Genomic DNA, 461,373 nt, shown 5'->3' with positions numbered 1-461,373 from the left:
CGTAGTGCACAAAGTGCGGGCCACGTTCCCTAAAATCCGGATGGAGCACAAAACTGATGTCCTTGAAGCGTTGAAAACCGTATATACCGCACCGGATGAAGTGGTAGCCCGGGCTAACTTTGATACGGTCAAAGCGAAGTGGAACAAGCTATATCCGAAGGAAATGAGGTCCTGGGAGGAACAGTTATCCACACTCCTGACGTTCTACAAGTATCCGGAATCGATCCGTAAAGCGATCTACACGTCGAACCCCATCGAACGGATGAACAAGGAAATCCGCAAGCGTCTGAAACCGATGAACAGTCTGACGAACATGGATGCGGCAGAGAAAATCGTGTACCTGGAGATGCTGGAATACAATGAACGTCATGCAGGGCGGGTCGCCCAAGGCTTTGGCATGGATGCCGTTAAAAAGAAGCTAAAAGAGCTATTCGAAACACGCTACCCCTCTTTACCCGCACCGGAAGAGGCGTAGCAGAGAAATCCAGTTTCTGGGGGTCGGGGTTCCCCCTCCCCCCAGAAACACTGCACCCCAACCCGTAACCCGGGGGAGGTACTTCTACTCTCTTACACAAACTTCTTGACGCTACCGCATCCAGCCAACTTTTGACTAATTCAAAGGGATTTATCCCTTTCTTTTCAGCATCCAGCCTACTTTTGGCTAATTCAAAGGGATTTATCCCTTTCTTTTCAGCATCCAGCCAACTTTTGACTAATTCAAAGGGATTTATCCCTTTCTTTTCAGCATCCAGCCAACTTTTGACTAATTCAAAGGGATTTATCCCTTTCCAGCCCCCAGCCCGCTTCCGCTGCCTGCGCAACTCAAAAAGCTCCGCCGCAGGTTGCGCGGCAGGAGCTTCAGAATTAGTTAGTTACACCTCAAATATACTTAGTAATCAATCCCTTACCGTTCGGAGCGAGCCGGTATTTCTGCACCGGACGGCCGATGCTGCCGTAGACGAGGTCCATCTCCAGCACGCCCATCTCGGTCAGACCGATCAGGTATTTACCGGCGGAGACGCGGGAGATGCCGGATACCGCCGAGATATCCTCAGCGGAGAACAGCTCGCTGCCGCAGGCTTCCACCGCCCGCCAGATGGTCTGTAACGTCTGGCGGGTGAAGCCCTTTGCCAGCTCGGACGTTACAGTCCGCTCCTGCTTGAATCTCGCCAGCTTGTCCAGCTCCGACTGGTTCAGCCGCTCCTGGCTGCGGAACAGCTTGTTCTGCTCCCGGTATCCGTTCAATGCGGCCCGGAGCCTGGAGAATTCGAACGGCTTGATCAAGTAGTCCACCGCCCCGTTCTGCAGCGCTTCCTGAATGCTCTCCTTGTCGCTCGCCGCCGAGATTACGATAACATCGATCTTCACGCCCCTGCGCCGGATCTCGGACAGCAGCTCCAGCCCGTTGCTCTCCTTCATGTAAATATCCAGCAGGATCAGGTCATAGGCCTGCTTCTCCAGCATACTCAGCACTTCTTCCGCCGAGCTGGCCCAGCCATCGGCTCGGAAGCCCTCCACCTGCTGCACATAGAACTTGTTCATCTCCGACACCATGGGATCATCTTCAACAATAAGTACTTTGATCATAATGGCTGATCACCACTCTCCATGGGCTTTCCACCCTTTTCATTCATTATCTTCACTTTTCATTCATTATCTTCACTATTCATTCATTATCTTTACTCTTCATCATTCTCACATGCTTCATTCATTATCTTAACTCTTCGCCCTATACGGGATCTGCACCGTAAATTCGGTGCCTTCCCCTTCCCGGCTGTCGTACGTAATCGTTCCGCCCAGCTTATCTACACTTCGCCGCACCAGATACAGCCCTACTCCCCGGTCGCCGCCTTTGGTCGAATAGCCTTGTTCAAACAAATGGGCTCCATTCTCCGCAGATATACCTGTCCCGTTATCACTAACCTTAAGAGTAAGCTGGTTGTCCTTATGCCGGAATCCAATCTCGATCTGCTTATTGTCCGCGCCTTGGAGCACTTCCAGCGCATTGTCCAGCAGGTTACCTGCAATGGTGACCAGTTCCCGCGCTACCTCATGATCTGCTGCTTCAGGCAGCATACCTTCATCCCGGATCACCAGCCGCACATCGGCTTCCCTGATTCTGCTGAGCTTGCCGAGCAGGAAGCCGACCATCACCGGGTCTTTGACCTGCCGGACGACCGAGTCCGCCTCTGTCTGGATGCTCTGCACAATATCCGTGAGATATTCCTCAAGCCGGTCGTATCTGCGCATCGTATTCAGTCCCATAATGACATGAAGCTTGTTCATGAATTCATGGGTCTGGGCACGCAGCGCCTCGGCGTACAGGGAGATGCCGGAGAGCCGCTCCATCAGAATACTGATCTCAGTCTTGTCCCGGAACGTAGCAATGGCGCCTTCGATAATTCCATTCACCCGGACCGGGACCACATTCACCAGCAGCGTGATGCCGCTCTGTTCCACTTCCTTGTCCTGCAAGGCCTCTCCGGTCTCCAGCACCTTCTCCATCCGCAGCAGCGGCCAGAACTGCCCGGCCTGCCTGCCTAACGGTTCCTGGTTCAAGCCAACGCTGCCCATCAGTCTCCGGGCCTCGGCATTCACAAGGGTAATCCGCGATTCCTTATCGACGGCGAGAATACCCTCCTTGGTCGATTGCAGCATAGCGCTGCGCTCCTCCAGCAATTTGGCGATTTCTCCCGGCTCCATGCCGAACATCATCCGCTTGATTTTGCGGGCGAGCAGGATGGCACCGAATATCCCCATCAGCCCGCCGACCAGGATGCCCGAGTAGATAATCCAGCGGTTCTGCTGTACGGCGGAACGGACGCTGCCCAGCGATATGCCTACAGCTACTGCTCCAACCTGCTTGCCGTCAGCGGCAAAGATCGGTGAGAACGCTCTCACAGAATAACCGAGTGAGCCTTCTGCCACAGATATGGTCTCCTTGCCGTGCAGCGCCTCCGTCTCATCCCCGCCCATGAAGTGCCTGCCAATCAGGGACGGATCGGGATGGGAACGGCGAATCCCCAGCATGTCCATCACCACCACGAATTGCACATCATTGATAGCACTGATATCCGTTGCATATTGCTGTATACTGCCGGAAGCCGGCTCCGCAAGCAGCCCGTCCACCACTCCCGGCGTACGGGAGACCGTACGGGCAATAGTGATGGCCTTATTCTCCAGAGAAGCCCGGGCCTCTTCGGAGAATCTCATGCCGAACATCATATACACAATCAGCAGCACCAGCACAACGATCAGGCAGATCATCAGAGTGATGGTCGTCTGAAGGCGTAATCTTTTGGTACCAATTCTCACAATGCTCCACCTTCAGGAAATTTTTCTCGATTATAACGCAAAAGCACTCAAAGCGCGATAATCACAATTCAAAGTAATTCGGCTAAGACTCCGTAATCACCGACTGGTTCCGCCCTCTGCTCTTCGCCAGATACAAGGCCTGATCCGCCTTCCCGAGCAGTCCCGTAAGGTCGGCGGCATGCGATGGATAGTGGGCAATCCCCTGTGAAATTGTAAGCTGCGCTGCAATCGGCGCCTGGCTCCGCTCGACAGCAAGACGGATTCGCTCAGCAGCGCTGAAGGCTTCCGCAGGCGTAGTCCGGGCCAGCAGAATAACGAATTCCTCCCCGCCATAGCGGTAACAGACATCATCCGGGCGAAGCGAGGTTACAATGACCCGGACGACATGCTTCAGAACTTCATCGCCCAGGTTATGCCCGTAAGTATCATTGACCAGCTTGAACTTATCGATATCCAGCAGCACCAGTGAAAAGGGAACGCCTGAGCTCATCCGCTGGCTGATCGTATGCTCCAGGGACCTGCGGTTCATCAGACCGGTCAGCACATCTGTCTCGGCTTCATGGGTCAACAGCTCGGTCTGCTGCTAGATATTGGCCAGGGCAAGCGACACTCCGTCTGTCAGTAAGTAGGCCTCCCGGCTCCAATAGCGCTTCGCTTCCTGCAATTCTATCTGTTCCGTGCCCATTCGGCTCACGACATCTGCCAGATAAACAAAAGGACGCGCAAACTTGCGTGCCAGCATAATAACGCCCAGCAGCAGCAGAATGAACGGTATGGAGGAAAACCCGATCAAGGTACGAAAATGCCCGATCAGCTCTTGATGAATCTGGCTAATCGGGGAGACAACCACAATGCCCCAGCCATTAGCGGGCACACTGGAGTAACCGGCCAGCACCTCAATGCCACGGAGGTTCGTAACAGGCTGTTCTCCGCTTCGCTTATTCATCAGCTGCTGCACAACCTCATTACTGCTGACATCGGTGCCGATCCGTGCTTTATCCGGGTGATAGACCAGATGCCCTTCAGAATCCACAATATAATAATAAGCCCCCGAATCATCCTCCTGCCCATTGTCAAAAATCTCAGACAGCACGTTATTCTCCTGAAGATAGATAGTGCCGCTAAGAATTCCGGCATAGGTACCCGCAGCATCGAAGATGGGCTGGCTCAAAAATACGATTAACCGCTTGGTATTGGCTGTCAAATAAGGGGAAGAAATATATGGCTTGCGGAGCGCTAAGGCTTCCTTGCTGTTCGCTGAGCTAACGTGCATGCCTGTTGTTCCTATGCTGGCTGGTGAGACATTGCGGATAAGTCCGCTGGCATCAACCACGGTGATGGAATTGAAGAAATTGCTGCTGCTGCGCATCAGATCCAGAGAAGCATTCACTTCCTGCGGCGGCATAGCGTCTATGTCAGACAACCTGATAGCGTTGTATTCCAGAGTCCCGTGCATAGATTGAAATAATGAATCCATCGTCTTGGACATCCGGTCAGCATTGAGGTAATTCAGATGAAGCGTGGTCTCCATTAAGGATCGCTTCTTGGACTCATACGAACCGAGCAGAAGAATACTTGAAGTCAGCAGAACCACCAGTGTCACCAGACCTGTGAGCAGCGTGGTCAGGCTCAGCTTGTGATTTTGACGAAGCTTACGCTTCAAACTTATATACAACCCGCAATCCTCCTTGGAGCAAAAACGCAATGATATATTCATCATACCGCAAATACTGATAATGTTCGACAGCGGATTTATCGCAGGACAGGCGGCAGACAGGTCTTCCGGACATAACAGAATAAGCCCGCAGCAGCAAGGCTTATCTTCAGACGGTTATTCAAGTTCAAGGTTCACGTTCACCCTAAGCCTGCAAAATCTCATCCACCCGTTCCTTGGCACCCTCCCAGGAGGTCATCAGCGGAAAAGCATACTCCTCACGCGCCCTCAGGTTCCAGGGATGCGGGATGCACAGCACCTTCCTTCCGGCCTTCACGGCGGGCAGCAGGTTATGCGGACCGTCATCAATCAGCAGGTCGTAGCCGATCAGATGCTTGCGCCGGGCGGTGAAGAAATTCTCAGGCGGGATATACGGCATGTGCTTCTGCAACCAGTTCCATTTCTCACCCACCGTCTTCGGCGCGGCCGCCGTAACAATGATGACATCATACGCATAGTGAAGCTTCTCCATCTCTTCCACTACATATTCATCGAACAGCTCCAGTTCTTCATATAAGCCCGGTCTCCCGAAAAAGAGCTCCATCGTGCTGTCCGGGTGCCGCAGGTGGTCCGTATTCCAGTCCGTCATGTCCTCGTATCTAAGCGGATGCGTAGGAAACTGGATATTATTGTGGTAGATCGCCCGTTTGACGAGATGGCAGATCGTATCGTCCATATCGACGGCGATGATCGGTTTACGCATTGCTTGTCCTCCAAAATGCATTTTCATCCATTATAGGCATCCGGGGGACGGGTGTCCAGACTGTCGGGCAATACGGGCTTTGTTCCAACTGCTTTCTGCACCAAATCCGCGAAGTCCACCTTTTTCATATTCCGTTAAACCATTCATATACTGTTACTGAAAGAAAGGAGGTAATACAGCCTAATGAATAATTCTGTCATTGAGGAGGATCTGGAAGCCATTCTTGGCACCAGCTTACCCTGGCAAGAACTCTCAGGCCGCACAGTACTTATTACCGGAGCCAACGGCCTGATTCCCTCCTATATGGTGGACACCTGCATGGCCTTGAACAGGCGGCCGCTCCTGGACTCTCCGGTGCATGTCCTTGTGCTGGTAAGAAATGAAGCGGCAGCCAGGAGCAGGTTTGCCCGTTATCAGAATAATCCCCATTTGGAATTTCTGGTTCAGGATGTCTGTGAACCTGTAAGCTGGCCCGGGCGGGTGGACTTTATTATCCATGCTGCCAGCCAGGCAAGTCCTAAATACTACAACGCCGATCCGGTAGGCACCTTATCTGCCAACGTGATGGGAACCCTTAATTTACTCAAGCTTGCAGTGGAGAAGCAGGTGGAGTCGATGCTTTTTTTAAGCTCAGGCGAAATATACGGACAGGTTCCAGATGCCTTTATTCCCACAAAAGAGGAGGACTGGGGTCATGTCAACCCCATGAGCGTCCGCTCCTGTTATGCGGAGAGCAAGCGAATGGCTGAAACCATGTGCGTATGCTGGCATCATCAGTATGGTGTTCCCGTTAAGGTTGTACGTCCTTATCATACTTACGGGCCGGGAATGAAGCTGGATGACGGGCGGGTCTTCGCTGACTTCGTCGGCAATATTCTGAACCGCCAAGACATTGCCATGACTAGCGAAGGGACTGCAATACGCGCCTTTTGTTACCTGGCAGATGCCACTGCCGGGTTTTTCACCATTCTTCTTAATGGTGTGAACGGCGAAGCCTATAATATTGGAAATCCCGAAGGGGCAGTCAGCATCTCCGAGCTTGCCTCGACCCTGGTAAGCCTGTTTCCCGAGTATGGACTGAAGGTAGTAAGATCGGCTCCCTCAGGCCAGTATGTTCCCAGTAAGATCGATAAGAATATTCCGGATATCACTAGGGCTATGAAGCTCGGCTGGCGTCCTTCGACAGGGATAACGGCTGGTTTCTCAAGGACAATTAGAAGTTATTCTGCCAATTATAGAAAGGAAGGTACAATATGACAACACCGCTAATTTCAGAAAAACAAGCATTTCTCGAAGGAAGTTTCGCAAAGTCCGAATTTATCACGACCATGCATGAAAGATATCACCAGCTCTTATTTGCCTATAGCCATTACCTAAAGGAGACCGATATTGCCAGAATCGAAATCATAGACGGCAGTGTCATTATGGTCACCAGACAGCATGGCTTCAAGCTATTATGTAATCCCCAAGATCAGAGAACCGTTCCCATCGAAATCCTTAATTTCGGCGCATACGAGCAGGAAGAACTGGAATGTATCTTCAATCTTCTAACTTCGACCTCAGTCATTCTGGATATAGGAGCCAATTGCGGATATTACTCACTGCATCTGGCACGGCATTACCCGCTCAGTAAGGTGTACGCCTTCGAACCTATTCCTGCCACCTTCGAGAATTTGCAGAAGAATCTGGATTTGAACCACGTTTCCAATGTGACAGCTTATAATATAGGACTATCCGACAAGTCAGGTACACTTCCTGTCTATTTCTATAAACAAGGGTCAGGCAACAGCTCATTGCAAAATTTATCGGGCGGTGAGGAGGTCATGCAGGTGGATTGCGAATTCCGTACTTTGGATTCTTATATTGAGCAAATACCAGAGCAGATTGATTTCATAAAATGCGATGTGGAAGGCGCCGAGCTTCTCGTTCTGGAGGGTGGACTTGACATGATCAGTAAGCACAAGCCGATCCTGTTGTTTGAGCTGCTACGCAAGTGGGCCGCCAAATTCAGCTATCACCCTAATGATGTGCTGCAAATTCTGGAAAAGCTTGATTACCGCTGCTTCGCAGTGGAGTCTGGACAAATTACTCCTATTGAAAAAATAGAGGATCATACAAGGCAAACCAATTTTGTGTTTCTGCACAGGGATAAACATGCTGATAAATTCTAATTTTTGCAGGCAAAATAAATAAACACATTGAAAAAGCACGCCTCATCCTTTGCGGGAGAGCGCGTGCTTTCTCTATAAGATTGAATTAAGGCAAATTAAAATCGTTATGATCTTCGAGATCTGCCTTTAAACAGGTTCACCACGAACAGCACCGCTGCCACGAACAGCAGCAGATGGATCAGGTTGCCCATGAAGTTAAAGATGACGCCGAACAGCCAGATTGCCACTACGAGTCCAATGAGTCCCCACAGCATAAGATGTACCACCTTTCTCCTCTGGGTTATTTGACTCTATTTTACCCGTGTGGAGAAGAAATCAAACGGCTGCCCCAGGACATTGCTTAATTAGGGGTTGGACTGGTATACTCTTTTTAAATAATACAATTGTATTGTAAAAAAGGAGACGAACCCGCCACCATGAAAATCTTCCAGTCATCCGAAACCCGCTGCCCGAAAACTGCGGAACAGGCTGCTTAAGCTACTGCTGATCCTTGTATCTGCTGTCCTATTTCTCGCAGGATCAGGGTTCCTGTATGAAGCCCTTGCCGCAAGCTCCGCCCGTAAAAGCTATCCTGCACCGGGTCAACTGGTGGATGCCGGAGGTTCTAACCTCCATATCCGCCCAGATAGGAGCGGGAGCACCCACTATTATTCTGGAAGCAGGAAGCGGCGAAACCAGCCTGTCGCGGAGAGATATTCCTGAGAAGTTAGCTGAACATGTCATGCGCAGCAGATGGGATATCCCGGGGTAATAGGTGGCCGACAAGGATAGCACGGTGGGATTGGCTTGGATATCTGTAACCGCCAAATCCGGTAAACTTCAAGAGGATCTAGACGATGTATCAAATAAAAGCGGTACAAACCCAAGACTCATTCCTGAATGAGCTTGGAGGTTGTACCGCTTATTTTCGGTTTCTATACAATTATTGCTATAGCCTATTTCTCCAACTGGTACACCTGTGTGACGATCTTGAAGCCGTCCACAGGCTGCTCCGCTGCCGCAAGCTTCGAGACACGGCGCTCCAGCACATCACTCTCATAGACTGCCTCTGCACTGAAGGATGGCTGGACTGTAAGCTCCGCAGGTTCGCCGCCCAGATTGTACCAGCGGGCCACGAGGTCGCCTGTCTCCTCAGCCATCTTCAGGGTCGAGAAGGCCAGCGGCGAAGCGCTGGAGTTCCAGCTTAACCACTGCCCGGATACAGGCAGGGTCACTCCGCCTGAATGCGGACGTCCATTCACGGCCGGAACGCGTGTAGCAGGACCTTGAGTCTGAAGGACCGTCCACGGAATCTGGTACTGGTAGGCTTGTGCATAAGCACCAGACACCGCTCCGTCACCTGTATAAGGGATGATCGCGTATTCTACGGATTGCTGGCCCAGGCACTGTGCCTCCGGCGTCTCAAACACACCCCAGTCTCCGAGTTCAGAGGATGAGCGCAGCAGGGTTACAGCAATGGTGTTTTTGCCGTCCAGCAGTACTTCATACTCATTCAGTCCCTTGTTCGCAACCGCAAGCCCATGGACTCCGTCCGCTACGCTGATGAAGACCTGCTGATGCTGGGCATTACTCGGATTGATCCACTCCGCCGCAGGCTGGTTATTGCGTCTGGCCACCTCGAAGACAGAGTCCGCATAGTGGTGGTCCGCTTCAAGCCCTGTAGGGAACAAAGCTCTGAGCCGCTGATCCTTGGCCTGATTATCGAAGCTGGTGCTTACCTGTAACATTCCGCTTCCAGCTTCCAGTGTATAGTGTGTGGTCAGCACTAGCGGCACCATCTGAGCCGAACGCTGCGCGGTACGCTCAGTGAACGGAACCATCTGCTGCTTCTCGGTGAGGAAGGTCTCGTCTGCACTGGCCGGTACCTCCCAGCGCAGCACCGTCTCCATCACCACACGCGACGGGGACTGCTCCTTGACTGAAATCTCAGCCGTTAAGCCTTCGGTGGTCAGCACCTCACTGCCTTCCGGCTGGCGGTACACATACTCATTGCCGATGTCACCGGTGTTCTCATAGACGTTCAGTCCGGCATAGACCGCACCTGACTGTTTGTCTGTAACGGTCACGGTACCGTTACTTGCAACCGCCACGATCAGCTTCCCGTTCTCCATCGTATGGCCTTGTACACGTACACTATCCAGCCCGGCTGCTTCCGCTCCGGTGGCAGCCGCAGCGGGAACCAATGCATACGTACGGTAACCAAGCGCAGCCACATCCACTGCCGGGAAGGTCACCCGGACCTTACGCGCCATATAAGGCTGGCGGAAGCGGTCCTTGGGCAGCTCGTACCCGAAGTGAACCCCGAGATCCGCAAGGTCAGCCGGATAGACTTTGCCCGCTTCGTCCATAACCTGCCATTCGCCCAGCGGCTCCTGCGCAAGCTCCCGTGCAAGCCCCTGCGGGGTTGGGCCTTGCGGGAAATATTTCTTCGTCGTAATCAGCTCCACCGTAACCGTTCCGGTTCTGGACCAGCCGCTGGTGTTAAATACGGTGAACGGAACCGCATCCGTTCCCCAGGCCGCTACTCCGGCCACATCAATGGCTTCAGTAAGCGCAGCCGCGCTCTGCGCGGCAATCGCCTCAGCCATCTGGCTGCTCTTGGCGAACCGGGTCACCATCTCGCGGTGCACCTCATCCACGCTGCAGCCGCAGATGCTGTCATGCGGATGATTCTGCATGAGCGTCTTCCACGCATAGGTCAGCAGCGCATGCGGATAGGCCTGTACGCCGGCCAGCGCAGCGAACGCCGCCAATGGCTCAGCCACCTTTTCCAGCAAGGTCTGGCCGGATTGGTTCAATTGCTTCAGATACACCCGTGAGGATGCCGTGTTGACCAGTGTGCCCCAACCATCCGTATGCTGGCTGCGCAGCTCCCCTTCCACCGTCACCAGATCGCCGGGAAGATCAGCTTCCAGTGCCTTCAGGTACTCGTCGAAATTGGAGTGTACGAACTCCACATCGGGATACAAGCTGGAAGCTGTGCGGATCGCCTCGGACAGATCGGTCTGAATCGGCTGGTGATCGCAGCCGTTCATGAACAGCAGATGCGGAGTAGAAGCGAACTTCCCGGCGTCTGCGAGATTCTTGTCCCAATACGCCTTCGCAGCAACCGGGTCTGCCGGAACCTCCATACCGTTGCAGTACCAGTTGGCGAACAGCACACCCAGCACCTCCGAACCGTCCGGGGAACGCCAGACCATCTCGGAATAAGGAGACTCGTAGGTATCGTTCTCGCTGACTTCATTATTGAAGCCTGTCGGCTTCACGCCGCGTCCGAAGATGGCATTCGTAATTCCGGCCTGCTGGAGAATCTGCGGCGCCTGGCCCATGTTGCCGAAGGAATCGGGGAAATAGCCGGTTTTGGAGATGATCCCGAAGGGCCTTGCATCCATATGCCCGATCAGCAGGTTGCGCAGATTCGCCTCCCCGCTGGTCAGGAATTCGTCCTGGAGCACGTACCACGGACCAAAATGAATGCGTCCTTCACGAATGTAGCGGTCCAGCCGCTCTCTCTGCTCCGGGCGGACCTGGAGATAATCCTCGCGGATAATGGTCTGTCCGTCCAGATGGAAATAGCGGTAATCCGGATCTTGATCCAGCGTGCCCAGCAGCTTATCCATCAGTTCAATCAATAACAGATGATGATGTTCATAAGGCATATACCATTCACGGTCCCAGTGGGTGTGCGAGATGATATGTGCTGTTTTTTTATTAGCGATGTTGTTATCTAGGTTGTTAGCCATATCGGTAACCCTCCATTATCCTTTAGTTGCTCCGCCCATGCTGAACCCCTTGGACATATACCGCTGGGAGAACATATACAGCACTACGGAAGGCATCGTGTAGAGCAGTGAGAAGGCAGCGAGTCTGCCGTATTCGACCATGCCGTGGCTGCCGAAGAATTGATAGATGGTAACGGATGCCGGCAGCTTCTCCGGTGTCTGGAGCAGAATATACGGTACGAAGAAATTCCCCCAGCTGCCCGAGAAGGTAAAGATCGCAATCGTTGCGATACCTGGAAGCATTAGCGGAGCCACGATTCTACGTAATCCGCCCCAGACGGAGGCCCCGTCGATCCAGGCTGCTTCCTCCAGGTCGATTGGCACAGAGTCCATGAAGCTCTTCATCATCCAGATCCCGTAAGGAAGCGAGGAGGATGTGAGGAAGAGCATGGTTGCGAAGATTGAGTTCTGCAATTTGAAGAACAGGAACATTTGAAATACCGGAACCATAACCGCCGTAATCGGCAGAGCCGTCATGAAGAGGATGCTGAGCAGGAAGCTTTTTTTGAAGCGCATCTCATAACGGGATAACGGGTACGCAGCCAGGACGGATGCAAGAACAACAAGGGTTGCCTGACCTCCGGAGAGAATGATCCCTACGCCGAACGAACGCAGATTGCCGCTGTCTCCGAGCACTGCCGAGAAGTTATCCAGCGTGAAGTTCGGGAACTTAATACCCTGCTGGGCATTTGTATCAAACGAAGCGAGCAGAATCCAGAATAACGGCAGCAGGAAACAGAGTCCCAGAACCACCAGAATTCCGTATTGGATATTACGTTGAAGCCTATGCTTGACCACAGTGATGCACCTCCTTCAGGGTTAGACCTTGACTTTCATAGATTTCATATAGAACAAGCTTGCAACAATTCCGATCACCAGCAGTACGAGTGAGATTGCAGTGCCGTATCCGAATTGATAATTGACGAAGGCCTGGTTGTACATAAATACCGGTAAGGTCTGAGTGGCCGTTCCCGGTCCCCCTCCGGTCATGGTATAGATCAGTGTGAATACGCCCAGTGTCTGGAGCGTGACAAGCATCATGTTGGTGACGATCGAGCCTTTGACCATAGGAATGGTGATGTAGCTTAGAATCTTGAAGTTGCTTGCGCCGTCAATCGTGGCTGCCTCTTCAATGTCCTTAGGAATCTCATCCAGAGCAGATTGATAGACCATCATTGAGAACGCGGTGCCGTGCCAGATGTTGGCAATGATGACACTCACCATCGGGAAGCTGAACAGCCAGGAGACCGGGCTAATGCCGAACCAGCCGATGATCTGATTGAGGGACCCGTTATCACTGAAGAAGGCCACCATACAGAAGGCGACAACGATCTCCGGTGTAACCCAGCCCGCAATGACGATAATGCCGATGATCCGGCGGAAGGTTACATTCTTCTCTTTCATTAACAGGGCCAGAATGAAGCCAAGCACGACCTGCCCGATGACCGCTGAGAAAATCAGGAACACCAGGGTTCTCCAGACGCTGATCCGGAAATCCGGGTCCTGGAACATGTTCGTGAAGTTCTGGAAGCCGATGAATTGCAGGTTACGGGCAGCACTCCCCGTCAGAGCCATATTGGTAAAAGCAAAGCAAATGGTCAATATAATCGGTACGATAAAAAATATTAGCAGCAGCAAGACAGAAGGCGTCAGAAATAAAAATGCGCCCCGCGACTTCCTTTTCATAGGTCACTCCCCCTCCAAATCCGAAAGAGGAGAATGGCTTCTCCTCTGCGTTCGAATTCTCAAATCCTCTATTTGACTTCTACTTTATCTTCGCCAAGCGAGCGGGTAACATTATCCTTCAGCTGCTTCACAGCATCTTCCGGCGACAGCTTGCCTGAAGCAATGCTCTCGACAATGCTCTGAAGCTGCGCAGATACAGTCGCATACTGATCATTGGCCGGGCGGAATTTCGCTACTTCCAGTAAGGCTTGCGCCTCCGCTGTATACGTACGGTCTGTATAGCCTGCTACGTCCACCGAATCATTACGCGGGCTCAGGTTGCCCTCTGCTACTACACGTCCTGTTGCATTCTCCTGATTCATCAGGAACTCCAGGAACTTCCATGCGGCTTCCTTGTTCTGCGATTGTGCCGGAATCGACCAGGCCCATCCGCCGGACATGGTGATCGCTCCAGGCTCTTGACCGTTCTGCGTAGGGAATGGAGCGAAGCCCATCTTGTCTGCTACATTCTCAATCGGTGCTGCGCCGTTCTCGAACCAGGTGGAGCCGGCCCAGCTTCCGTCTACGGCCATCGCCAGCTTGCCTTGCGGGAACAGCTGCTGGAAGGCAATGCTGCCGGCTTGTCCGTTAAGCGCTACCTGCATCGAAGGGCCTGTCTTATCTACATTGAACAATTGATTAATGAATTTGAAGGAATCAAGAAGTCCGGGGCTGCTTACGACCCATTTCTTAGTTTCATCGTTGTAGAGTGTGTCGTTCGTGCCGTACAGAAGCATCTCTAGTGTCTGCATGGTTACGCCTTCTCCGCTCGATTTGCCCACGATCATATTCAGCGGAGTTACGCCCGGCAGCTTGTCCTTAATCGTGCGTGCTGCTTCCAGCACCTCATCCCAAGAGGCTGGCTTGAACGGTACCGGTAATCCTGCTTGTGCCAGCAGCTCTTTGTTGTACCAGATACCGCGTGTATCGGAGGTTGCAGGGACACCGTAGATTTTGCCGTCCTCACCGGTCACACCGGCTTTGAGGTTCTCAATGAATTTGTCCTTCCAGTCACTCCAGCCCGCAACCTGTGTATCCAGCGGCTCCAGGTATCCGGCTGCGGCATCCGACTTGATGATTGAGGTATCTTCGGCTACAATATCCGGCGCTGTATCGGGCGATTTCATCTGCAGAACGATTTTGGAGGTGTAATCCCCTTCACTGGCCAGCACCGGAGCAATCTTGATCTTGATATCCGGGTTGTCCGTTTCGAACTTCTCAATCAGTCCCGATTCAAAATACTTGGTCAATGTATCCTCAGAGCCCGACGAACGGAAGGTAATCGTGACCTCCTGCTTCCCTTCGGCTGCGCCCGAACCAGAATTCGAATTGCCGCTTGAACAAGCTGTAGTCAACAGAAGAAGAGAAGCCATTGCCGCAGTCATTGAAACTTTGAATTTATTTATTTTCATTTGTCTTTGCCCCTTTTGGTTGTAATTTCTTTATCATGTGCAACATATAAATCCTTATATTTAACGCTTTCATAAAAGCTTCGAAAAGAACGGACAAGCCGTCTTTTCTACTTCGCTATCTGGTCTACTTACTATCCGGTCTACTTCACTACCCGTAATCCGCAATAATCCATAATCAGTTCGCTGAACAGCATATTCGACCAGGAGAACCACGGACGGGTGAATGCTGCGGCATCGTTGACAGAGAAGCCTTCGTGTGTCAGGCCTGTGCCGCCATCCGTATCCTGAATCAGCTGCAGTAAGCGTTCTTTCTCGCTGCGTTCCGGTGACGTAAGTCCTTGCATAGACAAGGCGATGTGCCAGATGTAACCTTCCGGGGTATGCGGACTGCCGATGCCTTCTGCAACCTGCCCTTTATAGTAATAAGGATTGTCTTCGCTGAGGATAAATCTCCGGGTATTGCGGTACACCTCGTCATTCTCGTCGGTATAACCCAAGTAAGGCAAGGACAGCAGGCTTGGCACATTGGCATCATCCATCAGATTATAGTGGCCCAGCCCATCCGTCTCATAAGCATAGATTCTCCCATAGACCGGATGATTATAGATGCCATACTCCTGAATCCCCTGATTAATCTCCTGCCCCAGCTTCTGTGCCGCTGCCGCAAGCTCCTGGTCCCCGTAGATCGCTTGAGCGATCTCTTCCAGATAGCGCAGGACCACCACAGCGAACATATTGGACGGCACCAGATAACCGTATTCACAGCAATCATCACTTGGCCGGAAGCCTGACCAGGTCATCCCGGTATACGCAGTTTCGCTGCCTTTGCCTTCACGGGTCAAGGTATCCGTGAGCGGTGCATCCAGCCGCTGGAACGTATAGGGAGAATCTGTCTCGTGATGCTGCTCCACTCTCCACAGCTTCATGATTTCAAGCGCTGCCTTGCGGAAGGTCTCGTCGAACTGCGATACGCAGCCGCTATTCTTCCAGAGCAGATAACTGAGCTGAATCGGATACGCCAGCGAATCAATCTCATACTTGCGTTCCCAGATCCATGGGCTCATGTCTGTAAGATCCGATTGATGTCCGTGGCCGTTCGACTCTTCATTGAAGGCATTGGCATACGGATCAAGCAGAATATAGTTCATCTGCCGCTTCACCAGACCCGCAATCATCGCCTCCATCTTAGGATCTTCTGCGGCAAGCAGCAGATACGGGCGAACCTGGGCGGCGGAATCACGCAGCCACATAGCTGGTATATCACCTGTTATAACGAAGGTGGTGCCATCTGCTTTCTGCGAAATGGTGGTACCAATGGTATTGATCATGCAGTCCTCGAACATCTTGGCCAGCTTGGAAGAGTCTGGCAACTCCCCTTGTATCTTGCCGATCAAATCATAGACTGACTTCGGAATTTCATTCTGCAGCTTCACGGGTGTATGTTGCACCTCCAAATGGTATATATCAGTGTTTCAAACGCTTTCATTATAGTAAACAAATAATATCAATATGTCAATATATTATTGGTATATTTATAGATTAGTATGTCATATTGATATATTAGTTATGTTTAATTGGGTTGAGAATGCAGCAAAAAAGCCTTCGCGATGAAGGCTCATTCATTTCCGTTATGATGAAAGCGGCCTGTTGCAGTGAGGTCATTGCTTACGGACCTTCGCTGTAGACCGGCCTGAGATTAATACCGCCGGCAGAAGAATGCGGGTAATCGGCTGTTCATTCCCTTGCATCGTCAGCACATTCTCAAAGGCCTGCTTGCCGATGCTGAACTGATTCTGCCGCATATGCGTGATCCGGCAGCCCTCTTGCAGCTCGGGGCTGTCGAAGCAGATGACCGATAAGTCCTCAGGAATCCGCAGGCCCAGCCGGTCTGCCGCCTCCTCCACCAGCAGCGCGATGTTATATTCGGCAGCGAACAGCGCGGTAATCTGCGGATGCTGGCGGAGATGCTCCACCAGCCGGTCCACATCCTCTATGCGGGCCTGCGGGTCAAACACATTCGGCATCGTAGAAGTGATCGTCTCCATCCATAATTCACGGTTCACCAGCAAATTCTGCCCGACATGAGCTTCGATAATACCATCGATGCGTTCCTCAATAGCGGTGGTATTCGCCGGAGGTGGTGCCAGGAATCCGATATGACGATGTCCCAGCCCAAACAGATATTGTGTGGCCTCCTTGGCCGCTTGAATATTGTCCGTACTCACAGAGGAAGCAGGAATTCCCTTCAAGTACCTGTCAATCATCACGAACGGGAACTTCTGAATCACCAGCTTCAGGATCTCTGCACTGAAATATTCACCCTGTGCCGGGAAAATAATCAGTCCGTCTACACCGAGTCCCAGCAATTGCTGTATCGCCTTCTCCTCCAGCTCCGGAATCCCGAAGGACCGCCGGACGACGAGGAACGCGTCATGGTCGCGCGAAGCCTCCTCCATCCCGTAGATCAGCTCGGTTCCATACATATCACTGAAGTGTGTAATCACCAGCCCGATAATCCGTTTCTTGCCCGTTGTCCGTACCGTCTGCGGAAGTTCAAACGGTTTCATGATTAGGGAATTCGCATCCGCTACGAACGATCCTCTGCCCGGCTGGCGGACAATCAGATGTTCGTCGGCCAGCATCTTAAGTGCTTTTTTAGAAGTAATCCGGCTCACCCCGAACTCACTGCATAGCTCTTTCTCCGAGGGAACCCGTTCCCCGGCTTTATATTCATTTTTGTTGATCCGCTCGCGCAGCGTCTGAAAAATCTTCTCGTACATCGGCATCGAGCCTGAGTCGCCCGCCATAGTCAAGCACCTCCATTACCGCTTTCTCTCGGAAAGACATATCCTAATATACCATGTTATATTAGGATTGTGAAGAAAATCCCCACTATTGAAAAAGCGCGCCTCATCCTTTGTAGGAGAGCGCGTGCTTTTTGTGGCTTGTGTATACAGTTAGCCTCATAGATGTCCCTATCTTCCACTCTCGCTGAGGAATTCAAACGGCTGGCCCACAGGGATCAGATGTATAGAGGTTTAATCTTATCCCATTTAGAGAGCATATAAGACATAACTTGCGGGCAGCCTTTGGGCATGAGAATGCCTAGACCATGGGAATGTTCAAATTGGGCAGCAGGGTGCAATTCCTGTAATTCATCCCAGAGCTGGTATACACCGAAATCATCCATGTGCACAGTAATATCATGAAATAGAACGACACCGTTGTCAGCCAGCTTGGGCAGCCACAATTCATAATCATGCTTGACCGCTTCGTAGGTGTGAAGACCGTCAATATGCAGAAGATCGATGCTGTTGTCTTCAAAATTCTCTACAGCCTCGTCAAAGGTCATACGGAGTAAATTAGAGATTCCGGGATAGAATTGCTCTCCTAGCTCGTGCACCGAATCATAAATGGTACCCGTGAAGAAGCCGGAATGCTTGTCGCCAATCCATGTATCCACCGCATAACATTTCGTATCCAGCCCCTCATCCTTCACGCCTTGACAGAAGGAGAAGAACGATGCCCCATAATAAGTTCCTAATTCCACCAATTTACCCGGCTTTAAATTACGAACCAGATCGTAACCGAACCTGCAGTGTCCCCGCCAAGCGCTATACAGATGTCCCGTTATCGAGTCCGTTTCAAAAAAAGGTTTTTCACTTTTCCATATATTCATTTATTCCCCTCCCGATGAAGTACAGTCAGTTTTTGCTTTGTTAACTTCCTGATAATAGTTAGTCTATTCGCGGGCAACGTAATTAAGAATCCGTATGATCCGCAAAATCCGGTAAATCCTAAGAACACCGAGACAAGGAGGAGTTGTAACAATGGCAAAAGAACGTCTACAGATTGCCGCCCTGGGCGGCGTCCATGAGATTGGCAAGAATATGTATATCCTGCAATACGGTGATGATATTATCGCTATCGACTGCGGGTCTAAATTTCCTGATGAGAGCCTGCTGGGTATTGACCTGATCATTCCCGATATTACCTACCTGCTGGATAATAAGGATAAGGTGAGGGCCCTGATTGTCACCCACGGGCATGAAGACCATATCGGCGGTATTCCTTATCTGCTCAAGCAGATGAATCTCCCGCTCTATGCCTCGCGCCTGACGCTTGGCCTGATCGAGACTAAGCTGAAGGAGCACGGGCTGCTCCGGGATGCCAGGCTTCACTGCATTGATGCCGATTCCGAGCTCACCTTCGGGGCGGTGACGACCACCTTCTTCCGGACCAATCACAGTATCCCGGACTGTCTGGGCGTGGTGTTCGATACCCCTGAAGGGACGGTTGTCCATACGGGTGATTTCAAATTCGATATGACCCCGGTGAACAAGCAATACCCGGATATTCACAAAATGGCGGAGATCGGCACCCGCAGCGTCCGCTTCCTGCTCTCTGAGAGCACGAATGCGGAACGGCCCGGCTTCACCCCCTCCGAGCAACTGGTCGGCGCGCATATGGAGCAGGCCTTCAAGCAGGCGGAGCGCCGGATCTTCGTCTCAACCTTCGCCTCCAATGTCCACCGGCTCCAGCAGATTGTGGACGCTGCCGGACTTACCGGACGCAAGCTGGCCCTGCTGGGGCGGAGCATGGTCAATGTGGTCAACGTCTCCAGGGAGCTGGGGTATCTGGACGTCCCCGAAGGAATGCTGGTCGAGCCTGCGGAGGCCGCCAAGCTGCCGCCGGAAGAGGTTGCTGTGCTATGCACAGGCAGCCAGGGTGAGCCGATGGCCGCTTTATCGCGCCTGGCGAATGCCAGCAACCGGCAGATGGAGATTCAGGCGGGAGATACCGTACTGCTGGCGGCGAATCCGATCCCGGGCAATGAACGCAATGTATCCCGGATTGTGGATAATCTCTATATCCTCGGGGCCAAGGTGATCTACGGCTCACGCAGCGAGCTGCATGTCTCCGGCCACGGCAGCCAGGAGGAATTGAAGCTGATGCTGACCCTGATGAAGCCGGAGTACTTCATTCCGATTCACGGCGAATACCGGATGCTGCATCACCATCGGCTGCTGGCTGAAGGGGTGGGAGTCCGGGGAGACCATATCTTCCTGCTGAAAAACGGAGATTTGGTGGAATCCGCAGGCGGTGTGGTCCGCCAGTCGGGGCGGATTACAGCGGGGCAGATTTTCGTCGACGGACTGGGAATTGGCGATATCGGCAATGTAGTGCTGCGGGACCGCCGCCAGCTCTCAGCCGACGGGGTGCTGATCACGGTCATTACCTTAAGCCAGGCCGACGGGCGGCTGCTGAATGAGCCGGATACGATTTCCCGCGGGTTCATCTTTGTCCGCAATTCTGACACCCTGATGGATGAGATCAACCAGCTCGTCAAAACCACGCTGCAGAAGATGAGCCGCGCCGATCTGGGCCAGTGGAGTCTGATCAAGCAGACGCTGAAGGATACGCTCAGCAAATTCCTGTATGAGCGGACGAAGCGCCGTCCGATGATTCTGCCGATTATTATCGAGGTGTAGAGTGAAGGATATTGGTGCCTTCTCTCACCGACTGCTTATATAGAGAATTGTTGCAATTTTTGCAGGAATCCTCTATACCAAGTTTCTGGCTGGAGAGCAATGTTGCATCATTAGCAGGATTTCCGATAATTAGAGCAAGTTAGCGCTGGATTTGTTGCAATTCGTGCAGGATTTCAGCTTTGATCGCTGCTGTGGAGCAGGAATGTTGCATTTATTGCAATATTCCTCTATACGGCAGACTCCTCAATCTGATGTTCAAAAAATATTTATCCACAAAAGCACAAACAAGGGGCGCCCCACCAGGACGCCCCTTCTTTCAACCCTACCGCGCCCGCTGGCGCAACGCACCACTCTTCTTCGCCTTGAACGCACTCCGTTCTGCTTGCCCCCCGCCGTCCGCATCCTTCTTACTCGGCGTAACCGCGAAGAAGCTCAGCAGCCCGCCGACAGCACCGACACCGGCCATGGTGCCGAACAGGACCCAGTGCCCCCGGTTCATCAGCAGGGAGACTACCGGCGGACCCAGCGCCACCCCGATGAACCTCATGCTACTGTACAGGGATGTGATGGTGCCCCGGTTCTCCTTCTCGATACCTTCCGTAATCAAGGCATCCATGCAAGGCAGAACCACGCCGATTCCGATACCGCCCAGACTTAGGAGGCCAACCATGAAGTAAATGTTCTGGCTGAAGCCGGTGACCAGCATAGACGCGGTCAGCAGGGCCATACCGCCGAAGCCGAGCCATTTCATGAGCGGTTTGTTTTTGCCGATGATCTTGCCGCTGCCGTAAGAAGCCAGACATAGCAGCGCCAGCGGAATGGCCAGCACAAAGCCCTTGGAGGCTCCATGCAGATTATATCTCGACTCCAGAGTCTCTGATAAGTAGAACAATACCCCGAAGGTTGCATACATGCAGATGCCGCCGATGGCGAAGATGGCGTACAGCCACCGGCCCCGTTCATGGAGCACTTCCTTGATGCCGCTCAGGAATTGCCGCAGACTCTGCTTACCGGCTTCCTCCTCCCTCTTCGGCGAATGAACCAGAAAGATCACCAGCGCGCAGGAGATCAGACACAATAGCGGGATCGCTATGAAGGGCGCATACCACAGCAGGGTGCCCAGGTAGGCTCCCAGGATAGGACTCAGTACTTTGCCGAACGTGTTCGAGGTCTCTATGATCCCCAGCCCTTTGCTGACCTCCTTCTCATCCTTGAACAGATCGCCTACGAACGGAATGACAATCGGGAAGGCGCCCGCTGCTCCAATGCCCTGCACAAATCGTCCCGCAAGGATAATCCAGTAAGCTGTGATTCCGCTGAAGAACCAGGCGGCTGCTACGCATCCGGCTCCGCCAATGGCGGCCAGGATAAGGCTGGGCAGAATGACCCTTTTGCGGCCGAAGCGGTCTGACAGATATCCGGCAACGGGAATCATTAGGATGGCAATCAGTCCATAGACCGTAATGATCATACTGACCTGGAAAGGGCTCACCCCCAGCTCCTTGGAGATCTGCGGCAGGATCGGCAGCAGCATAGAGTTGCCCAGTGTCATAATGAGCGGGATAGAAGCGAGCGCAATGAGTGCCGCTTTGGAACCTTTTTTCCCTCTGGACTCTTGTGACGCTTTCATGGACGAACCACCTTCATTCATAATCGCACCTGCTTATTGTGGTTCTAAGCGCTGTAATTATGCAGCTTCCAGAGAAAAAGCAGCAGCATAACAGACAGGTCTGCAGGGGTATGCTATACCTTGTTCAAATCCAACCGAAAAGGAGCTTACTTATGACAGGCATTCTAGGCGGTAACCCGAAGGAAGAACCGATGCATTATGGAGAAATTTTTATGGTGTGGGAGACCTCTATGGCTGCCAAGGGAGCCTTATCAGCCTACAGAGCTTACATGTATCACGCCGGAGACAGTGACCTGAAGAAAATTATCGCAGCAATGATCGACCAGGCAGAGTTGGAAATTAGCGAGTGCGATTCGCTGCTGTCTGAGCAGGGTATTGCGGCCGCTCCGGCACTGCCGAATCGTCCAGAAACCCGGCTGGAGGATATCCCGGTGGGCGCACGGTTCTCAGACCCTGAGATCGCAGCTATGCTGGCCGCCAATCTGGCGACAGGGCTTGTAGCCTGCAGCCAGGCTATGGGGCAGTCCATCCGTGAGGATATCGGCGCGCTGTTCGCCAAATATCATCTGACCAAAGCGGCCATCGGCGTCAAGAACCTGCATCTGCTGAAGAAAAAAGGCTGGCTGATTCCCCCGCCGCTGCTCGTCAAGCGGCCAGAGCCGGTCCACGCGTAACGCATTTAGTTCCCGCACCTTATAGTAAAAGGGGCTGTCCCAAAAGTAAATATTCTATAGGTGGAAACAAAACCTGCAACTTTTTCAAAGCTTACCAAGTAAAAAAAGGAGCGATTCTCCGTTATTGGAGGACCGCTCCTTTGCGTTTCTGGTCGTTCGCTGCTTGCTTCAGCAGGTTGTGGGCGAGCGAAAGCCAACCGACCTCCAGCGTCACTTTTTCCAAGCCGCGAAGCAGAAAGCGCCGGAAGCCCCGGTTATTCTTTAATTGTCCAAATACACTTTCCGGCTCCGTCATTCGACGTACGGCCAATAGATAGCCTTCCTCGCTTCGGAGGATTTCTTTCGCCTGTTTCTGGTATCTAAGCCGCTCCAAACTGACTGCGATTTCCCGGTTTCCGCTTCCCTTCGTGCAGTTTTCTTTTAGCGGACAACCTCCGCAGCTTTGACTTTGGTAGTGACGCTTCTTAATTTCGTATCCACTCTCTGTGGTTTCCTTGCTTTCTCGTTGGAAATACAGCGGGTGTCCAGCTAAACACGTCCAACGATCCTCGGATCCGTCGTAGGTCCAGTTCTCGATTTTTCCGACGTCGGCTTTCCAGGCTTTGCTCTTTTCTTTGTGGTAGGTGCTGTATTTCACGACGGCCTGTATCTCGCTCTTTTCCAGATAGGCGTAGTTTTCTTCACTTCCATAGCCGGCATCTGCAATGACCGTCTTTGGAAGTTTCCCGAGGAACTGCTTTGTTTTTTCCAGATGTGGTTCTAAACAGCGGGTGTCACCCGGTCTTTGATGGAGACTGTAGGCCACAATAAACTGGTTTTCGGTCCCGATCTGTAGATTATAACCTGGCTTCAGTTGGCCATTTCGCATGTGATCTTCTTTCATCCGCATAAACGTTGCCTCTGGATCGGTCTTGCTGAAACTGTTACGGTCCCCAAGCAGCTTTTGATATTGTTCGTACTTCTGCAGTCGAGGGAGCAAATCCTTACGCAACTTCCGAACCGTCTTTTTTAGGGGCGTGTCTTTCGGTTTTTCGGCAAGCTGAGCTTCAAGCTTTTGCATGGCTTGTTCGAGTTTCTCACTGTCCATTTCTGAACCCGTGCGGAGTTCAGCCAGATCTTTGCCCTGGTTCTTTTGTTCTTCCTGCTCTTCCGCTACGTCAATGTCAGCGAATAGGGCCTGTACCTTATCTTGCAGTTTCGCTTTGTGTTTGCTGACCGCTTTGCTCCAGACAAAGGTGTAGCGATTGGCATTCGCCTCAATCTTAGTGCCGTCCACAAAATAATGCTCCAGAGACACGTATTTTTCGTTAGCCAGAAACTGAAGCACGGCGGTAAATACCGTTTCGAGGACATTTCTCATCCGCTGGGAACGGAAGCGATTCAGCGTGCGGAAGTCGGGTCGCTGCCGTCCGGCCAGCCACATGAAGGGAATGTTCTCCCGGACCGCTTTGGCGATTTGGCGAGACGAATAGATTCGCTGAGTGTATGCGTAGATGATGACTTTGGTAAGCATTTTAGGATGGTAGCTGTCACGGCCGCCGCCGGGATAGGCCGCGTCAAAAATGGCGTTGTCCAGCCGGTTGACGGCGGCATTCACGACGCGAACGAGGTGATTTTTCGGGATATCTTCTTCCAGATCCATTGGCAAGCAAAGTTGGTCCATGGTATATTGAATGTACAAAGAAACCTCTCCTTTGAAATGGTTGTGTGGTAACTCCATTTTAACAAAAGAGAGGTTTCTTTGTGTGATTTTAGAAAGATTTGAAGAACCTTTTCCCGCTTAAACAGCGGAGAGGACGGAACGATTGTGGAAAAGCGGCAGCGGTCGCCTTGGTCTCCGGATTTTCACCGTTAAGGGGAATGAAAAAAATCTGGAGAGCACAGCGATTGGAACAACGGTCCGTTCGCGCAGCGTTCACCCAAGTGCTCACGTTGATCCTACTACAAAATAAAGAGCTGTCCCAAGCAGCCACTTCATGGCTTTTGGGACAGCCTCTTTCGGGTCTGGTTGTCCTATTCTCTCCTCTTGCCGAATAAGCTATCTATATAGAATAAAGGAGGAGGACATCATTAACATTTTCATAGGTTATATGGTGCTGGGATTATCCCTGTCAGCACCTATAGGCCCTATTAATGCTGCACAATTGGACAAGGGGCTGCGGGGAGGCTTCATGCCCGCCTGGGTGGTGGGTCTTGGAGCCATCAGTGCCGATATTATCTACATGCTGCTGGTCTATCTGGGGATGATTCATCTGCTGGATGCTCCGTTCATCAAGGCCTTCCTGTGGCTGTTCGGCTTCTTCGTGCTGGTCTATACCGGGATCGAGAGCATCATGCACTCGGGAGAGATTACGGCGGCAGAAACAAGAGGCAGCGGGGTCTCCCTGTCCAAATCCTTCGTATCGGGATTCCTCATGTCGCTGTTTAATCCCCTCTCCATTCTGTTCTGGCTCGGAATCTACGGCTCTATCTTGGCCAAAGCGGTGAACGAATACCCGATGCAGCAGCTCCTGATCTACAGCGGGGCTATTGTCCTCGGCATCCTGCTCTGGGATGTGACCATGGCGGCAGCCTCCAGCCTATTCCGCTCCTTCCTGACTTCGCGGGTGCTGAAGGCTATCTCCGTCCTGTCCGGCCTGTCACTGGTCGGCTTCGGCTGCTATTTCGGGATTCAGGCTGCCCGGCTGCTGTTCTTCCATTAGATCTTGTTCTTCCTCAGCCGGATGCCCTTAATCCGGAAGCCGGGTCCGCCCGGCAAGGAGTGGAAGCTTCCCGCTTGCACTTCCCGGCGCTGCTCCTGTTCCGCTGCCTCCTGCCCGTGCTTACTGCGGTGATGCTGGAGCATCCAGTCACTTAACCCAATCAGAGCTACGATCAGCAGGCTGATATAGAAGCCCGGGCGGCTGAGCTTATGGAACAGGGTGCCTGTAACGGCAGCCAGAATCAGCACCAGCCCGCTCCAGCGCTTCACACTGCTAAGCACGCCCCGCTTCAGCAGCTTGCCCGAGGAGAGCAGGATGAACGCCCAGTTATACAGAATCATCAGCCCGGCGGCGGTGGTGACATATTCATATACTTTTCCCGGCAGCAGCAGAGCCATAATGACCGTACCCGTCAGACCACCTGCAATCAGGCACAGCGCCAGCAGCGGGTACTTATCCTTCCACTTCCTGGAGAACACCTTGGGCGCATCTCCCTCCTGGGCCAGCGTAATCATCATCGAGGTAATCGCGTACAATGACGCCGTCATGGTGGAGAACCCGGCGATAATCAGCACCCCGTTGAACAGATGCGGCACGAAGGCCAGATGGTCGCTGCGCAGAGCCAGTACGAACGGACTTTCCTTCGGGTTAAAAGCGCTAAGCGGCACCATAATCACCGCCAGTCCAATCGACAAAATATAAACGGTTCCCAGCCCCAGCAGCATCACCTTCCCCGCCTTCGGCGCTTCCTCCGGCTTCTGGAGCCGGTAAGACATAATTCCCAGCACCTCAATCCCGCCGTAGGCATAGAAGGCGAAGATGAAGGCGGACCATACCCCAATGCCCCCGGACGGGAACACCTCCTTATAGCTGAGCGGAACCTTCGGGGTGAACTTGCCGCCGCCGATCCAGCCTGCCAGCAGCATAGCCGCTATCACCAGGAACATAAGAATAGCCGCCACCTTGATGACGGCCAGCACATTCTCCACCCGGTCGAAGCCCTTGTTGCCGAAGAATACAATTCCCAGAGCGACTACCGCATACCCCGCTGCAAAAATCCACATCGGTACGCCCGGGAACCAGAACCGTGAGAAGATGGACAACGCAGTCAGCTGGCTGCCCATAATCAGCAGCTCCGAGAACCAGTATACCCAGCCGCTGCCGAAGCCCGCCCAATCCCCGAAGGCCTGCTTCGCATAGGAGCGGAACGAGCCTTGCTCCGGCTGCGCCGCCGTCATCCGCGCCAGCGCATCGAACACCGCATAGGTTCCCGCTGCCGCCAGCAGGTACACCAGCAGCACCGCCGGCCCGCCCATCGAGATCGCCAGCCCCGAGCCGAGGAAATACCCGGTCCCGATCGTCCCCGCAATGCCGAGCAGACTGAGCTGCCACCACTTCAGTTTCTTGTCTTTGCCCGTTGATCCAGAAGTCTGCTTCATGAACTCCGTCCTTATCTTGTCAGAATTAGAGAGGTTTCTCACACTCTATAATTCCCTGCGGGCGGGGATTCATGAATTTAGTTTTCGGGCCAGAGTATTCTCTTCATGGGCGTAACGCTGAAATTTGCCGCAGCTTCATCAGGCCATCTTCGTAATAATCTTCATTCGCGTAAGAATCTGTGTAATAATCTTCAAAATTGGATACATCGCTTGGCAGATTGTATTTCACAATGATTTCGTATACCCGGAGAAGCACTTTATACAAGTGCCGTTTCTTTGCCATATGAATAGCCTCACTGCTGAGAAGCGAGCCTTCGTAATGTTGTATTGCTTCCAGATAATTCTTAATCCCCACTTCTCCTACGTTGTATCCCATTGGAGCTATTCCTGCACCCCTGTGCAGATTGCGGTTGATGATACAGAATTTAGGGTTCCTGATGAGAATTTCATAGAACCAATAGAAGTGATTGAGATTCGTGTAACCAAATTTCAGTTTATCACCAATTTGCTCCCAAACGGAACGTTTCATAGTATTCATAGTCATAGACACCGCATTATTACCTGTAAGAGCCAAAAAGTTATCACCACCCTCCAGACAATACACCTGTCCATCAGATTTGAACTGGTTCGTGTGAATCAGTGCACAATCCAAATGATTCATAATAATCCCTAAGAAATCAGGCAGCGCCCCATCAATCCAGTAATCATCGTCTCCCTGCAGCTTGATAAAGCTACCTTTAGCCAGGGTACTGACAAGAGCAATATTACGGTCAGCGCCAATATTCTCCGCGTTTCGGCTGTATCGTGCGCTAGAGAAAAGTCTCGTGTATGCCGCACTTACCAGTTGTGTTTGATCAGAAGAGGCATTGTCAGAGATCACTACTTCTACTAAATCCCCATCACAGATCTGAGTATAAATCGAATGGAGATTATTGTTCAGATGACGTGCACGGTTAAATGTCGGCATCACAATAGACAGCAATGGATGTCCATGGCGGCTGGCAAGGGCTGATTCTCTTTCCTCCTCGCTGCTCACTTTAACCCAATCAAGCAGTTCAGGAACGAATACTTCCGTAACTATGGCCGGATTGCCCGATACCCGGCAAAAGCTGGGAACATTGTCCACAACCACACTATGAGGCTCTACAATGCAGAATATTCCGATCATAATGGGTCCAGTAATTACAGAATGTGCTCCAATTATGCTTCCATCCCTTATCATTAGCTCTCCAGCAGGTCTGGGATCTTTCTCTGGTTTGGCCCAGGTTGGATAACCCGGATGTTTTGAATGTGCTGCGTGGTCTGATAGGCTGACATAGGGCCCGATCTTCACGTTCCGGCCTATGTGGACTTTATGGCCGCATTGGACATGCGAACCAGCCTCTATCTGGCTGCCATACCCGATCGTTAACTGGGGAAGATTAACCGAATCCTGCTCAACAATGTTCCAGTAATACCCTCCCTGTACTGTTACGTCAGGACCTATTGACACGCAGGAAGGACGTGATATATAACCTGTCTCTTTCAGAAGTGATGGTGTAGCGTCCATGAGAAGAGCCCCCTTTTCGATAAAAACACTTTACATATAGGTATTCGTTTTACATATAGGTATTCGTTAACAGCCAAATGTGGAACCGGCAGATCTATTGGAAAATCCGGATGAAGCGAATCTTATGGACCTATTCCTGCAACATCCGCATATAAATAAGCTTATCAAGTAAACGCAGGCAGGCATGGGTATAGTTGTGTTCTTAAAAGGAGGCAGCATGAATGAGAATGAGAGTAGCGGATTATATAACGCACTCTTTATATGATGAAGGCGGGGAGACCGTATTTCTGGTCACCGGAGGAATGATTATGCACCTGACCGATGCGCTCTACCAGCATGGCAGGCAGGAGTATGTCTGCTGCCATCACGAGCAGGCAGCAGCTATGGCGGCCGAGGCCTACGGAAGGATGACCGGCAAGCTTGGCGTCGCTTACGTTACAGCAGGGCCCGGAGCTTTGAATACCATTACAGGTGTAACCGGCGCGTACGTCGATTCTTCCCCAATGGTTGTTGTCGGCGGGAATTCCAAGACTGCGCTTGCCCAGGTAAAAGGACCGCGGCAATTCGCCCTTCAGGGCTTCGATTCTCTGGATATTTTTCGCCAGATTACCAAATATGCCGTCAGGCTGGAGAATCTCTCTCAGGTCCGCTATGAAGTGGAGAAATGTATCTATCTGGCCAAGAACGGCCGCGTAGGTCCAGTCTATCTGGAGGTGCCGGTGGACCTGCAGGGCGCAACCTTTGACCCGGATGACTATGCAGGCTTCACAGAACCACTCCTCATAGTACCAGAGATTACGGATGCTGTGCTTGAGCAGGTACTGGATGCGCTGAAGCGCAGCAAACGGCCATGTCTGCTGGCAGGGGCAGGCGTCCGGCAGGGAGATGCGGTAGAAGCCATGCATGAATTCGCGGAAGCAGCCGGAATTCCCGTGCTGACCTCCCGGCTGGGAATGGATCTGATGGACCATGAGCACCCCTTGTTTGTCGGCCGCCCCGGTACTTATGGTGACCGCCCGGCGAACTTCACCGTGCAGAACTGCGATCTTCTGCTGACCGTTGGCTGCCGGCTTGGCATCGGGCTGGTTGGATATGATTTTGCCGATTTCGCCAAGAATGCGTTCAAGATCCATGTGGATATTGATGCCAAGGAATTGAATAAGCCCTCAGTGGTCCCAGACCTTCCTGTGCAGGGGGAGGCCCGTGATTTCTTCAGCCGGCTTACGGCATTATGGAGCGGAGATCCCTCTTATGCCGGGTGGGTCCGTCAGACACAGTTCTGGAAGCGGCGTTATCCTGTGAACCTGCCTGAATACGACGATGACAGCAGAGGTATCAATTCTTACCGCTTCATGACCCGGTTCTCGGAGCTTGCACCGGAGGATGGCCTGTTCGTCGTGGATACCGGCTCCTGCTTCCATGTCCATGCCCAGGCCTTCAAGGTGAAGGCCGGGCAACGGCATATCATCACAGGCGGATTATCCACTATGGGCTATACCCCTGGAGCGATAGGTGCATCGGTAGCCGCCGGCCGCAGAGAGGTCTATTGTATTACAGGTGACGGATCTTTTCAGATGAACCTGCAGGAGTTGCAGACCATCCGCCATCATCAGCTCCCCGTGAAGTTCATTCTGCTCAATAATGGCGGATATCTGCTGATCCGGCACACCCAGTCTAACTTTATGGGCGGGCGCTATCTGGGAGAAGGACCAGATTCCGGGGTAAGCTTCGTTCCATTCGAGCGGATGGCTGAGACATTTGACTTCGGCTATATGAGGATTGAACAGCTTAATGGGCTGGATGAGCAGCTCGCGGAGCTGTTCCGGCTCCCGGGACCGATGATTTGCGAGATCATGACACCAACCGATCAATTGCTTATTCCCCGGGTATCCTCCCGCCAATTGGAGGATGGAACGATGGTATCTACAGCCTATGATGATATGTTTCCTTTTCTCCCGCGGGAGGAATACCAATCTAATTGCTTGGAGTGACTGCTATGCACACGAATCCGCTGAACGTTGCCATTCTGGGAAGCGGCAATATCGGCACCGATCTGCTCATCAAGGTTCTCCGCTCCGAGTACCTGACCTGCACCCTCTTCACAGGAAGAAACCCGGAATCCAGAGGACTTCAGCTTGCCAGGAAGCTTGGTATTCAGGTGTCCGACAGAAGCATCGATGCCATTCTCGACAATCCCGGATGCTGTGATATTGTGATCGATGCCACTTCGGCCGCTGCCCATACCCGTCATTATCCCTTGCTGAAGGCACTGGGCAAGTTCGTGATTGATATGACTCCCTCACAACTGGGCACAACGTGCATCCCGGCTGTGAACCTGCGGGAGAGCCTTAATAGTGACAATGTAAATATGATTACCTGCGGCGGGCAGGCGTCTGTACCCCTGGCCTATGCCATCGCACGGTCCCAGCAGGAAGTATCGTATATAGAGGTGGTATCCAGCATTGCCTCGCTGAGCGCAGGACCTGCTACAAGAATCAATCTGGATGAGTACATCGAAGCTACAGAGGATGCGCTCCGCAGCTATACCGGCTGCGGGAAGGCCAAGGCCATTCTTAATCTGAATCCGGCGATTCCCAGCATTGATATGCAGACAACGCTCTTCGCTGTTGTCCCTGAGCCCGATATGGAGAGTCTTACTAGGGCAGTAGAGGAGATGGTTACCCGAATCCAGCACTATGTGCCCGGCTATCAGCTTATTGTTCCACCTGTAATTGAGAACGGCAGAATCGCCATGATGGTCAAGGTTGAAGGGCTCGGTGACTTTCTCCCCGCCTATGCCGGAAATCTGGATATTATCAATTGCGCAGCGATCGCCCTGGCCGAAGAATATGCCAGACGCTCGCTGATTGTACACAAAGGAGAATGAACATGCACCCACTGATCATTAGCGATCCTACGCTCCGGGACGGCTCACATGCCGTGAAGCATCAGTTAACCCGTGAGCATCTGGACCTCTATTCCCGGTTGGCGGAGAAGGCGGGTCTGGCCGTGCTGGAGGTCGGTCACGGCAACGGGCTCGGTGCCTCCTCCCTCCAGCTTGGCGAGAGCCTGCTGTCCGATGCAGAGATGCTGTCCATCTGCAGAAGCAATCTCCATCATACGCTCTTGTCTATTCATGTCATCCCCGGGTTTGCTACAATTAACCGTGATCTGCGGGCAGCATTGGAGCTGGGGGTCGATATCGTGCGCGTCGCCTCTCATTGTACAGAGGCTGATCTGACGAAACGTCATATCGAATATGTGCGTAATCAGGGACGAACAGCCTACGGCGTGCTTATGATGTCCCATATGGCATCCGCTGAAGTTCTGGGCATTGAAGCCTTGAAGATGCACAGCTACGGGGCACAGGCCGTTATTCTGATGGATTCCGCAGGAGCTTACTTGCCCAATGATGTAACCGGGAAAATTCAATACTTGCGCAGCATCCTGGATATCCCTGTCGGCTTCCATGCCCATAATAATCTCGGCCTCGCCATCGGTAATTCACTGGCTGCCGCCGGGGCAGGGGCAACCATCCTCGACGGCACCGCCCGCGGATTCGGTGCCGGAGCAGGCAATGCCCAGCTGGAAGTGCTGGTTGCAGCGCTGCACCACTCTGGCTGGAATACCGGAATTGAACTCTATGCCTTGCTGGAAATGGCCGAACAAGCGGAGACAGCCTTCGCCAAGCCCCCTAAGCTCGGCAGCATGAGTATTATAAGCGGTATGGCTGGAGTATTCTCCGGCTTCGTGAAGCCGGTGGAACGAATCTCCAAGGAATACCATGTCGATCCTAAGGCGGTCATAGTGGAGCTTGGCCGCCGCAAGGTTGTGGCCGGGCAGGAGGACTTGATTCTTGAGGCCGCTCTGACCCTGTCACAGCAGGTTTGACCTTGTTATATATTTCAACAACATAAATACAGCAGGCAGCTTGAATCTCCCGGCCGCCTGCTTTTTTATTACTCTGGGCTATTTCGCCTCATCTCTAGAACCTGCTTCAATTTCTTTCGCTTGCTAAGCAGTACCTGGTCACCCGGCAGATAAGCTAATGCCTGCTCATTATACTGGTAAGCCTGCTGCCATTCTCCTGCAGCGGCCAGGCAACGACTGACCAGGGCATGAGGCATCCAGGTATAATAGGCCTGGGAGACCGGACGCTCTCCTGGTCCGGCGGCCTGCCGGGCGATTGCCTGAAGATACCAATAGATGGCAGCTTCCCATTCCTGGCGCTCCTCGAAGAACCCGGCGACACTGCAACAGGCATCCGCCTGGGGCAGCCCGAAGCCGAACGAACGGAAGAGGCTGTTCAGCCTAAGCTCCGCCATGCCCAGCTCCCGGTAACATTCAGACAGCCGCAGACAAGCTGTAATCCGTTCATCCTTGCTGTTGCTTGGGTCTTGTAACAGTTTTTCATAGGAGGCTGCAGCAGCTCGATAGTCCCGGGCATCGAAGCATTCATTCGCATAGTGGAAGAGCAGTGTCCCTGTAGCTTCGCCTTCCTCAGCGATCCAGCGCTTCATAATCTGCAGGTTACGTTCCGTATGGACGGCGGACGGACGATGGTCAATGCAGATATCCGTATTCATGGCGGCGCTTGTGCCAACTTCAAGCTTCTCATGCACCCTGCCCTGCCAGTGGAAACATCCGTTTCTGACAATTCGGGGGCGACGCTCTGAAGGCACCGGTACGAGAGCTGAAGCAGCCTGGGAGGGCCGGGAAAATAGCCGGGTCCCCATCCAGATCACCTCCACACCATTTTGTTCATGCGCCAATTGCTGCTTCAGCCGGGCCAGCTTCTCCGCTTCCCGGGCCGCCAGCAGCTCATCGGCATCCATCCAGAATACATAAGGCATTGTCGCCTGTGCAAAGGAATAGTTGCGGGCCGCTGCGAAATCCTCATCCCACGAATAAGTAAATACCTTCTCTGTATACCAGCCCGCAACAGTGAGGGTCCGATCAGCCGATCCTGTATCCACAATGATGATCTCATCCATCAGATCTCTGACCGAATCCAGACAGCGCCCCAGCACCGCTTCTTCGTCCTTTACAATCATACACAGACTGAACAGGCCCTGCTGCTCTGCTTCCATCTTCCCGCCTCCTGAGAAAAATCAGATATAAATAAAGAAAACCATCCCGTGAAGGATGGTTCTGAAGCTTGCTGAATCATTGACCAGGCTCCTCCAGGATCAGGTTAATCTGTGAACAGACCATACTACACCAGAATCTGTAGCACCCAGATCCACATCCAGCGCCAAACCATTAGACTGATAGATGAGGCTGATAACATCACCTGCTGTAAGCTCGACTTCACCTGCCAAGGTGACAGAACCGCTTCTAAGAAGTGTTCTAAGAGTTAAAGTTCCTCCAATAGCTACATCCAGTACCGGTAATAATCCGGTCACCAGATCTGTTGCCGGAGCTGGCGCAGTTCTCTGGACTACTAAAGACGGATTCACATCCGGGTCTAAAGCAGCGCCGATCGCTGCGGTAAAGGCAAAGTTGACAGTGGCTTCAATAGAATATCTGCCTGTTTCTGGAATGGTATACTCACCCAGTACCGCGTCAAATGCCGCATTGCCGTAATATGGTGCCGTTTCTTCCCAACCGACAAATGTTGCTGTGGTTCCAGTCACCAAGGTTGGCAAGAGTACAGAGAAGCCTTCAGTTGCCAATATGGGACCAGTTGTTCCAGTGGCTCCTGTCAATCCTGTAAGCCCTGTGACTCCTGTAAGCCCTGTAAGTCCTGTAAGTCCTGTAAGTCCTGTAAGTCCTGTAAGTCCTGTGTCTCCCCGATCTCCTCCGCCGGGACCTGTGGTTCCTTGAGCTCCTTGGAATCCTGTAGTCCCTGTAGGTCCAGATTCTCCTGTTGTTCCTGTAGGTCCAGGGGCTCCTGAGGTCCCTGTAGGTCCAGTAGCCCCTGAATCTCCCCCTCCCGGACCGGTGGGGCCGATGGGTCCTGCTGGCCCAGGCTCACCTGCCGGTCCCCTTTCTCCTGCTGGGCCTGTAGCTCCTGCTGGGCCCGTAGCTCCCGCCGGCCCTGTTGCTCCGCCGCCGCTGCCTTTGTCAGCACCCAACAATTCCTCCGCTACTAACCGGTGTGCTGTTACCAATTGCCCCGATGAATTCTTGCCCCATAGCGAGATCTGCACCGGCTCAACTTCCTCCGAGGAATTCGGTGATGTAATAAACGTGAATTCATACGCATTAACGTCGGCGTAGTAATTCTTCGTAATAACCTGATTCGCTGCAATATTGAGCAATTCGCTTACGTACATCACTCTCGTTCCGCCGGTCAATTGATAACCCTGAATGGTGAGTGAATACGCTGAGGCCTGGCTGCGGTTATCAATCTTCACGGTAACCTGCTGAGTCGGTCTCACTCCATTCACCGGGTTATTCTCAATAGGCCCTGTTGACAAGAAAGCCATTACATGGTCACATCCTTATAGAATTGGATTTCATTCCAGTATGCGCCGGGAACCATGCTAAGTCTGCATGTACAAGGATCCCCCGGTCAGCAGCATACTTAATGATTAATATAGTAGTATTCAAGCTTACAGGTTTGGTGTGGACTTAGCGGGTAGCCTCTTCACAATGGGCTCCATTACTCCCACCAAATCTCCTCTGCTCTGTGAATACCAATATATGCGCCAAGTCCGGAATGTGTCCGCGGTTAATGCTCAATATCTCTCATAGATGCCATTAACTCAACTGCCCGCAATCAGGGATTCTTCAGCCAGGCTGGTCAAGTATTGCCCATAAGCCAGCTTACGCAGCGGCCTTGCCAGCTCCAGAAGCTGCTCTCTGGTAATGTATCCTTTATTGAAAGCAATCTCTTCAATGCAAGCCACGTACAGCCCTTGCCGCTTCTGGACAGTCTCCACCAGATTGGCCGCTTCCAGCAGCGAGTCCGGCGTTCCGGTGTCGAGCCAGGCCATACCCCGGCCGAACAATTCCACGTTCAATTGTCCTCTGCTTAAATACTCCTGGTTGACATCCGTAATCTCAATCTCACCGCGCCGGGAAGGCTTAATATGCCTGGCAATCTCCACAACCTGCCGGTCATAGAAATACAAACCTGGCACTGCATAATGAGAGCGGGGATACAGGGGCTTCTCTTCCAGTGCCACAGCTCTGCCCGTATTGTCAAATTCAACGACACCATAGGCGGAAGGATCTTGTACCCGACAGCCGAAGATCGTGGCACCCTCCCGCCGCCTGGCAGCCCGCTCCAGAATGGAGCTGAAGCTCTGTCCATAGAAGATATTGTCACCCAGAATCATGCACACATGCTCTGTGCCGATGAATTCCTCACCGATCAGGAACGCCTCCGCAAGTCCGCGCGGCTGCTCCTGCACTGCATATTGAAAGGTTAGCCCCAGTTGTTCGCCATTGCCCAGAAGATCCTGGAACAGCCGGATGTCCCTTCCAGTCGAGATAATCAGGATATCCCTAATGCCTGCCAGCATTAAGACAGACAGCGGATAATAGATCATCGGCTTGTCATACACCGGCAGAATCTGCTTCGATATCGACTTCGTCAGCGGATGGAGCCTTGTTCCCGAGCCTCCCGCCAGAATAATTCCCTTCATAATATCCACGCTCCCAACTTATAGAGGCAGAACAACTTGTATCGAATACCATTCTGAATGGGTAATCTCGCCTCCAGAGAAGCTATCCGACCTACTCCCTTCTTAAACGGCTCTGCGACTCATATCTTCCACTGGATACGGAGTTACTGTCTGGGTAGAGTCCATTTGAATCGAAGCTCTGGACGGAGAAGTCCTTCATACTTATTGTCATAAACTTACTGCCAATAAAAGCGAATATATATTTGCTGTCCCCTGTAAAACCAATAACTTTAGGATCTGAACTACCTCCTAATGAAAAACGTCGTTCACTGTGATCAACCGTCGAGATCAGTAATATACTTCCGATCCAGTCCGTTGCAGCGGCTACCCATTGCTCATCCGGTGACAGAAAAATTTCTCCATAAATACTATCATTTCCAATCTCCCAGCTTTTCACCAGGTCTCGCTCACCGTTAATAAGACTGACTCGACGGGGGATATCTGAAACAAATAAATCGATATCCAGTACATAAGCATCTTTATTCTTCAGTATTCGGATACCGCCAGTGGGATTAGGAGCGTTCGGAGCGCTTCCAGTATTGCTAAAGTCTCCAATCTTTGCGTAAAGATAATAATCTGATCCTATTCCAGGAGTAACCCATAGTTCCTTGCTGTCGGGCGAAACTCCTAGAACATTCGTTCCAGTCAGCAATCCTGCATTAGCCATAACGTATGAGAAGATATTTAAAGTAAGCTTCTGCGTCTCAATCTCATAACCATGAACATTCCCAAACTCCGTAAAGAAGAACACATATCGGCTGTCAGGTGAGGCTGCTGCGTAACAAAGATTCCAATCCAACGTTAGGCTGTTAAATGTAAAGTTGTTTTTCAGATCATAGAATCGGACCCCCTTCCCCTCCCAGATAAGGAGATATCTATCATCAGGTGTGAGCAGCATAGCCGAGGCATTCATGGCAGGAATCAAATTAATTCTCAAATCGACTGTTTCTTCCTTCGTGTTGAAACGGTACAGCTTATCTCCTGCTCCGAAGCAGTAGTAAATATAGCGGCCGTCCGGTGAGGCTGCATAGGAGGAAAAGGAACTATTTCTAGGAAGATCAGTGTTATCCAGCGGGACGGATTTAATTGAGCCTTCTTCAGCGTCAAAAACTTGAACTGCACTCGAAGCCACAAAATAGACTTTGGATGCCCCAATAAAAGCACCTTCGTGCTCAATCTGTTCCGCGTAAAGATAGCAATTGTCCACCCTTGGATCGAAGCCATCCAGTACAGGCTGATCTAGCTTCACTTGTAAGGAATACACTCCCGTTCCTGACGCATTATAATGGGTCAGACTGAATGGACAGTCCACACTGGCCCGCTCTCCGAAGGGGAAGCTATCCGAGCTCTGTTGAATGGAATAGAAGGAGTAGCTTTGAATTATCAGATCATTGAAGAGAACATTGACCACAATAGGAACCCTTATGGCGGTTAAATACGGCAGGAAAGTTACCTGAATATGCCCTTGCAATAACACATTCGCTCCCTCGTTAATGGTAACTTGAGGTAAGGTGAGAACCGACTGAAAGTCATAGGTCAGACCAATGGGGTCTACTGAATACTGATACTGGACAGGTGGAACCGTTGCTCCTGTAATTCCTCGTGCTCCAGTGAATCCGGCAGGGCCGGTAGGACCTTTTTCACCCGTACCGGTCACTCCCCGTTCTCCCGGTAATCCTGTAGTTCCCCGCGGGCCAGTTAATCCTTTGCGGCCTCCGCCTGTTGCTCCTGTTGTAGCCGGGCCAGTGACACCGGTCGCCCCTGCACCCGTCGGCCCCGTCAGGCCGGTCGGACCGGCAGGGCCGGCAGCCCCCCCGGTTCCCCCGGTAGCATCCATTCCTGTTGCTCCGGGATCACCAGTTGGACCGGTCATCCCGTACCCTGTCGCCCCCGTTGGCCCATGGAGTCCCCCATCCCCATCAAAGCCTCTGTAGCCCGTTAACCCTGTAGGACCGGTCGGACCAGTCGGGCCGGTTATTCCTGTATCCGCTCTAATTGCGGTTATCGAGGCAATTCCGGCAACAGCCCTTCCTATTAGGGGATTCGCCTTAATGTTACTATAACTAATCACTCGGGCCTGGATGATGTAAGCATACGTTCCCGAATCTCCCGGATGATTGACTGTAACCTGCAGCGTTCTGGCTGCTTCCTCTGTACCGTTATGGGACAACGTGACCAGCTGAGTCTGAACGGGACTGCCGGAGAACGTCGTCTCCAGTTCGATCCGCAGTTGGGATGGGTCAGTTGTGAGGCTTTGGAAGATAAGAGGGATATGAAAAGTTATCTGTGTCTGAGGCTGAGATGCTGTAATTTGAAGTGTCTCTGCCAGATGGATTGCCGGTCCCGGCGTTCCCAGTGGAAGAGACGTAAGATTCGACATATCTTCGCCACTCCTTTCATCGGCACAGAACAACTCCCTAAACCTGCCGGTTAAAGGAGTTGTTTTAAGATGCTTTTGCAGGCACTAGCCCCTTTTTACTTGCTTTGCGCCTTATAGACACCGCTGGAAAGGGTATACGGCAGCGGCTGATTCGAAGGGTCAGTTGAAAGCTCTACGGATTGAACGTACAGATAAACCACATCTATTGAATAAATTTTTTGGGTCCCTATAACTACAACATATCGGCTGTCCCGGGTGAAATTAATGCCTCCTTGGAAGGTGTAGTCTGTCAACGGGATCCTGCGTGTTGTGAACTCACTGGTCGAGAAGAGGACCAGTTCCTGGGTTCCCTGGATGCAGATCCACCGCTCATCAGGCGAAAGAACTATTGCGAACTGATCATCCGTACCAGGGTAAGTCTCTAGTTTGGTGTTTTTACGAAACCGGGTTATTCCGGTCACATTGTTCTCTGATAATCCGCGCCCCATTACGTAAGAATCGCCATTCTTCAAATGAACCAAGCCTGAGGTTTGAGCAGAGTCCCCTGTGATCCCATAACCAAGAAAATTTATATTACTTAACTCGAGATAATTGTAATAATAGGAAGGTTCATTAGCAGTAAGCCACACCTGTTCATTATCAGGGGTCACTCCCAGAGGATTCGAAAAGGATACATTTTGTGATGAAGGATCCGGTACTTGCATAAGAGGCCCAATGTATACATCCGATTCAATATTATAAAAATAGACTGGCAGCGTGTAATTACCCGAAAAAGGGGTAGAGTATATATAAAAGAAGACATACTTGTTGTCAGGAGAAGCTGCGGAGAATAGAACATTGGTTTGATAATTAAGAGTTTTATAAAAATTTTCATTATTAATATCATATATTAGAGTTTTAGCGCTGGCCTCGTCTGAGATGAAGAGATATCTCTGGTTCGGAAGCAGCAGCAGATCAGAAGCTTTCATTCCGTTCTCCAAAGTGATTGACCTGTCTACTGTCTCCTCCTGTATGTTGAAGCGATACAACATATCGGATACAGCATAGTAGATATAATTCCCGTCAACCGATGCGGCGTAGATGGAATTGGATGGTCTAACGGTGTTATCGTACATCGAGACGGTGCTGATTGAATTCATCCCTGCATCGAAAATTTGAACCCCGCCGGCCGCAAGATAATAAGCTATAGATACACCCGCAAAAGCACCTTCCTGCTCAACCTGTTCCGCGTATAAATAACTGTTCTCCACTCTTAAATCTAAACCATCCTGCACAGGCTGATCTAACTTCACTTGCAAGGAGTATGATCCGGTCCCGCCTGCTCCATAATGCGTCAGACTGAACGGGCAGTCCTCACTGGCCCGCTCTCCGAAGGGGAAGCTATCCGAGCTCTGTTGAATGGAATAGAAGGAGTAGCTTTGAATTATCAGATCATTGAAGAGAACATTGACCACAATAGGAACCCTTATGGCGGTTAAATACGGCAGGAAAGTTACCTGAATATGCCCTTGCAATAACACATTCGCTCCCTCGTTAATGGTAACTTGAGGTAAGGTGAGAACCGACTGAAAGTCATAGGTCAGACCAATGGGGTCTACTGAATACTGATACTGGACAGGTGGAACCGTTGCTCCTGTAATTCCTCGTGCTCCAGTGAATCCGGCAGGGCCGGTAGGACCTTTTTCACCCGTACCGGTCACTCCCCGTTCTCCCGGTAATCCTGTAGTTCCCCGCGGGCCAGTTAATCCTTTGCGGCCTCCGCCTGTTGCTCCTGTTGTAGCCGGGCCAGTGACACCGGTCGCCCCTGCACCCGTCGGCCCCGTCAGGCCGGTCGGACCGGCAGGGCCGGCAGCCCCCCCGGTTCCCCCGGTAGCATCCATTCCTGTTGCTCCGGAATCACCAGTTGGACCGGTCATCCCGTACCCTGTCGCCCCCGTTGGCCCATGGAGTCCCCCATCCCCATCAAAGCCTCTGTAGCCCGTTAACCCTGTAGGACCGGTCGGACCAGTCGGGCCGGTTATTCCTGTATCCGCTCTAATTGCGGTTATCGAGGCAATTCCGGCAACAGCCCTTCCTATTAGGGGATCCGCCTTAATGTTACTATAACTAATCACTCGGGCCTGGATGATGTAAGCATACGTTCCCGAATCTCCCGGATGATTGACTGTAACCTGCAGCGTTCTGGCTGCTTCCTCTGTACCGTTATGGGACAACGTGACTAGCTGAGTCTGAACGGGACTGCCGGAGAGGCGGGTCTCCAGCTCAATCCTTAGCTCTGACGGGCCGGTCGTGAGGTTATAGAAGACAAGCGGGATATGGAAAGTTACCTGTGTCTGAGGCTGCGCTGCTGCGATTTCAAGTGTCTCTGCCAGATGAGTAGCTATCCCCGGCATTCCTAAAGGAAGAGACGTAAGATTAGACATAACTCCACCACTCCTTTAAAAGGTGCAAAATCATACATTATCTGGAATAACGGTTGCAGTTAAGGTACCAATGACTGTTACACTCCACTGATCATTTACATCGGCTGTAGTCACTAGATTAAGATACATCGTCGTTGGAGGTCCACTATACATAGCTATAAATGGTATATTTTGTATCATTTGGACTCCTTGTATTCCACTGTAATTCCCATACTGATAGTAGGTATTCCCGTCACTATCGTTGAGAAATAATCCAATCTTCAGACCCTGATTGGGAGACAGTTGAGTATGTGGGCCTGACCAGCGGAGCTCCACACTGCCGGCAATTTGGCAGCGTCCAATATCCGTGGAACTCACCGGAAGTGATACAACTCTAACAGGCATATTAAATTGAGGCAGAGATAAAAATACTGAGTTAATTTTATAGATCAGGGTTGGAATATAGGAACCGTCCGCTGCCGCTCCTGTTGGTCCCTTGGCTCCCGCAGGCCCCGTGGCTCCTGTCTCATTCCCTGATCCGGCCGGACCGGGGGCACCTGTCGCTCCAGTCCAGCCAGTAAATCCTGTATTTCCTGCTGCTCCCACTCCTGTCGCTCCAACAGCTCCGATTCCAGTTCTGCCGGTGGGGCCAATAATACTTCCTCCGGTGACTCCCGTAGCCCCTCTCGGTCCGGGAGATCCTCCATTATATGCAGTTGCTCCCGTTGCCCCGGTAGGACCTGTCCCTCCGGCCGCTCCGGGGAGTGAAGGACCAGGATCTCCCGGAAACCCCTCAGGTCCTTGGTAGCCCGTTGGACCAGTCATTCCTGTATTGCCTGTTGGACCCTTAGGACCAATTGGACCCGCTAAGATGACCGGACCCGGGCCGGTCTGCAGCAGCGGCGAGCCAACCCGGATATCTGAAGCGATATTCTGATCAGGCAGCCCTTTCAACCTAAGTTCATATCGATGCACTCCCGCAGGCAACTGATCGCTGAATCTTATGATTGCTTCAGCCTGGATCAAACCTGCAGCGGTGGTCTGCGACTCAACCGTTACAACACCCGCTGCAACAGGCGCATTACCTCTACGCAACTCATAGTCCAGATGCAGCCGATAGACCCCCGGACTTAGGATATCCAGCAGCACAGGAAGAGCCAACCGTAATTCTGCGTTCGCAATCTGCTGCTCCACATCCGTCCGTATGCCCGTAAGAACCAGCACGTTGCCGCTTCCCAGAAGAAGCGACGAATAGATCTCCGTCACGTACACTCAACTCCTTATACCTAAGATACATTTCTTTGCTGCATAATTAATTCATTGGTACAAGCTCAGTTTCCATCCAGAAACACTTTTGCGGATGCATTGAGCGACGTATAGCTGATTGTTGTGTTAATTGAGCTGTCAAATATCTGCGCTGTCAGTGTATATTCGGTAGGTCCAACCGGCGGATTATCATCGATATCGAAGTAAGCCAACCCGGCAGTCGAGGGAATGGAAATGTCTGCACCGCTGTAGCTGTACCGTAATAACCAGAAATGTGGAGGATTTATGGGCTGACCATTTCGCAGGACTTGATAGATTATAGTATTATAAAAAGAATTGTTAGGCGGATTGCCGAAGCTGATCTGTAGTGCTCCCTCAATAAGGACACAGCGGTCAGCCGCATCGATCTGCAACGGTGGAAGCTTACCAACAACAAGAGCCCCTCGATTTGGGCCTGGATCTTTTACCAGCAAATCATCACTTATGACCACCGGCAAGGATCGGCTGGACCCGGGAGCACCTGTATCTCCGGTCGGTCCGGTTGGGCCGGTAATGCTTGATCCCGGGCCGGTAAGGCCGGTCACTCCCTTGGCTCCACTCGCTCCAGTAGGTCCGGCTGGACCTGGACCTGTTGGACCGGTTGCCCCGATCCCTGTCGCACCGGTTGGGCCGGTAATACCTGGACCGGTCACGCCTGTATACCCTGTTGGCCCTGTGTCACTCCCTAGGTTAATTACAACACCTGTTGCTCCTGTTGCACCCCGCAGCCCTGTTGTTCCTGCAATATTAGTGCTCCCCGGGGACCCAACCGGTCCTTGCGTACCCGTCGTCCCTGTCACCCCCCGGTTGCCGGGATTCCCCGTCTGGCCGGTTGGCCCTGTAGGACCCACCTCTTCAGCCAGCACAGAGGAGGCTTGAATGGATATAGCCGGGACACCCAACAGTGGACTCGACACGATATTCTGATAGGACAACACCCTTAGCTCCAGTTCAAAATGCTGTTCCCCCTGGCCGAAACTGCCAGTGATGCTTGCATTCACATCGGCAGATAAGATACTACCCGCTGAATTAGCGGTGCCTATATAAGGATCGGACAGGGTATGAAGAACCTTACCGTCCTTCAGAACAGACAACTCGATAATTAAGTGATAACTGCCGGACGCAACCGGCTTGAACGACAGTGGTACGCTGAAATCAATTTGGGATAAGGGACGGCCAACTTCCAGCAATACAGGACTACTCAGCCTGACTGCTGCTCCCGGATTTCCCAGTTCAACCGGAATCAATGATGACATATCGTCACAACCCTTCTTTCTCTTTCCTATTTTGCTGCTTCGCAGAAAGGCAGTATTGCCGCAAGCACTTCCACTTCCAGCTTATGCAGCAGCCAGATTGTCCAAGTCCGTTATATAAGATATTTATTTATCTCCACTAAGTCCGGCAACATGGTACCCGCAACGAAGACGCCGAAATTGGATTCTCGACGCCTTGCTGCTCTCCAAATATATTAATTGATTCGGATCAGTTGGATGTTGGCATTAACGGGTATACCTTCTCCGATAGGCTCTCCGGTATCATTGAACAATCCCAAGCCGACCTGGGTTGCGTCTGTCACTACAATAGCTCCGCCGGACACGGTTGCTATAGAAGTATTTGCTATATCTGAGCTTGCACCTCCCCCTTCAACAGCATCAATCCGTGCTCCTGTTAAATCTGTGGTATATAACTGGAAAACCATCGGGCCAGCAGGGTCAAGGGGGTTCTGCCCACTGACATAAAATTGCACAAAAATAGTAGAATTCACCGGTAGTACAAAGAAATTACCAATATTCGTATCAAGAATAATATTTCCGCTCTGCGGACCTGGTTCATTCCATATCACTGCATCAGGTGAACCCACAGTAGCTTCGCTGGCTACTGCAGAACTATAGTCGGCAAAGAAGGCGTCTCCTGTATCACCAGTCGCCCCGGTTAAGCCGGTTAAGCCGGTTAAGCCGGTTAAGCCGGTTAAGCCAGTTAAGCCGGTTAAGCCGGTAAGCCCGGTTAAGCCGGTAAGCCCGGTTAAGCCGGTTAAGCCGGTAAGCCCGGTTAAGCCGGTTAAGCCGGTAAGCCCGGTTAAACCCATGTCACCAGTCTCTCCGGTCTCTCCAGTCAGCCCAGTAAAACCTGTGATTCCCGTCTGTCCGGTTAAGCCGGTAAGTCCCGTCTCTCCCGTTTGCCCAGTGGGGCCTATTGGACCTTGTTCTCCGGCAATACCTTGAGCTCCTACGGGTCCTGGAGGGCCACCCGGATCCCCCGTCACACCGGTTGCCCCTGTGGGACCTACCATTATAGAAGCTGAGAGTACTGTTTCCAGCTTATTGGTAAGAATAAATTCCTTCTTGACAATGTCGCGCATCATATTTCTTACACTATCATTCATAGCCAGCACTTCGCCAATCGTCGCCTCGGGAGCTGTAACCCCGGGTAAGGTGCCCAGGATATATTGCAGCTTCTCTCCTTCGGCATTAATGATATGGCTAAGCCCTAATTCTTCCATCGCAATGGACGACAGCAGCAGGTTGACAGCATCATCCCTACTAATGTTTATCGTTGGGGTGATATTAGGCAGGTTCGCCTGAGACATGGAATCAACTCCTCTGTATTAAGATGGGTTAGAGCAATTTAATGATTGAGATGGTAGCAGAGAGATTGGTGAGATCGTCCCCCAAATTTGACACTACCAGTGTATTAGGATTCTCGGCTGTAACTGTGGGAAAGACGCTTCCGCCCTTCACTACATTTGGAGCTCCTAGAATAGCGGATGTTGCCTGACTTCCATCAATGCCGGTTCCGTTGAGAAGCAGCCCGAGGTCCATCCCGGCGCCTGCTGCAGAAACTGCATTTGCTGAATATTGGACATAGTATAGCGCAGGCTCATTTACACCCCCCACATCATTATTCAGTAAATTAAATGTTCCTGCTCCAGCACGAAAGATGCTCGTACCTGAATTAGCTCCGTCATCGGTAAACACCACTGGATCACCTGCAGTTACAGTTGCTCCAGTAACATAAGATACCAGCCGGTCTATTTCAGGCACACCGGAGACGCCAGGTAAGCCTGTAGCACCGGTAAGACCAGTCGCTCCGGTTGCGCCCGTTTCCCCGGTCAGACCCATTAACCCTGTCAGACCCGTGGCACCCGTTTGCCCTGTAAGTCCAGTTTCTCCTGTTAGACCAGTAGCTCCGGTTAGACCCGTAAGCCCGGTCATGCCAGTCACACCAGTCACTCCTGTTTCACCTGTGAGACCTGTGGTTCCGGTTAAACCTGGCAGACCGGTTAGACCAATAGCGCCGGTGGGGCCGGTCACCCCTGTAGCACCCTCATCTCCGGTGTCTCCAGTTACACCGGGCAGGCCTCTTGGACCTGGTGGACCTTCGTCTGGACCTGTTGGTCCGGTTACTCCGGTAGCCCCGTAATCCACAGGTGCTGCAAGCAGACTCTCTAGTTGGCTGGTCTGTAACCAAGCACTTTTAACCGTCTCCCCCAGCATATTCCTTATGCTTGAAGTAATGTCCTGAAGATTGGAAATGTTCACGACCGGAGCGGTTACTCCAGGAAGAGTACCCAGTGCATATTGCAGCTTCTCTCCTTCTGCATTAATGACATGGCTAAGTCCCAGTTCTTCCATCGCGATTGCCGATAGCATCATATTGATAGCGTCATTTCTGGTGAGAGAAATGGTTGGTGTAATATTCGGCAGATTGGCTTGAGACAAATCAATCCTCTCCTTTCTTGATTAGAATAGTCCATCATATGCCGTTCAGAATAAATGGTTCGTTAATCCGTCCAAGCTATTTAAGGAAAATCCCTTTTTTCTTTCTTAATGTTTAATAAAGGAACAAAACGCCTGCGGCATCACTATTATGGTCGGTTTTTCAACCACATCCGGCTCACGCGCCTACGCGCACAACTTATTCAATCCAACGAACATCATAATTCCTGATCAACAAGTAGAAACAGCTTTGCCGTCCTTTTAAGGACGGTATCATTTCAGCGAGAAATATAAGGATAAGTTATCGTGTGAAACATATTCATTCTTTTATTTGAACAAAATCACCCTAACGGGTGAATAAGATTACCTGCGAGCGAACACAATGTATGCTGTTTTAGCCATACATTCGGTCCATTTCCCTGCTTGCGGGCACAATGTATGCTGTTTTAGCCATACATTCGGTCCATTTCCCTGCTTGCGGGCACAATGTATGCTGTTTTAGCCATACATTCGGTCCATTTCCCTGCTTGCGGGCACAATGTATGCTGTTTTAGCCATACATTCGGTCCATTTCCCTGCTTGCGGGGATGGCGTAAAGTAAGTTGTGTACCAAGATTTGGAGTCTAGTCAGACACCAAAAAAGTAGGGTATCCTCGGGATTGCGAAACCACCAAGGAGGAACCCTACCAATGAATATTTTACCCGAAAGTTCTCTGAATAATCTATTTGAAAAACTTGTTAAAGATTTTGTGAAAGACAACATGGAACGCCTGTTGCGCGCCGAAATCCAGGGGTTTATGGACAGTGAAGAAGCGGGTGCCAGTAATAGTCGTAACGGCTATTATACGCGAGACTTACACACGAAATACGGCCATATCGAGGATCTTCAGGTGCCCCGGGACCGCCAAAGCCTTTTCCAGACGCAGATGTTTGAGCCGTACCAGCGGCGGGACGGATGGTTAGAAGAGGCTGTCATCCAAATGTATAAATCGGGCATGGGCACGCGGGATGTGGCCCGGTTCATTGAAAGTATGTTTGGCAGCCACTACTCCCCCACCACGGTCAGCAATATTACGGCTACGGTGCTGGACGATATCCACCAGTGGCAGAAACGGCCCCTGAGCAAACGGTACTCCGTGATCTACTTGGATGGGCTGTACGTGAAGCTGAAACGGGGCACGGTCCGTGGCGAAGTGGTCTACTTTGCGATGGGGATTGACGAGGAGGGACAGCGTCAAATTCTCGGGTTTTACGTGGGCGGCCAAGAGAGTTCGAATGGCTGGCGGGAGGTACTCAAAGACCTGTACGACCGCGGAGCGCAGGAAGTCCTGCTGGGTGTGTTTGACGGACTACCGGGGCTGGATGCGGCGTTTAAAGAGACCTATCCTCAGGCAGATGTACAGCATTGCGTAGTGCACAAAGTGCGGGCCACGTTCCCTAAAATCCGGATGGAGCACAAAACTGATGTCCTTGAAGCGTTGAAAACCGTATATACCGCACCGGATGAAGTGGTAGCCCGGGCTAACTTTGATACGGTCAAAGCGAAGTGGAACAAGCTATATCCGAAGGAAATGAGGTCCTGGGAGGAACAGTTATCCACACTCCTGACGTTCTACAAGTATCCGGAATCGATCCGTAAAGCGATCTACACGTCGAACCCCATCGAACGGATGAACAAGGAAATCCGCAAGCGTCTGAAACCGATGAACAGTCTGACGAACATGGATGCGGCAGAGAAAATCGTGTACCTGGAGATGCTGGAATACAATGAACGTCATGCAGGGCGGGTCGCCCAAGGCTTTGGCATGGATGCCGTTAAAAAGAAGCTAAAAGAGCTATTCGAAACACGCTACCCCTCTTTACCCGCACCGGAAGAGGCGTAGCAGAGAAATCCAGTTTCTGGGGGTCGGGGTTCCCCCTCCCCCCAGAAACACTGCACCCCAACCCGTAACCCGGGGGAGGTACTTCTACTCTCTTACACAAACTTCTTGACGCTACCCTTGCGGGCACAATGTATGCTGTTTTAGCCATACATTCGGTCCATTTCCCTGCTTGCGGGCACAATGTATGCTGTTTTTCGCATACATTTGGTTCATAGGCCGTTGTACCCTCCCATTCTATAGGTTCTAAGCCTACCTCCGAATCATTCCAAGAGCTCTTATCCACAAATCTACACACACCTCTGCCGCAGCAGCAGGAAACTATAGTTTCCTATACAATAAAAAAGTCAAGATCAGCTTAGTTTCATGCTGATCCTGACTGAACGCTTAGATTACATAATCAAATTCATATTCATATTTATTGTTACTTTAACCAAGTAGAACTATTGTAACTTTAGCCGCGAAAAACGCATTAGGCATTCCTGTGGCTCTACTGGTTACAGAAGTTCCCTCATACATAAGGGCTAGTTGGATTGTTGTGGGTTCATCCGCTTCAAGGATATAGGTTCCATGTACTATAGAAGCAACGTTGTTCATTGGAGCGGCAATTTGAGACAAAGATTCCGGCATGCCGTCTAATAAAAGTTCCAGACCAGCCGGTCTGATATCACTAGACTGAATATTGGCCTGATACATGATTAGATAGCTTCCGCTTTGGACAACAAATGCATCTGTATCCGTACTATCCGGACCTATAGCATCACCACTGCTGGATGTATTAACGTAAGTGAAATGAGGAATAGGAAAATGATCACTGGTTGCTACAGCCACGGGTTCATAAAAAGCAAATTGTGCATAGCTTCGGGACATGGAACCCGTCGGGCCCACTATCCCAATCCCGGTAGGTCCTGTAGCACCTGTATATCCCGTAGCTCCAACTGGACCTGCCAGCCCGGTCGTCCCTGTTGGGCCTGCATACCCGGTGGTTCCTGTCGGGCCTGATAATCCGGTAATGCCGGTTGGACCTGTGAATCCAGTCGCTCCGGTTAGACCGGTATATCCCGTAGCTCCTGTTCGACCGTCATCGCCGTTATTTCCATTTGCGCCGTCAATTCCCTTTTTCCCCTGTGGTCCTGTTGTTCCTGTTGGTCCAGTAGCCCCTGTAGTTCCTGTTGGCCCTGTTAGTCCTGTTGCACCTGTCTCTCCTGTTTCGACAATACTTAATCCCGTAGCCCCTGGAGGACCCGTCGTACCCGTAGCCCCTGTTAACCCGGTGAGTCCTGTTGAACCTGTGATTCCCGTCGTGCCGATCGGACCGTCCAGTCCCGTCGTTCCTACCGGTCCATCTACACCCGTCGTGCCCACCGGACCATCGAACCCTGTTGTGCCTACTGGACCATCCAGTCCCGTTGTACCGACCGGACCATCAAGTCCCGTCGTTCCCACTGGACCATCGAGTCCCGTCGTTCCCACTGGACCATCCAGTCCCGTCGTTCCGACCGGACCGTCCAGACCTGTCGTACCCACCGGTCCGTCCAAACCTGTCGTACCCACCGGGCCGTCTAAACCTGTTGTGCCCACTGGACCGTCTAGACCTGTCGTGCCCACCGGACCATCCAGTCCTGTTGTACCTACTGGACCATCGAACCCTGTTGTGCCCACTGGACCGTCGAGTCCCGTCGTTCCTACTGGACCGTCTAAACCTGTTGTGCCCACCGGGCCATCCAGTCCCGTCGTGCCCACCGGGCCATCCAGTCCCGTCGTGCCCACCGGACCATCCAGTCCCGTCGTGCCCACCGGACCGTCGAGTCCTGTCGTGCCCACTGGACCGTCTAAACCTGTCGTGCCCACTGGACCGTCTAGACCTGTCGTGCCCACCGGACCATCCAGTCCCGTTGTGCCCACTGGACCATCCAGTCCCGTCGTGCCCACCGGGCCATCCAGTCCCGTCGTGCCCACCGGGCCATCCAGTCCCGTCGTGCCCACCGGACCATCCAGTCCCGTCGTGCCCACTGGACCGTCTAGACCTGTCATGGCCACTGGACCGTCTAGACCTGTCGTGCCCACTGGACCGTCTAGACCTGTCGTGCCCACTGGACCGTCTAGACCTGTCGTGCCCACTGGACCGTCTAGACCTGTCGTGCCCACCGGGCCATCCAGACCCGTTGTGCCCACTGGACCATCCAGTCCCGTCGTGCCCACCGGACCGTCTAATCCTGTTGTGCCCACTGGACCGTCGAGTCCTGTCGTGCCCACCGGGCCATCCAGACCCGTCGTGCCCACTGGACCGTCTAGACCTGTCGTGCCCACCGGACCGTCTAACCCTGTCGTGCCCACTGGACCGTCCAGTCCTGTTGTGCCCACCGGACCGTCTAACCCTGTCGTGCCCACCGGGCCATCCAAACCTGTTGTGCCCACTGGACCGTCGAGTCCCGTTGTGCCCACCGGGCCGTCGAGTCCCGTCGTTCCTACTGGTCCATCTAGACCTGTCGTGCCCACTGGACCGTCCAGTCCTGTTGTGCCCACCGGACCGTCTAAACCTGTTGTGCCCACCGGGCCATCCAAACCTGTTGTGCCCACTGGACCGTCGAGTCCCGTTGTGCCCACCGGTCCGTCGAGTCCCGTCGTTCCTACTGGACCGTCTAAACCTGTTGTGCCCACTGGACCATCTAAACCTGTTGTACCAACCGGACCGTCTAGACCTGTCGTGCCGACTGGACCGTCCAGACCCGTTGTTCCCACTGGGCCATCCAGTCCCGTCGTGCCCACTGGACCGTCTAGACCTGTCGTGCCCACTGGACCGTCTAGACCTGTCGTGCCCACTGGACCGTCTAGACCTGTCGTGCCCACTGGACCGTCTAGACCTGTCGTGCCCACCGGGCCATCCAGACCCGTTGTGCCCACTGGACCATCCAGTCCCGTCGTGCCCACCGGACCGTCTAAACCTGTTGTGCCCACTGGACCGTCTAGACCTGTCGTTCCCACTGGGCCATCCAGTCCCGTCGTGCCCACTGGACCGTCGAGTCCCGTCGTGCCTACCGGTCCGTCCAGTCCCGTCGTGCCCACCGGACCGTCCAGACCCGTCGTTCCTACCGGACCATCTAACCCTGTTGTGCCCACCGGGCCGTCCAGTCCCGTCGTGCCCACCGGTCCGTCTAAACCTGTTGTGCCGACTGGACCATCCAGACCCGTCGTGCCGACTGGACCATCCAGTCCCGTTGTACCTACTGGACCATCCAGTCCCGTTGTACCGACCGGACCATCCAGTCCCGTCGTTCCCACTGGGCCATCCAGTCCTGTTGTCCCCACCGGGCCGTCGAGTCCTGTTGTGCCCACCGGACCGTCTAGACCTGTTGTTCCTACCGGGCCGTCGAGTCCCGTCGTTCCTACTGGTCCATCTAGACCTGTTGTGCCCACTGGACCGTCTAACCCTGTTGTGCCCACCGGACCATCCAGTCCTGTTGTGCCCACCGGACCGTCCAGACCTGTCGTTCCCACTGGACCATCCAGTCCCGTTGTACCGACCGGACCATCCAGTCCCGTCGTTCCCACCGGACCGTCCAGACCTGTTGTGCCCACCGGACCATCCAGACCTGTCGTCCCCACTGGACCGTCGAGTCCCGTTGTACCTACTGGACCGTCCAGTCCCGTCGTTCCCACCGGACCGTCTAAACCTGTCGTACCGACTAGACCATCTAACCCTGTTGTGCCCACTGGACCGTCCAGACCTGTCGTTCCCACTGGGCCATCCAGTCCAGTCGTGCCCACCGGGCCGTCCAGTCCCGTCGTTCCTACTGGACCGTCTAAACCTGTTGTCCCCACTGGTCCATCCAGTCCTGTTGTGCCCACCGGACCGTCGAGTCCTGTTGTGCCCACTGGACCGTCTAGACCCGTCGTGCCTACCGGTCCATCCAGTCCCGTCGTGCCCACCGGACCATCTAAACCTGTTGTCCCCACTGGACCGTCTAGACCCGTCGTGCCTACCGGTCCATCCAGGCCTGTTGTTCCGACTGGACCGTCCAATCCCGTCGTTCCTACCGGACCGTCCAGACCTGTTGTGCCCACCGGACCGTCCAGTCCTGTTGTTCCGACTGGGCCGTCTACACCCGTCGTGCCCACCGGACCATCTAACCCTGTTGTGCCCACCGGACCATCCAGTCCTGTTGTGCCCACCGGACCGTCCAGACCTGTCGTTCCCACTGGGCCATCCAGTCCCGTTGTGCCCACCGGGCCATCCAGTCCTGTTGTCCCCACTGGGCCATCCAGTCCCGTCGTGCCCACCGGGCCGTCCAGCCCCGTCGTTCCTACCGGTCCATCCAGTCCCGTCGTGCCCACCGGACCATCCAGTCCCGTCGTGCCTACTGGTCCATCCAGTCCCGTTGTGCCCACCGGACCATCCAGTCCTGTTGTTCCGACTGGACCGTCTAGTCCTGTTGTTCCCACCGGACCGTCGAGTCCTGTTGTTCCGACTGGGCCGTCTAAACCTGTTGTTCCGACTGGGCCATCCAGTCCTGTCGTTCCGACCGGACCGTCTAAACCTGTTGTTCCCACCGGACCGTCGAGTCCTGTTGTTCCGACTGGACCATCCAGTCCTGTCGTTCCGACTGGACCATCTAACCCTGTCGTGCCCACCGGGCCATCCAGTCCTGTTGTTCCGACTGGACCATCTAAACCTGTCGTGCCCACCGGGCCATCCAGTCCTGTTGTTCCGACTGGACCGTCCAGTCCCGTTGTGCCCACTGGGCCATCCAGTCCTGTCGTACCCACCGGACCGTCCAGACCTGTCGTGCCCATTGGACCCTCCAGTCCCGTCGTGCCCACCGGACCATCCAGACCTGTCGTGCCCACCGGACCGTCTAACCCTGTTGTTCCTACCGGACCATCTAACCCTGTCGTGCCCACCGGACCATCCAGACCCGTCGTTCCGACTGGACCGTCAAGACCTGTCGTGCCCACCGGACCGTCGAGACCTGTCGTGCCCACCGGACCGTCTAACCCTGTTGTTCCTACCGGACCATCTAACCCTGTCGTGCCCACTGGACCGTCTAATCCTGTTGTGCCCACTGGACCGTCGAGTCCTGTCGTTCCTACCGGACCATCGAGTCCCGTCGTTCCGACTGGACCATCTAAACCTGTCGTGCCCACTGGACCGTCGAGTCCCGTCGTACCGACTGGACCATCTAAACCTGTCGTGCCCACCGGGCCATCCAGTCCTGTTGTTCCGACTGGACCATCTAAACCTGTCGTGCCCACCGGGCCATCCAGTCCTGTTGTTCCGACTGGACCATCTAAACCTGTCGTGCCCACCGGGCCATCCAGTCCTGTTGTTCCGACTGGACCGTCTAGTCCTGTTGTTCCCACCGGACCGTCGAGTCCTGTTGTTCCGACTGGGCCGTCTAAACCTGTTGTTCCGACTGGGCCATCCAGTCCTGTCGTTCCGACCGGACCGTCTAAACCTGTTGTTCCCACCGGACCGTCGAGTCCTGTTGTTCCGACTGGGCCGTCTAAACCTGTTGTTCCGACTGGACCATCCAGTCCTGTCGTTCCGACTGGACCATCCAGTCCTGTTGTTCCGACTGGACCATCCAGTCCTGTCGTTCCTACCGGACCGTCTAAACCTGTCGTGCCCACCGGACCGTCCAGACCTGTCGTGCCCACCGGACCGTCCAGACCTGTCGTGCCCACTGGACCGTCAAGTCCCGTCGTGCCCACCGGACCGTCCAGACCTGTCGTGCCCACTGGACCGTCTAAACCTGTTGTTCCGACTGGACCATCCAGACCTGTCGTTCCTACCGGACCGTCGAGTCCCGTCGTGCCCACCGGACCGTCTAGACCTGTTGTGCCGACCGGACCATCCAAACCTGTTGTGCCCACTGGACCGTCGAGTCCTGTTGTTCCGACTGGACCATCCAGACCTGTCGTTCCGACTGGACCGTCGAGTCCCGTCGTGCCCACCGGACCGTCGAGTCCCGTCGTGCCCACCGGACCGTCCAGACCTGTCGTGCCCACTGGACCGTCTAAACCTGTTGTTCCGACTGGACCGTCGAGTCCCGTCGTGCCCACCGGACCATCCAGTCCTGTCGTGCCCACCGGGCCATCCAGTCCCGTCGTGCCTACTGGACCGTCGAGTCCCGTCGTTCCGACTGGACCGTCCAGACCTGTCGTGCCTACTGGACCGTCGAGTCCCGTCGTGCCTACCGGACCGTCCAGTCCTGTTGTGCCCACTGGACCATCTAACCCCGTCGTGCCCACCGGACCGTCGAGTCCAGTCGTTCCTACCGGACCATCCAGTCCTGTTGTGCCCACTGGACCATCTAACCCCGTCGTGCCCACCGGACCGTCGAGTCCCGTCGTTCCTACCGGACCATCCAGTCCCGTCGTGCCCACCGGGCCATCCAGTCCCGTCGTGCCCACCGGGCCATCCAGTCCCGTCGTGCCTACTGGACCATCCAGTCCCGTCGTGCCTACTGGACCATCCAGTCCCGTCGTGCCCACTGGACCATCTAACCCTGTTGTGCCTACTGGACCGTCCAGACCTGTCGTTCCGACTGGACCGTCGAGTCCCGTCGTGCCCACCGGACCATCCAGTCCTGTCGTGCCCACCGGGCCATCCAGTCCCGTCGTGCCCACTGGACCATCTAACCCTGTTGTGCCTACTGGACCGTCCAGACCTGTCGTTCCGACTGGACCGTCGAGTCCCGTCGTGCCCACCGGACCATCCAGTCCTGTCGTGCCCACCGGGCCATCCAGTCCCGTCGTGCCTACTGGACCGTCGAGTCCCGTCGTGCCTACCGGACCGTCCAGTCCTGTTGTGCCCACTGGACCATCTAACCCCGTCGTGCCCACCGGACCGTCGAGTCCAGTCGTTCCTACCGGACCATCCAGTCCCGTCGTGCCCACCGGGCCATCCAGTCCCGTCGTGCCTACTGGACCATCCAGTCCCGTCGTTCCCACAGGACCATCCAGTCCTGTTGTTCCCACCGGACCATCCAGTCCTGTCGTGCCCACTGGACCATCTAACCCTGTCGTGCCCACCGGACCGTCCAGACCTGTCGTTCCGACCGGACCATCCAGTCCCGTCGTGCCCACCGGACCATCCAGTCCTGTCGTTCCTACCGGACCATCCAGTCCTGTCGTGCCCACTGGACCATCCAGTCCCGTCGTGCCCACCGGACCATCCAGTCCTGTCGTTCCTACCGGACCATCCAGTCCTGTCGTGCCCACTGGACCGTCGAGTCCCGTCGTGCCCACCGGACCATCCAGTCCTGTCGTGCCCACCGGGCCATCCAGTCCCGTCGTGCCGACTGGACCATCCAGTCCCGTCGTTCCCACAGGACCATCCAGACCTGTCGTTCCTACTGGACCGTCGAGTCCCGTCGTGCCCACTGGACCATCTAAACCCGTCGTGCCCACCGGGCCATCCAGTCCCGTCGTGCCCACCGGACCGTCGAGTCCCGTCGTGCCCACTGGACCGTCGAGTCCCGTCGTTCCCACAGGACCATCCAGACCTGTCGTTCCTACTGGACCGTCGAGTCCCGTCGTGCCCACTGGACCATCTAAACCCGTCGTGCCCACCGGGCCATCCAGTCCCGTCGTGCCCACCGGACCGTCGAGTCCCGTCGTGCCCACTGGACCGTCGAGTCCCGTCGTGCCCACTGGACCGTCGAGTCCTGTCGTGCCGATTGGACCGTCCAGACCCGTCGTGCCCACTGGACCATCTAACCCTGTTGTGCCCACTGGACCGTCCAGTCCCGTCGTGCCCACTGGACCATCCAGTCCCGTCGTTCCTACTGGACCATCTAACCCTGTCGTGCCCACTGGACCGTCCAGACCCGTCGTTCCTACTGGACCATCTAAACCCGTCGTGCCCACTGGACCGTCAAGTCCCGTCGTGCCTACTGGACCATCCAGTCCCGTCGTGCCCACCGGGCCATCCAGTCCCGTCGTGCCTACTGGACCATCCAGACCCGTCGTGCCGACTGGACCATCTAACCCTGTTGTGCCCACTGGACCATCTAGACCTGTCGTGCCCACCGGACCGTCCAGTCCCGTCGTGCCCACCGGACCATCTAGACCTGTCGTGCCCACCGGACCGTCCAGTCCCGTCGTGCCCACCGGACCATCTAACCCCGTCGTGCCGACTGGACCGTCAAGTCCCGTCGTGCCCACCGGACCTTCCAGTCCCGTCGTGCCCACCGGACCATCTAACCCTGTCGTTCCTACTGGACCGTCGAGTCCCGTCGTGCCTACTGGACCATCCAGTCCCGTCGTGCCGACCGGACCATCTAACCCTGTCGTGCCCACCGGACCCTCTAACCCTGTCGTTCCGACTGGACCATCTAACCCTGTCGTGCCCACCGGGCCATCTAACCCTGTTGTTCCGACCGGACCATCTAACCCTGTCGTGCCCACTGCACCCGACGGTCCAGTGGTTCCTATCGAGCCTGTAGTCCCTGTTCTCCCTCCCGGTCCTGTTGACCCTCTCGGACCTTGAGCACCCGGTCCTACTGGTCCGGTGGTACCTTGAGGCCCTGTAGTCCCTGGAGGTCCTGTTGTTCCTCTAGGTCCTGTAGGTCCAACCCCCATATGCTTTCAACTCCTCGCAATGATGATGGATATATCTTTTACCGTAAGAGAATTAAGAAACGAATACACTTCGGTTCTAAGGAAGGTATCCGTTTCAAATTTAATAATAAGTAGTCATTTAAATTAATTTAGGGCAAAAATAGTGACAGCAGCATATTGGAATGCTTGTGCGACAGTTTGCACATTGGTTGCTGTAGACGTACCTTGGTCTCGAAGCACTACCTGCAGATCAGTAATCGGTCCATTCGTTGCATCTATAATTCGGACAACTGACACCGGACTAATCAATCTAGTCGGATCACCAATTGCACCCGAATAAAAAATGGATGAATTATCTAGCGATCCCTCATAGTAAAGTGCAAGGCCAGGAGCAGTTGTTGCTGTATATCTTATAGATGCTTGATATGAGATGTAGTACATATGGCCGCCTGGCAGAGAAAAGGTACTACCTCCAGAAAGTCCTATAGACTCACCGGGATCTGAATTAGCTCTTTGGAAACTCCCAATTGGCGTGTTAGCAGCGGAAGCTACTGTACTGCTATTGCTCAAGAATGTTCCAAAAATAGCTGAAATGGAACCAGTTGCTCCCGGACTTCCCGGACTTCCTGGTGCCCCCGTAGTTCCCGCTGCTCCCGGACCTCCTGGTAACCCCGTAGTTCCCGCTGGTCCCACACCTCCTGGGAACCCCGTAGTTCCCGCTGGTCCCACACCTCCTGGTGCCCCCGTAGTTCCCGCTGGTCCTACACCTCCTGGGAATCCCGTAGTTCCCGCTGGCCCCGAACCTCCTGGGAATCCCGTAGTCCCGGCTGGTCCCACACCTCCTGGTAACCCCGTAGTCCCGGCTGGTCCCACACCTCCTGGTAACCCCGTAGTTCCCGCTGGTCCCGGACCTCCTGGTAACCCCGTAGTTCCCGCTGGTCCCGGACCTCCTGGTAATCCCGTAGTTCCGGCTGGTCCCGGACCTCCCGGTGCTCCCGTAGTTCCGGCTGGTCCCGGACCTCCCGGTGCTCCCGTAGTTCCATCAAAACCGTTCCCCCCGTTAGCTCCGTCAGTTCCTTTTTTCCCCGGCGCCCCGGTTGGGCCTGTTGGTCCTGTTATTCCAATTCCCATATTCCTTTTCCCCTTTCTGACACTATGTTTATAATCTTCATCTCATGGATAACAGTCTGTTCTGAACAATAACAGAACTGATCTCATTCATACTTCCAGGCACAGACACAAATTCTCCGCTGACTGGATTACAGCTAAGCACTGTCTCGCGGTGAGCCAGACGATTCCTCTGAACCATCCAGTGCTTCTGGTCTATTCCCTCTTCCTGCAAGCATAGATTAAAAGAGATCATAGTTTTACGGCTGATCAGTGATTGCTTGAGGCTTCCCAGTGCATCAAGATCTTTTCCACAAACCTCATCATATGGATTCAACCACAGCACATAAGGAGTTGTGAGCACCTCCTGTATATTATCCCAGAACTGAAATGCACCCTCGCCATTAGTGAAATGAAGGATCTGTGCTTCCAGTTCTTCAGCAAGCCCCCTGGCGTCCTTTCCCATTCCCGCATCGATAATGATCCACTCATCAGCGAGCAGCTTCCACTTCTGAGCCCAATTAATCAGAGCTGAGCGCGGGCCATCTTCGCTGCTTATCAGCACTACAACGGACCATTTATTTCGCTCCAAAGCTGCAGATGAAGGACAGGTCTTCTTCAGAAGAGGATGATTAGAGGCACAACGATTGCCAGAAGGATGCCCATCCGTCCCTTGCATTCCTACCCTCAGCTGAGATAGCTTAACCGCAGCTTCAGCCAGTGCAGGCGAATACTCCAGCGCTCTGGAGTACCAGGCAGCGGCATCGCCAGGCTCTCCGAGCATTTCATAGCAATTGCCCAGGTAATAGCAGGGATAGAAGGTTCCCGCACCTCTAAGAACCATATGATGAAGAGCATTCTCTCCTAGGGACAGACAATGCTCGAAAGCGGAGATTGCAGCTTCCACTTGCCCGATATGCATAAGAATGCATCCTTTGTATAGATGCAGATCCACATAATCCGGGTAGAGACTGGTCGCCTTGTCGATACCGGGCCAGCTCTCCCTGAAGCTGCCCGATGCCAGTAAGCAACCATACTTAAGCTTGTAAAAGAGGGAAGGCGGCAGCTTCCGCTGACCCAGCGATGCGGCAATAGCCAGATTTGCCTGCCGGAAGGCATTAGCATAATCCCCAATCCGTTGATATTCACCCGCAATATGATAAAGAGTCCACGGATCGGGATTCGGTTCATCTGCAATGGATTGCTGGAGCAGCTTCAGATTACGTCCATGTTTGGATTTAATGGATGTTACGGACTGCAGGTAGCCGTAATGGAACAGCCTGAGCGGCAGCAGGAATGGTGTGTCGGAATCCTTACCGTCATGCAGCCCCGACAAGCTTAACTGTTCATGGATACCGCCGGTGAAATGAAACCCTTCCCCATTGCGGAATAGACGGCATTGGGACAGTCTGTAAGCCTCATGCGGTTTGGGCCGGAATGCGCTATTGAAATGAATGGTTTCGAGAGAGGCAAGTCTGCTGTTCCTGATACTGCTTACCTCCCTAAGCTTCGGGGCATCGGCAAGTGCAATTTCTTCATCGGCATCCATCCATAGCAACCAGTCGCCAGTCGCATGCCGAAGACTGTAATTGCGGGCCTCTGCGAAGCTCTCCGTCCAGGGGAATTGGAGAACCTTGGCACCGAGGTCATGAGCGATATCCATTGTTCTGTCATGAGAACCTGTATCCACGACAATCATCTCATCCACAGCCTCCCGCACACTCAACAGGCTGCGCGCGATCCATGGCTCCTCATCTCTGACAATCATGCACAAGGAGATTAGAGGGACGTTCGCCTTCGTTGCTTACTGTCATGCTGGAGCTGCCTCCTTTCCTGATGGATGTACCGGACCTCATGAATGGACCGGACAGGTGGATGTGAATTCAGATTGACATCACCTCTCTAACTTATGATGTCTTTCGTCAGGATAGAACGATGTCGGATAAAGTCGGACAGCCTAAGGATAAGTATTAGGCTGATTTAATCCGCTGCATTGAATACTCTCCTTGTCCGTTGCAGGAAGCAGATGCTTCAGTTGATCCGCAGCATCTTTGCGGGTAATCAGAATTCCTGCCGGACCAGCTGCAACAATCACATCATCAAGACCCACTAGCATCACAGGAATATCAAGCTCATTGACAATCTGACAGTTCATTGAATTAGCACTGATCTGGCCCCGCCCAAGAACGGTAGCTGCGAGTTCTTCAGAGAGAGTATTCCAGGTGCCTAGATCCTTCCAGGTATTCAGATAAGGTACACAGATCAGGCGGCTGTTTCTCTCCAATACCTCATAATCGAAGCTGCTCTTGGGCAGGCTGTGATATTGGTTCTGTAATTCCGTATAATCTGTCGTAAAGCCCGATGACTCCAGCCGGTTCAGAAGGTCACATAGACGAAAGGCAAAGATTCCGCAATTCCACATCGCTTGCCGCCCCAGAAGGGCTTCCGCCAGCTTCCTGTCTGGCTTCTCCACGAAGGAATCCACCTGCATATACGTTTGGTTCTCATGTACCTGGGCAGAAGATTCTGAAGAATTCACCGGAACGATATATCCGTATTTCTCTGAAGGTTCTCTTGGCTTAGCCCCAAGCAACGCAATCTCAGCTTCGGAGTGACGGAGCGCATAATCCAGTTCTGTAAGCTTGCAGAAGAAATCATCACCCACATAAGCGTCTACCGGCAGGACGATAACCGTCTCATCCAAGGAAGCCTTCTCCACAGAATATAGATAAGCCGAAGCCAGACATACTGCAGGAAATGTATCTCGGCGCCGCGGTTCAATGATAACCGGTGGCGTCGCTTCACCAAGCTGCTTCCGAATCAGTGTTTCCTGCCCTCTGGAAGTGGCAATATATGCTTCTTGGTTAAGACCTGAAGCAGTCAACTGCCGCCAAATCCGTTGGAGCATCGATTCGCGGCCACCATCTGGAGCAGGCAGTACCTGCAGGAACTGTTTGCTTCGGATACTGCCGGAGAGTGGCCACAGGCGTGTGCCGGAACCACCGGATAGAAGTACCAGCTTCATATTGTCAACTCCGTTCTCCTAATCGAAATTGTCCGCTGTAAGTCCAACCGCCAGAAATTGTTCTTCTGTATCACAGAAGGTTAACATCCCATACTTCTTGCGGTTGTCCAGATATTGCGGGATTCCCGCTTTTCTCAAACCATCGCTTACAATGACATACTCAAAACGGCCGCTGCCGTCCTCGTACTGGACTTGATCCAGAATTTCGTGCCGCATCAGATAAGTGCAATGAATAACATCGACCTGTAGCAGCCCCTTTACCCCCTGATACAAATACTGAAAATACAAATCAGATGGTTTGAAATAACCGAATTCATCTGCCACGTTGTGAAAATTGGAATAATAACTTAATGGTGACTCCGCGACCGTAAGCAAAGGACCTATTACCGGAAGATTAGTGGAAAGCAGGCTTTCGAGCGTATCGGATGCAATGAAGTTATCGCAGTCCGGAACAAAATAATGAGAATTTCTTGCTTTGGCCCATTCGACAGATTCCTGCCGTAACCTGGCCAACACTCTTAGACGGAGATAAGTCCATTCATGCGGAGCAAAATCCTGTACATTTTCCTCCACATCGCTGGCATCAAAATGAACCTCATGATATCTTTCTCCTACCCGCTCCACCCATTCTTCGAGAATTTCTTTGGTGCGGTCTTTATTGTTGTTGGTACGAATATACAGATTGATCCGGGAGGCCGGATACGTCTGCCTCTCAATCAATTCTAGATAGAGCGGAAGTACATGAGCTTTCTCCTTAGCCAATATAGCGATAGTAACCAAATCCCGTTCCATAACTTACCTCCGTTCTAATTGGCGTGATGTGCTAAATATCTGAGGATATTGCCGCGACTGCCTCATGATCTGCATGCTCAGATCTGCTGATAGTAATTCCGCTGGAATAACCAAAAAAAGTGGTCAGGCGCGGAATTTCGATATTCTCCGGATAAATTCTCTCTCCAGCTTGCCTTGTCATATAACGGGCCCCGCCCGCACCTCTGAGAGCTACAACCTGATATTCGTGGAATAACGAGAGCTTAAGTCCCATGAATCTCCGGCGTTCATCTGCCGTTAGTGTATCGCCTTCCTGAAGCCAGAGAATATAGGGCTCTACCGACATACGGGTAATCCATTCGCGGCAATCTCTCATGCTTAGCTCACCCTTAACTGAATAGACCTGTAAGGTATAGCGGGCGGCGGTTTCGGTAATGTTCTCTTTCCCTGAGAGGTTAATCACAATGATCTGTTCAGCCACATCTGCAAAAGAAGCCAGCGTATCCTTCAGGGCAGCTTCATTGCCGGATGAAATAATACCCGCGCACAGGCGTGTGGGAGGAGTATAAATTAACGAATGAATATCCGCTCCCCATTTCTGAAAAGCCTCTTTCTTGTTCTTCTGCAAAAGCGTCGGCAAATCGAAGGAAGGATTCTGCCCCATACTGGCATGACCGATATGGTGGATATATGAATCCTCTGCGATAAGCAGCTTATAGCCGTGCTGTATCGCCCGGAGACACAGATCATCATCTTCGTAATTTCCAAGCCCGTAGCGTTCATCAAACCAACCAATTTCATTCAAGACACTGCGCTTAACCAGCAGGCAAAAGCCAATCAGACGACGCACCTCTACTACCGATCCGCGTTTCGTTTCACAGTAATCCTGTGCAAATTGCTCCATATCCTTCACATCACTGTAGGTCACAGGAATACGCTGATGTCCGCTGATGTAGTTGGTCACGGGACCCGACATACCGACCGAACTGTCGCTGTAAAGTGCCTTTAGCATAGGCGTTAGCCATCCAGGCGGGACTACGGTGTCATTGTTCAGGAATAATATCGAATCTCCTTCTGCTACTGCAATCCCTTGGTTGCAGCCCTTGGCAAAGCCCAGATTTTCTTTGTTTTCAATCACTTTTAGCTCTTTGTAATGAGTCTTAAGGTACTGTGCGGTTCCATCAGTAGAAGCATTGTCGACGATAATAATCTCATGCTCTTCCGGAGTTCCGCGCTTGATGCTCTCCAGACATTGAATGGTTAAGGGAAGCTGATTTAGCGTGAGAATAACGATGCTCGTCTTCATGGGGCTAACTCCTCTCGTTCTTTAAGCTTGGGGCCGTCTATTTGTACATGCTTGTCACCCAGAAATTTAGTATAGTAATCCCGGTTATATTGGGCGCTGGGATTGATAGCGTATTGTGCAAGTGAAATCTCATTGCAATAGTCAGCATGTCTGTGTTGCCCAACCTTGTCATAACAGACACAGAGCTGCAGATGAGGCAGCCAGGTCCGGGAAGAAACATCCGCTAATCCCAGGTCATCTCTTCTCGGCAACGATACCGCAAGCTCGAACCAGTAAATTGCCTGTTCATACTGCTCTAAATCCATAAAATAATAGCCCATTTTGCAGCAGTTTTCCGCTTGTGGAATATCGTAATCGAAGGTGTGGCTCAGAGACAGCAACTGGTCCGCTTTCTCCCCGAGCGCCCCGTAGCTGTCCGCCATCCTCGTATATGCTTGAATATGCTCCTGTGGCGTACCTTTGCCATCTGCCAGGAAGATCTTATAGTTCTCCAGCGCCTCATGATAGTAACCATGATCAAATAGCTCATTGGCGAAATATAACTGGTCTCTTGGTGAGAATTCCTCTCCAGCAGACTTCATCTTCCGGTAAATATCCAGATTCCGTTCGGTGTATTCTTTGTCTTTTTTGTGCGTAATACATACATCGCTCTCCAGCGTGGGCGGCGTAACCTCAATATATTCATGAACAGCACCTGTCCATTGGAAATGGCAATCGCGTCTGAGCAGACGGTTTCGTCTTAAGATCCCTAACGGCTTACCATCGGAATCAGTAAGCAGAATATAGCTCATGGCCACCGAATGGTATTCTGAAGACAAAGAGGTCTTTAAAGCCTTGAAACGGACCCTGTCTGCCTCTTCAATGACATCATCTGCGTCAAGCCATAGAAGATACTCACTGGTTCCCAGGCTGAATGAGTAATTACGTGCGGCTGCGAAGTTGTAAGTCCACTCAAAGTCATAAATACGGGCACCAAAGCTGGCTGCAATTTCCTTAGTGCGATCTGTGGAGCCGGTATCCACGATAACGATCTCATCCACTATGTCCGCAACCGATGCCAGACATCTGCCCAGGCTCTTCTCTTCATTGCGGACAATCATACACAAACTAATAGTCGGCAAGTCTTCTCCTCCTTCTTGCATATTCTGAAAATCGGATTTACCGGATTTCTCGTATATGTATATGTCGGCCTTGCTGGATCATTCAAACGGATTTGCCCGCATGATTTCTATTCCGGTTCATAAGCTAGTACAGATTCATCGCCATGTGTACTTATCTCACCTGATTGAAGGAGGATCATATGAAGTACATCCCCCCCTCGCTCTATTATCGTTTCTACAGCTATGGCAAGGACTGCAGGATTGCTTCAAACGGGGTAATGTCATTGCCGGAACAGACAGCCTTCGGCACCGGCGTAATGGTTAGGGAGGGCTACCGGTTGGATATCACTGTACCTTCTGCCGGAGAGAGTTCTCTCAGAATCGTTATCGGAGACCGCTGTGATTGCAACCGCTTCTTGACCATTCACGCTGTGAACAGGGTGGAACTGAAGCCAGGTGTAATCACAGGACCCCATGTGTTTATAAGCGATGCCAGACAAATATGGGAAAAGGAGGACAATAACCTTTCTAAGTTAGTAATCGGTGAAGGCTCATGGATCGGTGCACATTCATCTATCTTAGGCAATGTGAAAATTGGCAAAGGGTGTGTAGTCGGAGCGGGGAGCGTTGTTATGCGGGATATACCGGATTATTGCGTAGTCGCAGGTAATCCGGCTGAATTCCGCCGGATTTACGAGCCTTCGAGCGGAGAATGGGTCCGGGTGAACAGCGAAACAGAAGCCCGGGAACTGCTGGAGAATAGGAGAGAGGAACCTCTATTGTCCATATGCTTGGCGGTACGCAATCAAGCTGGCGGGCTGCGGCGCTGCCTGGAGTCCATCTATGCACAAACCGATGATGCCGGATTAATCGAGGTCTGCGTCCTGGACGATGCCTCGGAAGATGATACAGAGGATGTAGCGCGCCACTATGGAATTCAGCACCGCAGCTTTCACTATCATCATAAACCGGTATCTTCAGGGAAAGACCTCTTTAAGGTGGCGGATATGGCACGCGGGAAATTTGTAATGCTGCACGATCCGGAAATCCCCTTCCTTCAAGGCTCTCTCACTCCGTTTCTGAATGTGCTGCACACTCATTCTGAGTGTGCTATCGTGCTGATTCAGCCCGCGGCTATCCACCGCTCTCCGCAGACAGAGGAGCTGGAAGGATTATCTGAGTTTGTCAGACATTCTGCAATAGGCGACCCTCCGTCTCTCCCCTTTGTTCTAAACAGAGAAGGGTGGGAGTCGACTGCCAATTTGGTGCAAGCCGGTAACTATATTAATCCAATGGTATTCCGGCAATATGAACTCCTGCAGTCCAATCCGCATTTCTGCCTCTGCCGTTCCAAATTGACTGATCCGCCAATCTATTTGCACCAGCTATTGTAATTGCCTTTGATAAATTTGATTGATGTTTGGGCATTACCTGAATATACATAGACTATGCCCATACAGATGGCAAAACCGAAAGCCTCAGGTCCACTAAATCCGGCAAATAACAACGATGTCAGACCTTGAGGGTTAAAGGAGAGAGCGTGAGCGACATGGATGACCGTAAAGTATGTTTTATTATTTGTGTAAATAACGAGGAGCTGGCTAAGCGCAGTGAGCAGAATCTGAGGCAATTAATCATTCCGGACGGATATAAGGTAGATATTCAATTGGTGAGAGGAGCCCTAAGTATAACGGCTGGTTATGATGAAGCTATGCGCCAGTCAGATGCCAAATATAAGGTGTATCTGCATCAGGATGTCCATATCCTTAATCCGCAGTTTATTTCGGATATCATCCGTCTGTTCTCCAATCATCCGTCACTGGGTATGCTTGGAGCAGCAGGCGCCAAAGTCCTGCCGTCGTCGGGAACCTGGTGGGAAGCAGGGCACAAGTATGGCAGAGTGATTGACAGCCACACTGGAATGCTCAAGCCGCTGGATTTCCTGCAGCCGGAAGGAGAATATGAGAGTGTGGAATCCATCGACGGAATACTGATGGTCACCCAGTATGACCTTCCCTGGCGCAAGGACTTGTTCACCGGCTGGCATTTCTATGATGCCTCGCACAGTCAGGAATTCATTGCCCACGGCTATGAGATTGGCGTTCCCAAGCAGCATCTGGCCTGGTGTCTGCACGATTGCGGAGTTGCGGATCGAAATATCGGTTATGCCGATGCCCAGCGCATCTTCCTGGAGTATTACGGATATGGAGAAATCCACGGCCAACACCGGTTCCACCGTATCGGCAAGGGATGCAATATCCACCCTACCTGTGATCTGTTTGGTATGGGAGGGGTCGCTCTAGGCAATGGCGTTAAGCTTCAAGCAGATTGCTGGATCATGCTTCCCTACAATAATGTTGTCAGTGAACCGCGCATTCAGATTGGTGCGGGAAGTGACATCGGCCGGCGGTGTAGTCTATCGGCAGTCAATCGTATCATTATCGGCTCCCATGTTGCCATTTCTCCTAATGTGAATATAGCGGATCACAGCCTGGCTTACGAGAACATCCATCTGCCCATCATTAAGCAGGGAGTAGATTCCTTTAGCCACACTGTGACAATCGGCTCCGGAAGCTGGATCGGTGCTAACAGCGTTATTTCCGGGCAAGTGTCAATTGGTAAGGGATGTGTCATTTGTGCTGGCTCGGTCGTTGTATCCGGTACAGTAATTCCCGACTATTGTGTAGCAGCCGGCGCGCCTGCCAAAGTAATCAAGCAGTATGATCCCATTTCCCGGCAGTGGCTGAAGACGGATGTCTCATCCAGTGAACCAAAGATCCCGTCAGAACCAGAAGAGATTGTACCAGTTGAAAGCAACAGCCCGCCTTTGCTGCTCAGCATTTGTATTCCTACTTATAACCGCGAAGCAGAGTTGGATTTATGCTTGAACAGTATCTACAGCCAGAACACTAGAATGCAAGATTTCGAAGTAATCGTTTCCGACAATGCCTCTACAGACCGAACCAGAGACATTGTCCTTAAGTACCAGTCACGCTTTACTAATTTGCGCTACTACCGCAACGAATTCAATGAAGGTGCAGACTCCAACTTTCTGAAATGTGCTGGATATGCCCGCGGTGAATACATTAAGCTTCAAGGTGACGATGACTATTGGCTGCAGGGTTCCCTGGAAGAGATATTCCGCCTAATAGAACAAAACAAGAACTGCAGCCTGTTCTTCATTGATATTCTTAGCAACACCGGACAGGTTGACCATTCTGCCGGGGTAAGCAATTATGTGCAGCATGTATCGATTTACAGCACATTTGTTTCGGGAATCATCATGCGTAAGCGGGAATTTGCGCAGCTTCCCACGCCGGAGCTTTTCGTAGGCTCCAATCTCAATCAAGTCTACCTGACGTTCTCTATTCTTGGAATTACACCGGATTATTGCGTGTATCGCCGCAAGCTATTAACAAGCAGCGGCAAGATTGAAGGAGGATTCAGCTTCGCCCAGACATTCATTCAATCATATTTGAATATTCTAAATTATTTCCTGGACAAAGGATTGAGTGAAGAGGCTTTGGCAGCTGAGAAGAAACATATTGCCTACTCTTTCCTGCTCTGGTGGTACAATTATATATTGGAGAATAACCTCCAGCAATTGCAGCCCAAAGATTTTGAAGAAGTCTTAATTGAGGCCTACCACAACGAATCATACTTTACCGATCTCCTTACACATATAAAAACCATTCAGGCCAGGCACCACTTAATCTGACAAATTGAACACTGGGCGGGTCTGAGAAGGGCTCGCTTAGTTTATTGAAAGGTGGAACTAAGATGGACTTCATCAGCGAGGATTTTCAAAATCTTTTTTACCGCTACGGACCCGGCAGTCTGATCATGCAAAAAACCGATATCAACTGTCCAGAGAAAGTCGCTATCGGCAGGAATGTACTTATACTTGAGAATAGCTGGTTCACGGTCGTTCACCCCGGCCAAGGGGAGCCGCCCGCCATTTCGATCGGGGACGGCTGCAACTGCAGCCGCAACTTGATCATTACCTCCGCGAACAGTGTCATTCTGGAGGAGAATGTCGTCGTTGGTCCGGATGTATATATTGCCGACACGGACCACCAATACCGCCAGGTCGGCATACCGATCCGCGACCAGTGGATCACCTCCACCAGCCAGCAGGTGCGGATTGGCGCCGGCAGTGAGCTTGGCGCCCATTGTGTCATTGTGGGCGAAGTGACGATTGGTAAGGGCTGCAGGGTCACACCTAACAGCGTAGTAACACGCGATTTACCCGACTTTTGTATCGCGGCAGGTAACCCTGCCAAAGTGGTGGACACCTTCGACCCCGTAGCAGGACTATGGCAGGTGTCCGGTGAGGGCAGCTGTTGATCGTAGAATAAGAAGTACATTATAGGGAGTACTTCAGGTTGGACGAGATTCTGATCCCTTGATAGTCAACGGGCGGCTGTCTATTCATAGATTGCGTACTTCTTGGCTGCTGCCGTTCCACCGTCTGCTTCGGCTGCTTCTCCGCCGTCTTCTTAGACTGCTGCCGCTCTGCTGCTTTCTTCGGCTGCTGCCACTCCAATGCCTTCTTCGGCTGCTGCGGCTCCACTGCCCTCTTCGGCTGCTGCGGCTGAAGAGAAGGCTTCAGCTGTTGCCGCTGCTGCCGCTTGCGTTCGCTGGCTGCGCCTACTCCTATTGTCTGCCCACGCTTCTTGTGGGACGTCCGTTTGCGCGTGGCCTGCGCAGATCGACGCTGGATGAACCGGACGGACTTACCCGTATTATAAAGATACTTGCCCCCGGATACATAGGCATCCGCAGGACGAATAGTCTGCTTGATAACGGTGGAAGCCTGCTCCCTATGCTCCGGTTCTTGTCTCTCAATCTCCTGTCCTGTGGACTGAGCCCGTTCAAGCAGCCGTTCTGTCTCGCGCATGAACAGCGCCAACTCATCATCCGCCTTGACTGAGAGCCGCAGACAAGCCTGCTTCAGCTGCTCCATCTGTCCCATGGTTTTATGAATCGCCTGCACCAATAGCTCATCCTCCGATTTCCGGGCTTCAGCCTTCATACCTATTCACCTCACGCCCCAGCCGTCTGCTGGTTTCCAGTGTCCGGCAGATCATGGCCTGATGCTGGGCCAGGGCCGTGATGATTCTTGCCACCGCCTCTTGCAGGGCCTCAAGCCCCCCCATATCTAATTCTTCATCCCAGCCGTACCCATCGTCATACATATATTCCAGCTTGCGGATTTCAACCGCAATCAGAGCCGAGACCGCTTCTTCCTCCAGCGCCGCAGCCAGAATAATCGCTTTGATCAACCGTTCCCGCTGTAGCATTGCTTCATCCCCCCTGTTGCCTGCTTTGATTTAGCTACTGTTATATATATGTGCTTTTGAGTTGTCCCTATCACCATTCGTCCAAGGTATATCGGATTTGGCGGATTTCAAAGAATAACAGGAATAGGACAATCTTAGTCTGAGGTATACATATCTATAACTGGATAACAAAGCGCAAGGCAACCTTTCAAGTTCTGGAGGAGATCTGCATGTCAATGCCTCACATTCCCAATATCACCCCCGATATCTCGCTTACACGAGAGGAAAGCATCTCTCTCCTGCTGACCTCAATCGCTATTAATGAGATGTCCTTGTCTCACATCATCAATGCCGAAGCTGAAGCGATGCAGGCCTTCGTGCAATCCAATCCCGGAAATATGAATTTTAACAACATTATTAAATTAAATAACACAACCGCCAGATTGTTAGAAGAGATAACCAAGGGCCAGTGGCTGAGTCTAAGCAAGATGGACCGGATTCTGCGACTGCTGGGCGATTCTGTCAGTCTCTCTGAGAAATTGATAGATGAGCTTACGGAAACTGAGACAGATGTGGAGGAGGATGAAGAATAACGGGCTCCCGTTGTTCTTCGGCGTTACACCCTTGAAACTGGCAGCTGTAGAATGGACAAGCCCCGGGCACATCAACAGTCTTATCCACCGTTCAACCGGCTTGGTTCTACTGCACCTTCCATTGCTTCAGATGATCGGCAAGCCGGATCAGCTCATTGGCCAGTGCCGACAGAGAGGTCACGAGATGCTGCTGCCGGTCCGTCTCCGCAGCCGCGGCTACAGGAATGCTGTTCTGCTGTGGCTCTGAAGCAGGGGCGTCCAGCTCTCCTTTACTGTACATCGGGAATCCTTCTTCTATCAGCAGACGTACAATGGTGCTTAAATGGTAGCGTTCCATGCGCAGCTCACTGATCCGTTTTAACAGTTTCAGAGTTTCATAGGGATAGAGCATCTGGTCGCCCTGGCGTATTCCTTGCACGAAATAAGAGAAATAATCTAGCCATCGCTTCACAGTAGTCGGTGGCAGCTTCGATAAATTAATTAATTCCAGTTGTGTATAATGGCGTACCATAACATCTCTCCTCAATATTAAGTGGACTTATTTACTTTAATGGTATTCATGTGACCTGAAATAAATGTGTAAAAATACCTATTTGTTATTTGGAATCAAAAAAAGAACGGATAACTGCCTACCTGAGCAGTTGTCCGTTCTTTGATTTGGCAATGGAAATATTAGCACTTATGAAGAAATTGGAATTAAATTCACATATGATTCGCCTAGGAGCTCCTGGAAATATTTACGGTTACTCAGCATACTTGAGTGCGACGGATAGTAGGAAAGTGCGACTTCGTTGTGGTAATTTGCTTTGACATGCCGGCCTAAGCGGTCATAACATACACATAATTGCAGATGGGGAACCCAAGTAGTGGAAGTCATATCCTGTAGGCCCATGGTTTCCCTCTTGGGAAGGGTAGTAGCCAGCTCAAACCAGTAAATGGCGTGATCATAACGGCCTTGATCCATCAGATCATACCCAAGGCGGCAGCAGAACTCTGAACGGGGAATATCGTAACTCAAGGTTCGATAAAGCGCCTGCAGCTTTCCTTGTTTGTCCCCGAGGCGGTCATGGCATTCAGCCATCTTCAGGCAGGCTTGATAGTTGTCCTCAATCCATCCTTGACCAGTCTGTAGAAACTTTTCGTAATAATCCAGCGCTTCTTCATTGAAGGCATGATCCCGAAGCTCATTGGCGAAGTAATATAAATCCCGCGGTGAAAATTCCTCTCCTCTGGCCTCGCGTCCACGGTAAATGCGCAGGTTGCGGTCCGTATAAGATTTGTCTTTCTTATGTGTAATGCATACGTCGCTCTCCAAAGTAGGGCCACCTGCTGCCAAATACTCATGTACCGGGCCTATCCATTGAAAATTGCATTCCCGCCGGACCAGCCGGTTCCTACGGAGGCTTGAGGTGACCCTCCCCTCGCTGTCTACCGCCAGATTGTAGGGCATGTTTACTGAATGGTATGCTGTGGACATCGTCGCTTTCAGCTTCTTGAATTTCTCACGGTCAATCTCTTCAATGGTATCGTCTGCATCCAGCCAAAGAATATATTCCTTTGTGGCTTTGCTGAAGGCTTCGTTACGGGCCGCTGCGAAGTCGTCAATCCATTCAAAATCATAAATCAGCGCACCGTACTCTGCAGCAATTTCCTTAGTCCGGTCCGTGGAGCCTGTATCGACAATGACGATTTCATCGACAATATCTTTGACACAATCCAGGCAACGGCCCAGGCCGTTCTCTTCATTGCGTACGATCATACATAGACTGATGGTAATCATTAGTATCCTCCTATAGGTTAACTGTCATATATTCCCGAATCTGCTGCTCACTGATCCGCCGCATGTCCTGTTCTGCATCCAGTGCCCGCTGCCAGTCAACGGTCTTTTGCAGCGCTTGTTCTACCGTCCATCGCGAGCGCCAGTCCAGCAGACGGCGGGCCTTGGTGCTGTCAAGCTGCAGCTCCCCGGCCTCGTGCAGCACCGGGGAATTGACGATATCCACACAGGCTCCTTCTCCCCAGAGCTCTGCCAGCCGGGTGGCAACCTTCTGCACACTGTGGACACTCTGCTCCCCGGGTCCAAAGTTCCAGGCAGCAGCATACTCTGCTCCTCCCTGCACCAGCTTCTCTGCCAGCAGCAGGTAGCCGCCAAGCGGCTCTAATACATGCTGCCAAGGCCGCGTCGCCCCCGGGCTGCGCAGCAGCGGCCTCTTACCTGCTGCGAATGCCCGCAGGCAGTCCGGTACCAGCCGGTCCAGGGAATCATCGCCGCCTCCGATGACATTCCCCGCTCTCGCGGTAGCGATAGCTACGCCATGCTCGGCATAGCGCGCCGGATGGAAATAGCTGTTGCGGTAAGCCTGCGTCACCAGCTCGGAACATGCCTTGCTGGAAGAGTAAGGATCATAGCCGCCCAATGGATCGGTCTCGCGGTAGCCCCAGATCCATTCACGGTTGTCATAGCATTTATCTGTTGTAACGTTGACGACGGCCTTCACTGAAATGCCGGAATCAACGGCGCTCGCGACCGCCTCCAGCAGGTTCACCGTTCCCATCACATTCACCTCGAAGGTGTCGGCAGGGAACTGGTAAGAGGTACGGACCAGCGGCTGGGCAGCCAGATGGAACACCACCTCCGGGGCCGCTTCACGCAGCGCCGCATCCAGGCGTTGCCGGTTCCGCACATCCCCCCAGACCGTATGAACTTCCGGCGCAGCTCCGATCAGCGGGAAGAGCTTATGCTCATCCCGGTCCCAGGCATAGCCGCTCACACTTGCGCCCAGCATTGTCAGCCACCGGGTGAGCCAGCTTCCCTTGAAGCCGGTATGCCCGGTCACGAAGACACGGCGGCCCTTCCAGAATTCTGCAGGTATCATTGCGTTCTCATCCATGGGAGGCTTCCCTCCCGCCATAACTGCTCCAGGTTCCGCTTGTCGCGGAGTGTGTCCATCGGCTGCCAGAAGCCGTGGTGCTTGTAAGCTCTTAGCTCATCCCTTGCGGCCAGCTCCCGGAGCGGCTCCTGCTCCCAGACGGTGCTGTCACCTTCGATCATAGTGAATACTTCGGGCTGGAGTACGAAGAACCCGCCGTTCACCCAGCCTTCATCCCCTTTGGGCTTCTCTACGAAGCCGGTAACCTTGGTGTCCTCTACAATTTCCAGCGCACCGAAACGGCCTACCGGCTGTACAGCGGTAACCGTCGCTAATTTTCCGTGAGAGCGGTGGAAGTCCAACAACTCAGGTATATTGACATCTGCAATACCGTCGCCATAAGTCAGCATGAATGGTTCATTGCCGGTGTATTTGTGGACTTGCCGGATTCTTCCTCCAGTCATTGCCTCCCTGCCCGTGTCCGCGAGCGTTACCTTCCAATTCCGCTGCTGCCGGTTATGGCGGGTGATCTGATTGCCGTTGCCGAAATCGAACGAAACATCCGAGCTCTGCAGGTAGAAATCGGCAAAATATTTCTTGATGACATGCCCCAAATACCCCAAACAAATGACAAAATCATCGAAGCCATACGAGGCATAATGCTCCATAATATGCACAAGCAGCGGCTTATCGCCGATCTCAATCATCGGCTTGGGCTTCACATCGGTCTCTTCACTGATCCGGGTCCCGTATCCCCCGGCCAGTATGACTACCTTCATGCTTTTCCCCCCTTGCCTTCAAGCAGACCTAGAAGCACTTCTGCCGTGTAGTCCAGCATCTCCGGTGTAACTCCCGGATAGATTCCTGTCCAGAAGGTATCGTTCATAATCCTGTCCGTCTGGGTCAGCGGTCCGGCTACACGGTAAGACGCGCCGGAATAAGCCGGCTGCTTCAGCAGATTCCCGGCGAACAGCAGCCGGGTGCCGATGCGGGCCTCTTCCAGCTTGCGGACGATCTCATTGCGCGTTAAGGGCGACTCTTCCCGCACTGTCAGCGGGAAGCCAAACCAGCTCGGCTCGCTGCGCGGCGTGGCTTCCGGGAGAATAAGCCATTCCTCCGCAGGCTTCAGCAGCTCCTTCAGATACTCGAAGTTGCGTTTGCGGACTGCATGGAAGCCACCCAGCTTCTCCAGTTGGGCTACGCCGATGGCTGCCTGCATATCGGTAGCCTTCAGATTGTAGCCGATGTGGCTATACGTATATTTGTGGTCGTATCCGGCAGGCAGTTCACCTTTGGTCCAGTCATACCGCTTGCCGCAGGTATTGTCGGCCCCCGGCTGGCACCAGCAGTCCCTGCCCCAGTCGCGGAAAGATTCGACGATTTTCTTAAGACGGGCGCCGGAAGTAAGCACTGCGCCACCCTCGCCCATCGTCATATGGTGGGCCGGGAAGAAGCTGACGGTTGCCAAATCCCCAAAGGAACCGGCCGGCTGTCCTTCATACAGCGATCCTACCGCATCGCAGGTATCCTCGATAAGCCACAGACTATGACGGTCTGCAAATGACTTGACACTGGCGAGGTCAAACGGATTGCCCAGTGTGTGCGCCAGCATTACTGCTCTGGTACGGGAACTGAGCGCCGCATCAAGCTGTGAAGTATCTATATTGTAAGTAGGCAGCTCTACATCAACGAACACGGGAATCAGCCCATGCTGAATCAGAGGGTTCACTGTAGTGGGGAATCCGGCGGCTACTGTAATGACCTCATCCCCCGGCCGCAGGCGGCGTTCGCCAAGCTGCGGCGAAGTCAGTGCCGCAACGGCAAGCAGGTTCGCACTGGAGCCGGAATTGACCAGCAGCGTATGCTTTTTCCCCATGATCTGGGAGAAGCGGCGCTCGAACTCAGCGGTATACCTGCCTGCGGTTAAATGAAAATCCAGGGAAGCGTCAACTAGATTGATTAACTCCTCCCCGTCGAATACCTTACCGCTGACCGGTACGTAGTCCCGGCCTGCCACGAATGACCGTCCAGGCCAACGGCTGCCGTAGAACTGGCCCGTCAATTCCAGTATTTGCTCACGCAAGGTTGAAGCTTCAGTAGGCAATGCCTCTCCTCCTTTACGATGGTGACTTGTTTAGTTTTATGGATTTAATGGACTCGGTACATCATCTATATGCAATGGGAACGAGAAATACGATTGAAAAATAATGGAATAAAACTTCCATTTTTGTTCAGTTCTTGTCTATGAGGGTTCTCTATAATGGGCTTGACTTGAAATGAACCGTTATGGAGGGATGCACATATGGGAAGACTGAGAGCCGTCAACGAAAGAAAATGCACGAAAGAGGACTGCAATAGAAGACATTATGCGAAAGGGTTATGCAAGCAGCATTATTGGCCCGCCTGGAAAGCAGGACAAAAGAACGAGACCGAATCACAGCCCCAGCGCCAGAATCTTTCGTGAATTTTTCGCACAGTCCTCTGATAATTGTTCAATAATTTATTTAATTTTTATGCAGGTGCTTCCTTTAGGTTGTCGAACTCTTTAATTTATGATGAATAAAAATTCCAGATATTACTTAAAACATCTGACCTTAGTGGTCATATATATCTCCCTGTTGTTAGGCATGCAAAGGGTATGGCAGCAGATTTTTGCCCTGCCGGAGCAGCCCGGTGCGGCTGCAGGCGTGCTTGATCTGCGCGGCTGGACCTTCAAGGATACCCATTCAGTTGTTCTTGACGGGACTTGGTCTTTCTATCCGAACCGTCTGGTCAGCGAAAGCGATATCCGCTCAGGCGCCGCCGGAGCCGCTGTCCCTGTTGAAGTGCCAGGCAACTGGAAGAATTCCCTGTCCGGCTCCTCTCTGGGCTATGGCACATTTGCCCTCCGCATTCTGGTAGATCAGCCGCTGGATGAACCCTATAGCTTCTGGGTCCAGCAGATCCAGGCCTCTTCCCGGATTGAGGTCAACGGCCGTGTCCTGCGGACCATGGGGCAGCCGGCTGCTGACAGGGAGCTGTACCAGCCCAAGGCGGTTCCCTATACCGTTCACTACTTCTTGCCTGAAGGAACACAGGAGATGCTTGTTCTGGTTCAAGCCGCCAATTTCGATCATGAGGCGAAAGGCGGAATCTCCTATTCCATCCGTCTCGGCGCGCAATCCTCTATTATCAAAGAGCGGTGGTATTCCTCTGCTTTTCAATTGACCACCATTGTTATTCTCCTCCTCCATGCGCTGTACGTCTTCATCCTGTATCTGCTGTCCCAGAAGAACTGGCCCCTGCTGCTGTTTGCCCTTATGCTGGTCACAATCGCCGTCTCTGTTGGCACAGATAATGATCTTCTGTTATATATTGTGCTGCCGCTTGGCTATAGCTGGGGGATCAAGCTCAAGATGCTGTCTTATCTATGGATGGTCTATTTCATGCTGCTGCTGACTTACAGGTTCTATGGAACCCCGGCGTCCGGCCGCGTATTTAAGCTGTATAGCTTCCTTCTTGCGCTGTACACGCTTGCCCTGTCTGTATTGCCTATACATGTCGCCTTAACCCATGCCATCCTATTCTTCAATCTGCTGTATATGATTCCGCCCTGCTGGATGTTCGTTGTCTTCGCAAGGATGGTCTATCAGCGCAAAAAAGATGTCGCCTTCCTGACCTTCACCGCCTGCTGCCTGATCTCGGGCGTGGTCTGGGGAGCTACCGTGAATAATTATCACAAGAATCTTCCCTTCTATCCGGTCGATATTCTGGCTGCGATCATTGGATTCTCTTCCTATGCCCTGAAGCAATATATCCGGCGCTCCAATGAGAACAGGCTGCTCTACGAACAGCTCTTGCAGGCAGACAGGCAAAAGGATCAGTTCCTGATGAATACCTCACATGAGCTGCGGACTCCGCTGCACGGCATGATGAGCATTGCCCAGTCGGAATATGACCAGAAGCGGATAGCCTCTCCGGAAGAAGACGCCGGAGACCTGGAGCTGATGGTGCGGATCGGGCGGCAGATGTCACAGCTGCTGGATGATCTGCTGGATCTCACTCTGCTGCGCGAGAACCGGATGGTCCTTCATCCTGCTCCGCTGTCCGTCCATACCATCGCCGCAGGAGCTGCGGATATGCTCCGTTACTTAACGGACGGCAAGAACCTGACGATTCATGTAAGCGTATCCGCTTTGCTGCCTCGCGTCTGGGCTGATGAGAAGCGGCTGATTCAGATCCTCTTTAATTTGGTACATAATGCAGTGAAATGGACAGAGCACGGCAGCATCCTTGTGACTGCCGAAGAAGCGGACGGGCAGCTGCTGGTCAGCGTGGCCGACACGGGTGTGGGGATGGAGGAAGAAGCTCTCGCCCGCATCTTCCTCCCTTATGAACAGGCTGGCGGACAGAACCGCGGCGGTCTGGGTCTGGGTCTTAGCATTACCAGGCAGCTGGTGGAGCTGCACGGGGGGAGCCTGAGCGTGGAGTCCAGGCTTGGGGAAGGCTCAGTCTTCCGCTTCACCCTGCCGCTGGCACACGAAGCCTTCTGCATAGATGAGCGGCTCGGCAGGGCAGAAGCAGTGGACCCAGTGGAAGCCCTGGGTACTGCATCCACCGACTGGAGTATCCGTTTGCGTAATAAGGACGAAGAGCCGTTCCTGGCGGGGGTACCACCGTCCCCCTCCGGCCTCTATGCGGATGAAGACGTACTGAAGATCTTGGCCGTAGACGATGACCCCGTTAATCTGCGGGTGCTCTCGACCATTTTGCATGAAGATATCTATCAGTTGACCTCTGTGTTAAGCGGGGAGGAAGCCCTGATCCGGCTGGAGGAGGAAGCCTGGGATCTGCTCATTACCGATGTGATGATGCCCGGGATGTCCGGCTATGAGCTGACCCGCCGGGTAAGGGAACGGTATCCTGCGTCGGAGCTGCCTGTGCTGCTGCTGACGGCGCGCGCTATGCGCGAGGAGATCTACTACGGATTTCAGCAGGGGGCGAATGATTATGTGACCAAGCCGGTAGACAGCCTGGAACTCAAATACCGGGTGACCGGACTGGCGCGGCTGAAGCAGACGATCGACCATAGCCTGCGGCTGGAGATCGCTTATCTTCAGGCGCAGATCCGCCCCCACTTCCTGTTCAACGCCCTGAACTCTATCGCCACACTCAGCACCATTGATATCTGCCAGATGCAGCAGCTGATCGAGGCCTTCTCCGCCTATCTGCGCTCAAGCTTCGATCTGATGAATACCGGCTCATTGGTTCATTTGAGGCAGGAGCTGTCATTAGTAGAAGCCTATTTATATATCGAGCAGGTGCGTTTCGGCGAACGGCTGGAGGTCAAGTGGGAGCGGAATGATACCGGACTGCTGCGGGTTCCTCCCCTGATCCTGCAGCCGCTGGTCGAGAATGCCGTCCGTCACGGGCTGCTCAGTCTTATAGAGGGCGGCCTGCTGACTATCCGTATTGAAGAGGAGGAGGAGCAGGTCCGGCTTACGGTGCAGGACAATGGCAAAGGCATGGAGCAGGCGCAGATTGACCGCCTGCTGATGAAGCACAAAGACAAGAGCTCCGGTATCGAGATCTGGAATACGAACCGGAGGCTGATTGAACGCTATGGGCAAGGCTTGTCCATTCAGAGCCGCCCCGGCTTTGGAACCACCGTCTCCTTCATGATTCCGCTCCGGCGTGCGGAGTGAACCCTTCCTCCAGCCGCTATAACCTGTACAAGGAGGTGCTACAATGCTTCGGGTAGTGCTGATCGATGATGAACGACTCGCCCTGATTCAGCTGGAAGCAACGCTCAGGGCGTTAGGCTCGAACATTGTAACGGCAACCTATACCAATCCCTTGCTGGCCTTAAGCGAAGCGTCCGGCTGGGAGGCAGATATTATCTTTCTCGATATTGATATGCCGGGAATGAACGGCATGGAGGTTGCGAAGCAGCTTGAGGAGTGCTGTCCCGGCTCAGCCGTTGTCTTCGTCTCCGCCCATAACAGCTTCGCTCTGGAAGCCTTCGAGGTCAGCGCGCAGGATTACCTGCTCAAGCCGGTCTCCAGGGAACGGCTGAGCCGGACCCTCCAGCGGATCAGGAGCCGGAAGAAGGTTAGCCTTGAGCACACGGACAAGCCAGACACGCTGCTGATCCGCTGCTTCAATGCGATCCAGTTCGAACGGGGAGGCGTGCCTGTCCGGGATTTCCGCTGGCGGACCTCCAAAGCCCAGGAGCTGTTCGCCTTCCTGCTGTATCATCATGACCGGATCGTCGTTAAGGACAAGCTGGTCGAGCTGCTCTGGCCCGAGGTCTCATTCAAACGTGCCTCTACCCATCTGTATACGGCCATCTACCAGATCAGGCAATCGCTGAAACGGGCGGACATCGGCCTTGTGATCAGCAATGCAAGCGTGGGCGAAGGGTATATGCTGGAGAGCGGCGACGCACAGATGCGGTGCTGTGGGAGGAAGGTGTCGTCTCTCTGGACCCGGTGGATGATTATAACGCCGCAGAACATGAAGAGCTGCTGAAGCTCTACACCGGCGATTACCTGGGGGACTATGAGTATCTGTGGGCCGAGAGTGAACGTCAGCGGCTGCGTAACCTCTCCTTGCAGCATGCCACGGAGCTGGCTGATTATTATACCGTCAAGGATAACATCACCAAAGCGGTTAACACCTATCAGCGGATTGTAGAGCTGCATCCCTACCACGAGCCGGGTTACCTGGCGCTCATGGAATTCTATAACCGGCTGGGCGAGCTAAGCTTCGTACAGGAGCAATATGAGAAGCTTCGCAGCTTGCTCTGGCGGGACCTGAAGCTTACTCCGTCCGCCAAGGTCGAGCGCTGGTATGCGAACTGGAAGCGTCTATATACTTGATTCCGTGCCGGAACTACTGCGATAACAGAATCCATACAAAAACGGTATGCCGCCCCCCGGTCAGAGGTTAGGCATACCGTTTCTTGTTGCACCCGCAGCTTCCATTATAGCGGCAGGACCTGCGCATGCGCGCTGTCCCGTCCTTTCAGTGAAGAGCTGCAGGACATGCGAATCCGCTGACATAACCGGTGTACACTGATTCTCGTGCAGTAGCTACCCATGCCAAACGGACCCTCACTCTTTCAATGTACCCGTTATGGAAAAGTTAAAACGCTCTGGCGCAAGGTTTAGAAATTCATGTAGACCACCGTGTAATCGGGAAAACCCTCCATCCATTTCACAATCGTCTTCGGCAGCTTGCTGGTGCCCGGAACATTGGTATAGAACCGCACAAAGGTCTCAGGAATCTCCTCTGAATCTGAGGGTTCATCCGAATCGAGCGCAGCCGCCCAGAAATGCCCCTGCTTATCATACATGATAATGGCTTCCGTAAGGGTGAACAGCCCTCTTACGCCGCCCTCTATCACTTTTGCCCCTTTACCGTCCAGATCCTTCGGCTCATTCAGCAGCTGCATACTGTACAGAAACAGGTCATAATCTTCCCCTACCAGCTTACGGAAGGCCTTATCATCTGCGGCTGTCTTGAAGACACCGGTGTCCCGCAGCGTGTAGACGGTCTCTTGCGGGTCTCTTGTATAGTGGCCGGTATAGGTTACATTCGCCCCGGCGGAATATACCGGTGAAGGGCTGGTAACATACAAATTGCCGTTCAGCAGATAGAAAAAGACCACGGAACCGTCCTCTTCCTTGTAGACGGCCATCCGTTTGCGGACTACTGCCGATTCTTCATACAGCTGGCCGGAATGGGCTCCATCATAGGCATCCACCGAGAAGACCAGCTTATCGCTCTTCACATTGCTGAATTCAACATAAGCCCCGAAGAAGGGCGAATAAGATTCCATATACCATTCCCCGCTCCAGTCCGCTGCGGCCGGAACCTTGGCGCTGGCTGCGGCGGCAGCCGTCAATGCCTCCACCGGAAGCTGGCGGGTGCCGTCCGGGTTGCTCCACACTCCGGCGAAGCCGGTGCCGGGAATCCACCAGCCCTCGAAATGGCCGGTTTCCTTGCCCTTCGCATCGTATTCATACATATTTGCGTATTTGCCGCTGACTGTACCGGTGAGCCTGATCGTCTTCTTGTATTTATCATAATAATAGCTTCCGGTCAGCTTCCCGCCGCTCTCCACCTTAATGGACATATGAATCGGCAGATTGCCGTTGATGGCGCCGGTCAGCGGCACCAGCCCGTTCGTGGCCAGACTCTGGGCGGGTGCAGCGGCAGCGGCCACCGTCCCGGATGGTGCAGCTTTCGCCCCGGCGGGTGCAGCCTGTGCCCCCGGCGGCACCAGAATGGCAGGCAGCAGCAGCGCGGCTGCCAGCAGGGTACTGATTTTACGGATAATTCTCACTATATTCCCTCCCTTTCGCAACCCTCTATAACAGCTACGTTACACTGTATGCCATCAATTACCCTTTTACAAGCAGGTAGAAAATAGCCCCGCTATATTATTTGCACTTATAATTTCACCAATCGCAGGCGTTCTAGCAAAAAACAGAGGTAAGTGTATTTTGTGCAACTAAAAACAGTGAAACGGGTGGACTTCCGCTTCTAATTGCAGTCTGTACAACTAAATTTGCCCGGATTGGCGAAAATCCAGGTATAGGGGCATTTTAATTGCACGAACTACATCTAAATGGAAATTTGGCGGCACATCGGACGATTTAGTTGTACGAATTGCACTTAAGCCTGCCCTTGCCTCCTAATCGGGGCGCGGTATACCCTCAGCAAGCCATTAGTTAAAGTAATTCTCACACGCCCAAGTTACATTACCAACCTTAGGGTAATTCTATATATACCAAAATTCACGTAGGAGATGATCCGTATGCCAGAACACAACTATGCAAGCCGGGAGCAGAACGAATCTATAATGAAGCTCCGCTTCGAGCCGGATGGGCTGCTGCCGAACAACCAGAAGCTTCCGGTCCTGCTGTATAAAGGTGTTCTCCGGGACCATCCGGAAGACACCGAACAGATCTTCAATGCCAACGGCTGGCTGAACAGCTGGGTGAATGGCGTCTTCCCCTATCACCACTATCACAGCAATGCGCATGAGGTGCTGGGCGTGATCTCCGGCAGCGCCAGCCTCCAGCTTGGCGGAGATGCCGGATACACCGCCAACTTGGAGACCGGTGATGTTGTGGTGCTGCCTGCCGGAACGGCACACAAGAAGCTCACAGCCACGCATGACTTCCGTATCGCCGGCGCATATCCCGGCGGCATGGACTATAACACCCGCCAAGCGAACCCGGATGACTTCGCGGCGGCGCTCCCCGAGATCCGCGAAGTTCCGCTGCCGGAGCGTGATCCCGTCTATGGCGAGGCTGGGCCGCTACTGCGGCTGTGGAAGTAGCAGCAGTGCCTGAGACATACGCTTAAACAGCGGGGCGGGCGGAACGACCCGCGTACCAAGCGAAGCGTTCGCCTTGATCTCCTGATTTTCACCGCTCCCCTTCTGCAGTCCAGGGATTAACTTCTGCGTTTGGCCCTTGATCCGCTCATTCCGCTGGACAATACTATATAATGTTGTGTACAACTATCCACTTAGGCCGTGCGCCTGAATGAAGGGGGCCCCCTCGAATGTATCGAGTAGCGGTATGTGAGGATGAAGAACAGCAGCGGGAGCTGGTGAAGAGAATTCTGGTCGGCTTATCCGTCAAGACGGATACCGAATTTGAAATCGATCTGTTCCCTTCGGGAGAGGACTTAATCTCCCACTACGAACGGGGCGAAGCCCCCTTCCATATCCTGATTCTGGATGTGGAGATGGGCGGCATGAACGGGATTCAGGCGGCGCACCGGCTCAGAAGCCGGAAGCATTTTGACGAGCAGATTATCTTCCTGACCAGCTACCCTGAATATATGGTGGAGAGCTTCGACGTGATTACCTTCCAGTATCTGATCAAGCCCGTCGCCCCGCAGCTGCTAGAGGAGAAAATTCTTAAGTTATGTGACTACTTCCAGGCGCAGGATAAGAAGTTCATCGTCATCAAGTCCGGGTATGAGGAGGTCGTCCTGCGGCATGATGATATTATCGGGATTGAGGCGGCCAAGAGCCTGACGGTCAAGAGCAAGCTGAATGTGATTACCACCACGGGAATCTATGAGACCAGAGGGATTATTGCCGAGTACGCTTCAGCACTGCGGGACAGCCATTTTCTGCATATCCACCGTTCGATTATTATCAACCTGTTGCATGTCCACAAGTTCGCGGGCGGCTGCGTGCTGATGTCAGGCGGGCAGGAGTTCCCCATCGGCCGGTCCAAAATCAAAGAAGTTAAGGACTTCTACACCAAATTCATGATCATGAAGGGCAACTCCTATGACTCATTATAATCTGACCCTCGTCATTTGTGTGATGCTGGTGATGTGCTTTCAGACCCAATTTTTCTTTGCCTCCGTATTTGACAAGTCTGCGAGGAAGCCTAACCGGATCATGTACTTCCTAATCTACGGGGTACTCTGTTTCCTCTACCTGGTCACCCCGCTGTCCCCTATATTATCTTCGGGCGTAGCCCTGCTGATGATTTTCAGTATGGCGCAAGCCTATAAGGTGGAGGTGAAGACCCAGGCGATCTTTTCCCTGCTGTACGCTGTGCTGATGACGGTGGTCAGCTTTATGTCGCTGTATATTTTCTCAATGATAGATTCGGTTGACTACACCAGTATGGACGCGGGTACGGGGATTGACCGGCCGGCCTTCATCAAGGGGCTGATCCTGAGCTGTATAATTATGTTCCCGGTGATTCAGATCATCCGGCTGATCTCTAAGCGGCGAAGTGTCTCATTGCCCTACCGGTATTATGTGATGTTCCTGCTCGTCCCGCTCATCAGCACCTATCAGATCAATGTCCTCACCGAAGACTCCAAGAAGAATATCTATTATTTCATTGCGATTCTCGGCTTCCTGTTCCTGAATGTGATGATCGTCTATATCTTCGATACTATTACCGACAAGTTCCAGTTCATGCATGAGAATGCCCAGCTCCAGCACCAGATGAACTATCAGGACGCCAACTATGAGAAGACGGTGCACAGCTTCAAGTCGATCAAAAGAATCATCCACGACACCCACCAGCAGTTCCTCTACATTGAGGAGTGTATCCGGCGCGATGATCCGGCCGCCGCTCTTGCGCATATCAAGCTTACGCTGAATAAAGTGGAGGATGCCTACCAGCGGGTCAACACCGGCCATCTGGCGGTGGATGCGCTGGTCACGAACACACTGAATATTGGACAAGCGAACGGCATCCGCATCGATACCCGGCTCAAGCTGCTGCCCGGTGAGCTTCACATCGACCGTTATGACCTATGCGTCGTGCTGGGCAACATGCTGGACAATGCCATTGAAGCCTCCAAAAAACTACGGCTCGCCGAGGACCGCTACATTCTGATCCAGATGCACTCCACTGAATCCGCGCTGTTCATCCGCATCCTGAATCATACTGCCCCGGAGACTACCTCTTTGCAGAGCCGGAAGCAGGACCCGGAATACCATGGCATCGGCCTGACCAATATCTCCAGAATCTGCGAGAAGTACGGCGGGAATATGACGATAGAGGCCGGGCAGCGGGAATTCAACAATATGGTGGTCCTCCCCTTCTCGCGCGAAGCTTCTATATAAAATGCGCTTAAGGGATCGTAATCCGCGTTTCAGGGTTATTCGGGCGTAGCTCTTCTCTTCTGTCTGTATGATAACTTCAGGAAGGTTATCTAAGAGACACAAGAGGAGGAATTCAAGATGAACAAGTTAACTTCAGTCGTACTGGCCGCCATGCTGGTGATTCCCGCAGCCCCGGCTTCAGCCCAGGAAAAGGAGTCGGCAGCGCAGGCCAAGGCGCAGGAGCTGGGTGAGAAGATCTTATCCGATTACGGAGTAAGCGGACTCCAGTATGCCATCCGGGACCAGGGCAAGGTTACAGTGTCGGGCGGCTTCGGTGTATCCGATAAGGCAGCCGGGACGCCCATCACCAAGGATACGATGTTCGGCATCGGCTCCATCAGCAAAATGCATGTCTCCGCTGCCACCATGATGCTGGCAGAGGATAAGATCATCGACATCGATCAGCCGCTTACTACGTATCTGCCGCAGTTCAAGATGGCCGATGAGCGCTACAAGAAGATCACGCCGCGCATGCTAATGAACCATTCTTCGGGCCTGTACGGCAGTCACTACGGGAATAGCATTCTGATGGACGATAACGATACACAGAATCATGATGACCTGCTGACAAGGCTTCAGTCCGAGCGGCTCAAATCCGATCCCGGCGCATATTCGGTATATTGTAATGACGGCTTTCAGCTGCTGGAGCTGATGATTGAGCAGGTGACGGGGAGCAGCTATACAGAGTTCCTGGATAAGCACATGAGTAGCCCGCTGAAGTTAAGCTCCACCAAAACGCCGCTGGACACCTTTGACCGGCAGAAGCTTGCCAAAACCTACTTCCCAGGCCTTACACAGGCAATGCCTGCCGAGAATGCCAATATCCTTGGAGCAGGCGGCCTCTATTCCACAGCCGAAGATCTGACCACATTCGCCGAGATGCTGAACGGCAAGATCCCGGATGTTCTGTCGAAAGCCTCCGCTACAGCGATGCAGCAGCCCGAATACAAGAATGGGCTCTGGGTGCCTGAAGAGAGAAACAGCTTCAATTACGGTCTGGGCTGGGATGCCGTAGATCTGGCACCATTCGGTGATTACGGAATCAAGGCCTTATCCAAAGGCGGAGATACCATCATGTATCACGCTGACCTGATTACCCTGCCGGAATCCGATATCTCCATCGCAGTGCTCTCGTCGGGGGGAAGCTCCATTTATAACACCATTTTTGCCTCCAATGTGCTGCTGGCCTACTTGAAGGACACCGGGAAGCTTCAGAAGATTCTGCCGGACGCTACCTTCACTCCTCCAGTCAAAGCGGCGATGCCTGCCGAGCTGGAAGCCTATTCTGGATTATACGGGACTGTCGGCTCAACCACTGCCATAACCATTAAGGACGGAGCGCTTAACCTGCCTGAGCTGGAGGGCGGACTCATTCCTGCGCAGAAGTATATCTATACCGGCAAGGGACAGTTCACGAGCCCGGACGGCAGTGCAGCCGTGAGCTTCGACAAGCAGAAGAACGGCAAAACCTATCTGAAGCTGAACACCCACTTGACTATCCCCGGTATCGGTCAAATGCTGATGGTCACATATGAATATCAGAAGCTGGATGCAAATCCCTTGAATGCTTCTACGAACCAGGCCTGGGCACAGAGAGACGGGAAGCATTACTACGCTGTGGATGAGAAAATCAATTCCTTCTTCTACCTCTCCCCGTCCATCTTGACGAAGACTGTTAAGGTTGAACAGGGCTACGCCACCGGGACGCGGATTGTGGACGAGAATACCGCCGTCAATGCGGCTGAGATTCCGGTCATGAACGGCAGAGACGCCTTCGATCTGACCTTCTCCAAGCAGAACGGTGCCGAATATCTAACCATCGACGGCAATGAGTATATCAGCGGAGATGCCGTGAAGCCGATCTACGGAGGCCGGGCATCGGTCAGCACCGTTCCTGCGGACGGCCAGAGCGTATGGTTCAAGATAGACAAGAAAGCCGCCGGCAAAACTATGACCGTTACAGCTCCTCCAAGCGGTGGATACGTTGTCTATGATGCAGACGGGATGATCGTAAGCCACTCCAGAGTGAGCCAGGACCCTTCAGTGAAGTTGCCGCAAGGCGGAATGGCCGTCTTCGGCGGGCAGGCGGGCGATGTGTTCAAGATTGAACTGAGATAACGCCCAAACTTGCTTAATGGGTTACAGTTGTGTTTTAATGTTATCAAATTGAATAATACTCTTATCCAGAGTTCGGTGGAGGGCTTCGCCCGATGATACCGCTGTGACCGGCATGCTATAAGCATATCAGGCACAGCACTAGAGGCATCCCGGATGCCTTGCAAAGATGAGAGGGTGCTGACAGTTGATGAGACTGCCCCCTTTAAATAGGGGGCTTTTTGTTTGAGAAGGGAGAGAACAGCATGACAGAATGGATTACGGAATTTATACTTTTCTTTAAGGATTTGTCGTATGCGGGAATCATGATCGCCTTGTCGTTTGAATTTGTGCCTGCTGAAATCGTACTTCCGCTTGCCGGATATTGGGTGTATCTGGGGGATATGAAGCTTCTGCTGACCATTCTGGCCGGTACGGTAGGCGGCACGCTCGGTCCGCTGACATTGTATGCCCTGGGCCGGTTCGGCGGCAGACCTGCAATTCATAAGTACGGGAAGTACTTTTTCATCCGTCCGCATCATCTGGAAGCCTCCGACCGTTTTTTTGATAAATACGGCAGCGGTGTGGCCTTTTACGGGCGCTTCATCCCCGGTGTGAGAACACTCATCTCCATTCCTTGCGGGATTGCCAAAATGAATGTGTTCAAATTCAGTCTGTACACCTTCCTTGCCATGCTTCCGATCACTTCGATCTATGTCTATCTGGGCTACAAGCTGGGTTCGCAGTGGGAGCATGTGGACGAGATCGTCAAGCCTTACATTCTGCCGTTGGCCACCCTATTCCTGTTAGGGTTCGGGCTGTACGTCCTGTCCAAGCGGTACCGCAGACGGCAGGCTTAATAATAATGCATTTTCAACTTTAGGAGGAAAATATGGAATCTGCGTTCGATTGGCTGAAATACCTGCTCTTAGGCCTGGTCCAGGGGGTGACGGAACCGATTCCCGTCTCCTCCAGCGGGCACTTAATCATTGCCCAGCGGCTGCTCGGGATGAAGCAGAATGGACTCTCTTTTGAAATCTTAACCAATACGGCTTCATTGATCGCCATCTGTTTTATTTTCCGCAAAGATATCAAGGACTTAATCACAGGGTTCTTCCGTTATCTGAAAACGCGCGATGCCAAGTACCGGTCCGAATTCATGTTCTGTATCTACATCGTTATCGGCACAATCCCTGCAGCGGTTGCTGCCGTATTCTTCAAGGATACGATCGAACGTGTCTTCACCTCTGTACATACCGTATCCATCAGCTTACTTATTACCGGGGTAGCCCTCTGGCTGATCCGCAATCTGCGCGGCCAGAAAAGAGACGGCAACCTCAAAGTGAAGGACGCCATCATCGTCGGGCTGGCTCAGGCAGTCGCCCTGATTCCCGGCATCAGCCGTTCCGGTTCAACAGTCATCGCCTCGATTGCCGTCGGGATGAAGCAGGAGACCGCACTCAAATTCTCCTTCATGCTGTACATTCCGATCAGCATCGGGGGCCTGATCCTCGGCGCGTCTGATATTGCGCATGATCCGAACCGTGCGGCGCTGGCGATGCCCTACTTGATCGCCTTCCTCACCACGCTGGTCGCCACGTACTTCGCCATGCGCTGGTTCATCGGTATTATGGCGAAGGGGAACCTGATCTACTTTTCATACTACTGCTTCGTGGTGGGTACACTGCTGCTGATTTTCTTGTAACCAGGACTTGTAAAGGGGCCCGGCTTGAAGGGAATCCACCTCCTTCTCTGGCTCCTGAACCTTCTGTTTTGCCCCTCCCCCGAGTTGTATCACTTACCATAATTGGATAAACGTATCTTAATTCTGCGATTAATGCAGGATCGACGGAAGCAAGTGGAAAAACAACAACTAAATCAGTCCATACCCGCCATTTTCGCTGAATTGGGTTAATTTAAGTGCTGTTTTTCCAACTGCTGTTTTCGTATCGCCCATTTGCTGATCAGCAAGTGCCGGAAATCCAACTATTTTCCGTCCAAGCGGGAAGCTAGCGCTTCCTCTCAACGAAAAGAGCAGCACTCCTCCTAAGATGGAAGAAGTGCTGCTCTTGTATTTGTTACACTATTGCTGTCCCATCAGGATCTTCGCATACGGCGAATCGATCGGGATCATGATCACCGGCTCATTCTTCAGCGTGGTCACATAACTCTGCAACGTGCGGTAGAAGCTATAGAACTGGGGAGATTTTCCATAGGCTTGGTTATAGATTTTGGCAGCTTCCCCTTCGCCTTCGGCGATAATCTTCTTGGAGTCGGCTTCGGCCTGGGCCATCAGCTCCCGGGAAGCACGGTCCGCCTTGGAGGTAATCTTCTTGGATTCCTCGTCCCCTTCGGACAGGTAACGCGCAGCGATGGACTGGCGGTCCGAGATCATCCGGTTGTAGACGCTCTGCTTGTTCTCTTCCGGCAGGTCGGTACGCTTGATCCGTACATCAATGACTTCAATGCCATAGTTATCACGGGACAACGCGTCACTTACATCCTTGGTAATCTCATCATTAATATTGCCCCGGCCGGTATCCTCACTGATGATATTCTCATAATTGATCTCCGACAGCTTGCGTCGCACCGAGTTATAGACGGCTTCATCGATACGCTGGACCCCGCCGCTGACCGATTGAACGGTTCTCAGGAACTGTGAAGCATTGGTGATTCTCCAGACGGTATAATTATCGACCACAATCGGCTTCTGGTCCTTGGTCAGAATGCTGGTCGGCGAGCTCTCGTACGTCATCTGATACTTGGGCAGCTCCGAGACATTCTCGACAAAAGGCAGCTTGAACTTCAGCCCCGGCTCCTCCACCGCACGCATCGCTTCACCGAAACGGAGAACAACCTTATATTCCCCTTCCTTCACGATGTACATAGAGCCGGCCAGCAGAATAATCAGAACGATAGAGGATATTAATAGGATGATCGGGTTTTTTTTCACTTGGCATCTCCTCCTTGCGGTGCGGCTGAAGGGGCCGGATTTACAGCGGCAGGGGCAGAGGTGCTATCCTTGGTGCTGCGCATCAGCTCATTCAGCGGCAGATAGTTCACCGTATCACTGTTCGAGTTGGTAATGAAGATTTTGGCATTAGGCAGGATCTGCTCCAACGTCTCCAGTACCAGCCGGCTCTCGGTGACGCTCTGATTGTTGGCATATTCGGCAAAAATCGCATTGAACCGCGCCACATCCCCCTGCGCATTCAGGATACGCGACTTCTTCTCGCCTTCGGCCCTCTCCAGCAGGGCCTGCGCTTCACCGCGCGCCTTCGGAATGATATCGTTCTCATACTTCTTAGCGTTGTTGATCTTCGTATTCTTCTCTTCACGGGCGTTCGTCACCTCGCGGAAGGCTTCCTCCACCTGGCCGCTTGGCGGCTCAATATCCTGGAACTTAATATCGATGATCTGAATACCGGTGTTGTATTTCTTCTGCAGATCCACCAGCAGCACGCGTACCTTATCCTGAATGACCGTCTTTCCGTCGGTAATCGCATAGTCCAGCTTCTCGGATCCAATCACCGCACGGATCGAGGAGCTGGCTGAGTTACGCAGGAAATGCTCCGGGTTATCGATGTTATACAGGTAATCACGGATATTGCTGATCTTCCACTGGACTACAGCATCGGCAGAGACAATGTTCTCGTCGCCCGTAATCATCATAGCTTCATCATCCACAGGCACCGCTCCATCCGACTCCTGGCGGTATCCGATATGAATCCGCTGGGTCAGCTCGGCAGGAACGGTAATTACATCCTGGATGGGATAAGGCCATTTGAAATGAAGCCCGGCTGAGCTCTCACCCGTATACTTGCCGAAGGTCAGAATAGCTGCACGTTCCTGCTCCTGCACCGTATAAAATGAGGTCGCGCCGATATACAAGAGTACAGCCGCTGCGGCTACCCCCACCCCTATCCTTTTGTACATGCCCGGCTTCAATTTCGGCAGCTTGAACCCTGGGATATTATCGCCATTCTGGTTCATGAAATTCAAGATGCATCGCTCCTTTTGGCGTATTTTAGTCGTATTAAAGGTATATATACGGATACAAAACAAAAAAGTCTCAAAAATTGCGACTTTAATGAATGTAGCTGAATATTGCTGCGATTCTCGCGGGTTTGGCTGGTTGACCGCAACGGAAAATGAACTCCCAATCAGGAATATTTTAACCTTAAAAGCGGAAAATTCACAGATTCTTAACTTATCTTTACTCTACTATTGGAACTTCCTCAGGCGCTGCGTTTCTCTCGGTCAATTGCCACTATTTCACGGTTTGTACTCATTTGAAATATTGACCATTGGAATATTATAGAATAATATTACAGCTATAAAATAAAAATATAGTTCTTGGAATCTAGTCAGGTGGTGAGTACATGGTCCCGACACTAACGACCATTCGCGATGCATTAACAGGGTATCTGTCCCAGCAGAAGATGACTATTAATCAGTTTGCCGGACAATCCGGAATCAATTCAGGAACGCTCAGCCGGCTTATTCATGGTCAGCAACCCATTGCCATGAACCATCTGGAGCGGATTACGAGGGCAATGGGGCTTCCTGAGGATCACTTTTACAGCCTTTATGTGGAAGAATGCTTCGATCATTCCCCGCCAACCTGGCGGCGGTTACGGCCGTTTCTAGTACGTTCAGCCGAGCTTGGGCGTCTGGATTGCATTGAACAGGTGGTTCAGCAATTGCTGGAGAAACTGACCTACGCTCCCATGTTATTTGAGGTGGCAGAAGGGCTGTTTCAGGAGGGTCTATGGCAAGCAGCAGAATTGCTGTATAAGAACGTGAGCGACAGTGAGAAATACCAGAACTCTGAACGGCTGGCCTTGTGTCAATACCGTCTCTTCCGCATTGCCCTAGGAGACGACCAAACCCGGAATCTGCAAGCGGCTCATATCTTTGAATGTTATTTGGATAAGCTCGATGAGGCGGATCAGTTGGATGGATTTAAGCACTTAGTAAATGTGTATTATTCACTGCATAAATGGGAAAAAGCTGATAAATTAGCTCAGGATATGCTTCATCTGGCTACTCTTCGCTATAATCTTCAACGTCAATCAAACCGCAGGATGGGTGAAGAGAAAAAACCTGAAAAACCGCTATGCTTCTATATTTATTACTCTCATCTCATGCGCGCAAGTATATGTGAGGAACATAATGATTTTACATCGGCTTTGAAATTTGTCAGTCTGTATACAGATACAAGCTGGATACAAAAAGATGATAAAGAGGCAAAACGAACAATAGCTCAGTTTCAGGAATGGGGCAAGGCAAATACTTTGCTCTATCAGGTTATGTCTGGTAAGCAGGATGTCCTTTCAGAGTATATTGAACATATTTCAACCCAAAGAGATGAATTATTTGTAGCTTTATCTAATATCCTAGCTTCAGCTAACCGTTATGGCTGGAATGTAGATCACGTTCTGGAACGGTTTGCTGACTACATTCCATACCAGACATATGCTACAGAGTTTGGTGAGTACAACCAGTTGATTATATCGGATCAACACACACGGTTCCTCGTAGAGCTGGCTGCCTATTATATACGAAATAAGCGAAATGAAGAATTCAGCTTCGTACTGCAAAGTTTAGAATCTGCTTCCAAGATTAACAACGAGAGCATAGCACTCGCTTGTATCAATATGTTTGAACAATATCGGTATGAAGCCGGACAAGAAGAGCTGGAGCGATATAAACTGCTGATCAGAACAGTGAAAAATTCTAATACTAAGAATTTCTATTCGGCTTCTAGCTCTCTGTAGTCTGGGTATTGCAATTCTTATACCCGTGATACCCACAGAACCTATAGTAAATGTAAGCACTCCATTGTCAATTTCAACTATGGGACACGGTACGGGTGGAGGCTGAACCTTTCCTGCATATTCATAATTTGATACAAATTATCTTACTGCCCTTTGCTCGCATGAAAGCCCACAGACCAACAGACATTCCCGCAGAACCGGGGACGTCTGTTTTTTGCTTCGCGGCTATCCTCAAAGAAGGATAGCTATAGAAGTGGAACGAAAGAAATTAACGAAAAGCAAAAAGGGGATATTGGGAACTGTAGGAGCGGTAGCGTCCGCCTGAAAATGTTCACCTCAGTGACAACGAAGCTTCGATTACCAATTTAATTGCACATCCAAAAAAACCCGAAAAAGCGCAAACCTGCGCCTTCTCGGGGTTTTTACTATAATGCTCTTAAATACTAGACTTATTGCGGAAATAATTATGCAGGAACTCCTTGGCCCGCTCGGACTTCGGATGGTTGAACACCTCGTCCGGCGTTCCTTCCTCGACAATCTTGCCTTTGTCCAAGAAAAGCACCTTATTCGCCACTTCATAGACAAAGCTCATCTCATGCGAGACGAGGATCATGGTCTGGCCGGTAGCGGCGGTCTTCTTAATCGTCTGCAGCACCTCGCCCACCAGCTCAGGGTCAAGCGCTGAGGTCGGCTCGTCCAGGAGCAGCAGCTTCGGATTCATCGCGAGCGCACGGGCAATGCCCACCCGCTGCTGCTGGCCGCCGGACAGATGCTTCGGATAATAATGAGCACGCTCAGCAAGGCCTACCTGCTCCAGCTGCTTCTGAGCAATCTGCGCGGCCTCGCGGTCATTCATCCGCTTCACAATCTTCAGGCCTTCCTTGGCATTATCCAGCGCCGTCCGGTGCTGGAACAGATTGAATTGCTGGAATACCATCGCTGTCTGCTTGCGCAGCTCCAGCCGCTGCTTGTTCGTGATCGTGCTGAAATCGACCTTGAAGCCTTCGAGATCCAGCGTGCCCCGGTCCGCCTGCTCCAGGCAGTTAAGCGAACGCAGGAAGGTGGATTTGCCCGCACCGGACGAACCGATGATGGCCACGACATCTCCCTTGTTAATCTCGACAGAGAGATCGTCCAGAATCAGATTGCCGTGAAAAGACTTGGATAAATGGCTCACCTTTATCATCAGATCTCCCTCCTTCCCCAAGAGAACCAGCCGCGGTTCATGGCTCCGGTAGCGGAGTCCGGAATGGAGAATCTTCGCTCCAGGAATCTCAGAAGCTGCTCAATCAGAATCGTCATGATCCAGTAGATAATCGCCAGCGCGAGATACACCTCGAAGAAGCGGAAGTTGCTGCCGGAGATGATTTTCCCCTTGGCGGTCATTTCGATTACACCCGCAACGAAGGCCAGTGAGGTTCCCTTCAGCAGTCCGATCAGGGCATTGCCCAGCGGCGGAATCGCCACCACAAGCGCCTGCGGAACAATGACTCTTCTCAGCACCTGAAGATACGTCATCCCCAGGGATTCAGCGGCCTCGATCTGGCCCTTATTCACCGACTGCAGCGCAGCACGGATCGTCTCCGAGTTGTATGCCGCTTCATTGAACGCGAAGGTGACCAGCACGAAGATCATCGCCGGAATGGCATTGATATTATAATCCGTTCCGTACTGCTGATTAATGAATTTGAGTAACAACGGAATTCCGTTATAAGTCAGGTACAGCTGCACAATGATCGGCGTTCCGCGGATGAACGAGATGAAGAGTGTAACCAGCTGGCTCAGTACAGGAATTCTGCGCATACGGATAATGGCGAACAACAGCGCAAAGACAAGGCCGACGATCATCGAGATGACCGTAATCTGCAGACTCACAGGAAGGACCTCTAACAGACGAGGTATCGCTGTGAACACCGCGTTAATATCAAAAATCTCTCCCATGCCGTCTTACTTCCTTCCACGTTCAATTTACAGGCGACGCTCTAACACGGTCTGACCGTCAACCGTCTGCCCTCATAGATAATTTCAGTATGATAGCGTTCGTTGCTTACCTTATTCAGCCGCTCCACCAGGGAAGCCGCCGCTTCGTCCGAAGCCAGTACCGGAAGCCCGCGCTTCGTCACTGTATCATGCGTAAGTCTAAGATCAATCGGAATCAGCTCATAGCTGAACCGCTTGTCCTCCACACTCAGATCGAACATAACCAGGAAGTTCTCCGAGAACTTGCGGTCGCTGTAGAAGCCCTGCCAGTTCCCTTCGCTGTCCTTGGTTCTGTTCTTGTGCAGAGTAGATGGAGCTTCATTCTCAGCATACCCGTAGGCGGTGAACATCTCTGGAGATACAATCGACTCTCCTGCTTCGAACTCCATGAACAGACTGCCTATGTTATAAAAAATAGGTTGGCCCTTGTACAGCTCCACCCCTCTGGTGAAGTGGGCACCATGCCCGAAGACACAGCTCGCCCCGGCATCCACCGCCCCCCGCGCGAAGGTCTCAATGAACTCTGCCGGATAATCGGAGTACCAGTTCTCATTCTCCCCTTCATGCGTATGGAGGCTGACAAAAACATAGTCACTGCGCTCCGCCGCATCCTGGATGCTGCGGTAGATTTCCTGCTGATCCTGCTCATGCGCTGCCGTCTTGACGCGGGACTGTTCACCCTTCTCGAAGGTTAAATAGCCCTCAAACAGCGAGCCGAATTCATAGTGGTTCTCCGACTTGCTTTTATACGTCTCAATCCTCTTGCCTTCCTCCATGCTGGAAGCGATGCCGATACGCTCACTGATCTCCTGGAGCGTGCTGAAATCCTGATCGTTCACGACATACGTACGCGACCAGCGCAGCGGGTTGACCCCCGGACGGGCCGGAACGCCGTTCCCCGGATTCGAGGCAGCGAACACTTCGCTTCTCGTCACATCGATGGTGATGATGGCAATCCGCCCGTCTGGCGTATCCACAAACACCGGCTTACGCGCTTCATGCAGGCTCATGCCCACTCCAAGCGGGGTCAGACCGCGGGCTTCCGCCTCTTCGATCGTATCCACAAGACCCTGGGTCCCATAATCCCCCGTATGATTATTCGCAAAGCTCACATAACGGATATTGAGCTTCCCGAATTCGTCCAGCGCCTTGGGGCGCACACTGGTCTGGTAGCCGCGGCCTGCCGCCGGAGCGGTATTCAGGCGCGGAGTCACGAACTCTGCATTGGTAAAAGCTTCATCGGCCCCTTGCAAAAGAGCCAGCAGCTCCGGGTCCATCGTCTTATCTAAATTGCTGCTGGAGAATAATGCATCTCCCGAGACTAGAAATTTCATATGCTCACCTTCCTCCGGTTACTCCATCAGCTCTTTTTTAGGCAAATAATCGCCGCCAAGCTGCTCTTGGCTAATCTTCAGCAGGGTGCCGTCTGCATACATTTCCTTGATTCTCTTGTTGACGGTATCCAGCAGGGTGCTGTCCGCAGACTTCGAGAGCAGGATATAAGATCCTGGATCGCTATTCTCTGTAGAGAACGCAACCACCTTCAGGTTGGTGAAACCGTGCTCCTTGATGGCCTTCTCGGCAGAGACACGGGAAATGATGCGCACATCGTACTTGCCGGCTTCAATACCTTCGAACTGCTTCACGAAATTCTCGTCGGTGTAGATAATCTCTGCTTTGGCATCCGGGTTCGCTTCATTATAATTCTCCAGCAGGGTGGCACCGGAGTTACCTACTTCTGTTACGGCTTTATAACCCTTCAGGTCTTCTACCGCCTTAAGGGTATTATCGTCCTTGCGGACTACGAATACATTCGCATTCTCAATAATCGGGAGAGAGAAATTGTATTTGCCGCGTCTCTCGGGGTTCGAGCTGAAATTGTTCGCCCCCAGCTGGAAGCGTCCATTATCCAGGCCGGTCAGAATCCCTTCGAATTCAATCGCCTGCACCTCTAGCTTATATTCCGGAAGGTCCTTGAAGATCGCCTTCATTACTTCCACATCGTAACCTGTCAGCTGGCCGTCCTTCTCGTAGCTAAAAGGATTACTTACCCCGCTCGTTGCAGCAATGATGGTCTTCGTACCGGCTCCCGCGCCGTTTGTCTCTGCGGAGCCTGCGTTATTCTTATTTCCATTACCGCAGCCTGCAATAACCAATCCGAGCAACATAATCAGAATGCCTGGCACAAATTTCTTCTTCATTATAACTTCCCCCTCGTCTAGTAAAAGCTCTCTCTTGTTGTCCTATGATGTCCAACTTATCATAGTCTTTTAGTCTGGAATTATTATGTCACGGGGTATACAGTGTGTCAAGGTAAACGGGCAAAGCAATTGACGAATGCTGGCGAAAAAAGTCGATTGATAGCTGGAGTGTGCTTGGTTGATCTGCCTAATATATGTATCCCCCAGGTAACCTGGGAGTATTCCAAATTAATGTATACCTGTCTACTTATGCTCGATGAGATCAGGTGTATTAGTGCTCTTCATTTACGCGTTTGACCCCGATTTGTGAAAATCAAGTGCACTAATGCTCTTCATTTGCTCGTTTGGCCGACTTTTGTGAAATTCAGATGCACTAATGCTCTTCATTTGCTATCCGGCCACATTCTGCGCCACCAATGGGATTTATCCCTCTCATTTCGACCATTTGGCCTTTTACAGCGCCACCAAAGGGATTTATCCCTCTCATTTCATCCATTCAGCCTCTTTCGCTTGCCACCAAAGGGATTTATCCCTCTCATCCGCCATCTTCCCACTTCCAGCAGCCCGAAGCCCGCTCTTCTCACTATCCCCTGACTCCTAAGAAGACCGAACCACTCTCTTCCGGCGCGCCGGAACCTTGACACCCTGCTCCAGCAGCTTGCCCCAGTTGCCGGGATTGGTCAGGTCGGGGATACGCTGCTCCAGAATGGCCTGATACTGAAGGGCCTTCTCTTCCAGATGGGCAACGCGCTGCTTGGCCTCTTCCAACTGAATGAGCGCCGCTTCCCTGTATTCCATCATCATAGCGAAGCGCTGGGGGATGGTCGAATCCCCTTCGAGGCAGAGATCGACATAGGTTTTGATGCTTTCAATGGGGAGACCTGTCTGCTTGAGGCATTTGATCCCGTACAGCCAGTTCACCGATTCATCGTCGAATACCCGGATGTTGTTCTTATCACGCTGAATGCTCGGCACCAGACCTTTATCCGTATAGAAGCGTACCGCATGCTCAGTGAGTTCGGTTATAGCGGCAGCTTCTTTGACCGTATACATAATATCCCTCCCGGAAAAAAATAATAAGCCCTGCTTGACTTCGTGTTACACGAAGGCGATAGGCTTATTGTATAGCAAATTGGCAGCCGGCGAAATCCCCGCTGAGGTGCCTGCTGTTCGGGATTACTTTTCCGGATAGCTATCCGTTTGCCATAACTATAAATATACCATAGGAGGACAAGAGCATGCAGACTGTAACCTTGAACAATGGAGTGAAAATGCCGATTCTCGGCTTCGGTGTCTATCAGGTTCCAGATAGCGAAGAATGTGAGAAGGTAGTGTACGAAGCACTGATGGCAGGCTATCGACTGATCGACACCGCTGCCGGATATCTGAATGAAGAGGCGGTGGGCCGCGCCATCAAGCGCAGTGGTATACCGCGCGAAGAGCTGTTCATCACCACCAAGCTGTGGATTCAGGATGCCGGATACGAGAGTGCCCAGCTTGCATTCGCCAAGTCCCTGAAGAAGCTGGGGCTGGACTACCTGGATCTGTACCTCATTCACCAGCCGTTCGGGGACTATTACGGAGCTTGGCGGGCGATGGAAGAGCTGCACCATGAAGGGAAAATCAGAGCGATCGGGGTCAGCAACTTCCTCCCGGACCGGCTGATGGACCTCATCGTCCATAATAAGGTTGTGCCTGCGGTCAATCAGGTGGAGACGCATCCGTTCCATCAGCAGACGGATAATGCTGCTTTTATGAAGGAACAAGGAGTGCAGATTGAATCATGGGGACCATTCGCTGAAGGACGAAACAACTTGTTCAGCAATGAAGTGTTATCCGGGATTGCCGCTAAGCATAACAAATCTGTCGCACAGGTTGTGCTGCGCTGGCTGATCCAGCGTGATATCGTGGCGATTCCGAAGTCTGTGCGCAAAGAGCGGATTGTGGAGAACTTCGATATTTTTGATTTTGCGCTGAGTGCAGAGGATATGGCGCAGATTACCGCGCTCGATACAGGCGAGAGCCTGTTCTTCTCCCACCGGGACCCGGAAATCGCAAAGCGGCTGGGTAACTGGAAGGTTGAACTGTAAAAGCTCCATCATACCTCAGCAGCACAAGGCCCATGCTTAATCGCATGGGCCTCTGTCTATGGCATACCTGCCTAATACATTTCATAGATCAGCTCAGGGTCCAGCTCCCCCTCAGAATCAAACGCTGCATAGATACATAACCGGCCCGCCGGTGTGTCCCCGGCATCATAGCCGATACGGAAGGAACCGTCATCAGCGAAGTTAAGCTCGGCCAGCTCCAGCTCATTCACATCTTCATCCGGATGGGCCCCGGCAATCTGTAGCAATACGCGGTCAAGCAGCTTGTCCAGTTCAGCCCATACTTTTTGAATCTGGGAGGTCAAATGCTCCGCATCCGTCTTGGTCTTAACCTCCGCGGTCACGGGAAGCTCATGGCCCAAATAGGAAAAAGCTGCGCTATAGCATGTGAAGGTATTATCATACCGCAAGGTTCCGACACCCTCCACCTCATGATCGGGCTGGATGATAAGATTGTTGGCATAATCCAACTCCGTAAGCTGCGGATTATGGCTCGTATCCAGTACCGTCAGCTTGTTCTCCGAGCAATAGAGCTTGGTCAACTGCTTATTGTGGCTGAGGTCCAGACCCGTAAGATGATTATTGAAGCAACGCAGACCTGTAAGTCCTGGATGCTTGCTGGTATCCAGGCGGGTCAGATGATTATGATTGCAGCGGATTTCAAGAAGCTCCGTACACTCTGCGATATTCAGAGTAATGATATAATTGCTGCTGCAATCGAGCTGCTCCAGTGCTGTATTGTGCCCGAGGTTCAGTTCATGCAGCGAGTTATAGGAGCATTGGAGTACCATGAGTCCAGGATTATTGCTTAAGTCCAATCTCGATATCATATTCTCCTGACACTCCAGCTTCTCCAGCCTGGTGTTCCGGCTGAGGTCCAGGGTACGGAAAAGATTCAGGCTGCAATCCAGCTCTTGCAATAACTGATGAGGCGACATGTTCAGCTCGATCAGCAGGTTACTGCGGCAGTTCAGCTTAACCAGTTCCCGGTTCTGCCTAAGATCAAGTAAGGTTAACCCGTTATAGGAACAATCCAGCTTCTGAAGGGCCGTAAAATGCTCAATTCCTTGCAGACTTGAGATTCCAAGGCCACTCAGGTTTAATGCGGTTACTGTGTCTATGTCACTCTTAAGTATGGATTCACGTTCACCGCAGAAGTTCTCCTGTACAAACTCCCGGAAACGTTCATCTGCGAAATCATGAGTAATCTCAAATTGCATGGTTCTCCTCCTCCCGGATCGTTGGAATTATTCTACCATACCTTGGAGAGTTGATCACTCTGGATGAAGTCGCCTCCATCATTAGGCGTTTGATATTCTGTTATAATGAAGGAAATCTAAAGATGCTGGCAGATGCCGGGATGATTATGGGACACTGCCGAACCGAAAACGGAGGAATTAACGGATGAACACGGAGCGTTCTCAGACATGGATGACATATGATGATCCGCTGGCGAAGTCTGTGGTACAGGCGATTCGTACCGGCGATGTACCGGGATTGACAGAATTACTGGCTGGAAACCCGGGGCTGGCTACAGCCCGGATTGTTGGGACTGAAGAGGGACGGGCAAGTAACGAAGGGACTGGCGGCGGGGAGACTGGCGATGCCGGGAATACAGAGACTGTCGGTGTGGGCGTTAGTAACACTGGGGCTAGTAGCGAAGGCACTGGTAATCCTGATGATGGCGGGGGCGTTAGTTACACCGAGACTGGCAGCAGGGACACTGACAATGCTAACAGTGGCGGCGACGCTGGGGCAAGCGCAAACAGTAAGAACACAGGCGGCGGCACTGAAAGCGAAGAATCTGGAGCAAAAAGCGTGAACCCTGGCAGCACTGATCGCGGGATGTCGCGCACACTGCTGCACATTGCCACGGACTGGCCGGGGCATTATCCCAATAATGCAGCGGTCGTTGGCGTGCTGATTGAGGCAGGCGCGGAGGTGAATGCGCAGTTCAGCGGGGCGCACCGCGAGACGCCGCTGCACTGGGCAGCAAGCAGCGATGACACCGAGGTGCTGGACCTGCTGCTTGATGCCGGTGCCGACATCGAGGCCCCAGGTGCGGTCATCGCCGGCGGCACCCCGCTGGACGATGCTGTGGCCTTCGCGCAGTGGCGGGCGGCGCAGCGGCTGGTGGAGCGCGGTGCGCAGCCTGCACTATGGCACGCGGCGGCGCTTGGTCTGCTTGATGCGCTGGAGGCCCACTTCGCCGGACATCCGCTCCCGCGCCGCTATCCTTGGGGCGCAAGCTCTGCTTCAGCAGCACCGGAAGAGGTAAACGTCGCATTCTGGTGCGCCTGCCACGGCGGACAGCGCACCGCCGCCGAATACCTGCTCGGCCAGGGAGCCGAGCTAAGCTGGCCCTCCCCATGGGACGGCCTCACTCCCCTGGACGCCGCGAGACGCTGCCAAGCCACAGAACTGGCCGCATGGCTGGAGGGCCTGGGCGCTAAGTCCGCACATATGTAAGCTGTGCCGGTGAGCAAGTGCATTCCTGCACCTCATTCGCTCATCTAGCCGACTATTACGAAATTCAAGTGTACTTATGCACCTCATCTCCGCTCTACGCCCGCTTCCCGCAACATTCCGAAGCGCCAGAAATGAAACAGGACCGGCCCAAGGCCGGTCCTGTCATTCATTATCCAGAAGGCTGCCCCTCGGGACAGCTTCCAACCCATTAATACGTTACTTCCCCCCGTCCCCAGCCTGCTGCGACAGCTTGGATACGATCTGGTCGATCGGCTTGGTGAACAGGGCGTACAGAATGGCGGCGTTCTCCTTTTTGCTCAGCGCTTCTCTGGACTTATAGTCCACAGCGCCCTTGGCATCCGGCTTGAAGTCCGGTCCGTACAGGCCCAGGGCGACAGCCATCTTCACGGCCGGAACGGCCCATTTGTCTGTAGTGCCGGACAGCTTCACCTTCTCGAACAGCTTATCCGGGTATTGCTTATTATATGCTCTCCATATCAAGACCGCAGCCTCCTGGCGGGAGATCACCCGGTCCGGCTGGAATTCTCCGCTGGCCGTTCCTTCAATCATGCCCAGCTCAACAGCCTGCTGAATGAAAGCGGCATCGGGATGGCCCTGCAGATCCGGGAAGGCCAGCTTCTCAGTCGAACTTCCCTTGAGTCCGCTGCTCTCCATCATCAGCCGCACATACTGGGCGCGCGTAATGCCCGCCTCAGGCTGGAAGCTCAGCGTAGCATCATTCGGCAGATAACCCAGCGACTGGAGCATCTGAACCGGAGCGGCATAAGGATGGCTCGCCGGAACATCGGCATAACCGACGCCGTCCGGCCCCTTTTGCCCGTAGCTGAACGGATTGAGGTAAGGCTCCTTGAGATAAGCGCTGCCTCCGTCATCCTTCATGGTGAAGCCCGTAAATTTGCCGGTCAGCTCATCCGTGAACAAATTATCGTCTACCTGGATCAGCTTGCGGGAACCCAGAAAACCATCGTTAATCATTAGCGTACCATTCTGCACAGAGACTGTAGTCACCAGACTCTTCATACGGAGATCCGCATAGTAGCCAGTGAAGGCCTTCAGCGCTTCAGTGCTCTTCGGCTTGTAGGCATCCAGCTTCACCGGTGCGGCATATTGCGGGAAGAAGCTCTGAATAAAAGCCGGATAAAACTGCTCCCGCAGTGTACTCTGCTGATTATAGGCAATGAATACCCCGGTGTTCTGCTCGGGGATCAGGAACATATAAGTGCTGAAGCCAATTAAATCGCCAGCCTTGGTGATAATCTTGGAACTGCTGCCGGCTCCCTGAAGCTGTAAAGGCGCTTCAAAGCCGTAGGTGGTATTCGGTAGCATAGGATGAATGGAAGAACGGTATTCCTCCATCGATTGTATGGTGTCAGCCTTAAGAATGCGGTTATTGTCAACCGCTCCCCCGTTCAGAAATGCCGTCATGAACTTGGCAACATCATCGCCAGTAGACAGCATGCCGCCTTGAGGCATCACGGTTGGCGTCACATTGTACAGATCGACCTCTATGCCCGTAGCGTCATAGGCCGTAGCAAGATTGTCCTTCAGCTTACCTTCCAGCAGGAAGCCGCTTGAATCCATCTTCAGCGGGGCGAATACATGCTGCTGCATATAATCCTCATACGGCATGCCGCTGGCCTTCTCTACCACCAGACCAAGCAGCATCGAAGCGAAGTTGTCATACATGTAAGAAGTGCCCGGCTCACGCACCACCGGCGGCATATGCTTCACCACATAATCCTCAATCGACACCTTAGTGGTGAAATCCTGGTTGATATCCTCCGGCAGCGGGTCCTGAATACGGAAGCCGGTGGTGTGAGTCAGCAGATCCGCAACCGTTACCGGAACTCCGAAGGGATTGTCGAAGGCCATCTTGCCGGTATAGGTTTGAAAATCCGCCTTCAAATCGAGCTTGCCCTGCTCCACGAGCTGCATGGCAGCAGTGGCGGTGAAGGTTTTGGAGACGGAGGCCATACGGAAGACGGTCTTGTCAGGGTCTACCTTGGTTTTGGCAGCCTTATCTGCGTATCCGAAGCCTTCCTTCACTACGGTCTTGCCGTCCTTAACGACTACAACAACGGCACCGGCAAGCTGTGCCTGCACATCCTTCGAGCCGAAGAACGGCTTAAGGAAGGCATCCACATTCTCAGTAGTCAGCGGCTTGCCCGTTACAGCGGCAGCGGCCGGAGCGGCCGAAGAAGCAGGGGGAACAGCGGCGGCATGGACAGCCGGGGCCGTCAGTGTCAGAACCAGTGCAGCCGATAACACAGTCCTCGTCCACAAGGCAGAGCGGGAACGTAACCATGACACATTCATTTAATTCACTCCATTTCCATAGAATTATAGGCATAATAGTTAATACGCCTAATCCTGGAAATTGGTTCACTTAATTCCCCAGCACCTCTTCCATCTTCTTCAGCTTTCTGTAAATCACCGACCGGTCTACGTTCAGGCGCTTGGCCGCCTCGGTCCCGTTCCCGGCACAATCCTGCAGCATTTTTTTGATATAATGGCCCTCCGCTACGGCAGTGAAATCCTTCAGGGTGGAGAGCTGGTGCTTATTCTTCTCGATGAAATGGTCAAGGGAGAACCAGTCGCCGATCTGCTCTTCCTCCTGCGGGCTCTGGCCCACATGCTCGGTCACCACCAGCCTCTCGATGTAATTCCTTAGTTCTCTCACGTTTCCATGCCAGGGCTCGTTCAGCATCTTATCGAACTCTTCGGCACTGAGCACATATTTCTTGCCGTACATCTCATTGAAGCCGGCGATGAAGCTGGAGATTAACCCTACCAGATCCAGCTTGCGGTTGCGCAGCGGCGGGATATGAATCGGGATGACGTTAATCCGGTAATACAGATCCTCGCGGAACAGCCCCTTCTTCACCAGACTCCACAAATCGCGGTTCGTCGCGGAGATCACCCGGCAATTGACCGGAATATTTGTAAGACCGCCCACCCGCCGCACTTCATTGTTCTCCAGCACCCGCAGCAGCTTGGCCTGCATCTCCATCGGCAGATCAGCAATCTCATCGAGGAACAGTACGCCGCCGCTCGCAATTTCAATCATACCGGCCTTAACCTCCGTCTGCCCCTCAAGCACGCCCTTCTCATACCCGAACAATTCGTATTCAAAAAGAGCCGGAGCAATCGCAGCGCAGTTAATCGGAATGAATGGCCCCTTCCACTTCTCGCTCTTCAGATGGATGTACTTGGCAATCACTTCTTTGCCCGTCCCGGACTCGCCGTAGATCAGCACCTTGCTGTCGTAAGACGCAATCTGGTTACAGACCTTGATAATCTGCTTCATCGCCAGACTCTCGGCCACGATGCCCTTCTTCTTCTCCGCCGCCATACCGCCTAACTGCTTATGGATCTGCTGGGCGACAGGCACATTTGCTTCATAATAGTTCTGCTCCTGGCTGAATTCGTTGGAGGTGGTAACGACCAGCTGTACCTCCCCGTCCTTGTCCAGAATGGGAATCGCCGACGAGAAGACATGGAAGCCTCTGGAGGTATTAACGGTCCGGGATACCTTCTGCTTGGTCGCGATAGCCTCCATCGTGATGGAATGGCTGTAATAGCCCGCCTTCACCAGATCCTGGACATTCGCCTTAAGCAGTTCTTCCAGATGGATACCGATGGTTAGCGCGGTGAATTCATTGGAGATGAGGATATTCCCGTTCTGATCGGTCACAAATAACGTAGACGGATATTCTTCCACGAACTCGTCGATGGAGGGTTTATTGGTATTTTTGTTTTTTTTGGTCACATTCATCAGTCCTATACCATAATATGGACGCTTACATTCCGGCTAGACAAAAAGCCAAACCGCATCATTATATAAATGATACCATTTGGCTAATGGTTAGCAAAACCTTAATTAGGCGTGTGCTACAGCTTCAAAGGTTACTTTACCCATCTTGTCCATGACTTCCTGCGCCTCAGCGAACATGGTGGTGATCATCTCTTCCACGGTGGTAATTTGGTTGACCATCCCGCAGATCTGTCCAGCCATTACGGAGCCAGTATCGGTATCTCCTTCATATACAGCTCTGCGCAGCGAGCCCAGGCTTAAGCTCTCCAGCTCCTCACGCGATGCCTTCTCATTCTCCATTCTGAGGAATTCGGCAATCATGCTGTTCTTAATGCTTCTTACAGGTCCGCCCAGACTGCGGCCGGTTACGGTTGTGCTGGTATCATCGGCGTTGATAACCGCCAGCTTGAAGTTCTCATGTGTCGGGCATTCCACAGTTGCGAGGAACCGGGTTCCAACCTGAACCCCCTGGGCTCCGAGTGCAAAAGCAGCGGCAATCCCGCGTCCATCGGCAATCCCGCCGGCCCCGATTACCGGAATCGATACCGCGCTGGCGACTTGCGGCAGTAAGGCCATCGTCGTAGTTTCACCAACATGTCCGCCAGCCTCCGTTCCCTCAGCTACAATCGCATCGACACCGAGCGCTTCCATTTTCTTGGCGATTTTGACGGAAGGGACTACCGGAATCACGATAATGCCATGCTCCTTCAGAACCGGCATATAAGGAGCGGGGGTGCCTGCGCCTGTGGTTACTATCTTCACGCCTTCTTCTATAATAACCTGGATCAGCTCAGGAATATTGTTCATCATCAGCATCAGGTTAACGGCAAACGGCTTATCGGTGCTTGCTTTGGCCTTGCGGATCTCGTCACGGAGACGGTCGGCGGTGAATCCGCCGGAGCCGATGATGCCCAGCCCGCCTGCGTTGGATACAGCGCCTACCAGCGGAGACACGGCAATCTGAGCCATACCGCCCTGGAAAATCGGATATTTAATTCCTAACAGTTGTGTAATCGACATTATAATTACCTCCATATATTAATAAATTTTTTAAGCCGCCTTAGCCACTTCCGGCTCGGGCTTCTGCTTGTTCTCCATCGCTTTGTAGACGAAGGTTAAGGCGAAGCCGACCAGGGAGATGACCAGCGCGATGTAAAAAGCATTCGTGAAGTTGCCGTCATTGGCTGCCGCTACACTGCCGGCAATTCTCGGTCCAAAGAATGCGGCTCCCGAGTAGCCGATGAAGGTGACACCGTAGTTCACGCCGTAATATTTCATGCCGAATTTCTCACCGACAATGGACGGGAAGATGCCCATCGTTCCGCCGAAGCATAAGCCGATTCCGGCAATGGCGACAGCAAATCCGGCAACAGAAGAGGATAAAGCAATCGTGAGCATCATAGCTGCAATGACAAGGTAGATCATCAGCAGGCATTTCACCCGGCCGATTCTATCGGACACTGCGCCCCAGAATACACGGCCCAGACAGTTGCTCAGGGAGTACAAGCTGACATAGAGCGCTGCGGCGGCTGCGGTTAAGCCGAACATTTTTTGACCGATAACAGATGCGTTCGAGGTCACCATCATACCAGACAGGGCGCCGATCAGGAACAGGCAGGCAATCACATAGAATATCGGCTTCTTAATCATCTCGTTCCACCGGATGTTGGCTCCGCCCTTTACAGCTGCGGCAGCCGGAGGCGTCCAGCCCTCAGGAGCATAACCGGCAGGAGCAGGCTTCACCAGCAAGCCAAGGCCCAGAATAACCACCAGGAAAGCAATACCGAGCGTAATTAAAGCAGATTGTACACCATTGCTAGTGATCAGCGCATTAGCGATAGGAGCGATAGCGATGGTGCCGCCGCCATATCCGGCGGTAACGATCCCCGCTGCCAGCCCTCTTTTATCCGGAAAGAGCTTGACGCTGTTCCCGATGGTCGAGGAATACACGATTCCCTGTCCAATCCCGGTAATGACGCCATAAGTGATATACAGCATCCAAGGTGCAGTAGCCAGACCCGAGAGAATGAAACCAATCCCGAACATTGCACCGCCGATGAAGACCGCCTTCTTGGCCCCGCCTTTATCCACCAGCTTGCCGCCCAGAATCATCGGAATCGGGGAAATCGCCCCATTAATTGTAAAAGCAATCATAATAACCGGCATCGTCACATCAAATACCTTGGTCAGCGGCAGTGCAAAAATACTAAAAGCATAAATCGCGCCTACACAGATGTTAATAATGGTTGAGGCAATGAGTATCCTCCAGCGGTTCAATTCTACGTTCATGATCTCATCTCTTTTCTGATATGGTTTATGATTAGAGCTTGCTAATGCTTACACTTCCTGCAGCACCCGGTTCTTATCCGCGATAATCGACTTCAGCATGCCCCAGTTCTCTTGGAACATAGCCGCGTCCATCTCCTTCAGATTCGGTGAAATGACCGGCTTGAAGTCCATCTGATCCAGAATCTCTGTCTGCAAGTCAATGCCTGGCGCGATTTCGGTTAAGGTCATTTTCCCGTTCAGAAGTTCAAAGACAGCGCGCTCCGTAACATACACAACCGGCTGCTGTACCTTGGCGGCATAAGATCCGCTGAAGGTGATCTGCTGTACCTTTGAGATGAATTTCTTGGCCTTGCCCTCTTGAATGATGTGCAGCTTACCGTTCTCTACCTTGATCTGCAGCCCGCCCGCTGTAAAAGTACCCGCGAATACCAGCTTCTTCGCCGCCTGAGAGATATTGATGAATCCGCCGCAGCCCGCAACGCGTGTGCCGAATTTACTGACATTCACGTTTCCCGACTCATCCGTCTGGGCCAGGCCAAGGACCGACAGATCAATGCCGCCGCCGTCATAGAAATCGAACTGGGAATCATGATCTACAATCGCCTCGGAGTTGTAGGCATGCCCGAAATCCTTCAGACCTGCGGGAACACCGCCAATCGAGCCTGCCTCTGTCGTCAGAATCAGTTGGTCGTCCACGCCCTCTTCAGCAGCAATGTTCGCTACATTCACCGGGATGCCGACGCCGAGATTCAGAATGGTATTCGGCTGAAGCTCGACGGCTGTGCGGCGGGAGATGATTTTGCGTTCATCCAGCGGCAGGACTTCAATCGAATCCACAGGCACTTTCACATGACCGGAGAATGCCGGGTTATACTGCGTATTCTCGGTCTGGTAATGATTCTCCGGGGTGGACACGACGAGGTAATCTACCAGAATGCCCGGCACCTTCACATCCTTCGGATTCAAGGTGCCGTTCTTGGCCACGGTCTCTACCTGGGCAATCACGATGCCGCCGGAGTTGCGGACCGCCTGGGCAATCGGCAGCACCTCCATGTGCAGTCCTTCTTTTTCCAGCGTCAGGTTGCCGTTCTCGTCCGCTACGGTTCCGCGGATGAGGGCGATCTGAATCGGGAAGGTCTTGTAGAACAGCCACTCCTCGCCTTCCAGTTCAATCACCTTCACAATGTCTTCCTTCGTAGAAGGGGACATCTTGCCGCCCTCCACGCGGGGATCGACGAAGGTCTCCATGCCTACCTTGGTAATCACACCCGGACGCTTAGCGGCAATCTCGCGGTAGAGCTGGGTAATGACTCCCTGCGGCAGATTGTAGGCTTCGCATTTATCTTCTTCGATCAGCTTAGCTAGCCCTGGGGAAGCGATGGCGATACCGCCAATCCAGCGTTTGATGAGGCCTTCATGGCCCAGGTGGCTCATGCCCTTGTCGCGGCGGTTGCCGACGGCACTGGCGTGCATCACGGTCAGATTCTTCGGTTGTCCGGTCTGCAGGAAGCGCTCTTCAATGGCGATCCCCATCTCTTCTGCCCAGCAGGATAATCCAAATCCGCTCGCTGCTACGGTGTCCCCGTCCTTGATGAGTTCTGCTGCTTTGGCTGCTGAAATTACTTTTGTCATTTCATCTGCTCCTCTTTATGTGAATTATTTCACTACACATATTAAAAAAATAATAGCCTTTCTGTGTGTCTCATTTTTGCTGATTTGCGAGACTGAATTTCCTTGTGAAACTTTTCTCAAGGTCATCGTAATACAGAATAAAAGACCGGTCAATAGCTCCAAAATGCCTTGAATTCAAGGCATTTTTCTGTTGTTTTTTTGCGACTGGCCTTGGCGGCTGCACAAATTGTTGGGGAGCTGTTCTCTTAATTCAAGCCTACTTAGGTTTGAACTCAATGCTTGGCCGTCGCTGCGGTGAACATTTGGACTTCCGGCCGCTGCCCGCCATAAGATTTCTTGATTTGTACCGCTAAGTATATTTTCTGCGTTTCCGCGGGACCCGCCAGTCGCAAAATAACCACACTATTTTCTCCAGCCGGGCCGGATGGGCATTAAAATGAACAAGGTCCATGACCTATCCTGTCCGGCGGATCTGACAAAGGGTTGGAGATAAGACTTCAAGACATTTTAGCGTGGCCAAAAAAAATAAAATATTTTTCTTACGGAGGGTTTATTGCAGATTTGCAACAGCCAATCAGGATAAAGTCAGTTCAAAAAAGAGCCGAGGGGTTGTACACTATTGCTTGTATATGTTATATTCTGGACAATTTTAGCCAGAGGGGGAACGCTATCATGACGCATTCCATCAAACAGGCGATTGTTCAGGGAGAAACGTCGCTCGGAATTGAGTTTGGGTCTACGCGAATCAAGACTGTGCTGATCGATCACCATTTTGAAACGATTGCCTCCGGCACCTATGAATGGGAGAATCAATTCACTAATGGGTACTGGACCTACGATCTCAGTGAAGCAGTTCAAGGGCTGCAAGCAGCCTACCAGCAATTACAGCAAGCGGTTCAGCAGACCTATGGTGTCACACTGCAAACCGTCGGCTCTATAGGCTGCTCGGCCATGATGCAGGGGTATATTGCGCTGGACCAGGCGGGAGAGCTGCTCGTTCCATTCCGTACCTGGCGCAATGCTACCACAAGCGCCGCTGCATCGGAGCTAAGCAGGACATTCCAGTTCAAAATTCCAGAGCGCTGGAGTATCGCCCACTTGTATCAGGCTATTTTGAACAGTGAAGAGCATGTGGCCGGAATAGATTATCTTACGACTTTATCGGGTTACATTCACTTGCTGCTGACGGGCCGCAGGGCGCTCGGGATCGGGGATGCCTCCGGGATGTTCCCCATCGACGAAGCAACGAAGCAGTACAATGAAGAAATGGTGAAGCAGTTCACCACTCTAACTGCCGGCAGGGGTTATCCATGGAAGCTGCAAGATATCCTGCCTACAGTGTATACAGCTGGTATGAATGCAGGAAATCTCAGTGAAGCAGGTGCCCGGCTGATCGACCCGTCAGGCCGTTTGCAGTCCGGTATTCCGCTATGCCCGCCGGAGGGCGATGCCGGAACAGGCATGGTCGCTACAGGCAGCGTCAGGAAACGCACCGGCAATATTTCCGTGGGAACGTCGGTCTTTGCCATGTTTGTGCTGGAGCAGAATCTAAGTGCGGCCCACCCTGAGATTGATATCGTAAATACACCGGAAGGCAGCCCGGTTGCTATGGTGCTTGCCAATAACTGCTCCAGCGATTTGAATGCCTGGGTCGGCTTGTTCCGTGAATTCTATGAGGCCATGGGCTTTACGCCAGACATGGACCAGTTATTCAGTGTCCTGCTGAACCAGGCACTGGAAGCGGATGCGGATGGCGGCTTGCTGAGCTACGGTTACTATTCAGGCGAGAACATCACCGGAATTGCCGAAGGGCGTCCGCTATTCGTCCGTTCGCCGCAGAGCCGGTTCACTCTGGCTAACTTTATGAGAGCGCACCTGTATAGTGCCTTCGCTGCGTTAAGACTCGGAATGGAGATTCTGACCGGGCAGGAACGGGTAACTATTGACCGTATTTCAGCGCATGGCGGATTGTTCCGCACCCCGCAGGTCGGCCAGCGGATCTGTGCAACTGCTCTCAATGTTCCGGTCTCAGTCCTGTCTACGGCTGGTGAAGGCGGCGCATGGGGAATAGCCATTCTGGCCTCTTATATGAGGCATAAGGAGCCGAACGAGAGCCTGGCGGATTACTTGAGCTCTAAGGTGTTCTGTAACATGGAAGGACAGGAGGTAGCGCCTGACCCTGCCGATGTGGATGGCTTTGCCCGCTATATGGAGCGTTACACCAGCGGGCTGCCCATCGAGCAGGCGGCGGCAGAGCATTTACTGGAGAACCGGAAGAGAGGAGAATCTCTATGATGAAGAATAAAATGCTGTTTGCTGCATTGCTGGCGCTCGTGCTGCTGGCTGCGCCCACTCCCTTTGCTTACGCTAAGGCACCGGATGCTAAGGCATTGCTCAAGCAGAAGTTCCCTGGAGAAACGGTACGGTTGCTGAAGACCGCAGACCTGAATAACGATCAGAAGAAGGAGAGCTTCCTGCTCACCGAGTCGGGCAATTTGTATCTGGTGAACTCCAAGGGTGTAGTGGTGTTAATTGATAAGCAGATTATGGAGTTCGAAGAGGATGAAGCGGATATGCATATCTTTGCCGTCTCACCTACGGAGAAGCAACTGGCGGTTACCGTGGATTATCTGCCCTCGAACACCCAAGTCTCGGTCTACCGCCTGAACTATGGCACTCTGACCAAGAAGCTTCAGTTCATGGGCGATCAGGGAGCCGAGATCGATAAGAAGGGGCGCCTGCACCAATACTGGAAGGACTTCAAAGACGAGGGCGGCGGCTGGGACCTGGCAGAGGGGATCTTCACCTGGGACGCCAAGGCGGGCAAGTACAGAGCTACGGGCAATTACGTCTTGCAGTAGTATAAAAAGCAGCCATCCTCCCGGTAGCGGGGGATGGCTGCTTTTGTCTCACAAATACACAAACGGCTCCCTCGTATCTACGAATGTAACCGGAAGCCCGTCCACCAGCGGCGCCAGCCACTCGGCCATATACTTCATGCCCCATTCCTCGGAGCGCTCGTGACCGATCACGATCATCGCCTTGTTCATGCCCAGCATCGCGGCGTCATTGATGTAAGCACATAAGGTCCACTCCGTAATGTCACCGCAGACCATCACATCCAGATTCTTCTCCTGCATCAGCTCCATCGGCATCTGCTCCCGGCCCAGGCCCAGACTGCCGCCGCCGACAAGGATACCGATACGGGAGCAGAGCGCCTCCGGGTTGCCGACGATCTGAATCACCTTCATACCCAGCCGCTGCTTCAGGAAGCCGGCCAGCCCGCCCACGGTAGTCTCCTCGATCAGATATCCCCAGGCGTCCTTGTCGTCCAGCTTCTTATCTGCCCAATCCAGCTCCTTCAGCAGTCCGTCATAGATCCGGTCCGTATCCGCCAGATGCATATGGTCATGGAAGCGCCAGATTGTAATGCCGTGCTCCTCGATCAGCTTTTTTTTCGCCAGATATACGGGGTCCTGCTGCAGCCAGTCCAGCGTATCCTTGCCGGTATAGTAGGTTGGCTCATGGGTGATAATCAGGTTGGCGCGAGCCGCAATGGCTTCCTTAATGACCTCTACCGTGGCCATGAATGTTGTGACAATCCCTGTGACCTCCATCTCTTCACTGCCGCTCGCCAGCACATCACAGGTCTGCTCCAGCCTCCGTCCCCCGCAGCAATCGAGCAGAATCCGGTCAATCACCTCTTGCACTTTCATACGCTCATCTCCTTCATATTTAGCCTTTGACAGCTCCGATCACCACGCCGCGGGTCAGGTACTTCTGCATGAACGGCAGCACGAACAGCACCGGCACAATGCCCAGCACCGCCATCGCCATCCGCACCGCTGTACTTGGCAGCGAGACCGTGTCGGCTCCGAGCACACTCCCGGCCTGGCCGGAATTGAGGAACTGGATATTGCTCATGAGCTGCATCAGCAGATTCTGAATACCGTACAATTGCGGCTTAGATACAAAATATAACGCATTGATCCAGTCATTCCAATAGGCCAGGCCCATGAACATCCCGACCGTTGCCATGACCGGCATGGACAGCGGAAGCATGATGCGGAAGAAGGTCCGCAGCTCCGAGGCACCGTCGATCTGGGCAGCTTCGATAATCTCCAGCGGCACATTATTCTTGAAGTAGTTACGGACCAGCAGGACGTTGAACCCGTTCGCCAGCAGATTGGGCAGGATCAGCGCCCACAGCGTATTTTTGATATGGAAATACTGGGTCCACATGATGTACGAAGGCACAATCCCCCCGCTGAACAGCATGGTGAAGAACACGACAAAAGCCAGCGTATTGTGATATTTGAAATCAGACCGCGACATTGGATATGCGAGCATGCTTGTTATAAGCAGTCCAATGGCGGTTCCAAGAATCGTCACCAGAAAGGAAACCCCGTATGCTCTGATGAAAATATACGCCGAGGACTTAATGTACCGGTACGCCTCCAGGCTGGTATGCTCCGGGAAGAAGCTGTAGCCGTTGCGGATCAGGGCCGTCTCCTCCGTGAACGAAGCAATTACAATCAGCAGGAAGGGCAAAAAAGCAAAAACCGTCAGCAGGATCATCACGACCGCAGAAAACACCGTAAACGTTCGTTCTCCTCTTGTTTGGATCATCCGAATTTCCTCCTAGAACAATGCGTTTTCTGGATTGACCTTTTTGACGATGGCATTGACCGTAAGCACAAGTGCAAAGCCGACCAGCGACTGATACAGACCGGCGGCAGCCGACATTCCGATATCATTGAGCTGCATCAAGGCGCGGTAGACATACGTATCAATCGTCTGGGTAGTGCTGTACAGCGCACCGGAGTTCATGGGCACCTGATAGAACAAGCCGAAGTCAGAGTTGAAAATCCGGCCCATCGACATCAGCACCAGCACAATAATGGTCGGCTTCAGCAGCGGCAGGGTAATCATGCGGATCTGCTTCAGCTTCCCGGCACCGTCGATTTTGGCTGACTCGTAGATGCTCTTGTCAATTCCGGCAATCGAGGCAAAATAAACAATCGATCCGTAGCCTGCCGTCTTCCAGATCTGTATAAGGACCAGCAGGTAAGGCCAGTACTTCGCTTCGGAATACCAATTGATCTCCGGGATGCCCAGCGGACGCAGAATCGAATGGTTCACGAACCCGCTGTCGGCATTCAGAAAAGCGAAGACGAGCAGCGAAAGCACGATCATCGAGATCAGGTTCGGCAGAATCAGCCCGGTCATGAACAGCTTCGAATACAGCTTATTCAGCAGCTCCGACATCAGAATGGCAATGATAATGGAGACTATAGTTCCAAGCGCGATAAAGGCCAGATTGTACAGCAGCGTGTTGCGGGTCATAATCCAGGCGTCACTGGTCTGGAAGAGAAAGGTGAAGTTCTTGAAGCCGATCCAGTCGCTGCCGAAGATGCCCTTCGCATAATTGACATCCTTGAAGGCGATGAACACCCCGAACATGGGGAAATAGCTGTTAATAAGAAAATACAGCAGGCCTGGGCCCGCGAGTATGAGGAGCGGCAATGTTTTTTTGAGCGGCTTGGATGGGGACTTGCGTCTGGCAGTCATGCCGGTTCACCTCCATGGCCGGGGGCAGAGCCTCAGTTACTGCTCCGCCCACAGCGCATTCATATAATAATTATTGCTGTTGCGCGGCAAGCCACGCATCCAATTGCTGCTGCTTGCTGTCAATAATAGCCTCTGCACCTGCATCCTTTAGCGCACTGATGAATTTCGGAATGATGGTCCCCGGGTCCACCGATCCGCTGACGAGTGCCGGCAGGAACTGGCTGACCACGTTATTCACAGCACTGATCTGCGTCTTCACTTGGCCCTGGTCGAAGATGAAGCCGAAATACGGCGATCTTGCGGTATCCTTATTCTCCTTCAGCTTCAGCTCGACATCCGACCAGTCAATTCCCTCCAGCTGATACTGGAGCGATTCAGAGCCTACGATCCCTGAGCTAAGCATGGCTGTATAAGGCACCGTATTGGCGTCCATGCCTTCAGGGAATTTCACATGATGCTCATCTACCTTGAGGTAATCCTCCCCTTCGATTCCGAAGAGAATGGTGTTAATCAGCTCCTTATCCGTGTAGAGCAGGTTCAGGAACTTCACAGCGGCCTCCGTTTCCTTCGAAGTGCTGGAGACCATCCAGGTTACCGAGTTCACGGCGCTTGTATCGAAATAAAATGGGGCGATGCGCTTCGTCTCAATATTTTTGCCGACCTGCGCACTCAGCTGCTTGCCAACCTCCATGCCGCTGTAGCCGCCCAGGAAAGAGAAGCCGCGCCCGGAGGACACCATCTCCATGGCTGTAATTGTCGTAGTTGCGGTATCCTTCTGCAAATATCCGGCCTCGAACCAGTCTCTCATCATCTGAATCCCGTTCTTGAAGACATCCGATTCGTAGAAGTTAACGACCTTGCCGTTGTCACCGATCACCACGCCGACCCCGGTCGTATCGGTCAGATAATCCACCTTGCTTGCCCCCTTCATCCAGTTCACAAGTCCCGTATCCGTCGGATTCACGTTGATCGGGCCAAAGGGAACCACATCCGGCAGCTTCTGCTTCACCGCACCGAACACGGCAGGCAGATCCTCTACCGATTGGATGGAGTCTGCTGCTACGCCCGCCTCTGCCAGCATATCCGCGTTGTAGATGATATTGGTCGGCAGCGCCATCCCTTTATTCACCGGAATGCCGTAGATATGTCCGTCCATCGTGGTGGTTTTGAGAATATCCGGCCCGAAATCCTTGTCCAGAATGGCCGTCAGCTCTTTGCCGTGTTCGGGAAGCAGCTCTTCTAGCGGAGCTACCTGGCTCTTGGATACATAGTTGGAGAATTGTCCGAGGGTGGTGAAGACATCCATCTTCTCCCCGCTCTGAAGCGCAAGATTGACCTTCTGGGCATAATCCGCCGGGCCGAAGAGACGGAAGTCCACCTTCACCCCGATCTTCTCCGTTGTGATGGCGTTGATCGCATTCGTTACCTTGCTGAGATCATCGGGAATCCGGTTGAAGGAGGGCAGCGCGAATACAATCTCAGCCACCTTGGCCTTAGCTTCCGTATCCCCGGAATTCTTGGACGATGTATTGGAATTGCCGCCGCAGGCGGAGAGCAGCGAACCGCAGATTACCATGGACAGCAGCAGTGAACCTAACCCCTTGTTCTTCATTATCATCATGCCTCCTGTTCTGTATTTACACTCTCATTGTAGCGGTCCTGGAGGGGGGCGGTCTTTCAATAATACGGGCTGTTTTTATAAAAAACCGCACTGGGCGGGTAGCGAGGATGCCCGGCTCTGCCTAGCTAATTAGCTCCCTGGGGGATGACGGCAGAACGCCCGGCCTTGGCAAACAAACAAGTGGAAAAACAGTCAGTCAATCAGCAGGATGCTGCACACCTTAGGCAAGATACCTGCCTGCTCAGCAAGAAGCCCCGCCTCCGGTAGGAGAAGCGGAGCTTCGTAAGCATAAGGGTCATCATTATCATGACTATAAGGCGGATTTGTGCCTCAAGCGGTAGGCTGCCGGGGTTTCGCCAGTCCATTTTTTGAATACGGTGGAGAAATAGGAGAGGGTATCGAAGCCGGTATCCATGGCAATCTCCCCGATGCTCGCCGTGCTCTCGACCAGCCTCTGCTTCGCCGCTCTGATCCGGCAGTCGTTCAGGTACTCCTTCACAGTCTGGCCGGTCCCGATCTTGAACACCTTGGCCAGATAATCGGCGGTCAGATATACGCTGGCTGCTACATCCTCCCGGCTCAGATCCTGGGTATAGTGCTCCTGAATGAACCGCTTGGCCCGCTCGACCACCCCTTCGGACTGCAGCACCTCCTTGATGGCATCCACCGTCTTGTCCGTCAGCGCCTGTGCCCATCTCATGAAGTCGAACACACTGCTCTCGGCATCCTGGGCCAATTGCTGACTGAGCTCGCCCTCGAAAAGGCGGTGCGCCTGAATATGGTGCCGCGCGAGCAGCGAATACACTACCTGAAGCAGGTCCTCGCGGATCGAATGAAGCGTGGCCGCATCCAGCTTGTTCAGACTCGTCAGCAGCTCCAGTTCTTTCTTGAGCCGGTTCACAATCTGCGCCTTCTCCTTCTGGACGAACAGCAGCGTGAACAGCTCCGTATCCAGGGTGAAGCGCTCAGTCAGATCCACATGGAAGGGCTTATTCGGCAAATGCAGCTTGCCCCGGAAAATAATATTCGACTCGTCTGCCTGCTCCAGCTCCGTCTTAAGCTGCGCCAGGCGGGAGATCGCCGCAGGCTCACTAAAGTAACAGGTAGCCGTACATTTCAGATACTGCCTCGACAGCCGGATGATCTCTCCGGCGTCCGCCTCCAGCTCCTTCATATCCGCCGGACTCTCGGCAATGATCGCATTGTAGAATACTTTATCCACCTGATAGGCAATCATCCGTCCGCAGCCCACCCGGCTGCTGAGAATTTCCGAGACCAGATTCGAGAGAGCATAATGGAAGATACTCTCATCCCATTCCCGTTCAATCTGGGAGCGGGGAACACTTACCAGCAGCAGCCTATATTCCGCATGCACCTGAACGGACAGCTCCCGCTTCTGCACCTCACTCTGGATCAGCTCACGCCGGGGAGAGATCGTCGCCGTCAGCACATCGCTCCAGAAGCTGCGTTCTATCAGATCCTGGTTCTTCAGCCATGCATGGCCGAGCTTGCTGTATTCGCCTAACATGATTTTGTTCTTCAGCGTATCCATTGACTTACGCAGCGCTGCCTCCAGCTCCTGCTTGTCCAGCGGCTTGACCAGATACGAGTCGGCGTCATACGAGATCGCCTTGGAGGCGAAGGTGAAGCTCTCATGACAGGTCAGGAAGATAAATCCGCCTTCATAATGACGGTCTCTGGCCCACTTGATCATATCAATGCCCGATCCGCGCGGCATTTCAATATCACAAATAATCAGATCCGGCTCGCCGTTCTCGAATAGTTGCTTCGCATCCTGTATATTATGAGCGGACAGCACTTCCGTAATTCCGTATTCCTCCCAATTCACAATGCCGCGCAGCGCTTCAATTGTAGGAATATCATCGTCAATCAGCATACAACGCATATTATCCTCCCTCTAAGCCGGGCTGGCTCCATTCCGTTGGCTTCACAGGAATCCACAGCTCAACCCTGGCACCTGACGACTGGTTGTTGGACAGCTTCAGCAGATCCTCCCGTTTATAGAGCAGTCTGAGAGTCTTACGGATATTGGCAATTCCCACTCTGCCTCCGTTCTCCCCTGCCTCTTCGCGTTCCGGCTGATCCAGCCATTCAGAAGCGAAGCCTGCCCCGTTATCTTCAATGACAATACTGACAAATGAACTATCATCCCGCTGCTCCATCCGCACTCTGATGAAGATAGACAGCAGTTCCTGAACGAACATAGCATGCTTGAACGTATTCTCCACAAAGGTCTGAATCATGAACTGCGGAACCGGTACCTGCCGGGCTTCCTCCTGGATCTCAATCATGAAAAAAATCTGCTCAGGATAACGGATCTCCTGCATCCGGATATAATTCTCAGTATGCCGGATCTCCTCCTCCATCGCCACTTCCATCAGCCCCCCTCTGAACATATACCGGAGATGCTCGGAGAGGCAGTGGATCAGCGTGCGGATCTCCTCGTTTTTATTCTGATAGGTTAGGCTGGTGATCGTTGAGATCGCATTCAGGAAAAAATGGGGCCGGATCTGCATCTGCAGATACTTGATCTCGGCGCGGCTGATCTCGATCTGTTCTTCATAGGACTGGATCTTCAGATCCTTGATCTCACTGACCATGGACTCCAGCGCATGGAACAGCTTCAGGAATTCCAGAGAGTAAGGGGTATTCTGCGGAATCTGGTATTCCAGCTGCCCCTGCTCAACCGCCTTCGCCGCCTTCACCAGCTCCAGAATCGGCCTCAGTACATCCCTCGTCAGGAATCTCAGCACCAGCGGCACCACGATGACCGAGAGCACCGCCAGCAGGGCGATCCCCCACTGAATCAGCTTCAAGCCCGAGAACAAGCTGCCTTTGGCAACCATTTGGGTCATCTGCCCGAACTCGCCGATCGGTTCCGATACAATCAGGGAATCCCGCTTATACTGCCTGCTTAAGCTATCAAGCGTCGTCTCTCCTTCCTGCAGAGAGATATTACTCGCTGCCAGTATAGTTCCCTTCGAATCACTGAGCACATACCGGTTCTGATCATTCCCACCCCTGTCGACCATTGCCAGCAGCGTGTCCGCTTTCACCAGCGTTCCGAAGCTGACCCCTGAATACGAAATATATTTGAACAAGTAGGACTCGCCGCGGATCTGGAAGACCTTCCATTCCCCGCTGTTTTCTGCCGGAGCCGTACTGAATGTATGCATATTGATAAAATCCACCAGAGCCAGCTTATCCTCCGATTGAATCCGGCGGTTGAACTGCTCCAGCACCAGCTCATCCGAGAGCCTGATGAACAGGCCGTCGCTTGAATTATCGCCTGCCATTTTGGCTTGAAGGCTATTCTTGAGCTGCTGGACCCTGAAATACCGGCTGTTCTCATCCATCCCCGCCGAATTCACCGCAGCATCGATGTTATGGTCGAATACCTCTATGAGGTCCTTGGAGAAATTGTTGAAGTTATTATGAATGTTGGCCTGATAGAGGGCCAGAGTATTACGTGAGCTGGTCAGTGCATTGCTCCGCACCACCTCCAGGGAGTAGATGTTACTCAGAACAAGGATGGACAGCAGGATCGCAAGAATCACTGTCATCTGCAACGAAAATTTGAACACGATACTGTTGGTTCGGATCATCCCTGCCTCTTCCTTTCCCCGGAATTCAGCACGCCCCTGAGCCGATACCTTCTTAGGCCAGACCCAGGGGCGTATAAGTATGCAATTTGCTGTTGATTACGTGAACATGATTCGCATTGGGATAGCCGTGACTCGCCACTTTTCCCAATTATTATTCAGCTCACAGGAGCAGCCGCCCAGCTTAAAGCAGCTTCAATATGCTTATCCCAGTACATCCAGTTATGGTCGCCTTGGCCCTCTACATAGTAATGGGCAGCCTGCTCGCTTTCCAGGAACTGATGGAACCGGCGGTTCACATCCAGCAGCATATCCTCGGTTCCGCAGGCCATGTACAGCTCCGGCAGGGCAAGTCCCTGCGCCTTCACATCACGCACCAGCTGCTCGGGGTCCTTGTCGCTGCCAAGCAGCTTGCTCAGATCGCCGAAGACGCTGGCATAGTAGGAATAACTGGCAATTCCGTCTTTATAGTCTGGGGCAATATTGGCTACTCTATACGGAATTAAGGCCGAGGATAAGGCAATAATCCGGCCGAAGCGCTCGGCGTATTTCAGGCCGTTGCGGATCGCACCGTAGCCGCCCATCGATAAGCCGCCGATCCAGGTATCCTCTCTGGCTGCTGATAGCGGGAACAGCTTGCGGGTGAAGTCTACCAGCTCCCTGCCGATATACTCACCGTAATATTCTTCCCTAAGCTCATCATTGACATAGAAGCGGTTCTCTCCGGCCGGCATGAATACTGCCACCTGATGCCTGTCCGCCAGCTCCCTGATCCTGGAGAAGTTCAGCCAGTCGTTCTGGCTGCCGGAGAAGCCGTGCAGCAGATAGAGCGATTTCAAAGGCTGCCCCGACCAGGCAGGTAATCCCCAGCCCTCCGGCAGATCCACCGGCAATATGGCCTGGATCGTGACCTCCCGCTTCAGACTTGCCGAGAACAGGCTGATTTGCATTGTAGCCATCATCATTCCCCCTTAACGAATTCGAATCAGACCCAGTATACCGCTTCTTGTCCCTGCTGATCTATATATTCGATAACAGTCTTATAATTCTGCAGGTTAATATGCAGCCGGCAATATGCTGTTCCTTGCTCCCACATCAGACTGATTTCATCCGCCTCTGCCTCCAGCAACCGGAAGGTTCCATTGAAGGCGCTATACTCATTGCGGAAGCGGATCAGCTTCATCAGCCGCTGCACAACCTCGCGCTGTGATTCGGCTTCAATCTCCTCCAGCGTATAGTTATGGCGGTTAATCTCCCGGCCTTCTCCCGTCAGGGCGACCTGCTCCAGATCATTGCGTCCAGCCAGCAAGCCTACATAATAGACCTGCGGAATACCCGGCGCGAAGAATTGAATCGCTCTGGCTGCCAGATACGCATCGTCATCCTCGTTCAGTGCACTGTAATACGTGCAGCGGATCTGATGGACATCGAAGCCATCCGGCGCTTTATGCTCCTCGGACAGAATCAGGCTTAGGTTCGCCCCGCGCTCTACGCAGAGATCCACCAGCTCCCGCGCTTCCTTCGTATCGATCAGACCATCCAGATCCGGCTTCACCGGAACACCGTCATGACAGTCCAGCATCGTGAACTGCTGATGCGGGCGGGTCCGCAGATAGTCGTACAGCGCCGTATTGGATCTGCTAGTAAGCGCCTCAAGCACGCGGTAAGGCAGAATGAAATCATAGATCCAGCAGCCGTATTCCGATAGCTTGGTCTGGATACTGTGGTGAGCATGAACCTCCGGCAGCAGCTCTATGTCCAGCGAATCAGCCATCTCCTTGATCCAATCCAGGAATTCATAAATTTCCGGCTCCACATAGAAACAACTGGTGCCCAGCTTCTTAATCACGTACCCGACTGCATCCAGCCTGACGATCTTGACCTTCTGCTCTTTGAAGTTCAGGAAGAACTGCCGCAGCAGGTCGCGGGTAAGCGGAGAATGGATATCCAGATCAATCTGTTCGGAAGGATCGGTTTTGCCAAAAGTGGTCCAGACCTTCTCTTCCTCCCCTCCGGAGGTTGTGAAGGTAGAATACGGCAGCGGCCGCCGCAGGAACATCTTCCCGATATCCGCACGCACAGGCTCCCCATTCTTCCAGATTTTGTCCAAAGTAATGAACAGATCCGCATATTCAGAAGACCGGCCATGCTCCAGGAAGTCCTGGAAATACGGCGATTGCCTGGAGATATGATTGACCATCAGATCCACCAGCACATCGAATTCTTCCCCAAGGCTGCGGATGTCCTCCCAGGTGCCGAATTCGGGCTCGATCTCCAGATACGTCAGCGGCGCAAAGCCGCGGTCCCCCGAAGAAGGAAAGGGCGGAAGGATATGAATCCCCCCGGCAAACAGTCCGGCGAAGGGACCTTGGAGCACCTGATGCAGCTGCTTCAGGTCTCCCCCCAGCGAATCGGGATAGGTAATTAACTGTACTTGATTCTTCAGTGTCATCTTAAGAAGCCTCCTACAGGTTGAATAGTTGCTTAATGACTTCAAGCGCAGGCAGATCGACTACCGCACCCGTGAATTTCAGTTTGTATGCGCTGACAGCAAATCCAAGCTCCAGCGCCTCTGTGAGCGTATACCCTTTGATCATAGCTGTATAGAATCCGGACCAGAAGGCATCCCCTGCTCCAGTCGTATCTTCAATCTGCGTAGCCTTGGTGGCAAACGATATCGTTTCGCTGCCGGTGGAGACGAGTGCCCCGTCCTTGCCCAGCGTCAGAATGACCAGCTTCGCGCCAAGCGCAAGGAATCTGGCGATCTGCTCCTCCGGCGTGCCGGGTCCGAACAGACGCTCGGCGTCATCCTCGGAAGGCTTGATGATATCCACCTGCGGGATGATGCTTTTGACATAGGCTACGCCGTCCTCCCCCTTCTGCCAAATCGAGGGATGATAGTTGGGGTCGAAGCCGATCAGCACCTTATGCTTCCTCGCCGTCTCGATCACCCGCTCTACCGCCCTACGGGACGGGTTCCTTGAGATCGGCCAGCACGAGAAGTGGACAATGCTGGATTGAATCAAGGCTTGCTCCAGTGCCTCATTGTACTCCAGCCGGTAATCCGCCGCACGGTAAAAGATTGGAACCGGTGTAGCCTGACTCTTCGTAATCACCACCATACTGGTAGAATCATCGACCTGCTGGATGCCGCTTGTCGCCATTCCGGCGCTCTGCAGCCGGTTCATCAGAAAGTTGCCCAGGCTATCCCTGCCCACCGCCGAAGCCACATGCGACCGGATGCCCAGCTTCCCTGCATTAATGGCAATATTCGAAGGCGATCCGCCAAAATAACGGGTATATCCATCACATACCGTGTCCTCGCCATACTCATTGGAGATCATATCCACGAGCAGCTCGCCCACTGTTAACACATCGTTCGCCTGTTCTTCAAACCGTATTGTCTCTCCGAGTCTAAACACCCGTACTCCCCCTTGGCACTCCAATATCCTTGCGTCCTATTCATTCTATGGTTTCTGAGTACGCAATACTTTCAAAAACCCGTCCTCTTTTTACAATTTAAGAGTTCAAGGCTCTTGCTAAGGCATGGATATAGCCTTCTCTGGCTCTGCGGGCGACCTCGGCTGCAGGAACGACATGCTCGAAGCCATGATAGCCCCCCGGGTAGAGATGAAATTCCACTTCTACACCGGCCTGTGCCAGCCGGGCCACATAGTCAATCGTCTCATCCCGGAACGGGTCGAGCTGTCCGACGCAGGTATAGGCGGGCGGAAGCCCCGCCAACTGATCCGCACGGCCGGGTGCCGCATACGGGGAGGTGTCTGCGCCTCCCGCAGGGCCGCCCAGGTACATCTCCCACGCTGCCAGATTGTTGGCCCGGTTCCACACCGCAGGATGCGTCACCTCATAGCTGGAAGGTGTAATGTTGCGGTCATCCAGCATCGGGTACAGCGGAAGCTGGAAGCAGAGGGCAGGGCCGCCCTTATCTCTAGCCATCAGGGCCAGGGCCGCCGCCAGACCGCCGCCTGCACTGGCGCCACCTACGGCAATCCTGGCCCCGTCAATCTGGAGATCATTCCCCGGATCTGCAAGCCACACTAATGCCGCGAAGCTGTCTTCCACCGCTGCCGGATACGGATGCTCCGGGGCAAGGCGGTAATCGGGCGACACGACAACACAGTTGGCCGCTATAACAAAGCTCTCGCATAACGCATCATCGCCGCTAGGCTGGCCCAGAATATAACCCCCACCATGAGTCCACAGCAAGGCAGGCAGCTTATGCTTACTCCGCTTCGCCGGTTCATAGATTCTGATCCGCACCGGCCCGGAACCGGCAATCAGGACCCGCTCCGTAATGCGGACGCGGTCCGACGGTTCAGCAGGCAGCGGGGCCATATTCCGGGCTGCGGCCAGATCCCCCGGCAAATGCAGCGGCGGCAGGCCAGCGATCCCTTCCCTTAATTCCGGGGCTACGCGGTGAATGAAATCCATGTATTGTTCCTCCATATCGTTCGTAGTGAATGAATCCTGTGTACGTTCATCATGTGGTTCCCTTCTCCGCTAACCGGACGGGAAGAATGGTCTCCAGCGGGACCGGCTCGCCGGCAATCTGCTGAAGCAGATATTGAACAGCCAGCTCACCCATCTTTTTAATCGGCTGTACGATGGTAGTCAGATCCTCCGCATCCATGGCGGCAATTCCGTCATAGCCTACGACCTTGACTTGACCGGGCACAGCTCTGCCCAGCCTTCTGCATTGCTTCAGCACCTGCAGCGCCAGCATATCGCTGCTCGCGAATACACCGTCCAGCTCAGGGCGTTCCTCGAAAAGACTGCTAACCAGCTTCTCGTAATCCTTATACTTGAATCCGTTAAGATCGGTTTGCCGGACAGTATATTCAACCTCTTGTCCACTGACCTGCTCCAGGAAGGCGTCATGCCTTTGCTTGGCCAGCAGACTCAGGCGCAGATTCCCGCTGAGATAGGCGATGCTCCGGCATTTTTTGCGCAGCAGCAGCCGGGTCGCCAGCACTCCCCCCTGATAGTTATCAGAGGCAATGAACGGTATTGACTTAGAGATCTGCCGGTCCAGCGACACCAGCGGCAGGTTGATCGACTTGTAATCGTTCACGCTCATCGTATGGCTGCCCATGATAATGCCGTCAACCCGGCTGGCCCGCAGCAGATCGATATACTCTTTCTCTTTTTTCTTGTGATGCAGGGAATTGCACAGCATAAGCTTATAGCCTTGTTCATAGGCATAGGCCTCAATATGCTTGGTTACCTCCCCGAAGAACGGATGGGAGATATCCGGCAGAATCAGGCCGATTATATTGGACTTCTTGCGCAGCAAGGAGCGTGCCACCTCACTCGGATGGTAATTCAGCTCCTCCATAGCATCGTTCACCTTTTGCTTCAGACTCTCACTGAGGTATCCCCGGTTATTAAGCACACGGGAGACGGTAGTGACGGAGACGCCGACCTTCTCGGCAACATCTTTGATGGTTACAGCCATCCGTACCTCCTGACCCGGGTCAGCCATCCTGTTCAGCGGAACAGGGCAAGGCTTTATGTTAACCGGTTGAAATAATAGGGCAGCATCAGCTTGAAAACTATAATGAACATCGAGGGCCTACTCCTACTCCTACTCCTACTCCTACTCCTACTCCTAAATTCAAGTGGGTAATTGTATTTCCTGCAACAGAAAACGCATAGCTGACCGTAAAATGAGATTCTATTGTATTTCATACATTGGAATATCGTTTTTCGGGAGAAAATGGGCCTTTTTCCAACATTCAATTGTACGGAGTACAATAGATTCTATTTTAAAGCCTTTTTTGCAGCATTCTATTGTACAAACTACATTTGCTACCGTTCCAGCGCCTACAGCATCCGAATTACTCTTGCGCGAATACTCACGATGCTAACTCTGATGCTCTAATAGGGCAGCGTCAGATTTAAATGCTGGATTGGATCAGCAAGACGAAACCACCTACTATTGTATTCGGTTTTTCGCATACATTTGGCCCGTGTACCCTCGCAGCGGCAAATGTGTTCGGTTTAATACGAAAATAAAAGTACCGGAAAATGCGCAGCAGAACGGGTTTTGACAAAAAAAGACCCACCGCCCCAAAAAAACGTTTCGTTTTTTTTGAAAAAGGGAAGACTATTGGATAGGATTTAATTGCACGCTATATCCTAACTGCTGGATATAGTTCACGTACCTATCTAACGTGTTTTTCTTGGACGTCTCATCGCCTAGTGAGACGTCTATTTCTTGGTATGACCTCTTCTCCCGCATCAGGGCATGGAGGATTCGAATCAGCAAATGCGCGGTGGCGACGTTTGCTTTTTTATCGCCTCTTCTCTTACGTATTCGTCGAAAAAATTGGCCGATCCGGTTCGAGGAGCGAGAGTTCGCCCAAGCCGCCTGACACAAGGCCCCTTTCAGATGCTTGTTCCCTTGCATCGTTTTTGACTTTCTTCGCTTTCCCGCGCTTTCGTTGTTCCCTGGACACACCCCCGCCCATGATGCAAACTGCGCATCACTCGGGAACATTTCCGCGACATGCGGCCCCACTTCGGCAAAGATGGTCACGGCAGACGTCCGCTCAATTCCTGGAATGGAGTCAATTTGTTCAATCACCTCCAGGTACGGTTCTGCCTTCGCCTCGATTCGAGCTTCCAGCTCCGTGATCCTTTTCTCCAAATAGACCAAGTGGTCCCAGTGGTCTCGAATCATCTCGCGGTGATGACGGCGCAACTTGCCATTGAGCGCGTCTAGCAACTGCGGAACTTTCTTTTTCAAACGGGTTTTGACCAGGTTTTTAACGGTCCCTTCGTCGATGACCTCGCCGTCCATGATCTTCTGGAGCAGGCCCCGTCCCGAAACCCCATATAGATCGGACATAAAGGTGGTTAGCTTAATGTTGGCATCCTGCAGGATTTTGTGAATGCGGTTTTTCTCCGCCGTCACCGCCTGCACCATCTTACTCCGGTAACGGGTCAAGTCTCGCAAATCCCGGATGTCTTGTTCGGGCACCATACTGCCTTCAATGAGCCCGCAACGGTGCAATTGCGCTAACCAGCGCGCATCTTGCATGTCACTTTTTCGACCCGGCGTATTCTTTACCCGCTGGGCGTTGGCCAAGACCAGATCACAACTGCCCTCTAAGATGTTCCATACCGGTTTCCATAACACGCCCGTACTCTCCATCACCACCTCCCGACAGCCTTGTTCACTCAGCCAATCTTGCAGGCCTAGCAATTCTTTGGTTGTCGTCCCAAAGGTTTTCAGGTGACATTGGGGTTTCTGTTCGATCGGTCCTTTCAACACGCAGGCCACAACGGTTTCCTGGTGCACGTCCAGACCGGCGCAACACATACGTACAGCATCCATTCCAATCATCCTCCATCGTCAGCTTACAAATCATGCGCTCGAGTGAGTGTAATTTAATACACGTACTTTTGGGGGCTACAATAGGCGATGCTCGAAAAGCGCAATAGAACAGTTTTTCGCACGGGGTGTATCCCAGTAACCGTTTCCGCCCTTTGATTTGTATATGTAGTGTTGACGACTACAGCCTCTTTTAGAATGGATGCGACGGATGCCACCCACTTATTTTCATTCCTGGGGGTGACAAGGTCTCTGTCTTGTCATGCCTGTTTTTCGCATACATTTGTCTCATCCTGCCTGTTCCACTATATTAATCTGATACTCTATTAGGGCATATGCTGGCAGGAGGGTGCCAGTCCGGCGTATCAGGTCGTGCCGCGTTCCACAGCCGTTACCGGGAACGTATTGGTCATCGCCACCGCCTGGCCCTCGATCTGCTGAACCGCCAGCTCCATAATGGCTTCGCTCATCTGCTGAATCGGCTGCCGGACCGTGCTTAAGCGCGGTGAGATCATGGAGGCGAGCTGCACATCATCATAGCCCACAATGCGCATCGCGGAAGGAATCTCCTTGTTCAGCAGGTTGCAGGCATGAATGACCTCGGCGGCAATCACATCACTGCTGGCAAACACGCCGTCGATCTCAGGATGCTCCTGGAGGTAGGCGGCAATGGCGGTGTCCCCTCCGGTATAGCTCCCCTCTTCAACCTCCAGCTGCAAGTACAGCGGCGCAAGTCCGGCGCGCTTCATCTCCTCTTCGTACCCCTGCCTTCTCAGACCGGCCAGCATGAAGTGATGCTGGGGACCATCGATCCCCCGCTGGATATAGACCGTGTGCCGGCAGCCCTTGCCGGTTAATAACCGGGCAGCCAGCCGTCCGCCCTCCAGATTATCCGAGGTGACCACCGGGATGTCCTCCGAGATTACACGGTCGAAGGAGACAATCGGCAGACCGAGATGCAGATAATGCTGCACATCCAGCACGGCACTGCCCATGATGATGGCATCGACCTGGTTTTTTTTGAGCATCTCGATATAATCTACTTCCTTGGAGACGTTGCGGTTGGAATTGCAGAGCAGCAGCTTGTAGCCCTTAAGGTCTGCATAATATTCGAGATAGGCGGTCAGCTCGGCAAAAAAAGGATGGGAAATCGCCGGGATGATCAGCCCGATCATATTGGATTTTTTGCGGAACAGGGCCCGGGCCATTTCATTCGGCTGATAATTCATTTCCTTCATCACCCGGTAGACCTTCTCCTTCGTCTTGTCACTGATATACCCTCTATTGTTAAGGACTCTGGACACTGTATTCACAGAAAGTCCTGCCTGCTTTGCGACGTCTTTCAGATTCGCCATAGGAACCACCTTGCTTTTTAGTTCCAATTATAGAGGAATTTCGCATGGATTTCAGCTATTGAAGCGTAATCGTCGCTACGGTGAACATTTGGACTTCCCCATTTCCCCTTATTTCAGCGCACCTTCCGTGATCCCCTTGATGATCTGTTTTTGCAGGAACAGATAGATGATCAGCACAGGAATAATTGTCATAATCAGCCCGGCCATCAGCGGCGCATAGTCCACAGAATAGGAGGAGAAGAAGGTATACGTGGACAGCGGCAGGGTCTTCTGATCCGGCGACAGCAGCACGAGACTGGGCAGAAGATAGTCATTCCAGATCCAGAGCACATCGAGCACCAGCAGGGTGACGAATACCGGCTTCAGCAAGGGCAGCACAATACTGAAAAACGTCCGCAGCGTGGTGCTCCCTTCGATAAACGCCGATTCTTCCAGCTCATATGGAATCCCTTTGATAAAGCCGTGGAACGTGAACACACCAAACGGCACCCCGAAGCCGAGATACATGAACAGCAGCGTTAGCTTGGTATTCAGCAGCCCCATATTCCCGTACAGCATGACCATAGGAATCATCAGCACCTGGAAAGGCAGAGCCATGGAGGCCAGCATGAGGAAGAAGAAGATGGAATTCACCTTCCATTTGTAGCGCACGAACAAGTACCCGGTCATCGCCGAGAAAATAATAATGATCGTTACGGAAATCCCCGTAATGATCAGCGAGTTCATGAACCCCTGCATAAAGTCCATATTGTCAAATGCGCTCGCATAGTTCTTGAAATTAATCGTTGTCGGCAGGGACAGCGGGCTCTCGAAGAATTGCTGGGTGGTCTTGAAGGAGTTCATAATAATCAGCAGGAACGGTGTTAAAAAAGCGAACAGCAGCAGGTACAGGAATCCTGTCCGCAGGCCCGAGAGGATGCGCCGGTTAGCATTCATTAAGATTCCACCTCCAGCTTCTTCAGCAGATAGGATTGCGTTAACGCGATAATCGCTACGACAGCGAACAGAACGACTGCCTCTGCCTGGCCGACACCGTATTGATTGGACAGGAAGGCTTTTTGCACGATATGGTAGGTGGCCAGCTCCGTTGAATTGAACGGTCCGCCCTTCGTTAAGGCCAGGTTGATGTCATACGTTAAGAAGGACCGGGACAGGGAGATGAAAATACAGATGACGATCGCAGGAACCGTCAGCGGCAGAATAATTCTGCGGATTACCGAAGTCCGCCCTGCCCCGTCGATGTTTGCCGCCTCCAGCACATCATTCGGAACGCCTGTGAAGCCCGCGATATAAATGATCATCAGATACCCGACCAGCTGCCAGGCGGTCGCAATAATCAGCGCCCAGAATGCCGTTCCCGTATTCGTCAGCCATGAGGTCTGAAACAGCTCCCAGCCGTATTTAGCGCCAAGGTAAGGCAGCACTTGTGAGAAAAGCGTCTGCCACAGGTAGCCGAGTACGATCCCGCCGACCAGATTGGGTGTGAAGAAGCCTGTGCGCAGCCATTGCTCGCCTCTCCCGCCTCTCGTCAGGGCAAGCGCGATGAAGAAGGCGAACACATTGGCAATCACCACGGTGAAGAAAACATACTTCAGGGTGAACCACAGCTGCTGAAGGAACACCTTGTCCCTGAACACCTCCAGATAATTCGTGAAGCCGATCAGGCTGCTGTCGCCTGTACGGACATCCCAGTTCGTGAAGGTCAAATATAAGCCGACGATGAACGGTATGATCACAACGGCGGCAAAAGCGAAGATAGAGGGACCTCCGAAGACCAGAAACGTCCCCGCATTCTTCAGTGATAGCTTTTTGTTCATAGTGCTGCCCCCTTTCCTCTTAACAGGCTGAACTGGAGAATTTTTTATGTTTTGGGATTAGCCGCGACTCCAGAGAAGTTTTGGACTTCCGGCCGCTGTTGTCTGCAGATTTCTTGATTTTCATACCGTTTTTAACGGTTGAAATCCGCAGACAAAGGCGGTCGCTATCGCTCCTTCAGTTCCAAAATTCCCCTCCGCCACTTTTCCCTTAACTTAAGTCTTCAAGTTCAATAAATAGAAATTCTCTATTTCCCTGCATACGATTTCCAGTAATCCTGAACCTCCTGCGCAAGCCCCTGGCGGTCGATATTGCCTACCAAGTACTTCTGCATAGCAGCTCCGGTCTTGGCCCAGTAATCCTGCGGCAGGTAATTAATCACACCGATATTGATAATCTTCCCTTGCTTCACGTATTCGCTGACGGCATTGGACATGATGTTCGTGCTCTTCGCCTTAAGATCCTTGTATGGCATGGACAGCCCCATATCGCTAATGATGGCCTTCTGCCCGTCCTCGCTGCTGACCATCCATTCGATGAACGCTTTGGCGGCTTCCTGCTGCTCCGGCGTAGACTTAGAATCATCAATGGCGAACAGCTTAGGCTCGCTGTAAGCGACTTGCGTGTTGCCGAAGTCCTCCGGGTTATTGCTCACCGGCAGCGGCAGGATACCGAAGTCGGCATCGCGGCCCTCCAGCGTTCCGATGACCGCCCAGCTCCAGTCCCCCATGAAGTAGAAGGCGGCAGCTCCCTTGGCGAAATCTGCACTGTCGCGGTTATAATCGGCAACGAGCGGGTCGCTCTTACGCGCGTTGTATTTTTTCAGCAGATCGAAGGTATCCATCAGTCCGGTGAACTGCGGATTCTCCGTCAGGTTAACCTGCCCGTTCTTCAGCTCCTCTACGAACTTCCGGTTGTCCTCCACCTTCTGCGACTGCAAGGAATAGGTTAATCCCAGATAGTGGGCGCCGAGCGACCAGTCTGCTCCGTGAAGCATGACCGGTGCTTTGCCGGCCGCTTCAATCTTTTTGAAGACCGCTTCCAGATCATCACGGGTCTTCACGGATGCAGGATCAAAGGCACCGCCGATACCCTCTTCTACCGCACGCTTGTTATACAGCAGACCATAGCCTTGGGCAGTCCAGGGAATACCAAGGAATTGTCCGTCCAGCAATGCGCCGTCGATGGCTCCCGGATTGGTGAGGGCTTCATACTTCGCCTTCTCCGGCTCTAAATCCAGGAAATCATCCTTATATTGAAGTATGGTGCCTGCATCCAGATTCACGATTGTCGCCGGATTGCCGGAGGCCAGCAGGGATTGGAACTTCTCAAGCTGCGCACCGCCGATCGGTGTAGGAATCAGTTCAATCGTCACCTGCGGATTCTGCTCATGATATTTCTTGAACAGCTCCTCGAATACGGTATTGACTTCTGCGGAGGTATTGAAGAAGGTGAGCTTAACGTCCTTGGAGGCTTGCTGTGTCTGTGTTCCCTCATTCCCCTTGTCTTCCTTGACGGCACTATTAGCTGAATTCCCCTTGGAGCAGCCTGCGAGTAATCCGGTGACCACCGTCAGAGCGATAGCGAAGCTTGCAGCTTTTCTCAATTTCAAATGAATTCCCCCCGTACTTATGATTGTTTTGAATGCGCATACATTTTTCGGATGCAACTTTATGATAACCGGTTAACATATTTATGTCAATCGGTTATCATATTTAAATTTTAGCTAATAAAACCCGCCACATGCGCCGCTTCCGGTGGTATTGTAATCGGTTTTTCGATTACATTCCGCCCACGCGCCGCTCCCGGTCCAATTGTAATCAGTTTTTCGATTACATTTGGCCCACACGCCGCTCCCGGTCCAAATGTAATCGGTTTTTCGATTACATTCCGCCCACGCGCCGCTCCCGGTCCAATTGTAATCGGTTTAATACGAAAATAAAAGTACCGGAAAATGCGCAGCAGAACGGGTTTTGACAAAAAAAGACCCACCGCCCCAAAAAAACGTTTCGTTTTTTTTGAAAAAGGGAAGACTATTGGATAGGATTTAATTGCACGCTATATCCTAACTGCTGGATATAGTTCACGTACCTATCTAACGTGTTTTTCTTGGACGTCTCATCGCCTAGTGAGACGTCTATTTCTTGGTATGACCTCTTCTCCCGCATCAGGGCATGGAGGATTCGAATCAGCAAATGCGCGGTGGCGACGTTTGCTTTTTTATCGCCTCTTCTCTTACGTATTCGTCGAAAAAATTGGCCGATCCGGTTCGAGGAGCGAGAGTTCGCCCAAGCCGCCTGACACAAGGCCCCTTTCAGATGCTTGTTCCCTTGCATCGTTTTTGACTTTCTTCGCTTTCCCGCGCTTTCGTTGTTCCCTGGACACACCCCCGCCCATGATGCAAACTGCGCATCACTCGGGAACATTTCCGCGACATGCGGCCCCACTTCGGCAAAGATGGTCACGGCAGACGTCCGCTCAATTCCTGGAATGGAGTCAATTTGTTCAATCACCTCCAGGTACGGTTCTGCCTTCGCCTCGATTCGAGCTTCCAGCTCCGTGATCCTTTTCTCCAAATAGACCAAGTGGTCCCAGTGGTCTCGAATCATCTCGCGGTGATGACGGCGCAACTTGCCATTGAGCGCGTCTAGCAACTGCGGAACTTTCTTTTTCAAACGGGTTTTGACCAGGTTTTTAACGGTCCCTTCGTCGATGACCTCGCCGTCCATGATCTTCTGGAGCAGGCCCCGTCCCGAAACCCCATATAGATCGGACATAAAGGTGGTTAGCTTAATGTTGGCATCCTGCAGGATTTTGTGAATGCGGTTTTTCTCCGCCGTCACCGCCTGCACCATCTTACTCCGGTAACGGGTCAAGTCTCGCAAATCCCGGATGTCTTGTTCGGGCACCATACTGCCTTCAATGAGCCCGCAACGGTGCAATTGCGCTAACCAGCGCGCATCTTGCATGTCACTTTTTCGACCCGGCGTATTCTTTACCCGCTGGGCGTTGGCCAAGACCAGATCACAACTGCCCTCTAAGATGTTCCATACCGGTTTCCATAACACGCCCGTACTCTCCATCACCACCTCCCGACAGCCTTGTTCACTCAGCCAATCTTGCAGGCCTAGCAATTCTTTGGTTGTCGTCCCAAAGGTTTTCAGGTGACATTGGGGTTTCTGTTCGATCGGTCCTTTCAACACGCAGGCCACAACGGTTTCCTGGTGCACGTCCAGACCGGCGCAACACATACGTACAGCATCCATTCCAATCATCCTCCATCGTCAGCTTACAAATCATGCGCTCGAGTGAGTGTAATTTAATACACGTACTTTTGGGGGCTACAATAGGCGATGCTCGAAAAGCGCAATAGAACAGTTTTTCGCACGGGGTGTATCCCAGTAACCGTTTCCGCCCTTTGATTTGTATATGTAGTGTTGACGACTACAGCCTCTTTTAGAATGGATGCGACGGATGCCACCCACTTATTTTCATTCCTGGGGGTGACAAGGTCTCTGTCTTGTCATGCCTGTTTTTCGATTACATTCCGCCCACGCGCCGCTCCCAGTCCAATTGTAATCGGTTTTTCGATTACATCCGGCACACACGCCACGCCCGGTCCAATTGTAATCGGTTTTTCGATTACATTTGGCCCACGCGCCGCTTCCGGTCCAATGTAATCGGTTTTTCGATTACATTTGGCTCACACGCCACGCCCAGTCCAATTGTAATCGGTTTTTCGATTACATCCGGCACACACGCCGCTCCCAGTCCAATTGTAATCGGTTTTTCGATTACATTCCGCCCACGCGCCGCTCCCGGTCCAATTGTAATCGGTTTTTCGATTACATTCCGCCCACGCGCCGCTCCCGGTCCAATTGTAATCAGTTTTTCGATTACATTCCGCCCACGCTTTCCCACAGTCCTCGCCGCTGCCCATTGTATTTGCTTTTACCCGGCCAGCAGCAAAAAAGGCTTCAGCCCAAATGAGCCGAAACCTTTCTGTTATAAGGGATAACGCTTACAAACTATATCTGTATAAACTCTGCCCCTTCCTACACTCCGTTATGGCACGGTGGAATCCGGTTCCACAAGCGGGCTTAGCTCTTGCGCAGCCGGTTTCTCCCCCTTGAATTGTCCAATCTCCGGCAAATATCTCACGCATACCATGCTGAGGAGCAGGAAAATCCCAAAGGTCAGGAAGTAGGAGGACCATCCGACCAGGCCTATTACTAGTGGAGCAAGAGCGGGTACGATGGACTGCGGCAATGTATTCGCCACGTTCATAATTCCGAAATCCTTGGCGGCATCTTCCTTACGCGGAAGAATTCTGGCTACAAGTGCGGTATCCACTGCCGAGAAGCAGCCTGCCCCCAGACCGAGGATAACTGCTGCTGTCATGATTGCCGGGAATTGCGGAACAAACGCAAAGATCAGAATTCCAATGATCATAATCGCCGCTGAGGTATACAGGAAAGGCTTTTGCTTCCGTACCTTGTCCGACCAGGCTCCCCCCACAATGCTCATCAGTGCCATCGCCAGAATCATCGCAATATTGATGACTCCTAATCCTTTGGTCGCTTCCTCTTGCGTATAGTTCATCCGGTTAACCAGCATAACTGTAAGATAACTGGCACTGCCGAAACCCAGCATCAAAAAGAACTTAGCTACAATCGCGAAGGTAAACGACGGATATTTTCTCGGGCTGGGATAAATTTTGCTGATCTGCTCCATAACCTTTACCTTGGATTTGGGAGCAGCTGTAATCGTTACTTTACCATCCTTGATCAGGAACAGGCTGACCACAGGTCCGATTACTCCCAGCAGAATTAGCAGCGTCCACTTCACCTCCGCGCTAACGGAAGTCATCACCATCATCAGCACCATACCCGCCGATGCAGCAGCCGGACCCACAAGACCGATAATTCCCGAGATCGTCCCCTGCTTCTCCGGTTTCACCTGTTCCGGGATAAGGGCCATATAAGAGGCCATCGCGAAATTGAAGAAGAATTGTGCAGCAGACCAGCCGATCACGATTTGCCAGATGGCGGTCCCGAATCCGACCAGAACGAGCCCGGCGCTGCCAAGCAGCGCCCCAAGCAGAATCCACGTACGGCGGCGTCCAAACGCGATATTCGTCCGGTCACTGACTGCACCGCCTATGGGATTACCAATCAGGGCAAAGAAAGCCCCAATCCCGGCAACCATACCGTATGATTTTAAATATCCGTCCGGGTCAATATCCATCATTCGGAAGGTCAACAGCAGGATTCCTGGCGTCAGCAATGCGAGCATCATTAACCCGAAACCAATAACGATCCCCACGGTCAACCGGCCTAACGGTGTAGTGGCCTGGCCGTCAATTCTTGTCTCACTCATTCTTAATTCCCCCTATTATTGGTAAAAGGCTACAGAACAACTTTCATCTTATTCTCGTTGTTATAAGCAATATGGAAGTCTTTAGTTCTGAAATCAGCCCAAAGGACCGTCTCGTATGCCTCATTAGCCCAGGTAATCTCCAATTGCCCATTCTCTAACTGATCGTTAACGGCAATAGTTCCGTCAAAGGCCGGATAGCTGTTGCGGAAACGCATAATCTCATACAATCGCTGAAGCAACGGAAGCTTCAACCGGTCCTTAATCTCGGACGTCGTATAATTGTGGCGGTTAATACTTCTTGGTTCCCCGATACGCTTCAGGCTATCCAGATCATTCTCGCCTGCCAGGAGACCGACATAATAGACCTGAGGAATTCCCGGAGCAAACAGCTGCACCACCCGTGCAAGCAGATAGGCCTCATCATCTTCATCCAGTGCAGAGTAATACGTTGACATCAACTGATACTGCTTGGCTTGCGAACCAGACATTTTGACAATTCCGGCTGGCCTCTTGATATACTGCTGGGCTTCTGTTAATTTCTCGTTCACCTTGTCTCTCACCAGGTCGATCTCGCTCTCCTCCAGCAGGCCTGCTACATCGACCACTCCGATCCCGTCATGCGTATCCAGCGTAGTAAATTGCTTGCGGGGACAGATGTTGAACCAATGGATCAGCCTGTCGGTCCGGCCTGTCATTAAGCCATGGAGCATCAGCATCGGCAACGCAAAATCGTACACCCAATGTCCCTGATCAGCCATCTTAAGCTGGACTTTATAGTTCTCATGAATCTCAGGAAGCATCTCCGTGCCGTACGCCTGAAGCGGCTCCATCCCAATGTCCAGCACCTCCCATACGTCCGGTTCAACGAAGAAGCAACTGGTCCCCGGTTTCTTGGTTGCATAGGCAAAGGCATCGAACCGGATTAACGGAACATACTGGGCAATATGCTCTAAGTTACGCTTGAAATAGTCCTGTGTAGCCGGTGCCCAAGGGTTAACATCCACCTGCTCTTCAAAAAAGGTATTCCAGAGCTTCACAACCTTGCCGTCATCCCGGGTGAATTCCTTATACGGCCGCTGCAATTTGCGGCGGTACAGAGCTTCCATTTCTGCTTCGGTCGGCTCTCCGTCAGGCCAGAACTCGTCCCAGTGAATGAACATTTCCCGGTAAGGCGAGGAATCTCCGTTCTGCATATAGTCCTTGAATTCTTCACTGCGGATGGATACATGATTAATCATGAAATCGGCCATCAGATAATATTTCTCCGAGAATCTGCGGATATCTTCCCAGTCGCCAAAGGCCGGATCTACGATATCATAATTAATGACGGCAAACCCCCGGTCCCCCGACGAAGGATAAAAAGGCAGAAGATGGACACCGCCGATAACTCCCTCATAATGGGTATCCAGCACCTCGTACAGTTCCTTGAGATCCCCTCCCATACTATCCGAATACGTGATGAGCATAATTTTGTTCTGCACCTTTTGCATCCTGGTTGCTCCTGGTTAGTAAGTTTCATTAAGAGTCATTTAGAATTTCATCCCGGATCAGACGGGCCATATGAAACGACAGCTCCGCATGATGATCGGTGATATACAGCACATCTTCGCAGGAAGAGACATGATAATTGAAGAGCCGCTGGCAGATCCACTGAATCGGAAGATAGAGCTCCCCGTCCTTGAATACCGCTTCACACAGCATCGAGTACACCCGGTTCTCCACCACACAACCAATGCTTCCACGAGTGAATTGCAGTGTTCTTCCATACCTCAGAAACATCTCCACCGATTGCCCTTCATTGGAAATGTTGCAGCGCTCGCCGCCGAATACATCAGCCACAAACGACGCAGGCACCAGCAGATATTCCCCCCGGATAATCGCGTTTCCATTCAGTCCGTGATACTTCAGCTTCTGATGCTTCAGGGCCGGACCACTCATCCGAACCAATGTGTTGTTAAAATACACCTTAGCGCTCCCGGATGCGATCGCTATAGCGAACCCGTCCCCTTGTCTTGGAATGTTAGGCTCGGTATGGACAAGGCGGCCCTGTTCATCCCTGCTGACACCGGAGAACAAATAATCCCAGACAATCTCGGCATCATCAATGGTCTGGCCGTGGTCCCGGTTCTTCACATCGCGGAAGACCAGGTCGGCATATTCACCCTTGTAAAAAGCAAGGTTATCCTCGCCTGCAATTTTGATTTCCGGTAAAGTATAACAACGGTTAATCCGCTTCCAATACTCCCGGTTGCGCTTGATCACTTCAGCGGAATCACCCGGGTAATGCGGCGGTACCTCATCCAGCTCAAGACGGGTCTGCCAGACGGCCAGCGGTCCTCCCTGATTGATCACTTCATCCTTCCCGTCAAACAGAAGGCGGGGGTCCGCCGGACCGGCAGACCCGGCTTTACCGGCAAATACCGGAGCATGATAACGGGCCATCTGGCTGGTCATCAGATTTCCCATCGACATTCCCTGAATGAAGACTCTGCCCGGATCAATGTTATATTTGCTCTTCATCTGCCCGATAAGGGCCAGCACCAGCTTCATATGAGGGTTGTTCCCGGGATCAGCGGGCGGAGGGTTCAAGAATATGCCTTCCTCATTGGGCCCAGTGGCCGCCTTGAGCTGCTCCGCATCACATTCTACCGTCCAGAATCTGCGTTCACAGGCATTGGGGAACAGGACAATAAATCCTTCACGGTCGGCAACCAGTGTCCACGAGCTGTACACAGCCTGCCCCCACCCCGTCATTAACCCTCCATGCATCGATATAATTAGAGGGACTTGACGCGTCCCGTCGTATGAGGCCGGCACATATTCATACCAGGTATTATGCATTCCCTCCACTACCACGCCGGTATGCTCCGTTAATCTTGCCGGATAGACCTGAGAATTGTTTCCGTTCTCGTTTACAACCATATCGGAGCCTTTTATCGCTTCCGGAAGAAACTCCCGATTCTCATCATTGGGAGTTCCTGGAAGAATGACAATCTTCCTGTCCATAGAGATCCATCCCTTATGTTTAGATATAGTGTCCTTGACAGCCGGAATTCAGAACAGGCGATGCTCTGCATGCTCCAGCCCGAAGAAGTCCAGGGCATGTTGTATCGCCAGGTCCCAGAATCTCCATTCATGTCCGTACCCTTCCAGCGTCCAGAACTCGGCCTCAACTCCAATCTCCTGTGCATGGTCCTTGAACAAATTCAAATTATCATAAATCAGCGTATCCTCGGTGCCGCAGGCGAACAGCAGGCGCGGAAGCTTACCGCTGTCCGCAAGCGAATCCATAATCGCCCATACATTCTCATTAGAATGAATAAAGGCATCCAGTCCACCTGCATTAATCACCATCCCGCGCAAACGCTGCGACATTGGGTCGTCCTGTAACAAATCGGCTTCCGTCAGGTGTTCCATATTCACAGGGGCTGCGGACAATACCGCCGCAGCAGCGAATTTCTCGGGATAATTCACTGCATACTTGATCGTCCCCCGCCCTCCCATCGACAGTCCTGCAATGAAGTTATCCTCGCGCTTGCCGGATGCAGGAAACCAGTTGTAGACCATGGGCATTAGTTCTTCCGTCAAATAGTCATACATATCAAACCCCAGCATGCTGCTGCTCCAGTTGGAATAATTGCTGTTGAGCGCACTGGGCATCACTACGATTAGATCCTTCTCGCAGGCGTATAATTCGATATTGGTTTTTCTAAGCCAGTCCGAATGATCGCCAAAGGTTCCGTGAAGCAGCCAGAGTACCTTGTATTTCCTGGAATCGTTATAATATTCTTTTGCAGGAACATGTTGAGGCTTGTTTGGTAAAATAATCGTAATCTCATGATTGGACTTCAGATACTGGCTCTCAAAATTCATGTTCAGAACGGACATACCTATTTCCTCCTCAGGATTGATCCACAGCAGCCTTACTTGCAGTCAAATGCTTCCGGTTCCATAAGAAAACGGCAAAAGCTATTACAATCGGGATCGTCATGAACCGGTACATCGCTGCATACCCGTTAACTTCAGTGCCTCCCTTATCCTGTACCATGGATACAATGAATCCGGCAATGGACGGCGTGATCAGGTATCCGGCATCTACACCTATATAATTCGTATTCCCTGCAACTCCGCGTCTCTCGCTGGGTACAAGCTTCATGCAGAGGGTCTGGATCGAAGGCTGGCAGATACCATATCCGCAAGCAGAGACCGCTCCGGCGAAGATAAACATGGGCAGAGACCGGGAGAAGCTGATCACGACAAATGACAGGGCAAAAATCAACATTCCTGGAATGATCGTTGCACTGACGCCGTATCTTTCACTGATTCTGCCGCTGACGGGTCTGGTGAATAACAGACAAACCGCATAGGCTGTAAAGAACAATCCGATTTCTTCTATGCCGATGGCCCCTCCATAGATCAGAATAAAGGAATTAATACAGGAGAACGCACCTGCCAGGAAAAACATGATAATTGTCGGTATGATGACCTCAGTTGCAATAATATTATCCAGGGAAATGGTAAACCTCTGATTGGGAGCCGGTGCTTCAGTCTTCAGTCTCAGCGAGAGCACCAGCACAAGACAAGTTGCACCTGCACTAATCAGGAATACCGCACTGTATCCATAGGCTTGGACCAGCTCCAGGCCCAGCATCGGGCCTATAGCCGTGGCGATGGCTTGACCTAATGAAAAAACACCTATTCCCGAAGCAATTCTGCTCTCCGGCAGCGCATCACTGGCTAATGCTAAACTGACCGGAGCAAGAAACCCCATGCCGATTCCGTGAAGCAGACGTCCGGCGATAATCATGGAGATGCTGCTGGCCAGGCTGTAACAGATAAACGCCAGAATAATGATGGCGGTAGAGGCAGCCAGTAAGTTATTTTTTTTGAAATAGCTGCTTGAGGGGCCAACGATTGGCCGTACACCCAGTGCAGTGATCGCGAACATGCTGGTAACTATTCCGATAATAGTAGCAGTAGCCCCTAAATGGGCAGCAAACTTGGGAATCAGAGCCGTGGTCATAAATTGGTTCAGATTCAGAATGATATTAATCACAAAAATACTAATAAAAGCAGGACTCCAGATACTTTCCTTGCCGGCAGTACTTTTACTTTTGTAAGACCTTCTCATATTTAGCTTCTCCATCACCTCAGACTATCAACAAATAATTGAACCACCATAATAAAGCTCTCATCAATAGACACGTTAGACATCTCGAAATATCCGGTAATCTCCAATGAAACAAAGCCGTGAATCATACTGCGGTAGGCTCTTAACAGATTAATATTGTCATAGCCATCCTTCGAAAAGCCCCGCAGTGCATCCGCCATCGGATCGAGAATCACCTTGAGATATTCTTTGCCGTGGACGGAGGGCATGTTGATAATGACTTTATATAGCTCCGGATGCTGAAGAGCATACTTCCGGTACCCGACCGCATACTCCATTAACAAATACCGGCTGTCCTCCCCATCTTTGGTGGCGGCTGTCATAGACTCATACAGTTTCGATACAGCTACTTTCCCTACTTCTACACTTAAGTGGGCAGCACTCTCTATGAAGTTATACAGCGATGCTGTTGTGACTCCAAGCTTCTTAGCCAACCTGTGCAACGAGAAGTTATCATACCCTTCCTCTTCAATCCATGATACCGCTGTCATCACGATCAGCTCTTGGGTTAACCCTTTTCTGCCAATATCAAACGCCCCCAAAGTTAATAGTGTTAACTTAAAAACTCATGTTATCTTCCAACTAAGTTAACAGTGTTAACAACACAATAAATTAACACCGTTAGTTTGTCAACATAAAAAATAATTCTCCTGCTCTATAGGCTGAGAACCTCTTCACTCTCCTAATGAATCCGCTTGCAAAAATGTGCACAAGCAGGCTAGGCTAACTGATCCGGTAGCCCCGGCAGCAAGTTAGCCCGTGTTGCCTGTTGTCCGCCTAAGTGCTATAATTTCCCCCGGTAATCCTGGGGCGTCATGCCGAATTGCTCCTTGAACACTTTGATAAAATATTGGCTGTTGGCGTAGCCGAGCTGCTCAGAGATCTCATAGATCTTCAGATCGGAGTTGCGGAGGCTTGCTACGGCCTGCTCCATCTTCATATTCAGGATATATTCGCTGATGCTGATCCCGCTGACCTGCTTGAACAGTCTGGAGACATATGCCGGATGAAGCGAGACCGCGTCCGCAACGAATTGCTGGCTGGCCTCCGCCAGATTAGCCGCGATACAGCTCTGCATCTCCTTGACGATGCCCATCCGGTTATTCTGTGTATCCCGTTCGAGCTTGCTCTGCAAGGTATCCACCAGCGCTTCTCCCCAGCTGATCAGCTGGGACACGGAACGGAAAAGAGTCTTATCCAGCAGCTCCCGCCCGACCAGATCAGACAACAGACTATGATTCTTATGGGCAATATAGTGAAAGGAGCCGAGAATCATGGTGCGGATCTCCTCAATGTATTCTTCGTTATAGGCCGGCAGATTGTTGCTGAATTCCTTCATCTGCTGCAGCCGTTCCTTATACCCCTGCCACTGGCCGGTTTCCAGCAGATGCATCAGTGTCGGAGAAGCATATAAGTCCTTGAGCGGCTGGACCGGCGAACTCTTCTGCTTATCCGTCAAGGAGATGAAATAGCCCTTGTCATTGCCCACTTGCTGCCTTAATGCCGACTGGGAGTCCTCATACATGGCGCGGAGATCAAGCGGGAATTCGCCCGGGTAGGACAGAATGACCGAGATTCCGCCATTCAGATATTCATTCACACTGCTATGCAGCTGATGGGTATTATGGGTAAGCTGCTTCAGGATCTTGCCCTGGTCACCTCCCCCTGCTTCATTACTCTTCACAATAAACACCAGGTTCTCGTATGCATCCCGGCCATGCCACATCTCGAAGCCCGGGCCCAGCAGCTCGCAGGCAATGTTCGTCACCGCGTATTCAAAGAGCAATTGGCTGTCCAGCCCAAAATTCGTGAAATGCTCCTCCAGACGGATCAGAATCAGGAAGACCCGGTCGTTCAGCTGAAAATCAATCTGATATCCGCTAAGCTTGTCCTTCAGCCGTTCCTGCGGATAGGCTTTGCCCTGAATCAGCTCGGCCAGCAGCTTGTCCTTCAGCGCCGGAAGATGCTCACGGAAGGCCAGCATCGCCTGCTCATAAGAGGCCGTCCGGTCAAACTCCCTCTTAAGGGTTTTAATCGTGCTCTCCAGAGCCGTCCGCAGCTTCTGATGATCGAGCGGCTTAACGAGATACTCTACCACCCCATACTGAAGGGCTTCCCGGGCATATTCGAACTCGGCGTAGCCGGTTAGCAGAATACACTTGATTCTCCGGTGAGTCCGCTGTACCTGCTTAACCAGTTCCAGCCCGCTCATCCCGGGCATAGCAATGTCCGTAATGACTATATCGACCGGATTTTGCCCGATCATCTGCATGGCCTGGGCGCCGGAATAGGCTTTGTATACTTTTTCAATCCCGAAGTCCTGCCATGGAAAAGCAAGCTCCAGATCATCTACGACATATTGTTCATCATCTACCAGCAGAATTTGCAGAATGAGCTTCTCCCTCCTTTTCAATACGAATCCGGTAACAGGTGCCTTCGGACAGCACGGAGTCTACGAATAACCCGGAGTCCTTGCCAAAATACAGGCGCAGCCGCTGATTCACATTCCTTAGCCCGGTTCCAAGCTGTTCATTACTGATGATATTGTCCTCGATATGGCGGCGGACCGCGCCGAGCCGTTCCTCCGTCATGCCGATTCCGTTATCCTTCACGGTAATCAGCAGATACGAAGCATCTTCTTCGGCGGCAACCGAGATGATGCCAGGCCTCAGGCTAGGTTCAATCCCATGCTTGATGCAGTTCTCCACCAGCGGCTGCAGAATCATTCTTGGCAGCCGGTATCTGGCCGCCTCTGCCGTGACGCCGAATTCGAAGGTGATTTCTTTTTTGCGCAAATGGACCATATGCAGATAATGCTCGACGAAATCCAGTTCATCCTGAAGCGTGGAATCGAGCTGTTCAATCTTGTGAATGTACCGGCAGTACGAAGCCAGATGCAGCGTCATCGCGGTGACCGCATGATAATCCTCAATACTTGCTTTGCTCTGAATGAAATTCAGGCAATTATAGAGAAAATGCGGATTAATCTGCGCCTGATACTGCTTCAGCTTCGCTTCCTTCACTTCAATCTCGCCCAGCAGGACCTGCTCAATCAGAATCTGGGTATTCTGGGCCATCCGGTTAAAGGAATTGCCGAGTACCTTGAATTCATTGACCTGCAAGTCGACGGCACGGCTGGAAAAGTCGCCCCGGTCGAACCGGTCAATCGCCTTGCGCAGCATGATTACCGGCTTCTGGACCTGCTTGCGGAGCAGCAGTGTGTAGAACATAATACCAACCAGCACCACCAGTACCGCATAGAGGAACAGCCGGTTATTGCGGTTAATCGGTTCGATATACTGGCGCTTGGGATAAGCGTCTATGAAATACAAATCCAGCATGTCTGACTTCATATAGTTAATCTGGTATTCTGTACGGTTCTCTGTAGCGGAGATGGTTCCTCTGTTCCCGTTGATCCCAGGACGGATCGACTGTAGCAGCTCCTGCGGAAACGCCGCCCCCGGCTGAATAAAGGCCTGTTCAGAGGCATCGTACAGCAGCGGCATACCCGAGACATACTGATCCATCATTTTCACAAGGTTATCCAGAGAAATCCTGACTTCAATTAACAGCGAGCTGATATGACTGCGCATGATGTTGGAGTAATATCCCTTGCCTTCCTTATCCATGTGCAGCACCCAGCGGTTGCGCGCCTGCTCCGGGGGGCTGAAGGTGCTGAAGGAGAAGGAGGAATCTGAGGATACTGTCTCTTTCTCATCCTCATAGTACAGAATCACTATATTCTTCCAGGAGGTGGAGGCCGTGTTCAGGGCCAGCTTATCGATGATGGTCAGCTTCATCTCATATTTGGAATATTGGTCCCCGAACTTCAGAATATAAGGATATCCACGCACAGACTGGTCCTGTGACAAAGTAATAGTATTTGTCAGCACCTGTTCAAACTGCGTGGATAGCTGGGAGGTCATGAACTCAACCTCGTACATTTTATTTTTTCTCAGCTCGTTCTGAATGTCCTTGACGTTCAGCCTGTAGATGAGCCAGAACGCCCCTACAATGATCAGGAGCATCAGCATCAGAACTAACGACAACCACTGAAAGATAGACAGGCGATATTTCACATTTGGCTCCTCCGAATGAAAGGACGGCCTTAGGGGCCGCCCTTGTCTGCAGATTCTGTTACTTCTGAATGGATTCGTACCATTCATTGACCTCATCGGTCACTTTATCGCCGCCTGTGGTTTTCCATTTCTCTACGAAAGTATCGAATTCATCCACAGAAGCTTTGTCATAAATGATTTTGTTCAGAATTTCCTTCTCCAGCTTCTCCAGCATATCTCCACGGGAGAGCTGAGTCTCTGTAGGTGTACCTGTGAACATCTCAGGCATTACACTGTCCTTCTGATCGATGATGATCTTGGCAGCTAAGATCTGCTCAGGAATACGTTCGGACAGGTTCTTCTCGTACTGGTTAGCAGGCTCAGCGCCGCCGGCCAGCTTGGCCAGTGTATTCATCATCAGGTTAGGAATAATAGCTCCATCGTAAGTCAGAGTATAACGGATCGCATCCACCCAGCCGCCTGGAATCTTATCCGTATCCTGCTCTTTCAGGACGGTTCCGTCTTCAGCGATATCATAGTCGTAGCCTTTGGCGAAGCCGTTCACGAAGGTTGTGCTGTCCGGGTTAGCCCAGTTATCAAACAGATAGTTCTGGTAGACGAAGAAGGCGTCCTTGTGCTCCATGTCCTTGTTGATCAGAACGGCGCCGGAGGCGATCTTCGTACCGTGTCTGCCCACCTTGCCGTCAGGTCCTGCCGGAAGCGGATAAGCCTTATGCACTGCACCCGGAACGTTCTTCTGCAGATCCGGCAGCGGCCAGCCCGTCATCCAGTAAGGGCCGACAATAATACCGGCTTTGCCTGCTGTGAAGGCTTCTGTCGCTTTGTTCTCATCATACAGGCCGGATTCCGAGGAGATATATCCTGCCTTCATCCATTTTTGCATGGTTGCCAGGCCTTCCTTCATCTCCGGCTGAACCGAGCCATAAGCCAATTTGTTATCGGCTGTCTTGTTCCACTGGTTCGGCATAGCGCCGAACATTCCGAAGATCCAGCCGGATTCAGACATCCAGGTATTCAGATTATTTTTGAAGCCTACTGCGAGTCCAGTCGTATCCTTTTTGCCGTTGCCGTCAGGGTCCTGGTTCGTGAACGCATCGAGGACAGTTTCCAGCTCAGCCAGATTCGTCGGAGCCTTAAGGTTCAGCTTCTTCAGCCAATCCTCACGGATATACATAACCGGATCATTATTATAAGCGTTTTCCAGAATCGGGATACCCATACGCTTGCCGTCTCTCATGTAAGGATTCCATACGGTTGGCTCTTCGGCCATCGCTTTTTTGTAGATATCGGAAGCATATTTATCGAACAATTCGCCCGCATCCGTGAACTGGCCGCTGTCGATCAGGTCAGAGATCAACGAAGGACTTCCGCGGAAGGAGATAATATCCGGCATCTTCTCGCCTGAAGTGAGCATCAGACGCAGCTTGGTCTCATAGGCGTTATTCTGGTCGCTTACCGTCCAGAGATACTTGATATCAATGCCCAGTGTATCCTTAGCCCACTTGGTGTGTACGTTATTCTCAATATTCTCGCCATTCTTGAATTTCAGGCTGCTTGCGATGGGAAATACCGTTGAAATGGTTACCGGTTCTGTATATTTGCCATTCTCAAAGGGAGCCGAATACATAGCGTCTTCGCTTGCCGCCGGCTTGTTGTCCCCTTCTGCCTTCTTGTTGTCAGCATTGCCGCCGCATCCGGCCAGCAAGCTGCCCAGCATGACTGTGGATAACACTGCTGCCGCAGAGAATTTCATTTTCTTTATCATTTAATCTTGCACCCCTTTAATTAAAATTTAATCACATTAATTATATGAGTCAATCTTTTTTCGCTTCCAGCGCGTGCATCACCCCCTTTAGTAGGAAGGGCGGCTATTCCTTAACCGCCCCGAGGACAATTCCTTTCACGAAGAAACGCTGCAGGAATGGATACACGATGAGAATCGGTGCCATCCCGATGAAGATCTGGGCGGCTTTGACCGTCCGCTGCGAGATATTCTCCAAATCCTCCGGACGCACGGTCACTTTACTGAAGTCCTGCTGGACAATGACCGACTGCAGGAAGGTCGCCAGCGGATAGTTGCGGTGATCCGTCATATAGAGCAGGCCGTCGAACCAGGAGTTCCAATGCCCGACGATCGTGAACAGCGACAGTGTAGCAATGGCCGGCATGGATACCGGGAGATACACGCTGAACAGTGTTCTGAAATGACCGGCGCCGTCGATAAAGGCGGCTTCCTCCATTTCCTTAGGCACAGCCCGGAAGAAGTTAAGCAGCAGAATGATGTTCCATACCGAGACAGCACCCGGCAGAATCAGCACCCATAAGGAGTTCATCAGATGCAGCTTTTGAATCAGAATGTACATTGGTACCAGACCGCCGCTGAACAGCATCGTGAACACCAACAGCCAGATATAGAGATTCCGGCGTCTGAACCGGGCGCTATCCTTGGACAAGGCATAGGCAGCCAGAAGGACGATTCCCATGCTAAAAGCAGTTCCCAGCACCGTCCGCTGCAGCGTCACCCAGATGGACCGGGTGAAATTCTCATTGGCTACGGTCTTGGTATAAGCGTCCACTGTGAAATCTACCGGCCACAGTCCGACCAGATTGGCATTGGCTGCCGATTTGCCGCTGAACGATACAGCAAGGACGTGAATCAGCGGAACAAGACACATGATCGAAATAGCGATCATCAGAGTATAGTTGAACACGGTGAAGATGCGGTAAGATTTTGTTTTATGATACATGCCCTATTGGCCTCCATTCTAGAAAATACGGTAGTTAGCAAATTTATACGAAAGGCGGTAAGCTGTTACGATTAAGACAAAGCTGACTACGGATTTGAACAATCCGACCGCTGTGGAGAAGCTGAACTTACCGTCAACAATTCCTAGTCTGTAGACAAATGTATCGATGATGTCCCCTTTATCGAAGACAAGCGCGTTGTACAGGTTGAAGATCTGGTCGAAGCCGCCGTTAAGCACGTTCCCCAGCGCCAGCGTTCCAACCACGATGGTAATCGGCAGCATGGCCGGCATTGTAATCGACCAAGTCTGCTGCCAGCGCCCTGCTCCGTCCACTTCAGCCGCTTCATAGAGCGCAGGGTTGATGCCCGCCAGCGAGGCCAGGAAGACAATCGTGTTGAAGCCGAACTCTTTCCAGACGTCACTCACTACAACAACGAATCTGAACCAGTTCCCGTCACCCAGGAAGAAGATCGGCTGGATGCCGAATACACTCACCAGGACCTGATTGATTAAGCCTCCATCTCTGGCCAGCAGGTCGGAGAGGATACCGCCCAGGATTACCCAGGACAGGAAGTGGGGCATATAGACAATGGTTTGTACCATTTTCTTGAACGCCATCTTGCGGATCTCATTCAGCAGCAGTGCGAACAGGAACGGAACGATCAGGTTGGCGAGCATTTTCAGCCCGGCAATAATCAGGGTGTTCCAGATGACCTGCACGTTCTCGGGAATGCTGAACAGATATTCGAAATGCTCCAGCCCCACCCACTTGGAAGCGCTAAAGCCTAAGCCCGGCTTATAATTCTTGAAAGCAATCGCAAGTCCTGTCATTGGAATGTAGGCGAAGATCACAGTTAGGATCAAAGCCGGCAGAACCATCAGATCTAGGCTAAGGTTCTTTGTCCATTTCGATTTTTTTCGGGGACTCCCCGCATTTACATCCAGTTTCTCGCCTTTTACGCTGGCTGGCGTAACCAAGTTTTTCATGCTTCTGCTCCCCTTTGCTGGTCAACGTGTATCCGTTTACTTTGTTTATAAATTAATCATACCTAGCCGGACATGACAGTTACATGATAAATACAAAGCATTGATAACAAAATGATAACCATCAACTTCAAACAGCCATGAGTAACTTCAGCAACTCCGAGTAACCCCGGCAACATCGAGTAACTTCCAGTTGCGCCGCCGCCCAAACAATGATTGCACAGCCTACTACAGAATTAGTTGAAAAACGTATCTTAATTTAGCCGGTTTGGAGCTTTTGAGGAAATTAGGTGGATTTATGCTATTTATTTTTGCGGAATTCGTTTATTTGTCCTGATCCCGGCGCAACAAGTGCCTTTTGTCCAACTACTGTCTGGCCGGGTCCATTCCGCGCGCGAACAAGTGCCCAAAATCCAACTATTTCCTGACGTAGAAGTCGGTTATTCGCCCGCTCCAAAGCGACATTCTCCACCCATCAATATTCGCCCGCCCGGATGGCATACTCCCTTCCATCACAAAAAGCAGCGGCCTCCTTATCGGGAGAACCGCTGCTCGATGAACGCTATAGACTTGCGGATACTACTCTACTAGTTGAGGCCGATTATCCGGTACACTACCACGGCAGCCTGCTCCTTGGTCATCTGGGCCTTAGGCAGGAAGTTGCCGTTCTGTGCCCCTTGAATGACTCCGGCAGCCTGCAGCTTCTCAATAGCGCCTGAAGCTTCCGCGCTCAGCTGGTTCAGATCCTTGAAGCTGGGAACAGCAGCGGAATCGCTCTTCAGCTTGATCTGCTCCAGCTGGAGGAGCCGGTTCAGCATGACCGCCATTTCCTGACGGCTGAGTGCATCGCCCGGACTGTAAAGTCCGTCTGCTCTACCTTTTACAATACCCAAGGCTCCAGCAATGTTGATAGCCTCGGCATATGGGGAATCCTTACTGACATCCTTGAAGCCTGGGACTGCTGCTCCAGCTTGGAGGTCAAACGCATCGACCAGCAGCTGGGCAAATTCCGCCCGGTTCATCAACACCCCTGCCTCATAGGAAGCCTCTGCTCCCAGAGGAAGTATTCCGCTTGCCGCCAGAGCTTCAACGCTCTCGGCAGCCCATTTGCTGCTCTTGTGACCCGGCAGCTTCACTGTGGCCGCCGCATATTGTCCAAGCTCCTTGGTCTTGAAGGAGACATAGCCTGTCGCCGGATCATATTGACGATCCTTCACAACTGCAAGCTTGCCATTCTCCTGCACCTGATAGACCGCAAGCTGGTGCGCCCGCTCGCCTGGCTTAAGTTCATAAGGCAGCAGCAGGGTAAGCGCAGCAGCGTCCACCGCTGTGTTCTTGGCTCCACGGATCGCAAGCGAGAAGTCCAGTACAACCGCTCCATCCAAGCGGGTCTTCACTGCTGCCGGCCATCCGTCCTGGCCTACACGCTTAACTTGAAGCTGAAGAACATCCCCGGCCAGCATATCCTGCAATTTCAGCAGCTGTGTGTTCAGGCTCAGCACTGCCCCGAAGCCGCTCTCAATTCGAATCTCTTTAATCTTCGGCTGTGCGGCCAGACCCTGAAGCGGAAGCCCCAGCTGCAGCGCTTCGGTCCCGGAGGCAGGCTTGACGGCAATCTTCAGAATGCCGCTGTCCAGCGACTGAAGCACGGCCTGACTTACTGCATCCGGCGTGAGATCAACATTCAGCACTCCAGCCTTATCCGGGGAAGTCTGAACGGTCAGCTTGCCATCTGCGAAGACCGCTGCCGGAGCAGGTGATTTCACAGATGGTGCCGAACCTGGCGATGGAGACGAAGAAGTGTTATCTGTAGGGGTTTGCGGTGCCGCCTCAGGCAGCGCAAAGGTCAAAATCCCGAAGTTTGAGGTATCCCGCCACGTATCCTCTCCCCTGTCATTCCATTTACTCGTACTGCGGGTGCCGTCTCCCCGGTCATCATTGATCTGGAGATCAAGCCCGATGGAGCTTCCCGCCGCCCCCTTAATCGTGCCGAAATTAATCTTGGCTTCGACGCGGTACCCGGTGTCCGTATGAACCACCGCGCTGGTCAATCTGCTGTCCGAGGCTCCTCCGCCAAAGGACGCCACATTATTGATATTAATCCGGTATTGGCCGTCATCCCCCTCATAATACGGGGTTCTGCTGAAATTCTCATCGATGAAGATCTCCACGGAGTCCTGGTCCCATGGATTTGCGGCATCCGCCTTCAGCAAGGCGTCCTTCACATCAATGATCAGATAGAGGCTGTCCTCCGTCCACATCGATCTGGCTTCTGCGGTGGTGCTGTATGGAGCGGCAGACATTGTCACCTGAAAAGGCTTCGCCTTCTCCCACTCCGCATCCATCTGTCCGTCGATCTTCACCTGACCCTTCAGCGATTCCGCTGAATTAGGCATTGCAGAGAGTCGGAGAACACCGTAATGACTGGTATCTGTGTCCTGAGACCGGCTTCTGTCATTCCAGTAGGCAGGAACAGAATCCGGAACACCGGCGTCACTGACACGGATATCGAGACCCAGTTCAGCGCCAGCGGCACCCTTGACGCTTACGAGCGGAATTCTCGCTTCAATGATATAACCGCCCTCACGTTCGGTACTGGTGAAGCTGACTCCTTCGGTCCCGGAGCCCGAACGCGGCAGGCTGATCTTGCGGTCATCCGGCTGATACGCCGTAGTCTTCCCATTGTTCTCATCCAGGAAAAGCTCAACCTTGTCTTCCGCGTTCCGGCTGGCATCGGTAACGTCGATCTTCACATACAGGTTATCTGTATCCCAGAGCGTATGAACCTTGGCAGTTACTGTACTGCCCTGTTCCAGCGGAATCCCTGCTGTTTTGCTCCACAGGGCTTTCCCGGCTTCGCCGCTCTGAGGTGTACCCTCAAGCGCCACGGCTACATTGTGAATAGCCGGCAGCTTGGACGGGTCCACCGCCCCCCAGAAAGCAGGCTTGGCCTTCAGCTGCTCATCGAACAGCATGGCATGGTTGTTGTAGCTTTTCTCATCCTGCACGCCCCAAATGGAGACCGAGGAGATCGTGTCCTTGTACTTCTTGTAGAGCTCGAACAGATCATTATAGCGTTTGCCCTGCCGTGCAGCGATATCTGCAGGCAGCGGAGCAGAAGGGCTAATGCCCGAATCTACGTCCAGCTCAGTGATTTGAATGTCCAGCCCAAGCTGCGAGAATTGCTGAATCGTCTTTTCAATCTCCGAAATGGATGGGGAGAACAGTCCGTGATGAGACTGGAGGCCCACGCCGTCAATCAGATTCTTCGCCTTGAGCGTCTTCAGCAGCTTGTAGATATGCTCACGCTTTTCCGGTACCTCTGTGTAATAATCATTGTAATAGAGCTTCGCTTCCGGGTCCGCCGCACGGGCGAATTCAAATGCCTTCTCGATATAGTCCGGACCAATCAGCTTATACCATGGGGACAGTCTCATCCCGTCCGGGCCGCCGCCATTATCGGCAATCGCTTCGTTCACTACATCCCAGGCGTAGATTTTGCCCTTATAGCGGTGCATAACAGTCTCGATATAACTCTGTAGACGCGTAAGCAGCAGCTCTCTGCTTGCCGGCTGGCCGTCAGGACCCGTGAACATCCACTCGGCAGCATCCACATGCCACAGCAGCGCGTGTCCGCGAAGTCCCATTCCATTCGCCTCTGCAAAATTCACATATTTATCCGCCCCGTCGAACACATAAGTGCCCTCGGAAGGAGCAAGGAATTTGGGCTTCATTTCATAAGTAGCTGTGATGCTGTTGAAATGCTTCTTCAGCAGCTCCCCGTAGACCCCTTCCATTTGCCAGGAGTACGCAGCAGCACCAATGGCGAAATCGTTCGCATAGATGTCTTTTAGCGCAGGGATATCCTGTTCAATGCTCATCTCAGGCGCAGGTTCAATAACCACATCATCTACATAAAAAGATAACGTATCCACAGTCTCCTCTGTAATATAAGGAGTCTCCACGAACAGGTTCACCTCAGACGGCTGGTCGCTGTACTGGAAGGTCCCCTTCAGCAGATGCCACTGATCCCACTGATCGGCCTTAATGTCAACCTTATCAATCGCATTCCAGCTCTCGGAGCCGGCCTTTTTATACACTGTCATCTGCAGGCTTTTGTCGGCCTCCGGCTTCTCCTTCAGGCGGACATACAGCGAGAACTGGTAGCTCTTGCCCGGCCGCAGATGCTCCTTCACACTCAGGCTTGGCCCATGGAAGCTGCGCTCTCTTCCTTCGACCAGCATACTGTGAGTTCCGGTATTAGCCGTATCCTGACTCACCGACAACGATTCCGGGCCAATCCGGTTCTTCCAGCCCTGAAGCGATCCGTCTTCAAAATCCGTGCGCAGCCCTTCCTCCCCCTCCGGGACTTCAGCCGCTGCGGTGGTAATCTTGATATCATCCACGTAGAATGCAGTTCCTGCTGCTGCTTCTGCATAAATCTCCGTGAAGCCTACCTTATCTCCTGTAATAAAAGTACCTTCCAGATACGTCCATTCCCCTGACCCCTTCGCTCCGCTAAGTTCCGCTACAAGCATCCAGTCCTCTTTTTCGCCGATTTTGGTATGTACCGTGAATTTGACCGGCGCCGGAGATTTCACCCATGCTCCCACGGTGTAGGCTGTGTTCGGAGTCATGTGATCTGTCAGAACCTGATTAGGCCCTTCCCATGCCTTGGTCCGCCCATCTACGTACAGACTGTAGGAGCCTCCATGATAGACCTCCTTCGTTACTGTAAGCTGTTCGTCGCCCTTCTTGGTCCAGCCCTGTGCGGTGCCGTCCTCAAAGTCCGAAGCAAGAACAACTGCCGGGCCTCCCTCAGCCGCAGCATAGACCGGTGTCCGCATCGGCAGCACCGAGGCCGCCAGGACGACCAGCGCCAGCCCTAAGCTCATCATTCGTTTACGCTTGAGCATCTGTACCCTCCTAAGAATCTTCTTTATAAAGCGTTTACAGATTGAATTATAGCTCTGTGGAAATCGTTTACAAATAACAATTTGATAGTATTGATAACAAAATGATAAGGGGAGCAGAAAAATCAGCGGTTTTCCGTATCCCCCCTCGTGCCAGCACATGATTCGGACCACACGCCTCCGCCTCTGCATAATGATGTAATCGGTTTTTCGATTACATTCGGCCCGCACACCACCACCCGGCGCAATGTAATCGGTTTTTCGATTACATTTGGCCCACACGGCACCATCCGGCGCAATGTAATCAGTTTTTCGATTACATTTGGCCCACACGGCACCATCCGGCGCAATGTAATCGGTTTTTCGATTACATTCGGCCCGCATGGCACCATCCGGCGCAATGTAATCGGTTTTTCGATTACATTCGGCCCACACGGCACCATCCGGCGCAATGTAATCGGTTTTTCGATTACATTCGGCCCGCATGGCACCACCCGGCGCAATGTAATCGGTTTTTCGATTACATTTAGCCCGCGCACCTACCTGAACAACACAAAAACAGCACACTCCACAATCTGAAGCGTGCTGCAATCTTCATAACTAATATTCACTCTGCCATATTAACTCTGTCTTAACTACTAAACATACCGTACACTTACACGTTCCCCCGCCTGCATCTCAATACTCACCAGGCCGTCTGAATCCGGCTCCAGCAATAGCCGGTCTTCTCCGCGCGTAATCTCCAGAGGGCGTTCTGCCAGAACCCGGCACTCTCCACCAAGATGAGCAGCGGTAACCTCCGCTTGCCCGAGAACGCCACCGCTCCAGGTCAGGTTCACCTCATAGCCGCCTCGTGCCCGAAGGCCCTTCACTCTACCTTCACTCCAGCTTGAAGGCAAGGCGGGCAGAAGCTCCAGATATCCCTGGTGGGATTGCAGCAGCATCTCGGCAATTCCGGCTGTAGCTGCGAAGTTCCCGTCAATCTGGAACGGCGGATGAGCGTCGAACAGGTTCGGGTAGACGCCGCCGCGCTCATTGTTAACGGCCTCCGGCTGAACCAGCGTCAGCAGGTTCGTGATCAGCTGCTTGGCGCGGTCACCCTGTCTGAATCGGGCCCATAGTCCGATTTTCCAGCCCAGGCTCCAGCCGGTTCCGCCGTCTCCGCGTATCTCAAGCGAGGTTCTGGCGGCTTCATACAGCTCGGGGACTAGCTTCTCCGTTACCGATCTGCCGGGGTAAACTCCGACCAGGTGGGAGACATGGCGGTGATGCACATCCTCATCCTCCATATCCGCCGACCACTCCTGAAGCCGCCCTCCGGCACCAATCTGCAACGGCAGCAGCCGTGCGCGTGCCTCCTCCAGCTCAGCCGCGAATTCGCCGTCCAGCTCAAGCAATCCGGCAGCAAGGCTGCAGTTCGTGAACAGCTCCGCGATCAGCGACAGATCCATGGTTGCCGCTTCGCTGACGGCATACTTCTTGTCGCCGTCTACGATTTTGTGCTCAGGAGAAGTAGATGGTGAGGTAATCAGGTACCCGTCCGGGTTCTCGATCAGCCAATCCAGGCAGAACAAGGCCGCTTCCTTCATTACCGGATATGCGGTCTCCCGCAGATAGGACAAATTGCCGCTGAAGGCATAATGCTCCCACAGATGCTGGGTAAGCCATACCCCGCCCATCGCCCAGGATGCCCAGACCGGATCTCCATCGCCGTAGCCGCCAACGGGAGCCGACTGTGCCCAGAGATCGGCGTTATGATGGGCCACCCAGCCGCGTGCGCCATAGTTAATCCGGGCCGTCTCGCTGCCGTTAGCCGCCAGCCTCCGGGTATAGTCAATCAGCGGCTGGTGCAGCTCGGACAGATTGCAGATCTCCGCCGGCCAATAATTCATCTCCGCATTGATATTCAGCGTGTAATTGCTGCTCCACGGCGCCCGGGTATCCTGATTCCAGATGCCCTGGAGGTTCGCCGGCTGTGTGCCGGGACGGGAGCTGGCAATCAGCAGATAACGGCCGTAATGGAACAGAAGCTCTACCAGCCCTGGATCATTGCTGCCATAGGCGGCAATTCTCTGATCTGTCGGCATGCCCTCTGGAGCCAGGCTCTCTCCCAGATGCAGCTCTACCCGGTCAAACAGCTCCCGGTGATCGTCAAGATGACGGCCCAGCAGCCCGGCATAAGGCTCACCAATGATCCGCTGTACAGCCCCAGCTGTCTGCTGACTTACATCATAATCCGCCTTCACTGTGCCGGATTCCGCATCGAAGGAGGTTGCCGCACTGAAGTACAGAACCGCTTCCGTTGCGCCGGTAACCTGGATACCGTCTGCACTTGCTTCCAGACGGCCTCCAGTCTGGACCGCAGCCAGACGGCCGTGGAACTTCAGACTCCGCGGGGACGCTCCGCCGTAACGGACCGGCTGATCAACTTCGTAATAATTCGGCGCCACATATTCAGGAGCATGTCCGCTAATCGTGTAGTGCTCACCGTCTGCTTCCGAACAGTGGCGGAGCGGACTGTCCAGCTTCGCCCGGAAGCTGAGCCGGTGCTCCTCGCTGGCCGTTAAGCGGACAATGATCGCCTGGTCCGGGTGAGAGGCGAAGACCTCCCGGGTATACCGGACACCGCCGATTACATAGGAGACGGTACCAACACCCGTGGACAAGTCCAGCTTCCGGCTGTACTCCCCGTCTATGGTCTGCCCGTGCTCCATCGTAAGCAGCAGATCCCCGAATGGCAGATAGGACTGGGCGTAGGGGCCCATCATTTTTTTGCATAGTTCATCCGCTTCTTCATTCCTGCCTTCTGCAATCAGCGCCCTAACCTTAGGAAGAACCTCACGGGCTCCCGGATTATTCCAGTCTGTCTTGTACCCGGACCACAGTGTGTCCTCATTCAGCGCCAGACGCTCCTTCTCAATGCCGCCAAAAATCATGGCTCCCAGCCGTCCGTTCCCGACTGGAAGCGCCTCCACCCAAAACGTGGCAGGGGTGTTAAATGAAATATTCATTGCGCAGCTTACCTCCATACACCGTAATTTCTAATCTGGCTGAACCCTTCCATCCTGATAAATCCTGATAACCCTTTCATTATATAGGCATCTGTCAGGAAAGACGAATCCGCAGAGTATATTCAAGCGGAGTGATGAGCGTTACAATGACTTTCTGGCAGCCTTCGGGATAGCTCATCCCGCGGATATCGGCCAGGTGATGCTCATGACAGCCCTGCTCAAGCTCCATCCAATCCTCCCCGGAGCTGTAGCGCAGCGTCCCGGCGGTCCAGAAGGATGCTCCGTTCATGTCCGGCACCGGGACCAGCCCCGGACTGTCCAGGATACCCTCGCTGCCGAAGAGCAGCACGACCTGGGTCAGCACATCTGCCGGGGACGGTGCTGAGAAGTGCAGATCCCAGCCTGCTTCCCGCTCGCTTACCTTCACGCAGACCCTGCTGGTCTGGTTATGGGTGAGCGGCCGCTCGCTATGAGGCAGCAGATACCACGGGCTGGCAGGCAAGCCGGTGCGCGAAGGCAGCTTATCTGCGGGAATAGTGCCATAGTAGCCCTTATCGGCAGCAGACTCCAGCTGGAATCCGTCCGCTGTCTCCGTAAGTGAATCCATCGTAATCAGACCCGGCCCGAAGCTTGAAGCCAGCTGAACTCCCAACAGCCTTGCCCGGCCATGCCGCAGCGAGAACAGCGAGGAAGCCTCGGTCATCACGCTTACACTGGTCTCTCCGCTGCGCACCCGGGCAACCGGAGCGCCGAATTCTGTATGCTGCTTGCTGTGGCGGACAGGCCCGCCGTAGCCGTCCTGACCGATCCGGCCGATCAGCTCCTGACGCTTGAACGCGCCATCTATTACCTTGCGGTAGCTGTCCGGCAGTTCTCCCGGCGCGACTGAAGCCGCCTGCATCTGCGGATAGAGCAGGAATCCCAGCATAATCTGATTGGGCAGCGAGCCCGGGTGCATCACCGAGCGGCTTGCCAGCTCCGCAAGCGCGGCGAATTCCGGGTCGCGGTCCTGCTCTGCCATCAGCTGATAGCACAGATAGTAGTCAGCCAGCGAGTAGACGCTGCCGAAATCCTGCCGCCCCGAATAATCGGTGACCACCTCACCGTCCGGGTGAACCAGATATTTCATCATCCGCAGATTCAAGCGGACCGGCTCCAGCAGCTCAGGGCGGTTCAGATCCTGCGCGGCGTAATAGAGCATAATGTCACTGACCGTATTGTAGATACCGTTACTCCGCTCCGTCCATTCCCCGTCCGGCGTAATGTCCATCCCCTCCTGAAGCCATTCTCCGGCTCTTGCCTGCAGCTCCTCCAGGCCAAAAATCCGGTACAAAGACCCCAGCGCGGCAGTCAGCACCCAGCGGTGATTGGGGGTATGTACACCCCCGGTCAGCATCGCCGGAATCGTCCGCATAAGGAAGGCTCTAAGCTGATCCGTCACCGGCTGGAGCGGCGGCCAGCTCTGCCGCTCCAGCAGCGTGAGGATATTGGCTAGTCCGACTACCACGAACGCCGTATCCGGCGGGGAATGATAGTTCGTCCAGCCCGGCGAGATCGTGCCGTCCTCATGCTGGAACCGCAGCATGAACGCCATCCCCTCATGCAGCTGCCCCAGCAGCGCCAGATCCCGGTAATACCGGGACTGCGGATTCACCAGCGCTGCCGCCCATGCCGCCAGATACTGGGCCGTGCCGGTATGATTCGGCCAGGCTACGCCGCTCAGCGGATCACGCACACCCCCGAAGTACCGGCTCTCCCGGTCATTAATCTGCAGCTCCATGGATTCCTGTGTCCATTTGTCATTAATGTCCGTTATCTTCTTGAACATCTGTCTGCTCACCCCTTCACAGCCCCGGTCATCACACCCGAGACAAAGTATCTTTGCAACCATGGATAGACGAGTAGAATAGGCACTGTGGCGAACACTACAGTAGCCGCCTTCAGACTCTCCGGCACAACCGTACTGATCGCATTCCCTTCCATTCTCATCATATCGGTGACCTGGCTGTTCTGGATCATATGATAGAGCTTAAGCTGAAGCGGATACAGCTCCGGCTTCGTGATATACATCAGCGTATCCTGGAATCCGTTCCATCTGCCGACGGCATAGAACAGGCTTAGGGTAGCAAGCACCGGCATGGATAATGGCAGAATAATACGGATCAGCGTCCCGAACTGGCTGCTGCCGTCAATCTCAGCGGACTCCTTGAGCGCGTCCGGAATCCCGGCCAGAAAAGAAATCAGGATAATCATATAGAAGGGGCTGATCAGTCCGGGCAGCACCAGCGCCCAGATCGTATTCAGCAGATGCAGCTCCCGTGTCAGAATATACTCCGGAATAATACCGCCGCTGAAGAACATGGTGACGACAATGATGAACATGAAGATTTTACGGCCCTTCAGATCCTTCTTCGACAGGGCATAGCCCGCCGCAACCGTCATCATCATGCACAGCGCTGTGAACAGCACCGTCAGAAATATCGTGAAGGCCAGCGAGCGGATCATCGCGGCATCACCGAACACTTTTTTATACGCCTCAATATTGAAGTCCATAGGGAATAAAGTCACTTTGCCCGAAGCAATCGGGACCGTTCCGCTGAAGGATACAGCGAGAATATGCACGAACGGAATCAGACATGCCAGCACCGATAAGGTCAAGCAGATCACAATCCATGTATCAAACGCCTTGTTAGCTGCTCTTTCATTCATAATGTACACTCCCGATCCAAAGGTTGATTATAGGATGCTCTCGTCTGTTAGCTTCTTGGAAATATAGTTCGCTGCCAGCAGGAATAGAAGTCCGACCACGGCCTGGAACAATCCAACCACCGTAGCCAGCGTATACTGCCCCGATTCCAGACCGATCCGGTAGACGAAGGTACTCAGCACATCCGAGTATTCCATAACCGCAAGGTTACCGATTACGAACGGCCGCTCGAAGCCAATCGAGATCATGTTGCCCAGATTAATGATCAAGAGCGTAACAATCGTCGGCTTGATCCCCGGAATCGTGATATGCAGAATGCGCTTGATTCTCCCGGCCCCATCGACCTCCGCCGCTTCGAACAGCTCTTTATTGATGCCCGCCAGTGCCGCCAGATAGAGAATCGTCCCCCAGCCTGCGCTCTGCCAGACACCGGTCAGCAGGTAAGTGATCAGCCAATAATTTTTGTCAGAGAGAAAAGGAATGGCATCCAGTCCCAAGCTCGTTAACAGGTTGTTAATCATTCCGGACTGCTGGCCAAAGAGCTGATACACAATCCCGCCGATGATTACCCAGGAAATAAAATGCGGAATATACAGAATCGTCTGAGACAGCTTCTTGAACCAGACCACCTTCAGCTCAAACAGCATGATTGCAATAATTAAAGGGGCGGGAAAAGAAACAATCAGATCCAGAACGTTCAGCATCAACGTGTTGCGTAAGGTTATATAAAAGTCCTGATTCGCAAATACCTCGCGGAATCCGTCAAGACCAATCCATTCACTGCCACCGATACCTTTGAAAAAGTTGAAGTCCTTGAACGCAATCTGCACACCATACATTGGACCGTACTTGAAAATAATAAAAAACAGGATGGGTAAGACCAGCAATGCGTACATCTGCCAATTTCTGCGGAAATAACGGGTGTATCCCACAACGATTCCTCCTCCACTGTACCCCTGAGGGTGTAAGGGGAAGCAGCCAAGACCGGCAGCCCTGCCGCTCCCCTCCCTCACGGACCGCTAATTCAATTATTTCTGCTCGCTGTAGGCAGCCTTGCGTTCATCCAGAATAGCCTGTCCGCCGCTCGACATGTAGTCCTTCAGCATACTCTCATAGGTGACTTCGAATTCGCCTGGGGAGACCATTGTAGATTTGACCATCAACTGCTTGATTTTATCGCTAAGAGTCGTACCATATTTGCTCTCCGCCTCAATAGGACGGCTGGTGAACACCGGCTCAATCGGGTTAGTGGTGGAAATCGTCAGTGATTTCGCGATGATGTCCTGATACTGGGTGCGGAAGCTCTTCACAAAGGCTTCATTATTCTTCTCCTGGCTCTCAAAAATCCGTCCGTTCGCGATAATCCCGATATCCCCGCCGCCTGACAGCTTATTGGAGGATTCGACAGACATATCAGGAATAGAGACCGGCACGCCGCCTTCCAGCGTGTAATGCTCGCCTTCAATCCCGTTCTGGATATATTGCAGATGACCATCTGTAGCCATCCAGTCCAGATACTTAATAGCTTCCACCGCATGCTTGCTGGACTTCGGAATCATAATATACATTCCGTTCGGAGCAGATACCGGCTTGGCCGTCTTCCCCTCGCTGTTCGTGAACGGATCAATGGCGCTCAGTACAGCCTTCGGGTTATTCTTCGTCATAACATCGTAAGCACCGTCAGGGTAGAAGATCGCATCGTTATCATCGCTGAATACGCCCACAAGCCCGTTCCCGATATTCTGTGTAAGAGTCTCTTTATTCTCATCCAGGGCAAAATCCTTGCTGATCAGCCCTTCGTTATACAGCTTGTTCATATATTGAATGGCATCCTTGAATCCGGGCAGCAGAATCGGGTAGTCCCGGGAGCTCAGGTTCTGTGTAAGCTCGAAGCGCTCCTGCTCACTGACCGGCTTAATGAAGGACCAGACCAGCGAATCATACTGTGCCGCAGCAATCGTCATGCCCAGCGGAATCACCTTGCCGCCGGTTTCACCCGGATCTTTGGTCTTGAAGGCGGTCAGTGTATTGTACAGCTCCTCTGAGGTAGCCGGAACGGGAAGCCCCAGCTTATCCAGCCAGTCCTGACGGATGAAGGAAGCATATTTACCTACCGTAGAACGTTTGGCGGGAATGCTATACTGAACACCGTCGTATTGACCATAGCGCAGAGTATCCTCGCCAAGGAACTTGGTCAGGTTCTGTCCGTGTTCCTTCAGCAGCGGAGTCAGATCCGTCAACCCGCCTTGCTCGGCATATTTATTGAAGGTACCTGAGTCATAGGTGAAGACGATATCAGGAACATCGGTTCCGCTGGCCATCAGGACATTAAGCTTGGTCACTTCTTCCGAGCGGGGGATAGGGACGAATTCCACATCGATATTGTTCGCCTTGCCGAAATTCTCTTTCACATAATTGGTGAGGAAGTTATCGGATGCCGTAACACCGGCCGGCGCATTGCCACGGTCAAAAATTTCAATCTTCAAGCTGCCGGCTTGTACTGCACCGTTGCCGCTTGCTTCATTGGAATCTTTAGACGAGCATGCAGACATTACCACGGAAGACATAAGAACCGCTGAGAGACCGAGAGCCAACTTTCTTTTACCGTTATCATTTGTCATATTTCCTACCACCTATCCCTTTCGATTTCTGATTTCAATCAGCCTGTTGTCTCTATATGATGCTTACGGCTTGACCATGTGATGAATTATTACATCGTTTGCGGAATTCGACAATATACATGTTTCTTATTGAATTTTCATGAAAAAACCAATGAAATTGCAGCATTTTTCATTTCGGATATACAATTATCGTAGGAATACTTCACGAAAATTGTATGATAAACCAAAATACCTAACTCATATATTACTCATTATGTTATGTAATTATCATTCTCCGCCTCATATCTCCCCCAACAAATAAAAAAAGCGCAAACCCGGAATCAGCGGAAGCCGGATTTACGCAGTGCTTATTCATCTTTAGGAAGCTTCAATTTGCGGTAATCCCCCGGAGTCATACCCGTAATGCGTTTGAAGACCCGTCCGAAGGTAATAGAGTTAGCATATCCAATCTGCAAGGCAATATCCTGAATGCTCTCTGAAGTCGTATCCAGCAGTTCCTTGGCCTTCTTCAGCCGCAGCTCTGCGAGAAAGTCCACGAACTTCATATTGAATTCTTCCTTGAACAGGTAGCTGGCGTATTTCGCAGAGATCTGGAACCGTTCGCTCAGATGATTCAAGGAGAGATCAGGATTGGCATAATGCTCCTCAATATAATGCTTAACCTCGGTAATCATCACCCGGTGGCTCTTCAGCTCATTGACCGACACATAGACATGGTAGGTTTCATTCAACCAGCCAGTCAGCAGCTCCCGGATCTCTTCAAGGTCGGTGCTACCCCGGATGCGTTCCCGCAGACCGCCGGTCCATGCTGCGGCAAGCTGACGGTCGAGCGTCTCCGCTATACCCTTAAGCTCCTGCTCCAGCGCCTGAAGCAGCACTTCCAGCAGCATATAGATCTCTTCGTCCTTCAGGCGGTCCTTGCGGAAGGAATCGAAGATTTCGTCCAGCCGGATTCGCCAGTTCTCGCCCGAGAGGCGGAATTCACGGACAAGCTGGGTGAAGCTCCCGAAGTATTTATAGCTCTGCAGTCTCGAATCGTCCTGCTGATTCATTTGGACTGCAGCAATATCTGTTCCCAGAGCCAGCCTGTGACTCAGCACCTCAGCCGCTGCTGCGTAAGAATTCCGGATCTCCCGCCAGTCCCTGACGACCGTCCCCACTCCGAAGGTCAGAGATACCCGCAGATTATCCATAATCCAGCGGTGGCAGTCTCTTGCCAGCTCCAGCATTGTATCGCTGTTATTCTTCACCGGCTGGAATCTGAGGCCAATAATAATCCCTAACCGCTCCCCGCTGATCCATTCGGCCCAGGCCTGAAGCTGCTTATCTGCCATCAGGTCTCCCAGTACATTGGTTAAGGCGAATTTCAGCAGGTTCTGATCCTGAGCAGGCAGCGCATGCCAGTCCTTCTCCCGGTTAAGCTCGGCTGCGAATACAACGAAGGCTTCGAACTCCCTGGTGCCCTCAAAAGGGTCCAGCGACTCCAGCCGCTCTGCCGCATCCTCCAGCCGCTGCCCGCTGAGGAAATCCTGGAACAGCTCCCGTCGCTGAATGACCAGATTCTCGTAGCGTTCCCGCTCATAGTCGGTAGTGATCTGCACCAGCCGGTCCAGTGCGTTATGCATCAGGGCCAGCTCATCGGAAGCCACGGCAGGCGCGGCATGCTGGGCCGCAGGCTGGAGTCCTTGAATCCGCACCATCAGTTGATGGATGGGCCGGTAATTCCGCCGGGTGATGTAGATGATATACACTACGCCCAGCGCAATCGTGAGCAGCCCGAGAATGAACCAGACGTAGGAGATCACCGAGATCCAGTCGAATAAGCGCCCGGCCCGCAGCCCGCTCTCGAAGGTCCAGCCGAGATCCTTCGCCTCGACCTTCGAGAGCGTTCTGTTATTCCCGCCGTCTGAGGCCGGAGCAGAATCATAGACCGGTGTCCCCGAGACATCCATGATCCGCAGGAAGGACAGGTCTCCACTCGTCAAGCTGTCCACCAGACGCTGTATGCGGTACACACTGACATTAATAACAATATAACCGTCGGAGCCCCATGGAATCGGCAGCCTGCTGGCCAGGCTAATCACCGGCCGTAAGTCCTGAGAGTTCCTGGGCTGAACCATCCGTACAGCTCCCCACCCCTGCTGCTCCTTATTCGCGGAGAGCTGCTGCAAATATTCTGCCTCCAATCCCTGGCCCTGTCCCGGATTCACGTATCCGCTCTGGCCCAGCATCAGCTTGTCCTTGTTACGGTAGACATAGATTGAATCAATGAGGCTGAAGCGTTCAGATAGACGGTTCATACTCTGCACAATTTCATATGAACTGCCTGCCGGTGATTCCGTGCCGGAGGGCGCATCCAGGAAGTCATTATAAGAATAGTTATTTCCGATCTCCTGCAGCACCCCCAGCTCTATATCATTCAAGGTCCGCTCTACCGTATCCGCCACATAGCTGGTGGATATGTAGTTGGCCTTCTCCGTCTCGCTGCGTGACAGCTCCGTAATGACCATGAAGGCCAGGAAGATTAGAACAGTGACTACAAGCAGGAAGACAGGGAAGTATGAGAATAGCATCCGACTATACCAACTGCGCTTCATAGAGCTTCCCCCTTCTTCTTATTCAGACTGCTGCTTACGTGAAATTGAGCTTACCTTGTACAGCAGCAATGCGCCGAGTGCGGCGCTGACCGTACAGGAGAAATACATCAGCCCCGGGCCGCCGGTCTCCAGCAGATACCCGTTCAGCAGATTCCCGGCAATACCGCCAAGACCGACAAATACCATATTGAACAGGCTTTGTCCTGTGGCTTGCAGCTCTTTGCCTGTAATAGAGGCCACATATTCCACAGCTGCAATGTAAAAGAAACCAAACGACATGCCGTGCAGCGTCTGGACACCTATCATAACACCGGGAACAGGAATGAGCCATTGGATCGCCCAGCGGAGCATATAGACAACGGAAGCCAACATTAATGTTTTCTCATAGCCGTACTTCTTCAGGACTCTTGCAGCCACAAGCATTGCCGGAACGCTGGTAATGGAAGCAATCATCAGGGCGATTCCTGACCATGCGAAGCTTCCGCCCGCCATCTGGAAGGTCAGGACAAAGAAGGAGTTGAAGGCCGTTAGCGTCTGGTTCACCAGAAAACAACCGGCGAGAAACAGCAGAAAGACCCGGTTGCCCAGCAGCTGCCTGATTCCGCTGGTGAAGGTTACATGCTGCGTCCGCCGCTCCACATTCACCGGGATGGTAATCACGAGCAGAAGAGCAAGCAGGTTGAAGACCAGGAAGGGAATCCATAGCTCTGTAACTCCCATCCAGTTCAGATACAGTCCGCCGAAGTACCCTCCCAGCGCCGTGCCGATACTGCCGAACAGCCGGATGGTGCCGAACGAGGTACCTGCGGCTGAAGCTGCATTCACTGCATAAGAGTCGGCAATCGGCGTCTGTGTACTCTGAAAAATTGTGTACAAGCTGTATACAAGCACAATAACGACAAGCCATTTTACATTGTAGAGATAGACTATGGTGCCGGGAACAATCAGGGTAAGCATCAGTACCAGTCTTGTCCGTTGATAGCGGTCCACCAGAATTCCCCATAACGGCTGAAACAGAATCGCCAGCAAGGTGCCGAAGGCCATCATCACTCCGATCCTCTGGCTCGTCATGCCTTGATGAACCAGAAGGGAGGTGACATACGGGTTGAAGCTGCCCCCGGCCAGACCTGTGAACAGATACAGCCCGCGCATCTTCAGCAGGACCTCGCTCTCCTTGCTGCCTACAGAGAATCTCATTATACTTGTTCCGCGTCTCATTTTCATACCCTCAATTCTGCCCAGTTCCTGCGTTCAGCCTGCTTCGGGCCGCGGCCGCAGCACCTATCGCTCCCGCCTGATTACCAAGCACCGCCTGCCGGATCAATAAAGATTGCTTGGGTGTATACCGGCTGACCCGCGCTGCCACCTCCTGCACATAGCCAGGGTTCTTCTCCACGACACCTCCGCCCAGAACCACCAGCTCCAGATCGAGCGTAATCGCAATATTCTTGACTGCCGCTGCCATCTGTTCATACGCATGATCCAGCAGCGCAAGTGCGGTCTCATCCTGCTGCTGCGCCGCTGCAAATACATGCTCCGCCCGGACTGTACCGCCCTGGGCCAGCTCCCGGATCAATGAACTGCTGTTATTCCCGTGCAGTCTGGCTGCCGCCTTCGCTCCGATTCCCGTGCCGGATACCTCCATCTCAAACGGGCCGAACTCACTGTACTCCGGATCGGCAGCAGCATGAACGGCTCCCGGCTCAACGATGAGATAGCCGATCTCACCCGCAGCGAAGCTGGCTCCCCGGTAGAGCTGGCCGTTCAGGAACAAGGCGCTGCCCACTCCCGTCCCGACCGTGATCATCATGAAATGCTCAGACCCGGCAGCCGAGCCCGCTGCATACTCGCCCATTGCGGCCATATTCACATCATTGTCGAGCACCACCAGTCCGGGATAATAAGCGGCAATTATCGGACGGATATCCATAGCTCCTGGCCAATTAAGCGCCGGTGCGCTGGTCAGTGTGCCGGTGCGCTCATTCATGACTCCCGGGAACCCGATGCCCACTCCCTTCAGAGAAGCGAGCGTAGTGCCGTTACGCTTGCAGAGCTGCTCCAATTCGGCGAATAACCAGCGGAAGAACACCTCAGGCTCCCGGCTCAGCTGCGTCTCCACCTTGTACTGCTCAAGCACCGTTCCATCTTCATCCGTCAGGCATAGCAGTGTTTTGGTTCCGCCCACATCAATTCCTGCTGTTAACATATTCATCTAGGATTCCCCCGTCATTCTATAAAATATAAGCTTATGCTCCTTAGGCCCGCATCTCACCAAAAGCCAATTGGACCGCGGTCTGCACCGCTCCAAGCACCACATCCCTGTCCCCGTGGCTGGACGCAGCCAGCCGGGGCTTCCGGTGAAGCCCGCTTACCCGGGATTCCAGCTTCTCCAGCAGGATCTCCCCATGGCTGCCCAGTTCGCCTCCAAGGACCACCGTTGTTGGAGCCATCACGGTACAAATACTGCCTATTGCCTCTGCAAGCAGATTGCAGTAGGCCTCGATAATAGCAAGTGCAAGAGGCTCACCTCTGCGCACTTCATTCCATATCTGCTCCGCCGGTCCTCCCGGTATGGACAGCAGATACGCTGTTTCACCTGCACCGGTGTGTTCTTTTGACATCCGGTTAGCCAGCTGCCTTAATCCGTCCGTAGACAGTACATCCTCCAGCCTGCCCGCGCTCAGCATCAGATTGGCTAATTCACCTGCACCGCCGCCAAGCCCCCGGTAGATCTCCCCGTGGATAATGAGGCCGCCCCCGGTTCCTGCGCCGATGGAGAAGTACAGGAGAGAGGCGCTTGCCTCCATCCCCGAAGAGGTATATTCCGCCAGCGCCGCGAGGTTGACATCATTCTCCGTCACAACAGGCACGGGGAGCAGCCGGGCCAGATTAGTCCTTGAGAGCACCCCTTCACACCCGCGCAGCGGGGCAATGAGGTCAGACACGCTGCCATCTGCCGGGTCCACTACGCCTGGAATTCCGAAGGCCGCGGCCCGCAGCTTCTCCCGGGAAATCCCGGAATCCGCAAGCAGTCCCTCAATGCTCTGCACCAGAAAGTCTTGATACACCGCCTCTGTCAGCCCTCTCTCCGGCATAGGCAGCTGCTTGTAATAGCAGATCTCTCCGCTCATATCCGCAAGCGCTATCCGCAGGCTGCTTCCCCCTACCTCAGCCCCCAGGGTATAGAAGCATTTCGGATTGAATTCCACTAGAGTCGCTTTGCGGCCCTGGGTATTCTCCGCTCTGCCGGTCTCTCTGACCAGTCCGCGTTCTATAAGATGAGCAATGGCCGAGGATACCGTAGGCTTGCTTAAGCCGGTATACCGGCTAAGATCCGCTCTGGATTGCGGTCCGCCGCCGATGATCCGGTCCAGAATCAGAAATTCATTCAGATTGCGCATGACCTTGGGGGTCCCCGCCGTTTGAATTTTCACGATTCATACTCCGTTCTATATATAGTTAATTAAGTTTACTAACTTAATGTTTAGTCTAATATACAGTCTTTCGGGCGATTTATCCAGCCCCTATCACCCCATAAAACGCAAAATCCCCGATCCTCCTGCGGACCGGGAATAAGTGCCAGGCTAATTTAGCATTTTCTCCATATGCAGCACTTTGTGGAAGCCGGCCTGCGAGGAGAACAACCGGGTATTCTGCACCTTGAAGGTCCGGAAGCCCACCCGCTCATACAGCTTCTTCGCCAGCGGATTGGTATCGACAACCTCCAGCAGCACCTTACTGCGGTCCGCTTCCCGGGACCACGCGAAGACGGCCTCCAGCAGCCGGGTTCCGACGCCCAGTCCTCTGGCCTGCTCGGACACTACAAGCGGATCGATATGCACTGCATTAGAGGGGGTATTGCCATGAAGCAGGCGGAAGATGCCATAGGCTGCATAGCGCCAAGCGCCGCCGAACAACCCGAAGGTCTGTCTGAGCGAACGGTAACTCAGCGTCATGAAGAAGCCCTTTCCCGTCTCCATACCGGCAAAGCCTACGACCCTTCCCTCATACACCGCATACAGGGCCTTGTCATAATGCAGGCAGCGGCTCAGCACGTCCACAATCTCCTGCTCTTTACGGGAGAAGATCCATATTCCGCTGAATTTCAAGGTGAAAGCCTGATAAAACAGCCTGGCGACCTCGCGTTTCTGTTGCTCATCCAAGCGGTCCACGATCTCTACTTGCAGTGTTGACATACAAATTCCTCCTTATTGTTCCACTCCAGATTCTACCGTCTTGGTGAACGTGCCCTCTTCTCGGTTACCTGCCGTCCCCATGCCCTGTTCCGCTGAAGCCTTGGAGGACTGTAGTAACCAGCAGCTTCGGAGCATCATTCTTCGCAAGATTCCCCTTCTGGATCTCCTGCCAGGCAACGAACAAAAGATTATACATGACCGTGATGATCCAGTGGGCGCTCATTCCGGCATTCAGCAATCCGCGTGCCTGCCAGCCCTCCACCGCTTCCCGCAGCGGCTGCTTGATCCGTGCTTCTTCGGCTACAATATGCGGATTCTCGTCCACTGAGGCTGCAGAGCTGAGAAAAGACACCTTGCCGCCCAAAGGAATCAGCGCCTCGAACACTTCCGTCAGGAATAGCAGCATATCATGGTCCTCTGCGGTAACTCCCCCGAGCGCTTCTTCCACCAGCCCGATCGCATTAAGCGCCAATGCATCCAGCAGCAGCTCCCTGGTAGAGAAATACCGGTGCAGCGTTGCAATGCCGATCCCTGCGTGATCCGCGATCTCCTGCAGCGTAGCCGTCTGCTTGAGCGCCAACAGCTCCGTAGACGCATCCAGAATAGCCTTTCGTTTGGTATCTTTGACACTGGTTTTCATGAATTTAGGCCTGCCTCTGCTGTAGGGTGGGTGTTAGTTTTCAGTGAAATGATATTTTAGTTATTATAATGATATGTTTATCTATCATTTTAATTTATTTTATACCGGGATGTTGGTGGTGTCAAAATTCCAATGCGCGTCGGCTGAAGGTTAACTGTAATTCGTACAACTAAAATGAACAATGTAGCCTTTATATGCGGTTTAATTGCATTTGGTACATCTATTTATAAGTAAATGACCTGAAAGTCTGCTTTCGCCTTATTTTAATTGTACAGAATGCATTTAACTCAGCTTATCCGGGTTCTAGGCTACTTTTAGCTGTACGGAATACAATTAAACTGACTCCTCGAAAAAGAAGGGGAGACGGCAACCTCCCGTCCCCCCCATATTCCTTTTATTTGATCTTGCGAGCACTACTTTCGCCCACATTACCTTACCCCGCACTCCATCCGCAGCACATGGAACGACTTCGGCTCAAGTGTATAAACCATCCGGCTTGCGGTCTCAATCGGCACACGCTTAGGCGCGATATTGCATGGAGCCTCGATCGAATTCACTTCCGTCTCCTCGCCCTGCATCACATAGGCTTCGCCGCTTCCGGTCAAGGACAGCGCAGTCTCCAGCTCCACCTGAATGGTACGGTCTTGCGTGTTCACCAGCTTCACATAGAGGGCCTGCTGCTCCTCATCATAAGATACAGTGTAAGGAATCTCCTCCTGGTCATGTACCGTCTGCAGCACCTTCGTTCCCATCAGCGTACTGTACAGTTGCTGCACATAGTAGCTTGGCGTACCGTAGCTGTTCTCGCCATCGAACCAGATCATGTCCGGCGACCACTGGGCATAGCCGAGTCTGGCGAACAACGGTGCATAAGAGGCCAGCACGACGATGTCAGCATTGCGCTCAAGGCCCGTCAGGAATGCGGCTTCTGCCAGCGCAGCGCCCCAGCTGTTGAAGTGCGGCGAATTCATCCCGTTGCCATAGTGGCCCGCATATTCCCCGGCGAACACCTTGATATCCCGCGGATATTGATCATAGAAATGCACGTTCTCGCACAGCCATTCCGGCTTCACATAATAATGCTCATCGATAGCGTAGACAAAGTTTGGATTGCCCTCAGCCCGCTTCCGGTAATATTCCCAAGCCCGGGTGTAGTTGTCAGAGCTGACATCCGGCCCGGCAGAGCCGATTAGCTGCACAGACGGGTAAGCCGCATGAATCGCCTGCTCGAACAGATCGTATCTGGTGAAAAAGTCCGCATGCTCCGTCTCCCACTGCTCATTGCCGATTCCGATCATCTCCAGACCGAACGGCTCCGGGTGACCCATCTCACTCCGCAGGCGGCCCCACGGTGAATCGACCGGTCCGTTGGCGAATTCCAGCAGGTCCAGCGCATCCTGAATATATTCCTGGAAATCTTCATCATGTACGCCCACATGCTCAGTAGACTGGAACTGGCAGGCCAGCCCCACATTCAGCACCGGAATCGGCCGTGCCCCCAGGTATTCACACAGCAGGAAATACTCATAGAACCCGATCCCCAGGCTCTGATTATAGTGGCTGTACTCGCTCGTGTACTGATTCTCTTCATTATTCCCGTGTAGCGCCCAGCGGCTGCTGTTATTCTTGCGCTGCTCAGCGGCTCCCACACTCCGCTTCCATTGGTAGCGGTTCTCCAGGTTATAGCCCTCAACAATACAACCACCCGGGAAACGCAGGAAGCCCGGCTTCATCTCCTCCAGCAGCCCGACCAGATCCCGGCGGAACAAGCCCAGCACCGCATCGGAGGGAATCATGGAAATGAAGTCGAAGCAGACCGTGCCCGGCTCATCCAGCCGGATGACGAAATCCCCACACGATACAGGCTCACTGCTGCTAAGCTGCGCCGTATAGCGTGTCCATTCACCACTCACCGCTGTCGCGATGACAGCCTGCGCCATAACTGTGCTATTTCGCTCAACGGAAACTTCAATGCCCCCTGCATACCCCTCCGCTCTGGCATAGAAGGATACCTCATACGTAAGTCCCGGCTTCAGAGACACGCCATCATAGGCCTTATTGGTAAAAGCGTTCTGCGTCTCCCCGGCGGTAAACGCCAGGTAATGGGGATTCACCTCATTCTGCGGATGCTCCGTCCCAATCTGAAGCATGGCTCCGCTGGCCTCTGCGGGATAAGCTGTCCAGCCATAAAGACCGTCATAGCTCTCACTATAGCTCCCCCGGTCGCCCTGCGCCTTCATGAACTCGAAGGACCGGTTCTCAAGCATCTCAGCATGCAGCCCGCCGTCCAGCCCATAGTTGATATCCTCGAAGAAGAGCCCAATCATTCCCTTGGAGATCGATACTCCGGGTTTATCTGTAATTTGTATTTTCATTTATAAGACCTCGCTTAGAAAAGAGTAGTTAAACTGTGAAGTTTCCATTACGGGGTAGGCGTGACTCCAGAGAAGTTTTGGACTGCTTATAAATAAGCAATAATCTCAGACGTTATACTGCTGTCGTAGCGGTCAGAAATGCCGAAGTCCATTTTTTTATACGTCCATGCGGCCCGGCCTATCTTGTATTGCTCGAACACCCCATGCACATCCTTGTACCAGTTCACCACGCTCTGCGAAGGAGCCTGCTCAATAACACCATATTCTCCGCAGTACAAATACACGTTCCGCTCGGCAGCGACATCAATCGCGTTCTGAATCAGGCTGGTCATGTACGCTGGACCCATCTCGCTGATCCCATCTGCATGAAGCCCGGAGCCAAAAGCGCCAATAGCCGCCGAAGTGCTGCGGTAGTTCGCAAGGTCCCCCGGATACTCCATGCTGCTCTTAGGCATCTGCTCCACCCAAGCCGCACGCTGGTGTGTGAACAGGAACGGCTCATAGAAGTGGAAGGTGTATACGATATTCTCATCAAAAGGCTGATCCAGCAGCACGAGGGTGTGCACGCTGTTCCACTGGATGCCGCCGATAACGATTTTGGTCTCCGGCGCATGCTTGCGGATCTCCGTAATCGTCCGGTGGGCCAACGCATTCCAGCGGCTGCTGTCCTTCTCCACAATCTCATTGAGCAATTCAAAAGCCACAGTATCCTTATAGCTGGCATACCGGCTGGCAATCGCCTTCCACAGATTCAGGAACCGCTCCTGGAGCGCCGGATCATCGAACAGGGAATTCGCGGCCACGCTGTCGAAGGAGAAGCCCGGTGTCTTATGCAGATCAATAATGAGATTCAGCCCATGAGCAGCACACCAGCGGATGCAATTGTCGATATGCTTGAACCCGGCGTAAGTCTCTGCATTCCCCGTATCCTCTATCACTTCATAATCCACCGGCAGCCGGACATGGTCCAGACCCCAGGAGGCAATCGTCTCGATATCCTTCTCTGTAATGAAGCTATCATAATGGGAATGCTGATACGGACACTGGGACAGCCAGCCTCCGAGATTCACCCCTCTGGTATAACCAATCCATTCTTTCATCTCGATCATCCTCTCAGGCCTCAGCCTTCATTGTATACTCACCTTGCTTACCTGCCTTAAGCATAGATAAACCCTGGCCCCAGAACAATTACACATCGTGCGTAAGTACTAACTTATTGTGCAATCGATGATTGCAAGACAGCCTGTTTGCTTCTACAATAGATCTATCTGCTATGCGGGAGGCTCCTATGAACATACACAACATCGGCTATAATCACAGCCATGACGCGGATTTTATTATCAACAGGCCTCAAGGGTCAGGAGACTATATGCTGCTGTTGCTGAAGACGCCGGCCATCTTTACTTTGGAGGGAAAGAGCCGGGTGACAGGTCCGGACTCCTTCATCCTGTACAGTGAGCATACGCCTCAGTTCTACCGGGCATACGGGTCACAGTTCACCAATGACTGGTTCCATTTCCGGCTGGACAAGCCGGGGGATGAAGCGCTGCTGGACCGGCTGGCGATCCCCAGGGATGAAGTGATCCCGATTGGCGACCTGAACGAGCTGTCGATCATCATTAACCATTTGTGCTATGAAGCGTATTCCGGAAATCCGCATAAGGACGAGACGATTGAATTATATCTGCGGCTATTCTTCATTAAGCTCAGCAACCGGATTCATTCGACCCAGAGAGAAGTCGGCAACACACACTACAACAAGATGTCCATTATCCGCACCAAAATCTACAATCAGCCCTTCCTCAACTGGACGATCGATGGATTATCCCACGAGCTGACCATGAGCCGTTCCTGCTTCCAGCACCTGTATAAAGACTACTTCGGTGTAAGCCCGATGGCCGACGTCATTGCCAGCCGGATCGAACATGCCAAGTACCTGCTCGCCACCACAGATATCTCCGTCAAAAAGACCGCCGAAATGAGCGGCTACGCCAGCGAGATTCACTTCATGCGCCAGTTCAAGCAGCAGACGGGGCAGACGCCCACCCAGTACAGGGAGCACAAAATAAAGCCAGACCGCTTGTGAGCAGTCTGGCTTTATTTTTAATCATATTTAAATCTTATACAACGTAACTTCATAGTCTGCAAAAACCTTCCCAATCATCTCCTCTACCAAACTCCACTCCCCGTTCGCCAGTCCGCAGCCAATGTTGTACGGGAGCGCGACAGACAGCCCCCTCGCCTGTGCTTCTGTCTTCAGTGTAGTTAATGCTCGCTCCAGCGCACCATAATCGGTGTACCGGGTTTTGCTCCTTCCATAGTTAAGCTGGCCGAACAGATTCGCCGTGTGCTTCTCGCCCGTCTGCACCAGCTGGCAGTGTCCGAGCAACCCGTCAGGCGTGTGCTGGTCACAGTATTTTTTATACTCAGGATATAAGTTCGGATAACGGTCCCGCAGGATCTTCGCAATCCCCGACCCCATCACTCCCTGACAATTCACCTGATGTCCCAGAATATCTTCACTGGCTTCTAATAGATCGCCGTTTACGAGTTGGATGGTCATGGTTTTCTCCTTGTTGTGGTTTGGGTGTTTGATGAGGAACCCACGTAGCCATATAGCATTCCTCCTGAGAATAACTATACTCCGATAGCATGTACTTTCAAGTTTGGTATCTTATGAACCTGCACATTGTATGTTGTTTTCCGCATACATTTACTGCGATGATTCGGCCCGCGGGCTTCACAGAACCTAAAAGGTGGGAGAAGAGGATTGCGGTTTTATCCCGGCACAAGGCGGTGAAATCGTAAACAAAAAAGACTGCGCCAGAATTGGCAGCAGTCATTTCATTAGAACCGATTGTGGTATTCCCTCTAGGGGTGAATATAAGAATTTATTTCAAGCTCTGCCGGCGATAGCCCTGGAGTGACCGCAGTGACCTTAATCGTTCCGGGGACTGCTCCGGCCCGGATATAGGCCAGCAGCTTACCGTTATGGGTATTTCGTGTATGGGAACGGTAAGGCTCCAGATCCTGCACATTTCCATTCTCTAGTCCCAGAAATTCACCCGCTCCCTCTACGGTCACCGTGACAGGAACCTCCGCGCCATAGACCCCAATGCCCGCCGCATCCACAATTTCGAACTCCACATGGACGATATCACGCAGGTTCGCCCGCAGCTGCAGGGTATCGGCTGTCAGCCTGAGCTGCTCAGGCGCTGCCGCCGTGTGCAGCTCCCGCTTGACTGTTCGGCCCTGTTCGTCTGTCCCCGTTAAAAGCAGCGTCCCCGGTTCAAAGTTCACCTCCCAGCTCAGCAGCAGCTCCCCGCTCTCATCAGGACTTCCTCCCCCCAGCAGCTTGCCATTGAGGTACAGTTCCGCAGCAGCAAGATTGGTATACCCGTCTACGATCAACCGCTCGCCCGGCTCCCAGTTCCAGCTTGGCCCGCCGCCTGACCGGCCACCGGTGTCAGATATTCCCGGTTCACCTGCTCTGCGGACGGCGAGATAAGCCATCGGCGTATCGCTCCACAGGCTCTGGCGGTAATAATAGCTTGGTTTCGGGAAGCCGGCAAGGTCTATGAATCCTGCCTGCGAGGCCCGGATCGGCCAGCCATGCGCTTCGCCCAGATAGTCGATTCCGGTCCATATAAACTGTGCGCAGATATCGGTGTTATCGCGGACCGCCAGCCACTCCTGCAGCCCCGGAGAATTCTCGCTGCCGTAGAGCACACGATCCGGATAAGAGCTCCGATCCTTTTCATATAAAGACTCCCTGTAGTTATAGCCAACCACATCGAGTGTATCGGAATAACCGATCAGGTTAGCTAGTTCGGGATAAGCCAGCGCTGCCGTTACTGGCCGTGTCTTGTCACAGGCCTTCACTGCCTGCACCAGCTTTCCGGCTATGACAGTAAGACGTTCAGCATTCGGCTTGTTCGGATCATATACACGTTCTGCAGCAGGCTTGTTGGCATCATTGTTGCCGGTCATTGTCTGGAAGGAAGGGTGACAGTAAGGATCATTAGGATAGTCTACCTCATTGCCAATACTCCACAGAATAATAGAAGGATGGTTTCGGTCGCGCAGCACCATCTCTTGAATATCCGTAATGCCCCATTCCGGGAAATCCTCATAATAACCGAAGTGCTTTGGAGGATAGACATTATGTCCGGTAGACCACTTGTTCTTGACACCCTCCCATTCATCAAAAGCTTCGTCCATCACCATAAATCCCATTTGATCGCATAAATCCAGGAGAACCGGAGCCGGCGGGTTATGGCTCATACGGATGGCATTGCAGCCCATGTCCTTAAGGTAGCGCAGCCGCCGGACCCAGACATCGCCAGGAACGGCAGCGCCGAGGCACCCGGCGTCATGATGCACACAGACTCCCTTGATCTTAAGAGACTTTCCATTCAGCTTGAACCCATCCGCCGGATCGAAGTGAATGCTCCGGAGACCGACGGGAGTGCGGACCTCATCAACCGTTGCACCCTTCCAGATTATTTCTGTAAGGAGTGTATACATGTTGGGAGCTTCCGGCGACCAGAGCTTCGGTTCCTTCACTTGAATGACTTGTTGACTGCATTCCGTACCGCCCGCCGCCGGCAGCAGCTCAAATGAGGTTCCCGCATCGATGCCCTCCTCATCCACAAGAGTATGACGTACACCAATCTCTGCCGGTTCCCCTGTTTCGTTCAGAATTCGGGTCTCTACCTGCAGCTCCGCCCCATCCCGGCCAATCTCAGCTGCCCATGCAAAAACACCGTACTCTGCAACATGAATGTCATGCGTAAAGGTCAGATATACATCGCGGTAGATACCCGAACCGGTGTACCAGCGGGAGTCTGCTGTCTCCGCATGGTTCACTTTTACCGCAATGGTATTCACGGCTCCTCCATACACCAGCAGATCCGTGATTTCATAAGTGAACGTGCTATAACCATAAGGACGTTTGCCTAAATAATAGCTGTTTACCCAGACCTGTGAATGGTTGTAGACGCCCTCAAAGGTAAGGTACGCACGTTTCCCCTCCAGCCGGTCCGGCAACACAATATGCTTACGGTACCAGCCGGTTCCGCCGGGCAGATATCCGCTGCCGCTGGAATAATCTCTGGAGAAATCAGCCTCGACGGCCCAGTCATGAGGAAGTGTGACCTCACGCCAATCGTTGTCGTCATATCCCTTGTACCATGCCTGGGGTATATCCCCGCGATGGAAACACCACTCCGCATTAAGCCATAGCTTGCTTCTGGACTCGTTCATGCGCTTCTCCTTAAATTTTTTAGTTCAATCTATATAGCCGTTTATTGCGCAGCTTCCATTTTTTGCTTGAATGCATCCAGCTGCTTCTGCAATTCCGCCTTGACCTTATCGTATCCGGCAGTCTTGATTTTGGCTCTGAACTCCTCCACTGCTTTGGCTGGATCGCTTACCTTCCCGAAGTTGATAGCCGGCCCAAGCTCCCCGGCCACCTGCGAGATTGCAGTCAATTCACTCTCTACAGGCGTTTTGTCGAAGACAAACTGGCCGTAAGGATACGGAATTTTGATTTTGTCGTATTCGTCATAGAGGGTGCCGATTTCACTCCACACCGTTTCGCTTGGGATTTCAAATTTATCCACCCGGCCGCCCCAGAAATCTGCATAGAAGCTGTCAGAGGCTTCGTTGTAGTTGGCCGGCAGTGTTCTTTTTCCATCCTTGATCTCATATTGCACGCCTTCGATACCATAGTTGATCAGATGATAGATTTCCTCGTTGTTGCGGATCAAATCATACGCCATCAGCGCCCGCTCCGGATTTTTGCTATGCGCGCCCAGGGAGGTACCGCCGTGTGTAATCGACAGCTCCATGAGATTCTTCCCGCCCGTCCGGTTGAACGGGAACATCTGCAGCTCAGAGCCTGGCTGGGCTTTGTCCATCTCTACACGCAGCGTGGAGAAGGTTTGAGTGTGATGCTGATCCAGACCGGATAACCCGGCTTTGAGGGCTATACGGTTGTCATTTTTGTTATTGAGCGCATCCTCGCGCCAGAATCCTTTGTCGGCCCATTCCTTCATCAGCTTGGCATAATTCAGGAAGAGATCGCTGAAGATGGGCTCAGCTACGGTATATTTCTCATCGTTCGATTGCGCTGTAAATACCGGCATGTAGCCTGTAGAGATCGGGAGGTCCAGGTTATCCGTATAGGACTGAATATAGCCGCCCCAGGTCACCGCACCGGAAGCCATATCCCATGGAATGACATCCGGCTTGTTGTCCTTGATATATTGCAGATACTGGCCGATTTCTTCCCAATTCTTGATCGGCTCGCTCAGCCCGGCTTCCTTGGCCCAGTCGCCGCGGTAGAAGAATCCATGATTGACCCATTGCGTGTAATCGTTCTCAGGAATCAGCACAATTTTGCCGTTGTAACGGCTCTCGTTCCAATCCTCCTCCGGGATGGATTTCCAGGTTTCCGGTGCATACTTGGGCAGCAGCTCATCCATATTCATGAAGGCTCCGCGCTGTGCATTAGCCCAAGTATCGAGCCAATCCGTTCCGATGGTGATCAGATCAACTGCCTCCCCGGAGGCCAGCAGCAGGTTGTATTTGGTCTGCCAATCGGCCCATTCGACCCATTTCCATTCCAGCTCGGCATTGATTTTTTCCTTCATAATTTCATTGACCTTGGCCAGCACCTTTTCGAATTGCCCATTCTTCGGCTTATCGCCCAGGACCACATAACTGACCTTTACGAACTTGGAGGTGTCCGGCGCCGAGCTGTCTTGCTTTCCAGCGTTATTCGTCGTCTTAGCCCCATTGTTAGCCGCATTATTCCCGCCACCACAGGCGGCCAGTGTAAACAGTAAGAGGAACGTCAACAAAATCCCTGATGCTTTTTTGATCCCCATTCTTGTAGAACCTCCCTGTATTTAATGTACTCTATGTGAGAAGGCTTGATGGCCTTGGCACATCGTTGCAGTGGAATTGAAGGGTCTGGAAGATCAGCCCTTTACGGCCCCTACGGTGATACCCTTAATGAAGTAGCGCTGTACGAACGGGTAGAACAAAATGACAGGACCCGTGGCAACTACGGCTGTCGCCATCTTCATGGACTCGAGTGGCACATCGCGAAGCTGCACATTCGAGGCGGCAGCGGAATTGCGGACAAAATCAGCGCTGGTGATCACGTTATACAGAAAAAGCTGCAAGGTGCGATATTTCATATCCGGCGACAGAAACAGCATGGAGTTATACCATTCGTTCCAATACCCCAAGGCGATGAACAGCCCGATTGTGGCCAGGGCGGGCGTGGTCATGGGCAGAATCAGCCGGAGGAAAATCGTAAAGTCGCCTGCCCCGTCGATCTTCGCCGATTCCGTAATGGCATGAGGAATAGAGCGGACGAAGCTTTTCATCATAATGATCAGGAACGGACTTAGCAGACCAGGAAGCAGAACCGCCAGATAGTTATCTTTTAAATGGAGATACTGGGTAATTAACAGGTAGAACGGCACCAGACCTCCAGAGAACAGTGTAGTGAAGTAGATAAAGAAAGAGATCTTGTTGCGGTACATAAAGTCCGGCCGCTGCAGCGCATATCCCGTCATAGCTACCAGCAGCAGGCCAAGCGCCGTACCCACAATCGTCATAACTATGGTTACTATATACGATCCGATGATCAGATCGGGATTCTCAAATACAATTTTATAAGCGAACGTACTGAATTCTTTGGGCCAGAAGTTGAAGCCGGAGAGCTTAATGGCCGATTCGGAGGTGAAGGAGGTCCCCAGCACCAGCAAGAACGGCAACAGGCAGCAGAGGGCGAAGAAGCCGATAAACAGATATCCAATCCACCGGACGACAAGTCCGCTGGCGTCGGTTTTTTTGTGTGCGCTTACAAAAGTCTCATCCATGGGCAAGTCCTCCTAAAAAAGTGAATTGTCAGGCGATACCTTTTTGACCAGCCAGTTAGCAGTTAGCACAACGATGAATCCGAACAAGGATTGATACAGGCTGACCGCACTGCCCATCGAGAAGTTGAAGTTGGTCATCAGCGAGCGGAACACATAGGTCTCGATAATATCCGTAGAGGCGTATAACGCTGTGTTGTTAGCCCCCACCAGATTGAAGAATAATCCGAAGTTCCCCTTAAGGATTCCGCCAAGCGAGAACAGCAGCAGAATGATGAAGGTCGGTTTGAGCCAAGGCAGTACGATATACCGGATACGCTGAAAAGCATTGGCTCCGTCGATCTCCGAAGCCTCCACAATCTCACTGTCCAGCCCCATAATGGCGGCAAAATACACAATGGAGCCATATCCGGTGCTCTGCCATAAATACGTGATAACAATGATAAACGGCCACGCCCCCGGACTCGAGTAAGCCTTCACCGGATCCAATCCCAAGGAGTGCAGGACCGAGTTCAAAATGCCATAATCATAACTCAGAATGTTGTAGGCGATGAGGCCGATCAGAACGGCGGATACGAAATACGGCAGGAACATCATGGTCTGGGATACTTTCTTAAACCATTTGGACCGCATCTCGTTCAGCAGCACAGCGACCGTAATCTGAAGCATGTTGCCAAGGAGGATAAACGCGATGTTATAAGCGATGGTATTGAACGTCAGGCGCCACAGATCACCCGTCATGACAAGGAACCGGAAATTCTCCAGCCCGGCAAAGGCGCTTCCGAAGATGCCGTCAGAATAGTTGTACTTGATGAACGCCAGATACAGCCCAGGCATAGGCATATAGGAAAAGATAAGAAAAAACGCTACAGCCGGAAAGCACATCAGCAGCAATGTCTTGTTGTTCTTAAAACGTTTCCAGCGGCCGCGCTTGGGTTTGGTATACCTCTTCTCTGTCAATTGGGCAGGTGAAGCAGTGGACATAAGACCCCTCCTTAATTGATTAGATAGCAGCTACCGGCTGTTAAATTTATGAAACCCATTTCACAAGAAAATAAAAAAATGAAACCTGTTCTTCATCCTGTCTCTCTTCTTCTCGCAAATTTCCCAGGGAGTTTCCTTGTTCATTCAGCAAGTAATCGGATTATAGGTGAAATGGGTTTCATTAAAAAATAAAATGTAAGGGCTTTCTTCAACAGAATAAGCCCTCGTTATTTCAAAGTCAACTATTAATTTATGTTCACGGATCAATTATTTCCGGGGAGGTGCTGTCGTCTGGCGTACCCTTAGCTCGGGAATAACCGAATGTAAACGGGACACCTGTTTGCCGGCGATCAGCTTATGCAGCATGTCTGCCGCCAGACCGCCGATCTCGCTGGCCATCAGCGAAACAGTAGTCAGCTCAGGAATGCTGAAGGACGCAAACGGAATATCATCATAACCGACGATGGACAATTCCGCCGGCACGGCAAGTCCCGCCCGGTCAGCCGCTTTCAGTGCGCCGATGGCCACCAGGTCGTTCATACACATGATCGCTGTCGGCCGGTCCGGCAACTTCAACACCTGCTCTGCAAACTTAAAGCCCATGTTGACAGAGAATCCCCCTTGGACCATCCATTCCTTGCGGACCTCCAGACCGTTGTTTCGCATGGCCGTCCGGAATCCCTGAAGCCGCTGCTGCGTATTGGACATATGCAAGAAACCGCCAATGACGGCGATATCCCGGTGTCCAAGATCGATTAAATGCTGTGCAGCCAGCTCCGCTCCCAGCCTCTGGTCGACCGCCACCCGGTGAATCTTCGTGTTGGGCAGATTCCCGTTAATCATCAGCACCGGAACCCGTTTGGCCGCTTCCTCTACCTCACGCACCAGCGCCGCATCCGGCTTGGACAAATCCAGCCTGCCGCCAATCATCACGATGCCATCGACCTGCTTCTCCATCAATATCCCCAGATACTGTGATTCCCGCGCATACTGGAGGTCGGTCTCCTCATCTGAAGAGACGGTATCGCACAAAAAACAGGTGTAGCCCAGTTTTCTCGTCTCCCGGTCAAAGCTGGCCAGCACCTCCGGAAAAAACGGATTGGTGATATCCGGCAGGATGAACCCGATCATCCCGGTTTCTTTGCGGATCAGGCTGCGCGCAAGCGCATTGGGCTGGAACTGGTGCTTGTCGATCAGCGCAGTAATCCGCTCCCTCGTTTCTTTTTTGACGGGGGCGGTATTATTAAGCACTCTGGATACGGTGGCAACCGATACGTTAGCTTCCCTGGCGATATCATATACGGTAACGGGTTTCATTCTGCTCCCTCTCTTCGCACATCGGCAATAACTGGTTTTGGCTTCATCTTATCGTTAAGCTCTGTATTAGTAAACCATTTATTGCTATTTGGCTCCCCTACACATACCACTTCCGCTGCGCCTCATACATCGTTCGGTACTCACCCGGCATGCTCATGAGCTGCTCATGTGTGCCGTCCTGCACGATCCTTCCGTCCTTCATTACAAGAATTCGGTCCGCGAGCTTCACAGAGCCTAGTCTGTGGGAGACGAGGACTGCGGTTTTATTCCGGCACAGTGCTGCGAAGTCGTTGTACAGCCGGGTCTCCTCCAGGGGATCGATGGCCGCTGTAGGTTCATCCAAGATCATGTAGTCGCTGTCCCGGAACAATCCGCGGGCAATCGCTACACGCTGCCACTGGCCGCCGGAGAGATCCGTGCCGCCGAACTCGCGTCCCAGCATCGTATCCAGCCCTTCCTTAACCCCTTCACCGGACAAAAGCACCCCGGCCTCTTCACAAACGGATACTATTGTAGCATCATCTGCTGGTTTGGAATGTTGGCTGATCCGCACATTCTCCCGCAACGTCTCCTTATACTTGCGATAATGTTGAAAAACTGCCGATGTTCGCTCATAGCCAGTCTGCGAAGCCTCCACGTTCCCGTACCACACTTCCCCTTCCGTAGGCGGGTATAAGCCCATAATAATGCGGCATAGCGTGGTCTTCCCGCTTCCGTTCTCCCCTACAATCGCCAGCGTCTGCTTACTCGGAAGGATCAGATTGATCTCCTCCACCGCATTCCGGGTCGCCAGCGGATAGCGGAACCGGACAGCTTTTAGCTCAATATCACTGTCTGCGGGTCTTGGCAGGTTGTTCGTCCTCTCAGCAGGTTCGTCGATGAAATCCAGAAAATTCTCAGTAGACCCGATATTCTCCGTAGCCCAGGCAATTCTCTCGGTGATCAGCTTGTTCATGAACCGGTATAGACTGCCAATCGAAGCCAGCACCGCCGCAAAAGCTCCAATCGAAATCTCCTGCCTCATCACAGACACAAACAGCATATATACGATCAGGCCGTAGCCCATAACCGTCACTATATTCAGAATGAGCTGAACAAGCTGCTTGCGTACCTGCGTCCGAAGTACAATAGCGTTCAACCGTTGCAGAGCCGAGGTATACAGGTTATTGAAAAATGAAGTAGCCCCCAGCAAGCGGGTCTCTGCCAGATACGACTTATCCGTCAAGCACTGCTCATAATACTCAGCTTCCCGCCGGATCGGGGCCGAAGCCGCCTCCAGATTCTTGAACGCTGACATCATCACCCACTGGGATAGCATCACCGGAACGAATACGACGACAATACTTAGCGCAAGCACCGGCTTGAGCGTGAACAGATACCACCCGATGAACACGAAATAAGTCGTATAGTAGAACAGAATGTCCAGTAAGGTCGTCCCGATCCAGATCAGCTTGCCGCTCCCGTTCACAGCCTTGTGGATATAATCCAGCCGCTTCGTGTCCTCGAATTCAGAGACCTGCAGAGAATCAACTCGCTTAAAAATCATCAGGTTCAGGTGCTTGCCCACACTTAGCCCGTAAATCTCCTCATAACAGTTCCCGAATCCGTCCATGACGTGATAGAACAGATACATAAGGGCCAGTACGCCCAAGGAAAAGAGCATCATTTTGAAGTCTATCCGGTCCGTAGCATAGGCAGCGGCATCATCCAGAAACTTTTGCATAAATAATACCTGCAAGACCCAGGAGACCGCCTGGAGCAAGGCAATGCCGATGTATGTATAGGTCATCCCGGGATTCACCTGGAATAAAAGCCGCAGGCATCTGGCCCCGTTCCTCAGGAATCCCTGCCTCTGTATTCTATCCATGCTGCACCATACTCTCTGCCTCATACCACGACTTCTGGCTGGCGAACATCTTCTGGTATAAGCCATCCGGGTGTTCCATCAATTGCTCATGTGAGCCCTGCTCCGCAATCCGCCCGCAACTCACCACCAGAATCTCATCCGAGATTCTCGCAGCACCTAGCCTGTGGGTGATGTAGATCGTGAACCGGTCTGCGCGGATGCTGCTGAACATTTCATATAGCCGGCTCTCTTCTATGGGGTCCAAGGCAGCTGTTGGCTCGTCCATGATATGGATGGCAGAGTCAGAGTACAATAGTCTGGCTATCGCTAAGCGTTGCCACTGCCCGCCGGAGAGGTCCAGGCTGTTCTCTTTGATTTTGCCGACATAAGTATCGAGACCGGCTTCCAGCCCCTGAACCATCTCACCCAGATTCATCTTGCTTATGCTGTGACGGATTCGCTCTTCATCCAGCTTCAGGATATTCCCCAACCGGATATTATCCTGGATCGTCAGCGCGTATCTGGCGTAATTCTGAAAGACCACAGCGATGATGCTCTTCAGCTCAGGGTAACTATACTCCCGGAGGTTCCTATTATTTATGTAGATTTCGCCCTCGTAGTTATCGTACAACCCGGTAAGCAGTTTGATTAGGGTGGACTTACCGGCCCCGTTCTCCCCGACAATGGCATAGCTCTTCCCGCTAACCAGGGTGAACGAGCATTGATTCAATATGTATCTTTCCGTATCCGGGTAGCGGAAGCTCACCTGCCTGAACTCCAGCGATTGAAAGACGAAGCCGCCCAACTCCACAGGCAGAGCAGCGGCATCCGTCTTCTCACTGAGTCCGGCAAAAGCAGAGAAGTCCTGCAGATACTCCTTCATGCGCGCATGCTCCTGCATCGTCTCGGCTAACTGCCAGGACATCCTCTGCACAAGACTGAAGATCGCGGTCACCAGCGAGATGTACAGGCCAATCGTTAGCTCGCCCAAGTGCAGCGCAGGCAGCAGCAAGGCCACTATGATGATGCCGATCAGTAGGGCGATGATCGAGCCGCTTTTCAAATGAATAAAGCTTCGGATCTGTATCTTCTTCTCCACTGCGTACGTCTGATCATACAGCTTGCCGTACCGATCCCTGAGCGCCGGACTATATCCGAATAACGTGCGTTCCTCCGCATCCTCCCGGCTAGTCAGAATATGAGCCAGATCCGCACTCCTCCTCCGTATCCGCTGCGCCTCCATCCCCAGCACATAATTCGCCTTGCCCGTCTTCATGGCAATATAGAACAAAGGCACCGCAACCAGCACAATCACAATTCCCGTAATGAACGTGGAAGACATCACAATCACAAGCAGCGAAGCGGTCCCAATCAGCAGATTCAGTCCACTCATCAGATTGTTGAACCCGCCCATGAAATGACCCACCGGATCACCGCACACCCTATGGATTAACTCTGCGGTCTCCTTATTCTCAATATGCTGATACGCAAGCCGCGCCCGCTTGAGCACCATCTCCCGCTTCAGCCGCATATTCAGCCGATTGCGTCCCGTCAGCTCAATTAACTGCATCAGGCTGGGGAGCAGATGAGTGACAATCACATAACCTATAATCAGCGCAAGCGGCCTATAGATTAACGAATACTCGGCCTGGCCATTCACAATCTGGGTCGCCGTATTAATGAAATAAGCCATCACCAGCGTCTGATACGCAGGCAGCAGGGCATCCACCAGCATATACCCCATCGCTGCCACCGTCTGCACCGGAATCACCCGGAGCGGAATCCCGATCAGATCGAATACCGTATATTTTCTTGCAATAAGCATGCAGCAGTCTCCTTGTTGGAATGAATGATAGTGGGGACGAATCACAATAGAAAAGACTCGCAAAGCGTGCCCTAATTCATAGTATCATTTCCATCAATGAGGAATAACCTGTCAGATTATAGGGATAGCGTGGAATAATAAAGAAGATTAAGACCGTTATACACGATATGCACCACAACTCCCGGCCAGATAGAGCCGGTCTTGCGGAACAGGTATGCTACCAGAACGCCGACCATGAATGCGTCTAGCAGGATAACGGTGAATCCATGCACCACGCCGAAGATTGCAGCGCTGCCTACGATTCCGGCCCATGGGCCATAACGGTTCAGGGCATTGGCAATGACGCCGCGGAATACAAATTCCTCGCTGAGCGGCGTTAGGATCGCCCCCGTGATAAGCAGAATAAACATGGAGAGCGGGCCGCCTTGCGCTGCCGTCTGGAAATCCGCCTGGGTATTGATCTCGGTAATAAAGTGATAATAGATTCCTTCGATCACAAAACATCCCCCGAACGCAGCAATCCCGATGACGACCGCCACCAGCAGCCATTTCCGCTCCGTCGTCCGAAACCCGAAAGCGCGTAAATTGCGAATCCGCAGGGCGTAGGCTGCGAACAGAGCCAGGAAGCCAATCAGACCATTGCCCGCACCTCCGATATTAATCCGTAGGATGGCTTGCTCATCAGGAATTTGAAGCATCCAGACCCCAAGGATAACAACGCCGATCATATAGAGGGACAGTGCAGTTAGGATCTCTGGCCAGCCGGGCCGGGTGTGTGGCATTTCAGACAGAGATGGACTACTCATTGCCATCCCCCCGATTGCGGTCTTTTTTACTCATACTATTTTCCTCCTACTCTTCTCATCGAAGCTCGAATGTGTTGCTCAAACCTATCCTACTAACCCCACTAGAACAGAACTTAAACGAACCTTTGAATTTTTGCTTAATTTTGTCCCCGCTGTTTAGGTTCTGTTAAGATAAATATGCTATTTTGAACAAGGGTGACAAAATGCCAAATCTATCCGATATTAAAATCGCTATCATCGACGACGAACCTTCAATCATCACCATGCTGCAAATGGTGCTTCGCCGTGAAGGTTTTCAACAACTGTACGGGGCTTCCACTTGTGCTGAAGCTATCAGCTTGGTACAACGCGTGGCCCCCGATATCGTCCTGCTCGACATTATGTTTCCCGATGGCAGCGGGCTGGAGCTCTGTTCCAAGATCCGCGAATACGGGAATCCTTATATCCTGTTCCTGACAGCCAAAGCCACTGATCTCGATATTCTACGAGGCTTCGCCATGGGCGGGGATGATTATATCACCAAGCCCTTCAACCCCCTGGAGGTAGCCGCAAGAATTCAGGCGCGCATACGCCGGTTGGAGCCGGAAGCCTTGGCGTCCGCTGCTGCGAAGGTTCCCGGTGCGGGAATTTACCGGTTCGGCCGCTTCACCATTAACGAGTCGGAAGGTGAGCTGACCGTAGAGGGACAGCCTATTCCTTGCCCTGCACAGGTCTTCCAGCTATTACTGCACTTCTGCCGGCATCCCGGAATCGTCTTCTCCAAAACCCAGCTCTACGACAAAGTCTGGGGCATCAACGGCCAGGGCGATGATTCGACCGTAATGGTGCATATCCGCCGAATACGGGAGCGGATCGAACTCGATCCCGGCGACCCGAAGCTGCTGCTTACCGTACGCGGACTCGGCTATAAGCTGGTGAAGGAGCCGGACGAACGATGAAGATTCAGCAACGTATGGCTTTCCACTTCACGTATCAGTTGATTTTCTATGCGCTGGCGATTGTGACCATTGCCTTGGCTGCCTGCATCATGTTCTTCCAGAACATGACCAGCAATGAGATCCGCCGGAACTTTCCGGTTGGCGTCCTGGAGCAGATCTCCCAAGAAGCCCAGTATAAAGACGGGAAGCTTCACATCTTCTCCCAGTGGAGCAAGCTAATTGAGGAGAAAGAGATGTGGCTGCAGGTGGTTAATGCACAAGGAGACGTAGTATACAGCATTAATACAACACAGTATTCTGCCCTGCCTGCCTCCTACTCCACCGCTCAATTGCTCGATATCCAGGAGACACGGAGACTCGGGGCTTATGATGTACAGACACAAATGAACTTCTCGTTTCAGGACCCGCTGCTATATGTGCTCGGCTATCCAACCCCTGACCTCGACCAGCTTACGGCGTGGTTCAACGCATACGAACAGCAGGGTGTGGTAAGAAGAGAAGCCGTTCCCCTCTTGGAACAGCAGCTTCGGGAGACTGGCAGTTATCTGCAAGTGATTAATTCTGAGAGTAACACCGTACAAGGTATTGGCGATCAATCATATGTACAACGGGCATATCGGCCTCTGGACATTCTGGCCATCCAGCAGTCTCCAGACAACTACGACGCGGGGATTGTGGCCCACCGGGATGAACCGAGCGGAATGACCTGGATCGTCTATACGCCCCATGCAGCGGGACTCCCTCTGAAGCATCCTGTATTAGAAAATGTAACGCCGAGACTCATCTGGATTGCAGTGCTAATCCTGATCCTCGCGCTGTCGATCTCCATCTGGCATGGCTACCGCTTCGGGCGGCCCCTGATTCTGTTCGCAGGCTGGTTTGAACGGATGGGCCAAGGACAATATGACGAGGTGCTGACCGCCAAGGACAAGCGCAAGGTCTTCCGCCGCAACGGCACGATGCGAACCCGCAACCGGCTCTACCAGGAAGTCATTCAAGCCTTTTATCAGATGACTCATCAATTGGCTCAGATCGAGCGGGACCGCAAGAGGCTGGAAAAGGAGCAGGCGGAGTGGATGTCAGGAATCTCCCACGATCTGCGCACCCCTCTGGCCACGATTCAAGGCTACGGATATATGCTGGAGAAGCTGCCTGAGCAATGGAGCCAAGAGGAAATGCGGATCATGGGCGCGACTATCCGGGAAAAAGGGGATTACATGCTGGAGCTGATCTCCGACTTCTCGCTGATCCATCAGCTCAAGCAAAGCAATTCCATCATGGTGCGCCGGGAGACAGATCTGGCAGAGTTGGTGCGCTGCTCCGTATTGAAGTATGTCAACGACGCTACGATGTCTGAATATCTGTTCCACTACACCGGGGAAGAGGATTCCCTGCTCATACAGGCAGATGTAACCTGGTTACAGCGGCTGATGGACAATCTGCTGTCCAATGCCGTCAAGCATAATCCCCCAGGCACAACCATTACCGTCACTCTTACCCGAGTCCACGACAAGGCTTGCATACGGGTACTCGATAATGGAAAAGGGATGGACGAGGAAACACTGCATCACCTGTTCAACCGCTACTACCGCGGAACCAACACCGAGGAATCCACCGACGGCTCCGGCCTCGGCATGAGCATCGCCAAGACTATCGTGGAGGCACACGGCGGCGAAATTAAGGTTCAATCGACAACCGGGCAGGGTACGGAATTTGAGATTGTTTTGCCTTGCTGAGGAAAACAAAAAGGGTTCCAGTTCTGATGAGCTGGAGCCCTTGTTTCTGTTAAGGCTGAATATTAACCTTTGTCGCGTACCACTTCCCGGCTTTCAATACCAGCGTTAACTGGACTGGCTCTCTAAATCCAAAATCATCACTTTCGTATTTGTGAGTTACAAATACTTTTGAATCTGCGAAGTAATGGAGAGGTAATACAAAGCCGATATGATGAGAGCTTTGATTATACTCAAAGCCATCAGATGTCGTCATTCCACGTTCAACAGGATTTATTTTGCTGTATACCGAAGAACTCATATAATTCATATCAGCGTCCTTCTTCATCGCTTCTTCTAATATGATCTTGGTATCATGCGATATCCATGCCCCAAACGAGATGTAGGCAATAACAAATAGAAGAATGAATGAAAGGAATAGGTTTCTCTTTTTCATGGGTACCTCCTTTTAATAAACCTATTTCCATCGTTCTGTAGAGTATACTACGTGGATTTAACAGTTTAAATCTTTTATTGTTGAACACAAAGTACTTTAACAATGAAGGAGATGAGCAAGTGGACAGTATTCTAGAGAGCTTGTATCACGGCAACTTGCATCCCGATGAGAATATTATACCCGATGACTCGCAGTACTCTATTTTAAGAAAAAGAACATCTGACATCATAGAGGTTTGGAAGAAGCGGCTTTCAGCGGAGGAATTCGACGAGTTAGAAGCACTGTTAGACTTATACGGGCAAACTCATGGCATGGAGTTGGCGGCTAGTTTCAAGTATGGATTTCGCATGGGAGCGGGGATTATGGTGGAGGTGTTTACCGAGAAAGAGGAGCTTGCTGATACAATGAGTTGCTTTTGGGGCTAATTCAGCAATAAACAGAATAAATCTTGTGTTTAATATTTGCATATAAGCTGCTTATGAAAGTAATTCAAACAGAAAAAAACCTTAATTTCTCAAGGTTTTCATTGTAAGTACCATGACGGATGCATCCAAGAGAACATACCGTACTCTCATCTTGGATTTATATTGGACTCAAAAACCCCATAGTAACGGTTCTAACAAATATCTATACAAGAGATTTTTTTACATAATTCATATATCAATTTATATTACTTTATTCTGATTAATCCTTACCGGACATCTGGGGTCAGGCGCAAAATAATCACCATATGTCATTTTAGAAAGATTAAAACATCCTGTCCTACACAAACCAAGATGTTTACAATTTTTACATTCTTCATGTAACAAATCAGATGACAAATTTCTTAAAGAATTTACTCCCTTTGAATTCCAAACGTCATTTAACGTAAATTTATGTAAATTTCCTAAAGAGAACTTTTTCTCAGACATCATATCACAAATGCTAGCCTGACCATCAGGCATAATTACCAAACTTGTCATTCCTCCACCACATACATTTACTGGTTTAGGTGAAGGCCAGATTAATAACGGGTCTCTATAACCAAAATTAAAATTTGATTTTTCAATTCTCTTCTTTTGAATAATCTCTCGTAACTCTAACAATTCAATTTTGTTTAGTTCAATGTCAGAAAAGTTATCTCTTCCATCTGCACTTGGTAATGATGGCACAATCTCTAGATCAAATATTTCCAATTCACAACAAAAATCAATTAGCTTCCCAATGTCCTTCCAATTATGTTTTGTTACAACTGATTTAATACGTACTTGCATTCCTTTGTTTTTTAATAAAATTAAATTCTTCATTACACCCTTAAAAGAGTTTTGCTTACCTGTTAACGTATCAAAGGTTATTGGATTTGAACTATCAAAACTAAGTTGGATAAATCGCAAGCCACTTGAATATAATTCGTCAATTAATTCTCGTGTAAGTAACGATCCGTTTGTGCTGATATATGGAAAGATATCGCAAGAAATTAACAACTGCACCATTTTAATTATATCCTTCGATAGCAATGGTTCTCCTCCTGCTAAAAATGCTCTTTTAACTTCCATTTCTTTCGCTTGTTCAACAATCTTACTAAATGTTTGATAACTCATTGTTTGTTTATTGAGTTCATGGCTATTCTTTGCACTCATGTAGCAATAAACACACTCAAAATTACATCCTTTTGTTAGCATGAATTCCATAGTTATCGGACTTTTGTACACATTGATACCTTCTTTAATCACAGGGTTAAACATAAATTCACTAGTTTCATAAGATTGCATAACTATTCCGGGTGTGTCATGAAATTCTACCCATCTATTATCTTCCAATTGAGTTAAAGTTTCTAAGACAACATTGTGAGAATTTTCAAAAGTGTCTGAGTATATTTCACTTACCAAGTCAGTCACTTTAGAAATAGTAGCATTTCCATCAAACAGAGTAATAATCACAGCTTGACTGGGCGTAGCTTCATAAAATCTTCCGCTTAAAGTATCTATTACTAATACACAGTGTTCTTCCTTTCTCAAACGCAATCTTGGTTCAATTTTAACAAATTTATTTTTCGGAAAAGTTTTCACAAAATACAACCCCTTTTCACTTTTATAAAGTAATGTTCAGCCCCAATGTTAGTTTTGTTTTTTGTTAGATTATCCCTGTTTGACAAATACTACATCCAAACAAAGTTAAGGGTTCATCATTGCCATCTTTAACCCCAGATGAGAGATTCACTTTAATCTGCTGAGCTATCTCCTTGAGGGAATTGATCTTATCCTTTAATTCTGTTTCGTTTTGAATATTCATTTAAACACCTCCTTACAGGGCTGAATATACAGGGCTGATTATACAGGGCTGAACATCAATAAGGATAACCATAATTTGTGATTTTATTCACTTAACTTTCCCAAAAAATCTTAATCGCTTCAATTTTGTACTACTTATACTGTGCAATATCACTGGCATTGGCAAAGCAAGTAGTTAGTGTACGATTAATATGCTTTTTTAATTTCAATCTATCTAGGAGATGAATCAAAGAGCAAGCGCAGATTCCTCATTTTTCGGGTACAAGAGCCATATCGCGATGAGTGAAGAGCGGATCATTACGGCAGCGACCATTACTACGGGAGAACGAAACGACGGGAAGGAATTGCAAACTCTCATTGAAAAGAGCAAAGCTGCGGGCATGAGCGTAGAGACAGTCATTGGAGACACAGCCTATTCAGAAAAAAACAATATTGCTTACAGTACGGAGCAGGGCATTGAACTTGTGGCCAAAATTACATCCACAGATTACGCAAGGAAACCGAAGGAAAGAAGACGAATTCGAGTTCAATAAAGATGCGGGTATGTATGTTTGCAGAGCCGGACATCTGGCCATACGAAGAGCACGGCAAGGCAAAAAGGGCCAGGGCAGAAACCAATAAGACACCTACTATTATGATATTGAAAAGTGTAAACGATGTCCTTTAAAGGACGGGTGCTACACAGAAGGTGCCCAGAGTAAGACCTACTCGGTAAGCATAAAGAGCAACGAACATGCCAAGCAAGCTGTGTTTCAGGAAAGTGAAACCTTTAAGGCCAAAGCGAAAGAGCGGTACAAAATTGAAGCCAAGAATAGCGAACTCAAACACTGGCACGGGTATGATGTTGCTTCTTCCTCGGGTTTAGTTAGCATGGAAATTCAAGGAGCCATGGCGATATTCACTGTTAATGTAAAACGAATATTGAAACTCATGGAGTAACCCATGTTAAAGGAAGAGTTGAAAAAAGACGACGTTCATTCGAAGGAAACGAATAGCGTCGTCTTTTTGATATGTTTTTTACCTTTTCTAAGAAAGGCTAGTTTTTCAGTGGCCTCGCGTAAGCCCGGCGGGTATTTTATGTAGAGTCTATTCCAGATGAATTGGGCGATATTTGGAGCTAGTTCTCCGCGATAACTTATCATGTTTATTGATTATCTGCTTTTAATCGCTGTGGTTGTTTGGGGTCTAATTGTTTCCAATCAGATGCATCCCTGTCTGTGAAAATATATTCGGTGTCAAGATCATCAGAAAATGTCACGTATACAGGAAATTTAGGCATAGATCCAAATTTAGCCTTAATAATCACTAAATCTTGCTCAGAGTATCCTTGGACATTAATTAAGTAAGTTTCAAGGCTTTTTTCAAGTGATTTATATTTAAATTGAAGTGCTGAATATCCCCCGATAATAAGAAGTATAATAATTAAGGCTGAGTATGTCACAAATTTTCTAATTTCGAAGCACCTCCTATTACCGAGGATTTATAATGGCTTAACATTGCCTAACTCTTCGTTATAATAACACACCCCAGCGTTACAACCATAAGTAACCGTGGTTTCAAAATCCTCATAAACAAGTGTTTCCTCAAAGTCTTTAGGGATAACTTTGTCTAATTCGTCAAGAAGAGCATTTGCAGCAAGTTCAGCTCCCCCATTCTTAACCCCTTTGAATCCAAGAGCCGATCCACTCTGACCTTCATATATACTAATGTTTATTTAATCCCATAGTAAATATTACCACATTCTGATAGAATGATTTTGGTTAATTACATATATTTAGGGGGAGCTATGAATAGTAAAAAATGGTGGGTACTACTTGTTGTGGTCTTGTTAATTGGTGGCAGCATTGGCGGTAAAATTCTGTATGATGCGAAAAAGGAACGTGATCGTCAAGACCTGCTTCATATTGGAGATCGGTTAGAGAAGTCATTGTCTGACTACGAAGATACTGTTAACCAAATAAACGAGGATAAGGAATTAGCAGAGGAATACACCAACCTAATGGAATCTATCGTTGATGAGAATTTTGCAGCAAGCGAACTAGACGAAATGGTAGCTAAGGCCTGCAAGATGGAGAGCGAATTAATGGATATTTACCCTACCGTCTATACAGAGCCTAGTTCTGTTTGTGATTGAAAGGAGTTTATGATGGCAGTGACACCGGAACTAAAGGATGTTCATGTTTTTGCTGAAGGAGATGTGACCGGAGATTTTTGCGTATCCTTAGTTTTAGACATTGGTCCTTCAGATTTAACTGGTTCTGATCAATTCTATGCTACAGTTGGAACTGCTCAAGGGATCGCGGATTTTCTTAGTACCAGACCATTTATAATTTGTCGAGGTTTTCTGGTAGTTCCTGAATTCAATTTAAAAGCCATTAAAGATTGTATTCAAGTTAGAATTTCAAAATGTGCTGAGGAAGACTGGGAACAAACTGCATTGTCGATTAACAGACTTTTTCCTTGGGAATATGATGTGATGAAGGATTACAAACTCTTTTCATAAAAGAAAAGCATCCGTAAGTACTTTGTATTAGTGTTTATTGTAAAATACATAGTAATATCCCTATTATTACGATAGACTATTTTTGCTACGACGAGGCGAGTGTCCTAAGACTTAACTAATAGCCCGCCGACCAGTTAGGGTTGACGGGCTTCTGCCTCCCCTACACTACTACAAGTGGGAGAGGTTTTTTCATGTTGAGGTGATCCTGTGAAGAAATACAATAGAAATGAAAAAATTATTATTGGAGCGCTTAACCAATCCCTTCGTATAACAACTCTTTGAGTTCAGTTTCTTCCTAAATCATTTCCTCCAATCATTCCGACCGTTTATATTCGTTTCCCCCATATCCATACTCATCGTTTATCCCTCGTTACAATGGGCTTATTTCATTATGAATTTTGTGTGCTATAGGCATATGCCGTGATGGATATAGGTTATAGTCCATAGACTGTTGACGAGATAGTATTTGAGGAGGTTACCCATGGAAACGAATTATCAACAAGTTGCCTGGAATTGTATGAATAAGTATGTCGGTATTACGACAACGGACGGTCAGTCTCACGACGGGTTTATTGCTCAAATCGATCAGAACAACGTTATACTTGCCATTCCCACAAATGAAATGATGGGCCAGATGAACGGAATGCCGGCTAACGCAACAGCCTACAGACAATTCGGATACTATCCGGGTTTCTACCCGCGCCGCCGCTTTTATCCAAGACCGATCCCCTTTGGTGCCATTGCAGCTTTGTACTTGCTTCCATTTTTCATTTAAGAATGATTAAGGAATACGTTATTGCATGGGCACCCGCCCAGCTCTTGAAGTGGGCATTAGCATAGGATGATGTATAACCATCTGGCAGCTAACAAAGTACTGAATAATCAAATGTATCCCATGTGTGAGATTGTCTGGATCATGCCATAATAATTTTTGTGAGGGAGCTACGAGAGTAGCTCTTTTTTTGATAGATAGGAATCTATAAGTTTTGGGGTCCCCGCAAAGTACCTGAGTCATCACCTACGCTAAAGCCCCACTTTGTGGGGTTATTTTGCATACAGCAGTTGTTGTTGCGGCAACCAGGTTGACGGGGTTTCTAGTATTAGTCTTTCACATACCTATGTTAAAATAAGGTACGCGAATAACAACGGATGGTTAATATGTTGAACATTACATAGACCTAAAGATAAAGCTTTTACAGGAGGAACCGTATGTTTGACCTTAATGATTATTTGCAAAAAGAGCTTGCGGAGCTCGTGGATCGCCATACTCCTATAGATGGTCCCCACTCTACATTAATTTCGTCCCTCAGCTTTTCCCGTTGTTCTATTCCTTACCATTCTACCGAGACTGAACCTCCCTTCAAGCTTAACAACCCCTCACTCTGTATCGTCGTTCAAGGTCTAAAAGATATAGTTATTGGTAAAGAGCGCTACCGGTATGGTCCGCCACACTATCTTGTAGCCTCTATGGATTTGCCGATCATTGCCGAAGTGCTGGAAGCATCGCCCGAAGTGCCCAACCTAACCTGTAGGATTGAATTTACGCCCGGCCACATTTTAGAACTAGTAGGCGATGATACACTCAAGGGGAACTTCAAAGGAACATCCAAACGGGGTATGAATGTTGGCGAATTAGATCTACCTCTGTTAGATGCTGTTGTGAGGCTGGTTCGTCTGCTCGATACACCCGAAGATATTCCTGGGCTGGCGCCGCTTTTTGCCAAAGAAATTCTATACAAGGTACTGCACGGTGAACACGGTGACTCCTTAAGACAAATTGTAACGGAGGGGAGTCCAAGCGTTCATATTAAAAACACAATCGGGCACATTCTGAATCATTATCAGGATTCATTCCGCATTGAGGATCTGGCGCAACTTGCGAAGATGAGCGTTCCGTCGTTCCATAGGCATTTCAAGGAAATCACCGGCATGAGCCCGATTCAATTTCAAAAACAGCTAAGGCTTCAGGAAGCCCGCCGCCTATTACTATCCGGTTCAGAGAACGCAGCAGATGCTGCTTATCAGGTAGGTTATGAGAGTCCGACACAATTCAGCCGGGAATATTCCAGGATGTTTGGCGCTCCACCCAAAGAAGACATGAAGAAGTTTAAAAGTCGTCCGTGATAGGATTAGGCAACTTTTTGATCGGATCGGAGTACCGGTGGTTTGGGCATTCGCTGTATATTATGGATACCTTCAATAAGGTTCAACAAGAATAAAATTTATTCAGGAGGTATTCATGCAATATATTAAACTAGGCCACTCCGGCCTCGAAGTTTCACCGGTCTGTATCGGCTGTATGGGTTTTGGTGATCCCCTCATTGGTTACCCTGGCTGGGCGCTAGGCGAGGAAGGCAGCCGTCTTGTGATCAGACACGCACTTGAGGCAGGCATCAACTTCTTCGATACCGCTAATCTGTATTCGCACGGAACCAGCGAGGAGAGCCTCGGCAGGGCACTTAAGGATTTCGCTACACGGGAGAACGTCGTCATTGCCACCAAGCTGGGGGCTCCCATGCGTTCAGGACCTAATTCATTCGGGCTATCCCGCAAGGCGATTATGACCGAAGTTGACCATAGCCTGCGGCGTCTTGGAACAGATTATATCGACCTGTACCAGATTCATCGTGCCGACCCTTTTACACCGTGGGAAGAGACACTTGAAGCCCTTCATGATCTCGTAAAAATGGGCAAAGTGCGCTATCTGGGCGCCTCCACCATGAGAACTTGGCAATTCGCAAAGGCCCTGCATCTTCAGAAGGAGAACGGTTGGACCCGCTTCATCTCCATGCAACACAACTACAACCTGATCGCCCGCGAGGAAGAGAACGAGATGCTCCCGCTCTGTGCCGACGAAGGAATTCAGACCATGGTCTTCAGTCCGCTGTCGCGAGGCGTCCTTGCCCGGCCTTGGGGTACACAAACAGCCCGCTCCGAGACCGAAGCCGGTGCTGCCCAATACTATCAGGCAACTGCAGCATCCGACCAAAAAATTGTGGAGGCCATCGGCCAAGTGGCAGAGGAGCGCCGAGTCAGCCGTGCCGAAATCTCCCTCGCCTGGCTATACCGCAATCCCGTTGTTGCTGCCCCAATCGTGGGAGCCCTCAAAACCAGTCATATTGACGCTGCCGTCAAAGCCCTCTCGATCAAGTTATCCGACGAAGAAGCTGCAAGGCTGGAAGCCGCCTACGCCCCCCGCATCGACGTAAACGTGAGAAATTCCGATCCGAAGTCGATTGTCCGCATGGCAGCAACTGTTGGGCACGAGGTTGCGATTCCGGGTGGGGGGAAGTGAAATGAACGGAGTAAGAGGCCCATGCGGGGTTGCATGGGCCTGATTTAATGGACCAGCGTTAAAAGACTGCTTCAACCAACAATCAAAACAGATTTGGAGAAATAAAATGGTAATCGATGCAGGGACGCTCAATTGTTATAGAGAACGTCTTCTTTAGAATCTAATTTATTACGAATAGTCGCATGGTTAAACTTCTATCGATTTTATGAAGGATCATCAACTACACCCATTAGCGCGTATCCTGGAGTGCTGTTCGTACTCGCTCTAGCACCATAAGAATGACTCGAATTAGGATTAGTAAGATACATTTTTCGACCTACGGACAAGTTAGTCGCCCACCCTACATCATAAGCAGAGGTTAAATCTGAGTAGCCTGCATTATAGCTGGACCCAGGTAAAGAATCAGCTACCATTGAAACTCTATTAGCATTTGTATTGAAAGCATAGAAGATTGGGGTTTCTGAACTCGTTGGTGCGGCTTGCAAATAGACGTATCCCGCATAATTAGCAGACATAATTGTAAATATAGGGTCACTGAGTATTGTTGAAGCTTCTTTACTTACGGCATTAGTGTTTTTAGGGACATCCCAACCCGGAAAAAGGTCAGAAAATTCAGGAAGTTTTTCAATTGATCCATCAGAAAGCTCAATTGCAACTTGGCCATCAACGGTCCAAGACTCACTATAAATTATAGAATTTCTAGCAGCTAAAATAGCATTCTGCCATTCTTCAGGCGCTGTCTTAAGATCAGAATATGCGAGATTCTCAGCGGACAGAGTAGCATAATTAGGTTGGTTGGCTGCATTTGCAGAGCTCGGGGTAATTAGTGTCGCAAACAACAAAAAAGCTGTGATTGCTGTAAAGGCTATTCTTTTCATAAATGAGCATTTTGCATTAATCTAAGCCCTTATTACACAAAGGTTTTTCGAGCATGAAAAAGGACTTCACCCCAACTTGGAGAAGTTTTTTGGTAACGACACCAAAACACTCAAGAGGAGGAAGCCCCCTTTGTATATTCTCCAAGAAAGTCTATTTTCCTTTGAGGAGCTTCAAAAAATTGAATCGAAAGAACGACTGCCCCTCTTTTTCAGTGCACTGGATCTACGGCCGTATGCGAGACAATTAAGAAATCCTTCACCCCGAGGAGCGGACGGGCACTGCCGTCAAGGCATTCTTCGCGCATTACTCGCGGCTCCCTTAGAAAACATCGATACGTTCACCGGCCTAGCACGCAGACTGGAATTTGACCTTCGTTTCCGTTACCAATGTGGACTTCGGCTGGACATTCCCGCCCCTTCGATTTCTACGTTAAGTCGGGTTTTTGCCGAACTGACATGCAAAAACCTTGCCCAGCAGTTGTTTGAGGATCTTGTTGCTCAGTGTCAGGAAGCCGGAATCCTAGGCGGCACGCATGTCGCCATCGACAGCGCAGCCATTCACGCCTACGAGAAAAAAGAACCCAAGCGAAAAAGCGAACTCACCGGCAATGCCAATTGGGGAGTTAAACTCGATACGTTTGGCAACAAAGTCAAGTGGTTTGGCTATAAGCTGCACCTGGCCGTCGATACGGAGAGTGAACTTCCGATTGCCCTAAAGGTTACACCTGCTCATGTAAATGATGGCGATGAGGGACCTACACTCATGAAGCGAACCGCCGAACGATTCAAGCCTCGTTTTTTCATGCTGGATGCAGGATATGACCAAATGAAAAACTACGAAATGGCTCGCAGCGTCAAGGCCCAGGCCATTATTCCAATGAACCCGCGAAACGAAAAGGAACCTCCTGCAGGGATGACAAGCAAAGGGACGCCATGCTGTTCGATGGGGTTTCCAATGACGTATTGGGGACAGGAAAAGGAACGTTTGAAGTTTCGTTGTCCACACGCTACGGGGAAAGTGGATTGTCCTTTAGGTATGACGGCCTGTTCGTCTTCCAATTACGGAATGGTCGTTAAGGTCAGTAGCAGAGACGATTTACGTCGCTATGCGTTACCACACCGAGAAAGCCGAAATTGGAAAGAACTCTACAACAAGCGAACAAGTGTAGAACGATGCAATTCTCGAATGAAGACCTACCTAACCGCAGACCAATTACATGTTTGGGGCATTCAGAAAGTCACGACTCACCAATATTTGAATGCCATTATTTTGCTTGCTTCTGCGCTAGCTATCTCGAGACAACGAGGCACAAACGCCGCTTAAAATTTCAATCCTCTGAAAATTCTGCCCGTCTGTCCATTTTCATCTTTTTCACTCAAAATCTCAATTCAGCTTGAGATATAACCTTCTTTTTTTTCTTGAAAATGAATTATGCAAAATGCTCAAATAAAAGTCCTCCTACTAATTAGAATATACTTCCTTTATTATTTCAAAAATAAAAAATGGCGCCTAAACATCCGCTTACTTTTACTTATAAGAAAAATACTTCTATTCGATATCCTCACCTTCTTTCCAATACCTCTTCATTCCATATATGTATCGAAAATCAGTTTCAGGGACAGTTAATGCTTAATTTCCCCAAAAAACATTGACTCATATTTAAGACAAATGTAGAATATCATTGTAAGACAATTGTCTTAAAGGAGGCTGAGATGTTGGAAATATTAAAAAAACTTCCTGACGCAGAGTTTGACATTATGAAAGTAGTTTGGGAAAACAGTGAACCTATCACAACCAGTATCATTATGCAACAATTAGGAAGAAAAAAAACTTGGAAGACACAAACAGTTGGTACTCTTTTGTCAAGATTAGTTGAACGCGGATTTGTCAGAACTGAAAAAAATGGTAAAGAACGAATATATTTTTCGCTGATTAGCAAAGAGGACTACCTTAATTTTGAAACAAGTGACTTTGTAGAACGTTTTGATGGAAATTCTATTACAACCTTGGTTGCACGTTTATTTGAAGGAAACAAAATAAAAGATAGTGACCTTAATCAACTCTCAAAGTGGTTAAGAGAAAAGAAGGAATAATATGCACGTTTTTTTAGATATCCTTATCTATAATTCCATTTCAATGTCTGTTGTAACACTTATTTTCATGGTAATAATGCCAGTCGTATCAAAGCGATATACTGCAAAGTGGTGTTACATATGTTGGATTATTATTGGATTATTTTGGGTGATCCCTTGTCGACCTCTAATTGACTTTTTGATAATCCCAATAAAAATTCCTGAAGTACCTATTATCACCAACCATTCAAATTCAGGTATTTCTACCATTACAGGAGATATTGTATACATTCAAGCATTTTATTATTTAGAGTGGATGCTTCCAGCAATCTGGCTAATAGGTGCATTAAGTATCTCTGTTTATCATTTTTCGCGGCACAGATATTTCATAAAAATGATACGTCGTTGGAGTGCTCCTATGGTTGATCTCAATAGCGAATTAATGTTAAAAAATCTGAGTATAGAGCTTAACATTAATAAAAGTATAGAGCTGCGAGAATGCAAAGTTATTACAAGTCCCATGATGATTGGCTTTTTTCACCCTGTCATTTTGCTGCCGCCTTTACAAATTTCAGACACTGAATTATTACTAATACTGAAGCACGAGTTAGTTCATTTTAAAAGGTATGATCTTTGGTATAAGACCTTAATCCTAACGGCTACTGTGCTTCACTGGTTTAATCCAATAGTCTATCTAATGGCAAAGAAGGTGGTCTCACAATGTGAGTTCTCGTGCGATGAAATCGTATTACAAGGTGCAGACTTACAACGTAGAAGACAATATGGTGAAGCCATCATTAAAATTGTTAAGTACGGATCAAAATTTCAAACTGTATTATCAACAAATTTTTATGGAGGAAAACAGAATATGAAAAATCGACTTTCACTTATTATGAATACTAAGCAAAAGAAATCAGGGATTATTGTTCTTGGAATAATATTTTTAGGTGCTCTGATGACCGGTGCCACTCTGGCTGCAGCTACTGATTCAAAAGAGTCTACTACCCCAGGAGTAATTGTGGCAAATCCTGAAAGTAATAGCGTTACGGACAATAAAGAAAATCATCTCCGTGAGTTGTTACGCAACTACCATAGTAATAACGCTAACTCTAATGACCTAAAGGATTCCTATCAAACCAAAGTGGTTATCGGACCACCTAACAGCGATAAAGATAGCGATACCTTAATAACCCCTCTGAAGGAGCTTTTAAAGAAGTATCGCTAAGTAAAAGACACTATGCAGAATACCAATTTATATGTAAACGAGTTAATTCAGATCAACTTGCAAATATTTCTTCAGTCTCTTTTTGGCTCTTTGAACTCTTTTTTTACAAGTCTCAACCGAAATCCCAAGTTCATGCGCTGTCTCAACCACAGTATATTTATCCAAAGCAATTTTTTTTATTAACTTATAGTCCTCAATATTCACCAAATCTGAGTATAAAAAATCAACCTTAAGTGTATCAATATGCCCTAATAATAAATCTTCATTTAAATTAATAGAGAAAAATAATTTGCTATTAACATGAGTACAATTGCGAATCGTGTTTTTAATAACATTTTTAAGTGTAATGAACAGCCATCCCTTTGAATTTGAACTGGACAACAACTTGTTGGCTCGTGTGCATGCTATTCGAAACGTCTCTTGGACAGCTTCTTCAGCCAATAAGTGATTATGTAAAACTTGTTTTGCATAAGCAGATAATGGATTTATCATCTCTAAGAAAAGTTTTTCAATTAATACTCGTTGCTCTTGATTGAGCTTCATTTTCTCACCGCCTAATCTGTCTAAGCCACCTTCACTTTCTTGTTTTAATATCCTATCTTCTAACCTAACCGTCAGGGATAAAAAACGTAGGGCCAAAGGGAAGCATTCCCCATGGCCCCCTATTACTCGCGCTTTATTCAATTAGTCATTTCTCACAAGGCTATTCCACTGAGGTTCTAGTTTTTTTCGTAAACAGTGACTTGTCCATCGATTTTTTGCGAGGAGGGGCTGCTATTATGCCAGATATTAGCATAAAAAGTCCCAGTCCCCACATTCGACCACGTACCTACGTAAGTTCCAAGATCCGTACCATAAGGATAAGTTATGGTTCCGCAATCCTGGGTAGATAACCAACTTATTTTCTTTTTCAGTTGGATTTTATATTGTCCTGAGGCCTCGTTATACTGGTATGCGTTAGCCCAACTATTAATTTGAATGTTGTTATAGGTAGTCGAGGTAAAATCATTTGTACTGATCCCGTCATATGTTACACCCCAAAAATTATTTGGACCGTATATTTTTATCTCTGCAACAGCAAGTTTAGCTTTGGCAATGGAAGAATCGTCAACTTTTACAGCTTGTCCAATTATATTTTCAGATTGCTTATCCAACATGGGATTTGAAGTTTCTGTCAAGCCTTTTTGAACCGGTTCTGATTCTTGAACACCAGCTGCGCTTGCGGGAATCACAGAAAAAATGAGTGCAGATAAACATACTGACGAGACAACCATGTTTTTCAACCTACTAATAAACATTTCACAACCTCCATTTTATTGGTATAATAACCATATAATTCAATTACACACCAAATTATATCATCAAGTGGGTGAAAAATGGAATATTTTAAGAGAAAATGGTCGATTATTATCATATGTTTGATAATATTAGTCAGTTTATTTTTTGTAATGGAGCGTTCAACCAGTATTCATAACACGTTGCCAAATAATCCTTCAACGCAAATTATCAATAACTTAACAAGCTACTTAGAAGCTATAAAGAATAAAGACGCAGTTGCTGCAACTTCATACCTGATTGATGAAGCTATTCCGGATAAAGATAGACTCATTAAGTTTTATTCTGAGAGTATTACGACCGATAAACTTTTAGCATATACTGTCTCCCCCAATATTCACATCGATGAGAATGGAGATGCTCAAGTGGAAGCTACACTCACACTTGATCCTGGAGGTACGGTGGCGCATACTTTTACACTAAGGAAAGTTGAAGAAAAATGGTGGGTTTTTGTTGCCCGTTAGTCAATAAACACTACCGCTCTAACGAGAGAAGCACGGTTTAATTGATGAATCATTATAGGAAAAGAACACTCATTTTATATCTGTAAAGATTTTTAAATTCATATCAGGAACTTATTGGGGAGGTTGAATTGCCTTGAAAAAGAAAAGCCTAAAAATAGTTGCAATAACAACATTCGTATGTTTTATGGTTATAACTTTAGTTGTATCCGTCTCCGCGAAAGAGAACAAGGTTCCAACTTCAAACGGTGATTTAACCCAAGAAGCAAATCGCATGAGTCGCTCTGACCGCCAACAGGCTGAAAGTTCCAAGATTTTAGGAAAAGCAGTCCCTTCCCCTGTCACTACAATAACTGAGTAAATCATTAGAATCCTCCAAACGCTGAGTCTCAAATCTACACAAAAAAAAGGCGCCGTTAGCAAAATGTTAGCAAATCATCTCAACAACAAACAAGGGTTCCAGCTCTAATGAGCTAAAACCCTTGTTGTTCTAGTCCCTAGGACGGGGTCGAACCCGTACGAAGGTCACCCTTCGCCGGATTTTAAGTCTTGAAACAGACTTTTTAGTACCTTTTCAATACTACGGGAATATCGAGTATAAAGCCTTTAGCCATGCGGGTTGAAGGCATCTTTTTCCCTCCATAATCTCTGCGTTCAGAGATTTGGATATGCAGCCATGTTAGCAAAAATGTTAGCAGAATGAAGGGCAGGATCTTAGCATTAATACCCTTTTTTTCGGAAATATGGCACTTCTCCTATAAAAGCATTCTATCGTTTATCCTAGCCCTACTAAGCTTTTTCTTTCTACTGGCAGAGACTTTTTTGAGTCCTATTACTCCGCGTTCGGTTAAATCAAGATACTTAGCTGGAAAATGTAGCTACCACTTAGAAGAGCATATTTCTATATTTTTCTTTTAAAAAAGGAGTCTGAATAGATTGAAACTTTCTTAAGTATTCAATTAAAGTTTCTTTTTGAACAGGATCGTTTAGCTTCACATATACTCCCAAACAAATAGCCTGATAAATTGCGATACAAATGTCACTCTCAATCCCTATGTTAATATCATCCCTTGAGACATTTGGTACAATATCATCCATAACAATATTAATTTTAAATTCCTCGAATTTTAAATAATAAAGCATTTTATTTAGCGTAAGTGCTAGGGATTTTACGTATACCCCTTTAATGTAAAGTTTAAGATCAAAAAAGGTCCTTCTGTTTAGCGAATAATATTGTTTTGGTGAATTATCAATCAACTCCAAAAACACACTATTACCAGAAAGATAAAATATATTAAATGAGTCAAAATCAATTAACGTGTGGTTACACATTCTGTCCTGTCCATAATCATATAAAGCACTAAAATTTAATTCATCCATAATAGATTCATGATAAGATAATGTTCCTTCTTTTGCTGTGGCTATCTTTTCATCAGAAGCTAAAATCGTAATATATTCTGTATTATTTTTTTCAATATAATGCTTTAATGCCTCATCTAGATCATCAAAAACCTCAATTATTTTATCTAAACTTTTACCATCATTAATTATCGGAATATTGATTACCTTAAGTTCTCCATTACTAACTAAATCTAAAATGTTAACCCCGGATTCTTCGAAGTCAATCATTTCATTGTCAAAATAATAGGCGCTACCTTTTAAATTAATGTCATCAATATTAGTATTGAACAAGTAGTTTAGTGGATTCTTAACTAGAAGTTCTCCTGTTATACCCTCAAGAAAATCTGAAAGATTGACGCCTATATCGTTTATATTAGTGTTTTGTTCAGAAGAGAATAAGTTATTAACAATCTCTATTTTTTTCTCGGAGTTTTTATCTATCAATTCAATTCGGACTCCATCAGATAGAAAGTATAAATTTAGAAACTCTTCTATCTCCGCTATGCCTTTAGGCCATACTTTCATAAATTGATCATATTTAAGAATTATATCTGTGCCAAAATGTTTAACATCTTCACTTTCTTTTATTGAAACATATTCATCTTCTTTTGATAATTCAACTTCATACCTTGTGGGGTTCTCAAAATGCCTTGTCTTTACAGTAACAATGTCAGATAGCATAAAACCAGCCAAAAAACCAATCCCATAATTGCCTATCGGTTTATGTTTAAGACCTTTTAAAAGATAATCATCTGAAGTGTAGTAAGAAGATCCCACATTAAGAAAATATTTTTTTAGTATTTCAATAGTCATACCACTACCATTATCACTAATAGTAACTTGATTTTTATAACTATCTAATATTACTTTAACTACTGGTTCATATACTTCATCACCAAATTCTTTAACTCTATCTTCAATTTCTTTTCTCGTTTTACATGCATCTATAGAATTCTGTATCAATTCTCGTAATCCATTTTTTCTATGCCCATATATTTGTTCACCCATTAATAGATTTGTAATTTGTCGAAAATCAATAATAAATCTTAGATCTGCAAATGTGTACCCTTCAGATTTAATTTCATTGCGTACATGAGATTTAAAATTCACTACATATTGATTTTCCATTTTACTTGTTATTTTATTTATATTTTCAATTTCAGAATTAATCCAATCTATATATTTTAGTATCTTCCTGTGTATAACTGAATCGTTACATTTACCAAATAGCTCAACTATTTTGTAACCTCTTGAAGTATCAACAGTTATCTTGTTAGAATTATCTACACTAAAATGCTGCTTCCATTCTTCCTGACTTACACCCGTTGGTTCTAATGTTTTAAACAAACTTGGAGGGGTTCGTTCACTGTCAAAATCTAATAAATCAGCCAATCTTAAAACCATTGCACAGAACTGTGTATTAATTGTATATATTCCCTTTAAAGAATATGTGATTAGATTTTTTTCTATCCAACTTACATCCTCCGTATGTGCTTGGCATATTTTCGAAATTTCTTCAGTAAAATTAGTATTTGGCATTGTCGGAATAATAAGAATTTCTTCAAGCTCATTTTTTATGTATTCTGCGGATCGCAATGCATGAACCCTTCGTATATAATCTTGGATGGCTTTTATGTGATCATTGTGAAACTTTTTCAAAAAAGCTTGATAGCTATAACTATTATAACTAAGTACCCCTGTCTTAATATTTTCAACCTCACTAGTTGTAGCCCCCATACCTATATCATGAAGCAACGCTGAACAAATTAAGAAAGTAATCTCAAGATCGGAAAGCAACTCTATACTCGGTATAATATCCCCCATATAATGTATTATTCTAAGTGAATGATTCATATTATGCAGTGTATAATCAGGAAAAACTTGTGCAACTCGTGTATCTAATATATCTTTTATTTTGCGATATACTTTGACCACAACTGAATACAAATCATCACTACGTTCCTTTAAAGCTATTAATAAGGCCGGGGGATTAGTTTCAAATTGCAGTTGACTTAGTTCCTTCAATAAAGCACCTCTATTCAAAGATAGTCATTATAAATAATATACAAGATAAACATAAGAAATGAGTGTCAGATGATTGGTCAAACACTTTTCTTTATTTGGATTGCACTTGAAAATCCATTCAATTAAATCAAAGCATTACCATCTCTCCAATTACCTCGAGTATACTTTTTGAATTCTTCTTTAATTTCCAATTCTTCTCCATCAACATGATCAACAATTATAACCTGGGGTCTTATACCTGTTAGCTTTTTTATATCATCTACCTCATCAAAAATCGTTTTATACATGGCATTTACGGCGTCAATATCTCTTTGTTTTTTTGGTTCGTCGTCATCATTAACCATTGCTTTTGTTCCTTGCGGAAAGTAAACTTGACTTGGTTGATCGAAAAACAATAGTAATGGCATTGGTGACTTTTCATTTTGCTTAGTAAAGAATCTTAAAAAGCTTAAGAACAATACGATATGACAGGAAACCCAGTTTGCCCCACTCCCCATTTCACTCAAATAGATCTTCTCATGGCCATTAACGTGATACAGATCAAATGTGGACAAATCAAAATTCAAATTAATTGGTTTAAATTCTTCTTCGAAATCAAGTTTCTTTGCCAATCTATTCATCGTTGTCTCTATTTCCAACTTCGCATTTTTTTTCTTTTCTTCGATTTGAAAAGTTTTAATTTTGGCCTCAAGTAAACTTATGGTATTTTTTAATTTTGTTATCTCTTCATTGCTATCTTTAAATAACCCTTCATTAATAGTCTCTACATAAAACTGAATTTTCGCTTTAGCGAATCCAATTTTTTCTTGTAGTTTATCTAATGTATCTGATTTCAAATAAGATCGTTCAATATTTTTGATTTGACCATATACCTTTTTAATTTGAGAAATAATACTTGCCCTTTCGATCTCAATTTTCCGTACGTCCTCCAAAAAATTACTGTTATATAGTTTTGTAAATTCAATTTCTTTCTCAAGCCAATTTACAGATTCAAATATTTTATTATTAAAATGACTTAAAGATAGACATTCCCCTCCACAAAGGGGACAACTATATTCCTTTTTTAATGGTTGAGAAATATTTGTTTTTTCTTTTAAATCTTCAAGTGTTTCAATGTATTGATACCCCACACTATTTGTGTCTACCAATTCTTTTATTTTAATAGTTAGCTTAGTTTCCTTTTGTCGTAATATTTCAATATCTTTATTAAGTTTACTGTAACGCTCAACTATGTTTTGTGAAGTGTATTGTGAAATGTCCAGTTCAGGTAAATCTTCAGAAAGTTTTTTTAATTGTAAAATAGACTTATCATCTTCAAAATGCTTTCCAACAAGAGCATAATAATCTTCAAAAAGAGAACCTAATTCTGTTCTAATCTTCTTATCAATATTTTCATTTTGCCTTTCACTTTTTTGTAGCTTTTTCAACTCTTTATTTAAGTCAGCTAATTTAATCAAATCCGTGTAATATTCTTGACCTATGTATCCAGCAAAAATAGGAAATTGATCAATGGTATCCTGCCTTTTATAAAAGTCAGAAAACCTATAAAATAGAGCAAACTTACTTGCCATCAAATTCTGATGCTGGAACATATACGAAACCATATTTCTAAGAGATGCTTTTTTAGGCTTTTGACCTTCGTCAATTTCCAAATTGCTAACTTGTAAGCCTAATTCTTGTTCTAAACGATATTGTACATCTTTTACGGAGTGTTTCTGTTTATCTGAGAAATAACTGATCTGCAATTTTTCTATAAGAATTGAATTTTCAACAACAAAATACATTTTCCCACCGAGTTGCCAACGTTCTCTGCCAATAATAAGTGTTTTATTGTTAACAATGAATATTAAACAAAAAAGATCACCAAAATCTGTTATTCTTCCTTTTGGAATTGTACAACGAGAACTACAAAGACAATAATCAATTATTTCAACAAGTGCACTCTTTCCTGTTTTGGAATCACCGGTGATTATATTAACTCCTTCGGTTAAATCTACATTTCGCTTTTCTCCGTTTTGGTTGAATATTACAATTGAGCTAATATAACTTTTCAACTGCTCTTCACTCCTAAATAGTTATCAAGATGTTCAATAGAACTTTTTTTGAAAATCACCCCTAAGTAAAAGCCCGCCTTAAGAGTTTCCTTTACATTTTTATTTGAATAATTCGAAAAATTGTCTTTTTCTATTAATATAACAGAATTGTTTATTTTTATTTTATTTTCATTCACTAAAATAATAACTGATTCTTTAGTTAAAAATTTCAGTTCATTAAACCGATCTATGAATCCAGCTAAATTAGCTTTGCCAGATAACCTTAAATCTTCATGGCTTTCATAACTCTCTTTTTTCCCAAACAAAGAATCAATTTTACTTGTACTTCTCGCATCTACCAACCTGTCTCTTGAGTCTTTATTTAGAACTATAGGTAGAACATAAAACAAGAGTTTTATATCAACGGGCGCATTGTAGCCTTCTAGAAAACTCTGGATAATCTTACTCATCATATATGGATTCAAAGATAATCTTTTTATATGCTCAAAGCTCATTTTCATCACCTATATCCCATAAAAAACCTTTATTTTCAATAATGTCATGAATGATCCCTTTTTGAAAAAAAGGCTGATTAGGATTTATTGAACCAAATGGATCTGCATTCCATGACATCACTGCACTATATAATTTTTTAGATTCTTTTATTTGAAGATTACGGTCACTTTGTCCATGTTCAATAACATATCCTTCTCTTGTGTAATTTAATTTTTCGGTAAGGTTTGATTTATAAACTGTGATGTCTTTGTTAAAAACTAAATTATCTTGATAATACTTTGTTATAGTTATATTACATTTCCAAACATCGCTTATAGCTTTGGGTATTTCCTTATCATATTGAATTTTCCTAATTGCTTTAACAAATTCTTTATCTTGATTTTCCTTTTCAATCTCTAAAGGAAGGCTTAGTTGAATGTACTCAGTAGGAAGTGGAACAAAATGTTCTTGAACATATAAAGGGGTAGTGTCTTGAAGTAGCTTTACAAATGCTTTATATGTTATTTTCCATATGTGAGGTTTCTTTTTGACGTTAGAAACAACAATGCCAAGTAAGGTGGCAATAAAATGCTTTCTATTCTTTTGAGGAATATGTGGGATATATTTTTCAAATTCGATATCAATTTTTTCAATTTTTTCTTGCCTATTTATTATATCCATTCTGCTTAGAATGGACTTCAAGTTACCTTCGTTATAATCTTCTTGCAAAAAAATATCATTAAAAAGAGGGCGGAACGTAGCCTCTCTTATTTTAAGTTCACTACCAATGTTTTTGAGAATATTTAATTTTCGCTCTGTGCTCTCCTCATTCCAATTGTACAATGCAGAGTTAGGATCTATCTCCGCTGTTGTAAACAATATTAGCTTTTTATGATCTTTGATTCTGTTAAATTCTTTAAACCAGTTTCTAATTGTGTTCCAAAAGTCTACATTTCTATCAATTATAGGATTCTTTTTTAAGTGATGTTTAATTTCCATTTGAAATGAATTATTTTTTGATAATTTGGTTACATCTCCTGCGACTTCAAATAATATCGTCTCTCCTTCTTGCATTTTAAAACATTCTAATAGCCCGATATATTGTTGATATAAATCACCTAATTTAGAAAGAGTAGCATCGTTACTAGCCCTCTTCATAAAAACACCCCACTCACAAACATTTTCTTTATACATGAAATTACTTGATACATTTATTTAAATCGAACCCCTCTGTCTCTATTAAAATGCTAATAAGTATTTTCTAAACTTATCCATCAAACTACAACTTACTAATGATAAAAAAGGTACTTGAAATATTGACACGTGACCATATGAGACAATCGAACCTATAGTTTGAGAAGCATGGTCATTTATTAATTTGGTTAGAAGTTTCATATTTATTGAGAAACAATTAACATTTATCTCTTATCTTTAAAATTTCCATTATTTTAAAACCAGTAAACGATTTGTAATTAGGTATCCCCTCCTAAGAACTACAAATAAATAGACTTTTGAACTAAGTTATTATACATAATTCGCCAATAACTGTGCACTCCCTTCCAAACAGACGTTCTAAATAAGGGAATTATGTGTTTTTGTCGAAATTATTGAATTTATTTTTTTAGTAAACAAAAAAGAGCACCCCAAGGTACTCTTTTACTCCCTCCCCTAACTCCCTACTCCCCCGGCACATACTCAACCAACTCCGACAATTTACACTGAAACGTATCACATAACCTAACCAGCGTTTCCAGCTTAACAGTCTCCAAGTCGGTCTCCCGATACAGTTTGTTAATCGAATTACGGCTCAGGCCTGATTTCTCCATCAGTTCGGTGATGTCGTCGATCCGGTGTTTGGCCATCAGGATTCTTAAGTTGCTTCTCAACATGAGGCTTAACTCCCCTCCAGTTAATATATATGTATATAGTTATGCTCCACTTCTCATTATCCTTATAGAGTTATTTTTTAACTTTACAATATCACTTACAGAGTTATATAATAACCTTATAAGGTTAATGACAGGGAGGTGTCCGGTGTGTATAAATCTTTAGAGGCTTTAACCGATCCCTTAATTCGTATCCGTCTTGAAACGATGTACCGGGAATTGCTGGATACGGATGCTACTTATAAAATGCTGCTTCAAGAGAGTATTCAGTACTTCCACCAGCTTAGGAACGCCCTACCCGAGGAACAGCAGGATGCTGTTTTCCAGTATGAAGACTCACAACTCTCCCTTCAAGCCATAACCGAACGCTCCATCTATCTGCAAGGCTTCAAGGATGCGCTCTATCTCTCCAATGAGCTGCGTAGTTCCTCTACTGCTTAATTCTATCTTAACCGCACATTTTCCTGTTTCTAACTTGTACGTATAGAAAAGACGCATTCAGCAGAATGCGTCTTTCTCTACTACTATGGATGCCGAGGACGGGGGTCGAACCCGTACGAAGGTCACCCTTCGCAGGATTTTAAGTCCTGTGCGTCTGCCTGTTCCGCCACCCCGGCATGTTGTGTGCGCGTTATACGCGACAAGAGATATAATATCATGTATCCGGGGGATACGCAATTCCTTTTTCCAAATTTTCTTCTGCATAAGCAGCAAATAGCCCGCTCAGCCGAGACTGACACGGGCTTTACTGCTTGGGGCTGCTGTTCCTTACTTGCAGAACTGCGGTGCCCTGCTCCGGCTAGTGGCGGTCGCGCTCGCCGGTTCTGCTGCGCATGCCTGCAAGGCCCAGGAGACCTACAAGACCGAGCCAGCCCCAGTTGGAGCGGTTGTCGTTGTTGGTGGTGCCTGTGGTGGTTGTGCTCTGTGCCCGGTAGCGGCCCGTCCGGTTATCGTTGGACAGCGGGGAGACGGAGCTGTTGTCGCCGGTACGGATTTTGTCCTTCATGATGGATTCGGTCTTATGCATGGAATCTCTGGTCTCGTTCATCAGAGTATTGCCCCGATTGTCCATCGTCCGGTCGTCCATATCGCGCATATTCATGTTGCCCATCCGGCCATCAGTGGTTGTGCCGTTCATGCCCGGAGCGGTGGTGCTCATAACGCCAGGAGTCGTAGTAGTCATACCGCCCGGTGCTGCTGCGGAGATGTCACCTGCTCCGAGCAGACTCATGGACAGGACGGTACCGCAGGCAAGACTTGTGATCAGCTTGTTCAAAATGTTGTGCCCCCTTCATGGATGTGGTTAATCGCTGATAATTTCCCCATCCGGCACAGCATCTATGCAGAGAAGTTATTCCTTCACAATGTTCACGGTCTTACTGGACGCATTATACGTGACCTTGGCTCCAAGCGCTTCGGCAATCGCACGTACAGGCGCATAGGTTACCGCATCGTCCATAACACCGGTCGTCAGCTTCTTACCATTAAGCGTAATATTTACAGGGATATCCTTGTTCACCTCTGGCTCACCTCCGGTTATGCGGCTTAGTGCGGCTGCACTCTGCTGGGCGGTCGGCCGTCTGCCTGCCTTCAGATCCTGGATGCTAAGACCGAAGCTCATCTGCAGATGAGCGTAATCCTTGAAGGAGGTCCAGTCCCCGCCCCATTCGAACCCCAGCTTCTTCCCCTCCTGCGCCACCTCCTGCCAGTCTGCCACCTTATCGCCATCCCCGTCACGGTTCATATCCCAGGACACATTCCTGCCATCCGGCAGCAGCAGCGCGAAGTCTATTGCCAGTCCGTAATTATGGTAGCTGTCGCCTCCCCGGGCATTGGTTACAATGTCGCCCTTCTTAGTTCTCCCTTGAGCATATAGCTCATTCTGCTGCGCTATCGTGCGCATGCCCTGCGTAATGAGGATTGGCACCCCCCGGTTATAACTGCGTCTAATCAGCTCGTTCGCCCCGGCCAGTACAGCCGGATGCAGCTTCGTAAGCCTTGCGGCCGACTTCTGCTTGACCTGCTCCAAAGTAAGCATCTACTCACCCCCTGGTATAGTATATGCCCGCTTTGGCCGGGCGGCTTACGCCAATGACCGTTTTTTCGTCAAAAAGAAGCGGTACCGCACCTGATCTCCCCGGATGAACTGTGCACCAACAGGCCAGAATAAGAATGCAGACCTGTCGTCAGGTCATTCTAACGGAAAGGGGGATGAACATGGAGATTCACAGCGACAGCTACAGAATAGCCCCGCTAAGCGACCAAGAGGATGTGGTGGAGGTGATCCGCCAGGCCGAATCGGAGATTGCCCGGATGACCGGGAACCCGGAGGTCACGCTGATTGCCTATGAGAAGACGGACGGACACCGCAGCAAGTAAAAGCTGTCAGACAATATAAGCCTCCACAATGTCATCTACAAGCAGCCACTTCCATTCCTCTGCCCACTGCAGCTTGATTTCCCGCGAGTGGGTATGGATGGAGGTCACGAACCCGCTCAGCTTCACCTGCTCCAGAGGACCATACAGCACCAGAGTTACCCGTACATGACTACGCAGCGATAAGGCCAGCGTATGCTCAATCTCCTCAAGCTTCTCCTCATCCAGCACCGGCTTCAGGCTATGCCAGGTCTCCCGCTGCTCTCTCCCCATCCGTCCGATCTGCTCCGGAAGCACCCTTCCGCTGCACTCCGGCAGACGGTTCCCTTCAAGCTTCTTGCCCATAGCCGTTCCTCCTATTCTTCATACAGAACATATGTTTGTATTATATCTGCGCTTTAGCAGCTTAGGCAAGCAGAAATATTTAGGTATTCCTCCATAGCAAAAAGACGCCCACAGTTATGCTGTACAGCGTCTTCCTTTGAACCCTTTTGCTATAACAAGTCTTGTCTCTGCCTATTTCACTGACGAAGTCCCTGCGCTTCCGGTACCCTGTTCCTGCTTGGCATCTGTGCCTGCATCTGACACAGTTCCTGGTACGGATTGCTCCGGATCAATCAATCCGGCGGCTTCTCTGGCTTCATTCAGCTTGGAGATGCCGTAGAGCATTGCTACGTCCGCCTGCTGATTCATCGCATTGAATTCCTCAGCGGTTACATCGGGCGATACAGCGCTCTTCGAAGCTTTCTCCTTGATCTGATAGGCACTCTGGAAAGCGATCATCGAATCTCTGAGGAGCTTCTCGATCGTATCCGGCAGGCCGCGCGCAATTTTAATATCGTTCACATGATCTGCAAGCTCGGAGGCGGTATCCTGGAAGCTGTCTACAGCCTTCTGGAATTCTTTGTCTGTCGCTTGTCCGGTGGAATAAGAGGTAAATGTCGTGTTGAAGTTCTCTAGCGAGGATTTGCCCATTTCGTCGAATTTCGACATTTCATCGTAAAAGTTCTGTACCGTCTCCTGCACCGCTTCCGGGGAAGCCGGCTCGGCGCTGTTATTGCTGCAGGCACTGAGGATCATGACGGCCATTAGCAGTCCTGCAAGTAAAGCTTGTCTCATAGTTAATATCCCTCCACTTAACAGAATAATATCGATTTTTGTTAAGTGCAAATGAAATTAATGTAAAATTCGCGGTAATGAAACATCTGTCAGCGGTTAAGCGTATTCATAGGAAGAAACAGCGGTCCATAACCCGTTGATGACTGGCAATTCCTGTTATACTATAATGAATTTATCCCTTCAAGGAGAGGAAGATTTATCATGGCTTATTGCACAGTATGTGGTGCGGAATACAAGCAAGGTGCCAGATTCTGCGGGGAATGCGGGGCAGGCACAGAAGAAGCCGGTTCTCCGGCAGCAGCACGCCGTCCGGCGGCTGGCCATAGCTCCGGTCCCGAACAAGAATTATGGCAGGGCAAGCCTGCCGGCATCTCTGACCGTCTTAAGGGACTGATCGGGCTGAATACCACCAGGTATACGATTACGTCCCAGCGGATTATGGTGAAGAGCGGACTGATCGGCAAGGATGTCGAAGAAATTGAGCTGCTGCGGGTCAACGATTTCTCCGTCACCCAGTCGGTTATGCAGCGTATGCTGGGCATCGGGACGCTGATCATTTTGTCGGATGATGCTTCATCTCCGCAGCTCCCATTCTATAGAATCCGTAAGGTTCAGACTGTCAAGGATACGCTGCGTCAAGCCGTCCGCGACGAGAAAATCGCCAACAACATCAGCTACCGCGAGCATATCTGACGCTTCGTTACACTTTGTTATGGAAGGTAGAGGGCTCCTGCCGGAATTACGCCTTTGGCCTGGCTGGGGCTCTCCCACATCAGTACCGCCCGCGCATCCCCCTGGTTCTCATAGTACTCCACCTTCAGCTCATGCAGCTTCCCCGCAATCAGACTTACGGTGCCTTGCCGCTCCTGCCCGCTCTGCTTGATCCAGCTGTCAATAATCAGCTTCCCGTCGATCCATATCCGTATTCCGTCATCTGAATAGGAGTAGATCGTGTAGGTCTCACTGTAGGCAGCGCTTATCCGGCCGCTCCAGCGTACCGAGAACAGATCTGCGTGAACAGCCGGATCAGGCGCCGCCTGCCTCCAGGCGAAGTTAATATTGGCATCTGTCCGGGTGAGGGCAGGCGTGCCGCTAAGCGTAATATTGTTATAGTACTGTCCGTAGAGGCCCGGCTTGGGTAGCACCCCTCCTGAAGAAGCATACGCCGCTGCCTTGGCCGAGTAATCATCTCTGGAGAATACTGCACTATTTTTCATAAAAGCCTGAATCACTGCCTCCTTATTGCGCTCATACAGCATCTTGCCCCAGGTCATCTGGTAGCTCCATTTGTTCTGCGGGCCTGCCAGCACAGCTGGCGGAGGAAGCTCCCCGTTCTCGCCGATGGCGATCAGCTTGCCGCGCCCCAGGTCCCAGAGCGTATCGTGATGGATTGCCTTGTAATCCCCCTCGAAAATATCCGCCGCCAGCACATCCACCCTGCCGCTGCCCGGATAATACTTTGCCGGCTCCTCACTGTTCTTGTTCTTGGCATTCGGACTCCACACCCACAGCAGATTGTGCAGCTTATGGTAGACCGTGTACCGCTCGAACATGATCTCCCACAGAGTCACGAAGGAGGCTTTCTGACCCCACCAGAACCAGCCGCCGTTCATCTCGTGGTAGGGTCTCCAGAGTACGGGGACACCGGCGTCATTTAGCTTTTTCAGGAAAACAGCGACCTTATCGAGCTCTGCAATCATTGCCGTATACTCTGGCGTTCCCGGTGTGATGTATTTGCTGAAATTAGCTTCGCTGAGACTCATGGAGACATTCGTCCAGGCTGGAGCCGTGCCCGGCAGGTTGGCATGATAGGTCATCGCTACGATGCCCCCGGCCTTGTGCCACCGGATCGCACTGTCGGTTACGCCCTGCCGCTGACTGCTGATGAGCTTCTCCGTCTGGCCGCTGATCGGCCCCATCTCATAGCCGTGCAGCCCAGCATAGGTGCCCGCCGTATTCTTCAGCTTGTTGTTGATATCATCCGGGCTCTCCAGGTAATCATGCTGGCCGCTGATCATTCCCTGGCCCTGCAGCCAGTACAGCGTCTCCAGCAGCTTCCGTGCGGGCGCCCCCAGCTCCGCGTCAGCGGGAGCCATCTGTATTTTGCGAAAAGCCGCTTGCCACTGCACATCACCAATCAGCCGTGAGGCTGCATCCAGCAGGTCCCTGAGGTTGCGCTGTTCCACATTTTCCACCATCCTTTTCATTGTGTTTGTACATATTATGACGAATTATGGAACTTCAGCACGGCTGCTGCACAGAATTCGGGCTGTCACAATCCGTTATTCTTACGCTATACTATTCAAGGCACAGGCATTATACCCCATACCCATTTACAAAGGAGCAGATATGAAAGCCAAAAAGTCCATCATCAGTCTCATCATTATTGCCCTGCTCAGTCTGTCCGCCTACCTCCTGGAGGAGAACGGGCAATGGCTGCCGCAGACCCCTTCCGGCCACTCTTCGGAGGTCATGAAGCTGAAGTTCCCGTCAGACCGCTACCCGGAGACCGCAAGGCACATCCAGAAGGCCATCCGTAAGGGAGAGTCAGCCATCTGCACCATCGACCGCAAGAATGCGGAGGAGAACCGCAAAGCGTCTCTGAAGGGAGTTCCCACGAAGAAAGGCTATGACCGGGACGAATGGCCGATGGCCATGTGTGAGGAAGGCGGAGCCGGGGCCCATATTGAGTACATAACCCCCAGTGATAACCGCGGAGCGGGAAGCTGGGTCGGCAATCAGCTGGAGGCGTTCGCAGATGGTACGCGTGTAGAGTTTATTTTTAAATAAGCTGGCCTGTGGGGGATGTTATTCAATTTCACTGCGATAAAGCGTAGAATGAAATGGGATAATATAACTTAGATGGAGAGCCGCATGTGTTCTATATCTGTTACCGGGGCAAACGGCTGTACGGCCCTATGTCCGAAGCTGAAGCCCTGCAGGAATGGTTTGCGCTTGCCGGAACAATCAAGGAGCTCTATATCATTGAAACGGATGCAGCAACAGGCAGAATCAAACGCCAGATCGGGCCAACGGTCCGTGCTCATAAGAAAAAAAAGAAATAGCCCTATCCGGCACAGGCCGGACAGGGCTACACTGGCTATAGGCTGTTCTAGAACAAACAGGCTTTTGTGATGATAACCAGCAGAATGAACAGAACCAGAATTGCACCTGTCGAAGTCCAAGGGCTTACTACCGGAACGATTGGAGGTCCCTGATTCACTCCACCTACGTTATTTCCACAACCGCAACCATATTCTGCTCCCATGATTAATTCCTCCTCTTGAATATTGAATACAGCACAGAATATGTGGAATTCTGCTTCATTGCATGGGCCAATTGGCAAAGAAATACCATTCACCTAACGGACAGGCGTCCAGTGGTCGATATAGAGTATGAAGCCATAGCTTCACAACAAATGGAGGGAGGAATGCCGGATGGATATTGCTGCATTATCCGTAGTGATGAGTCAGTCATCCTTACAGCAGGCCGCAGGGCTGCAGGTCATGAGCCTTGCCAAGGAGCAGGCGCAGAGCGGTGCCCAGGATATGGTTCAGATGCTGAGTCAGGCCACGCACCCCACCTTGGGAAAAACACTTGATATTCGAGCGTAATTCCTTTATGCTTACATACACAGGAACACCCGTTCCATATTTCAGCCGATGAAGAGTCGCGTGCTGAACTGCTGCTTAGCCCTTACGGGCTTTTCTTTTGGCCAATAACACGAACACACGATCTTATATATGGGGTGATGGATTATGCAAGGCTATTATCAGATGACCGCATTGGAGAAATGGACAGAGGATTTATACCAGCGCATTGGTGTCCGCAAGCCGTCCGACATCTCCATTGATTACATATCGAAGCGGCTCAATATCTGGGTACACTATCTCGATGTCCGCAGCAAGGCGATTGAGGCTACGGCCGGAATGTACAGCATGTTCATCGACAACCGGCTCCCTCCCGAGCTGCAGCGGCTGGAATTCCTCCACGAGCTGTGTCATCTGCTGCGGCATGCCGGCAAGTCTACGCTTATGCCCGGAGAGTTCACTCAGGCACAGAGAGATGAATCCGACCGGTTCATCCTGTATGCCTCCATGCCGTACAGCATGATTTCTGCGAACACGCTGCCCGAGCTCCGTGAGGATGCCGTTACTGAGCTTGCTGTAGCGTTCCAGGTCCCCGTCCCTCTCGCGCTGCAGCGGATCGACCAGATCCAAAGACGTATTTTCCAGGGGCAATTAATGGCTGTTATGGAACGTAACGAGGACAGAAATATCATCCACAGACATATTCGCTAAGCGCTGCGGGGATAATACAGACCATAGCTCAGCACAACAATGCAGCTCCGAACAACAAGCAATGTCATGATGAGATTCTACTGTAAAGGGGATCAAGATCAACGTGGAAGCCCTGAAAGTCATTCAATTATTGCTGACTCATCCTGAATACAGCGTGGATGCCGTTCATCCTGAAATTCCGGATTTTGTGGGTATCGAGACGATTGAAGTGGACCACGTGACCCAGACCTTCTCCATCCTGCTCCAGGAGCCTAAGGAATACGGTTGAGCGATGGCCGCCTGAGCGGATCACACCAGAGGCCCATTACAGGATGACAATTACATAGAACAGCCCCGCTAACACGAACCGGTAGAGCGCGCGAACCACTCCAGGCGAAGCCGCTTGATCAGCTTGATGAATGTGACGACTGGTTCCCAGCAGCAAGGGGCATCCATAAATGTGCAACTTTATACAAAGGATGTACGTAAATGGATAAAGGAGCTGGTAAAATGGTTATTATTTTCGCTGTTCTCTTCGTATTGATTGCAGTCCTGAATATCTTCTTCCCGGCCATGGGCTGGCATATGCGTTACGGCTGGATGGTAAAAGGCGATTCCGGCCCCAGCGAGGCCTACCTCATAATGAGCAGAATCACCAGTGTGATCGTCCTTATTCTCTTTTTCTTGTTCTTTTTGCCTTCTATGTTTGGTTAGGGGAACAACAAAACAGGAGCTGCTGGCGCTTCCCTGCCAACAACTCCTGTTCTTATTTTCTTTTAAAGCTTTTCGCCCAGCTTAAAGCCATTTCTTGAAAGCTAACTTCTTTGCGCCAAGTTTTGCCTGTGGTCTCCCATTCCTTAACCGCTTGCAAATACGGTGTGTAAAATCTCCAATCGCTTATATCCCAAGAACAATAAATCTTCCGATAGGATTTCCCACAAGGAATATCTAGGGTGTATCTTCGCACAGCCTTGCTTGCTTGTCGTTTGATCCAGGGATTTGCCTGATCTTTACTTACGGGTGTTTTCTTAAAGCTTCTACTCAACTCCGCTCTAACCTCCTTCAGGGAAGCTAGAGACCGTCCAGTAATTTCATTGTTTCACTCCTTGATCAAGTCATACACAGATTTTATTTCATCTCCTTTAATTTTCACAAGGTAAGGCTTACGCAACAAATTATATTTGTAATCTATAAAATACGACTCCTTTTCCTTCAAAAAAGGCCAGACGATTGACGGCACTTTAATATTTTCAAGCCTTCCGTCTTTGAATCTTACTTCAATGTGTAAACGATTATTATTTTCCACTTTCTTTTCTATTCTTCCATAAGCAAACGTACTTGCACTTACAAAGAAATAATAAAAAGTACATATCATCAGAATAATCACCGTTGAATTAAGAATTTTACTCTGGTTCATAATTCCTCCTTATAATGTATACGAAAGGTAAAATAATGAAAAACACTACTAAATGGTTTGTTTACATATATTGGTTCGGGGCTATTGCTATTAATATCCGGTTGTTAATACGATCAATTTCAAACAATGAGCCTGTATTCTCTAATGTAGTAGGTGTAATTTTATTGGTAATTGCTATTATTAGCTTACATTTCAGTGAGAGAGCTAAAGAACAAGAGAATTGTTAACATGGAATACAGCAAGCCAATACATATTAAAAACCCCCTTGCTAGGCAAGGGGGTTAAGTGAAGTGGGCCCTACAGGACTCGAACCTGTGACCAATCGGTTATGAGCCGACCGCTCTAACCAACTGAGCTAAGGGCCCGGACTAGGATATCCGTATTAGACGAGTGCTGTCCGGTGTAATAAGGTAATTGCGGGGGCAGGATTTGAACCTGCGGCCTTCGGGTTATGAGCCCGACGAGCTACCGGGCTGCTCCACCCCGCGTCAGTTAAGAATTATTTAAACAGCGACAATAGATAATATACAATATAGCCATGGATAAAGTCAAGGATGATTTTGGATTTTCTGTCTAAGGCAGAAAACGCACACCATAACGGCCCTTGCGCGAACGGTATATTTCCACAAAACTCGGATCATGATACCCATAGATCCATCCGTCCTGCTCCAGTCTTTTGGCAAGGCAGCCCGCTTGAAATCTGGTCCTGAATAACTTGGCAAAATAGATCCAATTCATGATACCCTCTTCTCCTTCATCGCAATAATATATGTCCCGGTGCTATTTATCATGCCCAGTTTTGCAAGAAAATTAGAGGAATGCTCTGCGGAGTGGATGGCAATTTCTGCCCGTATGCTTAGGTGACTGGTTGAAGCATAACGCTGGTATGAAGCAGATTACTGGGATATGGAGTATAACAAATGAGTTAAGAACAGGAAGAGAGTGCGCAGCTAATTAGGGGCTGTGGAGATTGGAGATACTGAGCAGTTAAGGGAAACAGTTGGATTTTGTACACTTGCTTGGGCGAAAGTCGCCTCTTCAAAGGAAATAAGTGGATTTAGGTCATCTATTTCATGCGGTAATTACGCTATTGTCCATATCGAGACTCAACAAGTGTATTTTTTCCAACTAAAGTCTCCAGAAGTGCGCTAAGCGATTGAATAGATGCTGTTTTTCCACTTCTTTTCCCTGGAGGAGGAGCTTCAACTGGTTAGTCAGCGCCTACCTCTCCAGCAGCCTACAAGCTAGCCAGCCTATCGTCTGACTAGAGTATGAGCGCACACTCTACGCCAACCCCAAACTAAATATAAGCACTAAAAAAGAAGCCCGGCCCCGGTAAGGGGAGCCAACGCTTCTTCTAAGCATTCTTTACGTTTTACGCTCTAAGTACCACCATCTCATCCTCAGCATAATCTCAGCTTCTTCTGTGTCTACAGTCCTACACGCCAAACGCCGCAGGGTCCTGGCGCCAGGATTGCAGCAGCGCTACATCGCTCTCAGCGATTTTGCCTTGGGCCAGCGCCACATTAATCAGCGTGCTGTAGTTGGACAGGCTCTGCAGCGGAAGCTCCGCAGCGGCGAAAGCCTGTACGGCGCGGTCCAGCTCGTAGCTGAAGATGGCCAGGACGGCCAGCGGGAGGCCGCCTGCTTCCTGTACGGCCTGTGCGGCCTTGATGGAACTGCCGCCGGTGGAGATCAGGTCCTCGATCACGACGACCTTCTGCCCGGGCGTGATCAGTCCTTCGATCTGGTTCTGCTTACCATGGCCTTTGGCCTTGTCACGTATGTAAGCCATCGGGAGACCGAGCTTATCGGCCACCCAGGCCGCATGCGGGATACCGGCGGTTGCTGTCCCGGCAATCACCTCGGCGTCCGGGTAGCTGGTTCTGATCAGCTCTGCGAAGGCCTCCGCAATGTAATTGCGGACTGCCGGGAAGGCCATGGTCAGACGGTTGTCGCAGTAGATCGGCGATTTGATGCCGGAGGTCCAGGTGAACGGCTCCTGCGGGCGCAGGGCTACCGCTCCGATCTCCAGCAGATGACTTGCGACCTGTTCACTTCGATTCTCTAATATGCTCATGCTTGGCTCATCTCCTCAATAATAGTCAGTGCTGCCGTACGCGGGTCTGGCGCTGCGGTAATCGGCCGGCCCACTACCAGGTAGTGGCTGCCTTGACGGATAGCCTGTCCGGGTGTCATGACCCGGGACTGGTCGTCTAGTGACGCACCTGCAGGCCGGATACCTGGTGTAACCGTACGGAATTCGGGTCCGCAGGCTTCTGCAATCACCAGAGATTCCTGTGGGGAAGCTACGACTCCATGCAGGCCTGCTTCTGCGGCGAGCTTGGCGTAACGCACCACTGCATCAGTCACTGTTCCGGCTATGCCGATTTCGCGGTTCATCACTTCCTGGCTGGTGCTGGTAAGCTGGGTTACTGCAATGATCAGCGGCATGTGCAGCGACGGCTTCAAGCTGACCGCCTGGGCCGCTCCTTCCAGCGCAGCCGCCATCATGGCGGCTCCCCCGGCGGCATGTACGTTGAACATGTCTACGCCGAGCCCGGTTAGGCTCTCAGCGCCCCCCCTTACGGTGTTGGGGATATCGTGCATTTTGACATCAAGGAATACCGAATATCCGCGATCCTTCAACTCCCGGATGAAGTCAGGACCGGCGGCATAGAACAGCTGCATGCCCACCTTCATATAGCAAGGGATACCTTCGAGCTGTTCGATCAGCGCCCGCGCCTGGTCTGCATTCGGGTAATCCAGGGCGACCATCAGCCGTCCGGCCATTTCATTCCATTTCTCAATCTGCCAGGCATTCTCATGTACGTGCTGCTGCTCTGCTGCTGTCCGTTCCATTCGCCAACCTTCTTTCTTAGTTATCTTATCCAACACCTTCGATATTAAGGTCCCGGGCATAGGGGAACGGTCTGCGTTAACGCAAACCGTTCCTGTAGCAGCCTGTTACAGCTGCCTCACCCTCTATCTTATTGTCCGACAAAAGCAGGCATCGACTGGGACGAGAAGTTAATCGTCTGCAGCATTCTCAGCAGCGCCGTTACCGTATCGAGCGAGGTCATACATACGACTCCGTTCTCTACCGCTTCACGGCGGATGCGGAATCCGTCACGCTCAGGCGTTTTGCCCTTGGTCAGTGTATTGAAGACGAAGTTCGCTTGACCGCCGCGGATCAGATCCAGAATAGTCGGCTCGCCCTCATCCAGCTTGTTAACGTTCATCACGTTCAGTCCCGCCTGCTCCAGCGCCGCTGCTGTACCGCCGGTGGCGATGATTTTGTAGCCCATGGCATGGAAGCCCTTCATCAGCTCAACCGCTTCAGCCTTGTCTTTGTCGGCTACGGTTACGATGATTGCTCCGGTAGCCGGAATCTTCATGCCTGCACCGATCAGGCCTTTATAGAGCGCCTTGGCATACAGCTTGTCGCGGCCCATAACCTCACCCGTAGATTTCATCTCCGGTCCGAGCGTAGGCTCTACTCTGCGCAGCTTGGCAAAAGAGAACACCGGCACTTTTACCGACACATAATCGCTCTCCGGCCACAGGCCTTCTGTGTACCCGTCTTCCTTCAGCTTGCCGCCCAGAATGATCTTGGTCGCCAGGTTCGCCATCGGAATACCGGTTACCTTGCTCAGGAACGGAACCGTGCGCGAGGAGCGCGGGTTGACCTCAATGACATACACTTCATTCTGATAAATAACGAACTGGATGTTCACCAGACCGATGGTCTTGAGCTCCTTGGCAATCTTGATGGTAATCTCGGCAATCTTCTGCTTCAGACCTTCATCCAGATATTGCGGCGGGTAGACAGCGATGGAGTCGCCGGAGTGAACCCCTGCGCGTTCCACATGCTCCATGATGCCCGGAATGACAACTGTCTCTCCGTCGCAGATGGCGTCCACTTCCACTTCCTTGCCCAGCATGTAACGGTCGATCAGCACCGGATGCTCCGGATTCACTTTGACCGCTTCAACCATGTAGCTGAGCAGTTCTGTGTCGTTGTAAACAATCTCCATGGCGCGTCCGCCCAGGACATACGATGGACGAACCAGCACCGGATAACCGAGAGATTGCGCGGTTTCGACGGCTTCATCGATGTTAATTACGGTCTTGCCTTTCGGTTGGGCGATATCCAGACGGGCCAGCAGCGCTTCGAACTTCTTGCGGTTCTCGGCTTCATCGATGCTCGCAAGGCTGGTACCCAGAATGTTCACACCCGCAGCAGCAAGCGGTGCAGCCAGGTTAATCGCGGTCTGTCCGCCGAACTGTACGATGACTCCGATCGGATTCTCCTGGGCAATGACGTTCATAACATCCTCGAAGAACAGCGGTTCAAAATACAAGCGGTCCGAGGTATTGAAATCCGTCGATACGGTCTCTGGATTGTTATTGATAATTACAGCTTCGTAGCCGGCATTCTGAATCGCCCACACCGCATGCACTGTGGAGTAGTCAAATTCAATCCCCTGGCCGATACGGATTGGACCGGAGCCGAGGACAATGACCTTCTGCTTGTCGGAATGAATAACTTCATTCTCTGTCTCATAGGTCGAGTAGTAGTACGGCGTAGTGGCCTCAAATTCAGCGGCGCAGGTATCCACCATTTTGAATACCGGAACCAGACCCTGCTGCAGACGCAGCACACGTACCTCCGACTCCTTGGTGAACGCTCCGTCTGGACGGCCTTCGGCACGGATCTCGGCAATCGCCCGGTCTGTGAAGCCCTTGCGCTTGGCCTGATACAGCGTGTCAGCAGACAAGGTCTCTTCAGCCCGCAGCTCATCCTCGAACTTGACAAGTCCTTCGATCTTGGAGAGGAACCACCAGTCCACATTCGTAATATCCTGAATCTCCTGCAGCTCATAGCCGCGGCGGAAGGCTTCCGCGATCAGGAACAGGCGCTCATCATCGGCTTTGGCCAGTCTGGTGCGCAGCACACTCTCTTCCAGCAGCTCTGCTCCCGGCAGGCGGAAACGGTGAACACCGATCTCCAGCGAGCGGATCGCCTTGTGAATCGACTCTTCAAAGGTACGGCCAATCGCCATGACCTCACCGGTCGCCTTCATCTGTGTGCCCAGCTTGCGGTTCGCCGAGGTGAACTTGTCGAACGGCCAGCGCGGGATTTTGCTGACGATATAGTCGAGTGTAGGCTCGAAGCAGGCATACGTCTGGCCGGTTACCGGATTGACGATTTCATCCAGCGTATAGCCGAGGGCAATCTTGGCCGCCATCTTGGCAATCGGATAGCCGGTCGCCTTCGACGCCAGCGCCGAGGAGCGGCTGACACGCGGGTTCACTTCAATCACGTAGTACTGGTAGCTCTGCGGGTCCAGTGCGAACTGAACATTACAGCCGCCTTCAATATTCAGCGCGCGGATAATCTTCAGGGAAGCACTGCGCAGCATCTGATATTCACGGTCGGACAGCGTCTGGCTCGGCGCCACAACGATACTGTCGCCCGTATGTACGCCAACCGGATCAAAGTTCTCCATGTTGCAGACTACGATACAGTTGTCGTTCGCATCACGCATAACCTCATACTCGACTTCCTTCATTCCGGCGATGCTCTTCTCGACCAGACATTGGCCAATCGGGCTGTAACGGATACCCGCCTTAACGGTCTCACGCAGCTCTTCTTCGTTGTCGCAGATCCCGCCTCCGGTTCCGCCCAGCGTGTAAGCAGGACGAACGATCAGCGGATAACCGATTCCGGATGCGAAGCCCAGGGCTTCTTCCACACTGGTGATGATTGCACTTTCCGGTACTGGCTGATCCAGCTCGCGCATCAGCTCGCGGAACAAGTCGCGGTCCTCTGCTTTCTCGATGGAGTCGAGCTGGGTGCCCAGCAGCTTCACATTCTCCTGCTCCAGGACTCCGGCGCGGGCCAGCTCTACGGCCATATTCAGACCAGTCTGTCCGCCGAGGGTCGGCAGCAGTCCGTCCGGACGCTCCTGGCGGATAATGCCGGTGACGAAATCGAGTGTAATCGGTTCGATGTATACTTTGTCAGCCATATTGGTATCGGTCATAATCGTCGCCGGGTTACTGTTGATCAGTACAACCTCGACGCCCTCTTCCTTAAGGGCCTGGCAAGCCTGTGTGCCTGCATAGTCGAATTCGGCAGCTTGACCAATAACGATCGGGCCGGAGCCGATAACCAGAATTTTTTTGAGTTTGTTGTTCTTAGGCATGTTATAGAGCTCCTTTCACGGCTTCAAGCTGGGGTGATGATGATTTCGGTGCCGTGATTCTGGCATTCGCCGCAAGCTGTGCCTGGCGCGATCCGGCCGGCCGCTGCGCCTTATGTTCTGCGATCAGCTGCAGGAAGCGGTCGAACAGATAACTGCTGTCATGCGGTCCCGGGGCCGCTTCCGGATGGTACTGCACCGAAAAAGCAGGGTAGCGGGTATGCTTCAGTCCTTCAACGGTTTTGTCATTGTTATTGATATGGGTAACTTGAAGGTCTGTGCTCGCAATCGATTCCTCATTCACGGTGTAGCCATGATTCTGGGAGGTGATGAAGCAGCGTCCGCTCTCCAGCTCCTTCACCGGATGGTTCCCGCCGCGATGGCCGAACTTAAGCTTCTCTGTATCAGCGCCGCAAGCCAGTGCAAACAGCTGGTGTCCCAGGCAGATGCCGAAGATCGGGTATTCGCCGAGCAGCTCGGAGATCGTCTGTACCGCATAAGGCACATCCTTCGGGTCCCCAGGGCCGTTCGAGAGCTGAATGCCGTCCGGGTTCAGGCGGCGGATCTCGTCTGCGGTGACATCATGGGGGACAACCACCACATCGCAGCCGCGGTTGTTCAGCTCGCGCAGGATACCGGTCTTCGCGCCGTAATCGACCAGCACGATGCGTTCCTTGGTGCCCGGGCTGCTGTAGGCTGCTGTAGTTGAGGTACGTGCAACCTGATTGCGCAGCTCCTCAATCGTAGTGTCGCCCATCATCTCCATCAATTCTTCCACACGCTTGTTGGAAGTGGTGAGGATCGCCTTCATAGTGCCGTAGTGACGGATAATCCGGGTTAGCATACGGGTATCAATCTCGCTGATGCCGGGAATGTCATATTCCTTCAGCAGATCGTCTACACTGTATTCAGCACGCCAGTTGCTGGGTACGGATTCGTGACGCCGCACAACAAAGCCGTGTACAAAAGGGCGCACGGACTCGAAGTCATCACGGGTAATGCCGTAATTCCCGATCAGCGGATACGTCATGGTGACGATCTGGCCGCAGTACGAAGGGTCCGATAGTACCTCCTGATAGCCTGTAATTCCTGTGTTAAAAACAACCTCGCCCGTCTTCTCGCCTTCCGCGCCAAATGCGGTGCCTGTGAACAGTGTTCCGTCCTGAAGCAGCAATCTCGCCTGCATGCCTTCCACTCCTTCTTGTTTCTGTAGTCTGATTCTTATGTCACAGCCATGCAGCCGGGCTGCATGGGCTACTGCTTACTTCTGTTAAGCCTCACTCCATACGGCTCTGCCGTCTACCCAGGTCTTCACCGGCCAGCCCTTAAGCTTCCATCCGGTAAAAGGTGTATTGCGGCCCTTGCTCGCAAATGCTGTAGGGTCTACTTCCTTCTCTTCATTCAAATCAATCAGGGTCAGATCGGCAGGCGCCCCTACTGTAAGGCTGCCTGTATTCAGTCTGAACACCCGGGCCGGATCAGCGGTCATCCGCTGCACCAGCAGGGACAGATCCCATTTGCCTGTGGCCACAAAAGCGGTATACAGCAGCGGGAAGGCTGTCTCAAAGCCGACGATGCCAAAAGGCGCAAGCTGCATGCCCTTAGCTTTCTCTTCTTCGCTGTGCGGGGCATGGTCGGTCACGATGATATCCAGCGTGCCGTCCAGCAGCCCTTCGATGCAGGCTTCCACGTCGCGGCGTGAGCGCAGCGGCGGGTTCATTTTCCAATTGGCGTCCATGCCCGGAATATCCTCTTCCGAGAGCAGCAGATGATGCGGGCATACCTCAGCGGTCACCTTAATGCCGATTTGCTTCGCCTGGCGGATCAGCCGGACCGATTGCTCGGTGCTGACATGACACACATGATAGTGGACACCCGTTGCTTCAGACAGCAGAATGTCACGGCCCACATGAATGGCTTCCGACTCATTCGGAATTCCCTTCAGGCCATGCTTGTCGGCAAAAGTGCCTTCGGCTACCGGCGCTCCTTCCACCAGCGAGTTATCCTCACAGTGGGCAATCACCGGCATATCCAGTTCCTTCGCCAGCTTCATCGCATCCTTCATCATCTGTGCGCTCTGTACGCCTACGCCGTCATCGGTGAAGCCGATCGCCCCTGCTTCCTTCAATGCAGCAAAATCCGTCAGTTCGCGTCCCAGCTCATTCTTGGTAATGGCCGCGTAAGGCAGCACCTTCACAAGCCCTGCTTCGCGCGCCTTATCCTTCACCAGCTGTACGATCTCTGCACTGTCAGTTACCGGGCGCGTGTTCGGCATGCAGGCTATTGTAGTGAATCCGCCCTTGGCCGCCGAACGCGCACCCGTCTCAATGGTTTCCTTATGCTCGAAGCCCGGCTCACGCAGGTGCACATGCATATCGATCAGTCCCGGTATCAGCAGCTTACCTTCCGCTTCAACGGTCTCTCCAGCTTCCTCTACCGCCTCGGCGGCATCCTTAATCTTCGAGATAACTCCGTCCTGCACAACAATATGCTTGCGCTCCAGCACGCCTGCTTCGTTCAGTACACTGGCATTTTTGATGATCACGGTTATGATTCTCCTTTGTGCCTTCCGGCCGCAGCCGTAAGCTCTGTAGTTATTATATAATAAAAATTCATCTTTGTGTATATTTATTAATGCCCTTATGTGAGGTTTTTTCTGTTGCCGTTCTGCTGCCCTATTGCAGCGCCCGTTCCATGACCGCCATCCGTACCGGCACTCCATTCGCCATCTGCGGGAAAATCCGGGACTGGCTGCTCTCCACCACCGCATCGTCGATCTCCACATTGCGGTTGACCGGCGCCGGGTGCATGATAATCGATGCCGGATTCAGCTTGGCAGCTCGCTCTTCGGTCAACCCGTAATCTCTCCGGTATTCCTCTGCCGATAAAATAATCCCCGAAGCATGCCGCTCCAGCTGCACTCTCAGCATCATGACCACATCCGCCTTCAGCGCTTCTTCCATTGACACGTATGGAGCGTAGGCCGCAAGCTCAGGTGCCTGCATATTCGCAGGGGCGCAAAACTGCACGCTTGCCCCCATTTTGGTGAGTGCCCAGAGGTTGGACCGTGCTACCCGGCTGTGCATAATATCCCCGATGATCGAGACCTTCAGGCCCTTCAGTCCGCCAAAATGCTTGCGCATCGTGTACAGGTCCAGCAGCGCCTGGGTCGGATGCTCGTTGTTGCCGTCCCCTGCGTTGATGAGCGGAACGCCTACCTTCTCGGCAAGCTGCTGCAGTACCCCGGCGGGCTTCAGCCGGACCACTCCGGCATCGATACCCATTGACTCCAGTGTGCGCACTGTATCGTAGATGGACTCGCCCTTCTCCACACTGGAGGCCGCAGCCGTGAAGTTCAGTACTTGTACACCCAGGCGTTTCTCGGCCATTTCGAAGGAAAAGCGGGTTCTTGTACTATTCTCGAAGAACATATTGGCAACAAAATGTGCTCTCAGCACCGGCGTGAGCTTCTCGCTCTGATTATCCCAGTAGGCTGTTCTGTCTAACAGCTGGTTAATCTCCGACTCCGCCAGCTCCTTCATCCCCAGCAGACTGCGTTCCTTCACTTTGGTTGCCGTCATCATTGTTATCGTTCCTCCCGGTTTGAAATAATGTACACTTCGTCCTTGCCGTCATATTCGCTCAGGGACACTTCAATCTGCTCATGCCTGGAGGTGGGTACGTTCTTGCCGATATAGTCGGGGCGGATCGGCAGCTCCCGGTGGCCGCGGTCAGCCAGTACAGCCAGCTGGATCATCCGGGGCCGTCCGCAATCCATCAGCGCATCCATTGCCGCGCGGATCGTTCTTCCGGTGTACAGTACATCGTCGAACAGGATCACTTTCTTGTCCCGGGTGCCGCTTGAGCCCGGAGGGAGGATCAAATTGCTGTTCACAACCGTCTTGTCCATCGCTTCCCGGTTGTCCCCGCCGCCTTCGCGGTCATCGCGGTAATGGGTAATGTCCAGCTCCCCGTAAGGGATGTCCACGCCCTCGATTTCCTTAATGCGCTCCGCGATCCGCTGAGCCAGGTAGATCCCCCGGGTCCGGATGCCGACCAGCAAGCAATTCTCGATACCCTTGTTTTTCTCCAAAATCTCATGTGCAATGCGTGACAGTGCCCGGCGAATCGCCGTTTCGTCCATAATGACATTTTTTTCAGTAACCATCCTCTTTGCCATCCTCCTGCTTGATCGCCTGTTCAAGTTCCCCGGATAAACTAAAAAACTCCTTGCCCAAAGCAGGCAAGGAGTGAAATCCGCAGATTCAAAAAGATGGCGTGTCCGCGCGCAGAAAAAGGCCCTCCGTACTCCTACGGATTCCTGCTTTCTTACGCGAACCTCGATTCACGTTACCTTGCCAGCCTCACGGGACTGAATTAAAGGCGCTATTCAACTATAGGGAATTATGACAGATGGACGGGGGGATGTCAAATTTTCTTCACAGACATTTCATTTAGGTGAAGGGCGCAGCTGCGGTGATTTTGGACTTTCGGTCGCTGTTGTCTCCAGATTGTTTTGAATTAACCGCTTAGCGGATTAAATCCGGAGACAAAGGCGAACGCTATCGCTCCTGCAGTTCCAAAATCCCCTCCGCCGCTTCCACCTAAACGGTGCAAGGGACAAAGACTTGCCATCCCCCTTGGGAGAGAGGCAGGTAGATAAGCACTATAGCGCTGCGCTGATAGTGCATTTTCGTGTATGGCGGCGATTGCCGCCATACTGCAACAACTGCGGAATACAGGAATTGCACAAATGGCACAAGACACCGCATCAGCGGCAATATCCCGGCTCATTTTAAAAAAGTGACCGCCACAATCAAACTTAGGAACAACACGGGGATACACGAGCGATCTACCCTGATTTCGTTCCAGCCCCTGCTCTGTTATGATAAAACTGGAATGGAACTGGAGGCGAATACAATCATGAACATGGAGTTTATTACTATAGAAGAGTGGGATGAAGCGTGGTGGGGGCGGATGGAGGGGATCTACCATGAAGCTTTTCCGAGCGGGGCTAAGACCAAGGGAATTCTGCGCAGTATGCTGAACCGGGGGATTGGTTACTTACATGCTGGGGTTCAGCAGGGGATGGTTGTTGCGATGGCAGTTACGGGTGTTGTCGGAGATGCTGCGGACAAGATCCTGATTATCGATTACCTGGCGGTAGATAAGGCCTTGCGCGGGCAGGGTACGGGGACCTGGATGCTGAAGCAGATCAAAGCTTGGACGGTGCAGGAACATGGTGTCCGGGGAGTCATCATTGAAGCGGAATCGGGGGCTACGGGGTCGCATAAGGAGCGTATTCATTTCTGGGAGCGGAACGGGTTCGTCCTGACCTCCTATGTCCATCAATATCGAATGGTACCGGAGCCTTATCAGGCCATGATGCTGCAGCTGGGTGGCACGGGGAATGTGCCGGATGACGGCAAAGGATTGTTCCGTTATATCAATGCTTTTCATAAGGTGGCTTACCGGAAGGGATAGGCTGCACTGATGCTTTACTAATGCTCTACTCATGCTCTGATGTTGCACATTATGCAGGAATTCTTCCGCTCCTGTGTGCTGCTGCGCCAATTGTTGCAGTTTTTGCAGGATTCATGCCAAATATTCATCATCACCGAATGGATTGTTGCAAAAAGGGCAGGATTAGCGTGTCCAAACTTGGTTTGAGCGGTGCAAGGCTGCAATTTGTGCAACAATTCGGGCCGGGCTGGGCGGGAGTTCGCTATGTTGATAGACGGAACTACAAAGAAGCCGCTGCAGTTTTCTCCGCAGCGGCTTCTTCACTATCTACATTTAAAATTCAAATTCAACGTCGCTCAGACGTCTTTGGATTTCGGAGATGACACGCTTCTCGTCTTCCTCGCCCTTGGCGATAAAGGTCACGGAGAAACGCACGAACGCGCCGGCATCATCCCAAGGCACGGTGGAGATGAGCTTCTCGCGGATCAGGAACTGCGAGAAATCCTCGCCGGATTCAAAGCGGCGTCCGCCCTTGACGCCTTTTGGCGCGGCAACATAGAGGAAGAAGGAGCCCTTCGGCTTCTCGGCCTTGAAGCCCAGGCTGTTCAGCGCATCCACCAGCATGTTGTGGCGGCGGGAGTATTTGGCGGCAATCGCTTCGGTAATCTCAGGATGAGAAAGGCCGTAAGCGGCAGCTTTTTGAATCGCGATGAACTGGCCGGAATCATTGTTGTCCTTCACATCACTGAACGCCTTCACGATCAGCGGGTTGCCGGCCACAAAGCCGATTCTCCAGCCGGTCATGTTGTAGGACTTGGACAGGGAGTGCAGCTCCACGCCGACATCCTTGGCACCAGGCACGGACAGGAAGCTCAGCGGCTTCACGCCGTCATATGTCAAAGCAGCATAAGGAGCGTCATGGATGACGACTACATCATATTTTTTGGCCCAAGCTACCACTTCAGTGAAGAACTCAGGTGTGGCACTTGCACCCGTAGGGTTATTCGGATAGTTGAGATAGAGCAGCTTAGCCTTACGGGCAACCTCTTCAGGAATGGAGTTCAGGTCAGGCAGGAAGTTGTTCTCCTTCTTCAGCTCCACGGAGTAGACTTGTCCTCCCAGATACTTGGTATGGGTGCCCAGCACCGGATAGCCCGGAATGGTCATGATTGTGATGTCGCCCGGATTAATGAATACGGATGGCAGCATAGCCAGCGCAGGCTTCGAGCCGATGGAATGCACGATTTCCGTTACAGGGTCAATTCCGTCCACCTGAAAAACTTCCTTAAGGTACACAGCCGCTGCCGCCTTGAATTCAGGAATACCGTTATCGGAGTAGCCGCGGTTCTCTTCCTTGGACGCTTCCAGCGCAAGTCTGGACACGATGCCTTCATCTGCCATTTCGTCCGGCTCGCCGACGCCCATGTCGATCAGCTCAATGTCCGGAAAATCCTGCTTCGCCGAGGCTTTGGCACGTTTGATTTTCTCAAATTTGTAGATGGACGTATCCTTGCCGTATCCTTCGCCGCCGATGCGGTCTGCAAAATTCGTCTGAATGAATGTTGCCTGATATTGTTCAATGCTCATAATCTATTTCTCATCTCCTGGCCATTATTGTGAACCCATGCTCTAAATATGACGCAAATCCGGCCGCTGTACCATGGATTTATAATCTATTGATTTGTACTTATCTGCTGCGCAACGTATAAAGAAGTTCTTCCATATCCGCCGGAATCGGCGCGCTGAACTCCTTGTATTCGCCTGTAGAAGGATGCACAAAACCGAGTACCGCTGCATGCAGGGCTTGTCCGTTCATGGTAGTTCCCTTGCTGCGGCCGTAGATCGGGTCCCCCACCAGCGGATGGCCGATGAACTTCATGTGAACACGGATCTGATGCGTGCGCCCTGTCTCAAGTTGTAGCTCCAGCAGTGTGCAGTCGCCAAACCGCTCCAGCACGGTAAAATGCGTCACGGAGCGCTTGCTGTTCTTCTCGGTTACGGTATACAGCTTGCGGTCATGCGGATCACGGCCGATCGGAGCATCTACGGTTCCCTTGTCATGAGACAGATTGCCGTGCACCACTGCGATATAGCGGCGGGTCACACTGTGCTCCTTAAGCTGGGCGGACAGCGAAGCATGACTGGCGTCATTCTTGGCCGCCATAATCAGACCGGAGGTATCCTTGTCGATCCGGTGGACAATGCCTGGACGAATCTCCCCGTTAATGCCGGACAGATCCTTGCAATGATACATCAGCGCATTGACCAAAGTGCCGGAGGGATGTCCCACTGCCGGATGCACAACCATGCCGCGCACCTTGTTCACCACAATCACATCGCTGTCCTCATAAGCCACTTCAATCGGGATATCCTGTGCGATCAGGTCCGTAACCTCGGGTTCCGGCACCGTAACGGTTACCTTATCGCCTTCATTCAGCTTATAGTTCGCTTTGACCGGCGCGCCGTTGACCACGACATGGCCGCTGCTGATCCATAGCTGAACCTGGGAGCGTGAAATCTCGTCTTCCATGGCCTCTGTAACGTATTTATCAATCCGCTCCCGCGCATTGTCCTCGGCAACGATCCATTCGGTGACGTCTCTTCCTTCCTCGAGGGCGCCAGAATCCGCCAGCTCTTTGACGTCTTTGTTCAAATCATTCATTCCCTTCTTTGACTTCCTGTGATTCCTTCACCTCGGTGACTTCCTGTTCGCCCTTCACTTCCAGCAGCGTGTCCAGAATAATCAGACCCACTCCGACCACGATACAGGAATCTGCTACGTTGAAGATCGGGAACGTATAGCTTCCGAAATTGAACATGAGGAAATCCACAACCTCACCGTTAAGAATCCGGTCCAGGAAGTTGCCGACAGCTCCGCCAAGGACAAGCGCCAGCGCGGTAGGCAGCAGCTTGCGGGTCTTGCGGGCCTTGTTCAGATACCAGACGATTCCGCATACAACGATTACTGTAATCACAATGAAGAACCACTGCTGTCCCTCCAGAATTCCGAAAGCGGCTCCACGATTACGGTGTGACGTAATAATGAAGAAATCCTTGATTACCGGAATCTGCTCTGCGAGCTCCAGCCGGGTGGCAATCAGATATTTGGTACCCTGGTCAATCAGAAATACAATTAGCGCAATCAGAAAGTACACCACAGAAGTTGTCACTCCGTTCTTATTTTTCCCGCGGCTTCGCGGTCCGAATACTGTATAAAGACTTGTATATTGTAGCACAGGCCTCAAGATAACGTCCATGGCATGGCCATACGGATCTGTAAAGTCAGGGCACTATTTGCCAGCGCTAAAAAAGGGCCCGGGAGGCCAAGCTACCTATAGAAGCGGAAACGGTTTGGCCGTCCTTTTAAGGGATAGTACCGTCTCAGCGATTAGCTACCGAAAGGAGCTCACAGCAATGAGCCATCTGACACCACAGCAGCTCTCCGGGCTGCGTACTGCTCTCCTGCAGCAGCAGGAGGATATCAAGCACAGGCTGAGCAATAGCGGACAATATGGACTGCAGGAGGCGATGCGGGACAACACCGGAGAGCTGTCCGAAATTGACAACCATCCCGGTGATGCCGCCACAGAGCTGTATAACCGTTCCATGGATATCTCCCTGCTGGAGCGCGATGAGCATGAGCTGGACGATATTGAATCGGCCCTGCGGGCGATGGACGAAGGAACCTACGGTATCTGCATCGCCAGCGGCGAACCGATTCCCTATGAGCGCCTGGCTGCCCTTCCCTCCACCCGCTACACGAAAGAGCATGCTCCCCGCCAGAGCGCTCCATTCACCCGTCCGGCCGAGGAGGAGCTATTGTCTCCGCCGTTTGGCCGCACCAGTCTGGATGAGCGGGATGACCAGAATGGCTCGGGTGGCGAGGATGCCTGGCAGATCGTGGAGAGCTGGGGCAATTCGGATTCCCCTGCCATGGCTGAAGGCAGCAACATCGGCTCCTACAATGATATGGAGATCGAAGCGGACGAGACCGAGGGCTTCGTGGAGCCCTGGGAGAATTTCGTAGCCACCGACATTTCCGGCAATCATCTGATGATTATCAAGGGCAACAGCTACCGCCATTACATGGATGACGAGGAAGGCGACTATCTGCTGGACCCGACCCGAAAAGGACGGAAGTAGCACAGCTGGCACATCAAATTAGTAGAAGCCATGTCAGTTAATGCTTGGAAGGGGTTAGGAACGATCCGCTGAAGAGAAAACCCCACCATTGTGGGGTTCTTTCAGGTTCAGCCGCGCTTAGAACGTCTTCAGCTCCAGCTGATGCTGGACAATCCGCACAATGTCCGCGATATAATCGCCGATGATCGGCAGATTGAGCGCACCCAGCACCTGAAGCACATAAATAATCGTCGCCGCAAAAAAAGTGAACCCAAGCGCAATCCCCAGTCCCCTGGCCACTCCGGAGAGGATGTTCAGCCAAATCAGCCGGAACGGGGAATACAGCAGCTCGGTATATTCCGAGATTCGTGACTTCTCCATCTGCTGGGCCAGACTCGTGGTCATCCGGTACAGGGCGTTCAGCTTCTCTTCCGGGGGAAGACCGGCCGGATCAACGGCTCCGGTGACAGCCGATGCAGGCTTGAGCTGAGAAGCGGCGGGGTGATTTTTCTCAGGATATTCTGTGCCCGGATCTGTCTTGCCCGATGGTTGGCCTGCTTCAGAATGCATGGGCTGCTTCTCTTGCGGTGCTTCCTCCCTGTTGTTCCCTCTGTCAGTGGTTCTATTTGAAATTCTACCCGGCCCTTCCGGCTGCTCAGCAGGATTCTTCCCGCTTTTCCATCCACCCACGCCCCTGCACCTCCTGGTTGTCTATACACCGCAAAACAAACGAGCCCGGTCGAAGAGAATTTTCTCTTCAAGCACAGGGCTCGTCATTTGCATTCTAACCCGTGGAAACTTTTCCTTTGCGGCTAGTATATACCATACATGGACAAGTAATGCAGGAAATGCGCGGCCGCTCTGGAGTTAAGCGCCGATATGAATACCGAAGCTCTTGCCTCCGGCGTCCACTGTCTCATAGATATAATCTCCGTCAAAATCCACCGTAGTCACAAGTACGTTCTCACGCAGCACATGCTCGAATGCGGTCACCGCCGCCTTCAGCTCGTCATCGACCTGCAGGGTCAGGGCAATCCGCTTGTCGATCGGCAGATCCAGACGTTTGCGGTAATCCTGCACCGCACGTACGACTTCGCGTACCCAGCCTTCCTGTACCAGCTCCGGCGTGATTTCTGTGTTCAAGGCCACTGTCAGTCCATAGCCGGATGCGGAAGCAAAGCCTGGTTTGGCCTGCTTCTCAACCAGCAGCTCCTCGGACGTAATCTGCAGCTCTTCTCCATCTGGTGACACAATGGCGATAACGCCTTCTTGTACCGCTTTGCGGGTAGCGTCACTGTCCATCGCTTTGAGGAAGCCTTGCAGGAAGCCGACGCTCTTGCCGTATTTCTTACCTGCCACCTTCAGGTTCAGCTTCAGGGTGAAGTCAACGAAGCCGCTGTCGCTGTGCTCAATGACGATATTTTTGACATTGATCTCTTCTTTGATCAGCTCTTCATAATCCGCCACGTTGAAGTCATCCGGAGTGGATGCGATCAGCTCGGACAACGGCTGGCGGTTCTTGATGCCGCTCTCGTTGCGGACGTTACGGGCCAGCTCGACGATGCCGCGGGCGTACTCCATATCTTTTTCCAGGACGAGATCGATCAGGTTCTCATCCGCTGCCGGATAGTCTGCCAGATGCACACTCTCCCCGCCGCCCAGGTTCGTGAAGATATCCTCGGACAGCATCGGAGTGAATGGAGCCATCAGCTTGGCTGTGGTCAGGAGGACATGCGTAAGGGTGCGGTAAGCATCCAGCTTCTCTTCGCCCAGCCCGCTGCCCCAGAACCGGTCACGGGATCGGCGGATGTACCAGTTGCTCAGCTCATCCACGAAGTTCTCAATAGCCTTGGAGGTGTTCACGAAGTCATTTACGGCCAGCCCTTTATCAACCAGCACAATCAGGCTGTTCAGACGGGACAGAATCCAGCGGTCAAGCTTATGCTCAGACACCTTGAACGGGTGATCCGCAGGATCATAGCCGTCGATTCCGGCATACAGCGTAAGGAAAGCATGCGTGTTCACCAGAGTATCCACTACCTTGGACTTCGTCTCCCCAACCAGACCGCGCGAGAACCGCTTGTTGTTCCACGGCGCACTGTCAGACAGAATCGCCCAGCGGAAGGCATCCGTGCCGTATTCGTTCATGATTTCCCATGGATCGATGACATTCCCTTTGGATTTGGACATCTTCTGGCCGTTCTCATCAAAGATATGTCCGTGGGCGATAACCGCCTTGTACGGCGCCTTGCCCGTGAACAGGGTTGATACCGCCAGCAGGCTGTAGAACCAGCCGCGCGTCTGGTCGATCCCTTCGCAGATCATATCCGCCGGATACTGGTCCTCGAACCGGTCTTGATTCTCGAACGGGTAATGACTCTGGGCGAACGGCATCGAGCCGCTGTCGAACCAGACGTCGATCACTTCAGGAGTGCGGACCATGATGCCGCCTTCGCTGAACGGGCTGCGCAGCTGGATATTATCCACGTACGGCTTATGCAGCTCGATATCCTCAGCGACCTCGCCGATCGCCATCTCTCTCAGCTCGGCAATGCTGTGCGGCGCGAACTCCTTGCCGGTATCCTGGCAGACCCATACGTTAAGCGGTGTCCCCCAGTAGCGGTTACGGCTGATATTCCAGTCCACCAGCTCCTCCAGGAACTTGCCGAAGCGCCCTTCGCGCACATGGTCCGGGTACCAGTCCACACTGTTATTGTTGGCAATCAGCTGATCCTTGATCGCAGTCGTCTGGATAAACCAGCTGTCTGTTGCGTAATAGAGCAGCGGGGTGTCGCAGCGCCAGCAGAACGGATAGCTGTGCTCGTATTTCTCCTTGTGGTAGAGCAGTCCGCGTTCGGACAGCACCTTCACGATATCCAGGTCACAATCCTTCACGAACCGCCCGGCAAAATCACTCACTACATCCGTGTATTTCCCGGAAGCATCTACTACATTCACGAAGCTGATCCCATTCTCGCGGCAGCTCTTATAGTCGTCTTCCCCGTGTGCCGGAGCCATATGTACGATCCCGGTACCGCTGGAATCCGTTACAAAAGAGGCTCCGACGATTACATTATGCTTCTCCGCCTTGATATAACCGAACGGCGGCGTATAGCTCTGGCCGATAAAGTCAGCGCCAGTGTGTGTAGACAGGATGGTGTACTCGCCCTTCAGCACTTCGTCCACCAGATTCTTTGCCAGTACATAGACGCCGTCTTCCTGCTGTGCACGCACATATTCCATATTCGGATTCATCGCCAGCGCCATATGCGCCGGAAGTGTCCAAGGCGTGGTCGTCCAAGCCAGCACATAGTCGCCGCTGCCGTCCAGCTTGAACTTGGCGGTAGCACTCAGATCCTTAACCGTCTTATACCCCTGAGCAACTTCATGGGAGCTGAGGGTCGTCTGACAGCTCGGGCAGTACGGGCTGACGCGGTGCCCCCGGTACATCAGGCCTTTCTCATGAACCGTAGCCAGGATGTTCCACACGCTCTCGATGTACGTATTGTCCAGCGTTACATACGGATGATCCAGATCGGTCCAGTAGCCGATCGCTTCTGTGAATTCCCGCCACTGCTTCTCATAGCCGAAGACACTTTCCTTACATTCCTTGATGAACTTCTCGACGCCGTATTCTTCGATATCCTGCTTGCCGGAGATGCCAAGCTTCTTCTGCACCCCGAGCTCTACCGGCAGGCCGTGCGTATCCCAGCCCGCTTTGCGGATGACGCGGAAGCCCTTCATGGTCTGGTAGCGGCCGATAAAATCCTTGATGACCCGGCCCAGCACGTGCCCGATATGCGGCACCCCGTTCGCCGTCGGCGGCCCTTCATAGAACACATAGTTCGGGCGTCCCTCGCGGTTCTCCATCGAGCGGCGGAATGTGTCCTCCTCGCTCCACTTTTTCAAGATCCGGACATCTCTGGCCCGGGCTTTTTCTTTGACGTCTACCTTATGCATGATGGTCAATCCCTTCGTTTAGTCTTAAACCTTATTCGGATTACATCCGAGCCTGTTTTTTTAGAAACTTAAATTCTTTTTACAAACTAAATTCTTTAAAGCTTTTCGATCCCTCCCAAACCCTCCCTTCGCCAAGGGAGGGCCCCAAGGGCGCTGCCCTCTGGACACCCTAAATCAGTGCATCGTGTAAGGAGCAGGGTCAGTGGACGGGAAGGATTACTTCGGCGGAGTCCTCGGCCCTTCTTAGGCTGCCCTGACGGGTACGCCTAAGAAGGGCCGGTCCTACGCCGAACAAATTTTTCCCCTTCCGCAGACGCCTCTCCAACCTCGATGCACTTGCCTGCGGGTGTCCAGAGGGCGGCCAGCCCTTGGGGTCCCCCTTGGAAGGGGGATTTAGGGGGATGCCCACCACACAAATAAACGCCGCCCCGCCCCCAAAGGGGCGAGACGACGCTCGCGATACCACCCTAATCTGCACTGCACGCACATCCTAAGGGGTGTGAATTCAGCACAATCTCAGTCCGCAGGCAATAGACAACCTTGCGGGTCCGGGATAACGTCCGGCAGACGGCGGAGCCTACACACGTATACACGCTTCAGCTTAGCTTCTAGGGGAGGATCTTCGGGTAAGGCGTGAACGATCGGCTCGCAGCAAGCACCGACTCTCTGGAGAACGTTACCTTATCGTACTTGTCCCGTCATCGAATTTAGATTCAATGGATACAGATATGTTCTAGTTATAGACGTTTTCGCCCCAATTGTCAAGGCGGATTACAGCAGCAGGTCCCAGCTCAGCGGGGTGCCGGCGGGCAGACCGGTTCTCAAGCGTTTGCCGAGAAGCAGTTCATAATACTTGGGCGCGAGGCCGTAGCCGGGGCGAATAACTTTGAGGTTATCTGCAGTGAGCAGATCTCCGGCCTTGATGTCCTTGGAGGTATAGACGGACCGTCTGAATTGCAGAGATTTCTCTTCTTCGGGGGTGGGGCCGATGGAGATGCCGCCAAGTGCCCTCCAAGCCGTCTCCGTCTCCCGGATCAAGGAAGCGAACTCTGCCGGCTCCAGGGAGAATGCAGCATCCACCCCGCCTTCCGCACGGTTCAGGGTGAAATGCTTTTCGATCACAGTACTGCCCAGCGCTACGCTTGCTACTGCTGCCCCTACACCCAGAGTATGGTCGGACAGGCCCACCTGAGCACGGAAGACGTCACGCAGATACGGAATGGTATTGAGGTTGGTATGCTCGGGCGAAGCCGGATAGCTGCTGGTGCATTTGAGCAGTATATATTCCCGGCAGCCTGCCCCGGTTATGGTGCGGACAGCTTGCTCAATATCGCCGAGCGAGGCCATCCCGGTGGAAATAATCATCGGCTTCCCTTTGGAGGCCACCTTCCGCAATAAGGGAATATCATTATTTTCAAAGGAAGCAATCTTGTAGCAGAGGGCGCCGAGACTCTCCAGGAATTCGAGCGAGGACTCATCGAATGGGGTGCTGAATGGAATCATCCCGAGTGCCCTGCACGAAGCAAAGATCGGCTCATGCCACTCCCAGGGTGTATAGGCTTCAGCATACAGCTCATACAGTGACTTCCCTTTCCACAGCCCGTTCGATTCTCCAATCATGAAATCCTTATTCCGTAGATTAAGCGTCATGGTGTCCGGCGTATAGGTCTGGATTTTGAACGCATGAGCGCCAGCCCGGGCGGCTGCCTTAACGATTTCGAGCGCACGGTCCAGGGACTGATTATGATTACCGGACATCTCCGCGATGACAAAAGGCGGATGCCCGCTGCCGATGGTGCGGTTACCGATCCTGATTTCCTTCATGGCCTGTCGTTGCCTCCTCTGTCAGCCGTAGCCTGCGGCTCTCCCATTGCTCCCGGAACAGGGCCATCAAGACCACATCCACTGGCTGATGATTTCTGATCCGTTGCCTGCATAGCCTGCCTTCCTCTTCGAAGCCTAGTTTCCGGTGATAGGACAAGCTCCGCTGATTGAAATCCAGAATTTGCGCGCATACCTTACTTAGCAGCTCTACCTGGAAAATATGCTCCAGCGCCAAGATTCCCATCATGGTGCCGGAGCCGGGGGGACAGCTCTTCTCCCCTATATAAAAGCCCCATTCACAGGTTTTGTGGACCCTGTCGATCTGCGAGAACTGCACGAAGCCTACCGGTGTGTCCAGATAGTAACAGATCCGGACGACCCGGCTGGTATCCTCCGCTATGGCATGCATCCAGCGAAGATGCTCTTCCAGCGGAATCATCCCGTCGTGATTCATATAGGGCCGGATGTGATCGGCATTGCGCCATTCCCATATTAGCCGGCTGTGCTCCCGGCTCAGCTTCTCAAGCCTGTAATCCCTTAGGTCTGCCATAGTCCCCTCCCATAATCCTGTCTATAACCTCATCCCATTTATCCTCGCCCATCAGGCGGAGCGCCTGCTCTGACATGGCCCGCACCCTCGCCGGTTCAGCCAGCATAGCCTTAAGCCCCTGCTCAATCGCTTGGGCCGTCACCTCATTACTCTTCCCCAGGCTTAATGCAGCCCCCTGCGCATGAACCAAGGCCGTAATCTCCCGCTGATTATCCGCCGTAATAATGCACAGCGAAGGCAGGCCCAGGTAACAGCGCTCCCAGGTCGTACTTCCGCCTGCTCCGATGGAGAAGTCCGCCTTCTGCATCAGGTCAGCCATGTAATCAATCTGACAATGGAAGGTGGAATTCGGCATCGAGCCGCATAGGAATGCAATCTCTTCCTTGCGGCGGTTCATTCCGCCTGTTACGACATCAAGCCGCAGGTTGGCGAAGGCGGGACTCTGCAGGGCCTGCAAGGTTTTGAGAGTCTCTCCCGTAGGATCGGTGCCGCCAAAAAATACCAGAACCCGGCTTATGCTACCGTCCCGTTCAGCCAGCCCCAGCTTAGCTGCGCGGAATTCCGGCCGCAGCAGCGTATAGCAGGTGCCTGTCAATTTCGTGCAGTAAGCAGGCAGCAACCCCTGGTAACGGTCTCTGGCAGCGGATGGATTGGGGTCCAGCAGCAGATCACACTCATGCGGGCGGTCCGCCAAATCGTCGATGGCCACTATCTTCTTCACTTTCCCCTGCACCCATGTCTCCCACCGCTTATCAATCCCGTAATGGTCGGTAATGAGGCAATCCGCAGGAGCAGCCCCCTCCAGCCGCTGCACCGTCTCCATGGCATCGGTCCGCCAATCCACCTGAAGCCAGAATGCGGCGTACGACGGATCATCCGGGGGCGGCAGCAGCTCCACCGCATAGCCCTGGCCCCTGATATAGTCGGCCAGATTCCCCGGCAGCTCGCGGCAAATGAATGTGATCTGCCCGCCTCTGGCGGCAAGCCCGCCTGCAAGTGTCAGGCAGCGCATGATATGGCCCGTGCCCATCGAATACGAGGAATCAGCCCGAATCCATATATTCATTGGATTAGCGGCTGTGCTTACCATGCGGTCCAGCCTCCGTCAACAGAGATATTCTCACCTGTAACATAGCTTGAGGCGGCGGAAGCGAGGAATACCATCACTCCCTTCAAATCTTCAGGGGTGCCGATTCTGCCCAGCGGATTCTTCCGTTTCAGATCCTGGATGAACTGCGGATCGGCAGCTTGAACCGCTGCATTAGGAAAAGGCCCCGGCGATACCGTATTCGCTCTGATTCCGTGTTGTCCGAAGTGGCAGGCAATATAACGGGTAAACTGGCCTATCGCCGCTTTACCCGCCCCGTAATTGGCGGGATTATCCATCCCGCTGTCTCCGTAGACCTCCGGGTTAGGCGAGACCAGCCCGTACATCGAGGAGACGTTAATGATGGACCCTCTCTTTTGTTCAACCATATAGGGCAGGATAGCCTTGACACATCTGAAGGTTCCATTGATTGTCCCGTCCAGCCCGGCCAGCCACTGTTCTTCACTCATATCCGCAAGCCTTGCGGCTGAGCTGAATGCGGCATTATTCACCAGGATATCGATGCTTCCGGCCGCTTCAGCGATGCTCTGAATACATTCTCTGACTGATGCTTCCTGCCGGATATCCATCGCCTTGCCGAAGCAGGCTGCTCCGGTGGTGCGGGCGATCGCCTCAGCGGTCTCCTTGCAGCGCTGCCCATTCGAGCTTACCAGATAGACTGCCGCACCAGCCTCAGCCAGCCCCTCCGCTATAGCTGTACCCAGATAACCAGCCCCTCCGGTCACAACCGCTGCCTTGCCTTGCAGATTAAATAATTCTTGAAGAGTTCGCATCCGGTTACTTCCACCTCCTGGGGTCAATGATCTCTACAGGAATATCCGTAAAGGATTCACCAAGCGTCTGCCTCACCGCCCGGCTTAGAGGGGGCAATGCCATCATCCGCAGGTTCTCCTGCACCTGCCGCGCCGTCTCGCAGCCAATCACCAGCCCGGATATCCCCGGAAGATCCCTCACATAGAGGAAGCACAGCTCTTTAACCGGTATCCCGGTTTCCTTGCTGTAGCTGTTTAATCGTAACAACGGCTGCTCCGCTTGCTTCAGCCCCGCCGGAAGCTGCTCCGGTGCCATCAGCAGCAGACCTTGCAGATAGACGCTGCGGACGAAGATTTCTGTTCCCTTCCGGGTGAGCTGCTCCAGCATTCCATTCGCGAGCCATCTCTGGTCCAGGACATTCAGCGGAATCTGAATGCTGTCCAGCCCCTCCACGCGCATAAAATTCGCAATATCCTCCGCATCATACACAGATACACCGATTCTGCGGATCAGCTGCAGCTGCTGCATTTCCTGCAGCGTTTGCAGGATTTCGCCGCCCTGATAAGTCAGATCGAGCGGATCATGCAAGAGACAGACATCCAGCGCAGAACAATTCAGCTTGTTCAGCGAAGCATGCACGGAAGAGATGACGAACCTCCTCCGCGCTTCCTCCGTATGCAGCCGCAGCCGCTGGACGGAAGGGAGCTTCGTCACAATCTGCGGCCGGCTCTGCGGCGCTGTGTGCTTTAGGCAATCTCCGATGACAGACTCGCTGTCCCCGTATCCCGGCGCGGTATCCAAATAACCGATCCCTGCAGAGAGGGCATATTGGAGCAGTTCGTTCCTCTGTTGCACAGAGGGATTCGCAGCTGTATTCGCAATCCCGTAATTTCCGCCCAGCTGGGCCGTCCCCAGCACAAGACCCGCTTTATTGATCATCATTTGATGCCCCGCTAACGTTATCATTATTGTTCAAGGTGGTAGCTGCATTCAGCTCCTTGACCAGCTCCGTATCATCCCGCCATTTCACCTGAATGCCCCGGTTGCGCTCAGCCACCTCAGGGTGTTCCTGAAGGAATGCCTTCAATTCTTCGAAGAACAGCGGTCTTGGCCCCACATCCAGTGCCTGGTAGGCCGCCTCGAACAGCTCCAGATCCTGAATCTCATCCATGGTTAACCGCCACTCGGGATGCACCCACTCCGCAGGAAGGTCCACAGCATTGATCTTGAAGAGATGCGGATTGTTGAAAAAGTAAAAGGACAGATACTCCGCATGCGTAAGCGGATTGGAATAGTGCAGCAGCCTTCTCAGCGCTTCAACGGTAAAAATATCCCCGACCGTCCCCATGGTTGACTCCTTGGCATAGGTGAAATCTGCACCGCTTGCCAGATGCCGGTCTATTAGAAGCTGAAGCATCTCCGGGGAGACCGCCGGATTGTCGCCCGTCACCCGGACTATGATATCAGCCTGGACCGCTTCAGCCACGCTCAGCATTCTTGCAGCCACATTGTCCGGGTCACCGGTTACCACCTTCACCTGACCGTTCAGAGTGAACGCCGTAAGCGGCTGGTCGTCCGGCAGGTCCGAGGTGGCCAGCACCACCTCATAGCCGCCCGGCACAGCCAGACAATTCATCAGGCATCTCTCGATGGCCGCAATGCCGTGAATCTCGCGCAGCGCCTTGCGGCGGAGCCGGGTCGATTTCAATCTGCAGATGACAGCAATGCAGACTTTGGGTGCTTTTACCTGCCCGGGCGTGATGGGTGTGTTCGCAGGAATTACCGAGGTGGAAATCATAGGAAATTGTACGGAAGCCTTGCTTGCCATGAAGGCATCCGGCATAGAGGAACGTTTATAGCATATGTTCTCAGGCGTGATCATTTCACCCGGGCGCAGCTCTCTGCGGGAGACGATCCTCAGAGAGGAATCCTCCAGATACCGTCTTTCCGAGTCCTTAATTTCGAGGCTGCCCTGTACACACTCTGCCCGGCGCAGCTTCTCCACCATCCGCCCGAATTCCTCCGGCGTAAGCGCCGAATAATAGTCAATGCCTTTCTCGGCACGGTTCAAGGTAATGTGCTTCTCAATGACACTGGCCCCCAGCAGATAGGCATACACCGGAAGATCCACTGCCATTTCATGATCAGCATCCTCATGATCCGCGAAGCCCACCTCCAGCTGATAGGTCTGCTTGATATGGGCGATGCGGCTCAGGTTGGAATCCTCTGTCCGGGTCGGATAGCCCTGGAAGCCGTGCATGAGCACGATTGGACCTTTGAAATGGCTCCGAATGTAGGATAATTGCGTATCCATCTCTTCCTCCAGCCAGCCGCTCACACCGATGAGTAAGGGCTTGTTGAACCTGTTCAGGCCTTGAATCAAGGGGAGTGACTGCAAGACGGTTGTGGGTAATTTCAAACCGTCCACCTGATCTTCAAGCTCCGCGAGCAGCCCGACTCCCCATTCATCATATAGGTCTACCCAGACCTCCAGTCCCTCAGCCTTGGCAAGCCGGACAGCCTCCGCCCATTGCTGCTTACCGATGAACAAATCAATATACGTCTGATAATGGATGAAATCCGGCGCCGCCAGGCTGTCGTAATGGAACCATTGAAATTTCACCCCGTCAGCGCCGCTGCGTGCGGCTGCGAGGATCAGCTCCCGCAGCCGGCGGAGGTCGCCCCAATGGGCATTGGCAATTTCGGCAATCACCTTCACTTTGCCCACATTAATCCCTCCCTTCTCTATTGTTACTTGGAGTAGTGGCGGATCACCTTCTTGACTGCGGCGACCACATCCATCACATCTTCAGCTTCCATGCCCGCATATAGCGGGAGTGTAATGAATTCCTCGTAGCAGCTTTCAGCGACCGGACAGATTCCCTTGCGGAACCCCAGGCTTTCGTAGTACGGATGCAGATAAGCGGGGATGTAGTGGACGTTGACTCCGATGTTCTCCTTTTGCAGCGCCTGAAAGACCGTCTTGCGGGTGGCCTTCAGCCTTGCGAGCTGAAGTCTGACAATGAACAGATGCCAGCTCGACTCCGCCTCTGGAAGCTGATGCGGCAGAATAAGCTCCTTGGTCCCGCTCAGCTCCTGCAGATACAAGGCGGCAAGCTGCTTACGCTTCTCGATGAAGCCCCCGATTCTGCGCAGCTGGGAGATGCCGAGTGAGGTCTGGATATCTGTGATCCGGTAGTTGTACCCGAGGAATTGCATCTCATAATACCAGGGTCCGTGGTTCTCCCTTAACTTACGCTCATCCCTGGTGATGCCGTGGGTGCGGAACTGCAGCAGCTTCTCATAATACACCGGGTTATTGGTCGTAATCATTCCGCCTTCTCCCGTTGTTATATGCTTTACAGGATGGAAGCTGAACATGGTCATGTCCCCGATAGCCCCAATACTTCTATTCTTATATCTCGCACCAAGCGCATGGGCCGCATCCTCAATCACGATCAGATTATGCTCCCCTGCAATCTCCAGGATCTCATCAAGCTGTGCCGGCTGGCCGGTGAAATGGACGGGAATAATCGCTTTCGTTCGGGCCGTAATTCTCTCCCTGATCCGCTGCGGATCAAGATTATACGTCCGCGGATCGATATCTGCGAATACCGGTACGCCCCCCTGATACAGTACACAGTTCGCAGTAGCGGCAAACGTCATGGGAGTCGTAATCACCTCATCCCCTTCGCCGATCCCGGCGGCATAACAGGCCCCGTGCAGGGCCGCAGTTCCGCTGGAGAAGGCCACCGCATATTTTGCCCCGGTAAACGCTGCGATCTCTGCTTCGAATTGCTCAATGGCCGGGCCGCTGGTCAAATAATCACTTTGCAGCACCTTGACCACGGACTCAATATCCTCGTCATCGATCATCTGTCTCCCATACGGCAAGTAGTGGGCACGTACAGGCTTCCCGCCGTCAATGGCCAGTTTGCTTTTACTCATGATTGGTTCGGCTCCTTTCGGTGAAAGGTCTCAAGAATCCATTGCTCTGTCTGCCGGATGCCCTCCTGGATGGTAACCTTAGGTGTCCAGGACAATTGCTTCTCTGCCTTGTTATAATTGCATAACAGCTTCTGGATCTCACTCTGCGGGTGGATATGGGGAACATGCTGGACTGGTGCCTGCCCGTCTGCAATCAGCTCGGCCAATTGATTGACGGTGATATCCTCACCTGTGCCTGCATTGATAATTTCTCCATGCAGCTTATCGCTGTAACCCGCCTCCACTACGAAATCTGCACAGTCTCCCACATATAATAGATCCCGTGACTGAGTGCCGTCCCCGTAGATATTCAGCGGCTGGCCTTTTAATTTGCTGTGGATGAAGATCGCCACGACCCCGCCTTCGCCGCCGGTTTTCTGATAGGGACCATACGTATTAAATGGCCTTACGACCACCACCGGCAGATCATAGGCATAGAAATAGGATAGTACCATATTCTCCGCAGCGATCTTGGCCCCGGCGTAGGGAGAGGCTGGCTTGATAGGGGATTGCTCATCAATTCCCTGTTCATCCGCCGCTCTGGCATAGACCATGCAGGTACTCATGAAGACCAGCTTCACCTGCTGCTTGCGGCATTCCTCCAGCAGATAGAAGGTCGCCAGCGTATCATTGTTGAACGTGGTCTCAGGATCATCTATGCTGTCTTGCACATTAATGCTTGCCGCGAGGTGGTAACACAGGTCGAACGAATTCTCCCGGAAAAGCTCCTTCAAGGCTGCTCTGTCCTTAAGGTCCATAATCTGCACCTTCTGCAAATGCTCGTTATCCTCATACTCCTTCAGATTATCCAACGATGAATTCGCCAGATTATCAACGACCCATACCCTTTGTCCATCCTTTAACAAACGTCCGACCACCCATCTGCCGATGAAGCCGGCACCTCCGGTTACAAGTATATTCATAGTAAGCCTCCACTAGATTAGATTTTGTTCCGATGCCAGCTTCTTGACCTGCTCCTTGGTCAGCGGGGTCTCTCCTTCGGAGCTGTAGGTGCCCGGCTTCGGCCTGGTTGCTTCCCGGTAGGACTGCGGTGCAGCATAGGGGGAAGGGACAATGTATACATCCTTCAATTCATAAGCGCTTAGTGATTCCTCGCGGGTCATCAGTTCTTCGTATCTCTTCTCGCCTGGCTTCAGGCCGATCTCCAGGATCGTCACCGTAGCCGGGAGGGTCCCATATTTCTTCGGCACCTCCTCGGCTACAACCTCAGCCAGATCCTTCAGCCTGATCACCGGCATCTTCAGAATAAAAGTCTCACCACCCTTCGCCAGCTGCAGGGACTGAACGGTCAGCCGGGTCGCCTGCTCCAGCGTCATCATGAACCTTGTCATGGACAGATCTGTTACGGTGATCGCCCTGCCTTCTCTCGCCTGCTTCACAAACAAAGGAATAACAGACCCTCTGGAGCCCATCACATTCCCGAACCGTACGGTACAGAACACCGTTTGGCCGGAGCCGCCCGAGGTGACGGCAGAGGAAATCAGCTTCTCCGCAGACAGCTTGGTGGCTCCATAGTTGTTGGTCGGTGAAATGGCTTTATCTGTGCTTGTAAAAACGACCTTGCCTACCTTCTGCTGCTTCGCTGCCTGAATCACGTTATGAGTGCCGATAATGTTCGTAAGTACAGCCTCGAACGGGTTAGTTTCACAGAAGGATACATGCTTCATAGCAGCAGTATGGAACACATAATCTATCCCCTCCATTGCCGCCAGCACACGGTCATAATCCCGGACATCTCCAATCAGGCAGCTAAGTCTTGCGTTCCCTTGCAGCTCATCCTGCAGCTCGAACTGCTTATACTCGTCTCTGCTGAGAATCCGGATGATCTCTGGCTCCTGCTTCAGCAGAAGCTTCGCAATACTTTTCCCGATGGTGCCGGTACCGCCGATGATCAGAATCCTTTTATTCCGGAAGAACATGCTCTCCACCTCCCGCTTCATCGATTCCCGCTTCCATGGATCAGCCGGTCCATGAGATCCGCAAGCGCTTTGCCGGAGTCAGGAATCTGATAGGATTGCTGCAAGAATTTCTCTTTTACAATCTTGTAGTTTGATTTCTCTATATTGCTGGAATAATAACGGGCGATGATGCGGGTTAAGTCCGCCGGTTCTTTTTGAATATAGCGGTCAAGGGCATCATAGTAATCATATTCACGGTTAGCCTGAATGAATTTATAGACAAATACAGGCTTGCCGAATAAAAGGCCTTCGAGGGCAACCGTAGAGAGGGTGGCGACCACAGCGTCCGATTTCATAATCAGCTCACGGGTATCTGCCTTCCGGTCAGTAACCACATGAACATTGCTATATTCTTCTTCGTACCCGGTATACAGCGAGATCAGCTTCTTGGACAGCTCCCAGGGATGTGGCTTGATGATCAGCTGGAACTGCGGATGTGAGGCCAATTGGGTGAGCAGGGTACGGATCTTGTATTCATCCAGCGTCGGTCCGGTAGCGATCAGTAAGGTGATTTTATGAGGATCAAGCTGGTAGGTTTCTCTAAAAGACTCTGTAGACGTAACCTTCGAGGTAAAGATATCATCGTAACGGGCATGGCCGGTAATCACGATCCGCTCAGCTTCAAGCCCTCTGCGCACATACCAATCATGTTCATATTGCCCGTAAATTGCGATATGGCTGGAGAATACAGGAATGAAGGCTTCCTCTCCCATCAGAATTCCGTGCTGCAGACATACGCTGGGAATCCCCTTAATCCCTGCAACGACGGCAAGCGCCCGGCTGGCTACATCTTCTGTCGTACCTACCATTACAGCGGCTACCGGCAGGTCATTGTAGAGATTAAATACCATTTCAATGGTATCTACAATGGAAGGAATCCGGCTTAGGAAGGTCTGGACAAAAAATTCATTACTGAACGCAGGATGTCCTTCGGTCTTCGCAAAAAGGTCAGCAGCGCGCCGGACCAGCTCTTCTGCAGCAGCTTTGGTATCCTGCTTGTAGCCCAGGCTGTATACATTGGGGATGCCAAATAGCTCCTCCGCTCTGGAGCGGGATAGAATCATGGCCGAATCTCCGCTGAAATACTCACTGATTGTTTGCTCCGACATTCTGATATAGTCCAGATTGATCAGTATTTTGCCCTTCAGATTGGACTTCACAGGCTGATAGAGCAGCGCAACCCGCTTTTCAAAGAAAGGCTGAATCTGGTGCTGCTCATGAATACCGGAATGCTCCAGCTTCAGCCTGAACCCGCTGCTCCCCATCTCGCTTCTTAGCTCATCATTGATTTGTTGATAGAAGTTTGTCATCAGGGCCAGAGGGATATTCCTGTACTTCAGTTCCTGCGCAGTATGGATAAATTCACTATAGAGTGACCAGTAATTGGACAGATAGGTGGACAATCCGTTCTCCCTCCTCGTGGTTCCTGTCTAGACAGAGATTTTATTTCTTTTGCTGCTGGATGAACTTTAGCTCTTCCCTGAGTTCCTTGCAGGTCCGCTGCGGAGGAAGCATCTGGATGAACTGGCTCTTCTCCTGATGCTGCAATTGATAATGAATCGACAGCTCGGTGATATAGTTATCATCCAGAACCTCGTCAACCGGGTAGAAATCCCAGAACTGGTTAAGCCGCCAAAAGAACCTGCCGTCACCTATTCGATAGAACTCCGGATTCTCATCCCAGTAAGACCCGAACTTGTCATGAATGACCGGAAGAATCGAGCTTCTGTGCAGGATGGAGCAATGATCGATGACACAAGGGGCCACCGAAACGATTTTTTTGGCCGGTCTAAGCTGGCTGCGGGTCACTTCATCCTGTTCGTTCAAGTAGTTGACCAGCGACGCAGAGTAGGCAATCATGACTTCGGGATTCTCCTCCAGATAGTCCACCATCTGCTCAAGTCTAGTATTTCTGTAACGGTTGTCATCGGTAGCATAGGAAATATACTCTCCCTGTGCTTGAGCGAGGGCTTGATTGATCAGCGCGGAGTATCTGACCTTTTCTACTCTCTGCTGCAGGGTTTCCGTATCGCTTCTGAAGAATTTGATTCTTTCATCCTTGAGATAGGGCTCAATCACTTTCAGAGTTTCTTCATTCGAGTTATCATCCATCAAGTAGAATTCAAAGTCTGTAAGCGTCTGATTCAGAATGGATTCAATGGACTTTGCGACATATGCGGCCTTATTGTAGCTGGTCATAATGATCGTAACCTTTGGCAATCGAATACCTCCCCCGCTGTTTACTTGCTATCATATGTATCCTTCTTCGAAACGTTATAGGTTAGAAGACTAAATTTTCAACTGGAGGACAAAATAGCGGACTTAGTCTATGGGCAAACCTGAATAAACGCCCGGCAGATGAACTGCGGAGCGTCTATCAGGTCCGGTGAATCCGTCTATTAAGCTTGCACGTTCATCAACAAAACATGCAGCCGGTGCTCAAAGGTATGGGCTGCCAGCACCTGTTGCCTCGCTGCTTCAGCGATCCGCTTGCGCTCCTCGTCATGCGCCATGTAGTAATGGATCTTTTGCAGCAAATCCTGCTTATCCTGATAAGAAACCACCTGTGTGCCTTCCTCGAACTGATGGCGGAGCCCGCTTTTATGATCGGTAAGCTGGAACGCTTCGCAGCTGGCTGCGTCAAAGGTGCGGTTGTTGATGCTTGTGGCGATAATCCCTGCCCGGTTCCGGTTGTACTTCTCAGCGGAAGGGCGGTGGACATTCAGCACAATCTTCGCCCCGTTATAAAACTTAGCAGCCGTCTCCGGCGGGACCCAGGCATTCACCAGCTCCACATTGCGCTTAGCGCCATGCTTCCACTCATGATAGTACCGGCCCCACCCCCGCCCCACTAGCTGGATGTGATAGGCTGTGCCTGCAAGTAAGGCTTCTATAAGCTCAATCCGGTTACTGTAAGGCACGCCTACTAAGCAGATATCACATCTATACTCCTCGGATACGGCTGCGGGGTGAAACAGCTCAGGATCTGTGCCCAGCGGCAGATGATAGACCCGGGGGTGCCCCAAGGCTTGATAATGCTCCACTGCAGCTTGGTCAATAGTGAAAATATAATCAAAATAAGCAATCAGCGGAGCTGTCCAATCCATGTAATAGGGGTCCTCTGTCATCCATACCGCTGATTTCACCCCGGATTGTCTGATGCACTCCAGCACAGGCTCTGAGACCTTCAAACCAGCCATAAGCAGAATTAGCTCCGGCTGCCAAAAAGGCTGGTTAAGCTTTAATTCACCTAAAGCACTGTCAGGCTGCAAAGCTCTGCAATGGTGCCCCGCTTTCTGTAAAGCCTCTGCAATACGCTGTTCGAAGAAAGAATACACGCCCTGGAAGCCTGAAGTTATAAATAGGATATTCATAGCTATCACCACCAAAATTTCCGATATTTTTCCAGTCCATAGGGTGTTGTCTCTAACATAATATTCACTTAAAACATAGGATGGAACTATGCCATAATATGGAGGTGAAAAAATGCCGCATACCCTAGTAGAATTTGCCCGAAGTGTCAGTAGCAATCTATCTTTTGGACCTCCGATTCCAATCGACGGAACACAGCACCTGATCTTGGAATTCGGTATGCCCGTTCCTCCTGCTCCAAGCAATTTCGTAGAGCTGTCTACAACTGTTGGCTGGGAGGCTACTAACGTCTTTGCCACACCGCCTGTTCAACCCACTCTCCTGCTGGAAGTGCTTGTAAATGGAATTCTCGTAGGCAGTGCCGAACAATCCGCTATCCCGGCGGACGGAGATCCGATCCGAATGACCACCATGTTCCAGACGATCCTTACCGATCTGCCCGAAGGCTATTATGCTTTTCAGGTCTTTGCCTCTAACCTCGAAGATCTTCAAGGCGAAATTAACCTTAGGGGCCCTATCCACATTACAGGAAAAGTGATCGTGCCCGTGTAGAATGGACAAAAAAACTCCCTAGCAGAGGTCTTGATTGACCTACTGTTAAGGAGTTTTTGTGTATTATAGTACAAGCTAACTGTCATCTTAGGCTCAGAGCGCGTTCTCGCTAACCTCGCGGCTCTCCAGCGCATTCCAATCATCCTGGGACAGCAGCTCCAGCTGGGCTTCCAGCAGCGTCCGGAACCGGGTACGATAGATCGAAGCCTGCTTGCGCAGCTCCTCGGTCTCGATCGCCACCTTGCGGGATTTGGACAACGCTTCGTTGATAATCCGGTCGGCATTCTTCTCCGCTTCCTTGAGGATCAGCTGGGATTCCTTCTTGGAGTTGTTCTTCACATCATCTGCAGCCTCCTGGGCTACAAGAATAGTCTTGGACAGACTCTCTTCAATATTGACGAAATGATCCAGGCGTTCCTGAAGGGTTAACAGCTGGTTGTGCAGCTCCTTATTCTCCCGGATCACGCTCTCGTAATCCTTAATCACCTGATCCAGAAATTCATTGACCTCATCTTCATCATAACCGCGGATTCTCCGGGAGAATTCCTTGTTATGTATATCGAGCGGTGTTAATGGCATGCTGTGCACCTCCTAGAAATTTCGGTGAAGATTATAGATGAAAGACAATTACCGGCGCACGGCCTGCTAAATGTCCATATTTCCCTGAGTTTATCAATTTCGACAAGCACAGCTGTAATCCTGCAAAGACTTCAGACAAATTTGCCTACCAAAATCCGGTAACGGCCCTTCTTCGTCAAGCTGCCGATCTCCAGCACCTTGAACCGTCCGAAGCCCTGGATCGAGACCATGTCCCCGTCCTTCAGCGAACGGGACGGATCTTCCTCAACCTTCCAGTTCACCCGGACGCGCCCGGCCTTGATCGGGGCCAGAATCTTGCTCCGGCTCAGCCGCGTGACATCCGCTGCAATCCCGTCAAGCCGGAGGGACGCCACTGTGAATTCCAGCTTCGTAAGCTTGACCTCACTGCTGCGCAGGTCCGATAACGGCAGGATCTCCGTACTGACATTAATCCGGTGTACTCCAGTCAAATGAATGGACAGGTAATCCGCGATGTCAGCAGCCACCACTACGTGGCAGCCGTCTTCCAGCACATAAATATCACCAATCTTGCCTCTTTTGATGCCAAGTCCCAGGATTGCTCCCATATAATCCCCATGTTCCAGCGAGAGAAATTTCTGTTCCCCTGAGGTGATATTCAGCACGCTTAATTCCATATCCTCATTCGTTAGGTCACGATAATCCGGAGCCACCATGCCCCGCTTCCGCTCGGCATCCGAAGAACCGCCCTCCCAGCGCACAATCACATCAGGATGGCGGTTCACCAGACTCTGCAGAATATAGGCCTGACGGGGGTCCAGGAATTCGGTCAGCTTCGTCTCATGATACTCCCCGGCATTCGTTACCCACTCCCAGGCCTTGTCCACAAACGGACGCTCATCCGGGTGGAAATGCCCGTAGATTTCAATCTTCATGGGATTAACCGAAGACCGAAGCCAGGATTGATTTAAGCCCGACTGCGGCAAAGCGCAGCAAGATAATCGCGACAATCGGGGAAATATCCAGCGTTCCAAACAATGGAGGGATAATTCTCCGGAACGGTGCCAGATACGGCTCCACCAGCTTGCCCAGCAGCTCACCGATAAAGTTCTCACGCAGATTCGGCAGCCAGGACATCAGAATGTATACGAGGATCATGTAATAGTAAATCTGAAATAGGATGTCTATAATTGAAGATATTTCATTCAAACCCTGCTCACCTCATTCGGTTGTAGTCTTGCTCGTCACCCAGGATCTCGGTAATGGAGCCTTGAATCTCCACGGTGTCCGGTGTGCACATAAATATATTGCCCCCAATTTTGGATATTCCTCCACCCAGAGCATAAACAGTTCCGCTGAGAAAATCGATAATCCGCATCGCCTGGTCATTGCGCACCCGCTGCAGGTTAATGACTACCGTGCGGTGTGAACGCAGATGGTCAGCGATCTCCTGCGCCTCGTCATAAGAACGCGGCTCGTAGAGCACAACCTTCACATTTTTTTGGGAATGAATGCTAACGACGTTGGCCCTCTGATTCTTGCGTGTTTCTACAGGGGCGGGTTCGTATTCATCCTCATCACGGGAAATTTGCTCCCGCTCCACAATCTCCTCTTCCTCCTGCAAGCCCAAGAAACTCATAAACCGGTTCATCACGCCCATCATTCTCCCTCCTCATGACCTACTAATACCGTTCCCAGACGAACCCGGGTGGCTCCTTCCTGTATCGCCACTTCAAAGTCATTCGACATGCCCATCGACAGCTCTTGTATTGGCTCAGGTGTCAAACCCAACAGATTCAAGCGGTCACGCAGCTCGCGGAGTCCGCGGAATACCGGCCGGGTCGCCTCGGGGTCTTCCTCATGAGGGGCCATCGTCATCAGACCGATGACCTTCACCCGGTCAAGCGGGGCGATCTCCCGCAGGAAGTCCTCCACCGCTTCCGGCGCCAGGCCGAACTTGGTATCCTCGCCTGAAATATTCACCTGCAGGAACACCTTCACCTCAAGTCCGGCAGCTTCCGCCTTCTTATGCAGCTCCCTGGCCAGCGACAGCCGGTCCAGAGAGTGAATATATTGAAATTTACCGATAACGTCCTTCACCTTGTTCGTCTGCAAATGCCCGATAAAATGCCATATTCCCTTATGCCCCAGCGCATTCCATTTCGGCTCCGCATCCTGCCAGCGGCTCTCGGCGATCTCCTCAAGTCCTGCCTCCAGCACAGCGGCAACCGTATTCAGCGATACGTATTTCGTTACCGCAATCACCTTGACTTCACTGGCATCCCGGCCGCTGGCCGTGCAGGCCCGTGCGACACGTTCCCGGGTAGTGGCTATTCTTTCTTGTAGCGAGGCCAAAATTTCAACTCTCCTTTATTCCGATCCAGCTCGTCATTCTCCCAGTGACCCCGTTTTCCTTCCGGTAGGAAAAGAACAGATCACTGTTACAGCTTGTACACCAAGTTGTACATTCGATATGAGTCGGCAATATTCCTGCTTTTATCATAATGCGTTGATTCAATTCTTTCAAGTTCAGCAGCATTTTGCTGCTGTCTGTCTCGGATGGTCTATATATAGCCCGTTCGCCTTCTGCAGGAGCCGGCAGGTTCAGCCTGGCCTCCAGGCGGCGGACAGGGTCCATTACATAATCATCCACCTCATAGCAGCAGTCTCCGATGGAAGGTCCTATAGCGGCCTGTATGTCCTGTGGACGGCTCCCATACGTGAGCCCCATACGCTCCACCATCGCGGACGCGATTTCCGCTACGGTCCCCTTCCAGCCTGCATGCGCCAGCCCCACCACCTGGTTCAGCGGATCATGGAAGAACAGCGGTACACAATCAGCGTAGAAAGAAGTCAGCAGCACTCCGGGCACATTCGTCAGCAGTCCGTCAGTGGCCTGAAAGGCAGAGGCCCGGTCCAGGCTGCCCCGGCCGCGTTCCTTTTCTGTAACGACAGCGATCTCTTTGCCATGGGTCTGTTCTCCGCAGGTCCAGTCAGCCAGCCGGAAGCCCAGACCCGCAGCCAGCAGGCTGCGGTTAGCCAGCACATCCGCCGGATCATCGCCTACATGAAAAGCACAATTGAAGCTGTCATACGGTTCTTTCCCGCTGCCGCCTGCTCTGCCGGTGAAGCCTGCAGTAATGCCCCTGTACGGCTCACGCCACGGCTCCAGATGCAGCAGCATGGGCGCTGCGCCATTTTGCATAAACGGTTCCATCTCTTCACCTCCGCTTAAGTGTACCACACTCAGCCCCACAAACTTATCCCCACAAACTCTACCCCACAAAGTGAAGTAATGCTTCGGAGTGAATTCAAGTACTTTGCGGGGGCCCCGAAAACATACTTCGTAAACATACAACACAAACTCAGCCCACGCCGTACATTTCTCAATCCACTCTATGACTTTACCCAGATAGGCAGAAAAAAGACGCACCTCATTAATAAGTGCGCCGTTCACTGCGTTCCGGCCGTTCCAGGTACATCATCTCGCGGTCTTCCTGTCCCTGCGGCATGCGGGGCTCCTCCAGCTTCACGAGCACGACATCCGCACCGATCTTCACAATATTCCGCCACGGAATCACCAGATCGGCACCGCCGCCGAACAGCCCCATGAACCTTGTATACCCCGGGACAATCACAGCGTCAATGACGCCTCTGCGCAAATCCAGCTCCAGATCGCTGATCTGGCCCAGCCGTTTGCCGTCCACAATATTGATTACATCTTTAGTTTGGAAATCGGATATTTTCATCTTTTTATCCGAAGCTGACGTTTCCTCAATCATCCTGCCACCCCTGTACATTCAGACCTATAGCTTCAGTATATGTCCTTAGGGCTTGGCCGCATGACTGTATTCCAGCCTCTGTGCCCCGGACATATAAAAGGATATCCCGGATGGCCGCCAGGTGCCGCCATCCGGAATATCCTCCGCTCATTTATAGACTGTGGTCAGGACTTTACATGCTTTTGCATTTGCTGGATCGCTGATTTCTCAAGCCTTGAGACCTGGGCCTGCGAGATGCCAATCTCGTCAGCGACCTCCATCTGGGTCTTGCCTTCGAAGAAGCGCATCGACAGAATGCGTTTCTCGCGCTGCCCCAGCCGCTGCATGGCCTCCCGGAGTGCAATCTCCTCAATCCAGGAGACATCCTTGTTCTTGTCGTCACTGATCTGATCCATCACATAGATTGGGTCCCCGCCGTCATGATAGATCGGCTCGAACAGGGATACCGGGTCCTGGATCGCATCAAGTGCGAAGACAACATCCTCCTTCGGAACACCGAGCGCTTCGGATATTTCAAAGATCGTCGGCTCCCGCGAATTCTGGTTCGTCAGGCTGTCACGCACCTGCAGCGCCTTATAGGCAATATCGCGCAGGGAGCGGGATACCCGAATCGGGTTGTTGTCGCGCAAGTAGCGGCGGATCTCTCCGATAATCATCGGCACCGCATAGGTGGAGAACTTGACATTTTGCGATAAATCGAAATTATCGATGGCTTTCATGAGTCCGATGCAGCCTACCTGAAACAAATCATCGACGAACTCTCCACGATTATTGAACCTTTGAATCACGCTTAGCACAAGCCTGAGGTTGCCATTTACCAATTTCTCTCTGGCGGATCGCTCGCCCTGCTGCTGCAGCGAAGTGAACAATGCCCGCATTTCCACGTTCGTAAGAACAGGCAGCTTGGCGGTATCCACACCGCAAATCTCGACTTTATTTCGGGTCATGATGATTAACCTCCCAAGGAGAAACATTACTGTACATTATCTCCCCGGTCCGGCATTTTATTCCTCAGCTTTCATCACTTACACCATCTTGTTGAACTCCTTGCGCAGCCGCTTGATAATTCGTTTCTCCAGGCGGGAAATATAGGATTGGGAGATGCCCAGCAGATCGGCTACATCCTTTTGTGTTTTTTCTTCGCCGCCGCGCAGCCCGAATCTCAGCTCCATGATCAGCCGTTCCCGCTCGCTGAGCTTCTCCAGCGCCTTCTGCAGCAGCTTGCGGTCCACCTGCTCCTCGATGTTGCGGTAGATCGTATCATTCTCCGTACCCAGCACATCCGAGAGCAACAGCTCGTTGCCGTCCCAGTCAATATTCAGCGGTTCATCAAAAGAAACCTCGCTTCGGGTCTTGCTGTTACGCCGCAAATACATCAGAATCTCATTCTCGATGCAGCGTGAGGCGTAGGTGGCGAGTTTGATTTTTTTCTCCGGATCAAAGGTGTTGACCGCCTTAATCAGTCCGATCGCGCCAATGGATACCAGATCCTCAATGTTAATTCCGGTGTTCTCGAATTTCCGGGCGATGTAGACCACCAGCCGCAGATTGCGCTCAATCAGCATGGCCCGGACCGCCGCATCTCCGCTGGAGAGGCGCTGGAGCAGGAATTCCTCCTCCTCGCGTGTCAGCGGCGGCGGCAGCGCCTCACTTCCACCGATATAATAAATCTCCTGGCTCTTCAGACCGAGCAGAAACAGCATGCGGTAATACTGCAGTTGCAGCACAAGCTTGAATTTGACCATTATTGTTCCTCCTATAGGTTACTTAGCCCATCACCTTGTCAGCCGGCACTTCTGGAGCACTCTCTTTATGGGTCAGGTCAGGATGTATGACCGCCCGGTATGCGCCGTCTCCCGACAGTGTCCCGCCATCCAGCCCGATGAGTACCCTTGTGCTGCAAAAGGTATCACCGCCAAGCTCTATCCTTACCTTATCCGGCTTCAGCGCGAGCATGAAGGATGCCCCGCGGTTGACGCCCCTGTACGGCACCAGCCGCACTCTGTCCTGCCAGGGGAACGACTGCCCGTCCGTTTCCAGTACAAGTGTATCTGCACCCGTCTGGGTCAGCCTCCCTTTCCAGGAAGCCGGCAAATGCCCTTCCCACAGCGAGGCTTCCATCACCATGACCGGAATCCTCGTCAGCGGATCGCTGAGCCGGTTCCCGGTATCCAGCAGTCCGGGGCAGGTAACCGACACTCCGCCGATCTCCACTGTCACTTCCCCGATATAGGAGTCCAGCTGCTCTCTGTGCCGGCGGGAGGACTGGATCCCCTTGAAGAGCAGCAGCACCAGCGGAAGCAGGGCAAGCACGAACCAGAACCCGATCTTCAGCCGGTAAGCTTGGCCTCCCGATGAGGTGAAGATCATGCCCTTCCAGAGGTCACCAGAGCTTTGCAGCAGATAATGAACGCCTATGATCCCTCCCGCCGCCGCAAAATTAATGATATAAAACGCCCCGAATGCCCGAAGATAGCTTTGCAGACTTCTAAATCCAAAGGCTATCCAGATCATCAAAACCGATAGACCGAATTTGACGAGAAAGGTATACATAAAGGACAGCTCCGGTACAAACATCATGACAACATAGAGCGCCCCTGCCAGCGCTGAGAGAGTCAGGCGCCACCAGGATATCTTGTGCTTAACCAGCCAGCTTGTCAGCCACAGCAGGACTCCGTCGATCAGCAGATTGGCGGCAAAAATCAAGTCAATATACACAACCATCGCTCTCACCTGCCTGCAAGCGGATATCTATCCGGAGGCCGGGGTGCAGGCTCTCTTTTTAGACGATAAGATTAGTATAGAAACTCCCGCATCCAAAGTCTGTCTAAACATGGGGGGCGTTCTTGCAGTTTTTTTGTCGAGTTATGGGCCTTAAGAGGAACCTTAATGCACAACAAAAGCCAACCTTGGGCGGCTGGCTTCATGCATGACGTATTTAATTGTTGATAGATTTCAACTCTTCTTCGGAAAGTCCGGTTGCCTTCTGCACAGAAGGACGATCCATTCCCATAGACAGGAGATTCTTCGCTATTACCCGCTTGGCCTCCTGTTTACCCGCCATAGTGCCTTCCTCCACGCCCTTAGCAAAGCCTTCTCTTAGCGCACCCTCCCGCTGCGAGGCTTCGTCCATCAGGAACTTCTGGCGGTCCTCATACTTGCGGCGGGCCTCCGAATCCTGGCTCAGAAATTCCAGCGTCTCCATCGCCTTCTTCAAGGCCGGCTCATTCATTTGCAGCACCTCCCAATCAGAGTAGTCAATCCCTTTCAGGAACAGCAGCCAGTTCACAAGGCCGCCCTCGCCGGGCGTAACCGGCTTGTTTAGCTTAGGCAGCTCCAGGAAATGAATCTCGATATCATCTGTCAGCGGCGCTCCGCTGCTGTCCTCCCGCAAATGAAATACACTGTGTGTATGTTCATTAGGCAGCACCTTGTAATTCAGAATATTAATCGTCACGCATTTCTTAAGCTCGGTATATTTCCCGCTGACCTGAAGCTGCCCGGCATAACGCTTGCTCCAATAATACAGCGTGCGTTTCTCAATATCATATTTGTTGAACAGCTGCATCTCAATATTGATCAGCTTGCCGCCCACCGTCTTGGCCCATATATCAAATATCGCTTGCTTATCCAGCGGATCATCCTTATCTGTATAAGGATTGAGCAGCACCACTTCCTCCAGCGGAAGATCGCCCGCATCCAGGAATATCTGATTCAGAAAGGCGAGCAGTACATCCTTGTTGCTCTCGCTTGCAAAAATCCGCTTAAATACAAAATCCACCCGGGGGTCCAGCATTTCCATGGTATCGTCTCCCGTTATCGTTATTATACAGCTTGAAAAGCAAAAAAACACCATACCCCGCAGTTCAAAGCTGCGTGATACGGTGCTTCCGTAACAGTCTATGCTATTAATAGCGATTTAAAGGCTCTTAATCATTATTGCCGCGTGTCCGGTTGCGCAGGAAGGTCGGAATATCCAGCTGATCAGAGCTTGTCTGATTCCCGAACGGACGAAGATTCTCACTCTTGCTCTTATTATCAGCAGCCGGCTCGCTGTTTGCCGCAGGACGGCGTACAGGAGCTATTGGAGAAGGCTTGTGTTCAAATCCGGTCGCAATCACAGTAACCTTGATTTCATCCTTCATACTCTCTTCGATAATGGCACCGAAGATCATATTCACTTCAGGGTCGGAAGCAGAGGTAACAATCTCGGCAGCTTCATTCACTTCGTACAGGGAGAGGTTAGAGCCGCCTGTAATGTTCATAATAACACCGCGCGCACCTTCGATGGATGTTTCAAGCAGCGGGCTCATAATCGCCTTGCGGGCCGCCTCAGATGCTCGGTTCTCGCCGGTGGCAATCCCGATGCCCATAAGCGCTGAACCGCGCTCGGTCATAATCGTCTTCACATCGGCAAAGTCAAGGTTGATCAGACCGGGAACCTGAATAAGGTCGGAGATGCCTTGTACTGCCTGCCGGAGTACATTGTCCGCTTCACGGAACGCTTCCAGCATTGGAGTCTTCTTATCCACAATTTCCAGGAGGCGGTCATTCGGAATCACAATCAGCGTATCAACCTTTTCCTTGAGCGCTTCGATTCCAAGCTCTGCCTGATTGGCACGTTTTCTGCCTTCAAAAGTGAACGGGCGGGTTACAACGCCTACCGTCAACGCTCCACACTCCCGGGCGATTTCAGCAATGACAGGCGCTGCGCCTGTTCCGGTACCGCCCCCCATGCCTGCGGTAACGAAGACCATGTCCGCGCCCTTCAGCGTATTCGAGATCAGATCGCGGGATTCCTCTGCCGCCTTCTTGCCGACCTCAGGATTCGCTCCTGCGCCAAGTCCGCGGGTCAATTTATCCCCGATTTGTAATTTATGCTCCGATTTGGCCATATGCAGCGCTTGGGCGTCTGTATTAACCGTGATGAACTCAACACCCTGAACGCCATTTTCAATCATCCGGTTCACAGCGTTGCTTCCTCCGCCGCCGACGCCGATGACTTTTATTTGCGCCAAGCTCTCCATTTCAAAATCAAATTCCAACATATTGTTTCCATCTCCCCCTCGAGTAGTGCTTGGATGGCCAATCCAAGTATATCTGGATTACTCTTATATGAACTCGCTAAACATATTCTTTAGTCGTTCCACCAGACCCGGCTTCTTGGAAGAATCCTGAACCGGCGCTGCGCTCTGCTTGCTGCGGTTAACGGTCTTCTTGTTGGCACTTCCGCCGCTGCTGCGTCCACGGTAGTTGCGCACCACATTATGAAGGATGCCTACACCGCCGGTGAAGCCGGGGTCACGCACTCCGATATAATCCGGCACAGCGATCCGTACGGAGGCTGCCAGCTCGTTCTGGGCTACCTTAAGCACCCCTGGCATCGAAACTGTGCCACCCGTAAGTATATAACCTCCCGGGAGCTCCGTATAACCAAGCCGCTTCACTTCCTGACGGATCAGGTGGAAGATTTCCTGGACTCTCGGCTCGATAATCGCTGCCAGATCCTCCTGGTTGAATTCCTTCTCCACATTACTGCCGATACGCAGAACCTTGAAGACTACCTCTGAAGCGGCATCATCGATCCAGGCACAGCCGTATTTCAGCTTGACCTTCTCCGCCTGGTCGGTAAGTGTACGAAGTCCGTACGCAATATCATTGGTTACGAATTCTCCTCCGATCGGAATCGTGGAGGTTGCACTAAGGGAACCTTCTTCATATACAGCTATCGTGGCTTGTCCGGCACCGATATCCACCAGTACAGCCCCCATTGATTTCTCATCTTTGGAGAGCGCTAATCCGCCAGCCCCGAGAGACATAAGGACAAGATCTTTAACCTTCAGACCTGATTTCTCCACGCAGCGGAGCAGATTATGTATGGGGGTCTTGGCACCGGTGATGATCGTAGCCTCCACTTCCAGGCGGACGCCGATCATGCCGCGCGGGTCCTGAATGCCTTCAAGGCCGTCGACGATATACTGCTTGGCGACAACATCAATGACCTCGCGTTCCGGCGGAAGTGCAATCACCTCCGCAGCCTTGATTACGCGGTCGATATCATCTTCGCCGATCTCACGGTCCTCATTCTGAACGGCAACTACGCCGTGGCTGGATTGCAGGCCGATATGGTTGCCGGATATGCCGACATACACCTCGGATATTTGAATACCGACCATTTGCTCCGCATGCTCTACGGCACTCCTGATCGATTGCACAGTCTGATCGATGTCTACAATCGCACCCTTGCGTATCCCTTCCGAATCAGCAGATCCAACGCCAATAATATTGAAGGTTCCACTAGTAACTTCCCCGATTATTGCCCGAACTTTGGATGTACCGATGTCCAAACTAACAATGATGTCATTGTTGCTCAAGCCCTATGGCACCTCCTGTTATAATCATAATAAACATGTCTTTGATCCCGGTCGCGGGAAACATCTCTGTACATATTCAACATCCCTAATCCTTTCCCTCTTTTTTCAACAAATTTTTTGAGAGGAATAATATGACAAGGTATTCACGTGCAGGCAGGCACCCTCCGCTTAGCGGGATCAGCACCTGACATTCAAACAAGTGGAAACTAGAGAACAGCGGCTATATCCTGGATTACATCTCAAAAAATCCGCAGAAAAAAGAGGGATATTGCTTATTACCCGTAAAACAGATTGTAGCATTTTTTCCGCCCTATTAGTAGGGACTATTTACTCCCCCGCATCTGCGTCTTCCCCGGTGTCCCCGGCTTCGGTATGGAACGGAACATAGGAGTCCGCCTCCAGCATTTTGATCAGTCCCGGCTCCTCCGTCTGAATCACCTGATTCAAATAGCCTACTTTATCCTTGAGCAGCGAAATCGCCGTTATGACCTCAAACCGTGAACGTGTATAGAGCTTAATCCGGTCCGGAAAAGACAACGTCGGGGAAGGTACAATCTCCGATATATCACTGGTCAGCTCATTCGGAATTCCAGCCAGCGCCTGGCACAGCTTGGCCTTAAAAGGGTCTTCAGCCTTCCAGTTAGTCAATATCGGCTTCTCTACAGCAATTCCCGTATCCGTCACAGAGACGGCGGCCCCGCTCGACAGAATAGCTTCCAGCATGCCTGCCTGGTCCAGCTCATAAGCAACCGCCGGGTACTCCTTCACGGTAATTGTAACCACTCCGGGGAACTTCTTGCTTACTTGGGCCTCCTGAACCGTATCCAGCTCCTCCAGCGCCTTCCCCACAGAATCTCCGGAGACGGCGAAGAACTGTCCCCCGATCTTCAGGCCGCTTGCAGCCAGCAGCTGCTCACGGGACGTATATTTATCCCCCTGCATTTCAATGGCTGTAATCTTGCTGATCGACGAACGGAAGAAGATTACCGCCAGCAGCGCAGTAAACAGCAGTGCCAGAATGATGATGATTTTACGGTTTTTTCTCTTGCTAGGCTTGTCCTCTTTCAAAAGAGGTATTCGCGTTTTTGGCATTCTCATATCTCCGTAATAAGGCCCTGTCTCCTTCCTCACGGCTACGCCGAAGGAGACAGGGAGCTTTAATTGGCCAAATCCAGCGGGTCAGGCACAGGCACCTTGCGGGTAATGCGTGCCCCCAGCTTTTGAAACAGTAATTCGATGCCGTCATATCCCCGGTCAATATGATGCGCCTGCTCAACAATAGTCGTTCCCTGAGCAGCCAGCCCGGCGATTACCAGGGCAGCTCCGGCCCGCAGGTCAGTGGCCTCAACCGTGGCTCCATACAACCGCTGAACGCCGCGTATGAAGGCCCTGCTCATATCAATAGAGATATCCGCTCCCATCCGGGCCATCTCCTCCACGTGCTTGAAGCGCCCCTCAAAAACCGTTTCCTTGATTACACTGAATCCGTCGGCCAGGGACAATAGAACCATAACCTGGGATTGCAGGTCTGTAGGAAAAGATGGGTACGGAGAGGTAACAATACGCTCAACTGCACGGGGACGTCCCATACAGCTGATATTAATTATATCATTGCATACTGTAATTTGAACACCGGCGCGCCTCAGGATGTGGATCAGGGAGGTCAAATGTCCTGCATTGGTGTGGGTCAGCGTGACATTTCCCCGTGTGGCGGCGGCGGCAATCATCACGGTTCCGGCAACAATCCGGTCGGGGATCACCTCATAGCTGCAGGCATGGAGCTTGCGGACACCCTGAATGGTGATCGTATCGGTCCCTGCGCCGATAATTTGTGCCCCCATCGCATTGAGGAAGTTCTGCAGATCCTGGATTTCCGGCTCTCTCGCTGCCCCGGAGATAGTGGTCGTGCCCTCAGCCATGGCGGCGGCCATCATGATATTCTCCGTGGCGCCTACGCTGGGATAATCCAGATGAATATCACAGCCCCTCAAGCCGGCAGCCCGGCAGCAGATCCGGCCGCCCGTCTCCTCAATCTCTGCCCCGAGCAGCTTGAGGCCATGCAGGTGAAGGTCGATCTTGCGCTCACCGATGGCACAGCCCCCCGGCTGATAGATCGTCACTTCCCCGAACTTGGCCAAAAGCGGGCCCATCAGGAATATGGAGGATCTCATCTGCCGCATCAGGTCCTCCGGAACATGAGAGGTCAGGAGAAAGGATGTATCTACGGTGACCGTCTCCTCTTCATGCACTGTCCTGCAGCCCAGCCGCTGCAGAATATGCAGCATTGTTTCGATGTCCAGCAGCTTCGGCACATTATGCAGTGAGTGAACTCCTTCGGCCAGCAGGCTGGCTGCCAGAATCGGCAGTGCCGCATTCTTTGCTCCATGGATACGTATGGTGCCTGACAGGGGGGTTCCACCCTCAATCACCAATTTGTCCAATGTATCACCTCCGAGATTACCGCTCACCCACCGTAAGCACTTCCTGGCCCCGCTGTCCTGCGTAATGGGCCGGAACGGATTCCGTCTCCAAGGCTCAGACATCAAGAAGCGCTCTGGGTGATTGTCACGATTATAGGATCATCCTATGTTAGGAGTCCCGTGTGTGTGACAATGTAAGCCCGGATTCTAGCGTTTACGTCCTGCAGCCAGCCTGCGCAGCTCGCTGACTACCAGGGAGGCGGAATCTCTTTTGCCCAGGCGCCTTGAGGCCTCCGACATGCTATGGCGCAGCGTATCCGCTCCGATGATCTTCTGAACCGCTGTGAACAGCGCCTCGCCGCTTAAGTCCTTCTCCAGCAGCACCACTGCCGCCCCTTCACCTTCCAGCGCTCTGGCGTTGGCTTCCTGATGGTTGTTCGTTACATTGGGAGACGGAATGAGCACAGAGGGTATGCCAAGCGCGGTAATCTCTGCAAGAAAAGAGGCGCCTGCCCGGTTAACGATCAGGGAAGTGCAGGCCAGCACCTCAGGCATATTGTGAACATAGGGGAGGACATGCAGCCAGTTCGGAATACCGCCGAGCTGCTCGCGTACCGCTTTGCGGGTATCCTCAAAGTAAGATTCTCCAGTCACATACACATAGTGAACACCATTACCCTTACCCACAAACGGTGCCATTTCAATCATGGCGCGGTTAATCGCCTTGGCTCCTCCGCTTCCTCCGACAACCAGCACCACCGTGCTTCCTTCGGGAATGCCGAGTGAAGCAAAGCCACGCTGCGGGTTCGCCGTCATGACCGTAGTGGCCCGGGGATTGCCCGTATAGATTACATTTTTGGCCCCGGGAAAAGCCGGCTCTGTGCCTTCAAAGCTCACCGCGACTGTGCTGGCATACCGGCTGAGAAAACGGTTGGTCAGTCCCGGAATTGCATTCTGTTCATGGATCAGCGTCGGGATACCGAGCCGGGAGGCTGCATACACAACAGGCCCGCAGACATACCCCCCGGTACCGACAACCACATCAGGCTTGAACTCGCGCAGCATGGCCTTGGAGGCTTTGACCCCCTTAAGGAACCGCATAACCGTCTTCACATTATCCATCGACAGCTTGCGGCGGAAGCCTGTAATATCAATGGACTGGAAAGGCAGATTCTCCTGGGGAACCAGCTTGCTCTCCAGACCCCGCTTGCCTCCGATATACAGGAAGACAGAATCCGCATCTTCGGATTCCAGTTGTCTGGCTACGGCTACGGCAGGATAGATATGTCCTCCCGTGCCGCCGCCGCTAAGTACAATACGCATGTCTTTCACCTCGCATAACGGGATAAATTAAGCAGAATGCCAAGCGCTGTGAGCATCAGAGTGAGCGATGAGCCGCCATAGCTGATCAGCGGAAGCGTGATGCCGGTTACCGGAATCAGGCCGATTACCACGCCGATGTTGATGACCACCTGAACCGCCACCATACAGACGATCCCTACAGCTAGATAGCTGCCGAAGCGGTCCGGCAAACTCATGGCGACCTTCATTCCGCGCCAGATCAGCAGCAGGAACAGCAGCAGCACGGCCAGCCCCCCGATGAACCCCAGCTCCTCGGCCAAGATTGAGAAAATAAAATCAGTCTGCGGCTCCGGGACGTAGCTGTATTTTTGCCGGCTCATCCCGAAGCCCAGCCCGCCCAGCCCTCCGGGCCCTACCGCATAGAGTGACTGGATAATCTGATAACCGGCACCCAGCGGATCGGACCAGGGGTCCAGAAAGGCGGTAATCCGCTGCAGCCGGTAAGGCGCAGCTGCAATGAGTCCGGCGAACCCGGCCAGCCCCAGCGCACCGAGGGAGAGCAGATGCTTCATCCGCGCCCCCGCTGTGAAGACCATCATCATGGCTGCGCCGAACATGACAGTGCCTGTACCGAGATCCGGCTGAAGCATAATCAGTGCGAATGCGGAGCCGATCAGCGCAAGCGGCGGAAGCAGCCCGCGCATGAAGCTGGAGATGTCATACTCCTCGGTACCAAGCCATTTGGCCAGGAAGAGGATCATCCCCATCTTCATGAACTCCGAGGGCTGAATCCCGAAGGAGCTGATGCCGAGCCAGCTGCGTGCACCGCCGCGCACCACGCCGATGCCGGGAATCAGCACCAGCACCAGCAGGGCGAAGCACACGAGCAGGAGCGGCCGGGCGAACCTTTTCAGCACCAGATAATCGGTGTTCGCTGTAATGAACATCGCGATGAGGCCCAGGCCTGCGAACAGCATCTGTCTTTTGACAAAATAAAACGAATCGCCATAATTGCGGAAGCCCAGAACGGACCCGGCACTGTATACCATTACCATACCGATAGCCAGCAAAGCCAGTATCGGAAGCAGCAGCCAGATATCGGGCGCATGACGGGATTTGTTCATCAGGAGCACACCTCTTGCATCCGTAGTAGGGGCTTATCCACCCCCCTACTTAAAGATTATGCACCGCCTCTTTAAAAATACGCCCGCGCTCCTCATAGGAGGTAAACATATCCCAGCTGGCACAGGCAGGGGACAGAAGAACTACATCCCCGGCTTCCGCCAGGGCCGAAGCCTCCCGCACAGCCTGCTCCAGCACAGCAGCGGCACTCTCCCCATTATCGACGGAGATGACCGTCTTTACTCCTGCCAGCCGGGCTACAGCCGCCAGCTTGTCCCGGGTCTGCCCAAGCGCCACCAGGGCTTTGACATTCTCTCCAAGGACAGGCAGCAGCTCCATATAATCCGAGCCGCGGTCCAGGCCCCCGGCAATAAGAATGACCGGCTTCCGGAAGGAGGCCAGCGCCATGGAGGTAGCTTTGGAATTGGTAGCCTTGGAATTGTTATAATAGGCGGCCCCTGCCTTATCTGTTACATACTCCAGCCTGTGCTCCACCCCGCGGAAGGAAGCCAGCACCGGGCCCAGCACCGCCGGGTCCGCCCCTGCGGCAATGGCAATGCCGCAGGCAGCCAGCGCATTTCCCACATTGAAGCGGCCGGGAAGTCCGATAGAATCGACATCTGCTATTTCAGTCTCGCTCTCGGTGTAATCGCGGTAGATAATGACCCGCTTCAGCTCGTCTACCGTATCCGGCACGTAGGACGGGCGGACGAAGATGCCCTGCACCAGCTCCTCGTTCATGGAGAAGGGCAGAATACCCGCCTTAAGATAGGGCACCAGTTCCCGGCAGACCGGATCATCCCAGTTCAGCACAGCGGTATCCTCCGGTCCCTGATTCGCGAACAGCTTGGATTTGGAGGCTACATAATCCTCCATGCCCCCATGGTAGTCGAGGTGGGTCTCCGCGACATTCAGCAGGGCAGCAATCTTCGGCCGGAACGCTTCCGTGCCCTTCAGCTGGAAGCTGCTTAGCTCGACCACCATCCAGTTGTCCGCGTCAGCCTCCTGTGCGGCCTGGGAGAGCGGTGTTCCTATGTTCCCGGCCACAATGGGCCGCATCCCCGCTGCCTCCAGCATATGGCCCACCCAGGTCGTTGTGGTGGTCTTGCCGTTAGAGCCGGTGATGCCGATCATCGGGGCAGCGCAGAGGTGATACGCGACCTCTACCTCGGTCACCACCTCAATCCCCAGCTCCAGCGCCTGCTGTACCGGAGCAACCGAATAAGGAATCCCCGGATTCTTGACAAGCAGCTCCACTCCCTCGTGGATCAGACTCTCCGGATGCCCGCCGCATATAACAGAAATTCCCAAAGATTCCAGTTCGGAAGCTTCGGGACTCTGATCTCTTTCCTTTTTGTCATTGACCGTCACCACAGCGCCGTGTTCATGCAGCACCTTGGCCACCTGGACGCCGCTTTTGGCGAGCCCCAGGACAACCACCTCTTGACCACGGTACAGATCCGGATGTTTCATTCGTTACAACCCCTTGATGAGATATAGTCCAGCTGCCGCCAGCACAAGGCCCACCGCCCAGAAGGAGACGACTACACGCCACTCCGACCAGCCGCCCAGCTCAAAGTGATGATGGATCGGGCTCATTCTGAATACCCGTTTGCCGCGTGTCTTAAACGAGGCGACCTGAATAATTACGGACAGCATTTCAACCACGAAGACTCCGCCGATCACCACAAAGAGCAGCTCGGTCTTGGTGACAATAGCAATCGCGCCAATCGCCCCGCCGATCCCGAAGGAGCCGAAATCGCCCATGAACACCTTGGCAGGATGGGCGTTGAATACGAGAAAGCCAAGCACTGCGCCAATCATCGCAGCCGCACAGACACCAGCGGCAATTGAGGTTGCCTGCATGGCTACCACCGCGAAGGCAGCGAGCGCAATCGCGCTTACGCCTGACAGCAGACCATCCACACCGTCCGTGAAGTTAACGGCATTCGTGACCGCCATCATCATCAGCACAATGAACGGATAATAGAACCAGGGGCCCCAGTCTAAGCTGAAGGAGGTTCCCGGTACGCTGATATTCGTATCATGCCCGGCCGAGATCAGCAGAATGCTGAGCACGACGCCGACCAGCAGCTGTCCCAGCAGCTTCTGGCGCGCCGTTAGGCCGAGGGAGCGCTTGAACACAATTTTGATATAATCATCCAGGAATCCAATGAGTCCATAGCCCAGCGTAGCGGCCAGCAGTACATAGAAGTCCGAATTAATGACCGAGAATTTCAGAAAAGACAGCGTGAACGCGACCATGATAATTACGCCGCCCATGGTCGGGGTTCCCGCCTTTTTCAGATGGGTCTGGGGCCCGTCGTCACGAACCTGCTGTCCCAGCTTAAGCCGGCGCAGCAGCGGTATGATCAGCGGAGCGGCAATGACCGCAAGGATAAAGGACACAGCAATAGTCAGCAGAAGTAATTGATAATCCATGGGTACACCCCTCCTTTAGTTAGCATTCGCTTCAGAATGTTCTTTCAAGCGCTTCAGCACTTCCTCCAGCCGCATCCCTCGGGATGCTTTGAACAGCACAACATCGTCATTGCCGCACTTCGCATTCAAGGCATCGATCAAGGCTTCTTTATCCGTAAAAGCAAAGATATGCCCGGCCTCGAACCGCTCCGAGGCCACCGCCGCAAGCTGCGCCGACAGCGGTCCGTAGGTGAATACGATATCTGTCAGCGCCGGGTCGAGATAGCTGCCGATCTGCCGGTGGAACTGAAGCTCCTCCGGCCCGAGTTCCAGCATGTCCCCCAGCACCGCGATTCTGCGGCCGCTGCATTTCATGGACTGCAGCACATCAATCGCCGCTCTCATGGAGGTAGGACTGGCATTATAGGCATCATTCAGCAGAACCAGTCCGCTGGCCGCCTGAATAACCTCAATCCGCATACCGGTCAGCTTGAGGCCGCTTAGTCCTTCTGCCATATTCTCACCCGTCACCTTATAATGACGCGCCACTGCAAGCGCAGCAAGCGCATTAATTACATTGTGCTGTCCGGGCAGCGGAAGGGTGAAGGCCCGCTCCCCATTCCGCAGCGAGGTGAAGGTCATCCCCCTGCTGTGTGTCATCAGGCCGGTCGGATAATCATCATTGTCAGCCGTCTGCCCGAAGCGGAAGGTCTGCAGCCCTTCAGGCGTGCGGAAGCCTGGATCGGCCAGAACCTCGGCAAGCAGCGGCTCATCCCCGTTATAGATCAGCAGCCCGCCCGGCTGAAGTCCGTCCACAATCTCAAGCTTCGCTCTGGCAATCTCCTTGCGGGAACCCAGCTGGAGCAGATGGGATTCGCCGACATTGGTAATCACCGCTACGTCAGGAGAAGCGAGCAGAGACAGCAGGGCGATCTCTCCCCGTGAGCTCATGCCCATCTCCAGCACAGCGATCTCCACATCACTGTCCATGGAGAGAATCGTAAGCGGCAGGCCGATATGATTGTTGAAGTTCCCTTGGGTCTTGTGTACCTTGTACTGCACTTCCAGCAGTGCCGTAATCATATCCTTGGTCGTCGTCTTGCCGTTGCTTCCTGTTACGGCAACCACCTGGGGGGCCACCTGAGCCAAATAGGCGGAGGACAGCTTCTGCAGTGCCGCTAGAGTGTCCTCTACCAGTATAACCCCGCCGCCTGCGGGTGCAGGCCCCTTATTCCTCTGCCAGAGGGTAGCGGCAGCTCCCGCCGCCAGCGAAGCGGCCGCATAGTGATGGCCGTCGAAGTTCTCCCCAACCAGCGGGACGAACAGGCAGTCCGGCGATATTTTGCGCGAGTCAGTTACAACTCCCTGAATCTCTATATCCTTAGCTTCGGATGAGGACAGCTCTCCTCCGCACATTTCCGCGACATTATGCAATGTTCTAATAATCAATAGCTTCGGCCCCTTATCACTTCTTTGGCAACGATGCGGTCATCGAAATCATGAACGACTCCCTTGATCAGCTGATAGGTCTCATGACCTTTCCCCGCAATCAATACTACATCGCCGGGGCTTGCCATTTCAATAGCTTTTGTGATGGCTTCCCGCCGGTCCGGAATCATCTCATAGCGCTCGCGCGCCACGCCATCCTCACGGAGGCCGGCCTCAATATCAGCCAGTATCTGCAGCGGGTCCTCGGTCCGCGGGTTGTCGGAGGTGACCAGTACATGGTCACTGTACTTCGCAGCAATTTTGCCCATGAGCGGCCGTTTGGTCGTATCACGGTCCCCGCCGCAGCCGAAGACCGTGAGCACCTTGCCTGCTGCAAATTCACATACCGCCTTCAGCACATTCTCCAGACCGTCCGGCGTATGTGCATAGTCAACGATGACTGCGAAATCCTGCCCGGCATCGACCGATTCGACACGGCCGTCCACGCCGGCAACCGACTCCAGACTGGCCTTGATATCCGCAAGCGGCACATCCTCCAGCAGCGCAGCCGTAATCGCCGCAAGCGCATTATAGACGTTGAATTTACCGACCATGCGAAGCGAAATATCGGTCTCTCCTCTAAACGTCTCCACATGGAAAAAAGTTCCTTTGGCGGTGATCGATATTTGCGATGCCCGGACATTGGCGGTCTTGTCGATACCATATGTAATGACCTCCGCTGCGGTCTGGGCGGCAAAATAGGCGCTGGCTTCATCGTCGGCATTCAGCACCGCATACTTGCGTTCTTCCTTCCACGGGGAGATCACATTGCCGAGCCGTGAGAAGAACAAGCCCTTCACTGCGCGGTACTCCTCCATTGTATGATGGTAATCCAGGTGATCCTGGGTCAGATTCGTAAAGATCGCGGTGCGGTAGTCGGTCCCCTTTACCCGGCCCTGCTGGAGCGCATGGGAGGAGACTTCCATTACACAGCACTGCACACCCTTAAGCGCCATATGATTCAGACTGCGTTGAAGCTCCAGAGATTCCTGTGTCGTACCGGACATCGGATAGCTCTGACCGTCATACCGCATCTGGATCGTTCCGATCAGGCCGGTCTTCACCCCATGATCCTGCATGATCCGTTCAATCAGATAGGTGGTGGTCGTCTTGCCGTTGGTACCTGTGATGCCGATCAGCTTCATCCGGCTGCTCGGTGAACCGAAGAAGGCATTGGACAGCACAGACATGGCATACCGGCAGTCATCCACCACGATCTGCGGCAAGTCAATGTCCAGCTTCCGCTCGCAGACCAGAGCAGCCGCACCCTTGGCGGCAGCCTGAGGTGCGTAATCATGTCCGTCCACTGTATGTCCGGGCAGACAAATGAACAAATCGCCCGGACCCACCTTGCGTGAATCGGCCTGCAAATCTGAAATTTCTATGTCTCCGTCCCCGTATAGACGGGCAGCGGCCAGACAAGAAGAGAGTTCTTTAATTAACATAGCTATCCCTCACTCTGCATAAAATCCTTATATTTTGGGTAATTTATCCATCCAAATAAATTGTATTTGTAAGTTTTTCAGTATATAACAAACCTTAAGGCTCACTTGGCGTTCCCATATAAATCCGGATGGTGGAGCCCTGCTGCACTCTTGCCCCGGCCTTCGGGGCCTGATTGATCACAGTATTGCCGGTGCCGGAACGGACCAGCATGAAATTCATGTTCAAGTCCTCATAGATATCCTGAACTGTTGCCCCCGTAAGATCAGGGACCGTCACTATCGGAGTCTCTCCGTATTTATAGGTTCTCGGCAGCTGATCCTTACGCTCCGGAACCTTCAAATACAGAAGAGAATCCTCAAGAATATTCTGGACAATCGGAGCGGCAACTACACCCCCGAACTGAATTCCCTTCGGGTTATCGACTGCCGTATAGACTACGATCTGCGGATCATCCGCCGGCGCAAAGCCGATAAAGGATACGATATGCTCTGTAGGAGAATACCGGCCGTTGATTACCTTCTGTGCTGTCCCTGTCTTGCCGCCCACACGGTAGCCGTCAATAAATGCCGGCCGGCCTGTGCCTTTGGCAACTACGCTCTCAAGGGCAGCCCGCACTTTCTTCGAGGTCTCCTCCGAGATCACCTGCCGCACTTCCTCCGGCTCAGTCTCGGAGACAACGTTCCCGGTATCCGGGTTAATCCAGGCTTTGGCCACATGCGGAGTATACAGCTTGCCGCCGTTGATCGCTGCCGATACCGCAGCAATCTGCTGAATCGGCGTGACGGATACCCCTTGGCCGAATGCCGTGGTTGCCAGCTCCACCGGGCCCACCTGGGCGGGCTTGAACAGAATTCCGTTCGCTTCACCGTTCAGATCGATGCCCGTCTTGCTCCCGAAGCCGAAATCACGGATGTACTTGAACAGCGTATCCTTACCCAGACGCTGCCCCAAGGCAACGAACCCCGGGTTGCAGGAGTTCTCGACCACTTCAAGGAAGGTCTGACTTCCGTGACCGCCCTTCTTCCAGCAGCGCAGCTTCGCTCCGCCGACTTCAATGTAACCCGGATCGAAAAAATGCTCATGCTGCAGATCTACCTTCCCCTCCTCCAATGCCGCAGCCAGCGTGATGATCTTGAAGGTGGAACCTGGCTCATACGTCATCCAGATCGGAAGATTACGGTTATATACCTCAGCATCGTATTCCTGGTAGCTCCCTGGCTCATACCCCGGCCGGCTCGCCATCGCCAGAATCTCGCCGTTACGGGGGTCCATGGCAATAGACCAGGCGCCCTGCGCCTGATATTTCACCATGGCCTGATCCAGCTCGCGTTCCATAATGGATTGAATCTGCTTGTCGATGGTCAGCTGCAGGCTAAGTCCATCCTGCGGCTGCGTGTACTTCTCGGAGGACCCGGGCATCAGCCGGCCTCCCGCATCGGAGAGATAGGAGATATTGCCCGCACTCCCCTGAAGCAGCTTATCATAGATGCTCTCAATCCCGGTAATCCCCTGATTGTCGATTCCGGTGAAGCCCAGAATATGTGCGGCCAGATCCCCGAAGGGATAATACCGTTTGTTATCCTCAGCGACAACGATGCCCGGCAGCTGCAAATTACGGATGCTCGCGGCAAGCTCCATCGTAATTTTGCGGCCGCCGGGCTGCAGTTTCACTGAGGCTTTCTTTTGGGTGAGCAGCTGGGTCAGCTTCTCCTCGGTCATGCCGAGCAGCGGAGCCAGCTGCTTCGCAGTCTGTTCCTTCTCCTTCACCTGTACTGGAATGGCATAAACCGTGGGTGAGCTGATGTTATACGCCAGCGCCACACCCTCCCTGTCCAGAATCTCACCGCGTTTGGCGGTGAAGGGGATATTCCGCCGCCATAAATCCTCGGCCTTCTCGCTCAGCTTCTCGCCTTGGGTCAACTGTACATAGGCAAGGCGCACAGCCAGCGCACCGAACAACACGGCCAGTCCCAGCAGCGTCCACAGCATTCTCCGCCGGCTAACGACTTTTGATACCTTCACTCTGTTCTCCCCGCTTTCGCTCATAGACATGATCTCTTACCTTCATGACTATTCAGGACAAACAGGGGTTAGAACAAGCCTATATGTCTGCTACTTTGCAGCTTCATCCTTATCGGTATCACCAACTAAGGCAACAGGGATATTCTCTCCATACTCATTAAGCGGACTAAGTGTCAGTGCAACCTGGGTTTTTCCGTTATTCTTGGTCTGCGTCTGCTCCGTGACATAACCTTCTCCATTGACGGAGATCCCCACCTTCAGCAGGTTCAGAATCTCCAGCGCATCGCGCAGAGATTGCCCTCGCAGATCAGGAAGCGTCACGTTCTCTCCCTGCTCACTTAACAGATAGATGCGCTGCCCGGCGGTCAGGGCGGTGCCCTTCTCAGGGTACTGGCTGACTACATTTGCCCCTTGACCTACGGCTTCAAAATCAAAGCCCTGATTAATGAGCAGCTGTCTCGCCGCCTTCACCGTCTTGCCGGTCAGTTCCGGCGCTTGGCGCTGGGTGGCAGCCTCGGCCTTCACTGTCTTCTTGTCAGCAGGACCCGTAACATCTCCCGCTTTGGGCACGCCCATATAAGGAAGCGCCTGAGAGACGATATCCTTGAAGACCGGCCCCGCAGCGGCACCGCCGCCGGCAGCATCAGCAGGCTCGTCAATAATGACGAAGACTGCGATCTTCGGGTCATTGGCCGGTGCGTAACCGAGGAAGGAGGAGCGAACCTTGTCACGGTCATACCCGCCCTTACCATCCGGCTTAATCGCCGTACCTGTCTTGCCGGCCACCCGGTAGCCCTCAATGTAGGCATGCCGGCCGGTTCCGTGCTGCTGATCGGCCACTACCTGCTCCAGGTAGCTGCCCGTCTCCCGTGCGCTTGCCTCGGAGAGCACCTGACGTACAACCTCCGGCTGGGTGACCGTGGTCTTACCGGTATTCGGATCGGTAACCTCCTTCACCACATGCGGCACCAGCAGCTTGCCGCCGTTCGCAATCGCAGCGACGGCTGTGAGCTGCTGGATCGGGGTCACCAGCAGCTTCCCGTGTCCATAAGCAAGGGTTGCATTTTCCACTGCCCTGTTTGGATCAGGGTTGACAACACCCTTAACCTCTCCAGGGAGGTCAATGCCCGTCTTTTCCGTGAACCCGAAATCCGTGATATACTGCAGCAGCTTCTCCTTGCCCAGCATCTCATAGCCAAGCTTGACGAATGCAACGTTACTCGAGCGCTTAACCCCTTCCAGGAAGGTAATGGTTCCATACCCGGCTCTGTTCATATCATAGATAGGCTTGCTGTATCCCTTAATCCGTACAGAACCGGACTGGAAGGTGGCATTCGGATTGAACAGCTTCTCCTGCACGGCACCCGCCAGCGGGACGATCTTGAATGTTGAACCCGGCTCGAATCTCGTCATAATAGCGTGGTTATAGAAACCGGCCGCATCCTGATTCAGATCATAGTACTCATTCGGGTTAAAAGTTGGCATATTCGCCAGACCCAGAATCTCCATCGTCTTCGGGTCGGCCGCAATCACACTGATCGACTTCGGCTTATACTCCGCATACGCCTTTTTCATAGCCTCTTCAATATAGAACTGAATCGTGCTGTCAATCGTCAGCTTGTAGTTGCTTCCATTCACCACAGGCTGGAACGTATCCTTGGAATCGGGCAGCTTGATGCCCTTGCCGTCACTCTGGTAATTCAGCTTGCCGTCCGTCCCGGAGAGCTGTTTGTCCAGGAGCTTCTCCAGTCCCATCATTGCTTTGCCGTCTCTGTCGGTGTAGCCCAGAATATGCGCAGCAAGCGAATCCTTAGGATAATAGCGCTTCTGCTCCCTGACGAGCCCGACCCCAGTCTCCAGCGTATCATGTTCTTTCTTAAGCTTCTCTACAAAAGCCGTCACTTTATCGGCCAGCTCCTGGTTAATCTTCCAGCCTTCATTACGGATCTCGCGGTTCTTCAGATATTTCCCGTCTTTATCCTTGGCCTCCACCAGCTTCTTCAGCTCATCCGCCGGTTTGTTCAGCAGCTCATGCAGGCCCTGAATGACCTCTTCACCGATTTTTTTCTCGGCAATGACCTCAGGGTTAACCACTACCGTATAGGCAGGCACATCGCTGGCCAGAACATTACCGTTACGGTCCTCAATCACCCCGCGGACGGCCTTGATGGTTGAAGTATGGGCCCACTGCTTAGCCGCGGTCTCCTGCCACTCCTTACCTTGCAGAACCTGAATCCAGAATACTCTGGCGACTAAAACAAGAAAAAAGAGGGTAATACACCCTCCTATAAACAGCGTGCGAAGTTTGATTCTCTTAACCATAAGGTACCTCACAACCTCTATTATTGCGATTGCCGTTCATCGCTATTTTTTACCGGCTTGGTCAGTAGCCTGGCTGCTTAGCGGAACATAGATGGTAGAATCCACAGAAGGGACCACATAGCCCATTTCCTTCGCCCGCGGGACGATCGTCTGCTCCAGCGTCTGCTTCTCCATCTTGTACGTGGCAATTTGCTTCTTGTTGACCGCGATTTCGCTGTCCAGCTTCTGGGCCTGCATATTCAAATCGTAAATATGGACGTAACGCCAGATCAGGGAGGCTGCTACCAGAATAAAGGCTCCCAGCGTCAGCATGTACAAAAGCTTCTCCTGCAGCGGCAACACTCTGCGCCTGGTGACAACTTTCGTTTTCTCACGGTACAGCGGGTTTGCCTCTTGTTTTCTCTTAGGTTGAACTGCTAAATTTCCGCGGGTATAAGCCATCTCTGATTCTCCTTTATCGTCATCTACAATTTCTCTGCGATACGCAGCTTGGCTGAACGGGCACGCGAGTTAAGCTCCAGCTCTTCTTCCCCCGGCACAATAGGCTTGCGGTTGATCAGCTTCAGGGTGCCTTCGGCACCGCACACGCAATACGGAAGGTCAGGCGGACAAGTGCAACGGCTTAAGTAGCTGCTGAAAATCTGCTTGCAGATCCGGTCCTCCAGCGAGTGAAAGGTAATAACGGATACCCTGCCCTCAGGAGCCAGACAGCGTACAGCCGCATGCAGCCCTTCCTCAAAAGCACCCAGCTCATCATTCACGGCAATCCGCAGCCCCTGAAAACTCCGCTTCGCCGGATGTCCTCCGGTCCTTCTTGCCGCCGCAGGAATGCCTTCCTTGATCAGCTCGGCCAGCTCTCCGGTGGTCTCTACCGGGCGTTCTTCCCTGCGCTCTACAATCTTCCGGGCAATCCGCCGTGAGAATTTCTCTTCTCCATACTGGAAAAGCACCCTGGCAATCTCCTGCTCACTCCAGGTGTTGATGATATCTGCCGCACTCAGCTGTGCCGACTGGTCCATCCGCATATCCAGCGGGGCGTCATGGTTGTAGCTGAAGCCGCGTTCCCCTTCATCAAACTGCGGAGAAGATACCCCCAGATCAAAGAGAATCCCGTCTACCTGGGGAACTCCGTCCTTTTGCGGAACAAACGGGAGTTCCTTCAGCACCTGCTCCAGATCGCGGAAGTTGGTCTTGACGGTTACCACCTTGTCGCCGTATTCGGATAATTTCTCCTTCGCATTGTTCAGCGCCCAGTCGTCCTGATCCAGACAGATCAGCCGTCCAGTGCCGCTAAGCTTGGATGCGATAAGCGCGCTGTGCCCGGCTCCCCCGAGCGTACAATCTACATATAGGCCATCCTTCTTGATGTGCAGCCCTTCTGTCGCTTCTTCTTTTAGTACCGTGATGTGGTGAAACAAGCTGCATCCCTCCAAGGCAGTAATTCGAAATGTTATGTTCTATAGATCAAAATTGAAATCCACCAATTTCTCGGCGATTTCGTTGAACGATTCCTCTGACTGTTCGAAGTACTGCTCCCATAGCTCCTTGTTCCAGATCTCCACCCGGTTCGAAACGCCCAGAATAACACAGTCCTTGTCCAGCTTGGCATATTGCCGCAGATTCCCCGGCAGATTCACCCTGCCTTGCTTGTCCCATACACACTCCGTCGCTCCCGAGAAAAAAAAGCGGCTGAAGGCACGGGCATCCGATTTCATCAGTGAAAGGCTTTTAAGCTTTTGCTCCATGATTCCCCATTCTTCCATGGGATAAACAAACAGGCAGGAGTCCAGGCCACGGGTCGCTACGAAGGAGGTTCCGAGCATATCACGGAACTTGGCAGGGATAATGATCCGGCCTTTATCGTCAATGCTATGCTGGTATTCCCCCATGAACATGCTCATTCCCCACCCCTGAATCCCGATTTCCCACTTTGCCCCACTTTTCACCACCTAAGCATAGTAGATTCGCCATTAAAAATCAAAAACCTTTTTCCGGAGCAAGGTAATTTTTTCTTGTTTGTCAAGAGGCTATTCTTTACACCCCATGCGGACACGCAAAAGCCCGGGCCAATGTGATTGGCTCCGGGCTCGTGCAGATCCATATCCTTAGTCGTTCAGATTCCAGCTGTCCAGATACTCCACTTGCGCCTGTGTCAGACTGTCGATGGATATCCCCAGACTTTCCAGCTTGTAACGCGCTACCTGCTCATCCAGCACATAAGGTACATTCTCCACTTTGACACCAATACTCTTATAATTATCGTTAACATATTTAAGGGACAAGGCCTGGAGTGCGAAGGTGGTATCCATAATCTCTGCCGGATGACCATCGGCTGCGCCCAGGTTCACCAGACGTCCTTCAGCCAGGAGGTACAGCTTGCGTCCATCCTTCAGCTGATACTCTTCGATGTTCTTGCGCACCGTCCGCTGGGACACTGAGCGCTCAGCCAGCTCCGGCTTGTTGACCTCCACATCGAAATGTCCGGCATTGCAGAGAATCGCGCCATCCTTCATCACATCATAATGCTCACCGCGAATGACGTACCGGTTCCCGGTAACAGTTACGAAGAAGTCTCCTTGCTTCGCCGCTTCCAGCATCGGAAGGACATGGAATCCGTCCATATGCGCCTCTACCGCCTTGATCGCATCCACTTCCGTAACAATTACGTTCGCTCCGAGTCCCTTGGCCCGCATCGCTACACCTTTACCGCACCAGCCGTAGCCCACCACAACCACAGTTTTGCCGGCTACAATCAGGTTGGTAGTGCGGACAATGCCGTCCCATGCCGACTGTCCTGTGCCGTAACGGTTATCGAACAAATATTTGCAATAAGCGTCATTTACCGCAACCATAGGGAATTTCAGCATGCCCTGCTTCTGCAGCGCCTTTAAGCGGATAATACCTGTGGTTGTCTCCTCAGCTCCCCCGCGGATATTCTCCATCAGATCGGGGCGCTCGGAGTGCAGCAGGGTGGCGAAATCGCCGCCGTCGTCGATAATCAGATCCGGCTTGCTCTCCAGTGCCCGGATGTTCAGTGCCTTGAACTCTTCCGGGGAAGGATTGTACTTGGCAAATACGGTAATGCCATCCTCAACGAGTGCAGCACACACATCGTCTTGCGTAGATAACGGGTTGGAGCCTGTAATCGTTACTTCCGCGCCACCAGCCTGCACTACCTTGGCCAGATAAGCGGTCTTGGCTTCCAGGTGAAGGGTGATCGATACCTTGAGCCCCTTGAACGGCTGCTCGGCTTCGAACTGCTCACGGATACGGTTCAGCACCGGCATATGCTGGCGAACCCAGTCGATTTTGAGATGCCCCTCGGGTGCAAGCGACATATCGGCAACAATACTGTTTTGCTTGGATAATGAACTCATGGTAGGACCCCCTAGAATAATTTGCTTACATATAAATAATACGGTGTGTTCCGCTGTAGTCAGCAGGCACAGCCATCAATTCCTCCAGCCATTCCAGCCCGTACCGGTTCAGATAATACATCATATTATAGACACGCTCCTGAAGCTTGCCCAGCGGCATGAGCGACAGCTCGATCCGTTCCCACTGGCGAAGCGCAGCCTCATTCTGTTTCTCCATCGCATCCAGTGCTTTGCCCTGCAGGAAGGAGATCTGGTCGATAATCTTATCCTTGTTATTGCCGCCCAGCTTCAGCAGCCCCGCCTGAATACTGCCAAGCTGTTCAATCAGCGGCTCATACATCCCGGAGAATGCTGTCTTAATCTCTTCGAATTTGTCTTCTAGCCTCAGCTCATCCTGAGCACTTAGCCACGCCTTGCGTTTATCATCCAGACCTCTCTGCACATCTGTGAAGGACAAGCTGTATTTATCCATATGCTTGCGAAGCGTTCCCTCAATCACTGTAAAAGACATGCGCGGAATAATCAGCGGCATCTGTCCGTCCAGCACCCTGAAGGCTTGATGCGGAATCGCCCAGTAAGCCATTTCCCCTTGTCCGAGCACTGTAGCGAGCACAGGAAGTACATAGTCCTGCATCAGCGGGCGGGTTAGCACATTGTTGCTGAACCGTTCGGGATGGCTCTCCAGCAGCTCCAACAGCTCAGAACGGGAGAACGAGACCGTGGCTTTCCGGTCTGCGAACCGTCCCTCCGCCTTATGGAGCAGAAGCCGTGCACCCTCATGAATATAGAAAAGATTCGCATTGCCGGGCGTCACATCGGCCTGCAGCTCATATCCGCTGTCTATAATCCGTTCAGCTGCGGCAAGATAAGCTGCCTCCAGCTCGTCATTCCGCTCAATCATGGAAGCGAACATGGGCGCTTCCAGCCTGCGCAGGGCAGGATCGGCCGAATCCAGCAGAATCAGTCCGAATTTGCCGAACAAAGCTCCCATCAGCTTGGCGAACGCCTCCGTCATATTGCCGGCGCCCGTAGATGCAGCCGTAACCAGCTCCATCAGCTGCGGTTTGAATTCACTGTCCTGCAATAAGCCATCCAGCTGCGCAACCGCCTGAAGCCAGCTCTCAGCATCCACCTTGATCTCGCTGACCGAGGACCGGGGGCCTTCGCCTTTATCCAGCTTAATCCGGGTAATTTCGCCGCTCCGGTTCAGCACATAGGTATGATTGACCTCATCCCAGTCATGATCCTCACCCGCAATCCAGAACAGCGGAACGACCGGCCGACCAAGCTGGGCCGCAGCCTCCCGGGCTGCCTGAATGGTAGTAATGGCCTTATAGACCACGAATAGAGGGCCTGTGAACAAGCCGCTCTGCTGGCCGCCTGTCACTACAAGGGTCTCCGGCTGTTCCAGCAATTCAAGCGAACGGACAACTGCCTCATCAGGATTGTGCTTATTGTTATAGCTGCGCAAATATGAGACAACCGCTGCGCGGTCTGCCCGCAGGCTTCCTGTACGATCAAGCCACGCTGCGCGTTCAGCCCGGCTCTCCGGGCTGCGGAAGTCCCCGCCATACAAATGTCCTACGGTTTCGTATTGATGTATATAGTCACTGGCGAGCGCAGATCCGCCCGGCAGTGGTTCCGGTACAACATTCATTGATAATGGCCTCCTTGTTCTGCAATAACCCGCTGCTATATGTAATTCATAAACCGGTAAACCCTTTATGATTGTATCCAATGTTGGGTGCGGCGTCAAAGAAAGAAAGTAAAACCTCATTTCATAAATAAAAAACACTTCTTAAATAATAAAGAAGTGTTTTTTGCATTTTCTTTCACTCAAATCAAAAATATATTTTTTATAAACTAGATTTGTACATTTTAATGCCTACATGTATGCTATGCAGTTTGGATGGTGATGACTACATTGATTTAGACATGGATTAAATGGACCACAAACACCAAGACAAGGACAATACCCATTGCAAGTCGCCATTGGACTACTCATATTCAAAGAATTCCCAAAAACTAAGTACGCCATTTTAACACTCCTTCAATATTTGTTTTATAATTATTCCTTATAATAAAATAAGAAATTTTATACTCCTAATGCCTCTAATTCACTTATCTCAGAGATGTACTCTTTATCCAAGTTTAGAGAAACATCGGAAATCTTCATTAAATTTTCATCATGGGTTATTATTATAATAATTTTTTCTTCTTTTATTGACTTTAATAGTGAGGAAAAAAAGTCAAAGCCATTTTTGTCAATCATCGAAGTAGGTTCATCAAAAATCAAAATATCAGGTTTTTTCAGCAAAGCTCTAATTATTGATGATTTTTGAGCTTCCCCACCTGATAAATTAATTACTTTTTTTTCGGATTCGTTCAATAATACTTTATCTTGAAGGTTAAAGCCTTTTATTAATTCCTTTAGGTTATTTTCATCCCAATCTTTAACGCCAAAAAGTATATTTTCTATAATACCTTTCTGGACTATTAAAGAGTTTTGTTCAGCTACGCCAAAGATCCCTTTTCTAATCTCGTACATATCTAATTCATCTATTGGAATATTATTATAAGTGATTTCTCCTTCAAACTGATTATATAATCCGCTTAACAAGTTAATTAGACTTGTTTTACCCCGCCCATTTTTACCTGTAATGATATAAATCTTCCCTTTATGAAAGTCAAAGTTAAAATCCTTAAAAATAATTTGCTCATTAAATTTCAATTTGATATTTCTTAATGAAATTAACTCAATGTGCTTTAAAACGACCTCTCCATTTTTTTCTTTTGGAATATTAAAATGATTAATTAATCGATCCAACGAAGCTTTAACTGATTGATAACTCTTAAAATTCTCAATAAAAAACTGCAACGATCCAATTGCTGTCCCTAAATATGAAGAAATAATTATTAATTTTCCGATTGTCATACTTCCATTTACAATATAAATTCCACCGATAAATAACATTATTAAATTACTTAAACTTATGATGAAATTACTTGTACTCCCTGATAAACTTAATATTTTTACATTTTTTATTAATTTATTGATAAAATCAGTAAAACTTAAATGCACATCTTTTTTTAAAGGTTGAAAAAGAGAGTTCATTTTTATAGAAGAAATATCATTTAACTGCCGATACATTTCTGCAAACAAGTTTGACTGACTATTTTTCAGTTTGAAAGAACTATTATAAATTGGTTTTCTGAATATTAAATATAAGCCTACATATATTGGAATTGTTAATAAAAAAACTAAAAATATAGTTGAATTAATTTTCCAAAGCAAAAACATAGTAATAAAAAGAACAAGCAAATTAGTTACACCTTGAGTAATTATATTTATAAAATAACTGCTCACAACATTGCTATCACTATTAATATGTTCAGTTAGAAAGGAAGAATTGAACTGTCTTGAATATTCTATTGGAACTTTTTGAATATGGTCTATCAAATCTAAATTAATGTCAAATGCAATTCTTGTATTTATCGTATTGTGAAATACACTGACGACATTAGATATTATTAAAGAAGTGATGTTTATTGTTAATAAAATTAATAATATTTTTGTTGCATTATTAATACTTAAAATAGTCGTAAGATTATCAAAATAACGTCCATTATAGTATGGTAACAATAGACTTGATAATCCAGTAGAAATAAGCATGGCTAAAAATAAAATTAATATTCTAATCTTATTTTTTTTAAGGTAAGTTAAAAGAAATGTTGTTATGTTCATCTTGTTTCTCCTTTATAACCAAACACTTGGGCATTAATCAATGCCCAAGTGCTAATTTCTACATGTAAGCTATACAACCAGGGAAGTTTCTCGAACAGGTATTGTAAGATGCACATTTTGCAACACAAGCACTTTGTGATGGACAAAAATTGTAACATGTAAATCCACCATGACAATCAACATCGCCTGCAGGTGATATGGAGTTCGACAATACTAGATAGTTCATTTTTTTCACCTCCTTTTTAAAGTATCAAATGTAATTAGATTTCACGTTAAGATAATTGACTTATAATCTAATGCTTAAATTAACTGCTCTAATTTTTTTTCTTTCGATTCTCTAATTAAATAAGATGCATAGTTTTCTATTTTTTTCTTAAGGTTATATTTATAATCTGAGCATCGATCTTCTTCTCCATTGATTCTACTATTGGGACATCCCCCCATGCAGATAGGTAAAATGTCACAATTTGAGCATTTCTCGTTGTTGAACGGCTCAAAAAGTAAATACTCCAATCTAAGATTTATATTTCCAGAGAAGGTACCATCGACGATATTACCATAACTATCCTTTACATTTCCTACCTCAACCCAACAATTATATAGATAACCCTCAGGGTCAATTACCAGTGAATTCATAGAATCTGCTGTACAGAAGGGACCAGTAATATTAGGAAAACTATAGAAGCCGGAATGAAAACCATTCTCTAGTGCTTTTTTATCAAAGTCGTATGAAAGCTCAGAAAAGCTTTTATTAGTCAAACAGCTATTTTTACTATAGCAATCATTAGAATTTCTAACATGTCCTAAATATATATGGATTTTTTCTTTTAAATCGCTATTTTTAATAAATTGTAATAAACCATCTAGGTCATCTTTGTTAGTAGTGTCTGTATTAATACGTAAAGAAATATTTAAAATATCAGAAGTATCTCTAATATTACTCAAAATTTTATCAAAAGTTGGTTGTCCTCCTACTAACGGTCTTCGAACATCATGAATCTGTTTAGGACCGTCAATGGTTACTTGTGCCATTTGAACTTTAAAATCTTTTAATTCCTCTGCGAGTTTACGATTAAGTACAAAACCATTTGTAATTATACTAGCTGAATATTCTATCTTATTATCTTCGCAAATCCGAATAAATTCCCTAGAAAGTTGTCGAATAACATTCATATCTAATAATGGCTCTCCTCCATACCAACAAACACTCAGTACATCCAGGCCTTTAGCTTGAGCCTTAACAATTTCAATAATCTTGTCTATTACTTCCTGACTCATTTTTTTGTTATTTTTAAAGTCTTTCTCATAGCAATAAATACATCCTAAATTGCAATTAAGAGTTGTTGCTATTGTAAGACCCAATTGTTTAGTGGAATATCTATTTTGCAAAAGCCTAGATTTCATAATATCCATTTCATTTAAGTTATTCTCTAAAATAAAGCCTCCTAACTTAAGTTGGTTTATAAATTCCTCATCAAGAAAATTGATGTCATTATCTTTTTTGAATTTTATGTAACTATTATATTTTTCTTTTTCCATCAGGGCTAAAGCAGCAGTTCTTGAATTATAAGCAAGAGTTTTTTCTTCCTGAGGAAAATCATAAAAAAAGTTATAATTTGATGCTTTCATAAAACAACCACCTTTGTATTTATTTACATATTTGATGTATACCAAAAATGTACTCCTAAGAGAAAACTTATCATATGATTAAAATCATACAATAATACACTTTTTTTCAAAATGAATTATTTTAATACATTTTTCGACTTTTATAAATGCAAAAAAACCTTTATAAAATAACAGAGCCTTTTGGCTCAATTATTTTATAAAGGTAAACTTCAAGTTATCTTTTAGGCAAATTGCTTGGCTACGAAATGCCCCTTGGACACCTCAACCAGTTCATAATCACTGTCATTTGTTTTCTCGCCGGCCGCATAAATCGGGCTGCCCAGCTCATCATGCAGATGAATCCGTTTTTTGTTCGCTTCAACCTCCGGGTCCGGAACCGGAATCGCCGAGAGCAGAGATTTGGTATACGGATGGATCGGATTAGCGTACAATTCTTCGCTTTCCGCCAGCTCTACCATTTTGCCCAGGTACATAACAGCCACACGGTCACTGATATGCTTAACCATAGACAAGTCATGCGCGATGAAGAGATAAGTAAGTCCAAGACGATCCTGCAGCTCCTTGAGCAGGTTCACGACCTGCGCCTGGATGGATACGTCGAGTGCCGAGATCGGCTCGTCACAGACGATGAACTTAGGGTTCACGGCAAGCGAGCGGGCAATCCCGATACGCTGGCGTTGTCCGCCGGAGAACTCATGCGGATAACGGGTAGCATGATCATGGTTAAGGCCAACCATATCCAGCAGCTCTTCAATCCGTTTCTTACGTTCCTGCCGGCTTCCGGCCAGACCATGAATGTCCAGCGCTTCACCGATAATGTCAGACACTGTGAAACGCGGGTTAAGCGAGGCATACGGGTCCTGGAAAATCATTTGCATATCACGGCGCATCGTCTTCATCTTGCTGCCGGACAATTTGTAGATATCCGTACCATTGTATTTCACGCTGCCTGCAGTCGGCTCATACAAGCGGAGAACGGTACGGCCTGCAGTAGTCTTGCCGCAGCCGGACTCCCCTACCATTCCCAGGGTTTCGCCTTCGCGGATGGAGAAGCTAATATTATCAACTGCCTTAAGAACTTTTCCCTTACCGACATTGAAATATTTCTTAAGACCTTCTACTTCAATCAGATTCTTGCTCAGATTCTTACTCAAACGAACTGCACCTCCTTGGCCATCGAATGCAGATTCCAGCTGTGCGCCATAAGCGTATCACTGAACTCTGTGATGCCGGGATCAATCAACTCCTTCACAGGAGGCACTGCTTCGCTGCAGTGCGCTGTATAGGGACAACCGACCGGCGGCTTAATCAGATCCGGGGAAGCTAAAGTGATTGGTATCACCGGCTCGCCCTTCTTCGGGTAAGCTGCGGCCTCAGCCGCACAAGACCCTTGGTGTACTACGATAACCCGGTCACATCTCACGGCAATTACACCAGGAATGTGTTATCAGGATGATGGAGGGCCCAAGCGAATGTTGCACATCTCCAGAGATTTCTTGGGGATATTGGTTAAAGCGAGCCTCCGCATTCATAATGCTTACTAGCTTCAGCACTTCAATAGCTTGATTATTCGCTTCGGCCGCTGATATATTCTGATGTTAGTTCAAAACTTCGGTTATCTGTTTGCCCATTTGGATCATTGGGTTCAAAGAAGTCATCGGGTCTTGAAATATCATGCCAATATCTTTGCCGCATGGGTTCCACCATTGTTTAATTCTTATTTCTTCAGCTTAGGATCAAGCGCATCCCTCAGGCCGTCACCAAAAATATTAAAGGAAAGCATCGTTAAACTGATAAGAATCGCAGGGAACAGGAACCGCCACGGATAGTACAGCCAGCCGGTTAATGAGTCATTGATCATCGATCCGAGTGAAGCTACCGGAGCCTGTACACCAAGACCGAGGAAGCTCAGGAACGCTTCGGCAAAGATGGCATTCGGCACGGACAGGGTAATTGTTACAATAATCGGTCCTACTGCATTCGGCAAAAGATGCTTGAACAGCAGCCGCTTGGACCCTGCACCCATCGAACGTGAAGCTAATACGAACTCACGGTTCTTAAGCTGCATAATCTCGCCGCGCACAATCCAGGACATGGTAATCCAGCCCGTTATCGTTAGCGCCAGGATAATGGTCCCCAGACTTGGTTCAAGTACAACCAGCAACAGGATAACTACCAGCAGGTATGGAATGGAGTACAGAATTTCAGAGATTTTATTCATGATATTGTCTACACGGCCACCGAAGTAACCCATGATTCCGCCGTAGATGACCCCAATGAAAAGGTCAATTGCAGCAGCGGCAAGGCCGACAATTAGCGAGATTCGTGCACCATACCAGGTACGGACAAAGATATCGCGTCCCAGATCATCTGTACCAAACCAGTGAGCGGATGATGGGGGCTTATTCGTGTTGAGCAAATCATTAGAGTAGTAATTGAACTTTGAGAAGAACGGCGCAAAAATTGCAGCCAGTACGATCAGTCCAAGAACCCCCAGCGCGGTCATTGCCATTTTATTCTGGCGCAGACGCTCCCAGGAATCTCGCCAGGCGGACAGACTTTCACGCTGAATGACTTCAGCCTGCCGTTCATCAACTCCTACCTTACGGAAATCTTCCGGTTTCAGGTTCGCATCCTGCGACACCAAGTTTTTGTCAAAAGCCACTCGTTAGCCCTCCTTTCCGCCAGATAGTTTGATACGCGGATCTATGAACACATAAGCAATGTCAGTGATAAACCGTGCCACCATAAGCAATACACCATAGAAGATGGTAATTCCCATAATAACAGTGTAATCACGGACACCTATCGCTTCAACAAATTGCTTGCCGATCCCGCCGACACCGAAGATCTGCTCAATTACGACAGAACCGGTTACGATGTTAGCTGTCATAGGTCCCATATAGGTTACCACCGGCAGAATTCCGTTGCGCAGTACGTGGCGGCTCAAGATGGCTGCCCAGCTTAGGCCCTTGGCCTTAGCCGTCTTGATGTAATCTGCATGCAGGACCTCCAGCATACTGGAGCGCGTCAGTCTCGCTATGAAGGCTATAGGCTGCGCTGATAACGCGGTTACCGGCAAGACATAATACATCGGCCCTTTGAACCCGGAAACGGGGAACATGTGGAATTTGTAAGCAAACACATATTGCAGCAGCGAGGCGACTACAAAGCTCGGAACCGCAATCCCCAGCACCGCCAGCACCATTGCTGCACTGTCAATAAACTTGCGGTGATAGAGTGCCGCCATCATGCCGAGGAAGACTCCGACAATAACCGACACGAGAATTGCGATAAGCCCCAGCTTCAGAGACGCCGAGAATGTCTGGCCGATCAAGTGTGTTACATCCTGATTCAGACGCTTCATAGATACACCCAAATCACCCTGGGCAATTTCACCCAAATACTTGAAATACTGATGATAGAGCGGCTTGTCCAATCCATATTGCTCGTATAAACGCGCTTTTATTTCTGGTGGAACCTTCTTTTCAGAAGTAAACGGGTCCCCCGGAATAGCTTTCATCAGAAAAAAGGTCGCTGAAATCAGCACAAATAGCGAGACAACCATATAGAAAAACTTATTGGCAATATAACGAACCATCCCCATCAACACCTCCTTTGACTTTTTTGAGACACATAATTAGATTTTATGAAAAAACTGACCATTTGTCTAATTTCTTATTTTGTAAGTTCGTGAAATCTTTAACAATAAGCCCGAAATGCAAAAAAAAGGGATATATATGGAATCCCACATATATATCCCGAAGTGTAAAGCTCCCTTCAGACTATCACTATTCAGTTCATAAACTGAAGGTTCTGTATTTCTTAGTGCTCAAGCAGGTAAGCACGAGTGAAGTCAATCGCACCGCTGAAGTCAAGAGTTACACCTTTGAGGTACTCTTTAGTCAGGGAGTTGTTGGTGTAGTAGTAGAACGGAATCAGGATCATGTCATCCTGAATGATCATTTTCTCAGCCTGAGCAAACAATTCTTGGCGTTTTGCCAGGTCAGAGCTTGTTTTTGCTTCGTTAATCAGCTTGTCATATTCAGGGTTAGCGTATCCAGTATCATTGTTACCGCCGCCTGTTACCCACATATCCAGGAAGGTCATTGGATCATTGTAATCCGCAACCCAGCCGGCACGTGCAATCTGGTAGTTCAGGTTCTGGCGGTTGTCGATGAATACTGCCCACTCCTGGTTCACCGTGTTAACAGTGATACCCAGAGCCTGTTTCCACATATCAGCTACAGCCAAAGCGATTTTCTTGTGGCCTTCACTGGTGTTGTAAGACAATTCAATTGGTGGCAGCTCAGTCAGACCTTCTTCAGCCAGACCTTCTTTCAGCAGTGCTTTGGCTCCTTCAATATCTTCTTTGAAGTAGTCGTCTTTAACTGCGGTACGGAATTCACCGTCAGCGCCAGCGATACCCGGAGGTACGAAGCCGAACGCAGGAAGCTGTCCGCCCTGTGCTACGTTGTCAATCAGCGATTGACGGTTAACTGTCATAGCCAATGCTTTACGGATTTTAACGTTATTGAATGGTTTTTCAGTGATGTTGAATTCATAGTAGTAGGTACTTGCGATACCTTTTCTCTGGAATTCGTTAGGAAGCTCTTTCTGTACGATTGGCACCTGTTCTTGCGGGATTTCACCATGAGGTGCACCAGCGCGGTCCAGTTCGCCGTTCTTGTAGCTCAAGAGTTCAGTTGCTCCACTGTTAACCAGGGAAAAGTCGATTTTAGCCAGCTTGATGCTTGCAGCATCCCAGTACTTATCGTTCTTGCTAACTTGCAGGGATTGGCCGGTAGTCCACTCAGTCAGTGTGAACGCACCGTTAGTGATCATAGTATCTTTGCTTGTAGCCCATTTAGCATTACCCTCAACCGATTTGTGTACAGGGTAATAAGTATAGAAGGACAGAAGACCAAGGAAGTAAGGAGTTGGTGCTTTCAGCGTAACTTCAAGAGTTTTCGCGTCAACAGCTTTTACGCCCACTTCGTTGAAATCTGCAACTTTCTTAGTATAGTATTCTTCACCATTCTTCAGGTAGTACAATTGATAAGCGTAAGGTGCAGTAGGATCTGTGTTAGGGTCGAGCACGATTTTCCATGCGCGAACGAAATCAGCAGCTTCTACAGGGTCACCGTTGCTCCACTGTGCATCGCGCAGGTGGAACGTATATACCAGTCCGTCAGCGGAAATATCCCACTTCTCAGCAATACCCGGCTCAGCTTGGCCAGTTTCATCATTCATGCGGGTCAAGCCTTCATACATAGTTTTCAGGACGGTGTTGGCTTGGCTGTCCTGAGCTTGTGCAGGGTTAAACGTAGGTGGTTCTGCAGTCAGGTTGACTCTAAGTGTCTGGTCAGCAGCCAGCTTCTCGTCACCTGTTGTTCCTGTGTTCGTGCTGCCCTCTGGTGCAGTCGTCGCCGCAGCATTAGTACCGCTATTGTTCTTGTTTCCGCCGCAGCCAGCAAGCACTGTGCCGATCACCAGAACTATTGCGATCATGAGCAATAGACTTTTACTCTTCTTCATCTAGCAGTTCCCCCTAAATAGAATGTGGTATATGGTTTATGATTATACAACCAGTGGTCAAAAAAATCTAGAGCAATATTTTCTGAAAACGACTTTTTTTTAATTCTTTAAAATTTTGTGACGTTGACGCTTCACCGGAGCAGTGGAACGTTACATCGCTTGTGATATGTATTGAATGAGGCCTACAACCATAAATAATACGTAACCTACGCCCAGGAAAAAGAAAGAAAGCCGCCACACAGCACGAAGTAACCGTTTTCCGTCCACCCCTCCTTTGAGGCGGTTTTGGGCGCCGCCAATCAGTCCGGCGGATATTAATACAATAAGTAGTATAAGAAAGAATCCAAAGGTTGAGTCAAAAATAATATTAAACAGTCCCGAAACTGACAGCAATAAAAATAAAGTAGTTACGTCCATCGCCAGCATCATTGTTTTCCTCTTATCATGCCTGAGCCCGATTCCTGCGAAATATACAATCAAAAAAGGAACAATCGGAATAACGCTTAACACGCCGAACGAATTCCGGAGAAATTCCAAACAGCCTCACCCCTCCCTCACAGTCATGCCTTCTACCAGTCCGCAAATCCAGCGGTGCAGCGGAGCCTGAATGCCCTGCCGCAGCCCCATATTCACAATACTTCCATTAATCCAGCGAATTTCCGTTTCCCTTGCAGCAAGCACATCAGCCAGCATCGATGATGTATTGCCCGAAGTCGCGCGGCACACTTCAAGAATGGTGTCCCAGACCTCGTGCTCAGGGGAAATCCCGCAGGCCTCTAATATTCCGGCTGCCTCTGTATACAGTTCCTTCATAAGCTGTACACGTGCAGCGGAGGCCAGCAATTCGCCGTTCCTTACCCGCCAAATGGCGGTTAGAGGATTAATGACAGCATTGATCAGTAGCTTCCGGTAAATGATGGTATCCACTTCTTTCGACAGAGAAGCGTGAAATCCTGCTGCGGCAAGAGCTTCTATGAAACTAATTATGGCCTCAGGCTCAGATGCCTGCAGATCAGTTTCATGAATATTTATAGGAGAGCTGCTCTTCCCTATACATATTTCCCCTTTACCCGTATGAATAACCTCTGTTAATGTTTTCCTCTTGGCCGCCTCTGTTGTTACAGCCGCCCAGATGGATGATCCCGGCAACAGCCCCCTAAGCAGCTCCAGATGCCCGCAGCCGTTCTGGAATCCTATGATTACAAGCTTCCTGCCGCTTAACGGCCGGAGAATCTCAGGCAGAGCCTCATGAAGCATCTTTTGCTTGACCGTTAACAGTGTAACCTCCCCGGGTTCATCCAGCTGACACCGGGTATATCCTTCTACCGGTGCAGCAGAGAAACTTCCGCCTGGAAGCCGTGTTGCCTCCCTGCCATCTTCATAGCTGACAGTCAGCCCCCGTTCGGATAGCGCCCTGCTCTGCTCCTCGCCCCTGCACCATATCCGTACTTTAGCCCCGCCGGCGATCAGACGTCCTGCAAGCAGCAGCCCCAGTGACCCCGCGCCTATCACATCTATTCTCATGCTAATCCTGCCCCCTGCCATGCCTTGCTCCAATAATTTTCCTAATTATATCCTGCCTGTCTCTGCAAAAGCAAAACAAAAAACCCTGCTAATCCGTTGCTGTAACGCAACCGGACGCAGGGCTTGCTGCCTGACTATTCTATTCAATCCGTTCCAGGTTTCCGTTCGCATCCATTTTGAAGCGGGTCTTCTCATCATCCTCTTCATTAAGAAAAGCCAGCCTGCGGGCACGGTCCATAATCTGGATCAGCGCCTTGTAATCATCATTAACCACACGGTAATCGCTCTGGGCAAGATTCACTTCTCTGGATAGACGTTCATTCTCAACTCTCAATTCAGAGAGCTCCTCTTCCTTCTCCCGCAGATCACGCTCTAGCATCTTAAGCTGTCTGCCGGCCTCCTGGAATGTCCCCTTCCACTGCCGCAGGAAGCGGATGACGGCATCGATGGACAAGCTATTCTCGCTTAATCCTTCGCTGCGGCTGTAGTCTTCCTCAATGTCACCGAGAATCAGTCCGGCTACCTGAGCCCCACGCGAGCCAGGCTGTTTCTTCAGATAGCTCCGTTTCTGCCGCTGTCCTTTGGCAATCCCGATAGCATCCTCGTAGCTTTTGCGCACGCAGCTGTTCCAGCGGAAACCGCAGGCCGCCGAGGTTCTGCCGATTTTTTCACCCACCTCTTCAAAAGCAGCAAGCTGTGTGCTGCCCTCGCGGATATGACGCAGCGTTATTTCTGCCAATATCAGATCATCTTCTGCACTCCAAGCATCCTGTCTAACGGCTGTCATAAAGCCTAACCCTCCTAACAACATCATGAAATAACCATCTTCAGAACCGGCAGCTCCGCCGGGTAGTGAATAGGGATAAAAGCTGCTTACTCCATTTCTATGCCTCTATTAGAGTTCATAGAATCTATTTGATACTAATTTGTATTGCCAATTTGTCTGCACCTCATACTACCTTTGCTATAAATTCCTCGTTTCCGCCCAGAAGGCTTGTGTCAATAATAAAAATCATATATTTTATGAAATTTTTAATTTTTTTCAATGAATTCGTTTACAGTGTTTTAGACAGCCGTTATAATAAATGGTAAGCAGCTGTTAGCCGGATTCATACTGGAAGGGGGACCCTCTCTTGGACCGCATGTTTCGCGTTTTAGGATTTTTTACACTCACCATCGGACTTATGGCTTTTGCCGGTAATCTGACGGAAATGGCCCTGCTATTCTTTTTGCAAACCGCTTTTTTTGTGATTCTGGGCTACATGAAATTTACGGAAAAGACCTACATCCTGCTCTTTTGGGGGTATATGATCCTGACGTTTACAGGCTTCAGCTATTGGACGATATTTGAGATGGGATTGCCGCTATAACGCATATATATAGGAATGAACGGATATGGCTTCTTGCCTTAAGGGAGCATTTCCGTTCTTTTTGTTTGCAAAATTGTAGTTCGGGGAGATGCAAAACAGGGTATGATATTTTAACAGGCTGAAACATATTAATAGTACATACCTGTCTAACTCTGTTCAAGGTGGTGGTGCAAGTGTTATCCCGTAAACCTGTTCGCCGGTTATTCGCAGCAATATTGATCCTCACCTGCATCGCTATGCCGCCGGCTTCTCCCGTGTATCTGTCCGCCGGTTCCGGCTCCGCTTCAGGAGTCAGCGCTCCGCCGATCTCCATGCCGGATGATGAAGAGACCCGCAAGCTGCTGGAGCAGACGCTGTCCTCCGCAGAGATTGAACGTGAGATTGCCCGGATTACCGCAGAACAACAGACGCTGGAGCGCAAAGCCGCTGAACTGGAAGAGCAGGCAGCCGCCAAGCAGAGTAACATCGCGGATCAGCAGGAACGGGCGGGTGCTGTCGTGCGTGCCTATTATATGGGCGAACGGGATGGGCTTCTTACCGCATTCCTCTCCGCCAAAAGCATCAGCAGGCTAATCGCTCTAGTCGATTATTATGAGATTATTATGGGGCAGGACCGGAAGACGCTCACGGAATATGAGGCGCAGTACAAGGATTTGAAAAGCACACTCACAGCCGCACAGCGCAGCAGCCAGGAGCTGGCAGAGCTCAAAACGGCGCTCGAAGAGCAACAGAAACGTGTGCTTGCCTTAGATAAGGAGATTGCAGGCGGGATTCAGGCCAGTACAGATCCTGAGAGTATGCAGCGGCTGCTGGAGGAGTTCAGTAAATATTGGGAGAACATCGGCCTGCATGAGGTGCGGAAGTATTTCAAAGCGCTGGCTTCCGCCATGAAGCAGCTGCCGGAATTTATCCAGAGCCGGGATGGCGTGCTGGTGCGCAAGGGGATGACCTATAATCTCGCCCTGTCCGAAAAGGATCTGAATGAGTTTCTGGTTACCCAGAATCCGCTGTTCCGGGATTTCCGGTTTGCGTTCAAAGACAATTCAGTCTCGGCAACGGGTAAAAGCGGGGGGTTGTCACTGTCGCTGACCGGCCGCTATACGATACAGCAGGAGCCTGTCAACGGCTTGATGTTCCATGTTGATCATGTGGTGTTCAATGGTCTGGAGCTGCCGGATACCACCCGCCAGGCACTGGAGGAAGAATTCGATCTCGGCTTCTATCCGGCGAGGATCGTCTCCTTCCTGCAGGCCACCGAGGTCGCTAGCTCGGACGGCATCCTGCATGTGAAGCTGTCCCTCTCATTCTAAAGGAGGCTTCACCACTGCTTCATAATCGGCGGCATTCAGCTTGCCGGTTAGCAAACCAAGTGCTGCCTCCGCCTTCCGGCTCCACTCTGCCTCGGAGCCGGGACCGGGGGTGTTATCTTCTGCAAGAAACCATCCGGCTTCCATCGGCAGCTTCCCCATCTTGGGCTGAGCGGAGCGATATAGCTCATCCAGTGCCGGCAGACGGTCCGTATTCTCCAGCCATTCAAGCTGGGCCGTGCTTGATGTGACGTAGGCAAGCCATTTGACCGCTGCTTCCGGACTGCCGGATTGTGCAGGAAGGGCAAAAAAGCGGCTCTGAATAACCTCATAGCTCGGTACACCCTCCTGCTTCTTAGGCATCTGCACCGCAAGTGTAGAATTTCCGTGCTTCTTCCACTCCGATAGCGGCACAGCCGCCACCGCAAGCTTCCCATCCTGCAGCAGCTCCCAGATCTCCTTATTAAACCGGCTGGTCAGATACAAATAGCTGCGCGCCGCTTCTGTCCACTGAGCCTGCCCAAGGCTGGCGGAGCGCAAACTGCTGCCCATGCTATGCAGCACGGCGGCATAGCCGTAAGGATTCCGCGTATCCATAGCCAGCAGATAACGCTTCTTCTCCGGGTCCTCTTTCAACCGGACCAGCAGCTCATTCCACTGCTCCAGGCTTGCGGGCACCTCCGCAAACCCCATCCCGGCGAGCCGCTCCGGCGAATACACTAGCACATAGGGATCGATATCCAGCGGCACTCCCCAGTTATATCCGTTCCACTGCATCTGTGGAATAAGCATCGTAAGCGGTGTACTGCCGGGAACACTCTGGTAGATATCTACAGGCAGCAAATAGCCCCGGGTCGCCAGATCATAAATACTGTGACCGTCCAGCATTACGATATCCGGGCTTGTCCCAATGGTTAGTTCTTCACGCACCAGTGCTCCCCCGTCTTCCGCCTCTACATTCTTAAGGATCACGCTGACTCCGCTGGATAAAGTGTACTCTTTGCTAATCTGCTCGAGCACGCTGAATTCCTCCGTACTGAGCGAGACGCGGATCTGCAGACTCTCGTCTTTCCCTGCTTCCCCTGAAGGAGGACGCTCTGATTGGTCCAGCGGCTGTCTGGGCGGATAGCTGCCATGATCCGTATTCAGCTCCATGCTGGGTGACAGGCTTGTCAAGGCCAGCAGCAGAACTGCAAACAGCAGCCAGTAATTTTTGCGTTTCAGCACATGCGCCCTCTCCTTCAGCGTTTCTTATTCCTCATTTTAGCAGAGATGCCGGCGCTTGTCTTGGGTTGTGAAACCGTTCTCTTTATATAGAAGGAAACGGTGGGATGGGAGTGTATGAGAAGCAGAGCCGCAATTTGGGCGGTAGTCGCACCTGCGGTGAATATTTGGCCTTCCGGCCGCTGTTGTCTGCAGATTTCCTCAATTGTACCGCTGTACGCGGTTGAAATCCGGTGACTGCTGATGCTTACGAGGCGAGCTTTCCTACGGAAAGCTTTCAGGCGGACACTACCGCTCCTACAGCTCCAAAATTCCCCTCCGTTGCTATCGCTTTATTGCTCCAGCTAAACCCAGCCAAGTCCCCTCCCGCCGCTTCCGGGGCGGGCAGGAAAAAAAGCCGGGAGTCTTGAGCTCCCGGCTGGAATAAGCTTTGTTGTTGGGGGTTAGAGCAGATCGGCGGCCAGCTGGGCCAGATGCGAACGCTCGCCCTTTTCCAGTGTGATATGTCCGCTTATGCCCTGCTGCTTGAACTTCTCCACGATATAGCTGAGCCCGTTGCTCGCCGCATCCAGATAAGGGTGGTCAATCTGCTCGGGGTCCCCCATCAGGATCACCTTACTGCCCTCGCCGGCCCGGGAGACAATCGTCTTCACTTCGTGGCGGGACAGGTTCTGCGCCTCATCAATGATGATGAACTGCGACGGGATGGAGCGGCCGCGGATATAGGTCAGCGCCTCTACCTGGATACTTCCCAGCCCCATCAATATTTTATCGATATCCCCTGCCTTCTTGGTGTCAAACAGGAATTCGAGGTTATCATAAATCGGCTGCATCCATGGACGGAGCTTCTCATCCTTCTCTCCCGGCAGATAGCCGATATCCTTACCCATCGGTACCACCGGGCGGGCAATTAGCAGCTTCTTGTATTTGTGTTCATCCTCTACTTTGAACAATCCGGCGGCTAACGCCAGCAGCGTCTTGCCTGTACCCGCCTTGCCGGTAATGGTCACCAGCGGAATATCATCATTCAGCAGAAGCTCAAGCGCCATCCGCTGCTGCGCATTCCGGGCACTGATGCCCCATACCGCATCGTTGCCCAGATAGAGCGGCTCCAGACGGGAGGCATTGCTGTTGACCTTTAGCAGCGCTGATTTGCCGCTTCCGATCTCATCCTTCAGAATTACGAATTCATGCGGATACAGCGGATAGGACAGCGACAGCTGCTTCGTGGACAGGAACCGGTGACTGTAATACTCATCAATCAGTGAAGGATGGGCCATCAGCGACTGGCAGCCGGAATAGAGCTCATTCAAATCGCCGGTGCGGTCGGACAGATAATCCTCCGGAGTTATACCAAGCACATCCGCTTTGATGCGGACGAGAACATCTTTACTTACAAGTACCACAGGACTCGGGTCAGCCTTCTCATTCTCTTCATGAAGATAATTGAGCGCTACAGCCAATATCCGGTTGTCATTAGAGACTTCGCCGAACATCTCCTGTACCTTGACGAAGCTGCGGTGATTAAGCTCTACCTTCAGCGTGCCTCCATGGTCAAGTACCACCCCGCTATGCAGGTGGCCCAGCTCCCGGAGTCCGTCTAACAGACGCGATACGGTGCGGGCGTTACGGCCGATTTCATCGGCATTACGCTTCTTGGAGTCGATTTCTTCCAGGACTACAGCAGGAATGACCACTTCATTCGCCTTGAAAGCAAAAATCGAATTGGGGTCGTGCAACAGCACGTTGGTGTCCAGTACGAATATCTTTTTCATGTTATCCCCTCCACAGCGCCTGGTTTGATTGATCATACATAACTCTTTTCAGCAAGGGCAACATAAGGTAAATCACTAATTCTCAGGCTGAAAGGAGTACGCACATATGAGAAAATCAATGTGTCTGCTAATGGTACTGCTGCTGCTGACAAGCTGCGGTATCGCTAATAAAGAGACATCACCCTCTCCTCAGGATAAACAGTCGGCTGAAGCGGTGCACAGTCAGGGGAGCCGCGGAGTACGGACATTGTCGGAAGATGGTACAGCCGTACAAGAGCCCGCCCCGGATTCGGGACAACCTTCAGAAGACAAGCATGACAATGATGTGGCACTCAAGGATCATTTTGAACAATTAGCGCGAAGAGTCCCGGGTGTAGAAGGCGTCCACTGTGTCGTTATGAACAACGTTGCTGTGGTCGGTATTGATGTGGACGGCGCCCTTACCCGTTCGCGGGTAGGAAGCGTGAAATATTCGGTAGCCGAAGCGATCCGCAAGGACCCCAGGGGCGTAAGAGTTCTGGTGACTGCCGACATGGACCTCAGCAGCAGGCTGGCCGAGATGGGCAAGCATATCTCCAAGGGCAACCCGGTCTCCGGCTTCGCCTCCGAGATGGCCGATATTATCGGCCGGATCATTCCGCAGCTGCCAGAGGATATAGAGCCGCAGGGCAATACCCGGTAGATGCAAATTTCAAAAAAAGCCTAGTGATAGCACACTAGGCTTTTTGCATGGCGGCAAACACTTGTCCGTCCAGCTTCTCGGCCGCACGTGCATCGTATACCTTCGCATATTTCGGAGCAGATTCCAGGTGCGCGCCATAGAACAGCGCATTGCGGACCGCTTCAATCTCAATATCAAAACAGCACATCTTAAACGGAACATCCGGCAACGGGTCCAGCCGAACCGCAGCATGACCGTTAATGGCATGCACCGTCCCTTCGCCAAACACGGTAATCGTTACTCTCGGGTTAACCTTCATGTTGTTTACCAGTCTGGAGCGGTGGTCCACAGCCAGCCGGACAACGGAAGGGCTCACAGCATAGATCCATGAGATCGCAGTCGACGTAGGTCCGCCTGATTCTGCATCCACAGTGTTTAGAAGAACAAACGTCTCCGATTGCAGCATAGCTAGCAGAGTTTCATTGAGCTGAGCAACGGCTTCAGACATAGTTACAGGCCCCCTATGCGGCAAGAATACATTCAATTTATTATATTATAGCACAGGACGAAACTTGCATTCAATTTACAGATTGTACCCTGACCGCTGCTCAAGGCTGACCTGAGACCGCTGCAGCAGACACTCCGGATATCCGGTCCTGGAGGCTTTTCTTGGCTGCGTCCAGCTCCTTATCGTTAATATATACATAGGGGCTGCGCCAGGTTCCGGTTACCGGTACATATTCGACATTCTCCTTAGAAATATCCCAATAAGTGGCGATCAGACTCTTAATCTGCGCATTCTCGATATCGCTCTCCAGATTATTATCCACTGCATCCAGCACCCGGCCGATTTTGAGGACACCGCCCAGCGACTGCATCTGGGAGATCAATGAAGTCAGCACCTCGTTCTGGCGCTTATTGCGTTCAAAGTCATCCGAAGGCTTCGTCGCCGGCTTGCAGTTGGACTTGCGGTAACGCACATAATCCAGCGCTTTGTCTCCGTTTAGTTGGGCTTCGCCTTTTTTGAGATTAATATTGGTGCCGTCCACACTGTCCGTGTAACACATATTGGCGCTGATATTAACGTCCACGCCGCCAAACTCATCTACGATATCCCGGAAGCCCTGAAAATCCAGCACCGTCGTGTAATCAACCGGAACCCCAAGATACTCACCCATCATCTTCTTCATCTGGTCCTTGGCAAGCACGCCGGATTCCTTCTCCTTGCTCTTGAAGCGGGAGTAGAACGCATTGATCTTCGTCTTCTTGTATCCGCCAAGCTCGACATATGTATCGCGGGGTAAGGAGACCACCGTAGCCGATTTGGTCTCCGGGTTCAAGGCCGCGACCATGATCACATCCGTCAGATTGGACGGGTGCTTCGGACGGTTGTCCGTACCGAGCAGCAGCATCGTCAGCGGCTTCTCCGAGGCAGATTGCCCTGCAGCAACCGGCTCATCCACTCCGAATCCTCCGTGGTCCACCTTCCAGTACAAATACCCTGCATAGCCTAATGCTGCTATAACAGCAATCAGCAGAATGATGAACAGCACTCTCATCAGCCGGGCGAAGAATCCGCGTTTTTTTGGTTTCCGTGCTTTTTTCTTTGCAGTTGTAGCTGAAGCAGCAGACCTCGGCTGCTGCCGGTTAGTGCTGGTGCTTCCTTGCTGGCCGTTCCTTCTGGGTGGCAAATTGCCCTTGCTTGTATTCATAATCCGTTTAGTTCCTTTTCATTCAACTGGAATTGAAGTAGATAACTTCGTAATAACTTAGACGAACCCTATCATCAAAAGTTGCGCCTACTGCCGTTTTGCAGCCGCTGCAGCCTTCCGCTTCTGCCGGGCTTCCACCAGGTAGCGGACCCGCACAAGCAGCATCAGCCCGACCGCTACCAGCAGGCATTGGATGATCGGCAGCTTGTCATGCTGGAAGATAAGAAGCATACCTGAGCCTGCCGCCATCATCACATACAGTACGATCTCTTTGCCGATCGGCAGCTTCTGATTGACGCGGAATACTCGGTTATACACATAAGTCAGTAAGATGAAAATTACAATGTAAGCGATAACTGGATGCTCAGCGAACCAGCTTTGCATAGCCGCTCACTCCTCCCGGATCATAAGTTACGCTTACATTATATCACCCGCCGCCGCTTTATACTGCTATTAATCTCTGCAATTTGAAAGATCCGGTGCCGGGAAAATAATAAAAGCCGCCGGATTGTTCATCCGGCGGCTTCATTGTCATCCGCTTATGCCTGGCTGGCTTGCGCCGCCTTACGTTGCTTCTCTACACGCTCGCGCTCGCCCTTATTCAGGATCTTTTTGCGCAGACGTACAGATTTAGGAGTGATTTCACAAAATTCATCATCATTCAGGTATTCAAGCGCGCCTTCCAAAGAGAAGGTACGTGGGGTCTTCATTTTTACAGTATCATCTTTGCCTGAGGTACGCATGTTGGTAAGTGCTTTTTCTTTGCAAATGTTGACGATAATATCGTTATCACGTGTATGCTCGCCTACAATCATACCTTCATAAATTTCTGTACCTGCATCCAGGAATAGAATACCGCGATCCTCAACACCAACGATTCCGTATTGTGTTGTTGTTCCACTTTCGCTTGCTACAAGCACACCCTGATGACGTCCGCCAACTTGGCCGCCAACCAGTGGAGCATAGCTGTCGAAGGCATGGTTCATTACACCGTAGCCGCGTGTCAGCGTCAGGAAGTGTGTGTTATAGCCAATCAGGCCGCGTGCCGGAATCAGGAATTCCAGACGGACTTGGCCGGTGCCGTGGTTGATCATGTTGACCATCTCGGCTTTGCGGCTGCCCAGACTTTCCATAACGGAACCCATGCTTTCTTCCGGAATGTCAATCATGAGGCGCTCAAGCGGCTCGGATCTGACACCGTCGATGTCTTTAATGATTACTTGCGGTTTAGACACTTGCATTTCATAACCTTCACGGCGCATATTCTCGATCAGGATACCAAGGTGAAGCTCACCGCGTCCAGAAACGACAAACGCATCAGGACTGTCAGTTTCATCTACACGCAAGCTTACATCCGTTTCCAGTTCTTTGAACAAACGCTCACGAAGCTTACGGGAAGTAACCCACTTGCCTTCCTTACCTGCGAACGGACTGTTGTTCACGAGGAACGTCATCTGCATAGTCGGCTCGTCAATCTTCAGAACAGGCAGCGCTTCAGGATGCTGCGGATCAGCAATCGTCTCACCGATGTTGATGTCCTTGATACCCGCAATAGCGACGATATCGCCTGCGCCGGCTTCTTCTGTCTCTACGCGCTTCAGACCCTGGAAGCCGAACAGCTTCTCGATACGGGCAGTCTTGCTCTTGCCGTCACGCATGATGACTGTAACGGATTGGCCTTGCTTGATTACACCGCGGTTCACGCGGCCAATGGCGATACGGCCCAAGTATTCATTGTAGTCCATCAGAGTTACCAGGAATTGCAGCGGTTCTTCAACCTTCTCAGTTGGAGCCGGGATATGCTCAACGATGGTTTCGTATAGTGAAAGCATCGTCTCATCCTGCTTCTCTGCATTCATGCTCGATGTGCCGTTAAGCGCAGAAGCATAGACTACAGGGAATTCAAGCTGGTCGTCACTGGCTTCAAGCTCAATGAACAAGTCCAGCACTTCATCAATAACTTCCTTCGGACGCGCAGCCGGACGGTCAATCTTGTTCACGACTACGATCGGGGTCAGGTGCTGTTCCAGCGCCTTGCGCAGTACGAATTTGGTCTGCGGCATGCAGCCTTCATAAGCGTCAACAACGAGCAGTACGCCGTCAACCATCTTCATAATCCGTTCTACTTCGCCGCCGAAGTCAGCGTGTCCAGGTGTATCTACGATGTTAATCAGGAACTCTTTATAAGTGATTGCTGTATTTTTAGCCAGGATTGTGATTCCACGTTCCCGTTCGATATCGTTAGAGTCCATGGCGCGTTCTTGAACGTGCTCGTGTGCGCTGAAAATCCCGGACTGCTGGAGAAGCTGGTCGACGAGTGTTGTTTTACCATGGTCAACGTGGGCAATGATCGCAATGTTGCGGATATCTTTTCTTGAATGCATGATTTGTATCCAAATCCTCTCATTTATCAAATTAAAACTGTTTAAATTCTTAGCATGTCACGGCAGTCTCACAAAAGAAGCGCCAGGCAGAAAGCCGACGCTCCAACATTCCTTAATTTTATAGTGAAAGTACTATGAAAAGCAAGTCTTTTTCTGAAAAAAAACGTTGCCAAGTCCGCTTAATTTTTCTAATTTTGCCTCATGTCCGGCTCAGCGGTCTTGAATTGTCCTATCAAGGCGTGTTGACGATCTGTTTACCAGCCACCGTTCCACTTCTTGCGGCTTCCCGGTCTGCCTCTTCCCAGCATCAGCCACAGTCCCGCAGCAACCAGCACAGCGCCGAGCAGATAGAGCGCCCCAGTACCTAAAAGGGTGAAGATAACCAGCACTACACTAAGCAATCCAAGGATAACAGCGGCTGATGTTAACCCTCCGGTTCTTCCGGAGGCATACAGCGAATATTCATATAGTCCAACTGCGATTCCGAGCAGAAGTACAGGCCATAAGTGTCTCATGAGGTCCCAGCCCCAGGTATTGCATAAGCCGAAGAGCAAGCCGTACACCGATAGTATGCCCGCTGGAATAAGTACAGATGCAGAAGCGCGGCGGGTGAAAAAGAGCACATGCAGGAACAGGCCAGGAACCAGAATGATGAGCGGCCATAAGGCCCGTCCCAGAAAACCGAACACCCCCAGCTTGCCCAGCAGAATCACGAGGCCGGCGGCGGCGATGAACACACCCAGTTTCATGTCATTTTTGGAAGACATCTTTCACCTATCCCTTCAAAATTTCGTGTCTTTATTTTAGCTGATAAACGCATAAAACACCATCATTCTTCACACATCGCGGCGGAGCATGCTCAGGAAAAATGAAATAAGGCTGTACCAATAGCTTTCCAGCTTTTGGTACAGCCTTATTATTGCCGGTTATCAGCCTGCGGATACTTTCCGGTGCTTCAGCATGCCCGTAACAACCACGATAATGCCCAGCAGGATCGGCAGCATAGCATGAAGAGACGGCAGCAGGAACGAAATCACCGGACCGAATTTGGCATCCTGCAGCAGCATGTTCCCGGCGGTATACGCCAGAATATAGGCACCGATGAACACCAGCACCGGGAAGCGGTGCAGCCAGCCCACGATAATACCGCTCCCCCAGACAACAATCGGAATACTGATCGCAATCCCGATTACGATAAGTGCCAAATCCCCTTTGGCAAGCCCGGCAATCGCCAGTACATTATCCAGGCTCATGATGAAGTCTGCCAGCAGAATGGTGCGCACCGACTTCCAGATGCTGGGGCTTCCCTCAATTCTCAGCTCTCCCTCGTCCTCGAGCAGCAGCTTGAAAGAAATCCATAGCAGCAGCATAGCCCCTCCGGCTTCAATATAGGGAATCTTGAGCAGCAGCACTGCGGCGAAGGTCAGGATACAGCGGAGCGCGACCGCTCCGGCTGCCCCCCACCAGACAGCCAGCTTCCTGTGCTTCTCCGGCAGATTTTTGCTGGCCATCGCTATGACCATGGCATTGTCTCCGCTGAGCACCAGATTAATCATCAGAATTTCACCAAGCAGCAATAATGAATCCATCCACCTCAGCCTCCCTGAACTCCATGTATCTACATGTATGCCGGGGGGCGACAAGCTATGCTTCTTGTCCCGCTATTTTAGAAACTGCGCATGTGCGGCCGGATTGCCGCGTATATCTATAGTCTACGGCCTGACTGGCTGTAAGGGACTGTAAGCCACCAAACCTATAGGAGTGACCCGGGATGAATACATCTGCTGCGGATTTCATATTATCTCTGCTGAATATTGTGTTCCTCGATCTGATTCTGGCGGGCGATAATGCCATCGTCATCGGCCTGGCCGCGCGGAACCTGCAGGGAAAGCGGCAGAAGCAGGCGATTCTGCTTGGTACAGGCGGTGCAGTAATCCTGCGGATCATTGCGACGATTCTTGTGGTGTGGCTGCTTAAAATTCCATGGCTGCTGGCAATCGGGGGGCTGCTGTTAATCCTTATAGCTTATAAGCTGCTGTCAGGCGGCAGTGCAGAGACGGATATTCAGGCCGGCGGAACTCTGTGGGCAGCAGTCCGGACGATTGTGATAGCCGATGCAGCCATGGGACTGGACAACGTTATTGCTGTTGCCGGTGCAGCGAATCATAATATTACGCTAGTGGTGCTGGGACTGCTGATCAGTGTGCCTATTGTGGTCTGGGGAAGCACCCTGTTTATCCGGTTAATCAACAGATATCCATGGATTATCTATCTCGGGTCAGGCGTACTTGGCTTCACAGCCTCCACCATGATTTCCGGCGAGAAGGTCATTGCCCCTTATTTCAAGGCGCATCCCCTGCTGCACATGCTGTTCATCGCCGCAGTAATTGCCGGTATTCTGGCTGCGGGTCACTGGAAGCGCCGCCGGATGGACTTCGCTCTTCAGAACCACTCTTCCTGAAGGCCTGCCTGTGCCGGAACTAAGTCCGCCGGCTTCTCATCGCCATAAGGTGTAATAAGCACGGTCTCGGTTCCGGCAACCGCCGTATCGAGTAACGCCTGATAGCCCGGCAGCGTCGCTTCAATCTTGTCTACAATCCGCATGTTCGGATTCGTCGTCGGCGATTTGGGCACGAACAGTGTACAGCAATCCTCATATGGCAGGATGGACAAGTCATACGTACCGATGGTCTGCGAGAGCTCCACGATCTCACTCTTGTCCATCATCACCAGCGGACGCAGCAGCGGCAGAGCCGTTGCACGTCCGATTACATTCATACTTGGCAGGGTCTGGCTGGCCACCTGGCCCAGACTGTCGCCGGTAATCAGCGCAAGCGCCCCCTCCTTCTCCGCAAGGGCAGTAGCAATCCGCAGCATAGCCCGGCGCATCAGTGTAATAATCAGATTATCCTGACCGATCCCGGTAAAAGAGGTCTGCACCTCCGTGAACGGAACCAGATGCAGCTTAATTACACCGGCATAACGCGACAAAATACGCGTCAAATCTACAACCTTCTGCCGGGCAAGCTCGCTCGTATAAGGATAGCTGTAAAAGTGAACGCACTCTACCTCCAGCCCTCTGCGCATCGATGACCAGCCCGCAACCGGACTGTCGATCCCGCCGGAGAGCAGCAGCATAGCCTTGCCGTTCGTTCCCAGCGGGAAGCCGCCGACTCCGGCAATATTCTCGCAGAAAATAAGAGCATGACCTTCCCGAATCTCAATCTTCAGCTCAAGATCGGGAGACTTCACATCTACCAGCAGCCCCGGATAGCCTTGCAGCAGCGGGGTAGCTATAAGCTTATTCATTTCTATGGAGCCATAAGGGAAGCCCTTCCACACCCGGCGCGCGCTGACCTTGAAGCTGGTTCCCGCTCTAGGAGCGATAAGGTGCAGGAAGGTCCGGCTGGCATCAAGAATATCCTCGAAGTCCGGCCGGGAGACCTTCACCGGGCTAATCGAGGCGATTCCGAATACTTTTACGAGCGCCTCCGTTAATTCTCCTGCGGGTTCACCGTTCAATTCGACGTAGATCCGCCCGAATTCCCGGGTCAGCTTCACGTTCGGATACGGCTTCACCATCTCCTTCACATGCCGCAGTACGGTCTTCTCGAACCGGCTGCGGTTCTTGCCCTTCAGAATGAACTCCCCGAAGCGCAGCAGGAGCATATCCGCATAATCCATGCTGCTCCCGTATCCGGCTTTCTGTGCTCCGCTACCTGTCTCTGTTGTTGTCATTGGTTATTTCATGCCTCCTTCTGCAATCTTCAAGGATTGGACGGCTGCCAGCAGCGCCTGCTCCAGCCGGCTCACATCCAGCTGTGTGTGGCTGTCGCCCAGGCTGATCCGTATACCGCCAAGCGCAGCCGCATTATCCCTGCCCATGGACAGCAGAATCCGGCTAGGCTCAGCCAGACGCGAGGAACAGGCGGAGCGTGTGGCGACTGCCATCCCGAGCTCCTCCAGCCTGCGCGCCAGAACCTCCCCCTTCATGCCGGGGTAAGAGAAGTGGACAATATGCGGCGCCCCGTCCTTACTACTGTTCAGTACAAGCTCCGGTATCCCTGCTATATAATTCTCCAGCTGAGCCTTGAGCGGACGAATCCGGGCGCTGAAGGTCTCCCGCTGTTCCCCGCTCATCCGCATGGCCTTAGCTGAAGCTACAATATTCGGCACATTCTCTGTCCCGGCGCGCTTGCCCTGTTCCTGGGACCCGCCCGTCAGCAAGGGAAACAACGTAACTCCTTCTCTGACATAGAGAATTCCCGTCCCGCGCGGACCGCGGAATTTATGTGCGGACAAGCTGTACAGATCTGCCTGCCAAGCCTTCAGTGGAGCCTCAAGCTTCCCGTAGCCCTGCACGCCGTCTACATGGAACAGGGTCCGGCGGTTCACCGCCTTGACCTGTTGTCCGATCTCGCGCAGCGGCTGTACCGTGCCAATCTCATTATTCACGTGCATCACACTGACCAGCACCGTATCCGGCCGGACCGCAGCAGCAATCTGCGAGGGTTCAACTACTCCATGAGAGTCAGGGGCTACGAAGGTAACCTCCCAGCCCAGCTTTTGCAGCTGAAGACAGCTCTCGTAGACCGAAGGATGCTCCAGCTCCGTGGTTACGATATGCCTCCCTCTGCTCTGATACTGCAGTGCAGCTCCTTTGACCGCCAGATTGTTGCTCTCGGTAGCACCTGAGGTAAATATAATTTCCTGCGGCAGCACATCAAGCGCAGCTGCGCATACTTCGCGCGCACGCTTGATCAGCTTGTCCGCCTCTTCTCCCGCCCGGTGCAGGGAAGAGGGGTTGGCGAAGTGCTTCCTCATCACCTGCTCCAGCGTCTGCACTACCTCCTCATAGGGAGGGGCAGCAGCGGCATAATCCCAATACAGCATATATCGGCGTTCTCCTTTGTGGATTAGAATTCGTAACTGCTTATAGGTTGCAAAAAGGATCAAACGGCCCGCCCCCTAAAAGAACAGGGGTACAGATTCCGTTTGATCCTTATATTATACCGCGAATTGCGCGCGGGCGCGTTCTATTTTGGCAATGTAGGCCTGGGTCTCCTTCGGAAGCTCAGAGAGGTTCGCCATAAGCTCAGCATCGCTGCTGACTCCAAGCTTGTTCACCCGGCCCGGTCCGGCATTATAGGCGGCCAGTGCCATCTTCTCCTGTCCGTCATAGCGCTTAAGCTGGTACGAGAGGTATCGGACACCGCCGTCTATGCTTTGGGCAGGATCGAAGGGGTCGGAGACACCCAGTCCGTTAGCCGTTCCGTCCATTAACTGCATCAGTCCTTTGGCACCGGCAGAAGATACAACATTCGGATTAAAGGAGGATTCCGTATCAATAACCGCCTTGATCAGATCAACCGGAACGCCATATTTCGCACTGGCCGTCTGAATCAGCTGTTCATAATCTGTCGGCACAGTCTGCGTTATTTCCCCGGAAATGTCACTTTTGGGTTCTGTTGCTTCCCCAAGCTGCTGCCACAGCAGATTATCCGTCGAAGAGGTACCTGCAAGAGCAACGTATGTGCTTTTATTGCTGCTGTTAGTGGCTTGAGACGTTCCGGCCGCCTGCTGGAGCATCGCGGTGAACGCTGCCGCGGAAGAGCCGGTAACTCCGGGGTTCGCTTTGGTATCCTCACGCTTCATGCTTGAGCTTCTTAAGTCTACCCATTTCAACTGACCGCTTGGCGCAGCGGCATTGATTGACATGCATCCATTCCCTCTTTCACAAGAAGTCTTATATTTGAACTTTACTATTTATTCTCAGTAATTACTATATGCCTAAGCGAAAAAACAGACTTCAGACCTGCATAGTTAGGTCTGATAGCCTGTTTTGAAAAGCGGATGTGCGGATTCAGCGTGCTCTAACGGGCAAAAGGAATTAAGACAAAATAGCTCAAAGTGGATACAATCCCCAGCCCCATCGACCAGGCTCCGGCTGATTTTTGACCTCTGGCATACGCATAATACCCCAGAACAGCGGCAATCGGCCCCAATATAATGGACCAGATGAATAAGGATACGACACCGAAGCCCAGCCCGATATAGCCGATACTCCGGTCCTCTCCCTCTCTTACACCGCCCGTAGTCCGCTGAGCTTCCCCGCTCCGTTCCATCGTGCTCTGAAGCTGCGACGGGAGCGGACTGAGCTCGGCGGCATACTCCTCATTGTGGCTTCTGTCCCGGCGGGGGTAATCGACTCTGCTGCGCGGGCGCAGAATAACTTTTCTGCGGGCGGAACGGTCCACTTTGGGTTCATCATTCGGATTATCCATAAGGGCCTCCTTCTCAGGCGTTCGGCTTGAACGTCAGACAACAGGTTGCGGACGAGGTTCCGGCATGATCCTGATGATTACCCGCCGTCAGTTCCTCTGCGTATTCCTCCATGTAACGGCTGCCTGCATGCTGATCGATCTCAATGACAATTTCCTCGGCACGGCACAGGTTCTGTTCTCCCCAAAAATGACAGTTGCTCACACTACACTTCACAAGCGGTTTTGTCATAATGATCACCTCGTCATGTATTATGCCCGCCGGACAAATCGGCTATGCGGCTGAAGGCTGCTCACCCGGGGAACAACAAAAAGACCGCCCCAAGCAGCCATATTGGCAGTTGGGACAGCCTTTTAACAGAAATAAGGTTATAGACCGGACAATGGATTACACCTGATTCTGCATCCGCTTCTCCGTCAAATAATCATTCTCATAATAAGTCAGATCATCACGCAGTTCCTCATAGACCTTGGTGATCTCCATAATGATATCGCGTGCCGGACGCACAGGCTTCTTGCGGAAACGGATCGCATCCTGCCCGGTATAGGCATAACGTCCATCCTCCGAATAACTCTCATTCTTAGGATAGAAGAAGTTGTTAACTCCGAGATGATATACATTATATAGCGCTTTTTGCGCGAAAGGTTCATCAAAGGTAGCGCGGCGCAGTGCAAGCCCAAGCTTCTCATAAGACATTTCCGAGAACACCAGCAGATGGCGGAGATCGGACAAGAACCCCCGATAGAAATGCAGCGTTTCTTCATCCTCTTCGGTAACAAGCTGCGGCAGCGCATGCTCGTTCAGGAACAGTTCCATTTTGTCGATAACGGATTTAAGCTTCTCTCTCGTCGATTCACACAATTTCTGCACACTTACTGCTGACATGGCGGTTGCTCCCCCTTATTGTTCCTTGCATTAGTGGTTGTTAATGACACTTAGACATTGCAGTTGTACTCTCTTGATAGTATCACAAAATCTCTTAAGCCTCCACCGTACTGATACCGGAGAAGAATCCTGCTTGTGAAAAGAACGGTACAAACCCCGGAAGGCGCTTTCTTTTTGATATTAACATAAAACCAAGGACGGCGGTAGCCTTTTCGTAAGATGCATAAAACCGGCTTCAGCTCCGAACCCTAACCCGTATATGAAACCACCAGAATGGAGCGGAAATCATGTCACGTAAAAATTTAACCGTCGCCGGTATAGTCACTGCTGCGTTGACCGTACTGCTGCTCACCTTCGCCCTGCGGCCGGAAGGCAGCGGCGGCACCCTTCGGCAAGCGTCTGTGCCTAATCCCTCTGAGGAAAAAGTAATCAAGCAAACCACCCTTGTGCAGGATGTTACAGCCACTGACAAGCTGAACCGCGTTGATGTAAACAGACATCTGAGCACCTTGCTGGCCGATATGCACCACGCTTCGCCTGAAGCTATCTCAGCATATGCGCAGAGCCTTCAGCAGGGGCACGGGCATATCACCATGCTGATGCTGGTTGATTTCAACACCCGTAAGACAACCACCTTCAAATCTTCTCTGCCGGAAGGCACTGACCAGGAGAATAAGCAGCTGCTTCATTATCTGAACACCGCCAAATCTGCGATCAAAGGCCACCAGTCCTATGAATCACCCTCGTTCATCATCGGTGACAAAAAGTATTATTTCGTAGCCCAGCGTAACCGGGAGGGTCAAATGGCTGTCATCGCCCTGATTAACCAGAAGATTCTGGACCGCGTTGCACTGCATCAGCTTAAGAATCTGCGGCTCATTCCGTACCCGAAGGAAGGCAAGTACCGGATAGAATCCGTCCACGCTGATACCTTGAAGGACATCACGGTCAAGACCGGACATGACAATGAGAACGCCAGCCATTACTACGAGAATGAGATTGTCGTCCGTTTCCCGAACGGACATCCCACAGCGGCACAGCTTCAGACCATCACCGCCGATATCCGCTGCAAGGAGCCGCGCAAGCTGGGGTATGCCTATATTTTCCGGTCGGAGCAGATGAGTTACTCCCAGCTCAAGACATACTTCGCCAATAAGTGGCATCCGCTCTACGCAGAGCCTCACTATATGTACTTAACCAATGATACGGTCAGTGAAAATACGGGAGCTAATGTGATTACCCCTAACGACCTGCTCTTCTCGACCTACCAGTGGAATCTGCCGGCGATCGAAACCCCGCAGGGCTGGAATCTGTCCAAGGGCAGCAAGGAGATCGTAATCGCCGTTGTGGATACCGGTGTTCAGGCAAACCACCCGGATCTGAAAGGGCAGCTGCTCAAAGGCTACAATGCGATTACCAGCGGCAGCACACCGGATGACGATGTCGGGCATGGCACCCATGTGGCCGGAATCATCGGAGCGTTAACCAATAATGAGGAAGGCGTCGCCGGCATTAGCTGGTACAACAAGATCCTTCCGGTAAAAGCGCTCGATAATTCCGGGGCGGGCACCACCTATTCGGTGGCCGAAGGCATTATCTGGGCGGCAGATCAGGGGGCCAAGGTGATTAATCTCAGTCTGGGCAACTATGCCGACTCGCAGTTTCTGCATGATGCGATTAGGTATGCCTATGACCGGGATGTGGTCATTGTCTCCGCTTCCGGCAATGACAATACAGAGCGGCCGGGATATCCGGCAGCCTACGAAGAGGTGATTGCCGTCGCCGCAACGAATGCCGCGGGAGAGCGTGCTTCCTTCTCCAATTACGGGGACTACATCGATGTGGCTGCACCCGGGGAGAGCATTGCCAGCACCTATCCCGATAATCAGTATGCAGCGTTATCCGGCACCTCGATGGCCAGTCCCCATGTAGCGGCGCTGGCCGGGCTGGTGCGCTCCTTGAACCCTGCGCTGACGAACAAGGAAGTGACCGCGCTCTTGACCTCTAATGCCATCGATCTGGGCACCGCCGGCCATGATAAGTATTACGGCTGGGGCCAGGTGGATATCTACCGTACCCTGCAGGCGGCAGGAGGAGGCCAGGTTCCGCTCCAGCTGTTCCCGCAGCAGGTCGGCAAACAGCTCGATTCTATACAATAAGCTGCTGCCGTGTTAAGAGCCCAGATGCCGTTCCAGCAGCAGCAGGAACCGGAGGAGTCCGCGCTCCATCCCCTCCTGCGTCAGCTGCGAGTAGCTTAAGCGGATATGCCTGGAGGGTATATCCCCGGCATAGCACACATCACCCGGCAGGAAGGAAATCCCTTCCTGCTCAGCCAGAGCGTGCAGCTCCTCAATCGCGGGGGATTCCGGCAGCTGCAGCCACAGATTGAGTCCTCCCCCTGGCAGCTGCCAGCTTACCCCGGCTGGAGCATACTGCTTCAGCAGCCTCGCTGCCGCCTCCTGGCGGACACGCAGCGCTGACCGCAGCTTCGCTGCGTACCCGTCATACTGGCGCGCGATGAAGGGCAATACAGCCCGCTGGGTCAGCAGCGGACTGCCCAAATCACTGGCCGACTTCGCGGCGATCAGCCGGGAGAGAATATTGCCTTCAGCGGCGACACAGGCGATCCGGCAGCCGGGGGCGAGGACTTTGCTGAAGCTTTTCATGTAGACGACATGCCCGGCGGTATCCAGCGATTTGATGGACGCCGGGGGCGGTTGATGAAAGTACAGGTCACTGAACGGATCATCCTCCACAATGAGACAGCGGTAACTGCGGGCAAGCTCCAGCAGTCGCTGTCTTCTTGGCATGCTCATGGTGACCCCGCTCGGATTCTGGAAGGTCGGATTGGTATAGATGAGCTTCGGCGGCCTCCGGTCACACATCGCTGTAAGCCGGTCCACCCGCATGCCGTCCCCGTCCATCGGAACGAAGATCATCTCAGCCCCCCGGCCGGCAAAAACATCAATCGCCCCCGTATAGCTGGGTCCCTCCAAATACACCGTGTCCCCCGGGCCGACAAAGGTCCGGGCAACCAGATCAATCCCCTGCTGTGCGCCGCTTGTGATCATCAAATCATCCGCGCCCAGCAGGATTCCCCGGCTCTGCAGATGCCGGCGCATTACCTCGCGCAGCTCAGGATCACCCTGAAAATTACCATAGGTGGCCATCAGCTCAGGCTGCTCCTTCACCAGTGCAGCCATAGTCGTGCCAATCGGCCCGAGCGGAAGCAGGCTGCTGTGAATGGAGGCCAGATGAAAGGGATAGTCCACCTCGGAATAATCGAAGTTACGCCAGAGCTGGGCCCGTGGCAGGTAGTCATCATAACCGTCCTGCCACCTTCCCTCTGCACCTTGCCTGCTCCGGTCCCGTTCCGCCACATAACAGCCCTTCCCCTGGCTGCATAGAATATGCCCGCGCAGCTCCAGGTCAGCGTAAGCCTTGCTTACCGTTACCTGGCTCACCTTCAAGGAGGAGGACAGCCCTCTGACGGACGGCAGCCGCGTACCCGGCTGGAGCAGCCCCGAGGTGATCCGCTGCGCGATCGTCTCGCTGATCTGCCGGGGCAGCGGTTTGTCGCCGCTGCGGAGTAAATCAATATGCATGGCCCGTCCCCTCCCAACTGTTATATTTACCGCTTTACTGTTATACCGCTATACCGTTATGATACTACAAAATTCAGAATAGCAGGGAGCATGAATATGAAGATCAATTACGCGGATATGACAAACCATCTGGGGTCCTCCGCAGTCCGCGATATCCTTAAAATCACACAGGGCAAGGACATCATCTCGCTTGCCGGCGGACTGCCTGCCGAGGAGCTGTTTCCGGCAGAAGCAATCCGGGAGGCTTACAGCCGTGTTCTGAGCGGCGACAGCTCTGCGCTGCAATATGGACTGACAGAAGGCTATCTTCCGCTCCGTGAACAGCTGGCCGCCAGACTGGGGCAACAGGGCATCCTAGTCTCCGCCGGGGAAATGATCCTCACTACCGGCTCCCAGCAGGCCATAGATCTGTTATGCCGAATTCTGCTTGATCCGGGAGACACCGTACTTGTAGAGGCACCGACCTATCTGGCCGCTTTGCAGGTACTGGGCTCTTACCGTGCAGACATCCAGGTTGTAAAGGGGGATGAGGACGGGCTGCTGCCGGAGCATCTCGAAGAGCAGCTCCGAGTACACCGCCCTAAGCTGTTGTACGCTGTTCCCACCTTCAACAATCCTTCAGGCGCAACCTGGAGCAGGGCACGCCGTGAACAAGTGGTGGAGCTATGCCGGAAATACGGGGTGCTGATACTGGAGGATAATCCTTACGGAGAGATAAGGTTCGATGAATCCCCGGAGGCCTATCCGCCTACCCTCGCAGCCATAGACAGGAATCTGGGCGGGGATACCTGCGTGGTCTATACAGGTACTTTCTCCAAGATCGTAGCTCCGGGACTGCGGACAGGCTGGATCATTGGCCCTGCCGGGCTGGTCTCAATGATCGCCAGAGCCAAGCAAGCCGCCGATCTGCACTCCAGCACCATCGATCAGCGCGCCTTGCATGAGCTGCTGCTCACCTTCGACCTTGAAGCCCATATCCGGCTGGTCTCCCGGGAATATAAGTCACGGATGAAGCAGCTCTCGGCTGAGCTGGCTTCGCAGAGCTGGCAGGGCACATCCTTCCTGGAGCCGCGCGGCGGCATGTTCCTGTGGCTGAGCCTGCCGGCCCGGATTCATACCGCCAAGCTGCTGCCGCTTGCCGTGGAGCAAGGAGTTGCCTTCGTTCCCGGCGAGGTCTTCTATCCGGAGCAGCCCATGAAGAATACGATGCGCCTGAATTTCACCCATACCCGGCCGGAGCTGTTGCCGCTTGCGGTGCAACGCTTGACTACCGCGCTGTCCCGTTATGAGGAGCGTGTGTTGTCTCTATAATGGGATCAAAGCCCTCATTCGTAGCGATATAGGGGTCCAAAGCTTAAGAAATAACAAAAAGGCGGCCCCCGTCAGGAGGCCGCTGTCTTATTGTCTGTATGTGTAATAATTAATTACTGCACTGTTCTTATTAGAGTTGTCAGTTAGGAAAGTTTGCCGTAAGCCGGGTTCTGTGCTCGTTGTGGTTCAGACGGGAACTACCCTCCCACCATAAGCGACAATCATCTATCTAGGCCATACATTACTGCACAGCTCCAGCGACCAACCTAGACACGCCTCAGGCGAAGGCTGCGGCTTCCGGTTAGGGAAGCAGCTGCGTCTCATTAGGTCTTGCTCCAGATGGGGTTTACCAGGAACGAAGTCACCAGCGTTCCTCGGGGTCTCTTACACCTCGGTTCCATCCTTGCCTGTGCCGCCCGAAAGCGGCCATCGGCGGTCCATTTCTGTGGCACTATCCTTCAGCTCGCGCCGACTGGACGTTATCCAGCACCCTGCCTTGTGGAGCCCGGACTTTCCTCCCGCATACGCTCTCACGCATACCGGCGATTGTCTGTCAAACTTTCCGAAACAACATTGTATATTATACAGATTTGCCGCCTAGTGCACAAGTGTAAATAATGGCGGCTTACAGAAATGTAAAAGGCTCGGTATCCGGCTGCGAGGCATGCACTGCCGTGCCGTACTTATGCTCCGTCAGCTTGCCGGCCAGAAACTCCGCTACCTTCACCTTCATGATCTTCTCCGCATTATGGCCCGGATCGATCAAGGCGATTCCCGCGAGGTGGGCATCCTGTGCGGTATGGTAATCGATATCGCCGGTTACCAGCACATCCGCTCCCTTGAAGATAGCGCTGCTGTAGTACTTGGCACCGGACCCGCCCATGACTGCCGCCTTGCGGATCGGGCGGTTCAGATCTCCAACCACACGCACGCTCTTCACATCCAATCCGTGTTTGACTGTCTCGATGAACTCACCAAGCGTCGCCGGCTCCTTCAGCTTCCCTACTCTTCCGAGTCCAAGGCTGCGTCCCTTAAGGTCCATGGAGTACAGGTCATAAGCCACCTCTTCATAAGGGTGGGCCTTCAGCATGGCCTGTACCACCTTGTTGCGGATGGGATGCGGGACAATCGTCTCGATGCGGACCTCTTCCGCCCGCTCCAGCTTGCCTGGCGTACCGATATACGGGTCTGTTCCTTTCTGGGGAAGAAAGGTGCCATAGCCTTCAATATTGAAGCTGCAATGGCTATAGTTCCCGATCTGGCCTGCCCCGGCGTTCAGAATGGCATCCAGCACCTTCTGGTGATGATCCTTCGGCACGAATACAACCAGCTTGGACAGCTGCTCGGTATGAATATCCTTGATCGGCGCACCGTTCTCAATGCCCAGCGCATCGGCCATCCAGTCGTTCATTCCGCCTTCGGCCACATCCAGATTCGTATGGCTGATGTACACAGCTATGTCGTTTTTGATCAGCTTCTCATATAAGCGGCCTGCCGGGGTATCCGTCAGAATTCCTTTGATCGGCCGGAAAATCACCGCATGATGGGCAATAATCAGATTACAGCCCTTGGCAACCGCTTCATCCACAATGCTCTCGTTGACATCCAGCGCCACCAGCACCCCGGTAATTTCCTTCTGGAGACTGCCGACCTGAAGACCGACATTATCCCATTCTTCAGCCAGATGCTTCGGGGCAAGCTGTTCCATATATCCAATTACGGTCTGTCCTTTGGCAAACATTCCAGCACCTCCGCAATCTGTTTAATCTGAAGCTTGATTCTGCTGCGCTTCTCCTCAGCCGCCTCCAGCTCCGAACGTGCGAGTGAGGCCAGGATGCTCTCCAGCTTGGAGATTTCACCCTGCCATTTGGCAGCGAAGACTTCATTCGGCGCTTGCAGCAGCAACGGTCCCATCTCCAGCAGCAGCGCCTGATCAAGGGCCATCTTCCCTCCTGCAAGCAGACGTTCGCTGTACAGCTCTTTATTCGTCCCCGCCGCTTCAGCGCCCTCAGGGACAGCGGTCAGGATCTCATAAATTTTACCGTCTTCCTCCAAAATATGCTCCGAGACCAGTACCCAGCTGTTAGCCAGCAGCCAGCGGCGCAGAATATCCTCGCCTACATTAGGCTGTAGCGCGAGCGTCTTCACCCCGGCCAGCTTGCCTAGCTTCTGCCCTCGTTCCAGAATCGCCGCGATCAGCGACCCGCCCATCCCGGCAATGGTAATGCAGTCCGCTTCCCCCGGCTCCAGCACCTCCAGCCCATCTCCGCGCCGTACAGCGATCCTTGCACCGAGTCCTGCTTCCGCAACGCCGCGAAGCGCCGCTTCATAGGGTCCCGGATTGACTTCTCCGGCAATAGCCGAAGGCACACGGCCGCTCTTCACAGCGGCAACAGGCAGCAGGGCATGATCTGAGCCGATATCGGCAAGTCTGCTGCCCGCAGGAACCTGCTCCAGCAGCAGCTGAAGCCGGTCTGATAATTTTACGTTGTTCATGAGGCCACCCACGTTATCCATTTTTTTCTGAAGAGGAACAGCAGCGCAAGGCCCACTGCAATCTTCAGTATTAATATAAGCGAGGTCCATTCCGGGAATCCTGCTCTGAGCCATAACGCGTCTACCTCCGGCATCAACCAGAGGGCAGCTCCAGCCCCCAGGTACACCCCTGAGACCCCGCTAACCTTGTGATACATCAACCAGCTCATCCAGATCATAAGCACACACAGCGGCAGCCAGAGCAGCTCCAGCTCCAGAAGAGAGGCATCCGGCCGGACATGCCCGAAGAATCCTGCATAGAGCAGAGCCCAGAAGGCATATCCGCAGAAATGAAGCAGCCCGATGCGCAGAAAAAAACCAAGCACACACCACAGCAGCCCGCAGGCCGCAATCAGCAGCGGTGTCCAAAAATCAGCATCCAGCTTATGCAGCTCAATCAGCCACAGTCCGAATCCCAGCGTTAAAATGCTGCCGATTCCTGCCAGCATCAGACTGATTGTCTTGTTGCGGTTCAGGTAAATCGCTGAATATCCATAACAAATAATTAGGACGCTGAGCGCTGTAGCAAGTTGCAAAGGCCAGGGAAAAACGCTAAAATAAAGACTAATCAAGAAAATCAAGGAAATAATTCCAAAACCAAACAGCCAAATTTTGATGCTTCCCTGCTGGAGATTCCGTAACGATACCGGATTGCTGTCCTCCACCTCTGCCTGATCATCATACAGGTTGGTCAGGAAGTCACAGTATTGCTCCGGCAGAAGCTTGCTTCTTCTCCAGTATTGGATTTCTCTTAATATAGTATCACGTTTCTCCAGGTTCAACCGGCATCCCTCTTTCCAGAACTTGCCTTCACTTCATTACAAGCTCCCGCACATGGCGGGGCTCCAGCATTGGTGAATCCCCTTGACAACATAATAGGACCTCCTGCCACCGTGCAGCAGAAGGTCCAGTTGTAAGGTCTATTCGAGGAAATCCTTCAGCCGCTTGCTGCGGCTAGGGTGACGCAGCTTACGAAGCGCTTTGGCTTCGATCTGGCGAATCCGCTCGCGGGTTACGCCGAACACCTTGCCCACTTCCTCAAGGGTTCTCGTCCGTCCGTCATCCAGTCCGAAGCGCAGGCGGAGCACATTCTCTTCACGCTCAGTCAGCGTGTCCAGCACATCCTCCAGCTGTTCCTTCAGCAGCTCATATGCCGCTGCATCGGCAGGCGCCAGCGCCTCCTGGTCCTCAATGAAATCTCCCAGATGCGAATCATCTTCCTCACCGATCGGTGTCTCCAGGGATACCGGCTCCTGGGCAATCTTCATGATCTCTCTAACCTTCTCAACGGTAAGCTCCATCTCCGCTGCAATCTCCTCCGGCGACGGCTCGCGTCCCAGCTCCTGCAAGAGTTGGCGGGAGACCCGGATCAGCTTGTTGATGGTTTCAACCATATGCACCGGAATACGGATCGTACGCGCCTGGTCGGCAATCGCACGCGTAATCGCCTGACGAATCCACCAGGTCGCATAGGTACTGAACTTGAAGCCTTTGTTATGGTCAAACTTCTCAACCGCCTTGATCAGACCCATATTGCCTTCCTGAATCAGATCCAGGAACAGCATGCCGCGTCCGACATAACGCTTGGCGATACTGACCACGAGCCGCAGGTTCGCTTCTGCCAGTCTCCGCTTCGCCTCCTCATCACCATTCTTGATGCGCATCGCCAGTTCCACTTCATCGTCAGCCGATAACAGCGGCACGCGGCCGATTTCCTTTAAGTACATCCGGACGGGGTCGTTGATCTTGATACCCGGAGGCAGCGACAGGTCATCGTCGAAGCTGAAGTCGTCACCTTCTTTGTCCTCATTGTCATCGCTTGGACGGAGGCTGTTCACCTCTTCATCATTCTCATTCACAACCTCAATCCCCAGATCGCTCAGTTGTTCGTAGAATTCCTCCATCTGCTCGGGGTCCTGATCGAATGGCGACAATTTCTCCATGATATCTTTGTAATTAAGTGATGATCTTTTCTTCCCGTGATCAATAAGCTGATCCTTAACCTGATCCAGAGTAAATTCCGCTTCCAGTTCAGTGTGCTGATCGTTCGCCATAATTCGACTCCCTCCTCCCTAGGTACATCCTGTCAACAGCTCATTGTCTCTCTAGGGCTAAAATTTCACTTGCTATTTGTGCTGCACGCAAAAAGTCACCGGATTTCTCCGCCTGAATCATCTCTTCACGCCTATGTTCAATTTTGCGCTGCAGAGGATACTTCCGCACTTCACGAATACAATCGTCCAGAACCTGGGTATTCCAGTCTGGAGGGGTGTCCATCATGGAGATCGCCGTTGCGGTCTTCTCCAGACGGTCGTCCTGAAGCGATGATAGAAACCGGCTGATGCCGGGTGGTTTGCCTTGCGCATAATAAGCATATAGATAAGCGGCGATTGCCGCATGATCATCAATATTGAACTCTTCCCCGAGCCGTTCACCCACATAGGCCGCCGCTTCCGGGTCTTGAATCATGAATGATAACAGGCGCCGTTCTGCAACATGGTAAGCAGGCAGCAATGTAGGTGTCTGCACTTGCCCTTTTTTATGCCTACCATTATTCCACCTATTATCGTTATTATCCCCTTCGGGATTGTTTTTTTGCATGGAGGCCCGAAGTAAATTGCAATCCTGCTTCAGACTGTCGTAGGACAGCTCAAGCTCGGAGGCGATTTCCCGCAGGTACACCTCCCGCTCCGTTGAAGAATGGAGTCCGGCGATAATCTCCAGAGCCTCCTTGACATAGGCAATTTTGCCGTCTTCCTCTAGGAGTATATGGTTTTTTTTCAGATATATAAGCTTAAATTTGATGGAAGACACGGCAGAGTCAATCACCTGTTCTCTGAATCTGTCCCCGCCATGACGGGAGATGAATTCATCCGGATCGAGGCCGCTGGGAAGCAGGGCAACCTTGACCCGCAGACCGCTGGACTCCAGAATAGGAATGGCCTTAAGGGCGGCAGCTTGTCCAGCCTTATCTCCATCATAGGCAAGCACAATCTCATCTCCAAGGCTCTTCATTAAGCCCACGTGACCCTCAGTAAGCGAGGTTCCCATCGTGGCTACCCCGTTCTGCACACCTGCCTCCCAAGCCGAAATGACATCACCGTATCCCTCGAACAGGACGATTTGCCGCGTTTTGCGGATGGATGCTTTGGACTGGTGGAGATTGTACAGAATCCGGCTTTTGTTGAATAAGCGGCTCTCGGGAGAGTTAAGGTACTTCGGCTGCCCCTCCCCGAGAATACGTCCGGCGAAGGCAATCGTCTTGCCCATACGGTTCGCAATCGGAAAAATAACCCGGCCGCGGAAGCGGTCCAGATATCCTTTGCCTTCCCCTCTGGCAGACAATAGCCCGCCCTTCTCCATCTCGGCGAGATCGAAGCCGCGCTTCTCCAGAAACTGCAGCAGCGTATCCCAGCGGTCCGGCGCGTAGCCGATCTGGAACTGGTCAATCATTTTGTCGCTGAACCCCCGGGTTCTTAAGTAATCCATGGCGGCAGTGCCGTATTCCGTGTTCTTCAGCAAAAAATGATAAAACTTCGCCGATAATTCATACGCCTGAATCAGCCGGTCCCGCTCAGGGTCGGGGGCAGCCAGCGCCCCGCCTCTACCCTCAGGAACAGGGATATCACTCTCTTCCGCCATGATTCTGACTGCTTCGGGGAAGGATAATCCTTCGATTTCCATCCTGAATTTGATGGCATTTCCGCCCATACCGCAGCCAAAACAATGAAAGACTCCCCGGTCAGGGGTAACAGTGAAGGAAGGGGACTTCTCCGAATGGAACGGGCAAAGGCCCCATAAGTATTTACCCTGCTTGGACAATTGGACAACCTTGCTGACTGTATCGACAATATCATGCCGCGCCAGCACGTTCTCGATAACCTCTTCGGGAATAGGACCATGTCCGCTAGCCACATTAGCCACCTTCATCTCTTAACAGTTAAATATAATTCGCTATAGCTGGACATTCTCCTGCAAAATTGTTAAAAGTTTTGTCAGTTTATGTTGAAAAAGATTTTTTTCCTCTGCGGTAATCGCTTTGGGACCCTTGGAATAGTGCCCGCGCCTGCGTTCAACCGCCTTGGCATGCCTGCTCTCCAGCATAAAATCCATGGTAGAATTCTCATATTCCTGGCCCCGGTTCGAAAGTGCAAGGCAGCGTTTGCCCAGCGCCAGCGCCGCCAGTCCATAATCCTGCGTAATTACGACATCTCCTGCAGAAATATGATTGGCGATATAGAGGTCGGCACTATCCGCCCCGCGGTCCACCTGAACCACCGTAACGCCTTCTTCCGCCCGCAGCACATGATCGTAGGAAGAGACCATCAGCACCGGAAGCCCGAACCTGCGCGCCACAGCAATAATCTCCTGCTTAACCGGACAGGCATCACCGTCCACAACAATCTTCCTTAGCCGGGAAGTTTCCAAGCTCAGCCTCACCAAATTCCTGTGTAATATATATTACGCTCTAACCATTCAAAAATCCTTCTTTGGTAAAGCATAAATACGGAACGAATGTCAACTACGCATTGGCACCGTTCCGTATATTTATACCCTAAACCCTCGATCTATACCATAAAATCGCAAACATTACTTAAAACCTGCCTAAATTACCACACCAGCTTGCCGAAATCAGCAAACAATTTGGAATCCGTATGAATGCCGGCCAGCAGCGCCAGACGGTTCGAGCGGACGGCTTCGTCTTCGGCCATAACCATAACCGAATCGAAGAATCCGGTAACGGCTGCTTCAAGTCCCGACAGAATCTGCAGGGCTTCAGCGGCATGTCTGGAAGCAAGGGCTGCGCGGTAAGGCTCATGAATACTCTGCCAAGTCGAGTACAGCTTCTGTTCCGCTTCTTCCTTAAGCAAGGCCGGGTCGATAACTGCACCCTCCGGAGCTTTGGCGGCCAGATTGCTGACACGGGTCAGTGAATCCACGGTGATTTTGAAATCAGCCAGATCGGTTACTGCATTCATCAAAGCAAGACTTCTGCCTACTACGTCAACGATATCATCGAATCCTGCGGCAAGCGCTGCATCCACAACATCATAACGTACATTGTTGTCGGCTAACAGGCGTTTGACGCGCAGACCGAAGAACTCATACAGGGTTATACGCAGTTCGGGGGAGAAATGTTTCTCTGCACGGAAACTTCCATGGACTTCCAGTGCCGCTGCGAAAATCTCCTGCAGGCTTAGGCTCAGCTGATGCTCCAGCACGATCTGGACAATCCCTGCCGCCTGACGGCGCAGAGCATACGGGTCCTGGGAGCCGGTTGGAATAATTCCGATGGAGAAGCAGCCGACAATCGTATCGATTTTATCAGCAAGGCTGACTACAAGACCTGCCTGTGTAGAAGGAACGGCATCTCCGGCGAAGCGCGGCTGATAGTGCTCGAAGACCGCTTTGGACACCTGCTCTGCTTCCCCGGCCTTACGGGCATAATCCTCACCCATCGTGCCTTGAAGCTCAGGGAACTCTCCTACCATCTGGGTTACCAGATCGAATTTGCAGATATCCGCTGTACGGCTGACTTCCGCAGCAGCCTCTGAAGACAGCTCAAGCTTCACAGCCAAGCGCTCAGCAATGGCACGGATACGGCGCACTTTGTCACCCACACTGCCCAGCTCTTCATGGTAGACGATATTCTCCAGCTTAGCCAGCGCATCGTTAATCTGCAGCTTCTGGTCCTCTTCATAAAAGAATTTGGCATCTGACAAGCGGGCGCGCAGCACCTTCTCATTCCCCTTGGCGATGACATCCAGCGATACCGCATTCCCGTTACGCACTGTTACGAAGAACGGCAACAGCTTGCCGTCTTCACCGAACACCGGGAAGTAACGCTGATGCTCACGCATAGAGGTGATCAGCACCTCCTGCGGAATATTCAGGAAGGCCGGATCAAAGGTACCGAACAGCACCGTCGGCGTCTCTACCAGGAACAAGACCTCTTCCAGCAGATCCTCTTTGACCGCAATCTTCCAGTTTTTCTCTTCCGCAAGCTTATGAATACCGCTTAGAATCAGCTCTTCGCGTTCCTTCACATCCACCAGCACATGCTGGCTGCGCAGAGCTTCAACGTATGCAGCAGGCTCAGCGATCACAGCTTCTTCCCCGAGGAAACGGTGGCCGCGGCTCACATTGCCCGCCTTGACTCCGGTAATCGTAAGGTCAATGATCTCTTGGCCGAAGAGGGCCACCATCCAGCGGATCGGACGGACGAACTTGAAATCATAAGCGCCCCAGCGCATATTCTTCGGGAAGGTCATGCTGCTGACAATGCCAGCCAGGCCTTCGGAGAGAAGTGAGGCTGTCTCAATGCCGGTGCTGCTCTTGGTCACATAGATGTATTCTACGCCTGCCAGTTCCTTGAACGTGAACTGCTCCGGGGTTGCACCCTGACTGCGGGCAAAGCCCAGGGCCGCCTTGCTCCACTCGCCGCTGGCATCCAGCGCAATTTTGCGTGACGGTCCTTTGACCTCTTCGCTTACATCCTCTTGGCGCTCTGCCGCATCCTTCACCAGTACGGCAAGGCGGCGCGGTGTTGCATATGCACTAACGCCCTGATGACTGATGCGTGAGGCCTCCAGCCATTTCGCCGTTCTGTCCTTCAGTTGCTCCATCGCCGCCCGGATAAAGCGTGCAGGAATTTCCTCCAGACCGATCTCGAACAGAATATCCTTAGACATGGTCAGCACCTTCTTTCTTCAGCAGCGGGAAGCCCAGCTTCTCGCGTTCCTCCAGATATGTCGCCGCTACGGTGCGGGCCAAATTGCGTACTCTCGTGATGAAGCCTGTGCGTTCCGTTACGCTGATTGCGCCGCGCGCATCCAGCAGATTGAAGGTATGCGAGCATTTCAGCACGTAATCATAGGCCGGGAAAACCAAATGATTCTCCATCGCCCGGCGTGCTTCCTCTTCATAGGTGTTGAACAGGGTGAACAGCATTTTGACATCCGAGACCTCAAAGGTGTAGGTGGAATGCTCAACCTCCGGCTGATGGAATACATCTCCGTACGTCATGCCGTCCACCCATTCCAGGTCAAAGACATTCTCCTTATCCTGAATATAGGAGGCCAGACGCTCCATCCCGTAAGTAATCTCCACCGCTACCGGACTTGCTTCAATTCCGCCAACCTGCTGGAAGTAGGTGAACTGGGTAATTTCCATACCGTCCAGCCACACTTCCCATCCGAGGCCCGCACAGCCCAGGGACGGATTCTCCCAGTTATCTTCGACAAACCGCACATCATGCAGCAGGGGATCTACGCCCAGTGCCTTCAGACTGTCCAGGTACAGCTCCTGAATATTGTCCGGGGACGGCTTGATGATCACCTGGAACTGGTGATGCTGATACAGGCGGTTCGGGTTCTCCCCGTAACGGCCGTCGGACGGACGGCGTGAAGGCTCCACATAGGCAACCTTCCACGGCTCCGGACCCAGGGAACGCAAAAAAGTCATAGGGTTCATCGTGCCCGCCCCTTTTTCCGTATCATACGGCTGGACGAGAATACAATTCTGGGCGGCCCAGAATTGCTGCAGGGTCAGAATCATCTGCTGAAAGTTCATAACTACCGGCTCCTTCGCTATACAAGTGTGGTACTGCCTCTTGCTTATGACTGGCTCTTGCTGCTACGCGATGGAGGCGGCACTAGCTTCTATGTACTTGCGGTCTGTGATGGAAGAAGGATCTCCCGCACAGCCACAAGTCAAAAAGCTCCCGCCCCCATGCCTGATGAACAGACATAGGGACGAGAGCTCAAATATGTTCTCCCGCGGTTCCACCCTACTTGATTACGCAAAGATCACGCAATCCACTTTTCATGCTGCCGCTTCCGTACTCCCGGGTGCCCTGTTCATGAACGTCGTCCCGCCAGGCTTCCACTACCCCCGGCTCGCTGCTGCGACCATACGCCCACTACTTCCCCGATCCACGCACTCTCTCCAGTTCTGGAGCAAACACGGCAATCTTATAAAAGAAACTGAACTTATAGTAACGGATAATTTGCGATTCGTCAAATATTGTATTTATCGAGCTGGTCCAGGAAGCTCTGGGACTTCAGTCTGAGCCCCAGCTGCATATCCATGAATCCCCGCATAACGGTCTTCAGTTCTGCACGGGTCTCCGGCCTCACATCCACATTCCCCAACCTGGTCAGATCCAGCGCCGCGAAGATCCGCAGCAGCTTCAACGCACGCGGAGAAATCTCCATGGCCGGCGGATCATTATGCCGGCAGCTGCGGCAGAGGACTCCCCCCAGACGGGGGCTGATTCTAAGCTGCTCATCCGGCTTGTCCTTGCCGCAGACGATACAGGAATCGAGCTGAGGCCCGTAACCGGCAGCCTGCAGCACCTTCATTTCAAATACATTGATGATAATACCCGGTTCCTTGTCTTCCTCCAGTGCATTCAGACAGGCGGTCAGCTGGCGGTACCAGAAGCTGCCTGTCTCTTCATCATGCAGCACCCGGTCCAGCAGCTCGCAGGCATAGGATGCATACGCCGCCTTGACCAGATCCTCGCGCAGCGGATGATGGGACTTCGTGATCTCTCCGGCGTTCAGTGTTCCCAGTCCGCCGTTGTTGCGGAAGAACACGAATTCACCTGTTGTGAACAGCTGGATCAGGGCAGCATGACGGCTTTTGACCTTCTTGGCGCCCCGCACCAGAACCCCTACTTTACCGGCGTTCTCGGTGCAAAGCGTAATAATGGCGTTCCCTTCGCCGTAGTCCATGCTGCGGATGACGATCCCTTCCACCCTGTATAGCATGCCTCTTCCCCCAACCACTCGGCAAGCAACCAGTCCTTATTGCGCTTCTTCATCGATAGCCATCTCTTCCTCCGCCGGCAGCGGTCCGCTGCCCTCGGGCGAATCCCCAGCTTCCCTGTACAGCAAATACGCATCGAGATCTCCAGTCATTGCAAAATACTTCCACGAAAAATTCCGCATTCGTATTCATCCTTTCTTCGGAAACACGATGTCTCTCCAGATGTAGGATGTGCGATGCCCCAGGTTCTATCCGTGCAATTCCTGCCAGGAAAGAGGCGGCGAGAGAGGTGATCATTCTTTATGGAAGCCCAAATCCCGCAGGACGCGGTCCTGGTTACGCCAGTCTTTTTTCACCTTCACCCATAATTCCAGGAAAATCTTCGAGCCCAGCAGGTTCTCAATATCCGTCCGTGCGCGGCGTCCGACTTCCTTCAGCATCGCTCCCTGCTTGCCGATAATGATCCCCTTCTGGGAATCGCGCTCCACAAAAATAACCGCCGAAATATGCACGACCCCATTCGGCTCCACCTTCATATCCTCAATCGCCACGGCGATGGAATGCGGCACCTCTTCACGGGTCAGATGCAGAATCTTCTCGCGGATCAGCTCGGCGCAGACGAACTGCTCGGGGTGATCAGTAATTTGGTCGTCCGGATAATACTGCGGGCCTTCCGGCAAATATTTCTGCACCTGCTCCAGCAGCGTGTTGACGTTATTGCCCATCTTGGCAGAGATCGGTACGATCTCGGCGAACGTGTGCAGCTTGTTATACTCCGTAATCATCGGCAGCAGCGCTTCCGGTTCAATCTTGTCAATCTTGTTCATGACGAGAATGACCGGAGTCTTAATGCTTCCAAGCTGTTCCGCGATAAAACGGTCTCCGCCGCCCATTCCTTCAGAAGCATCCACCAGGAACAACACCGCTTCCACTTCATGCAGCGTGCTCATCGCGGTCTGATTCATGTAATCACCGAGCTTGGACTGTCTTTTATGGATACCCGGGGTGTCCAGGAATACAATCTGTGAGTTATTGGCCGTATAGACCCCGTGAATCTTATTGCGGGTGGTCTGCGGCTTGTCCGACATAATGGCAATTTTCTGGCCGATTACCTGGTTCATGAGTGTTGATTTGCCTACGTTTGGTCTGCCGATAATGGCGACAAACCCTGATTTGAATTTCATATGATCTTCCTTCCTTACTACGTGGTTATAATTGTCCATGGCGTTTAAAAGATTTTCGATCCCCCTAAATCCCCCTTCGCCAAGGGGGACCCCAAGGGCCCCGGCCCTCTGGACACCCGGAACTAACGTGGGCGCAGCGGTTGACGCGGTAAGAGACTTTGGAGCATGAGCGCTTGCCGTTCCCTGTGGGAACACGCTTGACTGCGGCGTGCAAAAAGAAACTGGTTACTTAACAAACCAACTAGTGCCTTAATTGTATTTTGTACACTTATTCTGCTCCAAAACAGAGGTTATTAGAGTTTAGTTGTAATTCATACATCTATTCTCCGCATCAAAGTAACTTTCAGCGATATCCGATAAATTTAGTTGTACAATTTACACTTAAATCAACTTTTGGAGGGAACAGGGGGAATTTAGTTGTACAATATACAGTTAACTCCCGAGCACGAGCGCGTGCAGCTCCCTGCGGGAACACGCTTGACTGCGGCGCGCAAAAGAAATTGGTTACTTTAACAACTAACTAATGCCTTAATTGTATTTTGTACACTTATTCCGTTCCAAATTAGCGGTTCAAGCGGTTTAGTTGTAATTCATACATCTATTTTGCTCATAAACGTCACTTTCGGCGATATCCGATGAATATAGTTGTACATTTTACATTAACTCAACTTTTGGCGGGAATAGGGGAGAGTTAGTTGTACAATATACAGTTACCTCCGGAGCGCGAGCTCTTGCAGCTCCCTGCGGGAACACGCTTCAGTGCGGCGCGGTTGATTGGTCAGTTGCAATACTTAGACCCATGCGATTCCCGCACGCATACGCTAGCTCCTGCCGTCACTCCGCGCTCTGTCCCTGCGCCAGATCCGCCGGGCCGAAGGCACCAGGGAGCAGGTCACGCACAGTAGTCTCCACAATATCGCCCTTCAGGTTGCCGAGAATGACCGGCATATCGGGGCCGCACAGCTCGACCATCACCTGGCGGCAGACGCCGCAAGGCGATACGGGACCATCCGTGTCCGCTACGACTGCGATAGCTTTGAAGGTACCGGGCTTATGCCCGTCCGCAATGGCGCGGAACATGGCCGTCCGTTCGCCGCAGTTGGTGGGACCGTAAGCGGCATTCTCGATGTTACAGCCGTGGTGGACCTTGCCGTCCTGATCCAGCAGCGCTGCACCCACCCCGAAGCGGGAATAGGGTATATATGCATTGGCTCTTGCCTTAATCGCTTCCTGAAGTAGTAGCGCAGAATCCATAGTTGTCCTCCTAATTAAAGATGACGGAGCGCGCAAAGCGGGTCCGCCTCTTACACCAGCTAAAGTTGTAAACTGATTATGACATAAGACCGGTGATCCAGTCCATCACGGGATGATAAAAAACATAGATTCCGGCAATCACGGCAAACACCGCCGTAAGCAGCACGGCGCCTGCGGCGGTATCTTTGGCCTTCTTGGCCAAGGGATGTATCTCAGGCGAAACCAGATCAATTGTTGCTTCAATCGCCGTGTTCAGCAGCTCCGCAGTCAGAACCAGCGTAATGGACAGCAACAGCAGCATCCAGCTTGCCAGCGGAAGCCTGAACACAGCGGCGGCAATCACTACAAGAACAGCAAGGCCGCTGTGCACCTTCATGTTCAGCTCCGATTTGAAGGCTGCTGCAATCCCGTGTGCTGCGAAGCGAAAGGAATGCCAGAATTTTTTATGGCCCACCGCCGTATTCTTGACCATTAGCGTGTCAACCCGACCTGAGCCAGCGCCTTCTCCTGCTTGGACATCATTTCGGCCTCAGCCTCCGGCTCCTGATGGTCATAGCCCAGCAAATGCAGGAATCCGTGGACGAACAGGAAGCCCAGCTCACGCTCCAGCGAATGGCCGTATTCCTCAGCCTGCTCCTGCGCCCGCGTAACCGAGATGATAATATCCCCAAGCACATTCGGTACTTCTTCCAGCTCTTCGTCTTCATCTGCTAAGCCGTACCGGATCTCCAGCTCGTCTTCTCCTGCCTCATTCATCGCGAAGGAGAGCACATCTGTCGGACGGTCAATGCCGCGGTACTCCAGATTCAGCTCGTGAATGCGTTCGTTATTGACGAAGGTCAGATCCACTTCCCCGGAGTCAATCCCTTCAGCATCCCCTGCTGCCCGAAGAATCCGCTCCAGCAGCTCGATCAGATCGCCGTTAATTTCATATTCATCCTGTTCATTGTTCCAAACGACGCTCAGGCTCATTTTTGATGGCCCCTTCCTCTTTTTTGGGCTTGCGCACATCCTCGGGGTATTCAATCCGGGAATGGAAAATGCCCATTACTGTCTCTTTCAATGTCCGCGAAATAATATCCAGCTCCTTGAGCGTCAGATCGCATTCATCGAACTGATGGTCATCCAGCCGGCTTTTGATAATCTTCTCAATCATGGTCTCCACCTGCACCACGGTTGGCTTACGGAGCGAACGGACGGCGGCCTCCACACTGTCGGCGATCCCGACAACGGCGGATTCCTTCGACTGTGCCTTCGGGCCGGGATAACGGAAATCCTCCTCCGTGAAGTCCGGCTCTACACCCTTGTCCTCTGCAAGCTTCAATGCCTTATGATAAAAATAATGCAGGAATGTCGTGCCGTGATGCTGCTCCGCTATATCGCGGATCGGCTTTGGCAGCTTGTATTCCTTCTGCATCTCCACCCCGTCCCGGGCGTGGGCCACAATGATCGATTTGCTCAGCTTCGGCTCAATCGAGTCATGCGGATTCTCCATATTGTTCTGGTTCTCTATGAAATAGAACGGGCGCTTCGTTTTACCGATGTCATGATAATACGAGCCTACCCGGCACAGCAAGCCGTCTGCACCAATCGCTTCGGCCGCAGCCTCGGACAGATTGCCTACCATTACGCTGTGGTGATAGGTTCCCGGCGTCTCAGTAAGCAGCTTGCGCAGCAGCGGGTGGTTCGGGTTAGACAGCTCTACGAGCTTCAGCGCCGACAGAATGCCGAACGTCACCTCGAAGAACGGCATCAGGCCAATAACCAGCACTGCGGTAAGCAGCCCCCCGGCAAAGGAAAAGCCCAGGGCATATAACGTATTCGTCTCGTTCCATACGCCCCCGCTCAGCATCGTCAGAATGGCTACGGTCAGGCAGCCTAGCAGGGACACCATAATACCGCCCTTTAGCAGTGTTGAGCGCTGTCCGGCACGGTGCGTCGAGAAGATGGCAACATAACTTACGATTAGGGCAAAGAAGCCGAAGGTGAAATCAAAGATAGTATTCTGCTGAACATTCAGCAGGATACTGGCCAGAATGCTGAACAGAATGGAACAGAAATAGGCTAAAGTCATGTCCAGCAGCATGGAGATCAGCATCGCGCCTAGAGCCACGGGTGCCAGATAGCCGATATACGTCCGCACATCCGTCTGCAGGAAGGCCGTCAGCTTCATCATAACAATCGTAATAATAAAGACCAGTACCAGCATAAGCAGCTGGGAGTTATTGTATTTGAAGCCTGAGGCTCCGCCATTGTAGCGGATGAAGGTCATCAGACCAAAGGACAACAGTGCAGAGAGCAGCAGCAGCCCAAGTTGCGGCCAGTAATTAATCTCTTTGCTGAGCAGCCCGTTCTCATCCAGCAGCTTGTACAGCTCAGGGGTAATCTCCTGATTCTTGGCAACCAGCACATCCCCCTGCTCGATGAACACATCCGGCGTATTCTGACGGGCCTGCACCTTCGCTTCCTTGGTGGCATCCTCGTCATAGAATTTATTCGCAGTGATTACCAGCCGCACCAGCTCCTGCACCACCTCACGGGCGGTCCGCTGGCCCAGCGAACTGACGCTGACCTGCTCGGCCACCTTGGCGCGAGCGCTCTGGGCATCGGTAATCTGGTCATTCATCAGCTTGGTGACAATATCCCGGGCCACCGGCTTCATTTCGATGATATCCTGCTGAGTCAGGCGCGGGATCTTGATATAGGTCTCTTCCGGAATGACGTAGGCCTGATCCTTGATGACGGACTGCATTTCATTCAGCAGATGCTCGGAGTAAGTCCCGGCCTTCTGGCTGGCAGCCACGAAATTAAGAATAAAATCATTCGCCCGCCGCGGAATCTCCTCCCGGTAAATCTCCGTCTTCTCACTCTGTGAAATCGTATCATCCTGATTCAGCCCGCCGATCCGGTCCAGCAGCAGAGTTACTAGATTCTCCGCCCGGATAGGAATAATGGCATAACGGTTGGTCACATTCTCTGCAGCAGTCTCCTGGGCCTTGAGCTTGGCGTTGGTGTCCAGGATTTGCTTGGGAGCTGTAATCTCCTTGGCACTGCGTGTTCCCTCTTTGATATCATACCTTTTGGGCAGCAGATCAGAGGACAGGCTGAGGTAGAAAACAACGGCCAATAACAGGAAAAGAGCATAGCGTGTCACCGCGCTATACTTCCATCCGCTGCTGCTATATACAAATCCGCTTAATTTCGATGGTTGCTTTGAGGCCATGAAGACAATCCCCTTTTTTATTGGAGGTTTTCGGCAGAGCGGTCATAGGCAACGATAATTTTCTGCACAAGGGAATGACGGACAACGTCCTGCTCTGCAAAGTAGACAAAGCCAAGCTCCTCGATACCGGAAAGAATCGTTTTGGCTTCGATCAGCCCTGACTTCTTGCCGCGCGGCAAATCGATCTGGGTCACATCGCCCGTGATGACCATCTTGGAGCCGAAGCCCAGACGGGTGAGGAACATTTTCATTTGTTCGGGCGTGGTATTCTGTGCTTCATCAAGGATGATAAAAGCATCCTCCAGCGTACGCCCGCGCATATAGGCAAGCGGTGCAATCTCGATCAGCCCGCGCTCCAGCGCCTTCGCCACCTGATCGGGCCCCATAACGTCGTACAAGGCGTCGTAGAGCGGCCGCAGATACGGATCTACCTTCTCTTGCAAATCTCCCGGGAGGAAGCCCAGGTTCTCCCCGGCCTCTACAGCCGGGCGCGTAAGCACGATCCGTTTGACCGAGCCTTCCTTCAGCGCCGTCACCGCGAGGACCACAGCCAGATAAGTCTTGCCTGTGCCCGCCGGGCCGATGCCGAAGACGATATCACGCTTTTTGATGGTGCTCACATAATGCTTCTGGCCAATGGTTTTGACACGGATCGGCTTGCCGCGGAATGTGGTTGTAATCTCGCCCTTGAACAGGTCCAGCAGCTGGTCGGCACGGAAATCCTTCGCCAGCTCCACGGCGTACTGCACATCGCGTTCGCTCAATATGTAACCCCCGCGAACGAGTGACAGCAGCACGTTGAAGAGCTGGCCCAGCATGTCCACTTCCCGCTCCGTACCTCGAATCGTAATTTCGGCCTCGCGTGAATTAATAACTGCCGGAATTTCTTTCTCAATGATTTTCAGGAATCCGTCCTGCGGGCCGAACAGGGATTGCGCTTCTCCCGCATTGTGCAAAGATATTTGAATGCTTGTAGTCTGTTCTGACAAGTAGCCTCATTCTCCTCAATTGTTTACTATCGGAAGTTCTTCCGCGATTCTCTCTTCCACCTCAAACAGCACTTTCATATAAACTTTACCATTCTCTTTCTTCTCATGCAAAATTTTTTGACTTTTGATGACGCTATCAGCGCCGTAACGCGCGAAAATATCGCTCCTCACCCGCGTTAATCCTTCCGCCCTGGCTGCCTCTGGAGTAAGCGCTTCAGCCGAAGCTTTGATCTCCAGCTCCTTCTCGGTCATCAGGCCCAGCGGCAGCTGAAAAGAGCGCCACGACAGCATATCGGGCTCTGAAAGCGTGCGGGACTTCGCAAACCCGGAGTCCCCGTAGCCCCACAGCTGAATCGCCCATTTGCCGAGAACAAGATAGGTGCGGTCCTTGCGTTCTCCTGTATACACACTGCCCGTTCTTTTGAGCGGTACCTCCAGATTATATTCATGCCATACAAGGCCTTTAACTATGCCTTTAGCGACTACAAACTCGGTATTCTCCTCGTCACCAAGCGCTCCGGAGATGAGGATGTCCCCTTTTTTGACCCGCGTATTCCGGCTGACCACCGGCCTGCCCTGCTCCGCATAGATTTCGGTCACCACCGCATCGGTCCGGCTGATGAGATGGCGCTGGCTGAGCAGCGGTTTATTATCCGGGCGGTCGGCTTCGACTACCTGGATGGTAATGCTCGTCCCGTTCCGGTGGAACCCGGCCCATGTCAGGCCCGGAACCAGGGTGGTCAGCTCCCGGGACAGCTCGTCCGACTCCTGCATGCGCCAAATCCACTGAAACGGATAGACGCCCTCCTTGCGTGCAGCTTCCAGAATGTCCTCGGTCGGAATGCGGGTATTCCCTTCCACCTTGACACTCCAGATCATCGAGGAGAGCAGCAGCAGGCCTACACCGAAGATCAGCATCCCTGCGGCAAAAAACTTCCGTCTCCACAAACGCGCGAGGCGAAACGGAAGTCCGTGCCTGGCTGTAACATGCATGCGGCAGCCTGTCTTTTTGAGGAGCGGGCGGAGCCGGAAAAAGTCATCCAGCAGCAGATTCAAAGAAGCGCCGTCCCCGGCAGGCCTCACATCCCAGATGATGATGCCCGCTCCGGTTACAGCATTAATCAACTTCTCCACCTGCGGTCCGCTCACATGCAGTGTAACGAACCCCCGTAGTGATGACAGAGGCGGTTCTTTCATGGATTCTCCCCACTTTCCTTATATCTGATTTCACCGATTACTCCAATGACGGCAAGCTCCTGGCCCAGAATGTTGCGGATGACCAGTCCTTCGCCGGAAATCTCCAGCACTCCTTGGGTTAATGCCAGCCTGAGCTGCTCCGAAGAGAAATGCAGCACGCCGCGGTGGTTCTCAATATACAGCTCCTTATTGCCGATCAGGGTGATCCGGGGCATCTCCTGCAGCACATCCTGCGGTAGATCCAATATCCCGTTTGTCCATCCCCGCAGCCTGCGGCCGATACGGGTCATAAGTAGACGCTCCCCCTTCCTGCCTTCTGTACACCTTATGCGGCGGGGCAGCCGTTTATGAGAAGAACTCACATGCGGTCTCCTTGGCAAAATAGCAAAAAAGCCTGAATCCTTTCCCGCTAAGGAATAGATCCAGGCTTATGTGCAGCATTACATGTTGATCAGGAAGCGAAGGCAAGAACTTAACGCCGCGTGGAATGCGGCTGGCGGGCACGGGGCGGACCCAGCACTTCCGCCCACACCAGGCCGCTGCGCAGCGTGTCAGGGTCGCCTGTGAGCGGATGGCGGGCGAATGCCGGTGAAGCTGAGCCACTGCTCTCTCCGCCTGCTTCAGAGCCCGCAGACGGTACAGCAGCCGCCATTCCGTCGAAGGCAGCCTGCAGCTCCTCCAGCTCCTGCTGCATGCGTTCTGTGCGGGCCTCCACGCTGTCTGGGTCATCGGCCTGCTCCAGAGACACCCCTTCGCCGGTCTCATCAGCGGCAGCCGGCTGCTCAGACCATGCTAGCGAAGACGGGACCTCCTGTGCAGCCGGCTGCGGGGCAGGCTGGTCCGTGTCTTCCCTTGCCGCTGCAGGCACCGGGAATCCGCTGCCCTGCTGCTCCTGCTCCGCACGCCCGGCCTTCCGGCGGCGGGGCAGCGTATTACCGATGCCCCCTCCGCCGCCGCCAAAGGTAGGCATCCCCCCGCGCGGGGCCTGTTTGTCTTTGCCCTTTCTCTTGTTCAGATTAGTGATGATCGCTATAGCCGCAAGCACCAGGAAATAGATCACGCTGCTCATGGGAGCTCACATCCCTTTATTTGTGGGGCGGACGGCTGGTGTCGTCCCCATCGTTTAGTTTGCCGAGGGAGCCGCGCATCTGCGTATCTGCCTCGATATTTTTCAGATTCATATAATCCATCACGCCAAGCTTGCCGGAGCGCAGGGCTTCGGCCATCGCCAAGGGAACCTGGGATTCAGATTCAACGACCAGCGCCTTCATCTCGACCACGCGGGCTTTCATCTCCTGCTCATGGGCAACCGCCATGGCCCGGCGTTCTTCAGCCTTCGCCTGGGCGATGCGCTTATCCGCTTCTGCCTGCTCAGTCTGCAGGTACGCACCAATGTTCTTGCCTACATCCACATCCGCAATATCAATGGACAGAATTTCAAAGGCCGTCCCGGAGTCGAGACCCTTGGAGAGAACGGTGCGGGAGATGGAATCCGGATTCTCCAACACATCCTTATGCGAGTTACTGGAGCCGACTGTGGTTACAATTCCCTCGCCGACACGGGCAATAATCGTCTCTTCGCCTGCACCGCCGACCAGCCGGTCGATATTGGCCCGCACCGTTACCCGTGCTTTGACCTTGACTTCAATTCCGTTCTTGGCCACAGCCGCAACAATCGGCGTCTCAATGACACGCGGGTTAACGCTCATCTGAACCGCCAGCAGCACGTCGCGTCCGGCCAAATCGATGGCGGCGGCACGTGTGAATTCCAGCGGAATATCCGCTCTCTGGGCGGCAATCAGCGCGTTCACTACCCGGTCCACGTTCCCTCCGGCCAGATAATGGCTCTCCAGCTGATTGATATTCAGCCCCAGCCCGGCCTTGGTCGCCTTAATCAGCGGATTGACAATCCGGCTCGGCGTTACCCGGCGCAGGCGCATCGCTACCAGCGTGATAATGCTGATTTTGACCCCGGAGGCCCAAGCAGATACCCACAGCATGACCGGGAAGAAGCTGAAGAATACGCTTAGTACAATAATCACGGCTACCGCGATCAGCAAAAAAGTAATCATAGATGCTTCCAACATACGCTTACCAACCTCCTATATTTTGATAGACAACGATCATTTCGTTGCTTCCTTCACGACCACGCGGGCACCTTCAACCTTCACTACGGATACGGCGGTCTGCGCCTCGATGAACCCGCCTTCTGTCACCACATCAATCCGTTCACCGTCAAAGTTGGCGGTTCCGGCCGGACGCAGCGGGGTTACGCTCATGCCGGAGGCTCCAATCAGACGCAGCTTCTCCGGGACAGGCACAAATCCTTTCTCTCTGGTTAGGCTATCCTGAAGAATGAACCGGTTCCAGATCCCCCGCTCCTTGAACACCACGGCTACAATCACAATGACCACAGCCGCCGCCGAAAAAGCAATGCCAAGGCTGAACAGCGCATGTGTAAAGCTGTAAGCAGCTCTCACAACACCCGCCACCAGACTGATGGACCCGAGTATCCCCAGAATACCGAAGCTCGGCACGAACAGCTCCAGAATCAGCATTACGAGTCCCAGAATGAACAGCAGCAGCGTCTCTGCCCCGGCGAAGCCGGCCACATAGTTGCCGAAGAAGTAAAGGGCGAACGCCAGCGTACCGACAATTCCGGGCACCCCAAAGCCGGGCACCAGCAGCTCGATGAATACACCGGCAATGCCCACGAAGAGCAGAATCGTCATGACCACCGGATGGGTCAGAAATTGCGACATTTTCTCCGCACCGGTATGCTCAATGCGGAAAATGTCGCCCGCTGAGTAGCCCAGCCAGGTAATCGCCTCCTGCTCCGTTCCGGCAATTCGGTCGGCGTACCCGGCCTGAAGTGCCTCATCGCTGCTCAGAGCGATAATCTCGCCTGCCTGCTTGTTCACGCCCAGCTCCGGGCGGTTAACTACCAGATGAACATCCATCATGCCGGCAGCCACTTCAGGATCACGCCCGTTCAGCGAGGCTGCTCCGGTCATTTTGGATTTCCAGTACGATACCATCTTGGCATCCTCCACGCTCTTCCCGTTCATGTCCACCAGCGAAGCGGCCCCGATCATGCTGCCCGGCTTCATGATAATGGCGTCCGCGCTCAGTGCAATATAGCTGCCTGCGGAAGCGGCGTTGCCTTTGATATAGGCCACCACCGGAATTTTGCTGTCTCTGACCAAAGTACCGATTCGTTCGGCAGAATCCACCCGTCCTCCAGGTGTATCGATCTCCAGAACAATCAGAACTGCGCCGTAATTCGCGGCCTCCTGAAAGCCCCGTTCCAGAAAGCTCTGCAGCCCCCGCTCAATCTCCTGGTCCACCGGAATAATGAACACAGGTCCGCTGACTACTGTACCCGAAGCTGCTCCCGGTGCACGGACCGCTTCATTATCCGCCTGAACGGTCCCCGCCAGTGGCAGGAACAAAAGAAGCATCAGCGCCGCGATACAGGAGAATATGATGGTGCGTAACTTATTCAAGCCTGCGCCCCCCTTTTGTACATGAACCATTTGCATTCTCAACTTATCATTGTATGTACGCCTGCATATAATTCCTAGTATACCTTATACGCAGGTCTATCCAAAAAGCTCCACATAATGAAAAACACCCCTTATAAAAGGGGTGCTAGCGTTATATTATTGCAGAAATTGCTGAACCGCCTGGTTCACAAGTTTACCATCGGCGCGACCTTTGACCTTAGGCATCAGTGCGCTCATCACCTTACCCATTTCACTTTTCGAAGAAGCACCGGTTTCCTGGATGGTCTGCTGTACAATTACTTTAATTTCTTCTTCGGTAAGCTGCTGGGGAAGATATTTAATGATAATCTCGATTTCTGCCTTAGTACTCGCGGCAAGCTCATCGCGACCCGCTGCTTCAAATTCTTGGAGGGCATCTTTGCGCTGTTTGATCTCACGACTAAGGATATCAAGCACTTCGTTGTCGTCTAATGTTCTCTTCAAATCTATTTCAAGATACTTTATTGTAGAACGAACCATTCGAATGGTGGAGAGTGTGAACTTGTCCTTACTCTTCATCGCTTGCTTCATATCTTCGTTCAATCGTTCGCTAAGATTCATGCGTGGGTAATCCTCCTAAAACTTTCTCTTACGAGCAGCCTCAGACTTCTTCTTGCGCTTTACGCTTGGCTTCTCATAATGCTTGCGTTTCTTCACCTCAGCCAAGACACCATCCTTAGCAATGGAACGTTTAAAGCGACGAAGTGCAGCATCAATTGTCTCGTTTTTGCGAACTTTCGTTTCAGACACCAGTTTTCCCTCCCTCCGACCAGACCGTCCAAGAGCATAACAACACGGTTCATCACCTTTCATTATAGGTCAAACCTAAATAAGGTGTCAACCTTCGCGTTATTCTTTTTTCAGTCAGGCAGTATATGGATACATTGCTTACTCAGGCATGAGAACTGGAGTTTCCGGTCAGGGCCCCAAGCTTGGCTCCGCCCAGCAGATGATAATGCAGATGGGGCACTGCCATTCCGCTGTCCGGACCGCAATTGTTAATCAGACGGTAGCCGCTATCGGCAATTCCAAGCTCTGCGGCAAGCTGCTGTGCTACGGCATGAATCTCGCCAATCAGCGGCAGATCCTCAGGTGTAACCTCATTCATGGAAGCAATGTATTTCTTCGGGATAATCAGCACATGCACAGGGGCCGCAGGCTCAATATCGTGGAACGCCAGAATCCGCTCATTCTCGAATACTTTTTTGGACGGAATTGAACCTTCAATAATTTTGCTGAATACAGTTTCCATACCACGCTTCCTCCCAAAAAATTTGTAATGCAGAAGCTTGCATCCGGCACTTTCCGCAGCACTGGCTGAGATCACAGACACGAACACTACTATCCTTCGTGCAACGGCCACCTGCCACACACAGGCGATGATCTGTTATCGTTCAATACAGCCTGAGCTCTGCGGGACGCACACGCCTGAAGATCTTCTGGCTTCCGGCCTGATCGGCTTCGCGACAAATTTCATTTTATGGAACTAATCATACAGGATGTTGAGCAATTACGAAAGGCGGAAGGCTATATTCCGGTAAAATCCGTTGTTCGGGGCGGATTACGCTGGGATTGTGAGGGAAAGTCGGCGGGAGCTATGTATAGGTATACTGGGGAGAGTAACAAGGAGCGTGGGGTCAGGGATGAGGAGGGAATAGGGAGAGAAGCCTCGAAGGGAGGACTGGAGTATCACGATAACAGTGAGTATAGGGAGGACAGACTGTATTATAACAGGTCTAGCGGCACGTTGTGTTCGTTTTTTTGAATACAATAATCCGGTAACACCACCATCAGCCTAGTTGGCTTTCTAACCCTTGCGGTGGCGCATTGTACTCGGTGTATCGTATACATTCGGTCCAGAAACACCTTCATTAGCAGAGTTATCCCTCTAACCTCGCGAGCACAGTTGTCCCCCTAACCTAGCGGTTGCAAATGTATTCGTTTTTTCGCATATATTTTGTTCGATTGCCTTAAAGGAGGGTGCTCCTTCCTTGGGGTATGATCGTTGCTAATTTTGAGCTTGTACACAAAAAAAGACAAAAAAAAGGAAACACCCTTCACAGCTCATATGAGCTGCTTCGGCGGCGGACGTATGAGAAGGAGTAGATTCCCTTTCATACGTCCGCCGAGGTGTTTCAAATAATGTCGGCTTAGCTGTATTATAACAGGGGGTTGGAGGTGTATCTGTGATTCTCATCACAACCAACCCCGTCTTTCACATTTTTTCCAAAAGAATGGTTGAACCCCCGCCGCCCTGCTCTGCAGGAACTACAATCAGCTTGCGCGGCAGGCGGGCCCGAAGCTCGGGAACATGGCTGATGATGCCTACGGACAACTGGTCATTATGCAGTCTCTCCAGTGATGTGATGACGGTGTCGAGCAGATCCGGGTCCAGGGTGCCAAAGCCCTCATCCAGGAAAAAGAATTGCAGCGGATATTGTCCGCGCAGCTGAATCTGGGCTGACAGGGCAAGCGCCAGCGACAGGGAGGTCAGGAAGGTCTCTCCTCCGGATAACGTGGACACCGGACGTCTTACGCCGCCGTTCCCGTCATCCCGGATGACGAAGCCGCCGCCTGAATCCACCTCCAGCGCGTAACGCTGCTTACTCAGGAACCGCAGACGCTGCGACGCAGCCTGGCATACCTGCATCAGCTGCTCCTCTGCAATATACTCCACAAAAGCATTGCCGCGCAGCACGGTCTGCAGCTTGGACAGACGCTCCTGCATCGCCGCATGTCCAGCCCGCTTGTCCTCCAGCTCTACCCAGCGGATATGGCGCTGCTGCAGATCCTCCAGATCCCGCTCTGCCCGCGCACGGGCCTGAAGCGAGGCTTCATCCTCCTCTTTGCACCTAAGCAGCATGTCCTGGCTCTCCTGCCATTCTTCACTGCTGAGCTCAGCTCCAGCCAGCTTCTCTTCAATGCTCCGCAGCTGCAGCAGGCACTCTGCCTCCTCTTCGCGGTAGGACTTCACACGTTCGGCGGCCTGTGCCCGTTCTCCAGTCTCCAGCGATGAGGCCTCCACCTCTGCGGCCGAAGCAAACGGCGAAGACTGCAGACTCTCCTCCCACTGGGCGGTGGCGGCGGTATAATGCTCCTGCGCCGATTCTGCCGCCTGGCGGGCTACCGCAGCTTCGCGGGTCTGCTGCTGCGCCTTGTCCGCTGCCCGGCGGTGTTCCTGCCGGCTGCGTTCCAGCGCAGTCTGCAGCTCCAGCAGTCTGCGTTCACATGCGGCCAGCAGTTCCCCGGCAGGCTGGCCGCCGGTCCCTTCGCGCAGGCGCTGCTCTTTATCACGGGCAAGCGCTTCTTTGCCCTCAAGCTGCGCATCCCACTGCGCCAGCTCCTTATCCAATCCGGCCAGCTGCTCGTTCAGCGTCTGCACGGCAAGGCTTTTGTCGTCCAGGAACTTGACACTGATCTCCAGCCGGCTGCGGATCTCCTCAGCGCGTTCATCCTTGCCGAGCATTTCCTGATACGTTCTCTCCGCTTCCTCCGGGGCAAGCTCCGGGAAGAGACGGCTCCATTCCTCTCTTAGCTTGCCGGCTGAAGCTGCCAGCTCCTCTGCCTTGGCAGACAGCCCCTGCAGCCAGGTCTTCTCTGCTTCGGCACCCGCCGCCTCCTTGTGATACACCTGCTCCAGCTCCTGCAGGGAACGCTGCCAGTCTGAAGCTGCGCGGCGCAGCTCTGCGGAGCGTCCCCGCAGCGCGACCAGCTGCTCATTCAAGCCAGACAACCGGCCATCCATTGCGGACAGGGCTTCTTCATCCGGGAGGAGCGTGGTTGCCAGGGGGCCGGGAGACTCCGAGGTGCTTACAGAATCAGGTTCGGCGTGGAAGCCGGAACTGTTCAGAAAGTCAGGTCCTGCATAAGAGCCGGAATTGCTGGAGAGCTTGGGTGCGGGCGGGGCTTGGAACGACATGCCTGCCGTCTTGTCCGCAGCCGGCTCTGCGCCGGCCGCACCCGCGGCGGACTGGTGCAGCGCCTCTTCGGACGTGCCTCCCGCCAGCCCAGCGAGCCACGAGCTGTCCTGCTCCAGCAGGCTGCGCAGCAGATGGCGCGTCTCCAGCGCCTGACGGGCCTGAGCGCGGACATGGCGGAGCCTATTGTCCAGCTCCTCCGGGTTCCCCTGCTCCTGCTGAAGCGCAGGGGAAGGGTGATGCTCACTGCCGCATACCGGGCAGGGAACCCCTTCCCGGAGTTCACCGGCGAGCGCCTGCGAGAGCCGGTGAACCTCCTGTTCCTTAAGCGCAGCCTCCAGCGCGCTGATGTGCTCCTCCAGGCGGCCGGCAGCGTCTCCCGCTGCCCCTTCGGCCGTACGTAGCTCTTCCTGGTGCAGGGCGGCGGCGGCCAACAGCTCCCCGCGCCCGGCATCCAGCGCCTGCCGCCGGGACCCGGCGGCGGCCAGCCGCACTTCCGCCGCTGCGAGCACCGCCGCGCGGCCCTGGCGTTCACGTTCTGCCGATTCCCGCTGGGCCTCGGCAGAACGCAGCCCCTGCAGTCTCTGCATGGCTTCCTGCAGAGACTGCCGCTCCTGGGAGCGGACCGCCAGCGGCTGCAGGCTCTGCTGCAGCTCGTGCTGTTTCTTTTGGCCGCGGGCCAAAAGCTCACGCTCCCGGGCCAGGCTCTCCCGCCCGGCGGCTAAAGACCGGGCGGCTTCCCCGCGGCGCGCCTGCAGCGCCGCGCGCTCGCTGTGCAGCGCGCTGAGCTCGGCCTCCAGCTCAAGCGCGCGCCGGTACCGGCCCTCCTCCTCACGGAGGGCCGGCTCGCCTGCGGATAGCGCGGCCTGGGCCGCTGCTTCCGCTTCTGCCCCAGCCGCCGCCTCCTGCACGGCGGCGGCGGCCAAGGCCTCAAGGCCCACTGCGTGTGCCGCCCGGGCCTTCCAAGCCTCCTCCGCGCTGCGCCAAGCCTTCAGCGCGGGCAATCTGCGCTCGGCCTCGTCCGCCTTGCCGAGCTTCTGCTCCAGGAGGAGGATCTGCTCCTCCTGAGCCAGCAGGGCCTGCCGCTGCGACTCGCGGCGGGCCCGTTCCTCTTGCAGCTCGCGGATGCGGACGAAGCGCTCGGCGCGCTCCGCAGCCTCCGTGAGACGCTTACGGCAGTCCGCCGCATGACGGATCGCCTCCTGCACACGGACAGCGGCCGCTTCCACATCCGTCTTGCCCGCACTGCCCAGCCCCTGCTGCTCTGCTTCCAGAGCGCGCAGCGCCGCCTCGTTGTCCTTGACGCGGCGGCTCAGCTTCAGTGCCAGCCCGTCACCGTACTGTTCCAGATGGAACAGACGCTGGAGCATCTGCCTGCGGTCCACGCCCCGCAGCGACAGGAACTCGGCGAATTTGCCCTGCGGAAGCACAACGGCCCGGGTGAAGTCGTCCATCTTCAGCCCGATGTGCTCTTCGACACAGCGCGTAACTTCCGCCAGCTTGTCGGCCATCACAAAATCGCCGTCCGCCTTGACCTCGATGAACCGGCTGATCGTATTGCTGACCGACTGCTCCCCGGTGCGTTTGAACTTCCGTTCCACGCGGTAGCGCCGTGCCCCGGAAGAGGAGTTCAGCTCGAAGGTGAAGGCCACGCTGAGCTGGTCCTCGGAGTGGTTCATAATCCCCTGGGTTCCGTTCACGGCGCGCTCCACTTTACCGTACATCGCCAGTGTAATCGCGTCCAGCAGACTGGATTTGCCGCTGCCCGTCGGACCAAAGATCCCGAACAGCCCCGTCTCGGTCAGGCTGGCAAAATCAATCTCCTGCTCCGCCCGGTAACTCTGCAGCCCGGATAGTTTCAACAATATCGGCTTCAAGTCAGTTCTCCTCCCCTTCCGCAGCATCATGCCGCTCTTCTTCCGCCAGCTCCAGGAACAGCGCAATCAGGCTGTCATCCGGCTCCGCACCGCCGGTCTGGCGCTGATAAAACCTGCGGAACAGCTCCTGTACAGGCATACGGGAGCGGGACATCTCTTCCAGCTCCTGCTCCATCTGCGGATAGATGGGCCGGATATGGACGATGCCCTCCCGTGACTTGCGCAGCCGCTGGATATCATTCATGGACATCGCCTCGGTCAGCCGCAGCTCCAGATCAATAAATGCCCCGGCGTCCCTGCCCTCATCCAGCCAGCCGTAGACCTCCTGTAATCCGCCCGTGGACTTCCAGTTCACCAGCGGACGCCCGCAGGAGAGATAGATCTCCTCGAACACCGGCTCCCCGCCGGGTGCGACATCAATCATAGCCACCGACTTGGCCTGGCCTGCTTCAGAGAAGCTGTAAGCCAGCGGAGAGCCGCTGTATCGGATCATCCCGTCTCCTTTGACCCGCTGGGCGCGGTGAAGATGTCCAAGTGCTGTATACTGCGCGCCGCAAGCGAGTGCCAAAGGATCAACGGTATAGGCACCGCCGACCTGGATCGGCCGTTCGGAGTCGCTCTCCACGCCGCCCAGCACATAGATATGGCTCATCGCCAGATTGACGGTCTGCGGGGTGAACTCGCGCCCAAGCAGATTCATCAGCCGCCCGACCCGGGCGCTGTAAGCCAGCCGCAGCTCCGCCTCTCCGCTGTCTCCGGCAAGCAGCTCGCCCAGCCGGGCTTCGGAGGGGTAAGGGAGCGCAGCGATTTTGGCAACTTCGCCGGTTCTGGCCGCATGCACTGTGACCGGTTCCGAAGTAGGCATTCCGACGAGCGTAATCCCCTGTCTGCGGACAAGCGGAGACACGGAAGCTACGCGCTCCGGCTGGTCGTGATTGCCCGAGATAACCACCAGCGGACGGCCGCCTGCCGTCAGTCTGGCCGCCGCGTCATAGAACAGCTGCTCCGCAGCCGCCGGAGGATTCACCGAATCGTAGACATCCCCCGCCATCAGAATCAGATCCGCCCCGGAGGAATCGGCAATCTCCACCAGTTCTTCCACGAACTGCTCCTGCTCCTTTTGCCGGCTTCTGCCCTCCAGCGTCCGTCCGAGATGCCAGTCTCCTGTATGCAAAATGCGCATTTCCGCCCTCATTTCCCCGCCTGTCTGCGGCAATCATAGATTCAACTATTATCTTTAAAATGAAACTTCTATCCAGTACCCAGGCTTACCCTCCACACGGTTCCGTCAGCAGTTGCACCGCTTATCGACCAGGAATCCTGCACTAAATACAACTTCCCTGCGCTAAGAAAGTTCTTCTACCGGAATTGTTGCAAGAAAGGCAGCATTCCCCCTGCTTCAGGCCGATGTACAGAGCTATTCTTGTATTTCATGCAGCAATTCGGTCCAATACACAGCGATCTCTACACTGAAGCTGTAATAAGTACAACATTTCACATCATTCTAAGGGACATTGACTGGGGCGGACAGTGATTTTGATAAACAGCCATATTTAGTAAGCAGCCACTTCATTCTTTGATCCAACGATCGCCAGGCCGCAAGAATATAATTTGTCTCAACTACCGCTCAGCACCTATATCCGCCGCAGTTATAGCATCAATCCCCCCACTCACAATCTCACAGCATGTCCGCCGTCGAAAAAGTACAGCCAAACCTCGCTGACCGGCTCGCCCAGAATATCCAGCAGAGCCTTGCTGTACAGCTCCAGCTGGAAACGGTATTTGTCCGACAGCTGTGCCAGCCCATCCCCGTGCGGAGGGATATGATCTGTTTTGTAATCCAGCAGAATCAGCCGTCCCTCTTCCCGGAACAGGCAGTCGATCACCCCTTGAATCAGTACCGTCTCCGCAAAATCACCGCCGCCCGGCTCATCCGCAAGTCCGGCAGCCGCTTCATCCAGATAGTCAAGCCCCCGGTAGGCTTCACCGGCTGGCATTGTGTAGCTGAAGGGCTGTTCTCTGGTCTTCCAGGCAGAGTGGAAGAGTCTGTGGCCCAGCTCACTCCGGCAGAACTGCTCTACTTCCTCCAGCACTACCGCTTCCGCCTGTTCCCTGCTAAGGATCGCAAGCCTTTCAAGACGCACAAGCGTAGCCTCCAGCACAGACCGGTCTACCGGCTCATCCAGCGGAATATGCTGCATCACCGTATGGTAGGCCGTTCCGCGCTCGGCAGGGGTAAGTCCCCGTTTTTCCATGAATTTCGGCCGCTGGAGATGCAGGCTGTCCCTATACCCGCGTTCGTTCCGTTCATCCGGCCTACCTGGGAGCTTCCGCTCCTCCAGCTGGTCGTACGACGGCTGCTCCTGCATCGACAATAACCCCTTGAGCTCGGTGACCGAGGTCTTAGCAGGGATGCTTGACGCTGCCGCATACCGGTAAGTCCAGCCCAGTCTCTCTGCAATCTGCGCAGCTGCCAAGGTCTCGGGTGTTGACACCGCCCTGCCCCTGCGGAGCGCCTCCAGCATCACCCGGCGTTGTTCGTTTTTGTCCTGATCGCCGTCCCCGGCAAGAAAGGCACCCGGGCTAAGCTCCGGTGCACCAGTCACCGTAATGCTCCAGTTCGACTCATCGCCATGCAGCACTGTGGATACCGGTCCCTCACTGCCTGCCAGCTTGCGCAGAATAGCAGCGGCAGGGTGGCGGATCAGCGCTGGCCCCACCCAGTCCAGATAGCTGCGGCCCCTGGCCAGCAGGTGATCCGCCAGCAGCAGTTCCTCGCGGCCCTGCATCGCGGCCCAGCCGGACACCGTGCGCGGCAGATCCCTGACCGTGCCGACCAGAATCATTTTGTCGCGCGGACGGGTCAGTCCGACATAGAGCACGCGCATCTCCTCAGCGAGCAGCTCCAGCCGCGAACGGCGGTTAATCGCCAGATAGGGCAGCGTCGGGTAGCTGACCCGGGTCTCCCGCTCCACGAAGCGCGGTCCGAAACCAAGCTCCTTGTGCATCAGGAACGGAGAGTGGAGGTCCTGACGGTTGAACATTTTGGCCATACCTGCCAGGAAGACAACAGGGAATTCCAGCCCCTTTGACTTGTGGATCGTCATAATTCTGACGCCCCCGGCCTCCTCGCTGCTTCCTCCGGCAACCCCCAGATCGCCGCCGTTCTCTCTCAGCCGTGAGATAAACACCAGGAAGCGGAACAACCCTCTGGCCGAGGTCTCGTTCTCGAATTGAACAGCCCGGTCATACAGCGCCTTTAAATTGTTCTGGCGCTGAAAGCCTCCGGGAAGCCCCCCGACCCACTCCAGATACCCGCTCTCACGGTAGATCCTCCAGATCAGCTCGCTTAAGCTTCCTTGCCGGGCCGCATTTCTCCAGTTCTCCAGCATGTCCAGGAAGGCCTTAAGCTTACGCTGCAGCGTAAGCGGAATATCCCGCAGCGCCGCTGAAGCATCGGTTCCGTCAATTATATCTTCCTGTACCCCCTCATTTCCTGACGATGGCGTAAGCTCTGACGCAGCGGCCGTCTCACCGGCTGTGTCACCAGTACCGGCATCCTGCCCTGCCAGCAGCCCGGCCTCCCCGAACAGATCCGGCGGATCGTCCCGCAGCGCCGCCCCTGCTTCAGAAGCCGCAACCAGCGCATCGTAGAACGTCCCTCTGCTGCACAGCCGCACCTTCGCCAGCTCCTCCTCCCGGAGATTCACCACCGGTGAGCGCAGCACTCCAGCCAGCGGAATGTCCTGACGGGGATTATCGACAATCTGCAGCAGGGAGAGGGCAATTTCCACCTCGGTAGCCTGAAAATACCCCTTGTTCTGGTCCCCGTATGCCGGGATACCTTCACCCCGCAGCTCCTCAATCATCAGCGGCGTCCATACCCGGGCCGAACGCAGCAGAATGACAATGTCGCCATATACTACGGGACGCATGATCCGCAGTCCTTTATCATAGATCAGCAGCGGCTCACCGCCGGTCATTCCCGTCATCTGCGAGATGCGCCGGGCAATAGCCCGTGCTTCCAGCTGTGCAGTCTCACTCTCGGCAGCCTCCAGCTCCAGAAGAGGCAGCTCATCGTCCTCTGCTGCTTCATCCGCCGGCCCCGGGGAAGAGCTCCCCTTGTCGATCAGCAGCAGCTCCGGCGCAAAATAAGTATCCGGCCCTTTCTCTTCGGCTCCCGGAAAATTCGCTCCGTACACCAGCTCTGCCCGCTCGTCGTAACTGATCTCCGCGACATTGCTGTCCATAATCTGCCGGAAGACCATATTCACCGCATTCACCACTTCCAGCCTGCTGCGGAAATTGCGGGCCAGATCGATGACGAGACCATCCTCCTGTCCCTCCAGTCCCAGATTAGCCTCCGCCCGGCCATCTGGCTTGTCTCCGTAGGACAGCTCATTACTGAACCTGCGGTATTTGTCCAGGAACAGGCCCGGCTCCGCCAGGCGGAACCGGTAAATACTCTGCTTCATATCCCCGACCATGAAGCGGTTTCCGGGGGCTTCCCGGGAGATCAGCCGGACAATCTCCTCCTGCACACTGTTGGTATCCTGATATTCATCCAGCAGCACTTCGTCGAACTGGCTGCGGTACTCCATCGCCGCATCCGACGGGAGCGAATGCCCCGGCTGTGAATCCGGATGACGCAGAATCTGCAGGCAGTAATGCTCCAGATCACTGAAGTCCACCAGCCCCCGGCCCGCCTTCTCCAGACGGTAGCGTTCACCGAAGGCGATTACGGTCTCCGCCAGCTCCTGCATCAGCGGAGCCGCTGTATGAAGCTCACCCAGGAAGGATTCTGCCGGACGGCCGAACAGGGATTTCTGCAGCTCCAGCAGGCTCTTCTTCACCTGATCCCGGATCGCCTTCACGCTCTCCTGAAGCAGCGGAACGGTAGCATCCTTCTTGCAGGGCTTCAGCTTCCCGAAGGAGATCTCCATGAAGATATCATATAATCCGGCCCAGGGCTGCGAGTCCACCGCGTCCAGCAGGCCCTGCGCCATCTCCAGATCGGCCGCAAGATTCTCCGCATAAGGCGCCGGACCGCCGGGCTGAAGCGCGATCTCACGCCCCTGCTCCAGCTGGCTGATCGCCCCCTTCAGTGTAAGCCGGGCTTCGGCAAGAATGCTCTGCACCCAAGGCGTATGGCTCAGAGCCTCGGCATCCGGCAGCGCAAAGTCGGCTGCGGTATCCCGCAGCCACTGCGCAGGCCAGGGATGGCTGCGCGCGAAATCATGCAGCCGCTGAATCAGCGAGTGCACCGCATCATCGCTCCGTTCACCGCTGAACCAGTCTGCGAGCTGCACGAACAGGGTATCTTCTCCGTCCCCGGCAACCTCGCCGTATTTCTCCTCCAGCAGCTCTTCCAGCAGCTCCTGGCGCATCATCTCCGCCTCATGCTCATTCAGGATACGGAAGCCGGGATCAATCGGAATGATCTGGTAATACCGGCGGATGACTTCAAGGCAGAAGGAATGCAGCGTGGTAATGGAGGCTCTGCCCAAGAGAGCAAGCTGGCGGCGCAGATATTCGTTCCCGCCTTCACTGTCCTCCTCAAGCTTACGCTCAAGCGCTTCCCGGATACGCTGGCGCATCTCGGAGGCGGCAGCCTTGGTGAAGGTTGCCACCAGCAGCCGGTCTACGCTGAATCCTGCTTCCTCATTGCTAATCTTGCGGATTATCCGCTCGACGAGAACCGCCGTTTTGCCGGAACCGGCTGCCGCCGCCACGAGAATATCGCTGCCGCTCTCGGCAATGGCACGCCACTGGTCATCACTCCACAGACTGCCCTCCGGCTTCGTTTCGGGTACAGGTCTTGTGCTCACAGCTTCTCTCCTCCTTTGCGGGACAGCAGATCCCAGATCACTTCTTTGCCCGGCTTGCTGAGAATGTTATAACTATTGCCCTCCACCGCCTCATCGAACTGGCAGACGGGACGGAAGGAGCAGAAGGTGCAGGCTGTTTCCTGCTGGATGCGGTAAGGCTGTATCGCCACATCCCCCTCTGTAATGCTGGTCCCGATCTCAGAGATTGTGCTGCGCACCGAGGACCGCAGCTGCACCCATTGCTCCGGGGTAGCTACGGATGCACTGCTGTAGAAGCTGCCGTCACTCTTCAGCGCTACCGGAACAATAGAGGAATACCCTTTGTCGAGTGTGGTATCCATCAGCGATACCACCTCGCGGTCGGCGGTCAGCAGGCCCTTCATCTTAAAGCGCTTCATCAGCTCCTGCTCCGCCTGTTCCCGGTTCATGCCGTTGGCTGAGGTCAGGAGCGGATCATGAACGTGGAAATAGAGCGCACCGGCAGGCAGTGCTGCCTGGCCAAGCCATTGCTCGGAATAGGTCAGCAGCACATCAAGATACGTTAACATTTGCAGCGACAATCCATAGTAGACCTCATGCAGCTTGAGATCCTTCTGGCTTGATTTGTAGTCGATAACCCGCAGCAGAATTCCCTGCTCTCCTTCAGCCTTATCCACCCGGTCAATCCGGCCGACCACCTCCATGACACAGCCGTTCGGCAGTGTGATTCTCAGCGGAGGCAATTCCTGACCCGGGCCAAAATCCAGCTCCAGCCCGACCGGCTCGAAGCTCCCCCGGCGCGAATGCTCCCCGAGGATGACCGAAGCGCGGCCGACAATATTCTTCAGCTTGCGCGAGATATAGCCGTAGCGCTTGCTGCTCATCAGAATCTCTCCCTGTAACAGCGGAGACAGCTTGTCTACGGTCTTCCCCGCTTCCGTGCGGCACTCCTCCGCAGTCATGCTGCCCCAGCTGCGGCCTTGCTCCTGTAGCCGCTTCGCCATTTCACTGAGGGCCGCATGGAAAAGCTGTCCGATATCCGGGGCCTGGAGCTTGTAGAGCTGGCGCTCCTTCAGCCGCAGACCGTAGGAAGCGAAATGGGAGAAGGAGCAGGCAACGAACCGCTCCATCCGTGACACGCTGCCGCGCAGTGTGGAGCCGCCATACAGGCGCAGGCTGGTCTCTTTCTTCAGCCGTATGCCTTCATTGCGGTAGAACAGCGAGCCGAGCAGCCGCTCCAGCTTCAGCTTCATGGACAGATCCGCATGACGGTATTCCGCTGCCTGTTCATCCGCAGGCTTGTCTGCACCCTGCTCCGCCGCAAACCAGTTATAGACCTCCCACCACATGCCGGGTATCTCTGCTCCTTGACGCCACTGGCGGAGCTGAAGCAGCAGCATGCGCAGCGTCTGCTCAGGATGGCCGATGAAGTCCATATGGACTTCATCGTCATCATTGCCGCTCTGCGGGAAGCCGGAGAGGAATTGTTCATCTAACTGCTGCGGGAACATTCCCTGCAGCTGGCGGATGACCTCCGAAGGCAGCAGCGCCTTGCCCTCATCGTCAGCTACGGCATAGCTGATCCACAGCTTCCTGCTGGCCGTCGTAAGCGCATTGTAGATCAGGAAGCGTTCATCCAGCAGCTTCCTGGATGAGCCCGGTGCAAGCTCCATACCGGACTTCTCCAGCAAGAGGCGTTCCCCTTCGGACAGAATACCGTCTTCCTTGAACTGCGCCGGAACCACGCCTTCGTTGAAACCGAGCAGGAAGGCGTACTTCACCCCCGACACCCGGGTGCGGTCCATCGTACCTACCAGCACCTGGTCAAGTGCAGGCGGGACGAGCCCCATCTTAAGCTCAGCCAGCCCGGTCTCCAGCACCCCGGCGAACAGGCTGAATTCTATCCGTTCCTTGCCCATCATCTCGGCAATCTGGTCCAGCAAGCCTAGAACAGCCCCCCAGAGCTGGCTATGCTCCCGGGCGGCTTCGGGACGTCCTTGCTTCAGAGACTCTGCTCCCATCTCTTCGAGCTTGCTTGCCGCTTCCGTATCCTCCAGCAGCAGATATACTGCCTTGCACAGCTCCAGGCCGCTGCGGCTGGCCTTGATTCTCTGCTCAAATGCCTGCAGCGGTTCAACAACGGCCTTCCGGCAGGCCTCCATTCTTGCCAGCATCGCTTCATCTACAGCTTCACTGCCCTCCAGCGATAGGCGCGGAATGCCCTTCCAAGAGCGCCCGTTCGTCCAGCGGGAGCCGTGAATGCCGCAGGCCAGCACGTAGTTCTCCAGCTCATCCATATGAGCGCGGGTAATGCTTCCGTCCAGCGGCAGCAGCAGCTCCGTCTTCACGCAGCGGAACACATCTTCATAACGCCAGCGGCGGCGGACGACATCCAGGGCGGAGCGGATGAATTCCACCAGCGGATGATGCAGCTCACTCTGCTTCTGATCCAGGAAGAACGGAACGCCGAAGTCCTGAAACAACGGGGCAATCAGCGGTTCATAATCGGCCATATTGCGCATGAATACCGCCATTTCCCCATATTTGGCTCCATATTCTCTGGCCAGGGCCTGCATCTCGCGCAGCACGCCCTCCACCTCGGTGCGGCGCGAAGCCGCAGCCCGGATGCTGACGGCTTCCTTCACCTCTTCAGCCGGTCCTGTCCAGGAACGCCGGCGCTGTAACCCGCGCTCCAGATGGGCAAGTACTGGACTGTCCTGGAACCTTGGCAGGACGGGCGGGGCGAGCAGCTCATCCCATACGGTAAGCCCCATCTCCTCCGCCATTCCCCGCAGCTTAATGTAAGTTACCGCTGCCGGATGGAACAGCTCCAGCTCATGCGGGGCAACATCAGGAGGATAGATCCGGTCCAGTGTGAGCGCAATGTTCATTGTGCCGGCATACTGCATCAGCTCACGTAAGACGACAAATTCCTGGTTGCTGAAGCCGTGGAAACCGTCCACCCAGATCTCGGCGCCGCGGATATAGGCAGAGTCCGCAATATGCTCAGCGAGTTCGGCCAGCCTGTCCTCTTCATCTATGTAGAGCTGTGACATCTCCTGGTCCAGCTCGCTGAAGACGAGATGCAGATCATCCAGCTTCCCGGCCAGAATAGGGCTGCCCAGCGTGGCATCCCGCATTCTGCCGATCTGCTCTTCCAGGTCTCCGGCTCCAAGACAACAGCGCTTAAGCTCCGTGTGCAGACTGCTGAGCCGCTCCACAAATCCCGGCCGGTCCGAGGAAGCACCGAACAGCTTCAGCTCCTCTTTGCGCTTGCTGATAATCTTGTAGATCAGCATCTTTTTGCCTTCTTGACTGATGGGCAGACTCGCGCTGCCGCCGGTCTCCTGCTTCACCCGGTAGGCGAGACGCGAGAAGCTGAGCGTCTGGGCACGCAGACTTCCCTTCACGCCGCCTGCTGCCAGCAGTCCCCTTTCCGCTCCGAACGATCCCTGCTCGGGAACAAGTATAATGATCGGGGCCCCCAGCGGCTCTGCCTTTAGCCTGGAGGATACCCGCTCCCATATTGTAGTCGTCTTGCCGCTGCCCGAGCGGCCGATGATGAAGTTAACCGTCATTTCAGCAGACTCCTTCCGTTGAACCCTGGTACTCTATGCAGCACCAGAATCTATGAAACTTCTCGTCTCCATAGTATAGCACACCTCCACCGCACGCTCCAGAACGTACGTTTGCCATTGTTTGCAAATGCACCAAGTGGACACGGTACAAATACATCAAAAAAGAGCCTCCTTAAAAGAGACTCTTCCCGCAAAACCGGCTGCCCCGCCGGTTCTGACACTTCTATTCTATTTGCTGCGCACCTCAAAAATGGCGAACTTCAGATAATGGCCCTCGTCCACGCCGAGAATCTGCGGATGATCCTTGCCTGCGGCCCGCCATTCGATCAGTCTCAGCACCTTTCCGGCATCCTTGGCTGCTTCCATGATCGTATCAAGGAACAGCTGCGGCTGCATGTGGTACGAACAGCTGGCCGTGACCAGATATCCGTCGTCATTCACCAGCTTCATGCCCTGCAGATTGATGTCCTTGTAGCCGCGTACGGCCCCTGCCACTGCGCTTTTGGTCTTGGCAAAAGCAGGCGGGTCCAGAATCACGACATCCCACGTACGTCCGCCCCCGGCAGTCATCGGCTTCGCAGTATCCGCCTTGGCACCCGGTTTGCTTCCGGTTTTCCCTTCTGCCGTCGCGCCGCCCGTAGCACGCTCAGTGCGTTCCTCCTGGCCCTTGACCTGATTGCGCAGGTAGGCAAATGCATCATCTACCACGAATTCCACCCGGTCATTGAACCCGTTGATCTCCACATTGGCCTTCGCACTCTCGATGGCATGCGCAGACACATCCAGACAAGTTACCTTCTTAGCGCCGTACTTGCAGGCATGCAGTGTGAAGCTTCCCGTATGTGCAAAGCATTCCAGCACAGTCGCACCATCCCAATATGGGAAGGTGACCGGCTTGCCGCTTTTGTTGACCGGAAGCATCTGGAGTGTACCGTCCTCTGCTGCTACGTTCTGCAGTGTAATTCCGCTGCGCCCGCCCCAGCCCTTCATCAGCGGAGCAATCGATGCTCTATTCTCCCGCTGATCGAAGAAGTAGCCGGTCTTCTGCCCCTCTTCAATATCGACGATCACCTTCAGCCCGTTCTCGCTTACGGTAATATGTCGCGGGCATTCACCGTAGAGCACACCCGTGGTCTGTTCCAGTCCCTCCAGCTCCCGCACACTGACATCGCTGCGCTCGTAGATGCCACGCGGCTGCATCACCTGCACCAGCGCTTCCACAATCTCGGAGCGGTGCTGATCCATAGCCAGGGTCAGCAGCTGAACCACAAGGACTTCACCGAAACGGTCAATGATCAGCCCCGGCAGAAAATCCGCTTCCCCATAGACCAGACGATAAGCGTCCGCCCCCGGCAGAAAGCGTTCCCTGTGCCGCAGACAGTCCGCAAACCGCTCTACAAAAAACGCCGTGTCCATCGCCGCCAGCTTATGCTGCGACAGAATTCTCACCCGGATCTGCGAAGCCGGATTATAATACCCGGTAGCCAAGTACCGCCCCTGATGGGTCAGAACATCCACCAGTCCGCCTGGCTGCGGATCTCCGTCAACAGATGCTACTTCACTGGCGAAGACCCATGGATGGCCCTGCTCCAGTCTTTTTTTACGGTTTCGTTCCAGAATTACTGATGCCAATACCTTCAACTCCCTATTCTTGTTGCCAGATTAATATACATGTCCTATGCCTGGCGTTCATATATTGGTACAACCCCCGTCCAAAAAGGAGCCAGTCCTTATGATCCGTGAACTGTTATTCCCTGTCCTCTACGGTCTTGTCATATTCCTCGCCGGCATGAAGGTGATGGAAGCCTCATTGTCACGGCTGGCCGGTCCGCTGCTGAAGCGCAGCCTGCACAAGGCGACCTCCACACCGGCCAAAGGCCTGATCGTCAGCGCCCTGCTGTCGGCGCTGCTACAGAGCAGCACCGCAGTAACGGTGCTGACCATCGGCATGGTCAATGCCGGGCTGCTGACCTATGCCCGCACGCTTGGCATTATTCTCGGCAGCAACATCGGCACCTGCCTGACCACGGAGCTGATCAGCCTGCAGATCAGCACGCTGGCCGCGCCGCTGCTGATCGCGGCGCTCTGCCTCTGGGCCGCCGCCGTAATGGCCGGCGAGCTGGCCCCGCAGTCCCGGCGGCTGTTTGAGCTCTGCCGCCGGATCTCGGGACCGCTGCAGTTCATCTGCCTCGCGGTCACCGGCTTCGCACTCGTCCTGTGGGGCATCGCGGTCATGCAGTCCATCGGCCCCGCTCTGGAAGGCAGCGCCCTGTTCCGCTGGTTCCTCGGGCATGCCGCAACCAGCGCACTCTGGGGGCTGGTTGCCGGGGCTGTGCTGACGGCGATGGTGCACAGCAGCGCCGCAGTTATTGGCATGGCGATGGGCCTCGCCGCCAGCGGCGTGATGCCGCCTGCGCTTGGCATCGCCATCGTCCTCGGCGCGAATATCGGCACCTGCGTCACCGCCGTCATTGCCGCCATCGGCAGTACGCCTTCCGGCGTATTCGTCGCTTGGTCGCATGTGGCACTGAATGTCGGCGGCGCCTTACTCTTTCTGCCCTTCATAGGGCCGCTGCAAGCTCTGTCCGCCTCGATCGGCGGCGGACCTGCCGCCCAGCTCGCCCATGCCCAGACTATTTTCAACATCGTCTGTTCGCTTGGGGTACTCCCCTTATGCTATCTGCGTGTCTGGTCCAGGCTGGAGCAGCGGCTGCAGTCCTGAGTCTTCCAAGAATCATAATCGCAGTCCTCATTATACTTCAAATCCGCCGGACAGTACTAATCCAATCTGCAAGGGAAGCATAATCAACAAAGGCGAAATTCACGCAAGCCTATAGAAAAAAGACCTAGGGCGCCATCGCCCCAGGTCGATATTTACATCAGCTTCTTAATCTTATCCATCGGTAATTCAGCAGCCTTAGAGACCTCTTCGGGAGAAAATCCATTGAGTAGCAATTTACGGATAAGCTCCGCTTGGCCTTCAGCTTTTCCTTCCTCAATACCTTCAGCTTTTCCCTCTTCGTATCCCCAACGCTTCCAGGCAGGCATCAATTCCATGATAGCTTCTCCCTCCTCCGGGTAATGATCAATTAATTCTCTTAGAATCTCCTCATCCTGTGCCCGGTCCGGCTTAAAATACAAATCCGCCACTGACATAATCAGCGCCAGCCGTCCCTGGTCCAACCGGGTCCTCAGCTTGATGAACATACGCAGGAATTCCCGCCGTACTTCTCTCGCTTCTCTTGTAGTATACCCCATCTTCGCTAATAACGCAGCAGCCACTGCATTGTCTGAGTCGATGAAGCGCCGCCAGTTCTGCTTACGCAGTTCCACCTTAAGGAACTGGAAGCGCAGAATGGAGTGCTCGGGAATAGACATCTCCAGTGTATCTACCTGTTCCCGTACTTCATCTGAGGTAAAGATCGTAATCGGTATAATCAGCTTATGATCTTTGCGGTAACGCTCGAAAAGACGGCTGAAATAAATAAACATTCTCTCATGAAACGCGGTATCCCTATACGATTGCGGCTCCAGGTGAATTAGAATATAACCGTCCAGCCCTATGTAACGGGTCTCCAGCAGCAAATCAAGCTCCCTAGCTTCCTCGCCGACAATATCCACCAGCAGTTCCTGCATCAGAAACCGGGTCTCACTATAGTCGAGCATGGCGTCCAACTCAGGAAAAAACAGCTCAATGAATTCCTGAAAAAATGTCTCCAGCAGCTTTTTAAACGCTTCATCATGCGGTATGGAAATATGTGTCCCCTCCTGTTATGGGTTTGAGCTTGTTCTGTGTGATTATATTCCATTTATTTGGGTTTGTATATAATAAAAGGAACATACATTCGCGTCTAAATGTGATCTCTCTAAGTTCTTTATCTTGAGCCTTCCGATTCCTCACCATAAACAAAAAAACCGCACACCGTCCACATGGACGCATGTACAGGTCTTCTTGTGCCCGCTCAAACCGCCGGCAGCATTACACTCTATTTCACGCTAACATATACCGAGACGGTCTTAGTTCCCAGTTTTCCTTTAATTGATGCGCTTCCCTTGCTCACTGCTGTAATCATCCCGTTAGCATTCACCTGGGCGACAGCAGGTTTGGAGCTGGTCCAGACCATGCTTCCTGTGACAACCGCAGTGCGGCCGGTATCATACAGCGCGGTTACCACTACGTTTTTGCCTGCACCCGGTGCAAGATTCAGCCGGTTCTCACTGACCGTAAGCTTCATCAGCTTGGGAACAACCGTAATCTTAACCGTCGCCTGAATGCCCTGGTAGGAGCCGGTCAGGGTTGTAGTTCCCTCAGCCAGCGCTTTGACCGAAGTCCCGTTAATGGTAGCCACAGCAGGGTTTGAGGATTCCCAGTTCATTGCACTGGAGAAGTTGGCAGATTTACCATTTGAAAAGTATCCGGTCGCCTTAATGGACTTGGAGGCCTTAATATTCATTTCCAGCGTTGCCGGGTCCACCACCAGCTTCACGACCTTCTGTGCAATCGTCACCGGAACACTGATAGTCTTATTGGAATAAGTCCCCTTCAGGGTTGCTGTACCTTTGACCAGTCCCTTGATAGTCTTCGCAGTGCTTGTCTGCTTAAGAACAGCATTGCTGCCGCTCAGCTCCCACTTAATGCTTCCTGATACGTCCAGCTCGTCGCCATTCTCCAGTACAGCCTGGACAGCAGGCAGCGGCAGTTCTTCGCCAATGACTACGCCCAGTGCTTCATCAGGCCCGATCAGGACCAGCACTTTGTTCTGAACCGTAACATTAAACTGAACTGTCTTGGACCGGATAGCTGTAGCGGAAGTCACTTCGCCGTTCTTGAGCTTACCTGTCAGGATAGCTGTGCCTGCCTTGCCGCCGACAAACTTCCCGTCCTTGATGGACACAATCTCTTCATTCGCAGAGGTCCACTCCATCTCATCACTGATGTCGAGCTTGGTTCCGTCATACTTGGTTCCGTTCACCTTCGGCAGGCTTACTGCATCCGCCGTGTATATTTCCTGCTCTGTCTTCTCCAGGCCCAGCTCAGTCAAGGTCGGATAGACAGTGATCTTGAAGCTTTTGCTGATTCCCAGATAGCTGGCCTTAATAATTGAAGTTCCTACTGCTTTACCCGTAACAGTGGCATAAGCATTGCCTGCATCTGCCGTATTGGCTGTTACTGTTGCATTCATCAGGTTATCCGAGGTCCAGACTGCGGACGCTGATTCGTTGGAGGTTGAATTGACGGCATTACGCATTTCTGCGGTTACATTCAGACTCTCTCCCAGGAAAAGCGACTGGTCGCCGGAAGGCTTCAGCACAAGCGCTTCATAAGGCGCACGCACATAGACATCCACCGACTGGGTGACACCCAGATAGCTTGCGGTGATGACCGTTTTACCCACACCAAGGATGGTAATCTCGCCGCCTTTAACAGTAGCTACGCTCTCGCTGGAGCTGCTCCATTCCACCTCATTGCCCAGGGTGATTTCTGCACTTGCCGAAGTGGCTTTAGTCTTGGCGTTCAGCTTGACCGGGTTGTCCCCGACCAGCATTTCCATTTCCTTGACGATGTTGTTCTTGATGTCTTGCAGTACAATAGCGGCATAAGGAAGCTCTACTACCGCTTTGATCGTTTCGGTTAATCCTTTGTACTTAGCGGTAATGGTAGCCTTACCTTCACCGACAAGCGTAATTTTGCCCGCAGCAATGGTCAGCACACCCGTATTCGAGCTGCTCCATTCCGCATCCTTCGTGACATCCTTCTCCGCAGTGGCCGAAGTTCCGCCGATGGCGGTTGCCGTAACAGACAACAATTCATCTTTATCGCCTAATTTATAGCTGCCCTCTGTGCTGCGGGTCAATTTCAGTTCCTTGAAGGAATGGGTGACCGATACCTCTACAGAGGCTATCGCATTATTGTAGGTTACTGTGATCATGGCTGTTCCAGCACTTACCGGTCTAAGCTGCCCATTAATTACTGTAACTACTTCGGTCTTGGAAGAAGTCCAGGTCGCGGCTGCCGTTACATCCCGTTTGGACGCGGAGCCCTCTACATTGGCATATACCTTAAGCTGCTTCGGTGACTGGCCCATGGTAAGCTCAACCTTGGCTGCACTGTCGAATTCAATAGAGATAATGTCTCCAGCAGCGGCAAAGACGTTTACCGGAAAAGCGGCTACAACGAGCAATATCATAATGAGGAGCGTTTTTGTCATTTTCCTGTACACGGTCATCTGTTCTCTCCTTAGACGGTCTGATTATCGGTGGACTTTTTTCCCACTCTCTTCCACTATATCGACAAATCCGGACCAAGTCTTTACCCCATTTTCCGTATTTCACGAATCCCGGGCAAATTCAGGTCTTTGTAACTATATAAATTGTAGTTCCAAAATTCCCCTCCGCCACTTTTCCCAATCTGTTTTTTCAAGTCCAATTTAAAGAGATAATTTCGGTATAACGAAAAAAAGGATGTCTTCCTGCCGTCGAAGGCACAGAAGACATCCTTTAGCCGTCTGTCCGGTCAGGTGGCCGGCACTGCCCGGCTAACACTAACAAGCTCGCCGCGGCATTCATTCACGCCGGCTTCGGTTACCTTCACCAGGCACAGCTCGCCCTGCAGCGAATCGTCGCCGCTGAACAGCACCTGAAGATAGTTGTCGCTGAAGCCGTGCTGTACGCTGCGTCCCGCCGAGCCCTTGGCGGCCCGTTCTGGAATGACGGACAGCGTCTTGCCGACGAACCGTCGGGCATAGGCCAGCTGCATCTCTTCGGAGAGATCGATCAGCTCCTGCACACGCGCATTCTTAATCTCCTCATCCACCTGATTCAGCATCCGCGCAGCCGGGGTTCCGGTCCGTTTGGAATACGGGAAGACATGCATCTCCGAATAGTTGACCGCCTTCATGAAGTCGTAGCCTGCCCGGAACATCTCATCCGTCTCACCCGGGAAGCCGACGATCACATCGGTTGTGATCCCTACATCAGGCATGGCCTGACGGATCAGCTGCATTTTGGCAAAATACTCTTCCGTGGTATACTTCCGGCGCATCGCCTTCAGCACCTCGTTATGGCCCGCCTGGAGCGGAATATGCAGATGGCGGCACATCTTGGTGCTGCGGTTCAGCACCTCCAGCAGCTTCTCGTCAATCTGGCTCGCTTCAATGGAGCTGATGCGGACACGTTCCAGCCCGTCCACCTTATCCAGCTCCCAGAGCAGGTCGGAGAGACGGTAGTTGTCCAGATCATCCCCGTACCCGCCGGTATGGATGCCGGTCAGCACGAATTCCTTGTATCCGGCCTCCACCAGCTGATGCGCCTGGGCGACAATCGATTTCGGATCACGGCTGCGCGAGAGGCCGCGCGACCACGGAATGATGCAGAAGGTACAGAAGTTGTTGCAGCCGTCCTGAATCTTCATGAACGCCCGCGTCCGGTCAGCGAACCCGGGCACATCCATTTCCTCGAACTCACGCGTCTTCATAATGTTGCGGACCGCATTCACCGGCTGGCGCGACTCCTGAATATTCTTCACATGGGTCATGATCTGTTCACGGTCCTGGTTGCCGATGACCAGATCGACTCCTGGAATATCGAGAATCTCTCCCGGTGAGGTCTGCGCATAGCAGCCGGTAACCGCTACGATGGCATCAGGATTGCGGCGGACCGCCCGGCGGATCATCTGCCGGCTTTTTTTGTCGCCTGTATTGGTCACCGTACAGGTGTTAATCAGGTAGACATCTGCAGAACCCTCGAAATCTACCTGCTCATATCCATCATTCTTAAAGAGCTGCCAGATGGCCTCGGTATCATAGAAATTGACTTTGCAGCCCAGTGTATAAAAAGCTACAGATGGCATGGTTTAAGCTCCTCCCATTTCTCCGGATTCATATAAAATGCAGGCGGCGGCAACCATACCTGCGGTTTCACAGCGCAGAATACGCGGCCCCAGCCCGACACAGACTGCTCCAGCCTCCTCAGCCAGCCGGCATTCCTCCGTACTGAAGCCGCCCTCCGGCCCTACAACGATCATCACTTTGGCCGCAGCCTCCTGCGGAAGCGATGCGAGCCATGGTGCGGCTGCGCTGCGAAGCTGGAGACCCTCTTCCTTCTCATAGCAGAAATAGACGGCGTCATAGCCGCTGAAGCTCTGAAGCAGCTGCTTCCAGCTAAGCGGTGAATGCACCTGCGGAACAATATTCCGGTGCGCCTGTTCGGCAGCCTCCTTGCAGATTTTGCGCCAGCGCTCTACCCGCTTACTCTCCTTGCGCTCATCGTACTGCACGATGGTCCGCTCTGAGAGGAACGGCGTGAAGGCTACCGCCCCGATCTCCGTGCATTTCTGAATGACTGTCTCCAGCTTGTCCCCTTTAGGGAGGCTCTGGGCAACAGTAACCTGGATGCGCGGCTCATGAGTCATAGCCAGAGGCTCCAGTATGCTCACGGTGACCAGGCCGATCTCAATTTCAGCAATCTCAGCCAGCGCCTCGCGGGACACACCGTCGCTGACGATCAGCTTATCCCCGGCCTTGCCGCGCATGACCTTGGCGATATGGCGGGCGTCTTCACCGTCAATGCTAACCTTGTCTGCTCCGAACTGTGCCGGAGTTACGAAATAACGCTGCATCTCTCATCCTCATCCTGTCCGTTATTCAGCGTAAAAGCGGCGTAGTCCCCGTCAAATCAGGTCCCGGCCGCCGCTTCACACGTATCATTCATCTACTTAATAATCACATTATATTCTACAACGTTTGTCTTGCACTGAACAGCCCCTGTCCGTACTGCTCTGATCAGACCCCGAACATGCGCAGGAACAGCTGGAAGAAATCATTGCCCGTCCGGGTCGCCCAGTAGCTAAGCGGTTCTATCGTATAGGCGCGCAGACCCGGAATGAAGATGATCAGCAGGAAAAGGAAAACGGTATACTGCTCATACTGCTGAAGTCTTCCCCGGATCGGACGCGGTGCGATATCCTCTACAATCCGGTAACCGTCCAGCGGCGGCAGCGGAATCAGGTTGAACACAAAGAGGAAGAAGTTGAAGTGAATGAACATCCCGAAGAACCAGATCACCGCCCGGAGCACCTGCTCGTTCTTGATCGAATCCATCGTGCCCGTGCCCACAAGAATCGCATAGATCAGCGCGCCCAGAATACCGAGCAGCAGATTGCTGATTGGCCCGGCGGCCGAGACGATGACACCCATCAGGCGGGGACGGCGGAAGTTCTCCCGGTTCACGGGAACCGGACGCGCCCAGCCGAAGCCTGCAATCAGCAGCAGAATGATACCGAAGAGATCAAAGTGCACTGCCGGATTCAAGGTCATACGGCCCAGAAGGCGCGCTGTAGGGTCCCCGAACTTATTGGCAAAATAAGCGTGGGCGAATTCATGCACCGTAAACGCAATAACAATCGTAATCAGAAAAAACGGAAGCTGCTGCAAAGGATATACTAAAATTTGATCCAGTGAACCCATGTCTACCTCTTTCCGGCTGTGAACGCCACCCAATCTTCTTCGCGGGTTACTTCTAAAATCTCGAAACCGGAGGACATAAGCGCTTCCGCGACCAGCTCTTCCTTATCCTTATAAATCCCCGAGGTAATATAGATCCCCTCCGGCTGAAGCGCGCGGTAGACATCATCCGTGAACAGCACAATGATCTCGGCCAGAATATTCGCCACGACAACCCGGACCGGCAGAGTCACTCCCAGCCCGTCTGCCGCCGGGGCAACCGCAGGCACAGCCTCCTCAGCCGCATTGCTTGGCCGGGCTGAAGGCCACATCTCTCCGGCTGCGGTATCCGCCGCCCCCTCACCGCCCAGCAGCGAGAGCAGATCGCTCTCCTTCACGGTGATCGCTGACTCCAGCCGGTTCAGCGCCACATTGTCGCGGGCGCTCACCACAGCGACCGGGTCCAGATCCAGCGCCAGGACGGAGGCTGCACCGAGCAGCATCGCTCCAACAGCAAGGATGCCGGACCCCGTACCTACATCGATGACTTCGTCGCCGCTGACAATATGCTTCTCAAGGGCGCGAAGGCACAGCGCCGTTGTCGGATGCGTCCCGGTTCCGAAGGCCATACCGGGGTCAATTTCAATGATTTTCTCATCGGCAGTAGCCGGGGTATATTCTTCCCATGTCGGCTTAATGGTCAACCGCTCGGAGACGCGCAGCGGCTTGAAGTACTGCTTCCAGGCATGAGCCCAATCATCCTCATCCACCGTCTTCCAGGAGATCCGTGCCAGCCCGGGGTCGATGCCGAACTCTCTCAGCTCTTCCACCCTTGGCGCCACCTCGGCCACAACCGCGTCCATGTCCACCGATTCCGCATAATATCCTTTAATGACCGCTTCCCCTTCGGGGATGTCATTGAGCGGTTCATCGTATAATTCACCGTAACGTGTATCCCGGGTTTTATTCAGCGTCCCGGATTCCTCAATAGAGACTCCGCCCGCTCCCGCCTCAACCAGCAGATTGGAGATCATCTCCTGTGCTTCCTCCGTTGTATGTACCGTCAATTCGTGCCATAGCATGGTAATAAATCCTCCTAAAAGTTTGTAAGCGTTACTTCTCTCGATTCTGCTTCGAACAAACTTACTTCGGAAGCATAGACTTAAGTTTTGCGAGCATAATCTCCCTCGAAGCGTATCTTAGCTAGTATAGCATTTCTTACCCGTTCAGCGCCAAACTGCGTTCAACTCTCAACGGCAGACGGGTGCTGCGGCAAAAACAATCCAGTGCATGGTCATCTACCATCCCGGAGGCCTGCATAAACGCATAGCAGATCGTTGAGCCGACGAACTTCATCCCTTTACGCTTCAGTGCCTTGCTCATCTGATCGGACTCAGGGGTGGTGGCGGGGACCTCCGCCCTGTTCTTCCACTGGTTTACAACCGGCTTTCCGCCGATGAAGCTCCACAGATAACCTGAGAAGCCTCCCTCTTCCTCGCGGCAAATCTGCTGGTACACCTGTGCATTGGTAATCACTCCCTTAATCTTTAGACGGTTGCGGACAATCTCCGCATTTTGCATCAGCTCTTCGACTTTGTCCTCCCCATACAGCACGATCTTCTCCGGATCAAAGCCGTCAAAGGCCTCGCGGAAGCCCTCCCGCTTCTTAAGCACCGTATACCAGCTCAGTCCGGCCTGCATCCCCTCCAGCATCAGCAGTTCGAACAGCTTCACGCCGTCAGTCAGCGGTTTGCCCCATTCTTCATCATGATAAGCTATGTATAGCGGGTCCGTGTTCACCCAATCGCAGCGCTTTAATTCCACCATGTCTCTCTCCTCTGCCTTATGTTCCTTCATCATTTGTATAGCCGTATCTTTTAACTGTATACGAAAAAAAGAGAAGAACACAAGGTTCTTCCCGTTAAAATAATGTTACTACTGTCCTTGCAGCTGTACCCGCGTCTCTTTGTCCGGTTCATTTGTAGTGTAATAGAACATATATATTGAAGCTTCTGTGCCTTTGAAATCCTTGTATACATCAATATTCCGGTTATTTCCGTCTCCACGGAAATTCGTGGTTACAATGCTGCCGATGAGCGCATCCTTGCCCTTGCCGATGTGCGTCTGATTAACGCCGCCAAAGTTAGGGTCGTCGCTCTTCGTCTCCACATAAAGATCGTTGCCCTGCTTATAGTAGGTCCACTGTACCGGGTACCCGCCGGTTTGCCGGATCATGGTCTGCTTCTCGGCCGAGATGTTCTTCAGCAGCAAAGGCTCCTTGTCATCCTCATGCGTAGTTACTTTGTATTTCGCGACAAGCGCCATGGGGGTTGCTGTAGTGATCTCAAGACCTGCCGGCCGCTCGAAGCGGAGAGTCGTCAAATTTTTATCCTGGGAAGGCGAATACCACATTCCACCCTCCAGCTGCCGCCCGTCAACCTCAAGTGTATAGTTCACATAAGGCAAGTCTGCATACTTCTCCTTGCTCCGCACCTGCACACGGACTTGAGTAGGCGTGACTACCATCTGCTCGATAATGTTGCCCTTGTCCCCCGCCTCCAGCGGCAGATCCAGCGCAGTCTTGAGAGTAGCGCCTGACATCTGCTTCTTGCTGAGTTCAAAATCAAATGCCCATGGACCGGCGATATTCCGTTCCAGCTTGGTGTAGCTGAGCTTATACGTGGTCTCCGTCTTAGGGACATCGCCGGGCTTATAGTACTGGAGCGAGGTGTATTCCCCGTTGTCTCCGGGCTTGCCCATTGTACCCGGCTTAGAGTTGTTCACCAGTTGCCCGCCTCTGTAGGCTATGATTTGCGGAGAAGCCACGCCCCGTGCACCCGGATCATTGAAGATCGCGGCCGTAGACAGCATCAGACGCTCATTCCCTTCCTTGAAGGGTTGGACACTGAAGGACTCCAGTCCATCCCGGTTCACCGGGAAGCTCTGCCGTTCCGGCGAGTCCGTATCCAGCTTCAGCTCCACCTCCTGCTGGGAGTAGGACTGAATTCCTGTTGCGGTAAGGCTCACCTTGACCATCTCCTGGCCCGGGCTCCAGTCTGTCTCGAAATAGCCGTTGTACCGCTTGGTTTTCTCGTCCCACTGCTGATAGTGGGATTCCATTTCATCGTTGTTTCCCTTGGCATCCTTCAGCGACATTCCGTTCACGTCCCAGTATCCGTTACCCTTATCTCCCCCGACATCCAGGGTATAGAGAATCACTGTGCGGTTCTCATCCGAGAGTGCCGTGTGCAGCGTCAGGGTTACTCCATCCTTCGTGATCGTCTGACCCAGCGGCTGACCCAGGTTCTTGGACAGCGCAGCCTGTACACCACTTCTATGATTGAGCAGATTCCCCCAGTCATATTGCACAGCGGCATATACAGGAACAGCCATCAACACTACGCTGAAGGAGGCTGCGACAGTGATCTTACGCCAGTTACGATGGCGGACAGGGCTATTCGCTCCCGCACGGCTGCCGCCCTTGGAGGAAGTATATCCGGCTTGCTCCATCCGGCCCCACATTTGCTCGAAATCAGGGTAATTCAGCTCCTGATCCTCATTTAAGCGACGCTTTAACTGTGCTTCGGTTCTGTCCATATTCATCGTCCTCCTTCGTTATGGGCTGAACGCCCGCTTCTTCAAGAATCCTCTTCATCATCCGCAGCCCCTTGTGCTGTCTGGACTTCACGGTCCCCAGCGGGATATCCAGCATCTTGCGGATTTCCTCCAGACTGAAATCATGCATATACCGCAGAGTCAGCACCGCCCTGACTTTCGCCGGGAGCCGGGACATGTAGCCCGCCCATTCCAGCTTCGTTTCCTTCTGCTCCACCAGCTTGTCTACCAGCGGCTGCGGATTCTCCCTGAACATATGGAGATGGGCCGTCAGCTTCTGCTGCAGGCTGTTCCTGCGCTTCAGATGGTTCAGGCAGGTGTTGACGGTGATTTTCATAATCCAGGCCTTCAGATATTCAATGCCTTGCCACTCGCTGCGGAAGAGAGTGATGAATACCTCCTGACACAGATCCTCAGCATCGGCAGCATCATGCACCATATAGTAGCAGGTGCGGTAGACCTCCTTGCTGTAGGTCTGGAATAATTCCTTGTTATCCACTTGAGTATCCCCTCCTTTCTTGTTCGTTCTGTTCTTATAACAACTCCGGGCGGTAAAAGGTTCATTTTCAGCAGCATATCCGGCAATGTGTATTAAAAAAGCAGCATGTCCACCTGAAAAGCACAGGCTACATACTGCTTACGATAGATTGTACGCGAATAAAGGCTTCTCTTCAGAACAAGCACAGCTTAGATAATGTTCATAACCTCGCGCGCCTGATTGTCCAGCTCCTGCGCAGAGCTTGCGATCAGCGTGAATTCATCCAGCGCCACTTGAATCTGCTGCTGGCTGAGCTGCACATTATCCTGCACCTGGTTCAGTCCCGTGGATATTCGGCCGACCTCTTCTGTAATGGCCTGGACACTGTCCCGGACTTCGGTAATCTGGTCCTGCACCATCGCGGACAGCTTTCTTACCTCTTTGGCCACCACATCGAATCCCCGGCCGAATTCTCCGGCATGTGCAGCCTCAATAGCTGCGTTCAGGGCAAGCAGATGGGTCTGGGATGCAATATCACGGATGGTCTGCACTACGCCGCGGATCGCGGCAGCCTGCTTTTGCAGACTTAGCAGTGTTTCGGTGTTCTCGCCCGATACCTCGGCAATCCTGTCAATACTGAGCAGCAGCTCCTGACTCCGCTCGATTCCTTTGTCCGCACGCTGATTGAGGCTATCCGCCATTCCCTGCATCAGTTCCACAACATGGCTCATGTTATTCTGTCTCTCCGTAATGTTGGTGGCCACCTTGGATACGCCGATGACATGGGTCTCTGTCTCATCAAACACCGGCATATAGGTAGCCTCCAGCCAGACTGAATTCCCCTCTGCGTCCATCCGTTCAATTTTGTCCTGGAAGCTCCGGCCAGCCATTAAATTCTGCCAGAACAATTCATAATCCGGGCTGTTCACCAATGAAGGGAAGCACAGCTGGCTATGCTGCATGCCGTACATATCCTCCGCATTGTATTTGACCGACCGGGCAAAAATCTCATTGACGTAGGCGACACGGCGGTTCAGGTCAAACCGGATCATGGCGAGGTTCTTTTCCAAAGCTTTGACAACCAGTTCGTCTGTAACTACTTGGTCTGCTAGATTTTCCATGTTGACTGCTCCCTATACATCTCATTTTTTAACTATTATGCCGGACGACATTCGCTTATTTCACTTTACTCTTATTAACGGCTGTTTCGGCTTTTAAAATGATATGGTTTTTCTAATTCCCTATCTTAATCCCCCATACGCTGTCCTTCCGGTGCGCAGCCGCTTCCCGCAGCTCTGGAAGTCTCGTGTCCTGCGGATAATGCCGCTCCAGATACTGGACGAAGACCTGGCGCAGGCCGATCTCCTTGTCCAGCTTGTTGAATTCATTGGGGTGCTTTTCCATTTCGGCAATAGAAGCTTCCCAGCGCCCAAGATCTGCCGCCTCCGACTGTTCTGATTGGACCTTATCGGCGAGTATTCGCAGCTCCCGGTAAGCCTGTTTTACTTTGGAGGAATAGACCTGCTTCTGGTTCAGAAAGGTTAACAGCGCAACCAGCAGCGCCAGCCCCACCCACATTATCACTGTATTCACTTATGTATCCTCCCGGCCTCGCATATCCCTCCATTATACACGCCACAACACAAAAATACACCACTTTCGCGGGGTATCGACAGCAACAATTCGCCTGTTCATCTCTTCTTGACTTTACTGAATTATTCCTTCTTCATAATCTCATCCAGCTGCCGCTTGTCCGCCTCCCGGGAACGGTCCATGGCTTCAATATCATCCTGATCTGCTTCAGCCGCTGAGAATTCAACATCCTCGGCCTTCGCCTCATAGAGCATTTTCATTTTTTCGGTTTTGGAAAAGATTTTCGAGTTCTCTCTGTCCATAGCTTGCCATCAGCCTCCAATGTATTTATCTGATTCTCTAAGCTTCAAATCATTCCGCCGGCTTCCTCAATCAGCGACATCGCCTGACCATAGACAGCCGTATCGACAATAACTGTCAGCAAAATATTTCTGCCTGTCGGTCCGCCATCCCCGCCGTGGCTCATTCCGCTCCCGCTCGTATGCGCCGCAGCTAATATGCCCGTATGGTCACTGACTGCCGTCATCGAATCCATGCTCGCCAAATTGCCGGTTACCGGATTCACTCCCGGCTCCTGCCCGCTCCCCCCAAACCTGCTGAACCGGTCAATCGAAATCTCCTCTGCACGCAGGGCCTGGAGCTTACGGGAGACCCCTTCCGCTTCTTCCGGGGTTTTGAAGTAGGCCAGTATACTTTTTTCAGACATCGGAATTCCCTGCTTTCTGCCTGGTATTCTCTCGTTCAGCTTACTTGGGTATTTTGGATTTTCGGACAGGAATTTATACATTTTGGTTTGCTGTGACTCCAGTGAATATTCGGAGTTCCGCCCTGTGTTATCTGTTGATTTCATAATTCTAAAGCCATACTTCTAAATGTATAGCCCTGTTTTTCGTCCAGCATCCATGTCAGCATTTATGACGAATTTTGTTTTTTCATCTGTTTTTTTGTATATTTTTGTCTTTTAAGATTTCGTAAGTAGTTTCAAAAGACTATTTGTGTCAACTAACATTCCACATTAAACGAAAATATTCTCAAAACTCTATAAATTTTGTGTGGATTTTACAAATAACCAGTGGTAAAATCTTCTTAATATTTTTCCTAGTAAACTTGACGGAAATAAACCGGATTAATAGAAAAGGAGAATCCGCCTACTGTCTGTAGCAGGAGAGATGTAAGCCAGAACCAACATCATATTGTGGAGGGGATTACATTTGGAGTGGACAAAATTACCTCGTAAACTATCAATACTAACTTTATCATTAGGTGTGGCTGCAAGTATGATTCCAGGCGCGGCATTCGCCGCCAGCAGTTTGAAGACACCCGTATCAGGCAATCATCTTCCAGCCGTGATTCCAGCGAATCTGCCTTATATTTCTCCACAGATTAACACCAAATCCTCAAATCTTGTCCGGGTTATCGTTCAACTCAGCGGTCAGCCTGCTGCGGTCGGCAAATATGCTGCCAGACAAGGAATTACAGCGCTCGCCAATACAGCGACTGAAGCTGCGGTAAATAGCCAACAGGAAGAAGTACTTGATAAGGCTGATGCCAAAAAGATTGACCTCACCGTCAATTACAAGTACGACACCGTATTGAACGGCTTCGAGGTCACGGTTCCGGCAGACAAAATTCCTGATCTGGCCAAGATTTCCGGCGTAGCTTCCATCTATCCGAACAGCACCTGGTACGCGCTTCCTGATCAGACAGTGACCGAAGTGACTTACAGAAACGACAACGCTCCACTGAAGCAGATTCATGCCGACTGGGCAGCAGACCAAGGCCTCACCGGAGCCGGACTGAAGGTCGGTGTGATCGATACCGGTGTCGACTACACGCATCCGGATATTGCAAAGGCCTATAAGGGCGGCTATGACTCCTTTTACCAGGATGAAGATCCTTATGAAGAAGTACCGCTGACTCCGGGGGAAGATAAAGAATACGGTGTAGGCTATGCGGGAACTTACCACGGTACGCATGTAGCCGGCACAATCATCGGTCAGTATGCAGCTAAAGGCGATGTTGCGCAAAAGGGCGTTGCTCCGGGTGCGGAACTGCACGTCTACAAAGTCTTGGGGCGCAATATTGATAAACCAAACACTTCCTCCGGATCTTCCGCCCAGGTCATTGACGGAATTGAGCGTGCGGTGAAGGACGGCATGGATGTCATCAACCTGTCGCTCGGCTCCGATTCCGAGAAGGACGTAAACTCCCCGGATTCCATTGCGATTAATAACGCTGTACTCTCTGGAGTAACTGCTGTAATTGCGAATGGGAACAACGGAGAAAACGGTTATTTCTCCATGGGCTCACCGGCTGCCTCGCAATTGGCCATTTCAGTAGGTTCAGTAACCAGTCCTATTGATGCCTATTCCGGCAAATTTAAGGCGGAAATTGCAAACTCGGTAACTTCTGTTACTTATGACACTTATTTTCCATTCCATATGATGGCGTATGAGCTGGCAAATGATGATTTCGCTACTATTATTGGTACTAAGCCCGTACGCGTTGTGTATGCCGATCTTGGAGCAAAAGAAGATTATCCTGCCGAAGATATCAGCGGTTCCATCGTATTGGTATCACGTGGTGAATTGGGCTTTGTAGATAAAATTGCGAATGCCAAAGAGCGTAAAGCTAGAGCAATCGTAATTTTCAACGGAAATGCCCACAAGGTGGATGGTAAGAGTGAAGCTATTCTAGACGAAGACTACAAAGATCGTAGTGATTTCATCGATGTGAATCTAGGTAATGGATACCAAAATATTCCTACGTTTGACATTGAAGGCTCCAAAGGACGACAATTAGCCAGAGCCATTCTGAAAAATGGTAATAATCCAACCTATTTCACTTTTGGTCCCGAATATTATCATGAAATGACGACTGGTGATACAATGAGTAGTTTCTCTTCATTAGGACCAAACTTTGACGGTAATCTGAGCATCAAGCCGGATATTGTTGCTCCTGGTGATGGAGTATTGTCTACATGGCCGGCTTATGGCAAAGGTCATCCTGACACAGATTATTCCAAAGCATACAATCGTATTAGTGGTACAAGCATGGCAACACCGCACGTTGCGGGTTTAGCACTGCTAATCAAACAGAAACATCCAGAGTACACACCATTTGATATTCGGGCAGCTCTGGCGAACACTGCAACACCAATTCTTTACGAAGGCTCTCCTGAAGACTTCTATCGTCAAGGCCCTGGACGCGCCAATGTAGAAGATGCCATCAACACACCGGCACTGCTGCAAGCGATTGAGCCAATCTCCATTCTGGACAAGAACTTTGTCTCCCAGAATGTGATCAACTACAATCCGTCCACAAGCTTTGGCACATTGCTGCCAGGTTCTGAAGCTGCGAAAGTCCTGCAGTTGAAAAATATGAGTGATAGCTCGCTCACCTACTCCGCCTCCGTGGAATGGAACTATGGTGACCCTAAGGTATCTGCGGTTCTCGATAAATCATCAGTAACTGCTGCTGCAAAAGGTGCCTCCACGTTCAACCTGAAGGTCACCGTTGCTGCTGATACCGAGCCGCAAATGCTGCAAGGTAATATCGTACTAAAAGCAGACGGACAGCCAACACTTCACTTGCCGTTTGCAATCAATGTAGATAAGACAACCGAACAACCTAACTGGGGTACAGGTATTCAAGAGGCAGCACTGAGCCAGCCGATCGTCTACACCAATTCAAGTGCTGTTCTGAACTACAAGCTCAAAGCCAAGAATATTAACTACTATGAAGTGAATCTGATTGGCCTTGATGATATCAAGATGGGCTCTTTCCAGGTATCCACGACCGGTGCGCCAGATAAATTCTTTGCACCTGGCAACTATAGCACGGTGATATCATCTACTTATCATCCGTATGACCACAACGGTGATCCAATCCTGGATGCCAGCGGCAACCCGGCAGTAGCCAGCCTGACCGACGGCGTATACAAGCTGGAGGTTCTCGGCATTACCGCAGAGGACAACACCAAGACACCAATCAAGATCGACTACAACAATGATAAATACTACAGCACATACACCTCATTCCGCTTTATCACTGTTTCTGGCAGTGGAAGCAATGGTGGCGGCGGTAGTGGCAGTAGTGGAGGTGGTGGCGACACAGTAGCAACGCCGACACCTGTAGTAGTTCCAGAACCTGTGAAGTCCCTTGTTGAAGAAGGGGTTCAACAGGTAACGGTAACACCTCTAACTGCATCGAAGGACGGTGTAACGACAGTAACCGTCAGCGACAGCGACCTGAAGGCGGCTCTGGCCAAAGCCGCTACTGTCAAGACAGCCGTTGTTGTCTCTCTTATCAGCATCTCAGATAAGTCTGCTGAACTTAGCCTGACTGCTGATCAGGTGAAATCACTGGCCGCCATTCAAGCAGGCAGCACCATTATCGTGAATATTGGCGGATCTGCTGTAGCCCTGCCGGTATCCTTGCTTGCGGCTTCCCCTGCAGGCCAGAGCTTGAAGCTAGTAATCAAGCAAGAGCCGGATGCGGCCAGCAAGCTGATTGCAGGTACTCCGGATGCCAAGGTCATCGGAACTCCGGTATCCTATGAAGCTTCATGGACTACAGCTACAGGCAGCACTTACTTGAACGTACCAACCAACGTATTCATCAAGCGCACCTTTACTGTACCAGGCAAGATTGAATCCAAAACTGCGGGTGTATTGTTTGAGAAAGACGGACTGGTGACTCCGGTTGCTTCGGTCTTCACACCGCAGGCCGATGGAACAACCCTTGTGACCGTAAGCCGTCCAGGCTTCTCTGTGTATGCAGCAGTCAGCAAACCGGCAGCAGCCTTCACCGACATCGCTAATTCCAAATCAGCTGTTGCCATCCAGACGTTGGCCGACAAGCTGATTATCCAGGGAACCTCGGCAACTACTTTTGCACCGCAGAGCAACCTGACCCGCGCTGAGTTCACAGCACTGTTGACCCGTGCACTGGGTCTGCGTACCGATGCCAGCGTAACCTTCTCCGATGTGAAATCAACGGACTGGTACGCCAAGGATGTAGCCGCAGCCTCCAAGGCTGGTCTGATTCTCGGCATCGGCAATGGTAAATTTGCACCTACGCAAAAAGTAACCCGCCAGGAGCTCGCTGTCATTTTGGACAGAGCAGTGAAACTGACAGGCACTGAACTGAAGGCTGTTGCCAATCCTTCGTTCACAACCTACTCCGACAGCGCTAAGGTAGCCCCTTACGCCAAGGACAGTCTGCAAGCCCTGACCAAAGCCGGCGTCTTCGCCAGCGAGTCGGGAATTGCCTTCAATCCAACAGCTCCTGCAACCCGTGAGACAGCAGCCGCTGCACTCTATGAATTGCTGAGCAAGAGCGGATTGATCTAGTAAGCAGAATACGCATAATAAGCATAAGAGGCTGTCCCAGTAGTCATTACAGACTACTCGGGTCAGCCTTTTTTTGTTAGGTTAAGAGCTGTTTGAGCAATTGAACAGAAGCTACACTGCCACAATGTACTTACTCCTCTGATTGCATTTACTACATTAGATTTCCATTTCATTCGTCCTAAAAGGTATTCTGTTGTATTTCATACATTTGATTTTTAGATTTCTGTTTAAAAATGCCCCTTTAAAGAAATTCTACTGTACGTTGTGCAATAGATTCTCATTTTGGTGCATTTTAAAAGCATTCTGTTGTAGCAAGTACAACAGGACCACAAATGCAATGCAAAAAAACAGCGCTCCGCCTCCAATAATGGAGATGGGGCGCTGTTGTACAAGCTCTTCCAACCGTATTTCACATTACCTAAAAGTTCAGTCTCCCCGGAACGCCCGCTTCACACGGTCGAAGAACGACTGCTCCTGCTCATGCGTGTTCTCTCCGTTGTGGGAGGCGAACTGGCGGAGCAGGTCCTTCTGCTCTTCGCTGAGCTTGCTAGGCGTAACGACGATGACGCGGACATGCTGGTCACCGACGCCGTTGCCGCGAAGATGCGGAACCCCTTTGCCTTTGAGACGGAAGAAGGTACCGGTCTGAGTGCCTGCCGGGATCTTGAGCTTCACCTTCTCAGTCAGCGTTGGGATCTCAATCTCATCGCCAAGCGCCGCCTGAGCGAACGTCAAGGGAACCTCACACATAATATCGTTGTTCTCGCGCTCGAAGAAATCATGATTCTTCACGCGAATCACAATGTACAGGTCTCCGGCCGGGCCGCCGCGTGTGCCGCCTTCGCCCTCACCGGTCATGCGCAGCTGCGCGCCGTCATCGACACCGGCAGGGATGCGCACATGGATCTTGCGCTGTCTCTTGACCTTGCCCTGGCCAGCGCAGGTGGTGCATTTCTCTTTGATGATTTTGCCTGTGCCGCTGCAATGGGAGCAGGGACGGCGGTTGCGCATCTGTCCAAGCGGTGTATTCTGTACGAATTCCTGCTGCCCGCTGCCATGGCAGACGGAACAGGTCTCAGGCTTCGTACCCGGCTTGGCTCCGGAGCCAAAGCAGGTATCGCAGGTCTCCGTGCGCGGAATGGTAATGTCGGTCTCTTTGCCGAACACCGCTTCCTTGAACTCAATGGTCATTGTATACTGCAAATCTCCGCCGCGCTGTGGTGCATTCGGATCACGCCGTCCACCGCCGCCGCCGAAGAACATATCGAAGATATCACCAAGACCGCCGAAATCTCCGCCACCGCCGCCAAAGCCGCCGCCCATACCCTGATTAGGGTCAATATGCCCATATTGGTCATACCGCGCCCGCTGCTGCCCGTCACTCAGAACGTCATAGGCTTCCTTAACCTCTTTGAACTTGGCCTCAGCATCACTGGCCTTATTCACATCGGGATGGTACTGGCGCGCCAGCTTGCGGTAGGCCTTCTTCACTTCGTCTTCTGAAGCATCTCTTCCGAGGCCCAGAACCTCATAATAATCACGTTTATCTGCCACTGCTTTCACCTCCGCGCATCGTTAATTTCCCCTATATACATGGTAAAAGGAAAGCCAAAACCCGGGATGCCCCGGTCTTGACCTTCCCTCTCACCACATTAGAACTTATCGTCTAAGGTTACCCTTGATTCTTCTCATCGTCAACCACTTCGTAATCAGCATCTACCACATTATCCTTCTTGGCATTGCCTTCAGAAGCATCCTGTCCAGCTTCAGCGCCCTGCTGCTCCTGTGCAGCCTGCTCATACAGCTTCACAGACAATTGCTGTACAATCTCATTCAGCGCCTCTGTAGCAGCAGTGATTTCTTCCAGGTTGTCGGTTTCAAGTGCAGCCTTCACCTTGTCCTTGGCTTCATTGGCTTTGTCGATCTCGGAAGCATCTACCTTGTCGCCCAGATCCTTGATTACTTTATCTGTGGAGTATACGAGCTGGTCAGCACCGTTCTTGGCTTCGACCAGTTCTTTACGCTTGCGGTCTTCCTCAGCGTGCAGCTCGGCATCCTTCATCATCTGTTCCACCTCTGCGTCGCTCAGGCCGCTGGAAGAAGTAATGGTGATTTTCTGGCTCTTGTTGGTGCCTTTATCTGTAGCAGAGACATTAACGATACCGTTGGCATCGATATCGAAGGTAACTTCGATCTGCGGTACGCCGCGCGGTGCCGGTGGAATCTCGTTCAGCATGAAGCGTCCCAGCGTCTTGTTGCCGTTCGCCATCTCGCGTTCACCCTGCAATACGTGGATTTCCACGCTAGGCTGGCTGTCTGCGAAGGTCGAGAAGACCTGCGATTTGCTTGTAGGGATCGTAGTGTTACGCTCAATCATCTTCGTGAACACGCCGCCTGCAGTTTCAATACCAAGGGACAGCGGAGTTACGTCGAGCAGAACTACGTCTTTTACATCGCCAGTCAGTACGCCCGCTTGAACAGCAGCACCCAGGGCTACTACTTCATCCGGGTTAACGCCCTTGTGAGGCTCTTTGCCGGTAAGCTTCTTAATTGCATCCTGTACAGCAGGAATACGGGTGGAGCCGCCGACCAGGACGATTCTGTTCAGATCCGCAGGGGTCATTCCAGCATCCTTCAGCGCTTGACGTGTAGGGCCCAGTGTACGCTCAACCAGACTTGCAGTCAGCTCGTCGAACTTGGCACGGGTCAGGTTGATCTCCAAGTGCTGAGGCACTCCGTCAACAACCGTGATGAACGGAAGCGATACTGTAGTTGTAAGTACGCCGGACAGCTCTTTTTTCGCCTTTTCCGCAGCATCCTTCAGACGTTGAACAGCCGCCTTGTCCTTGCTCAGGTCAATGCCTTGCTCTTTCTTGAATTCAGCTACGAGATAATCCATAACCAGTTGGTCAAAATCATCCCCGCCCAGACGGTTGTCACCGCTGGTAGCCTTTACTTCAAAGAAGCCGTCGCCCAGCTCAAGGATAGATACGTCAAAGGTACCGCCGCCAAGGTCATAGACCAGGATGGTGTGATCTTCGGATTTCTCCAGACCGTAAGCAAGAGCTGCTGCTGTTGGCTCGTTGACGATACGCAGCACTTCAAGGCCGGCGATTTTACCTGCATCCTTGGTGGCCTGACGCTGGCTGTCATTGAAATAAGCAGGAACTGTAATAACCGCCTGAGTTACAGGCTGGCCCAGATAAGCTTCGGCATCGGATTTCAGCTTCTGAAGAATCATAGCCGAGATTTCCTGTGCAGAATAGTCTTTTCCGTCAATGCTTTCTTTGTGGCCTGTACCCATGTGGCGCTTGATCGAAGCGATCGTACGGTCCGGGTTCGTAATAGCCTGGCGTTTTGCCGTTTCACCGACGATGCGCTCGCCGTCTTTCTTGAAGCCTACAACCGATGGGGTTGTACGCGCGCCTTCCGGATTCGGGATAACGACGGCTTCGCCGCCTTCCATAACGGCAACGCAAGAGTTCGTGGTTCCTAAGTCAATACCGATAACTTTACTCACTGTAATGTGCCTCCTCAGAAATAATGTGAAGCCCGGGGCTTCATCCATTTATATTATTGTGGAAATTGATTTCACAAGCTCTACCCGCTTATCTTATATAGAACAGAACTACATGCTGACTTTGACCATGGCCGGACGAAGAACCTTATCCTTCAGGAGATAGCCCTTCTGGACCTCCTCCGTCACGATGCCTTCCTCGTGCTCCTCGCTCTCCACCTGCATGATCGCCTGATGATATTCAGGGTTAAAAGGCTGTCCTACCACTTCCATAGCTGTAAGCCCTTCAGTCTTGAGGACTCCCTCCAGCTGACGGAAAATCATATTCACGCCTTTGATGAACGCTTCAGCGTCTGCACCTGCTGCAGGTGTCGCCAGTGCGCGTTCAAAGTTATCCATTACCGGAAGCAGCTCGGTTACAAGCTTGGACGTTGCGTACTGCGCCAGCTCTTCCTTTTCTTTCTGGGTCCGGCGGCGGAAATTATCGAAATCAGCCTGCACACGCAAGGTGCGCGCCTGATGCTCATCTGCCAGCTCCTGGAGCTTTCTGTATTCCTCATTGCCTGAAGCCGCCTCGCCGGCCTCTTCAGCCGTGAATGTACCGCTATCTGCTGTGGTGTCAGCCTCTTCAGCCGCGTGATTCTCATTCACCGAGGGATCATTCTTCTCATTCATTTCCTGAACCTCTTCCTCTTTCAAGTTGTCTTCACCTCCTTAATATCATTCACATGGACTAGTACACTCTGTTCACTTATACCAGTGTGCCAGCATCGCTGTCAAATCCCGGGACAAAATCCCCAGAATACCCATTACACGTGCGTACTCCATACGGGTCGGACCCAGGATACCGATGCTCCCCAGCGGCTTGCCGTCCAGCGAATAAGTGGCGGTAATCAGACTGCAGTTGGCAAAAGCCTCATGCTTATTCTCTGTACCGATACGCACCTGCATTCCTGCTTCGCTGCTGGCCGGGGTGAGCATCTTGAGCAGCGTAGGCGTCTCCTCCAGCAGATCGAGAATCGTCTTGACCTTGTCGACATCCTTGAACTCCGGCTGGGTCAGCATATTCGTGGCTCCGCTTAAGTAAATCCGCTGATCCTGGTCGCTCTCAAGCGCCTTATCCAGCACCTGCATTAATTCTTCATAATGGGAGATGTGGCGCTGCATTTCTTCGCCCAGCTCAGAATAGAGCTGACTCTTCAGCTTGTAGAGCGGTACATTGACCAGCTTGCTGTTCAGCAGATTCACGACCTTCTCCATCTCGGACACAGAAATCTCCGGAGGAAGACTCACGGTTCGGTTCTCTACCTGCCCGGTGCTGGTGACGATAATCGCCACAGCGGTCTTGTCATCGAGCGGAAGCAGCTGGAAATGGCGCAATGAAGTATGAAAAACCTCCGGTCCCAGCAGGATGGAAGTATAATTCGTCATATTGGACAGGATCATTGCCGCATGTTGGATAACCTGCTCTGTAGCATTCAGCTTCTCGGCGAAAAAAGCGCGGATCGTGCCCAGTTCGGCCGTTTCGGCGGAATTCCACGGTACCAGATGATCCACATAATAGCGGTAGCCCTTATGGGACGGAATTCTCCCTGCCGACGTATGAGGTTGCTCCAGATAACCCAGATCCTCCAGATCGGCCATTTCGTTGCGGATCGTGGCTGGACTGTAGCCCACATCCCCGCGTTTCGAGATACTGCGCGAGCCCACCGGCTCAGCTGAAGAAATGTAGTCATCGACAATGGCATTCAGTATCATTCTCTGGCGTTCAGTTAACATGTTATTCCCTCCTATCCGGCTGTGGCTCCGATTCGTTAGCACTCTAACGAGATGAGTGCTAACCACTAATACAAAAATACCAAACTGACCTCAGCATTGTCAAGTGAGTTCAGCAACTTGATTGTGCCTATTTTAGTTAAAGCAATATAACATCCATACATCCGTCAGGCATCATTGTTGTACGTTGTGCTTGTATCTGCAAAAAACCACTCTCCTCCTGAAGCATCAGCTTCCCCGGAGAACAGTGGTTTCTTATTATATAGTTTACCGGGAGCTATTGTCCCGCCGGATTAGTCCAGTCTCTTCAGCACGGCGATCTCATCGCAGGCATGCTGCTTCTTGCAGTTCACACAATCGGTCCAGACCTTCTCAGGGAAAATCTCCTTCTGCACCACATCGAAGCCGTTCTTAAGGAAGAAGTCCACGGCATAAGTCAGCGCCATAATCTTCGGGATTCGCTGGCGTCTCGCTTCTTCCACCAGCTTCTCCAGAATCATCGTGCCCACGCCCTTGCCCTTGCCTTCATCACGCAGTCCGATGGAACGGACCTCAACAAGGTCACTTCCGAGCCGGAACAAGGAACCGCAGCCGACAAATTTGCCGTCAATCTCAGCAATTACGAACTGGTCAATCTGGCGGGTCAGTGCTTGCCTTGAACGGGGCAGCATAATCCCCTGCCTGGCATACTCCTCTATCATCAGATACAGCGGCTCTACATCCTCCACCGTAGCATTTCTGCATATCACTTGCTGCTCTCCCTCTGGAGAAGCCTTTTGGAAATGATCCGTTTTGACAAGCACCTTGACTCACCCCTTGTTGTTAATATGAATAAATATACAACACAGTGAATTACAATTCAAGAGATATTTCAAAATTAAACCTCTGTCAAAGCACCGACAAATTCCCCGAAAACATCGTTGCCAAACAGGATTCCCTGCTTGCTCAGGCGATAATTGCCACCGGACTGCTCCAGCAGTCCCGCCTTCAGCATTTTATGCAGCGGCGTTGCAAAAACAGCCTCCAGCGGTTGTCCAAATTGCGAGCGGAACGCCTGATCCGATATCCCTTCGCGCATCCGCAGGCCGACCATCATGAAATCCTCCATCGCCTCCTGCTCGGAGATCCGGTAGGTGTCCAGACGCGGCAGCCCGCTGCGCGAAGCCTCGTTATACGGGTTCACTCCCTTGATATTCATGTGCCGCTGACGGCCCACATATCCGTGCGCCCCTGCGCCCAGACCGTAATAATCCTCGTTGCGCCAGTACGTGATATTGTGGCGGCTCTCCAGCCCCGGCTTGGCAAAATTACTGATCTCATACTGCGTATACCCTGCGGCCTCCATCGTAGACATCAGCAGCAGATACATCGCCAGCTCATCCTCTTCATTCGGCAGCGGAAGCTTATTTTTGTTAAACAGCGTGTGGAACAGCGTGTTCTCCTCCACCTTCAGGCTGTAGATAGAATAATGAGGAAGGTCCAGCGCTAACGCCTTGTCGATACTCTCTTTGAGCATATCCACCGTCTGATTCGGCAGGCCGAACATCAGATCCAGCGACAGGTTATTAAGGCCGACCGCACGGGCATTCTCCAGACTGCGGTATACATCATTCACATCATGGATGCGGCCGATTCCGCTAAGCAGCTCATTCTGGAACGCCTGCACCCCGAAGCTGACCCGGTTGACGCCGCCTTCCTTCATTACTCTAAGCTTGCCGATATCGGTAGTGCCGGGGTTAGCCTCCATCGAGAATTCAATGTGCTCATCCCACTGCGGGAAATGCCTGCGGACCGATTCCAGGAAATAAGCCATCTCATCAGGCCCCAGTACAGTAGGCGTACCTCCGCCGACAAAAATCGTCTTGATCACACCCGGAGGCGTGTGCTGCACCGTCAGCTCCATCTCGCGGTCAAGCGCGTGAAGATAGTCCATCACCGGCTGGTCCTTCAGCACGTAAGAATTGAAATCACAATAGAAGCATTTATTGGTGCAGAACGGGATATGAATATATACGGCCTCAGGGGGACGGCCATGGTGTGCAGTGCTCGTAGATGTATTCATTAGCTGTCTCCTTTGTTCTATTAATATACAGGCCTGTCACAGTACCTGCTGCTGAAAAGCAAGAAGAAACGGCTGCACCGCCCTGCGAAGGACGGCACCCGTTTCTGTGATAAACCGGAAGCTCCGGGGGAGCTTATATGCTGCTACTCAATCTGAAGCACGGCCATGAACGCTTCCTGCGGCACCTCAACGCTGCCGACCTGCTTCATGCGCTTCTTCCCTTCCTTCTGCTTCTCCAGCAGCTTCCGCTTACGCGAGATATCGCCGCCGTAGCATTTGGCTAATACGTTCTTGCGCATGGCCTTAACGGTCTCACGCGCAACCACCTTCGTGCCGACGGATGCCTGAATCGGCACCTCGAACATCTGGCGCGGGATAATGCCGCGCAGCTTCTCACAGATGACCCGGCCGCGGTTGTAGGCGCGGTCCCGGTGAACGATGAAGGACAGCGCATCGACTTGCTCATTGTTGAGCAGGATATCCATCTTCACGAGATTGGACTGGCGGTAACCGGAGATCTCGTAATCATAGGATGCATAACCCTTCGTGCCGGATTTCAGCTGGTCGAAGAAGTCGTAGACAATCTCTGACAACGGAATCTCGTACGTAATAGTTACACGGTTGCTGTCCAGATACTCCATGTTGACGAATTCACCGCGTTTGTTCTGGCACAGCTCCATAACGGTACCCACGAAGTCGTTAGGCACGATAATGGCTGCTTTGACATACGGCTCTTCAATGAAGTCAATCGTTCCAATCTCCGGATAATGCGACGGATTGTCGATCTGGATGGTCTCCCCGTTCGTCAGCTTAATGCGGTAAATAACGCTCGGTGCGGTAGTAATCAGCGGCAAGTTGAACTCGCGTTCGATCCGCTCCTGAATAATCTCCATATGCAGCAGTCCCAGGAAGCCGCAGCGGAAGCCGAAGCCGAGGGCGCTGGAGCTCTCCGGCTCGAAGCTCAGGGAAGCGTCATTCAGCTGCAGCTTCTCCAGCGCTTCACGGAGATCATTATAATCGGAGGTCTCAATCGGATAGAGACCGCAATAGACCATCGGATTAATCCGGCGGTAGCCCGGCAGCGGCTGCGGGGTCGGATTCTTCGCATCCGTCACCGTATCCCCGACACGGGTGTCGCCTACATGCTTGATCCCGGCCACAATAAAGCCGACATCGCCGATGTTCAGCTCCGGCACAATGGTCATGCGCGGCATGAAGGCTCCGACCTCGATCACCTCAAAGGTTTTGTCGGTGGCCATCATTTTAATCTTGGAACCGGCACGGATACTGCCGTCAATGACACGGACATAGACGATAACGCCCTTGTACGGGTCATAATGGGAGTCGAAGATCAGCGCCTTGAGCGGTTCTTCCGAGCTGCCTGACGGCGCCGGAACCTGCTTCACGACCTGCTCCAGAATCTCCTTGATGCCGATGCCCGCCTTGGCAGAAGCCAGCACGGCTTCACTGGCATCCAGCCCGATGACATCTTCAATCTCCTGCTTCACGCGTTCGGCGTCAGCATTCGGAAGATCGATTTTGTTGAGTACCGGAAGAATCTCCAGATTGTTGTCAAGCGCCAGATATACGTTAGCCAGCGTCTGGGCCTCAATCCCCTGCGCCGCATCCACAACCAGCAGTGCGCCTTCACAGGCCGCCAGACTGCGGGATACCTCATAGGTGAAATCGACATGCCCCGGTGTGTCAATCAGATTCAGATAATAATCCTGTCCGTCATCGGCACGGTACGTCAGACGTACGGCCTGCAGCTTGATGGTGATGCCGCGCTCGCGCTCCAGGTCCATCTGGTCCAGAACCTGCTCCTGCATTTCACGCGAAGTGAGCGCACCCGTATACTCCAGAATACGGTCAGCCAGTGTCGATTTGCCATGGTCTATATGTGCAATAATCGAGAAATTGCGAATTTGTTGTTGTCGTTTCTGAACGTCAGTCATTCCTTACCCCCACAGACAGCCTAATGTTAATCCACTTATTATAACAGTACGGGCTTCGCCCATCAATCCCGCCAGCCGCCGGAAAAGAAAGAATCCGCCCGGACCCTCCACAATCGCAGGCGGAATCCCGCAAAAAAACGCACAAACGGGTGCGGGCTTCCATCATCCGCAGCCGTTTGTGCCCTCATTCTCATGGTAGCCCGGGAGATTCCAGGCTGTTCCCGCTCACTCTTCCGAAGAGTCGAAGAGTGAGACCACCCAGCGGATGCCCTTCTGCGAAGCCTGCTGGAGCAGACCGGCGGTCTTATCAGCCAGCACATCCACTGTCGGCTTCTGCTCCTCCGGGATCAAAAGCTGCTCGGGACTAAGCGCAGAGTAGTCCTTCACCTCCTGCTGCGGGAGACTGTCCGTGCCGCCAGCCGTCTGAGCCTGTGTACCTGCAACCGGCTGCTGCATCGGCAGCACGGTGTAAGCGCCCGTTACCGGATCAATAGTCACGGGTACGTATACATAAGCCTGGCCGCCCGGGGCCGTGCCGGCAGCCGGAACGTACGCAGTCCCGGCTCTGCCGTTCTGGCCGGCAGGAAGCTGACTTCCAGCTGCACTGCTCCCGGCCGGCTTACTCCAGTCCGGCAGGATACCGGAGACTCCCGAACCGCCGCCGCCGAACTGCAGGCCGGCCAGCAGCCCCACGCCCGCCCAAATTCCGAACATCACCATCTTTTTACCGAACCGTGTCATAGTCTCCGCTCCTTTTCAGCTATTATCCGTCAGGAAGCCCCTCCTGTTGATGTCTCTCCCCCGGAGCCTCCAGACTGTGTACCGGCCTGATCTGGCGCAGCCGCCTTTTCAGCATCCCGGCTGCTCCAATACACATCAGCAATCGCATCTGCCAGAAGATCGGCCGTCCGCTTCAGCTCATCGGCGCTGTTGTCAATTCCTCCTACCTCAATCAGCACACTGTTCGGGGACAACGTCTGGTTATATTCCCCATTATTCCCGTTTCCGGATGATTTCCCCCATATCCCGCGTGAAATTCCAGGATAATTTTTCTCCAGCAGCTGATGGATTTTATTGGCGAAGGCCTCGTTTTGCTTCCAGTTTTTATTCGCATGCCCCAAAATAAAATAGACCTGGGCATAATTTTTCCCGTTAATGACAGCTGTGGTTTTGCCGTGCCGCTGCGAATCGCGGTGGATATCAATCAGCTCACTCATCTGCTGATTGGAGGCCATGGCGGATTTCACCGTCATACGTGAATATTTATAAGAGAAGTTCCAGTTGTAGCCCGGCACCTCTGTAGCATAATCCTCCTGGGCATGGACCGTTCCGATCCCGCGTTCTTCCAGCCTCTTGGCGATATAGGAGCCTACCAGCATGACATTCTTGGAAGGGACGGCCGAGCTGGGGTTGTCGCTCTGTGCGCCAAGCAGCGGATTATAGGCCTCCCGCGGATGGGAATGATAGACGAGAATACGTTTGACCGAAGTATCTCCCGTGCCGTTCTCGGCATCTCCGCTTCCGGAGTAACCCTCGTCAGGCCCTGCATCAGGCGGGTCCGGAACAGGCGAAGCCTCAGGCTGTACCGTGCCTTCCCCCGGATTGTCATGGCCATTATCAGCCGCTGTACCATTCCCTGAATCTGGAGAAGATCCAGGACCCTCCCCCGCTCCGGAATCTTCCCCTGTGGCCAGTTCATCTCCCCCCGGATGGTAGTCTGCCGGCGCTCCTGTACTTCCCCCTGAGCCTTGCCGCAGCAGGAAGGGATCATCGGCAGCAAGTCCGGGCATCTCACGCGAGACCAGACTCTTGGGATCACCAGGATCAACACTGGTAAGCAGCCGGAATACGAAGGAGGTCACCTTGTCCCCGGAGAAGGCCGAAGGCTCCTCGCCCTTCGGCAGATGGGGAACCTCCATGCCCAGCAGCTCCATGAAGAATCCGCTGGAGAGTGAGGCCGCCAGACCTTTCATTGAAGGAATGGGCGAAGAATTCAGCTTTTGCCCGGCCAATCCGCCGGCTCCAAGCAGCATGAACAACACAAGCGAACCTCCGGCCAGCAGCAGCATCGTCCTTCCCAGCGACAGAATATCCATCAGCCGTCCGCGCAGCCGCCCTATATTCCATAGCTGAAACCATTTTCTGTTCATGATTGTTATGTCCTCCTCTAAGCCCTCTGTAATCTCTCATACTCCAAATCTATGAGCGGAAGGGTTATGCTAGAACCACAGAATGAGAGATAGCAGGGAGTATAGATAGAGAAGTGCAGCGGCAATTCATACAAAAAACCCGCAACCCGTTCTGCGTTATAGCAGGGCGGTGCGGGCCAGGTGATAAGTGACAGATCAGTGAGTATAAGCTCCGACATTGCCCGGATCTACCGCTTCATGCAAGGCGGCATTCAGTCCGCTTGCCACAATGTTCGCGATCTCTTCAATGAATTCATCGATTTCTTTGGGGGTCACAATCAGGTCATGGCCCAGCGGCTCAAGCACTTCTTTCACAAGGGCAAGACGCTCCTGCTCGGAGATATCGTCAAGGAGACCCATAATCTCTTTGGTATGGGCGCCACCGTCAGCCATCTGTCCGAAATGGGTCCGCATCATCTCCAGCACGTTGTTGACAATCGTGGAGGCATAGCAGACTGTAGGGACGCCGATGGCAATGCAAGGCACGCCCAGCACCTCCTTGGTCAGCCCTCTGCGTTTGTTCCCGATCCCTGAGCCGGGATGAATGCCGATGTCAGCAATCTGGATAGTGGTATTGATTCTCTCCAGTGAACGGGAGGCCAGCGCATCAATGGCTATAATGACATCCGGGCTGGTACGGTCCACAATTCCCTGCACAACTTCGCTGGATTCAATACCCGTCAGGCCGAGGACTCCGGGAGCAATAGCGCTGACATTCCGGTAACCGGGCGAGACCTGGTCAGGCACCAGCTCATAGAACTGGCGGGTAATCAGCGAATTCTCAACGACCAGCGGGCCAAGCGAGTCGGGCGTCACATTCCAGTTGCCGAGGCCCACGATAAGGACCTTAGAATCGCGGTCAATGCCGATTTTATCCAGAAAGTGCTCGAATTCGCGGGCAAACACTGTAGAGACCTTCTGCTGGAGCCCGGTATCCCCGCCGCGCAGCCCAGGCACCTCCAGGGTCACGTAATTGCCGATAGCCCGTCCAATCGCCTGAGAGCCGGCAAGGTCTGCTACAGCAAGTCTCGTGACCTTGATGCCGCCCTCTTCTTCCACTTCCTCATTGACACCCGGGATCGGTGCATTGGCGTGCCGCTCTGCCATTTCCTTCGCTTCCACCGCCAAGTCCGTACGTACCGAATACAGCTGAAGATCCAGTTCCATTCTTAGTTCAGCCTCCTTTTGCATATTGCTGATAGTGTGCGAGAGAAAGCCGCCGTTTATACAAACCTCACTAAGGGAATTCTAAAGCTTTTTATCTTGCTTTTTACTACCCTTCATGCTAAACTATTTTAAGTTGTGAATCATTTGTTGATTTCGAATGTCTTTCAGGAGGTGAATGCAATGCCAAATATCAAATCCGCGGTAAAACGCGTCAAGACGATCGAGAAACGCCGTGCACTGAACGCTTCCCAGAAGTCCGCGCTTCGTACAGCTGTGAAAACTGCTGATGTAGCAGTGACTGGTACGGAAGTTGAAGTAGCTCAGGCTGCTTTCCAAGCGGCTTCCAAAAAGCTGGACAAGGCTGTATCTAAAGGCCTGGTTCATAAAAATGCGGCTGCCCGCAAAAAATCCCGCTTGGCTAAGAAATTGAACGCTCTCAAGGCTCAAGCCTAAGCCAAGGGCGACAATCATAACGAGCACTGAAGAACCTGACCGCTATGCTTCATACGGTTAGGTTTTTTTATGCCTGTTAGCTTCACTCATTGAAATCCGCTGTACAATTAAAGAGCCTGCCCGCCCGCATGTATCACGGGATGGACAGGCTCTTCGATGCGTTCCAAAAGAGGCCCTCTATTCAGGCTCCGAGGCGCAGCATGAACATCTCCAGCCCCAGCACCTTATCGACAGCCCCCGTCTTCATCTGATAGTCCAGATCCGCCAGAATACTCAGGATCTGCCGCAGCCGCTGGCTTCCGAACTTATGCGCCTGCTCTCCGGCCAGCTTCACTGCATACGGATGCAGTCCGAGCTGGGAGGCAATCTGTCCCTGCGAATAGCTGAGGGCTGACAAATCCTTGACCTGAAGGATGATTCTGAACTGCCGGGCAATCAGCGAAGCGATCTTGATCGGCTCCTCCCGCTGCTTAAGCAGCTCATAGAGCGTATTCAGCGCCTTGTCCAGGCGCAGATTCGCAATATCCTCCACCAGCGTGAAGATATTCTGCTCGGTTCCCCGGTGGACCAGACTCTCCACCGCTGCCGCATCCACCCGCCCGCCAGTACCGGCGAACAGGCACAGCTTGTCCATCTCCGCAGACAGGCCCTGGAGTCCGGTGCCGCTGCTTGCGATCAGAGCCTCTGCCGTCCCCGGCGCAAGAGAGCAGCCGCGTTCGCGGAAGCCCTTCTCCACCCAGCGCAGCAGCTCCTCCGCACCCAAAGGATTGAAGGCCAGTACGGTGCCGGAGGCTTTGATGCTTTTGACGATTTTTTTACGTTCATCCAGCTTGTCGCCGTTCACCATAAATACAATCACGCTGAAATCAGCAGGGTGCTGCATATATTCGCTTAGCATCTCCACGTTATGCTCCAGCTTCGCCTTCTCCTTGCCTGCCGTGAACAGAGCCGCATCCCGCACCAGCAGGAGCTTGCGTTCTACCATGAACGGAACCGTCTCCGCCTCTTCAATGACCGCCTGAACCGGGGTTTCAGAGAGATCGAACGGGATCACCGCGAAATCGCGGTCTTCTTTGGCTATCAGGTGTTCTTCCAGCATGGCCGCGAACTCATTCATCCGGAACTTCTCACTGCCGTACAGCAGGTACAGCGGAGAGACCTTTCCTTGCTTGATGTCTTTGGCCGCCGTTTTGGCATCCATCCTGCCACTTCCTTTTTTAAGTTCTTGAGTGATACATTCGTACATTTTATCAAAAAAACGGCTCAAAACATAGGCATCTATAGCAAAGTATTCTGCCAGGAACGCAAGCAAAAACGGAGCAACCTTGGCAGCCAGGGCCAAAGCCACTCCGTTTCAGCGGCGCATCTATATAAACGACGGAGGGAGCAGCTCTAGAAACTGTCCCGGCCGCCGGTCATACCGATGATACTCGCAAAGCCTGTAATTCATGTCCTCTTGCCTTAGCATATTCCGCAGGCTGGAAGAAGGTTCCGGTTATTTACCGGACGTTGCCGCGTCCGGGGTGATAGCCGGGCTGGGGACCGCTGAAGCAGAGGCCGCAGGAGAAGCGGTAGGCGCTGGCGAGTTGGCAGGAGCCGGGGAAGCGGATGGAGCAGGTGTTGCGCTCTCAGCCGGAACCGTGTATACCTTCGTCGTCTGCGTACCATCCTCAAGCTGTAGTACATAAGTGAACTGGGTGCCGTCTTCTGACCACACACCGGAGACCCAGTTCCCCTCCAACGGGAGCGAAGCCAGTGTTGTCCGTTGTTGTTCTTCTCCCTCTGTGGCTAAGCTGTAGATTACCACATGCTGGCCAGTCAGCTCAGCCATATGCTGCCCGTCCGGTGAAGTCCACGAAGACTCTGCAAGCATAAACGACATGGCTCCTGCCTCGTTAGCATCTGGAGTCGGTGCTATCCGTGCATCCCCCGCAGACGCTTTATCGTCCGCTATATTGTCTTGCGTTGGCGCACTCGACTGCGTGCTTTGGGGTTCCGCTGACCGGCTCTCCGCTTTCTTGGTGCTCTTGGGGCGGTCCGCCGGAGACGCAGTAGCGGCACGGTTGCTGACCGGAGCTTCGCTTACCGCAGGCACCTCGTCTGAAGCCGTACCGCCGCCAGCTGCGGCCGGCTGATCAGCACCCTCACTGGGAGCAGGCGGTGCAGATTTCAAATTAACGTCCGCAGTTTCACCCGGCGCGGTCTGGTCCGTCTTTTGAAGCTCACTGCCGCCGCTGTTATTCTGTCCGTCCGCCTGCGGGGTGTCCGCACTGCTCTCCGTACTCACGCTGGAATTCGCTGCCCCGCCGCTCATTAACTGGGGTGACATATCCATATCTGCGCCCGGCAGGCTCTTCGGCATATTGAATACGGCGATAAGCAGAATCACAGCTGCCGCCGCAGCACCAATGCCTGTCCGCGCAGCCAGTGAAGGACCCTTGGACTTCTTGCCCCGGTTATTTGAACGGGAGAAGGGTATAACCTTCGGATCTTCCGGCTCCATTACAGCAGGCTCTTGCGGGACACCACGGTCCAGCTGTTCAAGCTGAGGCAGGATAGAGTCAACCAGACTGAAGGGGGGCTTCACATCGGGAAGCTGCTCCAGCTGCTGGGAGAGCAGCGTCAGCCGGTCCAAGACTTCCGCGCAGGAAGGACAATCGTCGATATGACGGAACATTTCAAGCATTTCTTCCTGACTGAGATCATGATCTAAATAGCGGTGCATCCATTCCATCACCTCCGCGCACTTCATCCTGACACACCACCTTTCTGATACTCCTGAAGTCTATTCTGCAGCTGCTGCCGCGCCCGGAACAGGTATGATTTGACCGTGTTCAGAGGCAGATCCAGACAGTCTGCAATCTCGTTGTAAGAAAAATCCTGTAAATAGCGGAGCACGATTACCGTCCGGTGATGCTCCGGAAGCTGGTCGATGGCCTCACGGATATCCTCCGCCAGGTAACCCGACATCACTTCGCGCTCTACATTATGTTTTTTATCCTGGAACACCATTTCGTGTTCATCGATAGAAACGGTAGGCTTCGTTCTCCGGAATTTGTCTATACATATGTTGGTTACTATTCGCTGAACCCATGTTTTGAACTGCGCCTTCTCCTCATAGGAGCCGATCTTGGTGTACACCCGGATCAACGCTTCCTGGGAGGCATCCAGAGCATCCTGTTCATTATGCAGAATGTAGAAGGCCGTCTTATATACATGCCCTTCAATTTCTCGCAATAGGGTGATTAGAGCGTCGCGATCGCCCGCTTGAGCGGCTCTGATGAGTCCCTGCTCCACCACGAAGGTTCCCCCTCTCTATGCAATCTTACTGACGCGCAAGACTGCGAAATTGTTGCAAACCTGTAATGATTATTTTAAAAGATAAAAATTCGCTTGTAGTCCACAATCCCTACTAAGCATACAAGGGATGCTGCAATCATTCAAATACTCTTTTTAATGTATATAATGTAGTTGCGCACACCAGGAGCACCGCATAATTCTCTCTGGAAGCATCATCAAGCACATATACTTCTCCCTGCTCAAAAAGTTGCGGATGATTATAGTTACGATACAGCTTATAAAGGGCTCCCGCCGTCACCCTGCAGCCGTGGACTGCAGTCCGGACCTCCACATAATCGGCTTCTTCCACTACCAGTGTCGGGTACAGCTTGCTGCGAAGATCGTCGCCAGTCATGGCATCACCTTTCAGGTATACTTCTCAATGTCCGCAGGCGCTTAGGGCACTCTGCCTCTATTATAAGTATTGCCCGAAGCGGCAGCAATTCCATCATTTAGGCTTATCTAACATTCAAGCGGAAACGGCTTTGCTCATTTCTTATATTTCAATAAAAAAATGCCCTGCCCCTTAGAGGCAAGACATTCCTGTTGTACATGTATGTTACTGGCCTTGAATCTCCTTGAACTTCGCTACATACTGTGCAGCCAGCTCTGTGATCTGGTCATAACGGCCTTCCTTGGCCGGTGCGGTCAGGTTGCCGCCGATGCCGACAGCGATGCAGCCGTTCTTGATCCATTTCTCCATATTGTTCAGATCCACGCCGCCGGTAGGCATAATGTTCACATGCGGCATCGGCCCCTTAACCGCCTTGACATAGTCCGGTCCGAACGCACTGCCCGGGAACAGCTTCAGCACATCCACGCCCAGCTTCAGGGCTTCCTTCATCTCATTCAGCGTCATGCAGCCCGGCATATAAGGAATGCCGTACAGATTACACATCTTGGCGGTATCCTCTTCAAAAGAAGGACTGACCACAAATTCCGAACCCGCCAGAATAGCGATTCTTGCCGTCAGCGGGTCAAGCACGGTGCCGGCACCAATCACGGCGCGGCCCCCGTATTCTTCCACCAAACGTTTGATCGCTGCTTCGGCTCCCGGAGTCGTGAAGGTAACTTCGATATTATTCAGTCCGCCCTCGATACAAGCCACAGACATGGCATAAGCATCATCGGCATTATCCGCACGGATAACAGCTACTACCCCAACAGAGGTGATATTCTGTAATACTTTGATTTTCTTCATGGTTGTTACTTCCTCTCTGGTTATATTCCACTTAAGAATATTTATTTAGATAAACTAATTTATCTATTTTACTAACATCAGGCTTTATCCTTCTAAGAAAATAGTAATAACATTGCCGCTAACAGTCAATATATATTTATTCAGGAAGCGGTAACATTTCTTCGAAAATCGTATGAAACCCTTATGTATCAAGGATAAACGAATCTACCCGCCTGCTTCCTGTACAAAATAAGACAGCAGAATGAGCATTGCTATATTGTACAAAACCGTTTTATGTGATAATTTCAACTTATATTCTATCCCAAACCATAAACTAGGATCCAATTATACCCCTGCTATGCTTCCGAAGCGAATTTTGCGAAGAAGAAGCAAGGAGTGTATGCTATCAAAACTTTTAGGAGGAACTATTCATGAATAAACAGCTGGATGCAGTCACCTTCGGGGAGCCGATGGCCATGTTCTACGCCAATGAAGCCGGCCCCCTGCATGAGGTTACTTCCTTCTCCAAAGCGCTGGCAGGAGCGGAGAGCAATGTAGCCACCGGGTTATCGCGCCTTATGCATCTGACCGGTTATGTGACCAAGCTCGGCGAAGACAACTTCGGCCAGTTCATCACCTCGGCACTGAATAAGGAGAAGATCGATACCGCGAGCATCACAACGACCAGGGAATTCTCCACAGGCATGCTGATCAAATCCAAGGTACTGACCGGAGATCCCAAGGTCGAATATTTCCGCAAAAATTCCGCCGCCTCCAAACTGAGCCTCGCCGACTTTAATGAAGATTATTTCGCTTCCGCAGGCCATCTGCATGTGACCAGCATCTCTTCGGCACTTTCGGCTTCGTGTCACGAGTTCTCGCTGCATGCCATGGAGTTCATGAAGCAGCGCGGGAAGACTGTATCGCTCGATCCGAATCTGCGCCCGACCCTGTGGCCGGACACAGGAACTATGGTTAGTACGATCAACGACCTGGCTACCCGCTGCGACTGGTTCCTGCCCGGACACGGAGAGGGCAAGATCCTTACCGGTCTTGAGACGCCGGAGGAGATTGCCGGGTACTATCTGGAGCGCGGCGTATCCCTTGTAGTGATCAAGCTCGGCCCTGAGGGCGCTTACTATAAGACCTCCGCTGGTGAAGAGGGCTATGTGGACGGCTTCAAGGTCGAGCAGGTTGTCGATACAGTCGGCGCCGGAGACGGCTTCGCAGTTGGGGTGATCAGCGCCATGCTGGAGAAGCTCAGCGTAGCGGAAGCCGTGAAGCGCGGCAATGCGATTGGCGCACTCGCCGTGATGTCGCCTGGCGATATGGACGGACTGCCTACCCGTGACGCGCTGGAAGCCTTCATGAGCACGGGCGTTAAGAAATAAACAGGCTCTCCGCAGGGCGTGACTGTAACAGAAACTGCAAAAAGGAGTCCCACAAGCCGGCCGGCTTGGGACACCTTTTTGCGAACCATCAGAGATAAGTGCTGCAATGAATTCAAACCGTTTCCATTCTATTTGAACTGGAACCAGGTTAAATTGGCCACTGTGGTTGAATCGGACTTCACAAAAGTAACATATACCGTGTGGGTTCCTACAGCGGTCCCGGCAGTAAGCGGGATATTCTTGAGGGACCATGTCTGCCATCCGCCTGTGCTTTCTGCCGTCCAAGAACCCAGCATAGTGCCTGTAGGACTGTCCAAGTGGAATTCGATCCTTCCGCCGGAGTTAGCAGATGCAACCTTTAGATCAATACTTGTTTTAGCTGTACTGCCAAAGTCAACATTTTTGAATGCGATATAGTCGCCATTACTCCCGGCACCCACATTCAGCCCGCCGTCAGTGCTTGACTCATAGGAGAGAACACCTGAACTAAGGTTATAGCCTTCCGCTTCAAATTTCAATGTGTTGAATTTGGGATCAGCAGCATAGCTGTTCGTATCTGTTATTTTCAAATCTGTCAAATTATTTACCGCAGCTCCACCGACGCGGACATTGTTTAAGGTAACTCCGGAGACCGTAGAGGTGTCACTCCAGCCCTTCATGATGGAAACTTCACCCAGAGCGCGTAAATTGATATTATTATAGACCACATTTTTGATCGGACCGGTTTTTGCCGAAAGATCAAACCATCTGGAGTGAACACCGGATCTTGGCCAGAAGCCTTCTACATCTATATTATCAAATACGATGTTCTGTGCTGCCGGAGTCCCATACAGATGACCTACCGCTAAAGCGCGCCAGCACCGGTATACAAAAGAGTTTTTAACAACGATGCCATCCTGAAGCTGTTTCACTCCATCTCCAACCTTGAATGCCCCGCATCTGCTCCAGGCCAAAGCATCATCCACAACTACATTGGACTGGTTCTCAGGAGTTCCCGGCCAGTTCGCAGCGATATCCGTAGTGGCTACATCCCAGGTCTTAAAGGAGTAGGTGTCATCCTCCGATACGGCTACAGTGTGCTTGATGAGTACATTCTGGCTCTCCTGAATATCAATTGCATCATTTTCATAATCCAGCTCATTGTTATTGAAGTGCTTGGTATTCTGGAAGGTTACATTATTAGATCTTGTCACGATTGTAGCCCAGCCGCCGCTGTCTCTGATGGTTATGCCGTCAACCGTGAAGTTGCTGCACTGCAAGGGTACAAGAATATTGTTCAAATAATTGTTTGTATTCCTCATATAATGGCCATTGCCGTCAATCGTTCCCCTGCCGTATATCTTAATATTGTTGGCATTGGTTTCGGTATAAATAAACCAGGTTCCATCCTTATTCAGAGAATTTTTATGGAAATGGGTAGTGTAATCGCTTGGATTTCCTGAACCTCTAATCACAGAACCACCCGCCAGATAAACCGAAACATTGCTTTTTAGAACAATGTTACCGCTCTTATAAACTCCGGCTGGAACATATACGATCCCGCCGCCTGCTGAGTTAGCCGCATTGATGGCGTTCTGTATGGCGGTTGTAGCCAAAGTAGCACCGGTACTGTCAGCACCGTACTGGGTTTTAACATTGTATATTCCTGTACCAGATGAGGCCGGAATATTGGTTTCAAGCGCATCTGCCGCAATCACCAGATCTTTCAGGTTATTGATTTTGACGATAAGATAGGTTGGTGCTGAAAGGGTAAAGGTAAGTGTGTTTCCGCTCTTGGTTGCAGTGATTCCCAAGGCTTTGGGAGAGATATTATTGGTATTGATGGGCTCACTTGCTGTGATTGTGATAGTAGTCGTACCTGAAAAAGAGAAATTACAGTAATTATAGTTTACAAATACTTCCGAAGTGTCGATTACCGGTATATTGGTGGAGTCTGCTGTTACCGTGTATTGACTGGTCGTGGTATAAACCGACGGTAACGGATAGCTTACAATGGTACCCGCTGCGCTTGCTGTCAAAGGAAAGACTGGTAACAGATTGGCCATACAAAAAATTAATAATGCACTTAATAATTTGAACCTTTTCAACATCATTAAACACCTCTTTCGTTAAGTTGATATATTTCTGCCCTCAGCCAGCTTCCAATCTTATTGATTCCCCGGCTCCAGACAGAGCCTGAGCAGATCGTCCACATGGGCTGTTGCCAGACATTCCACCGTATCCGCAGAGCCGTAATAGATCTTGACCTCGCCGTCATCCTCCAGAATCATCCCACCTGGGAAAATCACATGATTGCGGAAGCCGCCGCCAATCTCATAGTCTGTCTCCGGTGCCAGCAGCGGCTGCCTGCTCATGCCAATCACCTTGCGGGGGTCCTCCAGATCCAGCAGCATAATTCCGGCGGTGTAGCGTTTCTTCCAGGTGTCTTCCCAGCCGTGCTTGCCTCTGGCCGGGTCCACATCCACCGCATGGAAGGTGGTCAGCCAGCCCTTATCCGTCCGGACCGGAGGTGCAGCCGGGCCAACCTTATCATTGGCAAACGGCACCTGCTCGACGGCGAGCAGCAGGCTGGAGTTGCCCCAATGCTTGAGGTCCGGCGACTCGGAGATCCAGGCGTCGAAGCGGTCCCGGCCGCCCCGGCTGTACACCGTGAAGGGACGCTCCAGCCGGACATATTTGCCGCCGAGCAGCTCGGGAAACAGCACCATATTGCGCAGGTCCGGTGTAGACAGGCTAAGCACCTCGAAGTGTTCCAGATCATCGGTAACGGCAATCCCGCCGCGGATGCCATGGCGCGTATCCACGGCAAAACACATATAACAGCGGCCGCCGAGCACGGTCAGGCGCGGGTCGTAGGCGCGGATAGTCTCCTCGTCATGCATTTTGAACACCGGCTTCGGGCCGGCGGTCCAGCTCAGTCCGTCATCGCTGTAGGCAATGCCGAGATCCGTGGTGTGGTGCGGCGCAAGGCTCTGATCGGCCAGTGAGCCGTAATCATTGCGGAAGATCATCACATATTTGCCGTTGAATTTCGTTACACCGGCATTGAATACCAGTGCGGTGGGGTAAGGAACCTTCGCTGCATCCAGCACCGGATTGCCCGGATACCGCTGGATGCACGGGGCGGAATGCAGAATTGGCGGAACGTGTTGAGTCATGGGGTGTACCTCCTTGAATATTGAATGTTATGTGCGCAGAACCGGACAGCTACCCCTTCAGGGAACCGGCTGTCATCTGCATGAAGGATTTGTTGGCGAACAGATAGGCCACAAGAATCGGCAGAATGGATAAGCAGGCACCCGCCATCATGTAGTGGGTCTGGGAAGCGGCCGAAATCCCGTACTTCAGGTTCGCCAGCCCGACGGTCAGCGTCTGCAGCTCCGGCTTCGTCATCGTGAACACGAGCGGCAGCAGATATTCATTCCACGCGCCGCGGAAGGTGAACAGGGCACCTACGCCAAGTCCGGGTCCGAGCAGCGGCAGAATGATCCGCCAGAAGGTCCGGCCGGGAGAGCAGCCGTCGATCAGCGCCGCCTCGTCCAGCTCGCGGGGAATTCCCTTCATGAAGCTTGCGAGAATGAAGAAGATCGAAGCATGGGCGGAGATCAGAATCAGGATAACCCCCCACAGGCTGCTGTGCAGATGAAGCTTGACCATCAGATCGAACTGCGGACGCAGCACGACCGCCCCTACAGCCACGAACATGGTGAAGGACTGCAGTCCGATATACCATTTTTTGCCAGCAAAATCCATCCGGTCCACCACATAAGCCGCCATGGATGATACCAGCAGTGTGCCGGCCACCGCCGCCAGGGAGACAATCAGGCTGTTCAGGGTATACCTGGAGAAATTGGCCTGCGACCAGGCTTCGGCATAGTTCGAGAAGTGCCAGCTCTCCGGCAGGAAGGTCGCACCCGCAGTAAGCTCAGCATTGGTCTTGAAGGAGCCCAGGATAGTGATCACTACCGGAATCAGGGTGATAAAAGCAACGGTCAGCAAAAAAATCCACAGAATGGTTTTGCCCAGTATGGTATTTAGTCTCATAATAGCCTCTCTCCTCAATCGGTCTGATTCATGCGTCTGGATGCGTAGAAATAAATGAGTGAGATCATCCCTACAATGACCGCAGACACAAAGGCAACCGCACTGCCGTATCCGAACTCCTGGACCTGGACCGCCGCGCTGCCCCCGCCGACAGGGAAAAATAATTTGTACAAATACAGGAACATGACCTCCGTCTTGCCTACAGGACCGCCTTCGGTCAGAACCATGATGCTCTCGTAGCCCTTCAGAGCTGTAATGATCGCCAGCATAATAACCATCTGCATGACAGGCCCTAGCATCGGCAGGGTGATATAGCGGAACTGCTGGATTTTGCCTGCCCCGTCCAGGGAAGAGGCCTCATACACATCCTCGGGAATATTCTGCAGACCGGCGAGGAAGAGCAGCATATAATTGCCGACCGCCCCCCAGGCCGCAACCAGAATGACGGTGAGCATGGCATATTTCGGCCCCAGCCAGTCCACGCCGGAATCCGAGAGGCCCGAGCGGATCAGGAACTGGTTGAGAATCCCGTTATACGAGTTGAAAATCGTGAAGAAGACTACGGCCATTACGGCGGTACTGATGACGGTCGGCATGAAGAAAATCCCCCGCAGCAGCTGTCTGCCCCGCAGCCCCCGGTTCAATATGGCAGCCAGCAGCAGGGCCAGCGGAATAGTGATCAGCAGCTTGCCGCCAGCATAGACAAATGTATTCACCACCGAATCCCAGAACTGGGTGTCCTTCAGGATGCGGCTGAAATTGGCCAAGCCGGTAAACCGGGCCGTTCCGAACCCTTTGTAATCATAGAACATATAGCGGAACGCCCAGGCAATCGGGTAAATTCCGAGGACCAACGTGAGCAAGGCACTTGGAAAGATAAAGCTATATGAAAATAAGGCATGTTTCGTTTTGTTCATCTGGTTTCTTCCGGCTCCTCTCCCTTGCGGCCAGAGCAGAGGGATGGGAAAGCTGCTTCCCCATCCCCGTTATCCCGGCCTGTATCTCTATCCCTAACCTTCTGTCTACTTGGCGAACTTGCCGCCCAGAGCGGCGGGATCAAAGCCGGCATCCGGCTCGGCCTTCACGCCGTCATTCGCAATCACACTGTCCAGTGCAGCGTTGTAGCGCTTGTTCAAATCAGCGATAATCGCCTTCAGGTCGCCGCCGTTCAGCATATATTTGAAGAAGGCGTCATCCGATTTCATTCCTTCCGGTGCTACAGACGGATAGACCGGCCATACCCCATCGTTCTTGTTCGGCAGGAAGCCTTCAATGCCGTTCACATCCGGAGTCTTGGCTGCTGCACTAATGGATGGAACCATGGAGATGCCGAAGCCTTTTTCCTGATAATCCGTCAGCACCTGATCGCCGTACATGAACTCCATGAACTTCCAGGCTGCTTCTTTATGCTCTGTTTTTGAGCTCAGCGCCAGCCATTGGCCTCCGAGGAAGCCGGACGCCCCCTTCACATTGCCGTCGATGGTCGGAACCGGAGCAGCCGCCCAGTCAATTTTGGCCGGGAACTGATTCTTGTAGACGCCCGGCTCCGAGGAGTAGGACATGTACATTCCGATCTTGCCTTCCGCAAACTGTGCCCGCAGCGGATCAATATCCAGCGATTCTACACCCGGCAGCATGCTGCCGTCGTCCTTGATCTGCTTAAAGGCATTGATGATCGGCTCGAAGCCGCTGAAGTCGTAGCGGGCCGTCTTGAAATCATACCCGAAGCCGCCATAGCCGCTCATTTCCGCAACCACCCGCGCCGAACGCGCGAACGCACTGCCGGGGCTCTTGAAGTTAAGGGCGAAGCCGTAAGCGCCGTCGGCTTTGCCGGCTGCTGTCAATTTCTTGGCTGTATCCACCAGCTCCTGCAGGGTAACCGGCGGATGCTCAATGCCCGCTTTGGCGAACAGATCCTTGTTGTACACCAAGCGCATGGTCGTTCCATAGTTCGGCAGACTGTAACGCTTGCCGTCGAATTCGTTCAAGTCCGGCATGGCCGGGAATTTCGCCTTCAGCTCATCGTTCAGGAACTCGTCAATCGGAGCAAGAAAGCCTTTTTTGTAGAAGGTCTGGACGGTATTCTCCTTCACCCGGATCACATCCGGTGCATCGGAGGTCTGGAAGGACAGATCAAGCGCGGTATCGAAGTCATCGCCCTTGACGACCAGTTCCACCTCAATCCCGTCTTTATTAGATGCGTTGAACTCGGCTACCTTCTCCTTCACGAAATCCGCATCGTGGCGGTCGCCTGTCCAGTAGCTGATTTTAGTTTTTTCCCCCGAACCAGCTTTCGCCCCGTCTCCCTTGCCTTCAGTTGCATTGCCGCCACTGTTACCGTTGCCGCAGGCTGCTAAGCCAAGTGCCAGGACCAGGCTCAGAGATGTCATTAGCGTACGCTTCATCATTGGTAGTTCCCCCTTATATATCCCTTCTGTATTCGCTTACAAATTGATTATAGACGGATTGGCGCATCCGGATAAGGCGGGTAAGCCCACATTAAGGGCAGATATTTGCAGGAGTTCTATACAGATAAGGGAGGTAATCTCCGCCCTGCGGAAATCCCTCCCCTGCTGATTCCTATTCTTTTCCAAGATAATGCAATTTGAACTCGGACGGGGTCATGCCGGTATATTTCTTGAACACCTCGCTGAAATAGCGCCTGTGCTCATACCCCAGATCCTGGGCGATCTCCTGAACCTGCCGGCCGCTAATCAGCATCGCCTTCGCCTTCTCCATCTTCTCATGCATCACATACTGCTGGAACGAAATCCCCTGCACCTTCTTGAACAGATTGGAGAAATACCCCTGGCTTAGGTTAATCTGCTTCGCCATCTGCTCCAGCGACAGCCCCGTATCCAGATGACTATGGATATATTCGACGGCCTGGCGGATAATCCGCGTGGACTCCAGGGAACGGGCCTCTGTAACCATTGCACAGGCCTCCCGGCACAGCCAGGACAGCAGGTCCCGGATATCCTGCAGGGAAGGATGCACCTGATTCTTCATGGCGGCAATTCTGAGTTCCAGCGGCTCCACCTGCCCGTAAGGGAACTGCTCCAGCAGTACCCGGCAGATCCTGGAGCTCAGCTCATAGCCGACACTTTCAACATAACGCGGATCAGGCAAAAGCCCGCTGTCCAGCAGCTCCGAGAACAGCTGGTCCAGCACCTGCAGGCTTTTGGCGGAATTGCCGGAACGCAGAGCGAACAGCAGCTCCTGCTCGGCGGCGGCGGAATAGCTGTGGAGCGAGAGCGGTTTATTCTCGATGTTGCTATAATGATAGACCCCGCCCCCCCCGGTATAGAAATGATACCCCAGCGCGCTAAGCGCCTGTCTGTACGCCGTACCCAGCTCCTGAATCGCCGCCGTGCCCAGACCCACGCCAATAGAAATGGTATGCCGCGAGAAGCGGCTTACATTCATGCAGCAGGCCTCCGTAATCAGCGCGGCGGTCTCCGGGTCCGAGCCGTTCATGATGCAGACGTACCGGTCTGTCGCCTCCCGGATAATAACGCCGCGGGTCAGGGCGGAAATCGTCTCTTCGAGAATATTGTGCAGGCTGAACCTTAGCAGCTCGACCTCCTGCACGGGCTGGCCGCCCAGCTTCTCCGCGAAATGATCGATCTCGGCGACAAAGACGAAGAAATCATGCTGGTCCAGCGGGATATCAAGATAGGCCCAGCGGGAACGGGCCTCCGCCTCTGTCGTCTGGTGGTGCAGCAGGAAGGTGAGATATTCCTGGCGGAGGATAGGCAGACTTTCCCTGATTTTGGCCTCCATCACAGCAAGTCTGGCGCTCTCCTGCCGCTCCTCCCGGCACAGCTCCCTGGCCTTAAGCACCGCATTCACAATCTCCTCCAGGGAAAAGGGCTTCTTCACGAAATCCAGCGCTCCCAGCCGGATGGCTTCCTGGGCATAAGAGAACTCCGAGTAGGCGCTGAGAATAATAATCTTACAGTCCGGCAGCACCTCCAGAATCGCCCGGGTCATCTCCAGGCCGTCCATTCTTGGCATCCGGATATCCGTCAGCACAATGTCCGGCCGGGTCTCGCGGATGAGCTGCAGCCCCGCTTCGCCGTCAAGCGCCGTCCCGGTGATCTCAATACCGTGCTCCTGCCACGGCGGCTTGCGCGAGACCATGTCCACCACACTTTTGATATCGTCGATTACACATAATTTGAACCTGTCCGGCTCCATGCCTCATCGCTCCTCCCCTGACGGAATCCACAGATCCGTCTGTGATCCCTTACCTGGCCCGCCGCTAACGTCCATACGGGCTTCGGCCCCGTAATACAAGGCCAGCCGGTGCCTGATGTTGAACAGGGCATAGCCTTTTCTGGACTGCGGGGCTATGGCCATCCCCTGCTTGACCTGTGCAGCATCGAGCCCCCGTCCGTTGTCGGTAATGCAAATATGCAGCAGCCCCTGCTCCCGGGTGACCGTGATGTCTATGCTGCCTCCTATTGTCCGGTCGCTGAAGCCATGCTGAATGCTGTTCTCCACCACCGGCTGCAGGATAATCTTCGGCAGCAGGCAGGACAGCAGGGCTTCGTCCTCTACCGTCACCGTGTATTCAAACAATCCTTCATAGCATTTCTGTTGAATGGCGAAATACTCCCGCATGTGAGACAGCTCATCCTCAAGTGTAATCAGATCCTTGCCTCCGCTGAGCCCGATCTGGAACATCTGCGATAAGGACAGGATCATCTCATTCACATCGTCATTCTCGCCCATGACCGATTTGCAATAGATGGTATTCAGGGTATTGTACAGAAAGTGCGGCTCCATCTGCGCCGTAAGGGCACGGATCTCTGCATGCCGTTTGCCCTCCTCCTTGGTCTTCACATCCGCGATCAGCGTCTTAATCTCCGACATCATCCGGTTGAACTGAAAGCCGACCTGGGCCACCTCGTCCTCATAACGGCTCTCATACACCACACTGAGCTGGTTCTCTTCGACTCTGCGCATCAGCCGCCGCAGCTTGAACAGCGGCTTCAGCAGCACAGATGTCAGCTGATTGGAGATCAGCCAGGTGGCCAGCAGGAAAACAACGATGACATAGAGGGTGATGCGCTGCACCCGCTGCAGCTTGCCCAGCAGCTGGTCCCGTGACTGCATCCCGGAGATGATCCAGTCTGGCGATGAGGCTGAGCCTGTATAATTAACCAGATATTCCTTGCCTCCGTAGCTGTAATAGTGATCCTGCGGATCGGCTGCTGTCCCGGCTTCGGCAAGCACCGGCTTCCAGGGGAACCTGCCCCGGAACGGCCAGCGGGACTCCACCACCGCCTCTCCTTCCCTGCTCACCAGATAATAATTCCTCCCTGCTTGTTCTCCGCCTGTATTCAGCAGCTCATCTATCCGGCCCTCCCTGATATTGACCACAATAAATACATTGCTGATCGGCGTGTAAGGGTATTCATAAATTCCCCGGACTACGAAGGAAACCACCCGCTGGCTGCCCGTGAACAACCGGTCATAATGTCCTTTGGCCCAGTAGCCGCCCGGCTGCTCCTTGCTCAGATCATATAATTCCGAACCGTAGAACGAGTTGTCCTGCGCGCGGATCTGCGTAGTGGAATAGAAATCGCCAATCGGGGTAACGATCAGCACATTCTCAATGATCGGCTGGTTGAACGTTGCCTGGGAGAGCACATATTGCAGATCCGACAGATGCACATAGTAATTCGACACATCGTGGCTGAACACATCAAGCATCATTTTGCGGTACGCATCGCTCAGCATCAGGGACTGCACGGACAGCGCCACATCATTCAGGCGGGAATCCAGCAGCTGTGCCGTCTTGCTTACCGTCTCCCGGCTGCCGGCGTAGGCGTTATCCTCGATCTCCTGCGCGGCAATCCAATACGAGAAGGTGCCCATTGCACCGATGGACAGTGTGATCAGCACGATGAACGAGAATAGAATTCTCTGTTTGATGGATATCCGGTAATACCTGCCGGCGATCTGCCGCCAGAGCTTGCGGCCATAGGCTGTCAATGTATTCATAGCTTTCCCTTCTGAAGCATGTACCCTGTACCTCCCTTTGGTTGTCGGTTCTTGTCACTTGTACCATACGGCTGCTGCGGCCCGGCGTCAAGATAACTTGCTCGTTAGACAGCAGAAGTTAAGCCCAGGAAGGGGGAAACAACAAAATGACTGCGGCATCCCCATTGTGGTCGGTTTTTCGACCATATCCAGCTCACACGCCTCCACCGCATCGAACGAAAATCACGATTTCCTAATCAATTAAAAAACCGCTAAAATCCTTAAATCAAGGTTTTTAGCGGTTTTCCGGTCTTTTCGGAGGCCCGAAAAGGTTCGCGGCATCCGGGCAAAATAAAGCCTTACGGGGACGTTCATACCGCCTGTTGCTATTCCGGCTAAGCGGGAGGCTGCACTGAATCGCCCTGCTGCAAGGAAGGCGGAAATCTGTAGGTGATGGGGATCGCGCCGTCCGTGTCGTTGATCAAGGAGAGCATGATCTTCGCTGCCTGCATCCCCATCTCGTAAGCGGGCTGGCGGATCGTTGTAATATCGGGATTATAGATCCGGGCGAATTCCGCATCGTCAATGCCGATCACTGACAATTGGCCGGGGATAGAGATGGCCTTACGGTTCGCATATTTAAGGACCTCGCCCAGCACCAGATCATTGGCGGCAAGCAGCGCTGTCGGCGGCTGGGGCAGCTGCAGCAGCTCGTCCAGTGCGGAAGCGATATCTTCGCGCGACACACTGCGCATATACGAATCTAGCAGCGGCAGACCTGCTTCCTCCATCGCTTTTTTGTACCCGCTCATTCGCTCTTTACGCGGGGTTATCGCATGTACGCCAAGCGGCAGGGATAGAATAGCAATCGCTTCATGGCCGTGGCCCGTCAGTTCCCGGATAGCAGTCTTCACCGCCATTTCATTATCCAGCAGCAGGCTCTGGGTCGTAATGCCGTCAACCAGCCGGTCCATGAAGACCAGCGGATATTCTGCTTCAATTAACCTTGTGTAAGGCGCAGGCTGATCTCCCGCCGGGAAAATAATCAGGCCATCCACCTGACGGGCAACCAGCGTCTCCACGTAGGTATTCTCCTTGTCCGCATTCTCATCCGAGTTGCAGATAATCACCTGGATGCCGTGACGCTGCAGCTCATTCTCAATCGCCCGGATGCACTGAATGGACAGCGAATAATCTATATTGGCCACAATAATGCCAACCATATGCGTGCGGTTCTGCTTAAGGCTGCGGGCAAGCCCGTTAGGCTGGTAGTTCAGCTCATCGATAACCTCGGCAATACGGTTTTTGGTCGCCTCACTCATATACTTGAACCGTTTATTCAAAAACTGCGAGACTGTGCTTTTCGATACACCCGCTTTCTGGGCCACATCCTCAATAGTCAGCTTCTTCATTGATCCCGCTCCACTCTTCGATATCGCACTCCAGAAGTAAACATTAACCAAGTTTACTTAGAGATATTATCAAAAAGTATAGCTTTTTTTTAGTAAATTATCTATAAGATCCACGTAAAATAATTAGGAGCCCCGTCACTTCCCTGTCTTGGCAGGATCAATCTGCTGTCCGTGCTCCTGATAAAACCAATCATAATACCACTGCTGACCGAGGAGCAAAACGACATCCGCTTTCCGCTTCTTCCCGTTTACTTCATAAATTGCCGTCTGCTGCTGGCCTTGAACATCCATGCCAATTTTGCTGTTTATATTCTGTACCGCTCCAGTAGCAATATTGTACAGACTGCCATGAATGTCATAACCATTCTTTTTATCATCACTGTAATATACAAGCAGCATCTCGCTATTATATTTATCAATAGCAATAAAGGATCTGTACAAGGAATATTTGTCACCTAAGCTGCTTAAATCTAACAGTTCCTGCGGGGTTATTGTTTCACCTGCTGCGGCTGATTTTAAATTCAAAACGGTTAACTTTTCAGGTGTCATTCCTATCCCTTTCCCCAAGGTGATCGTCCCGATACCCAGCACTATATAGTCCCCTCCATCACAGATCCCCGTAAGCTCATAATAACGCTGCGAACCGCCTGCATACAGCGGTAAGGTGTAGATCCGTTTAGCCGTAGCTTCAGATAGCTCGGACTGGCCTTTTGGTGACAGATACAATGTGTAAGGTTCCGTAGGATGGGTGTACTTGGGCTTGCTGTAATTGACCATCGGAGGCGGGGGCGACCAGACAATCCCGGCGTTGGTCTCAACGGCACGCGCACGGGTCTTATCTCTGTCCAACGATAAGGGCATGTAATACTTCCTTCCGCCAAGCTCGAACTCTGCAGAACCAACCGGCGGGTTGTAAGCTTGCGGCGATGCTGGTGAAGCAGCGTTCTGAGTAGCCGAAGGTGACACCGCCGGCTGCACCACAGCCGCTCCCGAGTCAGGCTTAAAGACCGCTGCGAGCCTCCCTGCCGGATCAAGCCCGGCCCCTGGGCCAAATGGCCAGACCAGCGCGCCAAGCAGCAGGATGGCTGCCAGTCCGCCGAAGGCAGCCATACGGCTGAAGCGGCGGCGGCTTGTACGATTAGAGGATTCATGGGCAGCCTCTTCAATCCGCGCCATAAGCTGTGGCGTGAATCCCGGTTCTACAAGCGGACTCCGTCCGGCTTGCTTATACCAGTCCTTCTCCCCGCTCATCGCCTTCACTTGCTCATGCTCTTGTCTTGTCTTCACTGGTCTTCCTCCTTCATCGCTGCTCTCACTTTCATTCTGGCCCGTACGAGCCTGGATTTGACCGTCCCCTGCGCGATTCCAAGCAGCGCGGACAGCTCAGCGACTGACAGATCCTGCTGAATGTCCAGCACCAGCACCTCCCGGTACTTGTCCGGCAGCTCCATGATGATCTCCCAGATGCGGTTCGCATACTGATTGCCGATAGCCTCTTGTTCTGCGGACAAGGCCCCCCCCCTTATCCTGATGGCTGCCCAGCGGAACGAACCTCCGCCAGAAGCTGCTCTTCCTTAAGCTGAACGCGGTGTTGCGGGTAATGGTGAGCAGCCAGGTTTTCAGAGTGGACTGTCCCCGGTACTTGCCGATGCTCTTGTAGGCCTTGAGGAATACCTCCTGGCTGATATCATTCGCCTGCTCCCGGCTGCGGGTTAAGAAAAAAGCATAATTCCATACATCCTGCCCGTAGGTCTCCATCATCTCACGCAGCGATACCGATGAGGCACAGGTCATGCTATACGTTAGTTCTTTACTCTGCATGTTCTCTCCCCTCTCACCTAATAAGACTCCTGCCGACCGATATGGTTCCCTGTTATTGAAAATCTTGGGGCACGCCGCCCTCGCCATCAATTATTGTTTGCTGAATGTACTGATTGCAGTTCCTGCATTAGAATTTCGAGAATCTGCTCAATTAGCCCCTGTTAGCTGAAATCAAGTGTACAAAATACAACAGATCTGATCCCCCAAAAAATTGGAGCAGCGTCTAATGTAAGAAGTGCCATCAAAACTCCATCCGCCGACGGCAGAGCGCTTTCAAATTTTATAGCCGCTTCCCCTTCTCCAAATGCCCCATTCGGACCATTCCACAGCCCCGCAAATTGCTTAAAAAAAATACTAATTAATTATAAGAGAATAGAATGCAGGCGGGGCGTGGGATTGGCGATTTAGAGAGGCATTTTGGGCGGCTGTGAGGGCTTGTTCACCGCTTGACTTTTCAATATATGGTATATAAAATGATTAAGCATTACTAAATATAGTGTATATAAGAGCTAAGCCCATAAATCTAGTAAAACCGCTATTCTTCATTTGTCAAGTAGAATGGGCTACATGTTATAGGAGGTTAGGAGCCATGTTGATTGCTTACGATTCCAAGACCGGCAACGTTAGAAGATTCATTAATAAATTGAAGCTTCCGGCGGTTCAAATCGAAGAGCATATGACGATCGACGAGCCTTACGTGCTTGTTACATACACTACCGGATTTGGACAGATTCCAGAGAAGGTGTCAACATTCCTTGAACGAAACCATTCCAGGCTGAAGGGCATCGCCGCAAGCGGCAACAAAAACTGGGGTGAGCTATACGCGCACAGCGCAGATCTGATTGCACAGCGTTACAACGTACCGGTGGTCGGCAAGTTTGAATTGTCTGGAACCTTCGGGGACGTACAGCGCATAAAACAGGAGGTGGACCGGGTTGCGGCATATTGAATTGAACAACATGTTGATGAAGAGAGACGAAAGCGGCTTTTTCCAATTGGATAAGGACCAGGAGGCAGTAGCCGAGTTCATGCAGGATGTGGAGCGGCGCAGCCTGACCTTCACAGATACCAAAGCCAAGATTGATTATATGATTGCCAATGATTACTACGAGGACCTGTACGACCGTTACTCCGCTGCTGAGATGGAGGATGTCTACCGGATCGCCCATGAATATAATTTCCGCTTCCCATCCTATATGGCGGCTTCCAAGTTCTATACCGACTATGCTGTCAAAACCAATGACCGTAAGCAGTACCTGGAGCATTATCCGGACCGCGTAGCGGTAGTGGCTCTGCATCTGGGACGGGGTAACGTAGAGACTGCCCGCACACTGGCCCGTTCGATGATGGAACAGCGCCTGCAGCCTGCTACGCCAACCTTCCTCAATGCCGGTAAAAGCCGCCGCGGCGAGATGGTCTCCTGCTTCCTGCTGGAAATGGATGACTCGCTCAATTCGATCAACTATGTGCTGAATACCTGCATGCAGCTGTCAAAAATCGGGGGCGGCGTTGCCGTCAATCTGTCCAAGCTGCGCTCGCGCGGCGAGACGATTAAGGGTGTCGAGGATGCGGCCAAAGGCATCATGCCTGTCCTGAAGCTCATGGAAGACGGCTTCTCCTATGCGGACCAGATGGGCCAGCGTAAGGGTTCGGGTGCGGCTTATTATAATATTTTTGGCTGGGATGTACTGGAGTTCCTGGACAGCAAGAAGATTAACGCCGACGAACGGACACGCCTGAAGACGTTGTCTATCGGCCTGATCGTGCCTAACCGCTTCTATAAGCTGGCGCAGGATAATCAGCCGCTGCATGTGTTCGCTCCTTACACGGTCTACCAGGCGTATGGTACGCATCTGGATGACATGGACCTGGATGTCATGTATGATACCCTGCTTGCCGATCCGCGTGTGAAGAAAAGAATCGCCATGAGCGCACGCGACATGCTGACCAAGATCGCCATGATTCAGCTTGAATCGGGCTATCCATATATTATGAACAAGAGCAACGCCAATGCTGCTCATGCCCTGCGGGGTGTGGGCCAGATCAAGATGTCGAACCTGTGCACGGAGATTTTCCAATTGCAGGAGACTTCGGAGATTAACGACTACGGACAGCAGGACGAGATCCGCCGCGATATCAGCTGCAACCTGGCTTCCCTCAACATCGTGAACGTGATGGAGCACGGTAAGATCCGTGAATCCGTACATGAGGGCATGCTCGCACTGACGGCTGTCAGCGATATGACAACTGTCTCCAATGCCCCAGGCGTGGCTAAGGCGAACAAGGAAATGCACTCCGTGGGTCTGGGCGTAATGAACCTGCATGGTTATTTTGCCAAGAATAAAGTCGCTTATGAGAGTGAGCAGGCCCGTGATTTCGCACGCACCTTCTTCATGACGATGAACTTCCATTCCATTGAGAAAAGCATGGAGATTGCCGCTGAGACCGGCGAAACGTTCTATGGATTCGAGCAGTCCGACTACGCCAGCGGCGTGTATTTCGACCGTTATCTGACTACAGACTACCGTCCGGTTACGGCAAAAGCGCAGGAGCTGTTCGAGGGCATCACCATTCCTACTACAGAGGATTGGAAAGAGCTGCGTGACAAGGTGATGAAGCACGGCCTGTACCATGCCTACCGTCTGGCAATTGCGCCGACTGCGAGCATCTCGTACATCCAGAATGCTACCTCCAGTGTCATGCCGATTGTAGAGCAGATCGAGACCCGCACGTATGCCAACTCGACCACCTACTATCCGATGCCTTACCTGCGTCCGGACAATGTGTTCTATTATAAATCCGCCTACCAGATGGACCAGTTCAAGGTCATTGATCTGATCGCGGAGATTCAGCCTCATATCGACCAGGGTATTTCAACAGTCCTGCATGTGAACAGTGATGTCACCACCCGTGAGCTGGCCCGTTCTTACCTGTATGCGGCGCACAAAGGGCTGAAATCCCTGTACTACACCCGGACCAACAAATTGTCTGTCGAGGAATGCCTGGCCTGCTCCATCTAAGAGGGGCACAGGTACAGAAAGGGAGAATATACGATTATGAGCGCAATTCAAGCCGTGAACTGGAACCGTCCCGACGACGATTTCTCGCTGATGTTCTGGAACCAGAATATTATGCAGTTCTGGACCGATGATGAAATACCGCTATCCGATGACAAAATGTCCTGGCTCACGCTAAGCGAGACCGAGAAGGACTCTTATATGAAGGTGCTGGGCGGATTGACCCTGCTGGATACGATTCAGGGCGGCGTAGGGATGCCGCAGATTATGGAGCATGTGGACGGCTTGCAGCGCAAGGCGGTCCTCGGCTTCATGGGCATGATGGAGCAGATTCATGCGAAGTCGTACAGCAGCATTTTCACCACACTGGCTTCGACGGAGGAGATTGACGGGATTTTCCGCTGGGTGGAGGACAATACGTTCCTGCAGTTCAAGGCGGAGACGATCTCGGAGTATTATCAAAAGATTGAGACGAAGAAAGACCTCTACCTGGCGATGTCCGCCTCGGTCCTGCTGGAGAGCTACCTGTTCTACAGCGGCTTCTTCTACCCGCTCTATCTGGCCGGACAGGGCAAAATGACCTGCAGCGGCGAAATCATCGACCTGATCCTGCGCGATGAGAGCATCCACGGCGTCTATGTCGGCGTGCTGGCCCAGGAAATCTTCGAGGAGCTGTCCGAAGAAGACCAGAGCGATGTCTATGAGACCCTGGTCGGCCTGCTGCGTCTGCTCCACGCGAACGAGGAGCAATACACCGAGCAGATCTACGCCCCGATTGGCCTGGTGGAGGAAGTGAAGACCTTCCTGCGCTACAATGCCAACAAGGCGATGATGAACCTCGGCCATGATCCGCTGTTCGATGAGGAAGAGATCAACCCGATTGTGCAGAACGGAATCAGCACCCATACGAAGCAGCATGACTTCTTCTCGAAGAAGGGGAACGGGTATGTGCGGGCGATGAATGTAGAGCCTTTGCGGGATGAGGATTTTCAGTTTTGAGTGGGTAGATTGAACTTGTACATTCCGATTTCGGGATAGTCGTGGCTCCAGAGAAGTTTTGGACTTCCGGCCGCTGTTAGGTTTGGATTTCCTGATTTTAAACCGCTGTCTGCGGTAGAAATCCAAACCTAAAGGCGGACGCTACCGCTCCTACAGTTCCAAAATTCCCTTCCACCACTCACCCTGTATTAGTTATTAACAAGTTCAATCTATTGGATTGGTATGTAGATAAGCACCCGTCAGCTTGGATAAGCTGCCGGGGCTTTTTTTGTGATACACAGTTCTAGGCCCTGCGAAGGTCCTGAGTAAACATCGAAACCCAAGCTTCACTTTTCACTGAAGCGGTACCGTCCTGAAAAGGAAAACAAAGCCGGTTCTACTTATGAGACCATATTGCTAATGGGACGTAAGAGTAGGGATGGTTATTTTTACAAGAATGAGGTGTTGGCTATACATATTCAGGAACATGGGAACCCGGATGGAAGTTGTCTGATGGTCTTCCTGCATGGCGGCGGCGTAAGCGGCTGGATGTGGGAGAAGCAGGTAGCGGCGTTCGCCGGTTATCATTGTCTGGTCCCGGATCTGCCGGGGCACGGGTTCAGCCGGGAGGATCAGGAGTTCACGATCCGCAGCAGTGCAGAGGAGCTTGTATCCATTATTGAGGAGCGGGCTAAGGGACGAAAAGTCATCGTTACCGGATTCTCGCTGGGTGCACAGGTGCTGGTTCAGATGCTGGGGATAAGACCGGAGCTGATTGACTATGCCATCATCAACAGCGCATTGGTGCGGCCGATTCCCTCTGCCAGCAGGCTGATCGGACCGGCGGTCAGACTGTCTTTTCCGCTGATTAAGTACAGATGGTTCGCGAAGCTGCAGGCCAAGACGCTCTATCTGGGCGAGGAATACCTGGAACGGTATGTTGAAGAGAGCCGGCAGATGGAGCTGATGACGCTGATCCGGGTGCTGGAAGAGAATATGTCGTTCCGCATTCCAGCCGGGTTCAGTAAAGCCGCAGGCAAAATACTGGTTACTGTAGGTGAACGTGAGAAATCTGTCATGAAGCAATCCGCCCGTGATCTTGTAGCTGTGAATCGCCGCTCCATGGGTGTGGTGATTCCCCGGATGGGACATGGCCTCTCTCTGGCGAAGCCGGAGCTGTTCAATAAGCTGGTCAAGGCCTGGATTCAGGGCGGGGAGCTGCCCGGGGAATGCAGAAGAATCTGATCCCCTCAGGCGCAGAGTGACGCTAGTTCAGATCCTCCCGCATTTTATAGCGGACAGCAAGATAGCTTAAGAATAGAATCGCCGTAATAGCTACTCCAAACGTATGAATCAGGTCTGCTGTACTGCCCAGATCCTTGACCCGTACGAGCGTATTGATCAGCAGATATTTCGTTAGATGAGTGCTTGTAAGCAGAGTCTCTAGCGCACCCAGTACCATCCCGATCACATTCAGGGCCAGCACGAGGCCGGCACTCAAGCTGATAAGCAGGTTCCTGGTCATCATGGCAATGCAGAGAACAAGCAGTGAGAACGCCCAATGCAGCAGGAATTGGCCAGCCAGCAGAGTAATGAGCGTGCCTAGATCTCCCATATCCGTCTGTCCCATAAACAGCCTTCTGCCGATTCCGTCTGCAATTAGCAGGGTCAGGAACAGCATGGCAATAAACAGGGCGAGAATCGCCATTTTGGAGAGGACGGAGTGGATTCTTGCCTGCCTCATAGAAACATAATTCTTATGGAAGCCGGAATTCCATTCGCTCATATAGAAATAGATCGTGAACACCGCAATATAGATCAGCATCCAGGAAGGCGGCTGTGAGATCGTATACTGGATGAAGCCTATCTCTGTTAAATTTCCGATCTGAACTCCGCCTTCCTCCACTGGCTGCGCGTATTGCTTCATCATATAAATACCAAAGATCTGGAAGGCACAGAACAAGAGCAGCAGCAGGTACATAATCTTGTTCCGTGTGAAGCGGTACAGGTCCATTTTAAACAGATTAATCATGGCGTCCACCTGCACTTTCCGTGCGCTCCAGGAAATATTGCTCCAGACTCTGCTTGTGTCTTGAAATGGAATCCACCATTACCCCATGCTGCGCCAGTACCTGGACAATCTGCCGAATGTGGATATGCTCGTCGTATACGTACACGGTGCGGCTGTCCACCACTTTATATTGTGTAATCTTCAGTTCACGCTCCAGCACCGGAAGGACCTCGCGGGCTTCCTCTACCTCCAGTTCAATCCGTTCCTCACAGCGCTGCTGCAATTCTTCCTTGGAGATCACCTCGGCGAATTCTCCCTGATGAATGATGGCGTACTTGGTGGCGATTTTGGAGAGCTCCTCCAGAATATGGCTTGCGATCAGAATCGTCAGCCCCCCGGCGTTCAGCTCCAGGATGAGCTCCCTAATCTCTACAATCCCCTGCGGATCAAGCCCGTTAATCGGCTCATCCAGAATCAGTACATCGGGACTCCCAAGCAGAGCCACCGCGATGCCCAGCCGCTGCTTCATGCCCATCGAATAGCTTTTAACTTTGGCGGTATTCTTAGGGTCCAGTCCTACGAGCCGCAGTAACTTCTCTATCGTGGTACCCCTGTCACTTAGACCATATGCGATGGCCAGCAGCTTCAGGTTCTCATAGGCTGAGACGTTCGGGTATAATCCGGGCTGCTCAATCAATACCCCCATCCGCTCAAAAAAAGACTGTTCCCCCGCCGCCGCACGGTTGAAGAAATGCAGCTCTCCCGAGGTCGGATACACGTGCCCGCTGATCATTTTGAGCAGGGTAGATTTACCCGCCCCGTTCTTCCCGATGATGCCGACAATCTCTCCTCTGTAGATTTTGAGATTGGCATTGCGCACGGCCGCTTTCGATGGGTACAGCTTGGTCAGTCCGCATAGTTCAATAATGCAATCAGTCATGTCTGCCACCTCCTTACCCTAAGTTAACAGGATGAAGACTAATTGTTCGCCAACAAAAGGTTAAGAAAGTTCAAAGTTCATCATGGACTCAGCCGGAAGCCGATGCCCCAGACCGTATCGATATAGGCTTGGCTGTCGTGCGCTTTGATTTTATTGCGGATATTGCTGACATGTACCGTTATCGTCTTGTCCTCGCCCAGATAGATCTCCTCCCAGGCCAGCTCATAGAGATCCTGCTTCGTGAACACGCGGGTAGGGTTCCTGACCAGCAGCTCGACAATCCGGTATTCCTGACGGGTCAGAGCAAGCACGCTGCCATGAATCCTGACACTGTAGGATGTGCAGTCCAGCACCAGATTTTTATGCCTGAACTCCTTCACCGGCTCACCGGCAGCCGACCGCTGGATATGAACATGGATGCGGGCAATCAGCTCCTCCAGCTCAAACGGCTTGGTCACATAATCATCTGCGCCCAGCGTGAACAGATCCAGCTTATCCCCCAGTTGATCCTTGGCCGAGAGGACAATTACCGGAATCCGGGACTTCAGCTCCCCGCGCAAGCGTTGCATGAATGCCTCCCCGGACAATCCGGGCAGCATCAGGTCCAGGACAATCAAGTGGTATTCACGCTCTGCCAGATTCAACATCCCCTCACTGCCTGAATAGGACTGGGTGCACTGATACCCTGCGGCGGTAAGCCCGTCGTGCAGAATTGCGTTAATATGCTCGTCATCCTCAACGATGAGAATGCTCCTGCGCTGCCCGTTATCCTTGAGATGGGTGCTCATGGCCATGCTCCTCCCCCCTTTTTGAGAATCCGATCCGTATGCTGAAAGTATCCGCCGTACACCCGGCCTCTGCATGACCGTTCATTTTCTCCATCAGCGCCTTCACAATCGAGAGCCCCAGACCTGAGGAATGCCGGGTACGCGACGGATCTTCTTTGTAAAAGCGGGTAAAGATCTTCTCCGTATCCACTCTGCTGCCTGCCTTAAGCCGGTTCGTGAAGCGTATACCCAGCACGTCCTGCCTGTCTTCAACCTCTATGGCCAACGTGCCTTCGCCGTGAATGAAATAGTTGCCGATGATATTGGTAAAAATTCGTTCCAGCGCATGGAGTTCCCCCATTACCCGGGGAGAATGCTCCGGCAGCCGCAGCTCCGGCTCTTCCCCTGACCGGGTGAAATCATCAATGAAGGTGAACAGGTTCCGCTTCAGCACCTCCATAACGTCCACTGGCTGCAGCTCCAGACTGTATTCGGGATTCTGCAGCTTGGTATAGAGGAACAGCTCATCTACCAGCTTGATAATCTGCTGTATTCTCGACTGGGCCAGCCGCACGTACCGTTCCTTCTCCTGCTCCGCCTCCGTCCGCAGCGCCAATTGCAGATACCCGTCCAGGGAAGTGAGCGGGGTCCTTATATCATGTGACAGGCTGGTGACCGCCAGATTCATCTCCTGATTCTTCCGGCTAAACTGTTCCCCCATCGCGCTCTGTCGGCTTAACAGGTTGTTGCAATCCTGTACCAGTCTGCCGATCTCCTTCGGCTTCAGTTGGGTAACTATCCGCTTACGGGAATCGTGCTCCATGATAAAAGAGAGCTGGCTGCTGATCTGCTTGACCTGTCTCCGATAATTCAGCAGGTAGATGGTCTGAGTAATCAGCAGCAGCAGGAGTCCTGCCAGAACAATAAGGATACGATCAACTCCTCTCATATGGTTTTATTATATACGATTACAGAGAATGACAAAAAACGACCATAACAGAACAATGAATTCTGTTAGGCCGTTAAAACAAGAAATATTATTTTAGCTTCTTTCATTTCTTTTTTGAATAAGGTAGATAATCCCGCCGACCACAATTCCACAAACAATTCCAGATATAATAGATTTGAATATGGCTAGAATTATTTCATTTGTGGATGACCCAATAGCAACTATGTTACCAATGAACAATATACTAAATAGTGATGCTGAGATTAGAAACGGCTTAGAATTAAGGAATTTAATCATTTATTCGCCCTCCATCCAAAACAATTTACTTTTTTTCTATTTTCTATTTTCTTTTCGGTTTAATACAAGTGTACTACGATAACAAATAGTTTTTCATCAATAAGTCTTCTTTTTGTTGATTTAGTTTACTACGTATTTTCAAGAATTTAATTTTACTCCTTGTCTCCCAGTCTGTATCTCACTGCTATCCCTTCGCTACGGACTCTCAACTGAATCTCCCCCTGCTGATCCGTCCGGTAGACGCTTGCTTCGGTAACGGCCAAACGCTCCAGCACGGTCCCATGCGGATGTCCGTACAGGTTATTCACGCCGGCTGAGATTACAGCAGCACTGGGCTTCCAGAAGGCGAGCCAGTCTGCGCTGGTGGCGGTTTTGCTGCCGTGGTGGGCGACCTTGAGGACGTCAATGGGGCTGACTTGCTTAATCCCGGATTGACTTGCGGACCGCAGGATCGCTTCCTCTGCCGCCTCATCCATATCTCCTGTGAAAAGAAAGCTCCGGCCGTTCATTTCCAGCCGGAACACCACCGATTCGTGGTTCTGGTCCTCCACTTCCTCCGGCAGGGTCTGTCCATCCGCTGGAAGCTCCGGCCAGAGGAAGTTCAGCCGCGTGGCCTCGTCCGGGGCCAGCGTCATGCCCTGCTGTACGGGATACAGCCGGACACCCGCGTCCAGCGCAGTCGTCATCAGCTTGGTGTAGGGCTCAGTATCTGCTAATGTTCCGTTGAACAGCAGCGCCGATACCGGCATACCTTCCAGCACCGCCTGCAATCCTCCGGCATGATCCTGATCGCCATGTGTCAGGATAACCGCATCCAGCCGGTGGATACCCCGCTGCTTCAGGAGCGGCAGCAGCGTTTTTGCCCCGACCTCGAACGGGCTGCGGCGGATACGCCATTCCTCCCGGTTGCCAAAGCTCACGGTCCCGCCGCCGTCCACCAGGATATGGGCTCCGCCCGGTGTAGTAATCAGGCTGCTGTCTCCTTGCCCTATATCCAGGTAGCTGATGGAACCGGAGCCATCGCGTATAACCTCGGCGTTATAGCCTTTGTAGAGCAGAATGGTCAGGCCTACAGCGCACAGTATCGCTGCGGAATTGCTCCAGCGCGTAGCTCCAGTCGGCGGATAGGTTTGGAAGGCCCGCGCGGCTCTTCCACTGTTCGCAGCCCCCGCAGAGTTCAGAACGTCATTGCGTTCAGCTCTGCCACGGATGTTACCTGGCAGTTCCGGCCTCTCCAGCTCAGCCAGCGGGCGGGTCTCATCGTCCATGAACTGGGGAACAAGCTTGGCCTCAGTCCTCCGTTTCAACATGTGTAACAAACCATATAACAGGCAGTAGTAGAGGCAGATCCACAGGATTGACGGCGAAGCCCAGATCAACACCCCGGAGGTGAACCCGTTCACCCACTCTACTGCCGCAAAAGTGATATTATTCAGTATTTCCGCAAGCTGCGCAGTCAGGAGTGCAGCTGCATTCCAGACCCTCCCCAGGAGCAGCGCCAGTGTTCCCAGTGGCAGCACCAGGAAGGTGATGAAGGGAACCAAGAGCAGATTGGCCGCAACGGATAACAGCGAGAATTGGTTGAAATAATAGATTGTCAGCGGAAACGAGACCAGTTGAGCAATAATCGTTACCGAGAGGCTGCTGCCCAGCCAGCCCGGTAACCGCCTGAATAGCGGCGCAGCGAGCGGTGTATACACCATGAGTCCGGCCGTCACCAGAAAAGACAGCTGAAAGCTGACACTAAGCAGCAGATAAGGATTCCAGACCAGCATCATCAGAGCGGATGCGGCCAGAATATTCAGTCCATCCTTGAGCATGCCCAGCCTTGCCGCCAGCAGGGCAATCATGCTCATGATCCCGGCGCGGATCACAGACGGTCCGGCCCCGGACAGCAGCACATAGACAGGAACCAGCAGCAGGGTCACCGTCAGTGCGGTTTCTCTGGTCAAGCGGCAGCGGCGCAGCAGAACCAGGATCACTCCGACGTACACCGCCACATGCATCCCCGAAATGGCCAGGATATGGGTGAGCCCGAGCTGCGAGAACTGTCTGAAGGTCTCCGGGTCCAGTTCCTTTTGGATGCCGATGACAAGACCCTTCATATAACCCGCATGAGGCTCCTGAAATAAGCGGCTCATTTTTGCACCGAGCACAGATCTTGCCTTATCATTCCAGCGCTGAATCGTGGACGGCTCCCACGAGACTTGAGGGTTAACGGTTACACTGGCTGTTCCCGTTCCTTTTAGCAGCCAGTGAATCTTTTGGGTGAGCAGATAGGCACGGTAGTCGAATCCGCCGAAGTTGCGCGCTATCTGGGGCTGGATTAATTCCCCCTCGATGACCACCCGGTCTCCCCGCTGCCACTGCGCAGCCACCGCAATTTCACTCTCCTCCTGGAGCTTGAGCTGTACGATTACACATTCACCTTCAGGGTCACTCCGCACCGCTCCCGCTGCCGTCTCGCCTTCCTCCACTTCTGCGGCAGACTGTTTTCCTTGCTGATGCAGCCTGATCCCGGACAGCTTCACGACAAAATCAACCCTATCCCCGTCCCGCTCCACCGGAGAAGCAATAACGCCTGCGGCTGTTATATAAGCCTCATTCAGTTCGCTCACCGATTGCCCCAGCACCTCAGGCAACAGACTCACATTTCGGATCTCACTATATTCCCAGTATAGGGCCGACACAATCAATCCCATAACCAACACCGCTGCCGCCCTCCAGCGTATGCCGCCGCTCACCGCCCAGACTACAGGCAGCAACAGCATAACGGCGAGGCAGAACAGCAGACTGCGGCCAGAAAACAGACAACCTGCGGCACTTCCCGCCACCCAGCAAACCGTGAAGCTTAATAACGGCCTTCTGTTCATGATTATCTCTCCTTCCTATTAGCTCTAGACGCCAAAGAACCTCTGCATACGCATACTACATGCGTGTACAGAGGTTCTTCCCCTGGGGCCAGTCCATATTCTAGCGGGATCTTGTTCACTCGAACTAACATTGAATCCTGCCGTTGTACGCCGTTACTCAGATATCGAAATCATTGTTTCCTTAGGCGGCTCGTAGTTCTCCAATTGGCGGAACACGATTCCTTTGGAGGAGAGCATCGCCTGCACCTTCTCCATGTCTTTCTTGTAAGGACGCAGGTAGACGATCTCCACGATCCCGCTGTTAGCAAGCATATTGGCACAGGTCCAGCACGGCTCATCCGTCACGTACACCGTACTGCCTTCCCGGTCGCTCCGGTCGGTGAACAGCAGCAGATTCTGCTCGGCATGGATTGTGCGGATGCAGCGCTGCTTTTTAACCATTGTCTCTACACCGTCAACCAGTTCACGCTCGTATTGCTCAGAGACCATACAGCCTGCTTCCGAGCAGTCAGGAACGCCCATCGGTGCACCGTTATAGGCCGTACCCAGCAGCTTCTTCCCCTGCACCAGCACCGCACCGACATGGCGGCGGGGACAGCGCGAACGGGTGGAGACCATGCAGGCAATATCCATGAAGTATGTATCCCAGTTCTTGCGGTAAGCCACAGTCATCAGCAATCTCCACTTTCTCTAAATAGTTGTTCATTATTGTAGCATACCTGGCTGCGTTTTCACTAGGATATTGATAGCCTGTAACAGCACACATTTCGCCTTTTTCCCGCTTGATAGCCCGTCCCGCCTATTTCGGCATCGCATTGCTCATCCATAGAACGGTGTGATTGCACTTCGTACAATAGAAATTGCATTCTCAGCTCTTAAGTAACGTTCTGCTGCACTTTGTACAATTGATTCTCGCATTTAGTCTCCAAAGACCCTGTTTAGTAAAATTCTAATGTACAAAGTGCAGCAGATTCCGTTTTCAGGCGAATTGTGGGCTAATCTAATGTACAAAGTGCAGTTGAAACTTACTATGCCCCTGAAGAAGGTTGTTATTGGACAATCAATCAGAATGGCGGTCTTAAAAGGCCACCAGCGGCTTCAGCTTCTCCAGCAGCTTGGGGCCGATGCCCTTCACCTTGCCCAGCTCGTTCGCGCTGCGGAAGGCACCTTTACTGTTGCGGTAGTCGATAATCGCCTGCGCCTTCTTCTCTCCAATGCCTGGCAGGTCCATAAGGGCTTTGGCATCGGCGGTGTTCACATTAATCCTGCCGTCAGACGCTGCCGGGGCTGCAGTACCAGCGGCTCCGGCTCCCGCTGTTGCAGTGGCCGCTCCATTGCTAGGTGTTCCTCCACCGGTGACCACACCATCAACAACTCCGCTACCCGCCGCGCTTGCATCATTCCCTCCTGCAGCTCCATTGCCAGTCACACTCCCGCCAGCTCCTGTATCCACTGTTACACCACCCGCGGCCGCATTGCCAGTTACTCCACTACCCGCCCCACCTGCCACACTCCCGCCTACCGCCCCATTTCCCGCCTTACCGTCACCAACTACCTCGCTACCTGCCACTCCATTCCCCGCCTTACCGCCACCAGCTACCTCGCTACCTGCCACTCCATTCCCCGCTTTACCGCCATCAGCTACCTCGCCACTTGCCCCTCCACTACTATCCACAGCACCTGCACCTACCACCTTCCCATCTGCCACACTCCCGCCATCAGCCCTGCCGGCCTCACTGCCAGCCCCCCCTTCGTCCGCCACTCCCAGCGCCTGCGCCATTCCGGCGTTCAGCGTCGACCATCCGGCGATGCCGGCATCCTGTGCTCTGTGGTCTGCGGCCCACACCAGACCGCCACCCAGCAGCGCTGCGGTGATGGCGCAGATGATCATTCTTCTATCCATCAGGTTGTCCTCCCTCATCAAACTGGAATTTTATTCAAAAATCCGGTTAAAACCTGTCATTGGTCCAAGTCCGGCCTGCATACACTTAACGAAGAGTATTCCTGTAAGCCAGCAGCATAAGAAAGGAGGTACCACAGGATGAAAGTGGGATTTATCGGAACAGGCAGCATGGGAAGTCTGCTGATCGACACCTTCCTTCGGTCGGGAGCCCTTGATCCATGTGATGTGATGGCCAGCAACCGCAGCCCGGGCAGGCTGATGGAGCTGAAGAAGCTTCATCCCGGAATTACGATATGCTCCGGCAACATTGAAGCCGCCTCAGAGAGCGACCTCGTGTTCCTGTGCGTCAAGCCTTTGCAGTTCAAACGGGTAACCGATGAGGTCGCCCCTTATCTGCGCAGCGACCAGATCGTTGTATCTATTACAAGCCCTGTGCAGCTCTACCATCTGGAATCGGTCCTGCCCTCCAAGGTCGCCAAAATCATTCCCAGCATCACCCATTCCGTCAGAGGCGGGAGTTCGCTATGCATTTTCGGAAGCCGATTAAATAAAAAAGACAGGCTGCTGCTGCTCCAGTTATTCTCCTGCATTGGAGTTCCTGAGGAAATTCCAGAAGGTCATACGCGGATTGCCTCAGATTTCTCCAGCTGCGGTCCGGCCTTTCTGAGCTATTTCCTGGAGCGGTGGATTGAAGCGGCTATTGAAGCAACCGGCATCGACGAAGCCCTGGTCACCCGGCTGGCGGGTGAGATGCTGCTGGGTACGGGTAAGCTGCTGACCGAAGGCTCGTTCACCCCGCAGGAGCTGCAGGAACGGGTTGCCGTCCGCGGGGGTATTACCGCGCAAGCCCTCAATCACTTGCAGACCAGTCTGGAGGGGGTATTTGAACGCCTGATTACCACCACACATGACAAGTACGATGAGGATGTGGAAAAGCTCGACGAGCTGTTCGGACTCGGCAGCATCGCCCAGAGCCGGCTCGACCGCTAGCAAAATGTATCCATTATGAAGGCTATTTCCTCCATATAGCAATCAGCAGTCCCTTACACCTCCGCAGAAAGTGCCCGAAACCAAGAAAGCCCGCAGCACGGAACCCTCCGTTGCTGCGGGCAGAATTGCGTTCTTCGCTTAACCCACTACGATATTTACCAGCTTGCCGGGAACGGCAATGATTTTGCGTACGGTTTTGCCTTCGACGGCCGCTTTCACATTCGGCAGGGCCAGAGCGTGGTCCTGCATCTCCTGTTGGCCCATATCCGCCGGAATCAGTGCGCGCTGGACGATTTTACCATTCACCTGCACCACGATCTCAACCTCAGCATCTACGGTCAAGGCTTCATCATAAGACGGCCAGGCAACATAGCTGATGCTTCCTTCATGGCCCAGCAGCTCCCACAGCTCTTCGGCAATATGCGGTGCCAGCGGGGACAGCATCTGCACGAAATGTTCAGCAGCTTCCTTGGACAGACTCTCCTGCTTATAAGCATCATTGATGAAAATCATCAGCTGGCTGATCGCCGTATTGAAGCGCAGCAGCTCGAAATCCTCAGTGACCTTCTTCAGCGTCTTATGCCAGGTGCGTTTGAATCCATCCGTGCCGCCGCCCTCTGTAATCTTCGCGCTGAGGCTGCCGTCTTCATTCACGAACAGGCGCCATACGCGGGAGAGGAAGCGGTGAATGCCTTCAACGCCCTTCTCATTCCAAGGCTTGGTGGCCTCCAGCGGCCCCATGAACATCTCATAAACGCGCAGGGTATCTGCCCCATAAGCTTCCACGATCTCATCAGGGTTAATGACATTGCCGCGCGATTTACTCATCTTCTCGTTGTTGTTCCCCAGGATCATTCCCTGGTTGACCAGCTTGTGGAACGGCTCCTTGGTATCGACTACGCCGATATCATAGAGTACCTTATGCCAGAAGCGGGCATACAGCAGGTGAAGCACCGCATGCTCGGCTCCGCCGATGTACAGGTCAACCGGCAGCCATTCCTTCTGCTTCTCCGGTGAACACAGCTCTTGATCATTGTGCGGATCGATATAACGCAGGTAGTACCAGCAGCTGCCGGCCCACTGAGGCATAGTGTTGGTCTCGCGGCGGGCCTTCATGCCGGTCTCGGGATCAACCGTCTCCACCCACTCGGTCACATTCGCCAGCGGGGATTCACCGGTGCCCGATGGCTTGATCGCATCCACATCCGGCAGAACCAGCGGCAGCTGATCCACAGGCACGGTCTTCATCGTGCCGTCCTCCAGGTGCAGAATCGGAATCGGCTCGCCCCAGTAACGCTGGCGGCTGAACAGCCAGTCGCGCAGGCGGTAGGTCACTTTGCCCTTGCCGCTGCCCTTCTCTTCCAGCCAGGCGATCATCTGAGCCATCGCTTCTGTATTGGACAGGCCGTCGAGGAATCCCGAATTGACATGCGGACCGTCGCCGGAGTAAGCTTCTTCTTCGATATTGCCGCCCTGCACCACTTCGATAATGTTCAGGCCGAACTGCTTGGCGAATTCCCAGTCGCGGGCATCATGGCCCGGAACGGCCATAATCGCTCCGGTTCCGTAGCCGGCCAGCACGTAGTCGGCAATCCAGATTGGCACCTGTGCACCGTTCACCGGATTAATCGCATACGCGCCAGTGAACACACCGCTTTTCTCCTTCGCCAGATCCGTGCGTTCCAGATCGCTCTTGCGGGAAGCCTTATCGCGGTATTCGGCAACGGCGGCCTTCTGCTCCTGCGTGGTAATAGCATCCACCAGCTTATGCTCGGGTGCGAGTACGCAATAGCTTGCTCCGAACAGGGTATCAGGACGGGTAGTGAACACTTCAAGCACAGCCTCATGCCCCTCAATGGCAAAGGTCACCTCAGCGCCGGTCGATTTGCCGATCCAGTTGCGCTGCATATCCTTGATGCTCTCTTCCCAGTCCAGCTCCTCCAGATCCTCCAGCAGGCGGTCGGCGTATTCGGTAATCTTCAGAATCCACTGGCGCATCGGTCTGCGGACGACGGGATGGCCTCCGCGCTCGCTTTTGCCGTCGATGACTTCTTCATTCGCCAGAACGGTTCCCAGCGCCTCGCACCAGTTCACCGATACTTCGGCTACATAAGCGAGTCCACGGTTATAGAGCTGGATGAAAATCCACTGCGTCCACTTGTAGTACCCCGGATCGGTCGTGCTGATCTCGCGGTCCCAGTCGTAGGAGAAGCCCAGCGACTTGATCTGGCGGCGGAAGTTATCAATGTTCTTGAAGGTAATGTCACGCGGATGCTGGCCGGTATCCATGGCATACTGCTCAGCCGGAAGTCCGAAGGCATCCCAGCCCATCGGGTGCAGCACGTTGTAGCCGCGCATCCGCTTGAAGCGGGACACGATGTCGGTGGCGGTATACCCTTCCGGGTGGCCTACGTGCAGCCCTGCGCCGGAAGGATACGGGAACATATCCAGGGCGTAGAACTTCGGCTTGCCTGCTTCTTCACTGGTCTTAAAGGTCTTGTTCTCGTCCCAGAATTTCTGCCATTTCGGCTCGATGGTCTGGGCGCGGTATCCAATATTGTCGCTCATCTTGTGCTCCTCCTTGGAGTGTTGCTGTATTAGGTGGTACTGCTACTGTCTTAAAAAGTTAAGAGATTAGTCTCCACTACAAGAAAGTTTTGGGCCTCCGGTCGCTGTTATTCTCTGATTTCTTGATTTGATCCGCTTCTATATAGATTGAACTAATGTTTTTATGTTTTGGAATTACCGTGACTCCAGAGAAGTTTTGGACTTCCGGCTGCTGTTGTCTACAGATTTCATGATTTGTTACCGTTATAACGGTTGAAATCCGTAGACAGCTGATGCTTCCGAAGTGAGCTTTCCTACGGAAAGCTTTAAGGCGGTCGCTGCCGCTCCTCCAGTTCCAAAATTCCCCTCCGCCACTTTTCCTTTAACTTAATTTTTTTGTTCAATCATATATTTGTTCAATCATATAGCGGTAGAAATCCGAGAATAAAGGCGAAGATTTCTCCAGCTCCAAAATTTCTTTCCGTTCCGTTTCTCTGTAACTTAGGTTAACATCATCTGTTCACCCGGCGGAACAGCAAAGCCCAAGAGCCGCCCATGATTCGCCGGGCTAACGGGGACAAAATCATCCGAACAGATGAATAAGTATACCTTTGCGCGAAGACAATGTATGCTGTTTTTCACATACATTCAAGCCGCGTCCCTGCTTTCGAGCACAATGTATGCTGTTTTCCACATACATTCAGGCCATGCGCCTGCTTTCGAGCACAATGTATGCTGTTTTCCACATACATTCAGGCCATGCGCCTGCTTTCGAGCACAATGTATGCTGTTTTCCACATACATTCAGGCCATGCGCCTGCTTTCGAGCACAATGTATGCTGTTTTCCACATACATTTGGTCCATATGCCTCATTTCGAGCACAATGTATGCTGTTTTTCACATACATTCTGGCCGTATGCCGCTATACCAGCCGATTGTATTCGGTTTTAACCAGAACTTCAGTCACATTCAGCAACATAGTCATTATACGAAACCTTCCAAGAACTCTTATTCACAAATTCACACACACCTTTTTCACAGCAACAGGAAACTATAGTTTCCTATTACAGCAAAAAAACCTCCCATCCCTAGCGTATAATCGCTAGGGACGAGAGGTTTGAATTCCCGTGGTACCACCCTAGTTAGCGCGGACATTCTTTGCCCGGCACTCACTTTGACACCCTGTATCGGGGGTAAGCCGACGGCGGTTCACTCGCATGCCCCCTATAAGGAACCTGCGGCTTGCGCCATTACTCGGAGGTGAGTTCACTGCGGCCCGTTAACCGGCTCGCACCTTAGGTGCCGGCTCTCTGCAATAACGGTCTCACGAATTAATACTCCTCTTCATCGCACTGCTATGATAACTCTTCTTATCGTAATATTCACCACATTATAACCAAAAGATACATCTACAGTCAATCCTTTCACATGAAGTCACGGCGAAGAAGCCGCCATTGCCCATATAACTGAAGCGGTGGCGGGATCGGCTGCCGCTTCTACGCCGGCCTTCTGCGGATGTAATAGCCGATGATATGCTGAATGACCACCTTGGCGGCGGCGAAGAAGGGCACGGCCAGAATCAATCCGATCATTCCGGCGGTCTCCCCCCCGACCAGCAGCGCGAAGATGATCAACAGCGGGTGCAGATGCAGCTTCCGGCCTACAACCTGAGGAGAGATCACGTTGCTCTCCAGCATTTGGCACAGGGTATTCACCACCGCCACCAGCAGGACAAGCCGCCATGACAAGGTCGAAGCCATTACAATAGCCGGAGCCGCCCCCAGAAACGGACCCATATACGGAATAATGTTGAACACCGCGACCACACAGGCGAACAGCAGCGCATAAGGCATGCCGATAATTGCGTATCCGATATAAGCGAGCACGCCGATGATGATACAGACGAGAAACTGCCCGCGGATATAGTTGCCGAGCGCTTCATCAATGTCTTTTAACAGCATCACAATCGACTTGCGGCGCGAACGGGGCAGACAGGATACCACCATCCGTTCGAACACCTCGAAGTCCTTCAGAATATAGAACACGAGAAAAGGCACAATGAATGCGTTGAACAGCACGCCAATGGTCGAAGCGATATTATTAAGGAAGTGGGAGATGCCTTCGGCCAGGCGGTTCTCCAGCTGATAGAACCAGTTATTCATTCCCGTCTCCACCCCGGGCGGAATCAGTCTGGAATTCATGCCCTTCATCAGCCCCTGCGCGTGCAGCGTCATCTCCGGGAGATGCTCATTCAGCTCTTCCAGCTGTTCAATGAACATCGGGATCAGGTTGATCAGAATCACCGCAAGCGAGGTCAGGAACACCGCATAGATCAGCAAGACAGCTACGCTGCGCGGCATTTTTCTTCTGGAGAGCATAGTGACCACCGGATTCAGTACATAGGAGATAATCATGGCGGCCAGGAACGGGGCCAGGATCGCTTTTAGAAACAGGAATACCCCATTCAGCATCGGACGGAGCAGCCAGACGAAATATAGAATAATCAGTGAGAGCAGCACGCCGGTCATCCAGCGGAGCCATTTACTGCGGAACCACTCCTCCATAATCTCCCTCCTGAACGTGTACAGCCCTTAACCATCATGCCCTATTAGTATGTGTGGGAGGGGAATGAAATACTCTGCTCTGCAAAAAATTGGTTTTTTGTTATTTTAGTTCGCAGGTTGGTATAGTGCCGGGGTTCAAGGTTCGCTACAATCATAATGTAAAACGCTTACATTATTGAGGAGGGTATTGTATATGAGGAGAAAGCTACACAAGTTATTCGGTGCAGGAATGACCCTGCTGCTTGCCGGTCTGCTGACAGGAGCTCCGTCCGTTTCGGCGGCCACCGTCTTTGATGAGCCTCTGACTTACTTCAACCCCGCAACCTGGCAAAAAGCAGACGGATACTCGAATGGCTCCATGTTCAACTGTACCTGGCGTGCGAATAACATCTCATTCACCAGCGGCGGACAGCTTCGTCTGGCCCTGACCAGTCCCAGCAATAATAAATTTGACGGCGCGGAATACCGCTCTGTCTACAAGTACGGCTACGGCAAATATGAGGTCAGCATGAAGCCGGCCAAGAACAGCGGGATCGTCTCCTCCTTCTTCACCTACACCGGGCCTTCAGACGGGACGCCTTGGGATGAGATCGATATTGAGTTCCTCGGCAAGGACACCACCAAGGTCCAGTTCAACTATTACACCAATGGCGTTGGCGGCCATGAGAAGATTGTCAATCTTGGCTTTGATGCTTCCCAGAGCTACCACACGTACGCCTTCGACTGGCAGCCGGGTTATATTAAATGGTATGTAGACGGGGTCTTGAAGCATACGGCCACCAGCAACATCCCCTCCCGGCCCGGTAAAATCATGATGAACCTCTGGAACGGAACGGGAGTAGATTCCTGGCTCGGTTCCTATAACGGGGCGAACCCGCTATACGCCTATTACGATTGGCTGAAATTCACAGGCAACTAACTTGCAGGCAGGTGATGGACCCCGGCGATGCGCAAGCGGCATCCGCCGGGGTCCTTTTGTCAATGCGGATCATAGCGGATTATCTTCAATATTTGTTATTCCAATCGCCACATTGTTATGGCGGCTGCAGCCGCCCTTCTGTACGATATATAGAAGAATGCAGCACAGGGGGAACAGAATTATTGGGGCCGCCTGGTACGTTAGCAGGAGCCCCATGTGTATCTACGACAAGAAACCGCCTTTTATTGAGGCGGTTTCTTGTCCCTGCGGCAACTAGCGGCTGCTGCGGTCCCAGGCATTGACCTCCAGGGTTTCAGTAAGCCCGCCGTAGGTGTTCCACTTGTGCACGAATTCGTCGAATTCTTCAAGCGGGCTGTCCGCGAAGATGATTTTGATGAAGCTTTTCTGCTCCAGCTTCTTCAGCAGCTCGCCGTCGCGCTGCATCGTCGCTGTCGGCGGTCCCGTGAACTGCTCCTTGCGGGAAGCCTCCTTCTGGCCCAGCAGCACAGGAGCAATGTCCTTCGGGATCTCCCGGATGACGCTGGAGGGAATCCGGGCCCCGTCGAAGGTTAGCGTGTACGAGGCTACGCGGATGCCGCCCAGCGGCAGCGCCGGAGACTGTGCGCTCGGCTGGCCGCCCGCCATGGTAAAGTCATAGCCCTCTGCAAGACCATGAGCGAATTCACCAGTCGAGGTAGCATATGAATCGAACAAATAATTCTGATACGTAAAAAAGATCTCAGGGTGCTTCATCTTCTTATTGATCAGAATGGCACCGTTAACAGGCAGGGTCCCTCTTCTCATGGTGAGGCCGCCCGGTCCTGAAGGGATGGCAATTGCCCGGACACGCGCCTTGGCGTCACTCTTGGCCAAGGAGGACAGGGGCCAGCCACCCATCCAGTAGGGTCCGGCAATGATACCCGCCTTGCCGGAGATGAACTGGTTCGCCGCTCCCTCTTCATCCAGCCAGGCACTGTCAGCGCTCAAATAACCGCGCTGTACCCATTGCTTCATGAGCTGGACAGCCTTCCTTGCCTCGGGCTGGACGGAGCCGTACTCCAGGGTGCCGTCACTCCGGCGGTTCCACTGCTCAGGAACCGTTCCATAGGCGCCGAACACCCAGCTGCTGTCTCCCATCCAGGTACTGGGGCCGTTGCGGAATCCGGCCGACAGACCGTAGGTATCCTTGATCCCGTTGCCGTCCGGGTCCCGGTTGACGAAGGCATCCATGACCTGCTCCAGCTCATCCAGGGTCTTTGGTGCTTTCAGATGAAGCTTGTCTAGCCAATCCTGGCGGACCCAGAGCAGCGGATCGGAGTTATATTCATAATCCATAATGGGAATAGCGTACCTGTGCGCGCCGCGCACGAAGGGGTCCCATGCCGAAGCATCCTCGGCAACAGCCTTCTTCCACACCTCGGACGCATGCTGTTCGAACAGGTCGCCTACTTCCATGAATTGCCCTGAATCAATCAGCTCCTGGATAATATCGGCATCTCTGGTCGTTACGATGTCGGGCATATTGCCTTTGGCCAGCTCCAGCCTCAGCTTGTTGGCGTAGGTCTCTGAGGTGCCGGAGATTGTCCATAGATAACGGATACGGATGCCAAGCCGCTTCTCGGCCCAGGCTGTATGTACGTTGTGCTCCAGGCTCTCCCCTTTGATGAAATTGAGATTGGGGTTCACGGAGCCGACCGTATACAGGTCTACCGGAGGATCATATTTGCCGTCCTTAACATCGAAGTGAGGGGTTGTACTCTGCGGTGAAGACGGCGGCTGACTATATTCGGTGCTGTGCCAGGAGCAGCCTGACAGGATCAGGAGCAGCAGCAACAGCGGGGAACGGACTTTCATGAAACCACCTTCTTTTCGTAGAGTTCATATTCTTATGATACACTTCTCCATATTACAGCAAATGTCTTGAAAAGGATGATCTTTATGGTGGCATTTCGTCCCAACCTGTTCCTTAAAATGGTGGCAATCCTGCTCTCGCTGATTGCTGCCACACTCTTGTTCTACGGAATGTCCTACCGTAAGGATGTCGGAGTCATTACCAGTCAGATCAAAATCACCGACCTTAATCATCTGGAATTCCTGACCCAGCAGATGGATAACAACATCAACCAGCTCGCGGGCAGCATGTATGCGCTGCAAAGAGATCCCACCATCCGCGATTATGAGCAGATTACGCAGCTGGGCCATCTTATTGATCCCGCCCAGACGATTATGACGGTGCTCGAGAAGCTGTCCCTCCAGACCAGCTCCAGTACGTGGGAGAACCGGATTGTCTTGTACAAGCCCTTCAGCGGAGAGACCTTGGGCTCGGATTCCTCGCTGTCCTTCGATGTCTCAGTCCTGCACAAACCGCTTCCGGCAGGCTGGGAGTATATCTCGGCGGACAGGGCCGGCGCGGAGGCAGGCTTCCGGCTGCTCCTGTCGGACCCCGCCCAGGCAGCAAGCCGGCCGCGCGAGGCGCAGCTGCTGATGTCCATGTATCTGCCGGTCTCCAATATTGAACGGATGTTCGATGCCTACCAGTCGCGGAACACGGGGGACACCTTCTTGTACCATCCGTCATTCGGGGTCATCCTCTCGCGGAGTTCGGACCGGCAGATGGCGGAGCAGGTCACTGCGGCACTGAATATCACAGCCGGGAAGAGTACCTCCGACATCTTCGACCTTACGCAGGGCAGCTTCCTGGTCAGCTCGGTGCCCTCCTCGGCCATCGACTGGCACGTCGTGCATTATTCACCGCTGAAGGAGATTCTTGAGCCAATCCGCAGCAGCCGCTCTTCCTTTCTGACAGGCTCGGCCATCCTGCTGGTGATGAGCCTGCTATTCTCCTTGCAGCTCTACCGCCAAGTGCAGCGTCCGGTGAGCCTGCTGCTGCGTTCACTGAACCGGATGAAGGAAGGCCGCTGGTCTACACGTATCCATACCCGGACCAATCCGGAGTTCACGCTGCTTAATGAAGAATTCAATGACATGGCCGAGAAGATTCAGTCACTGATCGAGCAGGTCTATCTGGAGCAGCTCCGGGCCAAGGATGCCCATCTGAAGCAGCTTCAATCACAGATCAATCCGCATTTCCTGTACAATTGCCTGTTCTTCATCAAGAGCAAGGCCGCTATAGGAGATACAGAGTCTGTCGAGGCCATGGCACTCAGTCTGGGCGAATATTACCGCTATATTACCAGGGTTGATCATTCCCTCACCACCCTTCAGGATGAGCTGAAGCTGCTGGAGACTTACCTGAAGATCCAGAACCTGCGGAAGCAGCGTATACGCTACGAGGTCGATATGGAGAGCGGGCTGCTGGACCTGCACATTCCGCGGCTGCTGATTCAGCCTCTGGTAGAGAACAGTATCATTCATGGCATTGAGCGAAAAATCGGCCCCGGCTCCATCCGGATCACCGGCCGCCATACCCGGGAAGCCATTCTCATTACCGTAGAGGACAACGGTGCCGGTATGACAGAGGAAGCTATTGCAGCACTTCAGGTGCGTATCAACGAAACCACGCGTGAGGATGGAGGCTGCGGGCTATGGAATGTCCAGCAGCGTCTCAAATTACATTACGGCGAGGCATCCGGCCTGATAATTTCCCCTTCACCTGAAGGCGGTCTAATAACAACTCTCCGTATGGAGAAGAAAGAGGAACCTGATGCACCAAATTCTATTGGTTGACGATGAACCTTATGTGGTCGATGATCTGTCCATTTCAATTCCCTGGGCAGAGATGGGCTTCGGACAGGTCCACAAAGCTTATTCCGGGTATGAAGCGCTGGAGCTGCTCCAGCGTTATCCTATCGATATTGTAGTCACAGATATCAATATGCCGGAGCTGTCCGGCACCGAGCTGATTGCCGCCATCCGCAAGCGCTGGAAGCATATCCGGGTGGTGATGCTGACCGGCTATGCGGAGTTTGAATATGCCCGCAAGGCTATTGAAGAGCAGGCCAGCGCCTATCTGCTAAAGCCGATAGCGAACGATCAGCTGATCGCCGTTATCGGTAAGCTGCAGGAGAAGCTGCGCAGTGACTGGGAGGCCTGGTCCTCCCACCAGCGGACGATGCAGACCTTCCGCGAGCATCTGCCGATTCTGCGGGACCGCCTGCTCGGGGAGCTGCTGCAGGGAAGGAAGCTGCCCGGGCCGCAGCTCCAGGAGCGGCTGGACCAGTTCGACCTGCCGCTCAGGGCCGGACTGCCGGTCTGTCTGGCCGTCGTCCGTCCCGAGGAATTCTTCCGGCGCCAGGATATGCACAGCATGCTGCTGTTCGAATATGCGATCATTAACATCGCTCAGGAGCTGTTCCAGGACCGGTTCCTGATCTGGTCCTGCAAGGATGTGCATGATTATCTCGTATTCCTGCTGCAGCCCAGGGAGGATTCGGAACTCGGCGGCAATCCTGGAAATGAGGTGGCCCAGGCTGCCTATCAGCTGCAGAATCATGTCAACACCCTGATGGGAGGCGGCCTGTCCGTGGTGACCACCGGCTGGGGCGACTTCCCGGATCAGGTCTACACTCTCTATCAATCTGCCATCTCCGCGATTCGCCAGCATATCGGCAGCGAGACCGGCATCTATCTCGATACCACAGATAACAGCAGCTCCCAGCCGGTGGAGATTCTCCAGCCGCTGTATGAGCCTCCGCTGCTGTTCCACATGTTCGAAGCGAACAACTGGCAGGGTATTGAAGACAAGCTGAACGCTATCGTCTCGGAGCTGGCCCATAGTCCGGAGCGTTCACTGGAGCATATTCAGGAAGCACGTCTGCACCTGGAGACCGCCTTCTATTACTTCGCTCATAAGAATAACAAGCTGCTGAGCGAGATTGTCGGCAATCCGCTGCTGGAGCAGGCTCCCTTTCAGACACCGGACAAGCTGCGGGAGTGGGCCATGGAGGTTATCCTTCTGCTGAGAGAGCATACAGATTCCGAACGGCGGAACAGCCGGACCGTGCTGATCAGCAAGGTTCATGAGTATATCAACCGCAATCTGCACTATGTCTCGCTACAGGCCATCGCCGACCATGTCCAGATGCATCCGGTCTATCTCTCCAAAATGTACAAGCTGGAGACCGGCAAGCGGATCAGCGACTACATCAGTCAGGTAAAGATGGAAAAAGCGGCGTATCTGCTAATCCATACGCCGCTCAAAATTTATGAAGTTTCCTCGGAGCTCGGGTACTCCAATGCCCATTATTTCATCAAGCTCTTCAAGGAATATGCGGGGATGACCCCGCATGAGTACCGTGACCGGGCGCTGTAATTCCGTCAGTTACGCGAAGATAAGCTCTACCTCATGGGCGAAGCCATCATCTACGGCCGGTACCAAGCCGTTCTCCAGTACCCGGCCGTCCAGCGTCAGGCGGGCTGCCCCGTCCTGCATACGGTGGAAGCCCTCCGGCTTGCGGACCTGAATCCGGTAGGAGGAGCTGCCCAGCTTCAAGGTATAGGTAAGCTCCATCTGCTCTTCCCGCAGCACCGGACTCAGTGCTATGCCCTGCTCCGTATATTCAATACCCAGCGCTTCCATCAGCGAGAGGGTGAGCCAGGTCGAGGTGCCGCTAAGCATCGGACCGATGTTCTCACCAGTCTCGCTGTTGTTGTATTGGGTACAGAACCGCGGATTCCCGCAGACGGCAAAGGGATCATCCATCGTCTTGAACGGCATAATCCGGTCCAGCAGCCAGTAACCCAGGCGGCAGAGCTCAGCAGCCAGATCCGGGCTGGATACTTCCTTGGCTCCCTTGAACATAGCCGCAGCAGCCATCATGCAGGCATGCTTGAATACGCCGCCGTTCTCACGGTCACCCGGGAAGTATTCATCCGATGCCGTGTGCGTGGATACCCGGCCCAGCGCCACCGGAGAGACCAGCTTCATGCCGTAAGGCGTCATCAGATGTGCCTTCATTGTGTCCAGCATTACCGCAATCTGTTCTTCATCCGCACAGCCAGCCAGAATGCTCCAGCTGAACGAATTCAGAAAGTACGAGCCGTCCTTCGCCGGATCGGAGGACATCCCGTCCCCGGCAGCGCCGAGATACGTATATTCTCCGTTCGGATAACGGTTGAACAGCACACGGGCGAAGAAATCTCCCTTCCAGGCATGCTCCTGGATGCGTTCGCGCAGCTTGGCTCCGAAGCCCGTCAGCTCGTCTGCATATGCCTGCTCGCCTTTGCGGGCGGCCAGGGCGGACAATTCATCGACCGCCACCTTCAGCAGGAAGGCGTTCATGACGCTCTCGGAATAATCACTCTCCAGCGAATCCCCGAAGACACCGCCGGCCTCCAGCTGCTTCCGGTAGAGTGCTTCCTTGGCCGGGCCGTTCAGATAAGTGTCATCGAGCTTCAGACAGTCGTTCCAGTCTGCGAAGTCGAGCAGCGGCAGGCCGTGGCGTCCGATCGAGATCTGCCCGGAATAGACAATAATCGCCTTCAGGGTCTCGAATACAGGGCGTTCGGTATCCGTGCCTGCTACCGGACAAGACTCATCCAGGAACTCCGTATCTCCGGTCAGCATGACATAACGGTAGACAGCCTGGATCAGCCATAATGCATCATCGGACCATTTGCCAGGTTCTTTGCCCACCCAGAAGAAATTGTGATACGCATACCCCAGCTCAAATACCATGCTGGTCCACTCTTTCAGCAGGCTCTTGACGAGGCCGCCCCGGCCCATCCCGACGAAATAATACATCGAGGCATACATATCCTGAATTTCACGGAAGCCGATCTCCCGGTAGCCCTTCTGGGTCTGACAGAAGGAGCGGGAGACAAAGCTCTGGTAGAGCACCTGAAAAGGCAGGTTGCGGTTCACGAACTGGTCGAAATCCGCGTCCCCGGAGGATACCTGCAGGAACCTGGAGTAATTCCGCACGAACTTCAGGGATTGCACCAAGGCTTCTTCAGCCGCGCTGCGGCTTGTGAAGCGGGCGATCAATGCACCTACTTCTTCCTCCAGTACTGTATCGCTCCAGGTAGCACCGCTCTTGTCGGAGACAAGGCCTGTCAGCTGGTCAACCGCTGCAGAGGCTCCGGCAGCAACCTGAATCTCCCCCGCTACCGCAAAGAAGCCCGGGCCCTTGCGGTGCAGAATGCTGCTCAGCTTCAGCGCACCGGATGGGCGGTGAAGCGAGCCGGTGCCGACGAACTCATTGTAGCTGACGCAATATTCGCGCGGCAGCACCGGTCCGTCTTCCCCGTGGATAATCATCGTGTGGAAGCGAAGATCATGGCGCCCGCCTTCCGGGTAGTAGTCAGGGCTGATTGCAGCCACGGCACCATCAGCGTCCTGCAATACGCCGCCTTGCATAATAACATTGCTATACAGCACATCCTCGAACAGAGCGCCCGGGGCTGCCGAGCCGAACATGCCCGTATACACCAGACGAAGCTGGCGGCTGCTCTCTCCATGGTTCGTAATCGTAACCCGCTGCATCTCGGTCGCCAGCGGCAGACCTTCAGCATGCGGCAGAATGAAGATCGTGCGTGTAATCTCAAGTCCGCCGGACAGGCGGTACGTGATGATGGTTACATTCTGTGAATGGCGGCAGACCGCTGATTCAATGCCTTCTCCGCCCGGATCAGCGGAATAGAAGATCTGCTTCCCGTCCTCGAACAGATAGAATTGACGGTTGGCCGGGAAGCCGTTCTCCTCCTGGCGCATATCCCAGCGGGTCGCCAGCACCTGGGTAGCTGCATGGGAACGGAAGCTGCCCCCGCCAAGGCGGTCGACCACGCTCTTCGGTGTAGTCTGGAGCGGATGAGGGAACTCCAGACGGTTGCCCAGCAGCAGATTGACCGCGAAGTGCGGGCCCGGAACGGGGGATCGCAGGTCAATGACATGCTCGCCTTCAGCGTTAAGGGCACCAGCCCAGCCCGGCGCAGCCTGAAGCTGTACCAGCGCCGCGCTTGCAGCCGCCTCCGGTATAGCTATTGCCTGCTCCTGTCTTCCCGCATGGCGGATAAGCAGGGATAGTGCCGTACCAGTATCATTCATGGTGAACAGTGCGGATGTGCCAGCTTCCTTCGGCAGCAGCGCTGCCACTTCCGGGAGCTTCAGCAGTTCCTGAATGGCAGGCAGCCGGAGCGGAAGGCCCGCTACACCAACAGCTCCGGTGCACTGGGAATCCGTGAAGACGGCGCTTAGCCGGCCGCCCTGGTCTATCCGGTCTGCGAATGCCTGTCTCAGGATATCCTCAGGCGAAGCAGCCGCCGCTCTTGCGGTATTGAATTTCAGCATCATGAATGATTCTCCTCTTTTCCTGTTTTCTGTTGAACGATATTCATTCCCTGTTATGTATACGCATTGGGCTGCAGAATTGGGGAAGTTCTGAACAAGCATGGAGAACGGTTGCCCGTCCTCCATGTAATAATTATAGAAGTGTCTGTGTCCAGTCTAAATACCAAATCGTAAGCCTGAATAACAAAATCCAAAGCATGTTCAAGGTGCTTAAGGTGCTGCTGTTCCGTTATTCGTGAGCACGATATCATCCACGTTCACAATCAGATGCCCGGTGCCGCCATCCTTGATATCTCCCAGCTCGAAGGAAATGCGGCCGATGGAGGTGCTGCCTCCGGCAACATCGAATTCTACGGTATATTCCTGATATTCGCTGTTCAGATCAACAATTTTGCTCGTATATCCGTGCCATTTGTAATTGTCCGCTACATCCAGCCAGCCGATGCTGATATTCATTTTGCGTTCAGCCGAGGCCTTGGCCTTGAAGGTAAGTGTATAATGATTGCCTTCGTTGTAAGCGACTCCCTCATAAAAGACCTGCCGGTCCCAGGTGTTCGTTCCGGTGGAGCCCACCTTGATCTGCAGCGCTCCATCCACATTGTCAATGGATAACTCTCCGTTGTCGGAGGAGTAGCTGCTCCAGCCCTTAAGCGGCGCCGAGAAATCGCCGTTTGGAATCAGATTCTCCCCGTAAGCCTCACCGTCCAGCACCGGGCTTACCTGAAGCAAGGAGATATTGCTCAGGTTGACCGTATGCGCTCCGAGCTCTTCGGTAATCTTGCCCAGACTGAACTGAAGCACGGCTGCAGGATCAGTGGCCTTCGCGGTGAACAGGTATTCATAATGCCCGCCGTCCGGGCTGAGTCTCAGCTCCTGTTCCAGATAAGGAGTCCAGTTGCCATCCTCAGTCCCGTCACGCTGAACCAGCGCTCTAATATCCCGGGCCAACGAAGCATCCGCATCGAAGCGCAGCAGATATTTCTTGCCCTGCTCGACCGGAATGCCCGCTTGCTTCACCTGTGCATGCCAAGCCTCCGTTCCAGTTCCGCCGAGGCTAACCTGCAGTTCTCCATACACAGCCTTCATTACAGTGCTCTTCCCGGGATCATCCGGTTCCCAGTCCTTCTTGAACAGCGTCCAGTTGTCGGTGGAAGCATCCTTGAAGCTGCCGTTCACCACCAGCTCGCGGGACAGATCCAGCCAGGCCAGATTGTAGCCGCTGCCGCCAAGACGGATGTAATAGCTTCCCGCAGGCAGCGTAAGCGGGGCTCCAATGATCGCCCGGTAGGACTGAAGGCCTCCGGTATCGCCAACTGCCGTGCTGTAGACAGATTCCGTCACTACATTCTGCTTGCCGGCATCCAGCACTGACAGCGTAAGCTCCGAATCGGCGCGCACACTGGATACGCGGGTTACCGGAACAATGCTTCCTGCCTGAGGCAGTACCACCTTGTATTCCACATAGTCGCCCTTCTCCATATCCGTGATATCCTTGCCGCCTTCACCGCTTGGAATCAGGCCGGTTCCCGAGGCTCTCCAGAACTGGTCACCACGCAGATGCAGGTAGTTATCGAGCACTGGCGGATCGGTCATCCGTACCAGACGCACATTGTCAATCTCGGTCTGTCCCGCAGCCGCGCCCAGAAGGAATGATAACGCAGCTTCCGTGCCGGACCCGCCGGACAGCTCAATTTCTGCTGTATAGCTCTTCCACTCCGGTGTCAGAGTGAAGGTGGTTCCGTCAGGATAGACCGTCTGTCCGCCGCTGCCTGCCAGTTTAATGCCAAGCGGCTGCGCCTCGGCCGATCTCGCATCGAAGGCAAGCTGGTAGACGCCTGCCGCGGACACAGGAATTCCTGCCTGGGTCAGCGTCACATCCTCCGGTGATCCTCCGGCCTGCTGCACGTCCGCCCGGAACTCCCGCTTCATCATCGGCAGAGCAAGTGTATTGGTTACACTGGCCTTCGCCGCTGCTTCCGAGCCCTGCTTAACGGCAAAGCTCCAGTATCCAAGCCGTGCTTCTCCCAGATCGAAGCCTCCGTTATAGATCAGGTTACCGTCAGCAAGCGGGGTGCGTACTACCGGCGGCGCTTCTGTCTCTACCACCCTTACATTCGCGAAGTAGGCAGATATGTTGTTCAGACCCAGGTTGAACTCAAAGCGGGCATTATTGTCTGAAGCCTTCGTCATCGTAAAGCTGTACTCATACGGCTGCCAGTCCGGTGTAAGCTGGAAATTACGCTCTCCGGAATACGCCGTCCATCCGCCGCCGAATTCGGTCAGCTTGCTCATCAGCGGCCGGGCTGCGTCCGCTTTGGCATCGAAGGTTACCTTGTAGGCCTTGTCCCGCTCCAGCAGCAACGGCTTCTGCGCAAGCTGAATGGAGTAGTTCTGGGTTCCGGCCTCATGGACAGCAACCTTCACCGCCTTGCCCTTATCCTGATCTTCAATGACGGAGACGGTTCCGCTTCCGCCTTCATTCGCAATCAATTCCCAATATTCCGGCTGACCCTGGGTGGCTACAGTACCCTTGAAGTCCCCGTTGTAGATCTGATTCCCGTCTGCCAGGGCAGGACGCTGCGGGGTCGACAGTCCCGGATCTACCGGCCGCTTCCCTGTTACATCCGGCCATTGATCCAGGTCCTTGTATTTGTAGACCCGTACATAGTCCACATACATTTTATCCGACTTGAAGTCAGCCTTCGGATCGCCCGGCCAGTCGCCGCCCACGGCCAGATTCAGAATCATATAGAACGGACGGTCAAACGGGGCCGGGTACGTAAAGTAATCCGGCTGGCCTTTGGCCATCGTTCCCCAGTCACTCGTCTCAAAATACATTTTATCGTCCACATAATACCGGATCAGGCCCGGAAGCCATTCCAGCGTGAAATCGTGATAATCATCAGCGAAGGTCTGACCTTCCGGCAATACATAGGTCTTGGTCTGGCTAGTTTGCGGAATGTCATAGTGAATCGAGCCATGGACCGTTCTTGGATACAGATCTGCTCCTGCCTTGCCGGCGACCGGTCCCGTCAATTCCATAATGTCCATCTCGCCGCTTCCCGGCCAAGGTCCATACTGCGTCTCATCATCGGTTGGCATCATCCAGATGGCTGGCCACATGCCCTGCTGAACCGGCAGCTTGGCCCGTACGGTGAATTTGCCGTAGGTCCAGTCACCCTTCATCTTGGAGGTCAGCTTAGCTGAAGTATACTTCTTCCCGCCGTAAGCCTGGTTCCGGGCTTCCAGCTCCAGTACGCTCTGCCCGCTCTCTGTTGTAAGTGAAGCATTGTCCGGGTGATAATATTCCAGCTCGTTATTGTACACCGTGCCGGTATCCTGTACATTCCATTTCGTCTCATCAATGGTCTGGCCGTCGAATTCGTCATTCCAGACCAGCTCCCATGGATTGTTCTGGGTTGGCGGGGTTGGAGTCGGCGTTGGTGCAGCCGTTGGTGCAGCCGTTGGCGCTGCCGTAGGCTCTGGCGTTGGTGCTACTGTAGGTGCGGCTGTTGGTTCAGGCGTTGCCTCGCCTGCACTTCCGCCGCCCGCTTGGACTGGGGCAGTGGTTGCCTTGGCACTTGCCTGCGCTGTAGCTTCCGTTCCGGACAAGTCCTGAAGCGTCTCGCCGGGCTTAAGCGCCTGGCCGTTCAGCAGTACACGGTCTGCCCGGTTCTCAAGCTGGCCGATCTGCCCCTGGCTCACGATCTCTGATCCGGCAGCGCCTGCGCCGATGACCACAGTCTCTGCACGCGAGCCCGCTCCGATCTCCACCTTCGCCGGCTTAAGCAATTCGATCCGGGCTGCGGTGCTGCCATCCAATACCATTCGTACCAGGGCGGTAAGCTTGTTGAGCTTGACCCGTCCCAGATTGGATTGGCGGAATACTACGGAATGGGCGCCTCCTCCTGAGATATGTGCCGTTCCCTGCACCTTGATGCCGGAGAAGCCAACTTCCCCTTCTCCTGCTCCGGCTGTGACGTACAGATTGCCGCTCACGGTTCCGTCTTCAAGCTGCACATTCGCCCGGTTAACAATCACATTGCCGGACACCGCGCCAAGCTTCTGGCTTCCCTCGCCGGAACTGATCCACCCGACCATCCGGCTCAGCAGCTCGGCGAGCTCAGCCCGGGTCATCTGCGCCTGCGGATTCAGCTTGCCGCCCGCATCGCCGCGCAGGTAACCGGCGTCCAGCATCGCACTCACGGCTTCCCGGGCATAGCCGCTGACCGCTGCCGCATCAGACTGCGCAGCCAGCGTACCCGGGGAGCCCGCCTCCAGTGTGAATGCCCGGCTCAGCATGGTTATAGCTTCCTGGCGGGTGACAGCCGCTCCCGGCTGGAACCGGCCGTCCGCGTAGCCTTGAATAACGCCTGCGGCATTCACACGGCTTACATCCTTGCCATACCAGGAAGAAGCGCTTACATCACTGAATACAGTGCTGCCTGAATCCGCGTAACGGAACACACGGCTGATAATGGCGGCCATCTCTGCCCGTGAGACCGCTTGTCCCGGTCTGAATTGTCCTGCCTCGTCGCCCTGCAGAATTCCTGCGGCTGACAGCCTGTTCACTGCGGCTGAAGCCCAGTGCTGCTTCATATCGGCGAACCCAGCCGCCCGGACTGCCTCTGCCTGTTCTGTACTTGCAGACAGCCTGTCTGCGTCTTTCCCGTTATCTGCCTGCACTATTCCTGTAGTTCCCGGAAGCTGAATCCCTGACAGCAGCAATCCGGCAATCAGAAGCTTGGATATTCCTTTGCGGTACATCTGAACATTCCCCCTCGTGATAGAACCTTGTTGAATTCTGGTCTCGTGCCAGTCGATTTCAGTATAGGGTCCGTATCCCGGAGACGACATACCAATTCCTTATCCCGTATAACAAAGATGCAACTTTGTCCGGAGCTCCTGTAAACGCCGCTCGCGCGAGTCCAATGTAATCGGTTTTTCGACCACATCCCGCCCACACATCTCCGCCGCCCCGAATGTAGTCGGTTTTTCGATTACATCCAGCCCGCACGCCCTCGCTTGGCGAAATCTCATCGGTTTTTAATACGAAAATAAAAGTACCGGAAAATGCGCAGCAGAACGGGTTTTGACAAAAAAAGACCCACCGCCCCAAAAAAACGTTTCGTTTTTTTTGAAAAAGGGAAGACTATTGGATAGGATTTAATTGCACGCTATATCCTAACTGCTGGATATAGTTCACGTACCTATCTAACGTGTTTTTCTTGGACGTCTCATCGCCTAGTGAGACGTCTATTTCTTGGTATGACCTCTTCTCCCGCATCAGGGCATGGAGGATTCGAATCAGCAAATGCGCGGTGGCGACGTTTGCTTTTTTATCGCCTCTTCTCTTACGTATTCGTCGAAAAAATTGGCCGATCCGGTTCGAGGAGCGAGAGTTCGCCCAAGCCGCCTGACACAAGGCCCCTTTCAGATGCTTGTTCCCTTGCATCGTTTTTGACTTTCTTCGCTTTCCCGCGCTTTCGTTGTTCCCTGGACACACCCCCGCCCATGATGCAAACTGCGCATCACTCGGGAACATTTCCGCGACATGCGGCCCCACTTCGGCAAAGATGGTCACGGCAGACGTCCGCTCAATTCCTGGAATGGAGTCAATTTGTTCAATCACCTCCAGGTACGGTTCTGCCTTCGCCTCGATTCGAGCTTCCAGCTCCGTGATCCTTTTCTCCAAATAGACCAAGTGGTCCCAGTGGTCTCGAATCATCTCGCGGTGATGACGGCGCAACTTGCCATTGAGCGCGTCTAGCAACTGCGGAACTTTCTTTTTCAAACGGGTTTTGACCAGGTTTTTAACGGTCCCTTCGTCGATGACCTCGCCGTCCATGATCTTCTGGAGCAGGCCCCGTCCCGAAACCCCATATAGATCGGACATAAAGGTGGTTAGCTTAATGTTGGCATCCTGCAGGATTTTGTGAATGCGGTTTTTCTCCGCCGTCACCGCCTGCACCATCTTACTCCGGTAACGGGTCAAGTCTCGCAAATCCCGGATGTCTTGTTCGGGCACCATACTGCCTTCAATGAGCCCGCAACGGTGCAATTGCGCTAACCAGCGCGCATCTTGCATGTCACTTTTTCGACCCGGCGTATTCTTTACCCGCTGGGCGTTGGCCAAGACCAGATCACAACTGCCCTCTAAGATGTTCCATACCGGTTTCCATAACACGCCCGTACTCTCCATCACCACCTCCCGACAGCCTTGTTCACTCAGCCAATCTTGCAGGCCTAGCAATTCTTTGGTTGTCGTCCCAAAGGTTTTCAGGTGACATTGGGGTTTCTGTTCGATCGGTCCTTTCAACACGCAGGCCACAACGGTTTCCTGGTGCACGTCCAGACCGGCGCAACACATACGTACAGCATCCATTCCAATCATCCTCCATCGTCAGCTTACAAATCATGCGCTCGAGTGAGTGTAATTTAATACACGTACTTTTGGGGGCTACAATAGGCGATGCTCGAAAAGCGCAATAGAACAGTTTTTCGCACGGGGTGTATCCCAGTAACCGTTTCCGCCCTTTGATTTGTATATGTAGTGTTGACGACTACAGCCTCTTTTAGAATGGATGCGACGGATGCCACCCACTTATTTTCATTCCTGGGGGTGACAAGGTCTCTGTCTTGTCATGCCTGTTTTTCGATTACATCCAGCTCGCACGCCCTCGCTTGGCGAAATCTAGTCGGTTTTTCGATTACATCCAGCCCGCACGACCTCACTTGGCGAAATCTAATCGGTTTTTCGATTACATCCAGCCCGCACGACCTCGCTTGGCGAAATGTAATCGGTTTTTCGATTACATTTGACCCGCACGCCCCGCACCTGCCCATTGTATTCGGTTCTCTACGTACATCCGGCCCACACGCCCGTTAGCCTGCCGAATATGTTCTTTTTTATCCGCACCAGAAGAAAGCCTAAAAAAAGCCCAAACACCCGGGCAGCTTAAACAAGCAACCCCTGTGTTTGGGCATAGCGGAACTATGTAACTGTTGTCACATTATAAATCAGGCAATGCTCAGGAGGAAGCGTGGATTTGCGGGAAATCCTGTGCAACCTCTTCACCCGAGAACAGATCGTCAAGCGAGCTGAGCGTGCCATCCTCTTCAACCTGATACACCGACATTTTCTCGCCGTTGACCGTTAGTTCGATGAAACAGCCCCAGCAATAGAACTGGTGGGAGCCGATCTTGCCGATATCCTTGGAGTTGCAGTTTGGACACTTCATATAATACATTCCACCTATCCGTTAACAATATTAATGGCATTTTGGAGCCGTTCTTCACTCATCGCGGGAACCAGTACAGAATCCTCTCCGATAGTCATCTCTTCAGAACAAGGCAGCCATTTGCGGCCTTCGATCAAATCAGTTACAAGCCCGTCACTGATTTCCAGCGCTACTATTGTGTTTCCCAACTTTTGGTCAAAATAAACATCCGATATTCGCCCAAGCACCGTTCCCGATGCTGTAAGCACCTGCCTGTCCTTCAATTTGTTCTTTCCCAAGAGGAAAGTGTAGGATATATGGTCAGCGTCGACCTTAACAATCGACTCTTTATTGCGGATCATGACAGCATCTTCGCCATAAGCGGCAATATTATCCCATGCCACAACTTTCACATGACTAGAGAAAAAAGATTTGCTCTCCAGTTCAATACCCGTAATATTCCAGTTTGAATCCAGTCCGATATCGATTATTTCACCGACTTCAGTACCCTCTTCAACTTCATACACAGTGAGGCCAATCATATCTTGCAGCTTCATGGTATCCCAAGTCCCCTCACCTTAGTATTGCATACGGGTTCCCATGGGCCGGAGTACCTCTTAAGCGGCTGCCAGAATGCACGGACGCTAGTCTCTAGTACGCAGCCGGCTCAAAACGGTTCCAACTTTTTGGGCAACAACCTGCATTTCTTCATTAGTATTACCCAAACCTGTACTAAAGCGAATCGCCGAGTTCAAAAGTTCTTCCGGAAGCTTCATTGCCCGGAGAACATGCGAGATTTCCAGAGATCCTGATGTACAGGCTGAGCCGCTGGCCGCCGCAATCCGTTCCATGTCCAGGTTCATCAGCAGCACATCTGTTCCGGTTCCGGGAAAGCTGATATTCAGGATTCCAGGCACCGTATGCTGTTCATTTCCGTTGACGACATATCGCTCTGCTCCGACCTGCTTGTCCAGCTCCTTCAGCAGCGTGCTGCGTAGCTCCAGTGTCTGCTCATGATGACCCGGCAGCCCTTGCACAACCAGTTCAACGGCTTTGGCGAACCCGGCGGTATGAGCCAGACTCTCCGTGCCCGCCCGCCGGCCGCGCTCCTGAAGTCCGCCATGCTGTATTGGCGTAAGCGGCGCGCCCCGCCGGACGTACAAGCCTCCAATTCCCTGCGGACCTCCGATCTTGTGGGCCGAGAAGCTCATATAGTCGACCGGCAGGTCGCGGAGCACCAGGGGCAGTGTTCCCAGAGCTTGTACACCATCTACATGCACAAGCACACCCCTTTCGGCCGCCAATCTGCCAATCTCTTCTATAGGCTGTACAGTTCCCACTTCATTATTCACATACATTATGCTAATCAGTACTGTATCCTCGCGCAGAGCCGATTCCACATCCTCCAGAGAGACACGGCCGGTAGAATCAACAGGAAGATAGGTGACCTCGAAGCCCTGCCCCGCAAGCTCCGCACAGGTATGCAGCACTGCATGATGCTCAACCGCTGTAGTAATGATATGTCTACCCTTGGAAGCAGAAGCATAGGCTGCGCCGAACAGCGCAAGATTATCACTCTCCGTGCCGCCGCTTGTGAAGACCCACTCCTCAGGAGAACAGCCCAAAAAGCCCGCGATTCTGTCGCGCGCCCCATTAATAATTCTCTTGGCAGACCGTCCGAACTGGTGCACACTGGACGCATTGCCGTACTCGTTCAACAGCATATCATACATAACCGCTGCCACCTCCGGATGAACCGGTGTTGAGGCGGCGTGGTCCAAATAGATGGGTTTCATAACGAAATTCTCCGCTTCTTGAAATTCAGGATTTTCTTACAGGACTACTAGATTATACTGCTGAACTGCCTGTTTTACCACCTGTTAATAAACACAATATTGTAACATTTGTCCATGGTCAGTGCCCCGGATCAGCCCTCTATTCCCGGTAACCGCGCCGCGAGCTGCTCCTCGGAGATCACTTCAATACCATGCAGCCGCAGGAGAGCTGTGGTCACCCCTTCTCCGGGGATTTTCATGCCCGCAAATTCTCCGTTATAAATCCTGGAGCTGCCGCAGGAAGGGCTATTCTCCTTAAGGACAACAAGCGTGGCAGCTAAGCTCCGTACCTGCTCCAGCGCGGCATACGCGCCCTCTATATACATTGCGGTTACATCCTTCCCTGTTCTGTCAACCACCCGGGCCTGTCCCTCCAGCACATCTCTGCCGCTGCCGCCTATAATCTCTGCCGGTTCTCGCGGGGTAGAGAAGCCGCCAAGCAGCTCGGGACATACAGCAACCGCCTGCCGGCTGTCCAGCAACTGCCGGATGCCCTGTTCCAGACAATCCGTTCCATTATATCTGACCTTCATTCCTGCCAGGCAGGAGCTTACGATAATCATTGCCCGCCCTCCCCCTTCGCAATCCTCAGTCTCATCTTATATAATGCTAAGACAAGCTGTCCGGTCTGTAAACCATTAACGATCCAGGGAGGTATAGACAATATGTGCGGAAGATATACGATCACGGTAACGCTGGAGGAGCTGATCGCCAAGTATTTCATCCGGGAGCATCCGCTCATCCAATATGCACCGAGGTATAACGCGGCTCCGATGCAGCATATTGCCGCTGTTATTCATGACGGCACACAGAATAAGCTCGGAGAACTTCGCTGGGGGCTGCTCCCTTCCTGGTCCAAGGAGGACAAGAATGCTGCCAAGCTAATCAATGCCCGCAGTGAGACTCTGCTGGAGAAGGCTTCGTTCAAAGGACTGGTGGCCTCCCGGCGCTGTGTGATTCCCGCAGACGGCTTCTATGACTGGAAGGTCCAGGAAGGCGGCAAGCAGCCGATGCGGATCACGATGCGGGACGGTAAGCTGTTCTCCATGGCTGCTCTGTATGATATCTGGACCGGCCCCGACGGGGGCAGAATCTCCACCTGCACGATCATCACCACCGCCCCGAACACTCTCATGAAAGACATCCATGACCGGATGCCGGTCATTCTGGATGCGGACGGGGAGGCGCAGTGGCTGGAGCGCAGCAACCGGAATATTCCCGCCCTGATGAAGCTGCTGCGGCCTTACGATGCGGAGCAAATGCTGGCCTATCCCGTCTCCGCAGCCGTGGGCGATGTCAGGAGTGACTACCCGGAGCTGATCCGCAGAGCCGGGCCGGAGCCGGTGCAGGGGACCCTATTTTGACTACGGCCCTGGAAGTAATATCTGCTGTTTGAAACCTCTGGTCCCAGGGTATTAACTAAGGCTCATACCTCATAATATCCATCCACTATACGAATCCCAGGAGGAAATTCATATGACTCTCAGCAGACAATCAGTGTCCCCCCCCTCATCCGCCTCCTCCATCGAGCTGGAATGTCTCTATCATTCAACACAGGGGAGATGGGCGTATGCTTATAACAAGGACATCTTCCACTTAAGAATCCGCAGCAAAAAAAACAATGTAGACCGGGTATTCGCACTGACCGGCGACAAATACGACTGGAAGCAGCATCATCAGGAGCTGAGCATGCGCAAGGTGGCTACCGACAGCTTCTTCGATTACTGGGAAGCAGAAATCTTCCCCGAGTTCAAACGATTCTCCTACGGCTTCCGGCTGGAATCCGGCCAGGAGACGGTATGGATGCTGGAATCCGGCTTCTTTACAGACGGGCTGCCCGAGCCTGCCGGAGGGTATTATGAAATGCCTTACCTCCATGAGGTTGACCTGCTCCAGGTTCCCGAATGGGCGAAATCTGCGGTCTTCTATCAGATCATGCCGGACCGGTTCGCTAACGGTGATCCGGCGAATGATCCCGAAGGAACGCTCGAATGGGGCGAAACGCCCACCCATGACAGCTATTTTGGCGGAGACCTGCAGGGGATGATTGATCATCTGGATTATATGGTGGAGCTTGGCGTAACGGCGCTGTATCTGACCCCGATCTTCCAGGCTCCCAGCAACCATAAATATGATACCGTTGACTACGCAGCGGTCGATGCCAGCTTCGGGGATCTCGATAAGCTCAAGCAGCTGGTGGACCTGGCCCATTCCAAAGGACTTAAGGTGGTCCTCGATGCCGTCTTCAATCATACCAGCTCCGAGTTCGCACCGTTCAAGGATGTGCTGGAGCATGGAGCAGACTCCAAATATGCAGGCTGGTTCCATATCCATGATTATCCTGTACAGGTGGTGGACGGCAAGGCCAACTATGATACCTTCGGCTTCTTCAGCGGAATGCCCAAGCTCAACACTGCCAACCCGGAAGCCAGAGATTATCTGCTGGATATCACCAAGTTCTGGCTCAAGGAGGTACACATCGACGGCTGGCGGCTGGATGTCGCTAATGAGGTAGACCATGTGTTCTGGCGGGATTTCCGCAAGGCGGTCAAGGAGATTAACCCGGAAGCGTTCATCATCGGCGAGGTGTGGAGCGACTCCCTCAGCTGGCTGCAGGGCGATCAGTTCGATTCGGTGATGAACTATCCCTTCTCTGACCGGCTGCTGAAGTTCTTCGGCGCGGACAACGACATGGATGCCGACACCTTCGCCGCGCAGATCTACGGGCTGCTCATGCGTTATCCGCGCCAGGCGAACGAAGTGCTGTTCAATCTCCTGGCGAGCCACGATACCCCAAGAGTGCTGACCCGGCTCGGCGGGGACAAGCAGCGGCTGAAGCTGGCGATCACCTTCCTGTTCACCTTCACCGGCACGCCGTGCATCTTCTACGGAGATGAGATCGGAATTACCGGCGGGGATGACCCGGATTGCCGCAAATGCATGATCTGGGAGGAGGACCGGCAGGACCGGGAGCTGCTGCGCTTTTATCAGAGCCTCATTGCCCTGCGCCGCGAACACGAGGTGCTGCGCACCGGCCAGTTCCGCTTCCTGCTGAGTGATCCGGGCAGCCCGGGCCTGGTGTATGAACGCTGGAATGAGCACACCCGCTTCACGGTCTGGATGAACAGCTCTGACAAGCCGCTGACCCTTACGCAATCACTGAGCGGCGGAGCTTGGCTGGATGCCTTGAACGGCGAGCCCGTGGAGCAGGATGGGGAGCTTATCCGTATGACGCTGGAGCCGCTGGAATACCGGATTTTGTATAGTGGACAAGCTGGCGGCGAAGGCTGAGAACTAAATGAACTATACTGAGAGCTCTATAATATAGACAAGAACAAGCCCCGGGAAGGGGCTTGTTTAGTTATAGCCGTTTGTTACACTTTAAGGACAACCGGGAGCCGCCCTCTATATGAACTCCATCCGCTCCATTGCCATGACTTTATCCGGGTGATACAGCACCAGACCTGTCTTCATTCTCCTGAAGCTCTGCTGCTCATACCAGGAGACGGTATCGGGATGTGTGTACAGAATCACATTGCAGCCCGCCGTCTCCTCCAGAATTAGCGCGATGAGCTTTTTGCCGAGTCCCTGTCCATGATAAGCCTCATCTACAGCAATGTTATAAATCGCCGCCTGCGAGATTCCATCGGACAATGCCCGTCCGCACCCGATCAACTTGTCCCCGTTGAGAATGAACACATTCACCGCACTGTTCTGAAATGCCCGCTCCGTCTGAGACGGTAACCAATTCGTTAATCCAAAGCCGTTCAGCAGGCTGGTCACTTGCGTCCAATCTATATTGTTTCTGTCTTTCCGGTAAGTGTAGGTCATCACAGTTCCTTCTTCATTAAATGGTAAATTCCGGTTCCTGATCGCGGTAGTAATTAGCGAGGAATCGCTTGGTGCGCTCTGACTTTGGATGGGAAAAGACTTCCACCGGTGTTCCGTCCTCCACAATGACACCCTGATCCAGAAACAGCACCCGTGTAGCCACCTTACGGACAAAGCTCATCTCGTGCGAAACGAGCAGCATGGTATTGCCTGCCTCCGCCGCCTTACGAATGGTATCAAGCACCTCACCGACCAGCTCCGGATCAAGCGCCGAGGTGGGCTCATCGAACAGGAGGATTTTGGGCTGCATGGCGAGCGCCCGGGCAATGCCGACACGCTGCTGCTGTCCGCCGGATAGCTGCTTCGGATAATGGTGCATCCGGCCGGCCAGTCCTACACCTTCAAGCTGCGCCGCTGCAATCCTCCGCGCTTCATCCTTGGACATACCCCGGACCACAATCAGTCCTTCCATTACATTCTCTAAGGCCGTCTTCTGCCGGAACAGATTGAACTGCTGGAACACCATCGCCGTACTCTTCCGTAATTCCAGCACATCCGCTTTCGTTTTCCGGGCAAAATCGACCTCCAGCCGGTCCAGTCTGATCGTTCCCGCATCCGGCACCTCAAGCAGGTTGATCGACCGCAGCAGGGTGGATTTCCCGGCACCGGATGAACCGATGACTGCCACCACCTCCCCCTTGCGTATCGTCAAATCGATATGATCCAGAACCTTGTGCTGGTGAAAAGACTTCGTTAACCCCCGGATCTCAATCAAGGATCACATCTCCTTTACGCTTCCTCAGGCTCTTGAAGTCAATATCCAGCCGCTTCTCCAGCAGGGCAATGACCTGCTCAATCAGAATTGTCATCGCCCAATAGATCAGGGCAAGCGAGCAATAAGATTCGAAGAAGCGCAGATTATTCCCCGCCAGAATTCTGGACTGCGCCGTAATCTCCACCACCGAGCAGACGAAGGCCAGCGAAGTCCCCTTCATCAGTCCGATCAGGGCATTACCCAGTGTGGGCAGCGCAACAATGAAGGCCTCCGGCAGAACAATCCGTTTCAGCACTTGACCGTAGGTCATACCGAGGGAATGCGCAGCTTCAATCTGCCCTTTGTCTACCGACTGCAGGGCCGCACGAATAACTTCAGAGTTATAGGCCGCCTCATTCAGCGATAATGCCAGCAGCACATAGAAGATGGACGGAATGGAATTCACATTGTAGCTGGTCTCATGATAGTAATTATAGTATTTCAGAATCAGCGGAATGCCGGCGTATGACAGATACAGCTGCACCAGAATCGGAGTTCCCCTGACAAAAGAAATGAAGACAGCACTGAGCTGATACAGCACGGGAATGCGCTTCATTTTGATGATGGCCAGCAGAAGCCCCAGAAGGAGCCCTGCCAGCATGGAGAATACCGTCAGCTCAAGCGTAACCGGCAAGTAAATCAGCAGCTTGGGAATCAGGGTGAAGACCAGCTCCAGATCAAATATATTAGGCATGGTAATGATCACCTATTGAGCTTCCGGTGCAAAATCACCATTCAGATACTGCTCGCTCAGCTTGGAAATGCTGCCGTCCTTAATCAGCTCCTGAATGCGCCCGTTGACATCCTTCAGCAGCTGGTCGCTAATCCCTCCCTTGCTGAGAATCAGATAGCTGTACGGCACGCCAATCCGGTCCGTATCCTCCTGGGACAGCGGAATCGCCTTCAGCTTGAGGCCATACTCCTTGATATAGAGCTGCAGCATGGCGGCATCGATCAGATTGAAGTCATCGGCTCCGCTCTCGACATTCTGCAGAATGGTCACCAGCTCGGCATCGCTGTACTTCAGCTTCACCGGGGTCTTGGCACTCTCCTTGTTGTACTTCTCCAGAGCCACCGTATAGTTCACACTGGGGCTGACCTCCGTTGTCTTCCCTTCCAGATCAGCGAAGGACTTTATGTCCTCACGGTCGTCCTTGACGGCAATCACGAACTGGTTCTTGAAAATCGGATCAGAGTAATTGTATTTCTCTCTCCGCTCCGGATTGCTGGCGAAATTATTCGCCCCGATCTGATAACGGTCAGAATCGAGTCCCGCGAAGATGGACGGGAATTCAGTCTTTTCAATGTGAAGCTCATACTCCGGCAGCCCTGCAAAAATCGACTTGACCACCTGAATATCGTAGCCGTCAATTTCATTCTTGTCATTCACATAGGAGAACGGTCTCGGCGCGCCGCCTGTTGCCACATTCACCGTAATTTTCTTGTTGTTAGCTGAACCTTCGGCTGCAGCCCCTGCCGGCTCCTTGTCATTTCCGCAAGCGACGATCCCCGTAAGCAGTACTGCCGCTGTAAGTCCCAGTCCAAGCCTTCTCCATGTCTTCATCTCTGTAATCCCCCTATAATCTGTTGATTTCTATGATTGTAGCTTGAATTTCTGCTCCGGATGACCGCTCTTCTCCTGCCGGTTATGCGGCTGTGACCAGCGTCCCTCGTAATCGATCTGATCCCAGAAGCGTGTGTTGTAGTCGATAAAAAGCGCTGATTTGTCTCCGTTTCCTCTGGCCAGATCCCGCAGATAGGTATTATTCCTGAACGCCGGAATTTCGTACAGATCGCGCGCGTACCCCCAGATATTCTTGAAATCTGCAATCCGGTTGCGCAACGGGCCGAGATTCCGGAAATAGTAGGTATCGAAGCGGGCCAGGGTAACGAATAACCGGATATCGGAGTCTGTCACGTAGTCGCCGAACAGAAACCGCCGGTCCTCCAGCCGCTCTTCAATGGAATCCAGAGCCGCATAGAGATGTTCGTAAGCATCGTCGTAGGCCGCGATTGACTGGGCGAACATCGCCTTGTAGACGCCGTTATTCACATTGTCGAACAGGAAATCATTATACTTGTCGATATCCGCCCTCAGCTCTTCCGGATACAGATCCGGAGCACCAGCCTTATGGAACGGGGCAAATTCATTCTCCAGGTAGTTGGTCAGCCAGACATAGTCGTTATTGACCACTTTGCCGGTCTCTACATCGATAACTGCCGGAACTGTCGGTCTGCCCTTATAGTCCGGATCGGCTTTGGCATATAGCTCGCTTAGAAACTGCACGCCCAGCACAGGATCAGTCTGATTCTCATCGTATACAAACTCCCAGCCGAGATTCTGCTCATGCTTGCCGTGGCCAACCAGATTAATGCTGATGACCTCCTCCAGACCGAGCAGCTCTCTGACGATTGAGGCACGGTTCGACCAGTGGCAGCCCTTGGCCCAGATCAGACGGTAACGCCCCGCTTCTACAGGCAGCTTGCCCTCCCCTTCGCCGAAGGGAGTAGTGAAATGATTCTTTTGACGGACAAAATATCCCTGCTCATTAATCTCATGCTCCGTTTCTTTCGGCCGCACACGTACATTAGCTTCAGTGCTCATAGGGAATGCCTCCTCTTGTTATTGTTTATCAGGCTTACTGAACCGGCTGCGGTCATGCGGGTCGTTCCAGATCGAGAGATCCGGACCTTTGGCCAAGAGCTGATGGGGATTATTCGCATGGTTGCCGAGCTGATAGCCTCTTTTGATGGAATCGAAGTCTGTTGTATCCCCGAAGCCCGGCGTCTGGTACAAATCCTTGGCATAATTCCAGAGGTTCGGATAATCAATGATCCGGTTCCGGTTCGTCCGGAATACCGAATAATAGGCGGCATCGAAACGCACCAGTGTTACATATAACCGGACATCGGAATCGGTGATGGTATCGCCGAACAGATATCTCTGCGCAGACAACCGCTCCTCCAGCTGATCCAGCCTGGCGAACAACACATCATAAGCCTGCTCGTAAGCCGCCTGGGATTGGGCGAATCCAGCCTTGTAGACCCCATTATTCACTTCATGGAACAGCAGTTCGTTGAAATCGTCGATATCCGCCTGTAAATGCTGCGGGTACAGATCTGGAGCATCTGCCTTATGAAAAGGCTTGAACGCCGTTTCGAAGTAGTTGGTTAACCGGAAATAGTCGTTGTTCACGACCTTCCGCTCCAATACGTCCACAACCGTCGGCACGGTCGCTCTGCCGCTGTACCCGGGATCAGTCTCCGCGTAGATTTCCGGCAGATAACGGATACCGAGTACAGGGTCAACGCCGCCCTCGTCGAGTGTAAATGCCCAGCCGTTCTCCGTCCGCACCGGACTGGCCGTTCCAAGGCTGATGACCTCCTGCAGCCCCAGCAGCTCACGGACAATGACTGCTCGGTGCGCCCAAGGGCAGATTTTGGCCCAGAGCAGACGATAGCGCCCATCCTCTGCCGGCAGCTCACCGGGCTGATTACCGAAGGGGGTGATGAAACGGTTCTTTTGCCGGTTGAAGGCCCCCTCCCCCGTGATCTCCTTGGCGATCTCATGATTCACAAGATTCGAGCCTGCGATAGTATGGTTACTGGACATAATGACGCTCCTCTGCTTGTTCGATTTCTTTCTCGGTATGCCCTACCCCTTGATAAGCAGCCGATACGCTGCAGCCAAAGCCCGCACACCGCGTGCGATCTCCTGTTCATTCGAATAGCTGAAGCAGAGCCGGAGGAAAGGGGCAGGCGCCTGGTTACCGGCGAAGAACTGCTCGCCAGGCACAACAAGTACACCTTGCTCCTTCGCTAACCGGGCAATTTTCAGCGCACTTACGTTCTCCTTAAAGGACAGCCACAGGAAAAATCCGCCCTCCGGCACATGGAGGCTAACCGCCTCCTCAAATTCGGCCGCCAGACACTCCGCCATGAAATCCCTCCGCGCGCGGTAACAGTCCCTCAGCCGGGAGATTTGCGCATCATAGTCATAGGTCTGCAGCAGGCAGCCCACAATCTCCAGGGTGAACGGGGTCGGCGGGCTATTCAGGGTAAGGACCCGTAACCGTTCGGCTACTTGAAGGGGGGCGATAACGGTACCCAGCCGAAGTCCCGGGCCCAGCGTTTTGGAGAACGTAGTCAGGTAGATGACCCGCTCCGGCGCAAAAGAATACACCGAAGGCAGATCATGCCCTTCATAACGCAGCTCACCGTAAGCGTCATCCTCCAGAATGAACAGATGGTACGTCCGGGCCAGAGCCGCAAGCTTCTGCCTTCGATCTGCCGGCAGAGTGGTTCCGGCGGGATTCTGAAAGTTCGGAATGACATAGATCAGCTTCGGAAGAGCAGCGCCCGCAGCCTCGGCCGATCTCAGCAGCTTCTCCACCTGGTCCACATCCAGCCCGTACTTATCTGCACGTAATCCAACGGTCTTCGCCCCCGCATGACGGAAAGCGTCCAGTGCGTTGAAGAAGCTCGGTGCCTCCGTCCACACTGTATCCCCAGGATTAAGCAGCACACGTGCTGCAAGCTCAATGCCCTGACCGGCGCCGTATACCGCCAGATAGTTCTCAGCCTCTGCCTCAATGCCGAATTTCCGCAAGCGGTTCAGCTGCCATTCCTGAACCTGAGCAACGCCTTTGCCGCCGGTATAGTGCAGAGCATCCGCACCTTCAGGATTCAAGCTTTCAGCGGCGGCGCGGTTCAGCGCTTCCACCGGCAGCAGTTCGGTAGCCGGGAACCCAAAGGACAGATTCACGCTGTTCTTGGCTGCCGCAGCCCCCCTGCCGACAGGCCGCACAACAATCTCTCTGTTATACTCGTACTCCGTTTCTTTAACACTCATTGCTGCTCCCCCTTCACGTTCCCTGTCAGATGGAGTACTGAACCGGCCGGACAAGCGGCGTTTCTTCCTCATCCGCCGCTCCCATGACATGCCTCAGGATCAGATTCTCATAGTGGGCGAATCCGGAGTCACGCACGCGCGGCCGGCCCAGCGCAATTCTCTCATCCAGTGTAATCTCGCCCTCCCGGATGAGCAGCACCCGGCTGGCCAGCGCCACAGCTTCACTGACGTCATGGGTGACCAGCAATACCGTGAAGCCCTGCTCTGCCCAGAGCCGCCCGATTAGCTGCTGCATCTCCAGCCGGGTCAGCGCATCTAGCGCACCAAACGGCTCATCCAGCAGCAGCAGCCGGGGCTGGCCGGCAATAGCCCGCGCCAGAGACACGCGCTGCTGCTGCCCTCCGGATAATACCCCCGGCCATTCTCCAGACCGCTCGTTCAGTCCGACAAGCCTCAGGGCTTCCTGCGCCCTCAGCCGGTCCCGTCCGGGCGCACCCATCCGGACATTCTCAATGACCCGCTTCCACGGCAGCAGCCGGGATTCCTGAAACAGTACCCTCGCCTCCGGATGAATGCCGGACACAGCAACACCATCCAGCTCAACGGTTCCGGCAGAGGGTTGCTCAAGTCCGGCGAGCAGGCGGAGCAGGGTGCTTTTGCCGCAGCCGCTCTTCCCTACAACTGCGATGAATTCTCCCGGCTCCACCCTCAGGCTAATTTCGTTCAGCACTGTGCTGCTTCCGAATGATTTGCTCAGACCCTGGGTCTGCAGCCTAAAGCCCCGTTGTGATCTATCCATTCCATTCATAGCTCCCTTATCGTTGTGCGGCATAATTCGAATGCCAGCGCAGCCAGCTTGCCTCCAGCAGCTTCGCCAGACTGTCCGACAGCTTGCCAAGCAAGGCATACAGCAGGATGCTGAGTACGATAATATCCATCCGCATATACTCCCGGGCATTCATCGCCATATAGCCGATACCGGAATCTGCTGCCACTGTCTCCGCCACAATCAGCGTCAACCACATAATGCCAAGCGATTGCCGGACGCCTACCAGGATGGCAGGCAGTGCTCCGGGCAGAATAACATGTCCATATAAGGAAGCTCCCCGGTAACCGTAAACCTTGCCCATCTCCACCAGCTTCGGGTCCACCGAGCGGATGCCATGGAAGGTATTGAGGTAGATTGGAAAGAACACCCCGAGCGATACCAGCACCAGCTTGGTCTCCTCTCCGATACCGAACCACAGGATCGCAATCGGAATGAGCGCCAGATGAGGAACATTGCGGATCATTTGAATGGTTGTGTCAAGCAGCAGCTCCGCCCTCGCCCATACTCCGTTGAACAACCCGAGCAGGAAGCCTATCGCGCCTCCGGCCAGGAAGCCTAGAACCGCCCGCCTTGTGCTGATTGCTACGTTATCCAGCAGTTGTCCGTTCTTCAGAAGTTCGACTGCTGCCCGCCCGACCTCAACCGGCTTCGGCAGAATGTTACCGGCCAGGAAGCCGGTAGTGGTGAAGATCTGCCACAGGATCAGGACAAGGATAGGCAATGCCCAGGGCAGAGCCGCCTGCGGAAGCCTTTTCCCATTTCTGTTGTTCATTGCTCCTTCCACCCTTATGCTATTTCTTCAGAATAGCGTTGATATCGTCGTCAAAGGCATGGCTCCAAATTATAGATACATCTACCTTCTTAGGCAGCAGTCCTAACCCGGTGAAGGTATCGGCAATATCCTGCTGTGAGACAATCGCCTGCTCTGAGATACCCTCAAGCTTCAGCGGTCGCTGCTTGTCGCCGTTCACCAGAGTATCCAGCACTTCGGCCTGCTTCTGATGTGTATTGCTGGCTGTAATCTCAGCCCACTGCTCCTGATGATTCTGCGTCCAGGTATAGTAGCGGGTTAACCGCTCCAGGAAGTCAGCTATTGCGGCGTGCTTGGCTGGATCATCAATGGACTTCGTGTTGACGTTAACCGGGAAATTACCGGATAGAATATCCGCTGCACTGGCAAGAGTTGTGGCCCCGTTCTGGCGTGCCGCAATAATGGAGTTGCCATAGCTGGCCAGCGCGTCAACCTTGCCGCCGACCAGTGCGCTCAGCCCTTCGGCTGTTGTCAGCTTGACCGGCTCGATATCCTTCCAGCTCAGACCGGCGCCCTCCAGCATTTTGACCAGGAAATACTGCGCCGTTGTATTCGGCACATAAGCTATCTTCTTGCCCTTCAGCTCCGCAACACTGGTCACCACTGAACCCTTAGGGATCACCAGCTCCTGATTCAGCGTATTCCACCGCTGGACTCCGATCACTTTGAAGCTCCCCTGATTGGCCGCCTGGGAAGCGAAGATCGGCGGGATTTCACTCGTAATGGCGAAATCCAGCTGGTCAGCGGCAATAGCTTCGAGCTCCAGATTCCCGCCCTGGAAGACACTGAAGCTCAGGTGGTACGGTGTGTCCAGCAATCCGGCTGCCTTGAAGCCTTCCTCCCATTCCGGCCAGCCTACTTGGCCGATCCGCAGGGTGACTCCGCTAAGATCCGCTTCCGGCGACGGAGCACTCGCGGGTACAGCCGTGGCTTGGGCTGCGGGTTCACTTGCAGCCCCGGCCGCAGGTTCGGCCGAAGGCGACACTGCAGCCGCCTCCCCCGAGCTGCCGCAGCCGCTGGCTGCCAGCGCGATAGCGAGTAAGGGCATGAACAGCAGGGTGTGCTTGAGTCTGACTGTCTGTATGATTTTCACTTGTCTATCTACCACCTTTGAGTAAATATGAACTCAGTTCAGGGTTCGCGCCTCTACTTGCCAGTGATTGCACTGAAGATAAGGCTGTTCTTCTTGGTCTGGCGGCCTAATTCATCCGCTTCCCTTATCGCCTGCACTATACTGCTGTTGTCATATGCAAAAGCCAACCCTCCAGGCGCCGGAACGATTTCACTGCCTGCGGCAATGCGGGCAATCAGCGCCTCCTCTTCAATACCAAGCTCCGCAAGTGTAACTGGCAGCTCATAGCGAAGCAGCGTACCCATCAGCTCAGGGATATCTTGCCGGCCTTCCAGCAGTGATTGCACAATGAGGCAGAACCCCACCTTCTCTCCATGCAGCGAATCATGCACCTCCTCCAGATGAGTCAGGCTGTCATGAATGGCATGAGCGACAAGCGCGCGCCGCTTTCCCGCCCCCACTGTACCTGCCAGTCCTGTCAGCATAATGATTGCGTCCGCCACTTCCCGGAATGCTTCATCAGGTGTACCCGTTTCTGCCTGCCGGTAGGCGGCATCGCCACTGCGTCTAATAATCTCAAGCGCCAGCCTGGCCGGTTGCAGACTCAATTGAATATCCAAGCCGTCTGCCCCGTCCTGCCGGTTCAGAGCCACTTCATACCACTTCGCCAGGGTATCCCCGATCCCTGAAGCCAAATACCGCCTTGGAGCCTTGGCCAGAACTGCCGTATCAGCAATAACCAACCGGGGAGCGGCCTTCAGGAACAGAGCGCCATCCGCTCTGCCTTCATCATCGTACAGGATACTCAGAGCCGACCAGGCGGCGCAGGTGGCTGCGATTGTCGGAACCATGACTGCAGGAAGATCCAGACGGTCGGCCACAGCCTTGACCAGATCCAGCACTTTGCCCCCTCCGGCGCCCACGACGAAGTCTGGTGCGGCCGCAGAGAGCTTATCTGCATATTTGTGAATATTAGCCAAGGTAACTTCACCCGTGTGGATCTCCACAGCCACCTCAATGCCTTCAGCCTTCAGGCTGGACTCCAGGACGGCCCCTGTCTGCTTCAACGCATTCTCCCCGCCGATCAGATACGCCTTGCGGCCATAAGGGCGGGCTAAGGCGCCCAGGCGCTGCAATGCCCTCGGTTCGTTCACATAGATATCCGGTGATTTAAATGTCAGCATCCCTGTCCACCCTTTCAGCTATGACGGCCATGCGGAGTGTTCCACTGGCTTACATCGGGTCCCTTGGGCAGAATCCGGTATGGATTGGACCCTTCAGCGGCAAAAAGTGCAGACAGATGATAATGCCGTTTGATCGCATCGAAATCCGTGGTATCTCCAAATCCTGGAGTCTGATATAAATCCCGGGCATAAGCCCACAAGTGGCGGTAATCGGCAAGGCGCTGCCGGTTGGCCCGGAATGCCGTGTAATACGCGATATCGAAGCGGGCGAGCGTCGTGTACAGGCGGACATCGGAATCCGTCAGCTGATCCCCGAATAAGTACCGGCTAACGGAGAGGCGCTCCTCAAGCTCATCCAGCCGCTCGAATAAGGTATGATAGGCCGCCTCGTAGGCTTCCTGCGAGCGGGCAAACCCGGCCTTATATACACCGTTATTAACATCATGGAAGATCTGTTCGTTCAGTTGATCAATCTCCGCCCGCAAATGAAGAGGATACAGATCGGGTGCATCCTGCTTATGTAGCGGAGCCCAGGCGGTCTCCAGGTGATTGGTCAGCTTAAAATAATCGTTCTGAACTACCTTCCCTGTCGCAACCTCCACAAGGGCCGGAACGGTAGGACGCCCGGAGTAAGCGGGATCGGCTGTCCGGTAGGCCTCACTCAGGTAGCGGATACCCAGCACAGGATCAACGCCGCCGGCATCCAGTGTGAACGCCCAGTCCGTATGCGGAAGTGCCGGCCGGAGCGGGTCCACTGTACCCAGGCTGATCGCCTCCTCCAGACCGAGCAGACGCCGTACAATGACCGCACGGTGCGCCCAGGGGCAGGCTGCTGACCAGATCAGGCGGTAGCGGCCCTGCTCCACTGGAAGCTCATCAGGGCCATCACCAAAGGCCGCAAAGAAACGGTTACTCTGTCTTACAAAAGCGCCGTTTGCGATAATTTCTGCCGGGGAATTCTGAACTTGTTGACTCATCGGGAATACCCTCCTTTTAAATGTGCCCGCCCATGGGGAGCAGCCCAATCCCGTTCATCGGGACCCAGGGGATAAATACCGTACGGATTGCGGGCAAATCCCCTTAGATGAGGAGAGGCATGATAGCTGCTGCGGATCGCTGCCAGATCGGTGGTATCGCCAAAGCCGGGAAGCTGATACAGATCCCTCGCATAGCCCCACAAATTCGGGAAGTCCGTCAAGCGGCTGCGGTTCGTGTTAAATACCGGATAATAGGCCGCATCGAACCGGACAAGGGTGGTATAGAGCCGGACATCGGCATCCGTAATGAAATCTCCAAAAAGATAACGGCTGTGTTCAAGACGTTGCTCCAGCTCATCCAGCCGGTTGAACAGGGTATCGTAGGCCTGTTCATAAGCGGCCTGCGAATGGGCAAAGCCCGCTTTGTACACCCCGCTGTTGATATCGCTGAAGATCAGGTCATTAAGTGCGTCAATTTCGCCGCGGAGCCGCTGCGGGTACAGATCCGGCGCTCCCGCCTTATGAAATGGCGACCATACCGTCTCCAGATAGTTGGTCAGCCGGAAATAGTCACTGTTCACGCCACGGCCTGTCTGCACATCCACGATAATAGGTACAGTGGGACGTCCCTTATACTGCGGGTCCTCTGCATCATAAATCTCCTTGATATAGCGGATACCCAGCACAGGGTCAACGCCGCCCTCATCAAGCGAGAACTCCCAGCCGTATTCCGTCCGGAAATGGCTGGCCGTGCCCAGGCTGATCACTTCCTCCAATCCCAGCAGGCTGCGGACAATCACAGCACGGTGGGCATAGGGACACGCCTTCATCCAGAGCAGCCGGTAGCGTCCGGACGCTGGCCGGTGCTCGCCCAGACTATAGCCGAACGGGATGGTGAACAGATTGGCTTGCGGAACGAAGGAACCATCCGCCTTCAG

The 461,373-nt window shown here is 52.3% G+C and carries 376 protein-coding genes, 3 tRNA genes, 1 other RNA gene and 3 pseudogenes (2 of these 383 running past the window's edge); 77 read left to right on the top strand and 306 right to left on the bottom strand.

Features of this window, described 5'->3' with window-relative positions; genetic code table 11:
• Nucleotides 1-475, top strand: partial view of an IS256 family transposase gene (locus tag MKX63_RS14210; protein ID WP_341016497.1) — the final stretch only. Its footprint begins 719 nt before the window's first position; the window shows 475 of its 1,194 coding nt (coding positions 720-1,194); its start codon lies beyond the left edge, outside the window; it ends in the stop codon at nt 473-475.
• A 404-nt stretch (nt 476-879) separates the two neighbouring features.
• On the opposite strand, the gene MKX63_RS14205 is transcribed toward MKX63_RS14210, so the two are convergent.
• The 5 genes from MKX63_RS14205 to MKX63_RS14185 all read right to left on the bottom strand — a co-directional run bounded on the left by MKX63_RS14205 (nt 880) and on the right by MKX63_RS14185 (nt 5,732).
• Nucleotides 880-1,587 carry a response regulator gene (locus tag MKX63_RS14205; protein WP_341017818.1) on the bottom strand — a complete coding sequence of 236 codons (708 nt, stop codon included), beginning with the start codon at nt 1,585-1,587 and terminating at the stop codon, nt 880-882.
• A gap of 129 nt (nt 1,588-1,716) precedes the next feature.
• A complete protein-coding gene (gene dcuS / locus MKX63_RS14200; RefSeq protein ID WP_341017817.1) occupies nt 1,717-3,315 on the bottom strand; it encodes a DcuS/MalK family sensor histidine kinase in 1,599 nt (532 codons plus the stop codon).
• An 82-nt stretch (nt 3,316-3,397) separates the two neighbouring features.
• Nucleotides 3,398-3,883, bottom strand: coding sequence for a GGDEF domain-containing protein (locus tag MKX63_RS14195; RefSeq protein ID WP_341017815.1), 486 nt, complete (start codon nt 3,881-3,883; stop codon nt 3,398-3,400).
• Nucleotides 3,884-3,898: 15 nt separating this feature from the next.
• On the bottom strand, nt 3,899-4,990 hold the full coding sequence (locus MKX63_RS14190; protein ID WP_341017813.1) for a cache domain-containing protein: 1,092 nt from the start codon (nt 4,988-4,990) through the stop codon (nt 3,899-3,901).
• 184 nt (nt 4,991-5,174) lie between these two features.
• On the bottom strand, nt 5,175-5,732 hold the full coding sequence (locus MKX63_RS14185; protein WP_341017812.1) for a 5' nucleotidase, NT5C type: 558 nt from the start codon (nt 5,730-5,732) through the stop codon (nt 5,175-5,177).
• A 183-nt stretch (nt 5,733-5,915) separates the two neighbouring features.
• Here MKX63_RS14185 and MKX63_RS14180 point away from each other — a divergent pair, with 183 nt between their 5' ends.
• Together MKX63_RS14180 and MKX63_RS14175 are read left to right on the top strand one after the other, a co-directional pair.
• Nucleotides 5,916-6,989 carry an NAD-dependent epimerase/dehydratase family protein gene (locus MKX63_RS14180; RefSeq protein ID WP_341017810.1) on the top strand — a complete coding sequence of 358 codons (1,074 nt, stop codon included), beginning with the start codon at nt 5,916-5,918 and terminating at the stop codon, nt 6,987-6,989.
• Nucleotides 6,986-7,903 carry an FkbM family methyltransferase gene (locus MKX63_RS14175; RefSeq protein WP_341017809.1) on the top strand — a complete coding sequence of 306 codons (918 nt, stop codon included), beginning with the start codon at nt 6,986-6,988 and terminating at the stop codon, nt 7,901-7,903. Before MKX63_RS14180 ends, MKX63_RS14175 begins: the two co-directional genes overlap by 4 nt.
• 104 nt (nt 7,904-8,007) lie before the next feature.
• Here the strand turns inward: MKX63_RS14175 and MKX63_RS14170 are convergent, their stop codons facing one another.
• Nucleotides 8,008-8,157, bottom strand: coding sequence for a lmo0937 family membrane protein (locus MKX63_RS14170; protein WP_238650404.1), 150 nt, complete (start codon nt 8,155-8,157; stop codon nt 8,008-8,010).
• A 278-nt stretch (nt 8,158-8,435) separates the two neighbouring features.
• Between MKX63_RS14170 and MKX63_RS14165 the strand changes: the two genes are divergently transcribed.
• Nucleotides 8,436-8,654: a hypothetical protein gene (locus MKX63_RS14165; protein ID WP_341017806.1), complete on the top strand. Its 219-nt coding sequence runs from the start codon at nt 8,436-8,438 to the stop codon at nt 8,652-8,654.
• Between the two features lie 184 nt (nt 8,655-8,838).
• On the opposite strand, the gene MKX63_RS14160 is transcribed toward MKX63_RS14165, so the two are convergent.
• The 7 genes from MKX63_RS14160 to MKX63_RS14130 all read right to left on the bottom strand — a co-directional run bounded on the left by MKX63_RS14160 (nt 8,839) and on the right by MKX63_RS14130 (nt 18,501).
• Nucleotides 8,839-11,646, bottom strand: coding sequence for an alpha-mannosidase (locus tag MKX63_RS14160; protein ID WP_341017805.1), 2,808 nt, complete (start codon nt 11,644-11,646; stop codon nt 8,839-8,841).
• A gap of 15 nt (nt 11,647-11,661) precedes the next feature.
• The gene (locus tag MKX63_RS14155; RefSeq protein ID WP_209871669.1) at nt 11,662-12,483 is read right to left on the bottom strand and encodes a carbohydrate ABC transporter permease; all 822 of its coding nucleotides are present in this window, start codon (nt 12,481-12,483) and stop codon (nt 11,662-11,664) included.
• 21 nt (nt 12,484-12,504) lie between these two features.
• Nucleotides 12,505-13,371 (bottom strand): carbohydrate ABC transporter permease, encoded by an 867-nt coding sequence (locus MKX63_RS14150; protein WP_036699600.1) that lies wholly within the window; start codon nt 13,369-13,371, stop codon nt 12,505-12,507.
• 68 nt (nt 13,372-13,439) lie between these two features.
• Nucleotides 13,440-14,822 (bottom strand): extracellular solute-binding protein, encoded by a 1,383-nt coding sequence (locus tag MKX63_RS14145; protein WP_341017804.1) that lies wholly within the window; start codon nt 14,820-14,822, stop codon nt 13,440-13,442.
• A gap of 140 nt (nt 14,823-14,962) precedes the next feature.
• Complete coding sequence (locus MKX63_RS14140; protein ID WP_445323502.1) at nt 14,963-16,255, bottom strand: glycoside hydrolase family 125 protein; 1,293 nt, start codon at nt 16,253-16,255, stop codon at nt 14,963-14,965.
• Nucleotides 16,256-16,480: 225 nt separating this feature from the next.
• The gene (locus MKX63_RS14135; protein WP_341017803.1) at nt 16,481-17,629 is read right to left on the bottom strand and encodes a GntR family transcriptional regulator; all 1,149 of its coding nucleotides are present in this window, start codon (nt 17,627-17,629) and stop codon (nt 16,481-16,483) included.
• A gap of 215 nt (nt 17,630-17,844) precedes the next feature.
• Complete coding sequence (locus tag MKX63_RS14130; protein ID WP_341017802.1) at nt 17,845-18,501, bottom strand: class I SAM-dependent methyltransferase; 657 nt, start codon at nt 18,499-18,501, stop codon at nt 17,845-17,847.
• A 151-nt stretch (nt 18,502-18,652) separates the two neighbouring features.
• Here MKX63_RS14130 and MKX63_RS14125 point away from each other — a divergent pair, with 151 nt between their 5' ends.
• Nucleotides 18,653-20,314 (top strand): ribonuclease J, encoded by a 1,662-nt coding sequence (locus MKX63_RS14125; RefSeq protein WP_341017801.1) that lies wholly within the window; start codon nt 18,653-18,655, stop codon nt 20,312-20,314.
• 322 nt (nt 20,315-20,636) lie between these two features.
• Here the strand turns inward: MKX63_RS14125 and MKX63_RS14120 are convergent, their stop codons facing one another.
• Complete coding sequence (locus MKX63_RS14120) at nt 20,637-21,944, bottom strand: MFS transporter (protein ID WP_341017800.1); 1,308 nt, start codon at nt 21,942-21,944, stop codon at nt 20,637-20,639.
• Nucleotides 21,945-22,096: 152 nt separating this feature from the next.
• On the opposite strand from MKX63_RS14120, the gene MKX63_RS14115 reads away from it, so the two are divergent.
• A complete protein-coding gene (locus MKX63_RS14115) occupies nt 22,097-22,618 on the top strand; it encodes a DUF3231 family protein (protein ID WP_341017799.1) in 522 nt (173 codons plus the stop codon).
• 121 nt (nt 22,619-22,739) lie between these two features.
• On the opposite strand, the gene MKX63_RS14110 is transcribed toward MKX63_RS14115, so the two are convergent.
• On the bottom strand, nt 22,740-24,299 hold the full coding sequence (locus MKX63_RS14110; RefSeq protein ID WP_341016062.1) for an IS1182 family transposase: 1,560 nt from the start codon (nt 24,297-24,299) through the stop codon (nt 22,740-22,742).
• Between the two features lie 409 nt (nt 24,300-24,708).
• Here MKX63_RS14110 and MKX63_RS14105 point away from each other — a divergent pair, with 409 nt between their 5' ends.
• Entirely contained in the window at nt 24,709-25,320 is a 612-nt protein-coding gene (locus MKX63_RS14105; RefSeq protein WP_341017798.1) for a LysE family transporter, read from the top strand.
• Here the strand turns inward: MKX63_RS14105 and MKX63_RS14100 are convergent.
• Nucleotides 25,317-26,759 (bottom strand): amino acid permease, encoded by a 1,443-nt coding sequence (locus MKX63_RS14100; protein WP_341017796.1) that lies wholly within the window; start codon nt 26,757-26,759, stop codon nt 25,317-25,319. The genes MKX63_RS14105 and MKX63_RS14100 overlap by 4 nt on opposite strands.
• Before the next feature lie 103 nt (nt 26,760-26,862).
• On the bottom strand, nt 26,863-28,308 hold the full coding sequence (locus MKX63_RS14095; protein ID WP_341017794.1) for a glycosyltransferase: 1,446 nt from the start codon (nt 28,306-28,308) through the stop codon (nt 26,863-26,865).
• A gap of 221 nt (nt 28,309-28,529) precedes the next feature.
• Here MKX63_RS14095 and MKX63_RS14090 point away from each other — a divergent pair, with 221 nt between their 5' ends.
• The 3 genes from MKX63_RS14090 to dmpG are packed head-to-tail and all read left to right on the top strand — an operon-like array spanning nt 28,530 to nt 32,199.
• Nucleotides 28,530-30,299 carry a thiamine pyrophosphate-binding protein gene (locus MKX63_RS14090; RefSeq protein WP_341017792.1) on the top strand — a complete coding sequence of 590 codons (1,770 nt, stop codon included), beginning with the start codon at nt 28,530-28,532 and terminating at the stop codon, nt 30,297-30,299.
• Entirely contained in the window at nt 30,296-31,195 is a 900-nt protein-coding gene (locus MKX63_RS14085; RefSeq protein WP_341018641.1) for an acetaldehyde dehydrogenase (acetylating), read from the top strand. The genes MKX63_RS14090 and MKX63_RS14085 overlap by 4 nt, the downstream gene beginning before the upstream one ends.
• Before the next feature lie 2 nt (nt 31,196-31,197).
• The gene (gene dmpG, locus MKX63_RS14080; RefSeq protein ID WP_341017790.1) at nt 31,198-32,199 is read left to right on the top strand and encodes a 4-hydroxy-2-oxovalerate aldolase; all 1,002 of its coding nucleotides are present in this window, start codon (nt 31,198-31,200) and stop codon (nt 32,197-32,199) included.
• 68 nt (nt 32,200-32,267) lie between these two features.
• Here the strand turns inward: dmpG and MKX63_RS14075 are convergent, their stop codons facing one another.
• The 9 genes from MKX63_RS14075 to MKX63_RS14035 form a co-directional block, all read right to left on the bottom strand.
• On the bottom strand, nt 32,268-33,398 hold the full coding sequence (locus MKX63_RS14075) for a glycosyltransferase family 2 protein (protein WP_341017788.1): 1,131 nt from the start codon (nt 33,396-33,398) through the stop codon (nt 32,268-32,270).
• A 99-nt stretch (nt 33,399-33,497) separates the two neighbouring features.
• Complete coding sequence (locus tag MKX63_RS14070; RefSeq protein WP_341017786.1) at nt 33,498-34,739, bottom strand: collagen-like triple helix repeat-containing protein; 1,242 nt, start codon at nt 34,737-34,739, stop codon at nt 33,498-33,500.
• 279 nt (nt 34,740-35,018) lie between these two features.
• A complete protein-coding gene (gene rfbA / locus MKX63_RS14065) occupies nt 35,019-35,903 on the bottom strand; it encodes a glucose-1-phosphate thymidylyltransferase RfbA (protein WP_341017784.1) in 885 nt (294 codons plus the stop codon).
• 91 nt (nt 35,904-35,994) lie between these two features.
• The gene (locus MKX63_RS14060) at nt 35,995-37,779 is read right to left on the bottom strand and encodes a collagen-like protein (RefSeq protein ID WP_341017783.1); all 1,785 of its coding nucleotides are present in this window, start codon (nt 37,777-37,779) and stop codon (nt 35,995-35,997) included.
• Nucleotides 37,780-38,417: 638 nt separating this feature from the next.
• Nucleotides 38,418-40,202, bottom strand: a complete 1,785-nt coding sequence (locus tag MKX63_RS32560) for a hypothetical protein (RefSeq protein WP_445323501.1) — start codon at nt 40,200-40,202, stop codon at nt 38,418-38,420.
• A 573-nt stretch (nt 40,203-40,775) separates the two neighbouring features.
• Complete coding sequence (locus MKX63_RS14050) at nt 40,776-41,990, bottom strand: hypothetical protein (protein ID WP_341017782.1); 1,215 nt, start codon at nt 41,988-41,990, stop codon at nt 40,776-40,778.
• 65 nt (nt 41,991-42,055) lie between these two features.
• The gene (locus MKX63_RS14045) at nt 42,056-43,285 is read right to left on the bottom strand and encodes a hypothetical protein (RefSeq protein ID WP_341017781.1); all 1,230 of its coding nucleotides are present in this window, start codon (nt 43,283-43,285) and stop codon (nt 42,056-42,058) included.
• Nucleotides 43,286-43,497: 212 nt separating this feature from the next.
• Nucleotides 43,498-44,616, bottom strand: coding sequence for a hypothetical protein (locus tag MKX63_RS14040; RefSeq protein WP_341017779.1), 1,119 nt, complete (start codon nt 44,614-44,616; stop codon nt 43,498-43,500).
• 28 nt (nt 44,617-44,644) lie between these two features.
• Entirely contained in the window at nt 44,645-45,748 is a 1,104-nt protein-coding gene (locus MKX63_RS14035; protein WP_341017778.1) for a hypothetical protein, read from the bottom strand.
• Nucleotides 45,749-46,434: 686 nt separating this feature from the next.
• Between MKX63_RS14035 and MKX63_RS14030 the strand changes: the two genes are divergently transcribed.
• Nucleotides 46,435-47,628, top strand: coding sequence for an IS256 family transposase (locus MKX63_RS14030; RefSeq protein WP_341016497.1), 1,194 nt, complete (start codon nt 46,435-46,437; stop codon nt 47,626-47,628).
• A 426-nt stretch (nt 47,629-48,054) separates the two neighbouring features.
• Here MKX63_RS14030 and MKX63_RS14025 read toward each other — a convergent pair whose 3' ends face one another.
• The 6 genes from MKX63_RS14025 to MKX63_RS14000 form a co-directional block, all read right to left on the bottom strand.
• Complete coding sequence (locus MKX63_RS14025) at nt 48,055-56,211, bottom strand: hypothetical protein (protein WP_341017777.1); 8,157 nt, start codon at nt 56,209-56,211, stop codon at nt 48,055-48,057.
• A 1,147-nt stretch (nt 56,212-57,358) separates the two neighbouring features.
• A complete protein-coding gene (locus tag MKX63_RS14020) occupies nt 57,359-59,065 on the bottom strand; it encodes a glycosyltransferase (protein WP_341017775.1) in 1,707 nt (568 codons plus the stop codon).
• Nucleotides 59,066-59,254: 189 nt separating this feature from the next.
• Nucleotides 59,255-60,322, bottom strand: coding sequence for a sugar phosphate nucleotidyltransferase (locus tag MKX63_RS14015; protein ID WP_341017774.1), 1,068 nt, complete (start codon nt 60,320-60,322; stop codon nt 59,255-59,257).
• Nucleotides 60,323-60,340: 18 nt separating this feature from the next.
• Nucleotides 60,341-61,114 carry a hypothetical protein gene (locus MKX63_RS14010; RefSeq protein WP_341017773.1) on the bottom strand — a complete coding sequence of 258 codons (774 nt, stop codon included), beginning with the start codon at nt 61,112-61,114 and terminating at the stop codon, nt 60,341-60,343.
• 31 nt (nt 61,115-61,145) lie between these two features.
• Nucleotides 61,146-62,399 (bottom strand): glycosyltransferase family 2 protein, encoded by a 1,254-nt coding sequence (locus tag MKX63_RS14005; RefSeq protein WP_341017771.1) that lies wholly within the window; start codon nt 62,397-62,399, stop codon nt 61,146-61,148.
• On the bottom strand, nt 62,396-63,520 hold the full coding sequence (locus MKX63_RS14000) for a glycosyltransferase family 2 protein (RefSeq protein ID WP_341017770.1): 1,125 nt from the start codon (nt 63,518-63,520) through the stop codon (nt 62,396-62,398). Before MKX63_RS14000 ends, MKX63_RS14005 begins: the two co-directional genes overlap by 4 nt.
• Nucleotides 63,521-63,699: 179 nt before the next feature.
• Between MKX63_RS14000 and MKX63_RS13995 the strand changes: the two genes are divergently transcribed.
• The 3 genes from MKX63_RS13995 (at nt 63,700) to MKX63_RS13985 (ending at nt 67,846) form a co-directional block, all read left to right on the top strand.
• Nucleotides 63,700-64,893: a glycosyltransferase gene (locus tag MKX63_RS13995; protein ID WP_341017769.1), complete on the top strand. Its 1,194-nt coding sequence runs from the start codon at nt 63,700-63,702 to the stop codon at nt 64,891-64,893.
• Nucleotides 64,894-65,048: 155 nt separating this feature from the next.
• Nucleotides 65,049-67,217 carry a glycosyltransferase gene (locus MKX63_RS13990; RefSeq protein ID WP_341017768.1) on the top strand — a complete coding sequence of 723 codons (2,169 nt, stop codon included), beginning with the start codon at nt 65,049-65,051 and terminating at the stop codon, nt 67,215-67,217.
• Between the two features lie 62 nt (nt 67,218-67,279).
• Nucleotides 67,280-67,846: an acyltransferase gene (locus MKX63_RS13985; protein WP_341017767.1), complete on the top strand. Its 567-nt coding sequence runs from the start codon at nt 67,280-67,282 to the stop codon at nt 67,844-67,846.
• Between the two features lie 19 nt (nt 67,847-67,865).
• On the opposite strand, the gene MKX63_RS13980 is transcribed toward MKX63_RS13985, so the two are convergent.
• Both MKX63_RS13980 and MKX63_RS13975 read right to left on the bottom strand, forming a co-directional pair.
• On the bottom strand, nt 67,866-68,534 hold the full coding sequence (locus MKX63_RS13980) for a hypothetical protein (protein WP_341017766.1): 669 nt from the start codon (nt 68,532-68,534) through the stop codon (nt 67,866-67,868).
• The gene (locus MKX63_RS13975) at nt 68,524-68,802 is read right to left on the bottom strand and encodes a hypothetical protein (RefSeq protein WP_341017764.1); all 279 of its coding nucleotides are present in this window, start codon (nt 68,800-68,802) and stop codon (nt 68,524-68,526) included. Before MKX63_RS13975 ends, MKX63_RS13980 begins: the two co-directional genes overlap by 11 nt.
• Before the next feature lie 209 nt (nt 68,803-69,011).
• On the opposite strand from MKX63_RS13975, the gene MKX63_RS13970 reads away from it, so the two are divergent.
• Nucleotides 69,012-69,374, top strand: a complete 363-nt coding sequence (locus tag MKX63_RS13970; RefSeq protein WP_341017763.1) for a hypothetical protein — start codon at nt 69,012-69,014, stop codon at nt 69,372-69,374.
• 106 nt (nt 69,375-69,480) lie between these two features.
• On the opposite strand, the gene MKX63_RS13965 is transcribed toward MKX63_RS13970, so the two are convergent.
• From MKX63_RS13965 to rfbH, 5 genes are all read right to left on the bottom strand, one after another.
• A complete protein-coding gene (locus MKX63_RS13965; protein ID WP_341017762.1) occupies nt 69,481-69,885 on the bottom strand; it encodes a MerR family transcriptional regulator in 405 nt (134 codons plus the stop codon).
• Between the two features lie 168 nt (nt 69,886-70,053).
• The gene (locus MKX63_RS13960) at nt 70,054-71,154 is read right to left on the bottom strand and encodes a glycosyltransferase family 2 protein (RefSeq protein ID WP_341017761.1); all 1,101 of its coding nucleotides are present in this window, start codon (nt 71,152-71,154) and stop codon (nt 70,054-70,056) included.
• Nucleotides 71,155-71,164: 10 nt separating this feature from the next.
• The gene (rfbG, locus tag MKX63_RS13955; RefSeq protein WP_341017760.1) at nt 71,165-72,265 is read right to left on the bottom strand and encodes a CDP-glucose 4,6-dehydratase; all 1,101 of its coding nucleotides are present in this window, start codon (nt 72,263-72,265) and stop codon (nt 71,165-71,167) included.
• On the bottom strand, nt 72,247-73,023 hold the full coding sequence (gene rfbF / locus MKX63_RS13950) for a glucose-1-phosphate cytidylyltransferase (protein ID WP_341017759.1): 777 nt from the start codon (nt 73,021-73,023) through the stop codon (nt 72,247-72,249). Before rfbF ends, rfbG begins: the two co-directional genes overlap by 19 nt.
• Complete coding sequence (rfbH, locus tag MKX63_RS13945) at nt 73,020-74,348, bottom strand: lipopolysaccharide biosynthesis protein RfbH (RefSeq protein ID WP_341017758.1); 1,329 nt, start codon at nt 74,346-74,348, stop codon at nt 73,020-73,022. Before rfbH ends, rfbF begins: the two co-directional genes overlap by 4 nt.
• 523 nt (nt 74,349-74,871) lie before the next feature.
• On the opposite strand from rfbH, the gene MKX63_RS13940 reads away from it, so the two are divergent.
• The 3 genes from MKX63_RS13940 to MKX63_RS13930 are packed head-to-tail and all read left to right on the top strand — an operon-like array spanning nt 74,872 to nt 79,104.
• Nucleotides 74,872-77,928, top strand: coding sequence for a hybrid sensor histidine kinase/response regulator (locus MKX63_RS13940; protein ID WP_341017757.1), 3,057 nt, complete (start codon nt 74,872-74,874; stop codon nt 77,926-77,928).
• A 43-nt stretch (nt 77,929-77,971) separates the two neighbouring features.
• Nucleotides 77,972-78,754, top strand: coding sequence for a response regulator (locus MKX63_RS13935; RefSeq protein WP_341017756.1), 783 nt, complete (start codon nt 77,972-77,974; stop codon nt 78,752-78,754).
• Entirely contained in the window at nt 78,679-79,104 is a 426-nt protein-coding gene (locus tag MKX63_RS13930) for a bacterial transcriptional activator domain-containing protein (protein ID WP_341017755.1), read from the top strand. The genes MKX63_RS13935 and MKX63_RS13930 overlap by 76 nt, the downstream gene beginning before the upstream one ends.
• Before the next feature lie 287 nt (nt 79,105-79,391).
• On the opposite strand, the gene MKX63_RS13925 is transcribed toward MKX63_RS13930, so the two are convergent.
• The gene (locus MKX63_RS13925; RefSeq protein WP_341017754.1) at nt 79,392-80,573 is read right to left on the bottom strand and encodes a hypothetical protein; all 1,182 of its coding nucleotides are present in this window, start codon (nt 80,571-80,573) and stop codon (nt 79,392-79,394) included.
• Between the two features lie 474 nt (nt 80,574-81,047).
• Between MKX63_RS13925 and MKX63_RS13920 the strand changes: the two genes are divergently transcribed.
• Nucleotides 81,048-81,575, top strand: coding sequence for a cupin domain-containing protein (locus MKX63_RS13920; RefSeq protein ID WP_341017752.1), 528 nt, complete (start codon nt 81,048-81,050; stop codon nt 81,573-81,575).
• Here the strand turns inward: MKX63_RS13920 and MKX63_RS13915 are convergent.
• Nucleotides 81,555-81,758, bottom strand: a complete 204-nt coding sequence (locus MKX63_RS13915) for a hypothetical protein (protein WP_341017751.1) — start codon at nt 81,756-81,758, stop codon at nt 81,555-81,557. The two genes, MKX63_RS13920 and MKX63_RS13915, sit on opposite strands and share 21 nt — an antisense overlap.
• Nucleotides 81,759-81,802: 44 nt before the next feature.
• Here MKX63_RS13915 and MKX63_RS13910 point away from each other — a divergent pair, with 44 nt between their 5' ends.
• From MKX63_RS13910 to MKX63_RS13890, 5 genes are all read left to right on the top strand, one after another.
• Nucleotides 81,803-82,558 carry a LytR/AlgR family response regulator transcription factor gene (locus tag MKX63_RS13910; RefSeq protein WP_341017750.1) on the top strand — a complete coding sequence of 252 codons (756 nt, stop codon included), beginning with the start codon at nt 81,803-81,805 and terminating at the stop codon, nt 82,556-82,558.
• Complete coding sequence (locus MKX63_RS13905; protein WP_341017749.1) at nt 82,545-83,846, top strand: ATP-binding protein; 1,302 nt, start codon at nt 82,545-82,547, stop codon at nt 83,844-83,846. Before MKX63_RS13910 ends, MKX63_RS13905 begins: the two co-directional genes overlap by 14 nt.
• 117 nt (nt 83,847-83,963) lie before the next feature.
• Nucleotides 83,964-86,003 (top strand): serine hydrolase domain-containing protein, encoded by a 2,040-nt coding sequence (locus MKX63_RS13900; protein WP_341017747.1) that lies wholly within the window; start codon nt 83,964-83,966, stop codon nt 86,001-86,003.
• Between the two features lie 242 nt (nt 86,004-86,245).
• Complete coding sequence (locus MKX63_RS13895) at nt 86,246-86,839, top strand: DedA family protein (RefSeq protein WP_341017745.1); 594 nt, start codon at nt 86,246-86,248, stop codon at nt 86,837-86,839.
• Between the two features lie 32 nt (nt 86,840-86,871).
• Entirely contained in the window at nt 86,872-87,684 is an 813-nt protein-coding gene (locus MKX63_RS13890; protein WP_341017743.1) for an undecaprenyl-diphosphate phosphatase, read from the top strand.
• A gap of 378 nt (nt 87,685-88,062) precedes the next feature.
• Here the strand turns inward: MKX63_RS13890 and hflC are convergent, their stop codons facing one another.
• Together hflC and hflK are read right to left on the bottom strand one after the other, a co-directional pair.
• Entirely contained in the window at nt 88,063-88,932 is an 870-nt protein-coding gene (hflC, locus tag MKX63_RS13885) for a protease modulator HflC (protein ID WP_341017742.1), read from the bottom strand.
• Nucleotides 88,929-89,972, bottom strand: coding sequence for an FtsH protease activity modulator HflK (gene hflK / locus MKX63_RS13880; RefSeq protein WP_341018639.1), 1,044 nt, complete (start codon nt 89,970-89,972; stop codon nt 88,929-88,931). Before hflK ends, hflC begins: the two co-directional genes overlap by 4 nt.
• Before the next feature lie 389 nt (nt 89,973-90,361).
• On the opposite strand from hflK, the gene MKX63_RS13875 reads away from it, so the two are divergent.
• The gene (locus MKX63_RS13875; RefSeq protein WP_341017741.1) at nt 90,362-91,759 is read left to right on the top strand and encodes a helix-turn-helix domain-containing protein; all 1,398 of its coding nucleotides are present in this window, start codon (nt 90,362-90,364) and stop codon (nt 91,757-91,759) included.
• A gap of 436 nt (nt 91,760-92,195) precedes the next feature.
• Here MKX63_RS13875 and MKX63_RS13870 read toward each other — a convergent pair whose 3' ends face one another.
• The 5 genes from MKX63_RS13870 to MKX63_RS13850 all read right to left on the bottom strand — a co-directional run bounded on the left by MKX63_RS13870 (nt 92,196) and on the right by MKX63_RS13850 (nt 96,993).
• Entirely contained in the window at nt 92,196-92,945 is a 750-nt protein-coding gene (locus tag MKX63_RS13870) for an amino acid ABC transporter ATP-binding protein (RefSeq protein ID WP_341017740.1), read from the bottom strand.
• The gene (locus tag MKX63_RS13865; protein WP_341017739.1) at nt 92,945-93,700 is read right to left on the bottom strand and encodes an amino acid ABC transporter permease; all 756 of its coding nucleotides are present in this window, start codon (nt 93,698-93,700) and stop codon (nt 92,945-92,947) included. Before MKX63_RS13865 ends, MKX63_RS13870 begins: the two co-directional genes overlap by 1 nt.
• Before the next feature lie 41 nt (nt 93,701-93,741).
• Nucleotides 93,742-95,073, bottom strand: coding sequence for a CapA family protein (locus MKX63_RS13860; RefSeq protein ID WP_341017737.1), 1,332 nt, complete (start codon nt 95,071-95,073; stop codon nt 93,742-93,744).
• 18 nt (nt 95,074-95,091) lie between these two features.
• Nucleotides 95,092-95,940, bottom strand: a complete 849-nt coding sequence (locus MKX63_RS13855; protein ID WP_341017736.1) for a transporter substrate-binding domain-containing protein — start codon at nt 95,938-95,940, stop codon at nt 95,092-95,094.
• A gap of 597 nt (nt 95,941-96,537) precedes the next feature.
• Entirely contained in the window at nt 96,538-96,993 is a 456-nt protein-coding gene (locus MKX63_RS13850; RefSeq protein ID WP_341017734.1) for a MerR family transcriptional regulator, read from the bottom strand.
• Between the two features lie 185 nt (nt 96,994-97,178).
• Between MKX63_RS13850 and MKX63_RS13845 the strand changes: the two genes are divergently transcribed.
• Nucleotides 97,179-98,030, top strand: a complete 852-nt coding sequence (locus MKX63_RS13845) for an aldo/keto reductase (protein ID WP_341017733.1) — start codon at nt 97,179-97,181, stop codon at nt 98,028-98,030.
• 71 nt (nt 98,031-98,101) lie between these two features.
• Here the strand turns inward: MKX63_RS13845 and MKX63_RS13840 are convergent, their stop codons facing one another.
• Entirely contained in the window at nt 98,102-99,268 is a 1,167-nt protein-coding gene (locus MKX63_RS13840; RefSeq protein ID WP_341017732.1) for a leucine-rich repeat domain-containing protein, read from the bottom strand.
• A 184-nt stretch (nt 99,269-99,452) separates the two neighbouring features.
• On the opposite strand from MKX63_RS13840, the gene MKX63_RS13835 reads away from it, so the two are divergent.
• Nucleotides 99,453-100,517 carry an ankyrin repeat domain-containing protein gene (locus tag MKX63_RS13835; RefSeq protein WP_341017731.1) on the top strand — a complete coding sequence of 355 codons (1,065 nt, stop codon included), beginning with the start codon at nt 99,453-99,455 and terminating at the stop codon, nt 100,515-100,517.
• A gap of 216 nt (nt 100,518-100,733) precedes the next feature.
• Here the strand turns inward: MKX63_RS13835 and MKX63_RS13830 are convergent, their stop codons facing one another.
• The 5 genes from MKX63_RS13830 to MKX63_RS13810 form a co-directional block, all read right to left on the bottom strand.
• On the bottom strand, nt 100,734-102,854 hold the full coding sequence (locus tag MKX63_RS13830; RefSeq protein WP_341017729.1) for a serine hydrolase: 2,121 nt from the start codon (nt 102,852-102,854) through the stop codon (nt 100,734-100,736).
• Between the two features lie 70 nt (nt 102,855-102,924).
• The gene (locus MKX63_RS13825; protein WP_341017728.1) at nt 102,925-104,313 is read right to left on the bottom strand and encodes a sigma-54 interaction domain-containing protein; all 1,389 of its coding nucleotides are present in this window, start codon (nt 104,311-104,313) and stop codon (nt 102,925-102,927) included.
• A 105-nt stretch (nt 104,314-104,418) separates the two neighbouring features.
• The gene (locus MKX63_RS13820) at nt 104,419-105,372 is read right to left on the bottom strand and encodes a DUF561 domain-containing protein (protein WP_341017727.1); all 954 of its coding nucleotides are present in this window, start codon (nt 105,370-105,372) and stop codon (nt 104,419-104,421) included.
• Between the two features lie 30 nt (nt 105,373-105,402).
• Nucleotides 105,403-106,641 carry an L-lactate MFS transporter gene (locus tag MKX63_RS13815; protein ID WP_341017726.1) on the bottom strand — a complete coding sequence of 413 codons (1,239 nt, stop codon included), beginning with the start codon at nt 106,639-106,641 and terminating at the stop codon, nt 105,403-105,405.
• Between the two features lie 48 nt (nt 106,642-106,689).
• Nucleotides 106,690-108,273: an acyl CoA:acetate/3-ketoacid CoA transferase gene (locus MKX63_RS13810; protein ID WP_341017725.1), complete on the bottom strand. Its 1,584-nt coding sequence runs from the start codon at nt 108,271-108,273 to the stop codon at nt 106,690-106,692.
• A 672-nt stretch (nt 108,274-108,945) separates the two neighbouring features.
• Between MKX63_RS13810 and MKX63_RS13805 the strand changes: the two genes are divergently transcribed.
• Together MKX63_RS13805 and MKX63_RS13800 are read left to right on the top strand one after the other, a co-directional pair.
• On the top strand, nt 108,946-110,568 hold the full coding sequence (locus MKX63_RS13805) for a xylulokinase (RefSeq protein ID WP_341017723.1): 1,623 nt from the start codon (nt 108,946-108,948) through the stop codon (nt 110,566-110,568).
• Nucleotides 110,565-111,134, top strand: coding sequence for a hypothetical protein (locus MKX63_RS13800; protein WP_341017722.1), 570 nt, complete (start codon nt 110,565-110,567; stop codon nt 111,132-111,134). The genes MKX63_RS13805 and MKX63_RS13800 overlap by 4 nt, the downstream gene beginning before the upstream one ends.
• Before the next feature lie 48 nt (nt 111,135-111,182).
• Here MKX63_RS13800 and MKX63_RS13795 read toward each other — a convergent pair whose 3' ends face one another.
• The 30 genes from MKX63_RS13795 to MKX63_RS13650 form a co-directional block, all read right to left on the bottom strand.
• Complete coding sequence (locus tag MKX63_RS13795) at nt 111,183-111,989, bottom strand: Nif3-like dinuclear metal center hexameric protein (RefSeq protein ID WP_341017721.1); 807 nt, start codon at nt 111,987-111,989, stop codon at nt 111,183-111,185.
• A 19-nt stretch (nt 111,990-112,008) separates the two neighbouring features.
• A complete protein-coding gene (locus tag MKX63_RS13790) occupies nt 112,009-112,902 on the bottom strand; it encodes a carbohydrate ABC transporter permease (RefSeq protein ID WP_341017720.1) in 894 nt (297 codons plus the stop codon).
• Nucleotides 112,903-112,914: 12 nt separating this feature from the next.
• A complete protein-coding gene (locus MKX63_RS13785; RefSeq protein ID WP_341017718.1) occupies nt 112,915-113,844 on the bottom strand; it encodes an ABC transporter permease in 930 nt (309 codons plus the stop codon).
• A 70-nt stretch (nt 113,845-113,914) separates the two neighbouring features.
• Nucleotides 113,915-115,456 carry an ABC transporter substrate-binding protein gene (locus MKX63_RS13780; RefSeq protein ID WP_341017717.1) on the bottom strand — a complete coding sequence of 514 codons (1,542 nt, stop codon included), beginning with the start codon at nt 115,454-115,456 and terminating at the stop codon, nt 113,915-113,917.
• 319 nt (nt 115,457-115,775) lie between these two features.
• On the bottom strand, nt 115,776-117,371 hold the full coding sequence (locus tag MKX63_RS13775; RefSeq protein ID WP_341017715.1) for a helix-turn-helix domain-containing protein: 1,596 nt from the start codon (nt 117,369-117,371) through the stop codon (nt 115,776-115,778).
• Between the two features lies 1 nt (nt 117,372).
• A complete protein-coding gene (locus MKX63_RS13770; RefSeq protein ID WP_341017714.1) occupies nt 117,373-119,091 on the bottom strand; it encodes a sensor histidine kinase in 1,719 nt (572 codons plus the stop codon).
• A 155-nt stretch (nt 119,092-119,246) separates the two neighbouring features.
• Entirely contained in the window at nt 119,247-120,047 is an 801-nt protein-coding gene (locus MKX63_RS13765; protein ID WP_341017713.1) for an alpha/beta hydrolase, read from the bottom strand.
• Nucleotides 120,048-120,073: 26 nt separating this feature from the next.
• The gene (gene gtfA / locus MKX63_RS13760; RefSeq protein ID WP_341017712.1) at nt 120,074-121,540 is read right to left on the bottom strand and encodes a sucrose phosphorylase; all 1,467 of its coding nucleotides are present in this window, start codon (nt 121,538-121,540) and stop codon (nt 120,074-120,076) included.
• A gap of 13 nt (nt 121,541-121,553) precedes the next feature.
• Entirely contained in the window at nt 121,554-122,510 is a 957-nt protein-coding gene (locus MKX63_RS13755; RefSeq protein WP_341017710.1) for a carbohydrate kinase family protein, read from the bottom strand.
• A 97-nt stretch (nt 122,511-122,607) separates the two neighbouring features.
• Nucleotides 122,608-123,540 carry an alpha/beta hydrolase gene (locus MKX63_RS13750; protein WP_341017708.1) on the bottom strand — a complete coding sequence of 311 codons (933 nt, stop codon included), beginning with the start codon at nt 123,538-123,540 and terminating at the stop codon, nt 122,608-122,610.
• 49 nt (nt 123,541-123,589) lie between these two features.
• Nucleotides 123,590-124,564 carry a LacI family DNA-binding transcriptional regulator gene (locus MKX63_RS13745; protein WP_341017707.1) on the bottom strand — a complete coding sequence of 325 codons (975 nt, stop codon included), beginning with the start codon at nt 124,562-124,564 and terminating at the stop codon, nt 123,590-123,592.
• A gap of 651 nt (nt 124,565-125,215) precedes the next feature.
• Nucleotides 125,216-126,433 carry an IS110 family transposase gene (locus tag MKX63_RS13740; RefSeq protein WP_341018523.1) on the bottom strand — a complete coding sequence of 406 codons (1,218 nt, stop codon included), beginning with the start codon at nt 126,431-126,433 and terminating at the stop codon, nt 125,216-125,218.
• A gap of 377 nt (nt 126,434-126,810) precedes the next feature.
• Nucleotides 126,811-127,800 (bottom strand): LacI family DNA-binding transcriptional regulator, encoded by a 990-nt coding sequence (locus MKX63_RS13735; protein ID WP_341017706.1) that lies wholly within the window; start codon nt 127,798-127,800, stop codon nt 126,811-126,813.
• 108 nt (nt 127,801-127,908) lie between these two features.
• Nucleotides 127,909-128,736, bottom strand: a complete 828-nt coding sequence (locus MKX63_RS13730; RefSeq protein WP_341017704.1) for a carbohydrate ABC transporter permease — start codon at nt 128,734-128,736, stop codon at nt 127,909-127,911.
• On the bottom strand, nt 128,736-129,617 hold the full coding sequence (locus tag MKX63_RS13725) for a carbohydrate ABC transporter permease (RefSeq protein WP_341017703.1): 882 nt from the start codon (nt 129,615-129,617) through the stop codon (nt 128,736-128,738). The genes MKX63_RS13730 and MKX63_RS13725 overlap by 1 nt, the downstream gene beginning before the upstream one ends.
• Nucleotides 129,618-129,862: 245 nt before the next feature.
• Nucleotides 129,863-131,227 carry an ABC transporter substrate-binding protein gene (locus MKX63_RS13720; protein WP_341017702.1) on the bottom strand — a complete coding sequence of 455 codons (1,365 nt, stop codon included), beginning with the start codon at nt 131,225-131,227 and terminating at the stop codon, nt 129,863-129,865.
• 421 nt (nt 131,228-131,648) lie between these two features.
• Nucleotides 131,649-132,866, bottom strand: a complete 1,218-nt coding sequence (locus MKX63_RS13715; RefSeq protein ID WP_341018523.1) for an IS110 family transposase — start codon at nt 132,864-132,866, stop codon at nt 131,649-131,651.
• A 391-nt stretch (nt 132,867-133,257) separates the two neighbouring features.
• A complete protein-coding gene (locus MKX63_RS13710; RefSeq protein WP_341017701.1) occupies nt 133,258-133,536 on the bottom strand; it encodes a hypothetical protein in 279 nt (92 codons plus the stop codon).
• Nucleotides 133,537-133,680: 144 nt separating this feature from the next.
• Entirely contained in the window at nt 133,681-134,994 is a 1,314-nt protein-coding gene (locus MKX63_RS13705) for an MFS transporter (RefSeq protein WP_341017700.1), read from the bottom strand.
• A 29-nt stretch (nt 134,995-135,023) separates the two neighbouring features.
• Nucleotides 135,024-136,484 carry a sucrose phosphorylase gene (gene gtfA / locus MKX63_RS13700; RefSeq protein WP_341017699.1) on the bottom strand — a complete coding sequence of 487 codons (1,461 nt, stop codon included), beginning with the start codon at nt 136,482-136,484 and terminating at the stop codon, nt 135,024-135,026.
• A 28-nt stretch (nt 136,485-136,512) separates the two neighbouring features.
• Nucleotides 136,513-138,000, bottom strand: coding sequence for an alpha/beta hydrolase family esterase (locus tag MKX63_RS13695; protein ID WP_341017697.1), 1,488 nt, complete (start codon nt 137,998-138,000; stop codon nt 136,513-136,515).
• Nucleotides 138,001-138,048: 48 nt separating this feature from the next.
• On the bottom strand, nt 138,049-138,882 hold the full coding sequence (locus MKX63_RS13690; protein ID WP_341017696.1) for an alpha/beta hydrolase: 834 nt from the start codon (nt 138,880-138,882) through the stop codon (nt 138,049-138,051).
• Nucleotides 138,883-138,895: 13 nt separating this feature from the next.
• The gene (locus MKX63_RS13685; protein WP_341017695.1) at nt 138,896-140,125 is read right to left on the bottom strand and encodes an MFS transporter; all 1,230 of its coding nucleotides are present in this window, start codon (nt 140,123-140,125) and stop codon (nt 138,896-138,898) included.
• Nucleotides 140,126-140,139: 14 nt separating this feature from the next.
• Nucleotides 140,140-140,655 (bottom strand): TetR/AcrR family transcriptional regulator, encoded by a 516-nt coding sequence (locus MKX63_RS13680; RefSeq protein ID WP_341017694.1) that lies wholly within the window; start codon nt 140,653-140,655, stop codon nt 140,140-140,142.
• Between the two features lie 293 nt (nt 140,656-140,948).
• A complete protein-coding gene (locus MKX63_RS13675; RefSeq protein ID WP_341017693.1) occupies nt 140,949-142,577 on the bottom strand; it encodes a response regulator in 1,629 nt (542 codons plus the stop codon).
• Nucleotides 142,531-144,243, bottom strand: a complete 1,713-nt coding sequence (locus tag MKX63_RS13670; RefSeq protein WP_341017692.1) for a sensor histidine kinase — start codon at nt 144,241-144,243, stop codon at nt 142,531-142,533. Before MKX63_RS13670 ends, MKX63_RS13675 begins: the two co-directional genes overlap by 47 nt.
• Before the next feature lie 58 nt (nt 144,244-144,301).
• A complete protein-coding gene (locus MKX63_RS13665) occupies nt 144,302-146,008 on the bottom strand; it encodes an extracellular solute-binding protein (protein WP_341017690.1) in 1,707 nt (568 codons plus the stop codon).
• 103 nt (nt 146,009-146,111) lie between these two features.
• Nucleotides 146,112-146,990 carry a carbohydrate ABC transporter permease gene (locus MKX63_RS13660; protein WP_341017687.1) on the bottom strand — a complete coding sequence of 293 codons (879 nt, stop codon included), beginning with the start codon at nt 146,988-146,990 and terminating at the stop codon, nt 146,112-146,114.
• A gap of 18 nt (nt 146,991-147,008) precedes the next feature.
• A complete protein-coding gene (locus MKX63_RS13655; protein ID WP_445321878.1) occupies nt 147,009-147,968 on the bottom strand; it encodes an ABC transporter permease in 960 nt (319 codons plus the stop codon).
• Nucleotides 147,969-148,561: 593 nt separating this feature from the next.
• Nucleotides 148,562-152,890, bottom strand: a complete 4,329-nt coding sequence (locus MKX63_RS13650) for an endo-1,4-beta-xylanase (RefSeq protein WP_341017686.1) — start codon at nt 152,888-152,890, stop codon at nt 148,562-148,564.
• A 147-nt stretch (nt 152,891-153,037) separates the two neighbouring features.
• Here MKX63_RS13650 and MKX63_RS13645 point away from each other — a divergent pair, with 147 nt between their 5' ends.
• Nucleotides 153,038-153,466, top strand: a complete 429-nt coding sequence (locus MKX63_RS13645) for a hypothetical protein (protein ID WP_341017684.1) — start codon at nt 153,038-153,040, stop codon at nt 153,464-153,466.
• Between the two features lie 59 nt (nt 153,467-153,525).
• On the opposite strand, the gene MKX63_RS13640 is transcribed toward MKX63_RS13645, so the two are convergent.
• The 13 genes from MKX63_RS13640 to MKX63_RS13580 all read right to left on the bottom strand — a co-directional run bounded on the left by MKX63_RS13640 (nt 153,526) and on the right by MKX63_RS13580 (nt 172,134).
• Entirely contained in the window at nt 153,526-155,898 is a 2,373-nt protein-coding gene (locus MKX63_RS13640) for a glycoside hydrolase family 95 protein (RefSeq protein WP_341017683.1), read from the bottom strand.
• A gap of 94 nt (nt 155,899-155,992) precedes the next feature.
• Complete coding sequence (locus MKX63_RS13635; protein WP_341017682.1) at nt 155,993-157,726, bottom strand: hypothetical protein; 1,734 nt, start codon at nt 157,724-157,726, stop codon at nt 155,993-155,995.
• Between the two features lie 8 nt (nt 157,727-157,734).
• The gene (locus tag MKX63_RS13630; RefSeq protein WP_340752433.1) at nt 157,735-158,607 is read right to left on the bottom strand and encodes a carbohydrate ABC transporter permease; all 873 of its coding nucleotides are present in this window, start codon (nt 158,605-158,607) and stop codon (nt 157,735-157,737) included.
• Between the two features lie 27 nt (nt 158,608-158,634).
• Nucleotides 158,635-159,501: an ABC transporter permease gene (locus tag MKX63_RS13625; protein WP_341018635.1), complete on the bottom strand. Its 867-nt coding sequence runs from the start codon at nt 159,499-159,501 to the stop codon at nt 158,635-158,637.
• A gap of 132 nt (nt 159,502-159,633) precedes the next feature.
• On the bottom strand, nt 159,634-161,226 hold the full coding sequence (locus MKX63_RS13620) for an extracellular solute-binding protein (protein ID WP_341017681.1): 1,593 nt from the start codon (nt 161,224-161,226) through the stop codon (nt 159,634-159,636).
• A gap of 347 nt (nt 161,227-161,573) precedes the next feature.
• Nucleotides 161,574-163,823 (bottom strand): helix-turn-helix domain-containing protein, encoded by a 2,250-nt coding sequence (locus MKX63_RS13615; protein WP_341017680.1) that lies wholly within the window; start codon nt 163,821-163,823, stop codon nt 161,574-161,576.
• Between the two features lie 18 nt (nt 163,824-163,841).
• Nucleotides 163,842-165,041 carry an MFS transporter gene (locus MKX63_RS13610; protein WP_341017679.1) on the bottom strand — a complete coding sequence of 400 codons (1,200 nt, stop codon included), beginning with the start codon at nt 165,039-165,041 and terminating at the stop codon, nt 163,842-163,844.
• Nucleotides 165,042-165,051: 10 nt separating this feature from the next.
• Nucleotides 165,052-166,035 carry an ROK family protein gene (locus tag MKX63_RS13605; protein ID WP_341017678.1) on the bottom strand — a complete coding sequence of 328 codons (984 nt, stop codon included), beginning with the start codon at nt 166,033-166,035 and terminating at the stop codon, nt 165,052-165,054.
• Nucleotides 166,036-166,078: 43 nt separating this feature from the next.
• Nucleotides 166,079-167,257 carry an ROK family transcriptional regulator gene (locus MKX63_RS13600; RefSeq protein WP_341017677.1) on the bottom strand — a complete coding sequence of 393 codons (1,179 nt, stop codon included), beginning with the start codon at nt 167,255-167,257 and terminating at the stop codon, nt 166,079-166,081.
• A gap of 150 nt (nt 167,258-167,407) precedes the next feature.
• Entirely contained in the window at nt 167,408-168,019 is a 612-nt protein-coding gene (locus MKX63_RS13595) for a GNAT family N-acetyltransferase (RefSeq protein WP_341017676.1), read from the bottom strand.
• 64 nt (nt 168,020-168,083) lie between these two features.
• Entirely contained in the window at nt 168,084-168,659 is a 576-nt protein-coding gene (locus MKX63_RS13590) for a TetR/AcrR family transcriptional regulator (RefSeq protein ID WP_341017675.1), read from the bottom strand.
• 428 nt (nt 168,660-169,087) lie between these two features.
• Complete coding sequence (locus MKX63_RS13585; protein ID WP_341017674.1) at nt 169,088-171,034, bottom strand: alpha-L-arabinofuranosidase C-terminal domain-containing protein; 1,947 nt, start codon at nt 171,032-171,034, stop codon at nt 169,088-169,090.
• Between the two features lie 86 nt (nt 171,035-171,120).
• A complete protein-coding gene (locus tag MKX63_RS13580; protein ID WP_341017673.1) occupies nt 171,121-172,134 on the bottom strand; it encodes a glycoside hydrolase family 5 protein in 1,014 nt (337 codons plus the stop codon).
• A gap of 188 nt (nt 172,135-172,322) precedes the next feature.
• On the opposite strand from MKX63_RS13580, the gene MKX63_RS13575 reads away from it, so the two are divergent.
• A complete protein-coding gene (locus MKX63_RS13575) occupies nt 172,323-173,120 on the top strand; it encodes a helix-turn-helix transcriptional regulator (RefSeq protein ID WP_341017672.1) in 798 nt (265 codons plus the stop codon).
• Between the two features lie 27 nt (nt 173,121-173,147).
• Here MKX63_RS13575 and MKX63_RS13570 read toward each other — a convergent pair whose 3' ends face one another.
• From MKX63_RS13570 to MKX63_RS13530, 9 genes are all read right to left on the bottom strand, one after another.
• Nucleotides 173,148-173,597: a macro domain-containing protein gene (locus MKX63_RS13570; RefSeq protein ID WP_341017671.1), complete on the bottom strand. Its 450-nt coding sequence runs from the start codon at nt 173,595-173,597 to the stop codon at nt 173,148-173,150.
• Nucleotides 173,598-173,905: 308 nt separating this feature from the next.
• A complete protein-coding gene (locus tag MKX63_RS13565; protein WP_341017670.1) occupies nt 173,906-176,299 on the bottom strand; it encodes a glycoside hydrolase family 2 TIM barrel-domain containing protein in 2,394 nt (797 codons plus the stop codon).
• A gap of 41 nt (nt 176,300-176,340) precedes the next feature.
• A complete protein-coding gene (locus MKX63_RS13560) occupies nt 176,341-177,927 on the bottom strand; it encodes a DUF3502 domain-containing protein (protein ID WP_341017669.1) in 1,587 nt (528 codons plus the stop codon).
• A 93-nt stretch (nt 177,928-178,020) separates the two neighbouring features.
• The gene (locus MKX63_RS13555; RefSeq protein WP_341017668.1) at nt 178,021-178,932 is read right to left on the bottom strand and encodes a carbohydrate ABC transporter permease; all 912 of its coding nucleotides are present in this window, start codon (nt 178,930-178,932) and stop codon (nt 178,021-178,023) included.
• Between the two features lie 12 nt (nt 178,933-178,944).
• A complete protein-coding gene (locus MKX63_RS13550) occupies nt 178,945-179,913 on the bottom strand; it encodes an ABC transporter permease (RefSeq protein ID WP_445323500.1) in 969 nt (322 codons plus the stop codon).
• Between the two features lie 267 nt (nt 179,914-180,180).
• A complete protein-coding gene (locus MKX63_RS13545) occupies nt 180,181-181,230 on the bottom strand; it encodes a LacI family DNA-binding transcriptional regulator (protein WP_341017667.1) in 1,050 nt (349 codons plus the stop codon).
• Nucleotides 181,231-181,327: 97 nt separating this feature from the next.
• Nucleotides 181,328-183,019, bottom strand: coding sequence for an ABC transporter ATP-binding protein (locus MKX63_RS13540; RefSeq protein WP_341017666.1), 1,692 nt, complete (start codon nt 183,017-183,019; stop codon nt 181,328-181,330).
• Nucleotides 183,020-183,089: 70 nt separating this feature from the next.
• Complete coding sequence (locus MKX63_RS13535) at nt 183,090-184,901, bottom strand: ABC transporter ATP-binding protein (protein ID WP_341017665.1); 1,812 nt, start codon at nt 184,899-184,901, stop codon at nt 183,090-183,092.
• A 116-nt stretch (nt 184,902-185,017) separates the two neighbouring features.
• A complete protein-coding gene (locus tag MKX63_RS13530) occupies nt 185,018-185,683 on the bottom strand; it encodes a CPBP family intramembrane glutamic endopeptidase (RefSeq protein ID WP_341017664.1) in 666 nt (221 codons plus the stop codon).
• Between the two features lie 227 nt (nt 185,684-185,910).
• Here MKX63_RS13530 and MKX63_RS13525 point away from each other — a divergent pair, with 227 nt between their 5' ends.
• Entirely contained in the window at nt 185,911-186,645 is a 735-nt protein-coding gene (locus MKX63_RS13525) for a response regulator transcription factor (protein WP_341017663.1), read from the top strand.
• Nucleotides 186,642-188,381 carry a sensor histidine kinase gene (locus MKX63_RS13520; protein WP_341017660.1) on the top strand — a complete coding sequence of 580 codons (1,740 nt, stop codon included), beginning with the start codon at nt 186,642-186,644 and terminating at the stop codon, nt 188,379-188,381. The genes MKX63_RS13525 and MKX63_RS13520 overlap by 4 nt, the downstream gene beginning before the upstream one ends.
• Before the next feature lie 49 nt (nt 188,382-188,430).
• Here MKX63_RS13520 and MKX63_RS13515 read toward each other — a convergent pair whose 3' ends face one another.
• Nucleotides 188,431-188,814, bottom strand: coding sequence for a hypothetical protein (locus MKX63_RS13515; RefSeq protein ID WP_341017659.1), 384 nt, complete (start codon nt 188,812-188,814; stop codon nt 188,431-188,433).
• Nucleotides 188,815-188,933: 119 nt separating this feature from the next.
• On the opposite strand from MKX63_RS13515, the gene MKX63_RS13510 reads away from it, so the two are divergent.
• Nucleotides 188,934-189,239, top strand: a complete 306-nt coding sequence (locus MKX63_RS13510; RefSeq protein WP_341017658.1) for a DUF6809 family protein — start codon at nt 188,934-188,936, stop codon at nt 189,237-189,239.
• A 240-nt stretch (nt 189,240-189,479) separates the two neighbouring features.
• Here the strand turns inward: MKX63_RS13510 and MKX63_RS13505 are convergent, their stop codons facing one another.
• Complete coding sequence (locus MKX63_RS13505; protein WP_341017657.1) at nt 189,480-190,862, bottom strand: radical SAM/SPASM domain-containing protein; 1,383 nt, start codon at nt 190,860-190,862, stop codon at nt 189,480-189,482.
• 64 nt (nt 190,863-190,926) lie between these two features.
• On the bottom strand, nt 190,927-191,085 hold the full coding sequence (locus MKX63_RS13500; protein WP_341017656.1) for a hypothetical protein: 159 nt from the start codon (nt 191,083-191,085) through the stop codon (nt 190,927-190,929).
• A 235-nt stretch (nt 191,086-191,320) separates the two neighbouring features.
• Between MKX63_RS13500 and MKX63_RS13495 the strand changes: the two are divergent.
• A pseudogene (locus MKX63_RS13495) lies at nt 191,321-192,023 on the top strand (transposase); the annotation flags it as partial.
• A 205-nt stretch (nt 192,024-192,228) separates the two neighbouring features.
• On the opposite strand, the gene MKX63_RS13490 reads toward MKX63_RS13495, so the two are convergent.
• The gene (locus MKX63_RS13490) at nt 192,229-192,525 is read right to left on the bottom strand and encodes a hypothetical protein (RefSeq protein WP_341017654.1); all 297 of its coding nucleotides are present in this window, start codon (nt 192,523-192,525) and stop codon (nt 192,229-192,231) included.
• Between the two features lie 345 nt (nt 192,526-192,870).
• On the opposite strand from MKX63_RS13490, the gene MKX63_RS13485 reads away from it, so the two are divergent.
• The 5 genes from MKX63_RS13485 to MKX63_RS13465 all read left to right on the top strand — a co-directional run bounded on the left by MKX63_RS13485 (nt 192,871) and on the right by MKX63_RS13465 (nt 196,882).
• Nucleotides 192,871-193,218: a hypothetical protein gene (locus tag MKX63_RS13485; protein ID WP_341017653.1), complete on the top strand. Its 348-nt coding sequence runs from the start codon at nt 192,871-192,873 to the stop codon at nt 193,216-193,218.
• A 12-nt stretch (nt 193,219-193,230) separates the two neighbouring features.
• Entirely contained in the window at nt 193,231-193,587 is a 357-nt protein-coding gene (locus MKX63_RS13480) for an Imm8 family immunity protein (RefSeq protein ID WP_341017652.1), read from the top strand.
• A 481-nt stretch (nt 193,588-194,068) separates the two neighbouring features.
• On the top strand, nt 194,069-194,362 hold the full coding sequence (locus tag MKX63_RS13475) for a phosphatidylinositol kinase (RefSeq protein ID WP_341017651.1): 294 nt from the start codon (nt 194,069-194,071) through the stop codon (nt 194,360-194,362).
• A 434-nt stretch (nt 194,363-194,796) separates the two neighbouring features.
• On the top strand, nt 194,797-195,711 hold the full coding sequence (locus MKX63_RS13470) for an AraC family transcriptional regulator (protein ID WP_341017649.1): 915 nt from the start codon (nt 194,797-194,799) through the stop codon (nt 195,709-195,711).
• A gap of 115 nt (nt 195,712-195,826) precedes the next feature.
• Nucleotides 195,827-196,882 carry an aldo/keto reductase gene (locus tag MKX63_RS13465; RefSeq protein WP_341017648.1) on the top strand — a complete coding sequence of 352 codons (1,056 nt, stop codon included), beginning with the start codon at nt 195,827-195,829 and terminating at the stop codon, nt 196,880-196,882.
• 203 nt (nt 196,883-197,085) lie between these two features.
• Here MKX63_RS13465 and MKX63_RS13460 read toward each other — a convergent pair whose 3' ends face one another.
• On the bottom strand, nt 197,086-197,760 hold the full coding sequence (locus tag MKX63_RS13460; RefSeq protein WP_341017647.1) for a hypothetical protein: 675 nt from the start codon (nt 197,758-197,760) through the stop codon (nt 197,086-197,088).
• 130 nt (nt 197,761-197,890) lie between these two features.
• Between MKX63_RS13460 and MKX63_RS13455 the strand changes: the two genes are divergently transcribed.
• The 3 genes from MKX63_RS13455 to MKX63_RS13445 all read left to right on the top strand — a co-directional run bounded on the left by MKX63_RS13455 (nt 197,891) and on the right by MKX63_RS13445 (nt 201,058).
• A complete protein-coding gene (locus MKX63_RS13455; protein ID WP_341014490.1) occupies nt 197,891-199,084 on the top strand; it encodes a transposase in 1,194 nt (397 codons plus the stop codon).
• Nucleotides 199,085-199,476: 392 nt separating this feature from the next.
• Complete coding sequence (locus tag MKX63_RS13450; RefSeq protein WP_341017646.1) at nt 199,477-199,854, top strand: BlaI/MecI/CopY family transcriptional regulator; 378 nt, start codon at nt 199,477-199,479, stop codon at nt 199,852-199,854.
• 1 nt (nt 199,855) lies between these two features.
• Nucleotides 199,856-201,058 carry a M56 family metallopeptidase gene (locus MKX63_RS13445; RefSeq protein WP_341017645.1) on the top strand — a complete coding sequence of 401 codons (1,203 nt, stop codon included), beginning with the start codon at nt 199,856-199,858 and terminating at the stop codon, nt 201,056-201,058.
• 42 nt (nt 201,059-201,100) lie between these two features.
• Here the strand turns inward: MKX63_RS13445 and MKX63_RS13440 are convergent, their stop codons facing one another.
• Both MKX63_RS13440 and MKX63_RS13435 read right to left on the bottom strand, forming a co-directional pair.
• Nucleotides 201,101-201,742, bottom strand: a complete 642-nt coding sequence (locus MKX63_RS13440) for an RNA polymerase sigma factor (protein ID WP_341017644.1) — start codon at nt 201,740-201,742, stop codon at nt 201,101-201,103.
• A 35-nt stretch (nt 201,743-201,777) separates the two neighbouring features.
• Nucleotides 201,778-202,356 carry a hypothetical protein gene (locus tag MKX63_RS13435; RefSeq protein ID WP_341017643.1) on the bottom strand — a complete coding sequence of 193 codons (579 nt, stop codon included), beginning with the start codon at nt 202,354-202,356 and terminating at the stop codon, nt 201,778-201,780.
• A gap of 78 nt (nt 202,357-202,434) precedes the next feature.
• Between MKX63_RS13435 and MKX63_RS13430 the strand changes: the two genes are divergently transcribed.
• Nucleotides 202,435-202,857, top strand: a complete 423-nt coding sequence (locus MKX63_RS13430) for a hypothetical protein (protein ID WP_341017642.1) — start codon at nt 202,435-202,437, stop codon at nt 202,855-202,857.
• A 133-nt stretch (nt 202,858-202,990) separates the two neighbouring features.
• Nucleotides 202,991-203,215 (top strand): hypothetical protein, encoded by a 225-nt coding sequence (locus MKX63_RS13425; RefSeq protein ID WP_341017641.1) that lies wholly within the window; start codon nt 202,991-202,993, stop codon nt 203,213-203,215.
• Nucleotides 203,216-203,739: 524 nt separating this feature from the next.
• On the opposite strand, the gene MKX63_RS13420 is transcribed toward MKX63_RS13425, so the two are convergent.
• The 5 genes from MKX63_RS13420 to MKX63_RS13400 form a co-directional block, all read right to left on the bottom strand.
• Complete coding sequence (locus MKX63_RS13420) at nt 203,740-206,280, bottom strand: HD domain-containing protein (RefSeq protein WP_341017640.1); 2,541 nt, start codon at nt 206,278-206,280, stop codon at nt 203,740-203,742.
• Nucleotides 206,281-206,402: 122 nt separating this feature from the next.
• Nucleotides 206,403-208,334: a DUF3732 domain-containing protein gene (locus MKX63_RS13415; RefSeq protein WP_341017638.1), complete on the bottom strand. Its 1,932-nt coding sequence runs from the start codon at nt 208,332-208,334 to the stop codon at nt 206,403-206,405.
• Entirely contained in the window at nt 208,331-208,834 is a 504-nt protein-coding gene (locus MKX63_RS13410) for a three component ABC system middle component (protein WP_341017637.1), read from the bottom strand. Before MKX63_RS13410 ends, MKX63_RS13415 begins: the two co-directional genes overlap by 4 nt.
• Complete coding sequence (locus MKX63_RS13405) at nt 208,818-210,002, bottom strand: hypothetical protein (protein WP_341017635.1); 1,185 nt, start codon at nt 210,000-210,002, stop codon at nt 208,818-208,820. Before MKX63_RS13405 ends, MKX63_RS13410 begins: the two co-directional genes overlap by 17 nt.
• Before the next feature lie 482 nt (nt 210,003-210,484).
• Complete coding sequence (locus tag MKX63_RS13400; RefSeq protein WP_076154267.1) at nt 210,485-210,697, bottom strand: helix-turn-helix domain-containing protein; 213 nt, start codon at nt 210,695-210,697, stop codon at nt 210,485-210,487.
• A gap of 147 nt (nt 210,698-210,844) precedes the next feature.
• Between MKX63_RS13400 and MKX63_RS13395 the strand changes: the two genes are divergently transcribed.
• Nucleotides 210,845-211,135, top strand: a complete 291-nt coding sequence (locus MKX63_RS13395; protein ID WP_341017634.1) for a DUF6809 family protein — start codon at nt 210,845-210,847, stop codon at nt 211,133-211,135.
• A 90-nt stretch (nt 211,136-211,225) separates the two neighbouring features.
• Here MKX63_RS13395 and MKX63_RS13390 read toward each other — a convergent pair.
• The 3 genes from MKX63_RS13390 to MKX63_RS13380 form a co-directional block, all read right to left on the bottom strand.
• A tRNA-Leu gene (locus MKX63_RS13390) sits at nt 211,226-211,311 on the bottom strand.
• A 182-nt stretch (nt 211,312-211,493) separates the two neighbouring features.
• On the bottom strand, nt 211,494-211,970 hold the full coding sequence (locus tag MKX63_RS13385) for a WGxxGxxG family protein (RefSeq protein ID WP_341017633.1): 477 nt from the start codon (nt 211,968-211,970) through the stop codon (nt 211,494-211,496).
• Nucleotides 211,971-212,045: 75 nt separating this feature from the next.
• Entirely contained in the window at nt 212,046-212,732 is a 687-nt protein-coding gene (locus tag MKX63_RS13380) for a M15 family metallopeptidase (RefSeq protein ID WP_341017632.1), read from the bottom strand.
• Between the two features lie 179 nt (nt 212,733-212,911).
• On the opposite strand from MKX63_RS13380, the gene MKX63_RS13375 reads away from it, so the two are divergent.
• Complete coding sequence (locus MKX63_RS13375) at nt 212,912-213,073, top strand: hypothetical protein (protein WP_200869526.1); 162 nt, start codon at nt 212,912-212,914, stop codon at nt 213,071-213,073.
• A 6-nt stretch (nt 213,074-213,079) separates the two neighbouring features.
• On the opposite strand, the gene MKX63_RS13370 is transcribed toward MKX63_RS13375, so the two are convergent.
• The gene (locus MKX63_RS13370; RefSeq protein ID WP_341017631.1) at nt 213,080-213,415 is read right to left on the bottom strand and encodes a YolD-like family protein; all 336 of its coding nucleotides are present in this window, start codon (nt 213,413-213,415) and stop codon (nt 213,080-213,082) included.
• Between the two features lie 171 nt (nt 213,416-213,586).
• Nucleotides 213,587-214,189 (bottom strand): hypothetical protein, encoded by a 603-nt coding sequence (locus tag MKX63_RS13365; RefSeq protein WP_341017629.1) that lies wholly within the window; start codon nt 214,187-214,189, stop codon nt 213,587-213,589.
• A 201-nt stretch (nt 214,190-214,390) separates the two neighbouring features.
• Between MKX63_RS13365 and MKX63_RS13360 the strand changes: the two genes are divergently transcribed.
• Complete coding sequence (locus MKX63_RS13360; RefSeq protein WP_341017628.1) at nt 214,391-214,882, top strand: PH domain-containing protein; 492 nt, start codon at nt 214,391-214,393, stop codon at nt 214,880-214,882.
• 17 nt (nt 214,883-214,899) lie between these two features.
• On the opposite strand, the gene MKX63_RS13355 is transcribed toward MKX63_RS13360, so the two are convergent.
• Nucleotides 214,900-216,375 carry a glycosyl hydrolase gene (locus MKX63_RS13355; RefSeq protein ID WP_341017627.1) on the bottom strand — a complete coding sequence of 492 codons (1,476 nt, stop codon included), beginning with the start codon at nt 216,373-216,375 and terminating at the stop codon, nt 214,900-214,902.
• A gap of 163 nt (nt 216,376-216,538) precedes the next feature.
• Here MKX63_RS13355 and MKX63_RS13350 point away from each other — a divergent pair, with 163 nt between their 5' ends.
• Together MKX63_RS13350 and MKX63_RS13345 are read left to right on the top strand one after the other, a co-directional pair.
• Nucleotides 216,539-216,979: a NucA/NucB deoxyribonuclease domain-containing protein gene (locus MKX63_RS13350; protein ID WP_341017626.1), complete on the top strand. Its 441-nt coding sequence runs from the start codon at nt 216,539-216,541 to the stop codon at nt 216,977-216,979.
• A gap of 86 nt (nt 216,980-217,065) precedes the next feature.
• A complete protein-coding gene (locus MKX63_RS13345) occupies nt 217,066-217,254 on the top strand; it encodes a hypothetical protein (protein WP_340752379.1) in 189 nt (62 codons plus the stop codon).
• A 47-nt stretch (nt 217,255-217,301) separates the two neighbouring features.
• Here MKX63_RS13345 and MKX63_RS32555 read toward each other — a convergent pair whose 3' ends face one another.
• Entirely contained in the window at nt 217,302-217,457 is a 156-nt protein-coding gene (locus tag MKX63_RS32555; protein ID WP_155991357.1) for a hypothetical protein, read from the bottom strand.
• A gap of 169 nt (nt 217,458-217,626) precedes the next feature.
• On the opposite strand from MKX63_RS32555, the gene MKX63_RS13340 reads away from it, so the two are divergent.
• From MKX63_RS13340 to MKX63_RS13325, 4 genes are all read left to right on the top strand, one after another.
• Nucleotides 217,627-217,803 (top strand): YjfB family protein, encoded by a 177-nt coding sequence (locus MKX63_RS13340; protein ID WP_341017625.1) that lies wholly within the window; start codon nt 217,627-217,629, stop codon nt 217,801-217,803.
• Between the two features lie 144 nt (nt 217,804-217,947).
• Nucleotides 217,948-218,490 (top strand): ImmA/IrrE family metallo-endopeptidase, encoded by a 543-nt coding sequence (locus MKX63_RS13335; protein ID WP_341017624.1) that lies wholly within the window; start codon nt 217,948-217,950, stop codon nt 218,488-218,490.
• A gap of 103 nt (nt 218,491-218,593) precedes the next feature.
• On the top strand, nt 218,594-218,758 hold the full coding sequence (locus MKX63_RS13330) for a hypothetical protein (RefSeq protein ID WP_155991360.1): 165 nt from the start codon (nt 218,594-218,596) through the stop codon (nt 218,756-218,758).
• Between the two features lie 200 nt (nt 218,759-218,958).
• Entirely contained in the window at nt 218,959-219,183 is a 225-nt protein-coding gene (locus tag MKX63_RS13325) for a DUF6199 family natural product biosynthesis protein (protein WP_341017622.1), read from the top strand.
• A gap of 52 nt (nt 219,184-219,235) precedes the next feature.
• On the opposite strand, the gene MKX63_RS13320 is transcribed toward MKX63_RS13325, so the two are convergent.
• The 12 genes from MKX63_RS13320 to pyrR all read right to left on the bottom strand — a co-directional run bounded on the left by MKX63_RS13320 (nt 219,236) and on the right by pyrR (nt 230,263).
• Nucleotides 219,236-219,514, bottom strand: a complete 279-nt coding sequence (locus MKX63_RS13320) for a hypothetical protein (RefSeq protein ID WP_341017621.1) — start codon at nt 219,512-219,514, stop codon at nt 219,236-219,238.
• Between the two features lie 54 nt (nt 219,515-219,568).
• Nucleotides 219,569-219,886 carry a hypothetical protein gene (locus tag MKX63_RS13315; protein WP_341017619.1) on the bottom strand — a complete coding sequence of 106 codons (318 nt, stop codon included), beginning with the start codon at nt 219,884-219,886 and terminating at the stop codon, nt 219,569-219,571.
• Nucleotides 219,887-220,177: 291 nt separating this feature from the next.
• Nucleotides 220,178-220,251 (bottom strand) — tRNA-Ile (locus tag MKX63_RS13310).
• A 49-nt stretch (nt 220,252-220,300) separates the two neighbouring features.
• A tRNA-Met gene (locus MKX63_RS13305) sits at nt 220,301-220,374 on the bottom strand.
• Between the two features lie 85 nt (nt 220,375-220,459).
• Nucleotides 220,460-220,624, bottom strand: coding sequence for a hypothetical protein (locus tag MKX63_RS13300; RefSeq protein WP_167347621.1), 165 nt, complete (start codon nt 220,622-220,624; stop codon nt 220,460-220,462).
• Between the two features lie 700 nt (nt 220,625-221,324).
• On the bottom strand, nt 221,325-221,966 hold the full coding sequence (pyrE, locus tag MKX63_RS13295) for an orotate phosphoribosyltransferase (protein ID WP_341017618.1): 642 nt from the start codon (nt 221,964-221,966) through the stop codon (nt 221,325-221,327).
• The gene (pyrF, locus tag MKX63_RS13290; protein WP_445323499.1) at nt 221,963-222,748 is read right to left on the bottom strand and encodes an orotidine-5'-phosphate decarboxylase; all 786 of its coding nucleotides are present in this window, start codon (nt 222,746-222,748) and stop codon (nt 221,963-221,965) included. The genes pyrE and pyrF overlap by 4 nt, the downstream gene beginning before the upstream one ends.
• A gap of 128 nt (nt 222,749-222,876) precedes the next feature.
• Nucleotides 222,877-226,098 carry a carbamoyl-phosphate synthase large subunit gene (gene carB, locus MKX63_RS13285; RefSeq protein WP_341017616.1) on the bottom strand — a complete coding sequence of 1,074 codons (3,222 nt, stop codon included), beginning with the start codon at nt 226,096-226,098 and terminating at the stop codon, nt 222,877-222,879.
• 1 nt (nt 226,099) lies between these two features.
• Nucleotides 226,100-227,281, bottom strand: coding sequence for a glutamine-hydrolyzing carbamoyl-phosphate synthase small subunit (gene carA / locus MKX63_RS13280; RefSeq protein ID WP_341017614.1), 1,182 nt, complete (start codon nt 227,279-227,281; stop codon nt 226,100-226,102).
• 84 nt (nt 227,282-227,365) lie between these two features.
• On the bottom strand, nt 227,366-228,646 hold the full coding sequence (locus MKX63_RS13275) for a dihydroorotase (protein WP_341018629.1): 1,281 nt from the start codon (nt 228,644-228,646) through the stop codon (nt 227,366-227,368).
• A gap of 124 nt (nt 228,647-228,770) precedes the next feature.
• The gene (locus MKX63_RS13270) at nt 228,771-229,679 is read right to left on the bottom strand and encodes an aspartate carbamoyltransferase catalytic subunit (protein ID WP_341017612.1); all 909 of its coding nucleotides are present in this window, start codon (nt 229,677-229,679) and stop codon (nt 228,771-228,773) included.
• A gap of 2 nt (nt 229,680-229,681) precedes the next feature.
• On the bottom strand, nt 229,682-230,263 hold the full coding sequence (gene pyrR / locus MKX63_RS13265; RefSeq protein WP_341017610.1) for a bifunctional pyr operon transcriptional regulator/uracil phosphoribosyltransferase PyrR: 582 nt from the start codon (nt 230,261-230,263) through the stop codon (nt 229,682-229,684).
• A 755-nt stretch (nt 230,264-231,018) separates the two neighbouring features.
• Here pyrR and MKX63_RS13260 point away from each other — a divergent pair.
• Nucleotides 231,019-231,579 (top strand): GNAT family N-acetyltransferase, encoded by a 561-nt coding sequence (locus MKX63_RS13260; protein ID WP_341017608.1) that lies wholly within the window; start codon nt 231,019-231,021, stop codon nt 231,577-231,579.
• Nucleotides 231,580-231,891: 312 nt separating this feature from the next.
• Here the strand turns inward: MKX63_RS13260 and MKX63_RS13255 are convergent, their stop codons facing one another.
• The 3 genes from MKX63_RS13255 to lspA form a co-directional block, all read right to left on the bottom strand.
• On the bottom strand, nt 231,892-233,145 hold the full coding sequence (locus tag MKX63_RS13255; protein ID WP_341017607.1) for an LL-diaminopimelate aminotransferase: 1,254 nt from the start codon (nt 233,143-233,145) through the stop codon (nt 231,892-231,894).
• Between the two features lie 100 nt (nt 233,146-233,245).
• Nucleotides 233,246-234,220: an RluA family pseudouridine synthase gene (locus MKX63_RS13250; RefSeq protein ID WP_341017606.1), complete on the bottom strand. Its 975-nt coding sequence runs from the start codon at nt 234,218-234,220 to the stop codon at nt 233,246-233,248.
• On the bottom strand, nt 234,213-234,716 hold the full coding sequence (lspA, locus tag MKX63_RS13245) for a signal peptidase II (protein WP_036690157.1): 504 nt from the start codon (nt 234,714-234,716) through the stop codon (nt 234,213-234,215). Before lspA ends, MKX63_RS13250 begins: the two co-directional genes overlap by 8 nt.
• A 256-nt stretch (nt 234,717-234,972) precedes the next feature.
• On the opposite strand from lspA, the gene MKX63_RS13240 reads away from it, so the two are divergent.
• On the top strand, nt 234,973-235,701 hold the full coding sequence (locus MKX63_RS13240) for a TraR/DksA C4-type zinc finger protein (RefSeq protein ID WP_341017605.1): 729 nt from the start codon (nt 234,973-234,975) through the stop codon (nt 235,699-235,701).
• Nucleotides 235,702-235,818: 117 nt separating this feature from the next.
• Here MKX63_RS13240 and MKX63_RS13235 read toward each other — a convergent pair whose 3' ends face one another.
• The 14 genes from MKX63_RS13235 to MKX63_RS13170 form a co-directional block, all read right to left on the bottom strand.
• Nucleotides 235,819-236,103: a DUF5665 domain-containing protein gene (locus tag MKX63_RS13235; RefSeq protein WP_340995684.1), complete on the bottom strand. Its 285-nt coding sequence runs from the start codon at nt 236,101-236,103 to the stop codon at nt 235,819-235,821.
• Nucleotides 236,104-236,547: 444 nt separating this feature from the next.
• Nucleotides 236,548-239,640, bottom strand: a complete 3,093-nt coding sequence (ileS, locus tag MKX63_RS13230; protein ID WP_341018627.1) for an isoleucine--tRNA ligase — start codon at nt 239,638-239,640, stop codon at nt 236,548-236,550.
• A gap of 771 nt (nt 239,641-240,411) precedes the next feature.
• Nucleotides 240,412-241,464: a pseudaminic acid synthase gene (gene pseI, locus MKX63_RS13225; protein WP_341017602.1), complete on the bottom strand. Its 1,053-nt coding sequence runs from the start codon at nt 241,462-241,464 to the stop codon at nt 240,412-240,414.
• On the bottom strand, nt 241,442-242,014 hold the full coding sequence (gene pseH / locus MKX63_RS13220) for a UDP-4-amino-4,6-dideoxy-N-acetyl-beta-L-altrosamine N-acetyltransferase (RefSeq protein ID WP_341017601.1): 573 nt from the start codon (nt 242,012-242,014) through the stop codon (nt 241,442-241,444). The genes pseI and pseH overlap by 23 nt, the downstream gene beginning before the upstream one ends.
• On the bottom strand, nt 241,986-243,080 hold the full coding sequence (gene pseG, locus MKX63_RS13215; protein WP_341017600.1) for a UDP-2,4-diacetamido-2,4,6-trideoxy-beta-L-altropyranose hydrolase: 1,095 nt from the start codon (nt 243,078-243,080) through the stop codon (nt 241,986-241,988). Before pseG ends, pseH begins: the two co-directional genes overlap by 29 nt.
• A 17-nt stretch (nt 243,081-243,097) precedes the next feature.
• A complete protein-coding gene (locus MKX63_RS13210) occupies nt 243,098-243,895 on the bottom strand; it encodes an SDR family oxidoreductase (protein WP_341017598.1) in 798 nt (265 codons plus the stop codon).
• Between the two features lie 4 nt (nt 243,896-243,899).
• Nucleotides 243,900-244,817: an aldo/keto reductase gene (locus tag MKX63_RS13205; protein WP_341017597.1), complete on the bottom strand. Its 918-nt coding sequence runs from the start codon at nt 244,815-244,817 to the stop codon at nt 243,900-243,902.
• Nucleotides 244,804-246,603 carry an N-acetylneuraminate synthase family protein gene (locus MKX63_RS13200; RefSeq protein WP_341017595.1) on the bottom strand — a complete coding sequence of 600 codons (1,800 nt, stop codon included), beginning with the start codon at nt 246,601-246,603 and terminating at the stop codon, nt 244,804-244,806. The genes MKX63_RS13205 and MKX63_RS13200 overlap by 14 nt, the downstream gene beginning before the upstream one ends.
• 23 nt (nt 246,604-246,626) lie before the next feature.
• Nucleotides 246,627-247,823: a UDP-4-amino-4,6-dideoxy-N-acetyl-beta-L-altrosamine transaminase gene (gene pseC / locus MKX63_RS13195; protein WP_341017594.1), complete on the bottom strand. Its 1,197-nt coding sequence runs from the start codon at nt 247,821-247,823 to the stop codon at nt 246,627-246,629.
• Nucleotides 247,820-248,785, bottom strand: coding sequence for a dTDP-glucose 4,6-dehydratase (locus tag MKX63_RS13190; protein ID WP_341017592.1), 966 nt, complete (start codon nt 248,783-248,785; stop codon nt 247,820-247,822). The genes pseC and MKX63_RS13190 overlap by 4 nt, the downstream gene beginning before the upstream one ends.
• A gap of 12 nt (nt 248,786-248,797) precedes the next feature.
• The gene (locus MKX63_RS13185; protein WP_341017589.1) at nt 248,798-249,802 is read right to left on the bottom strand and encodes an SDR family NAD(P)-dependent oxidoreductase; all 1,005 of its coding nucleotides are present in this window, start codon (nt 249,800-249,802) and stop codon (nt 248,798-248,800) included.
• Nucleotides 249,803-249,819: 17 nt separating this feature from the next.
• A complete protein-coding gene (locus MKX63_RS13180; protein ID WP_341017588.1) occupies nt 249,820-251,244 on the bottom strand; it encodes a CDP-glycerol glycerophosphotransferase family protein in 1,425 nt (474 codons plus the stop codon).
• A gap of 40 nt (nt 251,245-251,284) precedes the next feature.
• Nucleotides 251,285-252,061, bottom strand: coding sequence for a glycosyltransferase family 2 protein (locus MKX63_RS13175; protein WP_341017587.1), 777 nt, complete (start codon nt 252,059-252,061; stop codon nt 251,285-251,287).
• Nucleotides 252,062-252,240: 179 nt separating this feature from the next.
• Nucleotides 252,241-253,041: a CgeB family protein gene (locus tag MKX63_RS13170; RefSeq protein WP_341017586.1), complete on the bottom strand. Its 801-nt coding sequence runs from the start codon at nt 253,039-253,041 to the stop codon at nt 252,241-252,243.
• A gap of 286 nt (nt 253,042-253,327) precedes the next feature.
• On the opposite strand from MKX63_RS13170, the gene MKX63_RS13165 reads away from it, so the two are divergent.
• Entirely contained in the window at nt 253,328-253,765 is a 438-nt protein-coding gene (locus MKX63_RS13165; protein WP_341017585.1) for a hypothetical protein, read from the top strand.
• 93 nt (nt 253,766-253,858) lie between these two features.
• Here the strand turns inward: MKX63_RS13165 and MKX63_RS13160 are convergent, their stop codons facing one another.
• The 38 genes and pseudogenes from MKX63_RS13160 to MKX63_RS12975 all read right to left on the bottom strand — a co-directional run bounded on the left by MKX63_RS13160 (nt 253,859) and on the right by MKX63_RS12975 (nt 295,622).
• Entirely contained in the window at nt 253,859-254,344 is a 486-nt protein-coding gene (locus MKX63_RS13160; RefSeq protein ID WP_036690176.1) for a DivIVA domain-containing protein, read from the bottom strand.
• A gap of 131 nt (nt 254,345-254,475) precedes the next feature.
• Entirely contained in the window at nt 254,476-255,258 is a 783-nt protein-coding gene (locus MKX63_RS13155) for a YlmH family RNA-binding protein (protein ID WP_341017583.1), read from the bottom strand.
• A gap of 4 nt (nt 255,259-255,262) precedes the next feature.
• Complete coding sequence (locus tag MKX63_RS13150; protein ID WP_341017582.1) at nt 255,263-255,532, bottom strand: YggT family protein; 270 nt, start codon at nt 255,530-255,532, stop codon at nt 255,263-255,265.
• 7 nt (nt 255,533-255,539) lie between these two features.
• Nucleotides 255,540-255,983 (bottom strand): cell division protein SepF, encoded by a 444-nt coding sequence (locus MKX63_RS13145; protein WP_036690181.1) that lies wholly within the window; start codon nt 255,981-255,983, stop codon nt 255,540-255,542.
• Complete coding sequence (locus MKX63_RS13140) at nt 255,983-256,678, bottom strand: YggS family pyridoxal phosphate-dependent enzyme (protein ID WP_341017581.1); 696 nt, start codon at nt 256,676-256,678, stop codon at nt 255,983-255,985. The genes MKX63_RS13145 and MKX63_RS13140 overlap by 1 nt, the downstream gene beginning before the upstream one ends.
• Before the next feature lie 4 nt (nt 256,679-256,682).
• On the bottom strand, nt 256,683-257,540 hold the full coding sequence (gene pgeF / locus MKX63_RS13135) for a peptidoglycan editing factor PgeF (RefSeq protein ID WP_341017579.1): 858 nt from the start codon (nt 257,538-257,540) through the stop codon (nt 256,683-256,685).
• Nucleotides 257,541-257,760: 220 nt separating this feature from the next.
• Complete coding sequence (locus tag MKX63_RS13130) at nt 257,761-258,105, bottom strand: YlmC/YmxH family sporulation protein (RefSeq protein WP_341017578.1); 345 nt, start codon at nt 258,103-258,105, stop codon at nt 257,761-257,763.
• A gap of 164 nt (nt 258,106-258,269) precedes the next feature.
• Nucleotides 258,270-259,052 (bottom strand): RNA polymerase sporulation sigma factor SigG, encoded by a 783-nt coding sequence (sigG, locus tag MKX63_RS13125; RefSeq protein WP_036690188.1) that lies wholly within the window; start codon nt 259,050-259,052, stop codon nt 258,270-258,272.
• A 78-nt stretch (nt 259,053-259,130) separates the two neighbouring features.
• Nucleotides 259,131-259,853, bottom strand: coding sequence for an RNA polymerase sporulation sigma factor SigE (gene sigE / locus MKX63_RS13120; RefSeq protein ID WP_036690190.1), 723 nt, complete (start codon nt 259,851-259,853; stop codon nt 259,131-259,133).
• Between the two features lie 19 nt (nt 259,854-259,872).
• The gene (spoIIGA, locus tag MKX63_RS13115) at nt 259,873-260,829 is read right to left on the bottom strand and encodes a sigma-E processing peptidase SpoIIGA (protein ID WP_341017576.1); all 957 of its coding nucleotides are present in this window, start codon (nt 260,827-260,829) and stop codon (nt 259,873-259,875) included.
• Nucleotides 260,830-261,043: 214 nt separating this feature from the next.
• Nucleotides 261,044-261,907 (bottom strand): Rpn family recombination-promoting nuclease/putative transposase, encoded by an 864-nt coding sequence (locus MKX63_RS13110; RefSeq protein ID WP_341017574.1) that lies wholly within the window; start codon nt 261,905-261,907, stop codon nt 261,044-261,046.
• Nucleotides 261,908-262,034: 127 nt separating this feature from the next.
• Nucleotides 262,035-263,153, bottom strand: a complete 1,119-nt coding sequence (ftsZ, locus tag MKX63_RS13105) for a cell division protein FtsZ (protein WP_036690196.1) — start codon at nt 263,151-263,153, stop codon at nt 262,035-262,037.
• Between the two features lie 63 nt (nt 263,154-263,216).
• Entirely contained in the window at nt 263,217-264,479 is a 1,263-nt protein-coding gene (ftsA, locus tag MKX63_RS13100) for a cell division protein FtsA (protein ID WP_341017571.1), read from the bottom strand.
• A gap of 327 nt (nt 264,480-264,806) precedes the next feature.
• Nucleotides 264,807-265,571, bottom strand: coding sequence for a cell division protein FtsQ/DivIB (locus MKX63_RS13095; RefSeq protein WP_341017570.1), 765 nt, complete (start codon nt 265,569-265,571; stop codon nt 264,807-264,809).
• A 65-nt stretch (nt 265,572-265,636) separates the two neighbouring features.
• Complete coding sequence (gene murA, locus MKX63_RS13090; RefSeq protein WP_341017568.1) at nt 265,637-266,920, bottom strand: UDP-N-acetylglucosamine 1-carboxyvinyltransferase; 1,284 nt, start codon at nt 266,918-266,920, stop codon at nt 265,637-265,639.
• Between the two features lie 186 nt (nt 266,921-267,106).
• Complete coding sequence (gene murG, locus MKX63_RS13085; RefSeq protein ID WP_341017566.1) at nt 267,107-268,222, bottom strand: undecaprenyldiphospho-muramoylpentapeptide beta-N-acetylglucosaminyltransferase; 1,116 nt, start codon at nt 268,220-268,222, stop codon at nt 267,107-267,109.
• Nucleotides 268,223-268,227: 5 nt separating this feature from the next.
• Nucleotides 268,228-269,325 (bottom strand): stage V sporulation protein E, encoded by a 1,098-nt coding sequence (gene spoVE / locus MKX63_RS13080; RefSeq protein WP_036724276.1) that lies wholly within the window; start codon nt 269,323-269,325, stop codon nt 268,228-268,230.
• Nucleotides 269,326-269,374: 49 nt separating this feature from the next.
• Nucleotides 269,375-270,796: a UDP-N-acetylmuramoyl-L-alanine--D-glutamate ligase gene (gene murD / locus MKX63_RS13075; RefSeq protein ID WP_341017564.1), complete on the bottom strand. Its 1,422-nt coding sequence runs from the start codon at nt 270,794-270,796 to the stop codon at nt 269,375-269,377.
• A gap of 3 nt (nt 270,797-270,799) precedes the next feature.
• On the bottom strand, nt 270,800-271,765 hold the full coding sequence (gene mraY / locus MKX63_RS13070; RefSeq protein WP_341017563.1) for a phospho-N-acetylmuramoyl-pentapeptide-transferase: 966 nt from the start codon (nt 271,763-271,765) through the stop codon (nt 270,800-270,802).
• A 15-nt stretch (nt 271,766-271,780) separates the two neighbouring features.
• Nucleotides 271,781-273,190: a UDP-N-acetylmuramoyl-tripeptide--D-alanyl-D-alanine ligase gene (locus MKX63_RS13065; RefSeq protein ID WP_341018625.1), complete on the bottom strand. Its 1,410-nt coding sequence runs from the start codon at nt 273,188-273,190 to the stop codon at nt 271,781-271,783.
• On the bottom strand, nt 273,190-274,677 hold the full coding sequence (locus MKX63_RS13060) for a UDP-N-acetylmuramoyl-L-alanyl-D-glutamate--2,6-diaminopimelate ligase (protein ID WP_341017561.1): 1,488 nt from the start codon (nt 274,675-274,677) through the stop codon (nt 273,190-273,192). The genes MKX63_RS13065 and MKX63_RS13060 overlap by 1 nt, the downstream gene beginning before the upstream one ends.
• A gap of 94 nt (nt 274,678-274,771) precedes the next feature.
• Nucleotides 274,772-276,700, bottom strand: a complete 1,929-nt coding sequence (locus MKX63_RS13055) for a stage V sporulation protein D (protein ID WP_341018623.1) — start codon at nt 276,698-276,700, stop codon at nt 274,772-274,774.
• Nucleotides 276,701-276,790: 90 nt separating this feature from the next.
• Complete coding sequence (locus MKX63_RS13050; RefSeq protein ID WP_341017558.1) at nt 276,791-279,022, bottom strand: penicillin-binding transpeptidase domain-containing protein; 2,232 nt, start codon at nt 279,020-279,022, stop codon at nt 276,791-276,793.
• Nucleotides 279,023-279,064: 42 nt separating this feature from the next.
• Nucleotides 279,065-279,463, bottom strand: a complete 399-nt coding sequence (locus MKX63_RS13045) for a hypothetical protein (RefSeq protein WP_341017556.1) — start codon at nt 279,461-279,463, stop codon at nt 279,065-279,067.
• Between the two features lie 23 nt (nt 279,464-279,486).
• The gene (gene rsmH / locus MKX63_RS13040) at nt 279,487-280,440 is read right to left on the bottom strand and encodes a 16S rRNA (cytosine(1402)-N(4))-methyltransferase RsmH (RefSeq protein ID WP_341017553.1); all 954 of its coding nucleotides are present in this window, start codon (nt 280,438-280,440) and stop codon (nt 279,487-279,489) included.
• Nucleotides 280,441-280,479: 39 nt separating this feature from the next.
• Nucleotides 280,480-280,917, bottom strand: a complete 438-nt coding sequence (mraZ, locus tag MKX63_RS13035; RefSeq protein ID WP_036690220.1) for a division/cell wall cluster transcriptional repressor MraZ — start codon at nt 280,915-280,917, stop codon at nt 280,480-280,482.
• Nucleotides 280,918-281,127: 210 nt separating this feature from the next.
• Nucleotides 281,128-282,399 (bottom strand): adenosylhomocysteinase, encoded by a 1,272-nt coding sequence (locus tag MKX63_RS13030; protein WP_341017552.1) that lies wholly within the window; start codon nt 282,397-282,399, stop codon nt 281,128-281,130.
• Nucleotides 282,400-282,424: 25 nt separating this feature from the next.
• Nucleotides 282,425-284,056, bottom strand: a complete 1,632-nt coding sequence (gene bshC, locus MKX63_RS13025) for a bacillithiol biosynthesis cysteine-adding enzyme BshC (protein WP_341017549.1) — start codon at nt 284,054-284,056, stop codon at nt 282,425-282,427.
• A 438-nt stretch (nt 284,057-284,494) separates the two neighbouring features.
• Entirely contained in the window at nt 284,495-286,144 is a 1,650-nt protein-coding gene (locus MKX63_RS13020) for an ABC transporter ATP-binding protein (protein WP_341017547.1), read from the bottom strand.
• Between the two features lie 300 nt (nt 286,145-286,444).
• Nucleotides 286,445-287,773, bottom strand: a complete 1,329-nt coding sequence (locus MKX63_RS13015) for a radical SAM/SPASM domain-containing protein (protein ID WP_341017545.1) — start codon at nt 287,771-287,773, stop codon at nt 286,445-286,447.
• Nucleotides 287,774-287,994: 221 nt separating this feature from the next.
• Complete coding sequence (locus tag MKX63_RS13010; protein WP_341018621.1) at nt 287,995-288,915, bottom strand: ABC transporter ATP-binding protein; 921 nt, start codon at nt 288,913-288,915, stop codon at nt 287,995-287,997.
• An 8-nt stretch (nt 288,916-288,923) separates the two neighbouring features.
• Nucleotides 288,924-289,464 (bottom strand): annotated as a pseudogene (locus MKX63_RS32550) (peptide ABC transporter ATP-binding protein); the annotation flags it as partial.
• Nucleotides 289,465-289,490: 26 nt separating this feature from the next.
• Nucleotides 289,491-290,438, bottom strand: a complete 948-nt coding sequence (locus MKX63_RS13000) for an ABC transporter permease (RefSeq protein WP_341017540.1) — start codon at nt 290,436-290,438, stop codon at nt 289,491-289,493.
• A 3-nt stretch (nt 290,439-290,441) separates the two neighbouring features.
• Nucleotides 290,442-291,374 (bottom strand): ABC transporter permease, encoded by a 933-nt coding sequence (locus MKX63_RS12995; protein WP_076076346.1) that lies wholly within the window; start codon nt 291,372-291,374, stop codon nt 290,442-290,444.
• A 224-nt stretch (nt 291,375-291,598) separates the two neighbouring features.
• A complete protein-coding gene (locus MKX63_RS12990) occupies nt 291,599-293,311 on the bottom strand; it encodes a peptide ABC transporter substrate-binding protein (protein WP_341017538.1) in 1,713 nt (570 codons plus the stop codon).
• A 150-nt stretch (nt 293,312-293,461) separates the two neighbouring features.
• Entirely contained in the window at nt 293,462-293,821 is a 360-nt protein-coding gene (locus tag MKX63_RS12985) for a DUF3397 domain-containing protein (RefSeq protein WP_305954367.1), read from the bottom strand.
• Nucleotides 293,822-293,854: 33 nt separating this feature from the next.
• Nucleotides 293,855-294,835 (bottom strand): ketopantoate reductase family protein, encoded by a 981-nt coding sequence (locus MKX63_RS12980; protein ID WP_341017536.1) that lies wholly within the window; start codon nt 294,833-294,835, stop codon nt 293,855-293,857.
• A 139-nt stretch (nt 294,836-294,974) separates the two neighbouring features.
• A complete protein-coding gene (locus tag MKX63_RS12975; protein ID WP_341017534.1) occupies nt 294,975-295,622 on the bottom strand; it encodes an RsfA family transcriptional regulator in 648 nt (215 codons plus the stop codon).
• 346 nt (nt 295,623-295,968) lie between these two features.
• Between MKX63_RS12975 and MKX63_RS12970 the strand changes: the two genes are divergently transcribed.
• The gene (locus MKX63_RS12970; protein ID WP_340752288.1) at nt 295,969-296,205 is read left to right on the top strand and encodes a DUF2626 family protein; all 237 of its coding nucleotides are present in this window, start codon (nt 295,969-295,971) and stop codon (nt 296,203-296,205) included.
• A gap of 173 nt (nt 296,206-296,378) precedes the next feature.
• Nucleotides 296,379-297,515 (top strand): hypothetical protein, encoded by a 1,137-nt coding sequence (locus MKX63_RS12965; protein ID WP_341017531.1) that lies wholly within the window; start codon nt 296,379-296,381, stop codon nt 297,513-297,515.
• Here MKX63_RS12965 and MKX63_RS12960 read toward each other — a convergent pair.
• Both MKX63_RS12960 and MKX63_RS12955 read right to left on the bottom strand, forming a co-directional pair.
• Nucleotides 297,507-298,739 (bottom strand): extracellular solute-binding protein, encoded by a 1,233-nt coding sequence (locus MKX63_RS12960; RefSeq protein ID WP_341017528.1) that lies wholly within the window; start codon nt 298,737-298,739, stop codon nt 297,507-297,509. The two genes, MKX63_RS12965 and MKX63_RS12960, sit on opposite strands and share 9 nt — an antisense overlap.
• 440 nt (nt 298,740-299,179) lie before the next feature.
• On the bottom strand, nt 299,180-300,511 hold the full coding sequence (locus MKX63_RS12955) for a PhoH family protein (protein ID WP_341017524.1): 1,332 nt from the start codon (nt 300,509-300,511) through the stop codon (nt 299,180-299,182).
• Nucleotides 300,512-300,617: 106 nt separating this feature from the next.
• On the opposite strand from MKX63_RS12955, the gene MKX63_RS12950 reads away from it, so the two are divergent.
• Nucleotides 300,618-301,193: a YhcN/YlaJ family sporulation lipoprotein gene (locus tag MKX63_RS12950; RefSeq protein ID WP_341017521.1), complete on the top strand. Its 576-nt coding sequence runs from the start codon at nt 300,618-300,620 to the stop codon at nt 301,191-301,193.
• Nucleotides 301,194-301,227: 34 nt separating this feature from the next.
• Here MKX63_RS12950 and MKX63_RS12945 read toward each other — a convergent pair whose 3' ends face one another.
• The 6 genes from MKX63_RS12945 to MKX63_RS12920 all read right to left on the bottom strand — a co-directional run bounded on the left by MKX63_RS12945 (nt 301,228) and on the right by MKX63_RS12920 (nt 306,857).
• On the bottom strand, nt 301,228-301,680 hold the full coding sequence (locus tag MKX63_RS12945) for a pyridoxamine 5'-phosphate oxidase family protein (protein ID WP_341017520.1): 453 nt from the start codon (nt 301,678-301,680) through the stop codon (nt 301,228-301,230).
• A gap of 100 nt (nt 301,681-301,780) precedes the next feature.
• On the bottom strand, nt 301,781-302,884 hold the full coding sequence (locus MKX63_RS12940) for an LCP family protein (protein WP_341017518.1): 1,104 nt from the start codon (nt 302,882-302,884) through the stop codon (nt 301,781-301,783).
• 87 nt (nt 302,885-302,971) lie between these two features.
• On the bottom strand, nt 302,972-303,268 hold the full coding sequence (locus tag MKX63_RS12935; RefSeq protein WP_036724304.1) for a YlaH-like family protein: 297 nt from the start codon (nt 303,266-303,268) through the stop codon (nt 302,972-302,974).
• Nucleotides 303,269-303,423: 155 nt separating this feature from the next.
• Nucleotides 303,424-305,268 carry a translational GTPase TypA gene (gene typA / locus MKX63_RS12930; protein WP_341017515.1) on the bottom strand — a complete coding sequence of 615 codons (1,845 nt, stop codon included), beginning with the start codon at nt 305,266-305,268 and terminating at the stop codon, nt 303,424-303,426.
• A gap of 254 nt (nt 305,269-305,522) precedes the next feature.
• Complete coding sequence (locus tag MKX63_RS12925; RefSeq protein ID WP_341017513.1) at nt 305,523-306,035, bottom strand: hypothetical protein; 513 nt, start codon at nt 306,033-306,035, stop codon at nt 305,523-305,525.
• Between the two features lie 162 nt (nt 306,036-306,197).
• Nucleotides 306,198-306,857: a TerC family protein gene (locus MKX63_RS12920; protein ID WP_341017511.1), complete on the bottom strand. Its 660-nt coding sequence runs from the start codon at nt 306,855-306,857 to the stop codon at nt 306,198-306,200.
• A gap of 182 nt (nt 306,858-307,039) precedes the next feature.
• Between MKX63_RS12920 and MKX63_RS12915 the strand changes: the two genes are divergently transcribed.
• Complete coding sequence (locus tag MKX63_RS12915) at nt 307,040-307,729, top strand: TerC family protein (protein WP_341017508.1); 690 nt, start codon at nt 307,040-307,042, stop codon at nt 307,727-307,729.
• Here the strand turns inward: MKX63_RS12915 and thiI are convergent.
• The 6 genes from thiI to MKX63_RS12885 form a co-directional block, all read right to left on the bottom strand.
• Complete coding sequence (gene thiI / locus MKX63_RS12910) at nt 307,711-308,952, bottom strand: tRNA uracil 4-sulfurtransferase ThiI (RefSeq protein WP_341018618.1); 1,242 nt, start codon at nt 308,950-308,952, stop codon at nt 307,711-307,713. The genes MKX63_RS12915 and thiI overlap by 19 nt on opposite strands.
• 57 nt (nt 308,953-309,009) lie before the next feature.
• Complete coding sequence (locus MKX63_RS12905) at nt 309,010-310,161, bottom strand: cysteine desulfurase family protein (RefSeq protein WP_341017505.1); 1,152 nt, start codon at nt 310,159-310,161, stop codon at nt 309,010-309,012.
• 114 nt (nt 310,162-310,275) lie between these two features.
• Complete coding sequence (locus MKX63_RS12900; RefSeq protein ID WP_341017504.1) at nt 310,276-310,986, bottom strand: lytic transglycosylase domain-containing protein; 711 nt, start codon at nt 310,984-310,986, stop codon at nt 310,276-310,278.
• Nucleotides 310,987-311,141: 155 nt separating this feature from the next.
• Nucleotides 311,142-311,552 carry a hypothetical protein gene (locus MKX63_RS12895; RefSeq protein WP_341017503.1) on the bottom strand — a complete coding sequence of 137 codons (411 nt, stop codon included), beginning with the start codon at nt 311,550-311,552 and terminating at the stop codon, nt 311,142-311,144.
• 13 nt (nt 311,553-311,565) lie between these two features.
• Nucleotides 311,566-311,781 carry a DUF1540 domain-containing protein gene (locus tag MKX63_RS12890; RefSeq protein WP_341017501.1) on the bottom strand — a complete coding sequence of 72 codons (216 nt, stop codon included), beginning with the start codon at nt 311,779-311,781 and terminating at the stop codon, nt 311,566-311,568.
• 156 nt (nt 311,782-311,937) lie between these two features.
• The gene (locus tag MKX63_RS12885; protein WP_036724316.1) at nt 311,938-312,435 is read right to left on the bottom strand and encodes a YpuI family protein; all 498 of its coding nucleotides are present in this window, start codon (nt 312,433-312,435) and stop codon (nt 311,938-311,940) included.
• Between the two features lie 287 nt (nt 312,436-312,722).
• On the opposite strand from MKX63_RS12885, the gene MKX63_RS12880 reads away from it, so the two are divergent.
• Nucleotides 312,723-314,594: a S8 family peptidase gene (locus tag MKX63_RS12880; protein WP_341017499.1), complete on the top strand. Its 1,872-nt coding sequence runs from the start codon at nt 312,723-312,725 to the stop codon at nt 314,592-314,594.
• Nucleotides 314,595-314,606: 12 nt separating this feature from the next.
• On the opposite strand, the gene pdxR is transcribed toward MKX63_RS12880, so the two are convergent.
• On the bottom strand, nt 314,607-316,040 hold the full coding sequence (gene pdxR / locus MKX63_RS12875; RefSeq protein WP_341017498.1) for a MocR-like pyridoxine biosynthesis transcription factor PdxR: 1,434 nt from the start codon (nt 316,038-316,040) through the stop codon (nt 314,607-314,609).
• 96 nt (nt 316,041-316,136) lie between these two features.
• Here pdxR and MKX63_RS12870 point away from each other — a divergent pair, with 96 nt between their 5' ends.
• Complete coding sequence (locus MKX63_RS12870) at nt 316,137-317,351, top strand: aminotransferase-like domain-containing protein (protein WP_341017497.1); 1,215 nt, start codon at nt 316,137-316,139, stop codon at nt 317,349-317,351.
• Between the two features lie 144 nt (nt 317,352-317,495).
• Here MKX63_RS12870 and rnpB read toward each other — a convergent pair.
• The 30 genes from rnpB to MKX63_RS12720 form a co-directional block, all read right to left on the bottom strand.
• Nucleotides 317,496-317,913: RNase P RNA component class A (rnpB, locus tag MKX63_RS12865), an RNA gene on the bottom strand.
• 63 nt (nt 317,914-317,976) lie between these two features.
• A complete protein-coding gene (locus tag MKX63_RS12860) occupies nt 317,977-319,092 on the bottom strand; it encodes a Nif3-like dinuclear metal center hexameric protein (protein WP_341017495.1) in 1,116 nt (371 codons plus the stop codon).
• Complete coding sequence (locus MKX63_RS12855) at nt 319,068-319,847, bottom strand: tRNA (adenine(22)-N(1))-methyltransferase (protein ID WP_341017493.1); 780 nt, start codon at nt 319,845-319,847, stop codon at nt 319,068-319,070. Before MKX63_RS12855 ends, MKX63_RS12860 begins: the two co-directional genes overlap by 25 nt.
• Nucleotides 319,844-320,668 (bottom strand): hypothetical protein, encoded by an 825-nt coding sequence (locus MKX63_RS12850; protein WP_341017492.1) that lies wholly within the window; start codon nt 320,666-320,668, stop codon nt 319,844-319,846. The genes MKX63_RS12855 and MKX63_RS12850 overlap by 4 nt, the downstream gene beginning before the upstream one ends.
• 138 nt (nt 320,669-320,806) lie before the next feature.
• Complete coding sequence (rpoD, locus tag MKX63_RS12845; RefSeq protein ID WP_238654605.1) at nt 320,807-321,940, bottom strand: RNA polymerase sigma factor RpoD; 1,134 nt, start codon at nt 321,938-321,940, stop codon at nt 320,807-320,809.
• Between the two features lie 40 nt (nt 321,941-321,980).
• Nucleotides 321,981-323,816: a DNA primase gene (gene dnaG, locus MKX63_RS12840; protein WP_341017490.1), complete on the bottom strand. Its 1,836-nt coding sequence runs from the start codon at nt 323,814-323,816 to the stop codon at nt 321,981-321,983.
• Between the two features lie 24 nt (nt 323,817-323,840).
• Nucleotides 323,841-324,314: a YaiI/YqxD family protein gene (locus MKX63_RS12835; protein WP_341017489.1), complete on the bottom strand. Its 474-nt coding sequence runs from the start codon at nt 324,312-324,314 to the stop codon at nt 323,841-323,843.
• A 182-nt stretch (nt 324,315-324,496) separates the two neighbouring features.
• Nucleotides 324,497-326,578, bottom strand: coding sequence for a glycine--tRNA ligase subunit beta (gene glyS / locus MKX63_RS12830; RefSeq protein WP_341017487.1), 2,082 nt, complete (start codon nt 326,576-326,578; stop codon nt 324,497-324,499).
• On the bottom strand, nt 326,571-327,458 hold the full coding sequence (gene glyQ, locus MKX63_RS12825) for a glycine--tRNA ligase subunit alpha (RefSeq protein ID WP_036724333.1): 888 nt from the start codon (nt 327,456-327,458) through the stop codon (nt 326,571-326,573). Before glyQ ends, glyS begins: the two co-directional genes overlap by 8 nt.
• 446 nt (nt 327,459-327,904) lie before the next feature.
• Nucleotides 327,905-328,660, bottom strand: a complete 756-nt coding sequence (gene recO, locus MKX63_RS12820) for a DNA repair protein RecO (RefSeq protein WP_341017485.1) — start codon at nt 328,658-328,660, stop codon at nt 327,905-327,907.
• A gap of 36 nt (nt 328,661-328,696) precedes the next feature.
• Nucleotides 328,697-328,840, bottom strand: coding sequence for a YqzL family protein (locus MKX63_RS12815; protein WP_076075837.1), 144 nt, complete (start codon nt 328,838-328,840; stop codon nt 328,697-328,699).
• Nucleotides 328,841-328,951: 111 nt separating this feature from the next.
• Complete coding sequence (gene era / locus MKX63_RS12810; protein ID WP_341017482.1) at nt 328,952-329,842, bottom strand: GTPase Era; 891 nt, start codon at nt 329,840-329,842, stop codon at nt 328,952-328,954.
• 834 nt (nt 329,843-330,676) lie between these two features.
• Complete coding sequence (locus tag MKX63_RS12805) at nt 330,677-331,096, bottom strand: cytidine deaminase (protein WP_340993992.1); 420 nt, start codon at nt 331,094-331,096, stop codon at nt 330,677-330,679.
• A 76-nt stretch (nt 331,097-331,172) separates the two neighbouring features.
• On the bottom strand, nt 331,173-331,568 hold the full coding sequence (locus MKX63_RS12800) for a diacylglycerol kinase family protein (protein WP_341017480.1): 396 nt from the start codon (nt 331,566-331,568) through the stop codon (nt 331,173-331,175).
• Complete coding sequence (ybeY, locus tag MKX63_RS12795) at nt 331,568-332,068, bottom strand: rRNA maturation RNase YbeY (RefSeq protein ID WP_341017479.1); 501 nt, start codon at nt 332,066-332,068, stop codon at nt 331,568-331,570. The genes MKX63_RS12800 and ybeY overlap by 1 nt, the downstream gene beginning before the upstream one ends.
• Nucleotides 332,040-334,319: an HD family phosphohydrolase gene (locus tag MKX63_RS12790; protein ID WP_341017478.1), complete on the bottom strand. Its 2,280-nt coding sequence runs from the start codon at nt 334,317-334,319 to the stop codon at nt 332,040-332,042. Before MKX63_RS12790 ends, ybeY begins: the two co-directional genes overlap by 29 nt.
• Nucleotides 334,320-334,336: 17 nt before the next feature.
• Nucleotides 334,337-335,308 carry a PhoH family protein gene (locus MKX63_RS12785; protein WP_341017476.1) on the bottom strand — a complete coding sequence of 324 codons (972 nt, stop codon included), beginning with the start codon at nt 335,306-335,308 and terminating at the stop codon, nt 334,337-334,339.
• Nucleotides 335,309-335,323: 15 nt separating this feature from the next.
• Nucleotides 335,324-336,505 carry a sporulation protein YqfD gene (gene yqfD, locus MKX63_RS12780; RefSeq protein WP_341017474.1) on the bottom strand — a complete coding sequence of 394 codons (1,182 nt, stop codon included), beginning with the start codon at nt 336,503-336,505 and terminating at the stop codon, nt 335,324-335,326.
• Nucleotides 336,502-336,795 carry a sporulation protein YqfC gene (yqfC, locus tag MKX63_RS12775; protein ID WP_209872075.1) on the bottom strand — a complete coding sequence of 98 codons (294 nt, stop codon included), beginning with the start codon at nt 336,793-336,795 and terminating at the stop codon, nt 336,502-336,504. The genes yqfD and yqfC overlap by 4 nt, the downstream gene beginning before the upstream one ends.
• 182 nt (nt 336,796-336,977) lie before the next feature.
• A complete protein-coding gene (locus MKX63_RS12770; protein WP_341017472.1) occupies nt 336,978-337,574 on the bottom strand; it encodes a hypothetical protein in 597 nt (198 codons plus the stop codon).
• Between the two features lie 16 nt (nt 337,575-337,590).
• On the bottom strand, nt 337,591-338,592 hold the full coding sequence (gene floA / locus MKX63_RS12765; RefSeq protein ID WP_341017471.1) for a flotillin-like protein FloA: 1,002 nt from the start codon (nt 338,590-338,592) through the stop codon (nt 337,591-337,593).
• A gap of 36 nt (nt 338,593-338,628) precedes the next feature.
• Nucleotides 338,629-339,966, bottom strand: coding sequence for an NfeD family protein (locus tag MKX63_RS12760; protein WP_341018616.1), 1,338 nt, complete (start codon nt 339,964-339,966; stop codon nt 338,629-338,631).
• A 201-nt stretch (nt 339,967-340,167) separates the two neighbouring features.
• Nucleotides 340,168-340,611, bottom strand: a complete 444-nt coding sequence (locus MKX63_RS12755; protein ID WP_341017469.1) for a GatB/YqeY domain-containing protein — start codon at nt 340,609-340,611, stop codon at nt 340,168-340,170.
• Between the two features lie 15 nt (nt 340,612-340,626).
• Nucleotides 340,627-340,800, bottom strand: a complete 174-nt coding sequence (rpsU, locus tag MKX63_RS12750) for a 30S ribosomal protein S21 (protein ID WP_005547957.1) — start codon at nt 340,798-340,800, stop codon at nt 340,627-340,629.
• A 142-nt stretch (nt 340,801-340,942) separates the two neighbouring features.
• On the bottom strand, nt 340,943-341,302 hold the full coding sequence (locus tag MKX63_RS12745) for a histidine triad nucleotide-binding protein (protein WP_341017468.1): 360 nt from the start codon (nt 341,300-341,302) through the stop codon (nt 340,943-340,945).
• 963 nt (nt 341,303-342,265) lie between these two features.
• Entirely contained in the window at nt 342,266-345,844 is a 3,579-nt protein-coding gene (locus MKX63_RS12740) for an AAA family ATPase (protein WP_341017467.1), read from the bottom strand.
• 1 nt (nt 345,845) lies between these two features.
• The gene (locus MKX63_RS12735) at nt 345,846-347,027 is read right to left on the bottom strand and encodes an exonuclease SbcCD subunit D (protein WP_341017466.1); all 1,182 of its coding nucleotides are present in this window, start codon (nt 347,025-347,027) and stop codon (nt 345,846-345,848) included.
• Nucleotides 347,028-347,514: 487 nt separating this feature from the next.
• A complete protein-coding gene (locus MKX63_RS12730) occupies nt 347,515-351,672 on the bottom strand; it encodes a UvrD-helicase domain-containing protein (RefSeq protein ID WP_341017465.1) in 4,158 nt (1,385 codons plus the stop codon).
• Nucleotides 351,669-355,229: a helicase-exonuclease AddAB subunit AddB gene (gene addB / locus MKX63_RS12725; protein WP_341017464.1), complete on the bottom strand. Its 3,561-nt coding sequence runs from the start codon at nt 355,227-355,229 to the stop codon at nt 351,669-351,671. Before addB ends, MKX63_RS12730 begins: the two co-directional genes overlap by 4 nt.
• A 228-nt stretch (nt 355,230-355,457) precedes the next feature.
• On the bottom strand, nt 355,458-356,861 hold the full coding sequence (locus tag MKX63_RS12720) for a class I SAM-dependent rRNA methyltransferase (RefSeq protein ID WP_341017463.1): 1,404 nt from the start codon (nt 356,859-356,861) through the stop codon (nt 355,458-355,460).
• 100 nt (nt 356,862-356,961) lie between these two features.
• Between MKX63_RS12720 and MKX63_RS12715 the strand changes: the two genes are divergently transcribed.
• Entirely contained in the window at nt 356,962-357,951 is a 990-nt protein-coding gene (locus MKX63_RS12715) for a Na/Pi cotransporter family protein (RefSeq protein ID WP_341018614.1), read from the top strand.
• Nucleotides 357,952-358,103: 152 nt separating this feature from the next.
• Here the strand turns inward: MKX63_RS12715 and MKX63_RS12710 are convergent, their stop codons facing one another.
• The 13 genes from MKX63_RS12710 to MKX63_RS12650 form a co-directional block, all read right to left on the bottom strand.
• A complete protein-coding gene (locus MKX63_RS12710) occupies nt 358,104-358,979 on the bottom strand; it encodes an Rpn family recombination-promoting nuclease/putative transposase (protein WP_341018613.1) in 876 nt (291 codons plus the stop codon).
• Nucleotides 358,980-359,215: 236 nt separating this feature from the next.
• A complete protein-coding gene (locus tag MKX63_RS12705) occupies nt 359,216-361,417 on the bottom strand; it encodes an Ig-like domain-containing protein (RefSeq protein ID WP_341017462.1) in 2,202 nt (733 codons plus the stop codon).
• A gap of 326 nt (nt 361,418-361,743) precedes the next feature.
• Entirely contained in the window at nt 361,744-363,078 is a 1,335-nt protein-coding gene (mtaB, locus tag MKX63_RS12700; RefSeq protein WP_341017460.1) for a tRNA (N(6)-L-threonylcarbamoyladenosine(37)-C(2))-methylthiotransferase MtaB, read from the bottom strand.
• Nucleotides 363,079-363,081: 3 nt separating this feature from the next.
• Nucleotides 363,082-363,846, bottom strand: a complete 765-nt coding sequence (locus MKX63_RS12695; protein WP_341017458.1) for an RsmE family RNA methyltransferase — start codon at nt 363,844-363,846, stop codon at nt 363,082-363,084.
• A 163-nt stretch (nt 363,847-364,009) separates the two neighbouring features.
• Complete coding sequence (locus tag MKX63_RS12690; protein WP_341017457.1) at nt 364,010-364,693, bottom strand: site-2 protease family protein; 684 nt, start codon at nt 364,691-364,693, stop codon at nt 364,010-364,012.
• 2 nt (nt 364,694-364,695) lie between these two features.
• Nucleotides 364,696-365,751: a 50S ribosomal protein L11 methyltransferase gene (gene prmA, locus MKX63_RS12685; protein ID WP_341017456.1), complete on the bottom strand. Its 1,056-nt coding sequence runs from the start codon at nt 365,749-365,751 to the stop codon at nt 364,696-364,698.
• Nucleotides 365,752-365,887: 136 nt separating this feature from the next.
• Entirely contained in the window at nt 365,888-366,529 is a 642-nt protein-coding gene (locus MKX63_RS12680) for a DNA-3-methyladenine glycosylase I (RefSeq protein WP_341017454.1), read from the bottom strand.
• 75 nt (nt 366,530-366,604) lie between these two features.
• Entirely contained in the window at nt 366,605-368,266 is a 1,662-nt protein-coding gene (locus tag MKX63_RS12675) for a DUF4179 domain-containing protein (RefSeq protein WP_341017452.1), read from the bottom strand.
• Nucleotides 368,226-368,723 (bottom strand): RNA polymerase sigma factor, encoded by a 498-nt coding sequence (locus tag MKX63_RS12670; RefSeq protein WP_445321877.1) that lies wholly within the window; start codon nt 368,721-368,723, stop codon nt 368,226-368,228. The genes MKX63_RS12675 and MKX63_RS12670 overlap by 41 nt, the downstream gene beginning before the upstream one ends.
• Before the next feature lie 248 nt (nt 368,724-368,971).
• On the bottom strand, nt 368,972-369,883 hold the full coding sequence (locus MKX63_RS12665) for a methyl-accepting chemotaxis protein (RefSeq protein ID WP_341017449.1): 912 nt from the start codon (nt 369,881-369,883) through the stop codon (nt 368,972-368,974).
• 112 nt (nt 369,884-369,995) lie between these two features.
• Nucleotides 369,996-370,355 carry a hypothetical protein gene (locus tag MKX63_RS12660; protein WP_341017447.1) on the bottom strand — a complete coding sequence of 120 codons (360 nt, stop codon included), beginning with the start codon at nt 370,353-370,355 and terminating at the stop codon, nt 369,996-369,998.
• 122 nt (nt 370,356-370,477) lie between these two features.
• Nucleotides 370,478-370,657 (bottom strand): YfhD family protein, encoded by a 180-nt coding sequence (locus MKX63_RS12655; protein ID WP_341017446.1) that lies wholly within the window; start codon nt 370,655-370,657, stop codon nt 370,478-370,480.
• 44 nt (nt 370,658-370,701) lie between these two features.
• Complete coding sequence (locus MKX63_RS12650; RefSeq protein ID WP_341017445.1) at nt 370,702-371,061, bottom strand: hypothetical protein; 360 nt, start codon at nt 371,059-371,061, stop codon at nt 370,702-370,704.
• Between the two features lie 505 nt (nt 371,062-371,566).
• Here MKX63_RS12650 and MKX63_RS12645 point away from each other — a divergent pair.
• Nucleotides 371,567-375,709 carry a S8 family serine peptidase gene (locus MKX63_RS12645; RefSeq protein ID WP_341017442.1) on the top strand — a complete coding sequence of 1,381 codons (4,143 nt, stop codon included), beginning with the start codon at nt 371,567-371,569 and terminating at the stop codon, nt 375,707-375,709.
• A gap of 426 nt (nt 375,710-376,135) precedes the next feature.
• On the opposite strand, the gene dnaJ is transcribed toward MKX63_RS12645, so the two are convergent.
• From dnaJ to gpr, 10 genes are all read right to left on the bottom strand, one after another.
• Nucleotides 376,136-377,263: a molecular chaperone DnaJ gene (dnaJ, locus tag MKX63_RS12640; protein ID WP_341017441.1), complete on the bottom strand. Its 1,128-nt coding sequence runs from the start codon at nt 377,261-377,263 to the stop codon at nt 376,136-376,138.
• Nucleotides 377,264-377,381: 118 nt separating this feature from the next.
• The gene (gene dnaK, locus MKX63_RS12635) at nt 377,382-379,229 is read right to left on the bottom strand and encodes a molecular chaperone DnaK (RefSeq protein WP_036732232.1); all 1,848 of its coding nucleotides are present in this window, start codon (nt 379,227-379,229) and stop codon (nt 377,382-377,384) included.
• Nucleotides 379,230-379,337: 108 nt separating this feature from the next.
• Nucleotides 379,338-379,925 (bottom strand): nucleotide exchange factor GrpE, encoded by a 588-nt coding sequence (gene grpE / locus MKX63_RS12630; RefSeq protein WP_341017440.1) that lies wholly within the window; start codon nt 379,923-379,925, stop codon nt 379,338-379,340.
• Between the two features lie 48 nt (nt 379,926-379,973).
• Nucleotides 379,974-381,005: a heat-inducible transcriptional repressor HrcA gene (gene hrcA, locus MKX63_RS12625; RefSeq protein WP_340994015.1), complete on the bottom strand. Its 1,032-nt coding sequence runs from the start codon at nt 381,003-381,005 to the stop codon at nt 379,974-379,976.
• Between the two features lie 290 nt (nt 381,006-381,295).
• Nucleotides 381,296-381,805 (bottom strand): N-acetyltransferase, encoded by a 510-nt coding sequence (locus MKX63_RS12620; RefSeq protein WP_341017439.1) that lies wholly within the window; start codon nt 381,803-381,805, stop codon nt 381,296-381,298.
• Between the two features lie 74 nt (nt 381,806-381,879).
• Nucleotides 381,880-383,064, bottom strand: a complete 1,185-nt coding sequence (gene hemW, locus MKX63_RS12615) for a radical SAM family heme chaperone HemW (protein ID WP_341017437.1) — start codon at nt 383,062-383,064, stop codon at nt 381,880-381,882.
• A 143-nt stretch (nt 383,065-383,207) separates the two neighbouring features.
• Nucleotides 383,208-385,019 (bottom strand): translation elongation factor 4, encoded by a 1,812-nt coding sequence (lepA, locus tag MKX63_RS12610; RefSeq protein ID WP_341017435.1) that lies wholly within the window; start codon nt 385,017-385,019, stop codon nt 383,208-383,210.
• Between the two features lie 225 nt (nt 385,020-385,244).
• Complete coding sequence (locus tag MKX63_RS12605; protein ID WP_341017434.1) at nt 385,245-385,760, bottom strand: hypothetical protein; 516 nt, start codon at nt 385,758-385,760, stop codon at nt 385,245-385,247.
• Between the two features lie 29 nt (nt 385,761-385,789).
• Entirely contained in the window at nt 385,790-387,169 is a 1,380-nt protein-coding gene (locus MKX63_RS12600; RefSeq protein WP_341017433.1) for a stage II sporulation protein P, read from the bottom strand.
• A 195-nt stretch (nt 387,170-387,364) separates the two neighbouring features.
• Nucleotides 387,365-388,375, bottom strand: coding sequence for a GPR endopeptidase (gene gpr / locus MKX63_RS12595; protein WP_341017431.1), 1,011 nt, complete (start codon nt 388,373-388,375; stop codon nt 387,365-387,367).
• A 180-nt stretch (nt 388,376-388,555) separates the two neighbouring features.
• On the opposite strand from gpr, the gene rpsT reads away from it, so the two are divergent.
• A complete protein-coding gene (rpsT, locus tag MKX63_RS12590) occupies nt 388,556-388,828 on the top strand; it encodes a 30S ribosomal protein S20 (protein WP_341017430.1) in 273 nt (90 codons plus the stop codon).
• A 181-nt stretch (nt 388,829-389,009) separates the two neighbouring features.
• Here rpsT and holA read toward each other — a convergent pair whose 3' ends face one another.
• The 5 genes from holA to MKX63_RS12565 form a co-directional block, all read right to left on the bottom strand.
• A complete protein-coding gene (gene holA / locus MKX63_RS12585; protein ID WP_341017429.1) occupies nt 389,010-390,029 on the bottom strand; it encodes a DNA polymerase III subunit delta in 1,020 nt (339 codons plus the stop codon).
• 294 nt (nt 390,030-390,323) lie between these two features.
• Nucleotides 390,324-391,580, bottom strand: a complete 1,257-nt coding sequence (locus tag MKX63_RS12580; RefSeq protein ID WP_341017427.1) for an anti-sigma factor family protein — start codon at nt 391,578-391,580, stop codon at nt 390,324-390,326.
• On the bottom strand, nt 391,577-392,128 hold the full coding sequence (locus MKX63_RS12575; RefSeq protein ID WP_036690462.1) for an RNA polymerase sigma factor: 552 nt from the start codon (nt 392,126-392,128) through the stop codon (nt 391,577-391,579). The genes MKX63_RS12580 and MKX63_RS12575 overlap by 4 nt, the downstream gene beginning before the upstream one ends.
• A 136-nt stretch (nt 392,129-392,264) precedes the next feature.
• Nucleotides 392,265-392,522 (bottom strand): hypothetical protein, encoded by a 258-nt coding sequence (locus tag MKX63_RS12570; protein WP_341017426.1) that lies wholly within the window; start codon nt 392,520-392,522, stop codon nt 392,265-392,267.
• Between the two features lie 204 nt (nt 392,523-392,726).
• Nucleotides 392,727-393,368, bottom strand: a complete 642-nt coding sequence (locus MKX63_RS12565) for a bifunctional 2-keto-4-hydroxyglutarate aldolase/2-keto-3-deoxy-6-phosphogluconate aldolase (protein WP_341017423.1) — start codon at nt 393,366-393,368, stop codon at nt 392,727-392,729.
• Between the two features lie 410 nt (nt 393,369-393,778).
• On the opposite strand from MKX63_RS12565, the gene MKX63_RS12560 reads away from it, so the two are divergent.
• Nucleotides 393,779-394,738, top strand: coding sequence for a sugar kinase (locus MKX63_RS12560; protein ID WP_341017422.1), 960 nt, complete (start codon nt 393,779-393,781; stop codon nt 394,736-394,738).
• 128 nt (nt 394,739-394,866) lie between these two features.
• Here MKX63_RS12560 and MKX63_RS12555 read toward each other — a convergent pair whose 3' ends face one another.
• The 11 genes and pseudogenes from MKX63_RS12555 to MKX63_RS12505 all read right to left on the bottom strand — a co-directional run.
• Nucleotides 394,867-396,783: a carbohydrate-binding protein gene (locus MKX63_RS12555; protein WP_341017420.1), complete on the bottom strand. Its 1,917-nt coding sequence runs from the start codon at nt 396,781-396,783 to the stop codon at nt 394,867-394,869.
• Between the two features lie 102 nt (nt 396,784-396,885).
• On the bottom strand, nt 396,886-397,896 hold the full coding sequence (locus MKX63_RS12550; protein ID WP_341017419.1) for a glycoside hydrolase family 130 protein: 1,011 nt from the start codon (nt 397,894-397,896) through the stop codon (nt 396,886-396,888).
• 49 nt (nt 397,897-397,945) lie between these two features.
• Nucleotides 397,946-398,782 (bottom strand): carbohydrate ABC transporter permease, encoded by an 837-nt coding sequence (locus tag MKX63_RS12545; RefSeq protein ID WP_341017418.1) that lies wholly within the window; start codon nt 398,780-398,782, stop codon nt 397,946-397,948.
• A 14-nt stretch (nt 398,783-398,796) separates the two neighbouring features.
• Entirely contained in the window at nt 398,797-399,699 is a 903-nt protein-coding gene (locus tag MKX63_RS12540) for a carbohydrate ABC transporter permease (RefSeq protein WP_036693549.1), read from the bottom strand.
• A 105-nt stretch (nt 399,700-399,804) separates the two neighbouring features.
• Nucleotides 399,805-401,190: an ABC transporter substrate-binding protein gene (locus tag MKX63_RS12535; protein ID WP_341017417.1), complete on the bottom strand. Its 1,386-nt coding sequence runs from the start codon at nt 401,188-401,190 to the stop codon at nt 399,805-399,807.
• 172 nt (nt 401,191-401,362) lie between these two features.
• A complete protein-coding gene (locus MKX63_RS12530) occupies nt 401,363-402,982 on the bottom strand; it encodes a response regulator (RefSeq protein WP_341017416.1) in 1,620 nt (539 codons plus the stop codon).
• Nucleotides 402,983-402,985: 3 nt separating this feature from the next.
• The gene (locus MKX63_RS12525) at nt 402,986-404,794 is read right to left on the bottom strand and encodes a cache domain-containing sensor histidine kinase (protein ID WP_341017415.1); all 1,809 of its coding nucleotides are present in this window, start codon (nt 404,792-404,794) and stop codon (nt 402,986-402,988) included.
• Nucleotides 404,795-405,168: 374 nt separating this feature from the next.
• A complete protein-coding gene (locus tag MKX63_RS12520; RefSeq protein WP_341017413.1) occupies nt 405,169-406,185 on the bottom strand; it encodes a LacI family DNA-binding transcriptional regulator in 1,017 nt (338 codons plus the stop codon).
• 135 nt (nt 406,186-406,320) lie between these two features.
• Nucleotides 406,321-407,472 (bottom strand): hypothetical protein, encoded by a 1,152-nt coding sequence (locus MKX63_RS12515; protein ID WP_341017412.1) that lies wholly within the window; start codon nt 407,470-407,472, stop codon nt 406,321-406,323.
• Nucleotides 407,469-407,696 (bottom strand): RNA polymerase sigma factor, encoded by a 228-nt coding sequence (locus tag MKX63_RS12510; protein WP_341017411.1) that lies wholly within the window; start codon nt 407,694-407,696, stop codon nt 407,469-407,471. The genes MKX63_RS12515 and MKX63_RS12510 overlap by 4 nt, the downstream gene beginning before the upstream one ends.
• A 115-nt stretch (nt 407,697-407,811) precedes the next feature.
• Nucleotides 407,812-407,943, bottom strand: a pseudogene (locus MKX63_RS12505) (RNA polymerase sigma factor); the annotation flags it as partial.
• A gap of 652 nt (nt 407,944-408,595) precedes the next feature.
• On the opposite strand from MKX63_RS12505, the gene nrdI reads away from it, so the two are divergent.
• The 4 genes from nrdI (at nt 408,596) to MKX63_RS12485 (ending at nt 413,246) form a co-directional block, all read left to right on the top strand.
• Entirely contained in the window at nt 408,596-408,955 is a 360-nt protein-coding gene (nrdI, locus tag MKX63_RS12500; protein ID WP_036732265.1) for a class Ib ribonucleoside-diphosphate reductase assembly flavoprotein NrdI, read from the top strand.
• Nucleotides 408,942-411,026 (top strand): class 1b ribonucleoside-diphosphate reductase subunit alpha, encoded by a 2,085-nt coding sequence (gene nrdE / locus MKX63_RS12495; RefSeq protein ID WP_341017410.1) that lies wholly within the window; start codon nt 408,942-408,944, stop codon nt 411,024-411,026. Before nrdI ends, nrdE begins: the two co-directional genes overlap by 14 nt.
• 36 nt (nt 411,027-411,062) lie before the next feature.
• The gene (nrdF, locus tag MKX63_RS12490; protein ID WP_341017409.1) at nt 411,063-412,022 is read left to right on the top strand and encodes a class 1b ribonucleoside-diphosphate reductase subunit beta; all 960 of its coding nucleotides are present in this window, start codon (nt 411,063-411,065) and stop codon (nt 412,020-412,022) included.
• Between the two features lie 444 nt (nt 412,023-412,466).
• A complete protein-coding gene (locus MKX63_RS12485) occupies nt 412,467-413,246 on the top strand; it encodes an alpha/beta fold hydrolase (RefSeq protein ID WP_341017408.1) in 780 nt (259 codons plus the stop codon).
• A gap of 22 nt (nt 413,247-413,268) precedes the next feature.
• On the opposite strand, the gene MKX63_RS12480 is transcribed toward MKX63_RS12485, so the two are convergent.
• The 7 genes from MKX63_RS12480 to MKX63_RS12450 form a co-directional block, all read right to left on the bottom strand.
• Complete coding sequence (locus MKX63_RS12480; RefSeq protein WP_341017407.1) at nt 413,269-414,033, bottom strand: ABC transporter permease; 765 nt, start codon at nt 414,031-414,033, stop codon at nt 413,269-413,271.
• A complete protein-coding gene (locus MKX63_RS12475) occupies nt 414,026-414,952 on the bottom strand; it encodes an ABC transporter ATP-binding protein (RefSeq protein WP_341017406.1) in 927 nt (308 codons plus the stop codon). The genes MKX63_RS12480 and MKX63_RS12475 overlap by 8 nt, the downstream gene beginning before the upstream one ends.
• An 80-nt stretch (nt 414,953-415,032) precedes the next feature.
• Entirely contained in the window at nt 415,033-415,746 is a 714-nt protein-coding gene (locus MKX63_RS12470; RefSeq protein WP_341017405.1) for a response regulator transcription factor, read from the bottom strand.
• A complete protein-coding gene (locus MKX63_RS12465; protein WP_341017404.1) occupies nt 415,718-416,668 on the bottom strand; it encodes a sensor histidine kinase in 951 nt (316 codons plus the stop codon). The genes MKX63_RS12470 and MKX63_RS12465 overlap by 29 nt, the downstream gene beginning before the upstream one ends.
• Before the next feature lie 449 nt (nt 416,669-417,117).
• Complete coding sequence (locus MKX63_RS12460; protein WP_341017403.1) at nt 417,118-419,838, bottom strand: ComEC/Rec2 family competence protein; 2,721 nt, start codon at nt 419,836-419,838, stop codon at nt 417,118-417,120.
• A 153-nt stretch (nt 419,839-419,991) separates the two neighbouring features.
• Entirely contained in the window at nt 419,992-420,510 is a 519-nt protein-coding gene (locus MKX63_RS12455) for a deoxycytidylate deaminase (protein WP_341017401.1), read from the bottom strand.
• Between the two features lie 406 nt (nt 420,511-420,916).
• Nucleotides 420,917-421,741, bottom strand: a complete 825-nt coding sequence (locus MKX63_RS12450; RefSeq protein WP_341017400.1) for a ComEA family DNA-binding protein — start codon at nt 421,739-421,741, stop codon at nt 420,917-420,919.
• A 138-nt stretch (nt 421,742-421,879) separates the two neighbouring features.
• Here MKX63_RS12450 and comER point away from each other — a divergent pair, with 138 nt between their 5' ends.
• Complete coding sequence (comER, locus tag MKX63_RS12445) at nt 421,880-422,731, top strand: late competence protein ComER (protein ID WP_341017399.1); 852 nt, start codon at nt 421,880-421,882, stop codon at nt 422,729-422,731.
• Nucleotides 422,732-422,869: 138 nt separating this feature from the next.
• Here the strand turns inward: comER and leuS are convergent, their stop codons facing one another.
• Together leuS and MKX63_RS12435 are read right to left on the bottom strand one after the other, a co-directional pair.
• Entirely contained in the window at nt 422,870-425,299 is a 2,430-nt protein-coding gene (gene leuS / locus MKX63_RS12440) for a leucine--tRNA ligase (protein WP_341017398.1), read from the bottom strand.
• A gap of 1,476 nt (nt 425,300-426,775) precedes the next feature.
• On the bottom strand, nt 426,776-427,843 hold the full coding sequence (locus MKX63_RS12435; RefSeq protein WP_341017397.1) for an AI-2E family transporter: 1,068 nt from the start codon (nt 427,841-427,843) through the stop codon (nt 426,776-426,778).
• 229 nt (nt 427,844-428,072) lie between these two features.
• Here MKX63_RS12435 and bglS point away from each other — a divergent pair, with 229 nt between their 5' ends.
• On the top strand, nt 428,073-428,762 hold the full coding sequence (gene bglS / locus MKX63_RS12430) for a beta-glucanase (RefSeq protein WP_036732455.1): 690 nt from the start codon (nt 428,073-428,075) through the stop codon (nt 428,760-428,762).
• A 273-nt stretch (nt 428,763-429,035) separates the two neighbouring features.
• Here the strand turns inward: bglS and MKX63_RS12425 are convergent, their stop codons facing one another.
• Nucleotides 429,036-430,616, bottom strand: a complete 1,581-nt coding sequence (locus tag MKX63_RS12425; RefSeq protein WP_341017395.1) for an extracellular solute-binding protein — start codon at nt 430,614-430,616, stop codon at nt 429,036-429,038.
• 84 nt (nt 430,617-430,700) lie between these two features.
• Here MKX63_RS12425 and MKX63_RS12420 point away from each other — a divergent pair, with 84 nt between their 5' ends.
• Nucleotides 430,701-432,449: a sensor histidine kinase gene (locus tag MKX63_RS12420; protein ID WP_341017394.1), complete on the top strand. Its 1,749-nt coding sequence runs from the start codon at nt 430,701-430,703 to the stop codon at nt 432,447-432,449.
• Complete coding sequence (locus tag MKX63_RS12415) at nt 432,427-434,034, top strand: response regulator (RefSeq protein WP_341017392.1); 1,608 nt, start codon at nt 432,427-432,429, stop codon at nt 434,032-434,034. Before MKX63_RS12420 ends, MKX63_RS12415 begins: the two co-directional genes overlap by 23 nt.
• A gap of 9 nt (nt 434,035-434,043) precedes the next feature.
• Here MKX63_RS12415 and MKX63_RS12410 read toward each other — a convergent pair whose 3' ends face one another.
• From MKX63_RS12410 to MKX63_RS12380, 7 genes are all read right to left on the bottom strand, one after another.
• Complete coding sequence (locus tag MKX63_RS12410; protein ID WP_341017390.1) at nt 434,044-437,013, bottom strand: GH36-type glycosyl hydrolase domain-containing protein; 2,970 nt, start codon at nt 437,011-437,013, stop codon at nt 434,044-434,046.
• Between the two features lie 207 nt (nt 437,014-437,220).
• Complete coding sequence (locus MKX63_RS12405; protein WP_341017388.1) at nt 437,221-441,777, bottom strand: carbohydrate binding domain-containing protein; 4,557 nt, start codon at nt 441,775-441,777, stop codon at nt 437,221-437,223.
• Nucleotides 441,778-442,162: 385 nt separating this feature from the next.
• The gene (locus tag MKX63_RS12400) at nt 442,163-443,380 is read right to left on the bottom strand and encodes an IS110 family transposase (RefSeq protein ID WP_341018523.1); all 1,218 of its coding nucleotides are present in this window, start codon (nt 443,378-443,380) and stop codon (nt 442,163-442,165) included.
• A 661-nt stretch (nt 443,381-444,041) separates the two neighbouring features.
• Nucleotides 444,042-444,251, bottom strand: coding sequence for a hypothetical protein (locus MKX63_RS12395; RefSeq protein WP_036690502.1), 210 nt, complete (start codon nt 444,249-444,251; stop codon nt 444,042-444,044).
• A gap of 14 nt (nt 444,252-444,265) precedes the next feature.
• Nucleotides 444,266-444,787 (bottom strand): PRC-barrel domain-containing protein, encoded by a 522-nt coding sequence (locus MKX63_RS12390; RefSeq protein ID WP_341017387.1) that lies wholly within the window; start codon nt 444,785-444,787, stop codon nt 444,266-444,268.
• Between the two features lie 87 nt (nt 444,788-444,874).
• Nucleotides 444,875-446,026: a cysteine desulfurase family protein gene (locus MKX63_RS12385; RefSeq protein WP_341017385.1), complete on the bottom strand. Its 1,152-nt coding sequence runs from the start codon at nt 446,024-446,026 to the stop codon at nt 444,875-444,877.
• A 131-nt stretch (nt 446,027-446,157) separates the two neighbouring features.
• Nucleotides 446,158-446,628, bottom strand: a complete 471-nt coding sequence (locus MKX63_RS12380; protein ID WP_341017383.1) for a DUF523 domain-containing protein — start codon at nt 446,626-446,628, stop codon at nt 446,158-446,160.
• Nucleotides 446,629-446,730: 102 nt separating this feature from the next.
• Here MKX63_RS12380 and MKX63_RS12375 point away from each other — a divergent pair, with 102 nt between their 5' ends.
• Together MKX63_RS12375 and MKX63_RS12370 are read left to right on the top strand one after the other, a co-directional pair.
• Nucleotides 446,731-447,429 (top strand): SOS response-associated peptidase, encoded by a 699-nt coding sequence (locus tag MKX63_RS12375; RefSeq protein WP_341017381.1) that lies wholly within the window; start codon nt 446,731-446,733, stop codon nt 447,427-447,429.
• Nucleotides 447,430-447,541: 112 nt separating this feature from the next.
• A complete protein-coding gene (locus MKX63_RS12370) occupies nt 447,542-449,356 on the top strand; it encodes an alpha-glycosidase (protein ID WP_341017380.1) in 1,815 nt (604 codons plus the stop codon).
• Between the two features lie 114 nt (nt 449,357-449,470).
• Here the strand turns inward: MKX63_RS12370 and MKX63_RS12365 are convergent, their stop codons facing one another.
• The 13 genes in view from MKX63_RS12365 to MKX63_RS12305 are tightly spaced (at most 53 nt apart) and all read right to left on the bottom strand, a layout consistent with a single transcriptional unit that may run on beyond the window.
• Nucleotides 449,471-449,896 carry a GNAT family N-acetyltransferase gene (locus MKX63_RS12365; protein ID WP_341017379.1) on the bottom strand — a complete coding sequence of 142 codons (426 nt, stop codon included), beginning with the start codon at nt 449,894-449,896 and terminating at the stop codon, nt 449,471-449,473.
• Nucleotides 449,897-449,912: 16 nt separating this feature from the next.
• Complete coding sequence (locus tag MKX63_RS12360) at nt 449,913-450,671, bottom strand: amino acid ABC transporter ATP-binding protein (protein ID WP_341017376.1); 759 nt, start codon at nt 450,669-450,671, stop codon at nt 449,913-449,915.
• On the bottom strand, nt 450,664-451,404 hold the full coding sequence (locus MKX63_RS12355; RefSeq protein WP_341017375.1) for an amino acid ABC transporter permease: 741 nt from the start codon (nt 451,402-451,404) through the stop codon (nt 450,664-450,666). The genes MKX63_RS12360 and MKX63_RS12355 overlap by 8 nt, the downstream gene beginning before the upstream one ends.
• Before the next feature lie 12 nt (nt 451,405-451,416).
• Nucleotides 451,417-452,274, bottom strand: a complete 858-nt coding sequence (locus MKX63_RS12350; RefSeq protein ID WP_341017374.1) for a transporter substrate-binding domain-containing protein — start codon at nt 452,272-452,274, stop codon at nt 451,417-451,419.
• Nucleotides 452,275-452,304: 30 nt separating this feature from the next.
• The gene (locus tag MKX63_RS12345; protein ID WP_341017372.1) at nt 452,305-453,315 is read right to left on the bottom strand and encodes a glutathione S-transferase C-terminal domain-containing protein; all 1,011 of its coding nucleotides are present in this window, start codon (nt 453,313-453,315) and stop codon (nt 452,305-452,307) included.
• Between the two features lie 18 nt (nt 453,316-453,333).
• Complete coding sequence (locus tag MKX63_RS12340; protein WP_341017369.1) at nt 453,334-454,323, bottom strand: glutathione S-transferase family protein; 990 nt, start codon at nt 454,321-454,323, stop codon at nt 453,334-453,336.
• 42 nt (nt 454,324-454,365) lie between these two features.
• Entirely contained in the window at nt 454,366-455,562 is a 1,197-nt protein-coding gene (locus tag MKX63_RS12335; protein ID WP_341017368.1) for an aminotransferase-like domain-containing protein, read from the bottom strand.
• Nucleotides 455,563-455,587: 25 nt separating this feature from the next.
• Nucleotides 455,588-456,361 carry an ATP-binding cassette domain-containing protein gene (locus MKX63_RS12330; protein WP_341017364.1) on the bottom strand — a complete coding sequence of 258 codons (774 nt, stop codon included), beginning with the start codon at nt 456,359-456,361 and terminating at the stop codon, nt 455,588-455,590.
• 16 nt (nt 456,362-456,377) lie between these two features.
• Nucleotides 456,378-457,163 carry an ABC transporter permease subunit gene (locus tag MKX63_RS12325; protein WP_341017362.1) on the bottom strand — a complete coding sequence of 262 codons (786 nt, stop codon included), beginning with the start codon at nt 457,161-457,163 and terminating at the stop codon, nt 456,378-456,380.
• A 19-nt stretch (nt 457,164-457,182) separates the two neighbouring features.
• Complete coding sequence (locus MKX63_RS12320; protein ID WP_341017360.1) at nt 457,183-458,295, bottom strand: ABC transporter substrate-binding protein; 1,113 nt, start codon at nt 458,293-458,295, stop codon at nt 457,183-457,185.
• Between the two features lie 53 nt (nt 458,296-458,348).
• On the bottom strand, nt 458,349-459,458 hold the full coding sequence (locus MKX63_RS12315) for an iron-containing alcohol dehydrogenase family protein (RefSeq protein ID WP_341017357.1): 1,110 nt from the start codon (nt 459,456-459,458) through the stop codon (nt 458,349-458,351).
• Between the two features lie 14 nt (nt 459,459-459,472).
• Complete coding sequence (locus tag MKX63_RS12310; protein WP_341017355.1) at nt 459,473-460,435, bottom strand: glutathione S-transferase family protein; 963 nt, start codon at nt 460,433-460,435, stop codon at nt 459,473-459,475.
• Nucleotides 460,432-461,373: the 3' portion of a glutathione S-transferase family protein gene (locus MKX63_RS12305; RefSeq protein ID WP_341017353.1), read on the bottom strand. The gene runs 39 nt beyond the window's last position; 942 of the gene's 981 nt are visible here — the last part of the coding sequence; the start codon falls outside the window, past its right edge — the gene reads right to left on this strand; the stop codon is at nt 460,432-460,434. The genes MKX63_RS12310 and MKX63_RS12305 overlap by 4 nt, the downstream gene beginning before the upstream one ends.

Origin of the sequence: Paenibacillus sp. FSL R7-0179, assembly GCF_038002265.1 — a bacterium.
Classification (GTDB): domain Bacteria; phylum Bacillota; class Bacilli; order Paenibacillales; family Paenibacillaceae; genus Paenibacillus_AQ.
This window is presented reverse-complemented; position numbering and strand designations above follow the sequence as displayed.

What these genes read in the sequence shown, in the direction of transcription:
- MKX63_RS14205 (WP_341017818.1), bottom strand. Translation starts at nt 1,587, where the DNA reads ATGATCAAAGTACTTATTGTTGAAGATGATCCCATGGTGTCGGAGATG.
- MKX63_RS14185 (WP_341017812.1), bottom strand. Translation starts at nt 5,732, where the DNA reads ATGCGTAAACCGATCATCGCCGTCGATATGGACGATACGATCTGCCAT.
- MKX63_RS14180 (WP_341017810.1), top strand. Translation starts at nt 5,916, where the DNA reads ATGAATAATTCTGTCATTGAGGAGGATCTGGAAGCCATTCTTGGCACC.
- MKX63_RS14175 (WP_341017809.1), top strand. Translation starts at nt 6,986, where the DNA reads ATGACAACACCGCTAATTTCAGAAAAACAAGCATTTCTCGAAGGAAGT.
- MKX63_RS14170 (WP_238650404.1), bottom strand. Translation starts at nt 8,157, where the DNA reads ATGCTGTGGGGACTCATTGGACTCGTAGTGGCAATCTGGCTGTTCGGC.
- MKX63_RS14165 (WP_341017806.1), top strand. Translation starts at nt 8,436, where the DNA reads ATGAAGCCCTTGCCGCAAGCTCCGCCCGTAAAAGCTATCCTGCACCGG.
- MKX63_RS14160 (WP_341017805.1), bottom strand. Translation starts at nt 11,646, where the DNA reads ATGGCTAACAACCTAGATAACAACATCGCTAATAAAAAAACAGCACAT.
- MKX63_RS14150 (WP_036699600.1), bottom strand. Translation starts at nt 13,371, where the DNA reads ATGAAAAGGAAGTCGCGGGGCGCATTTTTATTTCTGACGCCTTCTGTC.
- MKX63_RS14145 (WP_341017804.1), bottom strand. Translation starts at nt 14,822, where the DNA reads ATGAAAATAAATAAATTCAAAGTTTCAATGACTGCGGCAATGGCTTCT.
- MKX63_RS14135 (WP_341017803.1), bottom strand. Translation starts at nt 17,629, where the DNA reads ATGGCGGGCGACTCAGGCTCGATGCCGATGTACGAGAAGATTTTTCAG.
- MKX63_RS14130 (WP_341017802.1), bottom strand. Translation starts at nt 18,501, where the DNA reads ATGAATATATGGAAAAGTGAAAAACCTTTTTTTGAAACGGACTCGATA.
- MKX63_RS14125 (WP_341017801.1), top strand. Translation starts at nt 18,653, where the DNA reads ATGGCAAAAGAACGTCTACAGATTGCCGCCCTGGGCGGCGTCCATGAG.
- MKX63_RS14120 (WP_341017800.1), bottom strand. Translation starts at nt 21,944, where the DNA reads ATGAAAGCGTCACAAGAGTCCAGAGGGAAAAAAGGTTCCAAAGCGGCA.
- MKX63_RS14115 (WP_341017799.1), top strand. Translation starts at nt 22,097, where the DNA reads ATGACAGGCATTCTAGGCGGTAACCCGAAGGAAGAACCGATGCATTAT.
- MKX63_RS14105 (WP_341017798.1), top strand. Translation starts at nt 24,709, where the DNA reads ATGGTGCTGGGATTATCCCTGTCAGCACCTATAGGCCCTATTAATGCT.
- MKX63_RS14100 (WP_341017796.1), bottom strand. Translation starts at nt 26,759, where the DNA reads ATGAAGCAGACTTCTGGATCAACGGGCAAAGACAAGAAACTGAAGTGG.
- MKX63_RS14095 (WP_341017794.1), bottom strand. Translation starts at nt 28,308, where the DNA reads ATGGACGCTACACCATCACTTCTGAAAGAGACAGGTTATATATCACGT.
- MKX63_RS14090 (WP_341017792.1), top strand. Translation starts at nt 28,530, where the DNA reads ATGAGAATGAGAGTAGCGGATTATATAACGCACTCTTTATATGATGAA.
- dmpG (WP_341017790.1), top strand. Translation starts at nt 31,198, where the DNA reads ATGCACCCACTGATCATTAGCGATCCTACGCTCCGGGACGGCTCACAT.
- MKX63_RS14075 (WP_341017788.1), bottom strand. Translation starts at nt 33,398, where the DNA reads ATGGAAGCAGAGCAGCAGGGCCTGTTCAGTCTGTGTATGATTGTAAAG.
- MKX63_RS14070 (WP_341017786.1), bottom strand. Translation starts at nt 34,739, where the DNA reads ATGGCTTTCTTGTCAACAGGGCCTATTGAGAATAACCCGGTGAATGGA.
- rfbA (WP_341017784.1), bottom strand. Translation starts at nt 35,903, where the DNA reads ATGAAGGGAATTATTCTGGCGGGAGGCTCGGGAACAAGGCTCCATCCG.
- MKX63_RS14060 (WP_341017783.1), bottom strand. Translation starts at nt 37,779, where the DNA reads ATGGATGCTACCGGGGGAACCGGGGGGGCTGCCGGCCCTGCCGGTCCG.
- MKX63_RS32560 (WP_445323501.1), bottom strand. Translation starts at nt 40,202, where the DNA reads ATGGATGCTACCGGGGGAACCGGGGGGGCTGCCGGCCCTGCCGGTCCG.
- MKX63_RS14045 (WP_341017781.1), bottom strand. Translation starts at nt 43,285, where the DNA reads ATGTCATCATTGATTCCGGTTGAACTGGGAAATCCGGGAGCAGCAGTC.
- MKX63_RS14040 (WP_341017779.1), bottom strand. Translation starts at nt 44,616, where the DNA reads ATGTCTCAGGCGAACCTGCCTAATATCACCCCAACGATAAACATTAGT.
- MKX63_RS14030 (WP_341016497.1), top strand. Translation starts at nt 46,435, where the DNA reads ATGAATATTTTACCCGAAAGTTCTCTGAATAATCTATTTGAAAAACTT.
- MKX63_RS14025 (WP_341017777.1), bottom strand. Translation starts at nt 56,211, where the DNA reads ATGGGGGTTGGACCTACAGGACCTAGAGGAACAACAGGACCTCCAGGG.
- MKX63_RS14020 (WP_341017775.1), bottom strand. Translation starts at nt 59,065, where the DNA reads ATGATTGTCAGAGATGAGGAGCCATGGATCGCGCGCAGCCTGTTGAGT.
- MKX63_RS14015 (WP_341017774.1), bottom strand. Translation starts at nt 60,322, where the DNA reads ATGAAGCTGGTACTTCTATCCGGTGGTTCCGGCACACGCCTGTGGCCA.
- MKX63_RS14010 (WP_341017773.1), bottom strand. Translation starts at nt 61,114, where the DNA reads ATGGAACGGGATTTGGTTACTATCGCTATATTGGCTAAGGAGAAAGCT.
- MKX63_RS14005 (WP_341017771.1), bottom strand. Translation starts at nt 62,399, where the DNA reads ATGAAGACGAGCATCGTTATTCTCACGCTAAATCAGCTTCCCTTAACC.
- MKX63_RS13995 (WP_341017769.1), top strand. Translation starts at nt 63,700, where the DNA reads ATGAAGTACATCCCCCCCTCGCTCTATTATCGTTTCTACAGCTATGGC.
- MKX63_RS13990 (WP_341017768.1), top strand. Translation starts at nt 65,049, where the DNA reads ATGGATGACCGTAAAGTATGTTTTATTATTTGTGTAAATAACGAGGAG.
- MKX63_RS13985 (WP_341017767.1), top strand. Translation starts at nt 67,280, where the DNA reads ATGGACTTCATCAGCGAGGATTTTCAAAATCTTTTTTACCGCTACGGA.
- MKX63_RS13980 (WP_341017766.1), bottom strand. Translation starts at nt 68,534, where the DNA reads ATGAAGGCTGAAGCCCGGAAATCGGAGGATGAGCTATTGGTGCAGGCG.
- MKX63_RS13975 (WP_341017764.1), bottom strand. Translation starts at nt 68,802, where the DNA reads ATGCTACAGCGGGAACGGTTGATCAAAGCGATTATTCTGGCTGCGGCG.
- MKX63_RS13970 (WP_341017763.1), top strand. Translation starts at nt 69,012, where the DNA reads ATGTCAATGCCTCACATTCCCAATATCACCCCCGATATCTCGCTTACA.
- MKX63_RS13965 (WP_341017762.1), bottom strand. Translation starts at nt 69,885, where the DNA reads ATGGTACGCCATTATACACAACTGGAATTAATTAATTTATCGAAGCTG.
- MKX63_RS13960 (WP_341017761.1), bottom strand. Translation starts at nt 71,154, where the DNA reads ATGATTACCATCAGTCTATGTATGATCGTACGCAATGAAGAGAACGGC.
- rfbG (WP_341017760.1), bottom strand. Translation starts at nt 72,265, where the DNA reads ATGGATGAGAACGCAATGATACCTGCAGAATTCTGGAAGGGCCGCCGT.
- rfbF (WP_341017759.1), bottom strand. Translation starts at nt 73,023, where the DNA reads ATGAAGGTAGTCATACTGGCCGGGGGATACGGGACCCGGATCAGTGAA.
- MKX63_RS13940 (WP_341017757.1), top strand. Translation starts at nt 74,872, where the DNA reads ATGCAAAGGGTATGGCAGCAGATTTTTGCCCTGCCGGAGCAGCCCGGT.
- MKX63_RS13935 (WP_341017756.1), top strand. Translation starts at nt 77,972, where the DNA reads ATGCTTCGGGTAGTGCTGATCGATGATGAACGACTCGCCCTGATTCAG.
- MKX63_RS13920 (WP_341017752.1), top strand. Translation starts at nt 81,048, where the DNA reads ATGCCAGAACACAACTATGCAAGCCGGGAGCAGAACGAATCTATAATG.
- MKX63_RS13910 (WP_341017750.1), top strand. Translation starts at nt 81,803, where the DNA reads ATGTATCGAGTAGCGGTATGTGAGGATGAAGAACAGCAGCGGGAGCTG.
- MKX63_RS13905 (WP_341017749.1), top strand. Translation starts at nt 82,545, where the DNA reads ATGACTCATTATAATCTGACCCTCGTCATTTGTGTGATGCTGGTGATG.
- MKX63_RS13900 (WP_341017747.1), top strand. Translation starts at nt 83,964, where the DNA reads ATGAACAAGTTAACTTCAGTCGTACTGGCCGCCATGCTGGTGATTCCC.
- MKX63_RS13895 (WP_341017745.1), top strand. Translation starts at nt 86,246, where the DNA reads ATGACAGAATGGATTACGGAATTTATACTTTTCTTTAAGGATTTGTCG.
- MKX63_RS13890 (WP_341017743.1), top strand. Translation starts at nt 86,872, where the DNA reads ATGGAATCTGCGTTCGATTGGCTGAAATACCTGCTCTTAGGCCTGGTC.
- hflK (WP_341018639.1), bottom strand. Translation starts at nt 89,972, where the DNA reads ATGAACCAGAATGGCGATAATATCCCAGGGTTCAAGCTGCCGAAATTG.
- MKX63_RS13875 (WP_341017741.1), top strand. Translation starts at nt 90,362, where the DNA reads ATGGTCCCGACACTAACGACCATTCGCGATGCATTAACAGGGTATCTG.
- MKX63_RS13870 (WP_341017740.1), bottom strand. Translation starts at nt 92,945, where the DNA reads ATGATAAAGGTGAGCCATTTATCCAAGTCTTTTCACGGCAATCTGATT.
- MKX63_RS13865 (WP_341017739.1), bottom strand. Translation starts at nt 93,700, where the DNA reads ATGGGAGAGATTTTTGATATTAACGCGGTGTTCACAGCGATACCTCGT.
- MKX63_RS13860 (WP_341017737.1), bottom strand. Translation starts at nt 95,073, where the DNA reads ATGAAATTTCTAGTCTCGGGAGATGCATTATTCTCCAGCAGCAATTTA.
- MKX63_RS13855 (WP_341017736.1), bottom strand. Translation starts at nt 95,940, where the DNA reads ATGAAGAAGAAATTTGTGCCAGGCATTCTGATTATGTTGCTCGGATTG.
- MKX63_RS13850 (WP_341017734.1), bottom strand. Translation starts at nt 96,993, where the DNA reads ATGTATACGGTCAAAGAAGCTGCCGCTATAACCGAACTCACTGAGCAT.
- MKX63_RS13845 (WP_341017733.1), top strand. Translation starts at nt 97,179, where the DNA reads ATGCAGACTGTAACCTTGAACAATGGAGTGAAAATGCCGATTCTCGGC.
- MKX63_RS13840 (WP_341017732.1), bottom strand. Translation starts at nt 99,268, where the DNA reads ATGCAATTTGAGATTACTCATGATTTCGCAGATGAACGTTTCCGGGAG.
- MKX63_RS13835 (WP_341017731.1), top strand. Translation starts at nt 99,453, where the DNA reads ATGAACACGGAGCGTTCTCAGACATGGATGACATATGATGATCCGCTG.
- MKX63_RS13830 (WP_341017729.1), bottom strand. Translation starts at nt 102,854, where the DNA reads ATGAATGTGTCATGGTTACGTTCCCGCTCTGCCTTGTGGACGAGGACT.
- MKX63_RS13825 (WP_341017728.1), bottom strand. Translation starts at nt 104,313, where the DNA reads ATGAATGTGACCAAAAAAAACAAAAATACCAATAAACCCTCCATCGAC.
- MKX63_RS13820 (WP_341017727.1), bottom strand. Translation starts at nt 105,372, where the DNA reads ATGTCGATTACACAACTGTTAGGAATTAAATATCCGATTTTCCAGGGC.
- MKX63_RS13815 (WP_341017726.1), bottom strand. Translation starts at nt 106,641, where the DNA reads ATGAACGTAGAATTGAACCGCTGGAGGATACTCATTGCCTCAACCATT.
- MKX63_RS13810 (WP_341017725.1), bottom strand. Translation starts at nt 108,273, where the DNA reads ATGACAAAAGTAATTTCAGCAGCCAAAGCAGCAGAACTCATCAAGGAC.
- MKX63_RS13805 (WP_341017723.1), top strand. Translation starts at nt 108,946, where the DNA reads ATGACGCATTCCATCAAACAGGCGATTGTTCAGGGAGAAACGTCGCTC.
- MKX63_RS13800 (WP_341017722.1), top strand. Translation starts at nt 110,565, where the DNA reads ATGATGAAGAATAAAATGCTGTTTGCTGCATTGCTGGCGCTCGTGCTG.
- MKX63_RS13795 (WP_341017721.1), bottom strand. Translation starts at nt 111,989, where the DNA reads ATGAAAGTGCAAGAGGTGATTGACCGGATTCTGCTCGATTGCTGCGGG.
- MKX63_RS13790 (WP_341017720.1), bottom strand. Translation starts at nt 112,902, where the DNA reads ATGATCCAAACAAGAGGAGAACGAACGTTTACGGTGTTTTCTGCGGTC.
- MKX63_RS13785 (WP_341017718.1), bottom strand. Translation starts at nt 113,844, where the DNA reads ATGACTGCCAGACGCAAGTCCCCATCCAAGCCGCTCAAAAAAACATTG.
- MKX63_RS13780 (WP_341017717.1), bottom strand. Translation starts at nt 115,456, where the DNA reads ATGAAGAACAAGGGGTTAGGTTCACTGCTGCTGTCCATGGTAATCTGC.
- MKX63_RS13775 (WP_341017715.1), bottom strand. Translation starts at nt 117,371, where the DNA reads ATGCGTTGTATGCTGATTGACGATGATATTCCTACAATTGAAGCGCTG.
- MKX63_RS13770 (WP_341017714.1), bottom strand. Translation starts at nt 119,091, where the DNA reads ATGATCCGAACCAACAGTATCGTGTTCAAATTTTCGTTGCAGATGACA.
- MKX63_RS13765 (WP_341017713.1), bottom strand. Translation starts at nt 120,047, where the DNA reads ATGGCTACAATGCAAATCAGCCTGTTCTCGGCAAGTCTGAAGCGGGAG.
- gtfA (WP_341017712.1), bottom strand. Translation starts at nt 121,540, where the DNA reads ATGACACTGAAGAATCAAGTACAGTTAATTACCTATCCCGATTCGCTG.
- MKX63_RS13750 (WP_341017708.1), bottom strand. Translation starts at nt 123,540, where the DNA reads ATGGATTTCATTCACCGCGTAGCCCCGGAATTAAGGGAAGGGATCGCT.
- MKX63_RS13745 (WP_341017707.1), bottom strand. Translation starts at nt 124,564, where the DNA reads ATGGCTGTAACCATCAAAGATGTTGCCGAGAAGGTCGGCGTCTCCGTC.
- MKX63_RS13740 (WP_341018523.1), bottom strand. Translation starts at nt 126,433, where the DNA reads ATGTGTTGCGCCGGTCTGGACGTGCACCAGGAAACCGTTGTGGCCTGC.
- MKX63_RS13735 (WP_341017706.1), bottom strand. Translation starts at nt 127,800, where the DNA reads ATGGCGAATCTGAAAGACGTCGCAAAGCAGGCAGGACTTTCTGTGAAT.
- MKX63_RS13730 (WP_341017704.1), bottom strand. Translation starts at nt 128,736, where the DNA reads ATGAATGCTAACCGGCGCATCCTCTCGGGCCTGCGGACAGGATTCCTG.
- MKX63_RS13725 (WP_341017703.1), bottom strand. Translation starts at nt 129,617, where the DNA reads ATGAACAAAAAGCTATCACTGAAGAATGCGGGGACGTTTCTGGTCTTC.
- MKX63_RS13715 (WP_341018523.1), bottom strand. Translation starts at nt 132,866, where the DNA reads ATGTGTTGCGCCGGTCTGGACGTGCACCAGGAAACCGTTGTGGCCTGC.
- MKX63_RS13705 (WP_341017700.1), bottom strand. Translation starts at nt 134,994, where the DNA reads ATGAGTGAGACAAGAATTGACGGCCAGGCCACTACACCGTTAGGCCGG.
- gtfA (WP_341017699.1), bottom strand. Translation starts at nt 136,484, where the DNA reads ATGCAAAAGGTGCAGAACAAAATTATGCTCATCACGTATTCGGATAGT.
- MKX63_RS13695 (WP_341017697.1), bottom strand. Translation starts at nt 138,000, where the DNA reads ATGGACAGGAAGATTGTCATTCTTCCAGGAACTCCCAATGATGAGAAT.
- MKX63_RS13690 (WP_341017696.1), bottom strand. Translation starts at nt 138,882, where the DNA reads ATGTCCGTTCTGAACATGAATTTTGAGAGCCAGTATCTGAAGTCCAAT.
- MKX63_RS13685 (WP_341017695.1), bottom strand. Translation starts at nt 140,125, where the DNA reads ATGAGAAGGTCTTACAAAAGTAAAAGTACTGCCGGCAAGGAAAGTATC.
- MKX63_RS13680 (WP_341017694.1), bottom strand. Translation starts at nt 140,655, where the DNA reads ATGACAGCGGTATCATGGATTGAAGAGGAAGGGTATGATAACTTCTCG.
- MKX63_RS13665 (WP_341017690.1), bottom strand. Translation starts at nt 146,008, where the DNA reads ATGATAAAGAAAATGAAATTCTCTGCGGCAGCAGTGTTATCCACAGTC.
- MKX63_RS13660 (WP_341017687.1), bottom strand. Translation starts at nt 146,990, where the DNA reads ATGTATCATAAAACAAAATCTTACCGCATCTTCACCGTGTTCAACTAT.
- MKX63_RS13650 (WP_341017686.1), bottom strand. Translation starts at nt 152,890, where the DNA reads ATGCTCAAGCGTAAACGAATGATGAGCTTAGGGCTGGCGCTGGTCGTC.
- MKX63_RS13640 (WP_341017683.1), bottom strand. Translation starts at nt 155,898, where the DNA reads ATGAATATTTCATTTAACACCCCTGCCACGTTTTGGGTGGAGGCGCTT.
- MKX63_RS13635 (WP_341017682.1), bottom strand. Translation starts at nt 157,726, where the DNA reads ATGTTCAAGAAGATAACGGACATTAATGACAAATGGACACAGGAATCC.
- MKX63_RS13630 (WP_340752433.1), bottom strand. Translation starts at nt 158,607, where the DNA reads ATGAATGAAAGAGCAGCTAACAAGGCGTTTGATACATGGATTGTGATC.
- MKX63_RS13625 (WP_341018635.1), bottom strand. Translation starts at nt 159,501, where the DNA reads ATGTACGCATTGCTGGTCTTACCCATCCTGTTTTTTATTATTTTCAAG.
- MKX63_RS13620 (WP_341017681.1), bottom strand. Translation starts at nt 161,226, where the DNA reads ATGACAAATGATAACGGTAAAAGAAAGTTGGCTCTCGGTCTCTCAGCG.
- MKX63_RS13615 (WP_341017680.1), bottom strand. Translation starts at nt 163,823, where the DNA reads ATGAAGCGCAGTTGGTATAGTCGGATGCTATTCTCATACTTCCCTGTC.
- MKX63_RS13610 (WP_341017679.1), bottom strand. Translation starts at nt 165,041, where the DNA reads ATGAGACGCGGAACAAGTATAATGAGATTCTCTGTAGGCAGCAAGGAG.
- MKX63_RS13605 (WP_341017678.1), bottom strand. Translation starts at nt 166,035, where the DNA reads ATGAATATGTTAACAGCAGGAATTGATGTGGGCGGAACCAAAACACTG.
- MKX63_RS13595 (WP_341017676.1), bottom strand. Translation starts at nt 168,019, where the DNA reads ATGTCAACACTGCAAGTAGAGATCGTGGACCGCTTGGATGAGCAACAG.
- MKX63_RS13590 (WP_341017675.1), bottom strand. Translation starts at nt 168,659, where the DNA reads ATGAAAACCAGTGTCAAAGATACCAAACGAAAGGCTATTCTGGATGCG.
- MKX63_RS13585 (WP_341017674.1), bottom strand. Translation starts at nt 171,034, where the DNA reads ATGAAAATACAAATTACAGATAAACCCGGAGTATCGATCTCCAAGGGA.
- MKX63_RS13580 (WP_341017673.1), bottom strand. Translation starts at nt 172,134, where the DNA reads ATGAAAGAATGGATTGGTTATACCAGAGGGGTGAATCTCGGAGGCTGG.
- MKX63_RS13575 (WP_341017672.1), top strand. Translation starts at nt 172,323, where the DNA reads ATGAACATACACAACATCGGCTATAATCACAGCCATGACGCGGATTTT.
- MKX63_RS13570 (WP_341017671.1), bottom strand. Translation starts at nt 173,597, where the DNA reads ATGACCATCCAACTCGTAAACGGCGATCTATTAGAAGCCAGTGAAGAT.
- MKX63_RS13565 (WP_341017670.1), bottom strand. Translation starts at nt 176,299, where the DNA reads ATGAACGAGTCCAGAAGCAAGCTATGGCTTAATGCGGAGTGGTGTTTC.
- MKX63_RS13560 (WP_341017669.1), bottom strand. Translation starts at nt 177,927, where the DNA reads ATGGGGATCAAAAAAGCATCAGGGATTTTGTTGACGTTCCTCTTACTG.
- MKX63_RS13555 (WP_341017668.1), bottom strand. Translation starts at nt 178,932, where the DNA reads ATGGATGAGACTTTTGTAAGCGCACACAAAAAAACCGACGCCAGCGGA.
- MKX63_RS13550 (WP_445323500.1), bottom strand. Translation starts at nt 179,913, where the DNA reads ATGTCCACTGCTTCACCTGCCCAATTGACAGAGAAGAGGTATACCAAA.
- MKX63_RS13545 (WP_341017667.1), bottom strand. Translation starts at nt 181,230, where the DNA reads ATGAAACCCGTTACCGTATATGATATCGCCAGGGAAGCTAACGTATCG.
- MKX63_RS13540 (WP_341017666.1), bottom strand. Translation starts at nt 183,019, where the DNA reads ATGACCTATACATACATCGGCATTGCCTTGCTCCAGGCGGTCTCCTGG.
- MKX63_RS13535 (WP_341017665.1), bottom strand. Translation starts at nt 184,901, where the DNA reads ATGCTTATTGCAAGAAAATATACGGTATTCGATCTGATCGGGATTCCG.
- MKX63_RS13530 (WP_341017664.1), bottom strand. Translation starts at nt 185,683, where the DNA reads ATGCCACACACCCGGCCCGGCTGGCCAGAGATCCTAACTGCACTGTCC.
- MKX63_RS13525 (WP_341017663.1), top strand. Translation starts at nt 185,911, where the DNA reads ATGCCAAATCTATCCGATATTAAAATCGCTATCATCGACGACGAACCT.
- MKX63_RS13520 (WP_341017660.1), top strand. Translation starts at nt 186,642, where the DNA reads ATGAAGATTCAGCAACGTATGGCTTTCCACTTCACGTATCAGTTGATT.
- MKX63_RS13515 (WP_341017659.1), bottom strand. Translation starts at nt 188,814, where the DNA reads ATGAAAAAGAGAAACCTATTCCTTTCATTCATTCTTCTATTTGTTATT.
- MKX63_RS13500 (WP_341017656.1), bottom strand. Translation starts at nt 191,085, where the DNA reads ATGAATATTCAAAACGAAACAGAATTAAAGGATAAGATCAATTCCCTC.
- MKX63_RS13485 (WP_341017653.1), top strand. Translation starts at nt 192,871, where the DNA reads ATGAATAGTAAAAAATGGTGGGTACTACTTGTTGTGGTCTTGTTAATT.
- MKX63_RS13480 (WP_341017652.1), top strand. Translation starts at nt 193,231, where the DNA reads ATGGCAGTGACACCGGAACTAAAGGATGTTCATGTTTTTGCTGAAGGA.
- MKX63_RS13475 (WP_341017651.1), top strand. Translation starts at nt 194,069, where the DNA reads ATGGAAACGAATTATCAACAAGTTGCCTGGAATTGTATGAATAAGTAT.
- MKX63_RS13470 (WP_341017649.1), top strand. Translation starts at nt 194,797, where the DNA reads ATGTTTGACCTTAATGATTATTTGCAAAAAGAGCTTGCGGAGCTCGTG.
- MKX63_RS13465 (WP_341017648.1), top strand. Translation starts at nt 195,827, where the DNA reads ATGCAATATATTAAACTAGGCCACTCCGGCCTCGAAGTTTCACCGGTC.
- MKX63_RS13460 (WP_341017647.1), bottom strand. Translation starts at nt 197,760, where the DNA reads ATGAAAAGAATAGCCTTTACAGCAATCACAGCTTTTTTGTTGTTTGCG.
- MKX63_RS13445 (WP_341017645.1), top strand. Translation starts at nt 199,856, where the DNA reads ATGCACGTTTTTTTAGATATCCTTATCTATAATTCCATTTCAATGTCT.
- MKX63_RS13435 (WP_341017643.1), bottom strand. Translation starts at nt 202,356, where the DNA reads ATGTTTATTAGTAGGTTGAAAAACATGGTTGTCTCGTCAGTATGTTTA.
- MKX63_RS13430 (WP_341017642.1), top strand. Translation starts at nt 202,435, where the DNA reads ATGGAATATTTTAAGAGAAAATGGTCGATTATTATCATATGTTTGATA.
- MKX63_RS13410 (WP_341017637.1), bottom strand. Translation starts at nt 208,834, where the DNA reads ATGAAAATGAGCTTTGAGCATATAAAAAGATTATCTTTGAATCCATAT.
- MKX63_RS13405 (WP_341017635.1), bottom strand. Translation starts at nt 210,002, where the DNA reads ATGTATAAAGAAAATGTTTGTGAGTGGGGTGTTTTTATGAAGAGGGCT.
- MKX63_RS13400 (WP_076154267.1), bottom strand. Translation starts at nt 210,697, where the DNA reads ATGTTGAGAAGCAACTTAAGAATCCTGATGGCCAAACACCGGATCGAC.
- MKX63_RS13380 (WP_341017632.1), bottom strand. Translation starts at nt 212,732, where the DNA reads ATGCTTACTTTGGAGCAGGTCAAGCAGAAGTCGGCCGCAAGGCTTACG.
- MKX63_RS13375 (WP_200869526.1), top strand. Translation starts at nt 212,912, where the DNA reads ATGGAGATTCACAGCGACAGCTACAGAATAGCCCCGCTAAGCGACCAA.
- MKX63_RS13370 (WP_341017631.1), bottom strand. Translation starts at nt 213,415, where the DNA reads ATGGGCAAGAAGCTTGAAGGGAACCGTCTGCCGGAGTGCAGCGGAAGG.
- MKX63_RS13365 (WP_341017629.1), bottom strand. Translation starts at nt 214,189, where the DNA reads ATGAGACAAGCTTTACTTGCAGGACTGCTAATGGCCGTCATGATCCTC.
- MKX63_RS13360 (WP_341017628.1), top strand. Translation starts at nt 214,391, where the DNA reads ATGGCTTATTGCACAGTATGTGGTGCGGAATACAAGCAAGGTGCCAGA.
- MKX63_RS13350 (WP_341017626.1), top strand. Translation starts at nt 216,539, where the DNA reads ATGAAAGCCAAAAAGTCCATCATCAGTCTCATCATTATTGCCCTGCTC.
- MKX63_RS32555 (WP_155991357.1), bottom strand. Translation starts at nt 217,457, where the DNA reads ATGGGAGCAGAATATGGTTGCGGTTGTGGAAATAACGTAGGTGGAGTG.
- MKX63_RS13340 (WP_341017625.1), top strand. Translation starts at nt 217,627, where the DNA reads ATGGATATTGCTGCATTATCCGTAGTGATGAGTCAGTCATCCTTACAG.
- MKX63_RS13335 (WP_341017624.1), top strand. Translation starts at nt 217,948, where the DNA reads ATGCAAGGCTATTATCAGATGACCGCATTGGAGAAATGGACAGAGGAT.
- MKX63_RS13325 (WP_341017622.1), top strand. Translation starts at nt 218,959, where the DNA reads ATGGATAAAGGAGCTGGTAAAATGGTTATTATTTTCGCTGTTCTCTTC.
- MKX63_RS13315 (WP_341017619.1), bottom strand. Translation starts at nt 219,886, where the DNA reads ATGAACCAGAGTAAAATTCTTAATTCAACGGTGATTATTCTGATGATA.
- MKX63_RS13300 (WP_167347621.1), bottom strand. Translation starts at nt 220,624, where the DNA reads ATGAATTGGATCTATTTTGCCAAGTTATTCAGGACCAGATTTCAAGCG.
- pyrE (WP_341017618.1), bottom strand. Translation starts at nt 221,966, where the DNA reads ATGAGCATATTAGAGAATCGAAGTGAACAGGTCGCAAGTCATCTGCTG.
- pyrF (WP_445323499.1), bottom strand. Translation starts at nt 222,748, where the DNA reads ATGGAACGGACAGCAGCAGAGCAGCAGCACGTACATGAGAATGCCTGG.
- carB (WP_341017616.1), bottom strand. Translation starts at nt 226,098, where the DNA reads ATGCCTAAGAACAACAAACTCAAAAAAATTCTGGTTATCGGCTCCGGC.
- carA (WP_341017614.1), bottom strand. Translation starts at nt 227,281, where the DNA reads ATGCAGGCGAGATTGCTGCTTCAGGACGGAACACTGTTCACAGGCACC.
- MKX63_RS13270 (WP_341017612.1), bottom strand. Translation starts at nt 229,679, where the DNA reads ATGATGACGGCAACCAAAGTGAAGGAACGCAGTCTGCTGGGGATGAAG.
- pyrR (WP_341017610.1), bottom strand. Translation starts at nt 230,263, where the DNA reads ATGGTTACTGAAAAAAATGTCATTATGGACGAAACGGCGATTCGCCGG.
- MKX63_RS13260 (WP_341017608.1), top strand. Translation starts at nt 231,019, where the DNA reads ATGAACATGGAGTTTATTACTATAGAAGAGTGGGATGAAGCGTGGTGG.
- MKX63_RS13255 (WP_341017607.1), bottom strand. Translation starts at nt 233,145, where the DNA reads ATGAGCATTGAACAATATCAGGCAACATTCATTCAGACGAATTTTGCA.
- MKX63_RS13250 (WP_341017606.1), bottom strand. Translation starts at nt 234,220, where the DNA reads ATGAATGATTTGAACAAAGACGTCAAAGAGCTGGCGGATTCTGGCGCC.
- MKX63_RS13240 (WP_341017605.1), top strand. Translation starts at nt 234,973, where the DNA reads ATGAGCCATCTGACACCACAGCAGCTCTCCGGGCTGCGTACTGCTCTC.
- ileS (WP_341018627.1), bottom strand. Translation starts at nt 239,640, where the DNA reads ATGCATAAGGTAGACGTCAAAGAAAAAGCCCGGGCCAGAGATGTCCGG.
- pseI (WP_341017602.1), bottom strand. Translation starts at nt 241,464, where the DNA reads ATGAAGGAAATCAGGATCGGTAACCGCACCATCGGCAGCGGGCATCCG.
- pseH (WP_341017601.1), bottom strand. Translation starts at nt 242,014, where the DNA reads ATGGCAGACCTAAGGGATTACAGGCTTGAGAAGCTGAGCCGGGAGCAC.
- pseG (WP_341017600.1), bottom strand. Translation starts at nt 243,080, where the DNA reads ATGAATATATGGATTCGGGCTGATTCCTCGTATTCGATGGGCACGGGC.
- MKX63_RS13210 (WP_341017598.1), bottom strand. Translation starts at nt 243,895, where the DNA reads ATGCGAACTCTTCAAGAATTATTTAATCTGCAAGGCAAGGCAGCGGTT.
- MKX63_RS13205 (WP_341017597.1), bottom strand. Translation starts at nt 244,817, where the DNA reads ATGATGATCAATAAAGCGGGTCTTGTGCTGGGGACGGCCCAGCTGGGC.
- pseC (WP_341017594.1), bottom strand. Translation starts at nt 247,823, where the DNA reads ATGAGTAAAAGCAAACTGGCCATTGACGGCGGGAAGCCTGTACGTGCC.
- MKX63_RS13190 (WP_341017592.1), bottom strand. Translation starts at nt 248,785, where the DNA reads ATGAATATACTTGTAACCGGAGGTGCCGGCTTCATCGGCAGATGGGTG.
- MKX63_RS13185 (WP_341017589.1), bottom strand. Translation starts at nt 249,802, where the DNA reads ATGTTCTTCCGGAATAAAAGGATTCTGATCATCGGCGGTACCGGCACC.
- MKX63_RS13170 (WP_341017586.1), bottom strand. Translation starts at nt 253,041, where the DNA reads ATGGCTGGTTTGAAGGTCTCAGAGCCTGTGCTGGAGTGCATCAGACAA.
- MKX63_RS13165 (WP_341017585.1), top strand. Translation starts at nt 253,328, where the DNA reads ATGCCGCATACCCTAGTAGAATTTGCCCGAAGTGTCAGTAGCAATCTA.
- MKX63_RS13160 (WP_036690176.1), bottom strand. Translation starts at nt 254,344, where the DNA reads ATGCCATTAACACCGCTCGATATACATAACAAGGAATTCTCCCGGAGA.
- MKX63_RS13155 (WP_341017583.1), bottom strand. Translation starts at nt 255,258, where the DNA reads ATGAAGATTGAAATCTACGGGCATTTCCACCCGGATGAGCGTCCGTTT.
- MKX63_RS13145 (WP_036690181.1), bottom strand. Translation starts at nt 255,983, where the DNA reads ATGGGCGTGATGAACCGGTTTATGAGTTTCTTGGGCTTGCAGGAGGAA.
- pgeF (WP_341017579.1), bottom strand. Translation starts at nt 257,540, where the DNA reads ATGGAACCGTTTATGCAAAATGGCGCAGCGCCCATGCTGCTGCATCTG.
- MKX63_RS13130 (WP_341017578.1), bottom strand. Translation starts at nt 258,105, where the DNA reads ATGATTGAGGAAACGTCAGCTTCGGATAAAAAGATGAAAATATCCGAT.
- sigG (WP_036690188.1), bottom strand. Translation starts at nt 259,052, where the DNA reads ATGACCCGAAATAAAGTCGAGATTTGCGGTGTGGATACCGCCAAGCTG.
- spoIIGA (WP_341017576.1), bottom strand. Translation starts at nt 260,829, where the DNA reads ATGGTTGTGTATATTGACTTGATTTTTGCCGCCAATCTGCTGATCGAC.
- MKX63_RS13110 (WP_341017574.1), bottom strand. Translation starts at nt 261,907, where the DNA reads ATGGAAATGCTGGACCCCCGGGTGGATTTTGTATTTAAGCGGATTTTT.
- ftsZ (WP_036690196.1), bottom strand. Translation starts at nt 263,153, where the DNA reads ATGTTGGAATTTGATTTTGAAATGGAGAGCTTGGCGCAAATAAAAGTC.
- MKX63_RS13095 (WP_341017570.1), bottom strand. Translation starts at nt 265,571, where the DNA reads ATGCCAAAAACGCGAATACCTCTTTTGAAAGAGGACAAGCCTAGCAAG.
- murG (WP_341017566.1), bottom strand. Translation starts at nt 268,222, where the DNA reads ATGCGTATTGTACTTAGCGGCGGCGGCACGGGAGGACATATCTATCCT.
- spoVE (WP_036724276.1), bottom strand. Translation starts at nt 269,325, where the DNA reads ATGAACAAATCCCGTCATGCGCCCGATATCTGGCTGCTGCTTCCGATA.
- murD (WP_341017564.1), bottom strand. Translation starts at nt 270,796, where the DNA reads ATGAAACATCCGGATCTGTACCGTGGTCAAGAGGTGGTTGTCCTGGGG.
- mraY (WP_341017563.1), bottom strand. Translation starts at nt 271,765, where the DNA reads ATGGATTATCAATTACTTCTGCTGACTATTGCTGTGTCCTTTATCCTT.
- MKX63_RS13060 (WP_341017561.1), bottom strand. Translation starts at nt 274,677, where the DNA reads ATGTTAATTAAAGAACTCTCTTCTTGTCTGGCCGCTGCCCGTCTATAC.
- MKX63_RS13050 (WP_341017558.1), bottom strand. Translation starts at nt 279,022, where the DNA reads ATGGTTAAGAGAATCAAACTTCGCACGCTGTTTATAGGAGGGTGTATT.
- MKX63_RS13045 (WP_341017556.1), bottom strand. Translation starts at nt 279,463, where the DNA reads ATGGCTTATACCCGCGGAAATTTAGCAGTTCAACCTAAGAGAAAACAA.
- mraZ (WP_036690220.1), bottom strand. Translation starts at nt 280,917, where the DNA reads ATGTTCATGGGGGAATACCAGCATAGCATTGACGATAAAGGCCGGATC.
- MKX63_RS13030 (WP_341017552.1), bottom strand. Translation starts at nt 282,399, where the DNA reads ATGAGTTCATTATCCAAGCAAAACAGTATTGTTGCCGATATGTCGCTT.
- bshC (WP_341017549.1), bottom strand. Translation starts at nt 284,056, where the DNA reads ATGAATGTTGTACCGGAACCACTGCCGGGCGGATCTGCGCTCGCCAGT.
- MKX63_RS13020 (WP_341017547.1), bottom strand. Translation starts at nt 286,144, where the DNA reads ATGAACATAACAACATTTCTTTTAACTTACCTTAAAAAAAATAAGATT.
- MKX63_RS13015 (WP_341017545.1), bottom strand. Translation starts at nt 287,773, where the DNA reads ATGAAAGCATCAAATTATAACTTTTTTTATGATTTTCCTCAGGAAGAA.
- MKX63_RS12995 (WP_076076346.1), bottom strand. Translation starts at nt 291,374, where the DNA reads ATGGTTCGTTATATTGCCAATAAGTTTTTCTATATGGTTGTCTCGCTA.
- MKX63_RS12990 (WP_341017538.1), bottom strand. Translation starts at nt 293,311, where the DNA reads ATGAAGAAGAGTAAAAGTCTATTGCTCATGATCGCAATAGTTCTGGTG.
- MKX63_RS12980 (WP_341017536.1), bottom strand. Translation starts at nt 294,835, where the DNA reads ATGAGAATAGATGTGATAGGCGCGGGGTCACTGGGGCTGCTGCTTGCA.
- MKX63_RS12975 (WP_341017534.1), bottom strand. Translation starts at nt 295,622, where the DNA reads ATGACAGCCGTTAGACAGGATGCTTGGAGTGCAGAAGATGATCTGATA.
- MKX63_RS12955 (WP_341017524.1), bottom strand. Translation starts at nt 300,511, where the DNA reads ATGAAAAAGATATTCGTACTGGACACCAACGTGCTGTTGCACGACCCC.
- MKX63_RS12950 (WP_341017521.1), top strand. Translation starts at nt 300,618, where the DNA reads ATGAGAAAATCAATGTGTCTGCTAATGGTACTGCTGCTGCTGACAAGC.
- MKX63_RS12945 (WP_341017520.1), bottom strand. Translation starts at nt 301,680, where the DNA reads ATGTCTGAAGCCGTTGCTCAGCTCAATGAAACTCTGCTAGCTATGCTG.
- MKX63_RS12940 (WP_341017518.1), bottom strand. Translation starts at nt 302,884, where the DNA reads ATGAATACAAGCAAGGGCAATTTGCCACCCAGAAGGAACGGCCAGCAA.
- MKX63_RS12935 (WP_036724304.1), bottom strand. Translation starts at nt 303,268, where the DNA reads ATGCAAAGCTGGTTCGCTGAGCATCCAGTTATCGCTTACATTGTAATT.
- typA (WP_341017515.1), bottom strand. Translation starts at nt 305,268, where the DNA reads ATGCATTCAAGAAAAGATATCCGCAACATTGCGATCATTGCCCACGTT.
- MKX63_RS12925 (WP_341017513.1), bottom strand. Translation starts at nt 306,035, where the DNA reads ATGTCTTCCAAAAATGACATGAAACTGGGTGTGTTCATCGCCGCCGCC.
- MKX63_RS12920 (WP_341017511.1), bottom strand. Translation starts at nt 306,857, where the DNA reads ATGGATTCATTATTGCTGCTTGGTGAAATTCTGATGATTAATCTGGTG.
- MKX63_RS12915 (WP_341017508.1), top strand. Translation starts at nt 307,040, where the DNA reads ATGAATACATCTGCTGCGGATTTCATATTATCTCTGCTGAATATTGTG.
- thiI (WP_341018618.1), bottom strand. Translation starts at nt 308,952, where the DNA reads ATGGATTATGCGGATATGCTCCTGCTGCGCTTCGGGGAGTTCATTCTG.
- MKX63_RS12905 (WP_341017505.1), bottom strand. Translation starts at nt 310,161, where the DNA reads ATGCTGTATTGGGATTATGCCGCTGCTGCCCCTCCCTATGAGGAGGTA.
- MKX63_RS12900 (WP_341017504.1), bottom strand. Translation starts at nt 310,986, where the DNA reads ATGTCAATCAATGCCGCTGCGCCAAGCGGTCAGTTGAAATGGGTAGAC.
- MKX63_RS12895 (WP_341017503.1), bottom strand. Translation starts at nt 311,552, where the DNA reads ATGGATAATCCGAATGATGAACCCAAAGTGGACCGTTCCGCCCGCAGA.
- MKX63_RS12890 (WP_341017501.1), bottom strand. Translation starts at nt 311,781, where the DNA reads ATGACAAAACCGCTTGTGAAGTGTAGTGTGAGCAACTGTCATTTTTGG.
- MKX63_RS12885 (WP_036724316.1), bottom strand. Translation starts at nt 312,435, where the DNA reads ATGTCAGCAGTAAGTGTGCAGAAATTGTGTGAATCGACGAGAGAGAAG.
- MKX63_RS12880 (WP_341017499.1), top strand. Translation starts at nt 312,723, where the DNA reads ATGTCACGTAAAAATTTAACCGTCGCCGGTATAGTCACTGCTGCGTTG.
- pdxR (WP_341017498.1), bottom strand. Translation starts at nt 316,040, where the DNA reads ATGCATATTGATTTACTCCGCAGCGGCGACAAACCGCTGCCCCGGCAG.
- MKX63_RS12870 (WP_341017497.1), top strand. Translation starts at nt 316,137, where the DNA reads ATGAAGATCAATTACGCGGATATGACAAACCATCTGGGGTCCTCCGCA.
- MKX63_RS12860 (WP_341017495.1), bottom strand. Translation starts at nt 319,092, where the DNA reads ATGTTTGCCAAAGGACAGACCGTAATTGGATATATGGAACAGCTTGCC.
- MKX63_RS12855 (WP_341017493.1), bottom strand. Translation starts at nt 319,847, where the DNA reads ATGAACAACGTAAAATTATCAGACCGGCTTCAGCTGCTGCTGGAGCAG.
- rpoD (WP_238654605.1), bottom strand. Translation starts at nt 321,940, where the DNA reads ATGGCGAACGATCAGCACACTGAACTGGAAGCGGAATTTACTCTGGAT.
- dnaG (WP_341017490.1), bottom strand. Translation starts at nt 323,816, where the DNA reads ATGAAGGTGGCTAATGTGGCTAGCGGACATGGTCCTATTCCCGAAGAG.
- glyS (WP_341017487.1), bottom strand. Translation starts at nt 326,578, where the DNA reads ATGTCTAAGGATATTCTGTTCGAGATCGGTCTGGAGGAAATTCCTGCA.
- glyQ (WP_036724333.1), bottom strand. Translation starts at nt 327,458, where the DNA reads ATGAACTTTCAGCAGATGATTCTGACCCTGCAGCAATTCTGGGCCGCC.
- recO (WP_341017485.1), bottom strand. Translation starts at nt 328,660, where the DNA reads ATGCTATACAGGGTGGAAGGGATCGTCATCCGCAGCATGGACTACGGC.
- MKX63_RS12815 (WP_076075837.1), bottom strand. Translation starts at nt 328,840, where the DNA reads ATGCGGAATTTTTCGTGGAAGTATTTTGCAATGACTGGAGATCTCGAT.
- era (WP_341017482.1), bottom strand. Translation starts at nt 329,842, where the DNA reads ATGAAATTCAAATCAGGGTTTGTCGCCATTATCGGCAGACCAAACGTA.
- MKX63_RS12805 (WP_340993992.1), bottom strand. Translation starts at nt 331,096, where the DNA reads ATGGATTCTGCGCTACTACTTCAGGAAGCGATTAAGGCAAGAGCCAAT.
- MKX63_RS12800 (WP_341017480.1), bottom strand. Translation starts at nt 331,568, where the DNA reads ATGGTCAAGAATACGGCGGTGGGCCATAAAAAATTCTGGCATTCCTTT.
- ybeY (WP_341017479.1), bottom strand. Translation starts at nt 332,068, where the DNA reads ATGAGCCTGAGCGTCGTTTGGAACAATGAACAGGATGAATATGAAATT.
- MKX63_RS12790 (WP_341017478.1), bottom strand. Translation starts at nt 334,319, where the DNA reads ATGGCCTCAAAGCAACCATCGAAATTAAGCGGATTTGTATATAGCAGC.
- yqfD (WP_341017474.1), bottom strand. Translation starts at nt 336,505, where the DNA reads ATGAAAGAACCGCCTCTGTCATCACTACGGGGGTTCGTTACACTGCAT.
- yqfC (WP_209872075.1), bottom strand. Translation starts at nt 336,795, where the DNA reads ATGACCCGTATCGGCCGCAGGCTGCGGGGATGGACAAACGGGATATTG.
- MKX63_RS12770 (WP_341017472.1), bottom strand. Translation starts at nt 337,574, where the DNA reads ATGAGCAGCGTGATCTATTTCCTGGTGCTTGCGGCTATAGCGATCATC.
- floA (WP_341017471.1), bottom strand. Translation starts at nt 338,592, where the DNA reads ATGTTGGAAGCATCTATGATTACTTTTTTGCTGATCGCGGTAGCCGTG.
- MKX63_RS12760 (WP_341018616.1), bottom strand. Translation starts at nt 339,966, where the DNA reads ATGCTTCTTTTGTTCCTGCCACTGGCGGGGACCGTTCAGGCGGATAAT.
- MKX63_RS12755 (WP_341017469.1), bottom strand. Translation starts at nt 340,611, where the DNA reads ATGAATCTTAGCGAACGATTGAACGAAGATATGAAGCAAGCGATGAAG.
- MKX63_RS12745 (WP_341017468.1), bottom strand. Translation starts at nt 341,302, where the DNA reads ATGGAAACTGTATTCAGCAAAATTATTGAAGGTTCAATTCCGTCCAAA.
- MKX63_RS12735 (WP_341017466.1), bottom strand. Translation starts at nt 347,027, where the DNA reads ATGCGCATTTTGCATACAGGAGACTGGCATCTCGGACGGACGCTGGAG.
- addB (WP_341017464.1), bottom strand. Translation starts at nt 355,229, where the DNA reads ATGACGGTTAACTTCATCATCGGCCGCTCGGGCAGCGGCAAGACGACT.
- MKX63_RS12715 (WP_341018614.1), top strand. Translation starts at nt 356,962, where the DNA reads ATGATCCGTGAACTGTTATTCCCTGTCCTCTACGGTCTTGTCATATTC.
- MKX63_RS12705 (WP_341017462.1), bottom strand. Translation starts at nt 361,417, where the DNA reads ATGATATTGCTCGTTGTAGCCGCTTTTCCGGTAAACGTCTTTGCCGCT.
- mtaB (WP_341017460.1), bottom strand. Translation starts at nt 363,078, where the DNA reads ATGCCATCTGTAGCTTTTTATACACTGGGCTGCAAAGTCAATTTCTAT.
- MKX63_RS12695 (WP_341017458.1), bottom strand. Translation starts at nt 363,846, where the DNA reads ATGCAGCGTTATTTCGTAACTCCGGCACAGTTCGGAGCAGACAAGGTT.
- MKX63_RS12690 (WP_341017457.1), bottom strand. Translation starts at nt 364,693, where the DNA reads ATGGGTTCACTGGATCAAATTTTAGTATATCCTTTGCAGCAGCTTCCG.
- prmA (WP_341017456.1), bottom strand. Translation starts at nt 365,751, where the DNA reads ATGCTATGGCACGAATTGACGGTACATACAACGGAGGAAGCACAGGAG.
- MKX63_RS12680 (WP_341017454.1), bottom strand. Translation starts at nt 366,529, where the DNA reads ATGATGAAGGAACATAAGGCAGAGGAGAGAGACATGGTGGAATTAAAG.
- MKX63_RS12675 (WP_341017452.1), bottom strand. Translation starts at nt 368,266, where the DNA reads ATGGACAGAACCGAAGCACAGTTAAAGCGTCGCTTAAATGAGGATCAG.
- MKX63_RS12670 (WP_445321877.1), bottom strand. Translation starts at nt 368,723, where the DNA reads ATGGTGCATGATGCTGCCGATGCTGAGGATCTGTGTCAGGAGGTATTC.
- MKX63_RS12665 (WP_341017449.1), bottom strand. Translation starts at nt 369,883, where the DNA reads ATGGAAAATCTAGCAGACCAAGTAGTTACAGACGAACTGGTTGTCAAA.
- MKX63_RS12655 (WP_341017446.1), bottom strand. Translation starts at nt 370,657, where the DNA reads ATGGACAGAGAGAACTCGAAAATCTTTTCCAAAACCGAAAAAATGAAA.
- MKX63_RS12650 (WP_341017445.1), bottom strand. Translation starts at nt 371,061, where the DNA reads ATGTCTGAAAAAAGTATACTGGCCTACTTCAAAACCCCGGAAGAAGCG.
- hrcA (WP_340994015.1), bottom strand. Translation starts at nt 381,005, where the DNA reads ATGTTAACTGAACGCCAGAGAATGATACTGAATGCCATTGTCGATGAC.
- hemW (WP_341017437.1), bottom strand. Translation starts at nt 383,064, where the DNA reads ATGAATACATCTACGAGCACTGCACACCATGGCCGTCCCCCTGAGGCC.
- lepA (WP_341017435.1), bottom strand. Translation starts at nt 385,019, where the DNA reads ATGACTGACGTTCAGAAACGACAACAACAAATTCGCAATTTCTCGATT.
- MKX63_RS12605 (WP_341017434.1), bottom strand. Translation starts at nt 385,760, where the DNA reads ATGACACGGTTCGGTAAAAAGATGGTGATGTTCGGAATTTGGGCGGGC.
- MKX63_RS12600 (WP_341017433.1), bottom strand. Translation starts at nt 387,169, where the DNA reads ATGAACAGAAAATGGTTTCAGCTATGGAATATAGGGCGGCTGCGCGGA.
- gpr (WP_341017431.1), bottom strand. Translation starts at nt 388,375, where the DNA reads ATGGAACTGGATCTTCAGCTGTATTCGGTACGTACGGACTTGGCGGTG.
- rpsT (WP_341017430.1), top strand. Translation starts at nt 388,556, where the DNA reads ATGCCAAATATCAAATCCGCGGTAAAACGCGTCAAGACGATCGAGAAA.
- holA (WP_341017429.1), bottom strand. Translation starts at nt 390,029, where the DNA reads ATGGATGCCAAAACGGCGGCCAAAGACATCAAGCAAGGAAAGGTCTCT.
- MKX63_RS12580 (WP_341017427.1), bottom strand. Translation starts at nt 391,580, where the DNA reads ATGAAGTGCGCGGAGGTGATGGAATGGATGCACCGCTATTTAGATCAT.
- MKX63_RS12570 (WP_341017426.1), bottom strand. Translation starts at nt 392,522, where the DNA reads ATGACTGGCGACGATCTTCGCAGCAAGCTGTACCCGACACTGGTAGTG.
- MKX63_RS12565 (WP_341017423.1), bottom strand. Translation starts at nt 393,368, where the DNA reads ATGAAGAAAATCAAAGTATTACAGAATATCACCTCTGTTGGGGTAGTA.
- MKX63_RS12560 (WP_341017422.1), top strand. Translation starts at nt 393,779, where the DNA reads ATGAATAAACAGCTGGATGCAGTCACCTTCGGGGAGCCGATGGCCATG.
- MKX63_RS12555 (WP_341017420.1), bottom strand. Translation starts at nt 396,783, where the DNA reads ATGGCCAATCTGTTACCAGTCTTTCCTTTGACAGCAAGCGCAGCGGGT.
- MKX63_RS12550 (WP_341017419.1), bottom strand. Translation starts at nt 397,896, where the DNA reads ATGACTCAACACGTTCCGCCAATTCTGCATTCCGCCCCGTGCATCCAG.
- MKX63_RS12545 (WP_341017418.1), bottom strand. Translation starts at nt 398,782, where the DNA reads ATGAGACTAAATACCATACTGGGCAAAACCATTCTGTGGATTTTTTTG.
- MKX63_RS12540 (WP_036693549.1), bottom strand. Translation starts at nt 399,699, where the DNA reads ATGAACAAAACGAAACATGCCTTATTTTCATATAGCTTTATCTTTCCA.
- MKX63_RS12535 (WP_341017417.1), bottom strand. Translation starts at nt 401,190, where the DNA reads ATGATGAAGCGTACGCTAATGACATCTCTGAGCCTGGTCCTGGCACTT.
- MKX63_RS12530 (WP_341017416.1), bottom strand. Translation starts at nt 402,982, where the DNA reads ATGGAGCCGGACAGGTTCAAATTATGTGTAATCGACGATATCAAAAGT.
- MKX63_RS12525 (WP_341017415.1), bottom strand. Translation starts at nt 404,794, where the DNA reads ATGAATACATTGACAGCCTATGGCCGCAAGCTCTGGCGGCAGATCGCC.
- MKX63_RS12520 (WP_341017413.1), bottom strand. Translation starts at nt 406,185, where the DNA reads ATGAAGAAGCTGACTATTGAGGATGTGGCCCAGAAAGCGGGTGTATCG.
- nrdI (WP_036732265.1), top strand. Translation starts at nt 408,596, where the DNA reads ATGTTGATTGCTTACGATTCCAAGACCGGCAACGTTAGAAGATTCATT.
- nrdF (WP_341017409.1), top strand. Translation starts at nt 411,063, where the DNA reads ATGAGCGCAATTCAAGCCGTGAACTGGAACCGTCCCGACGACGATTTC.
- MKX63_RS12480 (WP_341017407.1), bottom strand. Translation starts at nt 414,033, where the DNA reads ATGATTAATCTGTTTAAAATGGACCTGTACCGCTTCACACGGAACAAG.
- MKX63_RS12475 (WP_341017406.1), bottom strand. Translation starts at nt 414,952, where the DNA reads ATGACTGATTGCATTATTGAACTATGCGGACTGACCAAGCTGTACCCA.
- MKX63_RS12470 (WP_341017405.1), bottom strand. Translation starts at nt 415,746, where the DNA reads ATGGCCATGAGCACCCATCTCAAGGATAACGGGCAGCGCAGGAGCATT.
- MKX63_RS12465 (WP_341017404.1), bottom strand. Translation starts at nt 416,668, where the DNA reads ATGAGAGGAGTTGATCGTATCCTTATTGTTCTGGCAGGACTCCTGCTG.
- MKX63_RS12460 (WP_341017403.1), bottom strand. Translation starts at nt 419,838, where the DNA reads ATGAACAGAAGGCCGTTATTAAGCTTCACGGTTTGCTGGGTGGCGGGA.
- MKX63_RS12455 (WP_341017401.1), bottom strand. Translation starts at nt 420,510, where the DNA reads ATGACTGTGGCTTACCGCAAGAACTGGGATACATACTTCATGGATATT.
- MKX63_RS12450 (WP_341017400.1), bottom strand. Translation starts at nt 421,741, where the DNA reads ATGGATAGAAGAATGATCATCTGCGCCATCACCGCAGCGCTGCTGGGT.
- comER (WP_341017399.1), top strand. Translation starts at nt 421,880, where the DNA reads ATGAAAGTGGGATTTATCGGAACAGGCAGCATGGGAAGTCTGCTGATC.
- leuS (WP_341017398.1), bottom strand. Translation starts at nt 425,299, where the DNA reads ATGAGCGACAATATTGGATACCGCGCCCAGACCATCGAGCCGAAATGG.
- MKX63_RS12435 (WP_341017397.1), bottom strand. Translation starts at nt 427,843, where the DNA reads ATGGAGGAGTGGTTCCGCAGTAAATGGCTCCGCTGGATGACCGGCGTG.
- bglS (WP_036732455.1), top strand. Translation starts at nt 428,073, where the DNA reads ATGACCCTGCTGCTTGCCGGTCTGCTGACAGGAGCTCCGTCCGTTTCG.
- MKX63_RS12425 (WP_341017395.1), bottom strand. Translation starts at nt 430,616, where the DNA reads ATGAAAGTCCGTTCCCCGCTGTTGCTGCTGCTCCTGATCCTGTCAGGC.
- MKX63_RS12420 (WP_341017394.1), top strand. Translation starts at nt 430,701, where the DNA reads ATGGTGGCATTTCGTCCCAACCTGTTCCTTAAAATGGTGGCAATCCTG.
- MKX63_RS12415 (WP_341017392.1), top strand. Translation starts at nt 432,427, where the DNA reads ATGCACCAAATTCTATTGGTTGACGATGAACCTTATGTGGTCGATGAT.
- MKX63_RS12410 (WP_341017390.1), bottom strand. Translation starts at nt 437,013, where the DNA reads ATGATGCTGAAATTCAATACCGCAAGAGCGGCGGCTGCTTCGCCTGAG.
- MKX63_RS12405 (WP_341017388.1), bottom strand. Translation starts at nt 441,777, where the DNA reads ATGTACCGCAAAGGAATATCCAAGCTTCTGATTGCCGGATTGCTGCTG.
- MKX63_RS12400 (WP_341018523.1), bottom strand. Translation starts at nt 443,380, where the DNA reads ATGTGTTGCGCCGGTCTGGACGTGCACCAGGAAACCGTTGTGGCCTGC.
- MKX63_RS12395 (WP_036690502.1), bottom strand. Translation starts at nt 444,251, where the DNA reads ATGAAGTGTCCAAACTGCAACTCCAAGGATATCGGCAAGATCGGCTCC.
- MKX63_RS12390 (WP_341017387.1), bottom strand. Translation starts at nt 444,787, where the DNA reads ATGAAGCTGCAAGATATGATTGGCCTCACTGTGTATGAAGTTGAAGAG.
- MKX63_RS12385 (WP_341017385.1), bottom strand. Translation starts at nt 446,026, where the DNA reads ATGAAACCCATCTATTTGGACCACGCCGCCTCAACACCGGTTCATCCG.
- MKX63_RS12380 (WP_341017383.1), bottom strand. Translation starts at nt 446,628, where the DNA reads ATGATTATCGTAAGCTCCTGCCTGGCAGGAATGAAGGTCAGATATAAT.
- MKX63_RS12375 (WP_341017381.1), top strand. Translation starts at nt 446,731, where the DNA reads ATGTGCGGAAGATATACGATCACGGTAACGCTGGAGGAGCTGATCGCC.
- MKX63_RS12370 (WP_341017380.1), top strand. Translation starts at nt 447,542, where the DNA reads ATGACTCTCAGCAGACAATCAGTGTCCCCCCCCTCATCCGCCTCCTCC.
- MKX63_RS12365 (WP_341017379.1), bottom strand. Translation starts at nt 449,896, where the DNA reads ATGACCTACACTTACCGGAAAGACAGAAACAATATAGATTGGACGCAA.
- MKX63_RS12355 (WP_341017375.1), bottom strand. Translation starts at nt 451,404, where the DNA reads ATGCCTAATATATTTGATCTGGAGCTGGTCTTCACCCTGATTCCCAAG.
- MKX63_RS12350 (WP_341017374.1), bottom strand. Translation starts at nt 452,274, where the DNA reads ATGAAGACATGGAGAAGGCTTGGACTGGGACTTACAGCGGCAGTACTG.
- MKX63_RS12345 (WP_341017372.1), bottom strand. Translation starts at nt 453,315, where the DNA reads ATGAGCACTGAAGCTAATGTACGTGTGCGGCCGAAAGAAACGGAGCAT.
- MKX63_RS12340 (WP_341017369.1), bottom strand. Translation starts at nt 454,323, where the DNA reads ATGTCCAGTAACCATACTATCGCAGGCTCGAATCTTGTGAATCATGAG.
- MKX63_RS12335 (WP_341017368.1), bottom strand. Translation starts at nt 455,562, where the DNA reads ATGAGTGTTAAAGAAACGGAGTACGAGTATAACAGAGAGATTGTTGTG.
- MKX63_RS12330 (WP_341017364.1), bottom strand. Translation starts at nt 456,361, where the DNA reads ATGGATAGATCACAACGGGGCTTTAGGCTGCAGACCCAGGGTCTGAGC.
- MKX63_RS12325 (WP_341017362.1), bottom strand. Translation starts at nt 457,163, where the DNA reads ATGAACAACAGAAATGGGAAAAGGCTTCCGCAGGCGGCTCTGCCCTGG.
- MKX63_RS12315 (WP_341017357.1), bottom strand. Translation starts at nt 459,458, where the DNA reads ATGCTGACATTTAAATCACCGGATATCTATGTGAACGAACCGAGGGCA.
- MKX63_RS12310 (WP_341017355.1), bottom strand. Translation starts at nt 460,435, where the DNA reads ATGAGTCAACAAGTTCAGAATTCCCCGGCAGAAATTATCGCAAACGGC.